410 protein-coding genes, 11 tRNA genes, 1 other RNA gene, 6 pseudogenes and 2 riboswitches (2 of these 430 running past the window's edge) are annotated in these 461,373 nt (G+C 51.7%); of the genes and pseudogenes, 187 read left to right on the forward strand and 241 right to left on the reverse strand.

Translation table 11 applies throughout. The annotated features are described in order from the left end of the window. The 8 genes from BLR00_RS00245 to hemP all read right to left on the reverse strand — a co-directional run. Positions 1 to 484: the 5' portion of an acyl-homoserine-lactone synthase gene (locus tag BLR00_RS00245; protein WP_218124298.1), read on the reverse strand. It extends 131 nt beyond the left edge of the window; the window shows 484 of its 615 coding nt (coding positions 1–484); the start codon lies at positions 482 to 484; its stop codon lies off the left edge, out of view. A gap of 434 nt (positions 485 to 918) precedes the next feature. Next, a complete protein-coding gene (locus BLR00_RS00250; RefSeq protein ID WP_074630272.1) occupies positions 919 to 3,135 on the reverse strand; it encodes a TonB-dependent receptor in 2,217 nt (738 codons plus the stop codon). Positions 3,136 to 3,308: 173 nt separating this feature from the next. Beyond that, on the reverse strand, positions 3,309 to 4,085 hold the full coding sequence (locus BLR00_RS00255) for a PepSY-associated TM helix domain-containing protein (RefSeq protein WP_074630273.1): 777 nt from the start codon (positions 4,083 to 4,085) through the stop codon (positions 3,309 to 3,311). Beyond that, positions 4,082 to 4,738 (reverse strand): DUF4198 domain-containing protein, encoded by a 657-nt coding sequence (locus BLR00_RS00260; RefSeq protein ID WP_074630274.1) that lies wholly within the window; start codon positions 4,736 to 4,738, stop codon positions 4,082 to 4,084. The genes BLR00_RS00255 and BLR00_RS00260 overlap by 4 nt, the downstream gene beginning before the upstream one ends. A 302-nt stretch (positions 4,739 to 5,040) precedes the next feature. Further along, positions 5,041 to 6,024 (reverse strand): multicopper oxidase domain-containing protein, encoded by a 984-nt coding sequence (locus tag BLR00_RS00265; protein WP_074630275.1) that lies wholly within the window; start codon positions 6,022 to 6,024, stop codon positions 5,041 to 5,043. Between the two features lie 438 nt (positions 6,025 to 6,462). Beyond that, positions 6,463 to 6,927, reverse strand: coding sequence for a bacterioferritin (bfr, locus tag BLR00_RS00270; protein WP_074630276.1), 465 nt, complete (start codon positions 6,925 to 6,927; stop codon positions 6,463 to 6,465). 40 nt (positions 6,928 to 6,967) lie between these two features. Then, positions 6,968 to 7,162: a (2Fe-2S)-binding protein gene (locus tag BLR00_RS00275; RefSeq protein WP_074630277.1), complete on the reverse strand. Its 195-nt coding sequence runs from the start codon at positions 7,160 to 7,162 to the stop codon at positions 6,968 to 6,970. A gap of 19 nt (positions 7,163 to 7,181) precedes the next feature. Continuing rightward, positions 7,182 to 7,367 carry a hemin uptake protein HemP gene (gene hemP, locus BLR00_RS00280; protein WP_074630278.1) on the reverse strand — a complete coding sequence of 62 codons (186 nt, stop codon included), beginning with the start codon at positions 7,365 to 7,367 and terminating at the stop codon, positions 7,182 to 7,184. A 102-nt stretch (positions 7,368 to 7,469) separates the two neighbouring features. On the opposite strand from hemP, the gene BLR00_RS16090 reads away from it, so the two are divergent. From BLR00_RS16090 to BLR00_RS00335, 11 genes are all read left to right on the forward strand, one after another. Further along, the gene (locus BLR00_RS16090) at positions 7,470 to 7,748 is read left to right on the forward strand and encodes a hypothetical protein (RefSeq protein WP_143007611.1); all 279 of its coding nucleotides are present in this window, start codon (positions 7,470 to 7,472) and stop codon (positions 7,746 to 7,748) included. A gap of 637 nt (positions 7,749 to 8,385) precedes the next feature. Beyond that, on the forward strand, positions 8,386 to 9,207 hold the full coding sequence (locus BLR00_RS00290) for an ABC transporter permease (RefSeq protein WP_074630280.1): 822 nt from the start codon (positions 8,386 to 8,388) through the stop codon (positions 9,205 to 9,207). Continuing rightward, positions 9,197 to 10,663, forward strand: coding sequence for an ABC transporter ATP-binding protein (locus BLR00_RS00295; RefSeq protein ID WP_081346600.1), 1,467 nt, complete (start codon positions 9,197 to 9,199; stop codon positions 10,661 to 10,663). Before BLR00_RS00290 ends, BLR00_RS00295 begins: the two co-directional genes overlap by 11 nt. Positions 10,664 to 10,803: 140 nt before the next feature. Continuing rightward, entirely contained in the window at positions 10,804 to 11,412 is a 609-nt protein-coding gene (locus tag BLR00_RS00300; protein WP_081346601.1) for a class I SAM-dependent methyltransferase, read from the forward strand. Between the two features lie 339 nt (positions 11,413 to 11,751). Further along, a complete protein-coding gene (locus tag BLR00_RS00305; protein ID WP_074630281.1) occupies positions 11,752 to 12,456 on the forward strand; it encodes a class I SAM-dependent methyltransferase in 705 nt (234 codons plus the stop codon). 17 nt (positions 12,457 to 12,473) lie between these two features. Further along, positions 12,474 to 13,685 carry an aminotransferase class I/II-fold pyridoxal phosphate-dependent enzyme gene (locus tag BLR00_RS00310; protein ID WP_218124299.1) on the forward strand — a complete coding sequence of 404 codons (1,212 nt, stop codon included), beginning with the start codon at positions 12,474 to 12,476 and terminating at the stop codon, positions 13,683 to 13,685. After that, positions 13,686 to 14,876, forward strand: a complete 1,191-nt coding sequence (locus BLR00_RS00315) for a DegT/DnrJ/EryC1/StrS family aminotransferase (RefSeq protein WP_074630283.1) — start codon at positions 13,686 to 13,688, stop codon at positions 14,874 to 14,876. Between the two features lie 16 nt (positions 14,877 to 14,892). After that, positions 14,893 to 15,618 (forward strand): WbqC family protein, encoded by a 726-nt coding sequence (locus tag BLR00_RS00320; RefSeq protein ID WP_081346798.1) that lies wholly within the window; start codon positions 14,893 to 14,895, stop codon positions 15,616 to 15,618. A 185-nt stretch (positions 15,619 to 15,803) separates the two neighbouring features. Continuing rightward, the gene (locus BLR00_RS00325) at positions 15,804 to 16,853 is read left to right on the forward strand and encodes an IS30 family transposase (RefSeq protein ID WP_256324012.1); all 1,050 of its coding nucleotides are present in this window, start codon (positions 15,804 to 15,806) and stop codon (positions 16,851 to 16,853) included. A gap of 57 nt (positions 16,854 to 16,910) precedes the next feature. After that, positions 16,911 to 20,351, forward strand: coding sequence for a glycosyltransferase (locus BLR00_RS00330; RefSeq protein WP_074630286.1), 3,441 nt, complete (start codon positions 16,911 to 16,913; stop codon positions 20,349 to 20,351). A gap of 191 nt (positions 20,352 to 20,542) precedes the next feature. Continuing rightward, positions 20,543 to 21,484 (forward strand): NAD-dependent epimerase/dehydratase family protein, encoded by a 942-nt coding sequence (locus BLR00_RS00335; protein ID WP_074630287.1) that lies wholly within the window; start codon positions 20,543 to 20,545, stop codon positions 21,482 to 21,484. Between the two features lie 357 nt (positions 21,485 to 21,841). On the opposite strand, the pseudogene BLR00_RS15940 reads toward BLR00_RS00335, so the two are convergent. Both BLR00_RS15940 and BLR00_RS00340 read right to left on the reverse strand, forming a co-directional pair. Further along, positions 21,842 to 22,023 (reverse strand): annotated as a pseudogene (locus BLR00_RS15940) (helix-turn-helix domain-containing protein); the annotation flags it as partial. A gap of 123 nt (positions 22,024 to 22,146) precedes the next feature. Then, positions 22,147 to 22,887 carry a class I SAM-dependent methyltransferase gene (locus BLR00_RS00340; RefSeq protein ID WP_074630288.1) on the reverse strand — a complete coding sequence of 247 codons (741 nt, stop codon included), beginning with the start codon at positions 22,885 to 22,887 and terminating at the stop codon, positions 22,147 to 22,149. 212 nt (positions 22,888 to 23,099) lie between these two features. On the opposite strand from BLR00_RS00340, the pseudogene BLR00_RS15945 reads away from it, so the two are divergent. The 5 genes and pseudogenes from BLR00_RS15945 to arfB form a co-directional block, all read left to right on the forward strand. Beyond that, a pseudogene (locus BLR00_RS15945) lies at positions 23,100 to 23,279 on the forward strand (IS3 family transposase); the annotation flags it as partial. Between the two features lie 209 nt (positions 23,280 to 23,488). Next, entirely contained in the window at positions 23,489 to 25,294 is a 1,806-nt protein-coding gene (locus BLR00_RS00350) for a glycosyltransferase (protein ID WP_107878332.1), read from the forward strand. Positions 25,295 to 25,536: 242 nt separating this feature from the next. Continuing rightward, complete coding sequence (locus BLR00_RS00355; RefSeq protein ID WP_074630290.1) at positions 25,537 to 26,457, forward strand: glycosyltransferase family 2 protein; 921 nt, start codon at positions 25,537 to 25,539, stop codon at positions 26,455 to 26,457. A gap of 79 nt (positions 26,458 to 26,536) precedes the next feature. Beyond that, positions 26,537 to 27,427, forward strand: coding sequence for an NAD-dependent epimerase/dehydratase family protein (locus BLR00_RS00360; protein WP_074630291.1), 891 nt, complete (start codon positions 26,537 to 26,539; stop codon positions 27,425 to 27,427). A 189-nt stretch (positions 27,428 to 27,616) separates the two neighbouring features. After that, positions 27,617 to 28,036 (forward strand): alternative ribosome rescue aminoacyl-tRNA hydrolase ArfB, encoded by a 420-nt coding sequence (gene arfB, locus BLR00_RS00365; RefSeq protein ID WP_074630292.1) that lies wholly within the window; start codon positions 27,617 to 27,619, stop codon positions 28,034 to 28,036. 58 nt (positions 28,037 to 28,094) lie between these two features. Here the strand turns inward: arfB and BLR00_RS00370 are convergent, their stop codons facing one another. The 3 genes from BLR00_RS00370 to BLR00_RS00380 form a co-directional block, all read right to left on the reverse strand. Beyond that, positions 28,095 to 29,612, reverse strand: a complete 1,518-nt coding sequence (locus BLR00_RS00370; protein ID WP_074630293.1) for a sensor histidine kinase — start codon at positions 29,610 to 29,612, stop codon at positions 28,095 to 28,097. A 27-nt stretch (positions 29,613 to 29,639) separates the two neighbouring features. After that, on the reverse strand, positions 29,640 to 30,113 hold the full coding sequence (locus BLR00_RS00375) for a response regulator transcription factor (RefSeq protein ID WP_074630294.1): 474 nt from the start codon (positions 30,111 to 30,113) through the stop codon (positions 29,640 to 29,642). 318 nt (positions 30,114 to 30,431) lie between these two features. Next, entirely contained in the window at positions 30,432 to 31,118 is a 687-nt protein-coding gene (locus BLR00_RS00380) for an alpha/beta hydrolase (RefSeq protein WP_074630295.1), read from the reverse strand. A 115-nt stretch (positions 31,119 to 31,233) separates the two neighbouring features. Between BLR00_RS00380 and BLR00_RS00385 the strand changes: the two genes are divergently transcribed. Next, a complete protein-coding gene (locus tag BLR00_RS00385) occupies positions 31,234 to 32,340 on the forward strand; it encodes a transglutaminase-like domain-containing protein (protein ID WP_074630296.1) in 1,107 nt (368 codons plus the stop codon). Between the two features lie 253 nt (positions 32,341 to 32,593). Here the strand turns inward: BLR00_RS00385 and yjgA are convergent, their stop codons facing one another. Next, entirely contained in the window at positions 32,594 to 33,157 is a 564-nt protein-coding gene (gene yjgA, locus BLR00_RS00390) for a ribosome biogenesis factor YjgA (RefSeq protein ID WP_074634050.1), read from the reverse strand. A 255-nt stretch (positions 33,158 to 33,412) separates the two neighbouring features. Between yjgA and pmbA the strand changes: the two genes are divergently transcribed. From pmbA to BLR00_RS00410, 3 genes are all read left to right on the forward strand, one after another. Then, complete coding sequence (gene pmbA, locus BLR00_RS00400; protein WP_074630298.1) at positions 33,413 to 34,771, forward strand: metalloprotease PmbA; 1,359 nt, start codon at positions 33,413 to 33,415, stop codon at positions 34,769 to 34,771. A gap of 156 nt (positions 34,772 to 34,927) precedes the next feature. After that, complete coding sequence (locus BLR00_RS00405; RefSeq protein ID WP_074630299.1) at positions 34,928 to 35,974, forward strand: phosphoglycerate mutase; 1,047 nt, start codon at positions 34,928 to 34,930, stop codon at positions 35,972 to 35,974. Between the two features lie 401 nt (positions 35,975 to 36,375). Further along, positions 36,376 to 37,113, forward strand: a complete 738-nt coding sequence (locus BLR00_RS00410) for a helix-turn-helix transcriptional regulator (protein WP_074630300.1) — start codon at positions 36,376 to 36,378, stop codon at positions 37,111 to 37,113. 46 nt (positions 37,114 to 37,159) lie between these two features. Here the strand turns inward: BLR00_RS00410 and xth are convergent, their stop codons facing one another. Continuing rightward, entirely contained in the window at positions 37,160 to 37,954 is a 795-nt protein-coding gene (xth, locus tag BLR00_RS00415) for an exodeoxyribonuclease III (protein ID WP_074630301.1), read from the reverse strand. Between the two features lie 633 nt (positions 37,955 to 38,587). Between xth and folE the strand changes: the two genes are divergently transcribed. Beyond that, a complete protein-coding gene (gene folE / locus BLR00_RS00425; protein ID WP_074630303.1) occupies positions 38,588 to 39,157 on the forward strand; it encodes a GTP cyclohydrolase I FolE in 570 nt (189 codons plus the stop codon). A gap of 247 nt (positions 39,158 to 39,404) precedes the next feature. Next, a complete protein-coding gene (locus BLR00_RS00430; protein WP_074630304.1) occupies positions 39,405 to 40,298 on the forward strand; it encodes a hypothetical protein in 894 nt (297 codons plus the stop codon). Between the two features lie 42 nt (positions 40,299 to 40,340). Here the strand turns inward: BLR00_RS00430 and recN are convergent, their stop codons facing one another. Together recN and BLR00_RS00440 are read right to left on the reverse strand one after the other, a co-directional pair. Next, positions 40,341 to 42,035 (reverse strand): DNA repair protein RecN, encoded by a 1,695-nt coding sequence (gene recN, locus BLR00_RS00435; RefSeq protein ID WP_074630305.1) that lies wholly within the window; start codon positions 42,033 to 42,035, stop codon positions 40,341 to 40,343. 10 nt (positions 42,036 to 42,045) lie between these two features. Continuing rightward, positions 42,046 to 42,930 carry an NAD kinase gene (locus BLR00_RS00440; RefSeq protein WP_074630306.1) on the reverse strand — a complete coding sequence of 295 codons (885 nt, stop codon included), beginning with the start codon at positions 42,928 to 42,930 and terminating at the stop codon, positions 42,046 to 42,048. Between the two features lie 440 nt (positions 42,931 to 43,370). Here BLR00_RS00440 and hrcA point away from each other — a divergent pair, with 440 nt between their 5' ends. Both hrcA and hemH read left to right on the forward strand, forming a co-directional pair. Continuing rightward, positions 43,371 to 44,390 carry a heat-inducible transcriptional repressor HrcA gene (gene hrcA / locus BLR00_RS00445; RefSeq protein WP_074630307.1) on the forward strand — a complete coding sequence of 340 codons (1,020 nt, stop codon included), beginning with the start codon at positions 43,371 to 43,373 and terminating at the stop codon, positions 44,388 to 44,390. Positions 44,391 to 44,553: 163 nt separating this feature from the next. Continuing rightward, positions 44,554 to 45,639 carry a ferrochelatase gene (gene hemH / locus BLR00_RS00450; RefSeq protein WP_074634051.1) on the forward strand — a complete coding sequence of 362 codons (1,086 nt, stop codon included), beginning with the start codon at positions 44,554 to 44,556 and terminating at the stop codon, positions 45,637 to 45,639. A gap of 38 nt (positions 45,640 to 45,677) precedes the next feature. Here hemH and BLR00_RS00455 read toward each other — a convergent pair whose 3' ends face one another. From BLR00_RS00455 to queA, 6 genes are all read right to left on the reverse strand, one after another. Next, positions 45,678 to 46,322 carry a DedA family protein gene (locus tag BLR00_RS00455; protein WP_074630308.1) on the reverse strand — a complete coding sequence of 215 codons (645 nt, stop codon included), beginning with the start codon at positions 46,320 to 46,322 and terminating at the stop codon, positions 45,678 to 45,680. Positions 46,323 to 46,389: 67 nt separating this feature from the next. After that, positions 46,390 to 47,325, reverse strand: coding sequence for a protein translocase subunit SecF (gene secF / locus BLR00_RS00460; RefSeq protein ID WP_074630309.1), 936 nt, complete (start codon positions 47,323 to 47,325; stop codon positions 46,390 to 46,392). 95 nt (positions 47,326 to 47,420) lie between these two features. Beyond that, positions 47,421 to 49,265: a protein translocase subunit SecD gene (gene secD / locus BLR00_RS00465; protein WP_074630310.1), complete on the reverse strand. Its 1,845-nt coding sequence runs from the start codon at positions 49,263 to 49,265 to the stop codon at positions 47,421 to 47,423. An 81-nt stretch (positions 49,266 to 49,346) separates the two neighbouring features. Next, a complete protein-coding gene (yajC, locus tag BLR00_RS00470; protein WP_074630311.1) occupies positions 49,347 to 49,679 on the reverse strand; it encodes a preprotein translocase subunit YajC in 333 nt (110 codons plus the stop codon). Positions 49,680 to 49,781: 102 nt separating this feature from the next. After that, complete coding sequence (gene tgt / locus BLR00_RS00475) at positions 49,782 to 50,891, reverse strand: tRNA guanosine(34) transglycosylase Tgt (protein WP_074630312.1); 1,110 nt, start codon at positions 50,889 to 50,891, stop codon at positions 49,782 to 49,784. Positions 50,892 to 51,053: 162 nt separating this feature from the next. After that, positions 51,054 to 52,088 carry a tRNA preQ1(34) S-adenosylmethionine ribosyltransferase-isomerase QueA gene (gene queA, locus BLR00_RS00480; RefSeq protein WP_074630313.1) on the reverse strand — a complete coding sequence of 345 codons (1,035 nt, stop codon included), beginning with the start codon at positions 52,086 to 52,088 and terminating at the stop codon, positions 51,054 to 51,056. 81 nt (positions 52,089 to 52,169) lie between these two features. On the opposite strand from queA, the gene BLR00_RS00485 reads away from it, so the two are divergent. The 15 genes from BLR00_RS00485 (at position 52,170) to BLR00_RS00555 (ending at position 67,505) form a co-directional block, all read left to right on the forward strand. Further along, a tRNA-Leu gene (locus BLR00_RS00485) sits at positions 52,170 to 52,256 on the forward strand. A gap of 728 nt (positions 52,257 to 52,984) precedes the next feature. Next, the gene (locus BLR00_RS16095) at positions 52,985 to 53,500 is read left to right on the forward strand and encodes an HAD family hydrolase (RefSeq protein ID WP_143007613.1); all 516 of its coding nucleotides are present in this window, start codon (positions 52,985 to 52,987) and stop codon (positions 53,498 to 53,500) included. Positions 53,501 to 53,838: 338 nt separating this feature from the next. Then, entirely contained in the window at positions 53,839 to 53,994 is a 156-nt protein-coding gene (locus tag BLR00_RS17145) for a transposase (RefSeq protein WP_107797621.1), read from the forward strand. Between the two features lie 105 nt (positions 53,995 to 54,099). Beyond that, entirely contained in the window at positions 54,100 to 55,122 is a 1,023-nt protein-coding gene (gene pstS, locus BLR00_RS00500; protein ID WP_074630315.1) for a phosphate ABC transporter substrate-binding protein PstS, read from the forward strand. A 124-nt stretch (positions 55,123 to 55,246) separates the two neighbouring features. Further along, complete coding sequence (gene pstC / locus BLR00_RS00505; RefSeq protein ID WP_074634052.1) at positions 55,247 to 56,215, forward strand: phosphate ABC transporter permease subunit PstC; 969 nt, start codon at positions 55,247 to 55,249, stop codon at positions 56,213 to 56,215. After that, positions 56,212 to 57,108 carry a phosphate ABC transporter permease PstA gene (pstA, locus tag BLR00_RS00510; RefSeq protein ID WP_074630316.1) on the forward strand — a complete coding sequence of 299 codons (897 nt, stop codon included), beginning with the start codon at positions 56,212 to 56,214 and terminating at the stop codon, positions 57,106 to 57,108. The genes pstC and pstA overlap by 4 nt, the downstream gene beginning before the upstream one ends. A 19-nt stretch (positions 57,109 to 57,127) precedes the next feature. Beyond that, the gene (gene pstB, locus BLR00_RS00515; RefSeq protein ID WP_074630317.1) at positions 57,128 to 57,943 is read left to right on the forward strand and encodes a phosphate ABC transporter ATP-binding protein PstB; all 816 of its coding nucleotides are present in this window, start codon (positions 57,128 to 57,130) and stop codon (positions 57,941 to 57,943) included. Between the two features lie 21 nt (positions 57,944 to 57,964). Next, positions 57,965 to 59,014, forward strand: coding sequence for a phosphate ABC transporter substrate-binding protein PstS (gene pstS / locus BLR00_RS00520; protein WP_074630318.1), 1,050 nt, complete (start codon positions 57,965 to 57,967; stop codon positions 59,012 to 59,014). 93 nt (positions 59,015 to 59,107) lie between these two features. Next, entirely contained in the window at positions 59,108 to 59,788 is a 681-nt protein-coding gene (locus BLR00_RS00525; RefSeq protein ID WP_074634053.1) for a hypothetical protein, read from the forward strand. Between the two features lie 597 nt (positions 59,789 to 60,385). Next, complete coding sequence (locus BLR00_RS00530; protein WP_256324182.1) at positions 60,386 to 63,040, forward strand: EAL domain-containing protein; 2,655 nt, start codon at positions 60,386 to 60,388, stop codon at positions 63,038 to 63,040. Between the two features lie 755 nt (positions 63,041 to 63,795). After that, entirely contained in the window at positions 63,796 to 64,776 is a 981-nt protein-coding gene (locus BLR00_RS00535) for a sodium-dependent bicarbonate transport family permease (protein ID WP_074630320.1), read from the forward strand. A 108-nt stretch (positions 64,777 to 64,884) separates the two neighbouring features. After that, positions 64,885 to 65,214 (forward strand): P-II family nitrogen regulator, encoded by a 330-nt coding sequence (locus tag BLR00_RS00540; protein ID WP_074630321.1) that lies wholly within the window; start codon positions 64,885 to 64,887, stop codon positions 65,212 to 65,214. Positions 65,215 to 65,308: 94 nt separating this feature from the next. Beyond that, positions 65,309 to 65,821, forward strand: a complete 513-nt coding sequence (locus BLR00_RS00545; RefSeq protein WP_074630322.1) for a COG3415 family protein — start codon at positions 65,309 to 65,311, stop codon at positions 65,819 to 65,821. An 88-nt stretch (positions 65,822 to 65,909) separates the two neighbouring features. Then, positions 65,910 to 66,518, forward strand: a complete 609-nt coding sequence (locus tag BLR00_RS16105; RefSeq protein ID WP_143007614.1) for a hypothetical protein — start codon at positions 65,910 to 65,912, stop codon at positions 66,516 to 66,518. A gap of 351 nt (positions 66,519 to 66,869) precedes the next feature. Further along, entirely contained in the window at positions 66,870 to 67,505 is a 636-nt protein-coding gene (locus BLR00_RS00555; protein WP_074630324.1) for a cytochrome P460 family protein, read from the forward strand. A 343-nt stretch (positions 67,506 to 67,848) separates the two neighbouring features. On the opposite strand, the pseudogene BLR00_RS15950 reads toward BLR00_RS00555, so the two are convergent. Beyond that, positions 67,849 to 69,008, reverse strand: a pseudogene (locus BLR00_RS15950) (IS30 family transposase). A 160-nt stretch (positions 69,009 to 69,168) separates the two neighbouring features. After that, a protein-coding gene (locus tag BLR00_RS00565) for an IS3 family transposase (protein WP_256324013.1) occupies positions 69,169 to 70,408 on the reverse strand; the annotation gives its coding sequence in 2 pieces (ribosomal slippage) (positions 69,169 to 70,066 and positions 70,065 to 70,408; 1,242 coding nt in all). 552 nt (positions 70,409 to 70,960) lie between these two features. Between BLR00_RS00565 and BLR00_RS00575 the strand changes: the two genes are divergently transcribed. The 7 genes and pseudogenes from BLR00_RS00575 (at position 70,961) to BLR00_RS16115 (ending at position 78,085) form a co-directional block, all read left to right on the forward strand. Continuing rightward, positions 70,961 to 71,941 carry a sodium-dependent bicarbonate transport family permease gene (locus tag BLR00_RS00575; RefSeq protein ID WP_074630326.1) on the forward strand — a complete coding sequence of 327 codons (981 nt, stop codon included), beginning with the start codon at positions 70,961 to 70,963 and terminating at the stop codon, positions 71,939 to 71,941. Positions 71,942 to 71,998: 57 nt separating this feature from the next. Next, complete coding sequence (locus BLR00_RS00580) at positions 71,999 to 72,328, forward strand: P-II family nitrogen regulator (RefSeq protein ID WP_074630327.1); 330 nt, start codon at positions 71,999 to 72,001, stop codon at positions 72,326 to 72,328. Positions 72,329 to 72,718: 390 nt separating this feature from the next. Next, positions 72,719 to 72,934: pseudogene (locus tag BLR00_RS17265) on the forward strand (IS481 family transposase); the annotation flags it as partial. 106 nt (positions 72,935 to 73,040) lie between these two features. Continuing rightward, positions 73,041 to 74,882, forward strand: coding sequence for a Na+/H+ antiporter NhaA (nhaA, locus tag BLR00_RS00590; RefSeq protein WP_256324014.1), 1,842 nt, complete (start codon positions 73,041 to 73,043; stop codon positions 74,880 to 74,882). A gap of 595 nt (positions 74,883 to 75,477) precedes the next feature. Continuing rightward, positions 75,478 to 75,801, forward strand: coding sequence for a UBP-type zinc finger domain-containing protein (locus BLR00_RS00600; protein WP_074630329.1), 324 nt, complete (start codon positions 75,478 to 75,480; stop codon positions 75,799 to 75,801). Beyond that, positions 75,801 to 77,555: an FAD-dependent oxidoreductase gene (locus tag BLR00_RS00605; RefSeq protein ID WP_256324015.1), complete on the forward strand. Its 1,755-nt coding sequence runs from the start codon at positions 75,801 to 75,803 to the stop codon at positions 77,553 to 77,555. Before BLR00_RS00600 ends, BLR00_RS00605 begins: the two co-directional genes overlap by 1 nt. A gap of 263 nt (positions 77,556 to 77,818) precedes the next feature. Then, positions 77,819 to 78,085, forward strand: a complete 267-nt coding sequence (locus BLR00_RS16115) for a hypothetical protein (RefSeq protein WP_143007615.1) — start codon at positions 77,819 to 77,821, stop codon at positions 78,083 to 78,085. Positions 78,086 to 78,226: 141 nt separating this feature from the next. Here the strand turns inward: BLR00_RS16115 and BLR00_RS16120 are convergent. Next, positions 78,227 to 78,397, reverse strand: a pseudogene (locus BLR00_RS16120) (integrase core domain-containing protein); the annotation flags it as partial. 196 nt (positions 78,398 to 78,593) lie between these two features. On the opposite strand from BLR00_RS16120, the gene BLR00_RS00620 reads away from it, so the two are divergent. Both BLR00_RS00620 and BLR00_RS00625 read left to right on the forward strand, forming a co-directional pair. Next, the gene (locus BLR00_RS00620; protein ID WP_074630332.1) at positions 78,594 to 79,367 is read left to right on the forward strand and encodes a Kazal-type serine protease inhibitor domain protein; all 774 of its coding nucleotides are present in this window, start codon (positions 78,594 to 78,596) and stop codon (positions 79,365 to 79,367) included. A gap of 149 nt (positions 79,368 to 79,516) precedes the next feature. Then, positions 79,517 to 80,956: a LeuA family protein gene (locus tag BLR00_RS00625; protein ID WP_074630333.1), complete on the forward strand. Its 1,440-nt coding sequence runs from the start codon at positions 79,517 to 79,519 to the stop codon at positions 80,954 to 80,956. A gap of 79 nt (positions 80,957 to 81,035) precedes the next feature. Here the strand turns inward: BLR00_RS00625 and BLR00_RS00630 are convergent, their stop codons facing one another. Next, on the reverse strand, positions 81,036 to 81,362 hold the full coding sequence (locus tag BLR00_RS00630) for a BON domain-containing protein (protein ID WP_074630334.1): 327 nt from the start codon (positions 81,360 to 81,362) through the stop codon (positions 81,036 to 81,038). A 330-nt stretch (positions 81,363 to 81,692) separates the two neighbouring features. Between BLR00_RS00630 and BLR00_RS00635 the strand changes: the two genes are divergently transcribed. After that, entirely contained in the window at positions 81,693 to 81,971 is a 279-nt protein-coding gene (locus tag BLR00_RS00635) for a hypothetical protein (RefSeq protein WP_074630335.1), read from the forward strand. Between the two features lie 1,296 nt (positions 81,972 to 83,267). Here BLR00_RS00635 and BLR00_RS00645 read toward each other — a convergent pair. Then, positions 83,268 to 83,343, reverse strand: a tRNA-Met gene (locus BLR00_RS00645). 239 nt (positions 83,344 to 83,582) lie between these two features. Here BLR00_RS00645 and BLR00_RS00650 point away from each other — a divergent pair. After that, positions 83,583 to 84,752, forward strand: a complete 1,170-nt coding sequence (locus tag BLR00_RS00650; RefSeq protein WP_074630337.1) for a UbiH/UbiF family hydroxylase — start codon at positions 83,583 to 83,585, stop codon at positions 84,750 to 84,752. A gap of 81 nt (positions 84,753 to 84,833) precedes the next feature. After that, entirely contained in the window at positions 84,834 to 85,550 is a 717-nt protein-coding gene (locus BLR00_RS00655) for a DsbC family protein (RefSeq protein ID WP_074630338.1), read from the forward strand. 67 nt (positions 85,551 to 85,617) lie between these two features. Here the strand turns inward: BLR00_RS00655 and mltA are convergent, their stop codons facing one another. Beyond that, a complete protein-coding gene (gene mltA, locus BLR00_RS00660) occupies positions 85,618 to 86,808 on the reverse strand; it encodes a murein transglycosylase A (RefSeq protein ID WP_074630339.1) in 1,191 nt (396 codons plus the stop codon). Between the two features lie 38 nt (positions 86,809 to 86,846). On the opposite strand from mltA, the gene BLR00_RS16860 reads away from it, so the two are divergent. Then, on the forward strand, positions 86,847 to 86,972 hold the full coding sequence (locus BLR00_RS16860) for a hypothetical protein (protein WP_256324016.1): 126 nt from the start codon (positions 86,847 to 86,849) through the stop codon (positions 86,970 to 86,972). Between the two features lie 96 nt (positions 86,973 to 87,068). Continuing rightward, positions 87,069 to 88,412, forward strand: a complete 1,344-nt coding sequence (gene gdhA, locus BLR00_RS00665; RefSeq protein ID WP_074630340.1) for an NADP-specific glutamate dehydrogenase — start codon at positions 87,069 to 87,071, stop codon at positions 88,410 to 88,412. A gap of 113 nt (positions 88,413 to 88,525) precedes the next feature. Here the strand turns inward: gdhA and BLR00_RS00670 are convergent, their stop codons facing one another. Continuing rightward, positions 88,526 to 89,890, reverse strand: coding sequence for an NAD-dependent succinate-semialdehyde dehydrogenase (locus tag BLR00_RS00670; RefSeq protein ID WP_074630341.1), 1,365 nt, complete (start codon positions 89,888 to 89,890; stop codon positions 88,526 to 88,528). A gap of 108 nt (positions 89,891 to 89,998) precedes the next feature. On the opposite strand from BLR00_RS00670, the gene BLR00_RS00675 reads away from it, so the two are divergent. From BLR00_RS00675 to BLR00_RS00685, 3 genes are read left to right on the forward strand one after another with little or no spacing between them, the layout of a single operon-like run. Further along, positions 89,999 to 91,984 carry a lytic transglycosylase domain-containing protein gene (locus BLR00_RS00675; RefSeq protein ID WP_074630342.1) on the forward strand — a complete coding sequence of 662 codons (1,986 nt, stop codon included), beginning with the start codon at positions 89,999 to 90,001 and terminating at the stop codon, positions 91,982 to 91,984. Beyond that, positions 91,971 to 92,909 carry a complex I NDUFA9 subunit family protein gene (locus BLR00_RS00680; protein ID WP_074630343.1) on the forward strand — a complete coding sequence of 313 codons (939 nt, stop codon included), beginning with the start codon at positions 91,971 to 91,973 and terminating at the stop codon, positions 92,907 to 92,909. Before BLR00_RS00675 ends, BLR00_RS00680 begins: the two co-directional genes overlap by 14 nt. 21 nt (positions 92,910 to 92,930) lie before the next feature. Beyond that, on the forward strand, positions 92,931 to 94,163 hold the full coding sequence (locus tag BLR00_RS00685; RefSeq protein ID WP_074630344.1) for a multifunctional CCA addition/repair protein: 1,233 nt from the start codon (positions 92,931 to 92,933) through the stop codon (positions 94,161 to 94,163). A gap of 112 nt (positions 94,164 to 94,275) precedes the next feature. Here the strand turns inward: BLR00_RS00685 and BLR00_RS00690 are convergent, their stop codons facing one another. The 5 genes from BLR00_RS00690 to BLR00_RS00710 all read right to left on the reverse strand — a co-directional run bounded on the left by BLR00_RS00690 (position 94,276) and on the right by BLR00_RS00710 (position 99,646). After that, a complete protein-coding gene (locus BLR00_RS00690) occupies positions 94,276 to 95,028 on the reverse strand; it encodes an SDR family oxidoreductase (RefSeq protein ID WP_074630345.1) in 753 nt (250 codons plus the stop codon). A 48-nt stretch (positions 95,029 to 95,076) separates the two neighbouring features. Next, the gene (locus BLR00_RS00695; RefSeq protein ID WP_074630346.1) at positions 95,077 to 95,727 is read right to left on the reverse strand and encodes a thiol:disulfide interchange protein DsbA/DsbL; all 651 of its coding nucleotides are present in this window, start codon (positions 95,725 to 95,727) and stop codon (positions 95,077 to 95,079) included. A gap of 60 nt (positions 95,728 to 95,787) precedes the next feature. Continuing rightward, the gene (locus BLR00_RS00700; protein WP_074630347.1) at positions 95,788 to 96,393 is read right to left on the reverse strand and encodes an SPOR domain-containing protein; all 606 of its coding nucleotides are present in this window, start codon (positions 96,391 to 96,393) and stop codon (positions 95,788 to 95,790) included. A 147-nt stretch (positions 96,394 to 96,540) separates the two neighbouring features. Further along, the gene (gene argS / locus BLR00_RS00705) at positions 96,541 to 98,289 is read right to left on the reverse strand and encodes an arginine--tRNA ligase (protein ID WP_074630348.1); all 1,749 of its coding nucleotides are present in this window, start codon (positions 98,287 to 98,289) and stop codon (positions 96,541 to 96,543) included. 121 nt (positions 98,290 to 98,410) lie between these two features. Next, on the reverse strand, positions 98,411 to 99,646 hold the full coding sequence (locus tag BLR00_RS00710; RefSeq protein ID WP_074630349.1) for a TIGR03790 family protein: 1,236 nt from the start codon (positions 99,644 to 99,646) through the stop codon (positions 98,411 to 98,413). A 418-nt stretch (positions 99,647 to 100,064) separates the two neighbouring features. Between BLR00_RS00710 and BLR00_RS00715 the strand changes: the two genes are divergently transcribed. From BLR00_RS00715 to BLR00_RS00775, 13 genes are all read left to right on the forward strand, one after another. Continuing rightward, the gene (locus BLR00_RS00715; protein ID WP_074630350.1) at positions 100,065 to 101,150 is read left to right on the forward strand and encodes a rhomboid family intramembrane serine protease; all 1,086 of its coding nucleotides are present in this window, start codon (positions 100,065 to 100,067) and stop codon (positions 101,148 to 101,150) included. A gap of 265 nt (positions 101,151 to 101,415) precedes the next feature. Beyond that, positions 101,416 to 104,250 carry a ribonucleoside-diphosphate reductase subunit alpha gene (locus tag BLR00_RS00720; protein ID WP_074630351.1) on the forward strand — a complete coding sequence of 945 codons (2,835 nt, stop codon included), beginning with the start codon at positions 101,416 to 101,418 and terminating at the stop codon, positions 104,248 to 104,250. Between the two features lie 32 nt (positions 104,251 to 104,282). Further along, positions 104,283 to 105,491 carry a ribonucleotide-diphosphate reductase subunit beta gene (locus BLR00_RS00725; RefSeq protein WP_074630352.1) on the forward strand — a complete coding sequence of 403 codons (1,209 nt, stop codon included), beginning with the start codon at positions 104,283 to 104,285 and terminating at the stop codon, positions 105,489 to 105,491. Between the two features lie 299 nt (positions 105,492 to 105,790). Continuing rightward, positions 105,791 to 106,402 carry a hypothetical protein gene (locus BLR00_RS16555; protein ID WP_074630353.1) on the forward strand — a complete coding sequence of 204 codons (612 nt, stop codon included), beginning with the start codon at positions 105,791 to 105,793 and terminating at the stop codon, positions 106,400 to 106,402. A gap of 362 nt (positions 106,403 to 106,764) precedes the next feature. Next, a complete protein-coding gene (locus tag BLR00_RS00735; protein WP_074630354.1) occupies positions 106,765 to 107,043 on the forward strand; it encodes a hypothetical protein in 279 nt (92 codons plus the stop codon). A 508-nt stretch (positions 107,044 to 107,551) separates the two neighbouring features. Next, on the forward strand, positions 107,552 to 108,940 hold the full coding sequence (fumC, locus tag BLR00_RS00740) for a class II fumarate hydratase (RefSeq protein WP_176759920.1): 1,389 nt from the start codon (positions 107,552 to 107,554) through the stop codon (positions 108,938 to 108,940). A gap of 491 nt (positions 108,941 to 109,431) precedes the next feature. Further along, positions 109,432 to 109,686 (forward strand): hypothetical protein, encoded by a 255-nt coding sequence (locus tag BLR00_RS00745; protein ID WP_074630356.1) that lies wholly within the window; start codon positions 109,432 to 109,434, stop codon positions 109,684 to 109,686. Then, complete coding sequence (locus tag BLR00_RS00750) at positions 109,679 to 110,872, forward strand: patatin-like phospholipase family protein (protein ID WP_074630357.1); 1,194 nt, start codon at positions 109,679 to 109,681, stop codon at positions 110,870 to 110,872. Before BLR00_RS00745 ends, BLR00_RS00750 begins: the two co-directional genes overlap by 8 nt. 86 nt (positions 110,873 to 110,958) lie before the next feature. Continuing rightward, positions 110,959 to 111,687, forward strand: coding sequence for a TerC family protein (locus BLR00_RS00755; protein WP_074630358.1), 729 nt, complete (start codon positions 110,959 to 110,961; stop codon positions 111,685 to 111,687). Between the two features lie 188 nt (positions 111,688 to 111,875). Then, positions 111,876 to 112,301, forward strand: a complete 426-nt coding sequence (locus tag BLR00_RS00760) for a universal stress protein (protein WP_074630359.1) — start codon at positions 111,876 to 111,878, stop codon at positions 112,299 to 112,301. Between the two features lie 93 nt (positions 112,302 to 112,394). Continuing rightward, positions 112,395 to 112,883: a pilin gene (locus tag BLR00_RS00765; RefSeq protein WP_074630360.1), complete on the forward strand. Its 489-nt coding sequence runs from the start codon at positions 112,395 to 112,397 to the stop codon at positions 112,881 to 112,883. Positions 112,884 to 113,258: 375 nt separating this feature from the next. After that, positions 113,259 to 113,708, forward strand: coding sequence for a hypothetical protein (locus tag BLR00_RS00770; RefSeq protein WP_074630361.1), 450 nt, complete (start codon positions 113,259 to 113,261; stop codon positions 113,706 to 113,708). A 294-nt stretch (positions 113,709 to 114,002) separates the two neighbouring features. Next, a complete protein-coding gene (locus BLR00_RS00775) occupies positions 114,003 to 114,281 on the forward strand; it encodes a hypothetical protein (RefSeq protein WP_074630362.1) in 279 nt (92 codons plus the stop codon). A 170-nt stretch (positions 114,282 to 114,451) separates the two neighbouring features. Here the strand turns inward: BLR00_RS00775 and BLR00_RS00780 are convergent, their stop codons facing one another. Beyond that, positions 114,452 to 114,919: a sodium:proline symporter gene (locus BLR00_RS00780; protein WP_074630363.1), complete on the reverse strand. Its 468-nt coding sequence runs from the start codon at positions 114,917 to 114,919 to the stop codon at positions 114,452 to 114,454. 216 nt (positions 114,920 to 115,135) lie between these two features. Between BLR00_RS00780 and BLR00_RS00785 the strand changes: the two genes are divergently transcribed. The 7 genes from BLR00_RS00785 (at position 115,136) to BLR00_RS00815 (ending at position 121,996) form a co-directional block, all read left to right on the forward strand. Continuing rightward, a complete protein-coding gene (locus BLR00_RS00785; RefSeq protein WP_074630364.1) occupies positions 115,136 to 115,696 on the forward strand; it encodes a YqgE/AlgH family protein in 561 nt (186 codons plus the stop codon). Positions 115,697 to 115,747: 51 nt separating this feature from the next. Then, on the forward strand, positions 115,748 to 116,227 hold the full coding sequence (ruvX, locus tag BLR00_RS00790) for a Holliday junction resolvase RuvX (RefSeq protein ID WP_074630365.1): 480 nt from the start codon (positions 115,748 to 115,750) through the stop codon (positions 116,225 to 116,227). Beyond that, complete coding sequence (gene pyrR, locus BLR00_RS00795) at positions 116,214 to 116,723, forward strand: bifunctional pyr operon transcriptional regulator/uracil phosphoribosyltransferase PyrR (protein WP_074634056.1); 510 nt, start codon at positions 116,214 to 116,216, stop codon at positions 116,721 to 116,723. Before ruvX ends, pyrR begins: the two co-directional genes overlap by 14 nt. Next, entirely contained in the window at positions 116,720 to 117,667 is a 948-nt protein-coding gene (locus BLR00_RS00800) for an aspartate carbamoyltransferase catalytic subunit (RefSeq protein WP_074630366.1), read from the forward strand. The genes pyrR and BLR00_RS00800 overlap by 4 nt, the downstream gene beginning before the upstream one ends. A gap of 129 nt (positions 117,668 to 117,796) precedes the next feature. Further along, a complete protein-coding gene (locus tag BLR00_RS00805) occupies positions 117,797 to 119,071 on the forward strand; it encodes a dihydroorotase (RefSeq protein WP_074630367.1) in 1,275 nt (424 codons plus the stop codon). 52 nt (positions 119,072 to 119,123) lie between these two features. Next, on the forward strand, positions 119,124 to 121,199 hold the full coding sequence (locus tag BLR00_RS00810; protein WP_074630368.1) for a M3 family metallopeptidase: 2,076 nt from the start codon (positions 119,124 to 119,126) through the stop codon (positions 121,197 to 121,199). Between the two features lie 239 nt (positions 121,200 to 121,438). Continuing rightward, a complete protein-coding gene (locus BLR00_RS00815; protein WP_074630369.1) occupies positions 121,439 to 121,996 on the forward strand; it encodes a cytochrome P460 family protein in 558 nt (185 codons plus the stop codon). A gap of 54 nt (positions 121,997 to 122,050) precedes the next feature. Here the strand turns inward: BLR00_RS00815 and secA are convergent, their stop codons facing one another. After that, complete coding sequence (gene secA / locus BLR00_RS00820) at positions 122,051 to 124,789, reverse strand: preprotein translocase subunit SecA (protein ID WP_074630370.1); 2,739 nt, start codon at positions 124,787 to 124,789, stop codon at positions 122,051 to 122,053. Between the two features lie 92 nt (positions 124,790 to 124,881). Then, positions 124,882 to 125,799: a M23 family metallopeptidase gene (locus BLR00_RS00825; protein ID WP_074630371.1), complete on the reverse strand. Its 918-nt coding sequence runs from the start codon at positions 125,797 to 125,799 to the stop codon at positions 124,882 to 124,884. 26 nt (positions 125,800 to 125,825) lie between these two features. On the opposite strand from BLR00_RS00825, the gene BLR00_RS00830 reads away from it, so the two are divergent. Further along, positions 125,826 to 126,299, forward strand: a complete 474-nt coding sequence (locus BLR00_RS00830; protein WP_074630372.1) for a DciA family protein — start codon at positions 125,826 to 125,828, stop codon at positions 126,297 to 126,299. A 278-nt stretch (positions 126,300 to 126,577) separates the two neighbouring features. Here the strand turns inward: BLR00_RS00830 and ftsZ are convergent, their stop codons facing one another. The 18 genes from ftsZ to BLR00_RS00920 all read right to left on the reverse strand — a co-directional run bounded on the left by ftsZ (position 126,578) and on the right by BLR00_RS00920 (position 150,024). After that, the gene (gene ftsZ / locus BLR00_RS00835) at positions 126,578 to 127,744 is read right to left on the reverse strand and encodes a cell division protein FtsZ (RefSeq protein ID WP_074630373.1); all 1,167 of its coding nucleotides are present in this window, start codon (positions 127,742 to 127,744) and stop codon (positions 126,578 to 126,580) included. A gap of 65 nt (positions 127,745 to 127,809) precedes the next feature. Continuing rightward, positions 127,810 to 129,048, reverse strand: coding sequence for a cell division protein FtsA (gene ftsA / locus BLR00_RS00840; protein ID WP_074630374.1), 1,239 nt, complete (start codon positions 129,046 to 129,048; stop codon positions 127,810 to 127,812). Between the two features lie 65 nt (positions 129,049 to 129,113). Further along, entirely contained in the window at positions 129,114 to 129,812 is a 699-nt protein-coding gene (locus BLR00_RS00845; protein WP_074630375.1) for a cell division protein FtsQ/DivIB, read from the reverse strand. Next, positions 129,802 to 130,719 carry a D-alanine--D-alanine ligase gene (locus tag BLR00_RS00850; protein WP_176759921.1) on the reverse strand — a complete coding sequence of 306 codons (918 nt, stop codon included), beginning with the start codon at positions 130,717 to 130,719 and terminating at the stop codon, positions 129,802 to 129,804. The genes BLR00_RS00845 and BLR00_RS00850 overlap by 11 nt, the downstream gene beginning before the upstream one ends. 2 nt (positions 130,720 to 130,721) lie before the next feature. Further along, a complete protein-coding gene (gene murB, locus BLR00_RS00855; RefSeq protein WP_074630377.1) occupies positions 130,722 to 131,738 on the reverse strand; it encodes a UDP-N-acetylmuramate dehydrogenase in 1,017 nt (338 codons plus the stop codon). 86 nt (positions 131,739 to 131,824) lie between these two features. Then, positions 131,825 to 133,234, reverse strand: coding sequence for a UDP-N-acetylmuramate--L-alanine ligase (gene murC, locus BLR00_RS00860; protein WP_074630378.1), 1,410 nt, complete (start codon positions 133,232 to 133,234; stop codon positions 131,825 to 131,827). Between the two features lie 46 nt (positions 133,235 to 133,280). Then, on the reverse strand, positions 133,281 to 134,405 hold the full coding sequence (gene murG / locus BLR00_RS00865) for an undecaprenyldiphospho-muramoylpentapeptide beta-N-acetylglucosaminyltransferase (RefSeq protein WP_074630379.1): 1,125 nt from the start codon (positions 134,403 to 134,405) through the stop codon (positions 133,281 to 133,283). Beyond that, a complete protein-coding gene (ftsW, locus tag BLR00_RS00870) occupies positions 134,395 to 135,558 on the reverse strand; it encodes a putative lipid II flippase FtsW (protein WP_074630380.1) in 1,164 nt (387 codons plus the stop codon). The genes murG and ftsW overlap by 11 nt, the downstream gene beginning before the upstream one ends. Continuing rightward, complete coding sequence (gene murD / locus BLR00_RS00875; RefSeq protein WP_074630381.1) at positions 135,558 to 136,985, reverse strand: UDP-N-acetylmuramoyl-L-alanine--D-glutamate ligase; 1,428 nt, start codon at positions 136,983 to 136,985, stop codon at positions 135,558 to 135,560. The genes ftsW and murD overlap by 1 nt, the downstream gene beginning before the upstream one ends. A 12-nt stretch (positions 136,986 to 136,997) precedes the next feature. After that, complete coding sequence (gene mraY / locus BLR00_RS00880) at positions 136,998 to 138,083, reverse strand: phospho-N-acetylmuramoyl-pentapeptide-transferase (RefSeq protein ID WP_074630382.1); 1,086 nt, start codon at positions 138,081 to 138,083, stop codon at positions 136,998 to 137,000. A 102-nt stretch (positions 138,084 to 138,185) separates the two neighbouring features. Next, entirely contained in the window at positions 138,186 to 139,571 is a 1,386-nt protein-coding gene (locus BLR00_RS00885; RefSeq protein WP_074630383.1) for a UDP-N-acetylmuramoyl-tripeptide--D-alanyl-D-alanine ligase, read from the reverse strand. Beyond that, entirely contained in the window at positions 139,568 to 141,121 is a 1,554-nt protein-coding gene (locus BLR00_RS00890) for a UDP-N-acetylmuramoyl-L-alanyl-D-glutamate--2,6-diaminopimelate ligase (protein WP_176759922.1), read from the reverse strand. Before BLR00_RS00890 ends, BLR00_RS00885 begins: the two co-directional genes overlap by 4 nt. Positions 141,122 to 141,153: 32 nt before the next feature. Beyond that, a complete protein-coding gene (locus BLR00_RS00895; protein ID WP_074630385.1) occupies positions 141,154 to 142,890 on the reverse strand; it encodes a peptidoglycan D,D-transpeptidase FtsI family protein in 1,737 nt (578 codons plus the stop codon). Then, positions 142,887 to 143,201: a cell division protein FtsL gene (gene ftsL, locus BLR00_RS00900; protein ID WP_074630386.1), complete on the reverse strand. Its 315-nt coding sequence runs from the start codon at positions 143,199 to 143,201 to the stop codon at positions 142,887 to 142,889. The genes BLR00_RS00895 and ftsL overlap by 4 nt, the downstream gene beginning before the upstream one ends. 45 nt (positions 143,202 to 143,246) lie before the next feature. After that, positions 143,247 to 144,185, reverse strand: a complete 939-nt coding sequence (gene rsmH / locus BLR00_RS00905) for a 16S rRNA (cytosine(1402)-N(4))-methyltransferase RsmH (RefSeq protein ID WP_074634058.1) — start codon at positions 144,183 to 144,185, stop codon at positions 143,247 to 143,249. A gap of 19 nt (positions 144,186 to 144,204) precedes the next feature. Next, positions 144,205 to 144,648: a division/cell wall cluster transcriptional repressor MraZ gene (gene mraZ, locus BLR00_RS00910; protein WP_074634057.1), complete on the reverse strand. Its 444-nt coding sequence runs from the start codon at positions 144,646 to 144,648 to the stop codon at positions 144,205 to 144,207. A gap of 403 nt (positions 144,649 to 145,051) precedes the next feature. Beyond that, entirely contained in the window at positions 145,052 to 147,349 is a 2,298-nt protein-coding gene (locus BLR00_RS00915) for a RelA/SpoT family protein (RefSeq protein ID WP_074630387.1), read from the reverse strand. A 269-nt stretch (positions 147,350 to 147,618) separates the two neighbouring features. Continuing rightward, positions 147,619 to 150,024 (reverse strand): ComEC/Rec2 family competence protein, encoded by a 2,406-nt coding sequence (locus tag BLR00_RS00920; RefSeq protein ID WP_074630388.1) that lies wholly within the window; start codon positions 150,022 to 150,024, stop codon positions 147,619 to 147,621. Between the two features lie 207 nt (positions 150,025 to 150,231). Between BLR00_RS00920 and BLR00_RS00925 the strand changes: the two genes are divergently transcribed. Further along, entirely contained in the window at positions 150,232 to 150,819 is a 588-nt protein-coding gene (locus BLR00_RS00925; protein WP_256324017.1) for a DUF2062 domain-containing protein, read from the forward strand. A gap of 74 nt (positions 150,820 to 150,893) precedes the next feature. On the opposite strand, the gene lolD is transcribed toward BLR00_RS00925, so the two are convergent. The 4 genes from lolD to BLR00_RS00950 form a co-directional block, all read right to left on the reverse strand. Further along, on the reverse strand, positions 150,894 to 151,571 hold the full coding sequence (gene lolD, locus BLR00_RS00930; protein WP_074630389.1) for a lipoprotein-releasing ABC transporter ATP-binding protein LolD: 678 nt from the start codon (positions 151,569 to 151,571) through the stop codon (positions 150,894 to 150,896). Continuing rightward, positions 151,564 to 152,811: a lipoprotein-releasing ABC transporter permease subunit gene (locus BLR00_RS00935; protein ID WP_074630390.1), complete on the reverse strand. Its 1,248-nt coding sequence runs from the start codon at positions 152,809 to 152,811 to the stop codon at positions 151,564 to 151,566. Before BLR00_RS00935 ends, lolD begins: the two co-directional genes overlap by 8 nt. Positions 152,812 to 152,962: 151 nt before the next feature. Beyond that, entirely contained in the window at positions 152,963 to 155,137 is a 2,175-nt protein-coding gene (locus tag BLR00_RS00940) for a TonB-dependent receptor (protein ID WP_256324018.1), read from the reverse strand. A 556-nt stretch (positions 155,138 to 155,693) separates the two neighbouring features. Next, positions 155,694 to 156,116, reverse strand: coding sequence for a Fur family transcriptional regulator (locus tag BLR00_RS00950; protein WP_074630392.1), 423 nt, complete (start codon positions 156,114 to 156,116; stop codon positions 155,694 to 155,696). 274 nt (positions 156,117 to 156,390) lie between these two features. Between BLR00_RS00950 and BLR00_RS00955 the strand changes: the two genes are divergently transcribed. Together BLR00_RS00955 and BLR00_RS00960 are read left to right on the forward strand one after the other, a co-directional pair. Continuing rightward, positions 156,391 to 157,785 (forward strand): right-handed parallel beta-helix repeat-containing protein, encoded by a 1,395-nt coding sequence (locus tag BLR00_RS00955; RefSeq protein WP_074630393.1) that lies wholly within the window; start codon positions 156,391 to 156,393, stop codon positions 157,783 to 157,785. A gap of 12 nt (positions 157,786 to 157,797) precedes the next feature. Next, positions 157,798 to 159,912 carry a VanZ family protein gene (locus BLR00_RS00960; protein WP_074630394.1) on the forward strand — a complete coding sequence of 705 codons (2,115 nt, stop codon included), beginning with the start codon at positions 157,798 to 157,800 and terminating at the stop codon, positions 159,910 to 159,912. A gap of 24 nt (positions 159,913 to 159,936) precedes the next feature. Here the strand turns inward: BLR00_RS00960 and BLR00_RS00965 are convergent, their stop codons facing one another. The 15 genes from BLR00_RS00965 to BLR00_RS01035 all read right to left on the reverse strand — a co-directional run bounded on the left by BLR00_RS00965 (position 159,937) and on the right by BLR00_RS01035 (position 178,912). Next, positions 159,937 to 161,799 carry an HAD-IIIC family phosphatase gene (locus tag BLR00_RS00965; RefSeq protein WP_074630395.1) on the reverse strand — a complete coding sequence of 621 codons (1,863 nt, stop codon included), beginning with the start codon at positions 161,797 to 161,799 and terminating at the stop codon, positions 159,937 to 159,939. Between the two features lie 36 nt (positions 161,800 to 161,835). Further along, the gene (locus tag BLR00_RS00970; protein ID WP_074630396.1) at positions 161,836 to 162,531 is read right to left on the reverse strand and encodes a TylF/MycF/NovP-related O-methyltransferase; all 696 of its coding nucleotides are present in this window, start codon (positions 162,529 to 162,531) and stop codon (positions 161,836 to 161,838) included. Positions 162,532 to 162,561: 30 nt separating this feature from the next. Then, on the reverse strand, positions 162,562 to 163,503 hold the full coding sequence (locus BLR00_RS00975) for a GNAT family N-acetyltransferase (RefSeq protein WP_074630397.1): 942 nt from the start codon (positions 163,501 to 163,503) through the stop codon (positions 162,562 to 162,564). After that, a complete protein-coding gene (locus tag BLR00_RS00980) occupies positions 163,500 to 164,462 on the reverse strand; it encodes a polysaccharide deacetylase family protein (RefSeq protein ID WP_074630398.1) in 963 nt (320 codons plus the stop codon). Before BLR00_RS00980 ends, BLR00_RS00975 begins: the two co-directional genes overlap by 4 nt. A 110-nt stretch (positions 164,463 to 164,572) precedes the next feature. Beyond that, positions 164,573 to 166,507 (reverse strand): XrtA/PEP-CTERM system amidotransferase, encoded by a 1,935-nt coding sequence (locus tag BLR00_RS00985; protein ID WP_074630399.1) that lies wholly within the window; start codon positions 166,505 to 166,507, stop codon positions 164,573 to 164,575. A gap of 24 nt (positions 166,508 to 166,531) precedes the next feature. Then, positions 166,532 to 167,686, reverse strand: a complete 1,155-nt coding sequence (locus BLR00_RS00990) for a TIGR03088 family PEP-CTERM/XrtA system glycosyltransferase (RefSeq protein ID WP_371130393.1) — start codon at positions 167,684 to 167,686, stop codon at positions 166,532 to 166,534. Positions 167,687 to 167,707: 21 nt separating this feature from the next. Further along, positions 167,708 to 169,291: an exosortase A gene (xrtA, locus tag BLR00_RS00995; RefSeq protein ID WP_074630400.1), complete on the reverse strand. Its 1,584-nt coding sequence runs from the start codon at positions 169,289 to 169,291 to the stop codon at positions 167,708 to 167,710. After that, on the reverse strand, positions 169,288 to 170,556 hold the full coding sequence (locus BLR00_RS01000) for a TIGR03087 family PEP-CTERM/XrtA system glycosyltransferase (RefSeq protein WP_074630401.1): 1,269 nt from the start codon (positions 170,554 to 170,556) through the stop codon (positions 169,288 to 169,290). The genes xrtA and BLR00_RS01000 overlap by 4 nt, the downstream gene beginning before the upstream one ends. 4 nt (positions 170,557 to 170,560) lie before the next feature. Continuing rightward, positions 170,561 to 171,646 carry a FemAB family XrtA/PEP-CTERM system-associated protein gene (locus BLR00_RS01005; RefSeq protein WP_074630402.1) on the reverse strand — a complete coding sequence of 362 codons (1,086 nt, stop codon included), beginning with the start codon at positions 171,644 to 171,646 and terminating at the stop codon, positions 170,561 to 170,563. Beyond that, on the reverse strand, positions 171,643 to 172,494 hold the full coding sequence (locus tag BLR00_RS01010) for an XrtA system polysaccharide deacetylase (RefSeq protein ID WP_074630403.1): 852 nt from the start codon (positions 172,492 to 172,494) through the stop codon (positions 171,643 to 171,645). Before BLR00_RS01010 ends, BLR00_RS01005 begins: the two co-directional genes overlap by 4 nt. A gap of 150 nt (positions 172,495 to 172,644) precedes the next feature. Next, on the reverse strand, positions 172,645 to 173,652 hold the full coding sequence (locus BLR00_RS01015) for an XrtA/PEP-CTERM system-associated ATPase (protein ID WP_074630404.1): 1,008 nt from the start codon (positions 173,650 to 173,652) through the stop codon (positions 172,645 to 172,647). A 13-nt stretch (positions 173,653 to 173,665) separates the two neighbouring features. Then, positions 173,666 to 175,291, reverse strand: coding sequence for a TIGR03016 family PEP-CTERM system-associated outer membrane protein (locus BLR00_RS01020; RefSeq protein WP_074630405.1), 1,626 nt, complete (start codon positions 175,289 to 175,291; stop codon positions 173,666 to 173,668). After that, positions 175,263 to 176,186 (reverse strand): XrtA-associated tyrosine autokinase, encoded by a 924-nt coding sequence (locus BLR00_RS01025; protein ID WP_074630406.1) that lies wholly within the window; start codon positions 176,184 to 176,186, stop codon positions 175,263 to 175,265. Before BLR00_RS01025 ends, BLR00_RS01020 begins: the two co-directional genes overlap by 29 nt. A gap of 352 nt (positions 176,187 to 176,538) precedes the next feature. Beyond that, positions 176,539 to 178,068 (reverse strand): XrtA system polysaccharide chain length determinant, encoded by a 1,530-nt coding sequence (locus BLR00_RS01030; protein WP_074630407.1) that lies wholly within the window; start codon positions 178,066 to 178,068, stop codon positions 176,539 to 176,541. A gap of 217 nt (positions 178,069 to 178,285) precedes the next feature. Further along, positions 178,286 to 178,912 (reverse strand): XrtA/PEP-CTERM system exopolysaccharide export protein, encoded by a 627-nt coding sequence (locus BLR00_RS01035; protein WP_081346802.1) that lies wholly within the window; start codon positions 178,910 to 178,912, stop codon positions 178,286 to 178,288. Positions 178,913 to 179,489: 577 nt separating this feature from the next. Between BLR00_RS01035 and tsaE the strand changes: the two genes are divergently transcribed. The 6 genes from tsaE to BLR00_RS01065 all read left to right on the forward strand — a co-directional run bounded on the left by tsaE (position 179,490) and on the right by BLR00_RS01065 (position 185,820). After that, positions 179,490 to 180,020 (forward strand): tRNA (adenosine(37)-N6)-threonylcarbamoyltransferase complex ATPase subunit type 1 TsaE, encoded by a 531-nt coding sequence (tsaE, locus tag BLR00_RS01040; protein ID WP_371130363.1) that lies wholly within the window; start codon positions 179,490 to 179,492, stop codon positions 180,018 to 180,020. Further along, complete coding sequence (locus BLR00_RS01045; protein ID WP_074630408.1) at positions 179,990 to 181,324, forward strand: N-acetylmuramoyl-L-alanine amidase; 1,335 nt, start codon at positions 179,990 to 179,992, stop codon at positions 181,322 to 181,324. Before tsaE ends, BLR00_RS01045 begins: the two co-directional genes overlap by 31 nt. Positions 181,325 to 181,497: 173 nt before the next feature. Continuing rightward, positions 181,498 to 182,715: an efflux RND transporter periplasmic adaptor subunit gene (locus BLR00_RS01050; protein ID WP_074630409.1), complete on the forward strand. Its 1,218-nt coding sequence runs from the start codon at positions 181,498 to 181,500 to the stop codon at positions 182,713 to 182,715. Positions 182,716 to 182,721: 6 nt separating this feature from the next. After that, positions 182,722 to 183,414, forward strand: a complete 693-nt coding sequence (locus BLR00_RS01055; protein WP_074630410.1) for an ABC transporter ATP-binding protein — start codon at positions 182,722 to 182,724, stop codon at positions 183,412 to 183,414. Between the two features lie 78 nt (positions 183,415 to 183,492). Next, complete coding sequence (locus tag BLR00_RS01060; protein WP_074630411.1) at positions 183,493 to 184,650, forward strand: ABC transporter permease; 1,158 nt, start codon at positions 183,493 to 183,495, stop codon at positions 184,648 to 184,650. 3 nt (positions 184,651 to 184,653) lie between these two features. Further along, positions 184,654 to 185,820, forward strand: a complete 1,167-nt coding sequence (locus tag BLR00_RS01065; RefSeq protein ID WP_074630412.1) for an ABC transporter permease — start codon at positions 184,654 to 184,656, stop codon at positions 185,818 to 185,820. 53 nt (positions 185,821 to 185,873) lie between these two features. Here the strand turns inward: BLR00_RS01065 and BLR00_RS01070 are convergent, their stop codons facing one another. Next, a complete protein-coding gene (locus BLR00_RS01070) occupies positions 185,874 to 186,413 on the reverse strand; it encodes an NUDIX hydrolase (protein ID WP_074630413.1) in 540 nt (179 codons plus the stop codon). Positions 186,414 to 186,635: 222 nt separating this feature from the next. Beyond that, a complete protein-coding gene (locus tag BLR00_RS01075) occupies positions 186,636 to 187,814 on the reverse strand; it encodes a GNAT family N-acetyltransferase (protein WP_074630414.1) in 1,179 nt (392 codons plus the stop codon). Positions 187,815 to 188,078: 264 nt separating this feature from the next. On the opposite strand from BLR00_RS01075, the gene BLR00_RS01080 reads away from it, so the two are divergent. The 8 genes from BLR00_RS01080 (at position 188,079) to BLR00_RS01115 (ending at position 197,540) form a co-directional block, all read left to right on the forward strand. Next, on the forward strand, positions 188,079 to 189,695 hold the full coding sequence (locus BLR00_RS01080; RefSeq protein ID WP_074630415.1) for an NAD+ synthase: 1,617 nt from the start codon (positions 188,079 to 188,081) through the stop codon (positions 189,693 to 189,695). Between the two features lie 196 nt (positions 189,696 to 189,891). After that, on the forward strand, positions 189,892 to 190,230 hold the full coding sequence (locus BLR00_RS01085) for a P-II family nitrogen regulator (protein ID WP_074630416.1): 339 nt from the start codon (positions 189,892 to 189,894) through the stop codon (positions 190,228 to 190,230). A 186-nt stretch (positions 190,231 to 190,416) separates the two neighbouring features. Further along, the gene (locus BLR00_RS01090; RefSeq protein ID WP_074630417.1) at positions 190,417 to 192,123 is read left to right on the forward strand and encodes a M48 family metalloprotease; all 1,707 of its coding nucleotides are present in this window, start codon (positions 190,417 to 190,419) and stop codon (positions 192,121 to 192,123) included. Between the two features lie 111 nt (positions 192,124 to 192,234). Further along, entirely contained in the window at positions 192,235 to 193,383 is a 1,149-nt protein-coding gene (locus BLR00_RS01095) for an efflux RND transporter periplasmic adaptor subunit (RefSeq protein WP_074630418.1), read from the forward strand. After that, entirely contained in the window at positions 193,383 to 194,123 is a 741-nt protein-coding gene (locus BLR00_RS01100) for an ABC transporter ATP-binding protein (RefSeq protein WP_074630419.1), read from the forward strand. Before BLR00_RS01095 ends, BLR00_RS01100 begins: the two co-directional genes overlap by 1 nt. Further along, a complete protein-coding gene (locus BLR00_RS01105) occupies positions 194,120 to 195,343 on the forward strand; it encodes an ABC transporter permease (RefSeq protein WP_074630420.1) in 1,224 nt (407 codons plus the stop codon). Before BLR00_RS01100 ends, BLR00_RS01105 begins: the two co-directional genes overlap by 4 nt. A gap of 204 nt (positions 195,344 to 195,547) precedes the next feature. Continuing rightward, positions 195,548 to 196,555, forward strand: coding sequence for a ketopantoate reductase family protein (locus BLR00_RS16560; protein ID WP_074630421.1), 1,008 nt, complete (start codon positions 195,548 to 195,550; stop codon positions 196,553 to 196,555). Between the two features lie 10 nt (positions 196,556 to 196,565). Beyond that, positions 196,566 to 197,540, forward strand: a complete 975-nt coding sequence (locus tag BLR00_RS01115; RefSeq protein WP_256324184.1) for an NAD-dependent epimerase/dehydratase family protein — start codon at positions 196,566 to 196,568, stop codon at positions 197,538 to 197,540. Positions 197,541 to 197,624: 84 nt separating this feature from the next. On the opposite strand, the gene BLR00_RS01120 is transcribed toward BLR00_RS01115, so the two are convergent. Beyond that, positions 197,625 to 198,317, reverse strand: a complete 693-nt coding sequence (locus BLR00_RS01120) for a hypothetical protein (protein ID WP_143007616.1) — start codon at positions 198,315 to 198,317, stop codon at positions 197,625 to 197,627. A gap of 76 nt (positions 198,318 to 198,393) precedes the next feature. Here BLR00_RS01120 and BLR00_RS01125 point away from each other — a divergent pair, with 76 nt between their 5' ends. The 3 genes from BLR00_RS01125 (at position 198,394) to BLR00_RS01135 (ending at position 200,241) form a co-directional block, all read left to right on the forward strand. Next, positions 198,394 to 198,684: a type II toxin-antitoxin system RelE/ParE family toxin gene (locus BLR00_RS01125; protein ID WP_074630424.1), complete on the forward strand. Its 291-nt coding sequence runs from the start codon at positions 198,394 to 198,396 to the stop codon at positions 198,682 to 198,684. A gap of 11 nt (positions 198,685 to 198,695) precedes the next feature. Next, positions 198,696 to 199,028, forward strand: a complete 333-nt coding sequence (locus BLR00_RS01130; RefSeq protein WP_074630425.1) for a HigA family addiction module antitoxin — start codon at positions 198,696 to 198,698, stop codon at positions 199,026 to 199,028. Positions 199,029 to 199,512: 484 nt separating this feature from the next. Next, a complete protein-coding gene (locus tag BLR00_RS01135; protein ID WP_074630426.1) occupies positions 199,513 to 200,241 on the forward strand; it encodes a hypothetical protein in 729 nt (242 codons plus the stop codon). Between the two features lie 156 nt (positions 200,242 to 200,397). Here BLR00_RS01135 and glmS read toward each other — a convergent pair whose 3' ends face one another. The 11 genes from glmS to BLR00_RS01195 form a co-directional block, all read right to left on the reverse strand. Next, positions 200,398 to 202,242, reverse strand: a complete 1,845-nt coding sequence (gene glmS, locus BLR00_RS01140; RefSeq protein ID WP_074630427.1) for a glutamine--fructose-6-phosphate transaminase (isomerizing) — start codon at positions 202,240 to 202,242, stop codon at positions 200,398 to 200,400. A 67-nt stretch (positions 202,243 to 202,309) separates the two neighbouring features. Continuing rightward, positions 202,310 to 203,692, reverse strand: coding sequence for a bifunctional UDP-N-acetylglucosamine diphosphorylase/glucosamine-1-phosphate N-acetyltransferase GlmU (gene glmU / locus BLR00_RS01145; RefSeq protein ID WP_074630428.1), 1,383 nt, complete (start codon positions 203,690 to 203,692; stop codon positions 202,310 to 202,312). A gap of 486 nt (positions 203,693 to 204,178) precedes the next feature. Beyond that, positions 204,179 to 204,598 carry a F0F1 ATP synthase subunit epsilon gene (locus tag BLR00_RS01155; protein WP_074630430.1) on the reverse strand — a complete coding sequence of 140 codons (420 nt, stop codon included), beginning with the start codon at positions 204,596 to 204,598 and terminating at the stop codon, positions 204,179 to 204,181. A 173-nt stretch (positions 204,599 to 204,771) separates the two neighbouring features. Then, on the reverse strand, positions 204,772 to 206,151 hold the full coding sequence (gene atpD, locus BLR00_RS01160) for a F0F1 ATP synthase subunit beta (RefSeq protein ID WP_074634063.1): 1,380 nt from the start codon (positions 206,149 to 206,151) through the stop codon (positions 204,772 to 204,774). 28 nt (positions 206,152 to 206,179) lie between these two features. Beyond that, complete coding sequence (gene atpG / locus BLR00_RS01165; RefSeq protein ID WP_074630431.1) at positions 206,180 to 207,061, reverse strand: F0F1 ATP synthase subunit gamma; 882 nt, start codon at positions 207,059 to 207,061, stop codon at positions 206,180 to 206,182. Between the two features lie 3 nt (positions 207,062 to 207,064). Then, positions 207,065 to 208,606, reverse strand: coding sequence for a F0F1 ATP synthase subunit alpha (atpA, locus tag BLR00_RS01170; RefSeq protein ID WP_074630432.1), 1,542 nt, complete (start codon positions 208,604 to 208,606; stop codon positions 207,065 to 207,067). Positions 208,607 to 208,618: 12 nt separating this feature from the next. Next, positions 208,619 to 209,155, reverse strand: coding sequence for a F0F1 ATP synthase subunit delta (locus BLR00_RS01175; protein WP_074630433.1), 537 nt, complete (start codon positions 209,153 to 209,155; stop codon positions 208,619 to 208,621). Positions 209,156 to 209,158: 3 nt separating this feature from the next. After that, a complete protein-coding gene (locus BLR00_RS01180; protein ID WP_074630434.1) occupies positions 209,159 to 209,629 on the reverse strand; it encodes a F0F1 ATP synthase subunit B in 471 nt (156 codons plus the stop codon). 37 nt (positions 209,630 to 209,666) lie between these two features. Next, positions 209,667 to 209,939 (reverse strand): F0F1 ATP synthase subunit C, encoded by a 273-nt coding sequence (gene atpE, locus BLR00_RS01185; RefSeq protein WP_004180856.1) that lies wholly within the window; start codon positions 209,937 to 209,939, stop codon positions 209,667 to 209,669. Positions 209,940 to 209,998: 59 nt separating this feature from the next. Next, on the reverse strand, positions 209,999 to 210,805 hold the full coding sequence (gene atpB / locus BLR00_RS01190) for a F0F1 ATP synthase subunit A (RefSeq protein WP_074630435.1): 807 nt from the start codon (positions 210,803 to 210,805) through the stop codon (positions 209,999 to 210,001). 18 nt (positions 210,806 to 210,823) lie between these two features. Beyond that, positions 210,824 to 211,177: an ATP synthase subunit I gene (locus BLR00_RS01195; RefSeq protein WP_254773403.1), complete on the reverse strand. Its 354-nt coding sequence runs from the start codon at positions 211,175 to 211,177 to the stop codon at positions 210,824 to 210,826. Between the two features lie 731 nt (positions 211,178 to 211,908). On the opposite strand from BLR00_RS01195, the gene BLR00_RS01200 reads away from it, so the two are divergent. Next, a complete protein-coding gene (locus BLR00_RS01200; RefSeq protein ID WP_074630437.1) occupies positions 211,909 to 212,850 on the forward strand; it encodes a PEP-CTERM sorting domain-containing protein in 942 nt (313 codons plus the stop codon). A 22-nt stretch (positions 212,851 to 212,872) separates the two neighbouring features. On the opposite strand, the gene BLR00_RS01205 is transcribed toward BLR00_RS01200, so the two are convergent. The 4 genes from BLR00_RS01205 to BLR00_RS01220 all read right to left on the reverse strand — a co-directional run bounded on the left by BLR00_RS01205 (position 212,873) and on the right by BLR00_RS01220 (position 217,358). Then, positions 212,873 to 213,343, reverse strand: a complete 471-nt coding sequence (locus BLR00_RS01205; protein WP_074630438.1) for a DUF3565 domain-containing protein — start codon at positions 213,341 to 213,343, stop codon at positions 212,873 to 212,875. Positions 213,344 to 213,396: 53 nt separating this feature from the next. Then, a complete protein-coding gene (locus BLR00_RS01210; protein ID WP_081346607.1) occupies positions 213,397 to 214,422 on the reverse strand; it encodes a polysaccharide deacetylase family protein in 1,026 nt (341 codons plus the stop codon). A 64-nt stretch (positions 214,423 to 214,486) separates the two neighbouring features. Continuing rightward, positions 214,487 to 215,830, reverse strand: a complete 1,344-nt coding sequence (locus BLR00_RS01215; protein ID WP_074630439.1) for a putative O-glycosylation ligase, exosortase A system-associated — start codon at positions 215,828 to 215,830, stop codon at positions 214,487 to 214,489. Between the two features lie 253 nt (positions 215,831 to 216,083). Next, positions 216,084 to 217,358, reverse strand: a complete 1,275-nt coding sequence (locus BLR00_RS01220) for a glycoside hydrolase family protein (RefSeq protein WP_081346608.1) — start codon at positions 217,356 to 217,358, stop codon at positions 216,084 to 216,086. A gap of 222 nt (positions 217,359 to 217,580) precedes the next feature. Between BLR00_RS01220 and BLR00_RS01225 the strand changes: the two genes are divergently transcribed. The 7 genes from BLR00_RS01225 (at position 217,581) to BLR00_RS01255 (ending at position 224,627) form a co-directional block, all read left to right on the forward strand. Beyond that, positions 217,581 to 218,555: a GNAT family N-acetyltransferase gene (locus tag BLR00_RS01225; RefSeq protein ID WP_074630440.1), complete on the forward strand. Its 975-nt coding sequence runs from the start codon at positions 217,581 to 217,583 to the stop codon at positions 218,553 to 218,555. After that, a complete protein-coding gene (locus BLR00_RS01230) occupies positions 218,548 to 219,699 on the forward strand; it encodes a hypothetical protein (protein ID WP_074630441.1) in 1,152 nt (383 codons plus the stop codon). The genes BLR00_RS01225 and BLR00_RS01230 overlap by 8 nt, the downstream gene beginning before the upstream one ends. Before the next feature lie 61 nt (positions 219,700 to 219,760). Continuing rightward, positions 219,761 to 220,402 (forward strand): hypothetical protein, encoded by a 642-nt coding sequence (locus BLR00_RS01235; RefSeq protein WP_143007617.1) that lies wholly within the window; start codon positions 219,761 to 219,763, stop codon positions 220,400 to 220,402. 158 nt (positions 220,403 to 220,560) lie between these two features. After that, the gene (locus BLR00_RS01240) at positions 220,561 to 221,994 is read left to right on the forward strand and encodes a lipopolysaccharide biosynthesis protein (protein ID WP_074630443.1); all 1,434 of its coding nucleotides are present in this window, start codon (positions 220,561 to 220,563) and stop codon (positions 221,992 to 221,994) included. A gap of 62 nt (positions 221,995 to 222,056) precedes the next feature. Continuing rightward, positions 222,057 to 222,773, forward strand: a complete 717-nt coding sequence (locus tag BLR00_RS01245; protein WP_074630444.1) for a class I SAM-dependent methyltransferase — start codon at positions 222,057 to 222,059, stop codon at positions 222,771 to 222,773. A 114-nt stretch (positions 222,774 to 222,887) separates the two neighbouring features. Then, positions 222,888 to 223,619 carry an FkbM family methyltransferase gene (locus tag BLR00_RS01250; RefSeq protein WP_081346609.1) on the forward strand — a complete coding sequence of 244 codons (732 nt, stop codon included), beginning with the start codon at positions 222,888 to 222,890 and terminating at the stop codon, positions 223,617 to 223,619. Between the two features lie 87 nt (positions 223,620 to 223,706). Continuing rightward, complete coding sequence (locus tag BLR00_RS01255) at positions 223,707 to 224,627, forward strand: glycosyltransferase (protein ID WP_074630445.1); 921 nt, start codon at positions 223,707 to 223,709, stop codon at positions 224,625 to 224,627. A 197-nt stretch (positions 224,628 to 224,824) separates the two neighbouring features. On the opposite strand, the gene BLR00_RS01260 is transcribed toward BLR00_RS01255, so the two are convergent. The 8 genes and pseudogenes from BLR00_RS01260 to BLR00_RS01300 all read right to left on the reverse strand — a co-directional run bounded on the left by BLR00_RS01260 (position 224,825) and on the right by BLR00_RS01300 (position 235,712). Further along, positions 224,825 to 226,177 (reverse strand): phenylacetate--CoA ligase family protein, encoded by a 1,353-nt coding sequence (locus tag BLR00_RS01260; protein ID WP_074630446.1) that lies wholly within the window; start codon positions 226,175 to 226,177, stop codon positions 224,825 to 224,827. Between the two features lie 7 nt (positions 226,178 to 226,184). Next, a complete protein-coding gene (locus BLR00_RS01265; protein ID WP_074630447.1) occupies positions 226,185 to 227,303 on the reverse strand; it encodes a glycosyltransferase family 4 protein in 1,119 nt (372 codons plus the stop codon). Next, a pseudogene (locus tag BLR00_RS01270) lies at positions 227,303 to 228,516 on the reverse strand (TIGR04063 family PEP-CTERM/XrtA system glycosyltransferase). The gene BLR00_RS01265 and the pseudogene BLR00_RS01270 overlap by 1 nt, the downstream one beginning before the upstream one ends. A 66-nt stretch (positions 228,517 to 228,582) precedes the next feature. Further along, the gene (locus BLR00_RS01275) at positions 228,583 to 229,731 is read right to left on the reverse strand and encodes an acyl-CoA dehydrogenase family protein (RefSeq protein ID WP_074630448.1); all 1,149 of its coding nucleotides are present in this window, start codon (positions 229,729 to 229,731) and stop codon (positions 228,583 to 228,585) included. Next, entirely contained in the window at positions 229,731 to 231,290 is a 1,560-nt protein-coding gene (locus tag BLR00_RS01280; protein WP_074630449.1) for an amino acid adenylation domain-containing protein, read from the reverse strand. The genes BLR00_RS01275 and BLR00_RS01280 overlap by 1 nt, the downstream gene beginning before the upstream one ends. 12 nt (positions 231,291 to 231,302) lie before the next feature. Beyond that, complete coding sequence (locus BLR00_RS01285; protein ID WP_074630450.1) at positions 231,303 to 231,554, reverse strand: acyl carrier protein; 252 nt, start codon at positions 231,552 to 231,554, stop codon at positions 231,303 to 231,305. A 56-nt stretch (positions 231,555 to 231,610) separates the two neighbouring features. Beyond that, positions 231,611 to 234,145 carry an SGNH/GDSL hydrolase family protein gene (locus BLR00_RS01290; RefSeq protein ID WP_074630451.1) on the reverse strand — a complete coding sequence of 845 codons (2,535 nt, stop codon included), beginning with the start codon at positions 234,143 to 234,145 and terminating at the stop codon, positions 231,611 to 231,613. A 445-nt stretch (positions 234,146 to 234,590) separates the two neighbouring features. Next, the gene (locus BLR00_RS01300; RefSeq protein ID WP_074630453.1) at positions 234,591 to 235,712 is read right to left on the reverse strand and encodes a GtrA family protein; all 1,122 of its coding nucleotides are present in this window, start codon (positions 235,710 to 235,712) and stop codon (positions 234,591 to 234,593) included. A 946-nt stretch (positions 235,713 to 236,658) separates the two neighbouring features. Between BLR00_RS01300 and BLR00_RS01305 the strand changes: the two genes are divergently transcribed. Genes BLR00_RS01305 through BLR00_RS01330 form a run of 6 tightly spaced genes read left to right on the forward strand, consistent with a single transcriptional unit; the run spans position 236,659 to position 241,318 of the window. Then, positions 236,659 to 237,411, forward strand: a complete 753-nt coding sequence (locus tag BLR00_RS01305) for a GNAT family N-acetyltransferase (RefSeq protein ID WP_107797615.1) — start codon at positions 236,659 to 236,661, stop codon at positions 237,409 to 237,411. A 3-nt stretch (positions 237,412 to 237,414) separates the two neighbouring features. Continuing rightward, a complete protein-coding gene (locus BLR00_RS01310) occupies positions 237,415 to 237,666 on the forward strand; it encodes an acyl carrier protein (protein WP_074630455.1) in 252 nt (83 codons plus the stop codon). Beyond that, positions 237,663 to 238,520 carry a hydrolase 2, exosortase A system-associated gene (locus tag BLR00_RS01315; protein WP_074630456.1) on the forward strand — a complete coding sequence of 286 codons (858 nt, stop codon included), beginning with the start codon at positions 237,663 to 237,665 and terminating at the stop codon, positions 238,518 to 238,520. The genes BLR00_RS01310 and BLR00_RS01315 overlap by 4 nt, the downstream gene beginning before the upstream one ends. Then, positions 238,517 to 239,389, forward strand: a complete 873-nt coding sequence (locus BLR00_RS01320; protein WP_074630457.1) for a hydrolase 1, exosortase A system-associated — start codon at positions 238,517 to 238,519, stop codon at positions 239,387 to 239,389. The genes BLR00_RS01315 and BLR00_RS01320 overlap by 4 nt, the downstream gene beginning before the upstream one ends. After that, positions 239,383 to 240,639 carry a glycosyltransferase gene (locus tag BLR00_RS01325; protein ID WP_074630458.1) on the forward strand — a complete coding sequence of 419 codons (1,257 nt, stop codon included), beginning with the start codon at positions 239,383 to 239,385 and terminating at the stop codon, positions 240,637 to 240,639. Before BLR00_RS01320 ends, BLR00_RS01325 begins: the two co-directional genes overlap by 7 nt. A 49-nt stretch (positions 240,640 to 240,688) precedes the next feature. After that, the gene (locus BLR00_RS01330) at positions 240,689 to 241,318 is read left to right on the forward strand and encodes a tetratricopeptide repeat protein (RefSeq protein ID WP_074630459.1); all 630 of its coding nucleotides are present in this window, start codon (positions 240,689 to 240,691) and stop codon (positions 241,316 to 241,318) included. Positions 241,319 to 241,366: 48 nt separating this feature from the next. Here the strand turns inward: BLR00_RS01330 and BLR00_RS01335 are convergent, their stop codons facing one another. Together BLR00_RS01335 and BLR00_RS01340 are read right to left on the reverse strand one after the other, a co-directional pair. Further along, positions 241,367 to 242,419: an NAD-dependent epimerase/dehydratase family protein gene (locus tag BLR00_RS01335; protein WP_074630460.1), complete on the reverse strand. Its 1,053-nt coding sequence runs from the start codon at positions 242,417 to 242,419 to the stop codon at positions 241,367 to 241,369. A gap of 146 nt (positions 242,420 to 242,565) precedes the next feature. Next, positions 242,566 to 243,846, reverse strand: coding sequence for a nucleotide sugar dehydrogenase (locus BLR00_RS01340; protein WP_074630461.1), 1,281 nt, complete (start codon positions 243,844 to 243,846; stop codon positions 242,566 to 242,568). A gap of 444 nt (positions 243,847 to 244,290) precedes the next feature. On the opposite strand from BLR00_RS01340, the gene prsT reads away from it, so the two are divergent. Further along, the gene (gene prsT, locus BLR00_RS01345; protein WP_074630462.1) at positions 244,291 to 247,080 is read left to right on the forward strand and encodes an XrtA/PEP-CTERM system TPR-repeat protein PrsT; all 2,790 of its coding nucleotides are present in this window, start codon (positions 244,291 to 244,293) and stop codon (positions 247,078 to 247,080) included. Positions 247,081 to 247,317: 237 nt separating this feature from the next. Here the strand turns inward: prsT and BLR00_RS01350 are convergent, their stop codons facing one another. The 6 genes from BLR00_RS01350 to BLR00_RS01375 all read right to left on the reverse strand — a co-directional run bounded on the left by BLR00_RS01350 (position 247,318) and on the right by BLR00_RS01375 (position 252,967). Beyond that, complete coding sequence (locus BLR00_RS01350; RefSeq protein ID WP_074630463.1) at positions 247,318 to 248,427, reverse strand: fatty acid desaturase family protein; 1,110 nt, start codon at positions 248,425 to 248,427, stop codon at positions 247,318 to 247,320. Positions 248,428 to 248,601: 174 nt separating this feature from the next. Continuing rightward, positions 248,602 to 249,153, reverse strand: a complete 552-nt coding sequence (gene rfbC / locus BLR00_RS01355; RefSeq protein WP_074630464.1) for a dTDP-4-dehydrorhamnose 3,5-epimerase — start codon at positions 249,151 to 249,153, stop codon at positions 248,602 to 248,604. Continuing rightward, positions 249,150 to 250,037 (reverse strand): glucose-1-phosphate thymidylyltransferase RfbA, encoded by an 888-nt coding sequence (rfbA, locus tag BLR00_RS01360; protein ID WP_074630465.1) that lies wholly within the window; start codon positions 250,035 to 250,037, stop codon positions 249,150 to 249,152. The genes rfbC and rfbA overlap by 4 nt, the downstream gene beginning before the upstream one ends. Before the next feature lie 107 nt (positions 250,038 to 250,144). Further along, positions 250,145 to 251,050, reverse strand: a complete 906-nt coding sequence (gene rfbD / locus BLR00_RS01365; RefSeq protein ID WP_074630466.1) for a dTDP-4-dehydrorhamnose reductase — start codon at positions 251,048 to 251,050, stop codon at positions 250,145 to 250,147. Then, positions 251,050 to 252,111 carry a dTDP-glucose 4,6-dehydratase gene (gene rfbB, locus BLR00_RS01370; RefSeq protein ID WP_074630467.1) on the reverse strand — a complete coding sequence of 354 codons (1,062 nt, stop codon included), beginning with the start codon at positions 252,109 to 252,111 and terminating at the stop codon, positions 251,050 to 251,052. The genes rfbD and rfbB overlap by 1 nt, the downstream gene beginning before the upstream one ends. 124 nt (positions 252,112 to 252,235) lie before the next feature. After that, the gene (locus BLR00_RS01375) at positions 252,236 to 252,967 is read right to left on the reverse strand and encodes a pseudouridine synthase (protein WP_074634067.1); all 732 of its coding nucleotides are present in this window, start codon (positions 252,965 to 252,967) and stop codon (positions 252,236 to 252,238) included. A gap of 121 nt (positions 252,968 to 253,088) precedes the next feature. On the opposite strand from BLR00_RS01375, the gene BLR00_RS01380 reads away from it, so the two are divergent. Beyond that, positions 253,089 to 253,165 (forward strand) — tRNA-Val (locus tag BLR00_RS01380). Positions 253,166 to 253,252: 87 nt separating this feature from the next. Here BLR00_RS01380 and BLR00_RS16865 read toward each other — a convergent pair. Continuing rightward, positions 253,253 to 253,378 (reverse strand): hypothetical protein, encoded by a 126-nt coding sequence (locus BLR00_RS16865; protein ID WP_256324019.1) that lies wholly within the window; start codon positions 253,376 to 253,378, stop codon positions 253,253 to 253,255. Positions 253,379 to 253,744: 366 nt separating this feature from the next. Here BLR00_RS16865 and BLR00_RS01385 point away from each other — a divergent pair, with 366 nt between their 5' ends. Both BLR00_RS01385 and BLR00_RS01390 read left to right on the forward strand, forming a co-directional pair. After that, a complete protein-coding gene (locus BLR00_RS01385) occupies positions 253,745 to 254,962 on the forward strand; it encodes a pentapeptide repeat-containing protein (protein WP_074630468.1) in 1,218 nt (405 codons plus the stop codon). Positions 254,963 to 255,325: 363 nt separating this feature from the next. Then, entirely contained in the window at positions 255,326 to 255,505 is a 180-nt protein-coding gene (locus BLR00_RS01390) for a hypothetical protein (protein WP_218124300.1), read from the forward strand. Positions 255,506 to 255,747: 242 nt separating this feature from the next. On the opposite strand, the gene BLR00_RS16565 is transcribed toward BLR00_RS01390, so the two are convergent. From BLR00_RS16565 to BLR00_RS01540, 30 genes are all read right to left on the reverse strand, one after another. After that, complete coding sequence (locus BLR00_RS16565; RefSeq protein ID WP_176759923.1) at positions 255,748 to 256,320, reverse strand: FxDxF family PEP-CTERM protein; 573 nt, start codon at positions 256,318 to 256,320, stop codon at positions 255,748 to 255,750. A 915-nt stretch (positions 256,321 to 257,235) separates the two neighbouring features. Further along, positions 257,236 to 258,684, reverse strand: coding sequence for a mannose-1-phosphate guanylyltransferase/mannose-6-phosphate isomerase (locus tag BLR00_RS01400; RefSeq protein ID WP_074630469.1), 1,449 nt, complete (start codon positions 258,682 to 258,684; stop codon positions 257,236 to 257,238). 151 nt (positions 258,685 to 258,835) lie between these two features. Next, positions 258,836 to 259,861: a UDP-glucose 4-epimerase GalE gene (gene galE, locus BLR00_RS01405; protein ID WP_074630470.1), complete on the reverse strand. Its 1,026-nt coding sequence runs from the start codon at positions 259,859 to 259,861 to the stop codon at positions 258,836 to 258,838. 67 nt (positions 259,862 to 259,928) lie between these two features. Further along, positions 259,929 to 260,666: a WecB/TagA/CpsF family glycosyltransferase gene (locus BLR00_RS01410; RefSeq protein WP_074630471.1), complete on the reverse strand. Its 738-nt coding sequence runs from the start codon at positions 260,664 to 260,666 to the stop codon at positions 259,929 to 259,931. Further along, complete coding sequence (wecB, locus tag BLR00_RS01415; protein ID WP_074630472.1) at positions 260,663 to 261,772, reverse strand: non-hydrolyzing UDP-N-acetylglucosamine 2-epimerase; 1,110 nt, start codon at positions 261,770 to 261,772, stop codon at positions 260,663 to 260,665. Before wecB ends, BLR00_RS01410 begins: the two co-directional genes overlap by 4 nt. Beyond that, entirely contained in the window at positions 261,769 to 262,701 is a 933-nt protein-coding gene (locus BLR00_RS01420; protein ID WP_074630473.1) for a heparin lyase I family protein, read from the reverse strand. Before BLR00_RS01420 ends, wecB begins: the two co-directional genes overlap by 4 nt. Before the next feature lie 385 nt (positions 262,702 to 263,086). After that, positions 263,087 to 264,460 carry an endo-1,4-beta-xylanase gene (locus BLR00_RS01425; RefSeq protein ID WP_074630474.1) on the reverse strand — a complete coding sequence of 458 codons (1,374 nt, stop codon included), beginning with the start codon at positions 264,458 to 264,460 and terminating at the stop codon, positions 263,087 to 263,089. After that, a complete protein-coding gene (locus BLR00_RS01430; RefSeq protein WP_217628054.1) occupies positions 264,457 to 265,338 on the reverse strand; it encodes a glycosyltransferase family 2 protein in 882 nt (293 codons plus the stop codon). Before BLR00_RS01430 ends, BLR00_RS01425 begins: the two co-directional genes overlap by 4 nt. Positions 265,339 to 265,341: 3 nt before the next feature. Further along, positions 265,342 to 266,742, reverse strand: coding sequence for an O-antigen ligase family protein (locus BLR00_RS01435; RefSeq protein WP_074630476.1), 1,401 nt, complete (start codon positions 266,740 to 266,742; stop codon positions 265,342 to 265,344). A gap of 103 nt (positions 266,743 to 266,845) precedes the next feature. Beyond that, on the reverse strand, positions 266,846 to 267,466 hold the full coding sequence (locus BLR00_RS01440; protein WP_256324020.1) for an FkbM family methyltransferase: 621 nt from the start codon (positions 267,464 to 267,466) through the stop codon (positions 266,846 to 266,848). A gap of 267 nt (positions 267,467 to 267,733) precedes the next feature. Beyond that, positions 267,734 to 268,948, reverse strand: coding sequence for a glycosyltransferase family 4 protein (locus tag BLR00_RS01445; RefSeq protein WP_074630478.1), 1,215 nt, complete (start codon positions 268,946 to 268,948; stop codon positions 267,734 to 267,736). Then, on the reverse strand, positions 268,945 to 270,519 hold the full coding sequence (locus BLR00_RS01450; protein ID WP_218124301.1) for an oligosaccharide flippase family protein: 1,575 nt from the start codon (positions 270,517 to 270,519) through the stop codon (positions 268,945 to 268,947). Before BLR00_RS01450 ends, BLR00_RS01445 begins: the two co-directional genes overlap by 4 nt. After that, on the reverse strand, positions 270,500 to 271,501 hold the full coding sequence (locus BLR00_RS01455) for a GDP-L-fucose synthase family protein (protein ID WP_074630480.1): 1,002 nt from the start codon (positions 271,499 to 271,501) through the stop codon (positions 270,500 to 270,502). The genes BLR00_RS01450 and BLR00_RS01455 overlap by 20 nt, the downstream gene beginning before the upstream one ends. After that, positions 271,494 to 272,579 (reverse strand): GDP-mannose 4,6-dehydratase, encoded by a 1,086-nt coding sequence (gmd, locus tag BLR00_RS01460; RefSeq protein WP_074630481.1) that lies wholly within the window; start codon positions 272,577 to 272,579, stop codon positions 271,494 to 271,496. The genes BLR00_RS01455 and gmd overlap by 8 nt, the downstream gene beginning before the upstream one ends. A gap of 4 nt (positions 272,580 to 272,583) precedes the next feature. After that, positions 272,584 to 273,270, reverse strand: coding sequence for an exosortase-associated protein EpsI, B-type (gene epsI / locus BLR00_RS01465; protein WP_074630482.1), 687 nt, complete (start codon positions 273,268 to 273,270; stop codon positions 272,584 to 272,586). Positions 273,271 to 273,274: 4 nt separating this feature from the next. Then, a complete protein-coding gene (gene xrtB, locus BLR00_RS01470) occupies positions 273,275 to 274,195 on the reverse strand; it encodes an exosortase B (RefSeq protein ID WP_371130364.1) in 921 nt (306 codons plus the stop codon). 141 nt (positions 274,196 to 274,336) lie between these two features. After that, positions 274,337 to 275,269: a chain length determinant protein tyrosine kinase EpsG gene (gene epsG / locus BLR00_RS01475; protein WP_217628053.1), complete on the reverse strand. Its 933-nt coding sequence runs from the start codon at positions 275,267 to 275,269 to the stop codon at positions 274,337 to 274,339. 17 nt (positions 275,270 to 275,286) lie between these two features. Then, positions 275,287 to 276,711 (reverse strand): chain length determinant protein EpsF, encoded by a 1,425-nt coding sequence (epsF, locus tag BLR00_RS01480; RefSeq protein WP_074630483.1) that lies wholly within the window; start codon positions 276,709 to 276,711, stop codon positions 275,287 to 275,289. 13 nt (positions 276,712 to 276,724) lie between these two features. Further along, on the reverse strand, positions 276,725 to 277,528 hold the full coding sequence (gene epsE / locus BLR00_RS01485) for a polysaccharide export protein EpsE (protein WP_074630484.1): 804 nt from the start codon (positions 277,526 to 277,528) through the stop codon (positions 276,725 to 276,727). Positions 277,529 to 277,560: 32 nt separating this feature from the next. Beyond that, positions 277,561 to 278,529, reverse strand: coding sequence for an EpsD family peptidyl-prolyl cis-trans isomerase (locus tag BLR00_RS01490; RefSeq protein ID WP_074630485.1), 969 nt, complete (start codon positions 278,527 to 278,529; stop codon positions 277,561 to 277,563). 621 nt (positions 278,530 to 279,150) lie between these two features. Further along, positions 279,151 to 280,425, reverse strand: coding sequence for an XrtB/PEP-CTERM-associated polysaccharide biosynthesis outer membrane protein EpsL (gene epsL, locus BLR00_RS01495; RefSeq protein WP_074630486.1), 1,275 nt, complete (start codon positions 280,423 to 280,425; stop codon positions 279,151 to 279,153). Between the two features lie 133 nt (positions 280,426 to 280,558). After that, entirely contained in the window at positions 280,559 to 281,974 is a 1,416-nt protein-coding gene (locus tag BLR00_RS01500) for an undecaprenyl-phosphate glucose phosphotransferase (protein WP_074630487.1), read from the reverse strand. Next, on the reverse strand, positions 281,967 to 282,755 hold the full coding sequence (epsA, locus tag BLR00_RS01505) for an XrtB/PEP-CTERM-associated transcriptional regulator EpsA (RefSeq protein ID WP_074630488.1): 789 nt from the start codon (positions 282,753 to 282,755) through the stop codon (positions 281,967 to 281,969). The genes BLR00_RS01500 and epsA overlap by 8 nt, the downstream gene beginning before the upstream one ends. 987 nt (positions 282,756 to 283,742) lie before the next feature. Next, a tRNA-His gene (locus BLR00_RS01510) sits at positions 283,743 to 283,817 on the reverse strand. Positions 283,818 to 283,875: 58 nt separating this feature from the next. Then, positions 283,876 to 283,952 (reverse strand) — tRNA-Arg (locus BLR00_RS01515). 36 nt (positions 283,953 to 283,988) lie between these two features. After that, positions 283,989 to 284,065, reverse strand: a tRNA-Pro gene (locus BLR00_RS01520). 135 nt (positions 284,066 to 284,200) lie between these two features. Beyond that, entirely contained in the window at positions 284,201 to 285,016 is an 816-nt protein-coding gene (folE2, locus tag BLR00_RS01525; protein WP_074630489.1) for a GTP cyclohydrolase FolE2, read from the reverse strand. A 64-nt stretch (positions 285,017 to 285,080) separates the two neighbouring features. Then, positions 285,081 to 286,925 carry a 1-deoxy-D-xylulose-5-phosphate synthase gene (gene dxs / locus BLR00_RS01530; RefSeq protein ID WP_074630490.1) on the reverse strand — a complete coding sequence of 615 codons (1,845 nt, stop codon included), beginning with the start codon at positions 286,923 to 286,925 and terminating at the stop codon, positions 285,081 to 285,083. 48 nt (positions 286,926 to 286,973) lie between these two features. Next, positions 286,974 to 287,867, reverse strand: coding sequence for a polyprenyl synthetase family protein (locus BLR00_RS01535; protein WP_074630491.1), 894 nt, complete (start codon positions 287,865 to 287,867; stop codon positions 286,974 to 286,976). Further along, positions 287,857 to 288,111, reverse strand: a complete 255-nt coding sequence (locus tag BLR00_RS01540) for an exodeoxyribonuclease VII small subunit (protein ID WP_074630492.1) — start codon at positions 288,109 to 288,111, stop codon at positions 287,857 to 287,859. Before BLR00_RS01540 ends, BLR00_RS01535 begins: the two co-directional genes overlap by 11 nt. A 245-nt stretch (positions 288,112 to 288,356) precedes the next feature. On the opposite strand from BLR00_RS01540, the gene BLR00_RS01545 reads away from it, so the two are divergent. The 7 genes from BLR00_RS01545 to BLR00_RS01575 all read left to right on the forward strand — a co-directional run bounded on the left by BLR00_RS01545 (position 288,357) and on the right by BLR00_RS01575 (position 296,605). Next, entirely contained in the window at positions 288,357 to 289,460 is a 1,104-nt protein-coding gene (locus tag BLR00_RS01545; protein WP_074630493.1) for an aromatic ring-hydroxylating oxygenase subunit alpha, read from the forward strand. Positions 289,461 to 289,501: 41 nt separating this feature from the next. Then, positions 289,502 to 289,846, forward strand: coding sequence for a SpoIIAA family protein (locus BLR00_RS01550; RefSeq protein WP_074630494.1), 345 nt, complete (start codon positions 289,502 to 289,504; stop codon positions 289,844 to 289,846). A gap of 649 nt (positions 289,847 to 290,495) precedes the next feature. Continuing rightward, positions 290,496 to 292,325, forward strand: coding sequence for a fatty acyl-AMP ligase (locus BLR00_RS01555; protein ID WP_074634071.1), 1,830 nt, complete (start codon positions 290,496 to 290,498; stop codon positions 292,323 to 292,325). 7 nt (positions 292,326 to 292,332) lie between these two features. Next, complete coding sequence (locus BLR00_RS01560; RefSeq protein WP_074630495.1) at positions 292,333 to 293,247, forward strand: NAD-dependent epimerase/dehydratase family protein; 915 nt, start codon at positions 292,333 to 292,335, stop codon at positions 293,245 to 293,247. A 35-nt stretch (positions 293,248 to 293,282) separates the two neighbouring features. After that, the gene (locus tag BLR00_RS01565; RefSeq protein WP_074630496.1) at positions 293,283 to 293,537 is read left to right on the forward strand and encodes an acyl carrier protein; all 255 of its coding nucleotides are present in this window, start codon (positions 293,283 to 293,285) and stop codon (positions 293,535 to 293,537) included. Continuing rightward, on the forward strand, positions 293,537 to 294,724 hold the full coding sequence (gene spt, locus BLR00_RS01570; protein WP_074630497.1) for a serine palmitoyltransferase: 1,188 nt from the start codon (positions 293,537 to 293,539) through the stop codon (positions 294,722 to 294,724). The genes BLR00_RS01565 and spt overlap by 1 nt, the downstream gene beginning before the upstream one ends. Before the next feature lie 132 nt (positions 294,725 to 294,856). After that, positions 294,857 to 296,605 (forward strand): ABC transporter ATP-binding protein, encoded by a 1,749-nt coding sequence (locus BLR00_RS01575; protein ID WP_074630498.1) that lies wholly within the window; start codon positions 294,857 to 294,859, stop codon positions 296,603 to 296,605. 342 nt (positions 296,606 to 296,947) lie between these two features. Here BLR00_RS01575 and BLR00_RS01580 read toward each other — a convergent pair whose 3' ends face one another. Then, on the reverse strand, positions 296,948 to 297,544 hold the full coding sequence (locus BLR00_RS01580; RefSeq protein WP_074630499.1) for a hypothetical protein: 597 nt from the start codon (positions 297,542 to 297,544) through the stop codon (positions 296,948 to 296,950). An 811-nt stretch (positions 297,545 to 298,355) separates the two neighbouring features. On the opposite strand from BLR00_RS01580, the gene nirK reads away from it, so the two are divergent. Beyond that, positions 298,356 to 299,456 carry a copper-containing nitrite reductase gene (nirK, locus tag BLR00_RS01585; protein ID WP_074630500.1) on the forward strand — a complete coding sequence of 367 codons (1,101 nt, stop codon included), beginning with the start codon at positions 298,356 to 298,358 and terminating at the stop codon, positions 299,454 to 299,456. A 92-nt stretch (positions 299,457 to 299,548) separates the two neighbouring features. Here nirK and rnpB read toward each other — a convergent pair. After that, an RNA gene (gene rnpB / locus BLR00_RS01590) (RNase P RNA component class A) lies at positions 299,549 to 299,850 on the reverse strand. Positions 299,851 to 300,141: 291 nt separating this feature from the next. Between rnpB and BLR00_RS01595 the strand changes: the two genes are divergently transcribed. Then, complete coding sequence (locus BLR00_RS01595) at positions 300,142 to 300,615, forward strand: LEA/WHy family protein (RefSeq protein WP_074630501.1); 474 nt, start codon at positions 300,142 to 300,144, stop codon at positions 300,613 to 300,615. Between the two features lie 407 nt (positions 300,616 to 301,022). On the opposite strand, the gene pyrE is transcribed toward BLR00_RS01595, so the two are convergent. Beyond that, positions 301,023 to 301,661, reverse strand: a complete 639-nt coding sequence (gene pyrE, locus BLR00_RS01600; RefSeq protein WP_074630502.1) for an orotate phosphoribosyltransferase — start codon at positions 301,659 to 301,661, stop codon at positions 301,023 to 301,025. Positions 301,662 to 301,689: 28 nt separating this feature from the next. Between pyrE and BLR00_RS01605 the strand changes: the two genes are divergently transcribed. Beyond that, positions 301,690 to 302,463: an exodeoxyribonuclease III gene (locus BLR00_RS01605; RefSeq protein WP_074630503.1), complete on the forward strand. Its 774-nt coding sequence runs from the start codon at positions 301,690 to 301,692 to the stop codon at positions 302,461 to 302,463. Between the two features lie 69 nt (positions 302,464 to 302,532). Then, positions 302,533 to 303,921, forward strand: coding sequence for an AmpG family muropeptide MFS transporter (locus BLR00_RS01610; protein WP_074630504.1), 1,389 nt, complete (start codon positions 302,533 to 302,535; stop codon positions 303,919 to 303,921). 3 nt (positions 303,922 to 303,924) lie between these two features. Here BLR00_RS01610 and metW read toward each other — a convergent pair whose 3' ends face one another. From metW to BLR00_RS01650, 8 genes are all read right to left on the reverse strand, one after another. Continuing rightward, positions 303,925 to 304,536, reverse strand: coding sequence for a methionine biosynthesis protein MetW (metW, locus tag BLR00_RS01615; protein WP_074634072.1), 612 nt, complete (start codon positions 304,534 to 304,536; stop codon positions 303,925 to 303,927). Between the two features lie 126 nt (positions 304,537 to 304,662). After that, the gene (locus BLR00_RS01620; protein WP_074630505.1) at positions 304,663 to 305,358 is read right to left on the reverse strand and encodes a HugZ family pyridoxamine 5'-phosphate oxidase; all 696 of its coding nucleotides are present in this window, start codon (positions 305,356 to 305,358) and stop codon (positions 304,663 to 304,665) included. Positions 305,359 to 305,495: 137 nt separating this feature from the next. Beyond that, complete coding sequence (gene metX / locus BLR00_RS01625) at positions 305,496 to 306,623, reverse strand: homoserine O-succinyltransferase MetX (protein WP_074630506.1); 1,128 nt, start codon at positions 306,621 to 306,623, stop codon at positions 305,496 to 305,498. Between the two features lie 378 nt (positions 306,624 to 307,001). Further along, on the reverse strand, positions 307,002 to 308,729 hold the full coding sequence (ptsP, locus tag BLR00_RS01630) for a phosphoenolpyruvate--protein phosphotransferase (RefSeq protein WP_074630507.1): 1,728 nt from the start codon (positions 308,727 to 308,729) through the stop codon (positions 307,002 to 307,004). After that, on the reverse strand, positions 308,726 to 308,995 hold the full coding sequence (locus BLR00_RS01635; protein WP_074630508.1) for an HPr family phosphocarrier protein: 270 nt from the start codon (positions 308,993 to 308,995) through the stop codon (positions 308,726 to 308,728). Before BLR00_RS01635 ends, ptsP begins: the two co-directional genes overlap by 4 nt. Next, entirely contained in the window at positions 308,985 to 309,389 is a 405-nt protein-coding gene (locus BLR00_RS01640) for a PTS sugar transporter subunit IIA (RefSeq protein WP_074630509.1), read from the reverse strand. The genes BLR00_RS01635 and BLR00_RS01640 overlap by 11 nt, the downstream gene beginning before the upstream one ends. 37 nt (positions 309,390 to 309,426) lie before the next feature. Beyond that, entirely contained in the window at positions 309,427 to 310,374 is a 948-nt protein-coding gene (gshB, locus tag BLR00_RS01645; protein WP_074630510.1) for a glutathione synthase, read from the reverse strand. A 290-nt stretch (positions 310,375 to 310,664) separates the two neighbouring features. After that, positions 310,665 to 312,230, reverse strand: coding sequence for an ExeA family protein (locus tag BLR00_RS01650; protein ID WP_074630511.1), 1,566 nt, complete (start codon positions 312,228 to 312,230; stop codon positions 310,665 to 310,667). Positions 312,231 to 312,682: 452 nt separating this feature from the next. Next, positions 312,683 to 312,777, forward strand: a riboswitch (glycine riboswitch). A 14-nt stretch (positions 312,778 to 312,791) separates the two neighbouring features. Then, positions 312,792 to 312,892, forward strand: a riboswitch (glycine riboswitch). 45 nt (positions 312,893 to 312,937) lie between these two features. Between BLR00_RS01650 and gcvT the strand changes: the two genes are divergently transcribed. The 8 genes from gcvT (at position 312,938) to BLR00_RS01690 (ending at position 320,363) form a co-directional block, all read left to right on the forward strand. Continuing rightward, entirely contained in the window at positions 312,938 to 314,026 is a 1,089-nt protein-coding gene (gcvT, locus tag BLR00_RS01655; protein ID WP_074634073.1) for a glycine cleavage system aminomethyltransferase GcvT, read from the forward strand. Positions 314,027 to 314,068: 42 nt separating this feature from the next. Next, positions 314,069 to 314,458, forward strand: coding sequence for a glycine cleavage system protein GcvH (gene gcvH, locus BLR00_RS01660; RefSeq protein WP_074630512.1), 390 nt, complete (start codon positions 314,069 to 314,071; stop codon positions 314,456 to 314,458). Positions 314,459 to 314,560: 102 nt separating this feature from the next. Further along, complete coding sequence (gene gcvPA, locus BLR00_RS01665) at positions 314,561 to 315,919, forward strand: aminomethyl-transferring glycine dehydrogenase subunit GcvPA (protein ID WP_074630513.1); 1,359 nt, start codon at positions 314,561 to 314,563, stop codon at positions 315,917 to 315,919. 63 nt (positions 315,920 to 315,982) lie between these two features. Beyond that, positions 315,983 to 316,477 (forward strand): thiol peroxidase, encoded by a 495-nt coding sequence (gene tpx / locus BLR00_RS01670; protein ID WP_074630514.1) that lies wholly within the window; start codon positions 315,983 to 315,985, stop codon positions 316,475 to 316,477. Between the two features lie 59 nt (positions 316,478 to 316,536). After that, on the forward strand, positions 316,537 to 317,985 hold the full coding sequence (gene gcvPB, locus BLR00_RS01675) for an aminomethyl-transferring glycine dehydrogenase subunit GcvPB (protein ID WP_074630515.1): 1,449 nt from the start codon (positions 316,537 to 316,539) through the stop codon (positions 317,983 to 317,985). A gap of 57 nt (positions 317,986 to 318,042) precedes the next feature. Then, positions 318,043 to 318,978 carry a carbohydrate kinase family protein gene (locus BLR00_RS01680; RefSeq protein WP_074630516.1) on the forward strand — a complete coding sequence of 312 codons (936 nt, stop codon included), beginning with the start codon at positions 318,043 to 318,045 and terminating at the stop codon, positions 318,976 to 318,978. A gap of 19 nt (positions 318,979 to 318,997) precedes the next feature. Then, positions 318,998 to 319,450 (forward strand): outer membrane lipoprotein, encoded by a 453-nt coding sequence (locus BLR00_RS01685; protein ID WP_074634074.1) that lies wholly within the window; start codon positions 318,998 to 319,000, stop codon positions 319,448 to 319,450. Between the two features lie 109 nt (positions 319,451 to 319,559). Then, a complete protein-coding gene (locus BLR00_RS01690) occupies positions 319,560 to 320,363 on the forward strand; it encodes a lysophospholipid acyltransferase family protein (RefSeq protein ID WP_074630517.1) in 804 nt (267 codons plus the stop codon). On the opposite strand, the gene BLR00_RS01695 is transcribed toward BLR00_RS01690, so the two are convergent. Continuing rightward, a complete protein-coding gene (locus BLR00_RS01695; protein WP_074630518.1) occupies positions 320,284 to 321,111 on the reverse strand; it encodes a symmetrical bis(5'-nucleosyl)-tetraphosphatase in 828 nt (275 codons plus the stop codon). The genes BLR00_RS01690 and BLR00_RS01695 overlap by 80 nt on opposite strands. Before the next feature lie 237 nt (positions 321,112 to 321,348). Continuing rightward, entirely contained in the window at positions 321,349 to 321,897 is a 549-nt protein-coding gene (locus tag BLR00_RS01700) for a c-type cytochrome (protein ID WP_074630519.1), read from the reverse strand. Between the two features lie 148 nt (positions 321,898 to 322,045). On the opposite strand from BLR00_RS01700, the gene BLR00_RS01705 reads away from it, so the two are divergent. From BLR00_RS01705 to BLR00_RS01715, 3 genes are all read left to right on the forward strand, one after another. Beyond that, positions 322,046 to 322,122, forward strand: a tRNA-Arg gene (locus BLR00_RS01705). 500 nt (positions 322,123 to 322,622) lie between these two features. Next, positions 322,623 to 323,837: an OmpP1/FadL family transporter gene (locus BLR00_RS01710; RefSeq protein ID WP_256324021.1), complete on the forward strand. Its 1,215-nt coding sequence runs from the start codon at positions 322,623 to 322,625 to the stop codon at positions 323,835 to 323,837. Between the two features lie 136 nt (positions 323,838 to 323,973). After that, positions 323,974 to 326,415 carry an EAL domain-containing protein gene (locus tag BLR00_RS01715; protein WP_074630521.1) on the forward strand — a complete coding sequence of 814 codons (2,442 nt, stop codon included), beginning with the start codon at positions 323,974 to 323,976 and terminating at the stop codon, positions 326,413 to 326,415. A 130-nt stretch (positions 326,416 to 326,545) separates the two neighbouring features. On the opposite strand, the gene BLR00_RS01720 is transcribed toward BLR00_RS01715, so the two are convergent. The 4 genes from BLR00_RS01720 to rsmI form a co-directional block, all read right to left on the reverse strand. Beyond that, positions 326,546 to 328,444 carry a potassium transporter Kup gene (locus BLR00_RS01720; protein WP_074630522.1) on the reverse strand — a complete coding sequence of 633 codons (1,899 nt, stop codon included), beginning with the start codon at positions 328,442 to 328,444 and terminating at the stop codon, positions 326,546 to 326,548. Between the two features lie 594 nt (positions 328,445 to 329,038). After that, positions 329,039 to 329,491, reverse strand: coding sequence for a phosphohistidine phosphatase SixA (sixA, locus tag BLR00_RS01725; RefSeq protein WP_074630523.1), 453 nt, complete (start codon positions 329,489 to 329,491; stop codon positions 329,039 to 329,041). Between the two features lie 306 nt (positions 329,492 to 329,797). Next, complete coding sequence (locus BLR00_RS01730; RefSeq protein WP_074630524.1) at positions 329,798 to 330,037, reverse strand: thioredoxin; 240 nt, start codon at positions 330,035 to 330,037, stop codon at positions 329,798 to 329,800. 199 nt (positions 330,038 to 330,236) lie between these two features. Continuing rightward, on the reverse strand, positions 330,237 to 331,097 hold the full coding sequence (rsmI, locus tag BLR00_RS01735; protein ID WP_081346805.1) for a 16S rRNA (cytidine(1402)-2'-O)-methyltransferase: 861 nt from the start codon (positions 331,095 to 331,097) through the stop codon (positions 330,237 to 330,239). A 431-nt stretch (positions 331,098 to 331,528) separates the two neighbouring features. Between rsmI and BLR00_RS01740 the strand changes: the two genes are divergently transcribed. The 3 genes from BLR00_RS01740 to BLR00_RS01750 all read left to right on the forward strand — a co-directional run bounded on the left by BLR00_RS01740 (position 331,529) and on the right by BLR00_RS01750 (position 334,294). Next, the gene (locus BLR00_RS01740; protein ID WP_074630526.1) at positions 331,529 to 331,867 is read left to right on the forward strand and encodes a YraN family protein; all 339 of its coding nucleotides are present in this window, start codon (positions 331,529 to 331,531) and stop codon (positions 331,865 to 331,867) included. Positions 331,868 to 332,162: 295 nt separating this feature from the next. Continuing rightward, entirely contained in the window at positions 332,163 to 332,750 is a 588-nt protein-coding gene (locus tag BLR00_RS01745) for a BON domain-containing protein (protein ID WP_074630527.1), read from the forward strand. 167 nt (positions 332,751 to 332,917) lie between these two features. After that, a complete protein-coding gene (locus BLR00_RS01750; protein WP_074630528.1) occupies positions 332,918 to 334,294 on the forward strand; it encodes an FAD-binding oxidoreductase in 1,377 nt (458 codons plus the stop codon). Positions 334,295 to 334,375: 81 nt separating this feature from the next. Here BLR00_RS01750 and BLR00_RS01755 read toward each other — a convergent pair whose 3' ends face one another. The 4 genes from BLR00_RS01755 to BLR00_RS01770 all read right to left on the reverse strand — a co-directional run bounded on the left by BLR00_RS01755 (position 334,376) and on the right by BLR00_RS01770 (position 337,328). Continuing rightward, positions 334,376 to 334,975 (reverse strand): SCO family protein, encoded by a 600-nt coding sequence (locus BLR00_RS01755; protein WP_074630529.1) that lies wholly within the window; start codon positions 334,973 to 334,975, stop codon positions 334,376 to 334,378. Between the two features lie 10 nt (positions 334,976 to 334,985). Next, the gene (cyoE, locus tag BLR00_RS01760) at positions 334,986 to 335,879 is read right to left on the reverse strand and encodes a heme o synthase (protein ID WP_074630530.1); all 894 of its coding nucleotides are present in this window, start codon (positions 335,877 to 335,879) and stop codon (positions 334,986 to 334,988) included. A gap of 143 nt (positions 335,880 to 336,022) precedes the next feature. Further along, a complete protein-coding gene (locus tag BLR00_RS16870; protein WP_074630531.1) occupies positions 336,023 to 336,637 on the reverse strand; it encodes an SCO family protein in 615 nt (204 codons plus the stop codon). Next, complete coding sequence (locus tag BLR00_RS01770; protein ID WP_074630532.1) at positions 336,597 to 337,328, reverse strand: SURF1 family protein; 732 nt, start codon at positions 337,326 to 337,328, stop codon at positions 336,597 to 336,599. Before BLR00_RS01770 ends, BLR00_RS16870 begins: the two co-directional genes overlap by 41 nt. A gap of 61 nt (positions 337,329 to 337,389) precedes the next feature. On the opposite strand from BLR00_RS01770, the gene BLR00_RS01775 reads away from it, so the two are divergent. Next, the gene (locus tag BLR00_RS01775; protein WP_074630533.1) at positions 337,390 to 337,578 is read left to right on the forward strand and encodes a twin transmembrane helix small protein; all 189 of its coding nucleotides are present in this window, start codon (positions 337,390 to 337,392) and stop codon (positions 337,576 to 337,578) included. A gap of 63 nt (positions 337,579 to 337,641) precedes the next feature. Here BLR00_RS01775 and BLR00_RS01780 read toward each other — a convergent pair whose 3' ends face one another. The 5 genes from BLR00_RS01780 to coxB form a co-directional block, all read right to left on the reverse strand. Next, positions 337,642 to 338,499 (reverse strand): cytochrome c oxidase subunit 3, encoded by an 858-nt coding sequence (locus BLR00_RS01780; protein WP_074630534.1) that lies wholly within the window; start codon positions 338,497 to 338,499, stop codon positions 337,642 to 337,644. Positions 338,500 to 338,530: 31 nt separating this feature from the next. After that, the gene (locus BLR00_RS01785; RefSeq protein WP_074634075.1) at positions 338,531 to 338,701 is read right to left on the reverse strand and encodes a DUF2970 domain-containing protein; all 171 of its coding nucleotides are present in this window, start codon (positions 338,699 to 338,701) and stop codon (positions 338,531 to 338,533) included. A gap of 35 nt (positions 338,702 to 338,736) precedes the next feature. Continuing rightward, positions 338,737 to 339,294, reverse strand: a complete 558-nt coding sequence (locus tag BLR00_RS01790) for a cytochrome c oxidase assembly protein (RefSeq protein ID WP_074630535.1) — start codon at positions 339,292 to 339,294, stop codon at positions 338,737 to 338,739. Positions 339,295 to 339,415: 121 nt separating this feature from the next. Further along, a complete protein-coding gene (gene ctaD, locus BLR00_RS01795; protein WP_074630536.1) occupies positions 339,416 to 340,996 on the reverse strand; it encodes a cytochrome c oxidase subunit I in 1,581 nt (526 codons plus the stop codon). 16 nt (positions 340,997 to 341,012) lie between these two features. Beyond that, positions 341,013 to 342,149, reverse strand: a complete 1,137-nt coding sequence (gene coxB, locus BLR00_RS01800; RefSeq protein WP_081346614.1) for a cytochrome c oxidase subunit II — start codon at positions 342,147 to 342,149, stop codon at positions 341,013 to 341,015. Positions 342,150 to 343,416: 1,267 nt separating this feature from the next. Between coxB and BLR00_RS01810 the strand changes: the two genes are divergently transcribed. After that, positions 343,417 to 344,007: a peroxiredoxin family protein gene (locus BLR00_RS01810; protein WP_074630539.1), complete on the forward strand. Its 591-nt coding sequence runs from the start codon at positions 343,417 to 343,419 to the stop codon at positions 344,005 to 344,007. A gap of 11 nt (positions 344,008 to 344,018) precedes the next feature. Here the strand turns inward: BLR00_RS01810 and BLR00_RS01815 are convergent, their stop codons facing one another. From BLR00_RS01815 to lolA, 4 genes are read right to left on the reverse strand one after another with little or no spacing between them, the layout of a single operon-like run. Next, a complete protein-coding gene (locus BLR00_RS01815; RefSeq protein ID WP_074630540.1) occupies positions 344,019 to 344,726 on the reverse strand; it encodes a DUF6781 family protein in 708 nt (235 codons plus the stop codon). A gap of 40 nt (positions 344,727 to 344,766) precedes the next feature. Then, positions 344,767 to 346,137 carry a serine--tRNA ligase gene (gene serS, locus BLR00_RS01820; RefSeq protein WP_074630541.1) on the reverse strand — a complete coding sequence of 457 codons (1,371 nt, stop codon included), beginning with the start codon at positions 346,135 to 346,137 and terminating at the stop codon, positions 344,767 to 344,769. A gap of 50 nt (positions 346,138 to 346,187) precedes the next feature. Further along, entirely contained in the window at positions 346,188 to 347,501 is a 1,314-nt protein-coding gene (locus tag BLR00_RS01825) for a replication-associated recombination protein A (RefSeq protein ID WP_074630542.1), read from the reverse strand. After that, positions 347,494 to 348,303 (reverse strand): outer membrane lipoprotein periplasmic chaperone LolA, encoded by an 810-nt coding sequence (gene lolA, locus BLR00_RS01830; protein WP_308811304.1) that lies wholly within the window; start codon positions 348,301 to 348,303, stop codon positions 347,494 to 347,496. Before lolA ends, BLR00_RS01825 begins: the two co-directional genes overlap by 8 nt. Before the next feature lie 216 nt (positions 348,304 to 348,519). Here lolA and BLR00_RS01835 point away from each other — a divergent pair, with 216 nt between their 5' ends. Further along, positions 348,520 to 349,332 (forward strand): methane monooxygenase/ammonia monooxygenase subunit C, encoded by an 813-nt coding sequence (locus tag BLR00_RS01835; RefSeq protein WP_074630543.1) that lies wholly within the window; start codon positions 348,520 to 348,522, stop codon positions 349,330 to 349,332. Positions 349,333 to 349,514: 182 nt separating this feature from the next. Here BLR00_RS01835 and BLR00_RS01840 read toward each other — a convergent pair whose 3' ends face one another. The 5 genes from BLR00_RS01840 to BLR00_RS01860 all read right to left on the reverse strand — a co-directional run bounded on the left by BLR00_RS01840 (position 349,515) and on the right by BLR00_RS01860 (position 356,815). After that, positions 349,515 to 351,818 (reverse strand): DNA translocase FtsK, encoded by a 2,304-nt coding sequence (locus BLR00_RS01840; RefSeq protein WP_074630544.1) that lies wholly within the window; start codon positions 351,816 to 351,818, stop codon positions 349,515 to 349,517. A 213-nt stretch (positions 351,819 to 352,031) separates the two neighbouring features. After that, positions 352,032 to 353,327: a glycolate oxidase subunit GlcF gene (gene glcF, locus BLR00_RS01845; RefSeq protein ID WP_074630545.1), complete on the reverse strand. Its 1,296-nt coding sequence runs from the start codon at positions 353,325 to 353,327 to the stop codon at positions 352,032 to 352,034. Between the two features lie 4 nt (positions 353,328 to 353,331). Next, entirely contained in the window at positions 353,332 to 354,405 is a 1,074-nt protein-coding gene (glcE, locus tag BLR00_RS01850) for a glycolate oxidase subunit GlcE (RefSeq protein ID WP_074630546.1), read from the reverse strand. Between the two features lie 28 nt (positions 354,406 to 354,433). Then, a complete protein-coding gene (locus BLR00_RS01855; RefSeq protein WP_074630547.1) occupies positions 354,434 to 355,888 on the reverse strand; it encodes an FAD-linked oxidase C-terminal domain-containing protein in 1,455 nt (484 codons plus the stop codon). A 48-nt stretch (positions 355,889 to 355,936) separates the two neighbouring features. Further along, positions 355,937 to 356,815, reverse strand: coding sequence for a 2-hydroxy-3-oxopropionate reductase (locus BLR00_RS01860; RefSeq protein ID WP_074630548.1), 879 nt, complete (start codon positions 356,813 to 356,815; stop codon positions 355,937 to 355,939). A gap of 337 nt (positions 356,816 to 357,152) precedes the next feature. Here BLR00_RS01860 and BLR00_RS01865 point away from each other — a divergent pair, with 337 nt between their 5' ends. Next, entirely contained in the window at positions 357,153 to 358,307 is a 1,155-nt protein-coding gene (locus tag BLR00_RS01865) for an NAD(P)/FAD-dependent oxidoreductase (protein WP_074630549.1), read from the forward strand. A 456-nt stretch (positions 358,308 to 358,763) separates the two neighbouring features. On the opposite strand, the gene BLR00_RS01870 is transcribed toward BLR00_RS01865, so the two are convergent. The 4 genes from BLR00_RS01870 to BLR00_RS01885 form a co-directional block, all read right to left on the reverse strand. Further along, the gene (locus BLR00_RS01870) at positions 358,764 to 359,345 is read right to left on the reverse strand and encodes a hypothetical protein (RefSeq protein ID WP_074630550.1); all 582 of its coding nucleotides are present in this window, start codon (positions 359,343 to 359,345) and stop codon (positions 358,764 to 358,766) included. A gap of 85 nt (positions 359,346 to 359,430) precedes the next feature. Beyond that, positions 359,431 to 359,856, reverse strand: coding sequence for a hypothetical protein (locus BLR00_RS01875; protein ID WP_074630551.1), 426 nt, complete (start codon positions 359,854 to 359,856; stop codon positions 359,431 to 359,433). 162 nt (positions 359,857 to 360,018) lie between these two features. After that, the gene (locus BLR00_RS01880) at positions 360,019 to 360,615 is read right to left on the reverse strand and encodes a hypothetical protein (RefSeq protein WP_081346615.1); all 597 of its coding nucleotides are present in this window, start codon (positions 360,613 to 360,615) and stop codon (positions 360,019 to 360,021) included. Between the two features lie 12 nt (positions 360,616 to 360,627). After that, positions 360,628 to 361,110 (reverse strand): hypothetical protein, encoded by a 483-nt coding sequence (locus BLR00_RS01885; RefSeq protein ID WP_074630552.1) that lies wholly within the window; start codon positions 361,108 to 361,110, stop codon positions 360,628 to 360,630. 570 nt (positions 361,111 to 361,680) lie between these two features. Between BLR00_RS01885 and BLR00_RS01890 the strand changes: the two genes are divergently transcribed. Then, complete coding sequence (locus BLR00_RS01890; protein ID WP_074630553.1) at positions 361,681 to 362,145, forward strand: hypothetical protein; 465 nt, start codon at positions 361,681 to 361,683, stop codon at positions 362,143 to 362,145. A 272-nt stretch (positions 362,146 to 362,417) separates the two neighbouring features. On the opposite strand, the gene BLR00_RS01895 is transcribed toward BLR00_RS01890, so the two are convergent. Beyond that, a complete protein-coding gene (locus tag BLR00_RS01895) occupies positions 362,418 to 362,795 on the reverse strand; it encodes a hypothetical protein (RefSeq protein WP_308811301.1) in 378 nt (125 codons plus the stop codon). 276 nt (positions 362,796 to 363,071) lie between these two features. Between BLR00_RS01895 and ppnN the strand changes: the two genes are divergently transcribed. Beyond that, the gene (gene ppnN, locus BLR00_RS01900; protein ID WP_074630554.1) at positions 363,072 to 364,448 is read left to right on the forward strand and encodes a nucleotide 5'-monophosphate nucleosidase PpnN; all 1,377 of its coding nucleotides are present in this window, start codon (positions 363,072 to 363,074) and stop codon (positions 364,446 to 364,448) included. 338 nt (positions 364,449 to 364,786) lie between these two features. Here ppnN and BLR00_RS01905 read toward each other — a convergent pair. Further along, positions 364,787 to 364,862, reverse strand: a tRNA-Lys gene (locus tag BLR00_RS01905). 714 nt (positions 364,863 to 365,576) lie between these two features. On the opposite strand from BLR00_RS01905, the gene BLR00_RS01910 reads away from it, so the two are divergent. The 3 genes from BLR00_RS01910 (at position 365,577) to BLR00_RS01920 (ending at position 367,398) form a co-directional block, all read left to right on the forward strand. Next, entirely contained in the window at positions 365,577 to 365,783 is a 207-nt protein-coding gene (locus tag BLR00_RS01910) for a hypothetical protein (protein ID WP_074630555.1), read from the forward strand. 169 nt (positions 365,784 to 365,952) lie between these two features. Next, positions 365,953 to 366,423, forward strand: coding sequence for a hypothetical protein (locus BLR00_RS01915; protein ID WP_074630556.1), 471 nt, complete (start codon positions 365,953 to 365,955; stop codon positions 366,421 to 366,423). A gap of 93 nt (positions 366,424 to 366,516) precedes the next feature. Beyond that, positions 366,517 to 367,398, forward strand: a complete 882-nt coding sequence (locus tag BLR00_RS01920; protein WP_074630557.1) for a DUF7946 domain-containing protein — start codon at positions 366,517 to 366,519, stop codon at positions 367,396 to 367,398. Positions 367,399 to 368,011: 613 nt separating this feature from the next. On the opposite strand, the gene BLR00_RS01930 is transcribed toward BLR00_RS01920, so the two are convergent. Both BLR00_RS01930 and BLR00_RS16875 read right to left on the reverse strand, forming a co-directional pair. Further along, positions 368,012 to 368,509 carry a hypothetical protein gene (locus BLR00_RS01930; RefSeq protein ID WP_074630559.1) on the reverse strand — a complete coding sequence of 166 codons (498 nt, stop codon included), beginning with the start codon at positions 368,507 to 368,509 and terminating at the stop codon, positions 368,012 to 368,014. Beyond that, the gene (locus tag BLR00_RS16875; RefSeq protein ID WP_256324210.1) at positions 368,499 to 368,675 is read right to left on the reverse strand and encodes a hypothetical protein; all 177 of its coding nucleotides are present in this window, start codon (positions 368,673 to 368,675) and stop codon (positions 368,499 to 368,501) included. Before BLR00_RS16875 ends, BLR00_RS01930 begins: the two co-directional genes overlap by 11 nt. Here BLR00_RS16875 and BLR00_RS01935 point away from each other — a divergent pair. After that, positions 368,590 to 369,297, forward strand: coding sequence for a GNAT family N-acetyltransferase (locus tag BLR00_RS01935; RefSeq protein ID WP_256324022.1), 708 nt, complete (start codon positions 368,590 to 368,592; stop codon positions 369,295 to 369,297). The two genes, BLR00_RS16875 and BLR00_RS01935, sit on opposite strands and share 86 nt — an antisense overlap. A gap of 60 nt (positions 369,298 to 369,357) precedes the next feature. Here BLR00_RS01935 and BLR00_RS01940 read toward each other — a convergent pair whose 3' ends face one another. Then, the gene (locus tag BLR00_RS01940; RefSeq protein ID WP_074630561.1) at positions 369,358 to 369,591 is read right to left on the reverse strand and encodes a hypothetical protein; all 234 of its coding nucleotides are present in this window, start codon (positions 369,589 to 369,591) and stop codon (positions 369,358 to 369,360) included. Between the two features lie 372 nt (positions 369,592 to 369,963). Between BLR00_RS01940 and hflX the strand changes: the two genes are divergently transcribed. Then, positions 369,964 to 371,304 carry a GTPase HflX gene (gene hflX / locus BLR00_RS01945; protein ID WP_074630562.1) on the forward strand — a complete coding sequence of 447 codons (1,341 nt, stop codon included), beginning with the start codon at positions 369,964 to 369,966 and terminating at the stop codon, positions 371,302 to 371,304. A gap of 479 nt (positions 371,305 to 371,783) precedes the next feature. Here hflX and BLR00_RS01950 read toward each other — a convergent pair whose 3' ends face one another. Both BLR00_RS01950 and BLR00_RS01955 read right to left on the reverse strand, forming a co-directional pair. Then, positions 371,784 to 372,110: a type II toxin-antitoxin system RelE/ParE family toxin gene (locus BLR00_RS01950; RefSeq protein WP_074630563.1), complete on the reverse strand. Its 327-nt coding sequence runs from the start codon at positions 372,108 to 372,110 to the stop codon at positions 371,784 to 371,786. Continuing rightward, complete coding sequence (locus BLR00_RS01955) at positions 372,110 to 372,385, reverse strand: type II toxin-antitoxin system Phd/YefM family antitoxin (protein ID WP_074630564.1); 276 nt, start codon at positions 372,383 to 372,385, stop codon at positions 372,110 to 372,112. The genes BLR00_RS01950 and BLR00_RS01955 overlap by 1 nt, the downstream gene beginning before the upstream one ends. A gap of 579 nt (positions 372,386 to 372,964) precedes the next feature. On the opposite strand from BLR00_RS01955, the gene BLR00_RS16880 reads away from it, so the two are divergent. Beyond that, positions 372,965 to 373,099 (forward strand): hypothetical protein, encoded by a 135-nt coding sequence (locus tag BLR00_RS16880; protein ID WP_256324023.1) that lies wholly within the window; start codon positions 372,965 to 372,967, stop codon positions 373,097 to 373,099. A 333-nt stretch (positions 373,100 to 373,432) separates the two neighbouring features. Here the strand turns inward: BLR00_RS16880 and BLR00_RS01960 are convergent, their stop codons facing one another. After that, positions 373,433 to 373,882 carry a thermonuclease family protein gene (locus BLR00_RS01960; protein WP_074630565.1) on the reverse strand — a complete coding sequence of 150 codons (450 nt, stop codon included), beginning with the start codon at positions 373,880 to 373,882 and terminating at the stop codon, positions 373,433 to 373,435. Between the two features lie 619 nt (positions 373,883 to 374,501). On the opposite strand from BLR00_RS01960, the gene BLR00_RS01965 reads away from it, so the two are divergent. Then, on the forward strand, positions 374,502 to 374,732 hold the full coding sequence (locus BLR00_RS01965) for a hypothetical protein (protein WP_074630566.1): 231 nt from the start codon (positions 374,502 to 374,504) through the stop codon (positions 374,730 to 374,732). A gap of 149 nt (positions 374,733 to 374,881) precedes the next feature. On the opposite strand, the gene BLR00_RS01970 is transcribed toward BLR00_RS01965, so the two are convergent. Continuing rightward, positions 374,882 to 375,085 (reverse strand): MerR family transcriptional regulator, encoded by a 204-nt coding sequence (locus tag BLR00_RS01970; RefSeq protein WP_218124303.1) that lies wholly within the window; start codon positions 375,083 to 375,085, stop codon positions 374,882 to 374,884. Between the two features lie 96 nt (positions 375,086 to 375,181). Between BLR00_RS01970 and BLR00_RS01975 the strand changes: the two genes are divergently transcribed. From BLR00_RS01975 to BLR00_RS01990, 3 genes are all read left to right on the forward strand, one after another. Then, positions 375,182 to 375,400: a hypothetical protein gene (locus tag BLR00_RS01975; RefSeq protein ID WP_074630568.1), complete on the forward strand. Its 219-nt coding sequence runs from the start codon at positions 375,182 to 375,184 to the stop codon at positions 375,398 to 375,400. Between the two features lie 236 nt (positions 375,401 to 375,636). Then, entirely contained in the window at positions 375,637 to 376,788 is a 1,152-nt protein-coding gene (locus BLR00_RS01980; RefSeq protein ID WP_074630569.1) for a Fic family protein, read from the forward strand. 479 nt (positions 376,789 to 377,267) lie between these two features. Beyond that, positions 377,268 to 377,849 carry a PEP-CTERM sorting domain-containing protein gene (locus BLR00_RS01990; protein ID WP_074630571.1) on the forward strand — a complete coding sequence of 194 codons (582 nt, stop codon included), beginning with the start codon at positions 377,268 to 377,270 and terminating at the stop codon, positions 377,847 to 377,849. Positions 377,850 to 377,958: 109 nt separating this feature from the next. On the opposite strand, the gene BLR00_RS01995 is transcribed toward BLR00_RS01990, so the two are convergent. From BLR00_RS01995 to BLR00_RS02045, 11 genes are all read right to left on the reverse strand, one after another. Next, positions 377,959 to 378,034: transfer RNA gene (locus tag BLR00_RS01995), tRNA-Ala, on the reverse strand. Positions 378,035 to 378,171: 137 nt separating this feature from the next. Next, positions 378,172 to 379,071, reverse strand: a complete 900-nt coding sequence (hemF, locus tag BLR00_RS02000; RefSeq protein ID WP_074630572.1) for an oxygen-dependent coproporphyrinogen oxidase — start codon at positions 379,069 to 379,071, stop codon at positions 378,172 to 378,174. A 59-nt stretch (positions 379,072 to 379,130) separates the two neighbouring features. Next, positions 379,131 to 380,441 carry a phosphoribosylamine--glycine ligase gene (purD, locus tag BLR00_RS02005; protein ID WP_074630573.1) on the reverse strand — a complete coding sequence of 437 codons (1,311 nt, stop codon included), beginning with the start codon at positions 380,439 to 380,441 and terminating at the stop codon, positions 379,131 to 379,133. A gap of 69 nt (positions 380,442 to 380,510) precedes the next feature. Continuing rightward, positions 380,511 to 382,079: a bifunctional phosphoribosylaminoimidazolecarboxamide formyltransferase/IMP cyclohydrolase gene (gene purH / locus BLR00_RS02010; protein WP_074630574.1), complete on the reverse strand. Its 1,569-nt coding sequence runs from the start codon at positions 382,077 to 382,079 to the stop codon at positions 380,511 to 380,513. A 116-nt stretch (positions 382,080 to 382,195) separates the two neighbouring features. Beyond that, complete coding sequence (locus BLR00_RS02015; RefSeq protein WP_041513144.1) at positions 382,196 to 382,438, reverse strand: helix-turn-helix domain-containing protein; 243 nt, start codon at positions 382,436 to 382,438, stop codon at positions 382,196 to 382,198. After that, on the reverse strand, positions 382,435 to 383,448 hold the full coding sequence (gene dusB / locus BLR00_RS02020) for a tRNA dihydrouridine synthase DusB (RefSeq protein WP_074630575.1): 1,014 nt from the start codon (positions 383,446 to 383,448) through the stop codon (positions 382,435 to 382,437). Before dusB ends, BLR00_RS02015 begins: the two co-directional genes overlap by 4 nt. A 705-nt stretch (positions 383,449 to 384,153) precedes the next feature. Beyond that, positions 384,154 to 385,383 (reverse strand): FAD-dependent monooxygenase, encoded by a 1,230-nt coding sequence (locus BLR00_RS02025; RefSeq protein ID WP_074630576.1) that lies wholly within the window; start codon positions 385,381 to 385,383, stop codon positions 384,154 to 384,156. 18 nt (positions 385,384 to 385,401) lie between these two features. After that, positions 385,402 to 385,734, reverse strand: coding sequence for a hypothetical protein (locus BLR00_RS02030; RefSeq protein WP_256324024.1), 333 nt, complete (start codon positions 385,732 to 385,734; stop codon positions 385,402 to 385,404). A gap of 22 nt (positions 385,735 to 385,756) precedes the next feature. Next, entirely contained in the window at positions 385,757 to 387,079 is a 1,323-nt protein-coding gene (pepP, locus tag BLR00_RS02035) for a Xaa-Pro aminopeptidase (protein WP_074630577.1), read from the reverse strand. Between the two features lie 66 nt (positions 387,080 to 387,145). Continuing rightward, a complete protein-coding gene (gene murU, locus BLR00_RS02040) occupies positions 387,146 to 387,850 on the reverse strand; it encodes an N-acetylmuramate alpha-1-phosphate uridylyltransferase MurU (RefSeq protein WP_081346807.1) in 705 nt (234 codons plus the stop codon). A gap of 19 nt (positions 387,851 to 387,869) precedes the next feature. Further along, on the reverse strand, positions 387,870 to 388,874 hold the full coding sequence (locus BLR00_RS02045; RefSeq protein ID WP_074630579.1) for an aminoglycoside phosphotransferase family protein: 1,005 nt from the start codon (positions 388,872 to 388,874) through the stop codon (positions 387,870 to 387,872). Positions 388,875 to 388,920: 46 nt separating this feature from the next. On the opposite strand from BLR00_RS02045, the gene BLR00_RS02050 reads away from it, so the two are divergent. The 4 genes from BLR00_RS02050 (at position 388,921) to BLR00_RS02065 (ending at position 395,263) form a co-directional block, all read left to right on the forward strand. Then, on the forward strand, positions 388,921 to 389,268 hold the full coding sequence (locus BLR00_RS02050; RefSeq protein WP_081346616.1) for an accessory factor UbiK family protein: 348 nt from the start codon (positions 388,921 to 388,923) through the stop codon (positions 389,266 to 389,268). A gap of 111 nt (positions 389,269 to 389,379) precedes the next feature. After that, positions 389,380 to 390,900 (forward strand): YifB family Mg chelatase-like AAA ATPase, encoded by a 1,521-nt coding sequence (locus BLR00_RS02055; RefSeq protein WP_074630580.1) that lies wholly within the window; start codon positions 389,380 to 389,382, stop codon positions 390,898 to 390,900. 169 nt (positions 390,901 to 391,069) lie between these two features. Then, a complete protein-coding gene (locus BLR00_RS02060; protein WP_074630581.1) occupies positions 391,070 to 393,037 on the forward strand; it encodes a flavin monoamine oxidase family protein in 1,968 nt (655 codons plus the stop codon). A 27-nt stretch (positions 393,038 to 393,064) separates the two neighbouring features. Further along, positions 393,065 to 395,263 (forward strand): hypothetical protein, encoded by a 2,199-nt coding sequence (locus BLR00_RS02065; RefSeq protein WP_074630582.1) that lies wholly within the window; start codon positions 393,065 to 393,067, stop codon positions 395,261 to 395,263. 125 nt (positions 395,264 to 395,388) lie between these two features. Here BLR00_RS02065 and BLR00_RS02070 read toward each other — a convergent pair whose 3' ends face one another. Together BLR00_RS02070 and BLR00_RS02075 are read right to left on the reverse strand one after the other, a co-directional pair. Further along, positions 395,389 to 399,006, reverse strand: a complete 3,618-nt coding sequence (locus BLR00_RS02070; RefSeq protein ID WP_074630583.1) for a P-loop domain-containing protein — start codon at positions 399,004 to 399,006, stop codon at positions 395,389 to 395,391. Between the two features lie 69 nt (positions 399,007 to 399,075). Continuing rightward, positions 399,076 to 400,659 (reverse strand): flavin monoamine oxidase family protein, encoded by a 1,584-nt coding sequence (locus BLR00_RS02075; protein WP_074630584.1) that lies wholly within the window; start codon positions 400,657 to 400,659, stop codon positions 399,076 to 399,078. A 412-nt stretch (positions 400,660 to 401,071) separates the two neighbouring features. On the opposite strand from BLR00_RS02075, the gene metH reads away from it, so the two are divergent. After that, entirely contained in the window at positions 401,072 to 404,797 is a 3,726-nt protein-coding gene (metH, locus tag BLR00_RS02080) for a methionine synthase (RefSeq protein ID WP_074630585.1), read from the forward strand. Between the two features lie 86 nt (positions 404,798 to 404,883). On the opposite strand, the gene BLR00_RS02085 is transcribed toward metH, so the two are convergent. The 4 genes from BLR00_RS02085 to trxC all read right to left on the reverse strand — a co-directional run bounded on the left by BLR00_RS02085 (position 404,884) and on the right by trxC (position 408,591). Further along, positions 404,884 to 407,028 (reverse strand): RelA/SpoT family protein, encoded by a 2,145-nt coding sequence (locus BLR00_RS02085; protein WP_074634080.1) that lies wholly within the window; start codon positions 407,026 to 407,028, stop codon positions 404,884 to 404,886. A gap of 151 nt (positions 407,029 to 407,179) precedes the next feature. Next, positions 407,180 to 407,386 (reverse strand): DNA-directed RNA polymerase subunit omega, encoded by a 207-nt coding sequence (gene rpoZ, locus BLR00_RS02090; RefSeq protein WP_074630586.1) that lies wholly within the window; start codon positions 407,384 to 407,386, stop codon positions 407,180 to 407,182. Between the two features lie 99 nt (positions 407,387 to 407,485). Beyond that, positions 407,486 to 408,112, reverse strand: a complete 627-nt coding sequence (gene gmk / locus BLR00_RS02095) for a guanylate kinase (RefSeq protein WP_074630587.1) — start codon at positions 408,110 to 408,112, stop codon at positions 407,486 to 407,488. Between the two features lie 47 nt (positions 408,113 to 408,159). Beyond that, complete coding sequence (trxC, locus tag BLR00_RS02100) at positions 408,160 to 408,591, reverse strand: thioredoxin TrxC (RefSeq protein ID WP_074630588.1); 432 nt, start codon at positions 408,589 to 408,591, stop codon at positions 408,160 to 408,162. Between the two features lie 266 nt (positions 408,592 to 408,857). Here trxC and BLR00_RS16570 point away from each other — a divergent pair, with 266 nt between their 5' ends. Then, complete coding sequence (locus tag BLR00_RS16570) at positions 408,858 to 409,022, forward strand: hypothetical protein (RefSeq protein WP_175443926.1); 165 nt, start codon at positions 408,858 to 408,860, stop codon at positions 409,020 to 409,022. A gap of 650 nt (positions 409,023 to 409,672) precedes the next feature. Here BLR00_RS16570 and BLR00_RS02105 read toward each other — a convergent pair. Next, positions 409,673 to 410,290, reverse strand: a complete 618-nt coding sequence (locus BLR00_RS02105; RefSeq protein ID WP_074630589.1) for a hypothetical protein — start codon at positions 410,288 to 410,290, stop codon at positions 409,673 to 409,675. Next, on the reverse strand, positions 410,287 to 410,667 hold the full coding sequence (locus BLR00_RS02110) for a hypothetical protein (protein WP_074630590.1): 381 nt from the start codon (positions 410,665 to 410,667) through the stop codon (positions 410,287 to 410,289). The genes BLR00_RS02105 and BLR00_RS02110 overlap by 4 nt, the downstream gene beginning before the upstream one ends. Positions 410,668 to 410,779: 112 nt before the next feature. On the opposite strand from BLR00_RS02110, the gene BLR00_RS02115 reads away from it, so the two are divergent. Both BLR00_RS02115 and BLR00_RS02120 read left to right on the forward strand, forming a co-directional pair. Then, positions 410,780 to 411,307, forward strand: a complete 528-nt coding sequence (locus tag BLR00_RS02115; RefSeq protein WP_074630591.1) for a Panacea domain-containing protein — start codon at positions 410,780 to 410,782, stop codon at positions 411,305 to 411,307. A gap of 35 nt (positions 411,308 to 411,342) precedes the next feature. Continuing rightward, entirely contained in the window at positions 411,343 to 411,762 is a 420-nt protein-coding gene (locus BLR00_RS02120) for a hypothetical protein (RefSeq protein ID WP_143007618.1), read from the forward strand. A gap of 459 nt (positions 411,763 to 412,221) precedes the next feature. Here the strand turns inward: BLR00_RS02120 and BLR00_RS02125 are convergent, their stop codons facing one another. The 14 genes from BLR00_RS02125 to BLR00_RS02180 all read right to left on the reverse strand — a co-directional run bounded on the left by BLR00_RS02125 (position 412,222) and on the right by BLR00_RS02180 (position 420,876). Then, entirely contained in the window at positions 412,222 to 413,364 is a 1,143-nt protein-coding gene (locus BLR00_RS02125; RefSeq protein WP_074630593.1) for a phage major capsid protein, read from the reverse strand. A gap of 97 nt (positions 413,365 to 413,461) precedes the next feature. Continuing rightward, the gene (locus BLR00_RS02130; RefSeq protein WP_074630594.1) at positions 413,462 to 413,836 is read right to left on the reverse strand and encodes a hypothetical protein; all 375 of its coding nucleotides are present in this window, start codon (positions 413,834 to 413,836) and stop codon (positions 413,462 to 413,464) included. Further along, positions 413,833 to 414,000, reverse strand: a complete 168-nt coding sequence (locus tag BLR00_RS16575; RefSeq protein ID WP_175443929.1) for a hypothetical protein — start codon at positions 413,998 to 414,000, stop codon at positions 413,833 to 413,835. Before BLR00_RS16575 ends, BLR00_RS02130 begins: the two co-directional genes overlap by 4 nt. Then, the gene (locus tag BLR00_RS02135; RefSeq protein WP_074630595.1) at positions 413,988 to 414,269 is read right to left on the reverse strand and encodes a hypothetical protein; all 282 of its coding nucleotides are present in this window, start codon (positions 414,267 to 414,269) and stop codon (positions 413,988 to 413,990) included. Before BLR00_RS02135 ends, BLR00_RS16575 begins: the two co-directional genes overlap by 13 nt. A gap of 225 nt (positions 414,270 to 414,494) precedes the next feature. Beyond that, entirely contained in the window at positions 414,495 to 415,001 is a 507-nt protein-coding gene (locus tag BLR00_RS02140) for a hypothetical protein (RefSeq protein WP_074630596.1), read from the reverse strand. Beyond that, complete coding sequence (locus BLR00_RS02145) at positions 414,998 to 416,209, reverse strand: YfjI family protein (RefSeq protein WP_081346617.1); 1,212 nt, start codon at positions 416,207 to 416,209, stop codon at positions 414,998 to 415,000. Before BLR00_RS02145 ends, BLR00_RS02140 begins: the two co-directional genes overlap by 4 nt. Next, positions 416,206 to 416,550, reverse strand: coding sequence for a hypothetical protein (locus BLR00_RS15955; RefSeq protein WP_081346618.1), 345 nt, complete (start codon positions 416,548 to 416,550; stop codon positions 416,206 to 416,208). Before BLR00_RS15955 ends, BLR00_RS02145 begins: the two co-directional genes overlap by 4 nt. Further along, positions 416,547 to 416,972: a hypothetical protein gene (locus BLR00_RS02150; RefSeq protein WP_081346619.1), complete on the reverse strand. Its 426-nt coding sequence runs from the start codon at positions 416,970 to 416,972 to the stop codon at positions 416,547 to 416,549. The genes BLR00_RS15955 and BLR00_RS02150 overlap by 4 nt, the downstream gene beginning before the upstream one ends. Next, the gene (locus BLR00_RS02155) at positions 416,969 to 417,187 is read right to left on the reverse strand and encodes a helix-turn-helix transcriptional regulator (RefSeq protein WP_074630597.1); all 219 of its coding nucleotides are present in this window, start codon (positions 417,185 to 417,187) and stop codon (positions 416,969 to 416,971) included. Before BLR00_RS02155 ends, BLR00_RS02150 begins: the two co-directional genes overlap by 4 nt. Before the next feature lie 154 nt (positions 417,188 to 417,341). Further along, entirely contained in the window at positions 417,342 to 417,968 is a 627-nt protein-coding gene (locus BLR00_RS02160) for a hypothetical protein (protein WP_074630598.1), read from the reverse strand. A 116-nt stretch (positions 417,969 to 418,084) separates the two neighbouring features. Next, positions 418,085 to 418,264: a hypothetical protein gene (locus BLR00_RS02165; RefSeq protein ID WP_074630599.1), complete on the reverse strand. Its 180-nt coding sequence runs from the start codon at positions 418,262 to 418,264 to the stop codon at positions 418,085 to 418,087. Continuing rightward, positions 418,261 to 418,488, reverse strand: coding sequence for a hypothetical protein (locus tag BLR00_RS02170; RefSeq protein ID WP_074630600.1), 228 nt, complete (start codon positions 418,486 to 418,488; stop codon positions 418,261 to 418,263). The genes BLR00_RS02165 and BLR00_RS02170 overlap by 4 nt, the downstream gene beginning before the upstream one ends. Positions 418,489 to 418,572: 84 nt before the next feature. After that, positions 418,573 to 419,850 (reverse strand): tyrosine-type recombinase/integrase, encoded by a 1,278-nt coding sequence (locus tag BLR00_RS02175; RefSeq protein WP_256324026.1) that lies wholly within the window; start codon positions 419,848 to 419,850, stop codon positions 418,573 to 418,575. A 159-nt stretch (positions 419,851 to 420,009) separates the two neighbouring features. Beyond that, positions 420,010 to 420,876, reverse strand: coding sequence for a YicC/YloC family endoribonuclease (locus BLR00_RS02180; protein WP_074630601.1), 867 nt, complete (start codon positions 420,874 to 420,876; stop codon positions 420,010 to 420,012). 278 nt (positions 420,877 to 421,154) lie between these two features. Here BLR00_RS02180 and rph point away from each other — a divergent pair, with 278 nt between their 5' ends. The 3 genes from rph to hemW are packed head-to-tail and all read left to right on the forward strand — an operon-like array spanning position 421,155 to position 423,741. Next, positions 421,155 to 421,871 (forward strand): ribonuclease PH, encoded by a 717-nt coding sequence (rph, locus tag BLR00_RS02185; protein ID WP_074630602.1) that lies wholly within the window; start codon positions 421,155 to 421,157, stop codon positions 421,869 to 421,871. Beyond that, the gene (gene rdgB, locus BLR00_RS02190; RefSeq protein ID WP_074630603.1) at positions 421,868 to 422,479 is read left to right on the forward strand and encodes an RdgB/HAM1 family non-canonical purine NTP pyrophosphatase; all 612 of its coding nucleotides are present in this window, start codon (positions 421,868 to 421,870) and stop codon (positions 422,477 to 422,479) included. The genes rph and rdgB overlap by 4 nt, the downstream gene beginning before the upstream one ends. Before the next feature lie 44 nt (positions 422,480 to 422,523). Continuing rightward, entirely contained in the window at positions 422,524 to 423,741 is a 1,218-nt protein-coding gene (hemW, locus tag BLR00_RS02195; protein ID WP_074630604.1) for a radical SAM family heme chaperone HemW, read from the forward strand. 36 nt (positions 423,742 to 423,777) lie between these two features. Here hemW and trmB read toward each other — a convergent pair whose 3' ends face one another. Genes trmB through thiS form a run of 3 tightly spaced genes read right to left on the reverse strand, consistent with a single transcriptional unit; the run spans position 423,778 to position 425,547 of the window. Further along, complete coding sequence (gene trmB / locus BLR00_RS02200; protein WP_074630605.1) at positions 423,778 to 424,449, reverse strand: tRNA (guanosine(46)-N7)-methyltransferase TrmB; 672 nt, start codon at positions 424,447 to 424,449, stop codon at positions 423,778 to 423,780. Between the two features lie 46 nt (positions 424,450 to 424,495). After that, a complete protein-coding gene (locus BLR00_RS02205; protein WP_074630606.1) occupies positions 424,496 to 425,296 on the reverse strand; it encodes a thiazole synthase in 801 nt (266 codons plus the stop codon). 5 nt (positions 425,297 to 425,301) lie between these two features. Further along, the gene (thiS, locus tag BLR00_RS02210; RefSeq protein WP_074630607.1) at positions 425,302 to 425,547 is read right to left on the reverse strand and encodes a sulfur carrier protein ThiS; all 246 of its coding nucleotides are present in this window, start codon (positions 425,545 to 425,547) and stop codon (positions 425,302 to 425,304) included. A 242-nt stretch (positions 425,548 to 425,789) separates the two neighbouring features. Between thiS and BLR00_RS02215 the strand changes: the two genes are divergently transcribed. The 4 genes from BLR00_RS02215 to BLR00_RS02230 all read left to right on the forward strand — a co-directional run bounded on the left by BLR00_RS02215 (position 425,790) and on the right by BLR00_RS02230 (position 429,171). Then, positions 425,790 to 425,863: transfer RNA gene (locus tag BLR00_RS02215), tRNA-Gly, on the forward strand. Positions 425,864 to 425,876: 13 nt separating this feature from the next. Further along, positions 425,877 to 427,385 carry an AsmA family protein gene (locus BLR00_RS02220; RefSeq protein ID WP_074630608.1) on the forward strand — a complete coding sequence of 503 codons (1,509 nt, stop codon included), beginning with the start codon at positions 425,877 to 425,879 and terminating at the stop codon, positions 427,383 to 427,385. Between the two features lie 22 nt (positions 427,386 to 427,407). After that, positions 427,408 to 428,502 (forward strand): A/G-specific adenine glycosylase, encoded by a 1,095-nt coding sequence (gene mutY, locus BLR00_RS02225; RefSeq protein ID WP_074630609.1) that lies wholly within the window; start codon positions 427,408 to 427,410, stop codon positions 428,500 to 428,502. 42 nt (positions 428,503 to 428,544) lie between these two features. Next, the gene (locus BLR00_RS02230; RefSeq protein ID WP_074630610.1) at positions 428,545 to 429,171 is read left to right on the forward strand and encodes a 5-formyltetrahydrofolate cyclo-ligase; all 627 of its coding nucleotides are present in this window, start codon (positions 428,545 to 428,547) and stop codon (positions 429,169 to 429,171) included. Positions 429,172 to 429,223: 52 nt separating this feature from the next. Here the strand turns inward: BLR00_RS02230 and BLR00_RS02235 are convergent, their stop codons facing one another. From BLR00_RS02235 to BLR00_RS02295, 12 genes are all read right to left on the reverse strand, one after another. Then, positions 429,224 to 429,838 carry a flavin prenyltransferase UbiX gene (locus tag BLR00_RS02235; protein ID WP_074630611.1) on the reverse strand — a complete coding sequence of 205 codons (615 nt, stop codon included), beginning with the start codon at positions 429,836 to 429,838 and terminating at the stop codon, positions 429,224 to 429,226. A 60-nt stretch (positions 429,839 to 429,898) separates the two neighbouring features. Next, entirely contained in the window at positions 429,899 to 430,744 is an 846-nt protein-coding gene (gene rapZ, locus BLR00_RS02240) for an RNase adapter RapZ (protein ID WP_074630612.1), read from the reverse strand. 64 nt (positions 430,745 to 430,808) lie between these two features. Then, positions 430,809 to 431,777, reverse strand: a complete 969-nt coding sequence (gene hprK, locus BLR00_RS02245) for an HPr(Ser) kinase/phosphatase (RefSeq protein ID WP_074630613.1) — start codon at positions 431,775 to 431,777, stop codon at positions 430,809 to 430,811. A gap of 133 nt (positions 431,778 to 431,910) precedes the next feature. Beyond that, positions 431,911 to 432,243, reverse strand: coding sequence for a ribosome hibernation-promoting factor, HPF/YfiA family (hpf, locus tag BLR00_RS02250; protein ID WP_074630614.1), 333 nt, complete (start codon positions 432,241 to 432,243; stop codon positions 431,911 to 431,913). 20 nt (positions 432,244 to 432,263) lie between these two features. Beyond that, complete coding sequence (locus tag BLR00_RS02255) at positions 432,264 to 433,739, reverse strand: RNA polymerase factor sigma-54 (protein ID WP_074630615.1); 1,476 nt, start codon at positions 433,737 to 433,739, stop codon at positions 432,264 to 432,266. Positions 433,740 to 433,906: 167 nt separating this feature from the next. Further along, a complete protein-coding gene (lptB, locus tag BLR00_RS02260; RefSeq protein ID WP_074630616.1) occupies positions 433,907 to 434,629 on the reverse strand; it encodes an LPS export ABC transporter ATP-binding protein in 723 nt (240 codons plus the stop codon). Positions 434,630 to 434,650: 21 nt separating this feature from the next. Next, the gene (gene lptA, locus BLR00_RS02265; RefSeq protein WP_074630617.1) at positions 434,651 to 435,202 is read right to left on the reverse strand and encodes a lipopolysaccharide transport periplasmic protein LptA; all 552 of its coding nucleotides are present in this window, start codon (positions 435,200 to 435,202) and stop codon (positions 434,651 to 434,653) included. A gap of 63 nt (positions 435,203 to 435,265) precedes the next feature. After that, positions 435,266 to 435,841, reverse strand: coding sequence for an LPS export ABC transporter periplasmic protein LptC (gene lptC, locus BLR00_RS02270; RefSeq protein WP_074630618.1), 576 nt, complete (start codon positions 435,839 to 435,841; stop codon positions 435,266 to 435,268). After that, entirely contained in the window at positions 435,838 to 436,362 is a 525-nt protein-coding gene (gene kdsC / locus BLR00_RS02275; RefSeq protein WP_074630619.1) for a 3-deoxy-manno-octulosonate-8-phosphatase KdsC, read from the reverse strand. The genes lptC and kdsC overlap by 4 nt, the downstream gene beginning before the upstream one ends. 241 nt (positions 436,363 to 436,603) lie before the next feature. Further along, entirely contained in the window at positions 436,604 to 437,548 is a 945-nt protein-coding gene (gene ispH, locus BLR00_RS02280; protein WP_074630620.1) for a 4-hydroxy-3-methylbut-2-enyl diphosphate reductase, read from the reverse strand. A gap of 341 nt (positions 437,549 to 437,889) precedes the next feature. Next, complete coding sequence (locus BLR00_RS02290; protein WP_081346620.1) at positions 437,890 to 438,807, reverse strand: cobalamin-binding protein; 918 nt, start codon at positions 438,805 to 438,807, stop codon at positions 437,890 to 437,892. Positions 438,808 to 438,991: 184 nt separating this feature from the next. Beyond that, positions 438,992 to 440,116: a 3-deoxy-7-phosphoheptulonate synthase gene (locus BLR00_RS02295; RefSeq protein WP_074630622.1), complete on the reverse strand. Its 1,125-nt coding sequence runs from the start codon at positions 440,114 to 440,116 to the stop codon at positions 438,992 to 438,994. A gap of 225 nt (positions 440,117 to 440,341) precedes the next feature. Here BLR00_RS02295 and BLR00_RS02300 point away from each other — a divergent pair, with 225 nt between their 5' ends. The 8 genes from BLR00_RS02300 to BLR00_RS02335 all read left to right on the forward strand — a co-directional run bounded on the left by BLR00_RS02300 (position 440,342) and on the right by BLR00_RS02335 (position 451,120). Continuing rightward, positions 440,342 to 440,722 carry a YajD family HNH nuclease gene (locus tag BLR00_RS02300; protein WP_074630623.1) on the forward strand — a complete coding sequence of 127 codons (381 nt, stop codon included), beginning with the start codon at positions 440,342 to 440,344 and terminating at the stop codon, positions 440,720 to 440,722. A gap of 48 nt (positions 440,723 to 440,770) precedes the next feature. After that, on the forward strand, positions 440,771 to 441,760 hold the full coding sequence (gene miaA, locus BLR00_RS02305; RefSeq protein WP_074630624.1) for a tRNA (adenosine(37)-N6)-dimethylallyltransferase MiaA: 990 nt from the start codon (positions 440,771 to 440,773) through the stop codon (positions 441,758 to 441,760). Positions 441,761 to 441,830: 70 nt separating this feature from the next. Then, complete coding sequence (locus BLR00_RS02310; RefSeq protein WP_074630625.1) at positions 441,831 to 442,193, forward strand: BON domain-containing protein; 363 nt, start codon at positions 441,831 to 441,833, stop codon at positions 442,191 to 442,193. 60 nt (positions 442,194 to 442,253) lie between these two features. Beyond that, positions 442,254 to 444,650: an acyl-CoA dehydrogenase gene (locus tag BLR00_RS02315; RefSeq protein ID WP_074630626.1), complete on the forward strand. Its 2,397-nt coding sequence runs from the start codon at positions 442,254 to 442,256 to the stop codon at positions 444,648 to 444,650. Positions 444,651 to 444,685: 35 nt separating this feature from the next. After that, positions 444,686 to 446,500: an AMP-dependent synthetase/ligase gene (locus BLR00_RS02320; RefSeq protein WP_074630627.1), complete on the forward strand. Its 1,815-nt coding sequence runs from the start codon at positions 444,686 to 444,688 to the stop codon at positions 446,498 to 446,500. 29 nt (positions 446,501 to 446,529) lie between these two features. Further along, the gene (locus BLR00_RS02325) at positions 446,530 to 446,946 is read left to right on the forward strand and encodes an acyl-CoA thioesterase (protein WP_074630628.1); all 417 of its coding nucleotides are present in this window, start codon (positions 446,530 to 446,532) and stop codon (positions 446,944 to 446,946) included. Between the two features lie 201 nt (positions 446,947 to 447,147). Further along, the gene (locus BLR00_RS02330) at positions 447,148 to 449,688 is read left to right on the forward strand and encodes a 3-hydroxyacyl-CoA dehydrogenase/enoyl-CoA hydratase family protein (RefSeq protein WP_074630629.1); all 2,541 of its coding nucleotides are present in this window, start codon (positions 447,148 to 447,150) and stop codon (positions 449,686 to 449,688) included. Between the two features lie 232 nt (positions 449,689 to 449,920). Then, on the forward strand, positions 449,921 to 451,120 hold the full coding sequence (locus BLR00_RS02335) for an acetyl-CoA C-acyltransferase (protein WP_074630630.1): 1,200 nt from the start codon (positions 449,921 to 449,923) through the stop codon (positions 451,118 to 451,120). Between the two features lie 16 nt (positions 451,121 to 451,136). Here the strand turns inward: BLR00_RS02335 and BLR00_RS02340 are convergent, their stop codons facing one another. Beyond that, positions 451,137 to 451,325 carry a DUF3460 family protein gene (locus tag BLR00_RS02340; protein WP_074630631.1) on the reverse strand — a complete coding sequence of 63 codons (189 nt, stop codon included), beginning with the start codon at positions 451,323 to 451,325 and terminating at the stop codon, positions 451,137 to 451,139. A 161-nt stretch (positions 451,326 to 451,486) separates the two neighbouring features. Next, positions 451,487 to 452,248, reverse strand: a complete 762-nt coding sequence (locus BLR00_RS02345) for a polyamine aminopropyltransferase (protein ID WP_074630632.1) — start codon at positions 452,246 to 452,248, stop codon at positions 451,487 to 451,489. A 142-nt stretch (positions 452,249 to 452,390) separates the two neighbouring features. Here BLR00_RS02345 and BLR00_RS02350 point away from each other — a divergent pair, with 142 nt between their 5' ends. Next, positions 452,391 to 452,870, forward strand: a complete 480-nt coding sequence (locus tag BLR00_RS02350; protein WP_074630633.1) for a hypothetical protein — start codon at positions 452,391 to 452,393, stop codon at positions 452,868 to 452,870. A 388-nt stretch (positions 452,871 to 453,258) separates the two neighbouring features. Further along, positions 453,259 to 454,707, forward strand: coding sequence for an SEL1-like repeat protein (locus tag BLR00_RS02355; protein WP_256324027.1), 1,449 nt, complete (start codon positions 453,259 to 453,261; stop codon positions 454,705 to 454,707). Between the two features lie 114 nt (positions 454,708 to 454,821). On the opposite strand, the gene BLR00_RS02360 is transcribed toward BLR00_RS02355, so the two are convergent. Next, the gene (locus BLR00_RS02360) at positions 454,822 to 455,004 is read right to left on the reverse strand and encodes a hypothetical protein (RefSeq protein ID WP_074630634.1); all 183 of its coding nucleotides are present in this window, start codon (positions 455,002 to 455,004) and stop codon (positions 454,822 to 454,824) included. A gap of 249 nt (positions 455,005 to 455,253) precedes the next feature. Between BLR00_RS02360 and BLR00_RS02365 the strand changes: the two genes are divergently transcribed. The 3 genes from BLR00_RS02365 to trbK all read left to right on the forward strand — a co-directional run bounded on the left by BLR00_RS02365 (position 455,254) and on the right by trbK (position 456,768). Then, a complete protein-coding gene (locus tag BLR00_RS02365; RefSeq protein ID WP_074630635.1) occupies positions 455,254 to 455,733 on the forward strand; it encodes a hypothetical protein in 480 nt (159 codons plus the stop codon). 129 nt (positions 455,734 to 455,862) lie between these two features. Further along, positions 455,863 to 456,342, forward strand: a complete 480-nt coding sequence (locus BLR00_RS02370; RefSeq protein WP_256324028.1) for a hypothetical protein — start codon at positions 455,863 to 455,865, stop codon at positions 456,340 to 456,342. Positions 456,343 to 456,570: 228 nt separating this feature from the next. Continuing rightward, complete coding sequence (gene trbK, locus BLR00_RS02375; RefSeq protein ID WP_074630636.1) at positions 456,571 to 456,768, forward strand: entry exclusion lipoprotein TrbK; 198 nt, start codon at positions 456,571 to 456,573, stop codon at positions 456,766 to 456,768. Positions 456,769 to 457,383: 615 nt separating this feature from the next. Here the strand turns inward: trbK and BLR00_RS02380 are convergent. After that, on the reverse strand, positions 457,384 to 457,641 hold the full coding sequence (locus BLR00_RS02380; protein ID WP_176759924.1) for a CopG family ribbon-helix-helix protein: 258 nt from the start codon (positions 457,639 to 457,641) through the stop codon (positions 457,384 to 457,386). A 297-nt stretch (positions 457,642 to 457,938) separates the two neighbouring features. Here BLR00_RS02380 and BLR00_RS02385 point away from each other — a divergent pair, with 297 nt between their 5' ends. Both BLR00_RS02385 and BLR00_RS16785 read left to right on the forward strand, forming a co-directional pair. Further along, on the forward strand, positions 457,939 to 458,496 hold the full coding sequence (locus BLR00_RS02385; protein ID WP_143007619.1) for a hypothetical protein: 558 nt from the start codon (positions 457,939 to 457,941) through the stop codon (positions 458,494 to 458,496). Continuing rightward, entirely contained in the window at positions 458,493 to 459,989 is a 1,497-nt protein-coding gene (locus tag BLR00_RS16785; protein ID WP_218124304.1) for a retron St85 family RNA-directed DNA polymerase, read from the forward strand. The genes BLR00_RS02385 and BLR00_RS16785 overlap by 4 nt, the downstream gene beginning before the upstream one ends. Positions 459,990 to 460,517: 528 nt before the next feature. Here BLR00_RS16785 and BLR00_RS02395 read toward each other — a convergent pair. After that, a tRNA-Arg gene (locus BLR00_RS02395) sits at positions 460,518 to 460,593 on the reverse strand. Positions 460,594 to 460,623: 30 nt separating this feature from the next. On the opposite strand from BLR00_RS02395, the gene BLR00_RS02400 reads away from it, so the two are divergent. Continuing rightward, positions 460,624 to 461,373, forward strand: partial view of an MFS transporter gene (locus tag BLR00_RS02400; protein ID WP_074630639.1) — the 5' portion only. It continues 480 nt past the right edge of the window; the window shows 750 of its 1,230 coding nt (coding positions 1–750); it begins with the start codon at positions 460,624 to 460,626; the stop codon falls past the right edge of the window.

Consider the following 461,373-nt stretch of genomic DNA (forward strand, 5'->3'; position numbering starts at 1 on the left):
CGTTTACACCAAGTTTGCGTATCAGCCTCTCCACGGCAACGGTAGTTACGGTTACATAGCGCTTTATCCCGTTGTTTTGTGCAAAGAGAAACAAGGTCCGCATCATTTGTACGGGAATATCGCTAAACCCGAATCCCGCACTTTCATATTTTGGAACCGTCACCGCAAACCGGCTCAATTCCCACACGTCGGCCTGCCGGGGTGCCGGTTGTCCATGCAATAATTGTGGGAACGTATCCTTCAGCATGTTGGGACCGATGGTGGGAAGCAGCCGCCAGCAGCCCAGTACCTCATCTTCATCACCTTTTGCCAAGACATAGACCGGATTTGCATGATCGAACTCATCATGTTCCATTCCATTATCGTTGGTTACCTCCCACCCCAGCCGATCATGGAAGACTTCGTGTCTCAGCCGATACATTCCTATCACCGCCCGTTGATCCAATGAACCGTTTCCGTGCCGCGCAAGCATGATCTGTCCCATTTTTGCCCCGTCCAGGTTGTTAATGACGGTGCTATGAGACAACGGAATGAAGACCCCGGATAGCTGTAGAATCTTACAGGAAAAAACGGAAGATACTTGCTGTAACCGTTAGCTGTGGCGGGTTACAGGCTTTCGCACAAGAGCCGTATCGAGCCGGATTTTTGATGAAGTTTTTGGGAAAGGGGGGTTGGATAAGCGATGTTCAGGTTTGTCCTGCCTTTTGCGTCGTAGATCTCCACGCGCGTAAAGCGTCATAAACCGTAGGGCAATGAAATGGACTCCTCCCTCCTGGCGGCATCGAAGTGTGCCAGACTGTAATTTCGACAAACAGTCAACAGAAGGAGGAGTCCATTTCATTGCCCTACGCCTACTGGGTGGGTCGATCGCGAGCGCGAACCATGCCGCCATGGGGTGGCATGGCGACGATGATACTGTTAATTAAAATTAAAGCGGATAGAACCGAATGCGCTCAGTGGATTGCCCGGTAATGCCCCGGCAAATGTGGGGTTGGTGTAATAAGTTGCGTCCGTCAGATTTTTTATATTGACCGCGAGATGCATTCTTTTAATGCTATAAGATACAGCGGCATCAAGCACGACATAAGACGGTATCTTCAAAAGATTCAAGGTGTCGGCATAACTGTCGCCCTTGTATGTGACCCCGAAGCCAAGCATTAATCCACGTGCCAGACCGCTTTGCAGCGTATAGGTGCCCCACAAACTGCCCATGTGGGTCGCAACGCCAGCGGGACGGGTTCCAAAAACACTTCTGGTTATGCCAAGTACAGCATTGGTGGCCACATTGCGTGATAATGTTTCAGGATCCATCCACACCCCGTTACCGATAATATTCAGGCCGGGCATCGGACGCACGCCGAAGGAGATTTCCACCCCGCGCGACCGGTCATTGCCATCCTGAGTGGCTTGACCCCCTGAACCGGGCAAGGTGATGAAATAGTTATTGCGGCTGGTTTGGAACAGTGCCACGTTAAAATCAACCTTGCCATCCAGCAATGCGGTCTTGGCACCCACTTCTATCTGATCCGAGGTCTCCGGCGCCCTGGATACGTTTTGAGCTTCGGTTGCCAGATTAATGAAGGCGCCCGTGCTATAGCCCGTGTAAAAGGCTAAATTCTTGGTGGGCTGATATACCCCTCCCGTCGAATAAGTGGTCAACGACTTCGTCTCCACAATTTCACGATACCCATAATTACCTGAAACAGATTGAAATCCCTTGTCGCTGTACTTTACCAAGTCGTTGCGAATGCCGAGACGGAGCTTGAATTTGTCCGTTAAATCAATCTGATCCTGGGCGTAGAAAGAAGTCTGATCGCTGCTGATTCTGCGGTCAAAAATTGGTCTGCGGGTAAGTCCATTTAATGAGGTTTCCGGAATGACCGGGTTTAAAAGATTAATGTTGAGTAAAGTGAAGTCAGCACGAGTGGTCTGGATATCCGTATTCTTGTATTCGAACCCGCCCAGGAACGTGTGCTTGACCGGGCCCGTATTCGTTTTCCAGATAAACTCGTTTTGCAATTGGGTGTAACCCGCGTTATCGAATTGCGACCTTACGTCGCGTCCGGTAACAATACCCGCCGCATTCCCCTGATTTCCCCCGCCATTTCGTATCAGGTCAAGCGTCCGGGCATCGTATGTGAATGCCGTGCGCATACTTAAAACGTCGGATATCGCCCAGTTATGGATAAGGCCGAGGCGATTGATCGTATGATCCGTTTTATTAAAGGGCGTGTAGTAGCGAGTCTCCCGGGAGACACTGGCTATATGGGAGTTACCATCGAAAAGTATCCCGTAATTATCGGGCTTGATTTTCATCTCCCGATGATCGAAGTCTATCAAGAGGGTTTTGTCGGGTGCCAAACGCCAGATGAAGCTGGGGGAAGCCTCGACGATATTGCGCTCAAGCCCGCGGAAACCATCGGTATGCTCCATATTGGCGATCACGCGTCCAGCCATGTTTGGCATATAAGGGATAGCGCCGGTCAGGTCCAGAAAGCCATTGCGCGTACCAAAACTGCCCAGCATGGTACCCACCGACATATCAAAATTGTACTGAGGTTTCTTGGTGATCATGTTGATGCTGCCGCCGGGACCGGCTACGCCGAATAGCGCGGAGCCAGGACCCTTTAATACTTCGATGCGATCGACATCGTACATGGTGCGGAAATAGCTGTTTTGCGCCCCCCCGTCGGGCAGATCGTCACGTAAATAGCTCAGCGCCAGACCTCGTGAAGTGAAGCTGTTACCGAATCCATAACCGCCGCCCATCAAAGGCTGCACGCTGCTGACGTTGCGCATGGCGTCATTCATGTCGATTGCGCCTTGCTCTTGCAGCAAGGCTGCCGGCACGACGGCAATGCTGGCGGGAATATCACGTAATGGCGTATCTGTCTTGCTTCCCGTTCGGGCTATATCCTCCAGTGTGCCGGGACGGACCCGGCCGGTGGTAATCTTGATTTCAGGCAACGCAGTGCTTTTTGCCTCACTTTTTGCCTCGTTTCCTGCCTCGCTTTTTACCAGTTTGTCAGCGCTATCCTGGGCTGCCGCATGCAGCGGCACCAATACCAATGCTATCAACATGGGTATTAACCCCAAGTGAGCCCGCCTCAATCCGAATCCCGACACATGTTTCATAACGTCTCTATTTTTAATGTTATTAATGTTATTGGCTGGCTACAAGCTGCGGGCTACAGGCTGCGGAGCTTACTGGCTGGCTGTGGATACCTCCTGGCGGATGCGGGAGGCAAAAGAATACAATTTACATCGGCATCGTTACATGAATATCCAATCCATAAAAGGGTGCAATTTCATGATAGTACGATCGTGTTCAGCATAAGAACAAGTAAAGCGGTGAGCGTAGTACCGATCAGACCCGCCGCCAGCAGCCGCGGGCCATGCAGGCGGCTCCACAGCAGCGTTCCGGTTATCGCCAGAATGAGCAGAGCGCCGGCTAATGTGTCGGTGAGCAATATCCATGCGTTGGACATCCCGCTTCCCTTGTGAAAATTGGCGAGAGTTGCCCAGAGATTGGCATCTTTCTGCTCAATATGCGTATCCGCGTCACCTTTCCAGTACTCCGCATTTACATTCAGATTGGGTGCAATGAGCGTAATACGCCAGTTTTCTGGTTGCTCGATTTGGCCTCCCCCCCACGGAACCGGACCGGCAGGTTTTTTCTGGACGCGGGATTTAGCGTCAGGCAGCTTGAATTCTGCCCGTAGCCATGCCTCCAGGGCCTCGGGGGTTTGCAGGCTGGCGGCGGGCGGAGTAAGCACCTGGCGGGTTTCTTCCTGCTTGGCCAGCGGGATTTTCATCTCGGTGCGATGATTGAGCAGGATGCCGGACACGCCGAACAGCAATCCCATCGCCGCCCCCCATAACCCCATCCATGCATGCGTACGGCGCAGCCAGACAAGAAAACGGCCGCGCTTCATGCCTTGCGACAGAAACAGGTAGCCGCGCGGTTCAACGGGGGGCGGCTGGCGCGAGTCAGCTGCACGCGGCTGAGCTATGTGTGCCTCAGCCGGACGTGCTCCGGTTGCCCGCGACTCAGGTTCGCTTGTACCGGATTGCGGTGTACTCATTTGTAAACACTAAGCGTGACTTTATGGATCTCGATGGCGTAAGGCTTACCCTCGAATTCCCCTGGGTTCTTATGTTCATATTTCGCTTCAATCACATAAAGGCCGGATTCAGGCAGCGAAAAAGAGACTTCCCCTTTCTCATCAGTCGTCAGATGCTTCTCCCATCCATTCGGCGCAATAACGATGATCTCGGTTTTTGCCGCAGGCTTGCCCATGAAGCTCAACCGCAGCAAATCGCCGGTGTTCTCTATATCCAGCGGCAAACTGCCGCCTTTGCCAAAGCGTGCGTACAAAAAGCGTTTTGAAACAGGGCCGGGATTTTCGCCTTGTGGTTCACGTATAGGCTGTTTAAGTGCCTGCACCAACACCGCATTGCCCGTGGTATTACCGGGTATCGCAAAGTAACCATTCTCGCGGATGGGTTTGACGGGATTTTCCTTGCCTGCCGCGTCAATCACCGTCGCCGCAGGCTCGACGATACCGTCGAGCCTGCCGGGTGAAGTTTCACGCAGATTCTCGCTATATTCCCCGAAATAAAGCTTGATGGCTTTGGCATCGTTCTCCAGCCACAGTGCATGAGCCGAGGCATTGAGACTGAACAGACCGCTAACGATAGCAGCAGTGGCGGCAAGTATGATGTGCTTGGACCTCATAAATATTTTCCTTTTTGGTGAGTTTTGATGGGTTACGCTATGCTCCACCCATCCTACGTGAGCCTTTTCTATATGCTTTCTTTCTCTATTTCATGAAGTCTTGAGGCATTTTTTACATTCCCTCCATACGATTGTTAGTAGGATGGGAAGCGTAGCGCAACCCATCATTCGGCCCATTCCACCCCCCAGCAGTTGTAGGTTGGGGTGAGGCACGAACCCCAACATATCGTGGTATTGGAAATAAACCTTGGGGTTCGTCACCCCAATCTACCCGAAGGAGGGAATGCATGAATACGCGTCTTTTACGGCAGGACGCGCCAGCGAGTGGACATGCCTGCCATCATGTGGTCGTCAACGTGGCAGTGAAAGAGCCAGTTGCCGGGAGAACGGGGAACCATGTCGACCGAAGTCATGCTGGCTGGCAGAACTTCAACCACATCGGTCCGGCGTCCGTGATCGAGTACCGTCTGTCCGTGCCAGTGGACGGTATGATTATCCGTTTCGTTACCCAACGCGACGACGTGCCAGCGAACACGCTTGCCAAGCCGGGTTTCATAGCCATCCAGATTGCCAAAAATGCGGCCGTTAATCGTATGTTTCATGCCGCTTTCTTTCCCTTCTTCTTCATTAAAAATCATGTAGAGAGCGGTAAATTCCTGATCCACATCGCGCGGCGCAGGATCGGAGCCGGAACGCGCCATCCCTTTGCGCGTGATGACAATAGTGCCTATCAGGCCGAGATTCGGTTCCTCCTCTTCCATTACATGGGAATGATAAAGCCAGACGATTGATGAGGGATCAGCAGGTCCAGGGCCTGCATCCTTGTCCGCAATCCAGGTGTAAGTGTGGGACTTACCCGGCGGAACACTTGCTCCCGCACCGCCCCCGTCCGCTCCTTCGCTGTTTTTGTCATAAAGCATCCCGTGCGGATGCATGGAAAGCGGTCTGTCTGTCTTGTTCAGAAAATGAACCCTGAGGGTATCCCCCACCACGGCCCGAAGCTGCGGCCCCAGAATCCCCATCCATGCAGGCTGTGCCAGCGGCTTGGCATAGCTGCCATCCGTATAGCCTATATAGCGGTACTTAGTGTAAGCCGGCGTTTCCCCCCATACGCCGAGCCCGGCTTCGGGCTTGATCAGGTTTCGTCCCGAAGGCGCGTAATTCCATGCTGTCTTTTCAGCGGCTATCCAATATTCCCTCACCACCGCCTGTGCCGGAAACGACATCCAGCAGCCCATAACAAAAGCTATCAGCCCGGTGATCCTGCCTGCGTAATTGAAATTCATGCTCCTACCTCGATTAACTCTCTCGTTTCCACAATAACTTATTACTGTACGGGTTTGTTGGACGAACACAACGACCCAAATCAATATGCCTATGAACTATTTGCAACCTGACACCTGCAACAGCTTACGTAGGATGGGTAAAGCGTAGCGTAACCCATCAAAATCCCGTGCCGGACCGTATTAACAGCGTCACGTAGCAACTCAGGTAGCGGGTGAGTGGGCATGTCTTTCATGCCATGAAGACAAGCGAGCGGAATTCCGTCGGCGAGAGATGCGACTGCGATCAGGAAGGGAGCGGTAACGCCTGAGAAAAAAATTTCAAACTGCCTCACAGCCCGTATTCCCTGGCAAGTCGGATAAAAAAAGCTGGCTTGCCCAGAATGGGCTGGCTGGCAAAATACCGCCGGATTCAGGAGAACCGGGCGGCAACGGATAAATTTACATCTGGCTCTGCAGCCAGTTCTGGATACCCACTTTCTGCAACACATCCAACTGCGTCTCCAGCCAGTCGATATGCTCTTCGGTATCTACCAAAATGTCCTCGAAAATCTCCCGCGACACATAATCCTTGGCAGTTTCGCACGCAGCAATGGCGGCGATCAAAGTCTCGCGGGAAATTACCTCAAGCTTGAGGTCGCAAGCCACGCATTCTTCCGCCTTTTCACCAATCATGAGCTTGCCGAGTTCTTGCAGATTAGGCAGCCCTTCCAGAAACAGGATCCGCTCGATCAATGCGTCGGCGTGTTTCATTTCCTCGATGGATTCTTCGTATTCATGCTTGCCCAGGCTGCTGAAGCCCCAGCTTTTATACATGCGGGCATGGAGGAAGTACTGATTGATGGCTGTCAACTCATGTTGCAGTTGACGGTTTAGCCACTGAATAATATCCGCGTTGCTTTTCATGTTTGCCTCCTCAGGCGAGATCTCGCATAGGCGAGTGGGTTTATGTGGGCTGGTATTGCGCCAGCGTTTTCTGCATCAGTGTTTGTTCCAACACCTCTTTCGCGTGGCAGGCACATATCCCGCATTGCCCGCTCACACCCAGACAGGTTTTCAAATCCCGCATCCGGTCAGCGCCGTTGTGGACAGCCTCACGGATTGCGCTATCGGTTACACCTTTGCAGACACAAATATACATGATAAGCGACCCAAGTCTACTACTTAGTTAAAATCAGTTTGCCGTTACGTGTGCGGCGCAAGCGGTATTGCTCGCCCTGATGTTGAATAAACACTTCATCGCCATGCTGAAACAAGGTATCGCTGTATATCCGCTCGTTCTGCTCCAGCAAGGCAAAATTTCTTTTATTAACATCCACTTCCGGAACTACGCTTGACTTTTCCATATAGTGCTCCTTCAGCGATTATTAATGAGAATGATTCGTAATTATATTCACTTCTAAGGGAAATGCAATACTTAACAAAAAGATTTTAAAAATTACCAAGAAATGGCATCCAAGCAGATAGAAGACGATTTATCCGAAATAACCATCAAGGGGAAACGAATGCACCCTAAGCGAAAGCACGCTGATCCTAGCGCTGAGCTAAAAATGAGCGGTCAATTGCCGAATTTAAGTTTATGTTATGATGTGCCACACAATGTGACAGAAATAGCAACTGCTGGCATATGCCCAGATGATGAATTTCATCATCCGGAGCTTGACTCGGAATCCAGCCCTAACAAGTTTGCACTCCAGCGTTTACGTAGAATGGGTAAAGCAGCATAACCCATCAAACCACACACAACACAACACAATCAACCATGACCGGTGCTGGCGAGTTTGCGGTTGGGCGAGGCATGAAAATTTCCAATGATGGATTACGCCTCCCTCCACCCATTCATTGAAAACCGTATAGAAATATAATGTTCTTTGAACCCGGATAATCCATTAGGACGCGAGATAATGGCGAAGCAGGTTGCGAGACAGTTTTGCCGGCTGGGAGAAGTCCATAGCTTGGTCTATGGACGTTGAGCCAGCGGCGAAAATGGCCGCAACTGACCGCCAGCACTCGGGTAGGCTCGGAGAGTCGATTAATGGATTATCTGAGTTGAGGCGCCCAACCCTTCTGCCATTGCCTGGCAGAGCACTCATGGATAGCATCCATTCGAGAAAACCCCCTAATGTCGGCTCGCAGGACCGCTCAGCTTTCTCACTATTTATTCCAGGATTGATTCTTTTTATCCTGAACACCTTATGGGACAAGCTGTGGGCATTCTATCAGCAAGGTTTCGAGGCCTCCGCCACTTATGTCGCAGATCAATTGTTATCGCATGGGAAGCGAAACAGAATGGACTGAAGGTTATGAGACTCGTGGCTTACCTGACGGTCCCGTTATCAAACAGAATCTTTCTCTGTTAATCGCATGCAAAAGTTTTCCATATCACCGCGCGAAATGACGGCCAGCCTCTGGCGTAATCGAGGCCTGATCACCGCTTTAGTTAAACGCGAGGTCATCGGACGCTACCGCGGCTCCATCATGGGCATCGCATGGTCATTCTTTAACCCTCTGCTCATGCTCGTGATCTATACCTTTGTGTTTTCTGTTGTATTCAAAGCACGTTGGGGTGTGGGCGGGGAAGAAAGTAAAACTGATTTCGCTATTATTCTCTTCGTCGGTATGATCGTGCATGGGCTGTTTGCCGAGTGTGTTAACCGCGCCCCGGCATTGATTCTCTCTAACGTCAATTACGTAAAGAAGGTGATTTTCCCTCTTGAAATACTTCCCTGGGTTGCTTTTGGTTCGGCACTATTCCATACCACCATCAGCATCGGCGTGCTGCTTATCGCGCAGCTTATCCTGAGCCACCAGATTCCGTGGACCGCTATTCTCTTCCCTTTTGTTCTGCTTCCGCTAGTTTTTACGGCGATGGGCTTTGCATGGTTTCTTGCCGCTTTTGGCGTATTTGTGCGTGATGTCGGACAAACCACCGGAATGTTTACCACGGTATTGCTGTTTATTTCCCCCGTGTTCTATCCTTTAAGTATCTTGCCGGTCAAATATCAGGTTTGGCTACAACTCAACCCGCTCGCTTTTATCATCGAAGAAGGGCGAAAGGTACTAGTCTTTGGGCAACTGCCGGATATTGGACGGTGGAGCATCATGATGGCAGCAGGAATGCTAGTCGCTTGGGCGGGCTTTGCCTGGTTTCAGAAGACACGCAGGGGATTTGCCGATGTTCTCTGAAACCAAAAATATCGAGAAATCTGTTGTTTCATTACCTTTTGAACAAAAGGACCGGGATGAGGAGAAAAGCCATAAAGGCAAAAGTGCAATGACTAACACTAACGACAGCGATATCGCCATCCGCGTCCAAAACCTTTCCAAGTGTTACCAAATTTACAATAAACCGCATGACCGCCTAAAGCAATCACTCTATCCGCGACTGCAAAGATTCATTGGTCAGCCAGCCAAACAATACCATCGGGAGTTCTGGGCACTTCAGGACGTTTCGTTTGAAGTCAAAAGAGGCGAAACCGTAGGCATTATTGGGCGCAATGGCTCTGGGAAATCCACGTTGCTGCAAATCATCTGCGGTACGCTGGCGCCTACAGGCGGCAGCGTGGAAACCAAAGGCCGTATCGCAGCCTTGCTTGAGCTGGGCTCTGGCTTTAACCCAGAATTTAGCGGGCGCGAGAATGTCTACATGAACGGAGCCGTGCTGGGACTGAGCAAGGAAGAAGTGGATGAGCGGTTTGACAACATCGCCGCCTTCGCTGACATTGGTCAGTTCATCGAGCAACCGGTGAAGACCTACTCCAGCGGGATGTTTGTAAGGCTGGCCTTCGCCGTGAACGTAATGTCATCGCCGGAAATCATGATCGTCGACGAAGCCCTTGCCGTAGGGGATATGAATTTCCAAGCCAAGTGTATGACTGCGCTCACCCGGATACAAGATGGCGGAGCCACGGTGTTGTTTGTTAGTCACGACATTGGTGCGCTAAAAAGTTTGTGTTCGCGGGGTGTTTATCTTGAGCACGGGGAAATTGGGATGATCGGTGCTGGTGGTGATGTCGCGGATTGCTATACTCGAAAAATGCGTGAAGAAATGAATGCAGAGTACACTTCCGCAATGCCCTCCACAAGCACGAAGGCAGCGGCAGCCATCCCCTTGAAAAGTCAGCCGCCAGTAGATGCTGACGAATTTAAGGTTTCCACAGAGTTCGAGAAGCAGGTCGCATATGCCCGATATGGAGAAGGCGGCGCAAGAATTACATTTGCGGAATTGCTTGATGAGCACATGCGCGTGATAAATAATATTGAATTCAATCAAACTGTCTTCGTAAGAATATATTTCGAAACCGCAATTGATGATGAAGTTTCTTGCAACTACTATGTTCTGGACGATAAGAGAAATCTCATCCTTGGCGCAGGACTGACCCTTGCCAATCAACCTTTGATGCGTGTTAAGAACGGGGGTAGATATATTGTGACATATAAAACCCGTTTGCCTCTTCAAGAAGGGAATCACAGTGTTCAGTTGCAGATTACAAAGCGGGTCGTAAAAGATCATGCGGCGAAATTTCTTGATGTGATAGACGATGCACTCGTTTTCGCGATGGCTCGCCGAGAAGGCGCTCGTATATGGACAAAAGCTTTTATTGAAAATGAGGTGGAGGTCAAATCGTGCTGTCAAGATTGACTCGAGGTCTTCTGGGTGTATTGAAGCCTATCCAGTGGTGTGCTGTATGCGGTAGCAAGCAGACCGCATTCTCACCCCTTCCGGAATTCTATCGTGAAAGCGCGCACAAACATGGCTTTGTCCATTTTGGGAAAGGGGAGATGACTTCACACGAGACTTATGCATGCACCAACTGCGGCGCATCTGATCGTGAGCGCCTATATGCATTATGGATTGATCAACAAATCGAGAAGAACTTTTTCCCTAAGAGCACGCACACGATTCACATTGCGCCTGAGGCAGTCTTGTCGGGCAAACTTAAAAGCCTGGACTTATTCGACTATAAAACCGCTGATTTGTTAATGGGTGCTGTCGACTATAAAGTTGACATGATGAACATGCCATTTGATGACGAAAGTTTCGACTTCTTCATATGTAGTCATGTACTGGAGCATGTGGAAAATGATAGCCAAGCCATTAAAGAGTTATACAGAATTACCAAGCCGGGTGGCTGCGGAATTCTCATGGCACCCATTATTGTGGGCTTGGAAAAAACGGTGGAAGACCCAAGCGTAAAGGATGAAGCAGGCCGTTGGAGACTTTATGGGCAAAACGATCATGTTAGACTCTATGCTCACGACGATTACGTCCATAAAATCCAAAGTAACGGTTTCCATGTTGAGGAGCTTGGGGAAAGTTATTTTGGAAAGAAAGTTTTCCATTCGCTTGGGCTCAAGCGCACAAGCATTCTTTATGTGGTGAGCAGATGATCTCAGTTACGAAGTCGTATATTTGGAGTCGTGTATTTGTTTTTAGATCCCTGCCTCTTACCTCGAAATGGTCTAGCAAACGACTGTTTACCGATAACGGCCCACTATGCCTATGGTTGTCCGACCATATCGAGTTCTTAGAAGCGTTGGTGTCAAGATGAAACTTCTGTAATGCAGCTCTACTCTTACATGTCAGCGACTACTATTGGCAATTGATTGTTAACCGTGAATGTTTCTGCGGTCTATAGGATGTTCGCGGCCAGCGATGAGTAATATCCTGCCTTCATAATATAATCGGTCCCCTTGCACTTGGTTGGAGCGACTAAACAGGACGTACATATGCCAAACGAAAACAACTTCTACCCAAAATTCGATCACGACGAATATGCTAAAACCCGCGCACCGGATGATTTTTGGGGACAAATTCGCCGAACAGTTCAAGGCAAGCCCGTATCGAGTGACCAGATAAACATGATTGTTGATGCAATCAATTCCGCCCTCAGGATGAGGCCCGATGACACACTCTTAGATCTGGCATGTGGCAATGGAGCACTCTCCCATCTTTTTTTCAATTCGTGCGCAGAATATTTAGGCGTTGATTTATCCGAATACTTGATCTGGATCGCAAAGAAAAACTTCGAAGTGTTGCCGCGCTACCGGTTTGTGGTCCAAGGGGCCTCGGAGTATGTTCTTCAAGAGAACCAACCTGAAAGATTTTCAAAAGTGCTCTGCTATGGAAGTTTTTCATACTTTTCTACCATCGATGCTACCAAGGTTCTTCACACGTTGTTTGAGAAATTCAGTAACGTCCAGACAATTTTCATAGGTAATCTTCCAGACAAAGATCGGGCAGCAGAATTTTATAAGGCAAAGCAACCCAGCACAGAAGAATTATCAGACTGCTCTTCCCAGATAGGCATTTGGCGCACACGGAGTGAATTTGCGCAACTTGCTGGCAATACAGGATGGAATGTAAAGTTTTCAACCATGCCCGCTGAATTTTACGCTTCATATTATCGCTATGATGTATTGCTTAGTCGTTAGAGGCGGAGTGGATGTACATGGTTAAGAAAAGCAAGGCCGAAGAATTAGCAATCTTTGGCGGAGAAAGCTTATTTGCGACACCGAAATCAACATCAAATTTAGTGCGGCCTGATTTTGAAAAATTTCTGAGCTACTCGAAATTATTTTTTGATCAGCGTCAATATACAAATAATGGTCCGCTCGTAAGACTTCTTGAGCAACGACTGGCAAATTTTCATCAGACCGAATTCTGTATTACGTTCTGCAGCGGATTCTGGGCATTAACTCTTGCAATCTCTGCGCTTGCGACCAAAGGCAGGAGCGAGATTGTGATGCCCTCGCTGACCTATCGCCGCATGGCGGATATCGCTGCGTGGGTAAATCTGAAGCCCCATTTTTGTGAGGTCGAGCCAACATCGCTCGCCGTCAGTGCCGCAACAGTAAGCTCTTGCATCAACGCAAATACTGCGTTAATTCTGGGAGTTCATCCTATTGTGAACTCCTGCGATATCGATGGATTGGTTGGTCTTGCGAAAGAAAAAAATATCCCACTCCTGTTTGATTCCGTTGAATCCGTTTACGAATCATCTGATAGCGGCAAAGTGGGATGTTTCGGCGCTGCTGAGGTTTTTTCGTTGCACGCTAGCAAGTTGTTAAATGGATTCGAAGGCGGCTACCTCACAACTAATGATGCGTACCTGGCAGAGCGGTTGGCACTGACCCGTGGCTTTGGTTTCAAGGGAGTAGACCACATTGTAGTATCTGGGGGGATGAACACTAAGCTCAATGAGATACATGCGGCCATGGCACTTGCAAGCTTGGATGATCTTGAGGATCAGGTTTTTCGTAATCGCCAACGCTACTACACCTATAAGCGTTTGCTAGCTTCTATCCCCGGAATACGGTTACTTGAATTTGAAGAAAGCCACCAAACAGGCTATAAGAATATCGTGGTTGAGCTTCTTGAGAGATGGACATTGACTCGTGTGGATACCCTCAGAATATTGAACGCAGAAAATATTCTTGCGCGGGCCTATTATTCCCCGCCGTTACATCGTAAACGAATGGCATATGACCATGTACCTGTGGATTTGCCAGCGACTGATATTCTTGCTGAAAGATTTATGCTCCTTCCATGCGGGCATCTCGTCAGCAACGATGATGTTGACGAGACTGTCAGGCTATTAAGCTTTCTCTCCACAAACGCAAATTTGATCATTAATCATTTGCAGAATAATGGTGTGAAATAAATGAAGGCAAATAGCTTTGCACTTTTTGGCGCAGAACCAGAGTTTGACAAGCATCTTCCCATTGGACAACTCTACTTTCCCTCATGGGAGCGTTACGAATTATCGTTTCGAGGAATCTTTGAACGGCAGTACTATACAAATCAAGGACCATTGACCGAAGAACTTGAGGAGAAACTTCAACAATTCTTGGGTGTTAAGCATGCGATCTGCGTGACCAATGCCACCATTGGTCTCATGATTGCAGCAGAAGCTATGGAGCTTTCAGGAAAAGTAATTCTTCCTGCTTTTACCTTTATAGCTTCAGCGCAGTCGCTGACTTGGACAGACCTCGAGCCTGTTTTCTGCGACATTGATTTGGACACCCATCAAATCGCAATTGACCAGATTAGTGCACTAATCGACCGTGACGTGAGTGCGATTATGGGCGTAAATCTTTGGGGGGGCTCGTGCAACCCGAAGGCACTCTCTAAATTAGCAGATGCTCATGATGTTCAATTGTATTTTGACTCTGCACATTCCTTTGGCTGTACTGTTGATGACACTGCGATTGGGAATTTTGGGCGTGCTGAGGTGTTTTCCTTTCACGCAACAAAAGTAGTGAGCGCGACCGAAGGCGGTTGTATCTGTACCAATGACGATGACTTGGCGGCGCGTCTACGGAATATCCGGAGTAGCTACGGTGCGCGCAAGCTGGTCAATGTTGTTAAGACTGCAAATGGAAGAATGTCGGAAGCACAGGCTGCGATCGGGCTTCTGAGCCTTGAGGATTTCCCTGTCAACCAAAAAAATAACGAGTTGCTATATCGGTATTATGAGACGCAATTGGATGCAATTCCTGGTCTTCATCTTGTAAGGCCAACAGGCGTCAGCTTCTCAAATTACCAATACGTTGTATGCAGCGTTGACGAGCGCGAATTCGGACTTTCTCGGGATTTATTAATTGAAGTGCTCAAAGCAGAAAATGTAAATGCCCGCCGCTATTTTTATCCCGGTTTGCATCGCAGCCTTCCATATGTTCAAGAACAGGCGCATTACCTGGATCGATTACCTAATACGGATATCCTTTGCGCATCATGTATCCAGTTTCCGATTGGAGCATTTGTTTCAACTCAAATCGTTGAGCGTATCTGTAAGATTCTCATTAAGGCACACTATGCTTCGGCGGTAATCCGTTCGCAGTATGACCGATAAATTGAGCCTTGGGATCATGCAGCCCTATTTCTTTCCATATTTGGGACACTTTTCTTTGATTGCGGCTGTCGACGAATGGATCGTATTTGACATTACGCAATACACACCAAGAACGTGGATGAACCGGAACCGCATCCTCCATCCAAGTACAGGATGGCAATATATTACTGTGCCCCTATCAAACTCGTCGATTTCGATCAAAACATCTGAAGCGAGGGTGTTAAATCTCTCCGAAGCAAAAACCTGTATTATTGGAAAACTAAGTCATTATAAGAAAAAGGCACCTTACTTTGAGGCTGTCAATGCAATAGTTCATGAGGTATTTGATACAGCCACAGACGATTCACTTGTTCAACTCAATGTGGGTGGTCTTAATGCTGTATGTTGTTATTTGGGTATCCCATTTAACTATCGAATCTGCTCTGACCTAAACTTATCATTGCCAGAAAATTTGCGACCGGGTGAGTGGGCACCAGAAATATGCAGCATGCTAGGTGCCACCAGTTACGTTAATCCGGCCAGCGGCCAAAATATTTTTGATCCGACAGATTTTGCTCGTCGCGATATCTCCCTACATCTCGCACAGTCTCCGCAGTTTGTTTATAACACCGCGCCCTACCCATACGAGCCAAACCTATCTATTTTAGACGTTTTGATGTGGAGTTCACCTACCGTTGTTGCTGAGGCGATTCGCAATGGTGTGGTTATAAATGAGAAAATTTCACCAAAGTTCAGCGAATAAATTGAGATTTAGTAAGAGCAACAAAAAAATTCAGGCCGAAACAATCCAGGTTAATGCAGTTTTACTGATTTACCGGACCGAGCAATGATTAAAAAAATCCTTGTGGAGTTTTAGATAGGGCGCGCTCAAAAAGCAAGTGCAACATTTTTGGGAGAAAATGTTGCATGGGAAAAATCTACTAGTAGTTGAGTATTGAAGAGCGCACGATGATCCAAACACAACTGGAGATGGGAGTCAAACCGGCGGCGATTGCCTTGGGGTTAAATCGTTCGGCATCGACGCTTTCTCGCGAACTCCGTCGAAACGGTTGGGCTCGCCCGACGGCACGCCGTTACCCTGGACGTCCTCCGGTGGCAGGCGGCTACCGTGCCCAAACTGCCCATAAGCGCGCCCATGCCTGCACGGTCAGAGCGCGCGTTGCGCGTCGCCTGCGGCCGGGAACCGAATCGTGGGATCAGGTCATCCACTACCTGAAAGCGGGCTACTCGCCCGAGCAGATTGCTGGCACACTGATGCTTGTAAATGCTGAAACGCCTACGTTGCAGGTTTCTCACGAAACCATCTACACCACGATCTACGCCATGCCGCGTGGCGAACTGCGCACGGAAGTGATTGGCTGGTTGCGCTTCGGTCATGCCAAGCGCCACCCACGTGCGCGCGGCGAAGACCGGCAGGGACAGATTCCAGACAGGGTCAGCATTCATGACCTCCCGCCTGAAATTGAAGAGCGATTGGTGCCAGGGCACTGGGAGGGTGATCTCATCAAGGGAGCGCATAACCGCTCGGCCGTCGGTACGCTGGTGGAGCGCACCACCTTGTTCACGGTGCTGTCCAGAATGGACAATGCCAGTGCCGACGCAGCTCTGAGCGGATTCAGTCATGTGCTCAATCGTATCGAGGCGCAACAACGTCTTTCGCTGACTTACGATCAGGGCCGGGAAATGGCGGCGCATCAGCGGCTGACTGAAGCTACCGGAGTGAAGGTATACTTTGCCGATCCGCACAGTCCCTGGCAGCGGGGAATCAACGAAAACACCAACGGCCTGTTGCGGCAGCACCTGCCCAAGGGCAGCGACTTGAGCGGCTTCATCCAGGAAAAGCTGGATGCAATTGCCTGGAAACTGAACACCTGGCCACGAAAGTCGCTGGGCTTCAGGTGTCCCGCAGAGTTGTTTACCCCTGACGCTTTCAATTTCAGGCAGCATCATGCTGCGCTTTTTGCACTTGGTCATTGAAACCGCCTAGAGTAATCGAACCGAATCTTCTGAAAATATATCGGAGAAAAAGTAGACGTGCCTAAAGTTTCTGTAATCCTGACATCATTTAATCATGAGAAACACATCCAAGAAGCGATTAATACCGTCCTCAATCAGTCTTTTACCGATTTCGAGCTGATTATTTGGGATGATGCCTCCGCTGATAACTCATGGTATTTAATTAACCAATATTCTGACCCTCGCATCAGGGCATTTCGTAATGAGGTACAAAAAAAAGGTGGATGGGGCATAAACAAAGCCATCTCCGAGGTGGCCTCGGGCAAGTACATCGCAATCCATCATTCTGACGATGCGTGGGAACCGGATAAACTGCAAAAACAGGTTGCAGTTCTGGATGATCATCCCGAAATTGGCGCAGTCTTTACATGGTCGCAAATAATCAATGAATACGGTGTTAAGTTGGAAAACAGTTGGTTTATTCAGGAAAATAAGACCCAATGGCAGTGGCTCAATCAGCTTTTTCTCGAGGAAAATCATCTAAACCACCCTAGCGTATTGATTAGAAAACAGTGCTACCAAGATGTGGGGGTATATTCCTACGGCCTGGCACAGACGGGTGATGCAGAAATGTGGAGCAGAGTTTTAATAAAATTTCCCATACATGTTATTCAGGAGAGACTAACAAAACATCGGTTCTTTTCGGATGAATCGAACTCCAGTGGTCCCAGAATTGAGGTTGCGATCAGGGCTAACAGCGAATGGAATATTCTAAGGGAGAATTATCTTTCGATTGCTAACTTTGAAGATATTGTCGCGACATTCCCCGGTCTCGAACGTTTTAGAAACCCAGAAGGTTTTGATAATAAGTTCTTATTAGCTATGGCGTGCTTAGAATGTAAACAGCGTAATGCCTGGCAATTGGGGCTAAAGTGGTTGTTCGATTTGCTTAATGATGAAACCAGATACAGAAAGATAAAAGAACTCTACTCCTTCACTCATCTGGATTTCATTAGAATGACAGCGGAATTTGATGTTTATTGTATCGAGCGGGACAAACAGATGGCCGAACGCGACAAGCAGATGGCCGAACACGACAAGCAGATCGCCGAACGCGACAAGCAGATTACCAGCCTTAATCAGATATTATCTGAGCGAAATATGCAGATAGCTGGCCTTTATAATTCGAACAGCTGGCGAATCACGTGGCCATTACGTACGACGGCACATCACCTAAAACGAGTCAGACACGCAGCCACACCGGTCGTCAGACGTGCGGCAAGCTACTTGGTAAAGCAATATCTCTCCAGCCCGAGAATTCGTGGCTGGTATGCCTCAGCTAAAAATATTTCAAGCAAGGCTATATATCCAATATCTCCAAAATTACATGAACTACTTTTTGTTAAGCTGAAGCTATATTTGAGAAGACACTACTTAAACCGGGATCGTTCCTCTTCCATTTTTGCTTCTGAACGTCTTTATCGAACTATGAAATCTGTTCCTGTAGATTTCCGTCCTAAAGTATCTGTAATTGTGCCCAGCTATAACCATGCCCGTTTTCTTCGGCAGCGGCTTGATTCAATTTACCAGCAGACATATTCAAATTTTGAGGTCATTCTTCTGGATGACGCTTCAACGGATGAGAGTCAAATTATTCTTGAAGAATATCGACGGCGCTATCCACAGATAACTCAGTGTTCGTTTAATGAAAAAAATTCTGGGGAAGTGTTTAATCAATGGCAGCACGGCTTTGAGATAGCATCTGGAGATTTAATATGGATAGCCGAAAGTGATGATTATTGCTCTGAGAATCTAGTGGCCGATCTCGTGAAATATTTCGTGGATGACGCTGTGATGCTCGCTTATTGTCAAACAACATTTGTTGAGAGAGAGTCTACTGAACCGATCTGGAGTTTAGAGGAATATTTAGTTGAACTGGATCCAGATTTATGGCGTGCTTCCTTTGTTATGTCGGCGCACCACCTAGTAAATAAGGTATGGGCGATTAAAAACATCATACCGAATGTTAGCAGCGCAATCTTTCGTCATCCGAGGAAACTGGAGTTACTGAAGAACAAAAAATGGAAACGGATGAGAATATGTGGAGACTGGGTATTTTATTTGCATCTTATACGAGGCGGGCTAGTAGCTTACACACCGAACGCCACTAATTATTACCGACTCCACCAAAATAACACCTCAAGAAACACATATAGTAAGGATATTTACTATCAGGAGCATGAGCAGGTCGCAAAACAAGTACTCACATTGTATCGGGTAGAGAATGGAGTATTTGAACGACAACGGCATATTCTCGAACTACATTGGCGTTCTTTTCGTACGGATTACTCGGAGGATTCATTAAAAAAATGCTATGACTATGAGCGAATTCGACATTATTCGGCGCAGAGAAAACCAAACTTATTGATGGCCTCTTTTGCATTAATAGCAGGAGGTGGAGAAACTTTCCCTATTAAGCTCGCCAATATATTGAAGGCGGCCGGTTACGGTATAACATTTCTCAATTGTCATGAAGCAGCTACCGAGATCGGCGTAAGACGAATGTTGCGGGAAGACATACCACTGCTGGAACTAGATACCCTTGAGAAGCTAAGTGCCGTAGTTGATGATATGGGTATAGAGCTTGTGCACTCACATCATGGATGGGTTGATGTAAGTGTTTGCAATTTTTTGGAACAAAATTCTAATAGTCAATTGATCGTCACCCTTCACGGAATGTACGAGACAATTCCTCCAATCGAGCTGCCTCATATCTTACCCTTGCTGAAAAAGAGAGTAGATAAATTTGTTTATACTGCGGACAAAAATTTGACGGTATTCGATACTAATCACTTTGATATTAATCGCTTCGTCAGGATTGATAACGCCCTGGATATAATACCAATAACTCCAGTCCCGCGCTTCCAACTGGGCATTTCGGAAAATGCTTTCCTAATCTGCTTAGTCAGTCGCGCCATTCCGGAAAAAGGCTGGCAGGAGGCAATTGAGGCTGTAAAATTGGCTAGAGAGATTCACCAAAAAGACATTCATCTGCTGCTAATCGGTGAAGGGCCAGAATATGACCGATTAAAGCCCATTATTAAAGATGAATTTATTCATTTCCTGGGGTTCCGCGCAAATATTCGCGATTATTTTGCAACATCTGACCTGGGTTTCCTGCCTTCGCGCTTTCTGGGAGAAAGTTTTCCGCTTGTATTGATTGATTGCCTTCACTCCAACCGCCCGATGTTAGCGAGTAATGTCGGAGAAATTAAAAGAATGATGTCAACCAGCAGTGGTCCAGCCGGAACAGTATTCGACTTGGAAAATTGGAATATCCCAATTACCAATGTTGCTGAAATCATTGCTACATATGCGGAAGAAAAAAACTTGTACCTTGATCACCTGCATCGAGTTCCCGTAGCGGCAGCTAAATTTGACCCGGCAATCTTACTGAAGAATTATGAAGCGGTTTATCTTGAGTTATGTAGAAAGAAAACTGGTAAAACTCTGAGCTAATTGCCAACGTAGCAGATACTGAATACCGGAAGTGGTATTGGAATCGGGCACCTAAGTTATCCTTTGGCATCCATAAGGCCAACCGGTTGAGTTTTAGATGGACTATCTCTCCTTGCCCATATTTTTTAATCAATACACCATATTTCTGCAACTGACTCCACACAAGCCAGGCCGAACAAAGGAACTCTTTAATGAAATGCGTATTATTTGGTGGTGGTGGCTTTATCGGTTCGGCGGTTGCAGATCGCTTGCTACTAGATGGTCATTTCTTGCGTATTTTCGAACGGCCCAGAGTAGAACCTTATCGGAAATTCGAGACATACGAGTATGTGGAATGGATGACGGGCGACCTGCTCAGCGCCCACGATGTGAGTGATGCCATTGATGGCGTAGACGTGGTGTTGCATCTGGTATCTACTACCCTGCCTAAAAGTTCCAACGATGACCCAATCTATGACGTACAGAGTAACCTGGTAGCCACTTTGCAGTTACTTAATACTATGGTTGAAAAAAAGATTCCAAAAATTGTTTTCATCTCATCGGGCGGCACGGTGTACGGTACACCTGTCTATCTGCCAATTGATGAGCGCCATCCGACCGATCCTCTGGTTTCCTATGGAATTACGAAGCTGGCTATAGAGAAATACCTCCTGATGTTTGAGCGGATTCATGGCATTAAATCCATAATACTCCGGGTGGCCAACCCCTTTGGCGAGCGACAGCGAATTGAAACAGCCCAAGGCGCTATAGGTGTATTCCTAAATCGCGCTTTGTGTCACCAGCCCATAGACATTTGGGGGAATGGAAGCATAACTAGAGATTACATTTATATTAGCGACGTAGCGGATGCATTTGCGTGTGCACTGTCTTATTCCGGACAGAAGAGCGTCTTTAATATTAGCTCTGGAAAGGGTACCAGTATCCATACATTGATAGCATTGATTGAGGACGTGTTGAATCAGCCAATCGAGTACCGACACCTGCCAGAAAGACCGTTTGATGTACCCATCAGCATCCTGAGCAACGAATTAGCACGACAAGAATTGGGCTGGGCTCCTAATGTTCAAATTCGTGAGGGAATTGTCCGCACCGCAGCATGGATAAAGAAAACATTGCCAAATCGTGTTACTTGATGTCAGTTACTGTCATTATCGTTAACCGAAATGACGACACTTTGCCAAATGAGCATCTGGCGTGTCCGATATAACCATTATTCCCGCAGCTCGCATACCGGTTACATGCTGCGGGATTTCTCGCTTTCGCCGAGACTATTTTTGATTAGCCCCAGAGAACCGCCGAAATGAGCCTTGCCAAGATTAGATCGCTGCGCGTTTTGAGTGGGTTGGTGCGAAAGGCGCGGATTGAATTTTCTCGCATGGCGGCGGCTGTGAAATATTTTAAGTGTAGTAGTCACGACTTCATCTGACAGTTACCCGATTTGACTGGTGCAATTGTCAGATCAGATTCAGCTGTTCAGTAATGTGATTTTAGTTGGGTTTCCTCCGGTTGGCATCAATCAGGGCATCGACACCACCTGACGCCATGGCCGATTGGTAGCGATGAAACGTATCGCGCGAGAAAAGCCCATTACCTTGCAGGCGCGGGATACATTACCAAGCTCGGCTGCCAGATCAAGCAAGCCTACCTTGTTTGATAATATTTTGCTGAACACTACTCATGGGGTTACTCCTTTGCGCTTGAGCGCTCAATTGATAAAGATTCGCACCTCTATCAAACCGGGTAACCCCACCTTTGGCAAGGCCCTACTGTCAGATTAAATCGCAGCTACTACACATTAGAGTAAATTGTACGTTCTTCCCCTGCGGGCTTGCGTGGCAAACACTTGACCAGCGACCAAATTAGAACGGCGAATTTTTATGAGTTCTCGCGCAATTTGAATATCTAAGATCAGATCACCGCGAGTCATATCTTCCATCAATTCAATCATCAAATTTGCCGGGGAGGCGACGGAGTTCCAAGGATTGTCAGGGTCTTGGAAGACATCCTGAAACGACCAGCCCCAGTCTTCGATAATGTACAGTCCGCCTGGGCGAACTAAGGGAAAGAGCGTCTTGAATGATGTTTTAGTCTGTTCGTAAAAATGCGATGCATCATCTACGACTAGATCCAACTCTCCGCCAAAATCAGTGTTGACGATCGCTCTTAGTTTTTCGGCATCATCTTGCGATGTTCCGTAATAAAGTCTTGCCCGATCCTTATTGGCTGCGACATACTTATCCAACGCCGGCAGGGGGGTGGTTGATAACTCAATGGCTGAAATTTTTTCCGGTTGCAGGAGTTGATCCAAGAAAACAAACGAACCCCCTTGATAAACGCCAAGTTCAAGAACTCTTCTATATTCTTTGGGATCTAAAGACGTATAGTGCTTCAGGAAATTCTCGGCCTTCATTAGAAGGAATTTATTATCTTTAGAGATTATTTTACTACCACCATGCTCATAATTCATGGTTAACGTATATCCGCCTATTTCAAAATCGGTGTTATTTTTCCAATTCAATGAAAGTGTCTTTTCCATGGCTTTCTTTCCTAAAGGTTTTTCCTAAACAAGGTGGATTCAAGGTCACATCCATCCCTAAAATCGTTTCCGCATCTGGGATCTTACCATTAGTATAATCAAAGTGTTGTCGAGCGCCTCGAAGTATGTGGTTTGGACGATTGCCAGCATATGGGTTGGGACGGTACTCATCCCATTTTTAGCTGCGGCAGCTACTTTCAGGGGGATTACCGTTCCAGCACAAGATATACCGGTCAGTTGAGGAGTTGCAAATCGATCTGGATGACTGGCTGCATTACTATAATCATGACCGAACCCATCAGGGCAAGATGTGTTGCGGGCGTACACCCATACAAACATTAATTGACGGAAAGGAGGTCTGGCACGATAAAATCACATTGCTGAACAATTGAATCTGATCTACAACCGCACCAGTCAAATCGGGTAACTGTCAGATGAAGTCGCGGCTACTACAGGTCATAACCCGGACTTTGCTGAAATACCCTTGGCACTATTACCGGGACACATCGATGCGTCAAACTATGTTCCGATCATGCTGATACGATTCAGGATTTCTGTTCTTTGCTGAATCCGTTTTTATCGTACTCCAAGACCTGACGAAATGAGCCTTGCCAAGACTAGATCACTACGCATTTTGGGTGGATTGGTGCGAAAGGTGCGAATTGAGTTTTCTCGTAAGATTGCGACAATAAAATACTTTCTGAAACACCCTGAAATTCTGCGCGGATACGCCTTATACGCACGAAAATTGGGTGTACTGAACTCTTTACGTCGCACAATCGAAATTGTTAAGCGGGGCGGCCTGCGCCAACCGCTTGCACCTACCGCCACACCAGCCAAACTCCTCTTGCGATCGACATCAAGACAATCGGTCATCATTCTTACTACTCCTCACTGTCTTTATCTGGCCCATGCCATCTCGGCCGCCTTGTCTCGAATTGGAATCGAAACCCAAATCATCAACGAGCGACCTGGTCATGGCTACAGCAATAACCTCCACTTTGTCATTTGCCCCCAAATGTTTGCACTGCTACCACCCTTCTACATCGCATTACAGATGGAGCAATCGGTCAGCTCACGCTGGTTTACCGATAAGTATCTGCGCATTTTAGAAAATTCGGTTGCTATACTCGATTACTCAACGATCAATATCAGCTTCCTCACGCTTAAGGGCCTGAGTCCGCGCCAAATCTACTATCTTCCGATAGGGTACATCGCTAATTATGAGCCCGAGCCTGATCTTACTTTGGAAGATTGTGATGTAATTTTTTATGGGGATGTAAAAAACAAGCGGCGACAGGGATTTCTGAAAGAGCTTAAGAAACATTGTCGCGTGAAAATTATTAATGACCTCTTTGGGGCACCCCTTCATGCTGCCTTGGCGCGCGCCCGCTTAGTTGTGAACATTCACTATTATGCCGGAGCACTGCTAGAAACCACCCGAATTTGGGAATGCCTATCGTTGAATAAGCTTGTTATCTCGGAACGTTCCAGCGACATGGATCAGCACAATGAACTGCTGCAGGTTATTGATTTCGTGGATATCGATGATATCTCGGGTATGGTTGGACGTGTGCGCTATTGGCTAGACAACGATGGCTTGCGTCGGCAGCGTATCTCTGAGAATCGCCTGTTGCTCCAAGAGCAGCCAAATCGATTCGATTACTTTTTCTACAGATTTCTATTGGCAACAGACAACATTACCTTTGAAGATTTTTGGCACCAGGCTGGTCACAAAGTTAAATTACCTAGTGACAAAATTTGCCTCACATTGCCCGAGTATGTTGAACGCAAGAATGAATTCAACAAAGATAATCACTTCGGTTTCTCATGCTTCCCAGGACTGCGGCACACTCAAAGTTGGCTGGGCTGCGCGATGAGTTATAAGTTGATGATCATGCTCGCACGCCAGCAGTGCTTGCCGCAAGTAACCATCTGCGAGGATGATGTCGATTTTCCTCCCGATTTTGCCTCGCGGTGGCAAGACATACAGCATCACTTGAACGATCAGAATTTGAATTGGGACATTTTCTCGGGGCTAATGGCCGATCTCAACAAGGATGTGCGTATCCTGGAAACTCACATCTATCAAGGTCACCACTTTGCCACTATCGATAAGTTAATCAGTACAGTTTTCGACGTCTACCACCAACGCGTATTCGACACTATCGCACAGTGGGATGAAACCAACCATGATGTAACAACCAACACTATTGATCGCTATCTTGAAAGACACGGATCCATAAAAGTATTGACCATTGAGCCCTTTCTGGTGGGACATAAGGAATCTCAACAATCCACCATCTGGGGCGTTGAAAACAGCCACTATACGGATCTGATCTTTGCCAGTAGTGAGTTATTAAGAGAAAAGATGCGGGCGTACAATACAGATACAAAATCTCCGTGATAATTTCGCTGAAATGCGGCGATAAACCAATTCCGCAGCCGGCGCTTTATTCAAGCGCCTACTTGTGGAATGTGGCATGCTGATCGCTCAGCCATCGTGCAAATAACTTGATGGCACTGGATGGCCGGGATTTTCAGGCTCGGCGCGTGAAGCATGAGCCGCTACGATACTGAAAATTGCGGTTGCTGGACAAGTGCCTGCTTCCTCGTAAAAAGAATCGCAAAGACAGATGAAAGATGCCAATGGTTATTGAGGTAGGTACTCACTCAGATAAATCCTCAGTCTCCGTCGTCATCGTAAATTACAACGCTGGGCAATTCCTGACAGCATGTATCGATTCAGCATTGGCACAGGTGTCACAGGTAAGTGAGGTGCTGGTGGTGGATAATGCCTCCACAGACTTGAGTCTTGAGCTTTGCACGGAACATTTTCCTGAGGAGCCGAAACTCAAGATTATTCGCAACACAACCAATTTCGGCTTTGCCGCGGCCTGCAATATCGGTATTGCCCGGGCCGCTGGCGCTTATGTGCTGTTCCTGAATCCTGACTGTGTTTTGAGTGCGGGTTCGTTACAACGCATGGTGCAAGTGCTGGAGACTAATCCGGACGCCGGGATGGTAGGCGGATTATTGATCAATGAGGATGGCACCGAGCAGGCGGGAGGGCGCCGTGCGGTTCCTACCCCTTGGCGTTCATTTGTTCGTGCCTTTGGGTTGTATCGGTTTGCGGAATATTGGCCCCGCGTGTTTTTTGATTTTCATCTGCATAAGCAGGCCTTGCCGCATCACCCGATCGAGGTGGAGGCGATTTCCGGCGCGCTGATGTTGGTGCGGCGGGAGGCAATCGAGGATGTTGGCCTTTGGGATGAGGGTTATTTTTTGCATTGTGAGGATTTTGACTGGTGCATGCGCTTTCGGCAGAAAGGGTGGAAAATCCTTTTCGTACCGGATGCTCCGGTTATGCACCATAAGGGAGTATGCAGCCGGTCTCGCCCCATCTTTGTGGAGTGGCACAAGCACAAGGGGATGATGCGGTTCTATCGCAAATTCTTCCGGCATCAGTATCCCGGCGTTTTGATGTGGCTGGTGGCGCTGGGGGTATGGTTGCGCTTTGCGGCTGTGGCCACCTATTACTTCACCCGCCGCATTGCAGGATCCGGGTAAAAATAATCGGCACTTTCTGTCTTCCTGGCCACTATAGGCGGACTGACTTTCTCAACTCAACCCTGACGTTTAGCGCTCAATGTCTGATCCTGCCTCTCCTCCCAAAGTTATCGTCACCGGGGCGACCAGTATCATTGGCCATTTCTTGTTGCCCCGGCTGGTGAATGCGGGTTACGAAGTGCATGCCATCAGCCGCAATTGCCGTGAGAATCCAGGCGCAACTGATAAGAAGGTATTCTGGCACCCGGTGGATATGACTCATCCGGAGCAATTACCCAGGGTCAACGCGCAGGCGCTCATTCATCTCGCCCCCCTTTGGCTGCTGCCACCGTTACTACCGGTTTTGAGTTCGCTTCAGATCAAGCGGGTAATCGGTTTCGGTTCAACCAGCCTGTTTAGCAAGGCTAGTTCTGCCGATGCGGGTGAACAACAGTTGGTAGCGCGCTTTGTTGCGGCGGAAGAAGCCATTACGCGTCTAGGCAGCGCTCTGGAAATGAATTGGACAGTATTTCGTCCAACGCTGGTTTACGATTGTGTGCACGATAAGAATATCGCAGTGATCGCACGCTTTATTCAGAACTATAGTTTTTTTCCATTATTGGGGGAAGCCTCGGGATTACGGCAACCGGTACATGCCGATGATCTGGCGGAGGCGTGCATCATGGCGCTTAATCAGCCGGTTACGTTCTGTAGGGCATATAACGTGAGCGGTGGTGAGACGTTAAGTTACCGTCAGATGGTCGAAAGAATTTTTAGTTCACTTGGTAAGCCTGCACGTTTTCTGATTATCCCCGCATGGCTGTTTCGTGGTGCGATACGTGTCATCATGCTGCTGCCCGGCAAGCGGAACATGACACCGGAAATGGCGATGCGCATGAATATCGATCTGTGTTTTGATCACGCTGATGCGACACGGGATTTCGGGTTTTTACCGAGGCTGTTTTTGCCGTATTGTGAAGATCCAAAGTAATGATCTAGCCAGGGCTGCGAGCCGAATGATGGGTTGCGCTGCGCTCCACCCATCCTACAAGAAACGGTATGGAGGCATAATTGCAAACATATATAAGCACCTAAGGTAGCAGGTGTAGATTGAGGGTCCGCGCTTCACCCCAACCTACACCTGCCGCAGATTACCGGAAAGTAGCGGGAAAAACTCTATATGGATATTATCATCCCCGAAAACGAGATCGAGATAACTGCGATTCGGGCGCAGGGATCTGGCGGGCAAAATGTAAACAAGGTATCGAGCGCGATTCATCTGCGCTTTGATATCGGCATGTCATCGCTGCCCGAGATTTACAAAGAGCGGTTGCTGAAACTGAGTGACCAGCGCATTACTAAGGAAGGCGTTATCGTTATCAAGGCACAGCGGTACCGTAGCCAGGAGAAAAACCGCGAGGAGGCACTGGGGCGTCTATATGAGCTTATCGATAGCGCAACCAAGGTACCCCGGATACGTAAACCGACCAAACCGACTCGTAGTTCGCAAGCAAAGAGGCTCGACAGCAAAATACAGCGGGGGCAGCTTAAGACTACGAGAAAAAAATTACTGACCGAACTTGGTCCGGATAGGTCGTGACGGCAAGCAGGCAATTTACCCCGCGAATGAGCGAGTAGGCCTCTACGAACATCCGCCTTTAACCGGTTGGCTCCAGCGACCCCGCCTGCGAGTTTGCCGGATGTGCAACCGGACTCCCAGGTTTTTGTACGCTCTTTTCCGCAACCGATGCGCTTTTCGCACCCTGAAAGACAACGGAAAAGGCTGTTCCCATGTTGGGTTCGCTGGAAATCTTGATTTGCAGTTTGTTATTTTCCGCAACGGTTTTTACGATCGACAATCCTATCCCGCTGGATGTTCTATTGTGGAGCACGGCTCTGGGCGTATAAAAATATTCATCAAAAATATGCGGCAAGTCTTTTTCTCCGATTCCAATCCCATGATCGGTGACCGTTACCACAGTGGATAAGCTTTGCCTGTCGACAACCGATGTGATCTCTACCGACGCCCCATCGTATGAATAAGCGATGGCATTTGAAATGATATTCTCGAAGAGAATTTCAAGCTGATTGCGAATACCTTCGACTACGAAATCCTCAATCGATACTTTGATGTCGATGTGCCGTGAACTGGCGATGGGATTCAATTTGTCGATGCACTTGCAGATTACCGCCTCTATATTGACATGCTCCCGCGCATTTTCACTCCGGGCCGCTGCTTTCAATCGTTCAAGTTTGAGTACATCCAGAATCAGGCCTGCCATACCGGAAGCACGATTATCTATTTTTAGTATGACGTCTTTTATTTCAGGCGAAACTTCTCCGCAATAATCGCCCTTTATCAAATTAATTTTACTGCGAATCGCATCGAGTGGCGCCTTGAGCTGATGTGTCATCAGAACCGCGTACCGGTCCTTCTCAACCTGAGCCCGGCTGATCTGTTCGTAAGCATCCAGGAGCTGGCGTTCGCGTGTCCGCACAACGATAGCGAGCCGTGAAACCACATACCAGACAATGACAAGCAGCACATCAAGGGTAAACATCCATGAAAGGACATCGATTTTGTGGAGATTTATGCCGGATGTGCCGGATGTGCCGGGACCGATCAGTACGGATTGGGGGGAGAGAAAAAGAAGGGGGGTTTCTATCACTAAAACGATTGCATACATGACGCAAACCAGAATCGCCACGATCAGACTTTCCATTGCCGAGAAAAAAATACACGATAAGGCAATGTGCAGCACATAAAAAAATGGGGCTGGTGTTGCGATACTGCCAACAAAATGCACGACAACCGAGAGGCACAGAAGATCGATAATAATCTGCGCCCAGATATTTATCGACGGAGAGTTATACTTGGATTGCCGGCGGGAATCTAAAGCATAGATGCAAACAATGTTGGCAATGCATAATACCAAAGTGATAGCGAGCGGCCATCCTTGTTGATGAGTGATGCCTGCTTCGGTAAGCGTATCTGAAGCAATAACGGCTACTATCTGAAAAAGGATGAGAATGCCAATCACACCCCATCGAAAAATAATAAACCATCGGGCGTTGCCGATTAATACTTCATCGCTAAGCTTCGAGCCCGTCACCCCGATATTGGAGAACGCGAAGCGATTCCTGGATGTATCCCAGGAAAATTCGGCAAGAGCCATGGTTAAATTCTCGAGGAAGTATCCACTTTAAACCTTTGCGTTATTTGCATTGTCCAGACGGCTGCGAATAATCGATAAGAAACTAGCCGGTTCAACTGGCTTTTCCACGATCAAAATCCATTCGTCGGATACACCTGTAAAATAAGGACGGATCTCTTCCCCGAGAGAAGTCATGAATATCATGTGAAGTTGTGGAAGGCGTTTCCGGATTTCGACAAAAGCCTCCAAACCGGCATCCATGGTTTCCACCATCACATCGAGAATTGCCAGATCCGGGGGATTTTCCGATTCCCGCAGGGATTCCAAAAAATCTCCCATTGTCTGGTAGCTATCAACTATATATCCATTGGCACTCAGGATACGCTTGACCGTATCCCGGATATCCGGATCGTCATCGACATGGGCAATCCGTTGTTTCGCACAATCTTCTTTTGCGAGTACGGAATTCGACTGCTGACCCGCCAGTTTGCCTGGTTCTGGATGTTGGATAGTTGCATGCATTTTAGTCTTCTCCGTTTCTGTTATATACATATAGAAATACCCTATCATCAACAGGGTAATATAGTATGTGTGATGACAATGTCAGGCGCAAGTTAAGAATTCGTCAAGATTGCGGCCAGTCAAGAATTAAATGATGCCAGAAGCCGCGCCATATATCGTGTTGCGACCCTTTTCAGCGTACCGGCGAGCAAACCGTAGGGCAATGAAATGGACTCCTCCTTCTGTTGACTGTTTGTCGAAATTACAGTCTGGCACACTTCGATGCCGCCAGGAGGGAGGAGTCCATTTCATTGCCCTACATACCAATTTTCCGTGGCGCTATGTCAAAATACGTTTCAGCCAATCACCGATATCGGCTATTTCGTCTGCACAAACAGAATGCGCCATCGGATATTCGTGCCACTCCATGGCGTAGCCTGATTCGTGCAGTTGCCGACTTGCAGCCGCCGCCAGTGTCATGGGTACGACGTTGTCGGCACTGCCGTGTGCCATGAAAATTGATATGCCGGCATTGGCTCGATGCGCCTCCGCTGCGAGCATTTGTGACGCCGGCAAATAACACGATAGCGCCATGATGCCGGCGAGTTCTTCCGGATAGCGCAGACCGGTATGCAGCGCCATGGCTCCGCCTTGGGAAAAGCCCGCCAGGACGACATTTCCCGGCTCGATACCGCGGTGCAGTTCGCGGTCAATCAGCGCTTCGATTGCCCGTTGAGAATCGCGCAAACTTGTCATCTCTTCACGAACACCGGAATGTGGATCGACTACGTCATAGTCGTGCCATGCGCGCATCACTAAGCCCCGGTTAATGCTCACCGGCCGCATGGGCGCGTGCGGGAACAAAAAGCGAATGTGGAGACTGGAAGGCAACCCGAGTTCGTCCACGATGGGAACAAAATCGTTGCCATCGGCTCCGAGACCATGCATCCATAAGATGGTGTGGGTGGGGTGAACTCCGGTTTCGAGTTCGATGGCGGGAAGCAGCTCGGCGGAAAGAGTAGTCATTGATAAAAAAGGGATTTGAAATAAGAGTTGAAAATGTGGGTTGACTTAGCCGAAAGGCAGGATTAGATTCGCGCTTTCGATTGTTAAGATTGCACCAGAATTGCGGGGAAAGGTCATGAAGCGTAGGGATTTTATCAAACTAGCAGGGGTCGGTGGGGTGAGCGCCGCATTATTTCCTATTTCGTCATCCGTATTCGGTCAGCAAGCTGTTCGGCCGCGATCGCGCAGTTACCGTCTGACCTATAAAGTCGACCTTCCTAATGAGGGAAAAAAGGCGCGTCTATGGCTGCCGCTACCGGATACCAATGACACCGCCCATCAGTTTTCCCAAGGTAGCGTATGGAGCGGTAATGCGGACATCGCCAGGTTTGACAATATTCCGGGAACGACGTCGCCCATGTTTTATGCTGAGTGGCGCGGCACTGGTCCGCGCAATGTTTCGGTAAGCAGCGTTATAAAGACTACTGATCGGGTTGTCGATTTGCGTCACTATACCGAAAGTGGCACGGCCAGCGTCCCGGCGGAAGTGAAGCGTTATCTGCAACCGACCAAGCATATTCCGCTGGATGGTATCGTGCGTAAGACCGCCTTATCCATCGTCAAAGAGGCCAATGCCCAAACGCCGCTGAAGAAAGCGCAGGCGGTATACGATTGGGTGGTGGAGAACTCCTATCGTGATCCGGCAACGCGGGGCTGTGGGCGGGGCGACATCAAATCCATGCTGGAATCCGGCAATCTGGGCGGAAAATGCGCCGACCTCAATGCTCTGTTTGTTGGACTCACGCGGGCTGCCGGTGTTCCCGCCCGGGATAACTATGGAATTCGCATCGATGAGTCCGCAACGCATAAAACGCTTGGCCAATCAGGCGATGTCTCCACCGCTCAGCACTGCCGTCCCGAATTTTATCTTGCCGGTCTGGGATGGGTGCCCGTGGACCCCGCTGATGTGCGCCAACTGGCGCTGGATGAAGATTTACCCATTACCAATCCGCGCGTGGCCGCGCTGCGTGAGAAATTGTTTGGTGCCTGGGAAATGAATTGGGTGGCGTTTAATCATGGCAGAGATATCACCCTGGCGAAAGATAGTATATTGGGCGAACTCCCGTTTTTCATGTACCCCCAGGCCGAGGTTGCCGGTCATCTACAGGATAGCCTCGAGCCGGCGGCATTCGTTTACAAGATTGTTTCGTCGGAATTGGTCGGCACCGGCGTCAAATTCTAGCCATTGGATAGCCAGGTAGGATGGGTGGAGCGTAGCGCAACCCATCATTTGGCTTTTTATTCCATACCACCGGGATTGTAATCCGGTAAATCGCGTGAAAATGGTGTCTTGATGCGCCAGTGGCCGGAGTACCGGCAGCGCATTATCGGGTTTTGATGGGTTACGCTGGGCTCCACTCATCCTACGTTAGTCACAACGGTGTTTCCGGGCAGGATACAAGACGTAACGGATATAGCGATCCCTCAAACACCCGTTATTCATTTGCTACCACGTCGTCTATATCGATCTTTCCGGATTCTTCCGGAATAATTTTCTGCAACTCTTGAAATAGCGCACGAAAACTCCTGGGCGGCTTATTCGCGAGTTTTTCCTTGTGGGCGTTGCGCGCAAGAGCGCGCAGATGCTGCAAGTCAGCGTCAGGATACTTTCGTGCAAGCTCGGCGAAAACCTGCTCATCCGCGAGCAGCCGGTTTCGCCAGCGTTCCAGCAGGTGAAGCCGTGCGGTATGTTGCAGGGTTACGCCGCTCCATAAATCAAACTTTTCTAAAATTGGAGCAGCATCAACGTCACGCATCAATTTGCCGATATATTGCATCTGCCGGCGGCGGGCTTCATGTTTATGTATCCGTCTGGCCTCGAGTATGGCGTCTGTTAGCGTTTCCGGCAAGGCGAGTTCGGTCAGCCGCTTGAGATCGAGCTGCACCAATTGTTCGCCAATGTCCTGCAGGGCATGCATTTCTTGCTTGCGGCGGGTCTTGCTGGGCAAGAGATCCGGCTCGGAATTCTGCCCGGAATCCTTGATTGGATTTTTTTGCATAGCGGTAATGTGGCAATCAGAAACTGCTATCATAGCGTCATTCAACGCATTATCCTAAGTCCGGCAGGTGGACAGGGTGGAGTGTATGGTTTTTTGGGTGCGGGGCAAGGCGCCACGACGCGGAATGCTCGGTCCATTCCAGGGAGTTGCAGCGTAGCCATGTGCCGCAAAAAAATCCTGTCGAACTTGTTTCTTGCCCGGAAAATTATGTGCCGCTCGATAATCAATCCGATATTACTTCCGTGAAGCTCCGCCATGAATGAGAATACCAAATCTTCGCCACATTTTTCCTATCCTTTTACCATGCTCCAGAATATTGCACGTGATGTGCTGGATCATGCCAGGAAGGGCGGCGCTACCGCCTGCGAAACCGATGTCTCGGATGGATTCGGCCAGAATGTCACAGTACGCCGGGGTGAGGTGGAAACCATTGAATACAACCGGGATAAAGGGTTGTCGGTAACGGTTTATATTGGCCAGAAACGTGGTCATGCGAGTACATCAGATTTTTCACCCCAGGCTGTAAACGACACCGTGGCGGCGGCGCTGTCCATCGCGGGGCACACCGCGGCGGATGATTGCGCTGGATTGGCCGATGCCGATTTATTGGCGCGGGAGTTTCCTGATCTCGATTTGTATTTCCCATGGGAATTGCCGGTGGAGCAGGCAATCCAGCTCGCTCAGGCCTGTGAAGCCGCAGCCTTTGCGGTTGACAAGCGTATCACCAACTCCGAAGGAGCGAGTGTTTCATTGAATGAATCGCAGTTTGTCCATGCGAATAGTCTCGGTTTCATGGGCGGTTATCCTTCCTCTCGCCATAGTATCAGTTGTGCGGTCATCGCAAGTCAGGATGAAGCCATGCAGCGCGATTATTGGTATAGCACGGTGCGTGACGCCGCCGATCTGGAGCAGGCCGATAGTGTCGGCAAAAAAGCCGGGATGCGCAGTGTCGCGCGCCTGGGTGCAAGGAAGATCGCCACCTGTGAAGTACCTGTGCTGTTCGAAGCGCCGATTGCCTCCAGTCTGATAGGACATTTTGTTGGCGCCGTGAGCGGTGGCAGCCTTTACCGGAAGTCGTCGTTCCTGCTGGAGAGCGTTGGCAAACAGGTATTTGCGCCGGATATACAGATCCGCGAATTGCCCCATTTGAAAAAAGGGTTGGCGAGCGGAGCGTTCGATGATGAGGGTGTTGCCACCCATGAACGTAAGCTGATAGAAAATGGTGTGGTACAAGGCTATTTTCTCAGCAGCTATTCCGCTCGCAAGCTTGGGTTACGCACCACGGGTAATGCGGGTGGCAATCATAATCTGATTCTCGATAATGGCGCTGCCCTGGAATTTTCCGCGTTACTCAAGAAAATGGGAAGAGGACTGCTGGTGACCGAATTGCTTGGCCATGGCGTGAACCCTGTTACTGGAGACTATTCCCGTGGAGCCGCCGGCTATTGGGTAGAAGGGGGGGAAATCTGCTATGCGGTTGAGGAAATCACGATCGCCGGTAACCTCAAAGATATGCTGCTTGGCATTTCCGCAGTAGGTAACGATGTGATAGTACGGGGTTCCAAGCAGTGCGGATCGCTGCTGGTAGACAGGATGACAGTGGCGGGCGGCTAAAAAGGCTCGGTACAGGACGCCGCCATTCTCCCCGAATTGAATTTCGCGCATATCGCCACTGTTCTCTCGTCAGGGTTTTCGCGTTGATCCGGCAGCGCCCATTATCAGAACTTCGCTCCGCTTTCGTGCTTCACCTCGTCCAATAGCGGATTCAGGATGATCCAAAATCTACATTTGCTTGTTCCTTCCCTCTTCTGGCCAGATACGTCGCTGCCCGAAATTTACCGCGATTTACCGTTGCCCGGGCTGGAAAATCTGCTGGCAAAGAGTTTGTGCACTGAGGATCAGCCCCAGGAAATCGAGGCGTGGCTTTGCCGCGCTTTCGGCGTGTCAAAACAGCGGGATTGGCCGGTGGCGCCCATTACCCTGGAAGGCGATGGTGCGGGAAGCTTAAAAGCCAGAAGCGATTACTGGATTCGTGCCGATCCCGTGCATCTGCGCATCGAACGTGATCAAATCCTGCTGGCTGACAGCCGCGTGTTTCGTATTTCTACGGAAGAAGCGGATCAACTCACCCGTTTACTTAACCGGCATTTTGAAGAAAATGGTCAGGAGATGGTATTTGTGCCGCTACAGCCTGATCGCTGGTATTTGCGATTAACGGCAACACCACCGGCAGAAACGCATTTGCTCAGCGAGGTCGCTAATAAAGGGCTCGGCGAGCTATTGCCATTCGGCACGAACAATACAGTCTGGCGCGGACTTTTCAACGAAATTCAGATGCTGCTGCATGAGCATCCGCTCAACCAGTCACGCGAGGCGCGCGGCGAACCGGCCATTAACGGCACCTGGTTCTGGGGCGGCGGAATCATGCCGCAATCAATGGCCAGCCCCTATACTCATGTATGGAGCAATGATGTGCTTGCCGCTTCCCTCGCAATGACGTCCGGCGCTAACCAAATACGGCTGTCGCCGGATGCGGCAACGTGGCATCAATCCGCCATGCCCGGCAATCATCTGGTCGTACTCGACTCCCTGCATGGGAAAGCCCAGTATGCGGATGCCTACGGTTGGCGTGAGAGTTTAAAAGAACTGGAGCGCAGCTGGTTCGCACCCTTATGGACAATGTGCGGGCAAGGCAAATTCGATCAGTTGACACTCACAGACACCGGTGGCCGCAATACACAAAATTTTGCCCTGAAACGGGGTGATCCGAGAAAATTCTGGCGTAGAACGAAGCCACTTTCCAGTTATGTTCGATGAGGTTGGCAAGCCGGAAGAAAGTAAGACTCTCCATCAGCCCCGCGTCCCTGCCTCTTACCCGCCTCCTCACCCCATCCTGACCAACTACCAGACTTGGGTTAAAAGATTTCCCCATCATTCATAAAAATCTCTTGCCACCCTGTATAAATCCTTGCCACAGTATATACTTTGCGTAAATAGCTATTTTGGTCTATTCATTCGGACGAATAGTCATTTTATGGACGCGCTGAATCGGGGTATGATCCACTAACAGATGGTTAAAAATTATTGGGATTTCTGTAACAGGCCTGTAATTAACATCTTGTATGATGGGAAGTTTTGATAGAATTCCCCGATTGATGAAATGGTTTGATGGGGTTCTCTAGGGGACATGGGAGAATAAATCATGAAAGGGAAGCATCATGACTGATATAAGCCTGTTCGAATCGTTGCTAAACTGCAGCACAGTGGAAGAATTGCATACCAATACGACGGCCATCATCGGCCAGATGGGATTTGAACATTTTCTTTACGGGGTACAGGTGAACACTTCGCTCACTCGTCCCTATCGATTCATCCTCAGTTGTTATCCGGAAGCATGGCGTAAGCATTATGATGATGAGGAGGGCTATGCCAGTATCGACCCGACCGTATCGCACTGCGCCAGAACCGCCATTCCCGTTATCTGGAAGAACGAGGTTTTCAAGGGACGCAAGGAAGCCAGGGTAAGGAGCGAAGCCAAGGATTCCGGTCTGGTGAGCGGCGCCAGCTTCTCTGTCCATGGGGGGCGCGGTGAAGCCGCGATGCTGAGCCTTGCCACCTCACGGGAATCCCGCGAAGCGCAGGATGACATTGTGGCGATGATGGGCAAGGCTCAACTGTTAACCTGTTATCTGCACGAGGCGGTACAGCGTATTGTACTTAGCCAGGGTCCCCTGCCCCTGAAGCAAATCACGCTGACGGAACGGGAAAGGGAATGCTTGTTATGGGCGGCGGAAGGCAAAACGGGCTGGGAGATCGCCAACATCGTCAGCATCTCGGAGCGTACAGTGACTTTTCATCTCCAGAACGCGGCGCAGAAAATGGGCGTGGTCAACCGTCAGCAAGCAATCTCGCGTGCACTCTCGATGGGACTTATCGCACCCTGTACTATTGCATGAAGCCGCACTGGCCGCGAACAACGGCTGGTACAAATAAACGATAGCATTACTGCTCCACCTTAAGCTCCAACGGCTCTGTCCTCAGTTCCACCATTACCGGAGCATGATCGGAAGGCCGCTCAAGCTTGCGCGTTATCTTATCGATGACGCATGCGGTGCATAGTTCCGCAAGCGCATCACTCAACAGAATATGGTCTATTCGCAGGCCCATATTACGGCGAAAGGCCATCATGCGATAATCCCACCATGTGTATGATTTTTCCGGCTGGTCGAACAAACGGAAGCTGTCCAGAAGGCCCAGGTTAAGTATTTCGCGAAACGCCTCGCGCTCCGGCAGACTGAACAGAACTTGTCCTTCCCATAATTTCGGGTCATGCACATCGCAGTCTTCCGGCGCGATGTTGAAGTCACCCAACAGCACCAGTTTCTGGTGTTTGTTCAACATATCCCTTAACCAGCCATTGAGGGCGGCCAGCCATTTCAACTTGTACTGATACTTTTCCGACTCGATGCTTTCCCCATTGGGGACATAAATGCAAATGACTCGTATATCCCCGTAAATCGCCGATAGAACGCGTTTCTGAGGGTCATCGAAACCGGGCATGGCTGTGATAACTTCAGTGCCCGGTTGCTTACTGAGCAAGGCGACGCCGTTGTATGTTTTTTGACCGGTATAGACTGTCTGATATCCTGCCGCCGCAATGGCCGTCGTTGGAAAATTCTCATCCTGCAGCTTGGTTTCCTGCAGACACAATACATCGGGCTGATTTATCGCCAGCCAATCAAGAACCTGGGGAAGGCGAACTTTAAGGGAGTTGACATTCCATGTGGCAATTTTCATATTGTCTGTAATTTCTTCGCTGGATCGATGCAAACTGCTTACGCTTGACTCGCTCGCTGAGACTACCGCTAACGGCCATCAGGACTTCGCTCAAGATATTAATCTCGGAGGCCATTCTCCCATGGGGTGGATGCTTATTTCAAGGGCTCAGGAAGTTGGGAGGATTCCTTTTGCAAAGATTTGGCAAGCACCTGCCAATTCATTCCGGCAAAACGTGCTTTAAAAAATAATTTAACATCAATAATTTATACAAGATGCAGGCATTTATATGCCGGATAATATTATCCAGGCACTGAAAGCAATAAGGAAGAACCTGATCTCATAGCCTCAGAAGCTCCATGTGTCTTTCTCCGCCGGCGACGCTATTACGTTTGAACCAGGTGAATACGATAGTAAGCACCAATACTGAATAGTTACACATTTATGTTGTGCTATTATGGACATGGATGTGTCGCAAAATGCTTCCCTCTTCTCAAGGAGGAAAGGGGGGTTCATATCCAGCCGCCGCTGTTAATCACTTGCGTAGCTCCCACCTGCACCTGAAACATGCCGAACCGGCACGGGTGCCGATGCGAGTAAGTGCTCTGTCGATACTTTGGACAATCTTTATATCTGAACAAAGGCATAGTTACAATGACCACTCCACGCGATTCAGAATTTGGCATAGCCGACTGGCAACGACTTTTGCGCTCGATTGGCGAAGATCCTGAACGCCAGGGCCTGAGCGAAACACCAAATCGGGTTGCCCGCGCCTGGGCGCATTGGATGCGGGGTTATAAGCAAGACCCGGCCACGATTCTCAAGACATTCGCCGATGGGGGTGAATGCTACGATGAACTGATTGTTGTCAGGCAGATACCGGTTTACTCGCATTGTGAGCACCATTTGGCACCCTTCTTCGGTCATGCAACCGTTGGCTATCTTCCGAGCGGGCATATTGTTGGGCTATCGAAATTGACGCGGCTGGTCAACTGCTTTGCCGCACGGCTACAGGTGCAGGAACGCCTGACCCAACAGATTGCGCAGTCCCTGCTTGAGCATCTGCAACCTAAGGCAGTCGGTGTGATAATCCGGTGTCGTCACATGTGCATGGAGTCGCGAGGGATCGCAGTTGCAGGCGAAGAAACGGTCACGTCTTCGATGCTGGGTGATCTAAAGACGAACGCCGCTCAGAGAGCGGAGTTTTTAGCATTGGCAGAATAACAAACAGTCCGCTGGCTACCCAATAACCACTTGTTAAGCCTCTTTACCTGACATTCCTTTGCAATAATATATAAGTACACTTGCTCATATATTTTTGGCTTATATCCAGCATAAAGATTGAATATGCAGAATCGATGCCTGGTTCTCATAATACCATACGCATACTTGTCAACCATAATTCCTCTCGTTCGTTTTACTATCAGATGAAGTGTGTAAATTAAATTACTAACACCATCGAAAGGCATCTATGAAGTTAGGCAAATATCGCTCTATTTTTTCTCCTGCGACAAAGCAGCAAAGAAAAGAAAATTTTGAAAATTACTGGGAATTCACTCAGCATCATGGCGGTGAGCTTTTTGAAGATGATAAAGATCTGGCCAAGAAACGCGCCCGCCTTCAGCACTTTCAAGATAATCCGATAAGATTGCGGCAGCCACTGCCCGATCCCGAAAATTTTTATCGAAATTATGTTGAAATGCAGGATGACCCCGGCTCCCTTGATCGCATGACGTTGATGTTGACGGGAATGTACAAATTCGCCAGACACGAGTGGGTGGGAATAAAAGGCGCGTGGGATTCGGTACCCGATATGGCAAATTCGTACCGGGTGGAGGATAAAATCAGCCGTGTGCATTTGGCCGAAGAATTCTGTCACGTACGCCTGTTCAACGAAATGCTTGTGACATGTGGTCTGGACAGGGTGGAATGGGTGCCCTTGGGACCCATCAAGGAAAAAATCTACGAGCAATTTCCTAAATTTCCGGGGTTTCTAAAGGACTCACCCGCTTTTGTAACTGAATTAATGGGTGTCACTTACTATTGCCATCTAAACCGCCTGTTTGACGATATATTGAGTGATGAACCGGAAGTTCGTGGCCGTTTAAAAGAACTTCTGGATGAAATTACCATTGATGAAGTCGCCCATGTGGGACAACGAAGGAATTTCATCGGCCCGCTGGGTATGAAAATTTCAAAAGCGCTGGTCAAGCCCTTTTATACACTGTTCTTCAATGATATTCCCGAAATCAAACAATTGTTCAATGTAGGACAGATGATTGAAGATGGCATCGCTTTCGACTTTAATAAACTGCCTGATCATATGATTGAACGCAGCTGGATTCCTTCTTACTGCAAAGCCTGAGAAGCATTCCATAACGAATAGGAATCCACGTTTCCCGGCCTGCTATATCGCCAACCCGGTATCCCGCCCGCCCCGCAACATTTCAGCCGCATGTTTGCGCGTAGTTTCGGTGATCTTCTCGCCGCCCAGCATGCGGGCAATCTCTTCGACCCGCTCCTGTTTTTCAAGCACGGTAATGCGGCTCGACACCTTTCCTCCGTTAGCCGGATCAACCGATTTGGTGACTTGCCATTGGTGGTCTCCCGCAGATGCGACTTGTGCCAGATGAGTGATGCACATAACTTGACGTTCGGTACCTAATTTTTTCAGCAACCCCCCCACGATCTCCGCCACGCGCCCGCCTATGCCTGCGTCCACTTCATCAAATATGAGTGTGGGTGCCGCACCGAGCTTGCTGGTGATGACCTGTATCGCCAGGCTGATCCGCGATAACTCGCCGCCGGACGCGACTTTTGCCAAAGGCCGAAGGGGCAGCCCCTGGTGAGCTGAAACCTGAAACTCGATTTGTTCCATGCCATGTGCATTACCTTGTTCAAGCGGGGTTAAAGCCACCGAAAACTCCCCACCCGCCATCGCCAGGGTTTGCATTGCGGCGGTAACCTGCTGCGAAAGCGTTTTGGCCGCTTTTTCTCTTGCCTCACTCAGTTTTTTTGCAAGCCTGAAATATTCATCCCGGACTGCCGTCTCTTCCCTCGCCAATGTCTCACCGTCATCCCCCTGATAGAGTTCGTTCAGCCGGTCGGCCGCTGTTCTCAACAGATCCGGCAATTCGGCAGGGGTAATACGATATTTCCTGGCGGTGGCGTGAATCGCCGATAATCGTTCTTCCATTTCCTGCAAACGCTGAGGGTCAAGATCGAGGCGCTGCTGATAACGTTCCAGTTCGTACACGCCTTCCTGCAACTGAATCTGCGCCGATTCCAGTAAATCCAGCACAATTTTAAGATCGACGTCGCGATCAAGCAGGTTATGCAGACGCGAAATAACCGAGTTGATTTGCGCGAGCGCGGCCGATTCTCCTTCCGATAGACCTTCCAGCCCCATCTGCGCCGCTTCGAGCAAGCTTGCCGCATGCGACAGACGGCTGTGATCGGCTTGTAGCGTTTGCCATTCATCCAGTGAGAAATTCAATGTGGTGATTTCATTGACTTGCCACTCCAGTTGCTCGCGCTCTTGCATGAAAACGGCGGCATTCTGCTCCCAGGCCAGGCGCTGCTGCTGCAAGCTCTGCCAACGGCGATAGACCTCCGCCGTACTTCGATGCAACTCATAGCTGCCTGAAAATGCGTCAAGCAAATCACGTTGCGCATCGTTGCGCAACATGGATTGATGCGCATGCTGACCATGGATATCCACCAGCTTCTCTCCCGCTGCGCGTAGTTGCTGCAAGGTAGCGGAATATCCATTGATAAAACCGCGTGACCGCCCGCCAATATCCACCACCCTGCGCATCAGACATATGCCTCCATCATCATCAGTTTCAAATCCATTCTCGCGCAACCAGTCACCCAACTCGGGTAATTTTCTAACGTCGAACTCCGCGCTGATTTCTGCGCGCTCGCAGCCATTTCGCACCTCACCCGGGTCGCCACGTTCTCCCAGAACGAGCGAAAGCGCATCAATCAGAATGGATTTTCCCGCCCCGGTTTCGCCCGTAAGTACCGTAAAACCGGGTACAAACTCGAGCTCCATCCGGTCGACAATGACAAAATCCCGAATGGTCAAAAACTTCAGCATGATAAGGGGTTCATACCGGATTTCTCGGTAGCCCGCTCCAGCCCAGCTTCTCGCGCAGCATGCGATAGTAGCTATGGTCGGAAGAATGCAACAACGTTGCCTCGTGGGGGGAACGCCGCACCACAACGCTGTCATGTTCCCGCAGATCGAAATGGGAATGGCTGTCGGAGTGGACACGAGCAACCGCGGTGCGATGCATCAGGATTTCCACGATGGCATCAGGTTCCACCACGATAGGGCGATTGCTCAACGTATGTGGACTGACAGGCACCAGCGCGATCAAATCCAGGCTGGGATGAAGAATCGGACCGCCCGCCGACAATGCATAAGCGGTAGAGCCGGTAGGGGTGGCCACAATCAGGCCGTCGGAACGCAGCGAGTAGACGTATTCACCATTAATACGTACCTCGAACTCAATCATGTTGCCGCCCACTCCCCGATTCACCGCCACATCGTTTAACGCCATGGCGCTGAATACGCTGGCGTCATGGCGCATGACCTCAACATATAGCAGCATGCGCCGCTCCATGACATACCGGCCATCCAGCATGGCGCCAAGCGTCTCCACCATGGAATCAATGGAAAGATCCGTAAGGAATCCGAGCCTGCCCTGATTGATACCCACCAATGGCACGTTGAATGGCGCAAGCTTGCGTGCAATATTGAGCATGGTGCCGTCTCCGCCCAGCACGATGGCCAAATCAGCGCGTACGCCGATCTCCTCCATCGTCACGGCGGGATATGCTTTCCCGGCCACATTGGCGGCGGTAAGGCAATCCAGCAAAACTTCCACATCGCGGCTTACCAGATATTGGCCAAGGTGCAACAACGGAGTCGTGATTTCCGGATTCTTGTGCTTGCCGATCAGCGCTATCGTTTTGAATGGGGAACTCATTGATGGATTTAAAATGGGAGACCTGCTATATCGCTGCGAACGACCGGTTATTCAGGAACTTCTGAGTACCCGCCACCAAGGATTTATTCAGAGATTCCCTGATAATTGTTTTCAAGATTAAACCATATCGGGCGTCGGGTGACAAAAGATTCCAGCAATGGTGCGATAAATATGCACAATATAATTCCTATGGCCCCTATAGCCGATTGAAAGAAAAATTTCTGGTGAAAACATAAAGCGGCATTGAAGAATAACCTTGTGAATTGCCGCTTCCGACTGAACAGAATTTTTCGTTAACGGTCAAATGAAGTGAATGGCTAATTCCAGGCTGACAGTTGCCTTGGTACATGGAATTGCTGCTACCTTAGGCCTTAAACCTCTTTAAGCCGGATAACGTAATCCCAGAGCCGGAAAACAGAATCCTGGTGTAAAATAATGCCATGCTCAATCAACGCGCAAAAATTCTGCTCAAAACCCTGGTCGAACGGTATATCAGCGAAGGCCAGCCGGTAGGCTCACGCTCGCTTTCCAAGTTTTCGGGCCTGGATCTGAGCGCCGCCACCATACGCAACGTGATGGCTGACCTCGAGGAAATGGGCTTCGTGGCCAGCCCCCATACTTCAGCCGGACGTGTACCGACCCATCGAGGCTACCGTTTTTTTATCGATACACTACTGGTGGTCAAGCCCCTCGATGTTATCGAGATCCACCAGCTTGAAGATCAATTGACCCCGAACCACCCTTCACGGTTGATCAATTCCGCTTCGCAGTTGCTGTCGGAATTGACACGTTTTGCCGGCGTGGTGGTAACTCCCAAGCGTAGCAGCGCGGTATTCCGCTATATCGAATTCATGGCCTTATCGGAGAAGCGCATTCTGCTGATTATCGTCACGCCGGAAGGCGATGTTCAGAATCGCGTGCTTTTCACCGACAGACCCTACAGCCAGACGGAGCTAATTGAGGCGGCCAATTTCATTAATCAGAATTATGCCGGTTGCACTTTTGATGAAATCCGCATCCGCCTTCAAAGCGAATTGAAGCAATTGCGCCACGACATGACCAATCTCATGACCGCGGCCATTGAACTGGGGAGTGAGGCAATCCAGGCAAATAGCGAAGCAGTGGTCGTCGCGGGCGAACGCAAGCTGCTTGATGTACATGATTTAGCCAGCAACATGACCAGCCTGAAGAAGCTGTTTGATCTGTTCGAACGTAAAACCGTATTATTGCAGTTGCTGGAATTCAGCCGCAAGGCGGAAGGTGTACAGATCTTCATTGGCGACGAGTCGGGTGTGTTGACGCTGGATGAATTCAGCGTAGTTACCGCACCTTACGAGGTAGACGGAAAAGTCGTGGGGACCGTGGGGGTGGTTGGCCCCACGCGCATGGCTTACGAACGTATCATTCCGATTGTGGATGCAACCGCCAGACTGCTCTCCAGTGCATTGTCGCAACATTAGTTACTCCATTCCGTCTTGAATCAGCGATCGGCATTCACCTCCTAAGCTCGCTACCCAATTCTATTTCTTATGAGAAACGCGAACAAGGCAACGGGGGCAGTGCCCGTAGAGTTGGAAATACAGTCAATCCGTTATTGCTTCTAATGAAGATTGAAATAACTTGATTTCCCCCGAACCTGCTTACGAGCACGGCACCCAAAGCCTGACGGGCATTCTGCTGGTCAATCTTGGCACGCCCGATGCTCCTACCGCCCAGGCACTACGGCCTTATCTCAAACAATTTCTGAGCAATCCGCGGGTCATTGAAATATCGCCATGGGCATGGTGGCCGATTCTGAACGGCGTCATACTCAACACTCGGCCCAAAAAATCGGCGGAAAAGTATGCACAAGTGTGGATGCCGGAAGGCTCACCGTTGAAAGTCCACACCGAGCGCCAGACTCGATTGCTGCGTAATGCCCTGGCGGATCGCGCTCATCCCGCGCCGATGATTGAATATGCGATGAGCATTGGAAATCCTTCCATCGCGGAAGTGCTGGGGCGAATGAAGCAGCATGGCTGTGAACGCATCCTGGTACTGCCGCTCTACCCCCAATATGCCTCCAGCAGCACCGCCTCAGCCTTCGACGAAGTCTTCGCGCAGCTGGGAAAGATGCGCAACACGCCTGCCATACGCACCGTAAAGCATTACCACGACCATCCGGGCTATATCGCCGCACTGGCGCAGAATGTGCAAGATTACTGGATGACAGCCGGCAAACCCGATAAGCTGGTGATAAGTTTTCACGGCGTGCCGCGCTTCACCCTGGACAAAGGCGATCCCTACCACTGCGAATGCCAGAAAACGGGGCGATTGCTGGCTGAGGCGCTTGAACTCAAAACGGACGAGTACCAGATTTGTTTCCAGTCAAGATTTGGACGGACGGAATGGCTAAGACCCTATACCGCGGTAACATTGGAACAACTCGGCAAACAAAATATACGGCGCGTGGACGTCGTCTGCCCCGGCTTCGTTTCCGACTGCCTTGAAACCCTGGAAGAAATCGCCATGGAAGGCAAGGCCATTTTCATCCAGGCTGGCGGTCACGAGTTTCATTACATTCCCTGCCTCAATGAACGTGACGACTGGATACGGGCCCTGGCCGACATCGCACTTGCTAATTTGCACGGATGGCTGAGTCTGGAGCATTCAGAAGAGCAATTGGCCCAATCACGGCAGCGGGCGCTGGAAAGGGGAGCTACGAAATAAGGGTTAACAGGCCCTAGTGCGAGCACTTGCTAGACTTTCTAGCCGCGATTGCCGAACCGGCTGCGTATAAATTGAATAATGCCCGGCAGAATCGAAATAATAATGATCCCAAAAATGAAAAAGGTCAGGTTATTTTTCACTATCGGTACGTTGCCGAAGAAAAAGCCGCCAAACACAAAGAAACTGATCCAGAAAACACTGCCGAATGCGCTGTACGCCATAAAATGCGTATAAACCATACGCCCAACACCGGCAACGAAAGGCGCAAAGGTACGCACAATGGGCAGAAAGCGTGCAAAGATAATGGTCTTGCCGCCATGCTTTTCATAGAATCGTTGAGTTTTTTCCAGATGGGCGCGATTTAATAAACGTGAATCCGCGCGGCTGAATATTTTGGGGCCGAAATAGCGTCCAATCCAGTAATTCGTGTTGTCACCGCAAAATGCGGCCAGCATCAGCAGCGCCGCCAGCCATTGAACGTCCATGGCCCCGCTTGCGGCAATCGCACCCGCCACGAACAGCAGCGAGTCCCCCGGCAGGAACGGCGTCACCACCAACCCGGTCTCACAAAAGATTATCAGGAACAGAATAAGATAAATCCAGTTGCCGTAATTCTGAACCAGCCAGATGAGATGCTTATCCAGATGCAGGATGATATCGATGAAAGTGGCGAGCAGTTCCAAAACGAGCCTTGGACAAAACTGAGACTAAACTGAGAGTAACGTAGGACGAGGCTGAAAGATCGCTACATCAAGGTACCGCTTCTGCCTCTTCCTTCTTTTTTTCAGGCTTGACGATGTCCTCACGCGAAACGCCCAGCAACATAAGGAGCGGGCTTGCCACCAGCACCGAGGAATAAATACCAAACAGGATGCCGATAGTAAGCGCCAAGGCAAAGTAATGCAGTGCCTCGCCGCCGAACAGCAGCATGGAGACCACAACCATCTGGGTACTGCCATGGGTGATGATGGTGCGCGACATGGTGCGGGTAATCGCATTATCGATGACTTGCGCCACGGGGGCCTTGCGCATCTTGCGGAAGTTTTCCCGTATCCGGTCGAATATCACCACCGATTCATTTACCGAATAGCCAAGAATCGCCAATATGGCCGCCAGCACGGTGAGCGAGAATTCCCACTGAAAAAAGGCGAAGAAACCGAGAATGATCACGACGTCATGAAGATTGGCGATAATTCCCGACACACCGAATTTCCACTCGAAACGTACCGCCAGATAAGCCACGATGCCAAGCGACACGATCAATAACGCCAATGCACCGTTCTCGACCAATTCTTTGCCCACCTGCGGGCCGACAAACTCTACGCGGCGTATCTCCGCAGCTGCGTCATCCTGACGCAGGGCGGCAATCACTGTTTCGGACAACTTGGCGCTGGACATATCCGGCTTGGCGGGCAACCTTATCAACACATCACGGGATGTGCCAAAATTCTGCACGCTGACATCCGGCATTCCAAGTTTTACGAGTATATTCCGCACTTTGTTGATGTCCGCCGATTGCGTATAGCCGACTTCCATTACCGTGCCGCCGGTAAAATCCACACCCAGATTCAATCCCTTGGTAAAGAGAAAAAATACCGACACAACAAAAGTCAGTAACGAAATGGTGGTGGTATATTTCCCCCAGCTCATGAAGGGGATATCGTGCTTGATTCTAAAAAATTCCATCCGGCCCTATCTCCTGCTTGTTTTCTGCCTATTCTTCACTCATTTTCACTTATTTTTCAGTCCGGCAGGCCGCTTCGGCCTACTCATTCCCTGCATCAGCGCTTATCACTCACCGGCTTCCAAATTTGCCCAATGGAAACCCCATCCAGTTTACGGCGGCTGCCATATGTCAAATTGACTAATCCGCGCGAAACCATTACCGCACTGAATACTGAAGTCAGAATACCCAAACACAACACTACAGCAAATCCCTTGATAGGACCGCTACCGAATGCGAATAAAGCAATGCCGGCGATCAGGGTAGTAACGTTGGAGTCAAGGATGGTGCCAAATGCCCTTTCATATCCCGCATTAATCGCGGCTTGCGGCGATACCCCATTGCGGAGTTCATCGCGAACACGTTCATTGATCAGCACATTCGCATCGATTGCCATGCCTATGGTAAGTGCAATCGCCGCCATACCCGGAAGTGTCAGCGTCGCCTGCAAAATCGATAGAAGGCCTATCAAAAGCAGCAGATTCACACCCAGCGCCACTACGGAAATGACACCAAACATCAGATAGTAGGCCATCATGAAAATGGCGATCCCCAAAAAGCCATACAACGTGGAATTAAATCCGCGTGCAATGTTGTCTGCGCCAAGGCTGGGCCCTACCGTGCGCTCCTCAATGATATCCATCGGCGCGGCCAGCGCCCCGGCACGTAATAGCAGCGCCACATCCCTCGCTTCCTCGGTACTCATGCGTCCGGTGATCTGTACCCTTCCGCCCCCGATCTCCTCGCGGATAACCGGTGCTGTCACGACTTCCGCCTGATTCTTCTCGATCAGCAAAATAGCCATGCGCTTGCCGACATTATCGCGCGTCAACTGTCTGAAAATTCGTGCGCCATTATTGTCGAGGTTAAGGTGAACCGCGGGCTGATTGTTACTATCGAAACCGGCCTGCGCGTCATTGATACGATCACCCGTCAACACCACTTGCTTTTTGACCAGCAACGGACCGCCGCCGCGCTCGTTATAAAGCTCGGTTCCGAATGGAACCTGCCCGCGCAGTGCTGCGGCCAGATCACGCTCCTCGTCCACCATGCGCACTTCCAGTGTGGCGGTGCGTCCCAGAATATCCTTGGCTTTGGCGGTGTCCTGTACGCCGGGCAATTGCACGACCACGCGGTCAGCGCCGGCCTGTTGAATAATAGGTTCTGCCACACCGAGTTCATTGACACGGTTACGCAGCGTGGTGATGTTCTGCTGCACGGCGGTATCCTGGATAAGTTTCTGTGCTTCCGGCTTGAGGCTAGCAGTGAGATGAAACTCGTCCCCCACACTGCGCTCGCGCAAGCTTAAATCAGGATATGCCTTCTTGATCTCGGTCTCAGCCTTGGCGCGAGACTCAGGATCACGGAATTTGACAGTGATCATTGAGCTATCCTTATCAAGCCCGATATACTGGATTTTTTGCTCGCGCAAGCTGCTGCGTATATCGGCGCTGAAGCGGTCGAGCGCTTTGGAGAGCGCCCCGTGCATATCCACTTGTAACATGAAATGAACGCCGCCACGCAGATCGAGCCCCAGATACATGGGCAACGCGCCGATGCTGGTCAGCCATTGAGGAGAATTGGGAAGAAGATTCAGCGCTACCATGTAACCGTTACCCAGCACCGACTGAAGCATGTCCTTGGCCTTGATTTGCGTATCGGTGTCGGTGAAGCGCACCTTGACGCCCCCTGTCTCAAGGAACATTCCGGTAGTGGCAAGATTAGCCTTCTTTAACGCGTCCTCAACCCGTTGCAGCAGCGCGGTATCGGCTTTGGCGGCGGTACGTAACGGGGAAATCTGTACTGCGGGCGACTCACCATAAAAATTCGGCAGGGTATAGAGCAGTCCGAGCAGTATCGAAACCGCGATAATCAGGTATTTCCAGGCAGGGTAGCGGTTCATGGTTTTGGGATGGATACTAAGGAAAAGAAGGTACAAAAAGGACGATGCCGCACCCTCATGTCTTGCCTTACCGGAATCTGTTTATTCCTTCTCGATACTGTTCAACGTCCCCTTGGGGAGCAGGGTCTGAATGGCGGTCTTTTGAATGACGATCTGCACATTTTCAGCAATCTGGAGAATTACGTAATTACCGCTGACTTTGCTCACACGCCCTAGCTGACCACCTGTGGTCGCCACTTCATCGCCCTTTTGCAGCGCCTCTATCATCAGCTTCTGTTCCTTGGCGCGCTTCGCCTGAGGACGAATCAGCAGAAGGTAAAATACGGCGAATATGCCGATCAACGGAAGCAGGCTCATAAAATCAGCACCGGTTGGGGCAGCAGCGGCCTGGGCGAAAGCTTCACTAATCAGCATGACATTCTCCGATGATAGTTAAAACCCAGATAATCCTATTAGGCGGCCCTCTCCGAGCCTACTCGAGTTCTAATAGATTATCTGGGCTGAAAAAACGCGATTTTAGCATGATGCGGCGCGGGCTTGAAATTCTTGCGCATATTCTTCGAACTTGCCCCTCTCGATTGCAGCACGGATTTCACTCATCAACTGCTGGTAATAATACAGATTGTGCAGCGTGTTGAGACGGGCGCCGAGGATTTCGTTGATTCGTTGCAGATGATGCAGATAAGCGCGGGTGAAATGACGGCAGGTATAGCACCCGCATTCCGCATCCGGCGGCGCTGTGTCCAGGCGGTATTGACTGTTGCGCAGCTTGATTATCCCGTTGCGCGTAAATAGCCAGCCATTGCGCGCATTGCGCGTAGGGAGCACGCAGTCGAACATATCCACACCCTGCGCTACGGCGTTGATGATATCCGCCGGCGTTCCGACACCCATCAGGTAACGCGGCCGTTCCGCGGGTAATTGCGGCGCGACATGCTTGAGGATGCGCTGCATGTCATCTTTAGGTTCGCCCACCGACAGCCCGCCGATGGCATAGCCGTCGAAACCGATATCCCGCAATCCCGCAAGCGATTTGTCGCGCAGATTCTCGTACATCCCACCCTGGACGATGCCAAACAATGCATTGGGATTGCCGCCATCGTTTTCATGCGCGCATTTTGAGCGTTCCGCCCAGCGCAAACTCAACTCCATGGATTCATCTGCTGTGCGCTCGTCCGCCGGATAAGGGGTGCACTCGTCGAATATCATTACGATGTCCGAATTGAGTATGCGCTGGATGCGCATCGATTCTTCCGGCGTAAGAAAACATGCGTCGCCATTCACCGGCGAGCGAAACTTGACTCCCTGTTCGGTAATCTTGTTCATAACTCCCAGGCTGAATACCTGGAAACCACCGGAATCCGTCAGTATGGGCCCGTCCCAGCCCATGAAGCCGTGGAGCCCGCCGTGGGCCTTGATCACCTCAAGGCCGGGACGCAGCCACAAATGGAAGGTGTTGCCAAGCACGATATGCGCGTTAACTTCCCGCAACTCCGCAGGCGACATCGTTTTTACCGCGCCATAGGTCCCCACCGGCATGAACGCGGGCGTTTCCACCACGCCGTGTGTCAGCGTCAGGGTCGCGCGACGCGCTAAGCCCTCGCTACGGTGCAGTTGAAATTTCATGTTAGATCAAGCAATTGAATAATTTATTCTTATAAGTGATATCGGGGAAGTACGTAGTGGGAGCTATTTTACCTGGCGAGATCAACAGCGGCGTACTTTACACGTCGCTGAACACCGGTTCACGCACTGTCCATCCGTTGGATCATACAAGAGGATTCAGGTCTATGATTCCCTTTCAATCAGCATGGCATCACCGTAGCTGAAAAAGCGATAGCGCTCATTTATCGCGTGTTGATAAGCGCGGCGGATATTCTCCGCTCCGCCAAACGCGGATACAAGCATCAGCAAGGTTGAGCGGGGTAAATGAAAATTGGTCAGCAAACGCTCCACTACCTGCAAACGATAACCCGGTGTGATAAAAATATCAGTATCGCCATGACCCGATTGCAGTTCGCCCTTACCCGCCGCGGCCGCAGCTTCCAGCGCTCGCAGCGATGTCGTCCCAACCGCCAGTACCCGGCCGCCACTGGCTTTCGCGCGCTGGATTGATTCGACTGTTTCCTGCGGCACATGAAAAATTTCCCTGTGCATTTTGTGATCGGCAATGTCTTCCACCCGGACAGGCTGGAATGTGCCCAACCCGACATGTAGCGTCACATGCGCAATCACCACACCCATTTCGCCTAATGTGCTCAGCATGCTTTCATCGAAATGCAGACCCGCCGTGGGTGCCGCCACGGCACCCGCCTGTTTCGCGTAGACTGTCTGGTAGCGCGCTTCATCCGTTTCTGTCACCGTGCGCGCGATGTATGGCGGCAGTGGCAGACTGCCGTAACGCTCCAATAACTCGATCACGGTCCATTGGTGATCGAAGCGCAAGGTATAAAGGTCCTGCTCGCGCGCCAATACCGTTACCTCGATTGCATCCGCAAGGAAGAGTTTCGAGCCGGGTTTCGGCGCGTGACTGGCGCGAATGACCGCCCGTACGCACTGTACGTCCAGCACCCGCTCCACCATCACCTCCACCCTGCCGCCGCTGCCCTTCACCCCAAACAAGCGCGCCTTGATGACGCGGGTGTCGTTGAACACCATTACGTCGCCAGCCCGAACATATCGGGGCAAATCGGCAAACATCGCATCCCGCAGCACGCCGCTCGACCCCTCCAGATGCAACATGCGGCTGCTGGCGCGCTCCTCGGCCGGGAACTGCGTAATAAGCCCGGAGGGGAGATTAAAATCGAAATCCTGAACTTTCATCGCGCGTATTATACCGATGTGTCCTGCTCAGGTTGCCGCGACCTGTATTTTCAGTAATAATGCCCCTCCTGAAAAGACATTGCCGGGATGGCGGAATTGGTAGACGCACGGGACTCAAAATCCCGCGACTGCGAGGTCATGGGGGTTCGATTCCCCCTCCCGGCACCACGGATGAGCTAATACATTTAGTTTATTCAATAAGTTACGCAGGACTTGGATTCCGCGTGGTGGTGCTTTTGTGCATGAAACTACTGCTCGGAAGCATGCTTAACGGAGTGGTGCTACAGTCTTTCGCGACCCGATTCGTTAGAAGAAGTCGCCCCAGTAATCCTGTCCCTAAATATTCGCCAGGAAGTGCTGACGTGTAATGCCGAAAGAGTGGACCAACATCCCTATTCCCTTTCCCACCAAAGCAACTACGCCTACCATAAAAAAATCCACCTATTGCCCACTGAAAATAGTGGATGTAAAGGCTTTAATTATCAATAAATCAACCCCTATTGCGGCTAATCCGAGTGCTATTAACTTGCCGCACGCGGCGAGGCTAATGGCCGACTCTTGCGGGTTCATATTCATGGAATTGCTCTCTATATAGAAATTATTTATAGAGAGTGAGAAATGAAGGGAGTGTCAATGCCGGGACAAGCTAACGCATATCCACTTTTTTATTGAAGCCATTCGACAATTACAAATCAGCTGCTATAAATATAATCAAGTTCCTTGGGGGGCGATTGGTGGCTCCACAAACATATGCGGCAGAATAAGAAAGGCGATGAGTCCTATTTTATTTACCCAAAATACAGCATAGGCAGGACTCATCACACGCATCGTTCTACCTTACATTTTTTTGCAACAGAAGCCTTGTTATTTCGCTATCTACCGCATTGTAAGAAATTATGAAATCCACCCATTCGATTGCGAATGCCTCTCGATGGCGGTACCGCATTCGTGTGTCGTTCGATCTCGACGACACACTGACCAGCCATTGCCGCAAAGTACCGATTGAAACAAGCCTGTTCCCTACCTTCATTCATCAGTGGCTGGGCGAACCGTTACGCCGCGGGACCAAAAGGTTATTTCGTGAGTTGCGTCACCGTGATTGCAGCGTCTGGATATATACAAGTTCTGGACGATCGTCCACTTACATCCAACGCTGGTTCCTACTTCACGGTATTCGCATCGACGGCGTCGTTAACGGGAACCGTCACCACCGCGCGTTAAACCGGCACTACCTACAGCGCTTACCTTCGAAGTTTCCACCGGCCTTTGGTATCGACCTTCATGTCGATGACTCGGAGGGCGTGAAGATGGAAGGAGACGAACTCGGCTTCCGGGTTCTCGTTATCCATCCTCACGACGAGCACTGGATGGAGAAAGTGCTAGATGCTGTTGCCACGCTTAGACATGCCTGATTTCGAAAGACTTATTGGAGTGCCGAAAAGGTAGTCAGAGGTAGTCAGGGAAAAATTTCCGGAACAATCATTTTCAGCGAAACTGGGTTGCGCGTGTACTTCGGGTAGCGCTCCCTCGCATGCAGCATATTAAAGCCATCTAAAACCATCTAAAACCATCTAAAGCCATCGAATTAGGAAAATATCCCTAGTCAAATTGATGTTTTTGCAAATTGTAATATTTACGTAACAAGTTCTGCATAGAATCTAAAAGCTATTGATGTTCTTCCGGAAAATTGGTAGCGGTGAGAACTGGAGGTAGAGTGGCTCCCCAAGACCCCGAGGGGCAAGGATCAGTGATGAAGAAATCGAGATTCTCAAAGGAGCAGATCATCAATGCATTGCGGCTGGCCGACAGCGGCAGCCGGCGGTCGATATGTGCCGACAGATCAGCGTGTCGGAGGGCCACGTTCTACATGTGGAAGGAGAACTACGCGGACTTGGGTGTGAGCTAGCTACACAAGCTCAAGCAGCAGTGCAAACCACCGAAGCGGCCTGTCTATCGTTTCAAGCTGTCCGGTTTTCGGGGAAACGTCACTATCATATATAGGTGAGCATTCATGAAAAAGCCATTTCTATACACTGTTCTTGTTACCGTTGTTACGTTAACCACATCTTCTCTCTCTTTCGCAGACAGAGTCCGGCTGACTGGTTCCGGCGCGAGCTTCCCTGCGCCGATCTACCTCAGCTGGTTTAAGAACCTTAACAAAGCAAACCCTAATCTCGTCGTGGATTATCAGTCCAAGGGTAGCGGCGCCGGTGTACAGGACTTCTTAAATAAAACGGTCGATTTCGCTGCGAGCGATTCGGCGATGAAAACGGAAGACATGGCCAAGGTTTCTGAAGGGGTGCAACTTCTGCCGATGACCGCAGGAGAAATCATCGTCACCTACAACCTTCCGGGCAACCCCAAAGGACTAAAGTTGCCACGTGATGTTTATCCCAACATCTTTCTTGGCAAGATCACTAAATGGAATGACCCTAAGATTGCTGCAGCCAACCCTGGTGTAAAGCTTCCTGACACGCCGATTACCGTCGTAGTACGCGCCGATTCCAGTGGCACGACCGCAGTTTTCACTAAACATCTGTCGGCCATCAATGCCGAATTCAAGAGCACGCTTGGCGAAGGCAATACTGTGAATTGGCCCGCAACCAACAAATTCATAAAATCGCCCAAGAACGATGGAGTGACCGCTACCGTACGCCAGACACCGGGCGCCATCGGCTACATTGAATACAGCTACGCAAAACTAGCCAAGGTCGAGTCTGCACTATTACAGAACAAAGACGGCAAATTTGTGACCCCGGGTAATAGTGTTGAAACCCTGGCCGCCATCAAGATCCCTGAAGATATGATCGCTTGGGCACCAGATCCCGAGGGTGCGAATTCTTACCCCATCGTTACCTATACGTGGATGATCTTCCGCAAGAACAACAGCGATGCACAGAAGGCCAAAGCCATGCGCGACATGGTCGAATTTGGGCTCACCGAAGGACAGAAGATGGCGGATGCGTTGGGCTACATCCCGTTGCCGCAGTCGGTGGTTGAACAGGTTCGCAAGGCTGCTGCCAACATCAAGTAAGCAAAAGTTCTACGTGGATCCGAGGTCGTGTCATACCTCAGATCCACGAACAAGGCTTATAAAGCAAGAGGGTTGCAAAGACCCCTTAGTCCTTCGCCCTTAAATAAATTAAATGGGTCGCTTTATGCAAAAGCCCTTTACCTTCAATGTTGACACGGATTCCATCTGCCAGCCCCCCTCGTCGTCCACTCTACTGGTTGATCGGACATTCCGCATACTCGCGCGTCTGGGCGTTATCATCATTCTTGCCCTGGTGGTGGCTATTGTTCTGGAAATCGGTGTTAAGGCGATTCCAGGCATCCAGAAATACGGACTGGACATGCTCACCGGTACGGTCTGGGATGTGGGTCAACAACAGTTCGGCATTCTCCCGGCTATCTGGGGAACGCTCTATAGTTCCTTGATTGCTCTGCTAATCGGTGGCTTTTTCGGAATTAGCATGGCGATTTTCTTGACGCAGGATTTTCTGCCTCCGCGCTTGGCCGCCGTTTTTCGCACTATCGTCGAGTTGCTTGCAGCGATACCCAGCGTGGTATATGGATTGTGGGGAATTTTCGTCGTGATTCCATTCATCCGCCCGCTAACTGATGTACTGAATGAGTCTCTTGGCTGGATTCCATTTTTCAGCTCTACGCTGAGTGGCCCTGGCTTACTGCCCGCCGCTTTGGTGCTTGCCATCATGATTCTGCCGACCATTGCTGCCGTGTCTCAGGATGCTTTGCGTTCAGTTCCCTTAAAGACCAAGCAAGCCGCCTATGGCATGGGGGCGACTCACTGGGAAGCCATTCTCAAGGTCATGGTGCCGACGGCGGCTACCGGTATCTTTGGCTCCCTGGTACTGGGTCTAGGCCGGGCGCTGGGTGAAACGATGGCGCTCGCCATGCTAGTAGGCAATTCGAACCAGATTTCGCTTTCTCTGTTCGCGCCCGCGAATACGCTGGCTGCCCTGCTGGCATTGAATTTCCCCGAAGCAGGGCCAAATGAAATTGGAGTGCTGATGTATGCCGCCCTGGTTCTAATGCTGATTACTTTGGTGGTCAATATCCTTGGCTCGATGATGATAATGTACGCCCAGCGTGGAACAAAATCATGAGTGATACGCTGCTTCCCCTCTCTGGGCCAACTCCGAGCCTGCAGCGTAAGATCGAAGGCCGGGCATTGCGCAGCATAGTGCTGAGTGGCCTGGTATGGTTCAATGCGATACTGATTAGTGTGCCCCTACTTTCCGTGTTGTATATGTTGATTACCCGTGGCGGCGCACGTCTTAATATGGAAGTTTTTACCGAGCTTCCACCGGCCGGTTTCGAGATGGGTGGGGGCTTCGGTAACGCGCTCGTCGGTACTTTCTTCATGGTGGGTATTGCTGCGCTGATCGCAATCCCGGTAGGCATTCTGGCAGCCATTTTTCTGGCCGAACTTGGGCCCAGCAGCAAACTTGCTACCGTCGCCCGCTTCTCGGCAAAGACGCTGACCGGCGTGCCCTCGATCCTGGCCGGCGTCTTCGCCTACGCGATGGTGGTGATTACCACCGGCACTTACTCAGCGCCCGCTGGCGGTGTAGCGCTGGCGGTATTGATGCTGCCCATTGTCGTTTTGACCGCCGAGGAAGCCATGAGAATGGTCCCAAAAATCATGAAGGACGCCGCCTATGGTATGGGCTGCACCCATACACAAGTAATCTGGCAGATTGTGTTGCCGACCGGGATGCCTGCCATTCTTACTGGCGTGATGCTGGCGATTGCACGGGCGGCTGGAGAAACTGCACCCCTGCTTTTTACAGCGCTATTCAGCAACTATTGGTTGCTCCAGGAAGGCCATCTGGCTGTCATGAGCCCTACGGCCTCAATGGCCGTACTGATTTACAATTTCTCCGGCATGCCCTTCGATAACCAGCTTGAACTCGCTTGGGCAGGTTCGCTGGTATTAGTGATGATCGTGTTAATCGTTAATGTCGTCAGCCGAATTTTTGGCAAACCTAAATTTTGAGTATGGGAGTGACGGAATTATGAACTCAACAATGCAGCAGGCAGCTCCTGATACCCAGCCAGCTACATTGGTAATGGACTGCAAATTGGACAAGATTTTCTATGGCAACTTCTTGGCCGTACGCGACAGCCATGTGCCCATTGAAAAGAATAAAATCACCGGTTTCATTGGACCGTCCGGCTGCGGCAAGAGCACCGTGCTGCGCAGCCTTAACCGAATGAACGACCTGGTTGATGGCTTTCGCTTCGACGGACATGTGCTGTTTCTCGGGCAGGATGTCTATGGCAAGGGCGTAGATCCTGTGGTCGTGCGCCGTTACATCGGCATGGTGTTCCAGCAGCCCAATCCTTTTTCAATGAGCATTTTCGACAATGTTGCCTTCGGCTTGCGTCTCAATCGCTATAAGGGCGATATTGGCGACCGAGTCAAGCAGGCACTGCAGGGGGCGGCATTGTGGGAGGAGGTCAAGGATAAACTCAAGGTCAGCGGCCTGGCACTTTCCGGCGGCCAGCAGCAGCGCCTGTGCATCGCTCGCGCCATTGCCACCCAACCCCAGGTGCTATTGATGGACGAACCGTGTTCTGCGCTGGACCCAATCGCCACTCGCCGCGTCGAGGAGTTGATGGTCGAGTTGAAGGAGCATTACACCATCGCCCTGGTGACCCATAACATGCAGCAGGCGACGCGCGTTGCGGATACCACCGCATTCTTCTCCGTTGATATCTCCGGAGGATCCCGGACTGGCTACCTGGTGGAATCTGGGCCCACCGCTCAAATCTTCGAGAACCCACGCGAGAAGCTGACTAAAGACTACATCAGTGGCCAGTTCAGCTGAGCCTCGGCGAGGAGAAAAGGTATGAAGCTTCATATCGGCGTTGTTAACGCTATCTTGGCAATCGCCTCGTTGGCAGCATCGACAGTGCAAGCGCAAAGCAACATGGATTCTCTGGTCCTCAACGGCGCGGGGGCGACTTTTCCGGCACCATTGTATAAAACATGGATTGCCGCTTATCACAAGGTTGAGCCAGGGACGTTAATCAAGTACGCCGAAGTTGGCAGTGGCGAAGGGGTAAAGCGTTTTCTTGCCAATACCGTGGACTTCGGCGCCAGCGATGCCGCCATGACGGATGCCCAGATTGCTTCTGCGCAGGATGGGGTGGTAATGGTGCCCGTTACCGCAGGCATGGTGGCGCTCGCTTACAATTTGCCGGGATTGAATGGTCTGCTGAAGCTGGATCGGAATACCTATACTGCATTATTGATGGGCAAGATCACACGCTGGAACGATGCCCGCATCCAAGCCACCAATCCCGGACTCGATCTGCCTAATCGTGAAATCTTACTGGCCGTGCGCCAGGACAGCAGCGGTACGACATTTGTACTGTCCAATCATCTGAGCGCCGCCAGTCCAGAATGGCGCGACGGTCCCGGCACCGGCAATCTTGTCAGATGGCCCCGCAATGCGATGTTTGCCCGCGGCAATGAGGGTGTCTCGGCGCTGGTGCAACGCAGCGTGGGATCGATTGGCTATGTCGAATACAACTTTTCCAAGCGCCTTGACCTGAAGGTAGCGCACCTGGAAAACAAGGAAGGTCATTTCGTTGCGCCGAGTGAGCGTATTGGCGTTGCAACGCTGGCAGCAAATATCGGACGCATTCCTGCTGACATGCGCGCTTACATACCGGATCCTGCCGGAACCGATTCATACCCTTTGATATCATTTACATGGTTGCTGCTTAAGGAGCATTATTCCAACAAATCTAAGGGCGAGGCGCTGAAGCGCTTCATAACATGGAGCCTGCAGGAAGGCCAGAATTTTAGCGGCGAGTTGGGTTACATCCGCTTGCCCGCTGAAGTCGCGAAACGCAGCAATGAGGCGTTGGCTAGAGTATATACTAGCCCCTAGTCACATCTTCAACAGAGCGAGTCGTGGAACGCGCGACCGTGATCGATATTCCAGATGAAGTTTTCCAATAGCGCTCTTTTCTTGACCGATGCTATGAAATCCTGTCGTATCCTCGACCTGGACGCCATCAGGAATTCCCTGGAGGAAGTGCAGGCGCAATTCGAGTTGCTAAACACCCAGCTTGATGAACAGCGTGACCCTCTCGACGATGTCGTTTGCAGTAATATGCTGCAGGGCTATGCGCTAATTGACCGGCTTATCGTTGAGGGTGTCGATTTGTTCGATCTACAGCAGATCGACTGGATGATCGAGATCAATACAACGGTATTGTGTGGTGCCGACCCTGAGCAACGCAAGGAATTTTCCCAGCACATAGCCATAACTAGTTCACGGTTCTTTGATAGCCATGAGGGTGGCGTGCGCGGCCTGCTGGAATGGTACAACTTGCATCGCAACAAATCAGCATGGAAGCGGGCTGCAGGCGTTTTTGTGTACATTCTCAGCAAGCCTCAGCTGTTTATTGAGGGGAATCACCGTAGCGCTTCGCTCATCGTCAGTTTTCTCTTGATGCGGGACGGTCTACCACCATTCGTATTATCGACCGACAATGTAGTCGCTTTCTTTAACCCGGCGTCAGTTGTTCGACGCATGCCAAAAAACGGGTTGGTGGCGCTATTCCAACTACCGAAAATCAAGAAAAAATATGCTGCTTTCCTCGAAGAACAATCATCGTCGGAATTCCTTCTCAAAGACTCTGTTGCAAAAAAAATGTGAAGTAGAACTAAAGCAGAACTTATGCATGTGATGGGTCTTGCCTATCCGTTGTAGATACCGAATTACCTTTCGATGAAGCGGATCTCCCCTGTGAGACCGTTGCCCAACTTCCACAGGGGAAGGCGACCTGATATTGCGCGTCGGGGAGAAATAGAAATCAATCGTATGACCTTGTTTATCAGGTTGCTGTAAACCTTTAGAAGAGCCCAAGGCAGTCATATGGCAGTGACGACTGGGTTCGCTTCTCCCATCATTGCACCTGTAAAATTCTACAGCTGTTCAGAAACCTGAAGGCATGATGTAATAAAACCATGTCATCTTCAGGTTACAAATCTCTGCAAAGCGCTCGGCAGACCGAGTCCGCACACGCATTTCACTGCCGTGCGGTTTTCCTTCACATTTCAAACCCCTTTCATTGCATTGCAAGGACCAACGTCTGGAGGCATGCTGAGCAAACCCATCAGAAGACCTGAAATGCCGCGCGCTGCAAAGCCTGTCCCAAAGCCAGACTGTCCCCCCCGCGCTTCGCGCCGCAACCCGGCTGACGACGCTGCACGGGCCTCCAACCTTGTACAAGGTCAATGTCGCGTGCTGGAGATGATCGCAACCGGCGCTCCACTCGGCGAGACGCTCGCAGCACTCGTGGGCGTGATCGAGGCCGACATAGACGGGACGAGGGCCTCCGTCCTCCTCCTCAATGAATCTGGCAGGTTCCTGCATCACATAGTAGCGCCCGCACTGCCGGAGGCGCTTCGCCGCCTGATCGACGGCTTTGAAATCGGCCCCGCCGCAGCATCCTGCGGTACGGCGGCATATCGTGGCGAAAGCGTGATCGTCGAGGACACCGAGACCGATCCGCTCTGGTCGCCTTACCGCGAGGTGGCGAGGGCGCACGAGCTGCGCGCCTGCTGGTCGACACCCATTTTTGACCGCGATCGTGCCGTGCTAGGGACATTCGCCATTTATCTGCGCGTTCCCGGCCGCCCGGCACAGCGTCATCTGCACACCATCAAAATGGCCACCCATACCGCTGCCATCGCCATTACGCGGAACCGGGAAATACGGACGCTGCGCGATAGCGAACGTTCCATCCGTGGCATCCTTGAAGGCATGATGATCGGCTTTGTCGCACTGGACCACGACTGGCGGTTCACCTACGTCAATCCGAAGGCGGCGGAAATCCTCGGCCGCGAGGCGGCATCGCTGGTTGGCCGGAAGTACCTGGAAGCCTTTCCCGAGGCCGAGGGCTCGCCGTTCGAACTCGCTTACCGAAAAGTAATGGCCGAGCGCGTCACGATGCATACCGAATATTATTTCCCACCCTGGGATCGCTGGTTCGAGCAGCGCGTCGATCCAACGCTCGACGGCTTCTCAATTTTTTTCCAGGACACTACCGAGCGCAGGCTGCAATTGCAGAAGATTGAGCACCTGGCCCGTGTCTACGCGGTATTGAGCGGCATCAACGCCCTCATGGTGCGCGAATGCGACCGTGAATCCCTGTTCCGCGAGGCGTGCCGGATTGCTGTCGAGCAAGGCGGTTTCCATATGGCCTGGATAGGAATTGTCGATCCGAACGTCATGAAAATTGTCCCGGTTGCGTCGGCAGGCATCGAGGCGCAGCACTTGGCCGGTCTCAAGGAACTTTTTTCATCGGACATGGGCACCGTGCTGGGCAACACGATGGTCGCACAGGCGATCAAGGAGAAAAAAGCGATCGTATCCAACGATGTGCAAAACGACCCCAAAATCCTGCTGCTCAAGAAATATACCGACCCGGGCGTCCGTTCGCTGGCCGTTTTGCCGCTGATCGTCGCGGACGAAACCATAGGCGTGCTCACGCTGTATGCCAGCCAGATCGAATTCTTCGAAGAGGAAGGGTTGAAGTTGTTGACGGAACTGGCCGGCGACATCTCGTTCGCGATCGATCACATCGCCAAACAGGCGCAACTCGACTACCTGGCCTACTATGATGTCCTGACAGGACTTGCCAATCGCAGCCTGTTCCTTGAGCGCGTGGCTCAGTACCTGCGCAGCGCTGCCAGCGGCAACTACAAGGTTGCCGTGGGTCTGATCGATCTGGAGCGGTTCAAGAACATCAATGACAGTCTTGGCCGGACGGCCGGCGACGCGCTTCTGAAGCAGGTGGCGGAATGGCTGACGCGCAGCCTGGGCGACGCCAACCTGGCAGCGAGGGTGGGCGCAGATCATTTTGCCGTGGTGATCCCGGTAGTGGAAAAGGAAGGAAGCGTCGTTGCGCTTCTGGACAAGCAAATAGAATCCTTGTTGAATCATCCGCTTCAGTTGAGTGACGGCGTGTTCCGGATAGCCTTCAAGTGCGGGATAGCGCTTTATCCCGATGACGGCACCGATGCTGAAGCGCTGCTCAGGAATTCCGAAACCGCACTCAGAAAGGCCAAGGTCACCGGCGACCGGTATCTTCTCTATACGAAGGCAATGACCGCATCGGTAGCCGACAAGCTGACTCTGGAAAACCAGCTGCGCCGGGCGATCGAAAATGAAGAATTCGTACTCCACTATCAGCCCAAGATCAACATCGAGAGCGGCAAGCTTGTCAGCGCTGAAGCGCTGATCCGGTGGAATGATCCGCTCACGGGCCTGGTGCCGCCGGGCTGCTTTATTCCTGTCCTGGAAGAAACCGGATTGATCCATGAAGTCGGACGCTGGGCCTTGCACAAAGCCACCGAGGACTATCTGCGCTGGCGCGCCACGAACCTGTCCGCCGTGCGCATTGCAGTGAACGTATCGCCACTGCAACTACGCCACCGCGATTTCGTCAATGAAATTGGGCAGGTAATCGGTATAAATACGCATGCGGCAGCCGGACTGGAACTGGAGATCACCGAAAGCCTGATCATGGAAGATGTCATGCACAGCATCGTCAGCCTGAAGGCGATCCGTGCCATGGGCGTGGGCATAGCCATAGACGACTTCGGCACCGGCTTTTCTTCGCTGAGCTACCTCTCCAGGCTGCCCGTGGACACGCTCAAGATTGATCGATCGTTTGTGCTCGATATGACTGTCTCGCAAGAGGGGCTTGCGCTGGTATCAACCATCATCACCCTCGCCCATGCATTAAAGCTCAAGGTGGTGGCCGAGGGAGTTGAAACCGAGGAGCAATTGCGTCTGCTGCGAATATTGAACTGCAACGAAATGCAGGGATTTTTATTCAGCAAGCCGCTGCCGAGCGAATCCTTCGAAACGAGATTCCTGGCTTCACCGCCGGCCGGCTGAACGACTCTGCTGGCCCACGCCGCGGCTGTCCGTTACGAGTAAAACAATTGTAAATGGAATAAGTGCTGTTTTCATAATCCCCTCGGGTAGATATATGATAATTGATTCGGCTCGACTACCTGACTGGGCTGGAGGTTAATACAATACGAAAAAATCAGGAAAATTCTACGTTGCCGCTGGCCTTGCGTACCGTCAGTTGTTGCACTGAAAACAAGGAGGCTCCTACAATCGTTAACTAACCCGCTTCGGCGGGTTTTTTTATTCCTAAAAGCCCCCTTGAAACGCACCCAGAATGCCATGACTTGATTCACGCAATATTGTTGAGAAATAACGGGGAGTTTTTTATTGCCTCTCCCGGGGCAGGTTATGGTTTTTTTTATGTAACGAAGAGATGGCTTTGCTTTGTAAATATCCAGATACAAGCTCATCAATAAAGGATTAAAAGGCACCTTCCAGACGGCAGCTGGAGCCGCACCGGGCCTCGTCCCGAGGCAATCCCATCGTGGCCAATCAAAATGACAAACGGATGCATCCGGTCAGGAATGATGGTGCTGACGCATTGCCACTTATAACACTTATAACACTTATAACATTGACAAATTGGTCACAGTTTCAAAAGCTTTTCTTGACAAGCGGTATGTTAACTTTATTCGCAATTCATTCCGGCTCTAATAATTCCATGTACCCATAAAGCTATCTTGCATGGGAAGCCGATAAGTCCAGGTAGCTAATTTTATTATAAGAGGGGTGTAACAATGTCGATCTCCAGTCTTCTCGTACCAGCAATACTCTTTTTTGCCCTTGGTATGTTCGCATGCATCATCAAGTCGGATCTGAAGTTTCCACCCGACATGCACAAGATGATCGTTATCTACTTGCTGATCGGGATTGGTCTGCATGGCGGCAAAGCGCTCGCCACTTCTAATATGGGTGATGCCCTTCCTGCCGTGTGGGCGGCGCTCGGGTTTGGCGTTGGCCTGCCTATCATTGCTTATATTATTTTGCGGGGCATCGGAAGGATCGACCCGCTGAACGCCGCAGCCATCTCGGCGCATTACGGTTCCGTGAGCGCGGGTACCTACATGACGGCGGTGGCATTCCTGGGCGGCATCGGCGTGACCTATGAAGCCTATCCCGTGATCATGCTGGCGATCATGGAATCTCCCGCGATCATGATCGGCCTGGTCCTGGCTGGCTATTCCCGGAAAATCATGGGGGGGGCGCAAAAGGGCGAAAAGGGAATGATGAAGCACCTGATGATCGAGGCCTTTACCAATGGCAGTATTCTGCTGCTGTTCGGCTCCATGGCGATCGGGGCGGCAGTGTCGGACACGAGCTACAAAAAAATCGAACCGTTCTTTGAAACAATCTTTATGGGCGCCTTATGCATATTCCTGGCCGATATGGGTATGGAAGCCGGGAAAAGGCTGTCGGAATTTAAGAAGGTAGGCGTCTTCCTGGTCGGTTTCGGCGTAGTGATGCCTTTGATCGGCGCTTTTTTCGGGATAATGGTAGGTCACTACTACCTCCAATACTCAATCGGCGGTGTCACCCTGGTAACGGTGCTGGCGGCCAGTTGTTCCTATATCGCGGTACCGCCGGCTATGCGTCTGGCGATACCCGAGGCCAACCCATCTTTCTATCTGACGCTGTCGCTCGGGTGTACTTTTCCGTTCAACGTGGTGATCGGAATCCCCCTGTATTATGCAGGTGCCCAGTATCTGGCCGGGCAGTAAGCAAGTTTCAGGACCATCAGTAATCCATTCAATTGCTAACCTACTCCTGGACCGGATTGAAGATATTCGGTCCAGGCTATCGCAGATAACCATTATCGAGGAAAGACCATGATTATGAGACCCGAAACGTTAATCTCAATGAACCGGATAGAAATTGTCGTAGACGAAGAGTCCCTGAGCGATTTGCTGGAGCTATGCCGGGAAGCTGGGGTGCGCGGCTACACAGTTATCAAGCAGGCGGGCGGACTCGGGTCGCGCGGTGAGCGGCGCCCCGATGATTATGCCCTGGAGGAAAAGAACGCTGTGGTGATTCTGGCTTGCGAGGAAAAGCAGGCGGAGAGAATTATTATGTCGCTTCGACCAAAATTGAAAGAGTTCGGCGGAATGTGCCTGATTTCCGATTGCCAGTGGGTCATAGGGCCCGCGGCCTCATACTGAGCTGCATGATGCATAGATCAATCCTGGGATCAAACTGAATCCCGGTTCATTCCCGGGGATTATTCAATTATTTAACTCGATTTGGGCATAAAAAATGGCTAGACCTGCTACGGGACGAGCGTTCGTCAAGGCTGCGAAGGAGCGAATCGCATCAGCCAAAACGGTTGATGCCCTGCGTGCCGCGCAGGCATTACTCCTTCCACTGGAGTTTGGGCTCTCGCTGGAACAGACGGCGACGATCATTGGATTATCCAAGAGCCGTACGGGAAAGCTCAGGACGCGTTTCAAGCTTATTGAAACGGGTGCTATACAAATCAGGGAAAAGAAAGATCTGCGGAATCACGCCCGGATGAGCCTCGACGAAGAGGCAAAATTCCTGGCACGTTTCGCTAACCAGATCAAGTTCTCAGATGTTTTTCCCATCGCGCAATTGAAAGCTGAGCTTGAACAATACATAGGCAGGCCCGTATCGGCCTCGACAGTTTATCAATTGCTCCGTCGCCATGGACTGTCAAAATCTGGCGTGCAACACCCAAGGGCTATCAAAGTCAAGCAAACATGGGAAAGATTGAACCAACAGAATAGGAGCCGCACCGTCAAGGAATGACGATGGAATATAGCGTCTTTTAACAAGTTCTCAGTAAAGGAGTAGTTGGAGCACTAGTGATCAACAAACTATCCGAAAGGAGCTCATCATGTACAACTTTGCTATTACTATCCTGGCGTTTGGCTTAACCTTCTCCAATTCATCTGTTTTGGCACAAACACCTTCGTCCGATAATACGGAGGATAAACCACGGGTTCCACAAAAACTCGCTGTTGTGGCCCCGACCTCAGAAATTTTTACAATGGGAGGCATTTCCGCAAAAGACAAACCCTCTGTCCCCTCCCCCGCCATGAGAAAAACTATGCCAATGCCAACCCTTATTCCACCTGTATGGCGTTGGATCAAATGGAGTTCGTACCAGTGCGATGTTGCATGGAACCAATCCTGCTCGGGCTCGGATACGATAGAAGCTCCCGCCGGATGGCAGGCTTGCAGGATAATCTATACTTTAGCCTATGAAGGTGGCCATCAAACGAGTAAGGGGTTTTCAGCGGAGAACTGGTATGCCGATGATCGGCAATCGCCAGATAGATTCCGCATTTACCGCGTTTCTATATCAGCCAGCGGTAGCGGCCTTTCGCATGATCAAACGGGTGCTAAAATTCGTTTAGAGAATCTAGGCATGGACTTGGTTCCCGCTGATACGGACAACGCTGGGCGATATGCAGCAGGTTGCCATATGCCACCTCATGAGTAACATCCTCCTAGGCTTTCGGATTTTATCCAATTTCACGGAACCCGTTTGACAGACGAGATGTGGTGCCTTATCCGCAATTCATTCCGGCTTTCCCATGATGCGTCTCGCATGGGAAAGCCGATGAGCCCATATAGCTAATTTTATTATAAGAGGAGCGTAACAATGTCAATCTCCAATTTTCGCGTACCCGAGTACTTTCTTTGCCCGGTATGTTCGCGTGCATCATCGAGTCAGATCTGAAATTTCCGCCCGATATAAACGAGATGATCGTTACCTATTTGCTGATCGGTGTGCGGTCATTGCTGAACGGTTTCCAATCTCGCAGCATATTTCCCATCTAAGGAGTTGATCATGCTACAACAGCAATTTCCCGAAAAAACTTTGTTTGGCGGTATCGCGTCTGTATTAATGCTTGGCTTATTAAGCATTCACGCTACTTCAGCGGACGCACTAGATTCCAATTACGCCAAATTCAACAAGAAAGGAGAACTGGTTCGTCCAACTCACTACCGAGAGTGGATTTTTGTAGGTGCGCCCGTTACACCCAATGACATGAACGACGGTAAGCCGGCATTTCCTGAGTTCCATAATGTCTATATTGATCCTGCCAGTTGGACGTATTGGAAAAGGACCGGGAAGTTCCGTGAAGGCACTATTTTTGTCCTGGAAATGGTCAGCGTTGGTGCCAAGAAATCAGTAAGTGGAAATGGATATTTTCAAGGGGAATTTCAGAGCATTGCGGCAGCGGTGAAGAGCAAAAAGCGCTTCCCCAATAGAACGGAAAATTGGGCCTATTTTGGCTTCGATGATAAACCAACAGCGGTGGCACAACCTGACGAAGCATGTGCAGCGTGCCACAAGGCGAGTGCTGCCGAAGATATGGTCTTTACTCAGCATTACCCGATATTGCGTGCGGGTAGGCCGGCGGAGAAATCTAAGACGCGGGGACTCGGTCAGGACAGTATCGATATCCAGCGCGGCAAGTAATTGCGGTTGAGGAGACTTCCGTCTTTTCAAAAGAAGACGACAGACAGACTAGGGCCTGTTAACACTTATTTCGCATCCGCGTTTTTTGTGCGCAACCCGAAGGGACGGGATGGATTTCATCCAGCCCTTCGTTACTCGCCGCTTACGGAGGCCTGCTCCGCCGCACGGCTCATGCCTCGTGCTGGATGAAGTCCGTCACCGTCGCGGGTGCGAAATAAGTGTTAACAGGCCCTAAGTGTTCCCCTTAGAAAAACTGCTTGACTAACCACGGATGAGGCAATCTGTCCGTAAAATGGGGAAAACCCATGCCGCGGGTAATTATTCTCGCGAAGAGATGGTGAGTTCAACCGATCGCTGCAACACTTTTAGCAAGTTTAACGCTTGGTGTTATAAATCCTAGCATTTTTCTTGGCCGTGTATTGAGCCTTAAAGCAATCGCATCCAGATCTTGTTGACTGTATCCGCATAAGTCGGTGCCTCTCGGAAAGTACTGGCGAAGCAGGCCGTTGGTATTTTCGTTTGTTCCCCGTTGCCATGGACTTCGCGGGTCGCAAAAATACATCTCCACATCGGTCGCAATCGTGAATTTCTTGTGCTGAGCCAGTTCACTGCCTCGATCCCATGTCAGGGAAGACATGACCCCCTCGGGCAGTTGTTTCACTTGCCGTACCAAAGCACCGACCACGCTTGCCGTATCCTTGCCCCCAACCTGGACAAGCATTACGAATCGGGAGCTCCGCTCGACCAAGGTGGCAATGTGACTATTTTTCGATCCCGACATCAGATCGCCTTCCCAATGGCCTGGAATAGACCGGTCTTCAACTTCTGCCGGACGTTCCCGTATTGATACGGCATCAATAATCTGTCCTCGTGGCTGACCTTCAGTGGTCGATCTTTTTCCGCATCGCATCATCCGTCTGCTACGAAGATGCGAGAGAGTTCCTTCTTCAAAACGCCATGAGCCTGAATAAACAAACTGCGGTAAATCGTTTCATGAGATATACGCATGCTTTTATCATGCGGGAATCCCAATTTAAGCCACCCCGCTATTTGCTCAGGGGACCAGTCCAAACTTAACTTGGCCGCCACCACGTTTTGCAGGCTATCGTTCATTCCCAGCCTGCACTGTTTAGGACGCCTGGCTTGATCCCAGGCCAGGGAATCTGCCTCAGACGCCCGGTATTTATTTCGACCTCCATTACGTGCAATTTCACGGCTCACCGTCGATGGCTCCCTTCCAATCATGTTTGCTATCTGCCGCATTGATGCGCTGACCGCCATGCCGCGGGAAATTTCTTCACGCTCAGCAAGACTGAGTGCCAAGCGTGAACGACAACATACTGCAGGAACAATTCCACCATTAGAGGAAATCACCCCATGCACCGATCCAGCATGTTTGCCTAAAGCACGCCCAATATCACTTAAAGATTGCCCATTCTTCCATCTACGCCACAATTCCGCTTTTTGACCCGCAGATAACCCTGGACGTCCCAATTGCGCCATAAAACACCTCCCAAATCTACATTAGATCAGATGGTGTTGCATTGACCAATTGAATGCACCATGCCTTTGTTTTTTAAATATCCAGGCACAAGCTCATCAATAAAGGATTAAAAGCACCCCCAGGCGGCAGCTGGGGCTGCACCGTGTGGAGTTGCCCCTATTAAACCGGACAGGATGCGGTTAGTAACTGGCTGCGGATGAATTGTCTTGGTGACTTCATCTTCAGCCCCTTGTGAGGATGGTATTCATTGTAGTCCTCGAACCATTGGTCAAGCAGTGCCATCACGGTTTGTGCATCGGGACGGTCATGCACATAGACATAATCCCGTTTGAAGGTCTTGACGAAGGCTGCGGCCATGCCGTTGGATTCGGGACTTCGGATCGGAGTGAAACAGCTGATGAATCCCATATCCTGGGCAAAAGCTCTTGTTTCTGTAGCGGTATAACAGCTGCCGTTGTCGCTGAGCCATTCCACCCTGTGCGGGAGTCTGTTAATGGTTCCGAAGCGCCGCTCGACGGATTCAATCATCAGATCGCGCACCATCTCCCCGGTAATGCCGCTGGTGGTGGCCACATGGCTGATGACCTCCCGATCGCAGCAGTCCAGCGCAAAGGCGACCCGCACCACCTGTTCATTCCAGCAGGCAATCTCGAACCCATCCGAGCACCAGCGCAGGTTGGAACGCAAGGTAATCACCTTGCCTTCATGCGACCGTTGCGGTTGCTTGCCGGCATGCCGGGTCAGCAGCAAACCATTCTGGCGCATGATGCGATAGACCCGCTTGTGATTGACCGCAGGCTTGCCCATCTCCTCCAGCCTGCGGTTCAGCAGGGCGCAAATCCTGCGATAACCGTAAGTCATGCGACAATCCACAAGCTCGCGGATCAAGAGCAACAACCAGGCATCATCGGCCTTGTAGTAGCGACCACTGGCTGACCGTGTTTTCGGCTTCATCCGTTCCACCAGATGGGATCGTGCCACGCCCATCGTGTCAGCAATGGCTTTCATAGGATATCGTCCTGTGGCAGCAAGGGCATGCGCGAGATCAGTTTTTTTCATGAGCAAACTTCACCGCTTCCGTGAGAATCTCGTTCTCCAGGGTCTTCTTGCCCAGCACCCGCTCCAGCTCTCGAATTCGCTTCTTCAGCTCCCGGACCTCGGCTGCGGACACCACCGCATCATCGCTGCGCACTGCTTCCTGCCCTCCTTCAACCATGAGCTTTCTCCAACGAAATAACAAGCTGGGAGCAATACCATATTTTCGCGCCACATACGAGACACTCATTCCCGGCAAGCGGGATTCTTCAACAGCTTTCAATTTCTCGCCCAGACTCCAGCGCCTGCGGCGCTCGACTCCGGTGGCGACTTCAATGCGATCAAAACCAGAAGCACTATGCATAGTACCAGGCTTATGCCTATCTCCTATTATCAGCGCATCCGTGTCCGGTTCAATTGGGGGCTACTACAATCCAATCGCGGCTCATCAAAATGACAAACGGATGCATCCGATCAGGAATGATGGTGTTGACGCATTGCCACTTATAACATTTATAACATTGACAAATTAGTCACAGTTTCAAAAGCTTTTCTTGACAAGTGGTATGTTAACTTTATCCGCAATTCATTCCGGCTCTAATAATTCCATGTACCCATAAAACTATCTTGCATGGGAAGCCGATAAGTCCAGGTAGTTAATTTTATTATAAGAGGAGTGTAACAATGTCGATCTCCAGTCTTCTCGTACCAGCAATACTCTTTTTTGCCCTTGGTATGTTCGCATGCATCATCAAGTCGGATTAGCCACAGTTTCAAAAGCTTTTCTTGACAAGTGGTATGTTAACTTTATTCGCAATTCATTCCGGCTCTAATAATTCCATGTACCCATAAAGCTATCTTGCATGGGAAGCCGATAAGTCCAGGTAGCTAATTTTATTATAAGAGGAGTGTAACAATGTCGATCTCCAGTCTTCTCGTACCAGCAATACTCTTTTTTGCCCTTGGTATGTTCGCATGCATCATCAAGTCGGATCTGAAGTTTCCACCCGACATGCACAAGATGATCGTTATCTACTTGCTGATCGGGATTGGTCTGCATGGCGGCAAGGCGCTCGCCACTTCAAATATGGGTGATGCCCTTCCTGCCGTGTGGGCGGCGCTCGGGTTTGGCGTTGGCCTGCCTATCATTGCTTATATTATTTTGCGGGGCATCGGAAGGATCGACCCGCTGAACGCCGCAGCCATCTCGGCGCATTACGGTTCCGTGAGCGCGGGTACCTACATGACGGCGGTGGCATTCCTGGGCGGCATCGGCGTGACCTATGAAGCCTATCCCGTGATCATGCTGGCGATCATGGAATCTCCCGCGATCATGATCGGCCTGGTCCTGGCTGGCTATTCCCGGAAAATCATGGGGGGGGCGCAAAAGGGCGAAAAGGGAATGATGAAGCACCTGATGATCGAGGCCTTTACCAATGGCAGTATTCTGCTGCTGTTCGGCTCCATGGCGATCGGGGCGGCAGTGTCGGACACGAGCTACAAAAAAATCGAACCGTTCTTTGAAACAATCTTTATGGGCGCCTTATGCATATTCCTGGCCGATATGGGTATGGAAGCCGGGAAAAGGCTGTCGGAATTTAAGAAGGTAGGCGTCTTCCTGGTCGGTTTCGGCGTAGTGATGCCTTTGATCGGCGCTTTTTTCGGGATAATGGTAGGTCACTACTACCTCCAATACTCAATCGGCGGTGTCACCCTGGTAACGGTGCTGGCGGCCAGTTGTTCCTATATCGCGGTACCGCCGGCTATGCGTCTGGCGATACCCGAGGCCAACCCATCTTTCTATCTGACGCTGTCGCTCGGGTGTACTTTTCCGTTCAACGTGGTGATCGGAATCCCCCTGTATTATGCAGGTGCCCAGTATCTGGCCGGGACCTGATGCTACCGGACTGATTTCAAATCCCTGACTATATGCAAACATCTTAGAGGAAAAATCATGACGTTAAGAGCAGACATTTTTATTTCCATGAAACGGATTGAGATTGTTGTGGATGAAGAATCGCTGGAAGAGCTCATCGACTTGTGCCAGGAAGCCCAGATACGCGGCTATACAGTCATCAAAAAAGCGGGCGGCCTGGGATCCCGCGGAGAACGCAACCCCGAAGACTATTCTCTTGAGGAAGAGAATGCCGTGATGGTTGTAGCCTGCGGGGAAGAACAGGCGGAGAGGCTCATCATGCTGCTTCGCCCCAAGTTGAAAGACTGGGGAGGAATGTGCCTGGTTTCCGATTGCCAGTGGGTCATAGGACCAGCGGCCTCATACTAGGGCCTGTTAACGCTTATTTCGCACCCGCAACGGCGATAGATTTCATCCAGCACGAGGCATGAGCCGCGCGGCGGAGCAGGCCTCTGTAAGCGGCGAGTAACGAAGGGCTGGATGAAATCCGTCCCGTCCCTTCGGGTTACTCACAAAAAAACGCTGTATCTTGAATCCTTCTGAGATAGGCACGCGTCAATCGCAATACATTTTCCACACCCAGCACTTTCAGACTGTTTTCCAGCCTTCGGTCTATCTCCGCAAAACCGATGAGACAGGAAGTGTCGCCAGAACGATATCCAGCTCGTCATCTCTCTTGCGCGTGAAATCACATACGCCACTGAACTGAGGCTGCTTCCTGGCGTAATGATTGGCAAGCTTCGCCAACTATCAGCAAACGTCTTCGTTGACATCTATTCCAGGTGAGCCGCTGCCAGACTCCACACGACCAGACGCCTATTATTGCAGCCGATCTGCTCAATGATCAGGTGCTACCTTTCTTCGCAGAACAGGGCATGGGCCTGATCCACTCCCGAACGGATAGGGACCGGGTACTGCGGTAAACCGAAGGCTCATGATTATCAGCTCTCCCTGGCCTTGAATGATATTGAACACCCCCACCACCTCAGGTTTCTCCGAGCTACTATGTATAATATTTTCATCAGCTATTCAGCCAAAGACGAATGATCGCGAATATTGTTCATAGGATGGAGGCCATTCGGTGTCGCAGGTGAAATTAAGCAGCAAGCTCGATCGCCCGGTCGATAACGACTACGATCATATGCTCGGCCCGGAGAATGCTGAAATCACTCTCGTGGAGTATGGGAGCTACGCGTGCCCGCATTGCCGGGCTGCGAATGAAAGGATCGCTCAGGTTCGGGATCAGTTGGGTGATCGCCTTCGTTACGTCTTCCGGCACTACCCATTAACTGGAAGCGATATTGCTCGCAGGGCTGCCGAGTTGGTGGAGCATGCGAAAGACACTAAAGCCTTCTGGGACGCGCACATCGCGTTGATGACACGTTCGGAAGCGTTGACGGAAGAGGATTTGATTGCCGTTGCCAGCGATCTGGACGTGCCTCTGCCTGACGTTGGTGAGGCTAGCGAAGCCGACGAGCGTGCCAAGGCGCGCATCCAGGCCGACGTAAAGAGCGCCCAGGTCAGCCACGCCTTGGTCACACCGACGTTCTTTATCAATGGTCGCCGCTATGATGGCCCTTGGGATGAAAGTTCTTTCACCGACGCGATGCTCGGTGGCCCCAGCCAAAGATTGCAGGGCTTGGCGCTCGACTTCGCCGGTTGGGCGCCTTCGGCGGGCGTCCTGCTTCTGCTGGCGACGATACTCGCCGTGGCATTGACAAATTCCAGTCTTGATGCCGGCTTCCTGGCGTTGTGGGAACAGTATCTGAGTATTTCAATCGGCGGTGCCGAGTTCAAGATGTCCTTGCTCCACTGGATCAACGATGGCTTGCTGACAATCTTCTTTCTGGTCGTGGGACTGGAAATCAAACGCGAATTTACCGTCGGCCGCCTCGCCAGTATACGATCGGGAGCCCTGCCGGTTGCTGCGGCTGTCGGCGGCATGGTGGTGCCGGCGATCCTTTATGTGCTGCTGACACCCGCAGGAGCCTGGTCGCACGGGTGGGGCGTTCCGATGGCCACAGACACGGCGTTCGCCGTGGCGCTGATCGTGATGATGGGAAACCGCGTACCGGCCGAGCTGCGCGTCTTCCTGACGGCGGCGGCTATCGTCGACGACATCGGTGCAATCATCGTTGTAGCAATCTTCTACTCCGGCACAATAAACTTCGGCTATCTCGCGGGCGCCGCGGCCACTGTTGCGGCGCTGGTTCTCCTCAACCGCATCCGCGTCTATAACGTCACGCCCTACGTCCTTCTGGGCGTCGTGCTCTGGGCCTGCGTGCTCGCAAGCGGACTCCACGCCACCATAGCGGGCGTGATCCTGGCGCTGTTCATTCCGACGAGGCCGCCCCCGAATCTGACGGCGTTGATGGTCCAAGCAGACGCGATCCTGACTACCGAAGCACAACGTAGCGGCGAGGTGCTGCGGCACGGTCCTTCTCTTCCGGCTATTCGAGCGCTCGACGCCATCCACGATCGCCTGGAATCGCCAGCCGATCGCCTGCTGCGAAACGCTGGCGGCCGTTCGAGCTACGTTGTGCTGCCGCTGTTCGCCTTGGCTAATGCAGGAGTCGCGCTTACGGCGGATGCCCTCACCGCCCATGAACCTCTTATGCTTGCGATTATCGTAGCATTGGTGATCGGCAAGCCCCTGGGATTGGTGTCGGCATCGGCGATTGCAGTGCGGCTCGGAATCGCCACCAAGCCTGACGAATATTCATGGCGGCAATTAATCGGAGCCGGCGCACTGGCCGGGATCGGTTTCACTATGTCGCTGTTTATCGCCAGCCAGGCATTCCCGGCAGAGAGCGATTTCGCTGCGGCCAAGATCGCGGTATTTGCCGCTTCAATAGTATCTGCGATCCTCGGCGTGGCTATCTTGTGGAACGCGGACAGGCGGCGCGGACGAGGCAGCCCCTAGATTATACGATTTGGATTGTGTTGGTTCAAGCATGACTCTTCCCTTCAGCCTGATTCCTTGTTGGGGTCAGCAAAGCGGTGTCAGCCCGAATTGCTGCAGAAGAGAAAAGAAATTCGCAGCTCCTTCGTGATCGGTGATTTCTCGTTGCGAATGCACATGACGTTTACTGTCTCGAAGTGAATTCTCCGCCCAGTCGATGCCAATCCCCAAAATATCCCTTTGTACTTTTGAAACAATCAAACCATGATAAATCCTGCGCCGGTACTGATCCAATATTTAATGGTTCCCTTAAAGGGGAATTTCCAAGCATGATTTCCACTTTAATCTGGTATGAAATATCTGAAGCACGTTAGTGCTGCTGGATATTTCATGGGTCACTAAACGCATGAAACGGGGACATGAGGCAGTAAAGGCCATGACTGCAATTATTCAAATACAAGAAGGCAAAGATGAACCTATAATGTTCTTATGACCCAACAAAATTAGCGGTTCATGATTTTCCAGAAGGCGCAAGATCATAGTCAAGCGGATTTCGCCATCGTCCTGACGAAATGGACGGTTTGATCGATTGAGAAATATTGAGCATGGAGGTTGTATGCTTCGTACGCATCTCGATAGCATTCGCGAGATCACACCTTCTGCGAATGGCTGTGAGGCTTGTCTGAAGACCGGAGACTCATGGGCGCTTCTTCACGCGTGCCGCCAGTGTGGTCACATCGGTTACTGTGATAGCTCGATCAACATAAACAGGCACGCGACCAGGCCTTATCATGCGACAGGCCATCCGGTCATGGCATCCTGCGATCCCCGGAAGCCGTGGGGCTGGCGCTACATCGACCAGGAGATGCTCGATTTCAGCGGCCACCAAACCATACACCGCCATGCTTCATCGGTTGCTTTCGAGGATCGCAAATGGTGATGAACGAGGCCTTTGACAGTTTGCTCTCGCCAGCGTCTGGCCAGATGGACGATGTTCCAACCAGTACGATGGATTTTCCATTGCCTCCAAGCCTGGAATCGCGCCGCGGGCAGATGTTTCCCAAACTTTCCCCCGCAGAAACTAATCGGCTACTGCGTTTTGGCACGGTGCGCACCTGGCAGCCCGGTGAAATATTATTCGATCCCTCCAGGCCCGGAGTGGGCATGTTCGTTTTGCTGAGCGGGCGCATCCTGATTACGCGCAAAAATGGCCTGGGCATCGAGATTCCCATCATTGAAAGTGGGCCGGGCCACTTCACGGGCGAAGTCGGCCAGCTTTCAGGCCGTCCCCCGCTTGCCTATGGACGGGCTCTTGAAGTCGTTGAAGCACTGGTGATCGATCCGCCTTCCTTGCGCGCAGTGGTCGTGGCCGAGGCTGAGCTCGGGGAACGTATCATGAGAGCCATGATCCTGCGGCGCTTGGGATTGATCGAAACTGGCGGAGGCGGTCCGCTACTGATTGGTACCCCCGGCGGCGCAGGCATGGTGCGGCTACAGGGATTTCTTTCAAGGAATGGTCATCCTCATCTTGCATTGGATCCGGCACAGGATAGCGTCGCGGAAGACGTGATGAAGCTCCACCAACCGCGTCCAGACGAATTGCCACTGGTTGTTTGTCCCGATGGAACGGTCCTTAAGTGTCCCACCGAAAGGGAGCTTGCGCATCACCTCGGTTTGTACATCGAGCTGGATCCTGACCGTGTCTACGACGTTGCGATCGCTGGCGCCGGCCCCGCCGGCCTTGCCTGTGCGGTATATGCCGCATCGGAAGGGCTTTCCGTGCTTGTACTCGACACTCATGCGTTCGGCGGTCAGGCGGGCGCGAGCGCGAGAATCGAAAATTACCTCGGTTTCCCGACCGGCATCTCCGGTCAGGCGCTCGCCGGACGCGCTTATGTTCAAGCGCTGAAATTCGGTGCTGAAATGGTGGTGCCCGTCGAAGTGACATCACTCGATTGCACAGGCTTCCCTCACGCACTCCAACTGGATTGTGGCGCACGGGTTTCGGCAAAAGCCGTGGTTATCGCGACAGGTGCAAAGTATCGGCATCCCGCCATACCCGAACTTGAGAAATACGAAGGTCGCGGCGTCTATTACTGGGCTTCGCCGATCGAGGCAGGGCTATGCCGGCAGGAAGAAGTAGTGCTCGTGGGTGGCGGCAATGCAGCCGGACAGGCAATTGTATTCCTGGCAAGCCACGCGGCGCACGTGCATCATTTGATTCGTGGAGCCGATCTGGCAAAAAGCATGTCGACATATCTTATTAACCGTATCGGGTCGCTGCCGAACGTTACCTTACATAGGGAATCCGAGATCGTTGCAATCGAAGGCTGCGAAGAAGGGGTGAGCGCCGTTCATTGGCGCCATCGCCAAAACGGCAGCATGCAGACGAAATCAACCCGGCGCATTTTCGTGTTCGTGGGGGCCGATCCGAACACCGGCTGGCTTGAGAATTGCGGCGTGAAATTAAATGACAAAGGTTTTGTCTGCACCGGCCTGGACCTCTCGCCTGCCGACCATACGCAGTCTGCGCATTCGAAAAACGGCCGCCAACCCCTACCGCTCGAAACTTCGGTACCAGGGGTATTCGCGATCGGCGATGCGCGTGCCAGCTCAACCAAACGTGTCGCTGCCGCTGTGGGTGAAGGTGCCGCAGTGGTCGACCAGCTGCATGCCTTGCTTACATTGCATTAAGCTGTTCCGGTGCAAACGATGGACCAGACGGAGGAGCCAATATAGCTCGATAACGGTAAGCTCTGCGCATTCCTGGGTGAAGAACCCCATGCTCCGCTCGACGAGGCTGTCTCAACCGTACTGAAAACACTTAATATCACCGCTGCCTGAGTGCGTGAAGACCGCGGTGTTTAGGAGAGCAGAGAGTAATCCGGGTTTACGCTACGCTGGCGACCGCAAAGAAATTCATTGGGCTGGGTGCCCCCTGTCGCGATTGGTGTTGAATGCTGGTTGACGCTGTTTCAAATGCAGGTCGTTATAGCTATCTCACTTTATATAGGGTATTTGCTGCGGCATCTGCTGTGACTGGGGCCGCTGCGGATGCTGTAACCGTTGCTTCTTCTGATCCATCAACTGCTCCTGATGTTGCTGTTGCATCTGCTGCGATTTTTGCTGCTTCAGCAGATATTCATTGCTTTGATCAATCATATTCTGTTGCCGTTGCTCCAGTGTTTGGCCAGATTCCTGGGCAAATGCTGCTGACGATATGAGTAAAACAAGCGTAGCCGAAAGAAGTGCTGTTTTCATAATTCCCTCCGATAATATTTAATCCCCAGCTGATGATAATTGATTCAGCTTGACTGCGGTACTCCTCCCGATTTTAGCCTTGGCGGGTTCAGAAATAGTGTCCAGGCGACCATTGCGAACTTCTGACAGGGTGTCATTCCGCCGATGATACTCGGTCTTTCCGCATTGTAAGCCCACAGCCATTGCGTAGCGATTTTCTGCGCATGTGCCATGGATTCGAAGATCCTGACATCCAGCCATTCGTGCCGGACGGTGCGATTGAATCGTTCCACATAATACGACCAAACCCGCTTTGTCTTTGCATTTGGACAATTCGAGAAATAAATTTGACTATAAAAGAAACACTGCTATGAATAAATTGAGAGGGAGGCTTAAGGGATGTGAGTTGTTCCAATTCATGCCATTCGACTTTCAAGCACTAATTGCCGGAACTAATCCGCGCCTTAGTTAAACCAACAGGGGGTAATTATCATGAAACAGATTCGCATAATCGGAGTCTTGTCCGTTTTGGCAGGTCTATGGATTGGGGTTGGCACGGTTGAGACTATTTCCACAGCCCAGGCGGAAACAACAAAACCTGTGAAGACAATCAAAACCGAGTATCAATATGCCGCAAAAGTCGTCTGTTCGCTATTGCTGCCACATCAGGACGGCACTTTGGCAAGAGGCACCTATCGCACGACCATCAATATACACAATCCCACCAACAAGCAGATCACTGTTGCCGCCAAGGTGGCGCTTGCCACACAGTTTGGCTCCGAACCAGGCCCCTTCGGCGTTACGCCATTCAAGGAGGCCGTTCTCCAGCCGGATGGGGCGGTTGGCATGAGCTGTTTTGACGTCGCCGGCTACTTTTGTCCGATCGACGGGGTTTGTGTTGATTTCGCGTTCCTGGAGGGGTTTCTGGTTATAAAAAGTCCTGTACCCTTGGATGTTGTCGGTGTATATACCGCCCGCCACACGGATGGAGACGTCGAGTCCATTGACGTCGAAACGGTGCAACCCAAGCAAGTTCGCGAGGCGGTTAAGGTGGGATCAACAGAGACCACTAAACCGGGTGGTGGGAAACGTGTCGATTATCCGCCCAAAGGAAGCCCTGCTTACGGCGATAAGGAACCTAAACAAATGTGCGGCGGAATAGCGGGATTCCCCTGCCCTGCGGGTAAGACTTGTGTGGATGATCCCTCAGACAATTGCGATCCGACCCGAGGTGGCGCCGACTGCAGCGGTATTTGTGTGAAATAACGGCACATGGATGTAGGAAGAGTTCTTGTTTTTGTGGGGGAACGCAACGCCTATGGCTGATCTTGCGGTCGATGGAGCAATGAAGCTGTTGACCGCGGGCGAAAAAATGCGACGGGTGTTGCGTCCCACAACCTGGGAATCAAATTTGAATGAGTGAGACAAGACCTCAACTGAATCCCTACATCATTGATACGACTTTGAGAGAAGGCGTCCAGGCTCCCGGTGTCCGGTTTGGCGAGGAAGAAAGCGCGGAAATCGCACATGCGCTCGTGTTTCTGGGTATCGACATGGTTGAGTGCGGACATCCCATAGCCAGTGATGCGGAGGCTCGCCGGGTGCGCGCAACCGTCGCCGCCTGCGGAGCAGTTCCGGTACTTGCACACGCACGTGCTCGTTGCGAGGACATCGACAGTGTCAAGGCCACTGGCGCCCGGTGGGTCGGTATTTTCGCGGGTGTCAACTCGATATCGAGGAACAGTCGCATCCGTTTTGAACGGCCCATACCCGAAGTGCTCAGCACGGCCGTCGGCCACGCCAAGAACATCGGATTAAAAGTTCGATTCACGATCGAGGATGGAAGCCGCACACCTTGGTCCGAATTGGTGGAAGGATACCGCGCTGCGCTTGACGCGGGAGCGGACCGTTTGTGTTTTGCCGACACGGTTGGTCTCCTCTGTCCCTGGGAAGTGGAAGACCTGATCGGGAGATTGAGCCGCGAATTCGCCGGCCATGACTTGGAGGTACATTTCCACAATGATCGGGGGATGGCCATTGCTAACGCTCTCAGCGCGGTGCGGGCCGGTGCCCGCTGGATTTCCTCTTCGGTCAACGGCATTGGCGAGCGCTGTGGAATCCCGGACACGCTTACTCTATTGGCAAATCTGGATGTTCTAAAATGGCGCCGCCTGCGGAATGGCCATGCACTTCCGCACGTTAGCAAACTGGTCCAGGCTCATTCACGACTCGTGGTTGATCGCTGGCACCCAATCACGGGAACAAACGCGTTTACCCACGTCGCCAAGCTACATCGGCGCGCAGTAGCTAGCGATGAGCAGGCCTATGCCTGGACCGTTCCCGAAACTATCGGACGCCTGAATTCCACGGCTCCTGAAATCCTGCCGTCCGCGCGGGAGCAACTCATTAACCATCCGCAAGTGGTGTCCGCCACGGGATTACAGCCTAATCGGCGAGGACCTGGCGATCGCTACCTGATGCTTGATAACAGTGTTGTACCGGATGCGCGTCAATACTGCATCGTCCGGCGCATACCCGAGATGGACGACTATGGGGAAAGGCACATCGATGTTCACCGGCACTGCGTCGATAGCGTTTTTCTATTCATCGGAAATGATCCGGACTTGAAAGGGTTAACAGTAGAGGTGCGCTTAGGCGCTGATACGTTCGTTGTCGAAAGTCCGGGTAGTGTTTTTATCCCGTCCGGACTCTTGCACAGCTATCGCATGCTGGCTGGCGCTGGCCTATTTATCAACCATGTGCAAGCGGGAGATTACACTTCGAGTCTGCTCGACTCAGCGATCTTCCGAAACAGCCCTGGCATGCCGATAGAGCCTGTATTGAATGCTGGGTGATTTTTGGAGCCGATGAAAATTGACCGGGATATCCCGACCAATTCATTCCTAGTGCCCAGGACGCGAGCACACTTGTCTACTACTCTTTCTTAATCTTTATTTGATTCACGACCTTCGTAACCCCTTCGACAGAGTGCGCGACCGAATGCGCTTTATCCTTTTCAGCCTGACTTTTGGTTGTGCCGCCCAAGACCACTACACCATTCTTATCGGTATCAACCGAGATATGCATCGAGCTGAGATCCTTTTCGGTCGCAAGCTTGGTTTTGATCTTGCTGGTGATTACCGAATCCTTAACATATTCGCCCACACTGGAATCTGAATCTTTATCTGCGGAGAAGCTTGCAATAGGCGTCAGAAATGCGCCAATCATAAACACAGTTGCCAGAAATTTAATTGTTTTCATGAGTTTCTCCTTTGGAGGTTGATGAGTCGACAGGATGCAGCTTCTCTCGGCCCCGGTCTGTTCGGTTCCATACAAAGCTGAGCCTTATCTAATGCTCTATCTGGCACTATTCAAACTTGATCTTTCGAGCGGTAGCCCGACAAACAATATTGATGTGTCAACACTTACGGTGCAGGTTAAAGAGGCTGCGTAAGGCTGCTGCCTATGACTGCTTATGGTCCGCCTGTTTCGCTTCTGCGAAGGCCCCCACCATCCCTTCAGGTGTACCTCGGTACAATAGACAAGCTCATCCGTAATAGCGATAATTGTTGTCATTTCTCGGAACGAGTCATGACATATAATTTATTCATTTCGTTTGATCTGAGCAGCCCAGATCAGAACTACGACGAGGTAAAGAATAAAATAAAATCCTTGGGAGCCTCGTATCAGTTCCAGCGCGCACTCTTTTACCTGAACACAGCCATTAAACCTGCGGACATCTACTCGATGCTTATGTCCATTATGGGATCGACTGACAAACTCGCCGTCATTGATGCCAAAGATGGGCTGGTCAGTACCTGGGATGGGCCTCCTCTAGATGCTATCAATGATTTGTGGAACCCCACTTAAACAGGCTTTATCGACTTTAGCTGGAAAGAAGCCAATGGACCGGTTTAAATACCCGCACTGATTCTCTGATGTACTTCAGGCTAGTATCCACTACTCTGAGTTCTGTAAAACTCCTTGAGCAGCGAAGCATGCAATGCAATAAAAGGGACGATAGGGCAAGTCCTCGTGTCGCCCTGAAAAGGGTGCTACTAACAAGGGAGAGAACATGGCAAATCAGCGCGCAACTACCAAGGAACCGGAATCTTCACATGGAACGGTTGAATAAGCAGTTGAATAAATAATGAGCGGATTTAATCGCTTCCAACCCGCTTCGGCGGGTTTTTCATTGAGGAACTTTTCGGCGAATAGCTCCTCTTATAAGTATGCGCCTTTCCTCCTTTGTGGCGCCTGCCCGGCAGCCCTCTCCCTGTATCTCTGCCGGGCTTTTCATTGCTAATTATTAGTTCATCCGTATCATAGCAAATTGTAACAAACCCGTATTCCTGCGGGTGTCACGCCTTGACAGAGTGACACCCCCGGCCCGGAAACTGTGCCGGGTTTTATTGTCACAAAAATGCAATCTCATTGTGAGATTATTGACTCAGGCGGCTATCCCTATTCTGTAGAAGCCGACTGACATTTATTACCCCCTTGATAGATGTCTTCAGCCCGGTGATCCCTCCACCGGGCTTCTTCATGCCCTCCACATTCGTGAGTGTATTCACCCTCAAGCTATTTTGACTGCCTTGACCGCTGTCCAGCATCGATAGCGGTTCTTTGCTTTCCGCCAGCCATAGTGTCCCAGGTCGGGAGCAGCGGAAAGCCACCTTGTATGCACTTGGGATTCGAGCACGGAATTGCTTGGGGAATGTTGGTTTCCGTATGCTGAGCGATGCGTTGAGATCTCTCTTACTCATCTCCCGACTGTTTTCATCGGAAATCTAAAAATCCTGCCCGGTTCTTGGGATCCGTGTCCCTTTCGGCAAATCGTAGGCGTTTTAGAAATTCAGTCAATTCAGCAGACTCAGCAGATAACTTCTCAAAAATCATGATGTAACCCCAGCAGCCATCAGATGGGGAATCACTCCTTTCAGAAACGAGAATTTTTGAAAGTGGAGGATGAGACGCGGTTGCTTATGATCCAAAAGGGTGGCAGGGCGGGTAGGCTTACCTAGCTCTTAACTCTATTCTTTCCTCTCCCGTTATCAAGCCAGCAATCGCTTGCTTTAAAGCCCACTTCTTTTATGTGCGAAGTAGCAATATGGTAGCAATAGGATAAATGCTTTGCTCCATACTAATCATAACGCTTTGATTATTTGGTAGCGAATCCCAGATTCGAACTGGGGACCAACGGATTATGATTCCGCTGCTCTAACCACTGAGCTAATTCGCCACGTGTAAGACCATCCAAGGGGTTGGCATTGTGCCTTCAGAGACCTACTCTGTCAAGATTTACAAGGGTTTGCATGAGCTTTACATAAGACTTCAGGAAGCCCGGAAAGGTTCTAAATGACTGATTCTAGCTAACCTGTAGATTTAAACCGGCATAAAGAGTCCGTCATTTCTGTTGAATCAAATTGGGAAAGTGACATACCTTAGCCGGCGTCTTAAAACCGGCTGTATAATGCCCTCATGAAATTCGATGTCGTGATTGTTGGCGGCGGACTGGTTGGGGCAAGCTTGGCGCTTGCACTCAAGGATAGCGGTCTCAAAATCGCATTGGTGGAGTCGCGTCTGCCAACTCCTCTTCCCGCTGACGACAGCTGGGACAGCAGAGTTTATGCAATCAGTCCTGGGAGCGCCAAATTTCTGCAAGCCTTTGGCGTGTGGCAAGCGCTCGACGAGGATCGGATTACGCCGGTTTATAAAATGGCGGTATTCGGCGATGATAGCGCCGCACGCCTTGATTTCAGCGCCTACGATATCGGATTGACGGAACTGGCTTTCATTGTGGAAAATCGCCAGCTCCAGACCGCTGTGTGGAATGCGCTTAAGCGCCAGAAAAAACATGTCAAGATATTCTGCCCCGCAGAGTGTGCTTCGATAACCTGGAACGAGTCTCACGCCGATTTACATCTGGCGGATGGCAATGTCCTGCAAGCGGCATTGATTGTGGGTGCGGATGGCCTGAATTCCTGGGTGCGGGAACAGGCGGAGATCGGGGTCGTGCGGCATTCCTATCAACAGATAGGGGTAGTGGCCAATTTCAACGCGGAACAAAACCACCGTAATGTCGCTCACCAATGGTTCCGGCGGGATGGCGTGCTGGCACTACTGCCATTGCCGGAGACGCTGGTATCCATGGTATGGTCGGCAAATGAGGAGCGGGCTCGCGCGTTGCTCGATTTATCCGAAACGGAATTGTGTCACCAGGTTACCCAGGCTTCCTGCCGTGCATTAGGTGAGCTGCAGCTTGTTACGCGGCCCGCCGCTTTTCCGCTGAATTTCGTGCACGTAAAGAAACTGGTACAGCCGCGTCTTGCCCTCATCGGCGATGCCGCCCACGGCATCCATCCTCTTGCCGGGCAAGGTGTTAATCTGGGGTTGCGTGATGCGCGCGAACTGGCCGCAACGATCATTGCACGCGGGCTGGAATCAGATTGCGGCGATTATTTGCTGCTGCGCCGCTATGAGCGTGCACGCAAGGAAGACATTCTGGCAATGGAACTTGCCACCGATGGACTGCAGAAATTATTCAACAACACTAACCCGACGCTGGTTCGTTGGCGTAACCTGGGACTGGAAATCACCAATCGCTTACCCCTGCTGAAAGACCGATTGATACAGCATGCGTTGAGTTGAAGCTGATCCAGCAAGTCGGAAATTTGACAACAAGCACGGCGAGACGCCGCGATATTTACTTGAACTGGAGTGACCCACATCATGCGCTTGAAGCTCACTTTTCCCGCCTTATTGCTATGCATCCTTTCTGGCGCGGCTCTGGCCGATGAAGCCACCGTAAAAAAGGAGGTTGGGACACATTTTCCCGGTGAGAAAATTGAAAGCGTTAAAAAAACCCCCTATTTCGGATTATATGAAGTTGTGGTTGGGGGTGAAATACTCTATACCGACGAAAAAGCGACCTACTTCTTTTTTGGTCATGTGGTTGATCCCCAAACCAGGCAGAGTCTGACCAGCGAACGCTTGCAGCAGATAAAGGATGCCCGGCGGATAAGTATTGATTCCCTCCCGCTCGATCATGCGATTAAAACGGTCAAGGGCAACGGAAAACGCAGACTGGCAGTTTTTTCCGATCCGAATTGCCCTTATTGCAAGCGTTTGGAAAAGGAATTGACCAAGATCACCGATGTGACCATTTATACCCTGCTCTACCCCATACTTAATGGTTCATTACCCACTGCCACTTCGATATGGTGTTCCACTAACCGCCTCAAGGCATGGGATGACTTCATGCTGAGAGATATCGCTCCAACCGGAAAAAATTGTGAAACGCCCCTTGAGACACTTGTTCAAGCGGGTAAGAAAAACGGTATCAATGGTACCCCGACGTTGATCTTTGCCGATGGCTCGATCATACCCGGAATGATAACTGCTGATACGATAGAAAAGAAATTAAGCGGGGGAGCCGCCGCAAAATAACAAATGTACTGGCTTGCGGACAACCCCTGTGGAGAGGTCAACACATTTTTACCCGGATAATCCGAGTTTAACGTGTCTGGACTTGCGGGACATAACCGGTGGGCATTAATACCCACATTCTGCCGCTCTGTCTCATCTTCCCCGCCTGATCTCCGGCCTCCGGACCAAAGCCCCAGAAGAAATCGGCACGTACGTTTCCCTTGATGGCGCCACCCGTGTCCTGCGCCACCATCAACCGATGAAGCTGTTTGTCGGTATTTGGCCAGGTCGTGGCAAGAAACACCGGCGCTCCCTGGGGTACTGCGCGAGGATCGATGGCGAGACTCCTGCCCGCGGTCAGGGGTACGCCGAGCGAACCCAAGGGTCCCGGCACCCCCGCAGGTAGTTCCCGGAAAAAAACAAAGCTCGAATTCTGATATAACAACTCATTCAATCTGGCCGGATTTTTCTGGCCCCATGCCTTGATCCCCTGCATGGAAGCTTTTTCCAGGGGCAATTCCCCGCGCTCCACCAGCAACCGTCCAACGGATTTGTAGGGATGACCATTTTGATCGGAATAACCAACACGCACGATCTCGCCATTCTCAAGCGCAACCCGGCCCGAGCCCTGAATCTGCAGGAAGAATAAATCAATCGCATCATCCACCCACAAAAGCTCCTTTCCCTGCAATGACGCCGGGTTTCTCTCTATTTCGGCGCGGCTGTAATACGGTACCACCTTACGTCCTTGCAAACGTCCGCGCAACCGCATATTCTTGAGCTCGGGATAAACCTCGCCTAAATCAATCACGAGAAGCTCATCGGGCGTGGTATAAAGTGGAAAACGGTAACGCTTCGACTGCTTGCGACTGCCTTTCAACAAGGGTTCATAATAGCCGGTGATCAAGCCGTCACCGCTGCCATCGGCATTCAATACCTGGTGTGGCACAAAACGGCTCTCGAAGAATTGCCGTAGCGCGGCGCTATCCTGCCCCCGCATGGTATCAGCCTGAGAGCAGGTTTCCTGCCATAGCGGCTGATTTTTCAGGACGGCGCAGCTTCGAAGGAATGCATCCAATGCGGGTAGAATATCGTCATCCGTCCAGCCCGTCAGCGCATTCCAGTCAGTGGGTTTGAGCACGGTCATGGGAAGCGAGGCCGGCGGAACCGTGAACGCTGCTGGTTTTTCCGGAACAACGGGAACGCTCGTGCGCATGGTCGTACAGGCATTGAGTAGCAGCAACGAAGCGATGACAAGAAAACTTAATTGGTTTTTCATTGAATTTTAGTTAAAGTTGCATTTAACGAATATACATCATGCCGGACCCTATGTGGATACTACTACTAGAAGCGGGCGTAGCGTTATCGCTACTGATTCTCATCGTCTGGTGGACCCGGCCGCGAAAAAAAGATGACGAAAAAAAAGACGATGAATCCAACTGATGCGGCAGCGAACGCGGTACGATTCGACAAGTCATTTGGCAGAATACGCATCTTGATAGAATGGTTTTGTACAAAGGGACAAAAGGGGAGATCACAATGAAATACCAAAGCTTTCAAGAATTCTGCGCCTACATAGCCGAGCACAATCCCGGTCAACCCGAATATCTGCAAGCGGTTGCCGAGGTCATGGAGAGCCTCTGGCCCTTTATCACCGAGCACCCTCGTTATGCCGAACACGGTCTTCTGGATCGCCTAATCGAGCCGGAGCGAATAATCATTTTCCGGGTTGCCTGGGTAAATGATCACGGAGAGGTGAATGTCAACCGCGGTTACAGAATACAGCACAGTTCCTCCATTGGCCCTTACAAGGGAGGCACGCGCTTTCATCCCTCGGTAAATCTCTCCATCCTCAAATTTCTGGCGTTCGAACAGACTTTCAAGAACGCGCTGACCACGCTGCCGATGGGTGGCGGCAAGGGGGGTTCCAATTTTGACCCCAAAGGTCGAAGCCCGGGCGAGATCATGCGTTTCTGTCAGGCTTATATGACCGAATTGTTTCGTCATATCGGCTCCGACACGGATGTGCCGGCCGGCGATATCGGGGTTGGCGGGCGGGAAGTTGGCTTCATGGCAGGCATGATGAAAAAGCTGTCCAACCGCGCCGACTGTGTTTTTACGGGCAAGGGTCTAAGTTTCGGCGGATCTCTGATACGCCCGGAAGCCACCGGTTACGGCACCGTATATTTTGCTGAAGAAATGCTCAAGCAATCCGGCCGCTCGCTTGACGGTTTACGGGTTTCCGTCTCGGGCTCGGGGAACGTCGCACAATATGCCGTGGAGAAAGCAATGGCGCTCGGCGCCAAAGTAATCACTGTATCCGACTCCAGCGGCACCGTGGTTGATGAAGAAGGTTTCACCCCTGAAAAGCTAAGTGAGCTGATGGCATGCAAAAATCTTCGCTATGATCGAATCAGCAGTTACGCCGAATGCGCGAAAGCCAAATTTATTCCTGGCGTGCGCCCGTGGCATGTGCCGGTGGACGTCGCTTTGCCATGCGCCACACAGAATGAACTGAATGAGGAAGATGCTGCGGCTCTGATCAAGAATGGCGTAATCTGCGTCGCCGAGGGCGCCAATATGCCCTCCACGGCGGAGGCTGTGAAACACTTTGAGCACAATAAGGTGCTATTCGCCCCCGGTAAGGCCAGTAATGCGGGCGGAGTGGCGACCTCCGGCCTGGAAATGAGCCAGAATGCGATGCGTCTTTCCTGGCCGCGCGAAGAGGTGGATGCCCGATTGCTCGAAATCATGCAGGCCATTCACCGATCCTGTCTGAAATATGGTCAGCGCAAAGATGGAAGTATCAGTTATGTGGATGGCGCCAATGTGGCTGGCTTCGTCAAAGTGGCCGACGCGATGATCGGTCAGGGAGTGGTCTAAGAAACCTCTACCAGCTCTCCATGGAGTAGATACTGACAGAATCCTTCAATCGGCCGATCGGTGAAAAGCCGCTGTACCATCCACACTGGGGGATGCCTGGCTTCACGGAAGCTTTACCGTATCCAGACCGTTTTAATATTAGCAAACTCTCGAATGCCATGGTACGACAGTTCCCTGCCAAAACCGGAAGCCTTCGTTCCACCAAAGGGTAGGCGCGGATCGGATCGAACCATGCCATTGATAAAGGTGCAACCGGCCTGAATTTGCCGCGCGATTTTCTCCGCATATTCGGTATCACGGCTCCAGACGCTGGAACCAAGACCGAAACGGGTATCGTTGGCAATGTGAACGGCCTCTTCTTCATCAGCGGCGCGTATCACCGCAGCCACCGGCCCAAACAATTCTTCGTGATACGCCCGGGTTTTCGCCGTTACCCCTTCCAGTATCGATGGCGGGTAGAATGCCCCCTCTCCCGATATCGGCTCGCATCCGAGAACCGCATGTGCACCTTGCGCGATCGAATCGGTTACCTGCTCATGCAGCGCCTGCCGCAAATCAAGCCGCGCCATTGGACCCATTTGGGTTGCTTCGTCCAGTGGATCACCCATTCTCAAGTCTTCCGTTTTCTTGATGAACAGCGATAAAAACTCGTCAGCGATTTCCGCAACGGGAATAATGCGCTTGGCTGCAATGCACGATTGACCGCAGTTCTGAAAGCGCGACCTGACCGCAATACTGGCGGCCTGTTCCAGATCCGCATCCTTCAATATAATGAACGCATCCGATCCGCCCAGCTCCAATACACATTTCTTCAAATGCTGGCCCGCATGCGAGGCAACTGCACGCCCGGCAGCCTCCGAACCTGTGAGTGTCACCGCATGAACGTAATGGCTGGCGACGACTTCAGCCACATCGGCGGACTCGATCATGAGCGCGGCAAAGAGGTGGGGAGAAAATCCCGCGTCAAGAAACAATTGCTCCAGCGCCAATGCGCATTGCGGTACGTTGGAGGCGTGTTTCAGGACACAGGCGTTACCCGCCATCAGCGCGGGCGCCGCAAAGCGGATGACCTGAAAGAACGGGAAGTTCCAGGGCATCACGCCCAGGACGACGCCGATTGGATCATAAGAAACATAACTCTTGCCCGCATCCGTCCGGACTATCTCGGCTTGCATGAAATGTTCGGCATGCACTGCATAATAATCACAGGCAAGCGCACATTTTTCCACTTCCGCGCGACCCTCACGCAGCGGCTTCCCCATTTCGACCGCCATCAGCCCGGCATATTCGTTAACCCGCTCGTGTAGCAGCATGGCGGCGCGGTTCATATGCTCCGCCCGTTCAGCAAATGTGGTGTGCAATGAGCGTTGCTGAGCGTTGTACGCCTGCTCCAGAATTGACGCGAGATGATGGCTATCCCAGCTGGTATAAGTTTTCAAGGTTTTATTGGTCGCGGGGTTCAGGCTGATATACGGCATGATGTGCTATTCTTTAAAGTGTCAAAGTTAAAGGATGGTCAGCGGCCAAAATTCCAGCCGCTTTCCGTTCGATTTTTCATTCCGGATATTTATTATATATAGCAGGTTATGAAAAAGTTTTTTGCGAGAACAGCGAGCGCAGCGGGATTATTCTTTGCGCTCTACGCAGGGTCCCTCGCGGCCAGCCCGGACGATGATTTCATCGCCATGAGGCAGGCATTTCAGGTGGGAGACTCCGTCCGCGTAGCCTTGTACGCCCAGCGGTTTCAAGGACATGTGCTGGAACCATACGCCGCTTACTACGAGCTCCGTCCCCAGTTGGAAAATATCAATATGAGTGCGGATACCATTAAAAAGTTTCTTACCCGCTATCAGGACAGCCCACTAAGTGATCGACTGCAGGGTGAATGGCTGAAAGCTTTAGGCAAGACACAGCAATGGGAGCTATTCGTGGAGGCGTATCCCGGGGGGATTAATGGAGATACCGAACTCACCTGCTATTCCCTGCAGCAGCGCCTTGGCGCAAACGATGACAATGCGTTTAACGCGGCGCGCCCGCTATGGTTCAACGGACGCGACCTGCCGGCAAGCTGTACACCGGTATTCGAGATACTTCTTAGCGCGGGAACACTGACATCGGACGATGTGTGGACACGCCTCCGCCTGGCGCTGGAAACAGGCAACGTGAGCGTGGCGAAACGCATCAACCAGTACCTGCCAAGTAATCAGGCACTCAGTGAACGCAAGTTGACCGCCGCCACGGACAATCCCCTACGCTATCTGGAAAAGCATCGGAACGAGATCAAGACTCGCGCCGACCGGGAAATTGCCCTTTTCGCGATGCTGCGCCTGCTTCGCAGCGGCCCTGACCAGGCTTATGTGTATTGGACCCGGATACGCGGACAATTCAACGAGAAGGACCGATCGTACTTCATGGTGCAATTGGCGGATCAGGCTGCGCGCAGACTTAACCCGCGTGCATTGGGCTGGTTCAGGGAAGCTGCCAGTACCAGCAGCGCACCGGTTCCGTTATCGGATGCACAGCTTGGCTGGAAAACCCGCGCGGCGCTGCGCGTTGGAGACTGGGGATTGGTATTGGAGACCATCGAGGCCATGTCGGACACAGAAAAAGAGACAGGGGTATGGCGTTACTGGAAAGCGCGAGCCCTGAAAGCCCAGGGCAAGACAGTAGAAGCCAATGCCATCCTTGCTCCATTAAGTGCCGAGCATAATTTTTATGGTCAACTGGCCGAAGAAGATTTAGGGGTTGTGATGAGTGCGCTTACCGAACCTTATAAAGCCACAAGGGAGGAAATTACCGTTATCGAGCGGTCGCCAGGAATTCAGCGGGCGCTCGCTTTGTATCGCATGAATCTGCGTATCGAGGCCATCCGTGAATGGGCTTGGGCGATACGCGATCTCGACGACCGGCAGCTACTTGCCGCGGCTGAAGTCGCGCGACGTAACGGACTCTATGATCGCGCCATTCATACCGCTGATAGAACCCGGCTACAGCATGATTTCAGCCTGCGCTTCCCCGCCCCTCATCGCGAGGCGATGCGCGACGCCTTGAAGCAGCAGGAGCTTGACGAAGCCTGGGTGTACGGTCTTATCCGCCAGGAAAGCCGCTTTGTTAGCGATGCCAGATCCAGCGCCGGGGCGATGGGCCTGATGCAATTGATGCCGGGTACCGCAAAATGGGTAGCAAAAAAAATGGGGATGCAGAAATATCATAAAACCCTTGTCACCGATATCAATACCAATCTGATGTTGGGTACGTACTATCTCAAGCATGTTCTGACCTTGTTCGACAACCAGTCGCTGATGGCTTCCGCGGCGTACAATGCCGGTCCGGGACGGGCACGGCAATGGCGCGATGAAAAACCGCTGGAAGGCGCCATCTATGCCGAAACTATTCCTTTCAATGAAACCCGCGACTACGTAAAAAAGGTAATGAGCAACTCCATGTACTATGCCAGCACCTTCGGTCATCAGATGAGGACTCTCACGCAACGTCTCGGCATCGTCCCGCCAAAATCGAACGGCGTAAATGTTTCCGAAGAGGAAGAAAATAAGCCAGATGAAAATCAATAATGTATGCATTGTTGGCGGCAGTGGATTTGTCGGCAAGCACATCGCAAACCTGCTGACGACACGGGAAATCAACGTACGTATCCCCACTCGCCACCGCGAACGCGCCAAAGAACTGCTGGTGCTGCCGACAGCGGATGTCGTGGAAGCCGACGTGCACGACGACGCCGCGCTTGATCGCCTGCTGGTGGGCATGGATGCGGTGATCAATCTGGCCGGCATTCTGCATGGTGACTTTAGAGCCGTGCACGTGGAACTGCCGCGAAAAATCGTGGCTGCATGTACGCGTAATGGAATAACACGGTTATTGCATATGAGCGCGCTTAACGCGGGCATTGATCGCCCCAGCGAATATCTGCGCTCCAAGGGGGAAGGCGAACGGATCGTGATGACGTCCAGCTTGACGGCCACTGCTTTCAGGCCATCGGTCATCTTCGGACCCGGGGATTCTTCTCTCAATCTATTTGCCAGGCTGGCACGGTGGCTGCCGGTATTGCCGCTGGCATCGCCCGACGCAAAATTCCAGCCGGTGTTTATCGAGAACGTGGCGCAGGCCTTCGCGGCCAGCCTGGAGAATCCCGATACCACTGGTCAGAGTTACGATCTGTGTGGCCCCCAATGCTACACCCTGCGGCAATTGGTAGCGTATGCAGCGCATATAACGGGACATAACCCGGCCATTATCGGTCTTAGTGACAGTCTCTCCTATCTGCAGGCATTGATGATGGAGTTTCTGCCCGGCAAGCTCATGACCCGCGACAATTATTATTCGATGAAAATGGATAGCGTATGCGGTCCTGATCATAGTAATCTCGCGGAAGTCTGGGGTATCCGGCCCACCGCACTGGAAGAGGTGGCACCGCTGTACTTGGCAAACCATATGCCGCGTGAGCGGTACGATCGCTTCCGCCATCGGGCGGGACGATAAAAAGATCGTTCTCCGACACTCATGAAAATCTACCTGGTTGGCGGCTCTGTACGCGACGAGATTCTGGGCCTGCCGGTGACCGACCACGATTACGTCGTTGTGGGATCTTCGCCGGACGAGATGGTACGGCTTGGCTATCGCCCGGTAGGAAAGGACTTCCCCGTTTTTCTTCATCCCCAAAGCCAGGAGCAATACGCGCTCGCCCGTACCGAGCGTAAGGTGTCGCGCGGTTACAAGGGCTTTGAAGTTTACGCCTCCCCCGAAGTCACGTTGCGAGAGGATCTGGCACGGCGCGACCTCACCATCAACGCCATCGCCGAGGATCAGGATGGCAATATCATTGACCCATTTGACGGCGTGGCCGATCTCGAAGCCGGGGTGCTGCGCCATATCAGTCCGGCATTCACCGAAGATCCGGTGCGAATACTGCGAACAGCGCGCTTTGCCGCGCGCTTCGGCTTTCATATTGCGCCGGAGACCCTTGCCCTGATGAACGAGATGGTGCACAACGGTGAGGTGGATGCACTGGTGCCGGAACGCGTGTGGCAGGAGTTTGCTCGCGGGTTGATGGAACACAAGCCTTCGCGCATGTTTTATGCGCTCCGCGCATGTAGCGCACTAACCCGCATCATGCCCGAGGTGGATGCGTTGTTCGGCGTACCCCAGCCGGCGCAACATCATCCCGAAATTGATACCGGGGTGCATGTAATGATGGTGATCGATCACGCCGCATCAAAGGATTATTCCCTGCCGGTACGCTTTGCTTCGCTAACCCACGATCTCGGCAAAGGCACCACGCCGCCCGAGGAATGGCCGCGCCATATCGGCCACGAAGCCCGCAGCGTGAAGCTGGTGAGGGACTTAAGCGAACGCATCCGGACTCCCAATGATGCGCGTGATCTGGCATTGCTTGTCGCACGCTACCATGGCGACGTCCACCGCGCGGCGGAACTGCGTCCCGCAACCATTGCGAACATGCTGCAAGGCGTGGACGCCTATCGCAAGCCGGAACGCTTCGAAGAATTTCTGCAAGCCTGTTCGTGCGACTTTCATGGCCGGCCCGGTTATGCCGAAAAGCCTTACCCCCAGGCTGAACGGTTGCGCGAAGCGTTCTATGCGGCCAGAAGTGTGGATGCAGGTGCAATTGCCGCAGAATTAGCCGGGTCCGTTGCTGACTCTACCCGCTTACCGGCTGCAATCAATACGAAGGTTAGCGAAGCGCGCATCAACGAAATCAAGGCACGACTGGCTTAAGTTCAGCGCGTAGCGCATCAATAAGCGAAGCGCAATACCATTGCCCTGCCTGATTATCGTCGTGCGCAGCAGCCTGCCGGACTTGAAAGAAATGACGAGGTGATAATTATTCTTATCGCGGTTTGCGTGGTGCCTTGGCGAACAGCCAGTCATAGAGAAAATCAGGAAGTAACTTTAAAATCCGTGCGACGATTGCCATTTGCCAGGGAATCACGGCGAACAATGTTTTATTCCCGATAACACGAGCGATTTTTCCGGCAGCGTCTTCCGCCGTCAGGATGAATGGCATGCGATAGGGGTTATTCGCTGTCATCGGTGTGACGACATAGCCGGGACAAATGGTAATGACGGACACACCCTTGCCGTGCATTTCCACGCGCAGGCTTTCCAGATAGCTGATGGCGGCGGCTTTGGATGCCGAGTAGGCGCCACCGCCGGGAAGACCTCGATAGCCGGCAACACTGGCGATACCGACCAGACTGCCTCGGCCCGATGTCCGCATTGCAACAATAAACGGCTGAAAAAGATTGACCATCCCCGTGACATTGGTGGCGAGGATGTTCTCGAAAACTTTGCTATCTTCGGCGTACTCCGTGAGGGTGCCGCGACTGATGCCGGCATTAGCGATGACGATATCGGGACAGCCATGGCGCTGCATGAAATCTTGCGCCACCGCCTGGATTGAAAGCGCATCGCGCACATCCGCGACATAGGTCGACGCGCCGGATAGCTCCGCGGAAAGGGTTTCCAGCAGGTCTTGGCGCCTTGCGATCAAACCAACCGTTGCGCCCAAGCCTGCATAGTGTTGCGCCAGTGCCCGGCCCAAGCCGCTGGACGCGCCGCTAATTATCACTTTTAACGGCATTAAGTTTGCCGGGTTTGCGTGAAACAAGCGGGCCGGGGAGATATCACGTTATTTCTTTGTCTTCTCCTTGCGTACTTTCTCAATCAACTCATCCAGTATCTTAATGACATCCTCCGGTGTGCCACCCATCCTTCCGCTGGTCAGGTACTTGCCGTCCACCACCAGAGCGGGGACACCGGTGAGCTGGTACTCCTTCGACATACGTACGGACTGGGGCACCTGCTGGTTCTGCACCGAAAAAGAATTGTAGGCGTCGATAAATTTCTGCCGGTCTATTCCCTGTTTGGCTATCCAATCAAACAATACCTCATCTTTAGTCAGGTCAATCTTGCCGATATGAATCGCGTCGTAGACTTTATCGTGCAACCTGTCTCGTGCTCCAAGCGCTTCCAGGGCGTAAAAAGTTTTTGCGCCAGGAGTCCAGTTGATGCGAAAGATAGCGGGAACGTAACGAAAGCTTACATCTTTCGGTATTCTCTTGAGCCAGGCGCTGATGTGTGGATGCAAAGCGTAGCAGTGCGGGCAGCCGTACCAGAAGAATTCAAGAACCTCGATATTTTTCCCGCTGTCCGTTGGCTGGGGTTGAGTCAGAACCGTGTAATCACGGCCTTCCACGAGTTCGGCCCGAACGCTGGAGATACCTGTGATACCCATGCCGATAAGCAGAAGAACCGCCGCAAATAAACGCATTGAATTCATTTTTTCTCCTTGAGATAAACAGAGTACCTTGTTTGCGGCGCTTGCAAAATAAGCCGCCCCTTATTGCGCGCCTTCATGCACCTTCATGAGACTGCTCTGAACGCCATTTTGTTGCAAGGAAGCACGAACCTGATTGATGTCGGCCATTGAGGTAAAAGGCCCGACACGTACCCTGTGCCAAATCCCCTTTTCCGACAAGTCGGCGGATTGCACAGACGCTTCTACGCCGAGCATCGCCAGTTTCGCTTTCAGATTATCGGCATCGTCGCTATTCTGGAAAGATCCTGCTTGCAGAAAATACTTATCTCCGGACGACGGCTGCTGTGCCGCCTGTTTGAATTGCTGTTCTGTTACAGACTCCTCGGCACCAGGCAGCATTTTGTAAAATTCAAAGCGAGGCTTGCCATCAGGCGTTTTCGCCGATTTGTCTTCAATACCAGATGCGGCACTCTTTTGTATTTGGCCAATTTGACCTGCGGCGCTTTTCTCGCCATCGGCGAGCTTGTCCTGGGAGATGAATGGACTCGGCGCATTGTTAATAACCATCCACATGCCAATGGCACTGAGTAGACCCAGCGCATAGCCGATAAACAAACCCAGCAAAAGAGGATTCCCCATTATGCCGGAGGCTGGAGAATTAGGACGGGTTTTGTAATCTCGACTCATGAGAAATATTATCCTAAATCCGGCAGTTGACCGCTCATGAGCTGCTCATTTTTTTGCTGAGCGCCATGGCGCATAATGACTTTTTGCATGACTTGACCTTTACTTTCCGGATGAGTTCGCCACTCACCACCGGATGAATATGCTTTTCTACATTTTCTCGGGAGCGCTCACGCCCAGCAGTTCCAACCCATTCATCAGCACCTGCCTTACCGCGGCAATCAGTCCCAGCCGGGAGAGCCGCAACGGAACCTCCGGCACAAGAAATCGGGTAGCATTATAATAACTGTGAAATTCCCCCGCCAGTTCCCGTAAATAAAAGGCGATCAGATGAGGAGAGAGTTCCCTCGCCGCCGCTTCCACCATTTCGGGATAATCAATCAGTTTTTGCAGCAGGGATAATTCCGCCGGGCTCGTAAGCGGAGCCATATCCGCGGTAACAAGCGTCTCACAAGCTTCGCCCCATTGTTCCAGCACGCTGCAAACTCTCGCATGGGCATACTGGATGTAATATACCGGGTTATCATTGCTTTGCGATTTGGCCAGATCCAGATCAAAATCCAGATGCTGGTCGCTTTTGCGCAGGACGTAAAAAAATCTTGCCGCATCATTACCCACTTCCTGGCGTAATTCCCGCAACGTCACGAATTCTCCCGAACGAGTAGACATGGAGGCTTTTTGGCCATCACGGTAAAGTATCGCGAATTGCACCAGAGCGATTTCGAGTTTTTCCGGGTCGAGCGCCAATGCCTGCAGGGCACTTTTCACCCGAGGGATATAACCATGATGATCGGCTCCCCACACATCGATAACACGCTCGAAGCCGCGCTCGAATTTATTGAGATGATAGGCAATGTCGGATGCGAAATAGGTGAACTGTCCATTTTCTCGTTGCACAACCCGATCTTTTTCGTCGCCGAAATGCGTTGAACGGAACCACTTGGCACCATCCTGCTGATACAGGTAATCCTGTTGTTCGAGCAATTGCACCACTTGCGCTACTGCGCCGCTGTCAAATAACGATTGCTCGGAAAACCAGGTATCGAAAACGACTCCGAATTCCATCAAGTCATTGCGGCAATCGCCCAGTTGCTCGGTAAGAACAAAATTATGGATGTATGCATAATCCTGTCCCAGCAATTTTTTGGCCGTGGCGATTAACCGGTCGAGCTGGGCCTCGGTATCCGCATCCGCTCCGGGGGAGATGCCCTCAAACAGCAAATCAGGTTGATGCAGATAGCGCTCCCCATGTGCCTTGTGAATCAGCCGTGCCATATCGCGTACGTACTCGCCCTGATAAGCGCTACCGGGAAAGTGCAACACGGCCCCATGCAATTCCAGATAACGCAGCCAGGTGGAAAGCGCCAGAATATCCATCTGCCGCCCCGCATCGTTAACATAGTATTCGCGCGAGACGGAAAACCCGGCGGCCGCCAGCACATTCGCCAGACTTGCGCCAAATGCGGCACCACGCCCGTGACCCACATGCAGCGGCCCGGTAGGGTTGGCCGAAACGAATTCCACCTGAAGTTTTATACCCGCACCAATGTTGCCATGACCAAACTTTCCGCCACCTTCCAGTACATAGCGCGGAAACCACTGTTTGACGAACGTCTTGAGAAACAGATTGATGAACCCGGCACCCGCGATCTCGACTTTCTCCAGATAAGGCGAGGCGGATAGCGCATTCATGAGCAGACCGGCGATATCGCGGGGGTTCCGACGCAACGGCTTGGCCAGTTGCATCGCGAGATTGCAGGAGTAATCGCCGTGATTAGCCTGCTTGGGGCGTGCGAACTCGATATCCACATCTAAATCTAGCGGGGCGATCTCACTTAGAATTGGACGCAGAAGTTCGGTGAAATGGGATTTGAAGTTGGGCTGCGCTGGCGGATTCATGGCTTTGTCATAATGACGGGTTATTTGCAATCGTTATTATAACGATGTTGAGGCGGATTACGCTCGCCAGTTTGATTTACGCGGCAATGTAGCAGGACTCATCGGTAAAAAAATGGTGTCATCACCATCGCACTCTAAGATAGCCTCCTTTTTCAGCAAAATTAAAGCGCACCAGATTCGCACCGCGGTGCAATGACGGATGCTGCGCAATGGGTTTGAACGGCCCGGCGGCTGAATGAGATCGTTCGATTCTCAGCAGCCGTTCGCGTGGCGAGAAAATACGCAATTCGAATTGCCCGGTGCGAACTTCCCGCAGATTGGGTGCAAATGGCCGGGCCAGCGGCTCGCCCACAAATACACCTTCTCCCGGCCACGCTACGCTCTTCCAGTAGGCTTCAATGGCACTTGCGCCAAGCGCGTAATGAAACATGGCAATACCTGGCAAAGGAAATTTCTGCCTATGATTACAGGGCTCCACTACGGTACCATAGCTTGCCGTGGCACCCGCTTCCAGCCAGCGCAAACTGCTCATCTGGCTTGAATCGGTAAGCTGGCCGCCAGCTGATGTCAAATGATCAGCCAACGCACCCGGCAGGAAACCCAGCGTATGGAGTTGCGGCACATGCACCAGCCCTGTGAAATAAAATAGAATATCGTGACGGTCGGTAATTGCGTCGGTCTCGAGGATTTCGATGGGGAAAACCCCAGCCAGTTCTTTTGCGGTCTGTTCGAAATAACCTGCTCGCACGCTACGCGCTTTATCGGACGTAATGACCAGGTAAGCACGTCCCTCCGGGAAGCTGTGGTCAGCGGCGACACCCCGGTCGATCAGTGCTTTAACCTCTTCGAAACGGGTGCCTGCCAGCATCATTGCGGGTCGTAATTTATGATCGCTGGCGGGGCTGAGACTAGCAGAGTTGAAATACGGGCTGGGGGTAGTCGGGCCACATCCGGACGAACAGTAGCCCGCGTCGAAACCAAAAGCCAGTGCGGAAGTCAGAGACATGCAGTCCACCCGGTAGGGCTCTGCCCAGGCCACGGCGTAGGCTTGAACATGAGCAGGCGTTACCCGGTCGATCTTCGCTTTCAGTTGCTGAAACTCCTCCTTCGAAAACGCGTGATGGCCGGACTGAAAACGCACATGGATCATGTTGGCCGCCGGGATATGGCGCGCCTTCTGGTAGTAATCTCCGATCTGCCGTGATAACGGATCGTCGTCGTTGATAATGACCGCAAGATCATCCGGCGTCAGTCCCGTGCGCTGCAACTGGATGTTTGCCTGCGCATCGACAGACAAGGGCCTGAACAGCAGCGTGACCAGCAGAGCGACGGCGAGTTGTGATAAAAGTCTTATCATGGGTAACCGGCAAGCAATATGGCACGGGGACATCTAATCATTTTCGGGCAGTCCTGTTTCGGCACGCTGCACCGGATTGGAGAATCGTCCGCGGAGTCGATGGTTGCAAATCGAGAATTGAGGGATATTTATACTTTAACCTAAATCCGGTAGTCGATCGCTCATTTATCAGTCTAGAATCATGATTCGTAAAGAATTTATTTGTTATTTGATTCTCACCTTTTGGGTAAGCCTGCTACGGGGCGAATTGCACTGTTTTTGCGGCACATGGCTGCGTTGTTCGCAACGCCTTGTCCTGTACCCCAAAAACCGCGCACTTCACCCCGTCCAACTACCGGATTTAGGTTTATCGAGTTCGGATAAGCGAATTTCATCCTCATGCATAATAGCGGCTCCAGAAAAATGAATCCACGATTCCATGCTGCCTCTCCATGATCTTCTTTACCAGCAAACGCCACGGGTGCCCGTAACGAAACTGCTGGTGGGTATCAATCTACTGGTTTTCGTCGCGATGCTCGCCGGCGGCGCGGGCCTGTGGCATTCGTCCAACAGCGTGCAGCTGGCCTGGGGAGCAAATTTTGGCCCGGCTACGCAGGATGGAGAATGGTGGCGGCTCGGTAGCGCCATGTTCCTCCATTTCGGCGCTGTCCATCTGACGCTGAATCTCTGGGCGCTCTGGGATGGGGGTCAACTGGTTGAGCGCATGTATGGACACGCTCGTTTTGCCGGTATCTATTTCGTTAGCGGACTGGCCGGTAATCTGCTATCGCTTGTCGCACATCGAGGATTAGCCGTATCCGGCGGCGCATCGGGTGCCATTTTTGGCATATATGGCGCACTGCTGATATTTCTCTGGCGTGAGCGGCACAATCTTCATCCACAGGAATTCCGCTGGTTTTTCTGGGGAGCCTCCGGTTTCACTGCAGCCACCCTTATTCTCGGTTTTCTGATTACCGGTATCGACAACGCCGCGCACATAGGAGGTTTTCTAACCGGAATGCTGGGTGGAGTCATACTTGCGCGACCGGTGAACGGAATAAAGCGGGTATCCCATCGCAACCGCCTGCTCGCGGCAAGCGCTTTTGCATTGGCTCTCGTCATCCTGATCAGTCAGATTCCCGTACGGACCTATCGATGGAGCGAAGAGGTGCTGGCGCGCAAGGAGATTGGAGAATTTTTGCGTGACGATGTGGCGATCAGCCAGGCGTGGCAAGGCATACTCGACGAGGGCAAGCGTGGCGACATCTCGTTCGATGAACTTGCGGGGCGCATCGACACAGCGGTTGGAGATCGTTACGAAGAAAGTTTTGAGCAACTTTCCCACCTTCCTCCCAATCCTGCTCTGCCTTCCGCCGCGACGGTGGAAATACTGCGTCACTATGCCGAGCGCCGCAGGGATGCCTCGCGCGCTTTGGCGGAAGGACTGCGCGCCCAAAAACCGGAACAGATTCGTGATGCCCTTGAAATGGCAAAGCAGGCGCGGCAACCGTCCAAGCCGGAATGATCCAGCCTGACAGATCTGCCCGTCTAGACAGGCAACTTCACAATGCTGCATGCACTCCGTCCAATATTTTCATGGTGAGCCACTCACGAAAATTTTGAGAAAAATTTTGACACACATCGAAAAATATTGCACTATGGCACGATGCACTAGTAGTAGTAAACGGTGCTGGCGAGGAATACTAGATGTAGTGGTTTGGTAACACCACAGCATCCAACTTCAGTCAATGGGAAAGCATTCATTTTCCGTACCGATGAGGAGATCCGATATGCAGCTTGTAACAGATAATACAACCCACCCGGCAGTACCCGGGTACGACTTTTCTTCAGCCCCTTTCATGCCGGATTCTCGCTATTCCCAATACAAGATCATTCGCCGCAATGGCTCTGTGGTGGCATTCGAGCCGAACAAGATTTCCATTGCGATGACGAAAGCATTCATCGCCGTCAACGGCGGCCAAGGTGTGGCTTCCGCCAGGGTCCGCGAAGTGGTGGCGCGATTGACCGATGATGTGGTCAATGCGTTGATTCGCCGCCAGCCTGCGGGCGGTACTTTTCATATCGAGGATATCCAGGATCAGGTAGAGCTGGCGTTGATGCGCTCCGGTGAGCACGATGTGGCGCGCTCTTACGTACTTTATCGCGAGGATCGTGCGCGCAAGCGGGCAAAACAGAAGGAAATGGCGGTGGTGGATTTGCCGGCCAGTATTCTGAATGTAGTGGAAAATGGACACAAAATTCCGCTTGACACGGCACAGTTGCTGACGCTGATCGAATCTTCCTGCGCAAATTTGGGCGAGGTGGTGAGCGCCACGCTGATACTTAAGGCCACACTGAAAGACCTGTACGACGGCGTGCCCGTGGAAGAGGTAAGAAAATCCCTCGTCCTGTCGGCACGCGCATTAATTGAGAAGGAACCTGCCTACAGCTACGTCACTGCGCGCCTGTTGTTGCATACCATTCGTTTCGAGGTGCTGGGCGAAGAAGTCATACAGCAGGACATGGTGGATCGCTACGCGGATTACTTTCCTGATTTCATTAAGCAGGGTATCGAGGCTGAGTTGCTGGATGAACGTCTGGCACAGTTTGATCTGCCGCGTTTGGCTAAAACACTGGATGCCGGCCGCGACCTCAAATTTGGTTATCTCGGTTTACAGACCTTGTATGACCGTTATTTTCTGCATGTACAGGACCGGCGTATCGAGTTGCCGCAGGCATTCTTCATGCGTGTGGCAATGGGGCTTGCGCTGAACGAAGTTGACCGCGAAACACGCGCCATAGAGTTCTACCACGTACTGTCAAATTTCGATTTCATGAGTTCTACCCCAACCCTGTTTAATTCAGGCACCCGCCGCTCGCAGCTATCCTCATGTTATCTCACCACGGTGGCGGATAATCTCGATGGCATTTACGAGGCAATCAAGGAAAACGCCTTGCTTGCCAAGTATGCCGGGGGACTCGGTAATGATTGGACGCCAGTACGAGCGATGGGGTCGCGCATCAAGGGTACCAATGGCAAATCACAAGGCGTGGTACCGTTTCTCAAAGTGGTATCCGATACCGCGGTGGCGGTGAATCAGGGCGGCAAACGTAAAGGCGCGGTTTGCTCTTATCTGGAATCATGGCATCTGGATATTGAGGAATTTCTGGAACTGCGGAAGAACACCGGCGATGACCGCCGCCGTACCCATGACATGAATACCGCCACCTGGGTTCCGGATCTCTTTATGAAGCGGGTGATGGAGGGAGGCGAATGGACGCTTTTTTCACCCTCCGACGTGCCTGACCTGCATGAAAAGTTTGGCAAGCAATTTGAGCAGGCCTATCTCTCCTACGAGGAGAAGGTCGCGCGTGGCGAACTAAGTCTGCATAAGAAAATTCCCGCGCAACAATTGTGGCGTAAAATGCTCAGCATGTTGTTTGAAACCGGACATCCGTGGATCACTTTCAAGGACCCATGCAATATCCGCTCACCGCAAAATCACACCGGTATAGTGCATAGCTCCAATCTCTGTACGGAGATAACGCTGAATACCAATGATCATGAAATCGCGGTATGCAATCTGGGTTCGATCAATCTGGCGGCCCATATCAATGAAGGGGAGCTTGACGCCGGCAAGCTCAAGCGCACTGTCAGCACCGCCATGCGCATGCTGGACAACGTAATCGACATCAATTTCTATGCTGTCGCCAAGGCACGCAATTCAAACCTCAGGCACCGTCCGGTGGGACTGGGTATTATGGGTTTTCAGGATTGCCTGCACAGGCTGCGTGTCCCCTATGCCTCGCAGGAAGCAGTTGAGTTTGCCGACCATGCCATGGAAGCGGTCGCCTATCATGCCTATTGGGCCTCCACAGAATTGGCCGAGGAACGCGGCCGTTATGCCTCTTATCGCGGAAGTCTGTGGGATCGCGGCATACTGCCTCAGGACACGCTCGATCTGTTGCGTGAGGAGCGGGGAGGCTATGTCGACGTAGACATGTCGGCCACACTGGAATGGGATGCATTGCGTGAACGCATAAAAAAACATGGCATGCGTAACTCCAACTGTCTTGCGATTGCACCGACCGCCACCATTTCCAATATCATCGGCGTATCCGCCAGCATCGAACCGACTTTTCAGAATCTTTACGTCAAATCCAATTTGTCGGGAGAGTTCACCATGGCTGGCGAACACCTGGTAAACGACTTGAAGAAACTCGGACTCTGGGATGAAGTCATGATTTCCGATCTCAAGTATTTTGATGGCGCCTTAAGCAAGATAGACCGGGTGCCGGCTGATATTCGCAGACTTTACGCTACCGCCTTCGAGATCGATCCCCAGTGGTTGATCGAAGCGGCGTCACGGCGGCAGAAATGGATTGATCAGGCGCAATCACTCAACATTTATATAGCGGGTGTTTCAGGCAAAAAACTGGATGAAACCTATAAACTGGCCTGGCTGCGCGGTCTGAAAACCACCTATTATTTGCGCTCGCTGGGAGCAACTTCGGCGGAGAAGTCCACGGTTGATGCGGGCACTTTGAACGCAGTCCCCGCGGAGGGAAACATGACCGCAATGAGTTGCGCCATCGATAATCCCGAGTGCGAGTCATGTCAATAATTGCAAGATATCAGAACTAAAAGGAGAAGGGTATGCTGACATTTGAGGACGAGACGGTGAAATCAGGAATGCCGCAGATAAATGGGGTATTTAACGATGCACCGATGCCGGGCGCATCCAGGCCGAACCTGCACGCTTCCGCTTCCAATCGCTTGGCGGATATCAGGGATACTGAGACAGCAAACGGCGAGCAGGATGAACGTTATGCCGCCGACAATACCAATCGCCGTTTGTCGGTGGAAGATAAGCGGATCATCAACTGCAAGGCGGATGTCAACCAGCTGGTGCCGTTCAAATACAAGTGGGCATGGGAGAAGTATCTTGCCGCCTGTGCTAACCACTGGATGCCGCAGGAAATCAATATGAGCCGCGACATCGCCCTCTGGAAAGATCCCGATGGGCTGACTGAGGACGAACGCCGCCTGGTTAAACGTAACCTGGGTTTCTTTGTTACCGCAGATTCGCTGGCCGCCAACAATATTGTACTCGGCACCTACCGTCACATCACCAATCCGGAATGCCGTCAATACCTGCTGCGCCAGGCATTCGAAGAGGCGATTCATACGCATGCTTATCAATACATCGTGGAATCGCTGGGGTTGAACGAGGGAGAGATTTTCAACGCTTATCATGAAGTGACGTCAATCCGCGAAAAGGACGAGTTCCTGATTCCTTTCATTGACACGCTCACCGATCCGGAATTCAGGACCGGCACGCCCGAGGCGGATCAGAAGCTGCTGAGAAGCTTGATCGTATTCGCTTGCATCATGGAAGGATTGTTCTTCTATGTAGGTTTTACGCAGATCCTGGCGTTGGGAAGACAAAATAAAATGACCGGAGCGGCGGAGCAATATCAGTACATCCTGCGGGATGAATCCATGCACTGCAATTTTGGTATAGATGTCATTAATCAGATCAAAATGGAAAATGCGCATCTATGGACCAAGGAATTCCGCGCTGAAATCAGCTCCCTGATGCAAAAAGCCGTGGAACTGGAATACCGTTATGCCGAGGACACCATGCCGCGCGGTGTTTTAGGAATGAACGCGCCGATGTTCAAGGAATACTTGCGCTACATCGCAAACCGCCGCTGCCAGCAGATCGGTCTGGACATACTCTATCCGGGAGCCAGTAATCCTTTTCCATGGATGTCGGAAATGATTGATCTAAAAAAAGAGAAAAACTTTTTTGAAACCCGCGTAACCGAGTATCAGACCGGTGGTGCGTTAAGCTGGGATTAAAGCGAAAAAACAAAACCGCCGCGCTTTTTCCGTCTATGATAAACAGATCTCGCCAATGGTATATTTATATGATCTGGGCGGCATCAATGTCATGAAAAGTTGATATCAACCTGATTTCCGGCACGCCTAAGGATTATCTTGCAAACATGGCCGAAAAAGCCATGCTGCATAAAACGAACTGCCGCCCGATTGGGTGAATGCGGCTCAATTTATCCGCTGACCCATAATTGTGCATGTAGCGGTAGGTGTAGTAAACGTAGTGAGTTGTAATCCCCTGTAACTTTTATCTGGAGGTTGAAATGGCAACTACCAAGAAACCCGCAGCAAAAAAGCCTGCCGACAAAAAATCCGCATCTGTGAAAAAGCCGGCAGCCGAAAAAGAAGTATCCGCAAAAAAAGAGGTATCCGTCAAAGCAGCAACCAAGAAACCTGCTGAGAAAAAGACTGAGAAGAAGGCCGATAAAAAGATCGAGAAAAAGGTCGAAAAGAAGGCCGATAAAAAGGTCGAAAAGAAGGCGGAGAAAAAAGTCACGACTTCAGCCAAGAAACCGGCGGTGGCGACAAAAGCTCCAGCTACAAAGGCTCCAGCCACAAAAGAGGTTCCAGCTAAAAAAGTGGCGGCAAAAAAAGCAGCTCCGGCCAAAACAACAGCGGCAAAAAAACCGGCGGAGAAAAAAACCATCGCTTCAGCTAAAAAACCGGTGGCGAAGAAAAGTGCTCCCGCCACCAAAACCACTTCAGCCACAAAAACCGGAGCCAAGGAATCTACGGCAGCAAAGACTTCGATCAAGAAACCCGGGACTGCAAAGAAAACTCCTGCCAAGAAAACAGCAGAGAAGTCAGCGAATACATCTGGAACGGCAGGCCCTGCTTCCAGCTGGCCGTTTCCGCTTTCGGGATCGCGCTCTTAAGCTTGACGATTACCACTGCGGAATAGTCTATTTTCTTTCGGATAATAGACTATTCCGCAGGTTTTATTATATCGAGACCGGTTCCAAGACCGGTTCCTTTAGGCGCCGGGGGAATTTTAATCTCTATTGCATGACGCCCCCTCTCACGTCAACCTCCAGGCAGGCTTTTCTTATATTGAGTTGAGACCGGTATCTCCCAGAGTTTTTTCTTTTCCGATTACAGAGATCATCCTGAATCCGGCAGTTGATCCGAAGTAAAGTTTACGCAGTCGATATTTACGCTGGTAATGCTGGTAATATTTGGCGGACAAGGTTAACATTAACGTTAATTTAAACCGATAAATCGTTTTGTGAGGGTGGTCATGGCGCATACAATTCCACAAACGTCACGCGACTACGACAACACACGTGTTGTCGAACGTCCCGATGGTTTTTATTGGCATGATGAAAACGAAAGTGAAAAGGTTTTCGGCCCCTTTCCCACTTTGCTCGAAGCCATTCAGGATATGGAATATAACGCTGAATCGGATTATGAACCGGGGGAAACCCTGGAACAGGCGGAAGACGAGATCGGCATATCCGGCTGGATCGATCAGGAGACAGGGGAGCCAAGTGAAGAGTCATTCCGTCATGACAACTGATCAAGACGGTCGATCCTGTACGCTTTGATCGATGGAAATACCTGTCACTTAGGCTCAACAGAAATACCCGCAATATGGAACGGCGAGTCCAGGAAGACGCGAGCTGAGTCGTTGGCCAGAATCTCATGTAGCTGAGGCGATCTATTAAACGCCTCATCCTATCTTCAAGCATTAAAACCTAAATCCGGCAGTTGACCACTCGATTTTTAGCGTAGCACTATGATCCACAAAGACTGTTTGCATTACTTGACCTTCACCTTTTTGATGAGTTCGCTACAGGGCAAATTGCACGGTTTTTATGGCGCATGTCGGCGTTGCAACTCCTTGGAATGGAATGACCATTCCGCGTCATTGCGCCTTGCCCTGCACCTCAAAAACCGCACACTCTACCCTGTCCAATTGCCGGATTTAGGTTAAACCCAAATCCAATCGATAAGACGGGCATTGCTTTGGCACCGCAATATCAGAATATGAGCCGTCTCTTTTATTTCTTTAGCCAAAGATTTCCATGAGCTATCGCGAAGAACAAGACACCATGGGCACCGTACAGGTGCCGACCAGCGCGCTATGGGGTGCGCAAACACAACGTTCCTTACAGAATTTCAGAATTTCCGGTGAACTGATGCCTGACGCATTAATTCACGCGCTTGCGCTGGTAAAACGGGCCGCGGCGAGCGTGAACCAGGATCTGGGTCTGCTCGATGCGCATAAAGCCAATGCCATCATTCAGGCTGCTGATGAGGTAATCGAAGGCTGTCACAAAATGGAATTCCCCCTAGTAGTGTGGCAGACAGGCTCAGGAACGCAGACTAATATGAATATGAATGAGGTGCTGGCAAACCGCGCCTCTGAATTGCTCGGTGGCGGAAGAGGCATTGAATGCAAAATTCATCCCAATGATGATGTGAACATGGGACAGTCATCCAATGATGTTTTTCCGTCGGCCATGCACGTGGCGGCAACCCGCTCTATCCACCATCAACTGAAACCCGCCATTGGCACGCTACGGCAAACCCTTGCCGCCAAAGCCGAGGAATTTTCCAGTATCGTCAAAATTGGCCGCACACACTTGCAGGATGCGACGCCCCTGACGCTGGGGCAAGAATTCTCAGGTTATGTTTCGCAGCTGGATCACGGGTTAACCCATGTGGATACATCGCTTCCGCACCTGTATGAGTTGGCCATGGGTGGCACGGCTGTGGGTACAGGCTTGAATACCCATCCCGAATTCGCCGTGCGCATGGCAGCGGAATTGGCAAGATTGACGGAACTGCCATTTATTACCGCATTCAATAAGTTTGAGGCACTCGCCGCCAATGACGCGCTGGTTCACGCGCACGGTGCACTGAAAACGCTGGCGGCGTCCTTGATGAAAATCGCCAATGACATCCGCTGGCTCGCGTCAGGACCCCGCTGCGGCATCGGTGAACTAAAAATTCCCGAAAACGAACCCGGTAGTTCCATTATGCCAGGCAAGGTCAACCCAACTCAATCAGAGGCGGTAACCATGCTTTGTTGCCAGGTGATGGGCAATGATGTAGCGATCAACATGGGGGGAGCGATGGGTAATTTTGAGCTGAATGTCATGAAACCGCTTATTATTCACAATTTCCTGCAAAGTGTGCGCCTGCTTTCGGATGGAATAATGAGTTTCAACGATCATTGCGCGAGTGGAATAACCGCTAATATTGAACACATCGACAAATTGATGCGTAATTCCTTGATGCTGGTGACCGCGCTTGCTCCTCACATCGGCTACAACAAGGCTGCGGAGATCGCCAAGAAGGCACACCGCGAGAGCACCACGCTAAAAGAAGCCGCAATTGCGTCAGGCTATGTTACGGCGGATCAATACGAAACATGGGTCAGGCCAGAGGATATGACCAAAAGCAAGTAACCTGAAATCAGACCCAAATCGTCTATTCCACCGCCCTTCACTTCCCCTTCTCTACCGCATTTGAACCTAAATCCGGTAGTTAACCGCTCATTCATGAGTTTAGCTCTATGATTCATAAAGATTTCCTGTGTTATGTGAGGCCCACCTTTCGGGTGAGTTTGCGACAGCAGCCCCGCCGGATTCAGGTTGATAATAACCGGCTGTGCCTTCCGATCGCCCGTGCGGGCATCAATCTGCATTGAGATGTGTTGATTCTGATTTGTTGCAGTATCCTATCATACGCACTACACTGGCTTAATCCTGAACCCGACGGCTGATCGCTCATTTGTCACCTATTTTCCACCCCTATGCCATGATCCAAAATCCGCCGGCCGACCGCTTATTTTATAGTTTAGCGCTATGATCCACAAAGACTTTTTGCATCGATTACTCTTTACCTTTTTGGTAAGTTCGCCACAACTGCCGGATTTAGATTGACAGGATAAGAGCCCATGCCCCACACGTTAAAAGAACAGGAAATTTCCATGCTGCGCGCCGAAATCGAAATGCTGGTAAACGAGCGTCAGAGTCTGCTCAAAACTACCGGTGCGGCGGCGGTATTTATCGCCAATCTGGACAGTGACGCGTTGCCGGAAGGTACGTATGAAGCAGCAGAGATGTTGTCCAACTGTCTGAATGATCTTCCCGAGGAAACCTTACGGGATGCGCTGGAAAAGGTAAGGGCGGAATTGGCCACTGGTGAATGAGTTAATACACCTGCCATCTTCTCCTAAGGTCGGCCTTATTTTGACCGGAGGCGGCGCTCGCGCCGCCTATCAGGTTGGGGTATTGCAAGCCATCGCCGCCATGTTACCGGAAAAAACGCGCAATCCCTTTCCTGTAATTTGCGGAACCTCCGCTGGCGCGGTAAATGCCGCCAGCCTTGCCCTTTCTGCGCGAAATTTTCATGAAGGCGTGCGCCTGCTATCGGCAGTATGGGAGAACGCTCATGTCAGTCAGGCTTATCGCTCCGATCCCATCGGCGTTTTTGGAAACGTTGCACGCTTGCTGTCTTCCCTGCTGTTCAGCGGACTGGCAAAGCGCACCCCAGTCTCAATGCTGGACAGTTCGCCACTCTCTCAACTGCTGGAACGGAGTTTGCCGCTTCGTGGCATTCAACGGAGTATCGAGACGGGCGCTTTGCACGCCCTGGGCATTACCGCCTGGGGCTATACTTCTAGCCAGTCGGTTACGTTTTATCAGGGTGCGGAAAACATAGCCCCCTGGAAACGAGAACGCCGTATCGGTATTGCGGCGCATATCGGCGTCGAGCACCTGATGGCGTCTTCCGCGATCCCGGTTCTTTTTCCAGCAATCAGAGTCAATCGGGAATATTTTGGCGATGGCTCCATGCGCCAGCTTGCACCCATCAGCCCGGCGCTGCATCTCGGCGCGGAACGCGTGCTGGTGATAGGTGTGCGCAAGACCGCCGAGGCGCAGCCTGAACGCGTTACCGTAGACAGTTATCCGACATTGGCGCAGATCGGAGGCCACATTATGGGCAGCATTTTTCTCGATAGCCTGGACCTGGATCTGGAGCGCTTGCAACGCATCAACAATACGCTCCGCATGATTCCGGACGAAAAGCTGAAAGATAACGGCATACCGCTGCGTCAAGTGAAATCGATGGTCATTTCTCCCAGCGTGGAAATCAATACGATTGCGGAACACCACGCCCATACTCTGCCCCGTACCATACGTCTTTTTTATCGCGCCATTGGAGCGCTGCGGCGCGATGGTTCATCGCTTCTGAGCTACGTTCTGTTTGAAGAGCCCTTCTGCCGCGCATTGATCGACCTGGGTTACCAGGACACGATGCCGCGCAGATCCCAGATTTTGCAATTTATCGGAGCTGAGGCAAGCGACCGGGTGGACGCTGGTATAATTCGTTAGCGATCCAGTCACGGCCAGTTCCCGGACGGACGCCAAACGTTCTTATCTGGCATTTCACGAACTCCCCATATTCTCAGGAATTATTTATGGATATCGCAAATCCGCAATTCTGGGTCGCGGTATTGCAAATTATCGCCATTGACATTGTGCTAGGTGGAGACAACGCGGTTGTTATTGCGCTCGCGTGCCGGCGGCTGCCAGAGAAGCAACGTAATCTGGGAATTTTCTGGGGAGTGTTCGGAGCCATCGCTCTGCGAGTCATTTTGATCTTCTTTGCCCTTTCGTTGCTGGCAATTCCGTTTCTGAAAATAATTGCCGCATTGCTGCTGATATGGATCGGTATCAAGCTGCTTCAGCCTGAACCGGATAGTAACGGACACCAGATTGACGCCAGTACCACGCTGCTGGGTGCAATCAAGACGATTATTATCGCCGACGCTGTAATGAGTCTCGACAACGTGATTGCCATTGCCGGTGCCGCCAAGGATAGTATTGGTCTGGTGATTTTCGGTTTGGTGGTGAGCGTACCCATTATTGTCTGGGGCAGCAAATTGGTGATGAAACTTATGGACCGTTTTCCCATCGTTATTGTTCTGGGCGCGGGCTTGCTCGGCTGGATTGCGGGAGATATGAGCGTTACCGACGCTGTCACTAAGGAGTGGGTAAATGCCAATGCGGCGTTTTTACGTTGGCTGGCTCCCGCCGGCGGCGTATTGCTGATAGTGGTTGTCGGCAAATGGCTTGCCGCGAGAACGCAGGCAAAAATGGCGCCTATTGTTGATCTGGCGAATGACGCAAATAAACCGTTATCCTGAATCCGGTAGCTGGGCGAACTCACCAGACTGCCGAGGGTGGGAGTCCAGTAGGAACGAAAACTCTTTGTAGATTGTGGCACCGAGCCAAAGAAAACAAGTAAAAAATGAACTAAAAAATGAGTTCGGTCAACTACCGGATTCGGGATTTTAGCCGCCGTGAATATAACTGCCGCATTAAGGGAGATACAATGCTGAAATTCCTGCTGCCAGTGGATGGCTCCGATACTTCCAACAAGGCGGTTGCCGAGTTCATTAAACTGCTCGATTGGTACAAGGAGGCACCGGAGATTCACCTGCTGAATGTGCAATTTCCACAGCACGGGAATGTAACCCTGTTTATCGATAAAGAGAGCATCAACTTGTATCATCAGGAAGAAGGTATGAAGGGGCTAAAAGCCGCACGTGACTTGCTGGGCCAGGCAGGCATTCCCTGCCAGTTTCACATCACGGTAGGCAGCCCGGAGGAAATGATCACACGCTATGCAAAAGAGATGGGGTTCGACCAAATAGTCATCGGACCGCGCGGACTCGGCGTGGTGAAAGGGTTACTGCTAGGTTCCGTAGCCAGCAAGGTGATGCAGCTTTCGACCGTACCCGTGCTGCTGATCAAATGAGAACGTAACCTGGATCCGGCACAACGGCTGGATTCGGGTTCAATACCGTGTCTTCAAGAATACGGATGTTAATCAAAAAGGAGTTTTATCAAGATGGAGCAGGATCAAAAAGGTTTAACTTTGATCGAAACAATGATGACGTTCGCCATTATCGGCATTCTGGCGACGATAGCTATTCCGCCAGCATATCAGCTTTATGAGGATTCCGTGGCGCGAGATCAGGTAACGGAAGCCTTCAGTCTCCTGCAAAGCGTGGAATCCCCCATTACCGGATTTTATTCCGATAAGGGAAGGTGGCCGACGAGGCCGGAGTTTGATAGCCTGGTGGCGACGCGGACAGGCCGATATGTCGCCAGTCTCACGTCTTTACCACTTGCTCCCGGTTTTCAGGTCACGGCAACGTTCAAGAATAACGGAGTTAGCGCAGGCCTTTTGAACGAAGGAACCGGCAGAACCCTGGTAGTCGCGACAAAAGATGGCGTGAAATGGATTTGCAACGATAATACCGATCCCACAACCGGCGTTCCTGGTCTTGTTGCAGGCAACGTGCTACCTCAACATCGCCCCTCGGTTTGCAAGTAGCGTGAGATGAGTAACGGTTGCAAATAGTGGACCGGGGTTGAAACAAATAGCTGGATAGGTGTCAAACAGACGGAGATCCAGCCGTTGTTTTTACGTAACAGTATTTCTGGCTCACTACACATGGTTGGCTGAATCCATTTATTGGACAATTGACCATAACCCCTTAAAGCTTATAATCCCGACATGGCCGTTTACTCCTGTCGGTTGAAGCGGGTTCCATCGCGAACCGATCCATCAGAATTTAACCGCCGCCCCTCGCCTGCTGGCTTGAATTAAGGAACGATGGCGAAAGAAGAAGGAAGAAAAACAATCAGGATGACAGCACGGTGCTCATCCATCAGTCTGTAACACAATCGGAAACCCGGAAAGGAATACATGAACGAATACACCGATCAAATATCTGGATACTTCAATCAAGTACCCATGTGGCCCTTGGTTTTACTCGCTGTGGCAATCGTTATCTCGGGAATATACGAATTGATCCACCGCAAGCACCGTGCTAATGCCATTGATGATTTTCGTTCAGCTATTCTCTCTACGCTCTCCGGTCTGTATCCTGAACCCACCAATTGGCCGAAAAGTATAGATACCTATCTTTGTGCCCGATTGCCTGTCATGCAGGAAATTATCGACGATTTCAAGCCCAACGTTCGCCAGGAAAGCCTCCCGGCTTACAACAGGGATTGGGATAACTATTATCAATTCTGCCGCACTGAAGTCACTGACGATAAGTGCATGGCGGCGGAACTGAATCCCGGCACGGAGCCAGACCCCAAAAAACAATTTCACACGCTCGTCTCGAATCTTTTACGCCACGCAAGCTGAATTCCCGATCACATTTTGACCGGGAATTCATTTAACTATAATATAAGCTGCATACTATAGCGGTTGCTTAAGCCCTGGGAAGCACCGGGACCGCCTCCCCAGAATCTGCATCGGGAACATCGGGTAAAAATCTAACTGATGGTTTTTCTTGTTGGGACGGTACGTCTCGATACCTGTCAACCATAGGCCATAAGCTACGTTATAATTAAAAGAAACAGAAAAACACAGCAGAAGGAAGCAGGAGAACCTGGTTTTATTTACCGATTAATATCGTACTGAACTTTGGAGAAAAAAATGAACAAACTGTTATCGATGCTGACCGCAATGGTCTTCGCTGCCACTTTCAGTTTTAACGCCGCAGCTGAAAAGCATGATGGTCACCATGGGGCTCACGGTTCGCATTCATCAAAAGCCCACGGCGATAAAGGGCACGCCGCGAAAGATGAAGCTCATGCCAAAGATGCAAAAGCGCACGCCGATAAAGATGAAGCCCATGCGAAGAAGGCACGGGAGCATGCCGAGAAAGATGAAGCTCATGCCAAGGATGCAAAGGCGAGCACTGAGAAAAAATAATCCCGGCTCGTTTTCACTTACGGAAAGGCAGGCTTGTCCCCTGCCTTTTTTATCGCACTATTTTCCAGTGCTTTAAAACCCGGAGCGGCTGCCACAGGAATCATAGCCGCTTTAATCTGAATCCGGCGGTTGTAGCAAACCCGCCAGGAAGCGGAGAAGGGTGTCCGGCTTCAGGTTTCAAGCTCATGCTTGGCAAATACCTTGTATGTGCCAGCCAGTGAAATTCCAAATACAATATGTGTAAGGATCGTGATCCAGTCACGGGCCTCCCAGAACCAGGGGAAAATGATCGTTACACCATACATGTTTATCCCATACAGGCTCAGCCCAAAAATAGAGCCCGCGAGCAACGACAACGCCATTCCCAGACGCGAAATCAAACAAGCCAGAATCAGGCCGTATGCGATAGAAATCGCAAAATGAATCAGCGTGGCGACCATCATCACGTTCCAGTTGAAAGTGACGGGCGGCGGCAGGACCTCACGCCCCATAAGGATTGCCGCGGTCAGACGCGCATCCCTATATAGCATCCAGGGCAGCGCATCCAGGAAAGCCCACCAAAGAAAGAGCTGTACTGCAGTGGCTAATGTTCCCGCGACAATACCCGCGACAACCGCGGCGGCCCAGTTCAATGACATAGATCACCAGACAGAGAATTGGTAAAGTCCTGCACAACGACCGCTGTGGCGACCGTGAATTCCAGAGTTCCTTCAAAACGCACTACTGGAAACCGATTCGTTCTACAATGATAATTAGTCAGGTGGTTTGATGGGAATAAGCATAGCATTGAGACCCATGCGGTCAAATCAGGATTTCGAGAGACGCACGATAATCGGTATGCAGCCGGCCATTTTATGCAAAGTGTTGATTTAACCAATCATTTTCTGATCGCGATGCCCGCCATGGCGGATCCTTTCTTTTCCAAGACGCTTACCTACATTTGTGAGCATAATGAACAGGGCGCATTGGGTCTGGTGGTTAACCGGCCCATTGATCTCACGCTGAAAGATCTCTTCGATCAACTTGGTATTTCTTCTGATGATGAAGCTGCCGGAGGATTGCAGGTTATGTTCGGTGGGCCCGTACAGCTGGATCGCGGCTTCGTGCTGCATCAGCCGGTGGGCGACTGGCAATCCACCATGATAGTGAATCACGAGGTTGGACTCACTACGTCGCTTGATATTTTGCGGGCCATTGCGAGCGGAGACAGTCCCAAACAGATACTGGTTGCCCTTGGCTATTCAGGGTGGGCGCCTGGTCAGATAGAGCATGAATTGTCCCAGAATGCCTGGCTCACGGTGCCCGCATCGCCCACCATCATATTCGAGCTTCCGTCCGAAGAGCGGCTGACCGCGGCGATGCACTCGCTGGGAATAGATTTCTCAAGCCTGTCGGACGAGGTGGGACATTCCTGAGATTAACCTAAATGCGCAGCCGGCTGTCGAATGCAGATTTAATATTCAACTATGCAAATGCAGACAATACAGCACTTGTCACCGGATATCGGAAGCAGCCATCGTCCCATAGGCACAATTCTGGCTTTTGATTTTGGCAAAAAGCGCATCGGTGTAGCGGTGGGTAACCTGGAGCTAGGTTTGGCGCATCCGCTTGCCACGGTTAGCGACGAGAATACGGTACGGCGTTTCGACACTATCGCCAGCCTCATTGCGGAATGGCAGCCAGTTCTGCTGGTGGTGGGCCTGCCCGCTTATGCCGATGGCACGGAACACGAATTAACCCGGTTGAGCCGGCGTTTCGCGCGGCGTCTCGAAGGCCGCTTTGGCATCAAGACTGCGCTGGTGGATGAGCGCTATACTTCGGTCAGTGCCAGCGCTGTCTTACGGGAAGCGGGTGTCAAAAAAAAGAAGCGGAAACCTGTACTTGATCAAGTGGCCGCACAACTGATATTGCAATCCTATTTCGATGGACAAGATGCAGCTACCTGATGCAGAACAACTGCTCGCCAGTCTGGCCAGCAAGATAAAGCCCGACGTTACCGCAAGTACCGCGCTAGTGGGAATATATACGGGGGGCGTATGGCTGGCGGAACGGCTGCATCAGGATTTGAAACTTTTGCTTCCGCTGGGTACTCTGGATGTTTCGTTCTATCGCGATGATTTTGGTCAAATTGGCCTGCACCCCCAAGTCAAGCCTTCTGATATCCCATTCAAAGTGGAAGGCAGCCATATCATTCTAGTGGATGATGTACTCTACACCGGGCGCACCATTCGCGCGGCAATCAATGAATTGTTCGACTATGGGCGACCGGCGAGCATCCGTCTTGCGGCACTGATAGATCGGGGCGGCAGAGAGCTTCCTATTGCTGCCGAATATGTTGGCACAACGCTCGCTCTGCCGCCAGATAGAATGCTGGCGCTGGAAAAAGGCATCGACGGAAAATTGGGCTTGAGCCTGTATGAGAAAAATTCTCCGGGACAATGAATAATCCGCAACTGAACAAGCACGGAGAATTACAACACCTTCTTACCACCGAGGGGTTACCTGCCTCCATTCTGCTTCACATACTGGATACCGCCGAATCCTTTGTCGGAGTTACCGAGCGCGATATCAAAAAAGTACCCCTGCTACGCGGCAAGTCCATATTCAATTTATTCTTCGAGCCCAGTACTCGTACCCGCACCACGTTTGAAATCGCCGCAAAACGCCTTTCAGCTGATGTGGTCAATCTCAATATCGCAGCTTCCTCGCAAACCAAAGGTGAGACGCTGCTGGACACGGTCGATAATCTCTCCGCCATGCATGCCGACATGTTTGTGGTGCGGCATTCACAAAGCGGGGCGGCGCATTTGATAGCGCGCCATGTACGACCCGAAATTCACGTCATCAATGCCGGGGATGGCCGGCATGCGCACCCTACTCAGGGGTTACTGGATATGTTTACCATCCGCCATTACAAAAACGATTTCCATAATCTGCGCGTAGCCATCGTCGGCGATATCCTGCACTCGCGGGTGGCACGCTCTCAGATTCATGCCCTGACCACGCTGGGCGTGCCGGAAGTGCGGGTCATTGCACCAAAAACCTTGTTGCCCGCCAGGGTTGAGCGGCTAGGTGTACATGTTTATCACGAAATGACGCAAGGGTTGAAGGATGTAGATGTACTGCTGATGCTGCGCCTGCAAAATGAGCGCATGTTAAGCGCGCGCCTTCCCAGCACGGAAGAATACTTTAAGTATTATGGTCTTACGCAGGAAAAGCTGGCACTGGCGAAGCGCGACGCTATCGTACTGCATCCGGGCCCGATGAATCGTGGCGTGGAAATTGATTCCGCGGTGGCCGACGGTGGGCAATCGGTGATTCTGCCGCAAGTCACCTTCGGCATTGCAGTGCGAATGGCGGTGATGTCGATTCTGGCGGGTAACTGAACCTGAATCCGCCAGCAGTTGACCGCTCATTTTTTAGTTTAGCACAACGATCCATGAAGATTTTTTTATGCCACTTGACCTTCACCTTCGTGGTGAGGTCGCTACAGCCGGATTTAGGTTAAAAGCAATATGAAACTCCTTATTAAAAGCGGCCGTGTTGTAGATCCCGGAAACGGGATTGACGCCGTTATGGATGTATTCGTCGCCGCCGGAAAAATCGTCGGCATGGGTTCTATCCCGGACGGCTTCCATGCCAACCGTGAAATAAACGCGAAGGATCTGGTGGTGTGTCCCGGTCTGGTAGATCTATCCGCGCGCTTGCGCGAGCCGGGTTTTGAGTATAAAGCTACGCTGAAATCCGAAATGGAAGCCGCTGTAGCGGGCGGCATCACCAGCCTGGCATGCTCGCCAGACACCGATCCGCCGCTGGACGAACCGGGGTTGGTGGAAATGCTGAAGCATCGCGCCAGAAGCCTCAACCAGGCCCATCTCTATCCCATTGGGGCGCTCACTCAAGGTCTGAAAGGTGAAAGGCTCACGGAGATGGCTGAACTGCGTGACGCGGGCTGCGTCGCTTTTGGCCAGTCCGATATGCCGCTTACCAACGCACGCGTCATGATGCACGCGATGCAATACGCTTCCACCTTCGGCTTTGGCGTATGGTTGCGTCCCCAGGATGCAAGCCTCGCCGACGGTGGCGTGGCCCATGACGGCGAGGTGGCGACGCGGTTGGGCCTGCCAGCGGTTTCCGTATGTGCGGAAACCGTAGCCTTATCGAATATTATCTTGATAGCAAGGGAGACAGGCGCTACCGTGCATCTGTGCAGAATTTCCAGTGCGGAAGGCGTCGCCATGGTGCGGACGGCGAAGCAGCAAGGTTTGCCGGTTACCTGTGATGTGACGGCCAATCACATACACCTCTCGGAAATGGATATCGGATTTTTCGATTCCAATTGCCATCTTGTTCCTCCACTGCGGGGATTAAGTGATCGTAATGCGCTACGCGCCGGTTTGCTGGACGGCACGATAGACGCGATATGTTCCGACCACACACCGGTGGACGACGATGCCAAGCTATTACCCTTTGGTGAAGCCGAAGCGGGTGCCACCGGCCTGGAGTTGTTGTTGCCGCTGACCTTGAAATGGGCGATGGAAATGAAAATGCCATTGGCTGCCGCGGTGGCCAGGATTACCGTGGAGCCCGCCCGGATACTGGGGATAGATGCAGGTCGCCTATCTCTCGGCGCCGCCGCTGATGTGTGCATTTTCGACCCGGATCAATACTGGAAGGTGGAAGCGGCCGCACTCAAAAGCCAGGGCAAAAATACACCGTTTCTGGGTATGGAGCTGCAAGGCAGAGTAAAATATACCTTGGTCCACGGCAATATTGTGCATCAGGGCTAATACAGCCTGCGGTTACGATTCACCCACATCTGTAATCACTATTTGGAGCACCATGACAAACCCTCTGCTGGATTTTTCCGGACTCCCGCGATTCGCGGATATTCGAACCGAACATATCACTCCGGCGGTAGAGCAACTGCTTGCCGATAACCGCGCTATCATTGCCGGGATACGCGACGATGCCGCCATACCCACCTGGCGGAATTTCGTGCAGCCGATGGATGATGCCAACGAGCGCTTGTCTCGTGCCTGGGGCCAGGTTTCGCATTTGAACGCTGTGGTGAACAGTCCGGAATTACGCGAAATATATAACGCCAATCTGCCGCACGTAACTCAGTATTATGCCGAATTGGGTCAGGATCAGGCGTTATTCGAGAAATTCAAATTGCTCCGCAATAGCGCGGAATTTGAGAGCCTGGGCCGCGCACGAAAAAAAATTGTCGAGAATGAGTTGCGCGATTTCCGTTTAGGCGGAGCGGAACTCCAGCCACAGGGGAAAAAACGTTTTCTCGAAATTCAGGAAGAGCTGTCGGCGCTTTCTTCCCGATTCAACGATAACCTGCTGGATGCCACCAATAATTTTGTGCTGCAGGTGGAGGATGCGGACGAGTTATCCGGTATCCCCGCGGACGTGCTGGAAACGGCAAGGGAAAATGCCGCAAAAGAGGGTGCGCGAGGCTGGAAATTCACATTGCATGCCCCTTCCTATATGCCCGTCATGCAGTATGCGGATAATCGGGGGCTCCGCGAGAAAATGTATCGTGCGTATTCCACCCGCGCGAGTGAACTGAGCAAAGTGGAATGGGATAACACGCCGCTTATCAGCAAGATACTTGAACTGCGCGAGGAAGAGGCGCGGATGCTGGGGTTTGATTGCTACGCCGAGGTATCGCTCGTGACAAAAATGGCCTCGACCCCCAAACAGGTGCTGGATTTTCTGGGTGAGCTTGCCGCCAAGGGCCGGCCTTACGCTGAACGCGATCTGGAAGAATTGTCCCGGTTCGCGGCCGGCAAGCTGCAACTGGGAAAACTGGAGGCATGGGATCTGGCTTATACCAGTGAGAAGCTGCGCCTTGACCGCTATGCGTTCTCCGAGCAGGAGGTGAAGCAGTATTTCCCTGAAACCAGTGTATTGCGGGGTATGTTCGAGCTGGTGGAGAATCTCTACGGCATTACCATTGTCCCGCCGCCGCAAGCGGCGGGTGTTCAGCTCTGGCACCCTGATGTAAAGTTTTTCATGATAAAGGACGCTGAAGGGAAGCTGCTCGGGCAATTCTATCTTGACCTTTATGCGCGTCCCGGCAAGCGTGGGGGGGGATGGATGGATGACGCCATCAGCCGCCGCCGGATCGGCGCCGGGGAACTCAGCATCCAAGCGCCGGTGGCGTATCTCACCTGCAATTTCTCCGCACCCGTCCCCCTTAATGGCCAAATTCGCCCTGCCCTGTTTACTCATGACGAAGTCATTACACTATTCCATGAATTCGGCCATGGCCTCCATCATCTGCTCACCCAGGTTGAAGACCTGGGGGTATCCGGGATCAACGGTGTGGAATGGGATGCGGTGGAACTGCCCAGTCAATTCATGGAAAATTTTTGCTGGGAGCGTGGGGTGTTGATGAATATGACAGCGCATGTGGATACGGGCGAGTCCATTCCACCAGCGCTTTTCGACAAAATGCTGGCTGCAAAAAACTTTCAGAGCGGCCTTCAAATGCTTCGCCAGGTAGAATTTGCGCTGTTTGATATGCGGCTGCATTCTGATTTCAACCCGGGCGGGGAGAAAACGGTACAGCAATTACTGGATGAGATTCGCAAGCAGGTGGCGGTCGTTATTCCCCCGGCGTTTAATCGCTTTCCCAACAGTTTCTCGCATATTTTTGGTGGGGGTTATGCAGCCGGGTATTATAGTTACAAATGGGCGGAAGTATTGTCCGCCGACGCATACAGCCTGTTCGAGGAAAGCAGCGACGGGGAACTGATCAATGCCGAAACCGGCGCCCGCTTCCGGAATGAAATTCTCGCCGCCGGCGGAAGCCGTCCGGCGCTGGAATCGTTCATTGCATTCCGGGGACGCGAGCCGAAAATCGATGCACTGCTGCGTCACCATGGTATGGCAACGACATGAAATGACACTGGGGAATGCGGGATCAAGCATCGGATAGCGCTTCCAGAGATTCCGTTAATGAGCGCTACACATGGCAGTGTGTATAGTAATACTTGCAACGATATTTGTCCGACGCTAGTATAGTGAAGACACTCCGGCACTACCATAGTATCAATATTCGCACGAATTCCTTTCTGTCATTTACGGACTCAACCGGAAGAAAGGTAATTAAATCCCGCTCGACAACAGGAGAAAACCAGATGAAATATGTTAGATGGGTTGCTACCGCCACGATATTGACTACAGTACTAATGGTGGGCTGCGCACAGACGCCGCCCGCGCCCCAGGCCCAGAAATACAAGGATGGTGAGTTACCGGTTCCCGCAGATTACAAGAGCTGGCCTAAATTTCTGTCTGAAATCCAGCGTGCTGATACTAAGCAGGTCCGCGAGATCTATATCAACCCTATCGGGCATAGCACAAAAATGGGTGAGGCTTTCCCCAACGGCACCATTTCGGTAATGGAAATCTATAAGGCGCGTGAAGCCGCCGACGGCACGCCGTTGAAGGGCGCCGATGGTAAATTTGTCAAAGGTGACTTATTAAAAGTGGCGGTAATGGGCAAAGGTGCCGGCTGGGGTGAAAGCGTAATGCCTCCGGATCTCAAGAATGGCGACTGGATATACGCCATGTATATGGCGGATGCAAAAACGAAAGCGCCGGATGATACCGTCACCTGCCGTGCCTGTCATCTGCCGCTGACAGACAAGGATTATATTTTCCGCTACGACGAGTACTTCCAGAAGCGTATAAACTAATACGCGGATACGCGATTGCTAATTGCGCTCCGCTGCCTCAGTCAGCGAGCGCAATTAACTCAGTTTGCCGTGACATTGTTTGTACTTCTTCCCTGATCCGCATGGACATGGATCATTACGGCCAACCTTGCCACCCTGGCGTACGAACGGTTGATGCTTCTCCAGGCGCTGCTCATCATGGTCTTCATGATCACCCGCCTCATCCAGCGCCTCCTCGTAAGCCGCATGGTGATACTGCACGTTTACTGGCGCACGCTGTGTTTCCGCCACCGCTTCCACCTGCTGCTCACTTCTGATCTGAACGGTCATGAGTATCCGGGTGACCTCTGTCTTGATCTCTTCAAGCATGGAGGTAAATAGCTCAAAGGCTTCGCGTTTGTATTCCTGCTTGGGATTTTTCTGCGCATACCCCCGCAAATGAATACCCTGACGCAAATGATCGAGCGCCGCGAGATGTTCCCGCCAGTGGGTATCAAGGCTTTGCAGCATCACCGCTCTCTCGTATTGATGCATAACATTGACGCCGACCTGATCCACCTTTCCGGAATAATGTTCCTGCGCTATCCCGGCAATGCGCTGATGAAGGCTTTCTTCATGCAAGTCAGGTTCTTTCTCCAGCCACTCCCGCAACGGCAATTGCAACTGATATTCGGCAACCAGCGCCTTTTCCAGTCCCGGTATATCCCACTGTTCCTCGACACTTTGCGGCGGAACATAGAGGGCGACGAGACCACCCAGCACATCTCCGCGCATGGCACCGATCGTCTCTGAAATATCCTGAGACTCGAGAAGCTCGTTACGTTGCTCATAGATCACCTTGCGCTGATCGTTGGCAACGTCATCGTATTCCAGCAATTGCTTGCGCATGTCGAAATTGCGGGCTTCCACCTTGCGCTGGGCATTTTCGATGGCACGAGTCACCCAGGGATGCTCAATGGCCTCGCCCTCCGGCATGTTGAGCTTCTGCATGATGTTTGCCACACGATCCGATGCGAAAATGCGCAGAAGCGGGTCCTCCAGCGAAAGATAAAAACGGCTGGACCCGGGGTCTCCCTGGCGGCCGGAGCGCCCGCGCAACTGGTTATCCACGCGCCGGGATTCATGCCGTTCGGTGCCGATAATATGTAGCCCCCCCTGCTTCAGCACTTCCTCGTGAAGCAGCTGCCATTGCCCCTGCAATTCCGTGGTCCGTTCAAGCTTGGCGGATTCGCTTATAGCCTCATCGGCACGGATACGCTCAAGTTCCGGCTCCGGATTGCCTCCCAGCACAATGTCGGTACCCCGGCCCGCCATATTGGTAGCGATAGTAACCATTTTCGGGCGGCCGGCCTGAGTAACGATCTCCGCCTCCCTCGCATGCTGTTTGGCATTGAGTACCTGATGCGGCAACTGCTCCTGGGTGAGCAGTCCGGACAGCAGCTCATTGTTCTCGATAGAGGTGGTGCCGACCAGAACCGGCTGCCCTCTCTCATAGCAGTCTTTGATATCCGCAATAATGGCACGGTTCTTTTCGTCCATGGTACGGAATACCTGATCCATGCGATCATTACGTATCATGGGACGATGGGTTGGAATGATCACCGTTTCCAATCCGTAAATCTGCTGAAACTCATAAGCCTCGGTATCGGCCGTACCCGTCATGCCGGCCAATTTTTTATACATGCGGAAATAATTCTGGAAAGTGATCGAAGCCAGTGTCTGATTCTCTTTCTGGATCGGGACACCTTCTTTTGCTTCCACCGCCTGATGCAATCCTTCCGACCAGCGTCTGCCGGACATAAGCCGCCCGGTAAACTCATCGACGATGACGACTTCGCCATCCTGTACGACATAATGTTGATCACGAAGAAATAACGCATGGGCACGCAAGGCTGCGTAAAGATGGTGAACGAGATTGATGTTGGCAGGATCGTAGAGGCTGGTTCCCGGCGTTAGCAACCCGCTCTGGGCAAGCAGCCTTTCCGCGTGTTCAAAACCCGCCTCGCTCAACAGCACCTGCTGGGATTTTTCGTCTACGCTAAAATCGCCGGGGTCCTTCTCTGTTTCCTGGCGGACAAGTTTTGGAATCAGCGTATTCATACGCACATACACGTCGGTGTTGCCTTCCGCCTGACCCGATATAATCAACGGAGTACGCGCCTCGTCAATCAGAATGGAATCCACCTCGTCAACAATGGCGTAATTGAGCACGCGTTGCACACGCTCGACAGGGTGACTCACCATATTATCGCGCAAATAATCAAATCCGTATTCGTTGTTGGTGCCATAGGTGATACCGGCGGCGTAGGCGGCCTGCTTGTCGCCGTGGTCCATCTGGGAGAGGATCACACCGACACTGATACCAAGGAATTGATAGATGCGTCCCATCCATTCCGCATCCCGCTTGGCGAGATAGTCATTCACCGTCACCAGATGAACACCTTTGTCAGCCAGGGCATTGAGGTATGCGGGCAAGGTCGCCATCAGCGTCTTCCCTTCGCCTGTGCGCATCTCGGCAATTTTTCCGCTATGCAGCACCATACCGCCGATCAACTGCACGTCGAAATGCCGCATTCCGAGTACGCGTTTGCTGACTTCACGCACCACGGCAAACGCCTCCGGCAGCAATGCATCAAGCGTTGCACCTTCGGCAATGCGCTGTCTGAACTCATCGGTCTTAGCGCGTAACTCGGCGTCAGTCAGCGCCGAAATCCTGGCTTCCAGCGCATTAATCGTTCCCACACTCTGGAAATACTGTTTGATCAGCCGGTCATTGCGGCTTCCAAAGACCTTCTTGAGCAGATTGTTCAGCATGAAATCTCGAAAAAATTCTATTTAAACAAATGTCCAAAAAATAAGGGGGTGAGGTTTTTGGCCTCACCCCCGCAGCAGAGTATTAATCCGGCTCAACTAGGCATCTTCAAAAATCTTGATGGATTTTGCGGCAAGCCCTTGTGCCTGACTTCAAAATGCAAATGCGGACCGGTGGAACGGCCAGTGCTGCCCACTTCCGCGATCTTCTGCCCCCGCACCACCACCTGGCCCACTTTGACCGTACGCTTGGACGCATGGGCATAACGGCTGACAAGATCATTGCCATGGTCAACATCAACCATATTACCATATTCGGAATGGAAACCGGAATACACGACCACGCCTCCTGCGGCGGCAACGATCGGGGTACCCGTTGCGGCTGTGAAATCCACCCCTTCGTGGAAAACACTCCTTCCCGTGAAGGGATCAATGCGCACACCAAAACCGGAGGAGTACCATTTTGTGCTGACCGGCATAACGGAGGGAAGCATTTTTTTCTTGAGCCTGTCTTGCATCAACACGGAATCCAGCGCACCAAACTTGTCGGCCCGGTCATCCAATATGAGCGACATTTCCTGGATCTTGTTGCTGATTTCCAGAAGCGACATATCCTGAGACGGCAAGGAGGAAGTGACTCCTCCCTGCCCTGGATTCTGATTGAACAGGAATTCCTGCGGCTTGATTCCCGACAACTCCGACAAACGCGCACCCACCGAATCGAGCCGTAACAGTTGAGCCTGCATCTGGCCCATTCTGACCGCCATCGCGTTGAGGCTATCGCGCAAATATGACTGGGTCTTTTGATGCTCTTCCGCCTGCACGCTCAGAACCAGCGATCTCAAGGTGGGGCTGTCAATCTTGTCAGCATAGCGCAGGGATAGATAATTCAGCGCCATCGCCAGTAACACAGCCGCCAGCACAAACCCTGCCGCGAGCAGTACAAGATGTACATTGGTTAAAGTCAGTGTTCTTGCCTTTGCCAAATTATTGGAAACTAGAATAATATTCATCTTTATTCCCTAATTGTCATTCAGCCATGGCCGCACGCAAGATCAATTTTTACCTCGGCGCCCTCAGCACTATGCCCGATCATCAACGGCTATTCGGTTACATGGACAAGTTAACCGCGATGCAACGGGTATTCATGGAAATCGCCCCGCCACAATTAGCTCAACGCTGCGCTCTGGGTGGGTTCTTCGAAGGGAACCTGACCCTGTGCGCGCACAACGGTGCGATCGCAGCGAAACTCAGGCAAATTTTGCCGTCGTTATTATTAAAATTCCGGGCGAGAGGTTACGAGGTTACTGCAATTCGGATTACTGTGCAAGCAAATTACCGTGCTATGACAGGACATGAAGCATCTGCAAACGGGCCGACTGGGAGGCGGCAAATTGGACAGGCCGGCGTGGAAAGTCTGATTGAGCTGGCTGCGGAGCTGCCTCAGTCGCCTCTGAAAGAGGCTGTCGAATTATTGCTGAAGAAGCAAAACGGACAGGAGGAGGAATCCTGATAAAGCAGCTATGGCACCCTATACCGATGCAGCGACCCTGTGGTTTGGGCTTGGGGCGGCCATATATTCATTAAGGGCGACAGGTAGGTTGGGTGAGCGAACCGTAACCCAGCAACTCAATCCCAATCCTTTAGTTCCCATTCTCCCCCGCCTCTGCAAATAATCGCCGGTGTTCCACCGTCACGACGCTGAAAGAGAATGAGCTTCCCCCAATCCAGCTCGCCATGCATCTCATGGCCTCCGTCGGATTACGCTGCGCTAATCCGACCTACTTCTTCTCAATCGGCCTGCTTCCTCAAAAACGCCGGAATATCCAGCATATCCACGCCCGACTGTTTCATGGCTTCCACCGTGGCATCGCGCCTCCTGTTCGTACGGATCGCGGCGGGCGCATCCAGCTCCTTCCAGTTCACGGTGTCCGAGAACATGATGTTATCCGTCCCGGTGCGTGTGTGAATCACGCTCAGCGGTTTGGGCTGCATGCGGTTACCCACGCCGCCAAGCCCTGTCGCCACCATGGTGACCCGCAGGTTGTCCTGCATGTTCTCGTCGATCACGGTACCGACAATCACGGTGGCCTCATCGGCAGTAAAGCCCTTGATGGTATTCATGACTTCGTGGACTTCCCGCATTTTCATTCCCGAGCTGGCGGTAATGTTTACCAGTATGCCCCGCGCACCGGAGAGATTGACATCTTCCAGCAGGGGACTGGCTACCGCCTGCTCCGCCGCCGCGCGTGCGCGGTCCATACCCGCTGCCGTTGCGGAGCCCATCATTGCCATGCCCATTTCCGACATGACGGTTTTCACGTCGGCGAAATCGACGTTTACCAGGCCCGGGCAATTGATCACCTCCGCGATGCCCGCTACCGCGCCATATAGCACATTATTGGCTGCCTTGAATGCATCCAGCATGCTGACATCATCACCCAGCACCACCATGAGCTTGTCATTGGGAATCACGATCAACGAATCGACATGCTGCGACAGGGCTTCCATGCCGGCCTGCGCCGCTTTAAGGCGTCTTCCTTCGAAAGAAAAGGGTTTGGTAACCACCGCCACGGTAAGAATATCCAGTTCCTTCGCCACCTGCGCCACCACCGGTGCGGCGCCGGTACCGGTGCCGCCGCCCATGCCGGCGGTGACAAACAGCATGTCGGCGCCTTCGATCAGTTCCGCGATGCGGTCGCGGTCCTCCATCGCCGCGTCGCGTCCAATTTCCGGATTGGCTCCCGCACCCAATCCCTTGGTGATCGCGGAACCCAATTGCAACTGGGTGCGCGCTTGATTACGCTTCAATGCCTGGGCATCGGTGTTGGCGGAAATGAACTCGACGCCTTGCACCCCATTCTGGATCATGTGGTCCACCGCATTGCCGCCGCAGCCGCCGATGCCAATGACCTTGATAACGGCTTCCTGAGTTTGTGTATCCATTATTTCGAACATGGCGTTTCTCCTTTAAAAATTGTTAATCACACTTTATGCAGGCTCCTGCTTTTAAGCGCCTGCTATCAAAAATTGCCCTGAAACCAGCTCTTCATTCTTTCGAGAATCCGTTTGAATGAGTTGCCTTGCAGTTTGGTATGCTGATGCCGTTGAACCTGCTCCATGCCGGCCATGATCAGTCCTACTCCGGTGGAGCATCGCGGCGTGAGCACCACTTCCGCCAGCCCGCCGCGATAGTGCGGCAATCCCAGCCGCACCGGCATGTGGAAGATCTCTTCGCCAAGCTCCACCATGCCTTGCAGGGAACTGCTGCCGCCGGTAATGACGATCCCGGATGAAAGCAATTCCTCGAAACCGCTGCGGCGCAACTCAGCCTGCACCAGGGAATAGAGCTCTTCCACGCGCGGCTCGATCACTTCCGCCAGCGTCTGCCGGGAAAGCTGGCGCGTGGCTCGCTCGCCCACGCCCGCCACCTCCACCATTCCGCGCGGGTCAGCCATGCCGCGCAACGCACAGCCGTAGCGGCATTTAATGTCTTCGGCATCCTTGGTCGGTGTACGCAGCGCCATCGCGATGTCATTGGTAATCTGGTCTCCGGCAATCGGAATCACCGCGGTATGGCGAATCGCGCCGTGCGTGAATACCGCGATATCGGTGGTGCCGCCGCCGATATCCACCAGGCATACGCCCAAGTCTTTCTCGTCTTCCGACAGCACGGCCATTGCCGAGGCCAGCGGTTGCAGCACCAGATCGCGCACTTCCAGTCCGCAGCGGCGCACGCATTTCATGATGTTCTGCGCCGCGGACACCGCACCGGTGACGATATGCACTTTAACCTCCAGCCGTACGCCGCTCATGCCGATAGGCTCACGCACATCTTCCTGCCCATCGATAATGAATTCCTGGTTGAGGACATGGAGGACTTGCTGGTCGTTGAGAATATTCACGGCCTTGGCGGTTTCCATCACACGTTCCACGTCCAGCCGCGATACTTCCTTGTCCTTGATCGCAACCATTCCATGCGAATTGAAGCTCTTGATATGGCTGCCGGCAATGCCGGTATATACCTCGCGGATTTTGCAATCGGCCATGAGCTCTGCTTCTTCCAGCGCGCGCTGGATCGCCATCACCGTCGTCTCGATATTGACGACCACGCCTTTTTTCAGGCCGCGCGAGGGATGGCTACCCATGCCGATAACCTCGAATCCACCCTCGGGCTTGACTTCCGCGACGATGGCGACAATCTTCGATGTGCCGATATCGAGGCCGACAATCAGGTTCTTATTTTCATTGATTCTACTCATCTGCTTCGTGAACCCTTGATTTCGTGGTGCTTTCTTCCAACTTGGTTTTTCCTGTATTCCTTCGGTTATCGCACAGCGAATCCGTTGGGGTAACGCAAATCCACATAACTCAGTTGCCGGTTTAATCGCGCAATGCTGTGGTCATGCGCCAGGACATATCGCGCCATCCGTGATTCCATCTGCTCGCGCCCGAGTTCCAGTACGGTTCCATTATCCAGGTGAACCCGCCAGGCACGACGGGGTGAAAGATTCATCTGTTCAATGCGCTGTTGCAAGGGTCGCAGCAGTTCAGTAAAGACAGCATACTGCCGCACCATGTCATGCGAACTCCCCGCCGGTCCATCGAATACAGGCAGTACTTCATCAGACGCGGCGTTGAATGTTTCACCATGCGTATTCACCAATGCGTCGCTGCCCCAGCGTGCCAGCGCGACATGTTCCTCAAGCGTCACTTCCAGGCTCTGCGGCCAGTGCCGCCGCACGCTTGCAACGCGCACCCAGGGCAGCTTCCCGAATGCCTGGCGCATGGTATTGAGATCAAGTGCCAGGAAGCTTCCAATATATTCGCTATGAACAGCGCTTTCGATCTGTTCCCGTGTCACATGCTTCAGTTTGCCGCTGCTGCTAGCGCTAACATTCAGCGCCTTCACCGGCAACACCGGCAAACTCAGCGCCCACTGGCTGGCGGTATAGGCCACCATCAGCGCAACCAGCACAAATAGTGTATTGGCCAGCAAGTCCAGCGCCTGATGGTTATCCCACATGGGCCAGCTCCAGTATCCGCAGCACCAAATCATCAAACGATATTCCCACCGCTTTTGCCGCCATCGGTACGAGACTGTGGTCGGTCATGCCGGGAGAGGTATTGGTCTCAAGAAAATAGGGTTTGCCGGATTTATCCAGTATCACGTCCACCCTGCCCCATCCTTCACACCCCAATGTCTGGTGCGCTTGCAGCGCCTGCATCTGAATTGCCTGCTCTTCCGCAGCGGATAAACCGCTTGGGCAAAAATACCGGGTATCATCGGAAAGATATTTAGCCTGATAATCGTATAAGCCGCTCGCCGTCTGTATCCGCACCAGGGGTAGCGGGGTCTCTCCGAGAATGGCGGCAGTCAGTTCCACCCCTTCGATAAACTGCTCCGCCAACACCATGGTGTCGTGCTTCGCCGCTGATTCATAGGCAGCCGGCAAGTCCATCGCAGCCATGACTTTACTCAAGCCGATGGTTGATCCTTCGCGGGATGGCTTGACGATCAGCGGCAGGCCAAGCGCTTTTACCACCGCGTCAAAATCACTTTGGGCATTCAGCAGAATATGGCGGGGGGTACTGATTCCCGCCGCCTGCCATAGCAGCTTTGTACGCCATTTATCCATGGCCAGCGCACTCGCCATGACCCCGCTGCCGGTATAAGGCAAACCCATAAGCTCCAGAGCGCCCTGCACGGTACCGTCTTCACCATAGCGCCCATGCAGGGCAATATGCGCCCGATTAAAACCCTGCTGCAGAAGCGCCTCCATGTGCTGTTCAGAGGGGTCGAAGGGGTGAGCGTCCACGCCCCGGCGCCGTAGCGCGTCAAGTACCGCGTTACCGCTTTTGAGTGAAATCTCACGCTCAGCGGAACGTCCTCCTAGCAAAACCGCAACTTTTCCGAAAGCAGAGCGACTCATGATCAATCGTTCCCGATAAGATTGTCAGTGGCGAAATTTTGAATCCGACCGGATTCATGGGACCCAATGATTCGCACCTCTTGCACCAGTTCAATCCCGGTCTGTTCCTTCACGGTTTCGCGTACCGCGGCAATCACCGCTTCAATTTCAGCCGCCGTGGCGTCGCCGGTGTTTACGATAAAGTTTGCATGCTTGGACGAAACCATCGCGCCGCCGGCACGAAAACCCTTCAGCCCGCATGACTCGATTAGCCGCGCCGCATGATCCCCCGGCGGATTGCGAAACACTGACCCGGCATTGGGCAGATTCAATGGCTGAGTGTTGATGCGCCGGGTGAGCAATTCCTTGATCTTTTTGCGCGATGCCGCATCTTCGCCGCACAATAATCTGAATCCGCCCCCTACAAACCATTCCTCACCGGAAGCATCCTGCCCCTTCCGATCCTCGATCTTTGTCTCAGGCTTCAATATGACGTGCCGGTAGCCAATCTCATAGTCCCCTGGCACGCGTTCGCGCAGTTGACCTGTGCGACTGAGTATTTGCACCCGTTCGACAATTCCCCAGGTTTCCGCACCATAACAACCCGCATTCATCGCCAGCGCTCCGCCCACCGTACCGGGTATGCCCGCCAGAAACTCCGCACCCGCCAGACTGTGCAATGCCGCGAATCGGGCGACCTTCGCGCAGGCCACGCCCGCTCCGGCAACTATCAATTCGTCATGTTCATCGCGCTGTTCCAGCCGCAGATCATTAAGCCGGGCATGCAGCACTACGACGGTGCCGCGCACCCCGCCATCGCGCACCAGAAGATTACTGCCGAGACCCACCATATACACGGGTTCATCCTCCGGCAGGCCGCGTATGAATTGAGCCAGATCGGCCAGATCAGCCGGCATATAGATACGCTCCGCCTCGCCGCCCGCGCGCCAGGAAGTGTATTTTTTCATTGACTCATTCATGCGCATCTCCCCACGAAGAGCGCGCAACCCATGAGTTAATTTAATTTCTGACATATCCATTCATGCATCCAGCAACGATTCTCTCTCTTGTGAAGAAAAACAGGGCACCTGCTATCCTTTTTCCGCAACCGCGGGCCTGCTCAGGCCTAAGGTCCTTTTACAAGATCAGGCGCCACGCCTCCCACCGATCCCGCTCCCATCACCAATATGACGTCATTTTCCCGCGCCACACCCTGTATGGCGGCGGGCAACTCATCCACCGTCTCGACAAATATCGGCTCAACCTTGCCCAGCACTCTCAGCGCACGCGCAAGCGACTTGCTGTCGGCCGCGACGATGGGCGCTTCGCCCGCCGGGTACACTTCCGTCAATAGCAGCACATCGGTGGTGGATAGCACCTTGACGAAATCCTCGAACAAGTCGCGGGTGCGGGAATAGCGATGCGGCTGGAACACCAATACCAGCCTGCGGCCGGGGAATGCGCCGCGTGCGGCCGCGATGGTGGCCGCCATTTCCACCGGGTGATGACCGTAATCATCGACCAGCGTAAAACTCCCGCCCCCATTCGCTTCCTCGCTGACCAGCTTGATTTCGCCATAGCGCTGAAAACGCCGATCCACGCCCCGAAAGTTTGCCAGCGCGTTGATGATGGCGGCATCTTTCACGCCCACTTCATTACACACGGCAATTGCCGCAAGCGCGTTCTGCACGTTATGCAACCCCGGTAGGTTCAACATGATCTTGAGTTTGCGAGTCTTGCCATTCAAGCCTACCAGCGCGGTAAAGTGCATCTGCCCTTCACTATGACGAATATCGGCGGCACGGATTTGCGCAGTATCCGATAAACCGTAAGTGGTGATAGGCTTGGTCACATCGGGCAGAATCTCACGCACGTTGGCATCGTCCACGCACACTACCGCCATCCCGTAAAAAGGCAGATGCCGCAGAAAATCAACGAATGCCTGTTTGAGTTTGCTGACATCGTGACCGTAGGTTTCCATGTGATCGGCGTCTATATTGGTCACAACCGCCAGCACCGGTTGCAAATAGAGAAAGGAGGCATCCGATTCGTCGGCCTCGACCACGATAAACTCGCCACCGCCCAGTTTGGCATGGGAACCCGCGGCTTCCAGCCTGCCACCGATAACGAACGTCGGGTCCATTTCCGCTTCCGCGAGAATGCTGGCGACCAGGCTTGTGGTAGTGGTCTTGCCATGTGTGCCTGCGATGGCGATTCCCTGACGTAATCTCAGCAACTCCGCCAGCATGATGGCGCGCGGCACTACCGGTACATTTCGCTCGCGCGCGGCAATCACTTCAGGGTTGTCCGGACCGATCGCCGTGGATGTCACGACCGCGTCCGCCGATGCCACATGACTCCCCGCATGGCCCGAATGAATAATCGCACCCAGTTTTTTCAAGCGTCGGGTAATGGCGGTAGCGGACAAATCCGAGCCGCTAACCTGGTAGCCCAGATTGAGCAGCACCTCAGCGATTCCACTCATTCCCGAGCCGCCAATACCGACAAAATGCACATGTTTGACTTTATGTTTCATATCCAGAATTTGTGAAATGTGAAGGTAATGACCTCATTTTCAGTTCTCATGGCCTTAGCATTCCCATGCACGCTTCCGCTACCAGCCTGGTAGCATCCGGTTTCGCCAGTTCGCGAGCGTTCATCGCCATTTCCAGAAGGGTCTCGCGAGTGAATCCCGTCAGTAATTCCGCCAGTCCTTGCGGAGTCAGTTCATTCTGCGGCAACAGCACCGCCGCATTCCTATCACTCAGGAATTTCGCGTTGCTTGTCTGGTGATCATCCACCGCATACGGAAAAGGCACCAGAATGCTCGCCACGCCTGAGGCGGTCAGTTCGGCGATAGTCAGCGCTCCGGCCCGGCAAACCACCACATCACTATCGGCGTAACAGGCGGCCATGTTTTCAATGAAAGTGACCAGATCACCTTCCACCTCCGCTTCGGCATAATTTTTTCTTAATGCGTCCAGGTGCCTTGTTCCGGCCTGATGCGTCACCAGTGGACGGAGCTTTTCAGGGATCAGCCCCAGCGCCTGCGGCACAATGGTATTCAGCGCTTGCGCACCCAGGCTGCCGCCAATCACCAGCAGCTTCAGTTTTCCGCTGCGCGCGGCATATCTCTTGTCCGGTGCTTCCAACTGGCTGATTTCGCTACGCACCGGGTTGCCGGAAAATGTCACCTTCCTGTCGCCCCTGATTACGCCGGGAAAACCCAGCAAGACTCTGTCGGCAAGCTTCGCCAATATCCTGTTGGCGAGACCGGGAACCGAATTCTGTTCGTGTATCAGCAGCGGCTTATTCAGTAAGGAGGCCATCAATCCACCGGGAAATGCGGGATAACCCCCCATACCCAGCACCACATCGGGACGCACCCGGCCTATCACTCTGGCGCTTTGCCATAACGCACGTAACAGACGCATCGGCAGCGTGAGCCAGGTCGCAATATTCTTCCCGCGCAAACCGGAGAAGCGAATAGTCTCCATTTCATAGCCACGCTGCGGCGCCAGTGTGGTTTCCATTCCTCGCTCCGTTCCCAGCCACACCACACGCCAACCCGCCTTCTTCATGTAATCCGCCACCGCCAGCCCTGGAAACACGTGCCCGCCGGTCCCTCCCGCCATGATGAGAATGGTGGGGATCAAGATGGATTCCTCATGCCGGCTTGGCGGTGCGACATTATTCTCATATTGCATACCCTTTCATCAGTTGCCGGTTTTCCCAATCCACTCGCATCAGCACCGCCAGCGCGACACAGTTGGCGACAATGCTACTGCCGCCAAAACTCATCAGCGGCAGCGTCAATCCCTTTGTCGGTAATACACCCATGTTCACACCCATGTTGATCAAGGCCTGGACGCCCAGCCATACGCCGATACCTTGCGCCACCAGCGCGGAGTAATGACGTTCCCGCACAGCGGCCTGACGGCCTATTACGAATGCACGTATCACCAGCAACGCAAACAGCATCGTGACTGTCATGACTCCAACGAAACCAAGCTCCTCCGCGATCACGGCAAGCAGAAAGTCAGTATGTGCTTCAGGCAGATAGAAAAGCTTTTCCACGCTTCCGCCCAGGCCTACCCCCAGCCATTCACCACGTCCGAATGCAATCAGGGCATGGCTCAACTGGTACCCTTTTCCATAGGGATCGTCCCACGGATCCATGAATCCAAAGAACCGCTGCATGCGATAAGGCTCAATCCAGATCAGCGCCAACAGGCAGATGACCAGAAAGCCGGTCAATCCCGCGAACAGCTTCAGGTCCATACCCCCCAAAAATAGTATCGCCATCATGATGACGGTGATGACGACGAATGCCCCCAGATCCGGTTCGAGCAGCAGGAGCGGACCCACCATCAGCATGACGATCAGCATGGGAAAGAAACCTTTGCGGAAACTGTCCAGGTAAGCCGCCTTGCGAACGGTATAGTTGGCGGCGTAAAACACTACGAACAGTTTCATGAACTCCGATGGTTGCAGATTCACGATCAGCAGCGATATCCAGCGCCGGCTGCCGTTGACTTCGCGGCCTATCCCGGGAATCAGCACCAGCACCAACAGCGCCAGTCCCAGTAAAAACAGGTGCAACGAATACTTCTGCCATGCGGACACCGGCACCTGGAATGTGATCAGCCCTGCCAGCAAACCCACCGCCAAATAGGCCCCATGCCGGACAAGAAAATAGGCAGGATGGCCATTTGTGCCTCGCCCCGCTTCAGCGATGGCGATGGACGCGGAATAGACCATCACCAACCCCAGACTCAGCAACAATATCGCGGACCAGATCAGGGATTGATCAAAATTGGGCAGACTTCTCTGGTAATTGATATCGCTCTGGTAGATCATCAGGTGAGGACCTTAGGAGTCGTGGCTGAGATTCCGGTCTGCAAATCCCTAACCGCCGCAACGAATACCTCGGCACGGTGAGCGTAATTCCTGAACATGTCGAGGCTTGCACATGCCGGTGACATCAATACCGCATCACCTTCCTGTGCCAGCGCAAAGCTTCGCTGCACGGCTTCTTCCATGGTGGTGACGTAATGCAGCGGCACCCCGCAGCCATTTATTGCGGCGGAGATTTTTTCCGCATCGCGCCCGATCAATACCACTGCTCGCACATGTTTCGCTACCGGTTGTGCCAATGGAGAAAAATCCTGCCCCTTGCCGTCGCCGCCCGCGATCAGCACCACACTTTGCATCATGCCGTTCAACGCAGCGACCGTTGCGCCCACGTTGGTGCCTTTCGAATCGTCGTAGAACGTGATGCCGCTGAATGCCGCCACTTTTTCCATCCGATGCGACAATCCCCTGAATTCGCGCAAGGCTTGCAGCAATGGTGCAAATGGCAGCTCGATGGCGCGGCATAGCGCCAGTGCGGCCAGCGCGTTGGCCGCATTGTGCAAGCCGGTGACGCCAAGCTCGCTGGTTTTCATCAAACGAGTTTTCCCCTGCACCAACCAGCTATTTTCACTGTCGTGGATCAAACCAAAATCATCCTCACCAACCGGCATATCCAGACCGAAAGTCATCTGCTTTCTGCCGGTCAATGCCATCGCACGCACGACAGGATCGTCGCGATTCAGAACCTGAACACCGCCGCCATGACCGTTCTCGATGCCACCCTGAAATATCCTTGCCTTGGCAGCAGCGTAATCCCGCATTCCGGCATAGCGGTCGAAATGGTCTTCACTCAAGTTCAGCACCGTCGCCGCATCAGGATCAAGATTTCTTGTGGTTTCCAATTGAAAACTGGAAACCTCCAGTACCCATGCCTGCGGCAATTTTCCTGAGTCTTCCCGCCGCATCAGTGCATCCAGCACGGCCGGACCGATATTGCCGGCTACTTCGACATCCCATCCTGCTTTCCGCACCATCGCCCCCGCCATGGCGGTTACCGTTGTCTTGCCGTTGGAACCGGTAATGGCCAGAATCTTTGGTTTTGCCACATCAGGTTGTTTAATCGCCAAAGCGAAAAGCTCCATGTCCCCCATCACGGGTACACCGTCCCTCACGGCCGACTGCACCAGCGGCTCCGCCACAGGCACGCCGGGACTGATGGCAACGAGGTCTATACCGGCGAAGACTTCGGCTGTCAATGCGCCGGTAAATCTCCGGGCGCCGGGCAGGGCTTGTTTTAACCCCTCCAGACAAGGAGGTGCCGCACGGCTATCAGCCGCGCGCACATTCGCGCCCATGCGCGACAACCACTTGGCCATAGAGAGTCCGGTTTCGCCCATTCCGAGCACCAGCACGGTTCTACCTCGCAAATTCATATCCAATCTTTTTTATCTCAACTTCAACGACGACAATCCAAACAGCACCAGCATCATGGTGATGATCCAGAAACGGACCACCACCTGGTTTTCCTTCCATCCTTTCAATTCGTAGTGATGATGCAGCGGGGCCATGCGAAAAATGCGCTTGCCAACCAGTTTGAACGAAGCTACCTGCAGCATCACCGATAAGGTCTCCACCACGAAGACGCCGCCCATGATGAGCAGTACGATTTCCTGGCGTACTATCACTGTCACAATCCCGAGTGCGGCGCCAAGCGCGAGCGCACCGACATCGCCCATGAACACTTCCGCCGGATAGGCGTTGAACCAGAGGAAAGCGAGCCCAGCACCCGCCAGCGCGCCGCAGAAGACGGCCAGCTCGCCTGCATTGGGGATATGAGGGATGCCGAGATATTTCGCGAATACCGCGTGACCCGCTACGTAGGCGAAGATTGCGAGGGCGCTGCTGATCATGACGGTAGGCATGATGGCCAGACCATCGAGCCCATCCGTCAGATTCACCGCATTGCTGGTGCCCACGATGACAAAATAGGCAAGCGTAACAAACCCGGCTACACCAAGCGGGATTGCCACTTGCTTGAAGAATGGCACAATCATGGTGGTCTGTGCAGGCAAATCGGCGGTTAAAGCAAGGTATAGCGCCACCGAGAGGGCAATTGCCGACTGCCAGAAGAGCTTTGCTCTGGCGGAAAGCCCCTTCGGATTGCGATATACCACCTTGCGGTAATCATCCACCCAGCCGATGATGCCGAAACCCAGTGTGGTCACGAGTACCACCCATACATAACGGTTGCTTAAATCCGCCCAGAGTAACGTGGAAATGGCGATGGATACCAGTATCAGCGCACCGCCCATCGTGGGCGTACCAGCCTTCACAAGATGACTCTGCGGTCCGTCATCGCGCACCGACTGACCTATTTTGTAAGCGGTGAGCTTACGTATCATGGCGGGCCCGATAATGAACGAAATCGCCAGAGAGGTAAGTGCCGCCAGCACCGTGCGCAAGGTAATGTAATTGAACACATTGAATACGCGAATGTCCTTCGCAAGCCATTGAGCGAGTTCTAGCAGCATGACAGCCGCCTGCACAGAACGTTGCCTTTCGGGACTTGCCGGCCGGCAAACCGGGGTAGCTTACTCATGATTTCCGCATGATTAATATTCATGGCTCATAACTCATAATTCGATATGCTTGACTACCCGCTCCATATGCATAAAGCGCGATCCCTTTATCAGAAACGTCACATCGGCTGCCAGCTGGCTTCGTACCTCGGCCAGCAGTTCTTCGATTTTGTCGAAATGCCTTGCACCGGGACCAAATTTCGCCACCGCATAAGCGCTCAATTCACCCAGCGCAAATAACCCATCAATCCCGGCAAGACGGGCTTCTTCACCGATGCGCTCATGAAAATCCCGCGCGCTGTCGCCCAACTCGCCCATGTCGCCAAGCACCAGGATTTTTTTACCCGGCGCTTTAGCCAGCACGGCCAGCGCGGCTCTCACCGACTCCGGGTTGGCGTTATAACTGTCGTCTATCAATATCGCGTCATGCAAACCGCGTTTTTTCTGCAAACGCCCTTTCACTCCGCAAAATTCTCTCAATCCTGATGCGATCACCTTCGTATCAATACCCATGGCCACCGCCACAGCCGCTGCCGCCAACGCATTGCGTACGTTGTGCTCGCCGGGCACCTGCAGCTCCACCTCTTCAACTCCTTCAGGCAGAATCAACGTCATGCCGCTGCCGAGAAAATCCAACTGGTAGCGCGCACTCACCTTTGGTTCTCCGCCAAGACCAAAATCCACCACTTTTCGGCTACCGGCGAGTTTTCGCCATAGCGGAGCATTCGGATCGTCAGCGTTAATAACGGCAATGCCGTGTTGGTCAAGCCCCTCAAAAATTTCGCCCTTGGCGCAAGCGACCGCTTGCACCGAGCCCAGCCCTTCGACATGAGCTGCTCCCGCATTGGTAATCAGCGCCACGCCGGGCTTTGCCAGACGGGTCAAATACGCAATCTCGCCGGCATGATTCATACCCATTTCGATCACTGCATAAATATGCCGTTCGCGCAACCGCAATAGCATCAGCGGGACACCGATATCATTGTTAAGATTGCCTTCCGTCGCCAGTACCCTGTCCGGGCCGCCCGAGCCATCTGCGCCGCCCGCTGCCTCCACCGCTCTTCGCAATATGGAGGCGATCATTTCTTTTACAGTAGTCTTGCCATTACTGCCGGTCACCGCAACCATTGGAATGCTGAAGCCGCTACGCCAGTGCGCAGCCAACTGTCCCAACCCCAGTCGGGTGTCCTTCACCAGGATCAGGGGGATTCCCGATGCCTGACTTTCAGCCGCCGATTCCAGACAGACCATTGCCGCGGTCGCACCTTTTTTCTTCACCTCGGCTATAAAATCATGGCCATCAAATTTCTCTCCGATCAACGCGACAAACAAATCGCCGCATTTGACCGTACGGCTATCGGTACTAACGGCGGTGAAACGCGCATCTTGACCACGCCATTCGCCATGCAGCGCCTGCGCTGCCTTTCGCACCGTCATCATGTTTGCATCGGTACCCCGGTTAAATCCCGCAATGCCTGTCTCGCGACTTCGGCATCGCTGAACGGAAACTTTTTCCCATTTATCTCTTGATATGCTTCATGCCCTTTCCCAGCGATTAGCACGACGTCATTCTTTTGCGCACCTTGAATCGCCTGGTAAATAGCTGACCTCCGATCTTCCTCGACATGGTAATTGGCGCTAGCACCCGCCGCGATCTCGCTGATAATGACATGTGGGTCTTCTTTCCGCGGATTGTCGCTGGTGATGATAACTTCGTCGGCGAAGCGAGTCGCTGCGGCGCCCATTAAATGGCGTTTGCCGCGGTCGCGCTCGCCTCCACAGCCGAACACACAGATCAATTTAGGGTTTCCGGTTCCTGGTTTTCTGTTTGCTTCGGAACCGGCACGAAGAATTTCACGCAGTGTTACCAGCACTTTTTCCAGAGCATCCGGCGTATGGGCATAATCCACCACTACGAGTGGTTGAGCACCCCCCCCTATTTGCTCCATTCTTCCCGCTACCGGCCGAACTTGCTGTAAGGCTTGCACAGCGTCAGCCAGCTTGATACCGCTCGCCAGCAAGGTAGCCAGCACCCCCAGCAAATTTGCAGCATTGAAACTCCCTACCACGTTCGTTTTAAATTCTGAATACTCAGTTTCAAACCCGGTTTCAAACTCGATATCAAACGCCAGCCCTTGCGGGCTTAGCTTGAGATTCCGGCCCCGTACCACCCTGAATTTTTCCGAACTTCGGGACTGAAGCGCCGGTTCGGTGAATCCATACCCGATTACCTTTGTCTCCACCCCTGAAAGCTGTTGCGACAATTCGACACCGTATGCATCATCAAGGTTGAGTACGGCATATTTGAGTGCAGGCCAATGGAACAATCGTGCCTTTGCGGCGGCATACGCTTCCATGCTGCCGTGATAATCGAGATGGTCACGCGAGAGATTGGTGAATACCGCGACCGCGAATGTCGATCCGCTGATGCGCCCTTGTACTATCCCGTGCGACGACACTTCCATTGCCACGCATTGCGCGCCGCGCAGCAAATAATCCGCCATCTCCCGGTGCAACAAGACCGCATCCGGCGTGGTGTTGGCGGTCGATTCGAGCTTACCGGGAAAACCGGCTCCCAATGTGCCGATGACTGCCGTTTTTTTGCCCAGCGCGGTCATGGCCTGGGCGATCCAGTGGCTGCAAGAGGTCTTGCCGTTCGTTCCGGTGATGCCGATAAGCCAGAGTTTTTGCGACGGATGACCATAAACGTGGTCGGCAATGGTGCCTGCCTGGGCTCGCAGTCCGGCTATTGGTAAATTGGGCACCTGCCATGCGGGATCCCATGCGAAACCACGGCGCTCCCACAGTACCGCGTTTGCCCCGGCCGCTATTGCTTGAGGGATGAACTTGCGCGCATCCAGTTGTTCTCCGGCATATGCCAGAAAAGTATCTCCTGTCTTCACCATGCGGCTATCCGTAGCCAGGCTGCTGATTCTGACACCCAGATGATCAAGAGCGCGAAAATCAAAAGACGCCTTTGATCTGGCCATGAGCTTCGAATCTCCGACTCTGGATTCCGGGTTCATACATCACCTTTCAACTCTGGCACCGCGGTAAACGACATGACATTATTGGCCGGCGCGTCATACGGAACGTTCCGCATGCGCAAGGCGCCCTCCATGACCCGGCTGAATACGGGCGCCGCCACCGCACCGCCAAAATATTGGCCCGCGGATGGTTCATCCAGCATCACCGCAATGACAAATCGCGGACTGGAAGCCGGCGCATAGCCGACAAACGTCGATAGGTAACGGTTTTTTGCGTAACCGTTGCCCTCCAATTTATGCGCCGTACCTGTTTTGCCCGCTACCCGGTAGCCGTTGATCTGGGCTTTCGGCGCGGTGCCTCCCGGTTGCGCCACCATCTCCAGCATCCTGCTCACCGCGAGGGCGGTGTCCCGTGACACCACTCGCTTACCCGCGACAGGCGCATCGAGCCTCAATAGCGATACCGGCTTCAATTCACCCTCGGCGGAGAACAAGGTATAGGCACGCGCCAGTTGCAGCAAACTCACCGCGATTCCGTGTCCGTAGGACATGGTGGCCTGTTCGATGGGACGCCAGGTGCGGTATGGGCGGAGCCTGCCGCTGACTTCTCCCGGAAATCCTGAACCAGTGGAGGCGCCAAATCCCGAATCACTCAGCATCTCCCATAACGTTTGCGGCGGCAGCGACAAAGCGATCTTTGCGGAGCCGACGTTACTGGACTTCTGGATCACTTGCGCCACTGTCAACGGACCTTCTTTATGCGCATCGCGTATCGTGGCCTTGCCTATGGAGAACGTACCAGGTGCGGTCTCGAATACGGTGTCGGGCTTTACTCCTCCCGCCTCCAGCGCTGCTGCTATGGTGAATGGCTTCAGGGTTGAACCCGGCTCGAATACGTCGGTCAGGGCTCTATTGCGGGCTCGCCCGCCATTCGTTCTCGCCCGGTTATTGGGGTTGTACGCAGGCAGATTGACAAGCGCCAGCAACTCGCCTGTCTGTGCATCCAGCACCACGATTCCCCCTGCTTTGGCTTTGTGGGCTTCAACCGCCTGTTTCAATTCCCGGAAAGCGAGATACTGAATTTTGCTGTCTATGGACAGGGCTATATTTTGCCCGGATCTGGGAGCCCGGATACTTTCCACATCCTCGACAACACGTCCCTTACGATCCTTGATGACACGGCGGCTTCCGGGTTTGCCCGCCAGTTCATCCTGCCATGCCAGCTCTATTCCTTCTTGTCCGTTATCGTCGATGTCGGTAAAGCCAAGCATATGGGCCGTCAACTCGCCCGCCGGATAGTACCGGCGGTATTCACGTTTCAGAAATACACCCGGCAGGTTGAGCTCGACCACCTTGGCCGCGACCTCTGGCGACAAATGCCGCTTCAGGTACACGAAATCACGCCGGGCACCTTGGTGGGGATCCTCCAGACGCTTGCGAATTTCCTTGGTGTCCATCTCGATCAGGCTTGCCAGTTTTTTTAATTGCTCCGGTGTTACGTTCATGTCCTGCGGACTCGACCATACCGATTCCACCGGCGTGCTGATCGCCAGCGGTTCTCCGTGCCGATCTGTGATTATTCCGCGATCCGCGTTCATTTCGAGTATACGGCTGTAACGTGATTCCCCTTTCTGTTGCAGAAAGCCGTTATGCATCCCCTGCAGATAGGCCGCGCGCCCCGCCAGTCCCATCAGTCCGAGCAGCAAACAAACTGCGAGTAAGCGTGAGCGTCCCGCCGGCAGGATAATGCGCGGTGAATGACCGGTCGTCATGGCTCCAGCGCCTCCATGGAGTTGGCGGAATTGCCGGAATCAGCCGTATTCATCAACGAGACGACTTGAACGCGTGATGCGTCGGGCACTTGCATATGCAGTTGTCCCGTAGCGATTTTTTCAATGCGCGCATGCATCGCCCACGTACTTTGTTCGAGCTGCAATTGTCCCCATTCCACCGCCAGCCGCCCCGCCTGCTCCTGCTCTCTTTCCAGTTCCACAAAAAGCTTGCGCGCCTTGTGCTGTGAAGTCACAACACTCAGCGCGCAGGCGATGAGGATTAAAATCAATAGAATATTTATCCTGATCACGTCAATCTCTCATTAGCCGTGAAACGCCACGATAGCGAGCTTCCACTATGTTGTATTAACCCGTTCCGCCACCCGCATTACCGCGCTTCTGGCCCTGGGGTTGATCGCCAGCTCGGTTGCGCCCGCGCGTATCGCCTTGCCTATTAAACGCAATTTGTGATGACCCATAAGCCGCACCTCTTTTTCCCGCAAGGGCAGTCTGCGCGGCAGCATGTCGGTGTTGGCTGATTCGCGCATAAAACGTTTCACTAGCCGGTCTTCCAGCGAGTGAAAACTGATCACTACGAGCCGCCCTCCGGAATTCAGTATTTCCACGCATTGCGGCAAGGCCAGCGACAACTTGTCGAGTTCCTGATTGAGATAAATCCGTATAGCCTGAAAAGTGCGCGTCGCCGGATTCTGCTTTTCCCGGGTACGCTCACGCGAACGCACGGCCGCCGCCACAATCGCGGCAAGCTGAAGGGTGGTAGCGACAGGCTGTCGCGTTCTTGCCACAATAATCGCTCTTGCAATCTGTTTAGCAAACCGTTCTTCGCCATAGCTTCTTATCACCTCTTCCAAATGCGCCTCGGAAGCGCAAGCCAGCCATTCCGCGGCTGTCTGTCCCTGGGTTGTATCCATGCGCATATCAAGCGGCCCATCCAGGCGAAAACTGAATCCGCGTGGCGCTTCTTCAAGTTGCGGCGAAGATACGCCCAAGTCCAGCAGCACTCCATCCACCCGGTCCACGCTCAATTCCCCCAATGTCTGCTTGATTTGAGAAAAACTGCCATGAATCATACAAAAACGGGTATCGCTGATTGCCTGTCCCGCCGCCAGTGCAGACGGGTCTCTATCGAACGCGATCAGCCTGCCACCTTTACCCAGTCGTTCCAATATCATCCGGCTGTGGCCGCCGCGCCCGAAAGTGCCATCCACGTATATCCCGTCCGGCTTGACAGCCAGCGCATCCACCGCTTCATGCGGCAAAACTGTAACGTGCATGGATTCTTCAACCACGCCATTACAGCGAGAAACCATCAAGCTCCGGCGGGATGCCATCTTTGAAAGCGAGCGCATTATCCATTTGCAGATTCCATTTCTCGTCATCCCACAATTCGAATTTCGCACCCTGTCCCACCAACACCACGTCTTTGCTCAGGCCGGCGAACTGGCGCAAGAGGGGCGGCAACAATATGCGCCCGGCGCCGTCCATTTCCACATCGCTGGCATTGCCGACAAGAAGACGTTGTAAACTACGGATTTGCGGATTAAAGCTGGAAAGGCTGTTGAGCTTTTGCTCCAGGGGCTCCCATACGGGCTGCGGATAGACCAGGAGGCACCGGGACGGATCGGCGGTTATAACCAGACGGCCAGCGCAAAAGGACATAAGTCCCTCACGGTATTTCGCGGGCACTGCGAGTCTACCCTTGTTATCCAGACTGATAGGTGTGCCGCCGCGAAACATCATGTTCCCTTATTTTAGGAGGAAATAAATCTTATAATTTCCCCACTTTCTCCCACTTCTACCCACTGTAATTAAAAACAATGGTGAAGTCAAGGGAATACAGGGGTTTTTTGTTATGCGACAACGACTTAAATTAAAAATCGGCGAAAACTCATCAATAAGTAAATAAGTGATGTAAATAAATAAGATGCACAAAAATATTAATGTAATTTATCTTGATAAAGCGTCTTAGCCGCTGCGGTGAGCGGGTGGAGCATGGCCTGAAAAATCAATATGAAATGAAGAAGGCGGCGGCAATCGCGCGCATTGCCTTAGGCATGAGACGCCGGGCGCCCCTGAGAATTAAGGGGTTCAGGGATTTATAGGGTTTAGAGGATTTGTTAAGGAATTCCTTGGGTAACCATTACTTTCGCGAGGCCGACATCACGCCGGGCACGTTCTGTATCAATCCAAGTACGCGGCGCAATTGCGCCAGACCCGTAATTTTCAGCGTAAATTGCATGGTTGCAGTAACGCCCCGGCTTTGGGTATGCGTGGCGGTTACATTGATTTTTTCACGCAAAAGAATAGTAGAGATGTCGCTTAGCAACCCTTGCCTGTCCAGCGCTTCGATCTCGACATCGACCGGATAACTTGCTTCCCCCTTCGAGACATCCCAATCCGCTGCCACCAGGCGCTCTGAGCTCTCTGCGGATAGCCGTGACAGACTGGCGCAACCCTGACGGTGGATCGTAATGCCACGTCCACGCGTGACAAAACCGATGATGGGATCGGGTGGCGCCGGTTTGCAACACTTTGCCAACGCCGTGAGCAACTTGTCGACGCCAACGATGAGTACACCGCCATCGGGCTGCGGAGTGCCTTTCCTGCCTGCCGGCAACTCCGGCCCGGTAACCGCTATGCCCGCTGAACCCACTGAGCCAGCTGAGCCAACTGCACCTACGGTAACGGCTGGCTCAATCTTTCCACTTAAAAATGCTCCCAGCTGATGGCTATTGATGTCGCCCCGGGCGACCGCGGCGAGGAAAGCGTCAAGTTTGGCAAACTTGAATCCGGCTGCCAGTTTATCCAGCCCCAGTGCAGTCATGCCATGGCGTTGTAATTCCTTTTCCACTATCGCCCGGCCTTGTATGAGCGAATCCTCGCGTTGCTGAGCGCTAAACCACTGTCTGACCTTCGACCGCGCACGATGACTTCTGAGATAACCCAAGGCGGGATTGAGCCAATCACGGCTCGGCCCGCCCTGTTTGGCCGAGATGATTTCCACCCGCTGCGCATTCTGTAGCGGGTAGTCAAGCGGCACCATGATGTCGTCAACTTTTGCGCCGCGGCAATGGTGGCCGAGATCCGTATGCACATGATAGGCAAAATCCACCGGCGTAGACCCCTTGGGCAAGGAAACCACCCTCCCCTGCGGGGTCAGCACATAAACCGAATCCTGAAATAGCGCGGTCTTGAAATGCTCCGCCAGTTCTCCGGCATCCTCCACATCGTTTTTCCATTCCAGGATTTGTCTCAACCAGGCGATTTTCTCCTCGTACCTGGCGTCGCGCCTTGCTCCTTCCTTATAGCGCCAGTGCGCGGCGACACCCATCTCGGAATGACGATGCATCTCGTGCGTGCGTATCTGGATTTCAACCACCTTATCTTCCGGACCAATGACGGCAGTATGCAGCGAGCGGTAGTCGTTACCTTTCGGTCTCGCGATATAGTCATCGAATTCTTTGGGAATCGGCACCCACAGATTGTGCACCATCCCCAACGCGGCATAGCAGTCCCTCACATCATTCACAAGGATCCGCACCGCGCGGGCATCATGAATTTCCTTGAAGTCAACATCCTTGCGTTTCATTTTTTTATGGATGCTGTAAATATGCTTTGGACGCCCGGTCACTTCAGCCTTGATGCCGGCCTGCTGCAACTCGCGCTGCAGCATATCCACCACCCGGTCGATATACTGTTCCCGGTTGATGCGGGTATCTTCGAGCAGTCTGGCGATTTTTCTATAGCGTTCCGGTTCAAGAATCCGGAACGATAAGTCTTCCAGCTCCCACTTTATCTGCCAGAGCCCCAGACGATTGGCCAGGGGCGCAAATATATCCAGCGTTTCATGCGCAATCTCGACACTTTCCGGAACGTTGCTTGCGCAGATATATCGCATCGTTTGGGTCCGGTCCGCCAGGGCGATAATGACCACACGAATATCTTCCGCCATCGCCAGCAGCATTTTTCTTAGTGCTTCGATCTGTGCACTGTGATCTGTACTGCTTCCCTCACCTCTTGCACCCAGCGTCCGGATACGGCCCATGCGCGCCACCCCTTCCACCAGGTGAGCTACAGCTGGATTGAAGGTTGTTTGCAGTTTTTCTGTGTAGCCATCCAGATAACCGGACACTGCATGAAGCAAACCTGCTATCAGGGTGTCGCTATCAACCCGCAGCGACGCAAGAACCGACGCCGCACCCAACACATGCTGACTAACCGGTTCGCCAGTAGACAGGGATTTGCCGGCATACAGCGGTTGGGAAAATTCCAGCGCATACCGGAGTATTTCGACCTCGCCGGGAGATAACGTGGGCAGCATGGGTAACGTGGATTCAAGCCAGGAGAGTCCATCTCGTCCAGCACCGGTGGAGGAAAGCACCGCAGATGAATGTTCCGGCAAAGCTATTGAACCTGAATCCGGTAGTTGATCGCTCATTTAATATATCAGGGTTATGATTAATAACAATATTTCGTATTGTTTGACGCTCGCCTTCTGGGTGAAGTCGCTACGGAGTGAATTGCACAGTTCTTGCGGCACATGGCTGCGTTGCAACTTCTTGGAATGGAACGACCATTCCGCGTCGTTGCGCCTTGCCCTGCACCCCAAAAACCGCGCACTTCACCCCGTCCAACTACCGGATTTAGGTTGAAGCTGAATCGGGTAACTCATTACTCATTTTTATGCTGCCTTGATTTCATCGGTATTCAGGTATCCTGCCAGTAACGGCGGCGCAATGCGCGCGAAGTTTCGACTGCAACCGTGCTATCTACAAAGCGCAGCAGCACTGCTCCATCGTTATCGCTGCGCAGTAATGTGCTGCCCAGTGCCCGGTAGCGCTCCATCACCTCTTCCCGGGGATGCCCGAAACGATTGCGATAGCCTACGGTAAATATTACCAGCCGGGGATTCACTTGACGCGCAAACTCACTGGTAGAGGACGTTTTGCTGCCATGATGGGGCGCCACCAGCACCGTTGAGGAAAGTGCGTTGCCATCGTTCTCGATTAGCTGATACTCGGAGTTTTTTTCGATATCGGCCGGCAACAGCACACTGCCATGGATTGTCGTGATTTTCAGTACGCAGCTTAAAGCGTTGGTTTTGAGCCTGGGGTTGCTGTAGCTCTGTTGGACCGGGTGCAGCATGTCGAAGCGTACTCCATCCCATTCCCACGATTGTCCTGCACGGCACTGATGTTTATTGGAAGCGGCAAGCTGGATCGGGTGATCTGCGCTCAAGGATGACACCAGCCATTCCACCGGCACCGCCTCCAGTACTGACAATGCCCCGCCGCTATGATCCGAGTCGGCGTGCGTGACAATCATTGCATCCAGATGCTTGATGCCTTCCCCGCGCAAAAAAGGAACGATAGTACGGTTGCCACTATCCGCTTCGGTACTGAAAGCGGGTCCCGTATCGAAGAGCAGCGCGTGATTTTCTGTGCGAGCCACTACCGCCAATCCCTGGCCGACATCCAGCACAGTGAGCCATAATTCTCCCGGTGCCGGTTTTGGGGGTAATACCAGGAATATCGGCAGCAGCGCAACCACCCCCAACCAGCGAGCCGGAAAACCTGTGGCCAGCCCCGGCCCGCCCCTCATACCCAGTCCTAATCCTCCGGGCAACAACATCCAGACAATACCTGCCATGCCGGCGGCTACCGCCCATGCGGGGGGCGCATGCTGGCTCCATACCGCCTGCGGTACATCGCTCATCCACCGCAACATCTCCATGCAACCGCTCAGTACCACGTGTGCAGGCAGCAACATGAAGTCAAGTAGCGGCAATGTTGCCAACAGCGTCAAGGGAACCACCACCAGGCTCACCAGCGGAACGGCGATTGCATTGGCAAAGGGCGAAACCAGCGATACCTGCTGGAACATCGCCAATAACAGTGGTATCAGGCTGAGGGTTATCGCCCACTGTACGCGCGCCCAGCCGGTTAACCAATGCATTTTACCAATCCGTCCGGCCGTTACGAGCATGATGAACGCCATCGCCCCGAACGACAACCAGAAGCCGGGCGAAAGTACGGCCCAGGGATCAAGCACCACCACTATCAGCAATGCCCATGCCAGCACCGCTGTCGCGGAAGCGAAACGCCCCAGCCATAGAGCGAGGGCTATCGCCGCCAGCATGTAAACCGTGCGCTGCGCCGGTACCGCAAAGCCGGCGAGCAGCGCATAACCGAAAGCCGCCACCAGCCCCGCAATGACTGCGGCCTTGCGCGCGGGCAACCATAGTGCCAGACGATGACTTCTGCGCCATAACCCATATACCAGCGCAAACATCAGGCCTGAAACCATCGTCACATGCAAGCCCGAGATACTCATGAGATGGTTTACGCCCGTGCGCGTAAATATTTGCCATTGGCCACCTGGAATCGCGCGCTGATCGCCCACCGCCAGCGCAATCAGAACACCGGTATAGGCATGATCCGGCAATGACCGAATAAAATGCTCGCGAATCTCCTGGCGCAAACGTTCAACCCGATACGAAGGCTGATTAACCATTTCGTCCAGACGCAAATTATCGTCAGCTTTCCGCACATAGCCGGTCGCGCGAATGTTGCGCTCCAGGGCCCATTCCTCGAAATCGAAACCGTGTGGATTGACACTGCCGTGCGGACGCTTGAGACGCACCGTGATCCGCCAGCGTTCGCCCGCATTGATCCGGGGTAGCACAGACCCGGAATTCTCCGCGTGCTTGCGGCGCTCGTTATACCAGGCAAGGGAAATTCGCTTGGGAACAATCGCGCCTTCCGTCAGCACTTGCTCCACGTCAAAAGCAAAACGTAAGCCATTTTCATTGGCTTGCGGCAACTCCGCCACCACTCCCGCCAACTGAATATCGCGTCCCTCCCATTCATGCGGAAGTGCATCCGCCAGACGCCACTGAGCAAACGCCGCTGCCCAGAAAAACCCCGCACCCAAGAAAATCAGAGCAAGCAGAATCTTTGCAGTGATGGAAAAAATAGCGGCCCGGCAACGCCAAAGTAAAAATGCACCCACCGCACCCGGTACGAGGAGCCATGCCCACAGCAAGTCCGGCAGTTCGGTCTGTTGCTGCAACAGTCCCACCCCAAAGACAAACGCAAGAATATAGGCTCGCATCAGGTTCTCGTGGTCTACCGGAACTATATGGACATGGGGGAAGTTACTGAAGCAGAACGAGGAGATTGTTCCTCTACGGCGAACTGAACCACCGTATTAAGATATTTATAAATAAGGTAAAGGGCTATCGAGCGCTTGAATCCCATACGGCCGCGCGCTTTTGCCGGGCGGATACCGGTATGACGGCTGACGGCCAGCTTATTATGTTTGCATGAAGCGCCGGTATTTTCGTACACTCTTCCCGTGCCGCGAAAATTCTTCAAAAAATATCTGCCCTCTCACGAAACCGTCCGTCAAAACCGGTTTGTCGGGCTGTTCGGTAAACATCTGCAACATCACAATCTGTGGCATCTGCATCGGCGATCAGTAGCGGGCGGCGTTGCAGCCGGGTTATTTGCCGGACTGATCCCCGGCAGTAATCCGGTACAGTTCTTTTTTGCCGCTTTGTTTGCGATCGCTTTCAAGGTAAATCTCCCCGTGGCGGTGGCTACCACACTTTATTCCAATCCTTTCACCATCGTACCGATCTATATCGTCGCCTACGCCATTGGCGAGTTTGTTATGGGTAACGGCACAGGTAATATGCCCCAGACCGATTTGCACCTGATGGATAAGAATATCAGTGAATGGGTTCCCGCACTGATAGACTGGGTAATGTCGCTCGGCAAGCCATTATTGGTGGGGATATTGCTGTTGGCGCTGCTGCTTTCCGTAATCGGATATTTTGCCGTGCGTGTAACGTGGCGGCTCTATACCATTTATGAGTGGCGAAAACGGGCAAAACGGCGGCGCTGATTTATAAATCTGGATTCGGCAGTTGACTGCTCATTTCTCATTCTAGTCGCGATAAGCCCCGGTGACTCTTGTTTTTATTCAACCAGCAAGCCGTCTTCCAGCTGTAATGTCCGCCCTGCCTTTTTGGCCAGTTCCGGATCGTGGGTGACAATGATGAGGCTTGCGCCCACGCTGCGGTTGAGTTCAAGCATCAATTCGAATACGCCTCCCGCCGTGTGCCGGTCGAGATTTCCGGTAGGCTCATCCGCAAGGACGCAAGCGGGCTGAGTCACCAGTGCACGTGCCACCGCCGCACGCTGCCGCTCGCCACCCGAGAGTTCTCCGGGAGTATGCGTGAGGCGATGGCCCAAGCCCACCTGCTTCAATAATTTCGCCGCCTGGTCATACGCTTCGCTGCTGCTGATGCGCCGGATCAATAGGGGCATGGCGACATTCTCCAGTGCGCTGAATTCCGGTAGTAAATGATGGAACTGATAAATGAAACCCAGCGATCTGTTACGCAATTTGCATCTTTCTTCTTCACTGACGGTCGCTATATTCTGCCCCATGATGCGAATATCGCCGCCGGTAGGGGCATCCAATCCTCCCAGCACGTGTAGCAACGTACTTTTTCCTGAACCCGAGGCGCCGACAATAGCAAGGGTATGACCTGCCAGGATATCAAGGTCTATGCCCATAAGCACCGGAACCTCCAGCTTGCCCTGGAAATAACTCTTGCGCAGGTTGCGGCAGGAAATAATGGTTTTACTCATACCGCAGCGCCTCCGCGGGATTGACTTTGGAGGCCCGGTAACTCGGATAAATCGTTGCCAGCAGTGTCAGCACGAACGATACCGCTGCCACGGCCACAATATCATTCATTTGCGGGTCGGATGGAATGTCACTGATGAAATAAACATCCGGTGAAAGGAATCGCACGCTGAACAGGCCCTCAATCAGCGCGATCACCGACGACACATTGTATGCCAGCAACACGCCGCTGATTACACCGAGCATGGTGCCGAGGACACCGATCAGGGTGCCTTGCACGATGAAGATTTTCATGATGCTGCGCGGGCTTGCGCCCAAGGTGCGCAGAATAGCGATATCGGGCTGCTTATCGGTCACCGCCATCACCAGGGTCGAGACGATATTGAAGGCCGCGACGGCGATAATAAGGGCAAGAATCAGCGACAGCATGCGCTTCTCGATCTGTATCGCACGAAAATAATTGGCATGCTGGCGGCTCCAGTCGCTGATATGAACCTCCGTGGAAATCATCGGCGCAAGGTCTCGCGCCACTTGCGGCGCCTCGAAGAGATCATGTAGCTTCAGCCGTACACCCGATACTTGATCATCCTCCATGCGGTAGAGCTTTTGTGCATCCGACAAGTTGATCAGCACCAGGCTCGAGTCGTACTCCATATGCCCCGCCTCGAAGATGCCGGTAATGGTGAACTGTTTGAGGCGCGGCAGGATACCGGCCGGCGTTACCTGTCCCTGCGGCGAGATCAGTACGATTTTGTCTCCCGTAAATACGCCCAGGACCCGTGCCAACTCCGAGCCGATAACGATGCCAAACCTCCCCGGGATCAGTTCGTCAAGCCTGCCATCTATCATCATCCGGGCCAGGTCGGCCACCTTATCCTCCATGGCCGGCTCGATGCCTCTTACAGCAACGCCACTGACAACCTGGTCGAACGATACCATGCCTTGCGCGCTGACATAAGGCGCGGCGCCCTCCACCAGCGGATGCCGCAGCGCTTCTTCCGCAACTCGGCGCCAGTCTGCCAACTTGCCGTCAATACCGCTTATCTGGATGTGAGAGGCGACGCCCAGGATGCGTGTCCGTACTTCTTTCTGGAATCCATTCATCACCGACATGACAGTGATCAGTGCCGTCATGCCAAGAGTAATTCCTAATAGGGAAATCAGGGAGATGAAGGAAATGAAGTGATTACGGCGTTTGGCACGGGTGTAGCGTAGACCAATGAAGAGTTCGTAGGGAGACACGGATTAACTACCCGGAATATAAGGAATGCCGAAGTGTGCCACATTCTGCCGGGGCTTAACAGACGGACAGATATTGAAATGTTGCCGGGGTCCTGTTTGGGCGCTAAAACACGTCTCCCGGCGGTTGACGAATGCAGTTGGCGCGATGACGCTAAAACTCGCCTCTCAACCCTATTACTGCGGCTATTCCGGGCAGTGGTGCAAAGTTTTTCAGAAAAGAAGTGTGCACGCGCATCTCTTCGTTCAGCAGGTTCTTGCCCTGAAGAAAAATTTTAATGCCATTCGATTTGGTTTCCTTGATGCGGTAACTCACGTCGACATTGACCAATGTGTACCCCGGCGTACTGGTTTCGAGTTCCGCCACGCGGTTTTGGCGCATCACATGAAATGCATTCACGTTAGCCGTCCAGGAGCCCACCTTATGATTGAGTTCCAGCCCGAACCTCTGTGGTGTAATGCGCGGGACATTACCCCCCATATCCAGTTTTCCGCGCACGTAGTCGGTAAACAGCCGTAATTCGGTGGCATCAGGCTTCAAGGTGAAAATCACTTCAGCTTCGGCACCGAAAAATCTTGCTCCCGTCTGCGCAAAATTCTGTACCAGGAATTCGCCGCTGGGATCCGGTGTACCCGTATCGTCGACACGATCGGCCACACCGTCACCATTGGTGTCGGCACTACGCACGAAAATATAGTTGTCGATCCAGTTATGGAATACGTTGATTTTCCATTTTATCGGCCCGGTGTTTTTGCGTAATGTGAGATCGATATTGCTGGTTGTTTCGCCGCCTAAAGTATCATCACCCGTTTGAAAGGTGGCGGTGCCACGGTGTGCGCCTTTTATGTACAACTCTTCCGTGGATGGCGCGCGTTGCCCCCTGGTTGCTGACAGACCCAGTCCGTAGCCCTCCATGAATTTCCATAAAGTACCTGCTGAAACGTTATAAAGATTGAATGCGCGCGATGGATTGGCGTTATTCTGCGGGTCTTGCGTGGCACGCTCGATGCGCCCGCCGAGTTCCAGACGCCAGCGGTCCCAGTTGCGCTCTTCGACCAGGAATATGCCGGTTGAACGTGATTTCGTGACCGGTATCACAGCCTCTTCGCCCAAAGCGGAGAAATTACGGTCCTGAAACTGGACGCCGAATACCCCCTGCCAGTTTTTGATGGGTGCATGCAAAAGCTCGGCGCGGCTTTCCAGGCCATGATTCTTAAACCGCGTGGCAATCTCCCCGGTCCCCTCGATTTCGTTATGCTTGTAATCGTTATACCCCGTACGTATCTTGAGCTTGTCAAAACCAATGATGGGTTTGTCCAGTTCACCTGACAAATCATAACGGGTCTGCTTCAGATCGATCTTCGAACCCTCAGGGCTGGGTATGCCATACTTGCTCTCCAGCCGCGAAATCGATCCGCCGATGAAGCCTCTTTCACCGACAAGGGACCCTCCCGCGGATATGCCGTCCGAATCTATCGCACTGTTCTCGACGATGCCTTTCTTACTGCTTGGATTGCTCTCATCCGCCCGCCCGGGGATATGGTAATCCCCGGTTTTGCGCTTGAAGCCACCTACACTCCAGGAAGCCCGGCCCCCGATGCTGCCGGTCGCGTTGAAAGCCCCGGTACGTTCCTCTGTGGCTGTGTTGCCACGTATTTCGATATCGCCTTTTGGTGATTTGAACAGCTGATTCGGGATGCGCCCGGATACGACATTGACTATCCCGCCCGATGCACCACTACCATAGAGCAGCGTTGCCGGACCCCGGAGAATCTCGATTTGGGATGCATTGAGCGATTCGGCGGTTACCGCATGATCCGGGCTGATGGCCGACAGATCGAGGGTACCGATTCCATTTTCCAGAACCCGAATACGCGGACCATCCAGACCGCGAATAATCGGACGGCCCGCAGCCGGTCCGAAGGAACTTGAGGCCACACCCAGCTCTCGGGAGAGGGTATCGCCCAGACTCGCTTCGCGCTTACGGCGTAAATCTTCGCCCCGCAGCACTGAAACAGGCTGGGCCGTATCAAGCTCGCTACGATTCTCGAATGGCGTGGCGGTCACTACAACTGGCGGCAGGACACTGTCCTTGCCAATATCCTGCGCCTGAACAGACGCTACACTGAATACAACGGGTACCAACAGAATGATGGTGAATCTGAGATAGCTTTGAACGAACCGTTCTCGTCCCTGCGACGGTCTGTCCCAAGAAACCGCCATCACGTATCCCGCTGGCAAGATCAGCAACTTGTTCAGGAATTCCTTGAGTACTCCGCCCAAGTGATGCGAAAGTACCGCTGATACGTTACAACTTGAATCATTCATACCGACTTCTTGAATGCATGGAAAGGACGACTCTTACGCAACTTAGTTGCATTACTGCGTCGGTTTCCGGCTGCCACTATTCTTGTGGCCGGATACAGCCCGGATCAGGCGATAAACATCAAATGACGGAACCGGTCAGGGCTGCTCGATTTTAAGCAACAGAAGGATTACACTCGCGGAGGAGCGCGCGTGAGATATGGGAATGAAAAACCTGGGAGGGTATGTCTAAATTTCAGGAGCGGTGGAAGTTGTTGTATTGTTTGATCCAGAAAGAGGGGGATCAGGATGAGAGGGATAATGCTAAAAGCCGATAAAGCCACGCAGTCCAGACAAATTCGGTCGAGATCGGAGTCTGGCCCGGTTTCGTTTTGTTCATGATCGTCCGCTTGAACCACACCGATGATATCAACGTGCGTAAGCGCATGCGTCGCCTGAAAGACCGGGACGAGCGAAAACACCCATACCAGAATCAGGAATAATCCTTTCCGCAACCCCATGGAACGGTATTCCCTGGCATCGGCATATGAATACCGCATTTTATGAATTGGATGTTCTATCATGCGCATTCGGCACATAAACCTTTGACTATCAGCTCGACCGCCTGAGACCGGTAACCGGCCGGCAACGGGCCGTCATATCTGGCTTTCAGATCGTCAAGGCAAATCACCGTTGTACAACGGGTACATTTAAAATGCGCATGCTGGTGTGAATGGGCATCGAAATTTGCGCGAAAACGCCATACTCGATCATCACTCGCCACCCTATGCACAAAACCTCTTTTGTTCAGCCATTCAAGCACACGATAGAGCGTGACGCGATCCAATCGCTGCTCACCGCTCAGGCGTTCTTCAATTTCATGATGCGTAATAGCCCGTTGCTCCGTCAACAAAATGGTAAGAATTCGAACCCTGCCAGAGGTCACCCGCTCGCCGGTACGCCGGATCATCGATTCCGCCTGTTCCTGAGAATTAATAGGCATAAAGGATAGGGATGGTATTGCAACAAAGTTGCGTTTACTATAACCGAATAACACTGCGGGCGCAATACCGCTTATGCTTGCTCCAAGGAGTGGGGTTGTTCAGAACCAGACCACAAAAATGGTGCATCACAGTTTTTTGTGTATCGGGTATGGCCAATGTTCCTATCATATGGGTGCATAGCGGTGGTTGGGTGCCCCAATCACGACATCGGCGGCAAACAAATGACGGCTGATACATTTCTTCAAGCTTTATCTCTCGTCAAAATGTATTAACATGGTTAAGTCAATTGATATCCGGCATTTCCGATTATTATTAGTCATCGTCGGCATCCTATCCGGTATATTGCCTGCTTTCGCCGGAGCCACCTACACGGTGGACCCGGGCACCTATCGCGCCAGACTCAAGCAATTGGAGCCAGGCGCTTATGTACGGTTGATGCCGGGAGAATATAGGGACGGCCTGCCTATTCAGCAGCTTCATGGTACCGAGCAAAACCCGATTACGATTTCTGGACCGGATGGGGAGCCGCATGCGGTGTTTATTGCGCGGCCCGGACATAACACGGTCAGTATCGTTAACTCGAGTTACATCACCATTCGCAATCTGGTTCTCGATGGCCGTAATCTGCGAGTGGATGGGGTGAAATGCGAAGGCTACGCGGACTGGGCACATCACATCACGCTTGATGGGCTGCGTATTCGCGGCCATGGAAACAATCAGCAAACGGTTGGCATTTCCACCAAATGCCCGGCCTGGGGCTGGGTGATTCGCAACAACGTGATCGAAGGCGCCGGAACCGGCCTTTACCTCGGTAATTCGGATGGGCGCGCACCATTTATCGGGGGCATGATCGACCGCAATCTGATCATTGATACGCATGGCTATAACCTGCAGATCAAGCATCAGCAGCCCCGCCCGGTTTTACCCGGCATACCGGACGAGGATAACGCAACGATCATCCGTCACAATGTTTTCAGTAAGGCACATGGCGGATCCAAGGAGATGGCAAGACCCAATATGCTGGTTGGGCATTGGCCGCTCACAGGACCGGGAGCAAACGACCGGTATCTCATCTATGGTAATTTCTTTTATCAGAATCTGCATGAAGCATTGTTCCAGGGCGAAGGCAATATCGCGCTCTACAATAATCTGTTTGTGAATCATTTCGGCGATGCGATACGGATTCAGCCGCACAATGACACGACACGCGCGATAAGCGTTTTCTACAATACCGTGATAGCACGCGGGTCAGGCATAACATTCGCGCGGCGCGAGGGTGATCCAGCGCATCCGCAATTCGTTATGGCCAATATCGTATTCGCGGGAATACCGGTGCGGGGTGCTTCCCTGGAGACAAATCTGACCGGTAAATTTAACGATGCGCGGAATTATCTTACCCGGCCATTCGCACCTTTGGGCGCAATGAATTTGATGCCGGCGAATACCAAGTTGCAGAAGCGCACCAGTGACAGCATGCGCTTTGATGCTTATCCCCAAGCCGATCTGGATTTTGATGGAGGTTTGCGTGGCACAGGTGGAATAGGCGCCTATGCACTCGATAGAGACAGACCTCGCTGGCTGCCGGTACTGGAAATCAAGCCAGTACCCGTCACACCTGATGATGAACCATCATTTGCAGGCCATTCCTTAATCCAAAATACTCGATAGAAAATAGAAAAAATGCGTATTCTGTCAGTGATCACGGTATTGATTGCCTATGGGTCGTTGTATCCCGGCAATTTTTCCACGCCGGACGACGGGGCTGTAAAGCAATTCCTTACCGACTGGCGTTTATTCACCTCTCCAGGCGATCTGTTGGGGAATATTGCGTTGTTCTTCCCACTCGGCGTGGCCGGTATATTATTCGGCTCAGGCAGAGGCGATGCCACGATTCGTGTCGCCGGGTTACTTCTGTTCGCGCTTGTTTACTCATTTATCCTTCAGTTGGCGCAGGTTTGGCTTCCTTCCCGTTCCGCGGCACTGGCGGATGTGCTCTGGAATATGACAGGTATGCTGTCAGGCATGGCGGCGGCGCATGTGCTGGGAAAACGCTCGCCAGGAAGCGCACATCCATTCGATGCTGCGTCGTTGGTACCTCTATTGGTCTTGATACTGTGGCTGCTCACCGAGTTATTGCCGCTGGTACCCACATTGGATTGGCAAAAGTTCAAGGATGCGCTGAAGCCGCTTCTCGCTGAATTCAATATTTCCTTTTCGGCAGCTGCTATGCATGCGGCCGGCACATTTGTCGCGGGTAGCGCTTTCATGGCGCTGGGACGGCAGCCCGCCGCATGGCTGGGAAGCGCACTCGCACTCGTGTGGGTAGGTAAGGTTGTGATCGTCAATTTGACATTGGACGCATCGCTTCTCATTGGGTCGCTGGCAGGCTATGCGGGTTGTCTGGTGCTATCGCGCGTCGGTCACGCAAAACTCTTCGAGGCGGCGTTCTGGCTGCTGTTAATCGCTTGGAGCATTATCGCACTAACGCCTTTTTCTCCCGCTTCGGGTGGAACCTTCAATGGGGTCCCTTTTGCAACCATGCTTCGGGGATCCATGGAAACCGGTGCTCGGGGACTGGCCCAGTCATTGTTTATTTACACGGCCTTGCTATGGCTTTTGCAAAGAACCCGCATGGGTATCGCCAAGGCGACGGCAGGGCTGGTGGTGTGGTCGTGTTTGATCGAGCTGGCGCAGATGGGTTTGCTGGGTCGCACCGCGGATGTAACAGAACCCATTTTGTTATTGCTGGTTGGCTGGGCATTGTCGGTGATGCAAAAACATGGAGACCCCGCAAGGCAGGAAATAGTCACACCGGTATCGCAGCCACGTCCTTTAGTGGCGGTTCCCACAGGGACGAGCGGGAAACACGCACTTGCTTCGATGGCGATCGGGATCGGGATGTGCGTGGCGATCGGCTGGTTGATTACGCGATCACCCTTGATACCCTACAATGTGCGTGAACTGGTATACGAGGGGCATCCCTTTCGATCACTGCTATTGCTTGTAGCCCTGCTGTATTGGACTATGGGCTTTCCGATACTGATTGTGCAATGGCTGGCGCGGGGAGAGCTATATCTGCTCAGCTTTCCGCCCCTGGTATTACTGCATGGTTCGATTGCGTGGCTGCTGCTATGGTCCGCGGTGCCAAGCGAGAGTATTCACGACATCGTCGGGGCGCCTGTCTTGCACTGGCCCTGGGAATGGGAAATAATCGGCCGTTTTCTGGCATTGTTCAGCCTCTGGAGTGTTGCTGCCACGGCGGGCGCCGTTATCGCCGCAAAACGCCTCCTTCCCGGTGCGAATGGGGCTCAATCCGCGCTGTTGGGATGGGCGATCGGCGCCTGCCTGTTTCTACCGATATCCTATTACATCGTGGTGATGGTGGCCTCCACAGACAACCTGGTTGAACTGATGGCCGGCAATGGCAGCGTAGGCGCGTTCTTGCTGATCGGCCTGGCTATGGCAGGAATTTCATTTGGCGGGGCGAAAGCCACGCTGGCATTGATTCCCGGGATAGCAGGGCGGACAAGTGCGGTCGCATGGGTGCTGGCTTCCGGCGCTCTGGCCTATTTGGCGATTTATCTCGGGACGGAACAGGTGATCGTCAAATATAACCAGGTGTTTTCCGCGTTGCAGTTCTTGCTGAGCAGCGATCGCTCACATCTGGCCGGACCGGGGGAGTTGGCAGTTCGATACATTGCGCTGTGGAGCGCTCTCATCGGGGCCATCGTAATGGTTCAATATCCGCTATGGCGGTGGACCGTCTCGAATCGCGGCAGCCCAATAGCGGTCTAATCCGGATGCTATGAAACATCCGGTTTAATGACTTGCTTCCACCCTGCCTGAACCCGATTCACTTGTGGACAAGGATCCCACGGAAATAAACGTGCAATCGAGTGAGTGGACATTGAGATCGACACGCAGACCCTTTTCCGGCGAACATGTCTCGAAGTGCAGACTTTCTAGTACTTGCTGGGCGGGGATATTGCGCCCCGTGGGCTTGAAGTTAACCCATAAGCTCTGCGGCCTCTGGCCGCTTTCTGAAACCACCAGGTAGTTGAAGAACGCCTGTTCGATAAATCTTCCCTGCACACGGCAGGAGAGCATAAAGTCCTCGATACGTATCTCTTGCTCTACGAATCGAACGATGGCGAACCCGACCGCGCCGTAGGAGCCGAAATTGTCGCTACAACGAAGCACATATTTCCTGACCTCGTCATCGGCGAGAATGGGCAGTATCTCGTCCCTGGCGTATTTGCGCCCGGAAAAATTTAATTGATTGGTACGCTGGACGAGTTCGGAAACACGGTCCAGATCATCGGCCGCATAGGCGTCGATGGAAAGCTTGATCTCGCATGCAGCCAGAAATCCAAGATAATCCGAGCCAAACCTGGCTGCGCTTTTCTTGCGTACGAATTCTTCTTTGTAAAACTGGCTACGCTTCTTCGCTTCCTCGCTATTCGTTCCCTGATAGCGAGGATCCAGAAAAAGGCGGTCGATGTCGGCCACATTCACGCAATCGACTCCTTTCAATGCCCGTGAAACTTCCTCCAGTTCAAAGGGATTATCGTCAATGAAAGCGAAAGTATCCAGGCCGATGTTGAGCTGTTCCGCTATGATCCTGACATTTTCGCTCTTGGGAAGCCAATTGATCTGGGGATACAGAAAATAGTCTGCTATGCCGAGTTCTTCGAGGCGCCGCCATGCGCTTGCCTCGTCATTCTTGCTCGCGATACTAAGCAAAATTCCACGTTCATAAAAAAAGCGCAGCAAGTCGAGTACCTTGGGGCGCAATGATACCGCCTCATTTTCAAGCAGAATTCCGTCCCACATCGTATTGTCGAGATCCCATACTACGCACTTTATCTTTGGAGTACTTGAACTCCGCACGCTTTCAGTCTTGCGGTGAACGATAAAATCGGCGGTAAGGAAAACAACACGTGATGCGGTCTCCCCGTCGGGAATAATGGCGATGTCAAACGGGAGACCGCACTCGGTAATCATCGAAAATTGTTGGTAGCCGAACTCATGCCGCGAGTATCCCGGGGGAAATACGACCGAGGTACGAAATGGCAGGGGAAGCTTCGTGAGTTGCGTTTGTTTACTCATCATACCGCCGGAAATCGCCATATTCAGCTGCATTCGTATCGGCACATCCGCTGGGTTGTAAACTTCGAGTAGAAAAAAATCTGGTTTGGATTCCGTGCGATTTACCCGGTGCATCCAGCGGGCAAAGCGCTCAAGGAGTGCATACTCGAGATACGACCAGCGCATGTCACGCGTCAGCCGATACATCATCGCGCCCGCCGCATTGGTAAGCGGCGCAACCAAACCGATCATGCGTTCGGCCAATAAGGCGGCCGTCGCAGGCAGCATCAGGGTATTGCCTCGGGCCTCGATCTTGCCCCATTGCTTGAATGTAACCTCTGCTCCATAGCCGCGAGCGGACGGGAAGCGCTGGTTGCGATACATGCCATAGGTTAGGCGCCTGCAACGTTGATCCGGTCTGCTCTGGTAGAGATCACAGGTTGCGAAACAGCCCGGGGCGGCGCATTCTATGCAATGCTCCCCCCACATGAGCAAGGACATCTTCGCAACGTCCTGAACAGGCGTATACGGTTGTAGTGGAGCGAGATTCCGATCCACATGCAAATGCATCTCGTATTTATCGAATTCAAACATCGCCCACCGCTATTGTCTTTCCACAACCCGCTATTTTCATTTTAGACGACAGATAAATGATTTTCCAAGCGGAGCATAGTCCAGATAGGGGATGAAGCCCAGGTGTGTTTCCTGCCGCATAAAGTCTGCCAGCGCGCGTTGTTCGCCCTGTTCAGGATCGCCTTTGTAATTGTAGAAGTCATCGAAGCAGATAATGGAACCATTTACAATATATGGCTGGATGAAATTGAGTACTTGAATAGTTGACTCGTACAGGTCGCAATCAATATAGATGACCGCCGCCTTGCGTCCGGATAATCGCCGATGGGTAGCATCATTCAGACTATCGCTGTAAAAACCCTCAATCAATTCGTACTCGGATGTCCGGATTCCACGGGATGCGAGAATTGCCTCGAATTCGGGGCGGGCGCAGGCAAACTGCCCTTCATACCATATGTTGTCGGGATGCTTCTCTGTTGCCGGTAAGCCCTGAAATGAATCAAAGCCCCACAGCTTCATATCGCGCCGGCCATAGCGCCGCTTCATTCGATGAGCGTAGCCGAAGGTCTTGCCTCGCCACAGGCCAAACTCGAAATAATCTCCAGGTACTTCGTTAATCTTTGCGAACTCGAAGGCCTGGCTCAACATCCCGAGTTCGGTCATTCGATTGTCCGAGCGACGATCCAATACTTCAACTACGCGGGCCACCCACTCGGCATCCACTATCTGCTTTGCGATGCGTTTGATTAACATGACTTTCCGCCATCCAGAAGATTGTTCAGATCAGGTTCCGAAGCGCATCATTTTTTTTACTTTCGACTTAAGCCCGAGCTGGTCCAGCTTATCGCCAGCCAGCCTGCTGAGATGATTCACGGCGCTTTGACTATGCAGCAGGAACCTGTTGCGCAGATTGCTGCGCAGGAAAAAAACATTTGCGCATTGAACACTATGAGTGGCAAACAGCTTTTTATGCTCTGATTGTCCTTCAGTAAAATCAAAAAAACGAAAAGAGTGTTCCTCGAACAGGTACTCTAGGGCAAGCCACTGCAAAATTGTGCCCACAGAAAAATTCATGTAGCCGGGATCGTATCCGAGATAAGCATAGATCAGAATTTCATTGGAGATCGGACAATAGAGATACGAGACGGGCTGATCCTGATGAAAAAGGATGAACCCACGAACAAGCCCCTGTTCAGCAAGCTGCTCCATTTCGCCAAGAAACTCCTCCGAATCGGGCAAGCCTGCGTCAAGCAGCTTTTCCTGATAGGTTATCCTGGAAACAACACGGGCAAGCCGAAAGAACTCCGGAATTTCTCCGGCTGACTTGTAAACCTTCCAGGAAATGTTGCCACCGCAATATTCGGCGTATTTCTTGATTTTACGATTGAGAGTCGAACGCGTCTTGGAGGAAAATTTGCTCTTGTACTCTTCGAACGACAGACGCATATCGATGTAATACCGCTGGTGCTGGGAAGATACATAGCAGAGATAATTGTCCAGCTTCCGAAGTACAGGCTGCTTGCCGTTGACGCGCAGCGATCGCACCAGGAAACCTTGACTATTGAGTTGCAGAACGTCATCTGGCGGCGCCGGCTCTGTCACTGGCGGAGTCTCATCGTCAAGCCCCACTTCCCGCACTTGCAACCATAATTGGGATGCAAACAACGTTTTGTCACCCAGTTGAAGCTTTATGGGGACTTGACGGTAATGCCATACTTGCTTCACCGGAACCCCCGCCGTAGTCCTTGTTCCAACATCCTGAGTCCCGTTTTCCAGATCGGCGAGGTGAGCGGAGCAGGCTGTGAATCCGCGAGATCCGGGGCCAAACCGTGAAAACCACGAACACGGAAGCAATCCCGGTGACGATCAAGAAAGGTGCAGAGTTTGCGGAAGCGGGCTACCACGATATCGTCCGGACGATCCATACCGCCGTTAAGCAACTCGAAGTTGTGTGAAAGAATAACAAAGGCCTTACGACCGGATTCCAGCGCTTGCCACAGCAACCCTTCCATCTCCCGGTACGAGCAAGCAGTTACTTGCGCATGGCGCAATGAAGAAGCTCCGTCCTGAAAGACCGTCATGGGATACTCGTATACGCCTTCACACTCGATCGGTTCCATAAGTGGGACATCCGGACTTACCCCACTGTCCCGTCCAAGCATACTGGCGTTGTAGCTGCTGTCGAAAACAATGTGATTCCTGGCGAGTGCCCGCAGCGTATCCCTATTGAAACCGAAATTTCCTGCGCGAAAGGCATTTACGCTTTGACCACCGGCCAGTTCAATCAGCCTTGCGCCCGCCTGGATCAGGATTGTTTGATCCTCCAACGAAAAGTAACGCAAGAGTTGCTTCTTTCCAGTGATATCGTCGAGCAGAGGTTCTTTGGATTCATCCACCCATTCGGTATGCAGATGAAGCTGCAATTCATGGCCCCGTTCTCGAACGAGACCCACGATTTCCGACAAAGGATCCAACCCAAACCGGGTCGAAAAGAGAGGTTCCACAAAAAAAACGCCCGTCAGGCCGTGCTCCCGCAATTGATCCAGCTGGTATGGCAAGCCATAATTGCCTCTTGATGTGGGGCCGTAGATGTAGCGTTGAAATGCACTCGGAAACTTGGCGTCAATGTTGTCCCAGCCATCACACCAGATCTCCACGTCAACGGTAATGAATACGTCCATCATCCTGTGGCAAATTCCTGGTTCATCAATTTGAGTCTGTCATGTACTCGCATTTCCATTACGTATCATATTGATGATATGCAAGCGTTTTTCTGGATTACGCAACAACATGCTCATGCCACCTTGAGATCGTTCTTGCGCGAGCCCGAATGCTCCATGGGCAGCACGTTACGGAGAAACGATTCGAACATCAGCAGCGTCCACAGCGGCGCACTATAGTCACGCCTTCCCGACTGATGCTGATCAAGCATCTCCCTTAGAAAGGCCTGGTTGAAGATCCCGGTATCGGCCAGAACCGGGCCCATTAAAGCGTCGTTAAGCTTTTGGCGCAGCGGGCCGCGAAACCAGCTTGCCAGTGGTACCGAAAATCCCATCTTGTCGCGATAAAGGATGTCATTGGGAAGATAAGGCTCCAGCGCCTTTTTGAATACATATTTGCCTTCATGGCCATGCAGTTTGAAGGAAACCGGGAGGCCGGATATCCACTCGACCAGCTTATGGTCCAGCAATGGTACGCGCACTTCCAGGGCGTGAGCCATGCTGGCGCGATCCACCTTGGTAAGAATGTCGCCGACAAGGTAGGTTTTCATATCCAGGTATTGCACGCGGGACAGGGCGTCATCGACAGGACATTTGTCGGCATGCATGCGCAATACTTCCACCGCCTGGTACCCCTGGAGACTGCGGCTGAAAGAAGGGCTGAAGAGACGCTGTCGCATTTTGTCCTTCATAATGGAAACGCTGTGAAAATATCCTTCCACGGAATCACGTGCCAGCGCCTCGAAGGTGGATTTTGCACGCAAAACCTTTGGCGCCCAGTCAGCCTTCGGGTATAGGCTGCCTAGCAAACCGAACAAAGGCTTTCGAAATCCAAGTGGCAACATGGATCTCATCCGATCTTCATAAAGATGCCATCGATAGCGGCGATATCCCGCGAGGTTCTCGTCGCCGCCATCTCCCGACAACGCGACAGTCACACGTTTTCTGGCCAGCTCGCAGACCCGGTAGGTAGGCATGGCCGAACTGTCGGCAAAGGGTTCGTCGTATAAGGAGGCCAGTTTGTCTATCAGCTCGAAATCGTCCTGATTTACCTGTTCGACATCATGCTGGGTATGATAGCGCTCGGCCACTTTTTGTGCGTACTGGGATTCATTGAAGGCAGGGTCCCCAAAAGAAATGGAGCACGTGTTGACCGGCTCTCCCATCAGGTTGGCCATCATCGCCACCACTGCGCTGGAATCCACGCCGCCGGAAAGGAAGGCTCCCAGCGGCACTTCGGTCATCAGATGAATCTTTACCGATTCACGCAACCGGACAATCAGCTCTTCCTGTGCTTCTTGCATGCTGATGGAAGCATGCGGAGTAAATGGTATGTCCCAGTACTGACGCAGTCGCGGCATACTTTGACCGGTTGAAAGTTTCAGCGTATGAGCCGGGGAAAGTTTGAGCGCCTGCCGGAATATCGTTTTTGGCTCAGGAACATAGCCATAAGCAAAGTAGTCTTCGATAGCATGGGCATCCATCTCTCGGATGAAATCCGGATGGGCAAGCAGTGCCTTGAGTTCGGAGGCGAAAATAAATGTACCGTCTCCGAGCATGCCGTAGTAAAGCGGTTTGATACCAAGCCGATCGCGAGCAAGAAACAGGGTTTCCTGGTTACGATCCCACAAGCCGAAGGCAAACATGCCGCGAAAGCGATCCACGCAATACTCACCCCATTCTTCCCAGGCGTGGACAATGACTTCGGTATCACAATGCGTGCGAAAGGTGTGACCGAGGGCTATAAGCTCTTTTGCGAGTTCCTGAAAATTGTAGATTTCGCCGTTGAAAACTACGACTACGCTGCCGTCTTCATTGAAAAGCGGTTGCTGCCCGCTGGAGACATCCATGATCGAAAGACGACGATGGCCAAAGCCCACACCGGGCTCGGTATATAGCTCTCCTTCATCAGGCCCGCGGTGAATCTGGAGCTGATTCATGCGCCAGAGTATTCGCCGGTCGATTTCACTTTTGCCGCGCGTGTCAAACAGACCAACAATTCCACACATGCCAGTTTCCTTTTATTCCATTCATTATCGATGCAGGGCCTTGTCGTAGACTTGCAGATAGCCTTGGGTCATGGTCTCCATGCTGAAGCTTGCCTCAATCTGCCGCCGCGCCGCCCTGCCGTGTTGAATGATCAGGTCGGGGTTTCTGTAGTATCTCAGCATCGCTTCCGTCAATGCTGACGGCTCTCCCGGCGGAACCAGCATTCCCGTATATCCTTCCTTTACAAGTTCCACATTTCCCCCGACGCTGGTAGCGACGACTGGCAAACCGGTGGACATGGCTTCCAGAATGGTATTCGAAATGCCTTCGCCGAGCGAGGGGAGAACAAAAAGATCCATGGTGCGCATCAGTTCCGGAATATCGGCACGTTCGCCAGGAAACCAGGCAAGTGCTTCCGCACCGGCTTCACGCAACATCTCGATGCATTCCCGCCGCGAAGTTCCCTCGCCAACGATCAGGAGCCGGAAACGTTCGCGGGCCGCAGGTTCTTCCTTCAGCACCCTCAAAAAAGCCTGGATCAGGCTGGGATAATTTTTCACATCCGCCATTCTTCCGACGCTACCCACTACAAAAGTATTTTCCGTAAAAAATCCCTGCGGACCCGCTCCAAAGGGCGTGCCGCCGCGTGGATGAAAACGCAGGCTATCGACACCGTTGTAGATCTGGTCAATGCGCTGTGGCGTTGCTCCCACGGTGTCGACAAGCCAACTTTCCAGATCTCTGCTGACAGCAATGAAATGATCGACGAAAGGACGAATTGCCTTACGCAGCAGATTGTATTTTCGATTTTTCCCATGCAAATCGAAAATGTCCCGGCCATGTTCTCCGTGGATTCGTGCGCGCGCCCCCGCAACCGCGGCAATAACTTGCCCCTCCATCGTCCCGAGATTGCGGGTGTGCACGATATCCGGTTTCAAACGCCGGAGTGTTCGGAACAAGTTGAGATAAAGACCGAAATCATGTCCTTCGCGCTTGTTCAATGCCACGATTTCCACATTCTCCCGCAGGATCCGGTAACGAAAATCGGAGTAGCCCTTGAGGCATACGATAGCGTGCCGGTAACGTTCGGGCGGAATATGATTGATCAGGTTTACAAGACCATTTTCCAGCCCCCCACACCCAGGTGATGAATGACATGAACAATGAGTGGAGGCTGCGTGGTAATGGCCCTCGAAGATTTCACCGGGCCGTGCCGGGTACTAGCGCTCCCATGCATTCTCAAGCCCTTTTGTCATCATTGGCATCATGTCATCCACAAAAGCCTGAAGCACTGGAACAGCTTCATCCGGTGTCTCTTCGTAACGCGCGGCGATAATGATTTCCGCCCCATCATCCCCTCTGCCCAGGAGTTTATTCCGGGCCAGAATAAATTTAGCCATGTAAGGACTCGCCGTCTTCTCCGCGCCAATCCAATACCACCTCCAGATGAGCAGATTTGTGGCAGGCGAATGCAACTGGTTCTGCCTGATGGTCACTGGCTGAGAACTGAGAAGTATGTCGCGTGTACTTTCCCCGATGGTCCGCCAATGGGGTTGTGTTTCCGGTACGAGCAGATTCTCGGAGTTGATCAGCTCTGTTCCTTGCTGCTGGTTACGGTAGTAAGTAGCGTAAAGATCCACCGACCCGCTGCTGCCCCGGTAATTTTGCAGGAACTGGGCGGCGGCACCGATGTACTTGGGCCTCCAGTCGGAGATTTGGGTAGTACCGGTCTCCCATTTTCCTGAGACACCTGGAATTTCAATTTCGGGTTCCGTGCTGCGGGAAAATCTGTTTTCAAGATAAGCGGCAGACACCGGCCAGATAAAAGCAATGGCAAGAACTGCACTGGCAGTGAGAACCATGCCCTTGAGTGAGCCTTTACTGCCCTGATTAAACCTGGATCCAGGATGGGGATCAGCCTCGGTATTGTCATTTTCGCGATCATCCTCGCGCCAGAATGACCCGATCCAGAATAACAACAGCATTACAAAACCGAAGAATATCCAGCCATAAATAAGATGATCGACTCCCACAGCCAGACGCATGTCGCTCAGATGGCCGGTCATCACGATCATGTAGGCACGAATCCCATTGGCGATGATAGGTACAATCAGCGAAAGCGCGATAAACGCCAGACGGCGTTTCAGGCTTCGGTATGTCAGATAGGCATAAAGCGTACCCAGCGTGAAGGATGCAATCAGGTAGCGCAAACCACTACAGGCCTCCACCACGGACCAATTCCCGCTGGGAATGGTAAAGAAACTCCCCTCGCGGTAAACCGGTATGCCAGTCAACTGCAGTGCCCGTACGGTAAAGTCAGCGGTAAAGTCGATGAGGGGAGGAATAAGCGCATCGCCAAAGGGTACCGCGAGCAAGAGATAGGCCAACGGAAAAGCGAGCGCCCAAGCCATCCGGGTTCCCAAGATTGCCCAAACCGCGGCGGGAATCATCATTATCAGAAAATATTGTTCAAACACCTGAACGCTGGCAAGCGTTGCCAGCAACCAGCCAAAGCCCAAGGCACCGAGTACCGCCAGAGCCAGAGGGTTGGGCTCAGGGTGAAATGTGCTCAGATATTTGCGTTGCTCCCAGATCAAATAGGCACTGAAGGGAAAAATAAGAAAACCATGGGCAAATGTATCGGATCGCTCCCAGATGGAAACCATAGACCAGGTGGTTTCATGGTAACCCGCCAATATTGCAGCAATAATGACAACGGTGAGGAGCGCGGCCCCTTTCAAACTTTGCTGATCCAGCGTTGTGGCTGAACCATGCGCGATTTTTTGCGGTGTCTGTACGCTCATGCCACATCTCTCGCGGATTTAAAATGGTTTTGCAGGGCATGCGGACACGCCTCGTCAGTCGAAATAATTTGCGGCTGGGAAAGTAGCGCGTCAACACGCGTCAGACCTTTTTCCCAACTGTAATCCTCCAGAACACGGGCTCTCGCCGCATGACCCATAGTCCGATGCGATTTGCTCTGAAGTAGCGTAACTATTTGATGAGCAAAATCGTCCTCATCGTTTGCGACCAATAGTTCCTTACCAGGAAGCGCGCATAGTCCCTCCATTGCCTGTGGAGAAGCGATCACAATCTTTTCCATGGCCATCGCTTCCAACACCTTGTTCTGTATACCGCGGGCGATGCGTAACGGTGCAACCGCCAACGATGCGTGGGCGAGATAGGGCCGTATGTCCGGCACCGAACCCGTTACCGTAACTCCAGGGAGGGTAGCCAGCGCCATTACTCGTGCTGTTGGCCGTGCGCCGACGATATGGAATTCGACATCGGGCAAGTGCGCCCGAATTGCGGAAAGGACACCGCGCGCAAACCAGTCCACAGCATCAACATTAGCCCAGTAATCCATAGCCCCGGTGAAAACCAGGGTATCGGTACCAGCGGTGTAGGGATTAGGGTAGATATTTTTTGGCGAAAAATAGTCCGCATCGACGCCGTTGTTAAAGTAAGTGACTTTTGTCGCAACCTCGGGCGCAAGCCGCTTGAATAAATTGGCTTCTGCCTCGGAAACAAAAGCTGCACCGTCAAATTCTCTGGTGACCTGCTTTTCATAGCTGAGCAGCAATCTTGATTCGCGCCGGTATATCCAGTTCATCGGCCAACTTTTGGTGGTTGCGTACTGCATCCATTTGTCCGAATCGATATCCACAAAATCGATTATCCGGCGTGCAGGCCCGGCATGGCTTACGTATTGCGCCATGCCCGAGGAGAAAATCAGAATATTTCTGACGGATCTTGTTTCGAGCACGCTATTCACCCAAGCTTGCAAACCCTTATCCCGATAGTAGGGTAAGGTAAGAGGTTGCCGGAAAAATAGGCCGCCAAGGCTGCGTAAGCGCGCAGCCTTAGGGGAGAGATTGACAAAGCAGGTCTCATCACAGAAATCTTTGACTTTACCCACATAGCTCCAGTCTTTCTCGTCATCAATAAAAGTACCGAGATGGATGCGGTAGTGTTGACTCAGGTGCTTGAGCAAGTGATAGGAGCGTATTTTGTCCCCCTTGTCCGGCGGATAGGGAATACGATGAACGAGATAAAGAAGCTCCTGCATGAATCTAGCCCAGATTCTTCACGATGTAAGGACCAATAAGATTGGCAACCGGTAGCGGCAGTTTCCGCCAAGCCTTAATGAAAATCTGATATTTGGGATTAAGAGGGTTATGATCGGGCACCGCTCCTGCATGATGCAACTGATATTCATAATGCAGCGGTTGCGGCTCAAATCCCCAATTCTTCTTGAAATCGTAAGAGCCCGTGTTACGCTTGCTGCGCCCGAAGTCAAACGTTTTAACCCCTCTTTCACAGGCGCGGCGCATCAGTTCCCAGTACATGAAGTCGTTACCCGCCACCTCCCTTGCTTCGCCGGTGCCGCCCCCATAATAAGGCAACACCTCGTCACGGAAATAAAAGCTCATTACGCCGCTGACGGTGCACCCTCCTTTTAGAACGACCATAAGCTCGCAATCTTTAGCGAAAGTTTCCTTGAGAAGCCGGAAGTATCTCCTCGAAAAGACCGGAGTACCCAAACGGTGCACACTTGCGGAATAGGCTAAAAAAAAACGCTCGGTATCCTCATCTATGACGCTTTCCAGTCCAGCCTTGATGCCCTTGCGCACCATTGCACGCTGCTTGCGCGGGATGGCCTGCATGTTCTGCTCCACTTCCGGATCTATGTCTTTACGGAAAGTGACATAGAGATCCTTGGTTGGCCAATCCGGGTGTTGTATTCTCAAATTCCGGTATTCGAGATAGTCGGTCTTCAGGCGTGCAGCGAGCGCCTGGGCGGCGCGGTCGAGCGCGGTGCGGCCGGATTCCGAAATTGCGGCAATGCCACCATAGACACAAAATGGGAGCGAACTCAAGCAATGGCCAAAAAGCCTGCTGTTGATTTCCGCCAATGGCAGCACTGCTTGAATTTTCCCTCCGGATTCGGCGTAGAGATACCAGGTTCTATGGCCCAAAGCACGTTCAATGACCGTCTTCCAGCCAGCGCGATGAAAGAAAGTGGCTTCCGGACAACCTGAGACGAATTCGTCCCATCTTGCTGCATCCTGTGGCTGAAAGGCATGGACGACCGGCGTACCGGTTTTATGGAGGGAAGCTTGATGATCCTCCTGGAATGCGTCAATGATGCTGCTCATGCATCTTGTTCCAAAAAAATCCGATCCACGCGATCCCACACGAAATCCCGAGTCAATGCCTTGATTCGTTCTTCCATACGATGAAGATTGTAATAGTGGCGGAAGCGTGTTTTCATGCTGATACCCTGCTGACGCGGCTGCTTATGATCTATTTCCCAAGGGTGGAAATAAAAGATCGCGGAACGGTGCTCGAGATGATTCAATCTTTGCAGGAACCATCGCGAAACCGGGTAGGGCCAAAGCCGGAAATAGCCGCCGCCGCCGGCGGGAAAATTCCGCTTGAATAAACGCATGGTAGTAATGGGTAGTTCCAGCAACCCATGATGCGTGCGCGGATGATGGGCGAAGCGGGGGGCTTCCGGCATGCCGTAATGATCATGCTGAATGGGATAAATACTGGAACTATAGCGGTAGCCGGCTTCTTCAAGTATATCCAGCGCCCATAGATTATTGCGGCCAATGGAAAAACTCGGCGCGCGATAACCTAATATGGCCTGACCGCCGATGTCTTCAAGAATGGCTTTGCTGCGCATGACATCGTCACGAAATTCATGAGGCTCCTGATCGGAGACTCGATGATGAGCCCAACCGTGACTGGCAAGTTCGTGACCGTTTGCGACAATGCGTCTGACCATGTCAGGGTGGCGGTCGGCAATCCATCCCAAGGTAAAGAAAGTTGCCTTTGCACCTTCCTCATCCAGCAAGGAGAGTATACGATCGATATTGGACTCCACCCGGCAAAATATGGAAGTCCATGATTCCCTTGAAATATGGGGAGCAAACGCCGAAACCTGGAAGTAGTCCTCCACATCGACGGTCATCGCGTTGCGTATTGGTGTTGTGTTCATTTGACTACCCTCGCATAGCGCCGCAAACAATCAATTCCGCACTTAGCTCCGCAAGCCATTCTTCACGCACCAACAAATCACCTCCGCGATTCTTGCCGCTGAGTGGCAATAACGCTCATCCGGGAGCCGGTGTCCAATGTAAAGATGCATTCAAACCTTGTCTTTCCGAAGATTCTTGTTTACGCCGGCGAGAGACAGTACCTGCTTGAGCAGTTCCAGTAAAGAAACAACAGACCCCTCCAGCTCGGCAACCCGTTTGTCCATATTCTCCACACTGGCCAGCACCTCCGCTCTGTTCAGTCCGGATGCGATATCGGCCTCAACCTGGATGCTGTCTGTCGGCATATCAAACTCCTGCTGGATATCGCGAATAACCTCATCGACTTCCGACCCGCCGAACCCGTGCAATTTTTCCAGGCAACCCATCAGCAAGAGGCGATCACACAATGTGTTGATCTTGCGAGGAATGCCACCGGTATAATCATAAATAGCGGCAAACGCACTCTCATCGAACGATGGATCTCCGCTCCAGCCCGCGGTACTGAGCCTGTGCTCGATATAGGATTGTGTTTCCGATAAATCCATGGGTCCAAGGTGATAGGTAGCAGTCACTCTTTGCCGCAATTGCTGCATATCCCCGCTAAGCAGCGTTCTCCTGAACTCCGGCTGGCCGAGCAGAAATGTTTGCAGCAGCGGCTTGTCGTCTGTTTGAAAATTGGAAAGCATTCTCAACTCTTCCACGGTTCGAGGAGAAAGATTCTGCGCCTCGTCCACCACCAGAAGAGCGCGCTTCCCTTGCTGATCACATTTACGAAAAAATTCTTCGAGTCCGATCAGCAGCGAAGCCTTGCCGGAGTTTTCGTAAGGCAACCCAAAAGCAGCGGCTACCATCCTCAGTGTATCGTCCGAGTCCAGATGAGTATTGACTATTTGCGCGGCAAGGATATTCTCGGATTCCAGCGTGCGGAAAAGATTGCGTACCAGTGTAGTTTTGCCTGCGCCCACTTCTCCGGTTATGACGATAAAACCCTCTCCCTGCGAAAGTCCATACTCAAGATAAGCCATGGCCCGTTTATGGCCTCTGCTGCCAAAGAAAAAACTTGGGTCGGGTCTCAGTTGAAATGGTTTGACTCTGAAACCATAGTATGATGCATACATTCGTCTCTTACCTTTAGTAGGTCATGTTCAGGGAGGCGATAACAGCATTCTCGGTATAATGAGCCGCTTGGTTGGAGTCCCGCTCAACATGCCGAAATTGAATCATGCCATTCACAGCAGGCTGGACCTGAAATTGCCTTGTCAGGCTAAGCATGCCTATCTTGAAATCGTCTTTCCTGTCGGTAGTAAGATAGTTAAATCTTGTGTATCCCAAAATGAGATTGGCCTTGGTGAGCGCAGAGATCCTGTAACTCCATGTTCCGTTAATTCCACTTTGCCTGGTATGGTTGAGCAGGGCTGCGTTTGCTCCAAGGAGGTCGGCATCGTCCGACTCCGGTGAGAATGCCTTGCGTGTCATATCAAACACTCTGAGCAACAGCGTATTGGTTAGACCATTCATAGCAACAGTTGCCTGGAAACGCTTCTGCAGATAAAGCCGGTTGGAAAAGAAATTGGTGGGATTAAGAAAAGAACCTGATCCAGAAGGATCGAAACCACCTCCACCACCTACACCGCCTATGCCACCTACACCACCTATGCCACCTGTACCACCGCCAGCCTGTTGGTTGAAAGTCGTGAGGTTTTGATCATAACTCACATTCCATGTGGTTAGACGGGTACGATGATTAGCCAGAAGCGAATAGGTATCGCCAAAAAATCGTTGACCGCCACTCGCAATAATACTTGTTCTCTCGTCTGGTATCCATGAAAAACCCACGGTCCAGAAAGGGCTTGTGGGGCTTCCCCGAATTGAAATAAAAGTATTGCGTTCGTAGCCTCCGGTTGCTGTCAAGCCGAATCGTGACGTAACCATATAGCGGAGATTGCCAGTGGACCGTTCCATTTCGGCTGACCGGTTGGTATTGTCAAACTCGATCATCTGGTTGCTATAGTTCAGGCCCCAACTAAGTATTCTAAAGGCATCGCCGCTGTTGAGACCACCCTGGAAGGCATTCCTGTGGCTGTTGCGAAGCGCATTCACGCTGGACTCAACGGCGCCGTAGGTGTAACGCAGCTCGGTTGAAGCAAGATCCTGGAAACGGTGACGCAGATAAGGACTGATGGAGTAAGTTTTTACATCAGCCCGATTACCGGTGACATTGACGTTGTCGACCCCCTGCGGACCAAACAGGGAGGCATTTTGCTGGAACATTGCGGCTCTTCCGTCCACGAAAAAAAGATTCTCAATCAGTTCAGCTGTGGTTAAGGCAGTGAATTGATGCCTCATTCTGGTAAGATTACTGTTCTCCGCGTAAATCAGATTATTCATGGTGTAATTGGCAGTGAGATTAAAACGGCGCCCTAAACCAGTCACCAATATGCCAGGATTGATCTGGGTCACTAAGTCACCGCCATCCGCCCCGCCGGCCCCCAATCTAATATTGTCGGAATACGTCTCTCTCACATTCAGCCGGGGCTGGATTCTCCATCCAGCGTCAGCGGGGATGGGTGCCGCATTTTGTCCCAGCCCCAGTCGCTGGTCTAGGCCCTGTTCGGCTGGACCCAGCCGGCCTGGTTGGGCTTGCCCATAAGAATAGGATGACAATGACAGCATTGCCATGGCGGCCCAGCAAACGACCGTGAATATATCTCTATTGCATTTCTGATTCTCAGGCACTTTCATGGTAATAATAACCATAATATTCTCCGCCGGAGAACGATCTGGCCTTGTTGTAGATCAAATTCACCACGTCACACGACTCGATCTGCCTGAGCATTTCCTTCACCGCCTGCTGTGAAGTCGTTTCAGCCTCTACCACCACAACAATCTGACCCATTTGGCTTGCCAGCACGCGCGCTTCGCTGGTTAAAAGCAGCGGCGGGGAATCAAAGATAACAACGCGATCAGCATAACGTTGTGCCAGCTCCTTTAGGAGCGCTGCCATACTTTGGCTTGCCAGTAGCTCGGTAGAATGCGAATGCCGCGTCCCCGCCGTAAGAAGCGTGAGTTTCTCCACGTTGGTTTTCATCAAGACATCTGCCAACTTGAGTTTGTCATCGAGAAGAATGTCCATCAAACCTCTTTCTGTCCCTAATCCCAGAATTTTTGGTACGGTGGGACGGGCTACATCCGCATCGACCAGAAGAACCCTACGGTCCATTTCCATTGCGATGCTCATCGCCAGGTTGACAGTACAAAAGCTTTTACCTTCCCCTGCCAGCGCGCTGGTAACCATAATCAAATTGCCATTCTTGATCATGCCCGCGCCCTGACTGAACGCATTGGTGAGCAATGGCCGTTTGATCACGCGGAATTGCTCGGCAACTTGTGTTCTTCCTTCGTCGGGCGTGACAATGCCATACTGACGCATCTTGGCGAGGTTGAGTGTAATGTGCTTGGATGTCGAGGCGGAAGGCGAGACAGGGCTTGGTGAAAAATTTTGGCTGATCTCTTTCTCGAGCGCATCATTTGCACTCGAATGCTTCTGGCCCGAGTTTACCAAACTACTGGGCGGCATTTGCGGTGGCATTTGTTTGGCACCACTCTTCCCTTCTTTTTCAAGCTTACCTGCGGCTCTTTCAATAATGCTCACGCTTTCTCCAATAGTGTTGGATTGGAACTTGCCAGGATACGGTTATCCATGATGTCTCCCGAACAAAATATCTGAATCTGAATCAAATCGACATAATATTGATTCCGAACCCCCCAATGGAAGCAGACGATCGCACCGGTTTTTTTAAACCGGAATAAATCGCGGGATTCCGAAATACCTCACCTGCCTGACAGAGACTGTTGCGACGAACCAATATCGTTGGCCACATACCTAGCCATCCTGTCTTGATCAGCGTCGCAGCAGCAGGGACTTAGTATAGGTGCTTCTTAGGGTAGTAAATCTGCATGCGTCTCAAAAATTGGCGAAGAACGTCAAGTTGCAAAAACTCGGGTCAAATCATCTTTACCATTAAGGTGCCATATAAACCCAACAAAGATAGCAAAGAAAGACCAAAGGCATAGAGCCGCTTCCTGCTCTTTACTTTCTCTTGATCCGTCCAGATCATGGGAACCGAGCCCAGGATTGGTCTGCCGGTAATTTCACGCAAGCTCGCCTGACTGTGGAATGTAGGCCGGACTTGGCTGATGACAAACGCTATCCCGATTCCGGCTAACAGAGATCCCAGAAACACCAGAGAAAACAGCTTGCCGCGGTCCGGTCCCACCGGCCGGTCGGAGACCGTCGGCGGATCGATGATCCTGAATGACATCAGATCGGTGGCGGAACCCAATTCACCTGATATCTTTGCGGATTCACGGCGTTCAAGAAGCTTCTCATAATTGGATTTATTCACCTGATAATCGCGATTGAGTTGAGCAAGTTCCGCCTCCACCTGAGGTACCGCGTTACTCAGCGACTTCAAACGGTTGAAACGGGCGGTATATTCTTCCACGCGAGCCCTCATGGACGCCACATCGGCTTCAGCTTCCGCCAGGGCCACGTTAAGCTGTTGCAGCATGGGGCTATAGTTTTTTCCGGGATCGGTGGTATCTTTTACCACGAGCTTGGCCTCTTCTTTCTTGCGCTCTTCAAGTTGAGCGATCAGGCGCTTCGTGGAAATGATATCAGGATGCAATTCCGTAAAATTCAGTCTGAGCGCATCCAGGTTCTTGTTCAATGCGCTGATTCGGGAATCAATCTCCACATTCACTATGGGTGAAATCGCATCGCTCTGATCCACCATCATTACGGGCTCATCGCCAGTAATTTGCCTCTTGATCGCGTCGCGCGCATGCTCGGCCTCACGTAATTCCAGCCTTGTTTTGTTGAGATCTTCGGTCGCCGCGGATAACTGTGAATAATAATCGCTACCTTGCTGGGGCATCATTCCAATGTTCTTTTGCTTGAATGCCTTAAGGTTATTTTCCCCTGCTATCAACTTTTCTTCATAACTCTGGATCTGCTCATCAATAAAACGGAGCGCGGCGGAAGAATCCTGTCTCTTGTCCCCCAGCCCCCCTTCAACAAAAATGGTGAGCAACGATTGAACAACATCCTTAGCAAGCTTTGGATTCTTATTATTATAATGAATCGTAAACAGATTATCGCGGCCGGTTGTCCCAAGCTTGATTTTCTCCATGAGTTCCTTAACGAGCGCTTCATGATCTTTCGCATCCTTGACCTTGATATCCAGATCGACCATGCGAACGACCCTCTCCACGTTGGGGCGGCTGATCAGCGTACGGCTCATGATAGAAACCTGCTGTTGCAAATCGGGGGAAATCGTCATACCCGCCATGAGCGGTTTCAGGACATTTTGTGTGTCCACATAAATTCTGGCTGATGCCTGATAATCATCAGGCATCTTGTAGACGATAACCCATCCCGCAATAGCCACAACCCAGGCAGCAAGTACCGAGATCCAGCGATACTTCCATATCCCCTTCAAATAAACAAGCAGCTGGGTAGTTAGTTCCTCCATTTTGTCAGGCGTTCCTTGGAAATACTATTGTCGGCTTTTACGGCGATGGAATTTTTGGCGGCCTGTTTGCGCCGCCATCGGATGGAAATCCAAAAAGACTATTTTCATGTTCATTGTCATTTTTTTACCCAGCTATCCTCGATCCCGAGGTGAAGCGGGCTGCCAGATCACTTTATGTAGGGAATGGATCTAAAGGCTAAATCAAGCATGCCGAAACTCAGAAGAAGCTCTCCGGTATAACTAAAACGTCACCTTGACGCATGGGGACGTTAGCCGAGATGTCACCGTCTCTGATCAGATCATCCAGCCGAACGCTAAACTGTTGCTGTTTCCCATCCACGCTACGAATGATTCTGGCCTTGTTGCCGGCAGCAAAATCCGTTATGCCGCCCACTGCGATCAAAACATCCATTAGCGTCATTTCTTCGCGATAAGGAAGCGCCTGGGGTCTGGCTGCCTCGCCGATGACGCGGATTTGCTCGGTGTATGGTCCAATAAACTGTGTCACAATAACGGTTACAACAGGCTGCTGAATATACTTGGACAGCGCTTCTTCAATGTCTCGGGCCAACTGTGTGGATGTTTTTCCGCTGGCCGGGAGATCTTCCACCAGGGGCGTAGTGATTTTTCCATCGGGACGAACCGGCACCGACATGGAGACTTCCGGATTGCGCCAGACAATGATATCCACGTTGTCACCCGGCCCTATCAAATAATCGTGCGCAATATGCTTGTCGTCGGGAGAAAGAGGCGGATATGTTTTGCAACCGCCCAGGACGAGCATAGGAAACACGATAGCAAAACAGGTCAGCCATTTCTTGGTACTGATATGGGGAGTGTTCACTGAATTTCCTTTTTTCTGTTTATTGAAGATGCGCCGGGTCATGCAGGCCGCCAACGATAATTAAAGATGCAATGAGTAGAGAGTGTTTTCCACGTATGTCACGGAATCTAGGATCTTTAATGTGCGCCATAATAGCATTTTTATATCAACCCGCTTCGGAATCGGAAAAGATTATCCTCAAGATAAAACACACCGTATAAACAAATCAGCCAAGCTGAACGACTTGTTCCAGTTACAGGTCCGCATCGTATCAAGTTCAACGGCATGAGCAAATAGGACTTTAGTACGATCTTCTCAAGATTCGCGAGATCATTCGCAACGTCCCTGGGAACGAGTTCAGATGGATCGTACGCCCTATCCCATGTTTTGCCATATAATCCCTCTCACCGTGATAGGCCTTACCAAGCCACTCAAGGGGTCCGGGGTCCGGATTCCGCTTCTGTCATTTCGGCATTTGGCATCCGCGATGAAAATCCCTTGAAAGCCCCAGCCCTTTCCCCATGCTTTGATCGCATCGGCGAGCCGGGATAAATCGACGACCGCATCCGGGGAGACTCCACGAATTACTGACGGATCTTTGGATATTTTTTTCTTGCATAGTTCTCATCATACCAATTCTTCCGCCCTGCATCACTTTACGCTCAGTCTTGACGGAGAAATCGCAACGCTGGCGCTCGGTGCGGAAATCGCAACAATATTACATCCTGGTTTTGTTGTTTTCCTGAGCGGCAATCTGGGCGCGGGCAAAACCACGCTGGCGCGAGGCATCTTGCGCGGTCTGGATTATCAAGGAAAAGTAAAAAGCCCTACCTATAATTTAGTTGAACTTTATAAAATTTCTAGGTTATACTTCTATCACTTTGATTTCTATCGTTTCAATGATCCGATAGAATGGGAGGAAGCAGGTTTTCGTGAATATTTCAACGCTGAATCCATCTGTCTGGTGGAATGGCCCGAAAAAGCGGGCGGATTGTTGCCCCCAGCGGATTTGCAGTTTTTTATCCATATCACCGGAACAGATCATCGCCGCGTCGAAATTCGGGCGCATACGGAGACAGGGAGACGGTGTTTAAAGCAATGGCAAACCCTAAGAAATCCCGGGCAATAGCCGGTTGCCACAATCTTTCTGTTCCATCGGCATTCACCCTGTTTTTGTTGATGGCAGTACTCCCGCTTTTGTCACTCAGCAATGGTGTTTTTGCGAATACCCTGGTCAGCTCCGCCCGGGTTTGGCCTGCCTCCGAATATACCCGTCTCACGCTAGAGTCGGCTTTGCCCATCCAGTACTCGCTCAGCACGGTAAAAGATCCGGATCGCGTGGTGGTTGACCTGGAGCATGTCAGGCTCAGTCCGGAACTTGAGAACCTGCCGGGGAAAATTGACGCCACTGATCCTTACATACGCGCGGTGCGCATCGGCCGTTTCAAGCCGACCGTACTGCGGCTGGTGCTGGACCTCAAAACCGAGGCCATACCCCAGGCATTTGTCCTCAAGCCGGTAGGCAATTACGGTTATCGGTTGGTATTGGACATTTACCCCGCTATTCCGCCCGATCCGCTTATGGCGTTACTCAATGAGAATGCCACAGCAATGTTACAACCAGACCTCAATGCCGATAGCGGAATAAACGCAAAGGCAAATAGCAAAGCCATAAGAAATACCGCGACCGCAAAAAGGAACAAATCGGAAACGATACGGCTTATAACGGTCGCCATCGACCCTGGGCACGGTGGCGAGGATCCCGGCGCAGTGAGCCGCAGTGGCACCCATGAGAAAGACATCACACTGGCGATTGCCAAAAAGCTTAAAGCGAAGATTGATAAAGAGCCCAACATGCGCGCAGCCCTGACACGCGAAGGCGATTACTTTATATCGCTGCCGATGCGTCTGGTAAAAGCGCGCCAATTGAATGCCGATCTGTTCGTATCGGTGCATGCGGATGCTTTCATCAAACCGCATGCGCGCGGCTCGTCTGTTTTTGCGCTGTCCGAGCGGGGGGCAACTTCCGCAGCCGCCCGCTGGCTAGCGAAAAAAGAAAATGAGGCGGACTTGATAGGGGGAGTCAATCTGGATATCAAGGACCCCTATCTCAAGCAGACTCTGCTGGATCTGTCACAAACAGCCACTATCAATGACAGTCTCAGGCTCGCCCGGGAGGTGCTCTCGGAAATCGGCGATATAAACCATCTGCATAAAAACGAAGTGGAACAGGCAGGCTTCGCTGTACTCAAGTCTCCCGATATTCCGTCTATCCTGGTGGAAACCGCTTTCATCAGTAATCCGGACGAGGAAAAGAAACTGAAAGACGTTGCCTACCAGGACAAACTGGCCGACGCAATGCTCGCCGGCATCAAACGCTATTTCGCCAACAATCCGCCACTCGCGCGTTCAAGGATGGTGTTTCTGGAATAGCACTCTCTTCTCATCCACCACTATGGGTACTTCCCTTCCTGACAAAGTTTGGTGGACCTCTATATAAGGCTCCGTGGCCCTTTTTGCCAACTGAGTTTGCCAACTGGGCTTTGCCTAGCCGTAGCATTGCTTCTACGCCATAATCATGCGATTGAATCATTCAGGATGCTGTTGTGGCCAACGAAGATCTGTCCCGATTAAAGATTGACCGAAGCGGTAGCGCCAGTATAACCGGCCATAGGAAATCTCCCCGCCTCATTCCCACACTGGCGATCATTGCGGCGCTGAGTCTGTTCATCATCTTCTACTTTCGTACCGGCACCGCGATGGAGGTGGAGTCCGGCACAGTCACCACCGCCTATCCGTCCCAGTCTTTCACGCTGCTCAATGCCACCGGCTATGTCGTTGCACAGCGTAAAGCGGCAGTCGCGTCGAAGGCTACGGGACGAGTCGAATGGCTGGGTGTAACGGAAGGCAGCCGCGTAACAGAGGGCGAGATTATCGCCCGGCTGGAAAACACGGATGTCAGTGCCACGATGGAGCAAGCGGCGGCCAACGTTAGGGTAGCCAAGGCAAATTTGCAGCACGGCCAGGCGGAATTGGTTGATGCCGAGGCAGCGTTCAACCGCAATGGCGAACTGCTTGCCAAGGGCTTTATTTCGCAATTCGCCCACGACATCGCAACCGCCCGCTTTCGTAAAGCCCAGGCGGCTGTCCTGGGTTACCAGGCATCTGTTGGCGCGGCCGAGGCAAACTTTCGCGCCGCCCGGATAGCAGTGGAACAAACACTGATCCGCGCACCGTTTGATGGGGTAGTGCTGACCAAAAGTGCCAATGTCGGTGATGTAATAACGCCCTTCTCATCCGCACTCGATGCCAAAGGCGCGGTAGTGACGATGGCCGACATGGATACGCTGGAAGTCGAAGCCGACGTATCCGAGTCCAACTTACCCAAAGTGAAGCTCGAACAGCCCTGTGAAATTCAGCTGGATGCGATGCCTGACGTACGATTGCGTGGTGTGGTTCAACGCATCGTGCCGACAGTGGACAGGGCCAAAGCCACGGTGCTGGTAAAAATCCGTTTTATCGATCGCGACCCGAACATTCTGCCGGAAATGAGCGCAAAAATCGCTTTTCTGGAGAAGGAAATGGCCGTAGAGCAGCGCACTGCGCGCACGGTGGTTCAGCCGGATGCCATTGTTCAGCGCAACGGGAAGAATGTGGTATTCATCATGAAAGACGAGAAAGCAATTGAAACACCTATCGAAACCGGTGACAAAATTGGCGATATGATTGAAGTTCTGAAAGGTCCCAAGGCGGGTGACAAAGTCATACTACGCCCCGGCGATGGACTCGACGATGGAGACAAAGTCAAAACAGCGGCGAAATAAAGACGCATGGAAAATCTTCCGGAGCCCATTGTCCAGATCAGGCAGGTCACCAAAAGCTACCATCGCGGCGAGCAGCGGGTGCCGGTCCTGACGAATATCTCCTTCGATATTATTTCCGGCGACTTCATCGCCTTAATGGGACCTTCCGGTTCCGGTAAAAGCACCCTGCTCAATCTGATTGCCGGGATTGACAAGCCGGACAGCGGTTCGCTAAAAGTTAACGGAGTAGACATCGCCACGCTTTCCGAAGCGGATCTGGCCGACTGGCGTGCGGCCAATGTTGGTTTCATTTTCCAGTTTTACAATTTGATGCCGGTACTGACCGCGTTTGAGAATGTTGAATTGCCGCTGCTATTAACGCGGCTTTCGCGCGGCGAGAGGCGAGAACGCGTAGCGTTGGCATTGTCAATGGTGGGACTGACTGACCGGATGGAACATTATCCTTCGGAGCTATCCGGCGGTCAGCAGCAACGCGTGGCGATTGCCCGCGCATTCATCACCGACCCCGTGATACTGGTGGCAGACGAGCCCACCGGAGATCTCGATCGCGCATCGGCAAACGATATTCTCGCCATGCTTGAGCGCCTTAACAGCGAGATGGGCAAAACCATCATTATGGTGACGCACGACCCGCATGCGGCTAAATCGGCCCATTTAATTCGACATTTGGAGAAAGGCGAACTGGATGTAACAAATTGATAAAACAGGAGATATCTTACCCGACCTGTTCTCTTCAGACTTCTTTCATTATCGGCGTATCCACGAATTTTTTCAAAAATGCATTTCCTGAAGCTTATCCTGAGAAATACGTTGCGCCACAAACTACGCACCAGCCTGACCGTGCTGGGCCTGGTGGTGGCAATACTCGCTTTCGGGCTGCTGCGCACAGTCGTGGATGCCTGGTATGCGGGTGCGGAAGGCGCCTCATCGGCGCGACTGGTGACACGGAACGCAATCTCGCTGGTCTTTCCGCTACCCATCAATTACCAGGAACGAATTCGCAGAATTCAAGGTGTTACGGCCATCTCCCATGCGAGCTGGTTTGGTGGGGTATATGTCACGCCAAAGAACTTTTTTCCACAATTCGCCGTCGATGCAAAGACCTATTTTAATCTTTATCCCGAGTACCTCATTCCACCCGCTGATATGAAAGCATTCCTCACCGACCGCAAGGGCTGCGTGATCGGCCGCAAGCTGGCGAACACGTATGGGTTCAAAATCGGCGATATCATCCCTCTGCGCGGCACGATTTATCCTGGCGCATGGAGCTTTACGGTACGGGCTATTTATGATGGTGCGGAGGCGGGAACCGACACATCGCAGTTTTTCTTTCACTGGGACTATCTCAATGAAACCATGAAAAAAGCGGTTGCCCGCAGGATCGACTGGATCGGTGTCTACGTGATCGAAATTTCCGATCCCGACAGAGCCGCGGAGATATCGACTGAAGTGGACACGATGTTCAGAAACTCTCTTGCCGAGACCCTCACCGAAACAGAAAAGGCTTTTCAACTAGGATTCGTCTCCATGACCGAGGCCATTGTGGTGGCGATACGCATCGTTTCGTTCCTGGTGATTTTCATTATCCTTGCGGTAATGGCCAATACCATGGCAATGACGGCGCGCGAACGCATCGCCGAATATGCCACCCTCAAGGCACTGGGTTTTGGTCCGTACTTCCTCGCCGGATTGATTTATGGAGAATCCCTCGCTATTGCGCTGGCTGGCGCGGTGATTGGCATTCTCCTTACCTTCCCTGTTGCCGACAGGTTCAGCGAACAGGTCGGCACGCTGTTTCCCGTATTCGGGGTTTCCCTGGAAACCGTTTATATGCAAGCCGCCGCCGCAATCGCGGTCGGCATTACAGCGGCAATACTGCCCGCCTTTCGTGCCGCGCGGGTACCCATCGTGGAAGGATTGAGGAGCATAGGTTAGTTCATGTCCGTTCCTCTTTCCTATATATGGCGTAACCTCGCCGCCCGCAAGCTGACTACCCTGCTCACCGCGGGGGGCATGGCACTGGTGGTGTTTGTATTTGCAACGGTACTCATGCTGGAAGAAGGACTGAGGAAAACACTGGTGGAAACCGGCTCACCCGACAATGTAGTTATCACCCGCCGTTCCGCCGGGACTGAAGTACAAAGCGTCATTGATCGCGAGCAGGCCGCCATTGTGGAAAACCAGCCGGAAGTCGCCTACAGTGCGAACGGTTTGCGGCTGGCATCAAAAGAAACGATAGTATTGATTTCCCTCGCCAAGCGCAGTTCCGAAAAGGCTTCCAACGTATTGATCCGCGGCGTGGGGCAAAAAGGAATCGAACTGCGTCCGCAGGTAAGGATCACCGAGGGACGCATGTTTCGCCCCGGTTCAACGGAAATTATTGCAGGCAAGAGTGTCGCCGAGCGCTATCAGGGCGCCGGTGTCGGCGAAACACTGCGCTTCGGGCAGCGTGAATGGACGGTGGTCGGCATTATGGACGCGGGTAAAACCGGTTTCGATTCTGAAATATGGGGCGATGTGGACCAGTTGATGCAGGCATTTCGCAGGCCGGTCTATTCTTCGGTGATATTGAAACTGAACGATCCCGCGATGCTTTCTCAGCTCAAAACCCGCATTGAAAATGACCCGCGCCTGACTCTGGAAGTCAAGCAGGAAAGTGTCTTCTATGCCGAGCAGTCGCAGCTGCTGGCAAATTTCATTCGCTATCTGGGAATGATACTGTCGATTATTTTCTCCATCGGCGCAATTATAGGCGCGATGATCACCATGTATGCCTCTGTCGCCAACCGTGCGACGGAGATCGGCACTCTGCGCGCATTGGGATTCCGCCGAAAAAATATTCTGGCCGCTTTTCTCGTGGAAGCACTGATGCTTGGCGCGGCGGGAGGCGTGGTCGGACTGGTATTGGCATCGTTCATGCAATTCTTCACCATTTCCACCATGAACTGGCAATCATTTTCCGAGCTCGCGTTCAGCTTTACCCTGAATGGCGCGATTATTATCAAGTCGTTTGCATTTGCGTTAACCATGGGAATTGCCGGCGGCTTTCTTCCCGCCGCACGCGCTGCGCGCCTGAATATCGTGGACTCGCTACGGGCGGCGTAACGCTGCCAGTCAGGTCGATTTGCATACCCTGCGCATTCCTGCGGCGCGGTGAATTACTTGCGAAGCTCTTCTATGGTGCCCATGTGAAAACCTAATTTTCCTTGTTGGCGTTCCTCAAAGTAACGTTTCAGTGGCTCATGGATAACCCGAAACGCCAACGTATCCCAGGGAATCTCCGCCTCTTCAAAAAGCTGGACGTCCAGGCTCTCGATACCAGGTTTAAAATCCAGATCCAGCAATCGCGCACGAAACAGAACGTGCACCTGATTGATATGGGGAATATTATAAATGGCGTACAGGTTCCCCATTTCAACCCGTGCATTGGCTTCCTCCAGCGTTTCGCGGGCGGCACCCTGGACCAGCGTTTCGGCATTTTCCATGAAACCCGAAGGTACGGTCCATAAACCGTGGCGCGGCTCAATGGCGCGCCGGCATAGCAATATCCTGTCCTCCCACTCGGGTATGCAGCCCACCACTATCTTCGGATTCTGATAATGAACAATGCTGCACGCGGGGCAAACATAACGCGGCAAGTTATCGCCTTCGGGAATGCGGAATTCAACCGGCGTGCCGCAATTACTACAGAATTTCATTATCCTAAATCCGGCAGTTGGACAGGGTGGAGTGTGCGGTTTTTGGGGTGCAGGGCAAGGCGCAACGACGCGGAATGGTTATTCCATTCCAAGAAGTTGCAACGCAGCCATGTGCCGCAAAAATTGTGCAATCTGCCCTGTAGCGAAATCACCAAAGAAGTGAAGGTCTGGTGACAAAAAAGTTCTTTATGAATCATAAGTAATAAATCAAAACGTGAGTGATCAACTACCGGGTTTAGGATTACCTCTTTTGTCTTTCCTGAATGGCGAGCTCTCATTCAGCTCATCCAGATAATGATTGATATCCTGTGCTTCGTGCTTCAGATAATTCCCGATAGCGGCGGCGAATTCGGGGTGTGCAAGCCAGTGCGCCGACCAGACACGTACGGGAAGAAAGCCGCGCGCAAGCTTATGTTCCCCCTGTGCGCCGCCTTCAAACAACGCGATACGATGGGCAATACAGAATTCGATGGCCTGATAGTAGCAGGTCTCGAAATGCAGTCCAGGGACAAATTCCATCGTACCCCAATAACGCCCATATAACGTGCGGGAGTTATGCAAATTTAGCGCGGCGGCAACGGGTTGATCATCGCGCAACGCCAGAATCAGCAATAGATTTTCCGGCATGCTTTTGCCGAGCCGCAAGAAGAATTCCAGATTGAGGTAAGGCATGGAATGGTGATCGCGGTAAGTTTTATTGTAGCAGTTGACAAAGAAACGCCAGTGATCATGACTCGCATCATATCCGGACAGCCACTGAAAGCGGATACCTTCCGCATGAACCTTGCGCCGTTCCTGCCGGATTTTCTTGCGTTTGCCATGGCTCAACTCCGCCAGAAACCCGTCGAAATCTTCATAACCGCCAACCTCCCGATTTCTCCAGTGAAACTGGATACCGTGCCGTAACGTCATTCCCGCCATCTCCATTTCCAGCGCCTCATCCTCGCGGGGGAACAGGCAATGGAACGATGACACGCTTGTTTCCACGTTTTTGTCTTTCGCCATTCTCAATGCAGCCGAAACCAGCAAGGCGCGATGCTCCGCGGTTCCCGCCAGCAACCGCTGTCCGGTGACGGGGCTGAAAGGTACCGCGCTCAGCAGCTTGGGGTAATACGCATGGCCGCAGCGTCGATAAGCATCCGCCCAGGCCCAGTCGAATACATACTCCCCATAAGAATGGTTTTTCAGATAAAGCGGCAACGCGCCCCGCAGGGTGCTTCCTTCCCACAGGGTGATAAATTGCGGCAGCCAGCCAGTTTTCCCTGAGACGCACCCAGTATCATGCATAGCGGAAAAGAATTCATGCTGCAGGAACGGATCGTCCCCGGCCAGCATGTTCCATGCCTTCACAGAAATACCGTCGAGCGAATTGATTACTTTTACTTCAAATCCTGGAATCATGAGGAATTTTCACGCACGTACGGGGATCGCCGCAGAGTGGTAGAGCGCCAATCAGCAAAGCGCACCGCGCTGAATGTCGATTTTCACATTCAAGCACATTTTCATGGTCCCCGCCAGCATACCCGCCATGCCGGGAGCAGTCTTGCGGCCCGCGAAGGAGGATTCATTCTGGTATTATCCCAGGTTCCAAGTCAGGTTAGCACCGTTAACCCGACAACCTCCTGCCAGCAACGCAGAGATAGTGCCCATTAACCCTGCCTCATCATGAAGCTCGCCATTGCCCAGATTAATTGTACAGTCGGCGACCTTGGCGGCAATATCCGCAAAATCCTCGATTACGCCAATCTGGCTAAAAGTGCCGGAGCCGGGTTAGTTGTCACACCCGAGTTGGCACTGTCGGGCTACCCGCCGGAAGATCTTCTCCTGCGCAACGGATTCCGGCTCGCGTGTGAACAAGCGCTTGCAGACCTGGCCAAAGAAATAAGTGGCGTAACGCTACTGGTAGGGCATCCGCATCTCGCGGATAACAAGCTCTATAACGCAGCCTCGATGATACGCGACGGCAAAATTATCGCCACCTATCACAAGAATCTGCTTCCCAATGACTCTGTGTTCGACGAACGGCGTTATTTCGAGCCAGGTTCCGATTCCTGTCTGTTTGAACTGGAAGGGATAAGATTCGGCGTCAACATCTGTCAGGATATCTGGCAAGGAAATACAGCCACCCGCGCCAGAAAGGCAGGAGCCGACGTGCTGATAGTGCTCAATGCTTCTCCTTATCACATGCACAAACAAGCCTTGCGCCACCAGATTGTGCGTCAGCGCACCAGCGAAACGGGAATGTCCATGATTTATGCCAATCTGGTAGGCGCACAGGATGAACTGATATTCGATGGTGCTTCCTTTGCAATGAATGGCAGAGGTGAGCTAACGCATCAATTCAATACGCTCACGGAAACCCTTGGTTTGATCGAATTGCAAAACGGTGCTCCCGTACACGGGGAAATCACAGCGTCGCAAACGCTGGAAGCAACCGTTTATCAGGCATTGTGTCTTGGCCTCAAGGATTATGTGGGAAAGAACGGCATACCGGGCGTACTGCTGGGGCTTTCCGGCGGCGTGGATTCAGCGCTCACGCTGGCGATCGCGGTGGATGCGCTGGGCGCCGCCAAGGTAGAAGCGGTCATGATGCCGTCACCCTTTACCGCTGATATAAGCTTATTGGATGCGCGCACGATGGCCAGGACATTAAATGTGCGCTACAGCGAGCTTTCCATCCAGCCGGTGTTTGACGAATTCCTTGATACGCTGGCAAAGGGGTTCCCGGAGCCGCCTGGTCATAATCGCCCCGATACCACGGAGGAAAATCTGCAAGCACGCATACGCGGCAATTTACTGATGGCGCTATCCAACAAATACGGTTCCATTGTGCTCACGACAGGCAACAAATCCGAAATAGCCGTAGGCTACTGTACGCTTTATGGCGATATGGCGGGCGGCTTCGCGGTGCTGAAGGATATCACCAAAACCCTGGTGTACCGGCTTTGCCACTACCGCAATACGCTGGGCCACGTGATCCCCGAACGCGTCATCAGCCGCGCGCCTTCGGCCGAGTTGCGTCCGGACCAGACCGATCAGGACAGCCTGCCGCCTTACGACGTACTCGACGGCATCGTTGAAGCGTATATGGAGCACAATTTGTCGTTGCGGGAAATCCTGGAAATGAACTATGCCGAAGCGGACGTGCGGCGCGTGGTGCACCTGATCCGCCTGAATGAATATAAGCGCCGCCAGAGCCCGCCCGGTATCCGAATCACCCAGCGCGGTTTCGGCAAGGATTGGCGTTATCCGATTACGTCAAAATATCAGGATGAGTTTTAATAACCTATGAACAATCGGCAATCAAGCGGGATTTAAAATTCCAGAACCCCGTATAATCAGCTTCCAAATACGGCGGAGGGCTACCACACACCGCTGCTATAAACACGACCGTAATTCGTTATAAAAAAACACATCCGACTAAGTTAACCTAAGTTAACTCAGGACAACCAGGGTAACGTATCATGAGAAACGCAACATGAAGAAAATCGAGGCTATTATCAAACCTTTCAAGCTCGACGAAGTATGCGAAGCGCTCAATGAAGCCGGCGTGAGTGGATTAACCATCACTGAAATCAAGGGATTCGGCAGGCAAAAAGGTCACACTGAGCTCTATCGAGGCGCGGAATATGTGGTGGATTTTCTGCCGAAGATAAAAATTGAAATAGTGGTGCCTGAAGCACTGGTGGACGGCGTTATCGATACCATCGTTAACGTTGCGCGCACCGGCAAGATTGGGGATGGCAAGATTTTCGTCACCAGTATAGAACAGGTGGTGAGAATCCGTACCGGCGAGATAGGCGAGACAGCAATTTAAAACCCCATACCTTGTACGAATGCCGGCGTCAGCGAAATTATGGAAGGAATACGGATCGCCTGGTTTCGGCATTAACGTCCTTCTCTGATTATGTTGTAGCTTTGCACCCACGCACTGTCCCCTCGTGTTCCCTGCCAAGTACCGACGCACGTTGGAACTTCATCCGGATACGGTTATCTTATCCTCATGAAATTTCGCTATTTGATGGTGGCTTTACCGCTACTGTTCCCGGCCAATATTTTTGCCGCGGGGCTACCTGATCTCGGCGATGCATCCCAGGCGACTTTTTCGCCACAGGAAGAGCGTGAACTCGGACTGCGGATCATGCGCGAAATTCGCGCAGACCCCAGTTATCTTGACGATGCCGAAGTCGCCGGTTATCTCACCCATCTCGGGAACCGTTTGCTTCTGAACTCACGTGAGTCGCGTCCCGACCAGGAGTTCGAGTTCTTTGCGATAAAAGATCCGATGATCAATGCGTTTGCACTGCCCGGCGGCTTTATGGGCTTCAATACCGGCCTTATTCTGACTGCGCAAAGTGAATCGGAGCTGGCTGGCGTAATGGCGCATGAAATCGCGCACGTGACCCAGAAACACCTCGCGCGCATGATTGCCGGACAGCGATACAGCATTCTAACCTCTCTGGCGGCAGTCGCATTGGCGGTTCTGGCTTCGCGCACAAACCCGCAGGCGGCGCAAGCCGTTCTGATTGGCTCGCAGGCCCGCCAAATTCAGTCGCAGCTGGATTTCACCCGTGACCATGAAAAAGAGGCCGATCGTATCGGCCTGAATATACTGATTAGCGCCGGTCTTGATCCACGCGGGATGTCGGAATTTTTCGAACGTTTACAGACGGCTGGAAGATTCCGTGAGAATGGCGCACCTTCATACCTGCGCACCCACCCCATTACTTATGAGCGAATCGCGGATATTGATAACCGCACGCATAGTTTGCCTTACCGCCAGGTTCCCGACAGTCTCGATTTCCAGCTGGTGCGAGCCAAGCTGCGAGCCACTATGGGTACTCCCGGCGAGGCGGTTGAATTCTTTGACTCCGCTTTGCGGGAGAAGCGTTATAGCACTGAAGCTGTCGAGCGCTATGGACTGATCAGTGCTTTGTTGCGAGACAGAAAATTCTTACGCGCGGACAAAGAATTAATGCAACTGTATGAAAACTTGCAGTCCGACGCCGATGAGGCCTTGGAGAATCACCATTTGACCGCAGCTCCCCAGAATATCTATAAAACACCGCTGTCGAGCGATATGATCGAGACACTTGCGGAGCGTGCCCGGCTCGCCGTGGGGCAACCCGCGGAAGCGCTCGATATTTACAAAACCGACCCACGAATACATCGGCCGCACCGCGCATCGAATCATTACACCAGCATGGACAAAACGCCGGAAAATCACCGCCTCGGTACCACGATCCAGATTACACGTAAAACATTACAGCCAAGCGCCATGATCGAAACCCTTGCGGCACGGGTCAAACTCGCCATGGGGCAAACCGCGGAAGCGCTCGATATTTATGAAGCCGCGCTACGAACCTATCCACAGCACCGGGCATTAATCTACGACTACGCCGACGCGCTGCTGCGCGCCAATAGCGCCGATGCTGCGCTCAAGTTTGTTAACCAGCAATTGCAATATATGCCCAACGACATACGTCTTTATCAGCTGCAGGCACAAAGCTACGGTGCGCTCGGGGACATGATGATGCAGCACCGCGCGCAAGCGGAGGTCTATACGCGTCAAGGCAACGTCCATGCCGCTATCGAACAGCTGCAGATCGCGTTGAAAGGTGACGATGGCGACTTCTACCAGAAATCCAGCGCGGAGGCGCGCCTCAAAGAATTGCGCGTCCTGGCCGAGGCGCAAAAGAAAGAGAAATGAGACCCGACAGGCCATTCTCGCTGACAGGATGATTTCTAAACACAGCGCACTCAGGTAACATTCGGCTTTCATTTTTTCCCACCCCTGGCACTGGATATTTCTGAGTTACGTATGACATCTTTCCCCCGCGCCAGGCTGCTTGTCCTCATCGTGGCACTGCTATCAGCCTTGATTGGTTTTTGGTACTGGCAAACGAAACCCGGCTCCAGTCAGGAACGCTACAAAACCCAGGCAGTGGACCGCGGCGATATCGTACAGAATATCTCCGCCAACGGGACCCTCAACCCCGTTGTGCTGGTTAATGTCGGCACCCAGGTATCAGGGACGGTATACAAGCTTTACGCGGATTTCAACGACACGGTCGAAGAGGGGCAAATACTGGTAGAACTCGATCCATCGCTGTTTCAGGCCCAATTGCGGCAGTCGGAAGCTAATGTAATAAACGCCCGAACAGCGTTGAAGCTGGCCAATAACAAGATGACCCGTAACCGTGCCCTGGTGGAACAAGGCTTTATTTCTCCCGATGCCCTGGACGCAGTCGAACAAATACTCGAGGGCGCTCGCGCCCAGCTTGCGGTAAGTGAAGCACAGCTTGCACGCGATCGTACCAATCTCAATTACAGTGTGATCCGTTCACCCATTTCCGGCGTAGTCATTGCGCGCAATGTGGATATCGGCCAGACGGTGGCGGCAAGCTTCCAGACGCCCGTTTTGTTCCAGATTGCCAAGGATCTGCGCCAGATGCAAATTGACACCAGTGTGGCGGAAGCGGACATCGGCCAGCTGCATCTCGGCCAGGTGGTCAACTTTACCGTCGATGCTTTTCAGGAGCGTGAATTCACCGGCACGGTGAAGCAGGTGCGCCTCAATCCCACTATCCAGCAGAATGTGGTGTCATACAATGTGGTCGTCGCGGTGGAGAATGACGAAGGGGTACTGCTCCCCGGCATGACCGCCAATGTACGCTTTACCGTCAATCAGAAAAAAGACGTGCTGCGGGTTCCCAATGCGGCATTGCGCTATAAGCCGGCCGAGAACGACTCGGATGCCGTGACGCCAGCCGCCAGGCAGCCAGGCAAGCAAATGGTTTATCGGCTGGAGGAAGGCAAAGCCGTCCCCATCAGTATCAAAACCGGCATTGCCGATAACAGTTTCACCGAAATCCTCGGAGACGCGATCAAGCCCGGCGATAAACTGATCATTCGTGAGGTTGCCGACAAGGACAAGTCCGGCAGTAAACTCAGGTTCAGAATGTTCTAATGTCCCCCCTCGAACACCACGTTGCCGGTGAAACGCTGCTCAAGGTGGAGAATCTTTGCAAGATTTACAGCCTGGATAGCGGGGTTAAAGGAGGCGGAACGATCAATAGCCAAGTGCTGTTCGATGTGAACCTGACTATTGATCGAGGAGAATTCGTCGCCATCATGGGGCATTCCGGTTCCGGCAAATCCACGCTCATGAATATACTTGGCTGCCTGGACACGCCTACCAGCGGGCACTATTGGCTCGATGGACGCGATATCGCATCGCTTTCGGACGATGAGCTCGCGCGCGTGCGTAATCACAACATCGGTTTCGTGTTTCAGGGTTTCAACCTGCTGAAACGCATGACGGCGCTGGATAACGTCGCCACTCCGCTCCTCTATGCCGGGGCGACCCGCTCGGGAAGCCGCAAGCGCGCGCTGGAACTCTTGCGTCAGACCGGCTTGGGGAATTTTGCCGCGTATCAACCCAATCAGCTATCCGGCGGACAGCAGCAGCGCGTGGCGATCAGCCGCGCGCTGGTCAACAATCCGCAACTGATCCTTGCGGATGAGCCCACCGGCAATCTCGACACCCAGACCAGCCGTGAAATCATGGCGATTTTCGAGCAGCTCAATCGCGAGCAGGGTATTACGATTGTGCTTGTCACGCACGAAGACGACATAGCCGCCTGCACCCGGCGGTTGGTTCGTTTGCAGGACGGGCGCATCGTGCATGACGGCGCGGTGCCCGCATGAGTCTTCTCGCAATCATCGGCGAAGCACTGCGGGCGCTGCGGCTCAACCGCCTGCGCACCGGCCTGACCATGCTCGGCATGATCATCGGCGTGGCAGCGGTGGTATTGATGCTCGCTGTGGGCCAGGGTGCGCAAACCACGGTGAATCAGGCTATCAGCTCGATGGGCAGCAATCTTTTCATCGTCGTACCCGGCGCCACTTCTTCAGGCGCGCTGCGTTCCGGCGCCGGCAGCGTGCAAACCCTGACGATGGGCGATGCGCAAGCCATCGCGCATCTGCCTTCGATAAAGGCGACGGCGCCGCTCATCACCGGTACGGCGCAACTTAATTATGGCGCAAATAACTGGAGTACCTCTGTTACGGGCGTCACGCCGGATTATTTCAAAGTGCGTGACTGGCCTGCGGAAAGCGGCGCATTATTTACCGAGGCCGATTTGCGTTCCGCCGCGCGCGTCGTAGTGCTAGGGCAATTGACCGCGAAAAACCTCTTCGGCGATGAAGACCCAACGGGAAAGACTATTCGTATCAAAAACAGTCCTTTTCTGGTCGCGGGCGTCCTCGCCCCCAAAGGACAAAGCCTGGACGGACGCGACCAGGATGACGCCGTGTTTATTCCCATCGCCACCGGACAAAGTCAGATTTTTGGCAACCAGTTTCCCGGAACGATACGTTTTCTGATGGTACAAGGCCGATCGGACGAAGTGATGGATGAAGCCGAAACCGAAATTAACCAGTTGTTGCGCCAGCGCCATCGTCTTGCCGAGGGAACGGAAAACGATTTTACCGTACGTAACATGGCTGCGCTCGCCGCCGTGGCAACGGGTGCAGCCAAAGTCATGTCCATCATGCTGGGCTCCATCGCATCCATATCATTGCTGGTAGGCGGCATCGGCATCATGAATATCATGCTGGTGTCGGTAACCGAGCGTACCCGCGAAATCGGCATCCGCATGGCCATCGGCGCCAACCGCCGCGCCATTCTCACCCAATTTCTGCTGGAGGCGCTGGTCATCTGCATCATGGGTGGACTCATAGGCGTTGCCATTGGCATCGGCGGTGCCTGGGCCGTGAGTCAGGCGACGGATATGGTGGTGGTGATCACGTTCGGGATGGTCGCACTGGCATTTGCTTTCGCCTCCGCGGTGGGGATATTTTTCGGGTTTTATCCGGCGAGAAAGGCGGCGGCGTTGAAACCGGTGGAAGCGCTGCGGTATGAATGAAGCACACGCCACAAAATGCATAAATCTTGCGAAAATAGGCAAGATCAATAACTGTGATCTATCCCGGGTACTCTCATCCCGGGTGCTACCGTGCTCCGGTACCTCATGCGCAGTTATTGATCTCAGTGATGCTGGATATAAACTCAAAATTGAAATGATGGAAAATACTGGACTATCCACCTCAATGAGGCGACACTTTCAACTATGAAATCATCAGCTCATATTATTGGCGCCGGAGGCATTGGCATTGCCGCAGCGGCATGTCTTGTGCGGGCTGGCTGGGATGTGACGATGATTGAGTCAAACCCTGAAAAGGTTGCCGCTGGATGCCGCAAGGAAATGACGCTTGATGGCCAGCCCATTCAAGGCGTGCACTTTGTCCACTTTGATGAGTGGGTGCCTCCCACGGACAAGGTGGTACTGCTATGTACAAAAACATTCGACAACGCTGCCATCCTGCAGCGCCTTGCGAATACTCAAACACTGGTTTTCCCCATTCAAAACGGCTACGACAGAACACTTGAACAATGTAGTCACCCTGCGGAAGCCATTGCTTCATTCGTTTCCCAATGCCCTAACAATCGCCTCAGTGCTCGCATCACGCGCGCCGGGGCACTACATATTGGACCACGGCGCAAAGTAAGCAGCGGCGAACGTGAATGCATCAACGCGCTCGTCTCGGCGTTTGCCAAAAGCAAGCTATTTCCAGTCGAGTGCGTCGCGGATATTGGGCCATTTAAATCGACAAAACTGATGTACAACGCCGCTATTTCGCCGCTGGCGGCAAGCGCCGGCGTTGACAATGCGGAATTGCTCATCGATCCCCTCACGCAAAAACTGTTCTTCGCCTTGTTGCGGGAGAATTATTCTATCCTGCGTCACGCCGGCCTCAGGCTGGAAAAGATCGGCCCATTCCATCCCGACACGGTCATGCGCATATTGCAAACTCCCCTCCTGCCCAGACTCATGGGACTGTTCTTCCGCCCTTCGTTGCGTGGAACATATTGCTCCATGAGTCCGGATATGGGAAGCGGTTACACGGAAATTGATGCTTACAACGGACACCTTATTCGGCTTGCAGGCTACTTTCCTTGTCCAATCAATAACGCCGTTATCAATCTGGTTGATCGAATCTCTCGCGAACGGCTCGTTCAGACACGAACGCATCTTCACCACCTCGTGATGTCACTTCCGAATGGAGTATTGAATTGAATTGAATTTGGTGACAGGGGGGGCGGGGTTTATCGGGTCACATCTCGTCCACCAATTACTCAACAACAATGAACTCGTGCGGGTGCTTGAGCATCCCTCTACGATGGTAGGGCACTTGCCCCTTGAGCGCATTGAACTTGTTCGAGCAGATATTCGTGACTCAGGTGCGATGCGCAATATCATGCGTGGCTGTGACCGTGTCTATCACTTGGCTGCTGATCCCAACCTTTGGCGTCGCAATCGCTATGAATTTGACCAAATCAATCATGTCGGTACGCTCAATGTCATGCATGCCGCCCTCGACAGCGGAGTAAGTCGAGCGTTATATGTAAGTACCGAAAGCATTCTCACCTCTGATCAATCCTGTGGCGAAGCCGTTGAGTCTGTGCGCTTTCGCGAAGAAGACATGATCGGACCCTACTGCTTGAGCAAATTCCGTGCTGAACAAGCGATGTTCAAGCTTGCCGATGCCGGTGCCCCGATAATCGTATGCAGTCCCACATTACCCATCGGACCTGGAGATCGAAATCAAACGCCTCCAACTCGCCTGGCAGTTGCATTTTGTCAAGGGAAGATTCCAGCATACCTTGATTGCGAATTGAATTTGATTGATGTTCGCGACGCTGCTGACGGATTGATGCGTGCGATGCAACGGGGTCGACCTGGTATTCGGTATTTACTCGGCGGACACAACTATCGATTGATCGAGTGGCTTCAAGTTCTTGGAGATATCGTGAATCGCTCGGCACCACAATGGACTATTCCCTATTCGGTGGCACTGACCGTTGGATGGTTTAGTGAATTGTGGGCCGACCACATCTCGCATCGGATGCCTATGACGACTGTCACGGGCGTGCGGCTTACAAAACGTTCCATGCACTTCGATGCTTCAGAAACCTTTGCCGAACTGGGTTTGAAGCCACGGCCCGTGGAAGAATCGACACGGGATGCGGTAAACTGGTATCGTCAGCAGCGTTGGATATAACCCGGCGAAATCCCGCGGCACTTTGATATCTGTTGCATGCGGCGGCGTTGAAACCGATGGAGGCGCTGCGGTATAAATAAGAGTTTATATCAGAAAGTCCAACATGCCTGATGGGAAGCCCACTCCGTAGTTATTATTCCGGAATCGACGTGCCTGCTGGGGCATGAAGTCAGGATCGATGAACTCTATCCTATCAAACAACGACGGTTGAGTTCTTGCTCGTACGCCGGATAGTTTTAAACGCCGCCGAAGCGTATCAACCACAATATGAAGGTATTCAGCAGCGTCTTCCACGTTCCAATCAAACCTCATAAGCAGCAGAACGTAGGCTGATGCTTCCGAATAACTGGATCGGATCAATTCTAAAAAATCGGCAGAATCTTCTTTTTGCTGCAACCACACCAGGGGATCAGATTCAGGGGGTGCAGCAAGTAGCAACGCAAGTAGATTTGTTGCGGTATCGCTATCCTCGCTATCCCAACCCTCATCAAGCTTAATGGCATAGCGGGTCTGTTTATCTGCAAATTTTACAAGCCTGTTATACAGCGCACCCAGAATTGTTTCCTGATCGTCGGAATTAGTAAAATCAATTGAATATCCGCGCTGAGCTTCGATATCGAAGGCAATCACCCAGACCTCAGATTGGATATCATCAATTGTCATATAACCGAACGTGTTATTAACAATTCTTCGCAAGGCTTTTTCTCTACGGCTCAAAAAGTCGTTATAGGAATCAAGAATTGACACTTTAGAAAGCAGTGCTCTTGCACCGTCCAATAATCACCCAACAAAGTAAGCGCCAGTTGTGTATCGTGTAGCTTGACACGATACATTCGCTTGAATAATATCGGCTATGAAGATCAGAAATGTAATCCATAAGGGATTACGTCGATTTATCGAGGGTGACGACGCTTCGGGCCTTCAACCAGCGGTCGTGCTCAAGGTACGCAAAATCGTTTCCTTCCTCCAGGACATGGAGAGGGAGGATGAGTTGCGAACGGTGCCCAGCTGGAAAGCCCATCCACTTACCGGAGACCGCAAAGGCACCTGGAGCCTCTTCGTGACCAAAAATTGGCGCATGACATTTCGCATCGAACAAACCGGGATAGAGATCATCGATCTCGATTATGAAGACTACCACTAAGGAGGTGGATTATGAACGCAATGCAGGGAATCCGCATGAGGAGTCCGGCCCATCCCGGCGGGTTCGTAAGAACAGAGATTATCGAGCCGCTTGGGCTTTCGGTAACTGGCGCGGCACAGGCCCTCGGGGTGACGCGCTCCGCGCTGTCCACTTTTCTCAACGAGCGTGCTTCGCTGTCGCCGGAAATGGCGCTTCGCATCGAAAAGGCCTTTGGTGTTTCGATGGATACGCTCATGCGGATGCAGAACAGCTTTGAAATAGCCCAAGCCCGCAAGCGGGAGGGGGAGATTAAGGTGTCGCCCTTTCAAGGGAAGCCGGTGAACCCTCCGCATTCACAAATCTAAACCATCACGGATAACATAACTGCGTTTGCTACCGTAACTGCTGGTGCAATCGTGGTCTGTCTCCAGTACTTTCAAGTTTAGCCCTGAAAAAATGCGGTGGAAGAAAATTTTCCATGACTCTTACCCGCGGCGGTATGATTTAGACTTGACCCCATAGCAATTTTATATTTGGCAACGCCCCGAATCTCTGTATAGATATCGTCAGAGGAAAGTGAGTAGCGCCTGGAAAATCAGGATAATTACACAAGATGTGCGGGTCGGAATCAGATAAATTACTTTAAGAGAGATGGAAAACCGTGGTTTGTTCCATTTCTCCTCACAACTGTCGTCCGAAACAAAATGGGATTCCCCTGTCGTGTACAATGGATGTAAGTTTGGGTGATGGTGTAAGGGAAAACACGCCGCTTAAGCGGAGTACTTGTGGGGTTCGAATCCCCACCACCAAAGGCCATCACCCAAGTGGCCTTTGGTGGTGGATGTACAGATGCCGAGAAATCCAACCAAACTCTATAGCCAGCACGTTGCCAACCTTCGAGAGCTGGAAGCGGCATTGAGCAATGTTGCGCGCCTAGCGCGAGCCGCAATTGCCTCCAACGATCCGCAGCGTAGCCTACGAACGCTCTTGCGCCTGTATGCCTTTCTTATCGGCGCCTGGGCCGAGTGTCGGCTTCGAAAACTCCTACATGAGGAATACGGTTTCGCCGAAATCGAGCGTTCTCCCATACTCGACAAGCAAACTCAACTTGAGCAGTGGGAGGCCATGGTTGACGCGGCATTCCGCAAGCATCATGGTCTGCCAAAAGCTGCACTTAATGAGCGTACTTTGGGCATTGCGCACGCAGCGCGACGTACTGCTTTACTGAGCGCATTGCATAATGAACTACGAATTGTGATCGAGATCAGAAACAAGCTCGCGCACGGACAATGGATCTATCCATTCAACTCGAATGGCACAGAGGTTGAACCCGACAAGCACAAACTCATAAACAAAGAGAATTTACTCTCGCTGGAATTCAAGCTTGCGCTACTTGGTCACCTAGCCGACGCCGTTCATGACCTGGTTGTGAGTCCTCGCACATTTGAGCGCGACTTCGAAAGTCATTTCAAGAAGCTATCCCAAGTTCGAACAAATCTTGCGCGAAGAAACTATGACAAGTACGCTCAATCACTTATTAACTCACGTCGATCCGCGCGCACGACGAGAGAAATCTAACCTCTCATTCTAATAAACTCTTCTCGGCAGCAGCTAAAAACGTTTTCTACCGCCTCGTACATCAGCTCTGAGGAAGATTGATCACCAGCGCAGTGTCGTTTGCGGACATGGCTTGACATCATAGGTCAGATCAGGTCTGGGGTATCACACCTATAATTACTCCACCGTCACCGATTTCGCCAGATTTCTAGGCTTATCCACATCGGTGCCTTTTTGCAGCGCAACATGATAAGCAAGCAATTGCAGGGGGATGGTATGAAGGATGGGGCTGAGCGACCCGGCATGTTCCGCCAGGCGAATGATATGCACGCCTTCGCTTTCCTGAATGTGGGAATCGGCATCGGCAAAAACGTAGAGTTCACCGCCGCGCGCGCGGACCTCCTGCAAATTGGATTTGAGTTTTTCCAGTAGCGCGTCGTTGGGCGCAATGGCGACCACCGGCATATCCTTGTCCACCAGTGCGAGCGGACCATGCTTCAATTCCCCAGCGGCGTAGGCTTCGGCGTGGATGTAGGAAATTTCCTTGAGCTTGAGCGCGCCTTCCATGGCGATGGGATAGTGTACGCCGCGTCCGAGAAACAAGGCATGACGTTTTTGGGCAAATCCTTCTGCCCAGATCTTGACCTGCGGTTCCACTTGCAGCGCATGTTGCAGCGCGACGGGCAGGTGCCGCAGCGCGGCAATGATCTCGCGTTCGCCCTCATCGGATAACTTGCCGCGCAGTTTTGCCAACGTCATGGCAAGCAGCATCAGCGCCGCCAACTGGGTGGTGAATGCCTTGGTGGAGGCGACGCCAATCTCCGGGCCGGCGCGGGTTAGAAAGCGCAGATCGGTCTGCCGCACCAGGGCACTTTCCGCCACATTGCAGATGGCAAGGCTGTGGCGATGCCCGAGGGATCGGGCGTAGCTGAGCGCGGCCAGCGTATCCGCTGTCTCCCCCGATTGGGAAATCCCCACCACCAGCGCGTTGGGGCTGGCAACCGGGTCACGGTAGCGGTATTCGCTGGCAATCTCGACAGTGCAGGTCAACCCCGCCAGCGTTTCCAGCCAGTAGCGCGCAACCAGGCCCGCGTGGTAGCTGGTACCGCAGGCGAGTATCAGAATGCTGTCGGTGGTTTTGAAGATATCCTCCGCTTCGCTGCCAAACAGGCGGGGAGAGATAGAGTGTGCATTGAGCACCATTTCCAGCGTATTCGCCACGACACCCGGCTGTTCGAATATTTCCTTCTGCATGAAATGGGCATAAGGTCCCATATCCACCGCTTCGTTGGTGAGCTCACTTTCATGGATGGGGCGAATCACTTCCTTGCGCGTACCATTGTGGAGGCTGACAATCCGGTAGCCGTCGCGGCGCAGCTCGGCCACATCGCCTTCTTCCAGGTAGATCATCTGCTTCGTCACCTGCAATAAGGCAGAGGCGTCGGAGGCCGCATAGTTGCCGGATTCGCTTAATCCCAATAACAGTGGTGCGCCGTTGCGGGAAACAACGATACGCTCTGGATGCGCTTCTTCCATCACAGCGATGGCATAGGCGCCTTGTAATTCGTCTACGGAACGGCACACCGCCTCGAAAAGATCGGAGGTTTCCCTCAGATTAAACGTAATGAGGTGAGCGATAACTTCGGTGTCGGTGTCAGAAGTGAATTGAAATCCCAAGCTCTGTAACCGTTGCCGCAGGAGTTCATGATTTTCGATGATGCCGTTGTGCACGACCGCCACTTTCGAGATTTCACCGGAAAAATGAGGGTGGGCGTTGCGCTCGGAAGGTGCGCCGTGAGTCGCCCAACGGGTGTGGGCGATGCCGATCTCGCCGTGAAAATCCTGCTCGTCCGCCAGCTTGCTGAGTTCGGCGACCCGCCCGGTGGTGCGCAATCGGTGCAATCCGCCATTCATCAGCGCGAGCCCGGCGGAATCGTAACCCCGGTATTCAAGACGCCGCAAACCTTCCAGCAGGGCCGGAACAATGTTATTTCTGGCTACCGCACCGACTATTCCGCACATTGATCGATTTCCTCTCTGTTTCGTTCCGGGGAGTTACAAGATTGAGAAAGTTTTGCTGTTCCACATTTCATTTGTCGCCCTTCGGTTTTTTTGCGGGCCGCTTCCATCCATCGACACTCATCTGTTTGGCGCGTGACAACGTCAGTGTCTCCGGCGGTGTATCTTTGGTGATGGTCGAACCTGCGCCAATGGTCGAGCCTTGCGCCACTCTCACCGGCGCGACCAGTTGCGTATCGGAGCCGACAAAAACGTCGTCCTCGATGATGGTCTGGTATTTGTTGGCGCCATCGTAGTTGCAGGTAATCGTCCCGGCACCGATGTTGACATTCTTGCCCACTATGGAGTCGCCGATGTAACTCAGATGATTCGCCTTGCTGCCGGCGGCAATGGTGCTATTTTTGACCTCGACGAAATTACCGATATGCACTTCGTTGGCAAGCCTTGTTCCAGGACGGATGCGGGCGTAAGGGCCAATGCGGCAATCCTTGCCGATTTCAGCGGACTCGATCAGGCTGAAGGGGGCAATCGCCGAGCCCGCCGCAACTTTGACATTTTTCAGAATACTGTGAGCGCCGACTTTCACGCCGTCGGCCAGCTGTACATGGCCCTCAAAAATGCAATTGATGTCGATCTCCACATCCCTGCCGCAGTCGAGTCGGCCGCGAATATCGATACGAGACATATCGGCCAGGGTCACTCCTTGATCCAGCAGTTTTTTTGCGTACTCATTCTGGTAAATACGCTCAAGCGCGGTCAGGTGCGTCTTGCTATTAACGCCGCTCGTTTCCCAATCGTACGCAGGCTGGGCTGCTTGCACCTTGACGCCATCCTTGACCGCCATCGCCACAATATCGGTCAGGTAATACTCCTTTTGCGTATTCTTATTTTCCAGCTTATGCAACCAGCCGTGGAGATATAGATTTGGAATCACCATGATGCCGGTATTGATCTCGCGGATTTGCCGCTGGGCTTTGCTGGCGTCCTTCTCTTCGACGATGGCAACGATTCCACCCGTTTCATCATCCCGAACAATTCTCCCATAGCCGGCGGGGTCAACCAGCTCTACCGTCAGCAGGGCGAAACTTTTCGACTCCGCCGTTGCGATCAACCTCCTCAGGGTTTCGATGCTGGTCAGCGGCACATCGCCGTACAACACGAGTGTCATGCCGGTGTTGTCCAGGTGCGGCAGCGCTTGCATCAGCGCATGGCCGGTGCCCAGTTGCGGCGTCTGTTGCACCCAGGTAAGGCCCTCGTCGCCAATCGCTTGAGGCACGGCCTCGCCGCCATGTCCGTAGACCACACAAATGCTCTGTGGCGACAATGAGCGGGCCGTATCGAGCACATGTCCGAGCAAGGGTTTTCCGGCCAGCGGATGTAAAACCTTGGGCAGTGCCGAATGCATGCGCTTGCCGAGTCCGGCAGCGAGAATGACGATATTTAAATTAGACATTAAGAATAGTAAAGAATCCCGGCTGCAAGCAGCAGGCATGACTATTTTGTGTATTGGTCGCAGACGGTAAACAGTTCAGGGAAATACTATTGATCCAGCGAGCAAACAGTATAAGCGTCATGTCAGCGGAAGCCGGTATCCAACGAGATGCAAAGTACACCATTACCGGTTTTGGCTGGATTCCAGATCAGGCCGGAATGACGAAATCATGGTATTTTCTCGGCGGACAAATAACTATAAACGTTTCGGTCCTGAAAAGGATGACGCTAATTTATCACATTGCGCGCTCAAAATCCAAGTGCGGCATCTTTTTGCATAAATTGGCGTGACCTGACCGCAACCGCTTTGATGGGATTTTAATATACGTCGGTTCTATTTCACTATCGTGTCAATAACCCCAACTTTTCCAAACGTTGGGGCTTATTCCCAGGAATAAAAAAGGCGGCTATCGCCGCCTTTGCCGGAACTCGCACATGCTGTGCTGGATCAGTGCTTACGTTTTCTCAGCTTCTGGATCGCCGCCAATTGCGCTACCGCTTCGCCTAGTTCAGCCTGCGCCTGTGCATAATCCATTGCGGAGATACGGTTCTGCATGGCCTCTTCCGCCCGTTTCTTGGCTTCGATTGCTTTTGTCTCGTCGAGATTTGCCCCACGTATAGCAGTGTCGGCCAGGATGGTCACCACGTCCGGCTGGATTTCCAGCAAGCCGCCCGAGACATAGACAAGCTCTTCTTCCTTCAACGGCGCTTTGATGCGTACCGCCCCGGGCTTGATCCGGGTCAGCATCGGGGTGTGTTGCGGATAAATACCCACTTCTCCCGCCTCCGCCGGAGCCACCAGGAACTCTGCGGGACCGGAATAAATGGATTCCTCGGCACTGACAATATCAACGTGAAAAATGCCCATTTTACCTTCTGTTCATCATTTGATCGGCTGGCTTAGTTACACTATATGCTCATGAAGCATTCGCAGTAGAAAATAACCCGATGGGTTACGCTTCTCTCCACCCATCCTACTGACAATCTCTATAAGGGCATATATATTCATGAAGCCAGCTTCATGAATAACCCTTTTCCTTTCTATTGCAGGGTCTTGGCTTTCTCGACCGCTTCGTCTATGCCGCCGACCATATAGAATGCCTGTTCCGGCAAGTGATCATAATCTCCGGCAACGATACCTTTGAAACCTTTAATAGTTTCCTTCAGCGATACATATTTACCCGGAGAGCCGGTGAACACTTCCGCTACATTAAAAGGTTGCGATAGGAAGCGCTGAATCTTGCGCGCTCTTGCCACAGCCAGCTTATCTTCGGGGGATAATTCATCCATCCCCAGAATGGCAATGATGTCACGCAACTCCTTGTAGCGCTGCAGCGTCTGCTGCACGTCACGCGCGGTATTGTAATGCTCTTCGCCAACCACCAGCGGATCAAGCTGGCGTGAAGTGGAATCGAGTGGATCCACCGCCGGATATATTCCCAGCGAAGCGATATCGCGGGATAACACCACGGTTGCATCCAGGTGGCCGAAGGTCGTGGCAGGCGATGGGTCGGTCAAATCGTCCGCAGGCACATAAACAGCCTGAATCGACGTAATAGAACCCGACTTGGTGGAGGTGATGCGCTCCTGCAGACGGCCCATTTCCTCGGCCAGGGTCGGTTGGTAGCCCACTGCGGATGGCATCCGGCCCAGCAACGCCGATACTTCGGTGCCCGCCAGGGTAAAGCGGTAGATATTATCGACGAACAGCAGCACGTCACGGCCTTCGTCACGGAAAAATTCAGCCATGGTCAGGCCTGTCAGCGCCACGCGCAACCGGTTGCCGGGTGGCTCATTCATTTGCCCGTACACCAGCGCCACCTTGTCCAGAACGTTGGAATCTTTCATTTCGTGGTAAAAATCGTTGCCTTCGCGGGTCCGTTCGCCCACACCTGCAAATACCGAAAAACCACTGTGCTCGATGGCGATATTGCGAATCAATTCCATCATGTTAACGGTCTTGCCCACGCCCGCGCCACCAAACAGGCCGACCTTGCCGCCTTTGGCGAAGGGACAGACCAGATCGATAACCTTGATACCCGTTTCGAGTAATTCGGTGGATGCGGCAAGCTCGTCAAACGCCGGTGCTTTCCGGTGTATCGACATGGCCTTTTCCGCACCGATGGGTCCCATTTCGTCAATCGGCTTTCCCAGAACGTCCATGATCCGGCCTAAAGTCTTGGTGCCCACCGGCACCTGAATCTGGTCACCGGTATTCGTTACCATCATGCCACGGCGCAGCCCGTCTGAAGACCCGAGTGCGATCGTACGCACAATACCGTCGCCTAACTGCTGCTGCACTTCGAGTGTTAACTCCGTGCCTTCCAGCACCAGTGCGTCATACACTTTTGGCATTTCTTCCCGTGAAAATTCGACGTCAACCACCGCACCGATACACTGAACAATTTTTCCCTGGTTCATGTTGTTCCCTAAATGCAAATCAAAATATTTAAACGGCTGCCGCGCCACCGACGATTTCGGACAATTCCTTGGTAATGGCAGCCTGACGTGATTTATTGTAAATCAGCGTCAATTCATCGATCACATTACTGGCATTATCCGACGCGGCCTTCATCGCCACCATGCGCGCCGATTGCTCGGATGCCATGTTTTCGGTCAACGCCTGGTAAATCAGCGCCTCGACGTATCGCACCATGATATCGTCGATGACCGGCTTGGCTTCGGGCTCGTAGATATAATCCCATACGCCGCGTTGCCCGGTAGGACCGTCCCCGGACTTGAGACGTTCGTCGGAAAGCGGGAGCAATTGCTCCATTACCGGCTCCTGTTTCATCGTATTGATGAAACGCGTGTAAAAAATATAAACACGATCGAAGCGATCCTGAGTGTAGCCATCCAGGATAACCCTTACCGCGCCAATCAGCTTTTCCAGATCCGGCGTATCTCCCAAGCTTACAACGTACGAAATGACGTTGGCGCCAAGCCGGTTCATAAAACCGAGACCCTTGTTACCGATACAGCACGCCTCGATCTGCTCACCTTCCGCTTCCCATGCCTTCATTTTGCTCACAGCCATACGCAACACGTTCGTGTTGAGCCCGCCGCACAAACCTTTATCGGACGTAACCACAACAATACCGATCCGTTTTACGGTGTCGCGCTCCACCAGAAATGGATGATGGTATTCAGTGTAAGCACGGCTCATATGCGCGGCAACGTTACGAATCTTATCGCCGTAGGGACGCGCTTTTTTCATGCGCTCCTGTGCTTTGCGCATTTTGGAGGCGGCCACCATTTCCATGGCGCGCGTGATCTTCTGCGTATTTTTTACGCTCTTGATCTTATTGCGTATTTCTCTGCTGCCAGCCATCGTTTAATAGGTTCCGTTCTTCTTGAAGTCCTGAATTGCGGCATCGAGCTCTTTCTCGGTTGCTGCATCGAGGTCCTTGGTGCTCTCGATTTTATCAATAATGGCGCTATATAGTCTCCGGATATGGCCCTTGAGTGCCGATTCGAATGCCAGTCCGCGCTTGACTTCCACATCGTCCAGATATCCCTTGTTGACAGCGAACAAGGTAATGGCCATTTCGGATACGCTCAAGGTGGCATACTGCGGCTGCTTCATCAGTTCAGTCACCATTTTTCCGCGTTCCAATTGCTTGCGCGTCGCTTCATCAAGATCCGATGCAAACTGCGCAAACGCCGCAAGTTCGCGATATTGCGCCAATGCGAGACGTACACCGCCACCCAATTTCTTGATAACCTTAGTCTGAGCCGCGCCACCCACGCGCGACACCGAAACCCCCGCATTGATCGCGGGACGGATACCTGCGTTGAATAAATCGGTTTCCAGAAATATCTGGCCATCGGTAATCGAGATGACATTGGTGGGAACGAAAGCGGTTACGTCACCCGCCTGAGTCTCAATCACTGGAAGTGCGGTGAGCGAACCCGTTTTACCTTTCACCGCGCCATTGGTGGCTTTTTCAACGTATGCCGCACTCACCCGCGCGGCGCGTTCCAGCAAACGCGAATGCAGATAAAATACGTCACCGGGATAGGCTTCCCGTCCGGGCGGACGCCGCAGCAGCAGTGAGATCTGCCGGTAAGCCCATGCCTGCTTGGTTAGATCGTCATAAATGATGAGAGCGTCTTCACCCTTATCGCGAAAGTATTCGCCCATGGTGCAGCCGGAATAAGGTGCGATGAACTGCATTGCCGCGGATTCGGATGCAGTGGCAGCCACCACAATCGTGTACTCCATCGCGCCATGCTCTTCCAGTTTGCGTACGACGTTGGCGATGGATGATGCTTTCTGTCCGATCGCGACGTAGATGCAGACCATCTTTTCGCCCTTCTGATTGATGATCGCGTCCACCGCCACGGCAGTCTTGCCCGTCTGACGGTCGCCGATAATCAATTCGCGCTGACCACGCCCGATGGGAACCATGGCATCGATGGACTTGAGTCCGGTCTGAACCGGTTGATTCACCGATTGACGCCATATCACACCCGGTGCAATTTTTTCAATCGGCTCGGAGTGCTTCGTGGCTATCGGACCTTTACCGTCGATCGGTTGCCCAAGCGCATTGACTACGCGGCCCATCAACTCCTCGCCTACCGGCACCTCCAGGATACGGCCGGTACACTTGACGATATCGCCTTCGGTAATATGCTCGTATGAGCCCATGATTACCGCACCCACGGAGTCACGCTCGAGATTGAGTGCGAGACCAAACGTATTGCCGGGGAACTCCAGCATCTCACCCTGCATCACGTCGGAGAGACCATGAATACGCACGATACCGTCAGTTACTGAAACAATCGTGCCCTGTGTACGGACTTCCGCGGAGACGGCCAGCCCCTCGATTCTGCTTCTAATCAGCTCACTGATTTCGGATGGATTTAACTGCATTTCAAATAACTCCTAGCTTTTAAGTGCAACAGCCATGGCTTCCAGTTTACCGCGCACGGAGGTATCCAGTACTTCGTCGCCGATTTCAACCTTCACCCCGCCTATCAATTCCGGATCAATACTCACCTTGGCCTCTATTTTGCGCTTGAACTTGGCTTCAAGGTTAACCACCAGTTCTTTCAATTGCTCATCACTCATGGCAAATGCGGAAGCGATCTTCGCGCCCAGCACACCTTCGTGCTGTGTTTTCAGCTGTTCGAACAACTCGCTCACCTCGGGCAATATCGCGATCCGGCCATTTTCCGCCAGCAGAACGATGAAATTGCGGCCTGCTTCATTGAAGCTGTCGCCGCCTATACTGAGAAGCAACTCGCCCAATCGCCTGGCCGGCACTTTTGGATTACCAATGAGCGCACGTATATTGCCGTCTGCGGCGATGGTGGCCGCCAGTTGCAGCATCTCGGACCAGGCAGGGAGTGTATCAGCCGCTTTGGCCAGCCTGAAGACGGCTTCCGCGTAAGGTCGTGCGATCGTGCGGGCTTCAGCCATTGCCTAGAGCTCCGCTTTAATGGAGGCGAGCAGATCAGCGTGCGTTTTGGCATCGACTTCGCGGTGCAGGATTTTCGCAGCGCCTGCCAAAGCCAGGTCGGCCACGTGTTGCCGTAATGCTTCCCTGGCACGGAAGACTTCCTGTTCGATCTCTGCCTTGGCACCGACGAGGATGCGGCTACCTTCATCCTTTGCGACGTTCTTCGCTTCCTCGACAATCTCGGACGCGCGTTTTTCGGCCTGAGCGATGATATCGGCCGCCCGATGCTTGGCCTCTCTCACCACATCGGCGGAACGGTGGCTTGCCAGCTCCAATTCCTGTTTGCCCCGCTCGCCCGCCGCCAGACCGTCGGCAATGGTTTTCTGCCGGGTTTCGATTGCGCGCATCAACGGCGGCCACACAAACTTGACCGTGAACCAGATAAATATGGCGAACGCCATCGCTTGAGAAAAAAGCGTGAAATTGATATTCATGGCTAGTCTCTGATTATGATACCGGGGGCAGGCATTATTACTTGATGACAGCCAGCAATGGATTTCCGAATGCAAAGAGCATCGCCAGACCCACACCGATAATGAAGGATGCGTCGATCAATCCGAGTAACAGGAACACTTTGCCTTGTAGCGTCGGGATCATTTCCGGCTGGCGGGCGGCGCCCTCAAGGAAGCTGCTGCACATGATACCGATACCGATACAGGCGCCCGCGGCACCGAGACCGATCATCAGGCCGATACCAATGCCTGTGTAGGCCTGAATCATCGCCAAGTATTGCAAATTGTCCATCTCGTTTTCCTCTCGTCGTGGTGATAAATAATAGTTTGTAGTGGCAGATAGGAGTTAAATCAGTGCGACTCGTGCGCCATGGAAAGATAAACCACCGTCAGCATCATGAAAATAAACGCTTGCAGTGTAATGATTAAAATATGGAAAATGGCCCATCCCGCCCCCAGCAGGGTGCCAAACACGGTACCAGCCAAGCCGGTGGCGGCCCACATACCAATCAACAGAAAAATAATTTCCCCGGCGTAGATGTTTCCGTAAAGGCGCAAGGAGTGGGAAAGCGGCTTGGAAACGTATTCGACCAGATTGAATAAAATATTGACCGGCCACAGGATGGGATTCTTGCCGAATGGAGTACATACCAGTTCATGTATCCAGCCGCCCAGTCCCTTTACTTTTATGTTGAAAAAAATCATCAGTAACCATACGGACAGCGCCAGCGCAAACGTGGTATTGATATCGGTGGTCGGCACGCTGCGCCAGTTGTGCAAACCCAGCAGCTCATAAACTGCGGCCATGATATCGATAGGCAAGAGATCCATCGCGTTCATCATGAGCACCCACACAAACACGGTGAGCGCCGCAGGTGCAACAAACTTGTGACGGTCGCCGTGGAAAGTGCTTTTGACTTGATCATCGATGAATTCAATGGACAGCTCGACAAATGCCTGGCGCTTGCTGGGAACACCGGATGTCGCACCACGCACGACCCACCACAGAAAACCAAAGCTGATGACGCCTAGCAGTACCGCCATCGCCAGCGTATCCACATGCAATGTCCAGAATGCGCCCTCACCCAATGAACTCGTCAGATTGGTGAGGTGATGCGACATGTAAGAAGTTGGAGTAAGTTCTGTGCCTGATGCCATTTTTATTGTCTATTCAAACTATTTAATCCCGGCAGCGTTTGTTTCATCCGTTACAAACAGTGCCATGCCAAAAATCAGTACCGTCACCGCGAACGTTCCGATAAAACCGACCGCGACCACATCCTCATAAAGCGTCAAAACAAGCCAGAGTAATATGATCATGGTAATGATCTTTATCGCCTCCGCTTTCAGCGCCGTTATCAGCACGCCCCCCGCAGTGGCGCCCTGGTAGTGCGAGATCACCGTCGCAAAGGCGGCGGCGGAAATAATGCTGATCACCCCTCCCAATAATGCGGAAGCCGCGCCATGAAATCCCCACAGCAGGCCAAGGATCAGCACCATCGCCACGGTGACGATCATTTGCCAACGCATGACAATGCGCACCGGCTTGTTTCGTATCCAAGGCATATTGTTGGTGTCTGTCAGAAAACAGCGGCTTGGCGTGACACTGGGCGGGTTGAAATTTTTTTCACAAGATCTGAATTTTCATTTCCCCAGCCGGTGCCCCTCTCAGGGTTCATCTTTGGGCCAGCCGAAACGGTAAAACTCCACGATCCGGCACTGACTGAATTTCAAAACACGCGGATTTTAATCTGCTTGCGCCCGCCAGTCAATGGGAAGTCTTCCCGGTATATCCGTGATTCACTACGAAAGTTATTAAAAGCATCACATTACGCGCGAAATTGATACGGTTGCCGCAGGTATCAGGCAGGGGCCATTCCACGGCAACCTATCTTTGAAAACAGCCGTTTTTATAGCGTTTAACGATGGGAACCGCGAAAGATCGGAAGAAAATTGTTACGTCCAGGAATTGAGACGGTATGGATAAATGATGAAATTCCGACTGAATGATTGCTGCCACACCATCCGATTACGGCTTGTGAACAGAGGATCTCATGGGGCTTTCATCTTCCTTTTCACTGTCAGAAAAGCACGTCAAAAACCATAGCGAGAATGTCGGAAATCTTTACACCTTATAGTATTATCAACCGGCACCATTCATAACTTATTAATTATGATGTGCATTATATTGAGGTACAATTTTTGCTTCAGTTTAATTTTACGGTTATTGCTTTGCTCAGACTGTTTTGACGGAGGTAGCGATGAGAATCATGTATCCCTCGCTTTTATCGGCAGCGCTGATCGCGGGCCTGAGTTTGTCGTCGCTGGCGCAAGCAAACACAATCAATGTATTGTGGTACACCTATGCCGATCCTGCCTCGGAATACCGGCAGAAATTTTCGCAATTGGCCAGTGTCGTGCATACGCTTCCTCAAAGTGATGGTTCAAGCTGGAATCTGACATACTGGGATGCCACCAGCGCGGCACCCGATTTTTCCGCCTATAACGTACTGGTAGTCGAAAGCGGGGAGTCCTTCCGGACCGGAGCGACGCCGGGCGGGCCGCTGGCAATACCCAATTACAGCGGCATCCTGGATAATAAAGTGGCAATAGAAGCTGCCCGGGGTGATCGAACCTTCATCACTGGCGCTGATTCCGACTTTCATGCACTGCGTGGCGATACCGGCAATATTCCTGATGACCCGAGTGCTCCCGACGGCGGCGGAAAATGCGCACCCGCGTTAACCGCATCCAGTTGTTGGGATGGTGCTACCGGGCATTCGGTGAATGCGATCAACTGGGCGGGAAGCGGTAATGGCCTTGGAATTGTCTCATTCCTGGATGGCGAGCATCCAGGCTCTTTTTGGTGGACAAATGCAAACTCCTTCCTGCGTGATGAACTTGCCGGACATGTAGATTATGCTGGTTCGGATCAAAATCCGGTCATTAATTCCTTACAGGCCGGTTATCCCTTCAATTCCGGACTGACTTCCCAGGGACTTTCGGATTGGGATAATTCATTTCACGCGACTTTTCTGCCAATCGATGGCTACACACAAATTGTCGACTCGAGCCTAAGGCCGGGTTCCGCGGTTGCTATTGCCACCTCCGTTGTCCCGGAATCCGAAACCTACGCCATGATGCTGGCGGGCCTTGCCCTGATAGGAACGATAACCCGTCGCAGAAAACTATCTGGCGCCTGACCCGCCCCGCTGACTCGTATCGTTACTCCTCTTTATCCGGCGCCCTGTAGAACTCGACAAAGAAACGAACGGAGCCCAAAGGCTCCACATTATGCAGTACCTCCGGCACAACAATTCCAATCTTATCCTGAGTGAGCTCCATTTCCACCCCAAAGGCCGGTACACGGTAACGTAACTTGCCTTCCATCACATTTATTTTTGCCCATACACCGGCTTTTGTCGAGTGATCCTTCCTTAATGCGGCCGGGACCGATTCTTCGGTAAATTCGGGGGTACGTTTGTAAGCAATAAAATCGTTCGGCAGTTCGAATTTTTCGCACCGAACGCAGCTGAGAATCTGCCCCAACATGCTATTGCGGCCTTGCTCATCGGCTACCCAGGGACGATTGATAAATGGCGGGTTATGCCGCACATGCTGCGGATGGCCGCAACTCAGAATGGCGATTGGATCGCCTTCACCATCAACGTCAAATCCTGTAATCGCTCGTTCCATAGGTAGAATAGTAGATCGTTGAAGAAATCCATTGTGAGGTATAGATGGCTGAATTAAACCGTATCGATGGGCTTGAGCATATTTTGAGCCATGCGAAGCATGAAGCGCGCTGCCCCCCGATCCCATGGCGTAAATCGCGGCAACTGATATAAGTCGCTACCCGCTCTGGCTGCACCATGAGCCGTGGAAACCGCCGCGTCAAAACCAATTTCCCTGACCATTTTTGCATGATCCACCATATAGTCCCGTCCCGGCTTCCCGTTCGGGTATGCAAAAAGCCGTACGGGAGCATGAATTATACTCTCCAGTATGTCCTTGCCATTAGCGATTTCCGCATAAGCAGCCGCATTGTTTTCCATGCGCGCCAGGATAGGGTGATTGACGGTATGTCCGCCAATCTCCATTCCCGCGTTATGCAGGAGCCTGACCTGATCGGAAGTCATCATGAGATTTCTGGAGGGAATGACGGGGATAAGGGCGCACATCTCCTCTACCCGCAATCGCCTTGATTCAAGCGGCAAATACTTGAGTGCATCCAGCACGTTATTGATGGCTCGCCGGCGTTGCGGGAGCATTCCGATCTCGAGTTGTCCCAAACCTATTTGGGTGAGGTCGAGTGCATCCCCGGGAGCGCGGCGGATTAATTCAATTACCGTGTCGTTCCACATCCGCCCACCGTCAAGAAAACCGGTCGACACAAAGAATGTGGCAGGAATACCGTGTTTTTGCAGGATGGGCAGGGCGATTTCCGCATTATCCGCATACCCGTCGTCGAAAGTGATACAAGCTGCGCGCGGCGGCAGTTTCCCCTGACGGAGGCCTCGCACCGCATCAAGAAGGGGTATTATTTTGAAGCAGTTTGCAAGCTGCCCCATCTGATGGTCGAAATTTTCCGCGTGGCTCTCTCCCGGAAACAGTGCATCGGGTTGAGGCAGTACCCGGTGATAGATAAGTATTGTCAACCGGCCGCGCGATCCGCCGGGAGAACACAGGTTCAGGAGTGCTCGGCTCGGCAACAAAGTCCAGGACGGCATGGGTTTACCCGGCATTTCCACGTAACCGGATTCACGCGGCGGCATGCGCACTATCCAGACGCGCAACTGTCAGGCATGCCATGAAATAACCCAATTCGATATGCATACGCTAGCCCGAGTCCCTGGCAATTCGCTGCGATTGTGATGGGCTCAAGTTTCCAAATTGAGGTTGAGCGCCTTTGCCTTTTTCAATAATGACTGACGAGGCTTTTTCTTTAAGCTCCTTTTCTACCAGCATGCGCGTTGCTACCATGGCCGCCATTAAATAATAGGGCACATCGAAATAAAGCAGACTGAGGAATGCCCCACCTGTGGCAAAACCGATCAAGCATACCTGGATCAGGGTTGCCAAGCTGTAAGCCCACTTATATTCTTCGAGGTTTTTCGTATTGCGAACAATCCATGTGCCTGTTCTCCAAGTCAGGAAGCCAAGTAAAAGATATAAACCCAGGCCAACAAAACCATGTTCACCCAACGCTTGAAAATAGATGCTGTGAGCAGCACGCGGCAAATCCAAAACATTAGGGGCATAGAGACTAAAAAGTTCGCGCGTAGCGACCTCGAAGCCACCACCTACGAATGGCCGGTCCTTAGCCAAATTGAAGGCCATCCACCAAGCGTTGAAGCGTCCCTGGACCGAGCCATCTTCCTCGTAGTTATTAATAGTATCCATTCTTTCAGTCCACTGCTCAGGCATGAAAGCTAACAACGGCGGAACGACCATCATCATTAGGAACCCGAGGGAGAATTTTTGCCGGCTTTTGAGCCAAAGGAATGCTCCCATGGCTGCTAGCGCCAGCAAGGCACCACGTGAATAGCTTCCGAGGGCAGCGATTGCGCAAAGTACTATGGCTACCGTCAAACCGTGGCGAACCCAGCTGCTCCGGAAAATCATTTGCAGATAATGCATCAAGGGAATGGTCATGACAAGCGCAAGGGCTATCTCATTGTTTCCCTCAATGAAAGTACCCTCAGGCCCCCACACTCTATCCACCCCTCCGCCAATTATTGTAAAGACGCCTCCCTTAACGCCGTAATAGCCAAGCGAAATGACCACTATCAACACAAGAAGCTGTATATGTTGTTTCGTCTTTATGAGCATCAGGGTGACAAACGTCATGAGCATGATTTTCATCACCTTGTTCCATTGGCCGTACACCAGATCTGGATAAATGGCAAAGATCGTGGTTACATTCATCCAGAACACGAAAGCAATGAAGACCCAGATGGCCGGTATGAGGGGCAGTTTTTTGGATTCCCTCGTAAAAACGAGGCTTACCATAGTTACACCTGCGATAATCGCCGCAAAGGGGAACGAGGTGGCGAATCCCCATGCTTGCGTATGAGGGTTCATGACGCTGATCCACACCCACATCAATACGCCAATGTATGGCCTCTTGAAGATATAAGGCAGGGAACCGAAAACAATCAGAACAACAAGAATGTCTCTCATGGATAATCTAGCTGGTGGAATATATCACTATGCCGTTTGGAATTTAACGGCAGTAGAATTTTACGGTCGACTGATGAATGATTCTTTGCAAGGCATCATGATTTTCCCCGATCCGGACAAACAAAGGACTTGGGATCCTCGCTGTATTCGATATAGCTTTCAATGACGCTTCGCTCAATTGCACCAGCGAATACGTCCCGCGTAGCCCTGTTCGCCAAGTCGAGGAAGAAAACATATTATCTACATGCTGGCTTCATCGATCAAGTCGATATTGGAGCAATAGTGCATCAACAAAGTACTTGGTTGCCCAGTTCGGGTAGCCCGCCCGCATATATCCACCAAACAACGGGAATGAGCCAGGAATTGCGCCATTGAGCGCAGCGTTCGGCGATGCCGTCTCCTGCAGTGCTTTCAAAGCATCCACTAATGTATTCGCCGCTTTACTGTACTTGCTCTCACCGGTTAATTCACTAAGACGGTAGCAAACGATTGCTATCTGGGCATTACCGGTGAGGCACGACGATAATGCTCCTGGCTCCCAATCCGCATAGTAGCGTCCCGCCAGCAATCCATGCCGGTCGACGCGAGCAACCAGCGGGTCGACGCCTATCCTTGCAGCAGCCACGAAGTCCGGACGTTGGGCTAACACCCCAACTTCCAGCACGCCCTGCAGCGTATAGCCTATTGTGTGGGTGAGCGGTGCAGCTGACTGCGTCAGACAGTTGTGCGCAAACCAGCCGTTGGATCGCTGCTGGCGCAATGCCGCCTCGATCACCTTGATCGCGGCGTCCTGGTAAAGACGCTCTCCCACGATTTCTCCGAACCGATACATCGACCAGGCACACAAACAAGTATATGTCTTAATCTCGCCAGCGCTGACATAAGCGCCGTTGGTGCGAAAATAATTATTCTCGTCCAAGTCTCCTACGAGGAAATCGGCAGCGCGCCGCCCCGCTTCCAGGAACTCTCCAGCACCCGTCGCACGAAATGCGGAACACCAGCCATCGAGCACCATACCGGTATTGAACGTCGCGGCGGTCTGCTGAGCCGGGGGACAAACCGGCCCGCCCTGAACTGCCCCCGATGGCATTTGAATTGCGATCTCCCAGCGGGCCATCGTCAACGCCGCATCCCGCGCGACGAGGTCATCGAAACATTCGGCATACGCGAGTAACGAGGTAATGATGTAGCCTGTCGTTTCGGGATAGGACGGCATCCATGCAGCCAACTCGCCGCGGCATGGAAAGTAGCCGAGAGACACTCCTCCGTCCCGCGCTGCCTGCTGCGCGTGCAATAACCATTTTATCGCCGTACGAGTTCGCAGCGCTGTTTCACCTTGCTCCGGGCATGTCGTCAGCGTCAGGTAGCGCCAATAGTCCCGCAGCACGTGCTGCCGGAACACTCGATTGTCCGGTTGGAGCAGCCGCGCAATCTCCCCCGCCACAACGCTGGCATCCCAATACTTTTGACGCAATCCCGCGCCGGAATATTTGTCGCGCGCAATGCGCGCAATTGAAGTAAATTTCACCCTGTCTTTCCCATTTCTAGGTGTCTAGATAAAATCATAGCACGGCTTCTTCGCAATGCGCCCCGTACTTTAGTCGCATTGACACTATACCGCTCGCGTTGTACTGTGAACTGGTTTGGTGTTCTTATATTTCATATTCTGCAATCCGGTCAATTCCTAAAAAATTTCAGATCCCCCAACCTAAAAGAATCCTGATCGGTTCTTTCCGGTTTTCAAAGCGAAATGACTGGAACATTCGTGGTAGAACCAGGCACAACATTACTAGCCAGCGAGCTCGCGGCCTTGAATCCAAGGAATCCGTTTTATACGCTCCAATATGCTGACTTTCGCAATGGGCAAGGATTTACGCCATGGATCCTGATCGGCGATAACGCCCACTCAAAAGTATGCTGTCCTGCCTTCATGAAAACCGGGCGGCTGAGATGCTCACTGGAGATACCCTCCGTGCCCGATGTTTCGGTAAATGAACCCTTCTGGCAAGCGTTAATGGACTTCTGTCACCAGAACGGCATCTCCGATCTCTCGGTAAACAGTTTTTGCTCACCAGGTGGTGGGATTCCACAATTGAATTATGAAAAAAGCCGCAAGCCTCGATGGGAATATGTACTGGATCTGAAGCATCCCGATACCTTGACGAAAATGCGTAAAGGGCATTCTTATAGTGTCAAACGCGCACGAAAGATCGGGATAGAAATGCGGCGAACGCGTGATCTTGAGGCTGTTGAGGCCCACGCCCGATTGATCGGCGTTTCCATGCAGCGGAGAAAAGATCGGGGGGAGAACGTGACAACGTCAGTAGAGACAAATAACCTGCTACGATTGATCGAATCAGGCGCAGGAGAGATTTTTCAAGCCGTTCTGGCAGGGCAGGTTATTTCTTCCAATGTCATACTGATAGCAGAAAAGGCCGGTTACAATCATACTCAGGGTACCAATCCGGAAGGGATGGGTTATGGGGCCGCCCATTTTCTCATTCATGAAATCGCCTGTGCGCTTCGCGATGAAGGAAAAGAAGTATTCAACCTGGGGGGAACCGATGATCCCGATCCAGAATCCGGTTTGAGGAAATTCAAGACCGGCTTTGGACCAGTGGCCGAAATCGAGCTCGAGTCAGCAACATTTGAACCCGGGAATTTGGGCGCCTCTCTTCTACGGCGAGTCATGTCCGGCGGACTGCGAGGACGCAAATTTGATTAAGCCTGTATTAAAGACGGCTCTCGCGGTCTTGCCGGATAAGCTGAGGCGCAAGGTCGAAATTACGGGGGCAAGTTTAAGTAATACACTGGAAAATTGGTGGCTCCCAGGGTATCGGGTAGAGGGTGAATTGGGCGGCGATGGTGGCCGGGCAACCTTGCTCTATTTCGGAGATTTGCCGCAATACAACCAGTGGAGCCACCATTTTTTTACCGAGCGAACCGATGCGTCATACGTTGGAAAATTCCGCTGGATCGACGCAGTTCGCAGGAAGAACAATATACCCGATTACGATCTGGCGCTATTTCCGGTAAACCCTTTAACTGAGCCCATCTCTGTCAAAATGGGATGGCACATCATTCCACTATATGTCAGTTGTGTTCTCGATTTAACGGATACTACCGAAAACTTAATTCGTAGCCAGACTTTCAAACAACAGGTAAAAGCAATTCGAGCGAAAAATTACCAAATCCGGGAATTATCCGCCGATTCAGACTTGGAAGACTTCTACCATAAAATGTTACTTCCAACGATAAAGGAAAGACATGGCGAGGTAGCCTTTACCTCTGGACTGGAGTCGCTGAAGAGCCTGTTGCAGGAGGGACGCTTTTTCGGTTTATATCGAGATACAGAATGGATCGCAGGCCGTATAGTATGCCCGGAGGGACTCGACGAACTGCGTCTCGCTGTCGTCGGGTGGAAGAACGGGGATGAAAAGCTATTGAGAGAGGGTGTGGTCACAGCCATATTGGTTAAGACCATCGACTGGGCGAGAAGCGCGGGATTTAAAAGGATCAACCTTGGATCAAGCATCCCATTTATCAATGATGGACCACTCAATGCCAAGCTTCGATGGAAAGCTAAGATTAGCATGCCTCAGACTCAGTCTGTTTCAGAAGAACTCCAAGGTGTAGGGGGATTTGTTGGCGCAGACTTCAAAATTGCTTCCAATGCCGGTCGTGCAATATTACGGAAAGCGCCGCTTCTGGAGAAACATGGCCGGACTCTCAGGGTTATTGGGTGGGAATCAAGTATCAAACCTGAATTCCGCCACCAGTTCGATTTAGGCATGGAATGGGTCGATCTCGCGGCTGCCCGGAACCGGAATGGTGCGTATAACTCTGATTCGCGAAAAGAAACGCAATAATTTGAGTAGTGGTATGCGACGATCGACTTTGTACACGGGATTAATTTTCATTAGATAGCCCATGCCACCCATGGAGAAACCTCGAACAACGGCTATTGCATTCGCCAAGGCTAATCTAAAGCGCCTGCTCCCGTTCGATCGAATTTCAATGAGTTCCCTTATTGATCTCAACAGGCTGGTTTTGTTTGGCTGCACCCCTGAGGAAATACCGTCCTTCAAATTTCGTACAGATCTAGATACAAGGAAGATGGCAGCAGAGGATTTATCGGCACTTGCGTATGGCAGCGGAAGATTTGCGGATCAAGCGAGGCTGTATCACGTGAAACGGGGAATTGATACTGCCTACGGCGCTTATTTAAATGAAGAACTGGTTCATATGAGCTGGGTGTACACCGCCGCCGAATACGCGAAGGAACCTTTTCCGCGGTTGGTTCTTGAGGAGGGTGAAGTGGAAATTGTTAATTGTTTTACATTGGATAAATGCCGTGGCCTGGGAATTTATCCTTACATGATCCAGTTTCTGTCAAATCTTCAGTTCCAGAATGGGGTTAAACGCGTTTACATGATGGCCAACTGCAAAAACGAAGCTTCTCAACGCGGAATCATTAAAGCCGGCCTAAAAGTATTGGGCCGGGTCACCTACATACGCATTCCTGCATCATCGAGCAGGAGTATTTATTATCGCCGTTATCAGGAAACATGAGCTAAATTCCACAACGCATGACCTGGAAACACCGTTGCACTCTGCCGTGGTATTTCTAATTGGGGAATCGAGAATCACTTCCTGCTCTCGGCAGAAGCAAAATAAGTTCATCACCGCTCTACCAATTTACCAAGATCTGACCCCTGAAACACCTATCTATGGATCTTCGGACTAACGTTATTTCAGCACTGCGATGGTCTGCTATCGGCCGGATCGTGGGCCAGGCGGCCGCCTGGGCGGCGACTATCATCGTAATCCGACTGCTGACACCCGAGGATTACGCTTTGATCGCGATAGCCTCACTTGTAATCGGATTCTCGGAACTCCTGCGAGAACTTGGGTTGGGAGCGGCGATCATACAACGCGACGATATTCACGAAGAAGAGCTTCGGTCAATATTCGGGTTGATCATCGTTGTTCATCTATTCCTTTTCTTGTTGACTTATTTTATTGCCCCCTTGGTAGCCAATTTCTTCAACGAGGAGAGGCTTGTCGATATCATACGCGTGGCTGCGCTCCAATTATTGATCCTCATATTCCTGGTCATTCCTAACGCACTAATGGTCCGTGCGATGCGGTTCAAATGGATATCAATAGTACGTGCGATGGCCTCGATAGCCGCCGGTCTCGTTACTCTGGGAATGGCCTACGCAGGTTTTGGCGTCTGGTCGCTAATCGCAGGAAATTTCGCGGCGACCCTGACCACTACGGTGGGCTTTATGGCCGGCCAACCCTATGCCAAAGTTCCATCCTTCCGCTTCAAGAAAATTGGCGCACTGGCCTCTTACAGCAGCCGAATTTTTGGTGCGGATGTTCTGCACTATTTTTATACCCGGGCAGATGTTGTCATTATCGGAAAAATGCTCGGCACCACCACCTTGGGCTTTTATACGGTTGCCTACAATCTGGCGACGCTACCGATGAGCAAAATCTCGGGAATGTTATCGTCTGTAGGGTTCCCCGCCTATGCCCGGATCAAGAATGACATTTCTGAAGTCAAATCAAAATTTCTTTTCACTATTGAAGCGAACAGCCTGGTTTTTTTCCCCGTCCTATGGGGTTTATCGAGTGTAGCCGACGACTTTGTCATGGTCTTGCTGGGAACAAAATGGCTTTCCGCAACTATTGTTCTGCAACTGATCACATTCATTATCCCCTTGCAGATGACGGGGCCTTTGGTAAGGCCAGCTTTGCTCGGCATCGGTCGTGCGGATCTTTTTCTAGCCAGCCTTGTGACAAATGCAGTATGCGTTCCCACCGCAATTGCTATTGGAAGCCTCTGGGGATTGACGGGGGTATGTTTTGGCTGGATCGCAGGGTTTTTGCTGGCTTATTACCTTAATCTCAGGCGTTTTCTGCCTGTGCTAAATACTAATCCGGTAGAGTTTGGGAGGATCATGGCGCCGGCAGCGCTTATGGCGTTTGGCATGTACGCTGGCGTCATGGCTGCAAAATTGACTATTCTGGATGGTGTTGAGCCCATTCACCGGTTGTACCTGTCGGTGATGATCGGTATTGTCATATATGCCGTATTGCTGGTGACGGTAAGTCGGCCGGCCTTGATGCGCATATTAAGTTTAGCAAGAGGGTAGCGAGTTTATGGGCCGACTTCCGGACAGCATTCTTTGAGGCTAGCCGATAAAGGAGTAATGATATGATACCGTGGCGTATAAAAAATTTCTTTTCCGAACACTTTCCGCTTGGCTACCATTTACTGGCAAACATTCATACGCGGCACGAATCGGAAGAGTATTGGGACGCGGCCTTTGACATAAGCTGGCAGGCCGGCACCCGCGAATGGCCGACCAAGAATCACCTGGTGCGAAGTCTTTCGTCGACCACAGACCGCATTCTCGATGTCGGTTGTGGCACCGGTACTCTCCTTCGATACTTGAAGGAACATGGTTATGTAAATCTTGAGGGACTTGAGGTTTCCCGTCGTGCCGTTGAAGTTCTAAGCGGGCATGGGATTACCATGCATCACGCCCGACTGCCCAATCTACCCTTGCCCGATCAACAATTTGATATTGTCATAGCGTCACAAGTGCTCGAGCACATAATCCGGAGACAGAGATTTCTAAACGGGTTACGCCGAATCCTTAAGCCTTCGGGGGCTTTGATGTTATTTGTTCCCGACAACTGCCTGGGTCCAATAGACGAACCGAGTCACGTTATCAAGTTCACGAAAGATAGCTTAAAAAAGGAGCTCTCGGGTTGCTTCAGATCGGTTTTTATTGAGAGCCTGAAGGATGACAAATTTGCTATGCCAATTCTATTCGCTTATGCTCATAACCAAGCAGCAGGTCGTTCGCCCCGAGAAATTGCAGATGCACTTGATGTGGCAACCCGTAAAAAACCGGCATCGGGTTAACCAATATCGATTTCAACGAGCTAACCGCCTTAGACCTATACACATAGACAGTTCGTATACTCGCACAAATGAGCATGCGTTACTCAAGGTTATCCGATTACTCAGGAGATTAATTTGACTGAAGATGCCTTTACAGTTATGGCGCATGCGGCGTTAAAAATTGGAATCAGAATCCCTGAGGCTCAACCCGTCAGGCGACTTTACGAGCAACAATATTTATGTGATTATCTTTTGAAGTGGGGAATAAATTGCGTTTTCGATGTAGGCGCAAATAATGGGAAATATGCGCACCATCTTAGAATGATGGGCTACGAGGGATATATCTTTTCTTTTGAACCTATTCAGAAGGATTATCTTGAATTATCTCGTTTATCTCAAGAAGATGCACGTTGGAAGACTTTTAATTTTGCGTTAGGCAACGAACATTCAAGAAAACCATTTAACATTATTGAACAATCCGGTACCGTTTTCAGCTCTTTTCTAGAGCCAAAGTTCCAAGCAAAAAAAAACGTCGAAATGATTGAAGTCAAACGCTTGGACTCAATATTTCCGGAACTTGTATCCGGGATTGAGAATCCTCGTGTTTTTCTGAAAACAGATACTCAAGGCTATGACATAGAGGTAGTTCAAGGTATTGGAAATCGTATTGATGACATTATTGGTCTACAGGCGGAATTATCTGTAACACCGATATATGAAGAAAGTCCGCATTACACAAAGTCTTTGATGTATTTTGAGTCGCTTGGTTTTTCTCTCATGAACCTATTTGTCGTCAACCGGGGAAAGCATGGCAGCATATTGGAATACGATTGCTTGATGACTCGTCTTGAAAGATTCATTGCGTAGCTATTATTAGTTGACTGCAATAGCGGCGAACACGACCGATAGTATTTTTAACTGGATTATCCACACTGATCTTGGAATTGCCATTTAATGCACCTGGACCCAACCGCTTTCACTGATACGTCAAGGCGGCGAGCAATTGCTGTCTTCGCTCACAATGAATCCCGCAAGATTCTTGGATGCCTTGAGGCCTTGCGTCTCTCCCCTCTTCTTCCCAACACAACCTGCTATGTAATCGCAAATGGTTGCAACGATGATACAGTTGCTCACGTGACTGAATACGCACTGAAGGCGCCATGGGTAAGAGTCATTGTATTGGAAGTCGGTGATAAGGCGAACGCATGGAATCACTTTGTCCACGAGATTGCTCCTGAAGCCGAAAGCTATTTTTTTACGGATGGAGACTGTCAGGTCGAAAATGGATCGCTGCAACAGCTTGAAGAATCGCTCTTGAGCGACAAAAATGTCAACGCGGCCTCCGGCGTCCCGAGCCATCACAATATATCACTCGGTATTTTTCGGCACGACATTATCATGCATGGCGGATTTGCGGGTAACCTGTACGCACTCTCTCAAGACTTTGTTGGCCGGTTGCGGGCGCAACGCATCCGGCTCCCTCAAGGCCTGATTGGAGATGACAGCCTGATAGGGGCTTTAGCATTATGGAATCTTGATCCGAGCAAGGGGTGGAATCATGATCTTGCACGGGTTGTCCCAACCGCAACTTTTCGTTATGAATCCATAATGTGGGCTTCAGTTTTTGACCCAATGTTTTATATTCGCCGATTAAGACGCTACAGTCTGAGATATTTTCAGAACCAGTTGATCAGGGCACGCATAAAGCCGTCGGGCTTATCGGTACTGCCCGATCATATTGAAACCCTTTACCTGGATGCCAAGAATCACGAGCTCATTCCAAGGTCGTCCCTAAAACACTATATTTTCGACCGCTGGGCAGTCCGGGCTATCGGAAACGCTCGCGATACATTAATGGCAAAGAGAGCTCCCTAACCGCAGGCTCCATATTGATTTCGGACTAAGTGAGTCGGCAGACCAGCTACGGCCCTCTTCGAATCGCTCTACCATTCAGGATTGCCAATTCCATCCACTATCTGAACCACGCGATGCTTTCTATTGCAAGCCTCCCATGAGACCCTATGCACTATAGACTATTAGCCCATGGGATGTCATGGAAGAGACATTTTTCATTAACCCGGAGCAACCCTGCTCACCACATAGCGGAACTTCCCTGATTTTTCTGCCGGAATTTCCGTGACTTCCTCGACTGCTATCCTCACCCCTTGTCCGAGCCGGGCTTTGAACCCTGACTTGATTTTCTCGACAAGTTCCGGGGAGAGCCCCTCCTCAGAAACCGTTAGTACGCGGGTAGAATCCAGGCTTTCCTGAATGATCTTAAAGGCCAGAATCTGCGGCAAATCGCGCAGGATATAAATCAGGGCCAGACCATGCATCACTGTACCATTCCGGGCAACTAGAAAATCAGTACTACGGCCCTGGATTTCCCTGAGTAAAGGAAGCCCTCGCCCGCAGGTGCAGGGCTTACTATCCAATACACCGATGTCGCCAGTACGATAGCGGATGAAAGGGAAGTCTCGGGTGGCAAGGTGGGTCACGACGATCTCCCCCGCCTCGCCATAAGGTAAAGATGCGCCCTGTTGATCCACGATCTCGACGATAATGTCCTCGGCGGTGATATGCATCCCGCCCTGGGGACATTCATGTGCGATAAAACCCGCATCGCGGCCGCCATAGCCGTTCGCCACCGGGCAACCAAAAATTTTACCGATCTGTTGACGCTGTTCATCGTAGAGCCGTTCCGACGTCACAAACGCAACGCGGATGCCCAGGTCATCCATACGCTGTCCCTTTGCCGCGGCATGACGGGCGATATGAGATAGGGCGGAGGGGTAACCAAAGAGCATTTTTGGCCGCACGCTCCGAATCTCATCGAGGAATTGATCAAGTTTTTGCGCCGACATCTCGAAGGCAGGAAGTAGTCTTGTCCTGAGCAGCCGGTCGCGCAGGGCACGTACCCCATCCTGCGCGCCGAGTTCGATGGGCGAACCCCAGACCACGATCTCCGGGTCGCCGATATCCACTCCCCACCAGCGGGTGGCGCGCCATTTCGCCGCGACGTCGTGACTCACACGTTCTTTGCCAATGTAAAAGATCAGCGGATCGCCGCTGGAGCCGCCCGTATTGAAACGGGCAAGGTGCCGGGCATGCTCCGACTTGAGCGCCTCGACATTGTGGCGAATGATGGTTTTGTCGAGAAGCGGCAGGCGGGCAAGATCGGATAGCGAATGGACATCTCGCGCTTTAAAGCCAATCTTCGTGAAGAGCTCGCGATAGTAGGGTACGTGTGCTTCGACGTGCGTAAGCAGCCGGCACAGCCTGGAAAGCCGCAGCGCTTTCAGGCGCTTGTCTTCCCACCACTGGGAGACTTCCATCTGCTCACGCACCGTAACACTGTCGTGCTTCTTGAAACGCTCGTGGAGGGGGAAAAACAGCCCCGAGATCAATGATGTGTATAAGCCCATAACTTAATCAGCCTTCACCATCCACTAACGGCTTGTTTGTTTTTGCCAGCACCTGTTCGTAAACTGCCAGCAATCGGTCACGCACTTGCGGCCAGGTATACTGCTGCACCGACGCGATGCCCGCCTCACGGATTTTCCTGGCTCTGGCTGGTTCGTTGAGCAACGTAAGAATGGCGCCAGCCATGGCTGCCGGATCTTTTACAGGCACCAGCAAAGCGGTTTCTCCATGCTCCACCAGGTAAGGTACGCCTCCTACATCCGTGCTGACAACCGGGACACCGCTAGCCAATGCTTCCAATATCGAAATAGGCATATTATCGGCGAGGCTGGGATTCACCATGATATCGGCGCTACGGTAAAGATCGGCCATGCCTTCATTGTCAATCCGGCCCGTAAAAGTTACCGCATCCGCCATACCGAGCCCGGCCGCGAGCTTCTCAAGTGCCTGCCGCTCCGGACCGGTGCCGGCAATGGTAAGTGTCGCCGTGGAAAATGTTTGTCTGACGATACTGAAGGCACGCAACACCGTGGCATTGTCGTAGATTAACTCCAGATTGCGGGTAACGATGATATGCGGGGTATTTGTCCTCAAGAGAGCAGCTACACCGGTCTCAGCGGAAAAGCGGCTGAGGTCGATAATGTTGGGTACGATGCGGGTCTGAAAACCGCGCTTCCCAAACACAGTTTCGAGAAAACCCGAAGGAACAATGATCGCATCTGTCCGGCGCAAACTGGGTTTGATCCAGGCAAAGGATTTGTCAAAGAAAGCATCCGCTTCGCCCCCCCGGTAATTAACGATGACCGGTATCCCCCTGATCCTGGCTATCCAGATTGCGGGGGCGGCAAAGAGGTGCCATGACCACCCCGAATTCGCCATCACATGAAATAACCGCACATTAGCCGCGGATTGCCATAAATGAGCCAGATAAGGTATAAGCCGGAATGCCGCCCTGATCCCCTTGAGTCCGCCAATCCAATATGGGCGATAAGGACGGTTAACCTGAACCACTTCCACCGTGGCGCCTTCTGCGCGCAACAATTTTGCCAATTGCAATGTTTGATTCGCCATCCCTCCGGAAGGTGGAGGCAGGGGTCCCACCAGTCCGATGCGCATGCCCGATGCCATCACTCTGAGTCCTTGCGAACAAGTGGACCGTATACATCTTTATAACGAGCCACGCTGCCTAGCCAAGTTCGCTGTGTCTCCACAAAGTTTCGGGCCGCGGCCCGAAGACCGGGCCACAGGTCCGGTCTGTCAAGAAGGTTCAAAACCTTGGCTGCTAAGGCGTGAGGGGCGCCTGCCTTGAAAAGGATGCCGGTTTTTCCGTCTTCGATCAGTTCGAGATGGCCCCCCACATCCGAAGCCACGACAAGCCGGCCTTGCGCCATGGCTTCAAGCGGCTTGAGCGGTGTTACAAGATCAGTGAGCCGCATCCGAAGCCGTGGGTAGACGAGTACATCGACCAAATTGTAATAACGCTGCACTTGATCATGAGGAACACGGCCGACAAAGATTACCTTGTCTCCCAGATCCAGCTGCATGGCAAGCGCCTTCAATTCCTGTTCCTGGGGACCGCCGCCAACCAGCAGGATGCGAATGTCCGGATTGCTGGAAAGCATCTCCGGAAGAGCCCGCAACAGGATATTCAGGCCTTCATAAGCATAGAAAGAGCCGATGAAACCGAGCAGCAGCTTGCCATCAAGGCCGAGGTCTTTGGCGAGTTGCAAATCGGGAGAATCGTTCAGGCTAAAATTTTCAATTTTACGGCATTGGGTATGACAGTAACCTTTCCCGGCGCGATACCCCGCCCAAGGATGTCGCTCCGCAGCCCTTCGCAGATGGTGGTGACAGCATCAACATGCTTCAGTGCGTAACTCTCCAATCCTCTGGTAAGGCGATATCGAATGCCCCATTCGCGGCTGGTACCGTGGTCCACTGCAGCGTCTTCCCAGAAAGCCCTGATTTCATAGACGACTGGAATACCCCTACGCCGACCCACCCGCAAAGCGGGTATGGCATTCAGGACAGGGGAGTGAGCGTGCAGAATATCCGGCTTGACGATTTCAGCTACCTCATTCAACCGGTGAGTCAGACGATCGATGACGGCAGTCTGGTTCAGGACGGGCAGTTTGGACGTGAGACCGATCGCAGGTGGAGTGCGATAAAAATGCCATCCATCGGCATCCTCTTCAAGCACTCCGCAATTTCCCTGCTTCGGCCCTGTCAGATGGAAGGTTTCCCACCCCAGCGCACGCTGTTCCTTGAGAATCGACAAAGTACGAAAAGTATAGCCACTATGCAGTGGAAGGGAATGATCGAGGATATGAAGAATTCGCATTAATATTCTTAGATGGAAACGTTTTATTTTTAATCAGACTCAGTAAAACGCGGATCATAACTCCATCTAAAGCCCCAGCCAGCGCGCAATAATGTTGCGCTGCATCTCCGAAGTTCCTGAATAAATGGTACTTCCGATTGCGTCACGTAGCGCACGCTCGACTTCGTACTCAGCCATATAACCGTAACCCCCATGAATCTGAACAGTATCGAGTGCTGTCCTGACGAGAGATTCACTCACAAACAACTTGGTGATCGCGGCATCCAACGATGCGCTCTTTACATTATCAAGACGCCACGAGGCCTGATAGGTCAGCAGACGTGCGGCCTCAAGCTGTACCTTCATATCAGCAATCTTGTGCGCTACCGCCTGGAATTTTCCGATTGTCTGGCCAAATTGGGAGCGTCTGCGCGCACGTGCGATCGACGTTTCCAGAAGACGCTCCATTGTGCCAACATGGGCCGCCACAAGCAGGATGCGCTCCCAGTCCATTGCCGTCGCAAATACGTGTGAACTTGCACCGACAGTACCCAATACTGAGGCTTGTGAAACATACACATTCTCAAGCCTCAGCCCGCTTACCTGCGCGGTACGCAAACCCAATTTTTCGAATTTCTTATCTGCAGAGAAGCCGGGCGTATCTTTCTCAACGAGGAAAGCAGTGGTGCCTCCGTGAAAACCTTTTTGTGGATCGGTTACCGCAAATATGATCGCAACATCCCCCACAGGTCCATTTGAAACAAAAGCCTTGATCCCGTTAATACGCCAGCCATCGCCATCTCGCTCCGCACGCGTACTCATCGCAAATGGATCAGAGCCCGCGTTGGGTTCGGTTATGGCATGCATGCCAATCAAGCGGCCATCGCAGAGCCCAGGGAGGTAGCGCTGCTTCTGCTCGTCGGTACCATGTTTCGACAGCGGGACTACACAAGCAAGGACGTGCGCACAAATGGAAAATACCAGGCCACTATCGTGACAACCGTAACCCAACGCCTCCAAACCCATCGCACATGATAAGGCATCAAAGTTGCCACCGCCGTACATACGATCAGCGGGAAGACCCTGAATCCCAGCCTCGGCACATTTGCGCCAAAGATCGCGTGAAAACGCCTGATCAGCGTCACGGGCAATGACATCGTCGTTCAACTCTCGTCGCGCGAATTTGACGATCCCGTCGCGCAAACTTTTTTGTTCCGGGGTAATGGAAAAATCCATTAAGACATCTCCTTCAGACATTGGTAGTCGATTTTGTCGGTGGAGGTTTTGGGCAATACTTCACACCAGACGAATTGATCTGGAATCATGTAGAGCGGCAAGTTTTCAGAACAAAAACGCTTTAATTCAATGATCGATGGATGCTTTGTCTCGCGACAACTCAGAAAAGCCTTGATCCTGACTCCCGCCTCTTCATCGCTAATTGCGACCACAGCGGCCTCTTTGACCAACGCGTGACGGTACAATCCAGCCTCGATTTCTCCAAGTTCGACGCGATAACCCCGACGCTTGACCATACGATCCCGCCTCCCCTGGTAAATATAGTTGCCGTCCTCCGCTTCAACGACGACATCTCCGGTCCGGTAGAAGCGATCCGAACTATCGGCCAGGAAGGCATGGGATGTTTGTTCATCCAGCGACCAGTAGCCTCTCATGACGCCACTTCCACTGATGCAAAGTTCCCCCGCCACGCCAAGCGGTACTTCACGCCCACTCTCATCGACAACTTTTCCTGCCAGGTGGGCACAAACCTTGCCAATAGGAAAGGGAACCGTGCGTTCTTCCGGGATGGGTAAAGACAATTCGTAAGATGTACATACGTTGGTCTCGGTCGGACCATACAGATTGAAATACCTGGGCTTTGGCAATAGCGTTGTCAAAGTTCGTAAATGCCTGACAGGAAAAACCTCTCCTGCGAACAACACCAGACGAAGGGCTGAATAATCCCGATGCGCAAGATTTCCGTACTGTGCCAGCAAGCTGAGAATAGACGGCGCGGAATACCAACATGTAATTCTTTGCTCGGCAATAAGGGGCGCCAAACGGACAGGATCTTTGCCAATTTCTTCAGCCACCAATACCAGGGCGGCGCCGTGTTTTAATGGCAGATAAATATCAAGGATGGAGAGGTCGAAATGGAAAGGCGCATGAGAGGAAAAGCGATCGGTTTCTACCGGTTCAAACACGCTGGAGCACCAGTCGACGAAACTCACTGCATTCTCGTGAGTCAACATAACGCCCTTGGGTTTGCCTGTCGAACCGGACGTATAGAGAATATAGGCCAGGTCATCGGACTCCGAAGCCACGGTATCCATTACAGCCGGATACTGTGAGCCCGCGCGATCCAGTGCCTGGTTCAGCCCTTCTCCACCGCCAGTGCGTTGAACAAGAAAAAATGGGGGGACCGAACCCAATCGCTGCAATTCGTCCCGAAGACATGCCTCAAAGCGATGCTCCGTAAAAATAAGCTTTACCGTGCAATTATGCATGATAAAGGCATTACGTGCCGGCGGCGCACCTGGATCCACTGGAACATATACCCCGCCAGCCTTGAGAATTCCGTAAATGATTGCGATCGTATCGATCGACTTGCGCATGTATATACCGACACGGTCGCCGATCTGCACGTCATTATTGTAGAGGTTATCCCGCACACGATCAGAGAGTGCTGCGAGTTCCCGATAGGTAACGCTTCCCGCGCCGGGCTCAATCACCGCCGTGCGCTCGGGGTAGCGCTGAACAGCTTGTATGAGGAATTGATGCAAAGCGCAATGTGACATGACGGTAAGCGCTTAGGATTGCTTCGAGAGGATAAGCTGTGTAATCGAAGCAATGGTATCGAGATACTCCGGGTCGGTTTCGTGCGCCTCCACTTTTATGCCGAATTGTTCTTCGATGAACAGCACCAGCTTGATCGTTGCAATGGAATCAAGTACGCCGCCTGTAATAAGAGGTGTTGTATCCGTCAGTTCGTTGGGATCTTCACCGGGAAGGAATTCCTTGAGAATAAACTCTTTTACGGCAGATTGTATATCCTGGGTCATTTTCTTACCTCCTATCGTACGGCGATTAAGATGTCGGGATGAAATCCATGTAGGCGTCAGTGTTTCAACGCGTTCCTGGGGCTATTGAATATTACGTCGCGCTTCTTGCGCAGTTCATCGTACAACCGCGATGCTATTAACGTATGGCCAAGCACATTCGGGTGGTCATCCCACTCCGCGAGACGGATGGTGGTGATGTCCTGTCCGCTGTATACATCGGCCAGATTGATAATGATAAAACCAGCTTTCTCTGCCATGCTCAGGGTCTCCGGGGTTTCCTCCTGCCATGTTCCCTCTCTGACCTGAGGCAGAAAAATGAATACCGGCAAGGCGCCATTTTCTCGCGATCGTTCGACAATACGATGGTATGTCCAGGAAAGAATTTCATTGCTGTAAGGGTTGATTCGCTTCAGTGCGGCCGTTTCGTCCATATCCCGTGTTAATCCGGCCCGGGCGACAATCTCCCGTAAAGGTTCGAAAGGAATAACGACATTCTTTTGCGTCGCTTCAACAAGATACCTTGTTGCTCGCGATATCTCACGTCCCGTGGCAATATAAAAAATCGCGTTCGGTTCAAATTCGAGCGCTTTCTCGAGCGAAACAAGCTGCTGCAACGGCTGATAGCCCTGAACACCAAAATTGAGAATCTCATAATTCGCATAGAGATTGTCCTCGCGCTTCAGGCGATCCTCCACCAGCGCTTCGAATGTCTGCCCATCTGCCACCCCCCAACCCATCACTGAGGATGCGCCCAGCATTGCAATACGGTAAGTATTTGGCGGGGGTTTACGCTCATAATCCTGATCACGCATTCCCCAACGATTGATACTGATCACCCCATAGTTCGTATCCAGGACAACAGATGGCACCATTTCCGACTGGGCAAAGTCGCTGGTGAAACGCTTCAGTCCGGCATTGCCATCAAGCCAGGTTTGAGGTTTATTCGTATAAACCTCCCATAGCTGCGAATTGAAGCGATCGACTGAGAGCAGATTTTCATAGTAGCCTCTTTCAAGGTTGGCGGTATCCAGACGGCTAAGCCGGGCGGATCGCAACGAATGCACCATAGTTGCCACTTCAGCGCCAAGCCGTGTATGCACGGCTTCTATGCTCACGCCCACCAGGACAAACATCGCAGCCACCATAGCAGCCCTCGCTCGAATCCACTCCCGGTCCACACCCTCCGTTGAGCGAGTATTGCGAATTGTGCTGCCTTCAATACTACCCAGTACGATAACTACTAATATAATACCCGGGAAGATTAATGTATCGGCAGTCATCGGGCCTTCTAATGCGGACCATAATGAAAACCAGTCGGACAACGACTCGGCCGTCCAGAAAGACCACAGTACGCAAATAAACCAGAATGTGGCAAAAGATTTGAAAGTGAGCACGCCGAGGCTGCGCCACGTCTGCTTTGTCTTGCCAAGACTGCGGCTACGGCCGTACTTGAGTTCATAAAGCGCATTGAGCACAACCAGCACGCCAAGAATTGCCCAGAACAGGATATCTTGCAAAACCCACAGCATTGTGCCGCGTAACCAGAACCATTGATACGCATGTAAAAACCACGTCAGCATGAATACATATAGTGTCGCAACCACCATAGCCTTCGTCGTGCCCAGCGCACGCAGCCTGAATACCGCCGGATAATAAAAGATCTTCTGCATGAAATCTTTCCAATAAATATTTATGCGCCGCCAGAAATCGGTAAAGCTGGAGGCCAATAAATATCGATTGTGCGTTTCCGGAAGACGAAAACCAAACAGGTATAACATGCCAATTATCAAATGAAAAAGGCCGGATACTCTTAGATACAATAAAAAGTTTGCCACGAGATATTGAATCAGTTGCGCAGGACCGGTTACTTCCGACGGGGCCAGCGTAAGGTGGTAATAGACAAAACGATACAGAAGCAAGTGAATGACGCCACGCACTATCCAGTCGATACCAGTCTGATAAATGCGATAGGCATCGTCATCGTAATAATTTCGGCGAAAGGTTTTGTAATCAATGACCGGGAAAAGTGGGAAGCATACATTCGGCAACATGAAGAAATAGGATAATGTTTGCACCGGCGATGCTGGAGTCTTATCGTGTTGCAATTCGTAGATATAGACGATTAACCGGAACATGAACATTGAGCCAAGTATCGGCCATACCGCATCGGCTACCGGTCCATCAAGCCACTTTGCGCGCCACGCCACCAGAAGGGCCACTACGGCAAGAATCAGAATACCGCGTAACCTGAATGAGACCGGCAAATGACAGATGCCGATAAGTATCAGGCCTATTGTGATAAGCGACACACCATTGGCGATACCCAGTGTGGTAACAATTCCAACAAAGGAAAGCAGAAGGAAGAACGATAAGCGATGACGCAACGGAAGCAAAGCGTGTATTGCAAAACCGCTAAATGCCAGCAGCGCAAGGCGTAGAAACGCTGCGCTTTCAATCTGGAACTGTCGCAACAAAAGAAGGACTATGCCTAGTTGAAAAAGAATAAGTACATATTCCTTAATACCTATGCGTCCACTCGCGAATGCCGCATTCTCATGCCGAGACCCTATCTTAGTAACGATTGTGCTCATGCCCATGCTCAGAAAAAAGGTTTTTTTCGCTCGTCCTTCCGTCCAACGCTACACTCAACAGCATAATAGGGGAGATCGAGGACTGGCCGGAAACACTGATGGCTATACACAGCCTGAGACCATTTGCTTTGAAACGCCGAACAAGACAGGGATCGACGTCGTCGTAGAATACTTCTGCGCGCGGCCTTCGGGCCATGATTTTGTACTTCATCGCTATATCCTATTCCGCAGCTGAGCGGCAATCAGATCAGGCAGCATACTTTGTTAATTGTCCCGCCTTCACAGCCTGCTCCGCGGAAAATCCTCCAGCAATGGCTAGCATCCGTTATTTTTGCACTATAGCATACGGGCGGAAGACACTTATATCTCTTGGTGCATACCTTCATCCACTACCATAAGCTCCCGCATCCATTTTCAATGGGCGCGCTTTAAGTATGCCGCTGTTTCAATTCCGGGAGTCGGGGGCATGCTTGAATGTCCAATAAGAATTCAGGAAATAATTGATGAGCATCGCGGGGGCAATGCCCACAAGCTGGTGAATCTCTGGGGGTGTCGCGGGAAACAGTATTGACAGCACCACGAACGTGGAATAGCTTACCACCAGAGATACGAGAGATACCATATTGAATTTCAGACCCTTTATGCGTAAGTGGTCGCGGGATTTGCGCTGGCGAAAGGTCCAGTAGTTGTTCAGCAAGAAATTCGTGATGATCGACGCCTCGATCGAAATAGGTGAAGCAAGATACTTATTGACGTTCGCCTGAAGGAGCAGCGTGAACACACCAAGATTCACGATTACGCCGGACAATCCCACTACGGCAAACTTGATGAAAGTTTTCGAGCTATGCAACCGGATCCACCAGGCATTCAGGATAAACTCGATAATGTCCGAGATTCCAAGTTTGGATTCCCCTTCGGTCCGGTCAACAAAATCCACCGGAACTTCTTTAACAATCGCACCTAGAGACACCGCCTTATGAAGCAATGCCACCTGAAAGGCGTAGCCCTGGACACGAAGATCCTCAAATATGATTCTCCTTAACAGTGATGTCTTGATCGCCCGAAATCCCGCAGTACAATCGTGAATCTTGTAGACGCCCGCGATATAACGCCCAACAATATTTCCCCCCAGGGAATTCATGCGGCGCAGCACCCCCCATTCCTTCGGGATCGATCCACCTTTCACATAGCGGCTTCCGATTACAAAATCGGCTCCCTGATCAAGAGCGGCCATTAATCGAGGCACATCTTCCGGTTTGTGAGAGAAATCTGCATCCATCTCGAACACGACATCGGCCTGGAGCTTATCCATTGCATGAATCATCCCACGGATATAAGCCGCTCCAAGCCCAGCCTTCTGCCCCATCAACAAATGCACGTTAGAATAAGTCACTTGTTTCTCCCGCACGACATCCGCGGTTCCGTCCGGCGAAGTGTCGTCTACCACCAGAATGTGCATGTCATGTGGCATATGTCGAAACTGCACTTGTAATGCATCGATTATTTTACCGATGTTATCTCGCTCGTTATACGTCGGCAAAATCATCACTACGTTCAGATTCGCCATAGGGTCTGCGCCATAAGGGTCAATTTTTTAGTTCGTGGATTGGGGTTTGAACTACGACAATTAACGGTAGTTTGATGTAAGAACCGTGTTCCCAAAGCATATTTCAAACACGGGTTTGAATCCTGGAAGTTTGCGCAGCCTATGGTTAAGACGATTCACTCCGTTACACTTGGACTTGGGTAACACCAGAATACGGGATCAACTGATCGAATGTGGCTCTAATCGGATACCACTGATGATTGCTGTCATTCGATCTGAGGAATAACGTCATAACCAAGCGTTAGTTTGTTAATATAACATAACACTATGTGACAATCGTTACCTGCTTTGCCTGTGCCCACATGCTCCACCGAAGCTTCCGCATAGGTTCGAGAAAACCGGATAGCTCGGTCTCGAACTCCACTTGGGTGATATTCTCGCCGTCCAGAGAACGCCACAGCTAACAGCGTTCCGTATTTGGGTAGTTGAATCCAGAAAGGCAGGTGATAGCGATTTTAATTCCCAACACTCCCAGCCACGAAAACAAGGAATGGAATTCGACACGGAAAGTAAAAATACTGAAACGATCCGCCCATAATGCGCTGGAAAGTGAAGTCACTTTTCACTTTTACTTAATACTTCATACGACTTATAGTACTATTAGTAAATTTTATTAATGTGCCAAGCGCGCACCAAAATCAGAACAGGGCAAAATCTAATTTCTAGCGAAATAATCGCAAGTGTTTCCGGATAAAAGCGGCGTTACTCCAAGTACCGAAACGGCGGAATTTACCGGAATGTACGGGAAAAGTTCCAAAGTCAGCTGGAAGAGCCCTCGCTCGATCCCCGCATTCGACCTACCTGTTCAATAACCGCAGTAACCGGCATGGCAGATTAAAACTACTAAACCTCGATGGTCGCCCGTATTAGATTAGATGAGCGGGCTCATCAATGTGTTGCGAGCACAATGGTATCAATAACAGCCCGAAAGAACGCGTTTCACCAGATGTTGCAGCAATGGGGCTGGTTCAATGTCAGTCTTTTCGTGCTCAATAGAGTTTTGGTCATGATCTCTAAGGGGAACCTGCGATTATACAGGTATTACTTGATCGCGCAGCCGGTGGCAAAGACAAGCCTGCTTCCACCGGGCAGAGGCAAGAAAATAGAAATTCGAGTGATTCAGCCACATGACGAAATTACCCGGCAATTTCCCAGGCCAGCAGTAGCGATCGAGGCCCGATTCGAGCAGGGTGCAAAATGCCTGGTTGCGGTTAAGGAGGAACAATTTATTGGGTTCCTGTGGCTATTATTGGGGAGCTACCAGGAGGATGAAGTGCGTGCACGCTATACTCCGCTGCCCGCAAAACAGGCGGCGTGGGATTTCGATGTGTATGTGGCGCCAGACTCCCGTTTAGGGTTAACTTTTCCGCGGCTATGGGATGAAGCAAACCGCGTCTTGAGTGAAAACGATATTCTGTGGTCATGTAGCCGTATTTCCGCATTCAATATCGGCTCGCTTGGTGCCCATGCCCGTCTTGGAACGGTATCGTTGGGCAGCAGCATTTTTTTTTGTGCAGGACGGTGGCAAATCACGTTCGCCTCGATATCTCCTTATTTTCATCTATCTTTAAATCCAGAGTCCTTTCCGGAATTTTGTTTAAACACTCAGGGGCTCGGGAAAAACTCATTTGCCGACCACGACAAACCAACTATGGAGTGAGCAATGCAGCACCTTGAAGAAGTAAAAAACATTTTGTCCGATGTATTGAGCCTCGGTGAGCGAAAAAACTCTCTCAAGGAGGATTCAATCCTGCTGGGCAGCCTCCCTGAATTGGATTCGATGGCAGTTGTGAATGTCATCACTGCGTTGGAAGAGCACTTTGGCATCACCGTGGACGATGACGAGATCAGTGCGAGCACTTTTGAGACCCTTGGCAGCCTGACCCGCTTCGTCGAGCAAAAATCGGCTGAATGAGGGAATTGCCGGACACTCTCCCCGCCGAGTCTTTTTTTCTGAAGACCGGCTCCGGGGAGCGATTTTGTCTTTATCACGGCCCCCACCCCGACAAGGAATGCCGTGGCGCACTGATTTATGTTCATCCATTTGGCGATGAGATGAACAAATCCCGCCGGATGGCTGCGATACAGGCAAGGGCATTTTCCGCGATGGGACTTGGCGTATTGCAAATCGATCTTTTTGGCTGTGGTGACAGTAGCGGCGAATTTGCGGATGCTCGCTGGAATATTTGGAGTCAAGACCTGGTTCTTGCAAAAAACTGGCTGGAAAACAGGGTGACTGCCCCCATCAGCCTCTGGGGTTTGCGTTTGGGTGCGCTGCTGGCATTAGATTTCGCGAGGAATCTGGAAAATGCGCTTGACAAGATCATCCTGTGGCAACCAATCATTAGCGGAGAATCCTTCCTCACCCAATTTCTGCGCCTGCGGCTGGCTAACGAAATGATCTCGGGTGGCGAGGGTACCCAAAAAGCATCCGGGACACATGCGATGCGCAGTACCCTTGCAAGTGGGGAAACACTTGAGGTGGCTGGCTACGAACTTGCACCGGATCTGGCTGCCGCTATTGATGCGCTGAAAGCGGCTGAACTCATCGTAACGCGAAGTTCCGTGCACTGGTTCGAGATCGTGGCCGAGCCGGACCGTCCCATGACCCCCGCTGGAGCCAGGGTTGTAAGCGCGTGGAAACAGGATGGAGTCGATTTACATGTGCACCTTGTGCCGTGCCTGCCGTTCTGGGCAACCCAGGAGATTTCGGAATGCGCTGAATTGGTATCGGCTACGACAAACGTTTTTGCCGATGGCGCTCCATGAATTTCGAGGAACGTGCACTCACCTTTTCATGTAACGGCAACTGGTTATACGGAGTTTTGAGCTTGCCCGAGTCCTCTGTTTCCAGAGGCGTGCTGATCGTAGTGGGTGGACCACAATACCGGGCTGGAAGCCACCGTCAATTCACATTGCTTGCCCGCCACCTTGCCGCTCATGGTGTGCCTGTTCTGCGTTTTGATTACCGGGGAATGGGTGATAGCGAAGGAGATGTGAGAACATTCGAAGATTTGCATGACGATCTGCACTGCGCGATTGATAGCTTTCTGAACGAAGTTCCATCTCTCAATGAACTGGTGATTTGGGGATTATGTGACGCCGCGTCGGCTGCGCTTTTCTATGCTCATCAGGATAAACGTGTAACGGGACTGGTACTGCTTAATCCGTGGGCACGGACGAATGAAGGAGCTGCCAAAGTCTATCTGAAACATTATTATATTGCCCGGCTATTTGAACTACGCTTATGGAGCAAGATATTACAGGGACGCTTTAATTATTCGGAGGCGATTCGATCATTTTCGATGACTGTCGGCGCAGTCTTAAAACAAAAAAAAAGTACGGTGGCAATCACGAATAGGGATGGGATCAAATCTTGCGATCGTGCCCCCCTGCCGGAGCGAATGTTCACCGGACTCAACCGTTTTGGAGGAAGACTACTCCTGATTACCAGCGGCAATGACCTCACGGCTCAGGAGTTTCTGGACGTGGTGAACGGTTCACCCGAGTGGCAAAAACTGCTTGCCTCTCCGCGCGTATCCCGGCTCAATTTACCTGAGGCCACCCATACCTTTTCACGGCGCGAGTGGCGTGACCAGGTCGCAGTCTGGACAAGGGAATGGATTGAGTCATGGTAAAAAGGGTTTTAATGATCGCATTCCACTTTCCTCCCATGCGCGGGAGTAGTGGCATTCTGCGAACCCTCAAATTCTCCAGGTACCTCCCGGAATTTGATTGGGAACCTATCATACTGACAGCTCATCCCAGAACCTATGCCAACACCAGTAACGATCAGGTCGCAGAAATTTCTGACCGGGTAACGGTGTATCGGGCGTTTGGTTTCGATACGTCCAGGCACTTGTCATTTATGAGACGGTACCCCGGCCTGCTGGCACTGCCAGACCGTTGGGTCTCCTGGTCGCTTGGAGCCATACCCATGGGTTTATACCTGATCCGGAAATACCGGCCCGATGTCATCTGGTCAACTTATCCAATCGCGACAGCGCATTTGATCGGACTCACTTTGAGTCGATTGACCGGACTGCCATGGGTTGCAGATTTCAGGGATCCAATGACCGATGTCGACTACCCACCCGATCGACTCACTCGTCAAATGTATCAGTGGATCGAAAAAAAGTCAGTCACCTATTGCACCAAGGCGGTGCTCACTACCCCCGGAGCGGTTGATGACTATAAAGAAAGGTTTCCGCAAACACCCGCTTCGCGCTTCCATCTCATCGAGAATGGATACGATGAAGAAAGTTTTGCCGCGGCTGAGGCTAACCGGATAAAGGAACAAAAAAAAAACGCTCGGCTCGTTCTGATACATAGCGGGATTATTTATCCTTCTGAACGCGACCCAACGCAATTATTTGAAGCCCTGGCGGTTCTCACCCAGCAAGAGTTGATTTCTCACACCAGCCTTCACGTGATCCTGCGGGCCACCGCTCACGATGAATATCTTCTTCAACTGATAGATCAATACAAGATTGGCGATATTGTTTCGCTCGCGCCCCCCATTTCCTATCGCGAGGCTTTATCCGAAATGCTGGCTGCGGATGGTCTGCTGATTCTTCAGGCATCTAATTGCAATAACCAGATTCCAGCGAAACTCTATGAGTATCTACGTGCTCGCCGTCCCATCCTGGCTCTGACAGACCCGGTTGGAAATACCGCCGCAGCATTAATCAGCGTGGGAGTCGACACGATGGCACCCCTGGATTCCAGGAATGATATCATGCGGGAACTGCTACGTTTTCTGGCATTGATCAAAGGAAATGAAGCTCCCATCGCATCGATGGAAAATGCGCTTGCAGGCTCGCGTAGATCAAGAACAAAGGAGTTGAGCAATCTCCTTGAGAGCGTGGCACAACGAGCCGGATCTTGAACCTTTACCGATTATCCGGATCGGATTATTTACCTGGAAGGAGACTTTTATGAAATTAGCATCTTACCTGACCGCATTAATAATTTCTGCAGTCTCGTTAAACCTTCAGGCGGAACCTTATTGTGGAGAGCTAACCGAAGCTTACGGCACAACGGGTGGCGACTACACAAATAGTGAGGACAGGCAAAAAAAATTGCCCATCGTTGAAAAATTCCACTTTACTCCAAACGTTGAAAACCTGACCAGGGGGGAGTCGGGACAGTTGGGGGCAGATCTGACATATACGCTTCAACGTTTTCCAAACCATCACCGTGCATTGGCGTCATTTGCAAAGCTTGGCCTTAGAGATAAGACTGCAAAGCCGAGGGGTGCACATTTTTCCGTGGGGTGCGCATTTGATCGCGCCATCCGGTTCAAGCCAAGTGACGGCACAGTTCGCATGATATACAGTAACTATTTGATGAAAATGGGGAAAAACGATGAAGCCTTTGCGCAGCTAAAAGAGGCAAGCAACCTTCAGCCGGAAGACCCCACCATTAACTACAATCTCGGCTTGCTCTATGTTCAGAAAAAAGATTATGAACAGGCCAGAACTTATGCAAAGAAAGCCTATGAACTCGGCTTTCCGCTGCCCGGCCTCAAAAATAAGCTGGTAGAGGCCGGAAAATGGGAGGACTAGTCTGAAGCGAGGGTGACTTGCTTCGGAAGGACTTCGACCATCTATTGTTTATTTTGCATCGCGACCCTTCTCGGATGCAAGATCGGCGATATACCAATCCAGCGCCTGCTTGAGCCCTTCATTGATCCGATGGGTCGGCGCAAAACCCAGCATCCTGACAGCCTTGGAAATATCAGCCTGCGAATGCCGTACATCGCCCTTGCGAAAATCCACGTATTCCGGTTTGTAATGCTGGAGATGAGGAAATTTTTCCAGTAGTAACACGCGTATCATTTCGTAGAGTTGATTAAGGCTGGTACGTTCATTGATTGCCACGTTGTAAATTTGATTGACCGCATCGGAATTCTCGGTGAGTGCCGCCAGAAGGTTGACTTGAATAACGTTTTCGATAAAACAGAAATCCCGGCTGGTTTCGCCATCCCCATTGATATACAGCGTCTTGTTTTTGATGAGGGCGGCGACCCATTGAGGAATCACTGCCGCGTAAGCGCCATTCGGGTCCTGCCTGGGGCCAAAGACATTAAAATAGCGCAAGCCTATGGTGCCCATACCATAACAACGCGCAAATACTTCGGCGTAAAGTTCGTTAACATACTTGGTCACGGCATAAGGTGAAAGTGGCCGGCCAATCACGGATTCAATTTTCGGCAAATCGGGATGATCGCCATAGGTGGAACTGGATGCCGCGTATATAAACCGCTTTACAGGGGCGTCACGTGATGCCACCAGTAAATTCAGGAAACCCGAAATGTTGCTCTCGTTTGTGCGGATAGGGTCCTGAATGGAACGCGGCACGGATCCAAGGGCGGCTTCATGTAACACGTAATCCACGCCTTTGCATGCATCCCTGCAAGCTTCAAGTTGGCAGATGTCCCCCTCAATCAAACTGAAATTCCGCCACGCCTCTTCTCCAACCAGCTCTTTTATCTGCTCAAGATTATGCGGATGGCCAGTCGAAAAATTGTCCAGCCCAACCACCTTCTGGTTCAGCTTGAGCAAAGCCTCCAACAAATTAGATCCAATAAAGCCGGCAACGCCCGTAACCAGCCAACGATACTGATGATTTTTCAGATGCTGCAGGACATCCTGATAGCTTGTCATACCGGGCCAACCTGCTTTTGCAAGCTAAATCCGCCCGGTAACGAGATCATCAAAGGAGGCAAGGTCAAATGATGCGGAAAGTCTTGGTGGATCATAGGCAAAACTGAAAAAAAGCAAAAAATGAACGGTCAACCACCCGACTGGACTTAAAGTCGCCAGACGTTAAAACCAGCCGCCCTTAGCGCTATTGGGTCGAGCTGGGATTTAACATCAATAAAACATCCTTTATCGGTAACTTTGGATTGAAAATCAGTCAAGGGTCTGCCGGTAAACTCCCGATGTGAAACCGCCACGATTATCGCGTCCGCGCACGGGAGATTTTCCCATGACTCAAGCTCCACGCCATATTCATGCCGAGCTTCCTCAGGGTCCGCGACAGGATCATGGATGTGGATCTCAACCCCGTAGGACTTAAGTTCATTAATCAAGTCAGCAACTTTAGAGTTTCTCAGGTCGGGGCAGTTTTCCTTGAAAGATAATCCCAGAACATTCACTCGCGCACCCCGGACGTTAATGTCAGCCTTGATGATTTGTTTGATTGTTTGTTCCGCAACAAATTTTGCCATACTGTCATTGATACGGCGCCCAGCCAGAATAACCTGGGGGATATACCCGATCATCTCCGCCTTATGGGTAAGATAATAAGGATCCACGCCAATACAATGCCCCCCTACCAAACCAGGACGAAAAGGGAGAAAATTCCATTTGGTACCCGCCGCCTGGAGAACTTCCAGCGTGTCAATTCCCAGCTTATCGAAAATGATGGCCAGCTCATTCATTAATGCGATATTCAGGTCACGCTGTGTATTCTCAATCACTTTCGCGGCTTCTGCGACCTTGATACTGGATGCGCGATGTACACCAGCGGTAACCACGCTTTCATAAAGCACCGCAATTTTCTCCAGTGTATCGTCGTCATCTCCCGACACGACCTTCAAAATAGTGGTCAGCCTATGCTGTTTATCACCGGGATTGATGCGTTCCGGAGAAAAGCCGACGTGAAAATCATTTTTCCATTTCATACCGGAATGTTTCTCCAGTACTGGAATGCAGATTTCCTCCGTGGCACCCGGATACACCGTGGATTCGTATATGACAATCGCTCCTCGCTTCATATGCTTCGCTACGGTCTGACTTGCGCCGGCAAGCGACGCAAAATCCGGCTGATGGGCAAGATCCACCGGCGTTGGCACGGCCACCACGATATAGTCAGCCTGCGCTAACTCGGAAGGGTCCGTGGTGACAGAGAGTTGACTGGCGGCCTGAAAATCATCAAACGGCACTTCGCCAGTGGGGTCTACGCAACGCTTATAACTCTCGACTTTGCTGGCAGAGAGATCGTAACCTATAGTCCGCTGTTTTTTGCCGAATTCGACCGCCAGGGGCAATCCTACGTAGCCCAATCCCACCACAGCTACCACACTCATAGTTATCTCCATTATTGTTCATGGCAAACATAAATAATCGCTGCGTCATTCTGAATTATCGGCCTGAATCCCCATAAAGTAACCTGTACTAAAGGCCAATTCCGGACCTGGCAGATACCAGCATATCATACCGGGTAATGATGGTGATAAGATGACTGGCGAGAGCGCGTTTCCCGATAATGCCAATCAAGATAGACCTGCTGCGCAGAGGCTATCCATATACTATAAATAGAAACGTGGGCATTACTACAACCTTTACAATGGATGAAGTCTTTTCATCGACTTCATCCATGAATGATCGGGGCATACACGCATGATTTTCAAATGCCAGGCTCGACACTTCCTATACAATACAACCAGTTGTGCTGTTACTGCATTTGCGGACATCATGTTTTTAAAGCAGCGTCTAATATAATTACAATCGCTAATGGAAAAGGAAGATTTATGCGTAACCTAAGCGTCGCGACCGCAACCAAAAACTTATTGACGCTTGTGACTTCAATTGCACTGATTGGAACAGGCATTGCCGGCTGTGGCAAAACCGAGGACGCCCAGAAGCTAATGTCTGATGCCAGACAATATCAGCAAAAGGGAGATGACAAGGCTGCCATTATCCAGCTTAAAAACGTATTACAGAAAAATCCGGATGATGCCGAAGCCCGTTATCTCCTGGGTACGATTTATAACAAAACCGGTGAGTTACAATCAGCCGAGAAGGAACTCCGCAGGGCTTTGAACCTGGGAATGAGTCCCGCCAAGGTATTGCCGGATTTAGGTCGAACATTGCTGAATCTAGGTCAATTTCAGCAGATTCTGGATGAAACGAAACAACTTTCCGAGAGCAAGAATTCTGCTGAAATTTCGACATTGCGAGGAAACGCTTTTCTGGCCTTGGGTAAAACCAAGGAAGGCAAAGAATTGTTCGAGCAGGCGCTTCAGGACAAACCGGGCTACTCCGATGCGTTAATCGGAATGGCGCGATATTCGCTTGTCGGAAAGGATATCGAGGCGGCAACGCGCTTTTCGGAGCAAGCGGTAACCCAAAATCCGGAGGATGCGGACGCATGGTTTTTTAGAGGCGACCTGCTACGCGTCCAGGGAAAAACTGATCTGGCCCTTGCGGCTTACGATCAAGTTGTGAAGTTAAGGCCAAATAGCGCCTCCGCGTTAATCAACAAAGCCTTCATAGAGATTAATACTGGAAAATTTGAAGCCGCCAAGGCGGATATCGATGCGGCACGCAAGGTTGCGCCCGGCAACCTGATGACTTTTTATACCCAGGCGCTGCTGGATTTTTCTCAGAAAAAATATACCGCCGCGTTGGAATCCTTGCAACAGGTACTCAGCAAATCACCGGAACACTTGCCCAGCGTATTGCTTGCAGGGGCAGTTCAGCTTGAGCTGGGATCAACGTCACAAGCAGAGCAACATCTGAAATTTTATCTGGACAGAGATCCGGGGAATCTCTATGCACGCAAATTGATGGTTTCAGTTTTGCTGAAAAACCGCCAGCCACAGCGTGCGATCGCCCTGCTGAATCCCGCCCTCAAGAACGTGCAGCAAGATCCCCAATTACTCGCCCTTGCGGGTGAATCCTATATGCAAGCCAAAGATTTTGTCAAAGCGACGGAGTATTTTGAAGCAGCCAGTCGTATCTCGCCGGAAAATGCGATGCTCCATACCGCGCTAAGCATGAGCAAGCTGGGAGAGGGCGATAACTCTCGTGCCGTAGCCGAGCTGGAGAAGGCAACAAAACTGGACCCCAAATCGGCTCAAGCAGGCATTCTGCTAGTCATGACACACCTTCGCCTCAAGGAATTCGACAAGGCGCTCGCCACGGCGAGGACTCTTGAAAAGGAACATCCAGACAACCCCTTTATTCAAAATTTAAAAGGAGGGATCTACCTCAGCAAAAAAGATACGCCTAACGCACGTGCAAGTTTTGAGAAGGCGCTTTCTCTTCAGCCAACCTATTTTCCTGCTGTGGCAAATCTCGCTCAGCTTGATCTACAAGATAAAAAACCGGATGCTGCCAAGAAGCGTTTTGAAGCCATTCTGCAGAAAGACAAAAAGAATATTCAGGCCATGACCGCGCTTTCCGGCATTGCTCTCAATCAAGGACAGAATAAGGAGGCGACGGCCTGGCTGGAGCGAGCCAGTCAGGAAAATCCTGACGCACTCCAGCCCGCCATGGTTCTGGCAGCTCACTATTTACGTATCGGAGAAAAACAAAAATCTCTGAATTTTGTGAAAAAACTGCAAGCCACGCACCCGAACAATGCGGATGTTCTGGACTTGCTGGCACAAGCCCAATTTGCCAACGATGACAAGGCCGGTGCCCTGGAGAGTTATAATAAACTTGCTGCCATACTACCGGATTCTCCTCTCGCACAATTCCGTATCGCTTCTCTTCACATCGCAATGGAGAACTTGCCTGCCGCATCCGACGCACTCAAAAAAACGCTGGCGCTGAAACCGGATTATCTGGACGCGAAATTGGCGCAGATCATGCTTGAGACACGCAAAGGAAATAATGAAGTAGCTATCGCACTTTCCCGTGAGATTCAAAAACAGCATGCGAAATCACCCGTAGGCTACGCAGCGGAAGGGGATCTGCAGATGAGACAGAAGAATCCCGCCCTCGCCGCAAAGGCTTATGAGCAAGCGTGGGTGCTCAATAAAGATCCAGCGTTAATGATCAAATTGCATGCGTCGCTTAGCCAGCTCGGAAAAGGCAAGGAAGCAAACGTCCGTTTACTCCAATGGCTGAAGGAACGGCCTGATGATACATCAGCCCGCATGTACCTTGCCGGGGTTTACCTCATGGACCAGCAGATGAAATCCGCCATAGAACAATATCGAATCATCCTGCGGGAAAGTCCCGACTATGTGCCTGCGTTGAACAACCTTGCGACGGCATACCAGCAGGAGAAAGACCCACTGGCCCTGGAATATGCCGAAAAGGCCTATAAACTGGCCCCGGAAAGCCCGGCGATACTGGATACCCTGGGATGGATATTGGTAGAGCAAGGCAATACTACGCGCGGCCTGCCGCTCCTGCAGAAAGCGGCCTCGCTGGCACCAGACTTGACGGAGATTCGCTATCACTTTGTGCTCGGACTGGTCAAAGCGGGTGACAAGGCTAAAGCCCGTAAAGAACTTGAACAATTGCTGGCGACGGGAAAGGACTTCCCGGATATCAACAAGGCAAGAGCCCTGCTGAAGGAGATATAGTAAGCGCCAAGGTCAGCTACGAGATAGAATTTGGAACTCTTCCGTGCCGCTTCGGAGAAGCAGAAAGCCGGGTTATAGAATCCCAGAACTTGTCATGCCTTCGGTTACCTCGCGATGCATATAAGCTTTGAGCCGCCAGCCACTATTGCGCCCCCCGCTTTGCTTGCCCTGCGGGGTTAGCTCGCGTCCTGCCAACCGGTAAAAAGCTGTCCTGATTTCATACGAAGAACCCGGCTGTTACGCGTTCTTTTGCCTGACCGTATCATTCAAGGCAGCGCCGGATACGGGCGCATCACGTCCCGAGGCCGAGGTCGACGCCGAAGCTTCATCCCAGATGCGCCGCAATGCATCCCACATGCCAGTACGCATGGTCTTCAAGTAAAGGGTGTTATCACTCAAACCGTTCACCAACCGCCGTTGGGCCTTGCCAAGATTATGATAGGGCAAGCTCATGAAGAGATGATGCGTCGCATGATAGCGCAGGCCAACAGGAGCCCATAGGGCGGTAAGAAACAAATTACCCGGAACATTGATGGAATCGAGAAATTGCTCGGTAAACTCCATCTGATGATCACCGGGGTTACGATAGGCATGGGCGCTAAGCGTGCGTAGTGAGTTCACAAAGAAAATAAACATTGCAATCACATACCAGAGAACCAGGGCCTTGTAGGTCAGCACTCCCAACCCAATGCAAATTACGGCTGTTGTTACAAATACGAAAGCACCAAACTCCTGCAGCCGCCAGTGCTTATCGTTACGGATAGCATTCTGTGCGCGCTTGTAGGTCATATCGATGGTCAGCGAGGAAGCTCGCTCCCAAATAAATTTACGCAGCGGTGGAATCAGATAAGACAGAGGCGTAAGAATGAGAAAACGGACAATGAAGAAAAAAGGCAGCATAAACGACAGCATCACATAACCGACCATTGCCACCGGTTTCTGGGTAGCAAAGGGAATATATTCCCCATCCTTGCTGGTCCCGTAGACGTCGCGCTTATGATGATCGTTGTGTACACCGTCATAGGTAAATGAGGGAACCAGCAACGGTATACCACAAATGATATTCCATACCAGACGAAACAGTCCGAACGTGCCCTTTTTTAAATGGGCCAGTTCGTGAACGAAAATGGCCGCGCGATAAAAAGCAAATGTGGCAATAATCGCGGATATGAGCTGCCAGGAGGAAAACTGCGGCATCGACAGGGCAGCTACAAAGGAAACCCAGCCCAGAGAGATATGAAAGAGAAAATCCCCCCAGTAAATCCAGGGATTGGGCGTCATCAGATCGCGGACAAGCTCATGTGCCTCCCGCAATGGGAATTCCCGGCCAGCTGTTGTTTCCATCATTTTCAGACCCTCATCTCGGATCGTTCATTGTAGATCGCATTAACCTTGTGCACAGCTGTTATCTGATTTATTGCCATTTAATTTACCAGCACCGATTCATAACGACATTCACCCACATATCCGTCCACCAGCTTCGTTCATCGCGGCTAGTCCAGCGAATTAACACGCGGGGCTTCATGCAAATAACTCGGCATTAGCGAGACTCGCTCCCTGTTTATCTTTGGCTGAAATGACCGGCTGTTCATCATGATCGATTGGCCAGGCGATGGCGACCTCTGGGTCGTTCCACGCAAGGATGCGCTCAAAATCAGGAACGTAGTAGTCTGTGGTTTTGTACAAGAAATCGGCACTATCGCTGAGCACGTAAAAACCATGGGCGAAACCCGGCGGTACCCATACCTGGCGGTAATTATCTTCGGTGAGCTCCACCCCGACCCATCGGCCAAAGCTCGGAGAAGACTTACGGATGTCTACCGAGACATCAAATACCGCACCACGCACTACGCGCACCAGCTTACCCTGAGGTTGCCGAATCTGGTAGTGCAAGCCACGCAGCACGCCTTTCACCGAGCGGCTATGATTGTCTTGCACAAAATTAACATCAAGCCCGGTGGCGTGGCTGAAAGTCTTCAGATTGAAGCTTTCAAAGAAAAATCCCCGGCTGTCACCCAAGACTTTCGGTTCGACAATCAGGACGTCAGGGATGGGGGTGGGAACCACTTTCATACAGCTATTCGCTCCTTCAAGAGACGCAATAAATATTGGCCATAGCCATTTCTCGCCAGTGGTTGCGCAAGTTTCTCAAGCTGTGCGGCGCTGATGAACCCCTGGCGGTAGGCGATCTCCTCGGGGCAGGCTACCTTAAGACCTTGCCGGTGTTCGATGGTTTCAATGAAGTTGCTGGCTTCTATCAGGCTCTCGTGGGTACCCGTATCCAGCCACGCATAACCCCGGCCCATAATTTCAACGCTGAGTTGGCCGCGTTCCAGATAGATGCGGTTAACATCGGTTATTTCCAGTTCGCCACGCGCGGAAGGCTTAAGATTTCCAACAATATCAATGACCTGGTTATCGTAAAAGTATAGTCCGGTAACGGCATAATTGCTGTTGGGCTGAGCGGGCTTCTCTTCCAGTGACGTGACTCGATTATAAGCATCAAAAGCGACTACACCATAACGCTCGGGATCTTGTACGTGGTAGGCAAATATGGTGGCGCCTTCCGGCCTGGAGATGGCGCGTTGGAGTTGCACATGCAAATCATGACCATAGAAAATGTTATCGCCCAGAACTAGCGCACTGGGACTATTCCCAACAAAATCTCTGCCAATGGTGAACGCATGGGCCAGTCCGTCCGGACTGGGTTGAACGGCATACTGCAAGTTCAACCCCCAGTCGCTCCCATCGCTAAGGAGTTGTTCAAAACGGGGCGTGTCTTGCGGGGTGGAGATGATAAGAATGTCACGAATTCCCGCCAGCATGAGCGTGCTCAGCGGATAGTAGATCATCGGCTTATCATAAATGGGCAGTAGTTGCTTGGATACCGCCTTCGTTACGGGGTATAGCCGCGTGCCGGAACCACCGGCGAGAATGATGCCTTTGCGCTGGGTCATGAACCTGAGTCCGGCCGTTGAACAGGATGGAGTGGAATGATTAAGATTAAAAAATAGTCTTTTTTTATCATAGAGTTAAACTAAAGGTGGACGGTCAACTACCAGGTTTAGGATGATCGATTCTCGAGTATTTCGGTAAGCATGCGTGCCACGCCGGTTTGCCATAACGGCAAACTCAAATCGAACGTACTCTGCAATTTTCTGGTATCCAGACGCGAGTTTGCGGGTCTAAGAGCCGGTGAGGGAAATGCACTAGCGGGTATGGGCTGAATATTTTCCGGTGTGACCTTGAGTCTGACTCCCGCTTGATGGGCCGAGTTCAATACGAAACGGGCATAACCGTACCACGAGGTCTCTCCCGCCGCAACCAGATGATAGAGGCCGGATACGCTTTGCTGCTGCTGCGCCCTGCGGATAGCATGGGCGGTGACATCCGCAAGCAAATCGCCGCCCGTGGGCGCACCGATCTGATCATCGATAACAGTGAGGCGCTCGCGCTCCTGGGCAAGACGCAACATGGTTTTTGCGAAGTTGCCGCCACGTGCGGCAAAAACCCAACTGGTACGAAAGATCAAGTGATTGCAGCCAGAGGCTAGTATAGCTGCCTCGCCTTCCAGCTTGGTGGAACCGTATACATTCAAGGGTCCCGTGGGATCGGTCTCTACCCAGGGCTGACTCCCACCGCCATCAAATACGTAGTCGGTAGAGTAATGGACCAGCCAGGCGCCAAGCTTATGGCATTCACGAGCCAGTGTAGCGGGAGCCAGGGCATTGATGACACGGACGCGCTCCGCCTCGCTTTCAGCCTTGTCCACCGCGGTATGCGCAGCGGCATTCACGACCACATCCGGAGCGATTGTTCGAACCGTTTCGGCGATGCCATCAAGTCGGGTAAAATCACCGCACAATTCCTGGCTGTCGAAATCCAGCGCCACCAATTCGCCCAGGGGTGCTAGACTCCGTTGTAGTTCCCAGCCGACCTGGCCACCTTTGCCGAACAGCAGGATTTTCATCAAGTACGTCTCTTGTAATTCTTCTCAACCCAGTTGCGATAGGCGCCGGATTGTACATTTTCGACCCAGGCCGGGTTGTCCAGATACCACTGCACGGTCTTACGAATGCCGGTTTCAAAAGTTTCATCAGGCTTCCAGCCCAACTCACGCTCAACTTTACTCGCATCAATTGCATAGCGGCGATCATGACCAGGACGGTCGGTGACGAATGCGATCAGACTACGGTAGGGTCCGATTGTGAGCGGGCTGAGCGCATCCAGCAATGCACATATAGCGTGTACGATATCAATATTGGGTTTCTCGTTCCAGCCACCTATATTATAGGTTTCTCCAGGAGTGCCCGCTTCCAGCACCCGGCGGATGGCGCTGCAATGGTCTTTAACATAAAGCCAGTCGCGGATCTGCTGGCCATCACCATACACCGGCAATGGTTTGCCCGCGAGCGCATTCACGATTATCAATGGAACGAGTTTTTCCGGAAATTGATAGGGTCCATAGTTGTTGGAACAGTTACTGGTAAGCGTAGGTAAGCCGTAGGTATGATGGTAGGCGCGAACCAGGTGATCGCTGGCAGCTTTGCTGGCCGAGTAGGGGCTATTGGGCTCGTAGCGATGGGTTTCATTAAAAGCTGGCTCGCCCTTGGCCAAGGAGCCGTAGACCTCGTCAGTCGAGACGTGGAGAAAACGAAAATCCTGCTTTGCTTTTCCGTCCAGCCCGTTCCAGTGAGCCCTGCCAGCCTCCAGCAGCCGGAAAGTACCCACGATATTGGTCTGGATAAAATCCTCCGGACCATGGATGGAACGGTCCACATGGCTTTCCGCGGCGAAATTGATGATGGCGCGGGGTTGGTGGCGCTCCAACAAACTGGTAACCAGAGCGGAATCACCGATATCGCCCTGTACGAAGGTGTGCCGCTCATCCGCTGCCAGCGCGGTAAGATTCTCCAGATTACCCGCATAGGTAAGTCTGTCGAGGTTGATAATGGGTTCGTCGAATTGCCTCAACCAATCCAGTACAAAATTTGCGCCAATGAATCCGGCACCGCCCGTAACTAGTATCATTTATTCCCTTGCAATCCGTATCGCATTGATAATTCTACCGTACTCCGAGCCTTATCCGAGTACTGGCGGTCAGTTTGCGGCGACCTGCCTCGCCATTATTTCGTGTCCTCATGGATTATCCGGGTTAAAACACTTCGCCGTGTCTCAAATAACGCCACTCTCCAGCCGGAAGATCACCCAATTTTACCTTGCCGATGCGAATGCGCTTCAACCCGGTTACTTTCAACCCGACCAGTTCACACATTCGACGGATCTGACGTTTCTTGCCTTCACGTAAAATGAAGCGTAGTTGATCCTGATTCTGCCAGCTTACCTCCGCATGTTTTAATTCTTCGCCGTCAAGGCTCAGACCATGGTTCAACAGGCCTAATGCATGCTTCGAGAGCATCCCTTGCACGCGTACCAGATACTCTTTGTCAACACGTGACTCCGCACCAATCAGTTGCCTGGCGATGCGGCCATCCTGCGTGAATACCAGCAATCCCGACGAATCAATATCCAGCCGGCCGGCCGGAGCCAGTCCTTTCAAGTGCAGTGGACTGAAATGTTGCTCGGCCTGATCACCACGAAAACGGGATTCCCGACGTATCAGGCTGATTGCCGGCTGGTATCCCGGCTCCGGCTGTCCGGAGACGTAGCCAATAGGCTTATTCAACAATATGGTAACTTGACCCTGTTGCTGGGCTTGCGCCGTGTTGTTAAGCTTTATTTTCTGTGCGGGATAAATCTTCGTGCCCAGCTCAGTTATGCGCTCACCATCCACAAACACCCATCCACGTTCGATGTAGCCATCCGCCTCTCTGCGCGAACATAATCCTTGCTGGGACATGAGTTTGGACAGTCTGACTTTTTCCATAAATTCGTTTAGCACTATTATGTTTTGTATGAAAAATGTGATTGCGTCAGTGCGCATATTGCCAGAACTTGGCATTATAGTTTGAACCCTTGTCTTGTTTCAGATAAAATCTGTTCCTCCCAGGCGCGTAGCTCAGCTGGTTAGAGCACCACCTTGACATGGTGGGGGTCGTTGGTTCGAGTCCAATCGCGCCTACCAATTTCCCGATATTTGTCAGCCACTTAGACAAATTCAAGTAACCGTCCCTGCTGCATTCTTTGTCACTGTGCCATACCTGTGACGGACCTACCCCTCCGTCCCAGTGTGACGAGTGTTGCTCACCACCAGCGCCAGCGCGGGCCTTTCCACCCAAGCCCTGAGATGTTCGCCGGATAGATGGCGTATCGCCGCACTATCATTACCGAGGACCATCCGCCGAGCTCCTGGAGTATATGTAGAGGAGTTCCATCTTGCACGTGCCAGGCTGTTCAACTTTTCTAGCAATATGAAGGACGGCCAATGACGTGGTTTGCGGGACGTAGTGGCGTTGGCGTCGACTGGCGCACATTCGAACGTCGCGTTATGGTCATGAGCTGTTAAAAGTTGAAATAGCCCGGGAGCATGAGAAAATCAGGCAATATCGCGCTGCGATCCCGGCATTCGCAAAAGAAGAGGACGAGATCTACAACGCGGCTTCAAGAAAGGAAAATGTGATGTAATCCATTGCATTTTGTGTCTGGACGAAGGTAAAGTTTATTTATTTCAAAAAAGATCAGGCCACGATAAAGAGCCAACGCTATGAATAAGGAAGAAAGTTTGGCGTTACTTGCGCAAGGAAAGGAAGCCTGGAATGAGTGGGCTCAAAGAATACTGGCCGAACGCGCTGAATTGGAGGCAACCGGTCTGTGGGAAGCGATTGAGGGTGCGGTCGATATCGAGGCCCAGAATCTGCAAACACATGATTGGTTACAAGACTCTCATGTCAATTTTCGGGGGCATGTTTTTGAGGACGTCACATTTGATGGATTTGTATTTCCAGGGTATACAGACTTTTTTAACGCGAAATTTTCGAAGGGCGTGGACTTTAATAATGCCCTATTTAAAGCCAAGGTCGTGTTTACTCGTGCAACATTTATGGACTTTACAGATTTCAGTAACTCAACGTTCATGAAGGCAGTAGAGTTTAGTCTAGCGGTCTTTGAAGGACCCATCAGTTTCCAACACATTTTTTTTCACGGTTATGCCAGCTTTGTTTCCGTTCAGGGCAAAAGTCTATTTCTCATGACTAGTGTCAAGTTTCAAACTCTGCCTTACTTCTTGCAGGCGCAATTCCACGAGGCGCCGATATTGGAGGATTTGCGTTTTTTTATGGGCTCTAAGATAGTGCATGAAGAGGGTGAAGCTGTGCTCTGGCGCGCCTTAAAGCGTCTCGCGATCCAAGCGCACAACCATGAAGCAGAACAGTTTTATTTCGCTGAAGAAATCAAGTCTTATCGGGGTACAACTGACGCAATATTACCTGATACAGATAATCTTCTCGTGAATAAGCCTTTGTGGCCGGGCGGGGGCCGATACTGGGCAGGACTTTTCTATGAAGTGTTTTCGGATTTTGGTCGCTCCATTATTAGACCGTTGATTTGGTGGATTGTTGTCATGGTTGCCGCCGCCACATATTATAATGCCTCGTCGGCAAATATCGATCGCGTAAGCTCATATAATCAATCGACGGCGAATGCGACAGCGCCCTCCGCTCGTGGCAACATCGCATTCCAAGTTGATGACTGTCACAAAGAAAAAGCAGCTGTGTATCTTGCAATTCATAATGGGTTGGTTTTTTCCGGACTTGGTCAGTCAAAAAAGCTAGATAAAAGCTATGCCTGCTTATATGGTGATGAAAAAAACGGCCCAGTAATGCCAGATGCTGCGGTCTACGTTGGTTTGATACAAACCTTATTATCGGCAATTTTTATATTTTTGTTACTGTTAGCGGTAAGAAATCTTTTCAGGATCAAATAGCTTGTTACTTGACAAGTGTGTTTTGTCGGTTTATTCTCCGCATTGTCAGATTTTGATAAGTCCGTCCAGAACAAGCCAGCCATCCGAGCTGGCTTTTTTATTGCCCTCAGAAAACCCAAGGTACTTCCAGCGTCAAAGGCTGGCACGGCACGCAAGGACGCGAAAAAGCGCTAGTGTCTGAACTCAATGGGGTGGCCGCTCTTGGGGTGGCCGGTGGCCTTATTTGGTGGCCTTTCGTGGCCACTTCATAAAAAGTGGATGAGGGAATGGCAGAGTTTGTTTCGATACGAGAATTTGCTAAGCTGCTACGTACGCAGCGTGGAGAGCTTAGCACATCATTCTCGCATTTTCGAGGAGGCTTATATGTCTGCACCCATCATTCCCTGGCTGGGCGGCAAGTGTCGTCTTGCCGATCGCCTTATCCCACTCTTCCCGCCACGCGAGTGTTACGTCGAGGTATTCTGCGACGGAGCCGCACTCTATTTCCTCCGACCCACGCCGCAAGAAAGCTTGATCCCCGCGGCTGGACGTGGGGTCACATAGGAATGTAACGTCATCCCGGGTATCCCCATGCTACCCACAGCCAAGTTGCTGCAAAAACCGTGCAATTCACTCAGTAGCGACTCACAGAAATAGGGGGATTAAGGTCGCTTCAAAATGGTACTCGTGAATCATAGCCCCAATACCGAAAAATGAGCGATCAAGCGCCGATCCAATAAGAAACGGCCTCCAGCGGAGGCCGTTAAGGATGAATCCTGAGCGGGGCAGAAAGCCCCATGGATCCACTAGGAAGTTTTACGCGTACTCCGGCGCCGAACAACTGCACCCATCAGCCCCAAGCCGGCCAGCAACATGGCATAAGCTTCGGGCTCGGGAACCGGCGTCACACTGATTGAGCCGCTATACAAGCCGCCCAGTGTACCGCTCGTTACCCCGGTGATATTGAGATATGCTGGGCCATTAAGAGGCTGATCCCACGATAAACTCAGATGATCGCTGGTATTTCCGGCTGAAGGCAGTACCGTCGACTTCAAAACTTGGTCATCGGTAGTACCTTGCAATCCATCGGCTCCGTACGAAATTAGCGATAACGTGGCAAGCACCGTCCCGAATGATCCTAGTTCCGGAATATTCAGCGGAAAATTAACCACGCTATAACCCGAGCTCGCATTAGGTTCTGAAAGACTAAAGGTGAAAATATCGCTGAAGCTTTGTGAGCCTCCTAATACGCTGCCCGTAAAGGTTGTCGGAGCAGCAAAAGATACTTTACCAAGATCCGTTGTCGTGGCATTAGCCCCGACGCTGGCGCCCGCCAGTATTGCCACAGCAACAGCTCGCTTCAAAGAAGAATTCATCATATTTTTGACTCCTATTGGTTTGTGTTCTAAATATTTCCTAGTGCCAGACCATCCATATAGCTCATCTATACGGTAATCCTATTGCAACCAAAATGCATAATAATTTTTGGATATTTTTATATTATAAATACCGAGCTCCGGGAAAAATGGATTGATGAAGCTCGATGGTTGGAAGGCTACACTAAACAATGAGGTCTTCCAATAGACCGATCGGGCTACCGAAAGGAAAGCAAGTGATGATGAAATTAATCTCATGAAGAAAATCAAGCATGAATCATGCCATTTATGGAAGAGACTAGCGTCCACTCAGTCACATTTGCGCTGAAACAACATATAACCTGCTTTGACCGGCGAGGGAGAGAAGCCGGAGTCAGCGATGCAACATTCTGAAGCAGTCTGGAATAGAAAAAACCAGGGAACGTCAGAGCCGCATCAGCTCAGGTGATGAGGAAAAAAATAAAATAGTAGTCCTGGGATTTGGCTGCCAACTGGGACCTGGACAGCGTTTATGACTTTGGGAGTCTAAGGCAAGCGCCTTATAATCCTATATCCGGCAGTTGGATGGATTGGAAGTTAGTGTGCGGTTTGGGTACAGGGCAAGGTGCAACGACGCGGTATGGTTATTCCATTCCAGGCGGTCAACTACCCGAATCTGGAATAGTAAGTTCTTGTCACCGTGTCAGTTTTTATAAACTGTGTATTGCGTGCTCGCGCATACCAGCATGCTGGGGAATGGGAAGCCTGAATGGCGGTTTTTGGGAGGAGCGCGATAGGGATGTTTACCGGGGAGCACCAACAGTATCTCAGCGTCCACTGCTATGGTTTTTCTATCTTCATTCAAATGCGACCACACGCACAATGGTTAACTCGGTGCTCTCCACTGATGGCATCCGCTCATCAGATGAAACTTATCTGTCACCCTTCTTTCCGCCCGTAAACATCTTCAAAGCGCACAATATCATCTTCGCCCAGATACGAACCCGATTGCACCTCGATCATCTCAAGAGGCACACAGCCGGGGTTTTCCAAGCGGTGGCGAGTACCCAGCGGAATGAAGGTGGACTCATTTTCCGATACCAGGTAGCTTGTGTCTCCGCGTGTCACCTGTGCCGTGCCGCGCACGACGATCCAATGTTCCGCGCGGTGATGATGCATTTGCAGTGATAGAGCGGCGCCCGGTTTAACGACAATGCGCTTTACCTGGAAACGCTCGCCAGCATCCACACCATCATACCACCCCCATGGACGAAACACCTTGCGGTGCACTTGTCCCTCGGGCCGTCCCTCGCGTTTAAGGTTATCGACAATTTTCTTCACATCCTGCGTCCTGCTCATATGGGCAACAAGGATGGCGTCCGGCGTTTCGACTACAACCATATCGTCCACCCCCACGCATGCCACCAGCCGGTCTCCCGACATGACCAGCATATTATGACAGTCATGTAACATCACGTCGCCTTGAGATACATTGCCCCATTGGTCTTTCGGCAGTACTTCCCACAAGGAATCCCACGCACCCACATCGGACCAGCCGGCCGAGAGCGGGATGACCGCGCCGATAGGCAGCGAACCATCACCGGCAGCAATGCGCTCCATGACCGCATAGTCGATCGAATCACTCGGGCACTGTATAAACGCCTCTCTGCTTACACGCAAAAAATCGCCATCGATTGCACCCTGATCCCAAGCCGCACGGCACGCCGCCAGAATATCCGGCCGGCAGAAACCGATGGCCGAGAGCCATACCGAGGCTCGCAACATGAATAAGCCGCTATTCCAGAAATAAAACCCGGCATCAAGATAAGCCTCTGCCGTGGCAAGGTCGGGCTTCTCCACGAAGCGCGCTATGCGACAGGTTCCATCCTGGTCAATGGGCTCGCCGGACTGGATATAGCCGTAACCCGTTTCGGGAGAATCCGGCTTGATGCCAAAAGTGACCACTGCGCCTTCATCGGCAAGCGTCACACCTTTACGGACCGCCGACTGAAAACGTTTTGTATCCGAGATGACATGATCGGCAGGCATGACCAGCAAAATCGGATCAGCCCCTTCACGCGTTACCGCCAAGGCAGCCAAAGTCAGGGCAGGTGCCGTGTTTCGTCCCGCAGGCTCAAGCAGGATCGAGCCTTTCTTGCCTATCAACCGTAGTTGCTCCGCGATTACGAAGCGGTATTCTTCATTGCAAACCACCAATGGCGCCCCGAGTTCTATGTCCGCCAATCCTTCCATGCGACGCACGGTAGCCTGCAATAAGGAGTCGTCCCCAATCAGGGGCAAAAGCTGCTTGGGGTATTTTTCACGTGAGAGTGGCCACAAGCGTGTGCCCGAACCTCCGGAAAGCACAACCGGAATTAATAATGACATGAAAATTCCCAGTTTGAATAATATATGCTATCGGCTAAATTCATCTTTTCTTCATCAGAAATCTCTTCCATGCAACCAAGTTCTTGAGGGGTTTAATCCCGGTGTGTCGAGTACAAGAACTCCCCCGCCGCCCCTCCTGTTTGCCCTTGATTCAATTTCCATATCCTTCGGGATTAGCCTTCTGCCAGCGCCAGGCGTCCGCGCACATCGCGTCCAATCCAAGCCCCGCCCGCCAACCTAGTAAATTCAACGCAAGCGCTGGATCAGCGTAACAGGAGGCGACATCGCCAGGACGCCGGGGAGCGATCCTGTAGGGTACCGATTGTCCACTTGCTTGTTCAAAAGCACGCACCATATCCAACACACTATATCCCGTGCCCGTGCCGAGATTCACGGTCATACACCCACCCTGCCCTTGCCGCTCCAGAACGTCCAGAGCTTCCAGGGCCCTGATGTGACCTAATGCCAGATCCACGACATGGATATAATCTCGTACCCCGGTACCATCCGGCGTTGGGTAATCATCACCCCATACGTTGAGGAATTCTCTTCGCCCCACCGCCACTTGGGCGACGAAAGGCATCAAATTGTCGGGAATACCCTGCGGGTCTTCTCCGATCAAGCCGCTCGCATGTGCACCCACCGGGTTGAAATAACGCAGGATTCCGCAGCGCCAGGAGGAATCGCTGCGATGCAGGTCGCGCAAAATTTCCTCGACCATCAGCTTGGTGCGTCCATATGGGTTGGTGGCGGAGAGCGGGTGGTTTTCAGTTAGCGGCAGCCATTGCGGATCACCATAAACCGTAGCAGAAGAACTAAATACCAGGGTTCGCAAACCGCACTCGTCCATTGCCTCCAGCAGACGAAGGGTGCCAACAACATTATTATCATAGTATGCCAGCGGCTGCTTAACCGACTCCCCCACTGCCTTGAGACCGGCGAAGTGAATGACCGCGTTCGCGCCGCTCTCATGCAAGGCTGATACCAGTGCGGCACGGTCCCGGCTGTCGCCTTGCACCAGATTCAATTTTTTACCGGTAATACGTTCCACCCGCGCCAATGCCTCGGGATGACTATTGCAGAAATTGTCAAATACCGTGATATCAAAGCCCGCGTTCAATAATTCCACGCAGGTATGCGAACCGATATAACCCGCTCCGCCGGTAACAAATACCATGGAAATCCCGATTAAAAATTACAGCCGTTCAAAACTTGTTTCTATCTGTGGTTGACAGGCGCAAATGTTATCGACGCACGTATTCCTTCAACAACAACCAGAAAAAAAACATATCATCAACAAAATAGCGCTTGAACATGCGGCGAGGTTCCTGCAGAAATCGATAAAACCACTCAAGTCCCGCCCCCTGCATCCAAACCGGTGCGCGCTTGACCTTGCCAACCGCTACATCGAAAGTTCCACCGACACCCATGGCAAAAGGAATTTTCATCTCCGCCTGATAGCGCCCCAGAAAATGTTCCTTCATTGGAGAACTGATGGCAACAAACAATAGATCAGCCTGCGCAGCCTTGATCTGCTCAACTACTTCGGCCTCCTCCTCCGGCTTCCAGTAGCCATTGCGGTAGCCAGCCACGGTCAAGCCAGGGTATTTCCGCATATAAATCTGCTTTACTCCCAAAACTACCTCCTCCCGGGCGCCAAGCAAATATACGCGCCAACCCTTCTCCGCCGAACGCTTCATGAGTGACTCAAACAAGTCCACCCCGGCTACACGTTCTTTGAGCGGCTTGCCAAGCAAGCGCGAGGCCCATACCACCGGCATTCCATCCACGTTGATCAGCGGGCACTCATTGATAATACGGCGCAACTCCACATCGCGGCTGGCTTTAACCAATTTGTCGACGTTGACCACCACATGTTGATGAGGGCGCCCACTTTGGATAAATTTCTCGATGGTATGCAGCGTTTCTTCCATCGAAAGATTATCGATTTGGCAACCCATCATTTCGATACGCCGGCTCATGACAATTCCCTCGCGAGTATCTCAACAATCCGCTCTGCCGCTTTACCATCCCACAAATGCGGGCGGCGACCTTGCTTGCCCTCGCCTCGCAGCACCTTGCGTACTTCCACAACGATGCGTGCGGGATCCGTTCCGGCTAATACGTTGGAACCCTCTTCCACTGTCACGGGACGCTCGGTGTTCTCACGGATGGTGATGCATGGCACACCAAGCGCGGTGGTTTCTTCCTGCAAGCCGCCGCTGTCCGTCAGCACCACGGCGGCATCCTTCCATAAATGGAGAAAGGCCATATAAGCTTGTGGTCCCATTAATGTGATGTTCGGCCCGAGATTGATTCCAAACTTTTCCAGATTGCCTCGCGTGCGCGGATGTACCGGAAAGATTAGTGGCAGCTCATTGGCGATTTGCTTCAACGCCTCTCCGATACGTGCCATGGCCTCAATGCTATCGACATTGCCTGGCCGGTGTAGCGTTACCACTCCATACCGCCCACCATTAACTCGATGCGCTACCTTGACGCCATTTGTTTCAAAACTCAAGGCATCGGAACTGACCAGCTTTTCTGCTTGATACAATAAGTTATCGACCATTACATGCCCTACATAATGAATCGCTGCGTCCGGCTTGCCTTCTTTTTTCAGATGTACAATGCCACTTGGCTCCGTTACAAAAAACCAATCTGAAATACTATCAGTGACCAAGCGGTTAATTTCTTCCGGCATGGTCATGTCGCCGCTGCGTAAACCCGCTTCAACATGACCCACCGGGATATCAAGCTTCTTGGCGGCAATCGAGCAAGCCAGAGTCGAATTCACATCCCCTACCACCAAAACAGCGTCAGGTCGCTCAATCTGGCATAGTTCCTCAAATGCGATCATGATCTTACTTGTCTGCTGTGAGTGACTGCCGCCGCCAGCCGCCATGAAGACATCCGGTTGGGGAATGCCCAATTCCTCGAAAAATACATCGTTCATGTCCCGATCATAGTGCTGGCCGGTATGGATGATCTTGAACGCCAAGCCGCCATGCGCTTGTAGAGCGCGCACGATGGGGGCGATTTTCATAAAGTTCGGACGAGCCCCTGCAACCAGATATATTCTTTTCATATGCCTAGCCTATCCTGCCGGCCAACTCGGCCGTATACACGGAGACCGACACCAAACAATCCGACCATCATCATTAAATAGATACTGGGCTCTGGAACAACGGACATAGACATGGATTGAAACGTTTCCCCTCCATCTCCGATCTTGACCCCGGAGGAGTATGTCGTGACGGATGGCCAAGTAGATTGTGTGGGAAAAACATAGGTACCCGTCTTAAACCATACCCCCAACTCGTCATTGAAGGTATTGATATGATTCGCTTCCTGAAAAAGCAGCACGCCATCCTTCCAGAACTCAAGGAAACCCGTATTGTCCGCAGCCCACTTTACATGTAAATCCAGGGAAGTCCATTTCTCTGTGTCAAGCGTCCATGACGCCAACTCACGGCGCTCAAAATCAATACCCGGTTTCGGAGAAGTGCCCAGCGGAGAAGTAATCCTATCGTAATCAAATGAATTGGAAAGCTTTATCCTGTCATCTTGGACAACGAGGGATAGCGTAGGGTACCGCAGATTGCTCTCCCCCACATCGACAAGGCTTTGGATCTGTGCGATAACGATCTCGTTTTTGACGCTTCGCAATGAATCAGGCAAAAAATAACTCCATGAGTACCAGCGCTCCGAGCCCATTGGATCCTTCGGTGCGCTCACTTCGGAGCGAAATCCGCCACTCGTCGATACGTCCCCGAACCACCGTGTTGCCCGCATCACCACTTTACCGGATCCTGCCGGGTCGACCATACGCTCTAAATGGCCCGGAATGCCAAAAGGTGTTAAAGCGGCATTAATGGCCTTACCGTTCGCTTCGACCGCCGCATAGCGGGAAAAATTACCTTCATTGAATCTGCCGTCGAAGACAACATCTGCGGAAACAGGTCCGCAAAAGAATACTAAGACAAGATTGGCAACAATTACTTTAATTTTTTTCATACCCACATCCTATAAAAAGAGAGCAATACGTCAAAAATCCCTAAGGAACTTTTACTGTTGTTGCAGGGATGACGATTCAAAAACGCGTTAATTTACGATTCGGTAGGCGGTATATCGCTAAGTTTGGATCACTTGTCCGCGGTTCAGGGGCCATAAACTTGAGTGGGCGCCCGCGTGTCCCACCACTACCACTATCTGGGCTCAACCGCTCCCTTTCAGCCCTGGATGCAGCTAACCATTAAATAACAAAGGGCTATTTATGAGTAGCTGTAACATCTTACAGGTGCATTGCGGCACCATGATCTGCTTCTTCATGGAATCAATGCGACGTCGAGTTGGTAAAGCTCAACGCCGCAGTCAACAACCGGAAAACTCCAAGACTACTCTACCAGGCCGCTGGCTCAGCTTTGACCAATATCGGGACTGGGCCAATGGGAATTTTCTGGCCCGGATCAATCGCAGCATCGGCCCGGCCGATCTGCTCAAATGCCACTGCCCGGAAGGGCGAAGGATTCCACTCGCCTCCCACTTTCTCCGACCAAACCAGCACACCACGCCGGGAACCTCGTTCAATCCCACACGACCATACTTCCAGGGAACTGCGTGTACATCCGGTGAGCCGGCTGCCCACCAGCCAATTGAATACTTTATTGTACGCGATGCTCATAGTAGTTGGGCTGTGTCCCGCAGATCCAGCCAGCCCCATTGTCGGATGAGGCGGCTCCCCATCCCAATTGAACCAGTACACTCGCTGAATACCGCTGCCCGCAGAAAGAATCAGCGCACGCGCTACATAACCGGCTCCCTGCTCGTGATCAAGAATATCCTGCCAGCGGCCTTTAGGCGCTTGTGATTGAATACCCAGGTCCGCTCGTGCAAACTGGTAGCCCATTTCTGTATTCCAGATTGGCTTATTCGACAAATCATAGGTATTCAGCAAGGTGCGCAGGCGTGAAGCCACATCAGCTATTACTTCCGGAGGCGCTACGTAAAAGTGGAATCCGATAGCATCGGCCCAGCGTCCGCCCCCTAGTTTGAGAAATGCTTCAAGTCGTTTCAAGCCATTGCCCTCAATTGTGACAGAAGGCGAAACCACCGTAATTGCCGGATCAACCTCTTTGAGCGTTGTGTAGGCGACTTTAGCCAGTTCAACCATCTTTGCCGCAGAACCCGAGTAGGACTGCGCGGCTCTTCCGTCCCGGAATGTTGCTTCCACTTCTGAGAAAGCGGGTTCGTTCCAGATTTCGTACACGGAAATACGTCCCTTATACCGGCTTGCTACGGTACGAACGTAATCGGCCCAGTCGTTCAAATCACTCGGCTCGGCGGCACAACCAAGACCCTGCCCGCATGGCTCTTTTGGCCGTGATGAAGCCCATTGAGGCGTACGCCCGAGAGTCAGCATCACGTCAACATCATGTTTTTCCGCAAGTTCGACATACCGATCGAGCCGAGAAAAATCCCATTTACCTTTAGCTGGTTCAAGCTCGTACCAATTCGTATAGGTCCACCATAATCTCCAGGAGCCAAAGGGTATGAAGGGCCACCCTGAGCGCTGCCCCTTCGGATATGGCACATCAAGATGATGGATATGCATTCCAAAAAATTTTCGATCAATTTCCTTTGCGGGAACTGTATTTTCTGCCGCGACCGCACCCCCTGATGACAGAACGCCAGCTAAACCCATCAGGAGAATCATATACGCCGCTTTGACTTTGAATCCGGCTAGCCAGAATTTTCCATTTACATGGTGTGTCATATCGTTCTCCTTCGAAATAATGTCCGGGATAACCAGGCAATGCTCCACGTCGCGAAAACCCGGACGTAGGGAAAGAACCAGTAAAATACCCACGCAGGACCGCAATGCCGACGTGTAAAAACCGCCCATGCGTGGGGCGGCCGCCCTTTCGGGCCTAAAATAATCTTCAGTCGTTTTCTGAGAGGTAAATTCCTATCCATAAACGTTCCTTCAATTCTATTTCTATCGCAGACCCCGACGAATCCAGGTGCAACCCAGAGTGCAATACCCGCCTTCCGGGCACGAAGACCATAGTCAAAATCGCCAAGTCCATGAACGAATATGGTGTCCAGATTTCCCACCACGGAAGCAACTGCCACTGGAATCCATACGCAATTGCCGTTTACCGTCTCGCATGCAACAGCTTCGGTCTCTGAATACACCAGTTGCGGGGTCGTGCGTTTCCACCAGGAAGAAAACACGACCCCACCATAGGTTACCTTTTCCCTCTTGCGATCTTGAACAGTTCCCACGACGATAGCATATTCACCACTTATTGCACTCCTTGTATTGAGCGTGTGTTCAAGCCTGAGCAATGTGTCCTTTACCAGATGCGTATCGTCGTTAAGCCACAGAAATCGATCATGACCACCTTGGAGGGCCTTTTCAAACGATATATACATGCCTCCGTTCCAGTATGCGTTTCCGTCAGTTCGCGTAATAAAAACTTCTGGATAAAACTCTTGAACAATTTCATACGTGCCATCGCTGCTGCCATCGTCCGTAAGATAAACGGTCAGCTCCCAGTCAGATGGTTTATCCAGCGAATAAAGCGCTTCCAAACAAGCTAGCGTGCTTTCACGGCGATTATGGCAAGTGAGTATTGCGGCGACTTTCATAATTTAGCGATGCCTGGAATCTGATAAGGAATCGTTCGCGGCAAAAAGCAGAAATCCAAAAATCATGAAATGCATAAAAAACGTTGCATCAATAACCGCGAGAGTCCTAATAGGGGTTTCGGTTCCACATCTGAGCAACAAGAAGGAAACCAGCGCAAGAGATATCCCTCGCGTATACGACGCTGTCCGTATCGCATATACAACCAGGGTACCCAAATAGATGAGGAGGCCGGCAAGACCCACTAAACCGGAATCACCCAGCGTTTGAATTACCTGATTATGCGCTTGACCCACATAGAGCATCAGAAACTTCGCTCTAAACTCCTGTCCCCACAAAGTGGGCCCATAACCAAACCACGGGTTCCTTTCCCAAAGCTGGAGCGTTATCTCCCAAATCTCGGTCCTTCCGGTAAAGGTAGACAACGATGCCAGTGCGGAATAACGGAAACTCGATCTGATCAATAACTCATCCGAGAAGAGCACTCCGGCAAACGCAATAACGGAGAATACGCCTGCTACCGACAATATTAATGCAGCCCGGAATCGCATTTCTGATGAGCCTTTCTCGGACAGGAAACGTGACGAAATCAGATAGTAAGCGGCCAGAACGCCTACTGCTACTATCGCGGCAATCCAGGCTGTTTTGGACTGCGCAAGCAGCAGCGTCAGTAAAGCTGCTCCTAAGAAAAAGATACGGACGCCGGCTCGAGATGGTTGATACCATTCAAGCAACAAATAAATGACAGCGAGCGGTCCCAGCTGATTTGGATGCGCCGTCAACCCGGCAAGCCGCCCCGATAATCCTGGAATCAGGATCCCTTGTGCAGTATAAGAAAATGCCCAGTCCGGTTTTACACATAGCAGCAAGCTCCCCACCAATACAACTCCAATCACCAGTTTTAAATGGTAAACGAATCCCTTGAGCGGTATATCGTTAAGCATGAATAACGCCAACAGCATTATGGGACCGTAAAACAACTGGGGAACAAATGCCGGCACTGTGCCAAAGAGTGAACTCAGTACAAAACTCGCGATGATAAAGATAAAGTATGCACTGATCAAACCAGTGCCGGTTTTGAGCACTCGGTCTTTTCCAGTTGAAAAATGCGCGATCACACCAACGGCCGTCACCAATGAGAGCGCCGTCACTATCCGCTTGAACCAAATCGCCCCGATAGCAATGAATCCACCTCCACCCGTTTCGCCAATCACAGGATCATATTCCCCCCCGCCAATTCGAATAACCGCAAACAGGAGGGTGCCGCCAAGACCGATCATCCAAACCAGTAAATAGGCTAAGCGGGTGCGTCCGAGGTATCCGACCCCTCGTTGCAGGGAAAAGAAACTCAAAATCGAGCCTGCCGCGAGCACGAAACTTGAGAAGATCAGGATTGTTTCAACCATACCGGTATTTAATGGAACCTTTGGCTGGATGTATCTGGATGGAGCAAACTGGTAGTTCGTATGCCACTAAATATTTCGCTGCGATCTTCTGCCAGGGGGGATTTCAGCTACGATGATAAACGCCGTCAACCTGTAGCAGATGACCGGAATCCCTATCTGAAAACCCATGCTCTATAGATACGAGCTTGTAACCCTTTTCTGTAAGAAGACTATTCAAATCATTAAAAAGTATCTGCCCCTGGTATAGCGGAACCAATGACATTTCCAATTGAATCATGCATATGCGGTCGAGAGACTTATCTGCCCCTTTTATTACCTTATGCTCAAATCCTTGCGTGTCGATCTTGAGATAGATATTGTTTTTCAATGAACAATAGCTATCAATCACGGAATCCAGGGTCTTGATGCAAATGGTTTCGCGCCCGATATATCCTGAACTGGGGGCTGATTTCAGATGCGAAGGCAACATATTGAAAAGTGAACTGCTGTATGAATTCCCGGCAATATTAATATCCGCCGTTCCATCTTCATCCCCTAGAGCAAAATTGTTCACCTCCCATCTTGAATCGCGTACCGCATTTTTCTTCAGCGTTTCAAATGCTGAACTCTGTGGCTCGAAGGATATGATCTTCCCGGAAAATTCCAAGTCTCTTCTCAGCTCTCTGGCAAACTGACCGATATTGGCACCCACATCCAGGACGGTATCTATTGCATAGGTCTCCAATAATTTTTTTCTCCGTGCCAACGAATGGGAAGCCGGATCAAATCGAGATACGTCATATCCCACCTTCCGCAGTAAACTTCGGAGCTCTTGCCTTAATCCCATATCGTATTTCCCGTTGTCACGTTCTCATCAAGTAAATCAAGATTGCCGCACAATAGCTGTTCACCCATAATTTCTTTTTGGCTACATGTCCGCAAGTCTGGAGAGAAATCATCCTGCGAAAACTACGCTATGCTCCTAATATGTATCTGATGTGGCAGGATAAGGTTATTGAAGCACGCGGTGATAAGCATTGAGATACTGCCCGGCTATTGCTTCGGGACTGGCAATCTGCCATATCCGCTTTTGAGCATGACTGGCAAGAACTCTTACCTCATCGGGCCTTTGCAGTACTCGAAGTATCGCTGTCTCGACCGCAGCGACATCCATCACATCCACCAATTGGCCTGCTGCGCCATGCTCCAGCAACCAGGGTATCGCGCCGGACCGGATTCCGCCGATAATCGGTACTCCCAGCGCCATGGCTTCAGCCACAGCCATGCCGAACGACTCAGTAATAGCTGTATGCACCAATGCATCAGAGCCGGACAACTCTTCCAATAGCTTGCGATGTGGCACGCCGCCCCGTAATTTTATGCCATCGAGGCGCACACCCGCCGCCCGTATATATTTCTCGGCCTTCCCATTAGGGCCAAAGTCCGGGCCATACAAATGCAGCTCGGGGGCTTGCCCGGTTGTTTGTCGAATATTCGCAAAGGCTTTTATTCCCGGCAGTGGATTTTTAAACCCGTTCCAATATCCTGCGACCATTGATATAACCGGAAACCGTCCATTGACAGGAAATCCTCCCCGCACCGGTTCAAGATCCTTGAGCCAGACTGGCAAAGGATTTGCAATCACGTCTGCCGGACTGATACCTTTTTGTGCCAACCTGTCTGCCAGATAACCGGAAACAACGGTTAATGGCAGGTTTCTTGCCAGTATTTTCCGAGCCATCAGGTAGCGGCCGAAATAATAGGGACTCAAGGTAAAACGTAAAATGTCTTCAGGCACGTCATGCATTGTGGCAATGGCAGGAATACCCGATTCTTGAGCTACCATTGCAAATTCGTAAGTCCAGTGTGCATGGAGAATATCGATCTTTTCCTGCGCGACCGCCAGTGCCAGTTTCTGACGCTCGAGGGAGAAGAAATCACAGATTCGTCCCAGTCGCCCGTGGCGAGGAAACGTTCCATTTGGCCGGGCCGGACAAAGCCACAGGCGGAAACCTGGTCCATCCAGGTATTGAGGATCATTCGATGGATGAAGGCTGCGGTCCGAAGTAAATGCAACGACGTCGTGACCCATTCCCAGATATGTGGTGATAAGTGTAGCGATAAAAGGTGCGCCAGGGTAGCCCGGTGGCAAGGGCATGACGTCGCCAACATCAAGAAGATGCCGTACATCTGCTGTTGCTACTGGACTGATAATACCAATCCTCATCTCTGTTCTCTGTTTGTCCGATGCTCGTTCTCACGCATAATGGCCTCTATGCGTGACGCGACAGATTGCGGAAGGCGGCCGGAAAACCGGCGCAACACCCTGGCGAGGCCTGGAGCCAGCACCCACCCGGGAGCCAGCCAAAACAACGCAAAGGAAAGCGAACCCGCGATGACTATAGCAAGTCCAATCTGAATTAGAGCGTAATGCGCATTAGCAAATGCTACCGCCAGGACGGCGCTGCCTGCAGCGACACAAGCCAGAACTAAAGGTCCACGAAAACAACCTATCACTTCACCCAGCCGCAAATCGAGTATACGCATAACAGTCAACACCAGTAAAAAGGCCCTTATAAGGTAGACCCCAAACACCACCCAGGCGAGCTGAACAGGTGTAGCCAGACCAAGAACAATAACCAACCCAAGAAAACAAAATACTGTGAACCATTGAAGCAGGGATTCGGTCCCCACACGGTTCATCCCCCACAAAAGGGGCCCGGATACGGCTGTCATCGCATGCAAAGGCATGGCTAGGGCGAGCGGTTGCATCATTGCAATGGCCTCTTTCCATTCCTGACCATACAAGACAAGTATTAGAGGCTCTGCAAGTATTGCAGCGGAAATAAAAACAGGCACCGTGACAACGGCGACGAGGGACAGGGTCGCAAGATAGGCCGCACGCAAGGCACTGGGATCATTCTGGATAGCGGCGCTGGTGGGGAAAAGGACCGATTGCAAGGTCGTTACCAAATGATTGGTTGGGTAGCGGACGAGGTTGTAGCTCACGGCATAAAATCCCAGCGAACGAGCACCAAAGAAACGCGCCACCAAAAGATTGTCGAGATTCTCTATCAGCCAGTTAGCGATATTGGTCGTAAGGGCGCGCGCACCAAACCAGGACAAATGATTTATGCCTTGGGGCCAAGCGGGGATAAGCCGATGCCTGACTGTAGTGAACATAAGTATCCATGAAATCAACAACTGAACTAACCAGGCCCAAAGCATTGCCCAAGCGGTATGTAATATCACGGCAAGGGTAAACCCGACAAAAACCTGGCCAACAATCATTCCTGTCAGTTGCGCCAGTTGAATACGTTTGAAATCGAGTGATTTTCTCAATAACGCAAGAGCAACAGATGCAATAACCTGAAGAAAAAGGGGAATGGCAGCAAATCTCAGATATGCTGCCGCTTCCGGGTTGCCAAGCAGGAGCGCCAGTTGCTCAGCGACTGCGGCGAGCAAACCTGCCCACAGCAGACCACTTATCACAAGCAGTGTCCAGACACGCTGAATGTCGTTGCTGGTCAGCGATCGTGTCTGGATTAACGCTGAACTCAAACCCATTTCGGCGAGGAGATAACCCACTCCAACCACCATAAAACACAGAGCGTAATAACCAAATTCGGCTGGCCCCAGGAACCGTGCCAGTACGATTTGTGCAATCAATTGAATTACAACGCGAAATACTACACCGATGTAATTCCACTTAGCAGCACGGAGCGCAAGATGAGCAACTGTGCTCCGGGATATCGTTGCATCATCCCTATTAACAGGGTCAAGCGGAGCTTTGGCCACGAAGGAAGTCTGCATACGCACGGCCTAGTCCCTGAACCAGAGAAGTTTGGCTAGACCAACCAATACGTTGTAATCGGGAAACATCCATCAATTTCCTGGGCGTTCCATCTGGTTTACTCGTATCAAACACAATCTCGCCAGTGTAACCCACCGTATTTTTCACCATCTCAGCCAGTGTTTTGATGTTGAGGTCATCGCCCACTCCGATATTCACGAGTGGCGGCTCAAATCTCCCCGTCCTCGATTCATCATCACCCAAAAGACTTTCATAATCTTCATCCGGCAGATTCATGAGAAAGACGCACGCATCAGCCATATCATCACTGTAGAGAAATTCTCTTTTGGGATTACCGGTGCCCCATACGACCACTTCCTTGCTGCCAGCCTGCTTGGCCTCATGGAATTTGCGAATCAATGCTGGAATTACATGACTATTGTTCAGATCATAATTATCGCCGGGTCCGTAGAGGTTTGTCGGCATCACGGCAAGAAATTTGGTGCCGTATTGCCGGTTATAGCTCCAGCACATTTCAATGCCCGCAATCTTGGCCACAGCATAGGGCCGATTAGTCGGCTCCAGCGGGCCAGTCAGCAGGGACTCCTCCTTCATCGGCTGCGGAGCCAGTTTTGGGTAGATGCAACTTGAACCTAAAAACATGAGGCGCTTGACCTGAGCTTTGTAGGCGGCGTGAATAACGTTGGTCTGGATAACGAGATTGTCACGAATGAAGTTGGCCGGATAAAGATTGTTAGCCAGAATACCGCCAACTTTGGCGGCGGCGAGAAAAACATAATCGGGTTTTTCCCGTACAAAAAAAGCCTCGGTGGCGACCGGATCAATCAGGTCGAGCTCAGTATGGGTACGGGTGAGAAGGTTATCGTAGCCCTTGCCCTGAAGATTCCGAACAATGGCAGAACCAACCAATCCACGGTGGCCGGCTATATAAATTCTGGCATTTCTGGCTACCGGGTTATTACTCATGATAGTCGTAGGCAGCGAATCCATGTTTCTTTACCAGCTCATCTCGCTCGGCACTTTTCAGGTCCTCACATACCATCTCAGCAACCAACTCCTTAAAACTGGTTTTTGGCTCCCATCCAAGTTTTTCTTTGGCCTTGGTCGAATCGCCGAGGAGCGTTTCCACTTCGGTAGGACGGAAGTAGCGCGGATCGACTTTAACGATGACCTTGCCATGTTGGTCGGTACCGGTTTCCCCGACACCCTGACCTCGCCAGTCGATGCTGATATCCAGCTCCCTGCCAGCGAGGTTGACGAAATCCCGAACTGTATGCTGCACACCGGTGGCGATGACAAAATCTTCAGGCTTTTCCTGCTGGAGTATGAGCCATTGTGCTTCAACGTAGTCTCTAGCATGACCCCAGTCACGCAGCGCATCCAGATTGCCGAGATACAGGCAATCCTGCAAGCCAAGCTTGATGCGGGTTAGCGCCCGGGTAATCTTGCGTGTGACAAAGGTCTCGCCGCGAATAGGGCTCTCGTGATTGAAAAGGATGCCGTTGCAGGCGTATAAGCCATAAGCCTCGCGGTAATTGACGGTGATCCAGTAGCCGTAGAGCTTGGCAACCGCATAGGGGCTGCGCGGATAGAAAGGGGTTGTTTCTTTCTGAGGAGTCTCTTGCACAAGGCCGTATAGTTCGGACGTGCTGGCCTGATAGAAGCGGACTTTCTTTTCAAGCCCCAAAATACGGATGGCCTCCAGAACTCGCAACGTGCCGATACCATCGGCATTGGCCGTATATTCCGGAGTCTCGAAGCTGACCGCAACATGACTCATGGCAGCAAGATTATAAATTTCGTCGGGCTGCACCTGCTGGATAATGCGAATAAGATTCGTCGAATCCGTCAGATCGCCATAGTGCAAAACAAAGTTGCGTTGGGAAACATGCGGATCTTGGTAAAGGTGGTCGATCCGGTCAGTATTGAATAACGAGGAACGGCGTTTGATACCATGCACGATGTAACCCTTCTTAAGAAGGAAATCAGCAAGATAAGCGCCATCCTGGCCAGTTATGCCGGTGAGAAGTGCAGTTTTCTTCATTGGATCAGTTGAGTGAAAGATTACCGTTTAGCTTTTTGCGGTACTCGGGTGTTAAAGCATTAAGCATTTGATCGGCAAACTGAGTCTGCATCTTATATGCATTAGTAGCTTCAGCGTCGATGGAAGAAATACGAATCAGCATACCATCGGGAATTTTTCCGTTCAGGCCGTAACTCATCTCGGCTAGTTTCTTCTGGATTCCCCCCCGAAACACACGATCGCCTACCGTGGTCCAATACGTAACCGGCTCATTGCGTTGTCCCAGATTGGTCAAGATCCGGGTGACTGGAATTGAACCGGCCGAAGTTGCCAAGCCGCCTGTTTGCTTTGACTGAAGCGAAAATCCTTGCGCGGGATAGCACACTTCAGGGTAGTGCATTTGCATGGAGTCTCTCTGATTATCGCCATAGGCTATTGCAAGCATGATCCGATAGCCGTTGGCATTCACGTAAGTGCGGCTAAGGGTCTGGGTGTAGATTTTATCTATGAGTTCTTTTTGCTGTGGATCAACCATCTGAATTAAATGCTTCTGATCTTCGTACCACTCACCAAAGCGGTGCGGTATTATTGTTTCCAGATCGATGGCCGGCCCTTGTTCAGCGATCTTGTGGGTTGGGCGCAGAGCCAGCGCGAGACCGGAGGCGGCGAGCATCAAGACCAGAAGAGCAAAATTTCTGAACCAGAGATTCATCGTTTCACGCTCCTCTCAACGCGCCATCACGGGCACTTCGCAGCTTGACGCCCAACTGCAGCAATGAGTCCACCCCAATAATCAATAACAATGCACTAAGAAATAGCACCATGCCCGCAAACCCGTGCAAAAAGCCTTGTCCGGCCTCATCGCCAAAGTGATAGGTAATCAATGTCAATACCATTACACGAATAACGTTGGCGGTAAAGGAAATAGGCACGATCAGGATAGCGAGGGCAATGTTGCGGAAGAGCGAGTCGTGCCGAATAATGTTAAGGTAAAGAAGTCCCAGTGCTTCAAGTGTAAATAGGGTATGCAGGCCCGCGCAGGCGTCCGCCACCAATAGTTTATACTGCCCGATCTGAAGAATGACACCAGTCCTTGCAACAGGATAATTCGCCCAGAAAAGAATATTTTCCGCTACATAAGAGACAGCCATTTTCATTGGCATAGTCAATACGTCTACTACTGCACCGGGCAGCGGAACCATGAAAAGCATGAAGAAAAGCGGGAACCACAGCGCCTTAAGCGCAGCCACGCCACGCATGAACAAGAGAATGGCGGCAAGCAGCCAGATGACCGAACCGACCTCGAAAACCAGAATATCTTGTGAGCGACCCACAATATAAAGCACCAGGCCAAAAATGAAGACAGGCCAACCGGCTGCTGCAGAAGCTGACTGACCTTCACTGACTTGCCACATCTGTGGCCACTTGCGATATATAAGCCAACAAGCAATACCAAGTACAATGGGGCCGTGTGCTTGCTGATCGGTACCCCATACTCCCCGAAACAAATCAACCAGGGTGGGTAAATAAAGTACTATTAATCCGGCAATAATCGGTAGCCAGACAAGCAGCGGATTGGTCCAGCCTTTCGGCTGGCCCACTTGTCTGATAAAGGTTGCTGGAGAATTCATACTCATTGTTGTTTCGGCGACGAGCGATATCTCGTGAATCCAGCGTCGTAGCTGCCCGTAAACGACGCCGTCAGGGGGCCACTATTCAGGTTGAAATTATTTATCGGAACATATGGCGCCGGCATCGATTCCATTCTTCTTCTTTGCTCAAAAATCATTAAGTACTGAACCCACCAGCGCAGTACGGGTCTGCTGAAGGCTCCGGGTTAATTTAATCATCTCCGAGACCGAGCTTTGATTCTTACGGGCGAGTATGAGAGCCGAGCCGGAGCCGGCCGCGATCATTTGAGCTTCAGCGTATTCATTTGCAGCCGGTGTATCCAGGATGACAATATCAAAATCACGGATCAGTGATTTCAGCAGTTCGGCAAAGCCAGCACGGCCAAACAACTCTTGGGGATTCGGCGGCACAGCCCCTGCCGGAAGCACATACAATTCCGGTAGAGTAGGTATGCGTGCAATCGCTTCGGTACCGATGCGACCCGCAAGCATGCCTGAAAGGCCGATAGTATTGCCGAGCTTGAATAGTTCATGCTGGGACGGCGTCCGCAAGTCGGCGTCAATAAGCAAAGTACGCTCGCCAAGCTGCGAGAAAACGACGGCCAGATTAGCAGCAATAAAGCTTCGCCCCTCTCCGACGCTAGAACTCATAATGGCAAGAGCGTTGTGATGCGTCTCGGCGTTGAACCAGCGAAGCATAAGTTGGCTGCGTAACGCTCGCAGCTTCTCGACAACAGGGCTGAATGGTTTATAGGCGGCTACCACCTGATGATTCAGACTGGTATCATCCGCAGGAAGATAAAGATCATCAAACTGGCGGGAAAGGGCAAATCGTATATCGTCATCCGTCAGCAGGCCCAATTCGATTGCGAGGTCGCCAAAACGCTTGCCCTGATCGCTTTGCAGCCGCGAGATACGCTCGGCGTTTTCTGCGGACAGACGTCCACTTTCAATAAGGATGGTTCCAATCGCACTGCCACCGCTACCAATGGGCGGGGTCTTTCCATAAACAAGCGGGTCAGCGGAATTCGTGGCCTGATTTCGCTTGAGAGTGGAGAAGCTGGTACTCACTGGTTTCATAGTCATTCCGATTGATATCAGGAGGCCTTAATTCCGAGTACCTGCCTGGACACTTTCTGACGGGAAAGTTTCTTGGGAAATCTGCGCAAAGTCGACGGTGAAACTGCGGATGGGACCATTGCCAGTACTGGCAGATCAATAATCTCGGCGAGATCTTCTACTGAACGCACGCGACGATTGCCGAGTTCAAGTATCAACGCGAGGCCTACTCCAAGTAGCGTGCCAAGAAAAACGGAAATCAGTACGTTGAGAAGAATCCTGGGGCGAGAATGTTCGGTGGGGACTGAGGCGGGATTGAGTGTTGCAATATTCGTCTGGACCGAATGACTCTCAAGCCGGGTTTGAGCAGAACGCAGGCTGACACCTTCAAAGTTGCGTTGAGCAGCTTCGACATCTCGCTGGAGTACGCTAATCTGATCACGCTGCCCGTTCAGCTCAAGTACACGTTTTTTTTGCACCTCCATTGCTTCGAGCAACTCCTTTTCCTTGTGCTTGCCAACTTGGAAGGAAGTCCCGATGCTGTCATGAATGTGTCGTGTCTCACTAGCCAGCTTGCTCCTGAGCGATGCGAGTTCGGATTGGGCACGCTTGGTTTGCGGGTGATTCCTGCCAAGATTGACACTACCTTCCTGTAGCTTGGCCTCGAGACGAGCGATATCCGATTTAATGGTGTTAATCAGTGGGCTTTGTATCACCTCTGTCAGCGTTTCGGGATTGCCTGTGGATTTGCGCTTACTGCTACTGTCGGAAGTCTGTCCTTGCACGATGGTTAGCTGCGTTGAAAGTTCATTGAGTTTCGCGACTTCATAATCAAGGCGTTCATCGGTAGCGACGATACCTGTTTTTTGCTGATAGGCGGAGAGCGCCTGTTGAGCCTTTTCAAGTTTATCGCGAAGTATTTTGATCTGATCTTCAAACCACGTAGCATATTGACGGGCGGGTTCGACCTTTAAATCAAGATTGATGTCGATGTAAGCCTGCGCAAAGGCATTGGCCACAGCCGCAGCAAAACCAGGTTCGCTGCCACTGAAATCAATGTTGATGACATTGCTTTCGCGCGAAGGTTTGACGTCAAGTTTCTGCTTTATCAGAGCGGCCAGCCAGACGGTTAATTCGCCTTCACCGTTGGTAGCTTCCATCCATTGTTCGCGGATAACAGGGCTCTCATCCATGCGAAGCAACTTGACGACGCGCTGAGCTACGCGGTCACTATTAATGATATCTATCTGCGTAGCCATATAGCCAGGGGCCGCGAGGCCGGGTAAAACCACTCCCGCCAGGGGATCAGGCGACTTGACATCAACCACTACGGCGGTGCTGGCAGTATATTGCTTGGGCAACAGCAGGCTGATCACAAGTGTAGCGATCACAATAATCAATAGTGTGAAGACCACTACCTTGTAGCGTGCCCGGAGAATAAGCAGGAATTGCTGGAATGTCATGACTTATTGACTGTCAGAAAATGCTTTCGCGTACATAGATAATATCGTTGGGTTGCACCTCATCGGTCATCTCTGGCGAAATATTCTCGACCTTGCCCTCGTTATTCTTCCGGTGGAGACGCAATCGCCATTCGCTACCGCGCGCGGTGGGGCCGCCGCCTTGAGCCAGTGCCTGCATTACCGTCATGCCACGTTCTATACGATACGGGCCCGGCCGCTGGGCCTCACCATATATATAAAAGACCGGGGCACGGTGCACGTAGATAATATCCCCGCCGGCGAGAAAGATATCTTCGTCCGATGTTTCCTTGAGGTAGAGTGCGGGAATATCTATAACTTTACGGAAGGGCTTGCCATTCCGTATGCCTGTAATGATGGCGTGGTCATCTCCGAGCATCGTCGCTCCCCCCGCCATCGCCAGCATGTCGCTGACTCGACTCAACGTCTCAAGGGGAAAACGCCCTGGCCGATTAACCTGCCCAAGCACACTCACTTGGTTACCGCGCATTTGTAATACGACAATGTTAATTTGCGGCTGCTGAACGAAACCACCGTTTTTGAGTGCGGCGGCAATCTTCTTTTCCGCAGCAGCAATAGAAAGACTGCCCACTTCAACGGCGCCAATCAACGGAAAAGTGATGGAACCATTTTCAGATACACGGGTTTCAGTCGTAAGATCAGGATTCTGAAAAACTTGGATACGCAGCACATCTCCCGGACCGAGTGGATAGTCGAGATTATTCTCCGCAAAAACGTTCGTCGCTAACAGGGTAAAAGCAATTAGTGTTCGAATTAGTAGCTGGGTCATAAATGTCATGCTTTCTTATGCATTCAGTAAATTAACAAGTTTTATTTTAAACCGGCGACACCTTTTTCAACATTGATGTCAACAGCAGACTTCGATGCGACGGGGCCTGCAGCAGGTGCAGCGGCTGGCGCAACGGCTGCCTGAGATGTGGCACTCCCGCCTGCGTCAGCGAATTCGCCCATATAGGTAATTTTGGCTTTGGCCTTGAGCGATTTGATCTCTTGCTTGGCCGCTTCCGCCGTGCGCTGGTTACCGAGAAACTGTTGAATTCGTGGTAGTGCGGCATCTTCGGATATCGGGACCGACTGCGAAGCGGCAAGTCGCATCACCGTAATGGATTGGGGACCTTCCATAAGTAAGCCTTGCCCGACTTTGAGCGGATGTATTTTGGGGAGCAATTCAAGCGGAATCTGCTCGGCTGAACGTGCGGCACTCCCGCCCGCAAATTTTATGTCTTTACCTTTTAACCAGTTGGCAATATCCTCCATTGATTTGCCGCCATTGAGCATCTCACGTAACTCGTCCGCAATTCCGGGTGTTGCGGGAAGCACAATTTCCTGGATATTGTAAATGCGCCGCTCGGCAAAAAGCTGCGGATGCTCAGCGTAGTATTTCTTTGCTTCATCGACAGTTGGCTTGTCCATCGCCGCGGCGACCTGTTCAACGTAGGCACGGGCAAGAATTTCCCGACGTGCATTTTCGATGGACATGAGAACGTCAGGCGAGCGATCGAGTTTTCTCTCAATAGCTTGTTCGACGGCCAGTTCCTGATCCACAAGCCTGTCGAGAACTTCCCGACGCATCTTAGGCGCCATTTCAGGGGTGCTTGCCCCGGCACCCGTGCGGCTAAGTATGTAATTAATCTGGTGTACTGAGATCTCCCCCGAATTGACTTTTGCCGCAATCTGGCTGGCGGGCTTTTCGGCCTCCTTGCTGTTACAGGCGGCAAGCCCAAGCGCAAGTGACACAAATAGTGTTGGGAATATTAATTTTTGACGAATGACTTGCATGTGTACCTTAAATGAAATGATGTTGATGTCCGCAATAATTAAAATTCAAATTATACGCCTGACAATTCTATTAATCGGTTACATGGCCAGGCATCGGACTATCCAGCCAGGCTCGAAAACGTTTAACAAGGTATCTTAGGTTTATAGTGTTACGTGCTCGTGACTGTTGCTTACGGAACATTGGTTGCGATGCCAGTAGGTAATTGGCAAATGCAAGAAGGTACAAGAACATATACCCGAGATACAATAATAACCGTCAATGTAGTCTGTACGCAATATTTGAGAATTTAATAAAGATACTCTGAATACTTTGAGAAAAATTAGATCGGGTTGGTAAGGATTTTTGTTGCAACCAGTCGACTCTATTTAAATTAATAGGATAATTCGCCATTGCGACTATTTTGTAAATCTATCATCCGGGTGTAGCAGTTAGTGTGACTGATAGATCAGTATGGCATACGTCGCAAACTCATTATATAAATAATTGTCACTACGATATACGAATTAAACTATCCAGCAAATGATTACAAAGTACTACTTGAGTTTTGGAAAGGAAAATCAAGTAACGGTCTTAGAAGTTTCCACCAGATCGATCATTGATGGATCTGGCCTAACCGATTATCAAAAATTGAGTCTAGCCGAAATAGTGGCGATAGTATTGTCATACTTGTAGGTTTCGAGATTGGACGAGCGATGATCCCTTTGTAGCGAGGCGCTAACGAAGAGCGAGTTCAATGGTTGCCAGTCCATCGCGATGAGGCCGGTATGCTGCGTGTCGGTGCGGTGATCGCCAGGGATGGGAATGACGGCACCAAGGAAGTCACGGGTTATATAATCGTAGCGAAGACGCAATGTTGTTTTTTCGCTAATCTGCCAGACGGGCATCAGAGAGAGGCGATTAGTTGCTGCATAGCTGCTGGAGAAAGGCTGGAATTGGGTAAGCTGGAAGGTCGCTGCGGTCTGAAAATTGGAGAGAGTACGCGTCCAACTTGCGGTAAGCCGGGTTTTGCTGGTGACATTCCAGTTGAAATCAAAATTACCTACGAAACCAGCGAAATTGCGCTGGGAAAAATGGTCGTGTTTACGATCTAAATGTGCAATCCGTGCATCAATGGAAGTCTTGATAGTAACCGGCCAGATTAATTGGAGTCCATGTTCCGTTTCCTTAAAACCGGTATCGAAGAGACTGGAGGTAATCGGCTGCGGTCGTTTAAAGAAATCCCCGTCACCGATTCTCGTTTTATAGGTAAGCGAGCTGCCGGAGGGGAAGACGTAACGAAGTCCTCCCTCGACGGAAAGAACTTTATTGTCAAAATCCTGCACCGTAAGCTGGCTATTCTCTAGTTTGGCTTCGGAAACGCCGCCGACAACATGTAAAGCGCGGTTGATTTCGAAAATGCCGTCAAAACGCTGATTAGTGTCAGTACGAAGATTGCGGTTAGTCGAGTTGATGAATCCCGTAAGGTTGGCGAAGTTGTTAAGTGACTCTTTGTAATCGCTACTCAATTTACCATGAAGATAAGGAGTAAGTTGCCAATGCCACGCCGCTAAATAATTTTTTCCGATAAAATTCAGAAAATCAAAATTATGGTAGCGATTATCGACAATGCTGCCATTAGCCTCGAAACGCTGCAATCCATAAAATTTGTTCAGACTGAGTGCCGCCGTGGAGGTGATGATTTGATCGGATTTAGTAGGTTGGCCTAAAATAGTAACTGGATCGATAACGGGTGATAAACGAAAAACGTTACTGTCGTACATAATATTTGTACCCACATTCAGATTGAACGTGTCTCTAGCATCAGCCTCGGCATTTCGGGCAAATAGCGGTAGCATTATCAAGATGGCAATTGCCAGCCAACGGCGATAATAATGGGAAAGATTCAGCAGCAACATTTTTTATCGATAGTTTTATCTTTCCAAGCAAGAGTAATACCGCAAAGGGCATCATCCTGGCCGCAACGAAGGTAACGGAGGTGTGGGTCACATACAATAGCCCATAGGAGCTATTGGAGAGAGTCTGAAACTCTCAGTATGCGGCCCGATCCTTGAAGACTACGATGACGGTTTTCAGGATGATGTGCAGGTCGAGCCGCAGCGACCAGTTGCGCAGATAATCGAGATCGTGATCGATGCGCGCCTGCATCTTGTCGAGCGTCCGGGTTTCACCGCGGTAGCCGTTGACTTGGGCCCAGCCGGTGATGCCGGGCTTGACCTTGTGGCGGATCATGTAGCCTTTGATCAGATTGCGGTAGATTTCGTTGTGCGCCACGGCATGCGGCCGGGGCCCGACGATACTCATGCGCCCCTGCAGGACGTTGATGAATTGCGGCAATTCGTCCATCGAGCTCTTGCGCAGAAAAGTACCGATGCGCGTGATGCGGCTATCGCCTTTTTTTGCCTGGTGAATGGTCTCGCCATCTTCGCACACCCGCATCGAGCGGAATTTGTAGACCAGGATTTCTTCTCCATCGAGGCCGTAGCGGCGCTGTTTGAAAATGACGGGACCGGGGGAATCCAGCTTGATGGCCAGGGCGATGATCAGCAGAAGCGGCGAGATCAGCATCAGGATGAGCAGGGAGAGGACGATATCACTGGCCCGCTTGATGATTCCGTTGGAACCGGTGAAAGGCGATTCGCACACGGAGATGACCGGCGTGCCGCAAACGGCTCCGCTGCGGCCCTGGATAAGGTCGGTGATGAACATGTCGGGCACGAAGTAGATGGAGGCGGTGGTGTCTTTCAGTTCGTCGAGCACATGGAGAATGCGCGGCTGCGAGGCCATCGGCAGCGACAGATAGATGTACTGGATGCGGTTTTCCTTGACGAAACCGGGAAGCTCGCGCAGTCTGCCGAGCAACTCGCTGTTTGCGGCCTGGTTGAGCCGGCTCGGGCTGCGATCATCGAAAAACCCGGCCAGTTCAATTTTCGAATAGCGCGTCTCGTGAATACGGCTGGCCAGCGCGGCGCCCTGATCGTTCATGCCGACGATGATGGCGCGCTGCGGCGGCCCTTGCAGCATCAGCAGAAAGGGCGCGCTGGCCCGCAGTGCCAGATGGGCGCCCACCTGGCTCAGCGGCGCCACCCAGAGCCACGTGATCAGCGCCTCGCTGGAGAATTCGGCTATATAGCCGGTGGCAACGCCCAGAAGCAGCAATAGCAAAACCACCCAGAACCAGCTATAAAGAACGTCGAAAATCAATCTCTTGATTGAAAATTGCAGGCGCGAGGTGCCCGGAAAGGTGATCGAAAATACGATCACTGCAAGAATCAGGTAGGGGGGCCGCAATTCTCCTTCAATACCGGCGCTCACCAGCCAGAGTGATAACGCCAGTACCGCAGGGTCGAGAATGGCCTCGACAGCGCTCAGCATGTTGTTGCCAAGCGGTCCCTTGGTATGGGTAGAAACCGTAGAGGCGGAAAATGTCGGATTGGCTTCAGCCATGGCTGAGGCTGCGCTCTATTTTGGATACGGCTTGCATCCGGTTATAAACGTCAAGTTTTTTGAAGATATGCTGCAGGTGGTTTTTTACGGTGAAGGCGCTGATGGAGAGGATGCTGCCGATCTCGGCATTGGTTTTGCCCATCTTGACCCAGTTCATTATTTCGCTTTCACGCTCGCTCAATCCATGGTCTTCGCTTTCCAGAGAATCCGCCAGCAGCACTCCCCCCGCACAAGAGGGATACGACAATGGTGCCACACGGCGCAATGCCGTATCCAGATAAGGCAGCAGAATTTCCATTGCGCTGAGCGTGGAACTGTCGAGCTCATCTTTCGAACTAAAAAATACATAAAGACAATCATGACGCCCGCGCTTGTCGCTGATGCCATGCATCAGGGAAGAATGCATGCCTTGCAAGGCTTGGCCAAAAGAGCATTGCAGACCGCCATCTTCATATAGCGCATCCGGTCGAACGCTCGATGCGCAAGCCATCCTTCCCAGTTCATCCCACCGATTATAGAGTTTCCGCAGTAACGGTAAAAGAACTTCCGGTTCCAGGTGAACAGTTCTAACGCCAGGGAGTGCGGAAACGATGTCGTACCGGATGAAATTCGAGCTGAAATCTCCCCAGGCGGCGAGCATGATCTCGTGAGGCAGATAATGCTGAACTTCTCCCTGTAGCCATCTGAACAGATCAAGATGGCCGCGCACCGCTATCCCTTCCTGAATAATGCGGGCGTAACGTTGAAGATGGTCAGAAGAAAGTGAAGAGAAAAAACCCATATTGTGATGCTCAGTTAGCTGTTTAGTTGTTAGCGGCTTAGGTTTGGGAGGGTGGGCAACTTGATTCTTGGACGCAAAACCGATATTCCTCCACAGGCTGACCTAGCACGAACGCAGAGTATGCAAAAGCCATGACGCTGGTGGGAGCAATGTCACGCTATCATTCCTGCGCGACAATCTCACTGTTTAAAATACCTCATTCCGCCAGAAACGGATCATCATCGTTACCGAAGAAATCTTTGACGAATAATTCTCCAGGCTGCAAGGACGGCTGACATCAAACCCATCTTGCATGGCGAGACCAGCAAGCTACATTTCATATTTCCTCGCTGGATATGTCGGTGCGATAACCCACATAACACCAAAATGAAGAAGGAGCGCCTGTCTTAATAAGACAAGCATAATTCATGCCAGGACTTTAAAATGTTTATAATCACTTAATTATCGGATAATACAAGGGTACAGTTGTCGCCAAACCAAGTGGATTTTTTGCTGTTATGCGACAACTAGCTGTTTATGCTCATATTTTATTGTCGCTAAAGAGCGACAATAAAATATATTAGGAAAATGCTACTGATCAGTTGAATTCGTAGAACGACGGGATGATAAGGGTCACGTTGTGACAGGTCGCCGCTTCATCGGTATGGAATGGAAGCGGATTAACAAAGGTAAGGGTTGATTCCTGGAAGTAAACTGCCTGCTGATACCGTATTGCTGACGAATTCTAAGTGAGGCTACTGAATAGGTGCCAGACAGGTATTGGGCGTAAAAGCATCACCGAGAAGCCGATCAAGTGCGCTTCTTTAAACCTAATCCGATTACTGTGATGGGTAGAGAATTTTTGTATACTCGATTCTCATCTTTTGGGTGAATCCGCCCAACTACCGGATTTAGGATGAGATACTGATTCAGGAAATATCCGATAACCCATATCAGTCCATTGCAAGATAGAATCTGATGGTTACCATAGTATCCATCTTTGGGTTATGGGGTGGCTGATGGGGATCGAACCCACGACAACCGGAATCACAATCCGGGACTCTACCACTGAGCTACAGCCACCATCCGAAAATAATACACAAGCCTGGAATTCAGCCACCATCTGCTAGAAGATAGCCTATGGCGTGCCCGACAGGAATCGAACCTGTAACCCCCAGCTTAGAAGGCTGGTGCTCTATCCGGTTGAGCTACGGGCACCACTCAAATCGGACTTCGCCCCACATTAGCATGAATTGGTCGGGGTGGAGAGATTTGAACTCCCGACATCCTGGTCCCAAACCAGGCGCGCTACCAGGCTACGCTACACCCCGGAAAGGGCGTTACTATACCTTTCCATCCATAAAAGGTCAATTTATGGCCTTCTTCCGCAAGAATTATCATGAACCTGGAATGCAGCCGGAACACGCAGCCTCATGATGATATGTCAAAATGAACCTTGTGGCACGCTAAGCGCTGCACTCTCGGCCCTTCATCTTATTCCGCTCGATCAGGGCATAAGCCGAATGATTGTGAATGGACTCAAAGTTTTCGGATTCCACCACGTAAGCGTCTATGCGCGCGTCTTGATCCAGGACCGCAGCTACATCGCGTACTGTATCCTCGACAAATTTCGGGTTGTCGTAGGCCTTTTCGGTAACGTATTTCTCATCCGTACGTTTCAGCACTCCATATAGTTCGCATGACGCCTGGCCTTCTGCGATTCTTATCAGATCCTCGATCCAGACAAAGCTGTTGACACAAATGGAGATCGACATATGGGAGCGCTGATTGTGCGCGCCGTAAGCGGAAATCTCCTTGGAGCACGGGCACAGGCTGGTCACCGGCACGATGACCTTCATGGTGAACTTGTAGCCTCCTTCTCTGATTTCTCCGATAAAAACCACCTCATAATCCAGCAGGCTTGTTATCCGGGAAACCGGCGCCGTTTTGTTGATGAAATAAGGAAAGGTCATTTCGATACCGCCGGATTCGGCTTCGAGCTTTTCTACCATGGCTCGCAGAATACTCTCAAACGATTCAACGGAAATTTCCCGCTCGTGGCTATTGAGTATCTCCACAAAGCGCGACATATGCGCGCCTTTTATATTATGAGACAACTTTACATACATATTGAATACTGCGACGGTATGCTGTTTGCTGCCATCCTTGTCTGTAATCGTCACCGGGTGACGAACAGCCTTGATACCCACTCTATTGATTGCGATACGTCGGGTATCCAGGACGCTTTGGACATCCGCAATGGGAAAATTCATGTCATTCATGATACCTGTTTTCCAAAAAGGGGCGCCTGCAGACCAGGTAGAATGGCTGAAACAGCGAAGTTAACTACTCGGGAAGTCTTGATCTGACCGATCTGATGATTCCTGCCTTATCCAGTCCGCAGTCAGTCAGCATTTGCGAAGGATCGCCTTGATCTATAAAAATATCCGGCAATCCCAATTGCAGCACTGGAGTGGCAAAGCCCCTGCTTTCAAGCGACTCCAGTACCGCGCTGCCCGCTCCGCCCATCACCGTATTCTCTTCCACCGTCACCAATAATTCGTGATTCTCCGTCAAAGAGGCAATCAGGTCTTCGTCCAATGGTTTGACAAAACGCATATTAACAACGGTCGCATTTAATTCTTCCGCCGCTTCCAGACAGGGTCTAAGCATGCTGCCAAAAGCCAGAAATGCGATTTTTTCTCCGTTACGGCGAATCTCGCCACGTCCCACGGGGAGTGCTTCCATGTGCTTTTGCGGCGCTATGCCGGTTCCCACGCCCCGTGGATATCGTACCGCTGTCGGCGTATTCATTTGAAAGGCGGTATAGAGCATCTGACGGCATTCATTCTCGTCGGCAGGGGTCATCACGGTAATATTCGGGATGCATCGCAAATAGGTTAAATCAAAACTGCCGGCATGAGTAGGACCATCCGCGCCTACCAATCCGGCGCGGTCTATGGCAAATACCACCGGCAGGTTCTGGATCGCGACGTCGTGAATCAACTGATCGTAGGCCCGTTGCAGAAATGTTGAATAAATGGCCACTACCGGCTTCAGGCCATCGCAGGCCAAGCCTGCCGCGAAAGTGACTGCGTGCTGCTCGGCAATACCGACATCAAAATAACGATCGGGATACTCCTCGGAAAATCTCACCAACCCCGAGCCCTCGCGCATCGCTGGTGTAATTCCGATCAAGCGCTCATCCAACGCCGCCATGTCGCACAGCCAATCCCCAAAAATCTGGTAATAGGCAGGCTTACCCGCGGCTTTAGGAACAATGCCCGCCTCCGGATTAAACTTGGCTACACCATGGTAGAGAATCGGATCTTCTTCCGCCGCCTTATAGCCAGCGCCTTTGCGCGTTACTATGTGCAGGAATTGGGGGCCGTTAAGATGCTTTATGTTGTTGAGCGTGGTTACCAATATGTCAAGATCATGACCATCGATGGGACCGATATAATTGAAACCGAATTCTTCAAACAAAGTGCTGGGCGTTACCATGCCTTTCACGTGCTCTTCCGCACGTTTGGCCAGTTCCAGCATCGGTGGCACCACACCCAGCATTTTCTCGCCAGCACGCCGTGCGGTTGCATAAAATTGCCCCGACATGAGTCTGGCCAGATAGTTGTTAAGCGCCCCTACCGGACGCGATATCGACATGTCATTGTCGTTGAGGATCACCAGCAAATTAGTGTTCATGGCGCCAGCATTATTCAACGCCTCGAAAGCCATGCCAGCGCTCATGGCACCATCGCCGATAATAGCCACCGCGCGCCGGTCCTTTCCTTCCCGTTGCGCCGCTACCGCCATACCGAGCGCGGCACTGATGGACGTACTGGAATGTGCCGTACCGAATGCATCGTATTCACTTTCATCACGGCGCGGGAATCCCGCGACGCCGCCTTGCATTCGCAATTTGCTCATGCCTTCACGACGGCCGGTAAGTATCTTGTGAGCGTAGGTCTGGTGGCCAACGTCCCATACCAAACGGTCATGGGGCGTGTTGAAAACATAATGCAATGCGATGGTCAACTCGACCGTGCCAAGGTTCGACGATAGGTGTCCGCCTGTTTTAGCTACTGATTCAACAAGGAACCGGCGCAATTCATCCGCAAGCTGCGGTAGCAACTTGCGTTCCAGCCTTCGCAACTTAGAAGGAACACTGATGGTATCAAGCAATGGATACATTTAAACCCTAAAAAATTGTTGTCTTCTTTACTGTGGCAAACATCAACTTCAAAATTCTCGGTGGATGATGAAATCGGTGAGTTGCCGTAATCGTTCCGCCGTTGCACCAAAAACCTCCAGCGACTGGTATGCGTCGCGCCGCAATTCCTCGGCCAGCTCACGCGCCCGGCTGCTTCCCAGGATACTTACATAGGTAGGTTTGTTGTTTTCGGCATCCTTGCCCGCAGTTTTGCCCAAGGTCGCAGTGGTAGCCTCGGCATCCAGCAAATCGTCGACCACCTGGAAGGCAAGACCAATGCATTTGGCGAAGTGATCAAGACTTGTCAGTTGACTCTCGTTCAAGCTGTTGCCGCAATAGGCACCGAGCATTACCGCGGCCCGAATAAGCGCCCCGGTTTTATGAATATGCATAAATTCCAGTTCCGGCAGACTCAATGTCTTGCCAACACTGGCGAGATCAACCGCCTGTCCACCCGCCATACCCCGCGAGCCCGCTGCCTGTGCCAGCCGCTTGATCATTTCCAGCTGCATTTGAGGGCTATCCGCCAAGCGATACTCAGCCAGCAATTGAAAGGCAAGACTTTGCAAACTGTCTCCTGCCAGCAACGCCGTAGCTTGATCGTATTCTACATGACATGTAGGCTTACCCCGCCTCAGTACATCGTCATCCATGCAAGGCATATCGTCATGTACCAGTGAATAAGCATGTATCAGCTCCACCGCCACCGCCGCGATCGTTACACGCTCTTCATCCGCGTTGTTCAATTCTCCAGCGGCGAATGAAAGCAGCGGGCGCACTCGCTTTCCCCCACCCAGAACGGTATAACGCATGGCGTCATGCAGGCGCTCGGGAGGAATATCTGCGGCGGGAAGTAAGGTCTGCAGGGAAGTTTCTATGCGTACCTGGCGGCTCCTCGCCCAATCCTGGAAATCAGTGATCATCGATACCAGGCGAGGAGAAATTTTTCAGCGTATCAGCCTCAAGGAGACGCACCTGTTGTTGCGCATCCTGTAACTTGGACTGACAATATTGCAGCAACTCCGCACCACGCTTGTGGGCTGAGAGCGATGCTTCGAGCGGCATTTTCCCCGCCTCCATTTCGACCACAATATTTTCCAATTCCGTCAATGCCATTTCAAAACTTTCTGGCCGCGAAAATTTGACGGGTTTAGCAGGCTTTGTCATGATAAGCACAGTGTCACAGAATAGATACATCGCTGGGAATTTGTAAAAATAACGCAATAAGCAGGGTCAGGTCAATTAAATACATGAAACTTTCTTCAACAGCATCTTTTAGTCGAGATTATAGGCGTTTTAGAAAAGATATCACGCTCTTCCGGCTTGACTAATTGCGTTTTTCCGGCAAATGCCGGGTTTTTCGCATGGCAATCATCTTTTTTTGAACCCCTTGAGGAGGAAAAGTACCCGATATGTCCAATCTTGTTGACGTTTCCCAACTGACGCAAACAACCACGCCGCTGCCTACCGACTGGTATGTCGATCCCGGTATCCTTGATTTGGAAAAACGCCTTCTATTCGATCAAGGGGCAGGCTACGTCGGCCACGAAATTATGTTGCCGAACGTCGGGGACTACCATGTGCTGGAGTGGATGAATAGCGCCAAGGTGCTGGTACGCAACAAGGATGGCATTGAGCTATTGTCAAATGTCTGCCGTCATCGGCAATCTCTTTTGCTCAAGGGCCGCGGCAATACCAGAAATATTGTTTGTCCCGTGCATCGCTGGACTTATGATATGAAGGGTACGCTGCTGGGCGCCCCTCAATTTTCCGAAAATCCTTGCCTTAATCTGAGCAACACGCCATTACAGAGCTGGAATGGCCTGCTGTTTACGGGAAAACGAGATGTAACACGCGACATGGCTCATCTGGGCGTCCTGAAGAATTTCAATTTTTCCGGCCATGTGCTGGAGCGGGTACAGATAGAAGAATATGCCTGCAATTGGAAGACTTTTATCGAGGTGTATCTGGAAGACTATCATGTCGAATCATACCATCCCGGCTTGAGCAATTTCGTGAATACCACCGAGTTGAAATGGGAATTCGGCGAGTGGTATAACGTGCAGACGGTAGGGATAAATCGTGGACTCGCCCACGCCGGCACGCCGGTTTACGCCAAATGGCAGGAACAATTGTTGCTCCAGACCGGGGGAGAGACGCCGGCCTACGGCGCCATCTGGATGCTCTACTATCCTAATATCATGCTGGAATGGTATCCTCATGTATTGGTAATCAGCACATTGTTGCCGACGGGAGCAGAGCGTTGCACAAACGTGATCGAATTCTATTATCCTGAAGACATTGCCTTGTTCGAACGCGAGTTTATTGAGGCTGAGCAAGCCGCCTATCACGAAACCGCCGTCGAGGATGACGAAATCTGCAAGCTGTTAACCGCCGGGCGTCGCGCGCTATATGAGCAGGGCATTAATGAAATCGGGCCATATCAATCGCCAATGGAAGATGGCATGGCACACTTTCATGAATTTCTGCGACGGGAAATCGGATCACACATTTGATCCCGGCGCATTGAACTTACCTATAATGAGTGACTTAGCCCATGATTACGATTGAAGAAAGTGATAATCTTATAAACGTTGCCGTTTTCGGTGAATTCACCCTGGCAGATTATAAGGAATTCGAAGAGCAGGTGATCTACAAATCCCGATCCGAAAACCGGGTGAACCTTCTGCTAGACTGGCGCGACATGCTCAGCTACACCGTGGATGTCGCATGGGAAGATATCAAGTTCATCCGGGAGCACGGCAGCGAATTCAACCGGATTGCAATTATCACCAATAATCAATGGCAGGCATGGGGCGCCTGGGTATCCAATCTTTTCATTGATGCCAGCATCAGAGTATTTAGCGATTACGCCGACGCGAGGGCATGGGTAGTCGCTTAGTATTGCTTGCCTTCATGCTTACTTAACGAACGAAAGGTATAGCCAAGAACGAAAGGCGGACAGACTCCCCATATCTTTTCAATCCGAATTCCGGCTCATCAAAAAGCGGGCAATCGCCACGACCTGCACAGCCCTTTCGCAGGCATCCAAAAATGATTACACTGCAAGCCCTTTATCTGCACAATTTTGTTAATAGCTGACTGATCAAAATACACAGAAGATTTTGTTGCAAAAAAACGACACATTTCCCTCTCATTCTCCAAAATCTCTTTATATTGATCCCCAACTCGTCCAAAATGGAACCTGTTATTCTTGTAAGCGGCAGGTGGGGGCTCATAAATATTTCGATGGTATTTCATATGCCGGGAAAATTGATGCTTTACCTGATTTTGGAGAACTATATGAATAGTGATTCAATATCGCCTTGACAGAGAAATTCGCCATAAGCTCGGAAGTTAATTTAATTAACACCTATGATTGCATTAGTCATTACTTGTTATCACAGTGATTATTCTCGGTATTGAAGATTGAAATTCAAATCAAGCGGTGAATAGATTAACAACCAGAACCAGTGCGTATCCAACCAGACAACCAGAATCCTTTACATTATAAAAAAATGACCAGTCCCATTAATTTGGAGGGGAAGACCTTGAGTTCAACAATAGCGAAGTTGAACGCTCCGCTAACGCAAGCGTTTAATCCTCAATCGTCAAGCGAGTCGCCGATAGCAAACACTCCAACACCGACTTCCAGCAGCCAATCTCAGAGATTAGCTGACTTTGAGACATTGACGGCTGCCTTGGAATACGCGGCGGACGGAAATGCTGGATATAACTTCTACGATGCCAAGGGCAATTTACGTTCGGTCCTTTCCTATCAGGCGTTAAGGCAAAATGCCCATGTCTTGGCCCGGCGTTTAGCGGGTCTTGGCCTGGTTCATGGTGATCGCGTAGCACTTATTGCCGATACCACTCCCGAATTTGTCGAATTATTTTATGCGTGCCGCTACGCGGGATTGATTCCTTTTGCAATGCCGGTTCCGGTGAATCTTGGTAGCCACGCAGTGTATGTTCAGCAGCTCCGGGGGATGCTTGATAGTGGTCAAGCAAGTGCGGCACTGGCCAATGTAGACTATATAGGCTTTCTCAAAGAAGCTGCCGAAGGATCTCAAGGGTTGAGATGGGTTGGCACACCCGAGCAGTTGGGAGAACTCCCGGCTCTGGAGACATCGCTGAAAGCAAATCATCCTGACGAAGTCGCTTATCTTCAATTTACCTCGGGCAGTACGCGTACCCCTCGCGGAGTAATCATTACCGAACGGGCATTAATGAGCAATCTGCAAGGGATTGTTCGTAATGGCCTGGAGATACGGCCCGGTGATCGCTGTGCGTCATGGTTGCCCTTTTATCATGATATGGGGCTGGTAGGGATGGTAATGGCGCCGATGGTGGCGCAAGTTTCGGTCGACTATCTGGCTACCCGTGATTTTGCAATCCGGCCTCTGCAATGGTTGCGTCTGATTAGTCGAAATCGTGCTACCGTCGCGTTTAGCCAGCCATTTGGCCTCAAGCTCTGCACCCTGCGAGTTCGTGATTCCGATTTGGAGGATCTCGATCTTAGCAGCTGGCGTGCGGCGGGTGTCGGTGCTGAAATGATACGGCCGGACACCTTAAGAAATTTTGCTGAAAAATTTGCCCCGGCGGGTTTTGACGCACGCGCCTTTCTGCCCTGCTATGGACTGGCCGAATCGACGCTTGCTGTTACCTTCTCCCAGGTTGGCCGTGGCTTCCAAAGCTTGCGGGTTGATGCCGGCACGCTGGTGGATAAAAAGATGGCGGTGCGCTTGCAAGCGGAAGGCAGAAAATATAGCGAATTTGTAAATTGCGGCCGCGCCTTGCCCGGGCATACCGTCAAGGTTGTCGACGATGCCGGGTTGACTCTGTCTGATATGAGAGTAGGCAGCGTATTGGTATATGGTAGTAGTATTATGACGGGCTACTTCAATAATCCGGAAGACACCCAAAAAACTCTCCGTCCTGGTAACTGGTTGGATACCGGCGACCTTGGCTTCCTTTTTGAGGGAGACCTGTATGTTACCGGGCGCCGTACGGATGTCATTATTGTCAATGGACGTAATATCCGTGCCCAGGATATCGAAGAGCTTGCCGAACAGCAGCCGGAGGTGAGGGCCCGTGAAGCATCCGCCTTTGGTATAACGGATGCCAATGATGTTACGACGATCGTATTGGTTATAGAGTGCCGCTTGACCTCCATAACGGATCGGCAGTCTCTTACCAGCCGGTTGCAACGGCTGGTGTATATGGCATTTGGTGTTAATTGTCTGGTTGAACTGGTTTCGCCACACACCTTGCCCCGTACCTCATCCGGCAAACTGTCGCGTTTTGCGGCACGCCAAGGTTTCATACAGCGGACAAATCTGACAGACCAGTTATCTGCCGCCGAGTCCGGGGACAAATAACCGGCATATGTCGGGCTCATGGGTGGCGGTGACCGGGGCCACCGGCTTTATTGGTAGCGTACTTTTACAATCCCTGATTAAAGAGGGATGGAAAATTAAGGCATTGGCCCGCCGTCCTCGTGCCAATGATGAGTTTACGCAATGGATTGAAGGTGACTTAGACAACCTGGATGCATTGCAGAGTCTCGTTGAAAATGTATCTGCTGTCGTACATTGCGCAGGCCGGGTTCGAGGCAGCTCCCTTGATGATTTCATCGCTACCAATGTCGCGGGCACGAGCAATCTTGTGCGAGCTTCAATACAGCAGGCGTCTCCGCCTCGCTTTCTGCTCATCTCTTCTCTGGCTGCCAGACAGCCGGAACTTTCGTGGTATGCAACCAGTAAGCGCATGGCTGAGCAGTTAGTGATTGACCACTCTCATGTTATGCCGTGCGCGGTTTTCCGTCCCACTGCGGTTTATGGCCCGGGTGACAAGGAAATGAGCCCACTCTTCAGGGTCACACAACGTGGCATATTACCTATGGTTGGGCAAGCTGCAATGCGCTTTGGTTTATTGCATGTCAATGATTTGGTAGCCGCCATTCTCTGCTGGCTCTCGACCGAGGCCCCCGTGAACGGTATCTATGAACTTGATGACGGGCTACCGGGGGGCTATGACAGTCAAACTGTGGCCGCCATTGCGCAAGATGTTTGGAAACGGCCGGTACGTTGCCTCTTTTTGCCGGCACCCCTTGTTTCGCTGGTTGCTAACATTAACTTGTGGTCGGCACGGCTGCTGCGTTACTCGCCGATGTTGACCCCCGGAAAAGTTAGAGAGCTACGACATCCGGACTGGGTCTGCGATATTACGCCTCTAACCCAGGCGCTTCCGAATTGGCGGCCTCGCATACGCTTGCGTGATGCCCTGCCTCAGGCAATATGATCCCTATAACAATCAAATCGATTCAGAATTGAGCCATGTCTAACGATTACAGTGATATCCTTCAGAAACTTTGTCATCATCTTAGGCAATTTACCGGTCCTGATGTGGAGATTACGCCGCAGACTGATCTCATTAATCAACTCGCCATTGATTCCGTCAAATTATTGAACTTGATTATGGAAATCGAGGATGAGTTTGATATTTCCGTGCCGATAAATGCTCTCGCAGATGTTCAGACGGTTCATGAGCTTGCAAATTTGATTCACCAGATAGAGTCGGCTAAAAAATAATGGGTTTGCTGGATAAACTGGATGCCGTTGCCGCAGCGAGAAAAGCCTTGCTACCCGAGGGTGTTGATGTTTTTGGCATACCCATCGGACAGATTTATTCTGCGACAGAGGCAAAGATTGGTGATCGTCGTATACTTTTCCTGGGTACGAACAACTATCTCGGACTGACCTTCGCGCCGGAATGTCTGCGAGCGGCGCATGAAGCACTTGAAAGTGAAGGCACCGGCACCACGGGATCGCGCATGGCCAGCGGTAGTTATGGCGGACATCGCGCCCTTGAGCGGGAGTTCGCGGATTTTTATAACTGCCTGTCGTGCATTGTTTTTACGACGGGTTATCAGGCAAATCTCGCTACAATCTCCGGCCTGGCGGGGGCTGGTGACGTTGTGCTCATTGATGGCGACTCTCATGCAAGCATCTATGATGGATGCCGCTTGAGTGGCGCCGAGATAATCAGGTTCCGTCACAATGATATAACGGATCTGGATAAGCGTCTCCGCCGCCTGGGAGAGCGCTCGCGCTCGACGCTGATCATTGTTGAGGGTATTTACAGCATGCTGGGCGATCGCGCACCGCTTGCGGACATTGTCAAATTAAAAGATGCTTACCAGAGCACCCTTCTGCTTGACGAGGCTCATTCTCTCGGGGTTCTGGGCCGGACGGGCCAAGGTTTGGTGGAAGAAACGGGGCTCATTGGCGGAGTCGATTTCATCACAGGCACCTTCAGCAAAAGTCTCGGTGGTATAGGGGGCTACTGCGTAAGCAACCATCCCCAACTCGATCAACTACGCTATGTCAGCCGGCCGTATATATTTACGGCATCACCCTCGCCAGCCACCATTGCATCGACGCGGGCGGCGCTCAAATTACTGCATGACGGTACTGGATTGCGTGAGCAACTTTGGAAGAATGCACGCCAGCTTTATTCAAGACTTCAGGAACTCGGCTATCAGCTTGGTCCGGAGCCCAGCCCCATCATTGCAACCATACTTGATACGCCACAGCAGGCGCTGGCTTTATGGAATGGCTTGCTTGAACACGGCATCTATGTCAACCTGATGCTGCCACCCGCGGCACCGGATGGTAAATCGCTGGTACGTTGCAGCGTAAGCGCAGCCCATACCAGTGACCAAATGGATTATGCCGGTCAGGCTTTTGCCGAGCTGCGTGGAACGATTTTCCAATAAACATTCCTGCTGCCCGGTTATTTCGTACGACAACGTGCAAAGAACTCAACCTTGTGTTCCAATCCCACAATGGTTCCTATCGCGCTGTATCAACAGTAAATCCAAAGAATAAAATAATTATCATGAAACGGCATGCGTACTCTCCTTACCTATAGCATGGTTTTTCCTCGGCGCAGCGCATACGTGCTACTGGCACTGTTGGCTGCGGGGATTGCCGAGGGGCTCAGCCTGACCGCTCTTCTCCCTTTAATTTCGATTGCGATAGGCGGGACAGGAGACTCGGATATTGGACGAGTCATCGTGGGTACCCTGCAGGGCATTGGAATTACACCCACAATAGGCGTCATGCTGTTGATTATCGTCGGTGGCATGCTTGTCAAAAGCTTGATATTACTGTTAGCCAACAGGCAGGTTGGCTATACCGTGGCGCATGTCGCAACCACGCTGCGCCTGGATTTCATCAAGGCGCTGCTTGCCAGCCGCTGGCAGTATTATTTGCGCCAGCCCATAGGTTCGCTTGCCAATTCGGTCGCCACAGAAGCATATCGGGCAGCGAATGGTTTTGAGCATAGTGCCAATGTTCTCGCTCTGTCGATGCAAGTGCTGGTTTATTCAGTTGTGGCCTTATTTATTTCATGGCAGGCAACCCTTACCTCCCTTCTCATCGGCATGATTCTGCTCCTGGCGCTGCACCGCCTGGTGCGCGCCACGCGCAGAGCCGGCTCTAAGCAGACGCATTTGATACGCCATCTATTGACTTATCTTTCCGATATACTCAACTCGGTAAAATCATTAAAAGCTATGGGGCGAGACAATGTAGCCGATGCCATTCTTCGTGACCAGACCCAGCAACTGGAGAAAGCTACGCGCCGGGAAGTCATGAGCAGGGAAGCTTTATTAGCCTTGCAGGAGCCCATACTTGCCGCCTTGACGGCGAGTGGTTTATATCTGGCACTTGTAATTTGGGAACTTTCATTACCTGAGGTAATGGTGATGGCCTTCCTGCTGACCCGCATCCTTGGCTTGCTCAATAAAACACAAAGGCGTTTTCAGCAACTGACCGCGCAGGAAAGCGCTTATTGGGCAATGCGAGCAGCGACCGAAGAAGCGCAGGCCGCGGCTGAAAGAACTACCGGGACCCTCCAGCCCACGCTGCAACAGGGGATCAGCCTTAAGCATGTAAGCTTCGATTATGGGACGAAGTCGATATTTCGTGATCTCAACATCGAGATATCCGTGAAATCGTTTACTACTATTACGGGAACGTCGGGAGTTGGCAAAAGTACGTTGCTCGATCTTCTCTGCGGGCTGGCAGAACCCAAGTCTGGGGAAATCCTGATTGACGGCGTATCGCTGCATGACATTAACTTGCGTCTATGGCGGTACATGATAGGTTACGTATCTCAGGAAACCATTCTTCTCCATGACACTATTCTGACCAATATTCTTGTCGGTGCGCCCGATCTCGCTTATGCCGATGCGGAACGGGCACTGCACCAGGCAGGTGCCTGGGATTTCGTCAGTGCTCTTCCAGAAGGCTTGCATACTGTGGTGGGTGAACGTGGGGGACTTCTGTCAGGTGGACAACGTCAGCGCATCGCAATTGCCAGAGCGCTCGCCCATCAACCACTTTTCCTGCTCCTGGATGAGCCAACCAGCGCTCTCGATCCAGATAGCGAACAGATAATTTGTGAAACACTGCAAAGGTTGGCGCAGAATTTTACTATTATTGCCGTATCTCATCAGCCCGCGGTGGTCAACGCTGCCGACACCGTTTATGCGCTCTCAAAAGGTAAAGCAGAGCGAATACAACGGTCGCCTGGCAGCGATAGTCATTCAGAATCGCTGGGGATCTTGAATGTTGCTGCTGATAACACTTAGTACACTCACTAGAGACGCGCCCCTGCCAGAGCCAGAGTGAGCCATCAATGGAATTCCGGCCACCATCACCATCATCTTTTACAACCGTTTCCTATCCTGAATCCGGCGATTGGGTGAGATAAAACTATGTGATTCTGGGGATGCGAGACAAGGCGCGATGAAAATAGAATGAGCGGTCGACTGCCGGATTCAGGATGGTTGGCTTAAGAAACCATACATTCATTCAGGACTGGTACGTCCAACCCCGATTGACAACGATAAGGAATGCTGCTGGCAAAGCTTGCTGGCCAGCAGGTCCAAACACACTACACGGTTTTGCGACCAGAGACGAGGTAGTTAGTGTCAGGATGCTTTCGCACTCGTCCGGCGGCGCAGCCAAAAGAAGGCCCCGACACCCCCAACGCCCAGCAATAACGCGATCTCCGTCATGCCAAAACCTCCGCCATGACTGCCGTGGCCTCCGCCGCCACCCACATGTACCGGAATGCGCACCGCCGTAGTCATCTTGCCAGCTTTCTCAGTCTCCAGCAGCACCGCATATTGGCCAAGTTCCTCCAAATTGACGGTAAATGCGATACTTCCAGATGGGTATTGCTTGGCTGGTACGGACAGAATCTCATGTCCCCCTTCTCCATGTCCTTCCATCACCAGACGTACTGCGATGGGGATCTCACGAGACTCGGCATCGGTCAAATCCACCGAGAAATACAATTCGCCGGTTTCCGGGACATGATCGCAATACGCATGAGTGGGTGGAAGATCGCCCTTCGGTTTCTCATAGGCACTGAAGGCCACGGGGAAAGCGCCCGATTTGATGGCACAGTCTCCTGAATGATGGCCTTCATGAGCGAGCATCAGTTGCGCATGAACCGGCACCGCTGCCAGTGCCACCAACATGGTGCATGCCAACCCTACAGCCCGCTCAAACATTCTATTCATAATATCTCCGGTTCAAATCCGCAAATTAATCGTACGTCCAGCATTTTTAGGTGAACAATATAATCGCGGATTGTATACCAAACTCGCTGCGAATAGGAAGCAGTGTATGGCCGGAAATCCGCAAACAGCCGAGCTTCGCGAAAGTTTGGCAACCCGGACACGGGCATGTCACCCACACTTTCCAGCTCATTCGCTTCAAGTATCCTGTCAGGATAAAGGCCCCGCTCAGATGGCCATGCCGATATGATTTTGCCGTCTCTCTCACTAACACTATTACACGCCAGACAGGCTGCCGGCGTTTCGTGGCGTCGGCGTCCCACCCGATCTTGTTTTACTGCTACCAGAAAACTATAAAAATTCTGATTCCTCCGGAACCCCATTAATGCGCGCTAATGAGCTCTATAAATTCGGCGCCCATATTCATTTTTTTGAAATCGTAGTGATATGTGAGGGAATATTACCCCATGGAAAACGCGCTTTGAGAGTCAATGCAGCATGGACAGGTATATGTTAAAGCTGTATAGTTGCCGAGCCTTCGCTCTTTAGGGCATCTCTAAGAATTCGAAACTTGCCGCAATGGGTTGTTGCTCCTCGGTTGTCAAATGAGAATATTTCCTGCCTGCCGGACAGGTGCGGCAAGATGTTGTGTGCGCCGCATACGGGCACTTGTGGCCAGCGGTGGAGAGTCTGCCGGGACATTGAGTTTTTAGAGATGCTCTTCAGAAAAGGATGGGATGTTAGCCATTGAATGCCGGGCGGAAAGAAATGGCGCATGCATATGCGCGGTAAATAAACATTTATGGAGGGAAACATGAACAAAGTTGTTCAAGGGGCAGTCGGGTTCGGATTGCTGTGTATGAGTGCGGGTGCCGCCATGGCGGCGACGGACATTTCCAAGTTGCCGGTGGTCACCCAGGAATTGGTGGCGCCGCCTTTTTTGCCCAAGCATGACCAGGTGGCCAAAGGGGGTCCCAAGGTCGTCAAGGTGCGCATGGAGACCATAGAGAAACTGGTGCAGGTTGCACCGGATGGCACCAAGATGTGGGCACTGACTTTCAACGGCACCGTTCCGGGTCCGCTGATCGTCGTGCATGAGGGCGACTATGTCGAGCTGACACTGGTCAACCCCAAGACCAGCACCATGGCGCACAATGTTGACTTTCATGCGTCCACCGGTGCGCTGGGTAGCGCCGGCCTGACGCTGGTGGCACCGGGCGAAGATGTGGTCGTGCGCTGGAAGGCGACCAAGGCAGGCGTATTTGTCTACCATTGCGCCCCGGGCGGAACCATGATCCCGTTCCACGTCATTTCGGGCATGAACGGCGCCATCATGGTATTGCCGCGCGATGGCCTGAAGGACAACAAAGGCAAATCGGTGCGCTATGACCGTGCCTACTACATAGGCGAACAGGATCTGTACCTGCCTAAGGACAAGGACGGAAAGTACAAAGTGTATTCCCAGCCTGCCGAAGGCATGGCTGAGATGCTCGAAGTTGGCAAAGGGCTGATTCCGACCCATGTCGTCTTCAATGGCGCGGTCGGTGCGCTGACGGGCGACAATGCGCTCAAGGCCAAAGTCGGAGAGAAGGTACTGTTCATTCACTCGCAAGCCAATCGTGATTCCCGCCCGCACTTGATCGGCGGCCATGGCGATCTGGTATGGCAGGGTGGCAAGTTCAGCGATCCTCCCATGACCAATCAGGAAACCTGGTTCGTCCCAGGGGGCGGTACCGGAGTGGCCTTGTATGAATTCAAGCAACCCGGCCTCTATGTCTACCTCAGCCATAACCTGCTGGAAGCCGTATTGCTGGGTGCCGCAGCACACATGAATGTCGAGGGCAAATGGGACGACGATCTCATGATCCAGCTCAAGAAACCGAATGAGAATTCAACCCCGGCGATGGATCACTAACAAGAATCCATTAACAGCCTTTCCGGCGCGGCTTCAACGTTACGTTGAAGCCGCGTTTTTTTGTACGGGATACTGATCTGGAATATGAAATAAAATGAAGCTGGCCGATAAGCCGGGTTCTGTCATGGACAATCATTCCTCTAGACGCACGGTTGCCCGTACGTTCAAGCAACCTACCCGCAGGCTCAGCGAGCAGCATCATCGCCTGCCTATTTGGTCTTGCTCCGGATGGAGGTTACCGCGTTTCACCGTAACTTAATACGCTCGTCTCTGTGGCCCTGTTCCTCACCTCACGGCGGCCGGCCATTAACCGGCATCCTGCTCTATGGAGCCCGGACTTTCCTCCCCCTGTCTTTCATGACTGAAAGCAGGCAGCGATTGTCTAGCCAGCTTCGGTTAGGATAGTATCACCAAACCGGAAGTATGAGACAAGCTTCCCTCAAGCTTTCCTTGCGAACTTATTTTTGTGTACTGTCTTTGTGAAAGCATCGTGTTTCGAGAGCGAAAGCCCTTCGATTCCAAAATATTCGAGTTATGATTCCAGATCCCAAAAACCGGTAACCCATAATTCCAAATCCGGCAGTTGTTACTCATTTATTAGGCTGATGCTATGATTGTTAAGGATGCTTTGTGCTATTTAGCCCTCATTTTCTGGGTGAGCCCGCCCAACCACTGGATTTAGGATATGAATCGTTGCGTACTACTCATTTCCACGCTGCTCCTCATTTTATCCGGATGCGCGGCACTCCGTCTGCATGAACCGCTTCGCGTCTCCGTAGCCGGAATCGAACCATTGGAGGGAAGGGGTATGGAAGCACGTTTCGCGGTACATCTCAGGATTCAGAATCATGATGGCACGCCCCTTGACTATGATGGCATCGGACTCGATCTCGATTTGCGTGGGATGAGCTTCGCGAGTGGAGTAAGCGATCAGCAGGGCACGATACCCCGCTTTGGGGAAACGGTAATCACGGTGCCGGTAACAGTTCCTGGGACGGCTATGATTCGTCATGCCTTCGGGTTCGCCACCGGCGATCGTACCAAGGCCGATTACCGGCTGCGTGGGCACCTTGGCGGACAGGGATTTTCCATCGGGCGGTACTTCGACTCAAAAGGAGAAATTACGCTGCCAGCCATGCCGCCGGAGCAGGTACACTAACGTTAATCATCCTGGCAACGCACGGAACAGCGCCTTTCCCGGGAGGGTGTGACCCCGCCGCGGATGCCGGTGCCATGAAATGTGATCGGGCATTCCCTTTGCCTGATCCCCGCTTCGCCGAGACCCCGCGTGCGAGGGGCCCCTCGTGAGGCTCTGGGACATCCCATTCCAAAGCATTGCAATGCAACCATGCGCTACGAAAGCCGTGAAACCCAGCCCATAACGGACCTCGTCAGGAAGACAAGAATCAGATTTCGAAACAATCTCTGTGGGTGATGGCTCGTTAGATTAACGAATGAGTGAGTCAAACTGCCGGACTCAAGATCATTCGCCGGAATCAAAAAAGTTTGCCCGGACGCTGCGTGAAACGACCCTGATACCGAAACCTGCCTATAGCCTCTCCTGGATCAGGAAGCCCCGTATTGTGCACGGTAGCTTTCTATCGCACGAAGATTGTGCCCCAGATTCCTGTTCCGCAGATAATTTGCAATGTCGTCCAGATTAACGATGCTGGCGACCTGAATTCCATATGCATGATGAACCTCCTGCGTAGCAGAAAATTCTCCATTACCGCGCTCCATCCGGTCAAGCGCGATGATAACCCCACAAGGCATGGCGCCGGAAGCACAGATATGGCTGACAGACTCACGCACTGAAACACCAGCGGAAATGACGTCATCCACAATCAGCACACGCCCGGCAAGGGGGGCGCCAACGAGGTTTCCCCCTTCGCCATGGTCTTTCACTTCCTTACGATTGAAACAGAAAGGGTAGTTATGCCCGCTCTCCGCCAGCGCAATGACGATAGCGCTAACCAGCGGAATGCCCTTGTAGGCGGGACCAAATAGCATGTCAAACGGAAGCTGGGCACCGAGAATGGCTTTGGCGTAAAATTGCCCCAGTTTCCTGAGAGAGTCGCCGTCGTTGAACAACCCGGCATTAAAAAAATATGGCGACATTCTCCCTGCCTTGGTTTTAAATTCGCCGAAGCACAATACATTGCGGCTAACGGCAAACTCAATGAATTCCTGACGAAAATCGGGCATCGCTATATGACAAACTGGAAAAATAGACGTGAGAATTATAACGCTTAACCTGAATGGCGTGCGCTCCGCCGCAAACAAGGGGTTCTTTCGGTGGCTGCCAACACAGCAGGCGGATATCGTATGCGTGCAGGAACTGAAAGCTCATGTTGTCGACATAACCGGAGAAATGGCCTCTCCTGATGGCTACCACGGTTATTTCCACTGCGCTGAAAAGAAAGGATACAGCGGGGTGGGTATTTACAGCCGGCACAAGCCCGACAATATTATTGAGGGCCTTGGCATTGCGGAAATTGATGCGGAGGGACGCTTTCTTCGCGCTGACTTTGGCCCATTGACTGTGATATCGATCTATTTTCCTTCCGGCTCCAGTGGCGAACACCGGCAAGCTGCCAAATTCTTTTTCCTTGAGCGATTTCTCCCCATGCTCAAAGAACTCGCGGGCTGCGGCAGGGAGATCATATTATGCGGCGACTGGAATATTGCCCACAAGGAAATCGATCTGAGGAACTGGCGCTCCAATCAGAAAAACTCCGGCTTCCTGCCCGAAGAGCGCACCTGGCTGAGCGGGGTTTTCGATGAGCTCGAATTCGTCGATGTATTCCGGCGAATTAACGCTGAGCCTGAGCAATACACGTGGTGGTCCAATCGCGGGCAGGCGTGGGCCAAAAATGTGGGCTGGCGCATTGACTATCAGATCGCCACGCCAGAGATCGCGGCCAAAGCGACTGAAGTTTCGATTTACAAAGCGGAGCGTTTCTCTGATCATTCCCCGCTTACCATCGACTATGACTACAACATATGATTCCACATCCAATGGCTGATCGCTCATCTTGCGGTATCACCAGCTCGCCCGAATGCTGGATCTAGGATAATGTCCACTGCCTTATCCGGCTGGCTGCATGCTTTTCGCATTTACGCCCATCCACGGGTATTGGGGATGCTGTCACTGGGTTTTTCTGCCGGGTTGCCGCTGTTGTTGGTACTGGGCACCCTGTCGTTCTGGTTACGGGAAGCAGGTATCGACCGCTCCACTATCGGCCACCTGAGCTGGATCGGCCTGGCTTATGGTTTTAAATGGCTGTGGTCACCGTTGGTGGACCGTTTGTCATTGCCGTTATTAACCCGCCTTCTAGGCCGGCGGCGTGCCTGGCTGTTGCTGTCGCAAATCGTTATAACCATCGCACTGGCTGGTATGGCGAGTACCGACCCGATCGAGAACTTGACGTATATGGTTTTCTTTGCACTTGCTGTAGCTTTCGCTTCCGCCACCCAGGATATCGCGCTGGATGCTTATCGAATCGAAGCCGTAGCGCCGAGACTCCAGGGCGCCATGGCCGCCACCTATCAGGCGGGTTATCGCGTGGCCATGATCCTGGCTTCCGCTGGCGTATTGTGGATAGCGGCAGCGGTAGATCCTTCGGAAGCCACCTACGACTATGCGCCTTGGCGCACTGCCTATCTGGTGATGGCTGTATGCATGGGTGTGGGTATTATCACCACGCTTATCATCCGCGAGCCGGAAGTTCCTGTTACGCGTCTTATCGAAGAAAATGAGAACCACGCCCGAGGGATCATTGCACACTGGAATCTGAATGCACGACTCGCGCAAATACTCGCCTGGCTGTATGGAGCAATGATTGCACCCTTCCGGGATTTTATTGTGCGCCATGGCCGGCAGGCGTTGGTGATTCTGGCATTGATCGCGCTCTATCGCATCTCGGATGTCGTGATGGGTGTAATGAGCAATCCTTTTTATGTGGATATGGGCTACACCAAGGATGAGGTGGCAACGATATCCAAGGTTTATGGAGTTATCATGACGATTGCGGGCGCGGCCATCGGCGGGGTACTCACGGCAAAAATCGGCGTCATGCGTACATTGTTTCTGGGAGCAGTATTATCAGCAGCAACCAATTTGCTGTTTGTCTGGCTGAGCGGACGCGGGCACGACGTAACCGGGCTTATATTCACCATCTCCGCCGATAACCTGTCTGGCGGCATCGCCTCTTCCGCTTTTATAGCCTATCTTTCCGGCCTGACTAATTCCGCCTACTCCGCCACGCAGTATGCGCTGTTCAGTTCGGTAATGCTGTTATTGCCAAAATTCATCGCTGGATTCAGTGGTGAATTCGTCGACGCTTACGGTTACGCCAGTTTTTTTACCGGTACGGCGTTGCTTGGCCTTCCGGTATTGGTATTAGTCTGGCTGGCGGGGCAGGCAAGATTTAAGACAATGGATTCCCCGCCGCATATCAAGTGATGATTATTTTTGTTGTTCAAATCGATAAAATGCCAATGTTCCCAGTAAATTGGGCAGAAATGTAATTTGATGATCCCCACTCATTACCCTGCGCTCGAGAATACGTGCGCCGTGCTGGCTGCAGAATTCTTCAAAATCACCGAGTGTACAATTGTGAATGTTAGGCGTATCGAACCACTGATAGGGTAGCGTTTCCGAAATAGGCATGTGGCCGGACATAACCTGTAGCCGGTTTTTCCAGTAACCAAAATTGGGGAACGATACGATCCCCTCTTTGCTTACCCGCAGCATTTCCTTAATGATTCCCTCGGTGTGTTTTACCGCCTGCAACGTTTGCGAGAGAACCACGTAATCGAACGATCCTGATTCGAAACTTAGCAATCCCGATTCCAGATCACTCTGGATTACATTGACCCCGTTATTGAAACAAGCCAGGACATTGTCGTCGTCTATTTCCACGCCATAGCCACGAATATTGCGCATATCGCGCAAGAAACATAGCAGGGAACCGTCGCCACAGCCTAAATCGAGCACCTTCGCACCCGGTTTCACCCATGTGGCAATGGCAGCGAAATCGGGCCTGGTGGCGGTGGATGAGATAGTAAGGTTAGTCACGTCTTCAGTATCTGCGGGACTTGTCGCCCGCTGGTAATCATGGCAGTCTTCATCGAAAAGCAACGGCATCCCAGAGGGGATGCAAGGCAAACAGGATAGTATATGCCCGATGAAATGAAATTAAAATTATCTTGTTCTTTTCGCCATTTCGACTAAGGCATGCCGCGCCTGTTGTGCGTCGAGTACCATCTCCTCAAAATCGAAACGCAAATTTCCACCATCGGCGCATACGTCGAAGCCATCGCAATCGATCCCCAGCATTTCGACATCCACCGCCTCGCATTGGTGGAAATGTTCACAATAGCGGCGCAAAGTATCGCGATGATCTACATTCATGTGCGCAATGACGTCGTCCTCCTGCGCGATCAGTGGATAGGGGGGTACCAAATAACTGATCGCCGAGACCCAATGAATTTTGCCGAAGCCGCCAATGTAACGCAGTGTCCGCGGCAATATGCGGTAGAAAGAAAAATCGCTCATGGCGAGATAGCTTTCCGCTTCCGGAAAATGGCGCAGATAGCGCACAGCAATACGGGGGTCGTTCTCCGCTGGTTGCGCCACCCCCACCACGGTGACACGCCCTTGCGACTGGATGTTTAAATCATTCTGGTTGTGCGTAATAAGGCTTACGCGGGCATCATGCCGGATATTTTTGGTATGTTCGGCAAGTGTGCTAATCAGGATAAGCAGGCTGCCGTCGTGATCCACCAGATAGAACATAATCGAACCGAACGGATGGCCATTGAATTTTTCCGACAAAGTGCTCAAGGCCCCGTAGCGGTGGGCGCGTAACATCTGGCGAGCTGCGCGCGCGTTACTCATGGAAGCTTCTCTGATACCTCAAGCACCCCGGAGAGCTCATTTGCCCACCAATCATCGCGGTGAACTGTCCCGGCAATCCTCGAAGCGGTTGCTTGCAGATACAAGCTTCAAGGACATCCATGACCACGATCTCCGGCTTATATGACAATGTTGTCCATATAAGCCCGCATCAGCCTGTGATAATGACGATCTTCCATCAAGAAAGAGTCATGGCCATGACTGGAAGTGATTTCCGCATAGCTCACGTTGAGTTCATTATCCAGCAATGCTCTGACAATGGCACGCGAGCGCTCGGGCGAAAAACGCCAATCCGTGGTAAATGACAGCACCAGAAACTTTGCCTTGGCGGCGCGGAATGCCGCGCTCAAATCGTTGTTGTGCAGGTACGCGGGGTCAAAATAGTCGAGCGCCTTGGTCATCAGCAGATAGGTATTGGCATCGAATTGATCGGCGAACTTATCCCCCTGGTAGCGCAGGTATGACTCAATCTCGAACTCCACGTCGAAACCGAATGCAAGGGCTCCGTTACGCAACTCCCGTCCGAATTTCGCGGCCATCGCGTCATCCGATAAATAGGTGATGTGCCCCAACATGCGGGCAAGCCTTAAACCGCGCCGCGGCACCGTGCTGTGCGAATAATAGTCTCCGCCGTGGAAATCCGGGTCGGTAATGATTGCCTGACGCGCCACATCGTTGAATGCGATGTTCTGCGCAGTCAGCTTGGCGGCGGCGGCGATCACCAGCGCATGCCGCACCCTTTCCGGAAAATCGAGGGTCCACTGCAACGCCTGCATCCCGCCAAGGCTACCACCCGCCACTGCGGCGAACTGATCGATACCAAGGTGGTCTGCCAGCCTTACCTGGGTTTGCACCCAATCTTCTACCGTCACCACCGGAAAATCCGGGCCATAGCATTTTCCGGTCTTTGAATTGATGCTGGCCGGCCCGGTGGAACCATGACAGCCACCGAGGTTATTCACGCCCACCACAAAAAACTTGCGCGTATCAATAGACTTGCCAGGACCGATCATGTTGCTCCACCAGCCAACGTTTTTGGGGCTGTCCGCGTAACAGCCGGCTAAATGATGATTGCCGGAAAGCGCGTGACATACCAGCACCGCGTTGGATCTGGCCGCATTAAGGTCGCCGTAAGTCTCGTATACCAGCTCGTAGTCTTCAAGCACGGCACCGCTCTTTAAATATAGCGGTGTATCGAAGCGTGCACGTTGCGGCGCGACAATGTCAATCGAACTGGAATCTTGCATCGGAAAGTTCATTCATGAAAAAAAACGTTTATGCGTCGCGGCGTGCCGAAACAGATCGCACTTCGCAAGAATGCCAGGAGAATAACCAGTGACTTTGACTATCTCCAAGGTTCAGTCGCATCGACGGCTGGCATTCGCGCAATCCATGATCAGTCATTGTAATCAAATACATCGTTAATAATCCGTGCGCACACGCTAGCCTGGGCGGAATGGTTGCCTCCGCTCTCCATTTCTATACCTCGTTGCTCGAAGAAAAATACTCATTCATCCCGACATCATGCCGTGCCACGTTCTCTTCCACCACTGCTTGGCACTCAATTGGAGAATAAGTTGGCAAACAAGTTCACCCGGGATCTGCTTTCCGGGAGCTCACATCAATCAGCTATTCAATTTCACCAATAATGCTTGAATTTTTGCCGGATCATCGGCTTTGAGCATCTTCTGTGTGAGCGGGATGATATCAGACAGACTGCTCCTTAACACTTCTCGCTTCACAGTCAATAGTTGTGCCGGGTGCATGGAAAAAAGCCGTAGCCCGAAGCCCAGCAGCAACCGGGTAAATAATATATCTCCCGCTAGTTCACCACAAACCGTCACGGGCACGCCGGTTCGGTTGGCACTGCGAATGATATGTGCAACCAGCCGCAGCACTGCCGGATGCAGGGAATCATAGAGGTGCGCCACCGAATCGTCGGCGCGGTCTATGGCAAGCGTATACTGAATCAAATCATTGGTGCCGATGGACAGAAAATCCAGTTTGCGCATAAAAATATCGAGACACAGCGCTGCGGCGGGCACCTCAATCATGCCACCTACCTGAATTTTCTCGTCGAATAAAATTTTTTCCTGGCGCAAGCTTTGCTTGGCGTTTTCAATCAGGTGCAATGTCTGCGTAATTTCGGTAATACTGGAGAGCATCGGCACCAGAATACGAATCTGGCCATAACGCGAAGCGCGCAAAATCGCTCGCAATTGCGTATGGAACATTTGTGGTTCGGCCAGGCACAGGCGGATGGCGCGCAATCCGAGTGCCGGGTTGGCTGCCACGCGCTTGGCACTATCAAGGTTCTTGTCGGCGCCCAGATCGAATGTACGAATCGTCACCGGCAGACCTCGCATTTTTCGCGCCACAGTACGATAGGCTTCGAATTGTTCTTCCTCGTCAGGCAGACTGTCGCGGTTGAGAAATAAAAATTCGCTGCGAAACAAGCCGATGCCGGTGGCACCGTTTTCTTTGACCTGTTCGATATCCTGGGGTAGTTCGATATTGGCGTGCAGCTCTACTATAGTGCCATCAAGCGTCGTGGCAGCGGTTGTTTTGATGCGTTTGAGCTTCTGCTTTTCCAGCTCAAACTGGCTCTGGCGCAACCGGTATTCCGACAGCACATGCCTGTCAGGATCAACAATTACGACACCCTGATTACCGTCCACAATCAGGATGTCATTATCGCGGATCAGGCGGCGAGCTTGATGCAACGCCACGATAGAAGGAATATTGAGACTGCGCGCAACGATAGCAGTGTGGGAAGTCAAGCCGCCCAAATCAGTAAGAAACGCGCTAAACCGGTGCTGCTTATATTGAATGACATCGGCGGGACTTAAATCATGGGCAACCAGAATGCTGTCGCCATCGCGCTTTAGCGAGCTGGGCACATAACCTGGATGCCCCAGCAAGACTTTCAGCACGCGCTCCACTACTTGAATCACATCGGTTTTGCGCTCGCGCAGATAAGGATCTTCAATCTCCTCAAACTGCGCCATCAATACGTCCATCTGTTGAGTAATCGCCCATTCGGCATTGCACTGATTTTGGGCGATGTAAGTTTTGGCTGCGGTGGAAAGCGTTGGATCGTCCAGAATCATTCGGTGCAAATCAAGGAATGCGCCATATTCTGCCGCCGCGGGACCATCGACAACAGAAGTATGCAGGACTTCAAGCTCCTCGCGAACCGCTGTGAAGGCAGTGTCGAGCCGGGATATTTCATTGTTGACTTGATCCCGCGGCACAATGTGGTGTGCCACCTCCAGCGCGGCATGGGAAGCAAGATAGGCGTGGCCTATGGCAATGCCGCCGGAAACGCCCACACCATGCAACGCAAAGCTCATTCATTCTCCCCGAAATAATCCTCGATCAGGTTTACCAGCGCCTGCATGGCTTCGGTTTCATCCGTACCGTTCGTTTCGATACTCAAAATAACTCCCTTGCTTGCGGCCAGCATCATCACGCCCATGATACTTTTTGCATTCACCCTACGATCGTTTCGCGATAGCCATACCTCACACCTAAATTTACTGGCCAACTGGGTTAATCTGGCGGAAGCACGCGCATGCAAGCCCAGTTTGTTGATGATTTCAATCTCTCTACATTGCATTTTGCGGCCTCGATTCGATGCGCATGACACCTTCCCTGCCACCGGTCAGCGCCTTATCCCCAACCACTGCCAGCGGTTCGTTACGATAAGTGAGCGCTCTCACCAGCATGGGCAGATTGACTCCGGCAAGACATTCCACCCTGCCGGGGCTCACCAGCCGAGTGGCGATATTGCAGGGCGTTGCTCCGCAAATATCACTCAATACAAGCACACCATCACCACAATCGACCTGTTTGATCAATTCCAGCGCTTTGGGCATAACAGCATCGGGATCGTCTCTGTTGGTAATACTTAGATACGTCAAATGCGGCGACTTCTCCCCCATGACATGGTTGGCGCAATGGATAAGACTGTCACCCAGATTGCCATGAGAAATAACCAGAATTCCGATCATGTTCGGTTCCGCCACTTTATATCAAAGGACGAATACATTAATTAAGCATCTTCTCAAGTGCGTCCATCATCATTCCAGCGGCGTTGAAACCCGTCTGCTCAGCGATCTCCCGCATGCAGGTTGGGCTCGTAACATTAATTTCGGTGAGATAATTGCCGATCACGTCCAACCCCGCCAACATCAAGCCCTTATCATATAACGCGGGACCCAGCGCTTCAGCGATTTCACGGTCGCGCCGGGTGAGCGGCTGCGCCACGCCGGTACCGCCCACGTTAAGATTACCGCGCGATTCACCCGCCTTCGGGATGCGCGCAAGCGCGTAAGGCACAGGCTCTCCAGCTATCAGCAGAATACGTTTATCACCTTGCGTGATTTCGGGGATGTAGCGCTGCGCCATAATCGTACGCGTACCATAATGCGTAAGCGTTTCCAGAATCACGCTGATATTGTGATCAGCGCTATGAATTCGAAACACGCTGGCCCCACCCATGCCGTCAAGCGGTTTCAGCACGATATCGCCATATTCAGCAAGGAAATCGCGAATCAAAGATTCCTGTCTTGTCACCAAAGTCGAGGCGGTAAATTGCGGAAACTTCGCTATGGCGAGCTTCTCGTTATGATCCCGCACCGCTTGCGGGCTATTAACGACACGAGCGCCCCGCTTCTCCGCCAGTTCCAGCAGGTAGGTACTGTAGACATACTCCATATCGAATGGAGGGTCCTTGCGCATCAACACCACGCTAAATTCTTGCAATGGCGTTTCCTCCGGTTCCTCTGTCCGATACCAATGATGCCCGTCTGCCTCAGCTGTTAGTTCCAGCGCGCGCGCAAGTCCAACTGTCTCGCCGCTCCTGCATACCAAGTCCCCCTGCTGCATACTAAATAGCTGATGACCGCGGGAGGCTGCTTCACGCATCATGGCAAAGCTTGAATCCTTATAAGGCCTGATGGAATCCAGTTGGTCTAGAATGAAGGCGAGTTTCATTTATTATTGCTGATCACAACTTAAATATCGGGGGTCGATGAGTTATTTTTGTATGGCTCCAGCAAGCTGCCGGACGTGAAGATCGAAGCCAGAAAACAATGGGATGAAGACAGGTTTTGACGATTTTCCGATCCACAATCGGGCTCGCCCGGAACAGCGGCAAGATAGGCTTCAGCATGGAATAAATATGATGTTTACTGAAAGTTTACATTGTAGCATCACGTATTGGCGGAACCCGTGAATATTGGAAATCGTGTATGGGTTCAGAGACCAGGGCCTGTTAACAGACCCTAGCGTAGTTCGCCCATTGTATACAGCTCCGTTTGGAAATCAGTTTTGTATTTTTGTGGAAGCTCGGTCTCCGCCACACTGGCTTGGTCGCGGTTGACATAAATTCCGTACGAAACCCTGAATCTGGCCACGCCGTCGTTGGTGACCGGATGTATAAAAAGATCCGATAAATTGACTAGGCTCTGAGCACGAGTCAGAAACCGCTCCATCCGGTCAGGCCGCACATTTTCAGTTGTAAATAATTGAATAGTATAGTAATTTTTATCAACCGTGGCCATAATTTGCTTGGTGGCCTCGATTCGCTGTTCTAACAGCTTATGTCCCGCCAACTTGACTCCGCCAAAATCCAGCTTGGCGGTTACGTGTTGTTCGGTTGTGGGAGCTGACCCACCCTGAGTGGACACAATTGCTCCCGCCGCAGTCGCGGATAATCCTTGTGGCGCAGAGGGTCGGGGCGGTGGAGGAGACTCGGCAGGCACAAGTGGGGCGGAGGGTACGGGAGATCCGGATACCGGTGCTGAGGCTGCCGGAGAGAGACTGGGAGTGGCTAATGCAACCGCCGGTGGAGATAGTGGGGTCGAGAGCGGAACGGGTGCTGTCGCCTCAGCGGATACCGAAGCAACAGTGGAGGTAACGTTCGTTGGCGTAAAAAGCTGGGCCTGCCAACCCAGTACCGCCAGCATTACCACGGCGAGTATGGCGCCCGCACCCGCTATGCGGAGATTCGGCAAATGGCGGCGCTTGATTCCGGAATCGTTAACAGCCGTTCTGGCATGAGGGGCTTCTATGCCACGAGTATGGGCGGCAAACGCCGCCAACAGAGACTTATCGGCAAGAATGTTTATCCGCTGAATGAGTCCACCGGAAGCGGCGGCAATTAATCTTACCGCTTCAGGAGTAAAAACATCCGGACCGCGATGGCCAGCAGCGCGCATGCGGAACATGAGATAGCCATTCACTGCTTTAGCGTCGAACGGCTGCATTATTAAATGATGCGTGATGCGATTCTTCAACTGACGCATGGGTGGCAAAGCGAGCGTATGCTTCAGTTCTGGCTGGCCAAACAGAACAATTTGCAGCAATTTGTGGTGAGATGATTCGAGCTCGTAAAGTAATCGTAAGGCTTCCAGAGTCTCCGCCGGCATGGTGTGGGCTTCATCCACCAGCAACACCACTTGTTTGCCATCATATTTCTCGATCAGCGCATTTTGCAGGTCACATATCGCGACGATGGTGCGTGCTTCGATCATCGCGCTTTCAGCAAGCTCAAACCTTAATTCGTCGGCAATTGCGTGGAAAAGCTCATCTCGTGACAAATTCTGCCCGCCCAGATAAATAGTTTTCATCCCGGCGGGCAACCGTGTCATCAGTACCTGACATAAGGCGGTTTTTCCACTGCCCTCATCTCCAGTGAGCTGGATAATGCCCTCGACCCCCTCACCATGGGTCAACATATAGATGAGCGCATCCAGGGTTGCGCCTCTATCACCTCCTTCATAAAAGCAATCGGTGATTATTGTATGGGCAAATGGCTGTTTAGAAAGTCCAAAATGGCCAAGATACATTATCCTAAATCCGGTAGTTGTAGCGAGCTCGCCAAAAGGTGAACGTTAAACCTAAATCCGATAGTTGGACGGGGTGAAGTGTGCGGTTTCTGGGGTACAGAGCAAGTTAAATGGCCCAAATAGTGTTTGTATATCATAGCGCCACTGAATCATGAAAAATGAGCGGCCAATCACCGGACCCAGGATTATCACTTCTTGTGGTCAGGAATCCGCCGGTATGTTCGCAAGTGTGACCTTTAATCGAGCCTGCATCGCCGTGCAAAACGCTCGGTACGATCCTGCTCCACCCTTCTGAGCAGCAGAAAAGCACGGCTCCAAGTTTCGCTGGCCTGGAATAAGATATCACTATAAATGTAAAATTTCCTGATTCCAATCGCGGAAAAAGCATTTTCAACATACTATTTACCTTGTCTTGATCCCCGTTGCTGGAGTATAGTGCGAGTCTGCTATTTATAATCCAAGCGGAAGAGTGCGCCGGTTTCATCGTCGCCGCCGAAGGCGCAACCCCCCGGAATCGCTCAGGCGTAGATCAGATCGATCTTGATCTTTAGAACCGCTTGCGACAAGCAATCTGGAGAGTGCCGGCATTGAATGCCGGCCACCGAAGGGGCACACGGACAGGATTCCGTAATCTCTCAGGTAAAAAGGACAGAGGGGTGAGGTCATATGATGTGACTTCGCCTTTTTTATTTTTGGGACATCCATTCGTGAAAACAACCTCTCTTAATCAAACCCACCGCGAGATGAAGGCCAAAATGGTCGATTTCGGCGGTTGGGATATGCCCCTGCATTACGGCTCCCAGCTGGATGAGCATCACAAGGTACGTAGTGACGCCGGCATGTTCGACGTATCGCATATGTTGGCGGTAGATATCAAGGGCGAATCAGCACGTAGTTTTTTGCGGCGGCTGGTCGCCAACAACGTGGATAAGCTGACGCAGCCGGGAAAGGCACTTTATACGTGCATGCTCAATCCCCAAGGAGGCGTAATAGATGATCTGATCATCTATTTTTTGACGGAATCGCATTTTCGCATGGTAGTCAACGCGGGTACCGCTGACAAGGACATGGCGTGGATGCAGGCGCAACGCGATGAAACCGCACCCGGACTGGAAATCATTCCCCGCCGTGATCTAGCCATGATTGCGGTGCAAGGACCTAACGCACGCGCCAGGGTTTGGCAGGTCATTCCCGGTGCCCAGGCTGAGACAGAGGGCTTGAAGTTGTTTCAAGCGGCAACGTATGACAAATATTTCATCGCCCGTACCGGCTATACCGGGGAGGACGGCTTTGAAATCATGCTTCCCTCGAAGGATGCCGCGGAATTCTGGCACGCGCTCCATGCCGCGGGCGTAGCGCCAGCGGGGCTCGGTGCGCGTGACACTTTACGGCTTGAGGCTGGAATGAATCTTTACGGTCAGGATATGGATGAGACGTCCAACCCATTGGAATCTGGATTGGCCTGGACGGTTGATCTAAAAAGTGATCGGGATTTTATTGGCAAGCCGGCACTACTGGAAAAACCCGTTAAGCAACAATTGATTGGTTTGATTTTACTGGAGCGGGGCGTGCTGCGCAGCCACCAGAAGGTTGCTACGCAGTATAGCGACAACGAAGGCGACGGTGAGATAACCAGCGGCGGGTTCTCTCCCTCGCTTAATCAGTCTATCGCCCTGGCGCGCTTGCCGTTACAGGTATCCGCGGGAGATGAAGTACAGGTGTTGGTGCGGGACAAAATGCTGCGAGCGAAAGTGGTGAAGCATCCTTTCGTGCGAAACGGCAAGAGCTTGATTTGATTAGAACGGAAAAGCGATATCATTTAATTCTGGAGCAAAAACATGATTATTCCAAACGATCTGAAATACACTAAATCCCATGAATGGGTCAGGCTTGAAGACGACGGGACAGTGACAATCGGCATTACTCAGCATGCTCAAGAGTTACTGGGCGACATGGTGTTCGTAGAGACGCCGGACGTCGGACGTAAACTTAAACAGGGGGAGGAATGCGCCGTAGTGGAGTCAGTCAAGGCTGCGGCCGACGTGTATACGCCCATCGCGGGAGAAGTCACCGCGGTTAATCCTGATCTTGAGCCGGCCCCGGAAAAAATCAATCAGGATGCCTACGCAGCATGGCTCTTTAAGCTAAAGCCAGTCAATGCCGCGGATCTGAACAATCTGCTCGATGCCGCAGGCTATCAGAAAATACTTGAGAGCGAGGAAGATTAATAAAGCCATGGACCTGCGAAAATTAAGGCTGGGATAATATTTTCCGGCTTGTCTTTCACTTCTCCTTTTCAACTTTCATACCCATGATTCACGGAACAAACCATGCCGTTCATTCCCCACACTGAAGAAGATATACAAGCGATGCTTGCAAGCATCGGCGCAAAAACCATCGATGATCTGTTCGATGAGATCCCTCCCGCTCTGAAAGGCGGCAGCTTGAAACGAGTGCCTCCCGGTTTGAGCGAAATGGAAATTTCGCGATTGATGCTGGAACGGGCCGAAGCGGATGGGCGTTATCTCAGTTTCATCGGTGCAGGTGCCTATGAGCACCATATTCCGGCAGCAGTATGGCAAATAACCACTCGCGGCGAATTCTATTCCTCATACACCCCCTATCAGGCGGAAGCGAGTCAAGGCACGCTGCAATTGCTCTACGAGTATCAGACCATGATGGCGTCGCTGACCGGAATGGATGTCTCCAATGCGAGTATGTACGATGGCGCTTCCGCACTGGCTGAAGCGGCATTGATGGCGGTACGCTCGCATAAATCCTCGCGCCGTATTCTGATGCCCGCAACGGTGCATCCCATCTACCGTAGCGTGGTACGCGCGATCGTCAAAAATCAGGGTATTGACGTGGTTGAAATCCCTTATTGCAAGGAGTCTGGCCAGACCTTGCCCGAATCTCTGAATGCGTTCGACAAGGAGGAATTTGCGGCGTTGGTCATTCCCCAGCCCAACTTCTTCGGTGTGCTCGAACAGGTTGATGCCCTCACCGATTGGGCGCATAGCAAGAATGCGCTTGCGATCGGCGTGGTCAACCCCATTGCGCTGGCATTGCTTAATCCACCCGGCGAATGGGGGGCGAAAGGTGCGGATGTAGCGGTGGGTGAAGGGCAGCCATTGGGAATTCCCCTTTCGAGCGGTGGGCCCTACTTCGGTTTCATGGCCTGCAAGCAGGCACTGGTGCGTCAGATGCCCGGGCGTATCATCGGCCGGACTACAGATCAGGATGGCAAGCCTGGCTTTGTTCTCACGCTACAGGCACGTGAGCAGCACATTCGACGCTCCAAGGCCACTTCCAACATCTGTACTAACCAAGGATTGATGGTCACCGCCGCCACCATTTATATGGCGCTGACGGGTCCGGAAGGGTTGCGGCGGATTGCCGCTCAGTCTCATGCAAACACCTTGGTTCTGCTGGAAAAACTGGAAGCCCTGAAAGGCGTAAAGAGAATTTTCAATGGATCATTGTTTCATGAAACAGTGATTTCGCTACCGGGACCGGTTGATGAGTTATTGCGGACGCTCAAAAATCAGCAGATATTGGGGGGACTGAGTCTAAAAGATTTTTATCCAGAGCTTGGCAACGCAATACTGGTATGCGCCACCGAAACCAAAACACCGGCGGATCTGGAAAATTACGCAGGGTATTTAGGCAAGGCAATTGACAAGCTATAACATGGTTCCCCGTCGATTCCTGGCCATCCTCAATTAAATCATTCTTAACTTAAGGAGAACAGCATGGTTACGCTTGCAGGCAATCCCATCAAAATTGAAGGAACCTTTCCCAAAACAGGCGAAAAAGCACCGGCATTTTCGCTGGTTAACAAGGATTTGAAGGATGTCACGCTGGCTGACTTTGCCGGCAAGAAAAAAGTACTTAACATTGTTCCCAGTTTGGATACCCCCGTCTGTGCCATCTCTACCCGCAAGTTTAATGAGAAGGCCAGCAACATGGAGAATACCGCGGTGCTGATAATCGCCGCTGACTTGCCTTTTGCAATGAGCCGTTTCACTGATACCGAAGGATTGGACAAAGTGGTGGTATTGTCCACCATGCGGGGGGCGGAGTTCATGAAGAATTATGGCGTTGCCATTACCGACAGTCCGCTGGCTGGCATTACCGCTCGTGCCGTTGTGGTACTGGATGAAAACGACAACGTGATTCACGCTGAACTGGTGCCGGAAATTAAAGATGAGCCCAATTACGATGCAGCTCTGGCGGCTCTGAAATAAATCCGGCAACCAGAGATACCCTATAAACAAATACTTATTGCAGAACTCGGATTATACCCATGTTGATATTCGAACACGCGCGCCCCGGCCGGCGCAATTATTCGCAATCCCCCGCGACGGCAGCGAAAACAGATAGTATTCCCCAGAGTTTATTGCGTAAAGTGCCGCTGCTGCTGCCGGAAGTATCTGAAATGGATGCGGTGCGTCATTACACGCGACTGTCGCAAAAGAATTTCTCGATAGATACGCAGTTTTATCCGCTTGGTTCCTGCACGATGAAGTACAACCCGCGGGCATGCAACTCCCTGGCTATGCTGCCGCAATTTCTGGCGCGGCATCCGAGGGCACCTGAAAGTACCGGGCAGGGATTCCTTGCATGCATGTATGAGTTGCAGGAAATCTTGAAAGATGTAACCGGCATGGCGGGTGTAAGCCTCACACCGATGGCCGGTGCACAGGGTGAATTAATCGGCATAGCAATGATACGCGCCTATCATGAAGCGCGCGGAGACTCTGCCCGTACCGAAATCATTGTTCCTGATGCCGCCCATGGTACCAACCCCGCCACAGCGGTCATGTGTGGCTACAAGGTGGTGGAAATTGCCACGGATAAGGAAGGCGACGTGGATATGGACGCGCTCAAAGCGGCTGTGGGTCCGAAAACTGCCGGGTTGATGCTGACCAATCCTTCCACGCTCGGCGTATTTGAGAAGAATGTGGCCGAGATGAGCAAAATCGTCCACCAGGCGGGCGGATTGCTCTACTACGACGGTGCCAACCTTAATGCGATACTTGGCAAGGTAAAGCCCGGTGACATGGGTTTTGACGTCATTCACATCAATCTGCACAAAACTTTCTCAACCCCCCATGGCGGCGGAGGGCCAGGTTCAGCGCCTGTGGGTGTTGCCGAACGTTTATTGCCATTCATGCCCGTACCGGTGGTGGCATCTGAAAACGGCGTCTATCGCTGGCTAACGGAAAAGGAGATACCCCAATCCATCGGCAGGCTTTCGGCACATATGGGCAATGCGGGCGTGCTGCTGCGAGCGTATGTCTATGTCCGTCTGCTAGGAGCGGAAGGCATGCACCGCGTGGCTGATTTCGCCGCGCTCAATGCCAATTACCTGATGGCGGAATTGAGCAAAGCAGGTTTTGAAATCGCCTACCCGACCCGCCGCGCCAGCCATGAATTTATCGTCACGCTAAAAGAGCTGAAGGAAAAAACCGGCGTCACTGCAATGAACGTAGCCAAACGGCTGCTGGACAAGGGCTATCACGCACCTACCACCTATTTTCCGCTACTGGTGCCGGAATGCCTGCTGATCGAGCCTGCTGAAACGGAATCCAAGGAAACGCTCGATGCATTTGTCGTGTCCATGAAGGAGATCCTGGAAGAAGCCTACACTCAACCGGAAATGGTCAAGGGTGCGCCCTACAACACGCCGGTGCGCAAGCTGGATGATGTAAAAGCTGCACGGGAACTGGATTTGGCCTGGAAACAACCTTGAACGCCGGTCTGATTTAAACGGATGCCGAAAGACAGTCTCCCCTAACACGCCAGGCATATGCATACACTCATTTGCGGTTCCATGGCCTACGACACTATCATGGTGTTCAACGACCATTTCAAGAATCATATCCTGCCGGAAAAAATTCACATTCTGAATGTTGCTTTTCTGGTTCCGGATATGCGCAGAGAATTTGGCGGCTGCGCCGGAAATATTGCCTATAACCTGCAAATGATCGGTGGCAATCCGCTTATCATGGCGACAGTGGGCGACGACCATCAACCCTATGCCAGTCGCTTGAGCGGTCTGGCGCTGGCGCAAACTCATGTCCGCCACATAGATGCCACATTCACCGCACAAGCGTTCATCACCACTGATCTGGCGGATAACCAGATCACCGCGTTCCATCCCGGTGCAATGAATTTTTCGCATGAAAACCATGTGAGTGATGCGAAAAACGTAAGCCTCGGCATTATTGCTCCAGATGGGCGTGATGGCATGGTACAGCACGCCCAGGAGTTTCATGAAGCAGGTATTCCGTTCGTATTTGATCCCGGGCAAGGACTGCCCATGTTCAATGGCGAAGAGCTGCTGGACTTTATCGGCAAGGCTGATTACGTTGCCGTCAATGACTACGAAGGCCAGTTACTGCATGAGCGTACCGGATATCCGCTGGAATCGTTGGCGAAACTCGTAAAAGGTTTGATAGTCACAAAAGGTTCTGAAGGGTCGATAATTTATGCCGACAGTCAACAAATTGTGATCCCGAGCGTTAAACCAGAGAGGCTGATCGATCCGACTGGTTGTGGTGATGCTTACCGTGCGGGACTACTTTACGGTCTCACCAATGAAATGGATTGGCAGAGCACCGGGCAGCTTGCCTCGCTGATGGGGGCACTGAAAATCGCCCAGCGCGGCGGGCAGAATCACAGTTTCAGCCGGGATGAGATTGATCAACGATATTTTGAGGTTTTCGGCAATCGCATTCTATAAAGAGAGCGAGATGATGCGGATGAATATTTTCGCGGTGGCGTTGATATACTTATCCGTAGCCGTTTTAAGCGGTTGTGCGTCGGGCTTGTCGGGGAGTGATTATTCGCGCGGCCAGGCTCGGCAAGAACAAAGTGTACGCACCGGCGTGGTGGAAAGCGTTCGTGAAGTAAAGATCGAAGGCACGCGTAGCGGCATCGGCGCGATCGCAGGCGGTGTGGCGGGCGGTATCGGGGGCAGCACCGCGGCCAACGATAGGCTTGGCGCCATTCTGGCTGTTCTCGGCGCGCTTGGCGGCGGGCTTCTGGGACAGGCTCTGGAGCAGGGCGTAACAAGTCAGAAGGGACTCGAAATTACCATCAAACTGGATAATGGCTCGATGGTGTCAATTACCCAGGCGGCAGATGAGGAATTCAAGCCGGGTGAACGGGTAAGAATTCTCGGGGGAGGAGGAGTTTCACGCGTATCGCACTGACAGCCAGCCGGGGCCGAATTTAAGTACCAATAACTGTTCTGGTGATCAAAAGTGGTAACAGCAGCTTTCTTTCAAGATCGGCCGCCGTTATTGATGCAATAATAAGGGCATGAAGAATGCTACTACGAGCAGGTTGACACAAATTGTTCGTGCCATCCGTTTGTTGCTGCACATCATTTCAGGCTTGGCTCAATCCGCGATATATCCGCACCTGAGTCAGTCAGCACAAAGGCGCATGGCGCAAAGCTGGTCGGCGATACTTCTTAAAATTCTACGCATCAGGTTGCGCTACAGCGGTGTCATGCCTGCCGCTGAAGAGCGCCGAGTAATGTTAGCGGCCAATCATGTTTCCTGGCTGGATGTTTATTCCCTGAATGCGGCATGCCCTGCTCGCTTCGTCGCCAAATCCGAAATTCGTGGCTGGCCGTTACTCGGCTGGTTAAGCCGGAATGCGGGAACATTATTCATCGAGCGTGCGAAGCGCAGCGATACCGCCCGGATCAACACGGACATTGGCAATGTATTGATGATGGGAGACCGGATTGCGGTATTCCCGGAAGGCACCACCAGCGACGGGACCATGCTCCGGCACTTTCATGCGTCGCTATTGCAGCCGGCGGTAACGGTTGCAGCAATATTATGCCCGGTTGCGATACGTTATACCGACGCCACAGGAATGATTAGCAAAGCGGCGGCGTTCACCAATATCTCGATGCTGGAATCGCTGCGGCAAATATTGCGGGAACCGTGGATTAACGTCGAATTAATCTTCACCGACCCTATTCATAGCGACGGGAAGAACCGGCGAGAACTGGCGCGTTATGCCGAGCATGCTATTGCCAGCGCTTTGTTCCTTCCCCTGCCGCACAAGACACCTGGAAGACCTTTCGATCTTCCAGCCGAACCGCAGTGAGATTTCCTCCCCATAAGCAACCGGTATCCAGCGCTATCAGATTGCTTCTGATTTGCAAACCTAGCGCCGACCAATGGCCGCAAATAATGGTAGCTTCCCGGCTGACACGATTCGGCACCTCAAACCACGGCAAATAGCCAGCCGGAATGTCCTGGACCAACCCCTTATGAGCGAAATTCATTTTCCCGCCGGGTGTGCACACGCGCATCCGCGTCATGGCGTTGATGATCACTCGCAGGCGCGCATATCCTTCGAGACTGTCGTCCCAATGGTCGGGTTCGTTGCCATACATATGGGCACATAAATCGTGGAAATCTCCGCCGCGAAGCACTGTTTCAACTAATTGAGCAAGCAGCATGGCTTGTTCTACGTCCCATGACGGCAACAAACCCGCATGCACCATGACATGGTTCTCATGCACATGCAGCAGCCGCTGATGCCGTAACCAGTGGAGCAACTCATCCCTGTCAGGCGCAGAAAGTATTTCCTGTAACGTATCGTTCCGGTACAATCTGGCGCAACCTTCAGCAACCATGAGTAAATGCAGATCGTGATTGCCTAGTACCATGACTACCGCGTCATTCAATCCCCGGACAAAACGCAATATCGATAGCGAATCCGGCCCTCGGTTGACAATATCCCCCACCAGCCACAATCTGTCTTTCGAGCAATCGAAACGGATCAGGTCAAGAAGCTGCCTGAACTCCTTATAACACCCTTGTAAATCACCGATTGCGAAAGTAGCCATTCTCTGGAAAACTCATTAACATCAATCGCCCAAGATTCATGCGCTTCCGCTTCCAACCTAGCTCAGGCAGTTACCGCCCATTTTTCAGTTTAATGCCCTGAGCCCACCGTTTTGGTGAGCGCGCTACAGCGCCGGATTCAGATTCAATTAGCGTTTGCGTCCCACCATAAAAAATAAGGGCGATAGGGATCCTTCCTATCGCCCCGCTATCTTTTTACTCTTCATATCCTCAGGAAATTATTTTGCCTGGCTCACCATATAATCCACCACCGCTTTGACATCGGCATCAGATAGGCTGGCATTCCCGCCTTTGGCGGGCATCGCATTCTTGCCCTTGAGCGCGCTATTGTATAGTGTATCCGTACCACTCTTAATACGGGAAGCCCATGTCGATTTATCACCGAGTTTGGGAGCGCCCGCCGCACCGCTTGTGTGACACGCAGCGCAACTTGCTGTGTAGATTGTCTTAATCCTATCTGCGCCATCTGCAGCCGCTGCCGGAGCGGCTACCGCACCTGCCGTCTGACTGGTTACGCCCACGTTCTCGTCAGCCTGCGGCGAGTCACTTGCAACGATCAGCCGGCCCACCGGTTTCAAGCGCTTCGCGACGGCTTCATCCGAATAAATGGGATCATCCTGATCTATCTGCCTAGGACCAGTAACAAGCTGTGCCAACAAGATAATAGTCAAGACTGGAAACAAGAAAGCGGACACAAGGACCGTAATCAATTGTTTCGGTGTCTTGATGGACGAGGTATGCCCTTCTTCTTCATCAATCTCGCTCACAATAACTCCCCAAGGAAAAAGGGGTTATTGTATAGATTCATGCGTGTTGAAGCAAAATGCAATTCGTTTACGTTGGACGCGGGATTTAAAAAAGGCTATTCTATAGCATCCAACCGGTTTGCTCGATAAGGGTTACACCACTTCATTTGCGCCCATAGCTCAGCTGGATAGAGTACCGCCCTCCGAAGGCGGGGGTCACACGTTCGAATCGTGTTGGGCGCGCCACTGGATTTGCTTCCGTCACGCCGAAAGGATGGATGGTAACAACGGACTTCAGACCTTCCTTTTTCCGCGCCCAAACACTGCATACTCCACCCCTCCAATCACCACTCAGGCTTATTGAATATGCCGGTATAGCGAGAGGCCGCTGTCCCTGACCCTCAGACGGAGGAATATCCTGACGACGCTCACGGTACGCCCATTTTAAGAATCCCAAAAAGTAACAAGACTTGAAGACTCAATCGCATCAAGGTATATCAACGTCAACGATTAAAGATGGATACTACCTGTAAAATTTTACAGCTATCAGGGAATTGAATCTAATGGCATTATCATAGCGATAAAGGGAGGCTGCCCTCCTTATTTAAGCCATCTCAATACATACGATGAAACACCATGCATATTGTCAAGCTTGAACCCTCCCACTCCGCGCACATCCGTATCCGATTGAATTGAGAGTCGGTCCATCAGTCCGGTTATTATTTCTGTTTCTGTTAATGGGTGGCATGTCCATTGCCGGTAGTGCTGTCGCGGCAGGATTTGCCTTACAAAACCAGAATGGCGCTGGAACGGGCTATGCCTACGCCGGAGCAGCGGCAGTCGCGCAAGATGCTTCAACGATCTATTTCAATCCGGCCGGCATGACCTATCTTGCCCCCAGACATCATGTCTCCGGGGCATTGAGCTTATTGGTGCGGTCGCTGAAGTTCAATGACACGGGTAGCGGCACATTACTGGGCTACCCCCTCGGTGACAACGGCGGCCAGGCGGGTGGTTTGGCCGCGATTCCTGCGGTTTATTGGACCATGCCTGTTACATCCGCGCTGCGCCTCGGGTTGGGTGTATCGCCAACCTTTGGCAACTCCACGGAATGGAAAAATACCTTTATCGGCCGATATCAGGGCGTATTCTCGGAGATAAATGCCATCAATTTTAATCCCAGTATTGCCTGGCGAGTGAATGATGCCATCTCGCTCGGTCTAGGCTTCAACGTCGTGAGATTCGAAGCTGATCTGCGCACCATGTCGCCCGTAACAGCGCTATTACCTGCACGGGTGGATACCAGAGCAAAAGTGACCGGTGACGATATAGGTTTTGGCTATAACCTTGGTGCCATGTTCCAGTTAAACCAGGCCACGCGCGTGGGTCTAACCTATCGATCAACGGTGAATCTGAAAGTTGATGGGCATCTTGGGGTACTCAGCAGTACCCTTCCGGCATCCGTCTCTGTTGAGTTGCCGAATACTGCATCGATAGCAATATCTCATAGAGTCAATGACCGGTTGCAGCTTCTCGGTGATTTAACATGGACAGGCTGGAGTAGCATTTCCACATTAACGGTCAGGAGTCGTACTTCCGGATCTGTCCTGTCAAACGAGCCGCTGGGTTTTAAAGACAGCTATCGCGTGGGGGTAGGAGCGCAATACCAATATAGCGATACCTTTCGGCTACAGACAGGAGTCGCTTACGATCAGTCACCGGTGCGCAACGCAACGGATCGAACCGTCCGGCTGCCGGACTCGGATCGCGTCTGGTTAAGCGTGGGCTTTAACCAGAAGATCAATGAACGAACATCGATTGATGCGGGATATGCCCACCTGTTTTTTGACAAGAGCGAGATCGATCGGGCGACGAATAATAACCCGATGCTCCAGGTTGTCCGTGGTTCCTTCAATACTTCGGTACACATCATTTCTGTTCAACTCAATCACCGATTTTGATCTCGCCGCGAGGATGGATGGGTTCCGGGGAAAAACAGAGTCCCAATAATGAATCTATACTTAGATTGTGTTTCATATACCGGGTCGACACCGTAACGCGCCATGATCCGGATGATTCGGCCATGGCGGAGCACCCATGGCCGTGCGCAAACTCAAAGCACACCACATGACACAACCTAAACCATTAAGCAGCTCGAACCCCAACCTCGAATTCGACGCATTGAAGGTTGAGCACGTTCATTTGCTCTATGCCAACTTACCGCTCTCGCTTGGCGCCAATCTGGTGCTTGCGCTGATTCTTGTCTATGTACAGAGATTAGTGATAGATCCTGCCGTGCTGTTTGGCTGGTTTATATCGATCAGCATGGTCTCGTTGTGGAGAGCAGTTCTGATGGTACGTTGGCGCCGTAACAGAAAGGGCGACATATCCATTTTATTATGGAGATTCCGTTTTCGCGGGGGAGTCATTGCCAGCGCACTGGTCTGGGGCGTCGGTGGGGTGCTCTTATTCCCAGAGGGCGATATCCCCCATCAGGTATTTCTTTCCTTTGTCCTGGCTGGATTGAGTGCCGGAGCCGTCACTTCATTGTCAGTGGACAGATTATCAGTATTGAGCTTTCTACTGCTGACCTTGATACCGCTGATTGTACGTTTCGGGATGGAAGGCAGCGAAATTTCCCTGGCCATGGGGGTGATGACCACGCTTTTTTTGATTGTTATTTCGCAAAACGCGTCACGAACGGCGCTCACTATCCATGAAAATATCAAGCTGCGTATCGAAGCATCAGCGCGTGAAGAGGCATTGCAAGAGGGCAAAATACGCTTGCAGCAACTGAACCAGAATCTCGAACAGCTTGTCGCCAAGCGCACAAGTGCGCTGAGAGAAAGCGAGGCGCGCTTTCGGTTCCTGTTCGAACAGGTAGCGGTGGGCGTAGCGCAGATCGATACCATGACCGGCCGGTTCGTGCGCGTCAATCAGAAGTATGCCGATATTATCGGCTATACGCCCACAGAGATGCTTGTGCTGGATTTCCAATCCCTTATCCACCCCGACGACCTCAAAGCCTCTCTGGCCAATGTAGAACGCCTCAAGGCAGGAGAAATACGTGAATTCGAGATGGAGAAACGCCTCTTTTGCAAAAACGGCAGAGACATCTGGGTCAAGCTAACGGTTTCACCCATGTGGATGCGGGGTGCAAAACCCGATTATCACATTGTGGTAATACAGGACATTACCGGGCACAAGCAGGCGGAAGAGCAAGTACATCAGCTTGCTTTCTATGATTCACTCACCAGGCTACCCAACCGGCGTTTGTTCCTCGATCGTTTGCAACAGGCGCAGGTTCATAGCACACGTCATAAGACCAATTGTGCAATCCTGTTCATCGATCTGGATAACTTCAAGACACTTAACGATACCCGGGGCCATGATGTCGGTGATTTGCTTTTAATTGAGGTTGCCGAACGCCTCCGGAGTAGTGTGCGTAGCAGTGATACCGTAGCCCGGCTGGGTGGCGACGAGTTTGTTGTAATCATTGAGGGACTAAGCGAAGATACCGTGCCGGCGGCTGGCCAGGCCAAAGATATCGGCGAAAAATTTCTAGCATCCATCACCCAGCCTTTCAAGCTTCAGGAGTTTGAATACCACGGCTCCTCCAGTATTGGTATCCGCTTGTTTCGTGATGGCGAGACCAGCATAGATGACCTGCTCAAGCATGCCGATACCGCAATGTATCAGGCTAAGACAGCAGGTCGCAATACCCTGTGTTTCTTTGACCCGTCCATGCAGATTGCGCTGGAAATGCGTACCACCATGGCGATTGAGCTGCGTCAGGCCATAGCTCGTCAGCAATTCAAGCTTCACTATCAGAGGCAAGTCAATGCGGAAGGCACTGTGGTGGGTGCTGAAGTCCTGCTACGCTGGCAGCATCCCGAACGGGGAATGATTTCGCCGATGGTATTCATTCCGATCGCAGAAGAGACCGGTCTCATTGTGCCGCTTGGAAAGTGGGTGCTGCAGATGGCCTGTGCACAGCTTAAGCAATGGGAACACGACCCGGATACCCGCAACTTCCAGCTTGCCGTCAACATTAGTGCACGCCAGTTCCGTCAATTGGATTTTGTCGATGAGGTGCTTGAAGTATTGCGAAAATCGGAGGCTGATCCGCTCAAGCTCAAGCTCGAGCTTACGGAAAGCCTGGTGCTACAAGACATTGTCCATAGTATCGAAAAAATGGAGATACTATGCAATGCTGGCATACGCTTTGCACTGGATGACTTCGGCACAGGACACTCCTCGCTGACCTATCTTAAGCGCTTACCGCTGGAGCAGATCAAGATCGACCAGAGTTTCGTGAACGATATCGCCACCGACCCAAGCGACGAAATAATTGTTCGCACCATTATCGTGATGAGCAACAGCCTTGGGATGAAAGTCATTGCCGAGGGAGTGGAAACAGAAGACCAGCGAGACTTCCTTGCTCGAAACGGTTGTTACACCTATCAGGGCTATCTGTTTGGAAGACCTATGCCAATCGAGGATTTCCAGAAACTGCTATCCCGGTTTCAAAAAATTTAACTCTCACCGTGCTTTCATAGCACGGGGCTCAGCAAACCGGTTTTTTGGACTCGCCATTATCGAAATATGGACCGGCTCGATGCTTTTATCCCCGGCTTTTGCAGCCAATAGCTTTGAGTCCGGCGGGCTGCTAGATCTCGACCCGCGCCCCCAGTTCAAGAACCCGGTTAGCGGGCAGCTTAAGATATTCCGCCGCATTGCTCGCATTGCGGGTCATGGCTGCGAAAAGCCGTTCCCGCCACAACGCCATGCCGGCACCAGAACTCGGTACGACGATCTGGCGACTCAGAAAATAGGAGGTTTTAAGCGGTTCGAACACAAGCCCATATGGTTCGCACAATTCCAGTGCGTATGGCAGGTTGGGTTCGTCTTTGAAGCCGTAACGGACAGTAATTTGGTAGCAGTTATTGTTTAATGACTTTACGGATACTCGCTGGTCTTTAAGAACGCGAGGAGTTTCCAAAAGAGCCACTGTCAAGAATACCACTCGCTCATGCAAAACCTGGTTATGGGCAAGATTATGCAGTAGCGCATGAGGCACTCCATCTAAATCGGCGGTCAAAAAGATCGATGTGCCGGCGACGCGCGCCGGGGGGTGCGCCATCAGCGATTCCAGAAACGGCTCAAGTGGAATAGCTGCCGAGCGCAGGTGCTCGAACAGAATTTGACGTCCGCGATGCCAGGTAACCATGATAGTAAAAATTATCACTCCGATTACCAGCGGGAACCACCCGCCCTGGGCAATTTTCAGAGTGGTGGCCGCAAAAAATGTCATATCGATGGTAATGAAAATCATTGTCGCAAAAACAGCTAAAAACCAGGAGTATTTCCAGGCGTAGCGAAGTACGAAGAAAGTAAGCAGGGTTTCAATGACCATCGTGGCGGTTACGGCAAAACCATACGCGGACGCGAGACTGGAGGATGAGCCAAAGCCCAGCACCGCCATGACTACCGCTGCCAGCAGCGTCCAATTGACGAAGGGAATATATATCTGACCGATCTTACGATCAGAGGTGTGTTTTATCTGCATGCGCGGCAGAAATCCCAGCTGGATAGCCTGCTTGGTCATGGAAAAAACACCGGAGATAACGGCTTGTGATGCGATGACGGTGGCAATAGTCGCCAATCCTACAGCCGGATAAAGCGCCCAGGCGGGAAACAAAAGATAGAAGGGGTTGGAAATCGCTAGTGGATTGGAGAGCAGCAGCGCTCCCTGCCCGAGATAATTCAACGTCAGCGCTGGCAGCACACATCCATACCAGGCAAAACGGATAGGTTTGGCGCCAAAGTGTCCCATATCTGCATAGAGCGCCTCTCCACCCGTAATCGCGAGCACCACGGCGCCAAAAGCAACGAACGCCAGCCACCCATTGTTCAGGCAGAAGGCGACGGCGTGAACCGGGTTTAGCGCCGACAATATCTGTGGCGCGGCGCCAATATTGGCGAGACCGGCAAGCGCGAGCGTACTGAACCATATCAGGGTGATCGGTCCGAACATGGCGCCGATTCCTCCCGTTCCCCGCTGCTGGATTAAAAAAAGCGCAATCAGTACAGTCAACGTGATGGGTACCACGTACGGCTTGAGCAGCGGCGTAGCCACTTCCAGCCCCTCCACGGCACTCAGCACCGAAATGGCCGGTGTTATAACCCCGTCACCATAAAACAGCGCCGCACCGAAGCCACCGATAAGGAATAGCATATTGCGCAGTTGCGGATGACTGGCGACCGAAGAACTGGCGAGCGACAGCAACGCCATGATGCCGCCCTCCCCCTTGTTGTCCGCACGCAAGATCAACGTTATGTACTTGAGCGACACCACCGTCATGATCGCCCAGAAGATAAGCGAGATAATGCCGATTATATTGCCCTCGCTGACCGCAAGCCCGTAGACGGGATCGAAAACCGTCTTCATGACATATAAGGGGCTCGTACCAATGTCGCCATAGACCACCCCCAGAGCGGCCAGACTTAGTACGCCCAGAGACTGCTGTCTGACCGTTGTTTTCGGTCCCGTGTTTTCGCCGGTCACGATCCTGAATCCCGCGGTAAGAGCAGACTTACCAAAAAGGTAAAGTCGGGTTGGAGCAAAAAGTCATTACGGATCATGTGGTACCGAGCTAAGAAACGAGTGAAAAATACATGGTCAACTGACAGGCTTATTGATTCGGCGAGAAAACACCATGTCCCATAAATTTCGCCATTCCGGACGGGCCGGAATCAGCCCAAACCAGCAACGGCACACTTTGAACGCCCGTTGGATACCGGTTTCTAATAGCATGACGTTTGTAATGTTTACTTGCTGGATCAACAGAATATGGATGCATTGAAGCAGGTGCGTGGTTTACCTGATGGCGGCACGATGGTGGCTAAGGGATCCATACGGCTAGGAGTGAGCCCCATAAGTACTTCCGCCTTCTTTACTTCAATATGAAGGACGACAAACGTTATAAGTCTGAACGCCCTTTCATTGGGTTTAGTGTACTGAATGGTTTATTTGCTGCGTGCCTGCGGCAATGGGCAATGGTTAATAGTCGCCACCGATTGAACGGGATTCCGCTCCTATTGTACACGACCTGTATGTTGGATTGCGCCAGCGCGCAACGCGGGGCAATTGCACACAAGACTACAACATATCCGGAGAAATGCTGGTATGCAAGACCACTTCAGCGAGGTCTCCCTTCTTTTTGTTGCTAAACCACCATATTGCGCCTTTCCGGACGCTCCATTCCATGGGATCGCCTGACATGAGAAAAGCCGCGACTTCTCCAAGTGTGGGCTGATGGCCCACTACTATGACCGCGCCTTTGGCATCTGGCCATTCCGCGGCGGCGAGAATTGCTTTTGCCGAAGCGCCCGGCCCGATTGCACCGACAGTTTCGAAATCGCCGTCCAACGCCGCCGCGGTCTGCTGGGTGCGCCTGGTGGGACTGACTATAATGCGTATATTTTTTGGCAATCTTGGCTTAAGCCATTCAGCCATGACTCGCGCTTGTTTTAATCCCTTGTCCGTAAGTTCCCGTGCGCTATCGGGTACACCATCCTCAGCTTCGGCATGACGCCATAGAATGAGTTCCATGTTTTCTCCTATAGTAAAATCATTGATCCATGGCAGCCTGAATGTGTGCCGGATGGAGGCAATTCTATATATTCGCACGCACTGAACTGACCAGGTGCGCCATAACGACTATATAACATCTGATCTTGATCTTTGTGCTGGCAGAGCATTACATGAAGTCGTCTCATCGATCAACGAGCATGCGCTAAGGAGGACAACCGGTATTGAGTACCGATGAGAGAGATTCTGACAGTGGAATCTATTGTGGATGACGGAAAAATGATGCTTGCGTAAATGGCGGGCATATCCGCCCGCCTCCCATCGCAATTAGGATTTCAATGCGGAAATCGGGGCGCCAAAGTTGATGTGGAAAGGTGCTCCGTTGATTACAATTGCGGGTACTGACTTCACGCCAGCCGCTTCAGCAGCTGCAATGCGATCTCCATGCTCGCCGAGATGTACAAGTTCCACATCGTAACGGGTGGGATCCAGGGCATCAGCAATCTGACGCTCGGCTTCGACACATACGGGGCAACCGGCATGATAAAAAGTAGCAGGTGTTTTCATAGTCGATATCTCCAGAATATTTAGATGTCAGTGGGGGCTACCCACGTTCGCAAGAACCACTTAAGCTGTAACCATGCGACGAGGCTATTATAACCGAAGACCCTCAGAGGATCAAAAATAGCAGGCTGTGAATTTCGCTGTAGTTGCACGTGCAGCGCTAACATTCGTTGGCAATTAAGTCCACCGCTAATGACAATGCCTATGCTCTGCTATTTGTCTCACCTTTTAGTACCAATGCCAAGGCATACAACATGTTTTTGCTTTCACCAGTTATCTCCGTAGCTAGCTTGACGGCCTGCTTCAGCGGCAGATCTTCCAATAATAGCGCCAGCGTACGTCGTGCCTGATCGCTGACTTTCTCTTCAGTTCGGATCTCCGCGCCAGACACAAGTAATACGAACTCGCCCTTTTGATGGTTAGCGTCGGCCTGCAACCATGCGGGAGCATCATGCAAAACGCAGCGGTGTAACGTTTCGAATAATTTGGTCAGCTCTCTGGCAATAATGAGTTGGCGATGCATGCCCAGCACCTCAGCCAGATCAGCCACGCAGCCAAGTATGCGATGAGGGGCCTCGTAAAATACCAGCGTGTAAGGCAGCGGTTTTAATGCCTCCAATTCGCGCTTGCGCGGCCCGGAATTGACGGGGAGAAATCCATAAAACAAAAAATGGGGCATGGTAATCCCTGATGCGGACAGGGCACATATGGCCGCGTTGGCGCCGGGAATCGGGGTTACTTTGTAGCCTTGATCCCGCACCAGGCTAACCAGCGCGCTCCCCGGATCGGAGATTCCCGGTGTACCTGCGTCAGTGACGAGAGCGATGGATTTTCCCTGGGCGAGAAAATTCACGACCTTTTCTGCCATGGCGCGCTCGTTGTGCTGATGCAGCGCCATCATCTTTTTGGCTATCGAATAATGTGCCAATAAACGCGCTGTCGTGCGGGTATCTTCAGCAGCGACCACATCCACCGCCGCAAGTATATCCAGCGCCCGAAGACTAATGTCGCGCAGGTTTCCTATGGGTGTGGCAACGATATATAGCGTGCTGGTGGATATCATATTATTGTGATTCATTCTATTGGGACTTGCCGGTATGGATCGTCGCACTATAAACCTAAATCAGGCGTATGGACCGTCAACTTCCAGATTTGGGATAAAGCGATCTGTTGGTTTTTCAATCGGGCTGGGGTGATTTTATGATAGATGCGCACGCGCGAAACGAGATAACCGCAGCGTGTTTTTTGGACCGTTAGGGGCAGCTACCTTTAGTTCCCCTCTGAATTACTGATTATCTGTGTGTAATTCATGAACTCACGATAAAGCGCTATGCTGGATTGCGGGACATTGTAAAATATAGCGGCTGACTGGCTGGCGCCCGGCTGAAACGGAAGCCCTCAATTTTCTTCTTTATATGCTCCGTTACGCGCAACGGCAAGGACAGAAATTGGATATCCTGTCGTTTGGAGCGAGAATTGTAGGGACATTAGGATATGAAGGGCAGCGAGGCCGAGCGATGTGCCGAGACATTTCTTTTACGCCAGCGCCTTCGCTTGCTTGAGCGAAATTACCGGTGCCGTTTTGGTGAAATTGATCTCATCATGCAAGATGGGGAGATGCTGGTATTTGTTGAGGTACGGTTGCGTACGAGTTTGATTTTTGGCGGGGCAGCAGCTAGCATTACGTCATTCAAGCAGGCGAAGCTGTTACGAACAGCGCGTCATTATCTTGCCGGTTTAAAGATGGCGCCTCCGTGCCGGTTTGATGCGGTACTGCTATCGGGTCAGAGCGGGGAGGAGATGGAATGGATCAAAAATGCCTTTGAGGAATAGTGTTGTTAACAGGCCCTAAGTCGCAGAGATCGCATTCCTGGTTGCCATTTCTGCCGTGAAGCACGATGAACACCTTCAGTAGCTTGCCGAGCTTGAAGAATCGAAGCAAAGATCCGGCTGATGAGGATAGATTTTGAAGATTCTGAAAGCTGATAATTCCGTTGGCCGAAGAGGTGGCGAAATACAAGCCGGTGCGGCGCCTTGATATTCAGCTTTTGCAGCAGTTGATTTTCTTTAATCCCGACAGGCTGCCAGGCGGGACAGGAAAATGTGTTTTTTTACAAAGGGAACATTGATGAAAAGTTTGAAGGGGGGATGGCTGTTTTTACTTGTGCTGCTATTTCCGTTTCTTCCGGGGTGCGCCGTGTTGATAGCGGCTGGTGTCGTATCTGGTGTCGGTACAGGCGTGGCGGTATCTCAAGACCGGCGAACAGGAGGTATTTTCGTCGAGGACGAAGGGATCGAAATAAAGGGTGGACGGCGCATCAGTGAAAAATTCGGGAGTGATGCTCATGTTAATGTCACCAGCTTTAATCGCAACGTCTTGCTCACCGGTGAGGTTCCGTCCGAGGCTGCGAAAAAGGAGATTGGGGATCTTGTCAAAGGTGTCGAGAACGTGCGCAATGTCACTAACGAAATAGTCGTGGCCGAAATAAGCTCATTCATGTCTCGTAGTAATGATGCGTTGATTACCTCCAAAGTGAAGGGCCGCTTTATGGATGCCGGGAAATTCCAGGTCAATCATGTGAAAGTTATTACGGAAAACGGTGTGGTGTTCCTGCTGGGTATGGTAAGCCGCAAGGAGGCTGATAGCGCGGTGGAGGTTGCGAGTTTGACCAGTGGCGTGAAGAAAGTGGTCAAGGTTTTTGAATACCAGGGTTGACCGCTATTGGCAGGGATATCGGAACCCGACTGATACTCCGGATTGCGGATCGGATGGTCGGATTTGTAATCTGAGATTTCGCACGCCCGGATTGATACGTGTTTTGGTGAAGGATCCTGTCATTGAGTCGTTCAATACTGTCGGCCCTGTCTAGCGATTTTTCTTGAATGCTTCCTGTTGACTTCGTCGCCCGGCTCCGGGATCTTTTGCCTCCTGATCGGCTGCTCACGGACCCGGTGGATTGTTACGCCTATGCCTACGACAATAGCCGAAAAATCTTTCCGCCTGCGGCGGTTGCGTTTCCGGTGACGGCAGCGGAAGTTCAGGCTATTGTGGCACTTTGCAATGATCATGAAATCCCGCTCACCCCGCGTGGACGCGGCACTGGGACGTCGGGAGGAAGTCTTCCCGAACAGGGGGGTGTCGCGTTATCGCTGGAACGCATGCTGCGTGTTGTTTCAGTTGATCCCGCCAACCGTGTGATTGTTGCCGAACCGGGCGTCCTCAATCAGTCAATACAGGAGGCTGTCAAGCCCTATGGTTTTTTTTGGCCGCCCGACCCATCCAGTGCCGCCTATTCGAGTATAGGCGGGAACCTTGCCACCTCCGCGGGCGGACCCCATGCGGTGAAATATGGAACGACACGGGACCACGTGCTGGGGCTGAGAGCCGTGACAGGAGCAGGTAAGTTTATCAAAACCGGGTGCTATACCACGAAAGGTGTGGTGGGCTACGATTTAACGCGGCTTTTAATTGGCTCGGAGGGTACGCTGGCCGTCATCACCGAGGCGACACTCAAGCTCACTCCTCTCCCTCAAGCGGTTGGGGGAATCACCGCGCATTATCGTGATGTCAGAAGTTGCGCATCCGCCATCGTTAAGGTGATGGCACTTCCCGAGACCCCTAGTGCGCTGGAATTTCTGGATGCGGGCGCACTCGATTTGATTCGGGGACACTTCCCGGACTTGGTGCCCGGTAGCTCCCGTGCCATGCTGATGATCGAGGTGGATGGGCCTTCTCATAGCATTTCGGAGTCAAGTGCGTCGATTCTTGATGCCTGCCGCAATTCGGGACTGATTCTCGCCGGGGAAGTCGCGGATGCCGCTACCTTGTGGCGGGCGCGTAAAACGCTATCCCCGCTATTGCGCGATATCGCGCCAAAAAAAATCAACGAGGATGTGGTCGTGCCGGTTTCAGCATTACCCGATTTTCTGGATGGCTTGGCGCAGCTGACGGATGATTATGGGATTGCCAACGTCAATTTTGGTCATGCGGGTAACGGCAACATTCATGTCAATCTGCTGGTAAACCCGGATATCGGCGATGAAATGGATCGCGCGGAGAGATGCCTGAATGAGATGTTCGATCTGGTAATCAGGCTCAATGGTACGTTATCGGGTGAACATGGGGTGGGTAGTGAGAAGCGCGCATACGTAGGCAAGGAGATTGACACGACAACGCTGGCATTGATGAAAGATATCAAGCGGGTATTTGATCCCCGCAATATCCTTAACCCGGGAAAGTTATTCCCGTGGGATCCATAATAAGTGTAACGTATCGCTGCCTCCAGAGCATGACACAGGGCCGTGGCGCCCCCTGTGCCCCTTTCTCAGTTACGCTCGCCGTTATGCGGATGTCCTCAATAGCTCCGCGATATCCCGGGCGAAAACATCCCGGCCAGCGCCATTGCTTACGTACAACCTGAGTTTTCCCTTGGGATCGAAAATATAGGTACCGGAAGAGTGATCCATGGTGTGATGATCCGGCGAGTTCATCATCTGCTTCTGATAAACGATCTTGAATTCGCTGGCGATGTCTCTGGTTGATTGCGGATCACCGTATAGACCCAGAAATGCCGGGCTGAATGCCGATAGGTATTGCGCTAAGCGTTCGGGGGTATCACGTTCCGGATCAACCGTGACAAATAACACCTGCACACGCGCCGCGTCCTTATCCAGCTTCTGCAGGGCAGCGGCGATTTCTACCATGGTGGCGGGGCATATGTCGGGGCAGTGCGTGTATCCGAAAAAGAGAACTACGGCTTTACCTTTGAAATCAGCCAGGGTTCTGGATTTACCCGTATGGTCGGTGAGTTTGAAATCCTTGCCGAATTCGGCGCCCGTAATATCCGTTGCTAGAAAAGTGGGCTTGGCGGTATTCCCGCAAGCCGCCAAAACAAGCGCCGCCGACCATACTATAGCCGCATAGAAGGCACGATACCTCATGCGAAATTGTTCAGAACCGGATGTAATGATCTACCAGCAACACAACGAACAACGCCGCCAGATAAAAAATCGAGTACCGGAAGGCTCTTCGCGCAAGCTGATCACTGTAGTCGAGATAAATCTTTACTGCATAGTACAGAAATACCGCATCCAATACCGCCGCACCGATTAGATAGATGAGCCCGCTCATTTGGGTGGCATAGGGCATAAGCGTCACGCCGATGAGTATTAGCGTGTATAGAAGAACATGCAGACGCGTAAACTTGTCGCCATGGGTTACCGGCAACATCGGCATTCCCACTTTTGCATATTCCAACTTCCGGTAGAGCGCTAGCGCCCAGAAATGAGGAGGAGTCCAAGCGAAAATGATGAGAAAAAGGAGTAACGCATCAGCGGTCACTTCGCCCGTCACCGCCGCCCAGCCCAGTACAGGTGGCATTGCGCCGGAAGCACCGCCGATCACTATATTCTGCGGCGTCATTGGCTTCAGTATGACCGTATAGATGATTGCATAGCCGACGAATGTGCCGAGCGTAAGCCACATGGTTAAGGGATTGACCAGCTCATGAAGAATGAGCAATCCCGCTCCACCAACCAGCGCCAGAAAAAATAAAGTTTCCGGAGAAGTTACCTTTCCCCGTGGTAACGGCCTGGCACGCGTACGCGCCATGACGGCATCGAGCTTTTGTTCCACCAAGCAGTTGACTGCCGCGGCCGCACCTGCCACAAGCGCAATCCCCAGCGTGCCGAATATCAGCGCATTTAATGGAACCGCACCGGGGACTGAGAGAAACATGCCGATAAACGCAGTAAAAACGATGAGCGAGACGACTCTCGGTTTGGTTAACCGGTAAAATTCCTGCACACGCGAAGCGGTTTGTTGCCAAGCCAATGTAGTAGCCATAATTATTACCTCCTAATTCATCTGTCGCAGGCACAACTACCTGCTCCTGTCTCATAAATACTAAATTATTTGCAGCTGCGATCTATTTTCCTGCACCTGAGGTCCAAGATAAAGTTCTGGATCCCCCAGGATATTTATTCACTTTAATGCTTTGAATCCGTTCCCATTGCATGTTCCAATTGAGAAACTTTGAGCAGCCGTTTAATATCTTTTGCCATGAGCGCTGGATCGGGATTTTTGGGAAAACGCATCATCAGGTTTCCTATGGGATCTATCAGATATATGTGATCATGCCGTGAATCCTTTGCCGGAAGTTGCGAAAGTATGTCGCTATCTTTGGCATTGATCCGCCATGTACCCTCGAACTCCCCCGCAATTTCAGGCGCCGGCATTTCCGGATCGTCAATCAGCCATACCCGCTCTATGCGATCTTTTTCGGTGTTTTGCACCAACCGGACCTGGCGCATGTAATAGAGTTTTTTCCGGCAATATTCATCGCATTTTCCTGAATCTACCGATATCAACGCCCATTTTCCGCGCAGGTCGCGTATGCGAAAAATGGTATTGTTGGATTGATTCAAAGCATCCCCCACCAAGGGTTTCACCTCAAGCAATTCACCATAATTAACGCTTCCAGGTCGTACTTCCCCAAAATAAAGCATATAAGAGGCGATAATCGGCGCGCCCATCAACACCAGCAACAGGATCAGCGTACGCCTATTTGTTCTTGCCGCTTTCGGAATGCTCTCGTTTAACACTTAACACCAAATAAATAATCGATACGGCGAGCGCCATTGCGAACCATTGAAAGGCATAACCGAGGTTTTTGCCGGCACCCGAGTCCGGCCGAACCCACTGCCGCACCAAGCCATCTTTCACATCATCCTGTTGCAATATCATTACAGGCTGTAACGTCAATCCGGTAGCTGTGCGATAGCGCTCCAAATCGAGATTTGCCCATACCTGGCCAGATACCAGTTCACTAGAAAGCTCCAGCGTTTTCTGTGTTGCTGTTGTTGCTACTCCTGACACCCTGACCGAACCATCGGGGGTAGATACCTGGGGCAACTTGCTCCTGTCAGGGTCTGCAGCCGCCCAACCACGATTTACCAGAACATGCATGGAACTTGTGCCGACTCTTAGCGGCGTGATGATATGGTATCCCGCAACCCCTTGATATATCTTGTTATCGATGTATATCGTATATTCCGGTAAATACACGCCACTCGCTTCGATACGCCGGTATTGCAAATCCTCTAGCTTGACAGGGGCCGCAGGTAACGCTACTGCCGGCTGCTGTGAGCGCGAATCCAGCTGTTCCTGCCTCGATTCCTTTTCCCGAGCCCGGGAAAGCTGCCAGTTACCAAGTTGCAGCATGATTACTATAACGACTGCTGCAGCCACTGTTGACCATAATCGCGGCGTAAATCGCCAGCCTGAAATAGTCATTGGATAGTGTGCGGAACTGGGCTAAACTTGTTCCTGAATCCAACAATTACGGAAATTAGCCTTGAAAATCGTCGTTGTACTATTTCTATTCTTCATACTCGCTAGCTTGGCGTCCGCTTTGTATTACCTGGTCAAAGACAAGGGGCAGGGTACGCGCACGGTCAGGTCCCTGACCCTTCGCATTGGTTTTTCAATGTTCCTCTTCGCCCTGCTGATGCTGGGAACCTATATAGGCTTCATACCAATTTAACAGCTTGCCGGACTTAAAGATAACGACTGTAAAAGTTCGGTTCCTCAAGTCCGGACAGACTGCTTATATCAGCCAGTATACAAAGATAAACAGCCCCAGCCAGACCACATCCACAAAGTGCCAGTACCAGGCGACGCCCTCAAAACCAAAGTGATTCTCGGGCGTGAAATGACCCGCCATGACACGAAACCATATCACTAGCAGCATGATGGAACCCAGCGTCACATGGAAGCCGTGAAAACCGGTCAGCATGTAAAACGTCGCACCGTAGGCACCGGTCGTAAGCTTGAGGTTGAGATCGGAATAGGCATGGCCATATTCATACGCCTGCAGGCCGACGAATAGGAATCCCAGCGCAAACGTCAGAAACAAGCCCATTTTCAGCTGCCCACGCTTGTTCAGCTTGAGTGCCCAGTGCGCCCAGGTCACCGTCACGCCCGATGTCAACAGTATCAGGGTATTGATGGCCGGAAGCCCCCACGGTCCCATGGGCATGAACTTCTCGCTGATCCCGGGACCCGCCGTAGGCCAAATGCCCGTGAAATCCGGCCACAGAATCTTGTGCTCCAAATCAGAAAGCCAGGGAATCGAAAAGATCCGCATGTAGAACAGCGCCCCGAAGAAAGCAGCAAAGAACATCACTTCAGAGAAAATGAACCAGCTCATCCCCCAGCGAAAAGAGGCACCCACCTGCGAGCTGTACTTGCCGCCTTCGCTCTCTCGCGCCACCGTGCGGAACCAGACAAAACACATATAAAAGAGGATGGCAAAGCCAATTGCCAGTAGCCCATAACCAATCGGAAGTCTATTGACTGAAAAAGCCGCACCAAAACCCATGAATAACAGCGCTATCGACCCGGTCATCGGGTAAGTCGATGGGGCCGGAACGTAGTAATGACCGTGACCTGCTTCTTGGCTCATGTTGAATCTCCCGCGTATAATTAATTAATTTCTAACTTGTTACAAACTTAACCAGCAATAATACGCCCACCACAAACAATGCCGCACCAACGATTCCCGCAATAATCACCTGTCCCATCGTCAGGGTTGCGGCATCATGGTCATGATCGGTATGCTTTCGCACACCGAAAAAAGCCCATGATACGGCTTTCATTGCTTGCATGAATGTCCCCTTCGCGGGCTTGTCATCGCCCTCTGTCAACTCTTATCCGTCCGACTATCTGCATCAGCAGTCTTGTCGTTTCCAAGCTCAAAGAATGTATACGAAATGGTCACGGTATCATAATCAGCAGGCAAACCAGGCTCAATCATGAATTGAACCGGCATCTGCCTGACCTCGTTCGGCTTTAACACCTGTTTACTGAAACAAAAACACTCAAGCTTTTTCAAATGTTTAGCCAGCAATTGCGGGCTATAACTAGGTATCGCCTGACCGTTAATTTCGCGATTTGAATTATTTCTGACTTCGTACATTACCTGCACCAATTCACCAGGATGTATGCGTACGGTGGATTGCAGCGGTTTGAATTCCCACGGTAGCCCGCGTGTATTCGCGTCCAACTGTACCGTTACCCACCGAGTGGTATCTACTTGCGTATTTTCCGCCAGCGTATCCGCCTGCAGTAAATTATTAATCCCTGTAACTTCGCAAATCTTTTCATAAAACGGCACTAGCGCAAAGCCAAAACCAAACATGGCCACTGTAAAAATCAGCAGCTTCTTCATGATCAAGGAATTGGATTGGATTACGCTCATTTCCAGTTCTTTATAATGACTGCGACGAAGAGAGCTACTACGATTGCCAGCAGAATCAACCCCGTTCTGATTACTCCACGCCTTCTTTGGGCATCTTCTGCTGACATATCGTACCCGTTTATTATCTGACGACCGGGGGCGTCTCGAAGCTATGATAAGGTGCTGGCGACGGCAGCGTCCACTCCAGCGTCGTCGCGCCTTCCCAAGGCTTCGCCGGCGCTTTTTCTCCGCCACGGATGCACTTCAGCAACACATAGAGGAACAACAGCTGGCTAAAACCAAACCCAAAGGCGCCGATGCTGGAAATCATGTTGAAATCGGCGAACTGCAGGGCATAGTCGGGAATACGGCGTGGCATGCCCGCCAGTCCCAGGAAGTGCTGTACGAAGAAGGTGAGGTTGAAAAAGAACATCGACAGCCAGAAATGCCATTTGCCCAGCGTCTCGTCATACATGTGCCCGGTCCACTTCGGCATCCAATAATAGGCTCCACCAAATATGGAAAACAGCGCACCCGATACCAGCACATAATGGAAGTGCGCAATTACATAGTAGGTATCCTGTACCTGAATATCTATCGGCACGATCGCACAAATAACACCGCTGAAACCACCGATGGTAAACAGGAAGATGAAGCCGATAGCAAACAGCATGGGCGTTTCGAAGGTCATGGCACCGCGCCACATGGTAGCGGTCCAGTTGAAGACTTTCACGCCGGTCGGTATCGCGATCAGCATGGTTGCGTACATGAAAAACAGCTGCCCGGTTACCGGCATGCCGGCAGTGAACATGTGATGCGCCCAGACGATGCAGGACAGGATGGCAATCGAGGCGGTCGCATAAACCATCGAGGAATAGCCGAACAACGGTTTGCGCGCAAACGTCGGGATGATTTCCGAAACGATACCGAATGCCGGCAAAATCATGATGTAGACTTCCGGGTGCCCGAAGAACCAGAAAATATGCTGGAACATCACCGGGTCGCCCCCACCCGCCGCGTTAAAGAAATTGGTGCCAAAGTTGCGGTCGGTCAACAACATGGTAACGGCTCCCGCCAGCACCGGCATCACCATGACCAGCAGATACGCCGTGATAAGCCAGGTCCAGACGAACAATGGCATCTTCATCAGCGTCATGCCCGGCGCGCGCATATTAAGAATGGTGGTGATAATGTTGATTGATCCCATGATGGAAGAAGCACCCATGATATGAAGGGCAAAGATTGCCATGTCCATACCCATGCCCATTTGCACCGACAGCGGCGGATAAATCGTCCAGCCGCCCGCCGCCGCGCCACCCGGTACAAAAAACGAGGTGATCAGCAGTAGTGCCGCCGGGGGCAGTAGCCAGAAGCTCCAGTTGTTCATGCGGGCGAATGCCATGTCCGGCGCGCCGATCATCATCGGTATCTGCCAGTTGGCAAAACCGACAAACGCCGGCATGATGGCACCGAACACCATCACCAGGCCATGCATGGTGGTCAACTGATTAAAGAACTCCGGCTGGACGATCTGGATGCCAGGCATGAACAGCTCGGCCCGGATAGTCAGCGCCATCACACCCCCCGTAAGGAACATCATGAAGCTGAACCAGAGATACATCGAACCAATATCTTTGTGGTTGGTGGTCATCAGCCAGCGCATCATGCCGCTGGGGTGATGGTCGTGCGCGTGTGCAATGTCGTGATCGTGTACTGCTGCCATGGTTTCCTCCTTGATACTATTTTCTGAGTTCGTTGATTTCCGATGGCTGCACCACGTCGCCTGTCGTATTGCCCCAGGCATTGCGCTCGTAGGTGACCACCGCCGCGATTTGTACATCCGACAGATGCTGGAAAGCTGCCATTGCTGTGCCGGTTTTTCCATTCATTACTATGTTGATATGCTCGGCCTTGGGACCCGTGGCAATCTTCGATCCATCCAGTGCGGCAAACGCCCCCGGAACACCCTTGCCATTGGCCTGATGGCAAGCGGCACAGTTGCCCGCATAGACTTTCTCGCCTTCGGCTTTCAGCTCATCCAGCGTGAAGGTCTTGTTGGCGTCAACAGCCGCCACCGCGGTTTTCTTTTTCTGCTCAGCCACCCACTGGGCGTATTTCTCCGGCTCCAGCGCTTCCACCACGATCGGCATGAAGCCGTGTTCCTTGCCACAGAGCTCGGCGCACTGCCCCCGATAGGTGCCAGGCTTGTCTACCGTGAACCAGGTGTCGCGGATGAATCCGGGAATGGCGTCCTGCTTGGCCCCTAATGCCGGAACCCACCAGGCATGGATCACGTCGTTGGCGGTAAGCAGTATCCGTATTTTCTTGCCTGTGGGCACCACCAGCGGGTTGTCCACTTCCAGCAGATAATTCTCGCCTTTGCTTTCCTTGTTCTCGATTTGCGCCTTGGAGGTAGCCAGCGCACTCAGGAAACTGATGCCTTCCCCCTCGCCTGTAATGTAGTCATAGCCCCATTTCCACTGGTAGCCCGTCGTCTTGATGGTGATGTCCGGGCTGGAGGTATCTTTCATGGCGATGATGGTCTTGGTGGCCGGATAGGCCATGCCAATCAGAATGAAGAACGGGATGATGGTCCAGATGATCTCCACCGTGGTGCTGTGATGGAAATTCGCAGCTTTGTAACCCGCATCCTTGCGGTGCTTGAGCACCGAATAAAACATGGTGCCAAATACGCCGATAAAAATAACCAGGCATATCCATAAGGCCAGCGTATGCTGATCATAGATCTGTCTGGCGATAATCGTCTGCGGCTCGGGCAAGTTCAACTGGTAAGGATCCGCCGCCGCCATTCCCAATCCGGAATACATGGCGAGCGTCAGAACTCCTGCCAGCGCTGCTGTTACTTTACTACTCATATTTCCCCCCACTTGATTACTGATAACAGTACGACCCAATAATAATTACGAAAACCCGATGTTAGGTCCCGCCCCGTGAGATGGTCTCCAGATTATCCTTGCTTAGCTGATACCCATGAGATATTCCCACGCACATAAAAGCATCTTCTCAATCTTTATTTCGCCAAAATAACCCTATTGCGAATGTCAGTAATTGTGTTATTCTATAACCTTATAGCTGCTGCAAAACACTAAGAATAAGAGGCAAGTCTATAAGTTCAAAGTTTCAACTAAAAAAATTCGGAGTCCGTTTCTTAATTAAATCCGAACAATGAAATTTTCTTGCTTGATACGAATTCGGAATTGAAAAAAGATGCAGTAAAATCGATCCGGGGATGCAACCGTAATTTCGATGCCATAAATATGCTTTTCGATTATTATTTAATTAGAAAGCATTCTTTTGCCGGACTGTTTAATCTTCCTTATTTAGCGAAATCACTGTTTTTAAAGAAATTACCACCCTTTCATTTCTCAAGCGATCAGAACAGATTTATTCCGTATTAACAGCAATTTCTATGCATTCAGCGCTGTTTTTTATGCCGGGTGCCGCAAATAAGTCAGAACAAAATTCTACCACACGAAAATTACGCGTACAAGAAAGAAACGCGTCTTGTTAGCCTAAATTAATAATGCCCCTATTCTAAAAAGCGGTATTTTTCCCTCTTCAAAAGAGGGTAATTTTACCCTAATTGAATTGTGGCGATTTCCATTCTGGATAGGAATTTGTCCTCTTATAACGTGTCTGTTTTCTTCACGTGTCTGTTTTCTTCTTTACACCGCACGCACGCTCCAAGGCGGAAGCTGTAGCAAATTACCTTCCACCTCTATTTCCTTCGTCACTGCTGCGATCATGCCGCAACAACGCGTATGATTTTTCGCTGAGCGCCTCTCATCCCAATCAAGTTATTCTATTGTCAAATCCCTACCATCGACCGGGTTAAGATGAACCATTTATCTCGATGGCATGATTCCGCATGGTTGCCGGGAATCACCCACATGACTCAACGAGACCTTATCTATTCCGATCTCCCTGGAAGGGCACTGGCATCGACATATGAATGCGCCCAGATCCAGGACTCTTCTCACACAGGATTAGACGAGATGGATAGGCTATTGTCTGTGGATAACCGGCAGGGGCGGGCAAACGAGCGAGCGAAAACTTTGGGCTCGTGCAATAATTATCCGGTTTCCTCAACTTTTTAACGGAACCCTATTGGGGGTATAAAAAATGGCAGAAACCGTGAACATCATCAGCGCAAGCGCAGCACCGGAGCTACAGACTTCGGGATGGCTCAACACCACGCGGCCGCCTACACTGGCGTCACTGCGCGGCAAAGTAGTCGTTCTTCACACCTTTCAAATTTTCTGTCCGGGTTGCGTACAGGTCGGTATTCCGCAAGCCCAGAGGATATCTCAGGAGTTTGATTCCAACCGGGTTGCGGTGATCGGGCTTCATACCGTCTTTGAACATCACGCTGTAATGGGCCGTGATGCACTTGAAGTATTCGTGCACGAGTATCGATTGCGCTTTCCTATTGGAATCGATAAATATGATGGAGAGTTGGATGGAGAGCCGAAAGGCGTGCCGCTCACAATGCGCGCATACCAGATGCAGGGAACGCCGACCCTTATTCTGATCGACAAATCCGGGCGTATTCGCCTGCATAAATTTGGGCATGTGAGCGATCTCTCGGTGGGATTCTCGATCGGCGCATTACTCTCTGAAGAGATCGAAGTCGATGAGTCCGCGGCCAGTCCCGCGGCGACCGGGACGGACAGCGGAAATACTGTTTGTGACGAGAATGGATGCAGCGTATGAAGGGAAGCCGGCTAGCCCGGCTTCTTGGCCTTATCGTCTGGCTTAACCCGCTCTGCGATGCCGGTGAGTAAGCCAGCAGCCACCTGGCGCATGAGATCGGTGATGGCGTGGGTCAACTGCAGGCCGGCTTCAAGCCGGGTTTGACCGGCCGAGGTTATCTCGTGATTAAACGCCGCAAGCGTGTCCTTCAACTGAGAACCGACAGCGGTTCCATTGTGTTTTGCGTGCGCGACCAAATCGTGCAAGGTTTCCGACACGACTTTCTGGGCGGTGGAAGCCGATGCCTGCACGGTTTCAAGGAAAAGATTTTCCACGCTTTCCAGTTCGCCGCGCACTCGGGTGAGTTCTTCACTGGAAAATTTGTGCGCGCGGCCTGCGGCTTCCTCCAAAGCCAGCTTCGACGCTTCGGCAAACTGTGCCAGCGCGGCATCCAGTCCGGCAACCGCATCGCGGATGGGTGTCAACGCCGTTTGCGTGTGGGCTGAGGTGTGTTGCAGTTTTTGCTGCGCGCCATCATGCACGCCTTGCATCACCGCTGTCATGATGCGCCGCAGGGATTCGAGATCCCGGTTTTGCGTGCTGAGTGCTTTGACTGTCAGGTCCCGGACCACCTGCTGAACATTATCGCCCTTTGCAATAGCACCACGAACCTCAGCCTCAAGCGCCGATATGTCGGCCGTTGCGTCATGAGCGGTTCTGCCTCCAGTTTTCTTCTGCATGGTAAAACCTCCTTGAATGATGAAATAATTGATGTGTAATTTACTTTTCCGGCTTGCGCGCGAGCCGGTCGAGGCCGCCCATGTAAGATTGCAGGACCTTGGGAATCGACAAGCTGCCATCGGCATTCTGAAAGTTTTCAAGAATCGCCACCAGCGTTCGTCCCACCGCCAGCCCTGAGCCATTGAGGGTATGCAATAGTTCCGGCTTACCTTTCTCATTGCGAAAGCGTGCCTGCATGCGCCGTGCCTGAAATGCTTCACAATTACTGCATGAGGAAATTTCACGATAGGCATTTTGCGCAGGCAGCCATACTTCAATATCGTAAGTCTTGGCAGCTGCAAAACCCATGTCGGCGGTACATAGCACCATTACACGATAAGGCAGCTCCAGTTTTTGGAGAATCTTTTCAGCATGACCGGTAAGCTCCTCCAGCGCTTCATAAGACTGTTGCGGATGGACAAGTTGGACCAACTCCACCTTGTCGAACTGATGCTGGCGGATCATACCGCGCGTGTCTCTGCCATAGCTGCCCGCTTCGGAGCGGAAGCATGGCGTATGCGCGGTGAGCTTAATGGGAAGGGATTCGCATGCAACAATCTTATCACGCACAATGTTACTGAGCGGAACCTCCGCAGTGGGAATCAAATACAAATTATCATCGTCCAGCCGATATTGCGGGTTCGCCAGTGATCGGCTTTGATCGCTCTCACTTTGTGGATGAGATTCAGCCGGATTAACTCTCCGTCGAGGAATCTCGAATAAATCCTCCTTGAATTTTGGCAGCTGCCCGGTGCCCTGCAAGCTCTCCGCATTGACCAGGTACGGCACGTAGGCCTCGGTGTAACCATGCTCCTGCGTGTGCGTATCCAGCATAAACTGCGCGAGCGCGCGATGAAGCCGCGCCAGTCCGCCTGTCATCAGGCTGAAGCGTGCGCCGCTTAGTTTTACAGCGGTAGGAAAATCGAGCAAACCGAGGTTCTCACCAATGCTCACATGATCACTCACCGCAAACTCGAACGCGCGTGGCGTTCCCCAACGGCGTACTTCTCGATTATCGGCTTCGCTTGTGCCTTCCGGTACACTGGTATGCGAAAGGTTGGGAATCTGGAGCAATATATGCTGCAACGCGGTTTGGGTTTGTTCAAGGCGCGTTTCGGCCTGCTTAAGGTCATCGCCAAGATTTTCCACCTCCGCCAGGATAGCGGTAACATCCTCGCCTCTGCCTTTGGCATTGCCAATCTGTCTGGAGACGGCGTTACGCCGCGCTTGCAGTTCCTGAGTGCGAGTCTGAAGCGTTTTGCGTTCCGCTTCCAGCGAGTTGAATTCCGTAACCGGAAAAGTATGGCCACGTTTGGCAAGAAGCCTGACGACATTTTCCAGATCGGTACGTAATAGCTGAATATCTAACATGCAAACTCCAAAAAACGTGTCTTGCGCCGGGTTCTGATAAGCGCAACTGTTTACGGCATTTTCTTCGCCTGCCTGTCTAATTCGCGCAAATACGCCAACTTTTCCGAAATTTTCCCTTCCAGCCCACGCACGGTCGGTTGGTAAAATTTAACCTCTGGCATACCTTCCGGAAAATAATTCTCCCCAGCGGCGTAGGCTTCCGGATCGTCATGAGCATAGCGATACTCCTGTCCATAGCCTAATTCCTTCATCAGCTTGGTGGGCGCATTACGCAAATGCTCGGGTACGCGATGTGACGGGTTGCTGCCAATGAAAGACCGGGCTTTATTATACGCAAGGTAGGCGGCGTTGCTCTTCGGCGCGCAAGCCAGATACAGTGTTGCTTGTGCCAAGGATAACTCTCCCTCCGGACTCCCCAGCCGTTCGTATGTCTCGGTGGCATCCAGGGCAACCCGCAATGCGCGCGGATCGGCCAAACCTATGTCCTCCACCGCCGCGCGAATCAATCGCCGCCCGATATAAAGCGGATCGGCGCCTCCGTCCAGCATGCGACACATCCAGTATAGCGCGGCATCCGGGTTGGAACCGCGTAGCGATTTATGCAACGCCGAAATCTGATCATAGAATTCATCACCGCCTTTATCAAAACGGTGCGCACCGCGAAAGAGTGCATTAGCGACATAATCTGCCGCTATTTCGGTAACTCCACCAATGGCTGCCGCGGTTTTTATTTGTTCCAGAAAATTGAGTAAGCGCCGCGCGTCGCCATCCGCATATCCAGTCAACAAGCGTCTGGCGTCATCGGTAAAACTCAATTCCGGCAATGCCAGATCTATCGCTCGTTCAAACAGGATAATGAGCTCGTCTTCCGATAACGCTGTGAGCACATAAACCTGTGCGCGCGACAATAGCGCACTGTTGACCTCAAACGAGGGATTCTCGGTGGTGGCACCGATGAATGTCACTAAACCCTGTTCGACATACGGCAGAAACGCATCCTGCTGTGACTTGTTGAAGCGATGCACCTCATCCACGAACAGAATAGTGTGGCGACCCGATTGCTGCAATACGGCTTGCGCTCGTTCTATCGCTTCACGGATATCCTTGACGCCCGACAATACCGCCGACAGCGCAATGAATTCGGCGTCAAACGCCTGCGCCATCAGTCTCGCCAACGTTGTTTTGCCGGTGCCGGGCGGTCCCCACAATATCATTGAGTGAGGCTTCCCGGATTCAAACGCAAGCCGCAATGGCCTCCCCGCCCCAAGCAAGTGCGATTGCCCCACAACCTCTCTCAGTTCCTGAGGACGCAATCGTTCTGCAAGAGGTGCTGCAGGCTCTCGCTTTTCGAACAAATCAATCACTGATTACGTCCGCTCCTTCGGGGGGACTGAACTTGAACAACTCTGCCGAAAGCTTGGGGTTTTGTTCCACCCGGGAAAATGTGAGTACCGTAGTCTGACCAAAGTTATCGTGCAGCTCCATCGCTTTCAATTCGCCTGCCGGGGAAAATCCCAAGCGCACCCATTCAAAAGTGCCTTCCTTGGCTTTGGGCTTTGCTTCAAGCCATTCCGTATCCCCCTGTAACCCAATTTCAACCAGATCAAAATTGGCCTCGATATTGCTGCTGCCCGCGAGTAGCGCAGCAGGGCTGGTGCCGATGGCAAGATCCAGCTTGCGTACCGTCACCTGATCAAGATCGCGATCGTAAAACCATATCCGGGCGCCGTCGCCGACAATCAATTGTTCGTATGGCTTTTCGTATACCCATCGAAATTTTCCGGGACGCTCGAATTGCATGGTACCGCCCCCTCTTTGTACCACACGCGTATTTTTGTCCAGCACCGTCTGGACAAACACCGCGCGAACAGTACGCGTATCCTGGACGAAAGTTTTGAGGCTGCTAATCGCTCCAGCCTCCGCAATGGAAGCGAACAAGGAAAGCAGCAACAAGAAATAGGATCGTTCTAGAAAATTCATAATGTTTCTCGATAGCAGTGAACAAGCGGGTTGGATCAATGCGAGTCTCAGAAGCCACAATTTTACTCTGCGCATGCGTTCACCGCGCCCATCGTGGAACTTATCCGACTTGATCGAGGTTGCAGCCGCGATTTTACCGGCTTCTGCCTTTATCAGGGCGGATAAAACGCCGCGATCCAATGTCATCACGATATGCAGGTTCGCGCGGGATCGTTTGTCCAGTTCAATTGTCTTATATATAGGTACGCCTGTTTTATACCTGATCCAAAAAGGTTATAGGAAAAACCACAGTATATTTGTGGGAACTACACTGAAGTATCAAAGTCTAAAATAGCCTGCGGATTCATTTCGCTGCTAAAAGTTGGTAGGATTCTTAACTATTGGTAACAAGGAGTAATCAAAATGGCAACTACACTTGAAACATCAGGCAGCCATGCGGGGTCGAGCGGACGCGACTACGACATGTCGCTGTGGTACGACTCAAGGTGGTACAAATTTGGGCTGATCACCATGCTGGGAGTAGCGATATTCTGGATCTGGTTTCAGCGGACGTTTGCCTACTCGCACGGCATGGACTCGATGGAGCCGGAATTCGAGAAGGTATGGATGGGACTGTGGCGGGTGCACATGATCGTCATGCCGATCTTTGCGCTGGTCACCTGGGGCTGGATCTGGAAGACACGTGACACCAACCTGGACAACCTGGACCCCAAACTGGAAGTCAAGCGTTACTTCTACTGGATGATGTGGCTGGGCGTATACCTGTTTGGTGTGTACTGGGGCGGTAGCTTCTTCACCGAGCAGGATGCCTCCTGGCACCAGGTCATCATCCGCGACACCAGCTTCACCCCGAGCCATGTGGTAGTGTTCTATGGTTCCTTCCCGATGTACATCGTCTGTGGCGTGGCCAGCTACCTGTATGCCATGACCCGTCTGCCGCTGTACGCCCGTGGCACCTCGTTCCCGCTGGTGATGGCCATTGCCGGCCCGCTCATGATCCTGCCGAACGTAGGCCTGAACGAATGGGGCCATGCCTTCTGGTTCATGGAAGAACTGTTTAGCGCACCGCTGCACTGGGGCTTTGTGATACTGGGCTGGTCGGGCCTGTTTGCCGGGGGCATCGCGGCACAGATCATCACCCGCTACTCCAACCTGACCGACGTCATCTGGAACGGACAGAGCAAAGTCATCCTCAACAACCGGATCGTCCCGTAAGACCGGATAGACCCTGATTGGGCCAGCCGCCCTGCTCCTGCAAGACCGGGGAGCGGGGCGGTATCATTTGTGCATCACAGTCAGGTGTTAAGAAATGACTGGATCGGCATCGCAGGCAACCAACCTATGACAAAGTCGCATAGCGACTTATCCGTGTCACCCCAAACTGCATGGCGGTAGACCTACTCATTCCGCGCAGGAACCAGCACCTCCCGATTACCGTTGGTTTGCATGGCGGAAACGAGACCGGCGCGTTCCATCTCCTCAATTAGGCGCGCGGCCCGGTTATAACCAATGCGCAAGTGTCGTTGCACCAGGGAGATTGAGGCGCGGCGCGTCTTGAGCACCATGGCGACGGCCTCATCATAGAGCGGATCGGCTTCGCCGCTGTCCGGCCCCACCATGCCGCTATTTTCTCCTGCATTGCCGTTGCCTTCCTCTTCAATTGAATTAAGCACGCCTTCCACATAGCGCGGTTCGCCATGTTCCTTGATATATTCCACCACACGATGCACTTCCTGATCGGCGACAAAAGCGCCATGCACCCGCTGTGGGTAGCCGCTGCCCGGAGGCAGATAAAGCATATCCCCCTGCCCCAACAGCGCCTCCGCCCCCATCTGATCGAGTATGGTGCGTGAATCCACCTTACTCGATACCTGAAATGCTACCCGCGTTGGAATATTGGCCTTGATCAGGCCAGTGATCACATCCACCGAGGGCCGTTGCGTGGCGAGCAGCAAATGCACACCCGCAGCACGGGCTTTCTGGGCCAGTCTTGCGATCAATTCCTCGACTTTCTTGCCCACCACCATCATCAAGTCCGCCAGTTCGTCTATGACCACTACAATCAATGGCATTTCCTCCAGCAGGTCCGGCGTATCGGGTGTCAGAGTGAACGGATTGACAAGCGGCTTATCGTTCTTGATCGCATCGCGGATTTTTTGATTGTAACCGCCGAGATTACGCACGCCCAGCGATGACATCAGCTTGTAGCGGCGCTCCATCTCCGCCACGCACCAGCGCAACGCGCTCGCCGCTTGCCGCATATCGGTCACCACAGGCGCCAGCAGATGGGGAATGCCTTCGTACACAGACAGCTCAAGCATCTTCGGATCCACCAGAATCAGGCGTACCTGCTCAGGCGTAGCCTTGTAGATAAGGCTCAGGATCATGGCATTGATAGCCACCGATTTACCTGATCCTGTCGTTCCCGCGACCAGTACGTGCGGCATTCTGCCCAGGTCAGCCACCACCGGATGACCGCCGATATCCTTGCCTAATGCGATAGTCAATGGCGACCCCATGTCGGAATACGCCTGCGAACTGAGGATTTCCGACAAGCGCACCACCTGCCGTTTGGGGTTGGGAATTTCCAGACCCATACTGGTCTTGCCGGGAATAGTCTCGACCACGCGTATACTCACCACCGACAGGGAGCGTGCCAGATCTTTCACCAGATTGAGAATCTGATTACCTTTAACGCCTACCGCCGGTTCGATCTCATAACGGGTAATGACCGGACCGGGATAGGCTGCCACTACTTTGACTTCGACCCCAAAATCGATCAGCTTGCGTTCGATCAGACGGGACGTGAATTCAAGCGTATCTGTCGACAGCATTTCCACATCCTTGGCCGGCTCATCCAGCAGATGCAGCGGTGGCAAGGGTGAATCGGGTAAATCCACGAACAGCGGCGTCTGTTTCTCTTTGATAACACGCGACGACTTGAGAATGATGGTGGCTGGGGGTTCGATATGCAAAGGCGGATTTTCATGGAAACGCTTCTTACCGACCTCAACCAATTCGTCGCGTTTGATTGCTGAAACCAAGCCTGCGCGCCGATCTTGCCAGTCCTCCCAGCGGCGTCCGGCAAACAGCCAGGTGCCCTCAATTATCGCCCCCAGTTTCTCGGCAAAGCGTACCCACGACAGGCCGGTAAACAAGCTGAATCCGATCGCCATCAATATCAGCAATGCCAAAGTGGCGCCGGTAAAACCCAGCATTTGCGACAAATTCCCGTTGATCAGCTGACCCAGCACGCCTCCCGGAGCCTGCGGCAGCATTATTTTAAGTGTATATAACCGCAGTGCTTCAAACCCGCTGCTGGCGGCCAGCAATACCACGAAACCTGCGGCTGAAACAAATAACGGGCGGCGATCAAATATCCCCACGGCGTCGATGCGATGATAGCTCCATGCCACCAGATAAAGGAAAAACAACACCCACCACCAGGCGGAAGCACCAAGCAAATAGAGAAGTAAATCCGCCAGCCAGGCGCCCGCAACGCCTCCAGGGTTATGGGGAGGACCGTCGCCGCTATGCGACCAGCCAGGATCGGCGCGATCATAGCCATAAAATATCAGCACCAGATAAAGCGCCACCCCCAGTAAGGCAAGTCCGCACGATTCACGCAACAGCCTGACGATTCTGGACGGCAGGGGATTGGAGCTCGGCTTTTTCGCCATTGGCTTGTTGACGAAGCTCATGAGTAGTCCCCAGGAAACAGGGCCAAGGAAAAATAAGTCTGATTATATAGAGTTAGCCTGAGGGGAAAAAGCAAACTCCGCGATGAAGTCCTGCCGGACACGAAGTTTACGAGGGAGCGACAGGAAAATTTATATGCAATACCCTTGCTCATTGGCTCGATAAGCCGGTTCACGAATTCGCGCGCAACTTCATTCTATGACTTATTGGAAAATTCAGGCATGCGCGCTTTTAACGAATCTTTCGTCCAGCAACTCGATCCAGTGACTGACTGGTAATGAGGTACCACCTCGGACGTGCATGAGGCAACCTATGTTGGCGGTAGCAATGCAAGCGGGACTACCCGATTCCAGTGCCGTTACCTTATTTTTCAATAACTGTTGCGATAGCTCCGGTTGCAGAATGGAGTAGGTCCCGGCCGATCCGCAGCAAAGATGGGCGTCCGGCACAACCGTCAGTTCGAAACCTGCGGCAATCAGAATCCTCTCGACTACGCCGCGAATCTGCATGCCGTGTTGCAACGTACAAGGAGAATGAAAAGCAAGTTTTGATTTCTTTGGGTTAACCGGCAAGCTATTGATAGAACTAGCCAATACTTGGGTCTCGGCTTCGAGTATTTCGCTGATATCTTTACACAATTCTGAAATATGTGCCGCTTTTTCCGCATAGGCCGGATCATGACGCAACAAATGGCCATATTCCTTCACCGTTACGCCGCAACCGCTGGCAGTCATGACGATCGCTTCCACTCCTCCCCTTTCTTGCCTGGCATTAATTTCCATTGCGTTTCCCACGTACGGCCACCAGGCATCTACATTGCGGCGCATGTAATCCAATCCCTCTTGCTGGGCATTGAGATGGTACGAAACCGCCCCACAGCAACCCGCGTTTTCCGCTTTGATCAGGGATATGCCCAGCTTGTCCAGTACTCGTGCGGTAGCCGCGTTGATATTGGGGGCCAGCGCCGGCTGCACACAGCCTTCGAGTACCAGCATCCTGCGTGCATGACGAGCAGGGGGCCATGCTCCCGCAAGCTGCATTTCTTTCGCTTTCGGCGGTATCGAATCCTTCAGGCTGCCTGGAAGCAATGGACGAATGCCTCGTCCCAGCCTCAATAACGATGAAAACAACTTGGAATTAGGTAAGGTCTGGCGCAGTGCGTATCGCATGGCACCAGCCGCCGCACCACGTCCCACTTTTTTTTCAACGATGCCACGACCGATATCCACCAGCCGCCCATAACGCACGCCGGATGGGCAAGCTGTCTCGCAGGCACGGCAAGTAAGGCAACGGTCAAGATGCAACTGGGTTTTTTGCGTAACCGGCTCGCCTTCCAGCATCTGTTTCATCAGGTAAATACGGCCGCGCGGGCTATCCAGCTCATCGCCCAGCAACTGATAGGTCGGACAGGTGGCGAGGCAGAAACCACAATGCACACAGGTCCGCAGGATGGCGTCAGCTTCTTGCCCCTCGGGAGAATCTTTAATGAAATCGGCTAGGTTGGTTTGCATTTATTTAGTATTGAGGATACATCCGGCCAGGATTTAGTATCCCCATCGGATCGAACTTCTCCTTTATACGCCGGTGAATAGCCAACATCGCCGGTTCAAGCGGATGAAATACGTCAGCACATGATTCGTGGCTGCGGAACAGCGTAGCGTGGCCGCCCGCAGCCTTAGCGATTCCGCGTGCAACACCGGCATCGACTCCCGTTTCATCTGCCCACCAACGTAGCGCGCCTCCCCATTCCATCAATTGCTTACCCGGCAAAGGCAGCGGCGGGGCTGTCGATTTTATGGATAAGCGCCAGAGCGATTTCCCCGATTGAAAAAATGAATGCGACTGTTCGCGTACCGATTCCCAAAAAACCTCTCCGTCATCGATTTCATCGCCACCCAGCTTCGCATGCGCTGCACGCACCGCAGGCTCGGCGCCAGAGAGCCTTATAAACAGCTCGCCGTCGCAAAAACAGGTGGCGGAAACGGGTAGAGGCTTACCGGCCCACAGATTCATCCTTTCAATGGCCTCGGCTTCCACCATCGGTATACGCAGCGTGGTCTCCATTGCCGGCAGCGGCAGCACTTTGAGTGAGATTTCCAGCAACAGACCCAATGTTCCCATCGAACCTGTCATCAAACGCGAAACATCATAGCCCGCGACATTTTTCATTACCTGCCCACCAAAACGCAGGTCATCTCCTCTGCCGTCAAGCATGCGCACACCCAGCACAAAGTCGCGTACCGCCCCGGCGGATGCCCGGCGTGGGCCAGACAGGCCGGTGGCGATACAACCACCCAATGTGGCGGCAGGCTCAAAATGCGGTGGCTCGAACGCCATCATTTGACCATGCTTGCGCAACTCGGTTTCGAGATCGGCCAAACGAGTGCCGGCGCGGGCAGTCAGCACCAGTTCGGTCCGCTCATAATCCACGATTCCGGCGTAAGCGCTAGTGTCAAGAACGCCGTCATTCCGCCCCGGGATGTGATTACCGTAGAAATCCTTGCTGCCTCCGCCGCGTATGCATAACGGCGCTTTATCTTCGGCAGCGGCACGGATAATGCCGGCAAATTGGTCTACGATATCTTGCATAGACAAAGAATGCGGATCAGTCTGTCGTTCAAAACCTTGGCAACTCCGGAAATTTTTCTTCGCCCCGATGTACATGCATCGCGCCATGTTCGGCGCAGCGGCGTAGAGTCGGAACGGCTTTTCCGGGATTCAACAATCCCTCCGGATCGAATGCCGCCTTTACCGCGTGAAACATCTCAAGTTCCCCGGTCTTGAATTGGGAGCACATCTGATTGATTTTTTCGATGCCAACTCCATGCTCACCGGTAATGGTTCCGCCGGCCTGAATACACATTTGAAGTATTTTCGCACCAAACTCCTCAGTCATTTCCAGTTCGCCAGACTTGTTGGCATCGTAAAGAATCAACGGGTGCAGATTGCCATCTCCCGCGTGGAAGACATTCATGCAACGCAGCCCGTATTCAGCGGAGAGTGCTTCAATTCCACTCAATACCTGCGCGAGTTTGTTGCGTGGGATAGTCCCGTCCATGCAGTAATAATCAGGTGAAACGCGACCCGCGGCTGGAAAAGCCGCCTTACGCCCGGCCCAGAACTTGAGCCGCTCCGCTTCATCACGAGAGGTTCTGATTTCGGTTGCGCCGCTCTCGTTCATGATCTCGTCAATGCGACGGATCTCCTCCACAACTTCCTCCACCGTACCGTCGGACTCGCACAGCAGGATCGCGGCCGCATCAAGATTGTAGCCGGCATGGACATACTCCTCTACTGCGCGCGTGGTAATTTTATCCATCATTTCCATGCCGGCTGGAATGATGCCCGCGCCAATCACGTTCGCCACCGCATCCGCCGCTTGACGGATGTCGTCAAAGGCCACCATGACAACTTGCGCTTTTTCCGGTCTGGGCAGGAGTTTTACGGTGACTTCGGTAACGACACCCAGCATGCCTTCACTGCCGGTCATCAGCGCCAACAAGTTGTAGCCTGGTGAATCCAGGCTCTCACCGCCGATTTCCAGAATCTCGCCTGCAATGGTTACCACCCGCAATTTAAGGATATTGTGTACCGTGAGCCCATACTTCAGACAGTGCACACCTCCCGAATTTTCTGCCACATTGCCCCCGATGGAGCAGGCGATCTGCGAAGAAGGGTCGGGAGCATAATACAAGCCGTAGGGTGCGGCCGCTTCGCTAATGGCAAGATTGCGCACGCCCGGTTGCACCCGGGCAACGCGCGCCACCGGATTAACTTCAAGTATGCGTTTCAGCTTGGCGAGCGAGAGCAGCACGCCCTCTGCGTGGGGCAGCGCACCACCGGATAATCCGGTGCCTGCGCCGCGTGCCACGACCGGGGTTTTCGCGGCATGACAGACCTTGAGGACTTCGATCACTTCGCCTTCCGTTTGCGGCAGCACGACGATCATGGGCGCTTGCCGGTACGCCGACAAACCATCGCATTCATAAGGCCTCAAGTCTTCGGTCTCATGGAGCACCGCTTCCGACGGAAGGAAAGTACGCAGCCTGGCGGCTAATTGAAGGGAATCCATAGCTCAACAGTTTAATATGTTTACTGAACCTGGTTCATGGGGCTCGTATTAGATCTCATGATTCGCCAATTTTTCCAGCACCTGTACCACGGCCGAACTGTCCCACTTTGCGCCGCCATGCGCAATACATGCGTTGAATAACTCTTGCGTGGCGGCGGTATTGAGTAGACTCACACCCAGTGTACGCGCACCCGTTAGCGCGAGATTCAAATCCTTTTGATGCAGTTCAATGCGAAATCCCGGATCGAATGTACGCTTGATCATGCGTTCGCCGTGAATCTCCAGGACACGTGACGCGGCGAATCCGCCCATGAGGGCTTGACGCACCCTGGCAGGGTCGACGCCCGCCTTGGATGCAAACAGCAACGCCTCACCCACGGCCTCGATAGTGAGCGCAACGATGATCTGATTGGCAATCTTGCAAGTCTGACCGGCGCCATTATCACCAATTAAAGTGACGCTTTTACCCATTAACTCAAGAACAGGTTTTACTTTTCCAAATACGGCTTCCGTGGCCCCCGCCATAATGGTCAGGGTGGCATTCTTCGCGCCTACATCACCCCCCGACACGGGAGCATCCACATAATCGCAACCGAACTGGTTGATCCTGGCGGCGAATACCTTGGTCTCAATGGGAGAGATGGAGCTCATGTCCACCACCGTCTTGCCTGGCGTCAATCCCTGCGCCACGCCATTTTCACCGAATAGTACGCTTTCCACATCCGGGGTATCGGGTAGCATGGTGATAATGATGCCGGCGTTTTGTGCCACTTCTTCGGGCGAGAAACAAGCCTTGCCCCCTTGCTCGAGCAATTCTTGCGGCACGCCGCTACGCGAATACAGAAACAATGCGTGCCCGCCATTGATAAGGTGTCCGGCCATAGGCTTGCCCATGATGCCAAGACCGATAAAACCAATATTCATCATATTTGTACTCATCAATACGCTAAATGCTTTGCCGGCTAGCGCATTCCGGTTCGTTATCCTGATTTCCGGATTTTCTCATGCATCTGGGTTACGCTAGTAAACTTTACCGGTGTCCAGCTGACTAATACAGCTACCATACCTCAAAAGTATGCCGCATAAACCTTTGGAAACATCAAAATCAGGTTGAAAATAATTTATCATTCGCTATTCGCAAGGAATCTGGAATGACCGAATCTCAGTACGATATGTATAACTTCATCTATGACGAAACGATTGTCAGTCCGGACAGCACCTTCACCCGGAGCATAATAGGTACTCACTTTGAAATGGTGAAAGGTTGAGCCGGCAACCGGTAGTCATCATCGGCAGCGGGCTTGCGGGATATACCGTGGCTCGGGAATTTCGCAAACTGGACGCCGAAACATCCATCCAGATTATTTCCGCGGATCATGGCGGATTCTACTCAAAGCCTATGCTGTCAAACGCCTTGGCTACCGGTAAAACGCCGCTATCCATACTCAATGCCAACGCGGAAAAAATGGCCGAGCAATTGAAGATGACGATTCGTTCGCATAGTCGCGTAACGGCCATTGACCCTTCCGGTAAAAGCGTGACCTTGCGAGACGGAGAAAAGCTTCCTTACAGTCAACTCATTCTGGCCCTGGGTGCTGATCCGGTCCGTCTGCCGCTGGAGGGAGACGGTGTTGACGCAATTTTGTCAGTCAATGATCTCGACGACTACCACCAGCTGTGCACTGCGCTACAGGGCAAAAAGGATGTGACCATTCTGGGTGCGGGACTGATCGGCTGTGAATTTGCCAATGATCTGGCTGTGGCCGGTTATCGGGTACGTGTAATAGATATCAGCGCACGTCCTCTGGGGCGGCTTCTACCACAGGCTGGTGGCGCCTTTCTGCAACACAGGCTGGAGGCGATTGGCATAGTTTTCCATATGGGTGCTGCAACACAGCGCGTGGAACGAATTCACGAAAGCTTGCGCTTGACTCTCGACAATGGGGAAATCATACAAACGGATGTCTTGCTCTCCGCCATAGGATTACGCCCGCGCACTGCCCTGGCGGAAGCCGCCGGCATCAAGGTAAATCGCGGCGTTGCGGTGAGCCGTTCGCTACAAACCCGGTATTCGGATATCTATGCGCTCGGTGACTGCGCCGAGGTGGAGGGCAGGGTACTGCCCTTCGTTATGCCGATCATGCATGCCGCCCGTGGCCTTGCGGCAACGCTTGCCCGGACTCCAACTCTGGTACGATACCCCGCCATGCCCGTGGTGGTTAAAACCCCGGCCTGCGCAACCGTAGTCTCACCTCCCGACCCCAATGCGCAAGGCGAATGGCTGATAGAGGAAAGCGAAAGCGGCGTGAAAGCATTATTTCAGAGTGCGGAAGGCAAACTGCTGGGCTATGCGCTGCTGGGTACGGTAACCAAGGAAAAGAATTTGCTCGCCACGCAGTTACCGGCGGTGATGGAATAATACTTACCGGCTTATCCAGAAACGGCAGGCCACGAAACCTACTCCAAGGGCAGATGTTTCATCACGGGTGCGGTGCCGCTACGATATGTGATCCCAATCATGTGAGCGGCACTGAGTCCAGCCTCTTCCGCTGTCAATAAGACTTCAACCTAAATCCGGCAGTTGACCGCTCATTTAATAGATCAGTGTTGTGATTAATAACAATATTTCGTATTATTTTACGCTCACCTTTTGGATGAGTCCGCTACAGGGCAGATTGCACGGTTTTTACGGCGCATGGCAGCGTTGCAACTCCTTGGAATGGAACGACCATTCCAAGGAGTTGCGCCTTTCTCTGCACCCCAAAAACCGCACACTCCGCCCCGTCCAATTGCCGGATTTAGGTTCAATAGGATCTCAACAGGATGCGCCATGATCCAAGATCCACGCTTTGCGGATAAGGCTTAGCCTCCTAAATCAGTAGCCCTTCGTGCGCATGCAAGAAGCATAAGCAGCCTGGTATTGCGCATCGTGAGACTTAGTCTCGTTGAGACCATAGAGACTTCCCCCCGCCGCGCCGGTTACACCGCCAATAGCGGCTCCTTTCCCCGCACCTTTTCCTCCGCCCGCAATGGCACCGCCGGCTGCACCCACAGCCGCTCCAATAGCAGCACCCAGTGCGGCGTTCTTGAGTACTTCTTCGGTTTTGCTATTGACTTCTTCACTCGCATACCGGTTGCATGCCTCCACGACAGATTGTGAAGGGTACGCGGAATTTGCCGCCTGCGGAGGATATGCTCCCTGCGGAGGATATGCTCCCTGCGGAGGATATGCTACCTGCGGGGGATTTGGCGCATGGGGAGCCCGTTGCCGCTCGACGGGGGGCGCGGCCTTGCCCGCCTCGGCTACAGGAGCCTCACTGACTTGTGCCGTTTGGGGATCAGGTGCCTCAGTCTTGGAATCTCGCCCTACAAAGAGCATTGTAGCGGCTGCGGTTGCACCCACCAATAGTATTCCAATCGTTGCGAGCTTCCAGGGGTTAAGGGGTTCATTCGACATCTACATTCTCCTTCTGAGAAAAACTTTCCTTCTCTGGTATTTGGCCATTACTCCAGAGCTGGCTGGAATCACGACCCGACTACTTTTAGTCTGCTTTTTTACCCTTACCATGGCCACCAGCCTTGCCACCATGTTCCTTGTCATGGCCGCGAGCCTTGCCACCATGCTCCTTGTCGTGGCCGCGAGCCTTGCCGCCGTGATCCTTGTCGTTGCCGCGAGCCTTGCCGCCGTGATCCTTGTCGTTGCCGCCAACTCCCCCTTGATCCTTACCATGACCATGCCCATCACCATCTTGATTTCTCAGATCCGCGCGGTCTTTACCTTTGGTTGCTCCGGTAGACCATTGGGCATTCGAGTTTTCGCTTCCTTGCTGGCTCCGGTGATCAAAAGCCGTTCCACCCCGTTTCCCCTCCCCGCCTCCGCCCGCACCATTTCCTTGCTGCGCCAGCACCGGGCTGCCATAACCGAAGACAACGCCGGCCAACAATACCGCTAAACCGACTTTACGCATTTCCGATCTCCTTTTACAGTTATTAAACGTCTATTTGTCTAGAAAAATGTATCCGTTTATGGCTCGGCGTAAGGGCAGCAGAAACTCTGTCTGAAGTTTTCCATCTTACCGGCTTTAATAGCAATCACTATTGTACTGAAGTACACCCTACATCCTGAGAGGCTAGTATCCCTTCAAAATTTTACCGGGTGGAGGTGGCGGTGGTATACCCGGAGGAGGAGGCGGAGGAGGCGGCAATGCCCCTCCCTGCATACCTCTCGCAGGTGGATAAGATGGATAAGAAGCACTCATAGTCCCGTTGTAACCACTCATGGGGGAATTGTTGACCTGACCGGATACCGGAACACGATGACCTTTGCCGTACATGCATTGGGTATAGCCTGTATCGTAACGTTGCTGGCTGCCATAGCCAGATGCATTGGCAGTGTTTGTTCCCGCCAAACTTCCCGCCAAAAGACCGGCGCCGGCACCAATCGCAGCGCCGCGCCCTCCGCCCAAAGCCACGCCCGCTGCCGCACCCAGCCCGGCGCCAACAGCGGCGCTTCCGACCCCGCTGGTGATCGAGGCCCGGTTCGGCGTCATGCCTCCCACTTGTTCGTAGGCGAATTGTCTACAGTAATAATCGTCGTAACGAAACTCATCGAAGCTTCTGCCAGACCCCGGCAAAGCCATCATGCTCGGGCCGGTGGGTATACTCGCGCACGCAGCCAGCGAAGCTATCGCCAGCAGAGCGGATAACTTGATTATTTTTGACATCATGGCGTGGCTTGCCTATTGAGCTGGCTGGGGAGCGACCTGCAGCCAGCCATCTGGACAGTTTTTGATGTAGGGATAGTATCCTTCCGGTTTACGGCAGTAGTGCCAATAATTGGACGCCTGAGCCTGAGCCTGAAGTTGAGGCTGAGGCTGAACCTGTATGATCTGGGGTTGCTGGATATAAACCGGTGGCGCCGCCGGCACTGCAACGGCGGGCGCATACCCATAATTTGGTGCATACCCGTAATTAGGCGCATATCCATAAGATGGGGCTCTGCCTGCATAAGAGCCCAAGCCGTAACCCAATAATCCCATCCCGAGCGCTAATCCATATCCCCCATATCCTCCCCCATAGTGGCGATGGTGACCATGGTGATGACCGTGGTGATGACCGTGGTGATGATGGCCATGACCGTGGCCTCCGCGCGCCCAAACCGAACTGGCAGGGAAGGTTCCGAGCAGTATGAGCGCAAGGCACATTAATCTGATTTTTCTCATGCAAGTCTCCATTCTTATGGTTACGTTTAACTGCAGAGAAACCAATTCAGCAAATAACTTTCTGTGCAGCTGTGCTGATATAACGCGTCAATAGCAGGATTGGTTGTCACCTGGTTACATAGATTTAAAAAAATAATTTCGCCACGCAACCTTTACTGAGCTTTTTCCTTAAATCTGGCTGAAATTGAACAGGCTTACTTTCGTCAAGGGTAGAAAAAGAAAAAACGGAGGAAATTTGATTGCCGGCCCACATGACCGGTTTTACGGGCCAAGACTTTGAGCTTTACCCGAAAGACTTGAAGCCGGTGACCTTATAGCGGAATTTCAGTCGCTCGGCGATTTACAGAATGTCAGAAACGCTATCGCTACTAAATTTGCCGGAAAGAATAAAGTCGGGGTAAATCAAAAAAATATATGAGTAATCCCGTCCCTTACGACAACCAATCCGCTGCTTGATACGTTATATCAGCATGATTGTGGAGATTGATATCCGGCTGATCCAGCTCATCGGTCAACGGGGTGTGGATAGATAGATTTCATATAAATCGCGGCTGCGGAATAGAGATTCACATGAGAAAAATCAGATTAATGTGCCTTGCGCTCATACTGTTCGGAGCCCTGCCTGCAACCTCCGTATGGGCTGGCGGGTGGGGTCACCATCATCATGGAGGAGGGTTTGGATGGGGACTGGGGTTGGGGCTATGGGGCGGCTATGGCTTGGGTTACTATGGCAGAGTACCCTACTACTCCCCTTATTACGGATACCCGCCTGCTTATGGCTATGCACCTTACGGGTATGCACCCGGCTATGGCGCTTCACCATACGGATATGGGTATCCGCCGGTTGTTACGGTACCTTCAGCTCCGCCAATTTATATGCCGCAGCAGCCACAGATTATGCAAACCCAGCCTGTCGAGCCGCAGGCTCAGGCCACCCACTATTGGCACTACTGCCGCAAGCCGGAAGGTTACTATCCCTACATCAGAAATTGCCCCGATGGCTGGCTGCGAGTTGCTCCCCAGCCTGCTCAATAAGCAATGCCGTAACCCGCCGCTGCAAGGAAAATCAATTTTTATTCGCTCGCAAGCAAAAAAAGCTACTTGATTTTCGGATAGAGCGCTTATAGGCGGAAACGGCGGCAATCCTGTCAGTCTGTATGAATTTTAGGCAGGGTGAAAGGGGTGAATTTATAACCCTCGGCAGGCGATGGGCAACCTCGGTATCCCCCACGAGCACGCCGTCGCGACCCTGAGGGACCGAGGTACGCTGAGCTGGCCGGCGGCAGCGAAAATCTCACCGGGCGCAATCAGAAGCGTTTGCGTTTTACCTTCGGATGTTGTGATTCCTGGCAGGCGCGGCGATAAGCCAGCAAGGTCTGCTGGGCACGGCCCAGTATGCTGTCATGCCGATAATTGCCTGTCTCATCCGCTATGCCGGTCGGGAAACCGGTGAGCAACTGTACGCCTTCACTCACATGCTCAGCAGTATAGATATGGAATAAATTTCTGGCGACCGCCTCCACGATCTTGTGCTCCAGCATCAAGTGCCGGCGGTTGCGGTTTGGAATCAGCACACCGTGACTGCCATCCAGTCCGGCTGTTTCGCAGACGCGAAAATAACCCTCTATTTTTTCGTTGATCCCGCCCACCGGCAACACTTCACCGTGCTGATTGACTGCACCCAATCTACTGGTGACGTATACTTACGCGCGCTCATGGCAATCTTGTTGCCAAGCTACCAAGACTATCGCTGGAATTGGAAATGGTGCAAAAGTTTCAATAGATCGCTCAATAAAGAGCCGGACTGTTAATCCCGATCGGCTCCGCAAAATGTAACCGTTACATTTGCCCCAAAATCCACGCATTCATAGAAAAACGTTCACGAAAATTACATAATAAATGAATACTCTGAAATGTGGATCGTATAAAAACTCACTAAATTAACCACTGGAAGTATGACGATGAACAAAGCGGAAGAATTGGTAGATGCCCGCATAACGCCCGCTGGCCGTTTGGATGTCTTATCAAAATACGAAGTCAATAAATTACTTGATAAAAGTCAGGGTGGTTTATACAACGTGTTTCGCAATTGCTGTTTGGCTGTGCTGAATTGCGGCAACCACATGGATGATGGCAAGGAACTGCTCGAGCGGTATGAATCATTTGAAATACGTGTTGTACAACAACAGCGCGGCATAAAACTCGCGGTAAATAAAGCGCCTGCAAGCGCGTTTGTCGATGGCAAGATTATTCGTGGCATTAATGAACATCTGTTTGCGGTGTTGCGCGATGTGGTTTATATCAGTGACGAAATCACCGATAACCCGCACTACGATATCAATACGTCGGATGGCGTGACCAACGCCGTATTTCACATATTGCGCAATGCAAATATTTTACGGCCCATGACAAATCCGCGCTTGGTGGTATGTTGGGGCGGACATTCGATCAGCCGACAAGAATACGATTATTCAAAAGAAGTCGGTTATCAATTGGGGCTACGTGGCTTGGACATCTGCACGGGGTGTGGTCCCGGTGCGATGAAAGGCCCCATGAAAGGCGCTACCATCGGCCATGCGAAGCAACGCATTGCGATGGGACAATATCTCGGTATTACCGAGCCAGGCATTATTGCGGCGGAATCGCCCAATCCTATCGTGAATGACCTGGTCATCATGCCAGATATAGAAAAGCGCCTGGAAGCGTTTGTGCGTACGGGTCATGCGATTGTAGTGTTTCCTGGTGGCGTGGGAACAGCGGAAGAAATTTTGTTCATCCTGGGTTTATTATTGCATCCTGATAACAATGATCTGCCCTATCCGGTGATTCTTACCGGACCAAAAGATTCCGCCGATTATTTCAAAGGTATCGACGCGTTCATTGGCGCGACACTGGGTAGCAGTGCCCAACAGCGTTATCAAATTATTATTGATGATCCGGTATTAGTTGCGCGCGAAGCAGTAGCTGGCATTGAAAAAGTGAAGCAGTTCCGAAAGGATCTGAGTGACGCGTATTACTTTAACTGGGTGCTCAAGATTGAACATGAGTTTCAACGTCCGTTTACGCCGACTCACGATAATATGCGCAACCTTGAATTGCATAAAAACCAAGAAGTGCATTTGTTGGCGGCGCATTTGCGCCGGGCATTTTCAGGTATTGTCTCGGGTAACGTGAAAGATGAGGGCATTCGCTCAATTGAGGAACATGGGCTCTTTGAAATACGCGGGGAAAAAAGTATTACGGACGCCCTAGATGGTTTGCTCGCGTCATTTGTTGCGCAACAACGCATGAAGCTGCCCACTAAAGAATATAAACCGTGTTATCGAATAATTAAGTAGAGGAATCTGATCGAGTTTGAATATAGCATCGAAGTCGAGATTGCCACGTCGCTGCGTTCCCCGCAATGACAACAAATATCAAAATCCGTAAAGGCCACCTTGCCATCCGGCGAGACAACCACTTTCTTTCTGATATGAACTGCGGTAGCCGGTATGCCGGACGTGGCTTCAATTTCTGTCGCCACCAAAGACCTACCGAAATCCGGCCTTCAGCGCGCTGGGCGTCGCTGAAGGCTAGGGATAGTTTTACTGCTGGTAAGCTGGCATTCGATTAGGGGCGGTACGGCTGACTAATTTAGGATAACAAAGACTTACATTGCTGTAAGCCTTTGTTTTATTGGTGGGTCGTGAGCGGCTCGAACGCTCGACCTACGGATTAAGAGTCCGCTGCTCTACCAACTGAGCTAACGACCCGGAATATGGACCCGGAATTCAATACCCCTACTAATCAACACCTTAGATTATAGTACCAATATTAATTATAACGAATAATATGTGGCAGTGGAAGCGGGTCACTGTGATTGTATTGTGATTCTATTTGTCATATCCCTTTAGGGGTACCAAGGGGGATGGGGCCTTTTGCTATATAGTGCACTGCAACGAAATAAAATCTAGAAGAAATTATCAATATCAGCAAGTTTTGCTTTGATATGCATCTGCCCCAATGACGTGTGTAGGATAATCGTTCAAGATCAATATTTTCATGGTGAGCCACTCACGAAAATTTCGATAAAAATTTTGACACACATCGAAAAATATTGCACTATGGTCCGAATGTACTAGTCATGGTAAATTGGGCCGGATGAGAGTACTAGATGTAGTGGTTTGGTAAGGGATTAAAGATGGGTGGATTTATGAAACATATGTGATTCTTAATCCCAAAAATGCGAATACCCCGCTACGGCAAATAGCAGGGCATTCTTTTACTAACAGCGTTGACTAAGCGCAAAACTTATAAGGAAAATCCATGCGATCAGAAATCGCGCTGGAACGTCCCCTCATTAATTTGAGGTTGGTACTGTTCGCGGCACTTATCCTATGACGTTGAGCCGCTAACAAAGATTAACTAAGTTACACCTAAATGAACTTTAATCAACCTTGAGCGGATTCTAACGTAGGCGTTTTAGGATGACAAGCATTAATCGCCTACAGAATGTCGTTGAAGGTCTTTATGAGACATCAAAAATGGCAACTAAAAGTAATAGTGGTAATAGCGGGAAAATAGGACGTGATGCTGGTACTGGACAGTTTATTCCTGTAAGGGAAGCTCAACGTCGTCCAAAGACAACGGTAGTGGAAACACGTACACCGCCTAGCCCGTCGAAGAAGAAGTAACTAATAATAGGTAAGAAACTGGCCCTGCTTCGGTGGGGCCTTTTTACTTTAGACCATATATGTGTATGGCGATCCAATTTTAAGAGGACCAGAATGGTTTCTATCCCTGCTATTCAGTTATGTTTTCACCCTGCCGTTAATAGTGATATCTATGAATTAATCTATAAAAATGATCCTCACTAGATTTGTTTTTATTTCGGCATTCTTTTTAATTTTCTCACTTACGGGATGTGGTAAAGAACCTCATTACGACGACAGCATCCCACATGAGTATATAACTGCCTTAACCACCGATAAGCAACTAACCACTTTCAGTGCTTCGGAAGCGAAATATCTATTGTCAGGCGTAAATCATTTTAAACCAGGTGAATGTCAGGGGCAGCTGGATAATATTAATGAGCGAAAAGCGAAACTATGGATGGGCACTTTAAATCAAACTGAGGGACGGGATATTAAAGGCGTGGTGTTCATGTGCGAAATTGATATAGGTGAAGATCAAGAATGTTTGAATAAGATGTTAAATCATATTTCTGATGATGGTGAACGGGGAACCGCAAAAACGTTTGCAAGAACGCTTCGTTTATGCCGTATTACAAAAATAATAGGGAAAGAAAAGGCGGTCTTGTTAAGAAATGAATGAAATAGCTATACGTTGTTTTTTTCGTGTTTATCCGGAAATCGATTTATTTAGTATGTCGTCATTTCTCAGAACCCCCGATGGGAATAACTAGCTATGATAAAAACCGTTCAGTTCACACTTTCATTTACCGGGAATGATTCGGATAGACACTTAATAGACTTTTACGATGTTTCGAAAGCTCTCATAGGATTCCAGCGATCTATAGCCCTTACCACCCATCTTGTTTTAAATAACGAAATAATTACGCAAGCACCTTATCTTAAAGGTGCCACTATCTATGCGCTTCCATCTGAAGCAGGAAGTTGGAAAATGACGGCTGTAGTGATGGCTTCCTTATATCATCTAGGAACGGCCCCCATTAATACTCCAATCGGGCATCTGATACATTCACTGTATGACTATGTGGTTTCGGAAAGTCTTGGATTTCATGTTGATTATGATAAGACATTGAAAAAGCTGTACGATGAATCGGACATAAAAAAAACTCAGTTGCCACAAATAAGAGAATCACAAGCGCATTCCCTAGTAGAAAAATGTTCCCCCGCTATTGAAGAAATGCATAGGCCTATTTACAAGGGACATACGGCTAAAAAAGGCAGAATCGTCACTACCATTGGTGATAGGAAAATCCCTTTGCAGCAAAGTCTAACAATTGAAACATATGATTTCATTCATGAGACCCACATATCTGCTGAACCAGAAGAGATTCAGGGTCGTATTTCCGGTTACTACAAAAATACGTTCAAGGGAAAGATATTTGATAAAAGCATAGGCTGGCCGGTTTCGTTTGAGCTAAGGGATCAAGCAAGAAATCGAATCGCTTTTGATCTCATAATTCGCAGCTTGCACGCGAATGCCTTAAGTTTAACCAATGAAAATAGTATCGTTTTTTGTAAAGCATACAGGATGACTAGCAAATCTGGTCAATTGAAAGGTTTTCTGATAACTGAAGTTTCTAGCAAACCCTTATCTTAAGATTGACAAACAATCGGTTAACGCATTGGTTGATGGCGGTCTGCGATCCCTTATAATCTGTACGACCCCTCATGAAATACACTATGAAACCCTACAATCGATTTAAATCAGGTAGCTAAGGGGTGTAAGTATGCCTGTATGAAATTTAATGCTTCTCAAGATCATTAGATGACGCTTTCTTGCTAACTTAAATCGAATAATTTCATAATAACAATTACTGGTATTCCAATGAAAATAAGCATAAAAAAGCCAATCATGAATAGCATATGTCCTATTCCGCCGATGAAGGCGGCTATCTGATTTATGAGATGCCCTGCGGACATTCGCCTAATATCCTTTGAAAAAATCCCAATAAAAATCTTGAGAATAAACACAACTACACAAAATACAGCAAGAATAACCGCGAAAAACAATGCACGCGAAAGGTCAGAATCGTCGCATGCACCATATCGATTACAACCGAAATCCGCCCATGCGAAAGAAGGAAATATAATCAATGGCAGATAGGTTAAGGTTCTTATCTGTAGTAGTCGCGACTTCATCATATCAATTAAAAGATAACGACTTAGTAATGGAGGGGACGGTACCAAGACCTCCCCCGACTATAAGATTATTATTTAACTATTGGTTTGATATTGAATCGTTCATAGAAGCTATCTTCCATCGCAGCCCGCAACTCAGTTTCGTGCACCTTCAAAACAATGAATGAGTCATGGATGGGAAGGCAGACTATGCCGACCTCAGTGAGTCGCTTGAGAATCACTTCAGCAACCCATGAATCCGTATTCTGTAAAGTCATTCCGAACCCCGGATTATAGAAATACTCTTTAATAACGGAATGCTTCTCTTCGATTTTCTGAAGTAAGTCTTCAGCGTTCGTGATATGAAACTCACCCCTAATTGTGTTGATAGCATGTTGCCTGTCACGACAATTGAACAGCACCAGAAATGCTTTTTTCACATCGCCACGTTCACATCCGACGATGGTATAGGGATCGTCTGTAACGGATAATCCTTTGAAGGCATAGGCGATGGTGGGATGAAAAGCAGCATAATCTAATTCGACTACCGGCCGATGCGGAGGCGGGCGGGCTGATTTGCTACGAAGCATTCAAGACGATTTCCGGGCAACATAATTTTCCTCCGGATTTTCCCTCGTCCGAGGTGGCGTGTAGCCTCTTTTCATCGCTATTGTCACGCCCTGACGTGTACTCGGTGGTGGCCGAGAGTGAGGGGCGGATCGTGGGCAGCAATTTCCTGTGGGAAGATGCGGCCATCGCGGGTATCGGTCCACTGACGATCGCCCCGGACATCCAAAACAGCGCCCTCGGCCGACGCCTGATGGAGGACGTATTGGCGTGTGCCCGGCGGAAACGGTTCGCCGGGGTGCGCCTGGTGCAAGCCGCCTATCATAACCGTTCCCTGGCCCTTTATGCCAAACTGGGGTTCGACATACGGGAGCCACTGGCAAACCTGCAGGGACCAGCGCTGCGACTCGATATTCCCGGCCACACCGTCCGTTCCGCGCAAGCCGAGGATGAGAACGCTTGCAATCGTCTCTGTCAAAACGTCCACGGTCACGATCGGGGTCAAGAGCTACGTCAAGCAATCCAGCAAGGCACTGCCACCATCGTTGAACACGCCGGTCGCATCACCGGCTACGCCACATTAATCGGGTTCTTTGGGCATGCCGTGGGGGAGAGCAATGAAGATCTCAAGGCCCTCATCGGGGCTGCGGAGGCCTTCGCGGGGCCGGGGTTTCTCCTGCCCACGCGCAATGGCGAACTGTTCCGCTGGTGCTTGCAGCACGGACTTCGCGTCGTTCAGCCCATGACATTGATGAGCTTCGGGCTCTACACCCAGCCTTCGGGCACTTTCCTGCCTTCGATTCTCTTTTGAAAGCGGGTCATCTTTCTTAGGCGCATTTTTTCTTGACGGCGAATGCCTTCCATTGCTGAGCTATATATCAAGAGTAGCCCCTATCCTCGCACCGACCCTCCGGTAGAGGTAAGCCTGTTTAAGAAATCCATCTTGATCTAACCAAGCATCATCAACTCGGAACTCTGTCTCGGGTACTGGAGTCCCCTTAACTCGGTTAATAATGGTCTCAAGAGTAGCAGGCCTCTCCGACCTGATCATGTCCTCTTCTGCTTGGCTATAGCTATCGTAATACATAACGGTAATCGTTGCCATTTCACTCTCCATTAGTAGTTTTCGATTGTGTTTCGGGTTACTCAATTGTCCCTTTAGGTATTTACGGCATTGCGAGATTTCTCTTGAATTTATTTTGTTAAATTTGATTCCAGTTGCACTCTTGGGTGATTTGACCATTGAACCCAGATACATGCATGGGGAAACCCGTTTTAATTGATCTTGATAAGCCCTAATCTGGAACGCCAAGTCAAACTACTAGAAACATATAAACCGAATTACAGCTGCCGAACTGCGAACAACTTGAATGCTCAATCAGCAGCAACAAGCATGTAAATTTCATACTCGGCACCGGCGGCTATTACATTTGCAGGTACTATCTGGATTCGCCCACTCAAGATATGCAATCTCCCAATGCAAAGAGAAGTTGAAGAAAAATCCAGGTATGCCGTCGTGGCGGCCGTACAACTGCCGAGCGTGAGCGATAGCGAGTTCGAGGCGTCGCTGAGCGAGCTACGCGAACTCGCAAAAACACTGGGGTATGAGGTTGTTCGCACATTCGTGCAGAAGCGCTCAAACTTCGATACAACAGCATACCTTGGCGTCGGCAAGCGGCAGGAAATACGCAACTTCATGAACAATGAACCTACCGAGTTTGAGGAAATAGTCGCTAACCCTCATAGTTGGAATATCGATACCATCCTGGTCGACCACGAGATCTCGCCATCACAGGCGCGCAACCTTGAAAAGGAGGCCGGCTGCGAAGTAATGGACCGCACTATGGTCATCCTCGAAATTTTTCATCGCAACGCCCGCTCTCGCGCTGCGCGTGCCCAGGTGGAGATCGCGCGCCTCGGGTACATGGCACCGCGCCTGCGCGAGGCGGCGAAGCTTGCGGGGCCGCAAGGACGGCAGCGCAGCGGCGTCGGTGGCCGGGGAGGCGGCGAGTCGCACACTGAATTGGATCGACGCAAGATCCGTGACCGCATCGCCGAACTTCAACAGGAAATCATCACAATGGATGTGGAGCGCAAGACTCAGCGTGCGCGGCGGCAAGAGCGCCAGGGGTTCGCTGGCGTGGCCCTCGTCGGCTATACAAACGCCGGCAAGTCCACCTTGATGCGGGCGCTCACGGGAAGCGAGGTGCTGGTCGCGAATAAACTCTTCGCTACGCTTGATACCACCGTGCGTGCCCTCCACCCCGAGAGCGTGCCGCGTGTGCTCGTCAGTGACACGGTCGGTTTCATAAAGAATTTGCCACACGGACTCGTCGCCTCGTTCAAGTCAACGCTAGAAGAAGCGCTTGATGCATCCCTGCTGCTCCATGTCATCGATGCAAGCGACCCCGGGTTTGAGCGCCAGCTTGAGGTTACCGATGGAGTGCTTGAGGAGATCGGTGCAAATGTCGTGCCGCGTATCCGCGTCTTCAACAAGATCGACCACGTCGGCGATGCAACAGCGCAAGCTGAACGCGAAGCGGCCTTGCGAACACAGTACCCGGATTGCGTCGTGATGAGTGCACACCGCCCTGACGAAGTCGCGAAACTCCGCCAGACAATCGTCGCGTTTTTCCAGCGGGATCTGGTGGAGGCCGAGCTTTTCCTTCCCTGGTCGGCACAGCAACTGCGTGGGGAAATCTACGCAAGCTGTCAGGTGCTGGAGGAGTACTCAGACAGTGAGGGCGCCTTCTTTCGGGTTCGTGGCGAGCCCAATGCCGTGAAGAACCTGCGCGAGCAGTTCAGCCAGGTGTTATAAATTCAGCGTCTTTGATTCCGGCACGCCGATTCTATGTATTAGCCCGGATGTTTCATAAATTCGCGTGATGATTGCGCAGGATTCTGTTTTGTAGGGAGATTTTGTGAAAGAGTGGCGTAGTTATTCATACCTGACCCATTCTCAAACGGCACAGATGATCAATATTCGACTGGCAGCAACACCAGATAAGTATAAAATGGCCCCGGCTTGGACTTGGAAACTGCGGTCAATGGCGGCAAAAATTAATAACGATCCAAGCAGGAACCGCTAATTATCGGGTAGTTGCATTTATTACTATGCGAACATCATCAATGCGAGGAGAGCATCATGGCAAAAGGTCAGCAAAGGAAAACCAAAGAAGCAAAGAAACCAAAAAAGAAACCGACACCCGCTATCTGACTCGTTCTTGCGCTGAGCAGATCAAGTGTGAGGCCGCATGGCGGTGGAGCATCAAGTATCACAGAAAGAGGAGTGAGTCATCAGGCGTCCAGTAGCCGGCGAGCCAGCAGCGATTGCATGTCCCTCCGCCCGTCCGCGATCAGGTAGATGTAAACACGTCGCTCAACAATACGATAGATCACCCGGTAAGGCTTGAAGAAGATCTGGCGAAAGTCACGGATACCCAGTACCAGCAATTCCTTGGGGTGGCTACCGCGTTCCGGAAAAGTTATCAGCGTTTCGACGGTTTCGAGCAATTTATCCAGTACATAACCCGCGCTAGCAGGAGAATCGAAGTCTGCGACATAGTCGCAAATCGCTTCGAGGTCGCGTTCTGCCCCTTCGGTAAGCAGCACCTCATACCGCATCAGCGTCCGGCTTGCTTGGCGCGCAGCCGAGCGACCACATCGCTAACCAGCGTGATTTTCCCTGCTTCAATCTCCTGATTGCCGAGCGCAAGAATCTTAAGCAGCGACAGCGTTTCCTGCGTTTCCTCATAGGAAGCCACATCCTGGATTACTGCCTTCGCCTCGCCGTTCTGTGTAATGACCAGCGGTTCACGTTGCTCGGCCAGTTGTAGCAATACCTCTGCCGCATTGGCCTTCAGGTAACTAATCGGTTTAACTTGGGTTGAGTAGCGCATGACGCCTCCTTTCAGATCATATAAAGACCAAATATAGTCTCTTTTTAATCTTTGAACAATACCTCGCCTCACTCAATCGCTCGACTATCGGATAACTAATTCTGTTGAGTTGCATATTAAGGAAAGTAAATTATCCAAACTCAGCGTATGGGTTTTCGTCTTCACCCTTAAAGACAGGAATCTTTGGTCGATCTGCAGGGCTCATTTCTGAATTTTCTATTTTTGGGATGTGAAAAAACTTCGTGCAGGTCATCTCATCATTCTTTTCTACTATTTTTATTTATTCGGCGTAACCTTTAGAGTTAATGCCTAATTAAATTAGAAGATCACGATGAACACATTCTTTTTCATAGTAGTACCAGAGGTGATTCTGGCTGGCGATGTAGTCCATTTTGATGGTCAGATTGCAGAGTACGCATTCGAGGCTAATTCAGAGAGAGAAGCCCTTGACTTAGTATTCCCGCAATTCTGCTGCGAACATCCTCACCACTCTCACGAATCAACGAAATATCAGATAAATTGTATATCGAGCTAGAAATCCACTTTAAACCTAGCCCAACTCAATATATAGGAGGATCTATGGAATGGATTTTAGGGGCGGTGATCGCCTTTGTGATGGGAGGTTTAATTGGGACGAAATTGGGGCGCCAGAGAACTGAACTTCGGCAAAAAAAGAGTGCGCGCGAATGGGAAAAAGCCAAAGATAAAAAATAAAAAGCCCGGTAGGAGCACTCCCGGGCAATATCCCATAGACCTGTTTTCTATATGGCTTTTCGTACAGAATTAGTAAGCAGAAAGAATAAGAATAATGACGTATCTGACCTGCCAAGGAGGTGGCGCGATGAATGCCTTTTTAGTATTTTGGGGTTCATATATTCTTGTGCTTGTCGCTGGATTGGGAGTACTAGTAATAGGTTGAGATACGAAAAAGCCGCATGTAACGGGCTTTGGAACTTCTTGGAATTTGCTGGAACATCTAAATGGGACGGGGAGGTCGAATATGGCTCAGATACCGCATGAATAAAAGTTGCTCAAGCTTTTTTCAAGTCAAACATAATGAATCAAGCAAGCGCCAGCGTAGCGCGCCGATTTTTTCCATTGCCAGGGTGGAGTAGGCGATTTGTCGGCCCATAATCCGCGCTGTTGGCGCTTTGCTTCGTGCTCAAAAATAAAGAGATTATGATCCTTGGCGTACTTACGATAGACCCACGCCATGCCGCGACTGACTTGCTCCAAGTTTGCATCAACACCATCGCAACTGACACGAGCCACGGTTCGGCCAAGTTGATCTTTTGCGCGTGGCGTGACTTTCGCCTGTTTACCAAAGCATAAATCAGAGAGCGATTGTTTGGATTTGGCGCCGAATGGCTGCCCGTTTTCTGGCGCGTCTATTTCGGCCAGCCTGATCTTGACCTGCTGCTTATCCTCGTTCAGAACGGTGAGCGTGTCGCCATCAGAAATGCCGATGACTGTGGCGAGGAATGCAGCTATGAGCATTTTTCAAGATTGAAAAAATAATGGGGCCGTTTTTTCAGCGCAATAATTTGATCGACCCGGCTGTCATTATCATAGCCTATTTCGCAGGCGATTTCATCCCCACTAAATGTGTCGTGCTACTTAGCAGCGATCACGACGCGACATCACCATTCATAGCTCCTTGATTATTAGGTGGCCGGGTTCTTGGCATTGAGTTAGAAATTAACGAGCCTGCAATGCCACGAAATGGGTGTGGGGTGCTGTGCTGAAAGGTGGCGTGATGGGTGCGGAAGTTGCGGGCCGCATCCATGCGAAATACGAGCTTGAATGCTTGCAGAGCCTGATCGAATCACAAGTGCATGGAAGTCGATAGCTGCGGTTCGCTATCCTTGATTGGTGGGACGAGGACAATCGAATAGAGCTCAGATATCGCATGAATAAAAGACATAAAAACTTTTACAATAAATATGCCCCCAGTTATGCCCCCATCTACACAACGCTACCAATTCCGGAATTGGGATAACCAGTCTATCTACTGATGAGCTTTATATCAATACGGCTAAGGTACAGTAGAGATAGCCTATACCATGTTGGGTAATTTAATTGATACACTGATTGATTCGAGACAGGAGGAAGTGGCGTGAATAATAACGATGGTGACCACAGTGCTGAGGAAGCTCTGAAAAATTATCGTAATGCAGCAACAAGAATCAGAGAGGGGAATGGGATCAGCGCAGAGGATATAGATGAGCTGATAATGCTATTGTCAGTTTTTGTAGACCACCCAGAGAGCGATGAAGATGCGCGCCTCGAGCTCGTAAAAGAGCATCAGCAGATTTATGAGCGATTTTACGAACAAAATAACGCTTGATTAGCCCGCAAAATGCGCGTGGGCGCTACCCAAACTCAGCGTAAGGATTGGCTCCGTTCTTCTTAAAGACAGAACCCTTCGACCTATCCGCCGGGCTCATTCCTAATATCCCCAGTACAACCTCAGAAAGATCGGGGCAGCGTATTATGCTATGGTTTTTGCCGTCTAGCACCCATCAGTCCCGTCTCTACCCATGATTCGAAACCTTCTACCGATATTAATATCCGGCCATCAGGCGCTTTGCGCCATACCCTGTTTTCCATCCAGGCGCCGCGCTTTATCTTGGCGCGAATCGCGTCCTCGGTATAGCCGCTAAATTCCGAGAACTTGCGGATGGTGACATAACCTTTCATTGCTCGCACTGGGGAATGTCTTGAAAGTTAAATAGCTCATGACGCGTCCTTGTAGTCTGCGAGATTAATATTGAGAGCTGAGATAGGGGATGGGGGGTGGGAGAAAATATTCTGCGGAAAATAGATGGGCCATACGTTTCGCAGGCATTGCAGACCTTGCCGGATGCTAATAAAGGGAAGGAGGATTTTAGGGAAACAGTAATCGAGGTTCCAGTAGTGGGTTTGGTGCGCTTTAAATGCAAGCGCATGACTGGCAGGCAGGGGAAATATCGCTATCGATTCTGGACGGCTATCGAGGCGTTTAAAGTGGAGTAGAGATTGGCGCAAAACTTTCAATTGGAGAGGACGAACCCGGAATCGGCCGGTCTGTTAATCCCGCCAGCCGAGCTTTTTGCTGTATGACGGAAAGTGCGGGCGTTTGCCATCTACGGACCTGGCTACATTTTCGATTAAAACAACAGAGATATTCGTAAGCTTTGAAAGAATTTGCCATTTTTCTTTCAAAGCTTATAATTGTTTGAAAGTTTTCTTTTCAACATTAACGTAATACCATGATATCAACGGATTTTACTAACCAAAAAAGCGGAAGTCTTATTCACTCTCCTCTAGGATTCCTCGCATTTGTTCCCGCTCCTTTACCCCCTGAAATTATCTTCGATATGGAACTTGCGATGACGCTTTCAAAAGCAGACGCAGCTTTGTCGGAGCTTTCAGGGCTCGGAGGTCAATTGCCCAATCCCCACCTGTTGATTGCACCTTATATGAAGCGTGAAGCGGTTCTTTCTTCAAGAATAGAAGGAACGAAGGCGAGTCTTTCCGATATTCTAATTGATGAACTAGATGAGGATGCACTTAAACGCACACCTAGTGATGACGTACGGGAGGTACGCAATTACATTCACGCCATGGAATCAGGAATCAAATTGCTCGAACGTTTACCGATATCTTTAAGACTCGTTAGTGCGATCCATGAAGAACTTATGCGTGGAGTAAGGGGGGAAAAGGCGACCCCGGGTCATTTCCGACACAGCCAAAACTGGATAGGCCCACAAGGATGCACCCCCGCAACGGCGACATTTGTTCCTCCACCTGTGAGAGAGATGAACGAAGCGCTCCACGCATGGGAAAACTTTTTGCATATTCGTGACACAATTCCCGATCTGATTCAGTGCGCCCTTATGCACGTTCAATTCGAGACTATTCATCCATTTCTGGACGGTAATGGGCGGGTCGGAAGACTTCTAATCACATTCTTTTTACTGGAGAGGAGGCGCCTTTCGCAGCCCTTACTTTATCTATCTGCGTATATCGACTCTCATAAAGCGGATTACTACGAGTTACTGCAACGTGTACGAACCCATGGGGAATGGAATCCTTGGTTACATTTTTTTCTAAACGGAGTTACCGAAGTTGCCACAGCAGCGGGTCTTCAGGCGAAAGAACTGCATAAGCTCCGAGAAGAATACCGAGCAATACTGCGAGACAAGCCGAATGCGCTCATATTATTGGACCAACTATTTGTAAACCCCTTTATGACTATAACGAGGGCCGCTAAAGTGCTTAAAAAATCTCACCCGACAGCGAAAGCAGCTATATCTGTGCTAGAGAATAAAAAGGTATTAAAAGAAATTACCGGGCGACATTGGGGAAAACTCTATGTATCTAAGCCTATCCTTGATGCAATAGAAAAGCCGCTCGTTTAGTGGTCCGCGTAAACATAGCAAAGCTTACATCCAACCCGTCACACTTGATCCTGGCCGCGGTGCGTTTGTAGCGGTCTTTGACTTGCGGGATTATTTCGGCCAGCCTGATTTTGACTTGCTGCTTATCCGCGTTCAGAACGGTGAGGGTGTCTCCATCGGAAATCCCGATGACCGTAGCGAGGAATAAAGCTGATAACATGAAAAGGCTAAATTAGTAGGCTAATCAAGTCTTTGTTTTTAACATGATATCCGTGCTATCGGATACCTCATCATAATTAACCACTGGCTCCAGGGGCTTAACTAATTCATCTTGGGGAGCTGTATCCCATACGACTCCTGAGCATGTGAATCGTGCGCTGTCCATTTCTGCGAGTGATCTCAAAATTCTTGAGTCAATAAGCTTGCCAGACTATTGCGTAGCAAAAACTGAGAGCCTAATATGGACTAGCTTGCCGCTGTTAACGATCAATGGAGAAAAAGTGAAAAAGGAAATTAAAACATTAATCGTTACAGCGTTATTGTACTTCGCTCCTTTTCCCGCTCATGCATTTCCGATTGCCGCACCGGGAACAGAAGGTTCGCGAATCTTCGGGATCGGGGCTGGACTCCCAGTAACAATTACCTATCTAGGAGGCTCAGCAGCGCACAGTATTGATTTATATCTGATGGATCCATCAACGGGTGCTCTGCTCATTTTTAGCAACGACTCTGCATCTGTTGGGGATACGAAAAACATTGGAGAGGTCCACAGCGGGTCGGAGTTATGGTTTCGTGTGCATGTAAATGACACGGGGTATGACTTCTTTAATGGATCGCGAGACTTTAATGCTGACGGTCAGTTTCATGCAAGGATTCAACGCAATTGGCTTCCAAATACAGCGTTGGCGAGCTTCGAAGCCATATATGATCCATCTGGGAATTCCAGTGTTTTCGATGACCTAAGCTTTTCAGTCTCTAACGTCAATGTTATCCCCATTCCAGAACCCGAAACCTACGCCATGTTTTTAGCCGGTTTGGGTTTGCTGGGATGGAGGCTGCGTAACGCCAGAAGCCCCCTTTAGGCGTTGGATTCAATAGAACTTGATGGGAAGTGGTAGGAGGAAAAACCAATGAAAAAGCCCGCATTTAGCGGGCTTTTGGGACTTCCTGAGACTTGTTGGAACATCTAATTGGTGGAGACGAGGAGGATCGAACTCCCGACCTTCGCATTGCGAACGCGACGCTCTCCCAGCTGAGCTACGTCCCCGATTGTTACACGTATTTTATAACAAAAAGCGATGGCATAATATTGAGGTTACTAAGCAGTAGCAACGATTTTGCAATCCTGACAGGTATTTTGGCAGGTAATTACACTTACAAGGGAATTAACGGGGTCAACCCCCTTCACACCCAATCCTTGCCGATCAGAAAATCCGTATAGAGCTTATCTTCAGCGCTGCCAGCCTCGGGTTTCCAGTCATACCGCCATTTCACGATGGGCGGCAATGACATCAGGATGGATTCGGTACGTCCACCCGATTGCAAGCCGAATAGAGTGCCACGATCCCACACCAGATTGAATTCCACGTAGCGGCCCCGGCGGTAGGCCTGGAAGTCGCGTTCGGGCTCACCATAAGACACATTGAGGCGCCGCTCCAGTAGCGGCACATAGGCAGGCAGGAAATGATCGCCGACACTTTTGGTCAGATTGAAACAGGCATCGAAATCCGGTTTACCCAGATCATCAAAAAAAATACCACCTATGCCGCGCGGCTCCTTGCGGTGCTTCAGATAAAAATACTCGTCGCACCATTTTTTGAAACGTGGATGATGGCCGTCACCAAACGGTTGCAGTGCATCTTTACAAGTCTGGTGAAAGTGTATGGCGTCTTCTTCAAACCCATAGTAAGGCGTCAGATCCATTCCGCCGCCGAACCACCAGACTGGTTCGGCCCCCTCCTTATGCGCCTCCAGATAACGGACATTCAGATGCACCGTGGGTGCATAAGGATTGCGCGGATGCAGCACCAGCGACACGCCCATTGCCTCGAACGAGCGTCCCGATAATTCCGGCCGGGCGGCGGTGGCCGAAGCGGGCAGCCCACCACCGAATACGTGCGAGTAATTCACTCCACCGCGCTCAAGCACATTGCCTTCTTCCATCACGCAACTTAACCCGCCGCCCCCCTCGGGGCGTTCCCATTGATCGCGGCGGAAACGTTTGCCATCCACCTCTTCCAGGCGCGCGACGATGCGTTCCTGAAGTCCGGTGAAGAATTCTTTAACTTGCTGTGTTGTGTCCATGCAAACTCCCGATACCTGTCCCGCACTACACGCTACGCACTACAGATTTGTCCAAGCTGCTATTTACGTTGGTTGATAGCCCGATACCCGATGTCGTGGCGCGTCTGACAGCCGTCGAAGTGGATTTGCTCAGCAATATCATAGGCGCGACGCTGCGCCATCTTCACGCTATCCCCCAATGCGGTAACACATAATACACGCCCGCCCGCGGTCACGATTTCCTTGCCGTTTTCTCCACCCAGGGCCGTGCCTGCATGGAACACGCAAAAATCTTTTTCCGATGACGCCACAGACAGGAGTTCCGGCAAACCATGAATCACGTCTCCTTTACGCGGCGTGTCCGGATAACCCTGGGCCGCCATGACCACCCCCAGGGCGGTGCGGCGATCCCATTCCGCTTCTATCTTGTCGAGGGTTCCGTTTATGGCGTGCTCCATCAGCGTGACCAGATCACTTTTCAGCCGCAGCATGATGACCTCCGCTTCCGGGTCGCCCATGCGGCAATTGAACTCCAGTACCTTGACGCCGCCATCCGGCGCTATCATCAGCCCGGCATAAAGAAACCCGGTGTATTTCTCGCCTTCCTGCTCCATGCCGTTGATCGTCGCCTGAATCACTTCGCGCATTATCTTGGCATGCAGCTTGGGCGTGATTACCGGTGCGGGAGAATATGCGCCCATACCCCCCGTATTTGGGCCCTGATCACCTTCTTTCAGGCGCTTGTGATCCTGACTGGTGGCAAGGGGCAGCACATGGCGGCCATCCGCCATGACGATGAAACTGGCCTCCTCCCCTTCCAGAAATTCCTCGATCACGATGCGCGCACCCGCGTCCCCCACGCGATTTTCAACCAGCATCGCGTCCACGGCGGCGTGGGCCTCCGCCAGCGTCATGGCAACCACCACCCCTTTGCCCGCAGCCAGACCATCGGCCTTGATGACGATGGGGGCGCCTGTCTGATCCAGATAATGATGGGCTTCGGCAGCGGAACTGAAGCTGGCATAAGCAGCGGTGGGAATCCCATGGCGCTGCATGAAAGTCTTGGCAAAACCTTTGGACGTTTCCAGTTGCGCAGCCTGCCTGGTAGGGCCAAAAATTTTCTGGCCCGCCGCGCGGAAAGCATCCACTATGCCCGCCGCCAGGGGGGCTTCCGGCCCGACTACTGTGAATGCAATGGATTCCTTTTTGGCAAATTCCACCAGTTCAGGAATCCCGGTGATGGGAAGATTCTCAAAGTCACCTTCCAACGATGTGCCGGCGTTGCCAGGGGCAATAAACACCTTTATGGGGCGGGTGGCACGCGCCGCCTGGAGAAGTCTCCATGCTATCGCATGCTCCCTGCCACCGCCGCCGATTACTAGTAGTTTCATATCAGGGTGTCTCTACATTCAAATTTGCAAGTGTTCGCGCCACGGTTCTGGGTTCTGGGTTCCGGATTCCTAATGTCTGAAATGCCGCACACCGGTCAACACCATTGCCACGCCCTGCTCATCCGCGGCGGCAGTGACTTCTTCATCACGCACGCTGCCTCCGGGCTGAATGACCGCCTTCGCGCCCGCCTGTACGACGACATCCAGCCCATCGCGAAACGGGAAAAAGGCATCCGAGGCGACTACCGAACCGGCGAGAGCGAGTCCCGCATTCTGCGCTTTGATGGAAGCGATGCGGGCGCTATCGACTCGGCTCATTTGTCCCGCGCCGACGCCCAGCGTCTGGCCATGCGCGCAATACACGATAGCGTTGGATTTGACGAATTTCGCCACACGCCATGCAAACAGCAAATCCTGCAATTGTTGCGGCGTCGGTTGTACTTGGGTGACGACTTTCAGTTGAGCCGCAGCGACATTGAGGTTATCCGGCGTTTGTACCAGCAATCCGCCGCCCACGCGCTTGAAATCAAAAGTATTGCCTCCTGCCTGGAGCGGCAAGGTCAGCACGCGCACATTGGTTTTGCGGGCGAGAATCTGTTTTGCGTCGTCGCTTAATTCCGGCGCGATAATCACCTCGACAAACTGCTTGATCACCGCTTCGGCTGCGGCGCCGTCAAGCGCGCGATTGAAAGCGATGATGCCGCCAAAAGCGGAAGTTGGATCAGTGGCGAGGGCCAGCTGATAAGCCGCAAGCGGTGTATCGGCTACGGCCACGCCGCAGGGGTTGGCATGCTTGATGATGACACAGGCAGGCAAATCAAAGGTCTTGACGCATTCCCACGCGGCATCGGCATCGGCAATGTTGTTGTACGACAATTCCTTGCCCTGCAATTGGGCGTAGCTGGCAAGACTACCCGAGGCGGGCGCAAGGTCGCGATAGAAGGCCGCTTGCTGATGGGGATTTTCACCGTAACGCAAATGCTGGCCGATACTGAAATTAAGATTAAGCCGCTCGGGAAATGCCTGGCGCTGTCCGTACTCATCCTTCGAGTCGATCGAAGTAAGATAATTGCTGATGGCGCTATCGTATGCGGCGGTGTGCGAAAAAGCCTTGCAGGCGAGCTGGAAACGGAGTTCCTGTCTGACCGCGCCACTGGCGGACTTCATCTCCTCCAACAGCGGCGCATAATCCTCCGGATCGGTAACGATCGTCACGCTTTTATAATTCTTTGCCGCGGCTCGCACCATGGTGGGGCCGCCGATATCGATATTTTCGATGGCCTCTTCCAGGCTGCAATCGGAACGGGCCACGGTCTGGCTGAAGGGGTAAAGATTCACCACCACTAGCTCAATGCCAGGAATCCCTGCCTTCTCCATCGCTGCTATGTGCTCAGGCGCATCCTTTCGCGCCAGGATGCCGGCATGGATTTTCGGGTGCAGGGTTTTTACCCGTCCGTCGAGCATCTCGGGAAAACCGGTGTAATCGCTTACTTCGGTAACAGTCAGGCCCGCATCCTTGAGCAACTTGGCGGTACCGCCCGTGGAAAGGATCGTTATTCCAAGCTGGCGCAACTCACGCGCAAGCTCGACGATTCCAGTTTTGTCGGAAACACTAATGAGGGCTTGTTTAATAGTCATTTATTGGAATTATAGCCGAATGTATAACTCGAGCTGCCCCCAGTATCCACTCGCGCGCTATTCTAGCGCGCTGCCTGGGTTGCCGGGGACTGCTGGGGCTAATAGGGTTATCTGATCTATTTAATCTGATACTGCTTCATTTTGTTGCGCAGCGTATTGCGGTTGATGCCGAGTAACTCGGCGGCACGCGTCTGATTTCCCTTGGCGTGGTTCATCACCAGCTCGATCAGCGGCTTCTCGACGCTATGTATTACCATTTCGTAGATGGCATGGGGCTTTTCACCGTCCAGATCGTTGAAATAACCGTTCACGGCTTCACGTACGCAACGGGCGATTTCGTTTTCATTAATAATGCTCATGCGACCAACTCCTCTGGCTCAACGTAAGTCAAGCGCCGGCCGTGGCCGGCAAGCTCACTAAAAAATTGGTTAACCGCCAGCACCTGCTGATCCGTCGTTTGCAATTGATTCATTGCATGACGAAATACAGCAGAGCCAACTAAACCTTTGGTGTACCAGGAAATGTGCTTGCGGGCGATGCGCACACCGGAATACTCACCGTAAAAATCATATAGGTCATGCAAATGCTCGATGAGCACACGATGAATCTCGCTAACTTCCGGTAGCTGTAGATGCTTACCGGTGGCAAGATAGTGGCTGATCTCACGAAATATCCATGGCCGTCCCTGGGCAGCGCGGCCGATCATGACGGCATCAGCCCCGGTATATTCGAGTACCCGCTTTGCCTGTTCAGGCGTGGTGATATCGCCGTTGGCGATGACTGGAATTTTCACTGCAGCCTTTACCGCAGCGATGGTGTCATACTCGGCATGCCCCGCATAAGCGCAAGCGCGCGTACGCCCATGAATGGCCAATGCCTGGACTCCCGCGCTCTCGGCAATGTTCGCCACCGCAAGTGCGTTTCTGTGCTGTGTGTCCCAGCCAGTACGAATCTTCAGCGTAACAGGAACATTTACCGCGCCTACCACCGCATCAAGTATCCTTCCCACCAGCGGCTGATCCTGCAGCAATGCGGAGCCCGCCATTACGTTGCAGATTTTTTTGGCCGGACAACCCATATTGATGTCGATAATCTGTGCCCCTTGGGCCACGTTATAACGTGCGGCTTCAGCCATCATGGCCGGGTCGGCGCCTGCAATCTGCACCGAAATGGGGTCTACTTCTCCTTCATGATTAGCGCGTCTCCGGGTCTTTTCGGAACCCCACAACAACGAGTTACTCGATACCATTTCCGACACAGCCATGCCCGCACCCATGCTCTTGCACAACTGACGGAAGGGACGATCGGTGACCCCCGCCATGGGTGCGACGATAAGATTATTTTTAAGAATATGAGGACCGATCTGCATGCTTCTGTCTTGAGTATTAGGGCCAGCCCGGAAAAATGAAGGACAAGAACAGTTCCGATTTTAACAGGCTATTGAAATTCGCGTAGCGCTGGCAGCTATCGATCATTGCACGATAGCGTATCGTTACGCGATGACATCGGATAGATGTAAGATTTTACAGGTGACATCAACTCATATTTGCTGTAGCCCATATCGCTTTGGGGAGGATTCAGCAAACCACCTTTGATTTGTATCTAACCCGGATATTTCATAAATTCGCGTGATGATTGCGCAGGATTTTGTTTTGTAGGGAGATTTTGCGAAAGAGTGGCGTAGTTATTCATACGCCGACTGAACAAAATTTCCATACGAAACAAAAGACCAGCAAGGACGCGCGTCAATTTATGAAATATCCGGGCTAAATGCTTCGATCGCTCAAATAATAATTAGGGCCTGTTAACACTTATTTCGCACCTGCGTTGCTACACAAAAAACGCGGAGGCAAGGCGCGAAGCGCAGGCCATAGTAACCTATGGCCAAGCTTCGTAACGCGGCATCCGCGTTTTTTGTGTAGCAACCCGAAGGGACGGGATGGATTTCATCCAGCCCTTCGTTACTCGCCGCTTACGGAGGCCTGCTCCGCCGCACGGCTCATGCCTCGTGCTGGATGAAATCCGTCGCCGTCGCGGGTGCGAAATAAGTGTTAACAGGCCCTAAGGAGCGGATTCAACCTCTTGCGCCAAACATCATGCGACGGGCGACAAAACGCTTGGCTTGCGGAAGGCAATCCAGCGCGCTTAGACCCATGCCGCGCATGCTTCCCAATACAAAATCATCATTGGAAAAAAGTTTCACCAGGGAATCAGTGAATACTCGCCCGGTGCTACTGTCCATCCGGCGCCTATGACGATATCTTGCAAGCATTGCGGGAACCCCTGTCTCAGCGGGAGCTGCGATAACTTCGTCAGCCAGTTCCCAGGCATCACGCAAACCCAGATTAAAACCTTGTCCCGCAACCGGATGTAGCGTTTGCGCCGCATTGCCAATCAATGCCGCACGGCAAGCCGTGACCGGGGTGGCGTATTTGAGCGTAAGAGGAAAACCGGAACGTTTACCGGCCTCGACGAGCTTGCCGAGACGATCGCCGAAATGGTCATGTAGCCGGACAAGAAATGCCGCGTCATCCAGAGCGAGAATCTCCTGGGCCGCTGAGGGAGAAACAGTCCACACCAGGGCAAAGGAGTCGCCCGAAGGCAGTAGCGCCACCGGGCCGTCCGGGGTGAAGCGTTCATAGGCCACACCTGCCTGAGCGGGAGAACGCGTGAATTCACTTCCGCCACGGCCGGTTATTTTCGGAGAACACTCACTTTTGATACGTGCAACGACCGCCCATTGCTGGTAGTCATGCACATGCTGGGTCACGCCTTCGATTTGCGCGGTCAGGCGGCCGCCATCCGCCAGCACCAGCAGCCGGGCGGTGGCTTTTTTCATCACTCCGTCATGCTGAAATTCAATTTGCCCGGATTCGAGGCTGGCCTCCAGCCGCGTTACCTGCGCCCCGGTCAGGTAGTCAACATCGCACTTTTTCAGTGCCTTATGCATGGACCGGAATACATCATGGTGATTTATTACATAACCCAATGCCGGCACACCGATATCGTCAGCGGTCATGACGGTTCGGCCAAACCCCCCGCGATTGGAGATATGAATGGTCGTAATAGGCGTGACATCCGGTAACGGCTTCCATACGCCCAGCCGTTCCAGGATGAGCCGGCTGCCGTGAGACAGCGCCAGAGGACGAGAGTCTTCCGTTTTCTCGGGTAATCCACGTGCTTCCAGCAGCAGCACGGATACGCCACCACCGCGCAATGCCAGTGCCAGTGCCATGCCTACCGGACCGCCCCCGATGATAATCAGATCGTATTCGTGCTTCAGGGTAGTCTTTTCTTGGGTCATATCTCGTACATGTGTGTCTTATTTAGTGGGTGGCTTGTCCGTTCGTTCTTCGACGATTTCAGCGTCCTCGATCACGACATATTCTCCCTCTTCCGCTTCCCTGGCTTTACGTAATTTCCGGCGTAGCCACCACAGTCGAAATGAAATACCAGCGGCGGCAACAGCGAATAAGGCAAGAAAAGCGGTAAAGAAGAAAACGCCCAAAACGACCATGACAATCAACACGGGAATAAGGAGCAGGTAAGCTGCCCACCGGCTGCCGGGGGAAACATGCACAATCTCCTCTTCCGGCATGCCCGTTTTCTCATTCCGGATGATGCGTCTTATGACTATTTTCCTGTCTTCGTCCATTATCCTGAATCCGGCAGTTGGACTACTGATCTTTCCGTTCTTGCATCAATTCTTCAATCTCCACCACCGTCTTAGGGGCAGCCAACGTCAATACTTCGCATCCGGTTTCTGTTACCACCACATCGTCTTCGATACGCACACCAATATTCCAGAAATGCCGGGGCACGTTATCCGCGGGGTGGACGTAGCAACCCGGTTCCACTGTCAGGGTCATTCCCGGTTGTAGTGGACGCCATTCTCCATTGTGCTTGTATTCACCCGCGTCGTGCACATCGAGCCCCAGCCAGTGACCGGTGCGGTGCATGTAAAAACGCTTATAGTCTTCCGACTGTATGACCGTATCCACACTACCATGGCATAGACCAAAATCAATAAAACCCTGAACCAGCACCCGCAGCGCCGCTTCATGCGGCGCGTCCCAGGGGCTGCCTGGCTGCACCGCGCTTATCGCCGCCGCCTGCGCCGACAGCACCAGTTGATACAGATCCTTTTGTGCCGGGCTGAATCTTCCATCCACGGGGAAGGTGCGCGTGATGTCGGACGCATAGCCATCCAACTCGCAGCCCGCGTCAATCAGTAACAAATCACCCGCATTCAGGGGAGCGTTGTTCTCGATATAGTGCAATACACAGGCGTTGGCGCCGCCTGCGACGATAGACGTATAGGCGGGTGCTTGCGCCCCATGACGGCGGAACTCATGCAGCAGTCCGGCCTCCACTTCATATTCGCTCATACCGGGCCGGGTTTCCCGCATTGCACGGCGATGGGCGCCACTGGAAATCTCGGCCGCGCGGCGCATGACCTGAAGTTCTTCCGTGCTTTTGAATAGACGCATCTCATCCAGCAGAGGACGGACATCATGAATTCCGGCGGGCGCGGTGATTCCGCTCCGCGTCTGTTGCCGTACTTGATTGATCCAGCCGGTTACACGTGTGTCCCATGCTGTATCGTGTCCCAACGAGTAATGCACAGTGGGCTGGTTTGCCAGTAATCCCGGCAGCATGTCGTCCAGCCTGCATATAGGGTAGGCCTCATCGAAATCGAATGTATTTCGCGCAGCCTCGGGGCCATAACGGAAACCATCCCAGATTTCCCGCTCCAGATCCTTGTCGCGGCAGAACAGTATCTGTCTGGACATCTCCCCATTGGCCTCCGCCACAATCACCAGTACCGCCTCCGGTTCGCGGAAACCTGTCAGGTAATAGAAATAGCTGTCGAAGCGATAGGGATAATACGCATCGCGATTCCGCACCTGTTCCGGTGCGGTGGGAATGATGGCAACACCTTTTTGCATCCGGGATGCCAAATGCCGGCGGCGCTCACGAAATGATTTAATTGGGATCATTACTAATCATTTTTACAGTATTTGCAGGATAACGCAAAGCAAGTATGAAGGTTTCTCATCCATTTCTCATCCTTCACGCAGTTGAACATCAAGCAAGTGCAAACGTTCCGGCGTACCCACGTCCACCCATCTCCCTCGATAATATTGGCCGCTGATTTTTCCGGCCGCAATTGCCTGGCGCAGCAACGGCGCGAGCTTTGCCACCGTGCCAGGCACAACATCCTTGAACAATCTGGGCTGATACACGCCGATACCGCTAAAAGTAAGATTATCTTTCCCTGAAGGGGTTATTCTGCCGGAATCGAGACCAAAATCGCCGCTTGCATGCTGGGCCGGGTTATCCACCAGCACCAGATGCGCGAGATCCTCATCAGGATTGGTTTGCATATGCCTCAGGACCGGCAATAGTATCGAAAAATCGATTTCGCAATAAATGTCGGCGTTCACTGTCAAGAATGGCTGCTCCCCATCAGCATTTCTCGGTCCGGCTTGCAAAATAGTCAGCGCCTGGGCGATGCCGCCAGCGGTTTCCAGGGCCGCCGCTTCGCGCGAATAACGGATGTCGACACCGTATCGTTCTCCATCGCCCAGCGCAGTCTCGATCATCTGGCCCAGATGGGCATGGTTGATGACAATCTCAACGAAACCCGCGTGCGCAAGGTTTTCCAGATGATGCTCAATCAGCGATTTGCCCCCTGCGCGCAGCAGCGGCTTGGGCAACGCATCGGTCAGGGGACGCATGCGCTCGCCGCGTCCCGCGGCCAGAATCATGGCCTTGAACGGTGCCATTTCAGAATGTGTAGCCAACATTTGCTTCCGGCGGCTCGTTTTCCAGCCCATCCAGCAGCGTCAGCAAAGGATTAAGTTCGTGGTAGCGCTCACAGGCCTTGCGCAAGTATTCCATTACCAATGGCATGTCCCTGAGATAACCCGCTTTGGCGTCGCGGTGATACAGGCGCGCAAATATCCCCAACACCTTGATATGACGCTGTACGCCCATCCATTCGAAATCGCGATAAAAATCAGCGAAATCGGCAGCCACCGGCAATCCCGCTTTTCTTGCTTCCTCCCAGTAGCGTATTACCCAATCGAGGATACGTTCCTCATCCCAGCGGATATAGGCATCCTTGAATAGCGACGCCAGATCGTAGGTGATGGGACCATAAACCGCGTCCTGAAAATCAACAATGCCGGGGTTGGGAGTCGTAACCATCAGATTACGCGAGTGGTAGTCGCGGTGTACGAACACTCTGGGCTGAGCAAGGTTGTTCTGTACGATTTGTTTGAAAATTGCCTCAAGCTCCGCTTTCTGGCTTGGCCCAGGCGCCGCCTCCAAATGCTTTGCCAGATACCAGTCCGGGAAGAGATTCAACTCTCTCAACAATAGCGCTTCATCGTATTCCGGCAACACGCCGGGGCGGCTCGCCAGCTGAATTTTAATGAGCGCCGCCACCGCATCGCGATATAAGCGGTCGGCGTTATCGGGATCGCCATTCAGCGCCTGGAGGTAAGTGGTACTTTCAAGATCCGAAAGCAGCAGGAAACCCTGTGTCAGATCCTGCGCCAATACGGCGGGCACATGCACACCGGCGGCGGCGAATAGTTCAGCTACATGCACAAAGGGCGCGCAATCCTCCCATCGCGGCGGTGCATCCATCACGATCAATGTTCCGTCGTCGAAATTCGCACGAAAATAACGGCGGAAACTAGCATCAGCGGAAGCCGGTGACAAGGTGAAGTCTTTATCGGGAAACTGCGTCTTGATCCAGTTTTCCAGAAGTTGCAAGCGTTCCATAATAATCCGCTGATTTGCCTAAATGCCAGAAGTATGAGATTTTATCATGCATGCATCACTCCTCATCCAGCCGGATGACGGAGCGACAATCATGGAGGAAATCATGCTCAATCAAAAAGTATTGGACGAAATTGTAACCAAAGTCAATGATCTGCTGGCGCAGAGCCCCGTGAAGGATGTGGAGAAAAATCTGAGAGTGATGCTGTCGGGAATGTTCACCCGGCTGGATCTGGTAACGCGTGAAGAATTCGAGGTACAGCAGGAAGTCGTAAAACGCACGCGCGAAAAATTGACCATGCTGGAAGCGAGGATCGCCGGGCTGGAAAATCCCACGAAATCAGACAGTCTGGATACCCCAGTAGAAACGTTGGATGATCTTACGGAAACGGAATAATCGAAATATGCAGGATATGAGAAAACGCTAGAAAATATGCCTCTATGCGATTTCAATCAACCCGCATCTACTTGTGTTGATCCTACTTTCTCCTGACTGAGAATTTCTTGCATGCCGCTTGCTATTCTTTATAGCCGCGCTATCTCGGGTATGGAGTCGCCGCTGGTTACGGTGGAAGCTCACATTGCCAATGGTTTGCCCAGTTTCACCATCGTCGGATTGCCGGAAGCGGAAGTCAAGGAAAGCAAGGACAGGGTGCGGGCAGCGCTGCAAAACGCGCAATTCGAATTTCCCGCCCGGCGTATTACGGTCAACCTCGCCCCCGCCGATCTCCCCAAGGAAAGCGGACGCTTTGATCTACCCATCGCATTGGGCATACTCGCGGCGACGGGGCAAATTCCTTCGAATAAACTCGATCAGTACGAATGGGCGGGCGAACTCGCCCTGACCGGAGAATTGCGCGCGATACGCGGCGCATTGGCGATGACTTACGGGGCATCGCGTTCGGGGCGCAGTTTCGTGCTACCGCAACAAAACGCCGCCGAGGCCGCTCTGGTTAAGGAAGCAACAGTCTATCCCGCAACATCATTATTACAGATTTGCGCCCACCTTGCCGGACGCGAGCCGTTGCCGCGTTATATCGCAGATGACGGGGCAAGCGCGGAAGGCAACCCGGAAACCGGCGTACCTCAATACCCCGGTATGGAGGATGTCAAAGGCCAGGCACATGCGAAGCGCGCCCTGGAAATTGCAGCGGCGGGCAATCATAGTATGCTGATGGTGGGTCCGCCCGGCACGGGTAAATCCATGCTGGCGGCACGTTTCCCCGGCATTCTGCCATCCATGACCGAAGACGAGGCGCTTGAATCCGCCGCGATGCAATCCTTGAGCAGCGGAGGTTTCAACGTTGCCCACTGGAAACGCCGCCCTTACCGTTCGCCACATCATACCGCCTCGGGCGTTGCCCTGGTCGGCGGCGGCAGCAATCCCCGCCCTGGCGAGATCTCATTGGCAATGAATGGCGTGTTGTTTCTCGACGAACTCCCGGAATTTGACCGCAAAGTGCTGGAGGTACTACGTGAGCCGCTGGAATCGGGGCGTATCACCATATCGCGCGCAGCGCGCCAAGCAGACTTTCCCGCCCGATTCCAGTTGATCGCGGCGATGAACCCCTGCCCCTGTGGTTACCTCGGACACTACAGCGGGAAATGCCGCTGTACCCCCGATCAGGTGTCCCGTTATCGCGGCAAAATCTCCGGCCCCCTGCTTGATCGCATCGACATACAGATCGAAGTGCCCGCCGCGCCCCAGGAAGACCTGATGCGCCAGAGTCAGAGTGAATCAAGCAGTTCCATCAGGCAACGGGTCGAGTCAGCCTATCAGCGGCAATTGACACGCCAGGACAGGCCCAATGCACGGCTGACGGTGAAGGAAATTGACAAGTACTGCGTGCCTGATACTTTGGGAGAGAACTTGCTCAAACAAGCCATCAGCCGCTTGAATTTTTCCGCGCGGGCTTATCATCGCGTACTGAAAGTGGCACGCACCATCGCCGATCTGGCGGCAAGCGACGGTATAACCAGTACGCATATCGCGGAAGCGGTGCAGTACCGGAGGCTGGATAGAAATTAACACGAGATTATTGATCTAACGAGAAATGCTATGAATCTTGCCTCCAAACTTGATCCGAAACCCAATCCAAGCAATCAATGATATGCTTTGAACGCCACTGGATACCGGCTTCCGCCGGTATGACGTTTATACTGTTTGCACGCTAAATCCAATAAATCAGGTGAACAACATGCAAAACAATGAAGCGGGTACACCAATATCCAAGACATATGACGTTGTGATTGTTGGTGGCGGAATTGCGGGATTGTATTGTTGCCACGAGCTGATCAAGCAGCGTGAATTGCTCAACATCAACAGTATTCTCCTGCTCGAAGCTTCGAAGCGATTTGGCGGCCGTATAGAAACCTGGTCCTTGCTGAGAACTGATGAGAGGAATGGAGAAGCTATCGGATTCGACGATACGTGGGACCCCTGTAACTGGGATTTCACCAGTGGAAAGCCTGATCCTCTTGAAGCACAAGGGGGCAAGCAGTCTCCCTATCGAGGTCCCACCGAAAGACACTCGATAGAAAAAGATGGTGAAGATGTTGAAAAGCTATCCAGGATTGAATATTTTCGTGCTGAATTCGGGCCCATGAGAATAGAGCCGCGTGATCAGCCTTTATTGCACGCGTTGCTCGACGAACTGGGAATCAAGGAACAAGCGCCCGGCGAAGAAGAGAGTCTGGACGATTTAGTACCGTTTTCTTCCTATACGTCGGAAGATCCGATGGAACCCCGGTTTACCCTTCGCGAAGAAGAGGCCAAGCAAAAAACCCCCTTTGACTTGATGATACTGGCCCTCAGGCGTATTTTTGAACTTGTCGATCTCGATAATGCAGAAACACCATGGAAGACCAGCGCAGCCAATGAACAGTGGAAAAATTTGACGGAAGAAGCCTTCTTTTATCGCCACTACTGGAAAGGAGAGTTGCTCGAATGGATCCAGAATATTACTGACGAAGATCTGGAAGTCATTAGAAAAACCGCGAGTTTCAGAGGCCAGCCGCTATGGAACCTGGGCTTCTGGAATATCCTCAGTGATGTGTTAAGCCACTACGCCGTGGTCAAGATAAGGGACTGGGGGAGTTACTACCACTTCGTACATGAAAATTTAAATGCCGCGGAGTGGATTATTTTCTGGCTTAGGGCGATTCGAAGTACCGGATCGCTTCGCGGCATTCGAGGAGGAATGAGCCGGATTATCTGGAAGCTCCTGGAAAAGCTTTATGAAGAAGGAAAAAATAATCCTGCATTATGCATTCAGAAAGGCAGAAAGGTGCTGGGTCTTCAATCCGATGGTGACGGAGTGAATGTCATTGTCGAGAATGAGAAAAACGTCATCAAGGCGCGGAGAGTGATTCTTGCCTTGCCCAAGCGCCCGCTCGAAGAAATATCCTGGAATGGAGGCCCGCCGCAAGGTACGCTCAAAGCAGCGCTGAACGCCGTTACTTGCCTCCCCCTGTTAAAGTGCTTCTTCGTTTTCGAAAAACCCTGGTGGGAAGACAACAGGCCTCTTAATCGCAGCGCCGCGGATATTCCTACACGAGAGTTGCTCTATGTAAAAAGCAACGATGGGACCAAAGGGCTTATCATGGTCTACACAGACCGTCCGGCAATTACGTTCTGGTCCGATTACTTGAGAACAATCGAGTGCAATCATAATTACCTCGATCAAGCACCATCAGAAGACCCTCAACTTGAGAGCCAGGAAATAGCCAGCGTCTGGTTCTTGAAGTTGAAGAAGGAAGTCCCGCACCCAAACGCCGGGGATGCGCCCCAAACACTCTATTTTAGTGACGGGAGCCCGGTTATTGTGAAAGAGCCCGGCTACCCTCGGTTGTGGCAGCGTTTCGTGCAGTTTGCGAGGGACTATGAGCACCATGATTTTACGCAGGACCGCCTCCTCGCCTGCGGAATGCGCGACTGGGGCAAGAGCCCCTTTGGCGCGGCGGCTCATGGATGGCTGCCGGGAGTGATGTCCTGGAGACATATTGAGTTCCTTGAGGCATTTTCCTTGAATCAGAATGCCTCGGAAAGAAAGAACATCCACATTTGCGGGGAAGCATTTTCTGACTACCAGGGTTTCATAGAGGGCTCACTTCGATCCGCAAGACGCGTCCTGCGCAGCATTGAGAAACAGGCAAAATCAATATAATTAAATAAACTGGACACTACTGGCAAAATGTCTTCAATCATCAATAAGCAAAGCTCAGTAAATTCTCCTTCCCCATCGAAAAATGATGCTCCTAGTCTTCCACGATTAGTACTACGGATTGGCTTTGCAGGTAATAAAGATTTAGCAAATAGCGAGTGTCCTCAGCTTAAAATAACGCTAGATGGTATTTTACAAATACTTGGAGACGAGCTAACAAACATTGCACCTTATGGTTCCGATAGCAGTAATGATACAAGCTTCTCAAAATTTTTTTCAAGCGCACCGCCTTTACTACGATTAATAACGGGTTTATGTGAAGGGGCTGACGCCATTGCTGGGGAAGCTTTAGAAGAAATCAATAAAACTTCAGATCCTGGAAAAGATTTTCGGCGCTTTAATTCTGAGTTAGCAGCCATCCTACCGTTTGATGTCGTAACTTATCGTCAGTGCCGTGATGAAAGCTTTCGTAATGAGTTTGATAGACAACTTGCTGTTTGTAGCTGGATTCAGGTACTCGACGGTATTTACGATAAGCCTGATGATTCAGAATTGAATAAATTGTCATCTGAGCAAGAAAAAAAGAATCGTCGAGATCTGGCTAATCTACGACGTGCCCGTGCTTATCGAGCGCAGGGTGCGTTTTTATTGCGTCATAGCGATATATTGATAGCTGCTGCCAATCCTGATGCTAATAAAGACAAAGCTGGAGGCACCATGGAAACAATCCGATCCGCCTTGGCGTTTGGTCTGCCGGTTATATTTATTAATACTGGTAAAGAAAATAATAATGTCCAATTGATTGATCCAGGCAACCCGAATGAAAATCTCAATTCAGTACTAGCAGAACCAGCTCCAAGTTATGAAGAATATAAAGCCCGGCTGATAGCTTGGGTTAATCAATTGGCTATTGGATTCGATAAGTCTACCAAGTTCGATAATAAATACGACACAGATCTATTGCGGGAGTATTTTGGCTTTGAAAGGAAAACCAATAAATGGAATATCTGGTTTCGTGAAAAGAGCGGATACTCTAAATTACTTAAATGGTCTTTCCAGTTCCGTAGAAAATGCTGGGGAAATTTCAGATCATTTTTCCGCTCCGGCCTCTCTCCAAAGCAAGAAAAAACTCACGAACCTTTCCAATCCTATCGAGAACGGGCAAGACAGCTAAATTATCTTTACAGTGATTTATATCGCGGTGCCTTTCTTTCAAATTACCTCATGGCGATTGGGGCAGTGTTTTTAGCTACTGTTAGCTTGACCTTATTGACTGGAGTAACCCCAAATAACCAACCACCTTTGGCTCTCCTGATTATATTAGGCACACTAAAATTAATCATCGTGACATATATTTTGCTTAATACTAAACAAGCTAATATCGGAGAATGGAACGAAAAAGCCATTGACTATCGTTATCTTGCAGAAAGACTGCGCAGTATGTATTACCTTCCGCTTGCGGGAAGCCATCAACCACCCAAAACCACCTCTTTTACCTCACGTAAAATTCGACAAAGTGCAGCCGATTGGTTATTTAACTCCCTAGTTCGGGCCATTTCTCCCGCAGACTTGAAGGACACAAAACCGGTGGAAATTCAAAGCAATAGTGGAAATGGTACTGTAACTATAAAAAAACTACTTACTATTTCCGCTGAAGATACTGTCACCCAGGTACGTGACTGCTGGATTGGTGAGCAAATTAAATATCATGAAAGTAATGCACTTACCATGGGAGATATGAACGCATTCATCGAAAAGACCGCTTCCAATTTGAACAGGATAGTTATAGCTATTGTATGCTTTGATTTGATTTTGATTGGCGGTGAACAACTCCATTTGTATTCCGAATACTGGGAAAATTTTGCTAAAGCTGCAACACCCTGGTTAATCACGATTTCAGTCATTCTTCCTGCCATTATTGCTGCCCTGGGTGGTATCCGCTTTCAAGCAGAATGCCAGCGATTGGCGGAACGTTCTGAAGTGATGCGAACGATATTGGAGAAACGTGATTTGGTTTTGGTCGATCAAACTCTCAATCGTATCGTTTGTGACAAGAAATTAGCCCATTCGCAACCGGCCTGTTCACGGCTAATGGATTCTACTGACAGTTATATAGGAGGTTGGGCGCTCGATTCCTTGCATCTAACCGAACATGTTGCAATCAGCTTTTCGCAAGAAGTATCCGAATGGTCTGTTTTGTATGCTAGGGAAGTTAGTGATCCAGGATGAAAATTTCCTTCAAGCGTCAAAAATTGAAATATGCTCGCGAGATTTATTCCTTTAAGCTGTTCGTTTAATTGAAATTATAGAGATTGAAACTAAACAATTGGCAATTCGATTATCTTATCCAAGATTTAATGATTGACCCGTTGTTGCAATAATTGCGATCTTTGAATAACCTGTATTTGCCTCAGAAAATCACTTCGCTCCAGTTCTGTCCATGATTTTCCCATTTGCTTGCTAACACGGGCCAATAGGCAGTCAGGATTTTCCTCCACATGTTTAAGACGTTCTTTAATCCAGAATTGCAAAACCTCGCCCTCGTCATTATTTTTTTGCATTTTAACAATGTTTCTAAATGCTTGATATGCATGCTCCAATACCCAGATTTCATCATCAAGTAACCAACATTCAATTTTTTGGGTATGATTTTTCAAATAGCTTACATAGCCTGTGTCATAGCCACTCAGATCAGATTCCATTTCTCCTACAATACCAAAAAGGCCTTCTGCAATCAGCGCACGCACATGACAGTTCGGGTGGTCGTAATATTCATTCCAACAATGCTCCATACGAAGAATACCTTTGCCCTTATAATCACACAGATCTAAATGCCGGATTAGATAACAAGCTTCTGATGTTCCTAGAATAATCCGCCAATTTGCAATGCCTGAATCATTTTCCGAAGAATCCAAAGATTCCATTAATTGATCGAGAATATCAAAACAGGTATCTCGCCAATCTGACTCACTTCCCAATAAAGGAAAAATCGCCGCTCCTTTTTCACATACTTGCCACAACGGGTGAGTAAATATCAATTTCAGTAGTTCCACTGCCATGTTAACCCGGTGCCGATATTCTGCCCCCTTTCGGGTTAACCAGCTATGAATCACATCAATATCTTCATCGCTGAATTCCGTTTTGTACGGAATTCTTGTTAGAATTTTCCATTTCTCACCAGCTTCATTTTCAAACTTAGCAATGCGCTCTTGCCGTGCCCGTATCGCACTAACCTCTCGCTCTACTTCCACTTGAAAACTTGTTGTATCACGGTTGAGCTGCTGACCTTGCTCTTTCAGTAATGCAAGAGCAGCGATAACATCAAGTCGGGTATACATCCAGATAGGATCCCAGAAAGCAGAAATGAGATCCGATTGATCTAGCTTTGCTATTATACTTTTGGCATGTCCATGTTTACTTTGTAACGCCAGATTCAATAACACGTCGCCAAGCACCGATTGACAAAAATAGATATCGGTGTCTGAAACTTTCTTCAACCATCGTTCGACTTGTGATTGTATTTTTCCGGTCTTGCTTTCCTTTTTTGCAATTTCTCCTACTGCATAACTACCCATTTCTTGTTGATCTACGTCGAAGACGTCCAACAAATAATCGATCTCGATAGCCGCACATCCCGCTTGATTTTCTTTTAGTAGACGATAATAGCGTTCTGCCTGACCGCATCCGGCAGAATAACGGATAACATATTCATTTAACTCTAACATCTGTGGTATGAGGTTCTGCCACCCCATTATCTGAGTTTTTCCAATCCAACGAATCACACTCTCAGTTATATCTGTTGCAACTGTATCTTTTACAAGATTAAATAACTTTTGTTCATCCATTTCTTCTAGAACACGTAATGCCGTATTGGCCGTTTCCCCGTAAAATGGATCTAGGTCGCGTTCGGTTTTTTTTAAAACCGGTATCAGTAAAGGTAATGTGCTAGCAACGATGTTTCTCGTCTCTGGGAAACTGCTCACCCATTCTAGTATGTTAACGGATTGATTAATGTATTCGTATTTCTTGGAAGCATAAGCACTTGATAAATTTTTTTTATTTTTATATAAGTAATCCCATATCTTTAGCAGGTGAAAACCGCCATGCCGGACCCAATATTCATTGGATGGCGCTACTGTATTAATAAATTCTTTGGTTTTATGAAAAAATTCTTTGGACTCATCAAAACAAAAATCAGCCAACTTGCGATCACCCTCTTCACTTTGAATCCAGAAATTACTAGTACGTCTTGTGTTGTCATCCATCAACCAATCAGTAAGGGATTTGTGATAAGGCGCATATCTGATTGGATTCTCATACATTGATAGAAATTGTTTCAGAGCGCGCAATCGATCTTGAAAGTTGTAGTCGTTTAAATCCGGTGCCGCAGTTCTTAAAACTGATTCCTCCAGCGGTTCACGCGCGGAGCAAATCATTTCCAGGATTGGCCGTAGTTCTGAGTATTTGTCTTTCTCTCCAAAATGTCGTTGAAAAAACTCCTCGTAAATACCATGTAAGCCTTCCGGCCATTCGTTTATTCGGCGCAGGGAAAAAGTTTGCTGATTACAAGAGCTTGGTGAGGCTCCAATTTCATTAAGGGCAGTGCTAGCATATAAAAAATTACCGCTACCACATTTGATCAAAGTTCTAATAATCTTTTCTCTAAAGTCCCCAATTGTCATTGAAAATTCAGAAGCAACTTTCTCAAGTTCTTGTTGATGATTATCGTTTTTTGTCAGTCGATAGTTGATATAGCTCTTCAAATCATCAATATTCTTTTCATCACTCGCCCGTAGCTCAATATGATTTTTAATCCGATTTAAAACAGCATCCACTCTACGCGTAGTTGCGACAATCCTTAACCATTTCGGAAAATGTTTTAGTGTATCGGCTAAGAGGCTAACTATCGTTTTACCATCTGACTGAAGCGTGAGCGCCTCGTCTAACGCATCGATCAAAATGTAGCAAACACCAGACTTAGGAGGTGGTAGCTTATTCAAAACTGTCAAGACACCATGCTCAAATGCAATCGAGGGATCCTTTTGACATTTGTCTTCAATTAAAATCCAATCATTTAATTGATTCTTATATTCCTTCAAACGACTGGCAATCATCGCTGCAATGCTTTGCACGAATCTCCAAGATTCGAGTGTGAGCTCTAAACCCGCTTGACAACAATGATGTGCAATGATTTGATTCGAAACATCATTATTAATCAGTTGCGCAACAATTGCTGATTTACCAATACCGGGATCCCCTGTAATAAGGAAAGCTTTAGATGCCTCAGGAGTTTCAAGCCATTCATCGATTTCCTCAAACATCCATTGACGTCCGGTAAAGTGTTTTCGTTTTTCAGCCAGATACTCTTCGAAGTCCAGCGATTTTGGTAAGGGCGGTAATTTAGTTTTAAAGTGATTCTGAATAGCCAGCAAAATACGGCTTGCTGTTGCATGCTCCTGTAAATGGGATCTTCCTTCTTTAAGAGCTTTCAAATGTTTTTGTTGACTTGCTAATCGATTATCGCTCCCAGATAAAGGACTATAAACTAACATGGCTTTTCCCAAATGAATCGCTAGATATGCTTCCCATTGTGCATAGGTCAATTCTGTTTCCAGACTCTCGAAATAAGGTTTGATTTTTTTCCCTTTTTTATTTTCCGAAAGAAATTCTTCATTTTTCATTCGAAGTATTTCGTAGAATTCACGAATGGCTTCTCCATTGGCAGTGTCCCCAGGATGAGATCCAACTAAATGAATAACGAGATCACACTCTTTGATCTCATCATAAAGTTTAGTTATTGTGTCATTTGTAGTATCTCGAAGTTTATTTTTAAATCGAGGATTGAAATCGAAAGATTCAGTTTCAAGGCAGTCAATTAATTCTTTAACTAGTGGCTCTACAGCTTTATCTTTAGGTTCTACAACATGATCTTCACTGGCATAGGAAAAAAAAACTGCTTTGCAATTGGCCATTTTATTCATTGGTTATTAAGAGGAAATCGTTAAAAACGAGTTCGCTGTAATGATCGCTAATACAGCAGGTTACGGCAGATCAATAATCGCCTGTGCGGCAAGGCGCCCCGTTTCTGCACCACCATTCATATAGCCCAGAAATTGCGTACTGCAATGTTCACCCGCATATAGCAAATTTCCATTTGGCCGGCCTACTTCGCCGTTAAACCGGGTCCATTGCCTGGGTCGATAGCAGGAATAAGAACCCAATGCAAATGGCTCCGAAGGCCAATGAACGCGAAGTGTATTATTTGTCAGTTGCGCGGCAAGTCCGGGGTATACGCGATTGATAGAGGCTGATAGTTGCTGGGCACGTTCAGCGGGTGTACCACGGCCAATATCCACGCCGGGTTTTCCACCCAAAAAGAACGTGTAAGAACCTGCTATTCCGGCTTGCATACGGCTGGAATCCCAGCCTGTCTGAAATGCCTCATCGGAATAACATTCACCACTGTACCTCTGTTCACGCCAGAGGCGCGTTTGTGTTCCCAGGATCAGTTTTGCATTGGTGCCATAACCCAGATTCTTAACCATATTTGATTCTGCTGGCGTCAATACATTGCCCGTATCAACGTTGCGTAACAGCGTGAAGGGCAGAGCAAGTATGACCCGGTCGGCATCGACAGAAACCGTTTTCCCTGGCGTAGTAAAAGTAAGACGAAAGCCTTTGCCGTTTTTCCGCATTGAAACCAATCGATGCTCAAGCGCAATGTTGGAGCCAATCCGTTTAGCCAGTTCATCGGTAATGCGCTGATTGCCACCCTGAATTTTGAAACGTTCATCACTTTCGCCAAAAATCTGAAAACCTTCTTTCATATCGGTATCAATCAGCGAGAGCAAATTGATGCATGAAAGCTCGCTGGCATCGAGACCATATTCTGTTACATATGCAACTTCAATTAAATTTCGAACCCAGCCAGTGGCACCGATACGGTCAAGGTATTCCGAGATTGAAACAGCATCGAACTCAGCATCGATTTTGCTGTGTTTTTTAGCGGTGATGTCAGAAGACAACCGTGCAGCATCACTGGCGATTATTGCAGCCAGGGGTCTGAATTCATTGATGACTTGTTCTTCGCTATAGTGTCGGTTACCGAAGAAAAATGCTGTTTTAAAATCTTGTTCACTTTCAGTATATGTATCGATTAAAGGCAAATCAAAAGCTTTCGCAAGAGCAAGCATATCCTGATGCGATGAATCGATAAATTCTCCACCTAGCTCCGTCACTAAGCCAGATACGATACCATCCTGAGATGTCCAAATACGACCACCCGTGCGTTGCGATGCCTCATATACAGTTGCATGGTATCCCTTTCGCTGTAAAACATAAGCAGCAGTTAGTCCGGCGATCCCTGCGCCAACAATAGCAATCCGCGGATTTCCCTTTTTTTCTCCCGCCATGATCGGAGCTGCATATACTGTAGCGAGTGCTGCAATTGAGCGAATAAGAAAATTTCGCCTTGAGCCAAAATGAGAAAAATGTTCAGATTTTTTTCCTTGATTGATAATATTAACTTGTGAAAAATAGCGATGCTGGTTGAAAGTTCTCGAAAGTAATCGAAATAAAGGAGTTCGTCCGGGTGTAGGCAAAAAATATGGATAAGTTCGCATCATCAACCTGATTCTCCTAAGTAAGAAAGAAGTGATTAAATGAAGAAATTATCACATTTCTTGATATATGATAAAGTGCTTTTTATGGCATAACTTATTTGATAATTATCTTTAATCTTCATAATGTTAAATTTTTATATAGACCAACAGGAGATCCTTAATCAGGATTAACATTTGAAAAGCTTTTGAGGTTGAATGCCCATTTATGCCAATTTTCAGCTATGAATAATGGGTGGTGGAAATTTACTGAAACATATCATCATTCCTTCAAACATGTCGTTGGTGCTTGTAGCGATGTACATTTTGTAAAGTGGTTACAGTAGTCGAGTATTGAGTGAAGGCCTTTCCCGTCGGGTACAGTGTCGCGTCACGGAGCATGATAGAATCCAGCCTCCATCGAAAATGTAGCTTGGCAATGAACGTACATCCCCGCGCCGCATTACTGCAAGACCTCCTGGCCCACCGCATACTGATGCTGGATGGGGCCATGGGCACGATGATCCAGAGCTACAAGCTCAACGAGGCGGATTATCGCGGGTCGCGTTTTGCCGATTTTCCGCATGACCTCAAGGGCAATAATGATCTTCTGACCCTCACCCAGCCGCAGGTCATCGGTGCCATCCATACCGGCTACCTGGAGGCCGGGGCGGACATCATCGAGACCAACACCTTCAATTCCACCTCCGCCTCGATGTCGGATTACCACATGGAGGATCTGGTATATGAGCTGAATTTTGCCGGGGCCAAACTGGCGCGGGAAGCAGTGCAAGCGATGGAAGCAAAAACACCAGATAAGCCCCGCTTCGTCGCGGGGGTGCTTGGGCCGACCACCAAAACCGCATCGATCTCGCCCGACGTGAACGATCCCGGTTTTCGCGGCATTACCTTCGATCAACTGGTAGCGGACTACTCGGTCTCCATTAGCGGCTTGATCGACGGGGGCGCCGACATCATCCTGGTGGAAACCATTTTCGATACCCTGAATGCCAAGGCCGCGCTGTTTGCTGTCGATCAATATTTTGAGGACCACGGTATACGTGTGCCTATCATGATCTCGGCAACCATTACCGATGCTTCCGGCCGCACCCTCTCCGGACAAACACCTGAAGCCTTCTGGAATTCCGTCAGCAACGCACGTCCATTATCCGTAGGACTTAATTGCGCTCTGGGAGCGGAATTGATGCGTCCTTACATTGAGGAGCTATCGCGGGTTGCCGGCGTGTATGTCAGCGCGCATCCTAATGCCGGCCTGCCCAATCCGCTGGCGGAAACCGGTTATGACGAGTCGCCCGAATACACCGCGAGTTTGATCAAGGGGTTCGCACAATCCGGCTTCGTCAACATCGTCGGCGGCTGCTGCGGTACCACGCCCGCACATATCAAGGCCATCGCCGATGCGGTGAGCGATATCGCACCACGCCCCATTCCCGACGTTCCCAAAAAGCTGCGACTGTCCGGTTTGGAACCGCTGAGCATCGGCGATGACTCACTATTCGTGAACGTGGGTGAGCGGACCAATGTTACCGGCTCGAAGGCCTTTGCCCGTTTGATACTGGGCAACAATTATGCGGAGGCGCTGAGCGTTGCCCGCAACCAGGTAGAAAGTGGTGCGCAGATCATCGACATCAACATGGATGAAGCGATGCTCGATTCGCAGAAGGCGATGGTGACGTTCCTGAATCTTATCGCCGCCGAACCCGACATCAGCCGCGTACCGATCATGATTGATTCGAGCAAGTGGTCAGTGATCGAAGCAGGGCTCAAATGTGTGCAAGGCAAGGCCATCATCAACTCGATCAGCATGAAGGAAGGCGAAGCAGAGTTTATCGAGCATGCGAAACTCGCCCGCCGCTATGGTGCCGCAGTCATTGTGATGGCTTTCGATGAATTGGGTCAGGCCGACACGAAAGAACGCAAGGTGGAAATCTGCAAGCGTTGCTACCGCATACTTGTTGACCAGGTGGGTTTCCCACCTGAAGACATCATTTTTGATCCAAACATTTTCGCGGTTGCCACCGGCATCGAGGAACACAACAATTACGGTGTCGATTTTATCGAAGCCACTCATATCATCAAGCAAACCCTTCCCTATGCCAAGATAAGTGGCGGCGTGTCGAATGTGTCGTTTTCTTTCCGCGGCAACGAGCCTGTTCGGGAAGCGATCCATACCGCATTCCTCTACCACGCGGTTCGCGCCGGCATGACCATGGGCATTGTCAACGCCGGGCAACTGGGGGTCTACTCCGACATTCCCAAGGACTTGCTGGAACGCGTCGAAGATGTACTGCTCAATCGTCCGGTTGAAGGAGACGTTACGCCCACCGAGCGATTGGTGGAATTTGCAGAGAGCTTCAAGGGAAAAAGCAAGGAGACCATCGAAGATCTTTCATGGCGCGAGCAGCCGGTCCAGGAACGTCTGACTCACGCGCTGGTGAGAGGCATCACCACTTACATCGTGGAGGATACCGAGGCGGCACGGCTCGAAATCAGTAATCAGGGCGGGCGTCCGATCCAGGTGATCGAGGGTCCGCTCATGAATGGCATGAATGTGGTAGGCGACCTGTTCGGCTCGGGCAAGATGTTTTTACCGCAGGTAGTCAAGTCGGCACGCGTAATGAAACAGGCGGTAGCGCATTTATTGCCATTCATTGAGGCGGAAAAAAAGTTGTCGGGCGATTCCAGAGCCAAGGGCAAGATCGTCATCGCCACCGTCAAGGGTGACGTCCACGATATCGGCAAAAACATTGTTACGGTCGTACTCCAGTGCAACAACTATGAAGTCGTGAACATGGGAGTCATGGTACCTTGCGCACAGATTCTTGAAATGGCGCGGCGCGAGAATGCCGACATGATCGGTTTGTCGGGATTGATCACACCTTCCCTGGAGGAGATGGCGCATGTGGCGAAGGAAATGCAACGTGAGGGATTTACCATTCCGCTATTGATTGGTGGCGCAACCACTTCACGGGTGCACACCGCGGTGAAAGTCGCGCCGCATTACAAAGGGGTTACCGTGTGGGTGCCGGATGCAAGCCGCGCCGTGGGTGTATGCAGCAACTTGCTGTCAGAGGATTTGCGGGCGGAGTACGTCAGTGGACTACAGGCGGAGTACGAAAAAGTCCGCACCCAGCATAAGAATAAAAAAGGTCCTTCGCCAATGCTTACCCTTGCGGAAGCCCGGGCTAACGCCTTTAAAACCGATTGGGCGAACTACACGCCGCCCGAGCCGGATTTTATCGGCGTAAGATCATTAAGAAACTACCCCCTGGAAAAAATAGTACCTCATATAGATTGGACACCATTTTTCCAGGCATGGGAGTTATCGGGACGCTATCCGGCAATTCTGCAAGATGAGATAGTGGGAGAGGCTGCCACCACGCTGTTCCACGATGCCCAGGCCATGCTGAAGAAAATTGTCGAACAGAAATGGCTCGGCGCCAATGCCGTGGTCGGCCTGTTTCCGGCTAATACCGTGAACAGCGACGACATCGAAATTTATACCGACAAAGCCCGCACCAAGCTGGGGATGACGTTCCACAATCTGCGGCAGCAGACCACGAAACCGGCCGGACGTCCTAATCTATGCCTGGCGGACTTTATAGCCCCCAAGGAAACCGGGATTCGGGATGCCATCGGTGCATTCGCGGTGACTGCCGGGCTGGGGATAGACGCACGGGTCAAGGCTTTTGAGGATGCACATGACGACTACAGCGCGATTATATTGAAGGCGCTGGCCGACCGGCTGGCGGAAGCTTTCGCCGAGCACATGCACTGGCGGGTGCGGCGCGAATTCTGGGGCTTCATCAAAGATGAAAACCTGAGCAATGAACAACTGATCAACGAGGAATATCGTGGTATTCGTCCCGCGCCGGGTTACCCTGCCTGTCCCGACCACACCGAGAAAGGTCCATTGTTTGAAATGCTGAAAGCGCCGGAAAACGCGGGCATTATCGTGACCGAGTCCTACGCCATGGTACCGACGGCTGCAGTATCGGGCTTTTATTTTTCTCACCCCGAAGCCGATTATTTCGCTGTGGGGAAAATAAACAAGGATCAGGTGGAGGATTATGCAAAGCGCAAAGGCTGGACATTGGAAGAAACAGAAAAATGGCTGGCACCGGTGCTGGCCTATGAACGATAGCAATACGCGGGATTCAGGGCGGGCGATAAACCAGTGCCGGTAAGCAGACGGGAAACGCCTGTGCGATTGAAGCAAATTTCAGTGACTCAGCCTTTCATACGAGTGATTTTCGCCACTTCCGGAATACGCCTCAAACTACGCATGACTTGTGCGAGGTGATAGCGGTTACGGACCTGTAGCATGAAGTTCATGGTTGTATAGGCGCCATCCCCTTCCATGGCCACATTGTCAATGTTGGAACCGGCCTCGGCGATTGCCGCCGCCACCCTTGCCAGTACACCGCGCTGATTGGCTACCACTGTTCTGATACTGACCTCGAAATGCCTGGCAATTCCTTTGCCCCATGCCACGTCCAGCCAATTGTCCGAATTACCCCGGTTTTTGGAGATTACCGGGCAATCATGGATATGAATCACCAATCCCTGATCTTTCTTGATGAAACCGACAATGGGATCCCCCGGGATCGGGCGGCAGCATTTGGCGAATTGGACCGCCATGCCCTCGGTGCCCAGTATAGTGATAACACCGTTACCCCCATTTGCTCCGGAAGCGGATTCTCCCGGCGATGCCAGGCGCCTTGCGATGACTGCCGGCAGGTGCATGCCCAATCCCATGTCCGCCAGTAAATCCTTTCTGGATTTGGCACTGCTCTCACGTGCCAGCTTCTCCCACTGCGTCTCGCTTATTGTCTGCGGATCAATCTTGAGCGACATTAAAGCCTGGTTCAGCAAGCGCTCCCCCAGTTTCGCCGACTCTTCGTATTGCATGGTCTTGAGAAAACGGCGGATATGCGAGCGCGCCTTGCCGGTAACCACGTAATTCAGCCAGGCGGGATTGGGTTTTGCATGTGACGCAGTGACAATCTCCACGCGATCGCCACTTCTGAGATGGGTGCGCAATGGCGCATTCTCACCGTTTATTTTCGCAGCCACGCAGCAGTCGCCGATGTCAGTGTGCACCGCGTAGGCGAAATCCACCGCCGTAGCATCCTTCGGCAGTGCCAATATCTTGCCTTGGGGCGTAAATACATAGACTTCACCGGGAAACAGGTCAACCTTGAGATGTTCCAGAAATTCCAGAGAATCGGTGGAGTCACTCAGTGTCTCCAGCAGGCTTTGCAGCCACTGATGAGTTTTCATATGCAGATCATTAAGATCGGCATCGGTGCTCTTATAGAGCCAGTGTGAAGCGACGCCGGCCTCCGCTATCCGATGCATGTCGGCGGTGCGGATCTGCACTTCAATGGGTGTGCCGTAGGGTCCCCATAGCGTGTTATGCAAGGACTGGTAACCGTTTGCTTTGGGAATTGCGATATAGTCCTTGAATTTGCCAGGAATAGGGTTGTACAGGCTGTGCAATGCGCCCAGCGCTATGTAGCAAGAGGGCACATCCTTGACGATAACGCGAAAACCGTAAATGTCGAGCACCTCGGAAAACGTAAGGTGCTTCTCCGCCATTTTCTTATAGATACTGTAAAGCTGTTTTTCACGTCCAGTCACCTCCGCATCCAGTCCCGCGGCCTGCAGGCGCTGCTTGATGGAATCCAGGATTTTGGTCACCACTTCGCGCCGGTTTCCTCGCGCCGCCTTGGTGGCATTGGTCAGTACTCGGTAACGTGTGGGAAAAAGGTAACGGAAGCTGAGCTCCTGCAGCTCCTGGTAGATATTGTTAAGTCCCAGCCGATTGGCGATAGGCGCATAGATCTCCATGGTTTCGCGGGCGATGCGGCGCCGTTTCTCGGGCCGCATCGCTTCCAGCGTGCGCATATTGTGTAACCGGTCCGCCAATTTGATGAGTATGACGCGCACATCGCGTGCCATCGCCAGGAGCATCTTGCGAAAATTCTCCGCCTGGGCGTCCGCATGGGTCTGGAATTCGATCTTGTCGAGCTTGGAAACCCCATCCACCAGCTCGGCAACCGGCTTGCCAAATCTGTCGCTGATCTCGGCCTTGGAGACGTGAGTGTCCTCCATCACGTCGTGTAACAACGCGGCGGTCAGCGTCTGGGGATCGAGGCGTAATTTTCCGAGAATGCCGGCTACCGCAAGCGGATGAGAAATGTAAGGTTCACCGGATTTTCGGAACTGCCCGGAATGGGCGCTTTGGCTGAAAAGGTAGGCGTTCTGAAGCTCAGAAATGTCCTCCGGCTTGAGATAGCCGGATAATTCGCCAAACAGGAAATCCGCCTCGGGTAAAGTAGCAGAGGGGTCCGGCAAACCTCGTGCTCGCATGGTAATTTCCTTCATTCACTGTGATAGGCCCAGCGGTACGGGCATCTCAGGATGGCAGCATCCTCATGACAGTCTATAAATCCAGCTGTAGATACCTTGGGTTGACCATTGATTTCAACCAGATTCTAGTATAGATATGCTTCCGGAAAAATTAAAGTGGGACACTAGTAAGAATTTCTATTCCAACCTTTCCCTGGGCTAGTTCACGCAACGCTATCACAGTAGGCTTATCCCGTGCGGGTTCCACCATAGGGCTCCCGCCGATGGAGAGCTGCCTTGCTCGAATGGTTGCGACCAGGGTCATATCGAAACGGTTGGGAATTCTTTTTAAACAATCATCAACGGTAATGCGTGCCATAGTATTGCTCCAGAAATCAGGAATAACGGTATAAAATGAATTGACTTTGACTCTTCATCCCGAAGTCCGGGAGGTGCAGAAAGATCAAAAAACTCTCCTTTATGGAACAGGCATTCTTCCGAATTGCGTTATCAGGTTACGATGGCGATCGAGTTGCCTCGATATTTTCAAGCGCTCAGCGTGTACGATACAGATCAAATCCTGCAATGCCGTGCCCAGTTTCTCGTTGATGATAACATAATCATATTCACTCACATGAGCCATCTCCTGATGAGCAGCTGCAAGGCGCCGCGTGATGGCTTCCAGGCTATCCTGACCCCGCTGCCTTAAGCGTGTTTCCAGTGCCTCCGGTGAGGGCGGCAGAACAAAAATTCCCACCGCATCGGGAAAGACGCATCGCACCTGTTGCGTACCCTGGCTGTCGATCTCCAGCAGAATATCGTGTCCCGATAAGGTGGTTTCATTTATCCATTTCTGCGAGGTTCCATAGAAATTCCCGTAAACTTCAGCACTTTCCAGGAACTCACCCTGTTTTAGCCGCTGCTCGAAAACTTCCTGGCTTACAAAATGGTAATCACGCCCATCGACTTCTTCGGGGCGCGCTGGCCGCGTGGTGTATGAAACCGACAGGCGCAGGTCGATGCCGGTTTCAAGCAATGCCTTAACCAGACTGGTTTTTCCGGCGCCCGAGGGAGCGCTGATAATGAATAAATTACCTGGCGTCATTTTGCAGTAGTTTTTCCAAAGTGTGGCAAGTTGCCGTCTGGTTCACGCTAGCGGGAATGAACCCAGCGCACAATATCCTGAGCCGTCATGCCACCGGACTGCCGCGCAACCTCGCGCCCGTTCCTGAATAAAGCAAGCGTCGGAATGCTGCGAATATGGTATTGCGCACCTAGCGCCGGCTCAGCCTCGGTGTTGACCTTTGTCAGGCGGACATGCGGCTCCAGTATACCCGCTGCCTGCACGAAAGCTGGTGCCATCATTTGGCAAGGCCCACACCAGGGCGCCCAGAAATCTACCAATACTGGAATATCGTTACGCTCGAGCTGTCTGCCAAATGTAGGGGCGGTTAACTCTACCGGATGACCGGTGAACAATGGCTGGTGGCATTGTCCGCAATTGGGTTGCTGGTCCAACCGTGCGACGGGTACGCGGTTAATCGCCTGGCAGTGTGGACAGACAAGATGCAAGGAGTCGCTCATGAAAAATTCCCGGTCTGATGGGATTGAAAGATTCTACCTCATCTTTGAAATCCGCGAGTACCGCGCTTAGAAGCAAGGTGGGCAGCGAGACCACTTCCATCCCGCGAACCGTTATCAGCAGCAGAGTAACCAGGCGATTCTCAACGATTTATGCATAATATGGAATAAAAAACTGCTGAATGTGCGATAACAAACAGTGACAAACTCGACAGTAGGTTATCTTCTTCCATGGGTATCAGACTAACTACTAAAAAAAGGAAGGCCTAATGAAAAACTTAAAACTGTTTGCTGTAGTGCTCATCTTCACCGGACTGAGTGGATGTATAGCGATTGGCTCCAAAGGCTCTCCCGGACCACAAGGACCCCAAGGACCTCAGGGTCAATCCGGCACCACTGAGAAGGTTATCGTGGTTCCGGAGAAACAATACTGATCGAACTGCACGACATGCAATGTAAAAGCCGCGTGGTCAGCGGCTTTTACAATTCCGCACCTCGGGAAGATGGCACGATATTACACGTAATAGTTAATGGAAAGAATTCTGGATAAAATCTACGCACGCCAGCAAAAAATTGGAGTCTAACCCTGAACTGGCCTTGATCCACGCACTCCGTCGTCTCGATTATTTATAGATGGCAACAAAATATCCGTTAATGCAAATGGTAGAATTTCCGTAACGGAGGATTAAGAAGATGGAGGAAGAAAATAAGCCAGAAAACGGCCTTTGGCCAACAACAAGGGCGACTGTCCGATTCCTGCTTTGGACCATTGTATTTTCTCTTGTGGGAATGGCAGTAATTTCGACCACGGGGTTTCGATTGCTATAAGGCACGGAATGACATTAAGAAATTGGGGCCAATTTCTTAATGGTGGATCGGCTGTGCTGAACCCAAGTATTAACCGAACCAGAAGTGTCTGGTCTGCCTGCTGAACATTGAGACTGTCTTATTCTTTGTAAAAGGTCATTCGATATGTACCTGAATGTGAAGTAGATCGTTTAAAGCCTTATGGATACTTATTATTTGATACTCAATCTTTTCTAGGTGTACACGTATGGGTACACACAGACCTCTGGATCACCAGTTAGTTATTGCGCCGGAGATGTGGCAGGAGTTGGCCTTCGATTTGCTCAACTGCATTACGAACACGTTTACTGAATACGTTGGTTTCATCATCCGGTAAATAAGTTACTTTTTCTTTTGTTTGTTTCGCAAAATCGCGATCGCTTTTAAAGTCTTCGCCTTGGCTCCTCTTATTAGCAATATCAGCCGCCATTGCACTATTCAATTCTTGGACACATGCACGAAGTTGATCTGTTTTCGACTTAATCTTTGATCCCCACAGAGCCTCCGCTTCAAGCACATAGGAATCAAACTGTTGAACAGCAGTCAATACCGGAGCAAAGCGGTTTTCATAAATATAAGCAAACTGATCAGCCTCTTCTTGGTTGGGACCACTCCAAGCGGCGGGATTGTAATCTGCAAGCTCAGATACTAGATACAGTGGGGATCTGCAGTCGCGGAGCGAATCGCGCAATTTATAAGTTGCGAGGGCGAGACCGCGCGCTGCCTCGAATTCTGCCTTCCCTTTAAGTTCGCGGCTCCAGCTTCTCAAACCTTTCACCGCCACAACAGCTGTTGTGGCGGCAGCAATGCCTACCAAAATATCCTTTAAAATGGAAAATACTTCAGGAAAACTCACTTGGGCCCACCTTTATTGATATACGCGATATAGTGAGCAAACAGAATTTTTCGGAAAAGCAGGTAGCTGCCTCCTCCAACAATTAGAACTATAAGCGCTGATATAGCGCAGCCCCGACATGACGAGAACACCGCCTCCGCATCACTATCAGTGCCGGCGAGCTGTCCCGAAAATCCCAACATGATAAAAGTTAAACCGACTATCGAGTCAAACTTGGTCGTAACGGGCTGTATAGGAACGTCCGGTCCCGGAAACGCAATTGCTTCTTGAAATTCTTTTTTGCCTTGAAGCATGTATCCCCAGACAAGAATCAATGCTCCAAAAAGGTCATATAGAAGTCCTACTCTACCGATCGTGAACCAATCAAGTGCTTGCATGCTATCTTTAATTTGTATTAGTTTTTTACTAATCCTATCCACTGATGAGCTTTATATCAAGGATGGCGAGGTTCCCTCGCTAATGTAATATTCTTGGACTATAATTAATACTATGAGTGTTCACTCCAAAAATTTTGATCGAGATAAGGCACTTGAGGCGATTTTGCTGATCGCTGAGGGTCTTCATGCTGCGACTCTGCACAGCATATCGAAAATTCTTTATCTTGCTGACAAAAAGCATCTTCAAGATTTCGGACGTCTTATTTGCGGCGACCGATACGTCGCGATGGAATACGGCCCCGTCCCTTCCGCAATCTATAATATGATGAAAGTCGCTGCTAAACGCGAAACTATCGATGTGGATTGGGATGGAATCATTAAAGATGCCTTCAAAGTCCGAAGTGGAAGATACATTGCGCCAAAACGAAGAGCAAACACCGATTTATTAGCCCAGTCTGAGATGGCTTGTATTTGCGAAACCATTGACGCGTATGGCGATAAGTCATTTGGAGAGCTTACTGATATTACTCACGATACCGCTTGGGAACAAACAGGCGAAAATGAGTCTATTTCGTTGGAAAAGATTGCCAGCACCCTACCTAACGGTTCGGAGATTATTTCTTACCTACGCTCACACTAATAATGCCGCGGCTCGGGAATGCATTCCCACCAGAAATGCGCCGTGCATTTGTTTTAGAAAGGCTTGTATCAGGTTGTGTAATTCGGATACAGGTTAAATTTCCTCAGAAAACCAAACCAAAATTTTTAGTGCTAATCGCCGAAGACGATTCGGAATATTGGTACTTTATTGCCAATAGCGAAATTCACCCCTTTATCCGCAACCGAGAGCATTTGTACAGAAGTCAGGTAGCGATTGACGCCGCAAGCCATACTTTCCTAACACACGACTCCTACTTGGCTTGCCACGAGATTGTAAAACTTCGACGTGAGGAGGTAATTCAGGAATTAATTTCCGATATGTCTTCTTTCAAAGGTAACGTCACCGCCGAAATAAGAGAACAGATCCTAGCCGCGATCAAATCTGCTACCACATTGACCGCCTCCGAGAAGCGCCAGATTCTTCTCTTTCTGTAGCCATATTCAACTTTTCATTTTGGGTATGTGAGCCGTGGAGTTCTTGCGCGGCCCGCCACTCTTACCTTTCACACCTGCCATTTGAATTCTTTTGAAAAATGGGATTTTTTGTCTGCGTGGGATAGCACACGGTGTCCAAGGGCGCGAGTCCCAAAGAATGACCCTCCGGGGAGGGGTTTAGCCGAACATAAGCATTTGATCATTGGCATGCCTTTGGCTTTAGATACTCATGCCTGGTGCAGTAGCCGGGCATGTTGGTGAGGGCATTGCAGCCTTGAACACGACAAATAGATTTAGGTCTAGGTGGCATTGGCTGCCCCACATGCTAAAAACCCCCAGCCTTTTGAGCTGAGGGTTATGCCTACCACGCAACTAAGAGTTGGATTGCTGCAGGCGGTTGGGGTTATCGGACTGGCCAACTGATCGGGCGCACTTACTGATACACGCCAATGAAAATCATTAGCTGCTGGCGAACTTCATCAGCTTGATAGCTCGGAAATCACGCATACCGCCACCCACACGCCGGGTGCTATAAAACAATACGTGAGGCTTGGCAGTAAACGGATCGCGTAACATGGACGAGCTGCGGTCAACTATCACATACCCACGCTTGAAATCCCCGAACGCAATGGAGAGACTGTCGGATGCAATATCCGGCATGTTTTGATCCTCATATACCGGGTAACCAAGTAGCGTCGGAGGTTGCCCCGCTTCAAGTCCAGCCTTCCAGATGTAATCATTTTGCTGATTCTTGAAGGTCCGGATCTGTTCCAGCGTATTGGTGTTCATCGTCCAGGCTGCATTGATGCGATAGCGGGGTTTCAGCGAATGCACCAGCTTGATGAGCTTGTCTGAAGGATTGGAGGCGGCGAACGCTCCAGCCCCACCAGAGGCGACATATTGAAGCGCTGATTCCGAGCGAGTGCCGTCCGCGGTGCTCGCAATGTCATACGTCAGAATGCCTCTCGGCTTATTTGTGCCATTGCCGTTAATAAACGAGATGCCTTCACCCTCTCCGAATGCTTCAGCAAGTTCATCAACGAGCCATTCCTCCAAGCCAAAATTATTATCATCCAGCAGGTTTTGGGTAATAGCCGGGCTCGCGTATATCTCACCCATTGCCGGGGTAAGCATGCGGAAGCCAGGGCCACCCGTCTCTGGCCGATCGGTCTTTTCACCTACCCATGAATAATCCGTCCCGCCAACGCTGTGCAGCATGGAAAAGTTACCAGTTTTAACCGGCACAACCCGTGCAAGCTGGCGCATCGGGGAGAGTTCGCGCAACGCCTTCGAGATAGTGGTGTCGATTTCTTCCGGAACAAGATAACCCCCGTTCGGATCGTCATTCGTCGCCATTCCCTTTAATTCCAGGTCACGCTCTTTACCGGACCGCATGTAACCCAGAAACGCCTGTTTGTGTTCTCTAGATTCCAGTGTGCTCCCGCCGTCATCATAGGATGCGCCAGGCCGTCCCGCTTTCTTGGCGAATTCGTTGAGTTCGCTCTCAAGGTTTTTGAAGCGTTCATTCTGCGCGCTCTTGAATTCATCAAACGCCTTGCCTTGCCCGACCAATAAATCTTTTAGTTCAGTTGAATCGTACATCTGATAAACTCCTTGTAAATGTCATCGTATTACTCAGTAAATTCTGAGTATATTATAATTTACAAAGAGTTATTCCCTGTTTAGCCGTAGCAGGGAATTATTTATTTTGATTTAATTTGCACCAGGTAAGCTTGTTTCGGATGGTCTTGAATGTGAGTTGCTGCCGGCCATTTCTGGGATGGTGGTATGTGACGATTGCCCATACGCGGTTTACCTGCTCAATCGGGCTTGCAGCTGTGCCGTGCATATCGCGTCGTACAGCTTCAAGCTCCAATTCTTCCAGCAGCCTATCGAAGCTTACCGGGCCGTCAATTTTCTGAATCAGCTTTAAAAGATATGCTTTCAAGGGGCCGGGCCGGCGCCCCTTATTCTGTTGTTGCTGGAATGACAAGCCCAGGTTGACCAATCCAATAATCTGATCTCTTTCCGGGCCCGGTGGTAATGAGGTCTCAATGTAGCGGGATATGCTCACCTTCCATTGTCCAAGTCGGCAACTTTCATCTTGGACTTCATGCGCGAGAATCCCATTTCTCTAAGCTCTTTCTCGATTTTCCTTTTCCTCAGCGCATCGCTGCGCTTGGCACCCTTGATCATGGAAGAAAAGAAAGTCCGGCCAAGCCCGTTCAATTTACCCATCGTTCGCTCTCCTCTCCTCTGCGATATGCGAGCAGGCACCCGCCAATAACCTGCTTATCTTTATCGATCGCATACAGTTCCATCCCTTTAGCGTCAGCCTGCAAGATAAGTCTGGCTAACCCCGCATTGACTATGTCATCAATATCCTTCGCTGCGTCCGGCCTGTTCTTGCGGATTGCTATCATCATTAAATCGATCACCTGCTGATAAACGCCAGTAGCGTTCTCAAGGGTGCTCATGATTTCTTTGTCTATTTCTGGATTACTCATTTTTTTCCTTTAAAAAAACTTTTTTTGTTACGTTTTATGGTTGGAAACTTAAACGTACGGTTTCCCTGAAAGCCGCGCCAGACAATGAATAGCCCCCGCATGTACCTATACATACACGGTGCTGAAAAACCTGTTTTTCTGAACTGGCTGTGTGAATAAATGACTTGGCGAACGGTTTCCATATGAGCACCCTAAAGAAAGGGTATGCCCCATAGCTATCGCCTGTCATGCTGCCTTCCTTTGCTGCTCGCTAGGATGCGCTTGGCTGCATTCTTTCTCTTCAGGTAAGGGGTTAGCCTTAGTGCTGTATTGCTCGATTACCTGAAGCAAGGCAATCCCATCGTAATTGGCCTTCGGGATTTGCATATCGAATACTGCTAGCCCTCGAATGCCCACCGTTACCAGTACCGGGTCCGTGGTAGCGTGATCCATCAATACTGCATATTTGAGCATCGGGTTATTGCTGAGCATTTCCAATACATGCTGATGTCTGCCTTCTTCCTTTAGCTCTTCGGCTTCATCCCTCCATGGGTTTGCGACACTGCCAGTTGCGACACGAGCGACAGTTTCGTCCTCTTCCGCAACAAATATATTTTCTGATATATCCCCTGAAATGTTCCCCTCAAAAGGTTCAAAAGGTGCTTTTGAGGGTTTTGAAGGTTCTATCTCAGGGGTATATAGATAATTTTTTTCTCTTTCGAACTGTTTCAGCCTTGCAAGGTATGCGCTCATAGTGCCCCCTTGATCCAGTGATAATGCGTTGTTGGTCGTCCGCCTGTGGTTATCTCTTCTTCGGTTAAGTGGTGATACTCCAGCAGCAGATTGATTGCGGATTGCGTCTTGCTCGGGTTCTCGAGCCCTGCCCAGCCCTTCTGGGAGATATCACGGGCCTTGAACGGATTTGGCAACTTGCCGCCGGCCAATCGCTTGAGAAGCGTTTTTGCTGCGTCTATATCCGGCCGGGTGGCGTAGCTGTATATTCGCTGCGCGTGGCTTTCAAGATACTCACTGAAGGCAATAGCACGAAGCAGAGCCGCTTCCGTCACAGGGCCATGCCTGGTATCACATAGATGATTTATCAGTGCCAGCGAAGGGACCAGCTTTCGATATTTCGATAGATGCGACACGATAGCCGGATGCTCTTCGCCCGACCTTAATCTGTGTTCCAGTGCTGAGCGCCATTCTGAAAACAGTGCTTGCGCCGCATTGTCAAAGCGGAGGAATGGAACATTGCCATACAGATCACCTTCCCCACCGATCTCGGTTGGGTTTAAGTTATCCAATCTTTCGGCAACCATGTTCACCGTCTCCCGCGCCGCGCTATTTGGATAGCGGTCTACTTCTTTCCAGGTGGGGGAAATGTCGGGATACACTACCAATCCAAAACGCTGCAGCAGTCCATCCGCCCCCGCGCCTCCGCCGGTCGCTTGGCGTACATATTCCGCTAATACGCCAGGTTGGATGCCGCCAATGATCGAAAGGCACAGCGCATCAATATGCAATCCCTTGCCGCGCATGATCCGGTCGAAGGTGTAGGGCGCATCCCCATCAGCAGCGGTCAGATAAAACGATCTCGCAACCTCTTGGCCGCTTGCATCAAGTTGTTTCAAGAGCCCTACTATTTCGTCGGCCTCCACTAGTAAGCCGTTTGGGTTCTCCATCAACAATTCCCCCAAGGCCTCATAGCTGGCGTTATTGGTAATGTAGCGTTTCAGGATGGGCGCATGGTCTGGCTCACTGGATTGCAGCAATTTCGAAACATCGGCAGTGTCACTCTTTTTTAACGATTCACGCGCCTTTGTTTTGTTTACCGACTGTTGCAGCTTGGCAAGTTCAGTTTGTGTGTCGTATTCTGCTTTGGCCTTATTGAAGACATCGAAAGCCGTTGCCTGTAGTTTCTTAATTGGAGATAACGCTGATTTCAATGTGGGACTTTTCATGACGCCGGAATTGCCCACAACAGCACCCCAGAGATTAGGATCACTGTCCAATCGTTATTGCGCATGGGGCGTATGCCAATCTTACGACCGGTGATTGTGGACATCATTACCATTACGCCCACCGCTGCGAAGTCTGGGGGACACTGCATCCGTTCCGAGATATCCCGCACATAATCGCGTAGCGCATCCGGCAGATAGGAATAGTCGAATGGCGATACACCAGGAAGCGTAGGAAGGGGCTCGGGCCGGGGAATCTTTATCTCGATTGGTGGTTTCGTTATAGCTATGAAAGCGGCTTGTGCTTCAAGAGTTGTGTCCCTCGCTTGCATCGCATTTATCATGCGGCCTCCGCTATTTGAATTTCCTGGTAGGGCTTTATGAGCACCGGGGCGTTACCGGTATCCACCAGATCAAGGGCAAAGGTCGCAAGGCAGGAGGGATTGACTTTCAGGATTGCGTTGATCACACCGCTCACGCGGTGCGCATCTTTGCGGCGGTAGACAACCTGCACCGCGAGACCGGCGAGATAATTAAAATTCAACTGGTCTGCTGGCGTGTCGTCGGCGATTACGATGCGTGGATAAGCTTTCCCCAGATCCCAATCGAATGTCACCATTACTCTGTTACCTGGTATTTTTCCTGATTGCCGCATTGCCATAAACTGCTTGCCATAGGCTGGCATTTGTTTATAATCAGGATTCAATTTTGTTTCAAATGACGCCCTGGTTCCCGCCGGGGCGTTTTCGTTTCTGAAGGTCATCATTCCCCCTTCTCTGATTTTGATTCCAGCCAGGAACGAATGGAGTTCACATCCCATGCCGTAATTCGAGCGGATAGCTTGACCGGCGCCGGAAATTCCTTGGTTTTTACCTTGCGCCAGAGCGTTGCAGAAGAGAACGGCACGATGGCTGGTATTAATTGCGACTGGCGAATGTATCCCGAGGCTGGGAGCTTGCCGAAGTTTGAATTGTTATTCATTCCGTATTTTCCTTATGAAGTGACTTGGTACGGTGTGAAGCTTGCATGGAAAAATGGCAAAGAAATAGGCGCAGAACACCGCGGGTGATGGGCGCAGTAAATCAAGAATAAGCCTGCAATCCTTACTGGTATTGGGTTCAATGGGCGCGGGGTTCTATTTGCGTCGACCACGTGGCAAGCCGTCCGCTCGTAAAATAGTAGCCATAATTTCAGCTGTTCGATCTGGCACGCCCCGCTTTTTTAGAAAGTCTTCCACCTGCTCATTAGTTGGGGCCGTCGATGGATCAGATGGATCGTAAAGATTCCATAGACTTTCAACCGCTAGTGCCAGCTTTCTCAGTAAGGCAGTTTCGTAGCCACCCCACGGCCAGGCACCAATAGCTTTCGTCTCTGATTTCTTTGCTAATATTGCTAACAAAGGCTTTGCTTCATCTTTCGATAGATACTCAGCGTAAAGTCGCACGAATTCAGGTAATTCGGCCTCCATCAGCGCGAGCTTTTGTTTCGCATCATTGCGAGTGTCCTCGTCTTCAAATAGCTCTAGCGAAGCCGCAACCGCACCACAAAGGCCAAGCCGCATTAGCAGATCGCCGGCGCAGCGTTGCCTCGCTGTTATTCCTAGATGGGACGAGGAAAACAGAAGTTTCTTGCCAAGCTCATAATCAAGCTTCCAACTTTCGACTTCATATGATGGAAGTGAGCCGTAATAATTCTCCGGTACAAACTGGTGAAGATCATGTAGCGTTGCAGCGCGTAACCGCAAGAAATCCCAACTGTCCATACACGCCCTCCAAGAAGGACCGCCCCGAAATCGAGGCGGTTATTTGTGGTTAATTTAATCTTGCCTTTAATTCTTCGGTAGTTTCGCCCATGTCTCCTATAGCGCTCATGATGATGCTATTGAGCCGCACGATACTCTTCAATACTTCTTTCGTTGCCCACACCACTTCTCCCGTCTTCGTTGTCCTCCAGCGCGGTGGTTGCCAATATCGCTAATGCCTCAATTCCATATGTTGCCTCTAACGCTACGATCCCACGCTCGGCATCTTTCATCGCATTTTCATAATCGGTGCTCATGCTTGCACCTCTTCGCGGTCATCCAACAGCAAGTTGGCTTTATCGATTCGCCCAATTAAATCCTGCAAGATGAAATAAAACCCTGTTACTTCGCCGGGCTCTAAGTGAATCTCATGATTTAACGATACGCCTTGGATAAACTTTGCAATATGACTTGCTTCCTCGAGTAAATCCCGAGCATCAAGGGTTTTATCTGAAACAGGTGTAGAATTGGCGTTAGCCATGATGCGTACCTCCTAGATAGGTTGCGTTGTGGTTAGGGACGTCTGGTGTGTCCAGCACCTTTCGCCCCGCTTACCTGAATTCCGTCAAGTCACGGTCTTGCTCTTTCTAAGCAGGATCACCTTATCAGTGTGTCCTTGCTCAAACTGTATCAATAGCGCGGCCCACGCATTCAGCGCAGCCTTTCGCTCCTCGAAATAGTCATGCCGGTTATAAACTCCTTCAACACCTTTGATCTTGTGATTCAGGCAGCGCTCCGCAATGTGCGGTACTACGCCCAAAGCTTCCAAGTGGGTGCGTGCTGTACGGCGTAGATCATGAATAGTAAAGCGGTCTAATCCATGCTTGATCTTCGCGAGAGCAACACTCAAGGTACTTTCCGCGATATGTGGCAGCATGCGGTCTTGCATCTTGCGCGCAGGCAATACCCATTTGCTGCTACACGATAAACGCTCAAGCTCCCGCAACCACTCTACTGCAACATCAGGCAGCGGTATATCAATGGCTGAGCTGGTCTTTGTACGCTCAGCAGGCAAATACCACACACCCTGATCTAAATCGAACTCTGACCACTTGGCGGCTATCAGCTCGCTTTTACGCACTGCCAGCAGCAGCAATAATTTAATGCTTAAGCCATTCTCTACACTGAACCCATTTGCTTCTTGCATGGCAGCAAAGAGCCGCACCAGCTCCGCACCCGTTAACCAGCGTTCGCGGCTTTTTTCCTTGCCACCCGCATCGCCCGGATCAAAGGCAGCTGCCGGATTGTATTCGATAGCATGCCGCTTAACGGCATAGTTGAATATGCGCTTGAGCCAGCGCAGCACGTCATTGGATATGGAAGGTGCGCCACGCTTTATTACGGCTTTCAGAATGTCATCAATGTGCCGCGGCTTTACATCCTCAACCTTAAGGCTACCGATAGCGGGCTTGATGTCCTTCTCGATCCGAGCACGTACGATGTTTGGGTGCTTCCAGCGGCCTACAATCATTCGCTCAAAATACTCATCGGCTAATTGGGCCACTGTATAGGCGTTCTTGTCAGCTTCGATCTTGGCGCGGGCCTCGCCCTTGCGTTGCTGTTTTTCGCCTGCAACGTCATACCCCATTGCTACGCGAGCCCGCAGCTCTTTTGCCTTACGTCGAGCATCGGCGAGGGACAGGTCACGATAGCTACCCATGTTCATTATGCGAGGCTTCCCGGCAAAGCGATAACGAAGGCGCCAAACAGGAATAGCAAAGTTTTCACGATAGGATAGGTACAGCCCATCCCCATCGCCGCGCATGTCGAAATGCTCGCCCGCCTTTATCCAGTTGCGTATGTCTATGTCGCTTAGCGTGCCCATGTTGCCCTTTGATTGCATGTACAACCAAAACTGCACCACCGGTTGATGGTAGTACACTCAGAGGTACACATGAATTATGAGCTTACTTGAAATGAAATGCAACGGCATGATACGAAAAAACCGCATGGCTAGCGGTTTTCATTGATCCTTTGATACCCAGTGATTCTGCAAGAATCACTATTCAATGTTCTGTACCTGCTCCCGCATCTGCTCGATCAGTACTTTGAGTTCCAGGGAAATCTTCGATACTTCCACATCCACGGATTTTGAACCTATCGTGTTGGCTTCGCGATTGAGTTCCTGCATCAAAAAATCCAGACGCTTGCCGATTGCTCCCCCGCTCGACAGGACTCGTTCCACTTCATCCAGGTGAGTCTGCAAGCGGGATAGCTCTTCGTCCACATCGATCTTGCTGGTAAATAGCAACAATTCCTGACGGATGCGATCATCATCCTGATTTATCATGGCCTCGCTTAATCGGGACTTGATCTTTTCCTGGAAAGCCACAAGCAATGCGGGGATACGCGGCGATACTTCGGCCACCAGATGGCGCATCTTGCCGAGACGCTCAAGCAGCATCGCTTTAAGTTTCTCACCTTCGCGGGCACGTGCTGCGGCAAACTCATCCAGAGCAGTGCATAGCAATTCCATGCAAGACTCGCCCAAACTTTCCGCAGGTAGGGAATCTGCACCCAATATCCCAGGCCAGCGAAGTATGTCGGCCACTTCGAGACCCCGCGCATCCGGCAACGCCACCCTGACGGCACGGTCTAATTCCAGCAATTTTTGTAATAAATTGGCATTGATATGCTGCGGATCTTCCGCACTCACGAGCCGGGAAAAACTTAAGCGGCATTCGACTTTTCCCCGGCTCAACCTGGCTGTCAGAAACTCACGCATTTTTGCCTCAAGCAAACGGAGTTCGTCAGGCAGGCGGAACTGAATGTCAAGGTAACGATTATTGACGGAGCGCAGCTCCAGGTTCAGGGAACCACGGGGCACTTCCTTCGCAACCGCCGCATAGCCGGTCATGCTGTAGATCATGCTAACTTAACCACCGGCGGGTCCTTAATACGTTAAAATAATAGATGTGGCGCATATCACACGCCATCATCGCGGATTATGCCACAACGCGCTCGTGCCTAGCGGCCTGTCGGACTAATCCGGATGTTTCATACATTAACACGCATCAATTTATGAAACATTCGGGTTAAAGAACCCAAGCAAAAAAAGGCGGCCGGGTAAGAATAGGATGATTGTACCGGTGCGCCACCGGCGAACGCTCTGCCGACACCACTACCCTTAAAGGATTTGCCATAATCATGCGCCCCAGCCATCGCACTCCAACTCAACTCCGCCCTATTGAAATCACCCGGCATTACACCCGGCATGCCGAAGGTGCGGTGCTGATCGCGTGCGGCGACACCAAGGTATTGTGCACCGCCAGCCTGGACGAAAAAGTACCTCCCTTTCTTAGAGGTAAGGGTCAGGGTTGGCTCACAGCGGAATATGGCATGTTGCCGCGCTCCACTCATGAGCGAATGCAACGCGAGGCGGCCAAAGGCAAGCAATCCGGCCGTACCATGGAAATCCAGCGCCTGATCGGGCGCGCACTGCGTTCAGTCGTGGACCTGACCAAGCTCGGCGAGCGCACTATCCAGATTGACTGTGACGTAATCCAGGCCGATGGCGGCACCCGTACCGCCAGCATTACTGGAGCGTTTGTGGCGCTGCATGACGCGGTGGAAAAACTGCTGCAGCGGCAATTGATACAGGCCACACCGATATTGACGCATGTCGCCGCCATCTCGGTCGGCATCTATGAGGGCGTGCCGGTGCTTGATCTGGATTATCTGGAAGATTCCTGTTGCGATACCGACATGAATGTCGTGATGACTGGCGATTTCGGCCTGGTGGAGGTGCAGGGCACCGCTGAAGGGGTCTCGTTCAGCCGGCAAGACCTGAACGCCATGCTGGACCTGGCGCAGCATGGGATACAGGATCTAATCGAGATTCAAAAAGCGGCACTGGCGAAATGAACCAGGCCGCGAAAATACAAAAACTCGTGATCGCCAGCGGCAACGCCGGCAAACTGCGGGAAATCCGCCACTTACTCGAGCCCCTGGGAATTGAGGTGTTGCCGCAGTCCATTTTCAACATCACGGAAGTCGAGGAGCCTTATTGCACATTCGTCGAGAATGCGCTCGCCAAGGCGCGCCATGCCAGTAAATCGTCCGGACTGGCGGCGCTGGCGGATGATTCCGGCATTTGCGTGAATGCCTTGAACGGCGGGCCGGGCGTTTATTCAGCGCGCTATGCGGGGGAGCCTAAATCGGACGAGCGGAATAATCATAAGCTGGTCGATGTGCTAAGAAATCAGCCCGATCGCAGGGCTCACTATTACTGTGTCATAGTGCTGGTACGCCACGCCGATGATCCGCAACCCATCATTGCCGACGGCGCCTGGCATGGCGAAATCATACTGGAACCTCGCGGTGAGGAAGGGTTCGGTTACGATCCCTATTTCTTTCTCCCGGATTTGGGTAAAACCGGAGCGGAACTTCCAATGGAGCAGAAAAATCGACTCAGCCATCGCGGCAAAGCGCTGGCGCGGCTCGCTGAATGCATCAAAGAAGAGACATCTTGAATCGTAGCTGATCACCACGCCTTCAATTTGTTGTCTTAATCGATATGACGGCAATCATTCCTCCCGCATCCATGCCGGGCGTCCAATCTCCGAGACTGGGATCGCTGCCCCCGCTGAGTCTCTATATCCATATTCCGTGGTGCATGAAGAAATGTCCCTATTGCGATTTCAATTCCCATGAAGTTCGTGGTGGAAACGTCAATATGCCGGAGGCGGATTATGTGACTGCGCTGATCCGCGATCTGGAAACGGCGCTGCCGCAGGTCTGGGGGCGTAGCGTAACGAGTGTATTTTTTGGTGGCGGCACACCCAGTCTGTTTAGCGCCCGCTCCATTGATGCGATCCTCACCGCGGTAAGGGCCTTGCTGCCGCTGGAGCATTTCGCCGAAGTGACACTGGAAGCCAATCCCGGAACGTTTGAGGTAAAAAAATTCGCTGATTTCCGTGCTGCGGGAATCAATCGCTTGTCCATCGGCATTCAAAGCTTCAACCCCAGGCATCTCCAATCGCTGGGGCGAATACACGACGGCAGCGAGGCGCATCGCGCGATTGAAATTGCCCGAGAGAATTTTGACAATGTGAACCTTGATCTGATGTACGCACTCCCGCATCAGACAATGGAAGAAGCCCAGAACGATATTGAAACCGCGGCTGCGTGCGGCGTTACGCATATATCCGCTTATCATCTTACCTTGGAGCCGAATACGTTGTTTCATCGCTATCCACCGCCGCTACCGGATAACGATTTGTCGGCGGAAATGCAGATAATGATCGAGCAAACGCTTGCTCAGGGCGGCTACCTGAATTACGAAACCTCGGCATTCGCCCAGCCTGGGCGGGAATCGCGCCACAATATGAATTATTGGCTGTTCGGCGATTATCTCGGGATTGGTGCGGGTGCACACAGCAAAATAAGCTTTGCCGATAGAATAGTGCGCCAGATGCGCTATAAGCAACCCAGGGATTATCTTGCCAAAACTTCGCCGGACATGACGGCTTTTGACTCACCCATCATGGAACAGCATGAAGTAGAGCGAAACGACAGGGGATTCGAATTCATGATGAACGCACTGCGCCTCACTGGGGGTTTCGCTCCGGAAATGTTCGTGGAGCGCACGGGTCTGTCCATTGACAGTATCCAGCAACAACTTGATGAGGCGGAGCGGCGGTACCTGATAACGCGCGATTACCTGCGAATCACGCCCACTCTCGCCGGCAGGCGATTTTTGAATGATTTGCTGCAAATCTTCTTGCCGGAATAAAGGAACGTATAGCGCTTCTCTGTTTTTTGTGCCTCCCTATTTTCTTCTAAATACCAGATCCCACACGCCGTGTCCCAGCTGCAATCCGCGCTGTTCAAACTTGGTTAACGGCCGGTATTCCGGACGCGGGGCATGGTCAATCGCGGTATTGGCGAGCTGCGATTCGTTGCTCAACACCTCCAATATTTGACCGGCATAATCTTCCCAGTCGGTCGCTGCATGGATATAAGCGCCTTGTTTCAGATGCCGGCAAAGAAGCGTGATGAATTCCGGCTGTATCAGCCGCCGCTTGTGGTGGCGCGCTTTGGGCCAGGGATCAGGAAAAAAAATATGCACGCCGTCGAGACAATCGGAAGGCAACATCCGCTGCAGTACCTCCACTGCGTCATGCTGGATAACGCGTACATTCACTAATCCGGACTCATCAATCTGCTTCAGCAGACTGCCTACGCCGGGCGTATGAACATCGATTGCGAGATAGTCATATTGAGGATGGGCTTTGGCAATAGTGGCGGTAGTCTCCCCCATACCGAAACCGATCTCCAGAAATTTCGGCGCGCTCCGGCCAAAAACCTGACCAAGATCGAGCAGACCGTCCGCAAACGGGATGCCATATTTCGGCATCAGGGTTTCATGCGCGCGGCGCTGGGCGTTTGAAACACGTCCCTGGCGAAGGACAAAGCTGCGGATGGGACGATGCTCTGTCATTTAGAGGGAAGAATAGACCCAGGAGACTGGAGAGTCGGAATTTGGGTTAGGAGGCCTTGTCTTTGCTGCTGGCGATAGTGCCGCTGACGGGAGAACTGGGGTTTGCGCTATAAAGTTTTTTCGCCATGCGTCCAGCCAGATAAGCTTCCCGCCCGGCTTCCACCGCCTTTTTCATGGCGGACGCCATCAGTACCGGATTTTGCGCCGCGGCAATAGCGGTGTTCATCAGCACGCCATCACACCCCAGTTCCATAGCGATAGCTGCATCCGAAGCCGTGCCGACACCCGCATCGACGATTACCGGCACAGTGGCATTGTCGATGATAATCTGCAAATTCCACGGATTAAGAATCCCCATGCCGGAACCGATCAGCGAAGCCAGCGGCATCACCGCCACACAGCCGATCTCCTCCAGTTGCTTAGCGGCAATAGGATCGTCGGAAGTATAAACCATGACCTGAAAACCTTCTTTTATCAGGATTTCCGCCGCCTTGAGGGTCTCGACCATGTTGGGGTAGAGCGTCTTCGGATCCCCCAGAACCTCCAGCTTCACCAAGCTGTGGCCATCCAGCAATTCACGCGCAAGGCGCAGGGTGCGCACCGCGTCATCCACGGTGTAGCACCCGGCTGTGTTAGGTAAGAACGTATATTGCGATGGCGGCAGCACATCCAGCAGGTTCGGCTCACCAGGATTCTGGCCGAGGTTAGTCCGGCGGATCGCCACCGTGATGATTTCCGCGCCGCTGGCATCAACCGCCGCACGCGTCTCGGCGAAATCCCGGTATTTGCCGGTACCTACCAGAAGCCGCGAGGAATATGTCTTGCCTGCAATGATGAAGTTATCCATAAGGCTTATCCCCCACCCACCGCGATCACGATTTCGAGCCTGTCTCCATCGGTCAGAATCTGCTCGTCGAACTTGCTGCGCGGGACAATCTCTCCGTTGCGCTCGATGGCGATACGCTTACCCTGCAATGCCATGTGCGCCAGCAATTGCGTGATGTTCAGTGTCTCGTCATCCTGATCGCTTTTTAGCGATCGCGTTTGGCGAACCACGGGAAAGTGCTGGGGCTGCCCGTTAATGATGAGTTGTATCATTCTAGAACCGCCTGGAAACGGATACACGTTGGATAAAATAACTGCCGGATTTGGGTTGCAATACAGATTATACGGTGGGGCAGTCTCATAGTCGACAAATGACGCCCGTATCTTCCCCTACAAACTCGCTCTGCCAGGACGCCGGGAAGCCGTGAGACGGGCGACAGCACAAGCCACCTCTTATTGCTCTCTTATTGCCGACAGCGCCCATAAAGCTGTTTCCATCGTATAATTCAATCAATGCGGGTGTAGCTCAATGGCAGAGCAGAAGCTTCCCAAGCTTACGACGAGGGTTCGATTCCCTTCACCCGCTCCACCTTCTCCCGCCTATGAATCGGTATCTCAGATACGCACTTATCGTATTTGCCGTCGTAACAACTTTGCTGGCCGGCCTTGTGATCTATATTGCCGCCATCTTCGACCCCAATGCCTATAAGCCCCAGATCATCCAATTGGTAAAGGAGAAAAAACAGCGTGCTCTCAGGCTCGATGGTGATATCAAGCTCACGTTCTTCCCCAGTATCGGCGCCACGGTCGGTAATGTCACTTTAAGCGAATATAACAGTGACAAGGAATTCGCCGCTGTAGAGAACATCTTTGTGTCCCTCGCCTTGATGCCATTGCTCAAAAAGCAACTGGCGATCAATGAAGTCGCTATCGGTGGACTCAAGGCCAATCTGATTCGTTTCAAGGATGGCCGCACAAACATCGACGATCTTATTGCCAAGAGCGAAGAACCCGAACAATTCAAAATCGGCATTGATCATGTACGGGTAGAGAAAACCCTGCTCGCGTTGCATGATGAAGCCAGCGGGGAACAATACGTATTCAGGGACTTGAGTCTCAGGGTCGACGAAAGCGGTTCTCGCGCCCATTTGGAGGGTAACCCGATACGACACAAGATGGTACTGGCGTTCAAGACCAACCCATCCAGTCAGCCAATGACTGATCTGGCCGCCAGGCTGGAGTTCGAATTAACGTCTGATTTCGATAAGCAGTATTACGCCCTGGATGGCCTGAATCTGGAGGTCAACGGTGCCGTTAAGGGAATCAATGATCTTGTGGTACGTTCCAGGGGTGATTTGTCTATCAGGCCGGCTGCCGGCGAATTCGTCGCAAGCAAGATTACGCTGAGCATCACTGGAACAAGCGGCACGAATAATCTCGACATCAAATTGGACGCGCCGCGCTTGAGCCTCACCGGAGAAACAGTGGCTGGCGACAAAATAACCGCAGTGGCAAAAATGACCCATCCTAAGGGTAACACCAGCGGCACACTCTTCCTTTCAGGGGTAGCGGGCACCGTAACTGATTTCGAGAGTAATGCGCTGACCATTGAACTGGAGTCGAAGGAAGGGGAACTGGCCGTCAGGGCCTCGCTGGCTTCTCCACTTACCGGCAGCCTGGATACCCGCCAATTGAAACTGCCGGACTTAACCGCTGCTATCAGCGCCAATGGCCCGGAGATTCCCGGCAACGGCATTAGCGGTAATCTGCTGGGCAGTGCTGCTGTGGACGGCTTGTCGCAGAACGTACAGGCTCATCTCACCGGCAAGCTTGGGGATAGCAATATCCGGGCTCAACTGGGAGCGACGGGCTTTGTCCAGCCAGCCTTCAATTTTGAAGTGGACATCGATCAATTGGATGTGGATCGCTTTTTGCCAAAACAACAAAAACCGGGAAAACAAGCGGGAAAAATCGAAGGCGGAGAAACCCTGAAGGAACAGCTGGGTTTATCTGTGCTCGATGATCTGAAGGTTCGGGGTTCGATCCGCATCGGTTTGCTGAAAGGCGCCAACGTCAAGTCATCCAACGTGAAGCTCGACATTAATCCTTAGGAAGGGGCACCGGACCCATCACATGTCTACTTTCTCCGCCAAACTGATCCATTGGCAAAAACTCCATGGACGTAGCAACCTTCCCTGGCAGAACACGCGCGACCCGTATGCTATCTGGGTTTCCGAGATCATGTTGCAGCAAACGCAGGTAACCACCGTCATTCCCTATTACCTGCGGTTTCTGCAGCGCTTTCCCGATATCGAAAGTGTCGCCTCAAGTTCTGTGGATGAAGTATTGGCGCTATGGAGCGGCCTGGGTTACTACTCACGTGGAAGGAATCTGCATCAGGCGGCACGTTTGATCGCCAGAGATCAGGGTGGCATATTTCCGCGAAACTTCGAAGTCATTCAACAGCTCCCCGGCATTGGGCGCTCCACCGCTGCCGCAATTGCGGTGTTCGCCTATGGAGAGCAACGCGCCATACTCGATGGCAACGTCAAGCGCGTTTTTGCCCGCTGCTTCGGCGTGGATGGCTACCCCGGAGAAAGAAAGAATGAGTTGTTGCTGTGGCGGAAAGCTGAAGAACTACTGCCGGAGAGTTATGAAGGTAACCAGATAGAGATTTATACTCAGGCACTGATGGATCTGGGCGCAACCGTTTGCACCCGCGGCCAACCCAAGTGCATGACATGCCCGCTGCAGCAGGATTGCATCGCCTTGCGGAATGACTGCGTGGCTCGGCTTCCTGTTTCCCGGCCCCGCAGGCCGCTACCGGAAAAAGAAACGGTTCTGTTGATGCTAATGAAGCAAGGCGAAGTGCTGCTGGGAAAACGCCCTGCCACAGGGATTTGGGGCGGACTATGGTGCTTGCCCGAAATGCCGGTGGGCGAAGACGCCATCGCATATTGTATGCAGCACTTTGGAATGAAGGTAAAGCCGCTGGCTCACATGCCCCCATTGGATCATACCTTCACCCATTTCAGACTACGGATTCATCCGCGGCCGCTGCAAGTCGTTTCCTATCCCGCCGTTATGCAGGCGCGGGAGCAAGACGAGACAATGTGGATAATGCTTGACGACGCCCTGGAAGCGGCCATTCCCGCCCCGGTCAGAAAATTGATTCTGCAACATGGATACCCGCAATCAGGTCAATTGCCGTTCGAAAAACAACGATGATTTTACGCAATCAATATTTTCTACAAGTAGTTCACCAAAATAATGCATAACTGGCGGGAATGGAGAAAACATCGGCGCACTGAATTGATGACGCGAAGGGAATTAGTGAGCGAGTCGGAGCAGCGCTGTTGGAATACGGCTATCACATACTCGCTAGAACGAGGCTTTCCCTCGTTGCAAAACAGCGTAGTCGGGTTTTGCTGGCCCCATCGTGGCGAATATGACCCGCGTCCCGCGATGAACTATTTCAGAGAACATGGCGCAACGCTTGCATTGCCCGAGATCGTAAATAAACATGAGGCGCTGCGTTTTCGCAAATGGTGGCCGGAAGCACCCATGAAAATCGGTGCTTACGATATCCCGGTGCCTGATAATACCGATCCGGTAACAGTTGGCGCGGTGATAACTCCCATGATCGGCTTCGATCAATCGGGCTTCCGGCTTGGGTATGGCGGCGGCTATTTTGATCGCACCCTGGTTGCAATCGTACCGCGTCCGCTGGCTATCGGTGTGGCGTTTGAAATACTGCGTCTGAGCAGCGTCCACCCCCAGCCGCACGATATTCCGATGGATTTTATTGTGACCGAGGCCGGGATTTATCGGGTAACGTCCATCGGCCTGGATTTGATTTCCGTCGAGGAGTGTGCGGCGGAAAATGCGTTGAAATAGATATACGTTCCTGAAATTGATAGGACTCTACTCCATATCCCACCGCACAAGGCTAATTTTCCGTGCCCCAGCGCGGCATAAGCGTATGCGCCACTCCGAGGTGATCAAGTATGCGCGCCACAATAAAGTCGACCACATCCTGCACCTGCGCGGGATGGTGATAGAAACCTGGGTTGGCAGGCAGGATCACCGCGCCACTGCGCGCAAGTTTCAACATATTTTCAAGGTGAATGACGGAAAATGGCGTTTCGCGCGGAACCAGAATAAGCTTCCGGCTTTCCTTCAGCATGACATCCGCTGCACGCTCGATCAGTTTCTCGCTGAGCCCCGCCGCAATAGCGGCGAGCGTTCCCATGGTGCAGGGACAGACCACCATCGCGTCCGCCGGATTGGAACCGGAAGCCACCGGAGCAAACCATTCCTCTCGTCCGAATACTCGCAGCTGTCCTTCAGCGGCATTAAACCGATGCCCGAATAATTCTTCCACTTCTTTGGCGCGAGACGGCAGCACCAGTTGCATTTCCTGGTGCGCAACAATCTGTGCCGCTTGAGAATACAGCAGGTAGACACGATTGCCACCCGCCAGCAACAATTCCAGCAGGCGTATACCGTACGGCATTCCGGATGCGCCGGTAAAAGCAAGGGTAATGGTTTTTGTTGTACTCATGGGCGTCGACCGTTTATTTTCTGACAGTACTGGCGATTTATCTTTTACAAGTCAGTTGAATCACAGGGATGAATCCAGCTCCCTATGCCGCACCAGAACCTGGTTGTTTCCCGCGAAATAACGTGCCAGCCGTTCCACGAAATACACCGATCGATGACGCCCGCCAGTGCAGCCGATAGCCACGGTCAGGTAACTGCGATTGTCGCGAATGAAGCAAGGGAGCCAGTCATCGACAAATCGCCTGATATCATCGAACATTCGATTGACATCGATATTCGCATCAAGATATTCGATTACCGGCCCATCTCTCCCGGTAAGCGGCCGCAAGAGTACCTCATAGTGTGGATTGGGAAGGCAGCGAACATCGAATACCATGTCGGAATCCAGTGGAATGCCATGCTTAAAGCCGAACGATTGAAACAGGAGCGTCAGGCTTGCGGGATTGAGACCGATGAAATCTCTGACCCACGCACGCAATGAACTGGCACTCAGGTCGCTGGTATCGATGCGATTTGCGAGATCGCGCACCTCGCGCAGCATTTCGCGCTCCAGCTGTATGCATTCGGGCAACGTCGAGTGATCGTCACTGAGTGGATGGCGGCGGCGTGTTTCCGAAAAACGCTTTACCAGTGTATATGTTTTAGCCTCCAGGAACAGCAGGTGCACATCTATCTCCTGCCGCCTCAAGTCAGCCAACTGCTGCGGCAGCAGGTGCAAAGTCTCACGGCTTCGGGCGTCGATACTGACAGCCGCCCGTGGATGCGCCGATCCTTTTAAATAAAGCGTAACCTCTCGCAACAGGCTTGCCGGAAGGTTATCCACGCAATAATAGCCGCTGTCCTCCAGCGCGGTAAGTGCGATGCTCTTGCCGGAACCGGCGAGGCCGCTAATGACGATCAGTTGCATTTCTTATCAAGATGTAAGAATGAAGAATGCCCCTAAAAGACATCGATAGACACCGATTTTGAATTCACGGCTCATTTTCCAGGTTTTTATCATTTTCCTGATTCTCCATTTCCTGCTGATGCCGCGCAAGAAACTCCTGGGCGCTGTCGATCCCTCGCAGCTGCAAGACATAATTACGCACCGCCGCTTCCACCAGTACGGCCAAGTTGCGCCCCGCGGCAACCGGGATGATAACTTTTCGGATATTGACGTCCAGTATGTTTTCGGTGACGTCATTGATCGGCAGCCGTTCCAGGGAATTAAAATCCACACTGTTGGGTTTTTGCAGATGCACGATAAGCTTCATGTTTTTTTTCCGGCGTACCGCGGTCTCGCCAAAAATAGTACGAATATTCAGCATTCCCAACCCGCGGACTTCAAGAAAATCGCGCAACATCGGCGGACAGCGTCCCTCCAGGGTTTCCGGAGCGATGCGATAAAGCTCCACCACATCATCCGCGACCAGCCCGTGACCACGGCTCACCAGTTCCAGCGCAAGTTCACTTTTGCCGACACCGCTTTCGCCAGTAATCATTACGCCCATTCCCAGAACGTCCAGCAGAACGCCGTGCCGGCTACTGGAAGGAGCCAGGGCGCGCCCCAGATAGGGACGCAATATCCAGATCACCTCCAGGCTGGAATGCGGCGAACAGAACAAGGGAGTATGAGTGGAGTCTGCAAAAATCTTTATTGAGGCTGGCACGGGAGCGCCACCGGCAACGATAATGCACCACAGGTTGCTTTGCGCAAGCCGCTCCATATTCTGCCGCAAGGAAACAGGATCGAGCTGATTGAGATAATCAGCTTCTGGATCGTTCAGCACCTGTATCCAGTTAGGGTGGATGAAATTGAGATGACCGATTATCCCCTGTGTAGAGCGGGCGATGGCATCATCGTCGAGTTGCCTGTCACCACCGTCCCTCCCTCCCTCCCAGGTCAGAGTCAGCTTTTGCTGTTTTTCTTCAAATAGTTGCGTGATACTGATTCGGGACATTCGATAGGGCAATACAATACGATTGATGAGAATGTAGTAGCGGTGCGTTTTAGCTACCGAATCATGGCGATGGACGTTTTCCCAATGTTACAAGAGAAGACGCCAGGCTTCTACGATCCTGAATCCGTTCCGGCTACTCCGGCTGTTCCATTTCCTGATTTTTCAACGCACCATTATTGCGGCGGCTTGTATTCTTTTCCTTGTGCCTGAGAATCTGTCGATCAAGTTTATCCACCAGACTGTCTATTGAAGCATACATATCGGCACTGTCGGTCTCCACAAAAATATCTTTCCCTTTCACGTGTACATTGGCCTCAGCCTTCTGCTGAAGTTTTTCCACCGACAGTATCACGCTGACATCAATAACATGGTCGAAATGACGCGTAACCTTGCTCATCTTTGAAGCGACATAATCACGCAAGGAGGGGGTAATTTCTACGTGGTGACCGGTAAGATTTAGATTCATCATGCCTCCTGAGCTTGGGGTTAAAATGATTTACGAAGATTAACGGGAGGAATCTGAATGGACTCCCGATATTTTGCGACAGTACGACGAGCAACTACAATGCCTTGCTGTCCCAGAATTTCTGAAATCTGACTATCACTCAGTGGTTTCTTTGCATTTTCAGCATTTACCATTTGCTTGATCAGCGCACGAATCGCGGTGGCGGAACAGGCGCCACCGGTATCGGTTGCCACGTGACTGCCAAAAAAATACTTTAACTCGAATATACCACGCGGCGTGCGCATAAATTTTTGAGTGGTCACACGCGAAATTGTGGACTCATGCAACTCAAGCGCTTCCGCAATTTCCCGCAACACCAGCGGGCGCATGGCGACTGCACCGTGCTCAAAAAACTGCCGTTGGCGATCGACGACAGCGGAGGAAACCCTCAGTATGGTGCCGAAACGCTGCTGCACATTCTTGATGAGCCATTTGGCTTCATGTAACTGACTCACGAGCCGGCGCGCGGAATCATCATGGCTCCGTTTAAGGATGTCCGCATAGAGACGATTGATCTTGAGGCGCGGCATTGCCTCCGGATTGAGACTGGCTACCCAGGAACCATTGATTTTTGTTACGATCACGTCAGGGATAATGTAACGCGCTACCGCCGAACTGAACGCCGTACCCGGTCTCGGATTCAAGTGGGTGATAAGATGCTGAACTGAACGCAGGCATTCGTCATCACAATGCAACAACTTTTTGATTGTGCAAAAATCCCGTGACGCCAGGCTGTCGAGATGGCTGTCAACCAGAAGTAGCGCGCGATCCCGGAAGGGTGTACCTTCCGGCAGAGCTTGCAATTGCATGCTCAGGCATTCCCTCAAATTACGCGCGCCCACACCAGGCGGATCAAGATGCTGCAGATATTCAAGGGCAATGTGCAGAGCATCGATATCTATTTCAAGCTCCGGCGGCAAGAAGCTAACGAGTTCTTCCAGATCCTGAGCAAGGTAGCCATCGTCATTCAAGCTGTCGATCAGTAAGCCGACAATTCGCCGGTCGCGCTCGCCAATCTGGCTCAGGCTGAGTTGCATATTAAGATGCTCACGTAAACTGGGGGGCTCTGCCGCCTGTTGCGGAAAATCTCGCTCCTCGTCCTCATCACGCGTGCTGCGAAAAGTGCCATCGTCGCCGGACCAGTCCGATTCATCGGCCATGCCATTTTTTATACCAGAATCGCTCTCGGCCGCAGGCATCTCCGCCATGGTGTCACCGGAGGCTTCCAGCAAATCCGGGGCGAGCGGTTCCACCGAGCTATCGAGGAGGTTAGGCCGATATTCAGTAACGTCGCTACCGATGCTGTCATCCAGCTCCAGCAGGGGATTTTCCTGCACGATGCGCTCAATCTCCTGATTCAGTTCAACCGTGGAAAGCTGTAGCAACCGGATGGCTTGCTGCAATTGAGGAGTAAGCGCCAGGTGCTGCGACAGTTTAAACTGGAGGGTAGGCTTCATAATCCTAAATCCGCTGGTTGATCGCTCATTTATCAGTCTAGAATTATGATTCGTAAAGAATTTCTTTGCTATTTGATTCTCACCTTTTGGGTGAGCCTGCTACGGGGCGGATTTAGGATAATATGAACAACGGTAAAACCGAATTCGCGCAGATCAAATCCTCATTTTCACAGTCGGAAGTGTTCCCCCAAATACACTTTTCTTACATCTTCATTATAGATGATTTCATCAGGCTTACCGCTCGCCAGCACCATACCGTCACTGATGATGTAGGCGCGGTCACAAATCCCTAGTGTTTCCCTGACGTTATGATCGGTAATGAGAACACCGATGTCGCGTTCTTTGAGGAACTGGATAATTTTCTGGATATCCAGCACGGCAATGGGATCCACCCCGGCAAATGGCTCATCCAGCAGAATGAACCGTGGCTGCGTCGCGAGCGCCCGGGCAATTTCCACACGGCGGCGCTCACCGCCGGACAAACTGATACCCTGGCTGGTACGGATATGGCTGATGTGCAGATCATGCAACAGATCATCCAGACGCTGCTGCATTTCATCGGCTGTGTAACTCTTCAATTCCAGCACCGCGCGAATATTGTCAGCCACGGAAAGCCGCCTGAAGATTGAGGCCTCCTGCGGCAGATAGCTCAAGCCCAGGCGTGCCCGCTGATGAATCGGCAGCTGAGTCAAATCGCGCTCGTCCAAGTATATGCCACCGCCGTCCAGCGGCACCAATCCAACCATCATGTAAAAACAAGTGGTTTTTCCGGCACCATTAGGCCCCAGCAGACCGACTACTTCGCCGCTGTTGACGGAAAGCGACACATCCTGCACAACTGTGCGAGATTTGTAACGCTTTCTTAGATTACCCGCTCTTAACTCACTCATTTCGGGGGCGGCATTGCGACGCTACGGACTCTCATCCTTCGGTTTTTGCTCCTTTTTCTTCGGCTGAATTACTGCCCGCACTCGTCCGTCAGTATTTGTTTGAGTGCTGCTCACCTCATTGGTGTTGCTCGTAACCTGAAAAAATTCATTGATAGCATCGTAGGCAATATAATCTCCATGAACTTCATCGTGCCCTCTTTTCAATCTTGCTTTCTTGAAGAGCTGGACCTTGTCGGCCTTGCTGTCGTATTCCATACGTTCGCTCCAGCCTTCGATATAATCATCCGCGCCATCGCGCTTCTGCCGAAAGCTGGCGAGATTACCGAAAGCGGTAGCATGTTGAAAACCGTTGGCATCTTCTTTCACGGTCATCTTGTCAGCACGGATGACCAGCGTGCCCTGTGTGAATACCACGTTGCCGGTAAATGTGGCAAGTTTGTTGGCATCCTGCACGGTGGCCTTATCGGCTTCCAGATGGATGGGTTTATCGCGATCCGCGCGCTCGGCCAATACCGGTCGCGTAAATAGCAGGGCTGCCATGGCCAAAAAAAACATGACGAAGAATGATTTCATACCCGTCTCACGAATATGCTCATGGATAACGGGAAATACGTGTAATGCGCCTGACGCACCGCACTAGCGCGCTTTGGCATGAACAACTCTGACCTGTGATAATAACTGGGTAACCTGGGTACGGTTACTGACTTCCATACCGACCGCGTTGATGACCGCATTCGCTTCGGTGATAACCACAGGCCTGTCGGTTTTGGCAATGCCGTCATCAGGAAGGAGATGCAAAAAGCTGGTAGTCATGACCGTCTCCTTTCGGCCTTTACCCCCGCCCCGCAGTACCTTGACGTTACCCGTTAGATAGACATCTTCGCCGTTGGCGGTCATTTTCGCCTGGTCCGCATCCACCCGCATCACCGGTTTACCGGGCTCGGTATTGATGAAGCGGGGTTGTTCCAGATCAGTGGTATCGTCGTCCGGATAATGCAGCATTCTTTTTGCGGAAAGCAAGTGACGCGTAACGCCATCACGGTCCATGCGCACCGCGGAGAAATTTTCTATCATGTAGTCAGGTGCGGCGACACGCGACCCATCGGCCTGGACCGGAGAGGGCGCTTGTGCCGACTGGTTCAACCAGAACAACAGCGCCGCCAGCAAGGTAGCCAGGAGGAGCAGAAATCCGGAAAGCATCCAGCTGGTCATTTAAGGTACGTTGCCAATTGGGCATCCAGCGTATCCTGCGCCTGCATTATCATTTCGCAGATCTCCCGCACCGCGCCGCGCCCGCCTTCGAGACAAGTCACATAATGCGCGTGCCTTTTCACCAGCGCGGGTGCGGCCGGCACACAAATAGCCAGACCGCAGCGCAGCATTACCGGTAAATCTATCAGGTCATCACCCACATAGGCACAGGCGGAAGCGTCCAGTTCCAGTTTCTGCAATAGCGCTTCGAATGCGGGCAGCTTGACTTTCGCGCCCTGATAAACGAGCGTAATGCCCCAGTCTTTCGCTTTCAAAGCGACGCAGCGGGATTCCCTACCCGTGATAAGAGCAATATTGATTCCACTTGCCTTGAGCATTTTTATGCCGTGACCGTCGTGACTATTAAACGCCTTCATTTCCTCACCGCTATCCGTAAGATAGAGACTTCCATCGGTAAGTACTCCGTCCACGTCGAAGACAACTGCGCGGATTTTTTTCGCTCTTTCCAGTATATGTTGCATCGATATTCCAACGGCAAGTTGCCAGAGGGGGTCTGAAGGCTAGCCAGGCAACTCTGAATAAATCCCGTGGAGCGCATTGTCGGCACAGGCAAACCCAGCATGCGCCTGGGAGCATTCTGACGATCGTGATACCACCCCCACGAGACCCGATGCGGGCCCCGCCAGGGCAGCCATTTATAAATACTCCATTAATTACGGAAATAGGCCACGGACTTATTCAAAGTTCCTGACCTCCGTCCCATCAATTTTTAGGCAATGGAAATACCACCGACTCAACCACGCCGCTGAGTTCCTCTACCACCACTTCCCTGCCAGCCTGTCCGGCTCCAATCTGTCTGAGGCGCGATATGACTTCCTGCACGAGCACTTCCGGTGCGGAAGCGCCAGCGGTAATACCGATCCGGTCCTTCTCCTCCAGCCAGCTTTCCTGCAATTGCTCGGCACGATCTATCATAAACGCATCCACACCGGCGTTTCGTGCGACCTCACACAGCCGATTGGAGTTGGAACTGTTGGGGGAACCCACGACAATCACCAGATCGCACTGCTTTACCATCATTTTGACCGCATCCTGGCGATTTTGCGTGGCATAGCAAATATCGTCCTTTTTCGGTCCGGTGATTTTTGGAAAGCGCTTCTTCAATGCCTTGATCACCCGCGTTGCATCATCCACCGACAGCGTGGTCTGGGTGACATAGGCCAGATGAGTCGGGTCTTTAACTTGCAAATTGTCGACGTCCTCTTCTGTTTCCACCAGATACATGCAAGGACCGTCCCCTTCAGCCTGGCCCATGGTGCCCTCCACCTCCGGATGACCCTGGTGGCCGATCATGATGATTTCCCTGCCCTGCTCGCGCATCTTTGCCACTTCAATATGAACTTTGGTCACGAGCGGACAGGTAGCATCGAATACCTTGAACTGTTGCGCCTGGGCTTCTCGCCGCACTTCATGGGAAACGCCATGCGCACTAAAAATCAGGATGCTGCCGACAGGCACTTCATCAAGATTCTCAACAAATACCGCTCCTTTTTTTTCCAGATTTTCCACCACGAAACGGTTATGCACCACCTCGTGACGCACGTAAATCGGTGCACCATGCATGGCCAGCGCCCGCTCGACAATCTCAATAGCGCGATCCACACCAGCGCAAAAACCTCTGGGATTTGCAAGCAATACTTTAATCATTGGTCGTTCTCCATAAAAACTATTTTCATTGAGCGCCGATAATGTGTGTTCCAACGCGCACTCCTTCGCACATGTAATAGTGTACCTTTAATCCATAACAAAGCCGATGAATCATTATACTAGCTGCCTGCCGGACTTGAAAAAAATCGGCTGCAAAAGTGCCGCTTTTTTCGCTTCAATGTCGAGTTGGACGGTCTGCCTGCTGCCGATTAATACTGAATCCGGTAGCTGGATTAGGAGAAGCGTGTGGTTTTTGGGGCCAGAACTGTGCAATTCACCTTGTAGTGAGCTCATCCGACAGATGAAGCCGGTGGCAAAAACTCCGGGTTACACGGAGTTTCTTAGCCTGAGCGGACTGCCTCCAACTGCGCGCATACTTTTTGCGCCGCTTGCAAAATGCGTGGCGTCTGGCGATGCAGGAGATCAGGGTGCACAAAAAATAAATGATTGTTTCTGACCGCGCTGATGGTTGACAAGCGCTCTCTGATCCCGGTTTCGGCGAATTCGAGCGATAGGCTGCTGATAACGGCCTGAGGATCGGCTTCCAGCAAGTTTTCCGCGGATATCACCGGCGTTAGGGAAGCTGCGGAAGCGAACACATTGATGCCGCCGCAAATATCGATGATATCGCTGATAATATGATGACCATTTACCGTCATGAATGGCTGATGCCAGATCAACTGAAATACCCTGACCGGCTGACGGCCGCTATAAGTGCGTTTGATTTGCCGCAACTCCGCTTCGTAAACCCTCGCCGCTGATTCCGCCTGTATTGAGGTTTCTGCCAGCGCGCCGATTATTCGCAATAAACGGGGCACATCTTCCAGTCTGGTGGCTTCCGTGGCAAAAACAGTCAGCCCCAGTTTCTCAAGTTTCTCAATATCGGAAATGGAGTTGCCGCTACGCCATGCAACCACCAGATCAGGCTTGAGTGCAATAATTCTTTCCAGATCAAGACTGGATGAATCCCCAACGTCTGAAATGGATTTAGCCGCCTCCGGATAATCGCTGTAACGGCTGACGCCCACAAGCTTGCCGCCAGCACCTGCTGCGAATACCAGTTCGGTGATATGGGGAGAGAGCGAGATAATACGTGTAGCAAAATGATTCAGGCGGATATCGCGTCCACGATCGTCGGTCAGCTTAATCGGCAAAATAAGCGGCCCATTTACCGGCGAAGTCTTGCGCGTCACATCCACAGCAGCACTGATGGAAATCCACGGCAATATAAGCAGCAGCGCTAAAACACCATATCTCATATTGTTGAGGGTATATTTAACGCGGATATCCAGCAATATTCACGGGGAATTTAGAAATGGCGCCTCGCATGTAGCATGTAGCGAACCCGGAAATTCGAAATTCCATGCGGGGCGAGCGTGCAACCGGCGAACCCGTTGCGATAAAGTGGATTGCGGAGATGTCTTACGGGCGCGACGATACTGATTACGATTCCGCTTCCTGATAACGTCTGGCCAGGGCCACGCGTTGTTCGTAAGCGGCGCGTGCGATGCGGACATCCTCCAGAAAAAGCGGCAACTCTTTGATCAGTAGCGCCTGCGGCCCATCCACGAGCGCCTTATTCGGTACCGGGTGAAAATCCACCAGTACCATGTTGGCACCCGCTATCACACCTTGGGCGGTAACATGCATGATATCCAGGATGCCTTCTGGCGAAGGCGCGCGCAGGCCAACCGAATGCGAAGGATCAATGCAAACGGGCATGCGCGTCAGGCGTTTGACCACCGGCACATGAGCGAAATCCACAAAATTGCGGTGGGGATCCGCCATGTTGGTTTTCATGCCGCGCAATCCAAACACGACTTTACGATTACCCTCGGAAGCCAGATATTCCGCGGCATTGAGCGATTCATCCAGGGTAATGCCGAAGCCACGCTTGATCAATACAGGAAAGTCCTGCTGACGTCCGACAATCTTCAGCAGTTCAAAATTTTGTGTATTGCGTGTACCGATCTGGAGCATGACGCCGGTCGCATTGCCGGTCCGGAAGAGCGCGTCACGAATTTCTTCCACATGGGACTCATGGGTGATTTCCATGGCGATCACCTTGATGCCATATTTCCCGGCGAGCTCGAATACGTAAGGGAGACATGCCTTGCCGTGCCCCTGAAACGAATACGGGCTGGTGCGCGGCTTATAGGCGCCCATACGAGTGCACACCTGCCCATTGTCGCGTAGCGCCAACATCATTAATTCGACATGCTCCAGGGTATCCACCGCACACAACCCGGCGAATACATTCAGCGTATCCTGGCCAAAGCGCACGCCGTTATAGTCGAAGTAGGTAGGTCTGTGATCGTCCTTGTGCCGGCCGAGAACACGATACTCCTCCGAAATCCGGACAACCTGCTCGACACATGGCAGGCTTCGCATATCCTCAACAGGCAACGCCTTGGTATTGCCAATCAAATATACTTCGGTCAGCGTCTGCTCGACGCCAACTTCGCTATGCACGCGCGTGGAGATACCCGGCAAATTAGCCAGGTGCACCATTAACTGCCTGTACTCGGAACTGTCAGCCCGGGTATCCGGGCTCAGGACAAGAATCATGAGATAGTATCGGGAGTTGACAAGCCAGCGCGGGAAGCGCAGTGGCAAAAATGGAATTCTAACCGAAAAAACCGGCGCTTGCCATGCAATCGAATATGGCGTTTAATCCCAGATGTGTCAGTTGAACGGGGTGGAGTGTGCGGTCAACTACCGGATTCTGGTTAGTGCTTTCCCATGCGGTATTTGTATGGATTTTGAAGTTTGTTCCGGCTTCCCTGCGAACCCATGACATCTAAATCAACCCCACCGGACAACGCCAGGCTGGATCGTGTTGTCGCCGAAGCCCGGCACAACCGGGAACAACGCAACACAACCTATCGCGAACAGGCACTCAGGATTTATCCCTGGATCTGCGGGCGATGTGCACGTGAGTTTACTCACGTGAACCTCCAGTTGTTGACGGTACATCACCGGGATCACAATCACGACAACAATCCGGCTGATGGCAGCAATTGGGAATTACTGTGCGTGTACTGTCATGAAAACGAGCATTCCCGATACCTGGATAGCACCGGCGGTGGTGGTTTACCGGGTAGTAAAGAGGAAACCCACGCCACGCATAATCCCTTTGCAAATCTCAAAACCTTGCTCAAAAATAAAGAGTAAGCAAGCGATCAAAATAAATCCCGGTCAAATCTGGCGCTTCATCGATCCATGACAGAGCAAAGTTCAGAATTTCAAAACCAGGATTTCGCATCCTTTCCGCCTGCCATTGTTCTAATGGGGCCCACCGCAAGCGGCAAAAGTGGCATCGCGCTGGAAATCGCCAGAAATCTGCCGGTGGAAATCGTTAGCGTGGATTCGGCCCAAGTCTATCGTCATATGGATATTGGTACCGCCAAACCCGATACACAATCCATGGCGGCGGTGCCACACCATCTCATCAATCTGATCGAACCGCACGAGCGATATTCCGCCGCGCAATTTGTGAGTGATGCGCTTGTCGCAATGCGCGAGATCACGGAGCGAGGGAATATTCCGCTGTTGGCGGGCGGTACGATGCTTTATTTCCGAGCACTGCTGGAGGGACTTTCCGAACTTCCTTCCGCGGACGCCAGCCTACGCATGCTGATTGAAACCAGGGCTCAAGAGTCTGGCTGGCCGGCGCTGCATAATGAACTACTGCAGCTTGACCCGGTCAGCGCGGCACGCATTCAACCCACCGACAGCCAGCGCATCCAGCGCGCCCTGGAGGTGTGTTATCTCGCCGGCAAACCCATGTCGGAAATTCTGAAAAAACCCAGACATTCTAATCTTCCTTACCATGTGATTCGCGTCACCCTGGCTCCCGGTGATCGTGAGGTATTGCATCAGCGCATCGCGCAGCGCTTCGAAAAAATGCTTGAACTGGGATTGATCGATGAGGTTCGTGCAATCCGTGATAAATTCTGTCTGAACGACAAAAGCCCTTCGATGCGCTGCGTCGGCTACCGGCAGGTGTGGATGTATCTGGACAATGAAATCAGCCTGGGCAAAATGCGTGATATGGCGCTTGCCGCCACGCGCCAGCTCGCAAAACGGCAACTCACCTGGCTGCGCCCCATGGAAGGTGTAAAGAAATTCGATTGCCTGATGGAAAATTTGCCGGAGCATGTATGGAAATATCTGCGTAGCACTGGTTTGAAAGCGGCGTTGGTTTCATAATCGTGGCTTATCAGTAAAGGGTCGATTTGATCGTCGATTTTTTGATCAACTCCAGTTGGGAGAAAAAAATATGAATGATAAATTTAAATGGATGGTTTTTACCGGAACGCTTATCGGTGCCCTCTTCATCACCGGCTGCACGAAGCATGAAGACAAGGTGCACGACTCCTGGGTAACCCCCCCGGCGGGGCCGGTCATCGACGATACCGCCCTTACCGCCAACATACGATCAGCATTGCGCGCCGATCCGAATGTCAAAAATCTGGATGTAAAAATCGAGGCGCGCAACGGCGAGGTCATGCTGGGTGGTTTGGTGGATAATCAAACCCAGATGGATCGCGTTATCATGCTCGCATGGATGGCGGAGGGCATTAAAAAAGTGGACAATAAAATGAGCTTAAAGAGTGCCGGCGCGGCTGCAAAAGATGGATAGTGTCCGGATTTCCCACAATAATATGATGTGGCTGTCTCAAATCCAAGCGGAAAAATTACCTTGATCTCCTCTGTGCTGCTGGCGCTGCTTGTCGTTCTCGGCGTTATTCTATTTGTCCCGCCGCTGAGGCGTGCGCTCATTTCGAATCGAATGCTGAAATTTTTCCGCAGAATCCTGCCGCAGATTTCGCAGACAGAACAGGAGGCACTGGATGCGGGAACCGTATGGTGGGACGGGGATCTGTTCAGCGGCAAGCCGGACTGGAACAAGCTGCTGGCCTACCCCAAGCCGAAACTGAGCGCGGAAGAAAAGAGCTTTCTCGCCGGCCCAGTTGAACAATTGTGCGCGATGCTGGATGAATGGCACATTACGCGCGAGCTGCACGATCTGCCTCCCCATGTTTGGCAATTCATCAAGGACAATGGTTTTTTCGGCATGATTATCCCCAGGCAATATGGGGGCCATGGCTTTTCTGCGCTGGCACATTCCGAAGTGGTGATGAAGATCAGCTCGCGCAGCGGCACCGCGGCGGTATCGGTAATGGTGCCAAATTCGCTGGGGCCGGCGGAACTGCTGTTGCACTACGGCACGGAGGAACAAAAAGATTACTATCTCCCGCGTCTGGCGAAAGGGAAGGAAGTCCCCTGTTTCGCTCTGACCGGACCGGATGCGGGGTCGGATGCGGGTTCTATTCCTGATTTTGGCATCGTCTGCCATGGCGAATTCAACGGCGATGAGAATGTGCTGGGCATGCGGGTCACCTGGGAAAAACGCTACATTACCCTGGGCCCGGTGGCGACTCTCCTCGGACTTGCATTCAAGCTGCATGACCCGGATGGGCTACTTGGTGATGAAAAAGATCTTGGTATCACGCTCGCGCTGATCCCCACCCATACACCGGGTGTCAATATCGGACGCCGCCACTTCCCGCTCGATGCCGCTTTTCAAAATGGCCCCAATTCCGGCAAGGATGTGTTCATCCCGATGGATTGGGTAATTGGCGGGCGCGACGGAATAGGGTGCGGCTGGCGCATGCTGATGAACTGCCTTGCGGCCGGACGATCGATTTCCCTGCCGGCCACCAGCACCGGCGCAGCCAAACTGGCGGCGCGCACCAGCGGCGCGTATAGCAGAGTGCGCGTGCAATTCAAAATGCCCATCGGGCGCTTTGAAGGCGTGGAGGAGGCGCTGGCGCGTATCGGCGGCAATACTTACATGATGGACGCGGCGCGTGTGATGACGGTGGGCGCGGTGGATCTTGGCGAGAAACCCTCGGTCATCTCGGCCATTGTCAAATATCATCTCACCGAACGCGGACGCCAGGTCATCAACGATGCGATGGATATTCATGGTGGCAAGGGTATCTGCATGGGGCCCAGCAACTACCTGGGACGCAATTATCAGCATATTCCCGTCAGCATCACGGTAGAAGGCGCCAACATCCTGACTCGCAGCATGATTATCTTCGGTCAGGGTGCGATACGCTGCCACCCTTATGTGTTAAGGGAAATTCGCGCGGCGAACGACAGCAATGCGGCGCGCGCCTCGGTGGAATTCGATCGCGCATTGATGGGGCACATTGTTTTCAGTATCGGCAATGGTATGCGTTCCCTGCTGCATGGACTCACCGGCGGCTATCTTGCGAGCGCTCCCGGCAGCGTGGGTCCCGAGGTACAAGGTTACTATAGCCAACTAACACGTTTCTCTGCTGCTTTCGCGCTGCTCGCCGACATATCCCTGCTTGTTTTGGGAGGATCACTGAAACGCAGGGAAAGATTGTCCGCTCGCCTGGGCGATATTCTCAGCATGCTTTATTTATGCTCGGCGACGCTCAAGCGCTTTAAGGACGATGATCGCCCCGCGGCTGATTTACCATTGCTGCATTGGTCGATGCGGGATGCACTTTATCGCATGCAGGAAGCTTTCGATGGCTTGATGGGAAATTTTCCTGGGGGCGCTGTAGGAATGCGGCTGCTTCGGTTTCTTGTATTTCCTTTGGGCAAATCATTCTCGCCGCCATCCGATGAATTGAGTCATAAGGTAGCCAAACTGATGCTCACGCCGGGGGAAGCGCGTGACCGTCTGACCACGGGCATTTACGTGCCGGAATCCGCTGAGGAGCCGCTGGGCATTCTGGAACAGGCACTGCGATGCGCAGTCGTAAGCGAGGCAGTGGAATCCAAGTTGCGCGCAGCCGTCAAAGCGGGCCGGATCCCCGCACAGCGGGAGGAAAAAATCACCGCTGCCCTTAAGCAAAGGGTTATCACCACCAACGAGTTGGAACTGATGGGAAAAATGGAGACCCTGCGCCGGCGTGTCATCATGGTGGACGATTTTCCCGCGGATTTTGGCAGCGAACCGCATGCTGGCCCTGAACCGGCGGAAACGATCCCGGAAATGGCCGCGGAAGTGACCCATGACACGGCAAGCCAGCAGCCTGCCAGGACCCTCGATTAGTTAACAATAAAATACGTGGCGGGGGGAAACGTCTCATGCAAAACAGTCAGCACGACCTGAACATTATTCCGGTGGAAGTAGCCGGGACACTGAACGGTCTGTTCAGTGAGCGAGTCCGCCGATCACCCGAAGGGGTGGCTTACCGGGATTACGACCGGTCAAGCGGCAAATGGCGCGATCTTACCTGGGAACAGATGGATCAGGGTATCCTGCGCTGGCAGGCCGCACTCTCTCAGGAAAATCTTGTGGCCGGCGACCGGGTGGCGGTGATGTTACGAAACTGCCCGGAATGGGTGATGTTCGAACATGCCGCGCTGAGAATGGGGTTGGTGGTCGTGCCTCTTTACACGGCTGATCGCGTGGAAAATGCCGCCTATATTCTGTCCGACGCTGGCGTCAAAGTGTTATTGCTGGAGGAGCTTGCGCAGTGGCGGGCATTTTCCGGCTTGGTCCATCAGGTCGGCGATCTGACGCGCGTCGTGACAATTCAGAGCAGTCCCGAAAAAGTTGACGATCATCGCGTGCTTGCGCTGCATGACTGGCTGCCGGAGCAAGCCGGAGAGATACAGTCCATCAAAGCCGATCCGCATCAACTGGCCACTATCATATACACCTCCGGCACTTCAGGGCGCCCCAAGGGGGTGATGCTGAGCCATCACAATATACTCACGAATGCGTACGGCTGCTCGCAGATTGTGCCGCTATCACGGGGTGATCTGTTGCTCTCATTTCTTCCCCTGTCGCATGCCTATGAACGCACGGGCGGTTATTACGTCCCCATGATGTGTGGGGCCACGGTGGCTTATGCCCGCTCGATTCAGCAGTTGCCGGAGGATCTGCTGATCATTCGTCCCACTATCCTGGTTTCGGTACCCCGAATCTATGAGCGGGTGTACGGCGGAATTCGCGCCAAACTCGCGGAAGGGTCCGCCGTCAGCCGTAAACTGTTTAACTTGACGGTTGACATCGGTTTCAGCCGCTTTGAATATCAGCAGCGGCGGGATTCCTGGCATCTTTCTCACCTGTTATGGCCGTTGCTGGACAGCCTGGTGGCAAAGAAGGTGATGGCCAAACTAGGCGGGCGGCTTCGCGGGGCAATGACTGGCGGGGCGGCGTTATCGACTGACGTTTCGCGGATATTTATCGGTTTGGGACTGCCGCTGCTGCAAGGCTACGGCATGACCGAAAGCAGCCCCGTGGTATGCAGCAACACCTTTGACAACAACGTCCCGGGAACCGTGGGGCGGCCCATTCCGGGTGTGGAAGTGAAGCTTGGCGAGAATAATGCGCTGCTGATTCACGGACCCAATGTAATGCTCGGTTACTGGAATGATCCGGAAGCCACCAAGGCGGTGCTGACACCTGATGGCTGGCTGAACTCCGGTGACATCGCACGCATTGATGAAAACGGCGGGATAACGATCACCGGACGCCTGAAGGAAATCATCGTCATGTCCACCGGTGAGAAAGTCCCGCCAGCGGATATGGAAGCCGCGATTCTGCGCGATCCATTATTCGAGCAGGTGATGCTGATCGGTGAAGGACGCTCATACTTAAGCGCACTAGTGGTTCTGAATTCCGGCCACTGGGAAGGCCTGTCAGGACAATATCACCTTGATCGTGACTGGCGTAACCTGGCGCAAGACCAGAAACTTGAGGAAATCCTGCTGGAAAAAATCACCCGTCAGATAAGCGAGTTTCCAGGCTATGCCAAGGTATACCGCGTGGCGCTGGCGCAAGAGCCATGGACCATCGAGAACGGCATGCTCACGCCAACCTTGAAACTGCGGCGGGGACGGGTCCTTGATCGCTATAAGGCCGAAGTGGGCAGACTTTATGAAGGGCATTAAGTCCACTAAGGAACGGTGACAGGACAAAGATGAGTCATAGCCCGGAAATCCACACCCCGCTGCCGGAAGGCCGCGACCCTATTCTGCGTCTGGTGCCAATGCCCACCGACACCAACTATGCGGGCGACGTATTCGGCGGCTGGATCATGGCACAGGTGGACATTGCGGGCAGTCTACCGGCAATCCGTCGCGCCCGCGGACGCGTAGCCACGGTGGCGGTAAATTCATTTGTTTTCAAGCAGCCGGTATTCGTCGGCGATGTGGTGAGCTTTTATGCCAGCATCGTCAAGATCGGGCGCACTTCCATCACGGTGGATGTTGCAGTCTATGCCCAGCGCGGGCTGCGTCAAGGTAGCGACGAAATATGCATCAAGGTCACGGAGGCGGTTTTGACTTATGTAGCAGTGGATGAGAATCGAAGACCACGAGTTGTTCCACAGGAATGACAGGTCCCTCAAAAAATTCAAAGTTATATACAAGCTCATTAACCAACTCATTAGCCAACTGGTAGCGCTTACAAAAAATATCTACACAGCATATATCCTATGCAGGAAGCATTCGAGTTTGGCAATCGGGGAGCAACAAGGTATTGTGACGAAATCTGGATTTTTGCCTGATGTAAAAAATGAATCAAACTGGAGGCGAAATTGACTAACGGTAAATTCGTCGTACGCAAGGCCGCTGTTCTGGGAGCCGGGGTGATGGGCGCGCAGATCGCGGCGCATCTGATTAATGCCAATGTGGAAACGCTGTTGTTTGAGCTTCCTGCTGAGCAAGGAGACCCCAACGCCAATGTGACCAAAGCGGTGGGGAATCTGCAGAAACAAGAACCCGCACCGCTATCCGTCTCCGCCAGGGCAGCCTTTATCCAGCCCGCCAACTACGGCCAGCATCTTGAATGGCTTCGGGATTGCGATATCGTGATCGAAGCCATCGCCGAGCGCATGGACTGGAAAACCGAGCTGTACAAGAAAATCGCGCCACACCTCGGCGAACACACCATTTTTGCCAGCAACACGTCCGGGCTTTCCATCAACCGGTTGGCACAGGCATTCCCCGAGAACCTGCGTCACCGTTTTTGCGGCATCCATTTTTTCAATCCGCCGCGCTACATGCACCTGGTGGAGTTGATCGCCTGCGAAGAAAGCAACGCCGCGATGCTTGATGATCTGGAAAAATTTCTGGTCACTTATCTGGGCAAGGGGGTGATTCGCGCAAAGGACACCCCTAATTTCATTGCCAATCGCATAGGGGTATTTTCCACGCTCGCCACCATGCATCATGCCAGCGAATTCGGCCTTGGATTTGACCTGGTGGATGCTTTGACCGGCCCGCTGATCGGACGTCCCAAAAGCGCGACCTTCCGCACCGGCGATGTGGTGGGACTGGATATCCTCGCCCACGTGATCGAAACCATGCGCGACACGCTGCCGAACGATCCGTGGCGCTCCTACTATGCCGTGCCCGACTGGCTGCAAGCCTTGATAAACAGCGGCGCGCTCGGACAGAAAACCAAACGCGGGATATATCAGAAAGTGGGCAAGGAAATCCAAGTGCTCGATCTCGCCACACAGAAATACCGTATTTCCGCAGCAACGGCCGACGACAGCATAAAGGAATTGTTCAAACGTAAAAATTCCGCGGATAAGTTTGCCGCGCTGCGAACAAACCCTGATCCTCAGGCGCAATTCCTGTGGGCCCTGTTTCGTGACCTGTTTCACTATTGCGCTGTCCATCTCGCCGAAATCGCCGACAATGCGCGCGATCTTGATTTCGCCATGCGCTGGGGATTCGGCTGGAATCAGGGACCGTTTGAAATCTGGCAGGCAGCAGGATGGAACGAGATTACAGGGTGGATCAATGAGGATATCGCCGCGGGCAAGAGCATGAGCGCAGCGCCGCTGCCTGACTGGGTCCAGGAAATGGGCCAAGGTGTGAATCAGACCATCAATTCGAGTATACAGGGTGTACACAGGACGCATGGTTCCTATGCGCCGGCCACGAATATCTTCCGCCCGCGTTCAGAATTAGCAGTGTATCGGCGGCAATTGTTTCCGGACCGGCTCCTGAGCGAGGAAGTGCAATACGGCAAAACCATATTCGAGACAGATTCAGTACGAATGTGGCATACCGTTGACAGTGCTGGCGGCGCTGGCGATGACGGAATCGCCATTCTCAGCTTCAAGAGCAAGATGCACACCATCGGCAGCGATGTGCTGGATGGGGTGCAAGAGAGCATCGATGAAGCGGAGCGCAACTGGCGCGCACTGGTAATCTGGCAAACGGAGCCGCCATTTTCGGCGGGCGCCAATTTGCAAAAGGCCACCGAGCGCCTGAAAAGTGGCGAGCCACCCTCCACCCTGAGCGTACTGGCGAAAAAGCTGAGGAAAACTGCGCAGTCCGCAGTGCTCAAAGCGGCACGCAGTCTCAATCTTGCTGATGCCTTGATGGCCGGAAAACTGGCGGAAGTGGAAGCAATGGTGGCGCAATTCCAGCAGACTTCGCAAGATCTCAGATACTCGACGATTCCCACAGTAGCCGCGGTGGATGGGCTCGCCTTGGGAGGCGGCTGCGAATTTGTGATGCACTGCGACCGTGCGGTAGCCACAATGGAAAGCTATATTGGCCTGGTGGAGGCCGGTGTGGGGTTATTGCCGGCCGGGGGCGGCTGCAAAGAGCTCGCTCTGCGGGCATCACAGAATGCAAAAGATGGTGATCCTTTTCCGCTGCTGAAAAACTATTTCCAAAGCGTCGCAACCGCGCAACTGGGAAAAAGTGCTGAGAATGCGAAGGAATTGGGATATCTGCGCTACGCCGACCAGGTGGTGATGAACCGGTTCGAATTGCTTTACGTCGCCAAGACGCAGGCGCTCGCGTTGGCTGAAGCAGGTTATCGTCCTCCGCTGAGAACCCGCAATATTTCCGTGGCAGGTTCAACCGGCATCGCCACCATCAAAGGCATGCTTGTTAACATGCTGGAAGGCAATTTCATTTCCGAACACGATTACCTGATCGGCTGCAAAATCGCTCATGTCATGTGCGGGGGTGAGCTGACACCCGGCAGCCTGGTCGATGAAAACTGGTTTCTGGAACTGGAACGGGCCGCGTTTATAGAGCTGCTGGCCACCGAGAAGACACAAGCACGCGTGGAGCATACGCTGAAGACGGGAAAACCGCTGAGGAATTAGCGGCTATTGAAAAGTATTTCCTGAACACAAATATATCCACTAATCAGATGATCCTAAATCCGGTAGTTGATCGCTCATTTATGAGTTTAGTTCTATGATTCATAAAGATTTCCTGTGTTATTTGAGGATCATCTTCCGGGTGAGTCCGCTACAGGGTTTAGGATGATTTTATAAATCGAAGCATGTCTAACTCACAATCGTTCCTAGTGTGAATTAGCGAAGGAGAACTGCCATGAGCAAACAAATTCAGGACGCTTATATCGTTGCTGCCGTACGCACTCCGGTAGGAAAAGCGCCGCGCGGAATGTTCAAAACAGTGCGACCGGACGACATGCTGGCACATGTATTGAAAGCTGCGATGGCGCAATGTGAAGGGCTCGATCCGGCCGCCATTGAGGACGTGATTGCCGGTTGCGCCATGCCGGAGGCGGAACAGGGCATGAATGTGGCACGTATCGGGCTTTTATTGGCCGGACTCCCGGATAGTGTACCGGGCATGACGATCAATCGCTTTTGCGCATCGGGATTGCAGGCGGTGGCGATCGCGGCCGACCGCATCCGCCTGGGGGAGGCCGATGTGATGATCGGCGCCGGCACCGAAAGCATGAGCATGGTGCCGATGACGGGTAACAAGATGTCGTTGGACCCGGCGATATTTGCACGGAATGAGAATGTCGCCATTGCTTACGGCATGGGCATAACCGGGGAAAAAGTTGCACAACGGTGGCAAGTCAGCCGCGAAGCACAGGATGAATTTGCGGTAACAAGCCATGCTCGGGCGCTTGAAGCTATCAAAATGGGTGAATTCAGGCAGGAGATCGCACCTTATCCGGTGGAAGAAAAGCTACCTGATCTCGTCACGCATGAGGTCCGTAACGTATCCACCATCCGCGATACCGATGAAGGCCCGCGTCCCGGCACCAACCCGCAAACGCTGGCTACCCTGAGACCGGTATTTGCCGCGGGTGGCTCGGTAACGGCGGGCAATAGCTCGCAGATGTCCGATGGTGCGGGAGCCGTAATCGTGGCAAGCGAAGCGGCATTGAAGCGCTTCAATCTCACCCCGATTGGACGTTTCATGGGATTTGCGGTTGCCGGCGTACCGCCGGAGATCATGGGCATTGGCCCGATCAAGGCGATACCCAAGGTGCTGAAACAGATTGGTTTGAGTCAGGACGATCTCGACTGGATCGAATTGAACGAAGCGTTCGCCGCCCAGAGTCTTGCGGTCATAAACGATCTGGGGCTGGATCGTGCCAAGGTCAATCCGCTAGGGGGCGCAATTGCGCTGGGTCATCCATTGGGCGCCACCGGCGCCATCCGCGTCGCCACATTGCTGCATGGCCTGCGCCGGCACAATCAGAAGTACGGTATGGTCACAATGTGCGTCGGAACCGGGATGGGCGCTGCGGGAGTGTTCGAGGCGCTCTGATTTTTAATATACGTCGCTATTTTCCAAAATAGACATAGGCCTTCTGCGGCACGGCCGATTCCTTGAAGCGCTTGCGTTCATCTCTATCCAGATTCTTGTCCCACCAGATTGCGCGCGCTTCCTTCTGATCTTCCGCCAATTGCGGGTTTTGCTCGAACAATTCGCGCATGAATTTAGTGTGGTCGGATTCGTACAGTTTTGCCATAGCCCTGGTTCCCTCTATCTTTGTTCTTGCCCGTTGTTCATTGTTAGGTGCTTGCAACCTTGGAACTGTACCAGCTTATGTAGGATGGGTAAAGCGTAGCGTAACCCATCACAGAAGGAAACCTGGGTGAGGCCATGCTGAAATCCGCCTGAAAGCATGATTCACACAATCTTGCCCCTTCGCAGTTTCTTGACATACTCCTGAAAAGGCAACGCAAACTCTGTTTCAAGTTTTTTTGCGCGTTCCCTTAATTCTTCCCATGCCGGTTTGGCGGGATTCTGCTTGAAAGCAAAGGCGATCAGATTACCACGCGCCTCCGCCGTCATGACTATAACGTGACCATCGAAACTGTTCTCGATGCGTCTCAGATATTCCTGAAGCCCCTTATCCCTGCTGAGCAGATTCACCACCAGCATACCCTTCTTCTTCAATGTCTCACGGGCACGATTGTAGAAATCCTGGCTGCAAAGCGAGGAAACCTGACAGCCATCGTCGAAGCCGTCAATCATCAGCACATCCGCGCTGGCAGGATGGCTGGCGACGTATCCTTCCCCTTCCGCAATGATCACTTGCAGACGCTCATCATCATCCGGCACAAAAAAATAATTGCGCGCCATCGCAACAATTTGTGGATTAATTTCGATCACGGTTGTTTTCGTCCGCGGCAACCGATGATAGACGAATTTCGCCAGCGACCCTCCTCCCAAGCCAATCATCAGAATATTTTCAGGATTGGGATGAAACAGCATGAATCCCATCATGCATCGAGTATAGATCAGCTCCAGATCATTGGGAGCAGCCAGCCTCATGGCGCTTTGCACCATGCTGTTACCCAGATGGAGCGCACGTATGCCGTCCTGCTCACTCAATTGGATATTCGACTCATCCTGAGTAAGGATGCGCCGTTTGGGAAATCCATGCACGAGTCTGAATCCTTGAGATTATGCCTGCGCTGTCGTCACAATTCGGCTACTATTAAACCTGTCACCGGCTACAATTGGGCATCGCCATGCTCCTCAAAAAACAGCGAACCGATGCAGCAATTCAGGTTAAAAAAGGTAAACCATGAATAAGTTAATCGTAATTTTAGCCCTGCTTTTATCAGCATGCGCGGGTTTCGGCATTTTCAAACACAAGCCTCAAATTTATGCGGACAAATTCACGGGAAATCACGCCTCCCTTGCCAGTTGCGTGATAAACAAGCTGCGATCGGATACCCGGTGGGTAATCAGCGGCCTGGGATACGAGGTGCGACGATATCCGGACATCGACGCGACCGAAGTTTATGCCTATTCGCTTGGCACATTACCGGGCATGTATGCGCGTACCTTGCCGACGAACCCCGATGCGGTGGGGATTTATGCGGAACCGGTGCCAAAAGTTCGCAACTATGTGGGAAGTCCTTACACAGGCCCCAATTATTCGTTCCTTTTAATGATCAAAAGAACCGACGACGAATCGGTGCGCGCTACACTGAGAGGGGATGAATACGAAGGCAGCATAGCATGGGAGAATTTGAAAGCTTGCTCATCCTCGTCTTCTTGAGTATCTCTGAATAAGTCTGCTGTGGAGCGGTATGCCGGGAAAAACAGGGGTTTGCTCAGAGACTCCCCGAAAACCAGGCAACTTCCTTTAACCTGTGCATACATCCGGTGTTAAGTTGCCAGGGGAAAGCACTCGCCTCACGTGCATCTTGCCCTTCGGTGAGACTGTGGGACCCCTGATTCTCTTCGTTCATTCACTAAAACACGGAAAAAATATCCCCGGCATGACGTGTGGCATGATAATTTCCGCTTGTTTGCCGCGATAGAATGACGATGTTCGGAATACTTGCGCGCAGCCTGTTTACCAAGCTTCTCGGGCGCAGTTCAGGTTTTTGGCAACGGAGCAAAAGGATAAGCGGTACAGGGCTTGAATCGATAATGGTGAGTAAATGGCGCGGTTGTTACCGATAGCGGGACTATTACTGGTGTTGCTGGCACCCCGGGTTTTTGCCGGAGACTTTGAAGATGGGATGAAGTTTGTTCTCAGCAAAGACTACGCTAAAGCGGTGGAACCTTTCAGAAAGGCCGCCGAACAGGGAAATACGGACGCGCAATTCAATCTGGGTGTCATGTACGCCAAAGGCCGGGGCGTTCCGCAGGATTACCGGCAGGCAGTGGTCTGGTACCGCAAGGCGGCGGATCAGGGAGATGCGCCGGCGCAATCCATTCTAGGTTACATGCACCTCAAAGGCCAGGGTGTCACGCAGGACTATCAGCAGGCCATGGCCTGGTATCTCAAGGCCGCTGAAAAGAACTATCCTGTTGCGCTATACAATCTGGGTGTCATGTACGCCAAAGGCCAGGGGGTTGCGCAGGACTATGAACAGGCCATGACTTGGTATCTCAGGGCCGCGGAGGTGGGGCACGCCCCCGCGCAATCCATTCTGGGCTTCATGTACCTCAAGGGCCAGGGGGTAGCGCAGGACGACCAGCAAGCCGCATCTTGGTATCTCAAAGCTGCTGAGCAGGGCTTTGCGGATGCGCAATATGCGCTTGGCGTTCTGTATGCGAAAGGTCGCGGGGTCGCGCAGAATGACCGGGAGGCCGTTTCCTGGTATAGAAAGGCGGCCGAGCAAGGCAATCCCGATGCTCAATACAATCTGGGGCTGGCATACGCGAAAGGACAGGGTACTACACAGGACGAGCGGCAAGCCGCATTCTGGTATCTCAAAGCCGCTGAGCAGGAAAGCACTCGGGCTCAATTCAAGCTTGCCGTCCTGTACGCCAGAGGCCGGGGGGTAGCACAGAACGACAAAGAGGCCCTATCCTGGTATCGCAGGGCGGCGGAGCAAGGGTATGCCCCCGCCCAGTTTAATCTCGGTGTCATGTATGCCACAGGCAAGGGGGTAACGCAGGACGACCATAAAGCCGCATCCTGGTATAGCAAAGCCGCCGAACAGGGGGATGCGGATGCGCAGTACAACCTGGGTGTGCGATACGATGACGGCCGCGGGATTAACAAGGACGAACAGGAAGCCCTGGCCTGGTATCGCAAGGCGGCTGAGCAGGGATATGCCCGGGCTCAATACAGCCTGGGCGTGAAGTATGACAACGGTTCGGGTGTTGCGCAGGATTACGAGCAAGCCCTGGGCTGGTATCGCAAGGCGGCCGAACAGGGACATCCCGGCGCGCAGACCAACCTGGGTGTGTTGTACTACAAAGGCAATGGTGTGAAGCAGGACTTCGTCGAGGCGGAGAAATGGTTCGATGTTGCCGGCGCGACGGGCTATGAGGATGCGAAATTGAATAGTGAGGTTATGGCGAAACTCATGACGCCGGAACAGATTGCCGAAGCGCGAAAACAAGCCGACGAATGGAAACAGGCGCACCAGAAATAATGCGCATCTGTTGGTTGATCAAGATATGGGATTTTTCCCAAGGTGGGTGAGGGGAAAAATAAGGGGATGCGGGCACATGGCTGGCCGGCATATACCGCGAAGCAAGACAACGTCCTATTTGGATGGTTGCGTACTACTCTGCTCCTTGGCGACGGGGTTGCGTAGCGTGTAGCCTTTCTCTTTCATCTTGTAGCCACCATAGGCGCCAGCTCCGCCGGCGACCAGGTACCAGCAGCCGGAGAGCATTGGAAGCACAACCAATAGCAACCCCGTACAAATTACTCTTTTTATTCTCATTGTCTGCCACGCCTGTCATTGCGGTAAACGGGTGAAAAGGCGATCCGTTTTCGAGCGTGAAATTTACCCCGTGGAATAGAAGGCTGTCAACTATGTCATCCGAAAGCAGCCATTTTCGTTAATAATGCTCAACAGGCCTCCGCAGGCAGGGAAACGGGATCATGCGTGATTTCCCGCCAAGTACTTCACATCGGCGTTACCAATTCCGTGAGTTGTCCCATTTCCGGAAAGACTTTGGAGAGAAATATCATGAGCTACGTATCAAGCTCTAGCGCATGGATCAAGCGTTTGACAATAATTGCTCTGGTCATGCTCCTGCCGGCATGTCAAACCGCGGATACCAAACGGGCGGGCGGCCTGATTGGCAGCATTGCCGGTTCCATTGGAGGAGGCTATCTTGCCAGCTATCTGGGTGGGGGTACGGCAGGCCGCATCGCAGGGGCTGTTGCGGGAGGTCTTGCCGGTTATTACGTAGGTGCCGGCCTTGGAGGCTATCTTGGAGAAGAGGATAAACAAAAGATGGCCCAGGCATCACAGACGGCCTTCAATACCGGTCAGACGCAGACATTCAGCAATCCCGATACCGGCTTGAAAGGCAAGGCCGAAGTTGTCCCCTCGACACAAACCGCGCAGCAGGACGATGACTGCAAGATGATCCGGCAAACCATTGTGCTCAAAGACGGAAAAACGGTTACTGAGGATGTAAAAAGCTGTAAAAATCCGCAGTGAGGTATGTGAGCCGACGCCAGCGCTGATATCGGCGGCGGTCGTCCGTTTTCTTACTCGATTCCACATCGGCTGTACCAAATATATTCGATGTTCTCCTGGTTCTGGAAACACTTTTGGGAAGGAAATATCATGAACCACGCATTAAACGCTAACGCATGGACCAGGTGGTTGATGATAATCGCGCTGATCACCCTTCTGCCGGCATGTCAAACAGGGGATGCGAGGCGTGTAGGCGGTGTGATTGGCAGCATCACGGGCTCCCTCGGGGGAAGCTATCTTAGCCAGTATCTCGGTGGCGGCACGGCGGGCCGTATCGCGGGCGCCGTGGCCGGGAGCCTCGCGGGCTACTATGTCGGCGCCTACATCGCGGGCTATCTTGGAGAAGAAGATAAACAAAGAATGGCCCAGGCGTCCCAAACGGCATTCAATACGGGGCAAACCCAGACCTTCAGCAATCCGGATAATGGCTTGACGGGCAAGGCCGAGGTTGTTCCATCGACACCGCCGACGCAGCAGAATGGAGAATGCAAAACCATCAGGCAAACCATTGTGCTCAAGGATGGGAAAACGGTTACTGAGGATGTGAGGAGTTGTAAAGAAACTGGTTGAGCCTCATTGATTTGCTATCCATCCATTCGGATGCCATAGCTCTGCGTATAGATGATTGGCGGAAGTGGTGTAGAGCGATTCAACCGCCGGCCACGCAAAGTGCTGGAATTTATAACTCCTTATGAGGTATCCTTCGGGGTGCCGGTAAGCTCGCCAAGCAACCACTCGTTGTTGTACTTCGGACTTGAATCCGTGCCATATTAATGATTTTTAAAGAGGAAGAATTTAATGAGTTTTAAGCATATTGTATTTATTATTGCCCTTAGTACCGCTTTGACTGGTTGTGGTGGTGGCGACGGAGCTCCTGAAATAAATCCAACGAATTGTTCTGGCGGAGGAATGCAGGCGATCCTTCCAACTTTTGACAATGAAGCTGCGCGGCAAGCATTCATTGATAAATGCCAGGCGCTGGCAGAAAAAAAATAAAGCGCGGGATAATCTCGAGTTAAGTACAGTTGTTATCACCGGACAGGAATTGATCCAATTCTGAGTTGTTTGCCGGTCGATGACTGATCATGGCACAATTGGGATGATCGAGACATTTCCTTCCGCAGCAAGAAGTGATGTATTGCGACAACCAAATATTTAGCGGGACATGGAGGGGCACTTGCCTCGCCATGTCCCACTAAGGTTCAATTTGAATTTGCGCGTCGCATGTTTCGATAGAGTGTTTCGATAGGGTCAGACTGAGCTATCTTTTCTCTTCAATACACAAAAACTCACACGATTGCGTGGATGTTCTCTTCCAGTCTTTGGTCGATAAAGTGCCAATGCGCCGAACAAACAAAGTCTCCTCGAATGTTGCGATTTTGCTCGGACGAATGATGGACTCGCCCCGGTAACCCGGCGAATTTCAGATCGCTAATCAGGACATCTCCATATGACCGTGCGCGCTGTGCGCTCGTAATCATTGACAGGAAATACTTTCCGGTCTTCGTGCTCAATATCTCGGTCGAAACGATCAACGCGGGACATACTTTAGTTTAGTTGCTTTCCGTATAGGGGAAGGAGACAAGCACATCCCACGGCTGAAATCGTGGTTTAGCGGAGCGTGTCATAGATGCTGTCTGCTTCCGAATCCCATTCGGCAAACGTGTGGAACGGATTGTCTTTGCGCTCCTCTTCGCTTGTCGGCATAAGAAATTGTGGTTCGCGCGATCTCGAGGCAAGGTAAATTCTTACCGCTTCACGGAAAAACTCCGAACGGCTCCGTCCCTCGATCTCGCATATATCATCGATCTGCGCTGCCATCCGTTCGGGTACGGTGATCGCGAATCGATGATAACGAGAATGCGCCACGGTATGCTTCCTCACAATGGGCTGGTTCATAATATGCTTAAAGTATTACTCAATGCACACACAATGTAACATTCTGGCATACTTTGCATTCTGGAGTGTTTCGATGAGATCAGACTCATTGATACGAATTGTTCCGACCGTCTAGGCCATCTATACTCGAACTCTCGGAAAGCAATCAATATATTGCCTTCCATGTTGCATCAATCGAGTCTGACCCCATTGATTTGTGCATTGATTTGTGCGGGGCGGTTCAGAAAGCGCAATAAGTATCGTCCTTCTAATTGTTAATTAAATCATATGACAACAAACGCGTCTGTGGTTAGATTTGCCAATGCAGCTATAAAACTTTTCGATGAAAATCGGATGGTTGTTTTTCTGTGCGGACCAGCTCTGAAGCAAGATAGTGCTGGCGCACGCCTAAGGAAACGCTTAAAGGATGCTTTGGAAGAACAAAAATTTGAAGTCGTTCTAGGTGAAGATGATGGGTTGGAAGAAACACGACTGAATGTATTAAAGGGCTACGCGCACAGTAACGAACTAGATTTCATCAATAAGGAATGTGGTGCAATTGTCTTGGTAGCTGATAGTGTTGGTTCGTTTTGTGAACTCGGCTTATTCGCACATGAACACACGTTACGCAATCCAAATAAATGTGATTTCATACTTTTTGTAGCGGATAAGTACAAGCCAGATAGGTCGTATATAAACGAAGGCCCCGTTAAAGCTATTGAGGATTATGGTTTGGTCGAATATGTAAACTTTGATACAGCCTCAATTAGCCATGTAATTAAACGACTGGAACGCCGCAGGAGTTTATATTTTCTTGACGGACGTGGCAGACCCGCAAAATCATGACGGTCAGGGTTAATTCACAACTTATTATGTTGTCGCTGGGGATCATTCAGCCCGCCAGCCCGAGTGCCGTTGCTAAGTTTTTATCTATGTCTCTGCTTGAAAACTCCGCTCCCATTGAAGAGCAGATTTTAATGCCGTTGTTTGAAAAATGGGGGGCTGAGGGGCTTATTGTTAGAGTTCACACAAAGCTGAAATTGTTTTCCCTAAGCAGCAAGGGAAACCATATTCTTACAAAAGAGATGCGGCATTTGAGGGATAATACGCGGCTTTTCTTGCTGAAAGAATTACGCGATGGTACGCTAGCCCCGCTAGGGGAATTGGGAAAAGAAGAATTGACTGATGCTTCGTCAGTCTCTTTAATTGACCTTGTTATACAAGAAGAGGAGCGGCCAATAAACCCGGCCGTAACTCTTGGTAAAGCTCAGAGTGACGGCCGGGTTTATTGGCCGCTTCTCGCTAAGCAACTTTTTGTTGGCTCTATTCCTCAATCTCCTAGCCCCCGATTTAGATATGGATCTTTTCAGTCCTTAGATAGCTGCCATATGGCGCACCCATATGGAGCGCAAGAAAATGACTTTAACCTGATAGACCTATCCCTTTGTATTGGAATTAGTCCTCGACTATTGTCATCATTCCTTTACAGTTCAGAACATCACTACCGCCTCTTTGATATCGCTAAAAAAAATGGAGGAACTCGCACGATAAGATCACCCAGGGTGATGCTTAAAACTGTCCAATACTGGATTCTTGACCACTTGTTACACAAGCTTCCGATCCATGATTCTTGCAAATCATATAGAAAAGGTTTATCAATTTTTGATAACGCTAAATCCCACTGCGATCAAAATTATGTTGGTAATTTTGATATCAAGAATTTCTTTCCCTCCATCACAACAACTCGGCTAACTAATCATTTTCGGTTGCATGGCTTTCCCGAAAACGCTAGTCGCCTGATTGCCAAGCTTTTAACTGTTAACAATGAACTGCCGCAAGGCGCACCAACTAGTCCAGTTGTATCTAATTCATATTTGTTCAAATTTGACGAAGTAGTATCTAATTTTTCGAAGAATCTTGAGCTTAATTATTCTCGTTATGCAGACGACGTAACAATCAGCGGCGCTAAACGCTCAGATATTCACGCAGTTATTGCTTTTTCTACTAACGAGCTAGCGCGATATGAACTGCTCCTCAATCCAAAAAAAACCCGAATAGCTGGTAGAGGAAGCAGGCAAATTGTTACGGGGCTAGTAGTAAATAAAGTTGCACAGCCTCCCCGGACATATAGGCGACAAGTAAGGGCAATGTTTGACAATGCCATAAACAATCCAGAGGAATTTAGATCCAGATTATCAGAGCTTTCAGGCCATCTCTCATATTTAGGATCATTTGAGAATCTCCAAAACTCTCAGTCTATAGAACGATATAAGGAAACTCTAAAAAAACTGAGAACCCATTTGTCCGTTAATAATTTATATCCATCGCCTCAACAATAAGATACCCATTTATTTGTTTTAGTTAAGTAGAAACAGAACTGGGTAAACCACGGTTTTTTGGTTGATTTCTGATAATGTAGCCCAACGAGAGTGTGAATTGGAATGCCGTTATCACTGACGGTTCTTGGCACAACATCCTAGCCGAGCCTGCATGGATTCAATATAACAAATGCGACGAGGTATGCAAGGTATGTCGGGCTAACCGGCAGTTATAGGCACAATTGGAACGATCGGGACATTTCCAGCTACAGCAAGAAATACATATCATGACATTCAATTATTTAGTGAGCGCTCAAACTGTGAAAGATAGGAGCGATTGATGCCGACATCTGTTGCTACTAGGCCTTGTGAAAGTTGTACTGCGGATCGCGCAATTTTCGTTTGTTGCGGGGTGGATTGAACACTCATTTTTTGCAACTCCTTAATAGTTTAAAAGAGTTGCAAGGTTGCGTTATGGTTGCACAGGTGTCAATTCACCAAGTTTAACGTGTTAAAATATTTTAATGTACTGTTTAATATAGTTAAACATGGCGCCCTGAACACGAATCGAACGTGTGACCTACCCCTTAGGAGGGGGTTGCTCTATCCACTGAGCTACCAGGGCGATGGCTGCATTTTACGCTAATATGCCGGTATGAATAAACCTGCCGCAGCCCCTGAAGGAAATACCGCGACTCGTCAAAAACTCCCTCGCACCGTGGTTGTTCTCAGTCTGGTCAGTTTCTTCAACGATTTCGCCTCTGATATCGTCATTCCCCTCATTCCCATATTGCTGGCGACGGTGCTGGCCGCTGGGCCGCTGGCTCTGGGATTTATCGAGGGTGTGGCCGACGCAGTGGCGAGTCTGCTCAAGCTGTGGTCGGGTCGACATTCGGATGTCATGAGCGGGCGGCGCAAAGGGCTGGCGGTAGCGGGCTATACGCTATCCAACATTGCCCGCCCGTTGCTGGGGCTGGCTGGTTCCTGGCCAATGATTTTGGTGCTGCGCAGCATTGATCGGGTGGGGAAAGGTCTGCGCAGCGCGCCTCGTGATGCGCTGGTGGCGGATGCAACGCCGCCTGCGATGCGCGGCTATGCCTTCGGTTTTCACCGAGCGCTGGATAATGCGGGAGCGGTGGCGGGCAGCCTGGTTGCGGCCGCTGCGCTGGCATGGGCCGGCATGAGCCTGACAGAAGTGATTCTCTGGTCAGCGGCTCCGGGTTTTGTCGCGGTGCTGCTGCTGGGTGCGGGTGTCAAGGAAGAGAAACGGGAAGAAGCCGCCGCTGTTCATACCCCCGTGGTGCTGCCGCCTTTACGCTGGTCGGTTTTATCCTTACCGATGCGCCGGTATCTGCTGGTGCTGATGCTGTTTACATTCGCCCGCGCCTCGGAAACTTTTATCCTG

The organism is Nitrosospira multiformis (assembly GCF_900103165.1).
In the GTDB taxonomy this organism is placed as follows: Bacteria; Pseudomonadota; Gammaproteobacteria; order Burkholderiales; family Nitrosomonadaceae; genus Nitrosospira; species Nitrosospira multiformis_D.

Excerpts from the sequence above, each read along its gene's own strand:
- BLR00_RS00250 (WP_074630272.1), bottom strand. The coding sequence starts at position 3,135 with ATGAAACATGTGTCGGGATTCGGATTGAGGCGGGCTCACTTGGGGTTA.
- BLR00_RS00255 (WP_074630273.1), bottom strand. The coding sequence starts at position 4,085 with ATGAGTACACCGCAATCCGGTACAAGCGAACCTGAGTCGCGGGCAACC.
- BLR00_RS00260 (WP_074630274.1), bottom strand. The coding sequence starts at position 4,738 with ATGAGGTCCAAGCACATCATACTTGCCGCCACTGCTGCTATCGTTAGC.
- BLR00_RS00265 (WP_074630275.1), bottom strand. The coding sequence starts at position 6,024 with ATGAATTTCAATTACGCAGGCAGGATCACCGGGCTGATAGCTTTTGTT.
- bfr (WP_074630276.1), bottom strand. The coding sequence starts at position 6,927 with ATGAAAAGCAACGCGGATATTATTCAGTGGCTAAACCGTCAACTGCAA.
- BLR00_RS00275 (WP_074630277.1), bottom strand. The coding sequence starts at position 7,162 with ATGTATATTTGTGTCTGCAAAGGTGTAACCGATAGCGCAATCCGTGAG.
- hemP (WP_074630278.1), bottom strand. The coding sequence starts at position 7,367 with ATGGAAAAGTCAAGCGTAGTTCCGGAAGTGGATGTTAATAAAAGAAAT.
- BLR00_RS16090 (WP_143007611.1), top strand. The coding sequence starts at position 7,470 with ATGGCATCCAAGCAGATAGAAGACGATTTATCCGAAATAACCATCAAG.
- BLR00_RS00290 (WP_074630280.1), top strand. The coding sequence starts at position 8,386 with ATGCAAAAGTTTTCCATATCACCGCGCGAAATGACGGCCAGCCTCTGG.
- BLR00_RS00295 (WP_081346600.1), top strand. The coding sequence starts at position 9,197 with ATGTTCTCTGAAACCAAAAATATCGAGAAATCTGTTGTTTCATTACCT.
- BLR00_RS00300 (WP_081346601.1), top strand. The coding sequence starts at position 10,804 with ATGACTTCACACGAGACTTATGCATGCACCAACTGCGGCGCATCTGAT.
- BLR00_RS00305 (WP_074630281.1), top strand. The coding sequence starts at position 11,752 with ATGCCAAACGAAAACAACTTCTACCCAAAATTCGATCACGACGAATAT.
- BLR00_RS00310 (WP_218124299.1), top strand. The coding sequence starts at position 12,474 with ATGGTTAAGAAAAGCAAGGCCGAAGAATTAGCAATCTTTGGCGGAGAA.
- BLR00_RS00315 (WP_074630283.1), top strand. The coding sequence starts at position 13,686 with ATGAAGGCAAATAGCTTTGCACTTTTTGGCGCAGAACCAGAGTTTGAC.
- BLR00_RS00320 (WP_081346798.1), top strand. The coding sequence starts at position 14,893 with ATGCAGCCCTATTTCTTTCCATATTTGGGACACTTTTCTTTGATTGCG.
- BLR00_RS00335 (WP_074630287.1), top strand. The coding sequence starts at position 20,543 with ATGAAATGCGTATTATTTGGTGGTGGTGGCTTTATCGGTTCGGCGGTT.
- BLR00_RS00340 (WP_074630288.1), bottom strand. The coding sequence starts at position 22,887 with ATGGAAAAGACACTTTCATTGAATTGGAAAAATAACACCGATTTTGAA.
- BLR00_RS00350 (WP_107878332.1), top strand. The coding sequence starts at position 23,489 with ATGAGCCTTGCCAAGACTAGATCACTACGCATTTTGGGTGGATTGGTG.
- BLR00_RS00355 (WP_074630290.1), top strand. The coding sequence starts at position 25,537 with ATGGTTATTGAGGTAGGTACTCACTCAGATAAATCCTCAGTCTCCGTC.
- BLR00_RS00360 (WP_074630291.1), top strand. The coding sequence starts at position 26,537 with ATGTCTGATCCTGCCTCTCCTCCCAAAGTTATCGTCACCGGGGCGACC.
- arfB (WP_074630292.1), top strand. The coding sequence starts at position 27,617 with ATGGATATTATCATCCCCGAAAACGAGATCGAGATAACTGCGATTCGG.
- BLR00_RS00370 (WP_074630293.1), bottom strand. The coding sequence starts at position 29,612 with ATGGCTCTTGCCGAATTTTCCTGGGATACATCCAGGAATCGCTTCGCG.
- BLR00_RS00375 (WP_074630294.1), bottom strand. The coding sequence starts at position 30,113 with ATGCATGCAACTATCCAACATCCAGAACCAGGCAAACTGGCGGGTCAG.
- BLR00_RS00380 (WP_074630295.1), bottom strand. The coding sequence starts at position 31,118 with ATGACTACTCTTTCCGCCGAGCTGCTTCCCGCCATCGAACTCGAAACC.
- BLR00_RS00385 (WP_074630296.1), top strand. The coding sequence starts at position 31,234 with ATGAAGCGTAGGGATTTTATCAAACTAGCAGGGGTCGGTGGGGTGAGC.
- yjgA (WP_074634050.1), bottom strand. The coding sequence starts at position 33,157 with ATGCAAAAAAATCCAATCAAGGATTCCGGGCAGAATTCCGAGCCGGAT.
- pmbA (WP_074630298.1), top strand. The coding sequence starts at position 33,413 with ATGAATGAGAATACCAAATCTTCGCCACATTTTTCCTATCCTTTTACC.
- BLR00_RS00405 (WP_074630299.1), top strand. The coding sequence starts at position 34,928 with ATGATCCAAAATCTACATTTGCTTGTTCCTTCCCTCTTCTGGCCAGAT.
- BLR00_RS00410 (WP_074630300.1), top strand. The coding sequence starts at position 36,376 with ATGACTGATATAAGCCTGTTCGAATCGTTGCTAAACTGCAGCACAGTG.
- xth (WP_074630301.1), bottom strand. The coding sequence starts at position 37,954 with ATGAAAATTGCCACATGGAATGTCAACTCCCTTAAAGTTCGCCTTCCC.
- folE (WP_074630303.1), top strand. The coding sequence starts at position 38,588 with ATGACCACTCCACGCGATTCAGAATTTGGCATAGCCGACTGGCAACGA.
- BLR00_RS00430 (WP_074630304.1), top strand. The coding sequence starts at position 39,405 with ATGAAGTTAGGCAAATATCGCTCTATTTTTTCTCCTGCGACAAAGCAG.
- recN (WP_074630305.1), bottom strand. The coding sequence starts at position 42,035 with ATGCTGAAGTTTTTGACCATTCGGGATTTTGTCATTGTCGACCGGATG.
- BLR00_RS00440 (WP_074630306.1), bottom strand. The coding sequence starts at position 42,930 with ATGAGTTCCCCATTCAAAACGATAGCGCTGATCGGCAAGCACAAGAAT.
- hrcA (WP_074630307.1), top strand. The coding sequence starts at position 43,371 with ATGCTCAATCAACGCGCAAAAATTCTGCTCAAAACCCTGGTCGAACGG.
- secF (WP_074630309.1), bottom strand. The coding sequence starts at position 47,325 with ATGGAATTTTTTAGAATCAAGCACGATATCCCCTTCATGAGCTGGGGG.
- secD (WP_074630310.1), bottom strand. The coding sequence starts at position 49,265 with ATGAACCGCTACCCTGCCTGGAAATACCTGATTATCGCGGTTTCGATA.
- yajC (WP_074630311.1), bottom strand. The coding sequence starts at position 49,679 with ATGCTGATTAGTGAAGCTTTCGCCCAGGCCGCTGCTGCCCCAACCGGT.
- tgt (WP_074630312.1), bottom strand. The coding sequence starts at position 50,891 with ATGAAATTTCAACTGCACCGTAGCGAGGGCTTAGCGCGTCGCGCGACC.
- queA (WP_074630313.1), bottom strand. The coding sequence starts at position 52,088 with ATGAAAGTTCAGGATTTCGATTTTAATCTCCCCTCCGGGCTTATTACG.
- BLR00_RS16095 (WP_143007613.1), top strand. The coding sequence starts at position 52,985 with ATGAAATCCACCCATTCGATTGCGAATGCCTCTCGATGGCGGTACCGC.
- BLR00_RS17145 (WP_107797621.1), top strand. The coding sequence starts at position 53,839 with ATGAAGAAATCGAGATTCTCAAAGGAGCAGATCATCAATGCATTGCGG.
- pstS (WP_074630315.1), top strand. The coding sequence starts at position 54,100 with ATGAAAAAGCCATTTCTATACACTGTTCTTGTTACCGTTGTTACGTTA.
- pstC (WP_074634052.1), top strand. The coding sequence starts at position 55,247 with ATGCAAAAGCCCTTTACCTTCAATGTTGACACGGATTCCATCTGCCAG.
- pstA (WP_074630316.1), top strand. The coding sequence starts at position 56,212 with ATGAGTGATACGCTGCTTCCCCTCTCTGGGCCAACTCCGAGCCTGCAG.
- pstB (WP_074630317.1), top strand. The coding sequence starts at position 57,128 with ATGAACTCAACAATGCAGCAGGCAGCTCCTGATACCCAGCCAGCTACA.
- pstS (WP_074630318.1), top strand. The coding sequence starts at position 57,965 with ATGAAGCTTCATATCGGCGTTGTTAACGCTATCTTGGCAATCGCCTCG.
- BLR00_RS00525 (WP_074634053.1), top strand. The coding sequence starts at position 59,108 with ATGAAATCCTGTCGTATCCTCGACCTGGACGCCATCAGGAATTCCCTG.
- BLR00_RS00530 (WP_256324182.1), top strand. The coding sequence starts at position 60,386 with ATGATCGCAACCGGCGCTCCACTCGGCGAGACGCTCGCAGCACTCGTG.
- BLR00_RS00535 (WP_074630320.1), top strand. The coding sequence starts at position 63,796 with ATGTCGATCTCCAGTCTTCTCGTACCAGCAATACTCTTTTTTGCCCTT.
- BLR00_RS00540 (WP_074630321.1), top strand. The coding sequence starts at position 64,885 with ATGATTATGAGACCCGAAACGTTAATCTCAATGAACCGGATAGAAATT.
- BLR00_RS00545 (WP_074630322.1), top strand. The coding sequence starts at position 65,309 with ATGGCTAGACCTGCTACGGGACGAGCGTTCGTCAAGGCTGCGAAGGAG.
- BLR00_RS16105 (WP_143007614.1), top strand. The coding sequence starts at position 65,910 with ATGTACAACTTTGCTATTACTATCCTGGCGTTTGGCTTAACCTTCTCC.
- BLR00_RS00555 (WP_074630324.1), top strand. The coding sequence starts at position 66,870 with ATGCTACAACAGCAATTTCCCGAAAAAACTTTGTTTGGCGGTATCGCG.
- BLR00_RS00575 (WP_074630326.1), top strand. The coding sequence starts at position 70,961 with ATGTCGATCTCCAGTCTTCTCGTACCAGCAATACTCTTTTTTGCCCTT.
- BLR00_RS00580 (WP_074630327.1), top strand. The coding sequence starts at position 71,999 with ATGACGTTAAGAGCAGACATTTTTATTTCCATGAAACGGATTGAGATT.
- BLR00_RS00600 (WP_074630329.1), top strand. The coding sequence starts at position 75,478 with ATGCTTCGTACGCATCTCGATAGCATTCGCGAGATCACACCTTCTGCG.
- BLR00_RS00605 (WP_256324015.1), top strand. The coding sequence starts at position 75,801 with ATGAACGAGGCCTTTGACAGTTTGCTCTCGCCAGCGTCTGGCCAGATG.
- BLR00_RS16115 (WP_143007615.1), top strand. The coding sequence starts at position 77,819 with ATGCTGGTTGACGCTGTTTCAAATGCAGGTCGTTATAGCTATCTCACT.
- BLR00_RS00620 (WP_074630332.1), top strand. The coding sequence starts at position 78,594 with ATGAAACAGATTCGCATAATCGGAGTCTTGTCCGTTTTGGCAGGTCTA.
- BLR00_RS00625 (WP_074630333.1), top strand. The coding sequence starts at position 79,517 with ATGAGTGAGACAAGACCTCAACTGAATCCCTACATCATTGATACGACT.
- BLR00_RS00630 (WP_074630334.1), bottom strand. The coding sequence starts at position 81,362 with ATGAAAACAATTAAATTTCTGGCAACTGTGTTTATGATTGGCGCATTT.
- BLR00_RS00635 (WP_074630335.1), top strand. The coding sequence starts at position 81,693 with ATGACATATAATTTATTCATTTCGTTTGATCTGAGCAGCCCAGATCAG.
- BLR00_RS00650 (WP_074630337.1), top strand. The coding sequence starts at position 83,583 with ATGAAATTCGATGTCGTGATTGTTGGCGGCGGACTGGTTGGGGCAAGC.
- BLR00_RS00655 (WP_074630338.1), top strand. The coding sequence starts at position 84,834 with ATGCGCTTGAAGCTCACTTTTCCCGCCTTATTGCTATGCATCCTTTCT.
- mltA (WP_074630339.1), bottom strand. The coding sequence starts at position 86,808 with ATGAAAAACCAATTAAGTTTTCTTGTCATCGCTTCGTTGCTGCTACTC.
- BLR00_RS16860 (WP_256324016.1), top strand. The coding sequence starts at position 86,847 with ATGCCGGACCCTATGTGGATACTACTACTAGAAGCGGGCGTAGCGTTA.
- gdhA (WP_074630340.1), top strand. The coding sequence starts at position 87,069 with ATGAAATACCAAAGCTTTCAAGAATTCTGCGCCTACATAGCCGAGCAC.
- BLR00_RS00670 (WP_074630341.1), bottom strand. The coding sequence starts at position 89,890 with ATGCCGTATATCAGCCTGAACCCCGCGACCAATAAAACCTTGAAAACT.
- BLR00_RS00675 (WP_074630342.1), top strand. The coding sequence starts at position 89,999 with ATGAAAAAGTTTTTTGCGAGAACAGCGAGCGCAGCGGGATTATTCTTT.
- BLR00_RS00680 (WP_074630343.1), top strand. The coding sequence starts at position 91,971 with ATGAAAATCAATAATGTATGCATTGTTGGCGGCAGTGGATTTGTCGGC.
- BLR00_RS00685 (WP_074630344.1), top strand. The coding sequence starts at position 92,931 with ATGAAAATCTACCTGGTTGGCGGCTCTGTACGCGACGAGATTCTGGGC.
- BLR00_RS00690 (WP_074630345.1), bottom strand. The coding sequence starts at position 95,028 with ATGCCGTTAAAAGTGATAATTAGCGGCGCGTCCAGCGGCTTGGGCCGG.
- BLR00_RS00695 (WP_074630346.1), bottom strand. The coding sequence starts at position 95,727 with ATGAATTCAATGCGTTTATTTGCGGCGGTTCTTCTGCTTATCGGCATG.
- BLR00_RS00700 (WP_074630347.1), bottom strand. The coding sequence starts at position 96,393 with ATGAGTCGAGATTACAAAACCCGTCCTAATTCTCCAGCCTCCGGCATA.
- argS (WP_074630348.1), bottom strand. The coding sequence starts at position 98,289 with ATGAATCCGCCAGCGCAGCCCAACTTCAAATCCCATTTCACCGAACTT.
- BLR00_RS00710 (WP_074630349.1), bottom strand. The coding sequence starts at position 99,646 with ATGATAAGACTTTTATCACAACTCGCCGTCGCTCTGCTGGTCACGCTG.
- BLR00_RS00715 (WP_074630350.1), top strand. The coding sequence starts at position 100,065 with ATGCTGCCTCTCCATGATCTTCTTTACCAGCAAACGCCACGGGTGCCC.
- BLR00_RS00720 (WP_074630351.1), top strand. The coding sequence starts at position 101,416 with ATGCAGCTTGTAACAGATAATACAACCCACCCGGCAGTACCCGGGTAC.
- BLR00_RS00725 (WP_074630352.1), top strand. The coding sequence starts at position 104,283 with ATGCTGACATTTGAGGACGAGACGGTGAAATCAGGAATGCCGCAGATA.
- BLR00_RS16555 (WP_074630353.1), top strand. The coding sequence starts at position 105,791 with ATGGCAACTACCAAGAAACCCGCAGCAAAAAAGCCTGCCGACAAAAAA.
- BLR00_RS00735 (WP_074630354.1), top strand. The coding sequence starts at position 106,765 with ATGGCGCATACAATTCCACAAACGTCACGCGACTACGACAACACACGT.
- fumC (WP_176759920.1), top strand. The coding sequence starts at position 107,552 with ATGAGCTATCGCGAAGAACAAGACACCATGGGCACCGTACAGGTGCCG.
- BLR00_RS00745 (WP_074630356.1), top strand. The coding sequence starts at position 109,432 with ATGCCCCACACGTTAAAAGAACAGGAAATTTCCATGCTGCGCGCCGAA.
- BLR00_RS00755 (WP_074630358.1), top strand. The coding sequence starts at position 110,959 with ATGGATATCGCAAATCCGCAATTCTGGGTCGCGGTATTGCAAATTATC.
- BLR00_RS00760 (WP_074630359.1), top strand. The coding sequence starts at position 111,876 with ATGCTGAAATTCCTGCTGCCAGTGGATGGCTCCGATACTTCCAACAAG.
- BLR00_RS00765 (WP_074630360.1), top strand. The coding sequence starts at position 112,395 with ATGGAGCAGGATCAAAAAGGTTTAACTTTGATCGAAACAATGATGACG.
- BLR00_RS00770 (WP_074630361.1), top strand. The coding sequence starts at position 113,259 with ATGAACGAATACACCGATCAAATATCTGGATACTTCAATCAAGTACCC.
- BLR00_RS00775 (WP_074630362.1), top strand. The coding sequence starts at position 114,003 with ATGAACAAACTGTTATCGATGCTGACCGCAATGGTCTTCGCTGCCACT.
- BLR00_RS00780 (WP_074630363.1), bottom strand. The coding sequence starts at position 114,919 with ATGTCATTGAACTGGGCCGCCGCGGTTGTCGCGGGTATTGTCGCGGGA.
- BLR00_RS00785 (WP_074630364.1), top strand. The coding sequence starts at position 115,136 with ATGCAAAGTGTTGATTTAACCAATCATTTTCTGATCGCGATGCCCGCC.
- ruvX (WP_074630365.1), top strand. The coding sequence starts at position 115,748 with ATGCAAATGCAGACAATACAGCACTTGTCACCGGATATCGGAAGCAGC.
- pyrR (WP_074634056.1), top strand. The coding sequence starts at position 116,214 with ATGCAGCTACCTGATGCAGAACAACTGCTCGCCAGTCTGGCCAGCAAG.
- BLR00_RS00800 (WP_074630366.1), top strand. The coding sequence starts at position 116,720 with ATGAATAATCCGCAACTGAACAAGCACGGAGAATTACAACACCTTCTT.
- BLR00_RS00805 (WP_074630367.1), top strand. The coding sequence starts at position 117,797 with ATGAAACTCCTTATTAAAAGCGGCCGTGTTGTAGATCCCGGAAACGGG.
- BLR00_RS00810 (WP_074630368.1), top strand. The coding sequence starts at position 119,124 with ATGACAAACCCTCTGCTGGATTTTTCCGGACTCCCGCGATTCGCGGAT.
- BLR00_RS00815 (WP_074630369.1), top strand. The coding sequence starts at position 121,439 with ATGAAATATGTTAGATGGGTTGCTACCGCCACGATATTGACTACAGTA.
- secA (WP_074630370.1), bottom strand. The coding sequence starts at position 124,789 with ATGCTGAACAATCTGCTCAAGAAGGTCTTTGGAAGCCGCAATGACCGG.
- BLR00_RS00825 (WP_074630371.1), bottom strand. The coding sequence starts at position 125,799 with ATGAATATTATTCTAGTTTCCAATAATTTGGCAAAGGCAAGAACACTG.
- BLR00_RS00830 (WP_074630372.1), top strand. The coding sequence starts at position 125,826 with ATGGCCGCACGCAAGATCAATTTTTACCTCGGCGCCCTCAGCACTATG.
- ftsZ (WP_074630373.1), bottom strand. The coding sequence starts at position 127,744 with ATGTTCGAAATAATGGATACACAAACTCAGGAAGCCGTTATCAAGGTC.
- ftsA (WP_074630374.1), bottom strand. The coding sequence starts at position 129,048 with ATGAGTAGAATCAATGAAAATAAGAACCTGATTGTCGGCCTCGATATC.
- BLR00_RS00845 (WP_074630375.1), bottom strand. The coding sequence starts at position 129,812 with ATGTGGGATAACCATCAGGCGCTGGACTTGCTGGCCAATACACTATTT.
- BLR00_RS00850 (WP_176759921.1), bottom strand. The coding sequence starts at position 130,719 with ATGAGTCGCTCTGCTTTCGGAAAAGTTGCGGTTTTGCTAGGAGGACGT.
- murB (WP_074630377.1), bottom strand. The coding sequence starts at position 131,738 with ATGGATATGTCAGAAATTAAATTAACTCATGGGTTGCGCGCTCTTCGT.
- murC (WP_074630378.1), bottom strand. The coding sequence starts at position 133,234 with ATGAAACATAAAGTCAAACATGTGCATTTTGTCGGTATTGGCGGCTCG.
- murG (WP_074630379.1), bottom strand. The coding sequence starts at position 134,405 with ATGCAATATGAGAATAATGTCGCACCGCCAAGCCGGCATGAGGAATCC.
- ftsW (WP_074630380.1), bottom strand. The coding sequence starts at position 135,558 with ATGATCTACCAGAGCGATATCAATTACCAGAGAAGTCTGCCCAATTTT.
- murD (WP_074630381.1), bottom strand. The coding sequence starts at position 136,985 with ATGAATTTGCGAGGTAGAACCGTGCTGGTGCTCGGAATGGGCGAAACC.
- mraY (WP_074630382.1), bottom strand. The coding sequence starts at position 138,083 with ATGCTGCTAGAACTCGCTCAATGGCTTGCGAAGGACATTCGCGTATTC.
- BLR00_RS00885 (WP_074630383.1), bottom strand. The coding sequence starts at position 139,571 with ATGATGACGGTGCGAAAGGCAGCGCAGGCGCTGCATGGCGAATGGCGT.
- BLR00_RS00890 (WP_176759922.1), bottom strand. The coding sequence starts at position 141,121 with ATGGCCAGATCAAAGGCGTCTTTTGATTTTCGCGCTCTTGATCATCTG.
- BLR00_RS00895 (WP_074630385.1), bottom strand. The coding sequence starts at position 142,890 with ATGACGACCGGTCATTCACCGCGCATTATCCTGCCGGCGGGACGCTCA.
- rsmH (WP_074634058.1), bottom strand. The coding sequence starts at position 144,185 with ATGCACGTTACAGTTTTGCCGCATGAAGCGGTGGATGCGCTGGCTGTC.
- mraZ (WP_074634057.1), bottom strand. The coding sequence starts at position 144,648 with ATGTTTCGCGGCGGCACACCTATCAGTCTGGATAACAAGGGTAGACTC.
- BLR00_RS00915 (WP_074630387.1), bottom strand. The coding sequence starts at position 147,349 with ATGAGCGATCAACTACCGGATTCAGGTTCAATAGCTTTGCCGGAACAT.
- BLR00_RS00920 (WP_074630388.1), bottom strand. The coding sequence starts at position 150,024 with ATGCGAGCCTATATTCTTGCGTTTGTCTTTGGGGTGGGACTGTTGCAG.
- lolD (WP_074630389.1), bottom strand. The coding sequence starts at position 151,571 with ATGAGTAAAACCATTATTTCCTGCCGCAACCTGCGCAAGAGTTATTTC.
- BLR00_RS00940 (WP_256324018.1), bottom strand. The coding sequence starts at position 155,137 with ATGAATGATTCAAGTTGTAACGTATCAGCGGTACTTTCGCATCACTTG.
- BLR00_RS00950 (WP_074630392.1), bottom strand. The coding sequence starts at position 156,116 with ATGCCTATTAATTCTCAGGAACAGGCGGAATCGATGATCCGGCGTACC.
- BLR00_RS00955 (WP_074630393.1), top strand. The coding sequence starts at position 156,391 with ATGGTTAAGTCAATTGATATCCGGCATTTCCGATTATTATTAGTCATC.
- BLR00_RS00960 (WP_074630394.1), top strand. The coding sequence starts at position 157,798 with ATGCGTATTCTGTCAGTGATCACGGTATTGATTGCCTATGGGTCGTTG.
- BLR00_RS00965 (WP_074630395.1), bottom strand. The coding sequence starts at position 161,799 with ATGTTTGAATTCGATAAATACGAGATGCATTTGCATGTGGATCGGAAT.
- BLR00_RS00970 (WP_074630396.1), bottom strand. The coding sequence starts at position 162,531 with ATGTTAATCAAACGCATCGCAAAGCAGATAGTGGATGCCGAGTGGGTG.
- BLR00_RS00980 (WP_074630398.1), bottom strand. The coding sequence starts at position 164,462 with ATGATGGACGTATTCATTACCGTTGACGTGGAGATCTGGTGTGATGGC.
- BLR00_RS00985 (WP_074630399.1), bottom strand. The coding sequence starts at position 166,507 with ATGTGTGGAATTGTTGGTCTGTTTGACACGCGCGGCAAAAGTGAAATC.
- xrtA (WP_074630400.1), bottom strand. The coding sequence starts at position 169,291 with ATGAGCGTACAGACACCGCAAAAAATCGCGCATGGTTCAGCCACAACG.
- BLR00_RS01000 (WP_074630401.1), bottom strand. The coding sequence starts at position 170,556 with ATGCAGGAGCTTCTTTATCTCGTTCATCGTATTCCCTATCCGCCGGAC.
- BLR00_RS01005 (WP_074630402.1), bottom strand. The coding sequence starts at position 171,646 with ATGAGCAGCATCATTGACGCATTCCAGGAGGATCATCAAGCTTCCCTC.
- BLR00_RS01010 (WP_074630403.1), bottom strand. The coding sequence starts at position 172,494 with ATGAACACAACACCAATACGCAACGCGATGACCGTCGATGTGGAGGAC.
- BLR00_RS01015 (WP_074630404.1), bottom strand. The coding sequence starts at position 173,652 with ATGTATGCATCATACTATGGTTTCAGAGTCAAACCATTTCAACTGAGA.
- BLR00_RS01020 (WP_074630405.1), bottom strand. The coding sequence starts at position 175,291 with ATGGTTATTATTACCATGAAAGTGCCTGAGAATCAGAAATGCAATAGA.
- BLR00_RS01030 (WP_074630407.1), bottom strand. The coding sequence starts at position 178,068 with ATGGAGGAACTAACTACCCAGCTGCTTGTTTATTTGAAGGGGATATGG.
- BLR00_RS01045 (WP_074630408.1), top strand. The coding sequence starts at position 179,990 with ATGGCAAACCCTAAGAAATCCCGGGCAATAGCCGGTTGCCACAATCTT.
- BLR00_RS01055 (WP_074630410.1), top strand. The coding sequence starts at position 182,722 with ATGGAAAATCTTCCGGAGCCCATTGTCCAGATCAGGCAGGTCACCAAA.
- BLR00_RS01060 (WP_074630411.1), top strand. The coding sequence starts at position 183,493 with ATGCATTTCCTGAAGCTTATCCTGAGAAATACGTTGCGCCACAAACTA.
- BLR00_RS01065 (WP_074630412.1), top strand. The coding sequence starts at position 184,654 with ATGTCCGTTCCTCTTTCCTATATATGGCGTAACCTCGCCGCCCGCAAG.
- BLR00_RS01070 (WP_074630413.1), bottom strand. The coding sequence starts at position 186,413 with ATGAAATTCTGTAGTAATTGCGGCACGCCGGTTGAATTCCGCATTCCC.
- BLR00_RS01075 (WP_074630414.1), bottom strand. The coding sequence starts at position 187,814 with ATGATTCCAGGATTTGAAGTAAAAGTAATCAATTCGCTCGACGGTATT.
- BLR00_RS01080 (WP_074630415.1), top strand. The coding sequence starts at position 188,079 with ATGAAGCTCGCCATTGCCCAGATTAATTGTACAGTCGGCGACCTTGGC.
- BLR00_RS01085 (WP_074630416.1), top strand. The coding sequence starts at position 189,892 with ATGAAGAAAATCGAGGCTATTATCAAACCTTTCAAGCTCGACGAAGTA.
- BLR00_RS01090 (WP_074630417.1), top strand. The coding sequence starts at position 190,417 with ATGAAATTTCGCTATTTGATGGTGGCTTTACCGCTACTGTTCCCGGCC.
- BLR00_RS01095 (WP_074630418.1), top strand. The coding sequence starts at position 192,235 with ATGACATCTTTCCCCCGCGCCAGGCTGCTTGTCCTCATCGTGGCACTG.
- BLR00_RS01100 (WP_074630419.1), top strand. The coding sequence starts at position 193,383 with ATGTCCCCCCTCGAACACCACGTTGCCGGTGAAACGCTGCTCAAGGTG.
- BLR00_RS01105 (WP_074630420.1), top strand. The coding sequence starts at position 194,120 with ATGAGTCTTCTCGCAATCATCGGCGAAGCACTGCGGGCGCTGCGGCTC.
- BLR00_RS16560 (WP_074630421.1), top strand. The coding sequence starts at position 195,548 with ATGAAATCATCAGCTCATATTATTGGCGCCGGAGGCATTGGCATTGCC.
- BLR00_RS01125 (WP_074630424.1), top strand. The coding sequence starts at position 198,394 with ATGAAGATCAGAAATGTAATCCATAAGGGATTACGTCGATTTATCGAG.
- BLR00_RS01130 (WP_074630425.1), top strand. The coding sequence starts at position 198,696 with ATGAACGCAATGCAGGGAATCCGCATGAGGAGTCCGGCCCATCCCGGC.
- BLR00_RS01135 (WP_074630426.1), top strand. The coding sequence starts at position 199,513 with ATGCCGAGAAATCCAACCAAACTCTATAGCCAGCACGTTGCCAACCTT.
- glmS (WP_074630427.1), bottom strand. The coding sequence starts at position 202,242 with ATGTGCGGAATAGTCGGTGCGGTAGCCAGAAATAACATTGTTCCGGCC.
- glmU (WP_074630428.1), bottom strand. The coding sequence starts at position 203,692 with ATGTCTAATTTAAATATCGTCATTCTCGCTGCCGGACTCGGCAAGCGC.
- BLR00_RS01155 (WP_074630430.1), bottom strand. The coding sequence starts at position 204,598 with ATGGGCATTTTTCACGTTGATATTGTCAGTGCCGAGGAATCCATTTAT.
- atpD (WP_074634063.1), bottom strand. The coding sequence starts at position 206,151 with ATGAACCAGGGAAAAATTGTTCAGTGTATCGGTGCGGTGGTTGACGTC.
- atpG (WP_074630431.1), bottom strand. The coding sequence starts at position 207,061 with ATGGCTGGCAGCAGAGAAATACGCAATAAGATCAAGAGCGTAAAAAAT.
- atpA (WP_074630432.1), bottom strand. The coding sequence starts at position 208,606 with ATGCAGTTAAATCCATCCGAAATCAGTGAGCTGATTAGAAGCAGAATC.
- BLR00_RS01175 (WP_074630433.1), bottom strand. The coding sequence starts at position 209,155 with ATGGCTGAAGCCCGCACGATCGCACGACCTTACGCGGAAGCCGTCTTC.
- BLR00_RS01180 (WP_074630434.1), bottom strand. The coding sequence starts at position 209,629 with ATGAATATCAATTTCACGCTTTTTTCTCAAGCGATGGCGTTCGCCATA.
- atpE (WP_004180856.1), bottom strand. The coding sequence starts at position 209,939 with ATGGACAATTTGCAATACTTGGCGATGATTCAGGCCTACACAGGCATT.
- atpB (WP_074630435.1), bottom strand. The coding sequence starts at position 210,805 with ATGGCATCAGGCACAGAACTTACTCCAACTTCTTACATGTCGCATCAC.
- BLR00_RS01195 (WP_254773403.1), bottom strand. The coding sequence starts at position 211,177 with ATGCGTTGGCAAATGATCGTCACCGTGGCGATGGTGCTGATCCTTGGC.
- BLR00_RS01200 (WP_074630437.1), top strand. The coding sequence starts at position 211,909 with ATGAGAATCATGTATCCCTCGCTTTTATCGGCAGCGCTGATCGCGGGC.
- BLR00_RS01205 (WP_074630438.1), bottom strand. The coding sequence starts at position 213,343 with ATGGAACGAGCGATTACAGGATTTGACGTTGATGGTGAAGGCGATCCA.
- BLR00_RS01210 (WP_081346607.1), bottom strand. The coding sequence starts at position 214,422 with ATGCCGCCGCGTGAATCCGGTTACGTGGAAATGCCGGGTAAACCCATG.
- BLR00_RS01215 (WP_074630439.1), bottom strand. The coding sequence starts at position 215,830 with ATGAGAGACATTCTTGTTGTTCTGATTGTTTTCGGTTCCCTGCCTTAT.
- BLR00_RS01225 (WP_074630440.1), top strand. The coding sequence starts at position 217,581 with ATGACTGGAACATTCGTGGTAGAACCAGGCACAACATTACTAGCCAGC.
- BLR00_RS01235 (WP_143007617.1), top strand. The coding sequence starts at position 219,761 with ATGCCACCCATGGAGAAACCTCGAACAACGGCTATTGCATTCGCCAAG.
- BLR00_RS01240 (WP_074630443.1), top strand. The coding sequence starts at position 220,561 with ATGGATCTTCGGACTAACGTTATTTCAGCACTGCGATGGTCTGCTATC.
- BLR00_RS01245 (WP_074630444.1), top strand. The coding sequence starts at position 222,057 with ATGATACCGTGGCGTATAAAAAATTTCTTTTCCGAACACTTTCCGCTT.
- BLR00_RS01255 (WP_074630445.1), top strand. The coding sequence starts at position 223,707 with ATGCACCTGGACCCAACCGCTTTCACTGATACGTCAAGGCGGCGAGCA.
- BLR00_RS01260 (WP_074630446.1), bottom strand. The coding sequence starts at position 226,177 with ATGGGCTTATACACATCATTGATCTCGGGGCTGTTTTTCCCCCTCCAC.
- BLR00_RS01265 (WP_074630447.1), bottom strand. The coding sequence starts at position 227,303 with ATGGCATCGGGCATGCGCATCGGACTGGTGGGACCCCTGCCTCCACCT.
- BLR00_RS01275 (WP_074630448.1), bottom strand. The coding sequence starts at position 229,731 with ATGGATTTTTCCATTACCCCGGAACAAAAAAGTTTGCGCGACGGGATC.
- BLR00_RS01280 (WP_074630449.1), bottom strand. The coding sequence starts at position 231,290 with ATGTCACATTGCGCTTTGCATCAATTCCTCATACAAGCTGTTCAGCGC.
- BLR00_RS01285 (WP_074630450.1), bottom strand. The coding sequence starts at position 231,554 with ATGACCCAGGATATACAATCTGCCGTAAAAGAGTTTATTCTCAAGGAA.
- BLR00_RS01290 (WP_074630451.1), bottom strand. The coding sequence starts at position 234,145 with ATGAGCACAATCGTTACTAAGATAGGGTCTCGGCATGAGAATGCGGCA.
- BLR00_RS01300 (WP_074630453.1), bottom strand. The coding sequence starts at position 235,712 with ATGGCGAATCTGAACGTAGTGATGATTTTGCCGACGTATAACGAGCGA.
- BLR00_RS01305 (WP_107797615.1), top strand. The coding sequence starts at position 236,659 with ATGGTATCAATAACAGCCCGAAAGAACGCGTTTCACCAGATGTTGCAG.
- BLR00_RS01310 (WP_074630455.1), top strand. The coding sequence starts at position 237,415 with ATGCAGCACCTTGAAGAAGTAAAAAACATTTTGTCCGATGTATTGAGC.
- BLR00_RS01315 (WP_074630456.1), top strand. The coding sequence starts at position 237,663 with ATGAGGGAATTGCCGGACACTCTCCCCGCCGAGTCTTTTTTTCTGAAG.
- BLR00_RS01320 (WP_074630457.1), top strand. The coding sequence starts at position 238,517 with ATGAATTTCGAGGAACGTGCACTCACCTTTTCATGTAACGGCAACTGG.
- BLR00_RS01325 (WP_074630458.1), top strand. The coding sequence starts at position 239,383 with ATGGTAAAAAGGGTTTTAATGATCGCATTCCACTTTCCTCCCATGCGC.
- BLR00_RS01330 (WP_074630459.1), top strand. The coding sequence starts at position 240,689 with ATGAAATTAGCATCTTACCTGACCGCATTAATAATTTCTGCAGTCTCG.
- BLR00_RS01335 (WP_074630460.1), bottom strand. The coding sequence starts at position 242,419 with ATGACAAGCTATCAGGATGTCCTGCAGCATCTGAAAAATCATCAGTAT.
- BLR00_RS01340 (WP_074630461.1), bottom strand. The coding sequence starts at position 243,846 with ATGAGTGTGGTAGCTGTGGTGGGATTGGGCTACGTAGGATTGCCCCTG.
- prsT (WP_074630462.1), top strand. The coding sequence starts at position 244,291 with ATGCGTAACCTAAGCGTCGCGACCGCAACCAAAAACTTATTGACGCTT.
- BLR00_RS01350 (WP_074630463.1), bottom strand. The coding sequence starts at position 248,427 with ATGATGGAAACAACAGCTGGCCGGGAATTCCCATTGCGGGAGGCACAT.
- rfbC (WP_074630464.1), bottom strand. The coding sequence starts at position 249,153 with ATGAAAGTGGTTCCCACCCCCATCCCTGACGTCCTGATTGTCGAACCG.
- rfbA (WP_074630465.1), bottom strand. The coding sequence starts at position 250,037 with ATGACCCAGCGCAAAGGCATCATTCTCGCCGGTGGTTCCGGCACGCGG.
- rfbD (WP_074630466.1), bottom strand. The coding sequence starts at position 251,050 with ATGAAAATCCTGCTGTTCGGCAAAGGTGGCCAGGTCGGCTGGGAACTA.
- rfbB (WP_074630467.1), bottom strand. The coding sequence starts at position 252,111 with ATGATACTAGTTACGGGCGGTGCCGGATTCATTGGCGCAAATTTTGTA.
- BLR00_RS01375 (WP_074634067.1), bottom strand. The coding sequence starts at position 252,967 with ATGGAAAAAGTCAGACTGTCCAAACTCATGTCCCAGCAAGGATTATGT.
- BLR00_RS16865 (WP_256324019.1), bottom strand. The coding sequence starts at position 253,378 with ATGGTCCTCGGTAATGATAGTGCGGCGATACGCCATCTATCCGGCGAA.
- BLR00_RS01385 (WP_074630468.1), top strand. The coding sequence starts at position 253,745 with ATGAATAAGGAAGAAAGTTTGGCGTTACTTGCGCAAGGAAAGGAAGCC.
- BLR00_RS01390 (WP_218124300.1), top strand. The coding sequence starts at position 255,326 with ATGTCTGCACCCATCATTCCCTGGCTGGGCGGCAAGTGTCGTCTTGCC.
- BLR00_RS16565 (WP_176759923.1), bottom strand. The coding sequence starts at position 256,320 with ATGATGAATTCTTCTTTGAAGCGAGCTGTTGCTGTGGCAATACTGGCG.
- BLR00_RS01400 (WP_074630469.1), bottom strand. The coding sequence starts at position 258,684 with ATGTCATTATTAATTCCGGTTGTGCTTTCCGGAGGTTCGGGCACACGC.
- galE (WP_074630470.1), bottom strand. The coding sequence starts at position 259,861 with ATGGTATTTGTTACCGGCGGAGCGGGTTATATCGGTTCGCATACCTGC.
- BLR00_RS01410 (WP_074630471.1), bottom strand. The coding sequence starts at position 260,666 with ATGAGCCGGCGTATCGAAATGATGGGTTGCCAAATCGATAATCTTTCG.
- wecB (WP_074630472.1), bottom strand. The coding sequence starts at position 261,772 with ATGAAAAGAATATATCTGGTTGCAGGGGCTCGTCCGAACTTTATGAAA.
- BLR00_RS01420 (WP_074630473.1), bottom strand. The coding sequence starts at position 262,701 with ATGAAAAAAATTAAAGTAATTGTTGCCAATCTTGTCTTAGTATTCTTT.
- BLR00_RS01425 (WP_074630474.1), bottom strand. The coding sequence starts at position 264,460 with ATGACACACCATGTAAATGGAAAATTCTGGCTAGCCGGATTCAAAGTC.
- BLR00_RS01430 (WP_217628054.1), bottom strand. The coding sequence starts at position 265,338 with ATGAAAGTCGCCGCAATACTCACTTGCCATAATCGCCGTGAAAGCACG.
- BLR00_RS01435 (WP_074630476.1), bottom strand. The coding sequence starts at position 266,742 with ATGGTTGAAACAATCCTGATCTTCTCAAGTTTCGTGCTCGCGGCAGGC.
- BLR00_RS01445 (WP_074630478.1), bottom strand. The coding sequence starts at position 268,948 with ATGAGGATTGGTATTATCAGTCCAGTAGCAACAGCAGATGTACGGCAT.
- BLR00_RS01455 (WP_074630480.1), bottom strand. The coding sequence starts at position 271,501 with ATGAGTAATAACCCGGTAGCCAGAAATGCCAGAATTTATATAGCCGGC.
- gmd (WP_074630481.1), bottom strand. The coding sequence starts at position 272,579 with ATGAAGAAAACTGCACTTCTCACCGGCATAACTGGCCAGGATGGCGCT.
- epsI (WP_074630482.1), bottom strand. The coding sequence starts at position 273,270 with ATGAATCTCTGGTTCAGAAATTTTGCTCTTCTGGTCTTGATGCTCGCC.
- xrtB (WP_371130364.1), bottom strand. The coding sequence starts at position 274,195 with ATGAGTATGAATTCTCCAGCAACCTTTATCAGACAAGTGGGCCAGCCG.
- epsG (WP_217628053.1), bottom strand. The coding sequence starts at position 275,269 with ATGAAACCAGTGAGTACCAGCTTCTCCACTCTCAAGCGAAATCAGGCC.
- epsF (WP_074630483.1), bottom strand. The coding sequence starts at position 276,711 with ATGACATTCCAGCAATTCCTGCTTATTCTCCGGGCACGCTACAAGGTA.
- epsE (WP_074630484.1), bottom strand. The coding sequence starts at position 277,528 with ATGACATTTATGACCCAGCTACTAATTCGAACACTAATTGCTTTTACC.
- BLR00_RS01490 (WP_074630485.1), bottom strand. The coding sequence starts at position 278,529 with ATGCAAGTCATTCGTCAAAAATTAATATTCCCAACACTATTTGTGTCA.
- epsL (WP_074630486.1), bottom strand. The coding sequence starts at position 280,425 with ATGTTGCTGCTGAATCTTTCCCATTATTATCGCCGTTGGCTGGCAATT.
- BLR00_RS01500 (WP_074630487.1), bottom strand. The coding sequence starts at position 281,974 with ATGGCTGAAGCCAATCCGACATTTTCCGCCTCTACGGTTTCTACCCAT.
- epsA (WP_074630488.1), bottom strand. The coding sequence starts at position 282,755 with ATGGGTTTTTTCTCTTCACTTTCTTCTGACCATCTTCAACGTTACGCC.
- folE2 (WP_074630489.1), bottom strand. The coding sequence starts at position 285,016 with ATGAATGACATGAATTTTCCCATTGCGGATGTCCAAAGCGTCCTGGAT.
- dxs (WP_074630490.1), bottom strand. The coding sequence starts at position 286,925 with ATGTATCCATTGCTTGATACCATCAGTGTTCCTTCTAAGTTGCGAAGG.
- BLR00_RS01535 (WP_074630491.1), bottom strand. The coding sequence starts at position 287,867 with ATGATCACTGATTTCCAGGATTGGGCGAGGAGCCGCCAGGTACGCATA.
- BLR00_RS01540 (WP_074630492.1), bottom strand. The coding sequence starts at position 288,111 with ATGACAAAGCCTGCTAAACCCGTCAAATTTTCGCGGCCAGAAAGTTTT.
- BLR00_RS01545 (WP_074630493.1), top strand. The coding sequence starts at position 288,357 with ATGTCCAATCTTGTTGACGTTTCCCAACTGACGCAAACAACCACGCCG.
- BLR00_RS01550 (WP_074630494.1), top strand. The coding sequence starts at position 289,502 with ATGATTACGATTGAAGAAAGTGATAATCTTATAAACGTTGCCGTTTTC.
- BLR00_RS01560 (WP_074630495.1), top strand. The coding sequence starts at position 292,333 with ATGTCGGGCTCATGGGTGGCGGTGACCGGGGCCACCGGCTTTATTGGT.
- BLR00_RS01565 (WP_074630496.1), top strand. The coding sequence starts at position 293,283 with ATGTCTAACGATTACAGTGATATCCTTCAGAAACTTTGTCATCATCTT.
- spt (WP_074630497.1), top strand. The coding sequence starts at position 293,537 with ATGGGTTTGCTGGATAAACTGGATGCCGTTGCCGCAGCGAGAAAAGCC.
- BLR00_RS01575 (WP_074630498.1), top strand. The coding sequence starts at position 294,857 with ATGCGTACTCTCCTTACCTATAGCATGGTTTTTCCTCGGCGCAGCGCA.
- BLR00_RS01580 (WP_074630499.1), bottom strand. The coding sequence starts at position 297,544 with ATGAATAGAATGTTTGAGCGGGCTGTAGGGTTGGCATGCACCATGTTG.
- nirK (WP_074630500.1), top strand. The coding sequence starts at position 298,356 with ATGAACAAAGTTGTTCAAGGGGCAGTCGGGTTCGGATTGCTGTGTATG.
- BLR00_RS01595 (WP_074630501.1), top strand. The coding sequence starts at position 300,142 with ATGAATCGTTGCGTACTACTCATTTCCACGCTGCTCCTCATTTTATCC.
- pyrE (WP_074630502.1), bottom strand. The coding sequence starts at position 301,661 with ATGCCCGATTTTCGTCAGGAATTCATTGAGTTTGCCGTTAGCCGCAAT.
- BLR00_RS01610 (WP_074630504.1), top strand. The coding sequence starts at position 302,533 with ATGTCCACTGCCTTATCCGGCTGGCTGCATGCTTTTCGCATTTACGCC.
- BLR00_RS01620 (WP_074630505.1), bottom strand. The coding sequence starts at position 305,358 with ATGAGTAACGCGCGCGCAGCTCGCCAGATGTTACGCGCCCACCGCTAC.
- metX (WP_074630506.1), bottom strand. The coding sequence starts at position 306,623 with ATGCAAGATTCCAGTTCGATTGACATTGTCGCGCCGCAACGTGCACGC.
- ptsP (WP_074630507.1), bottom strand. The coding sequence starts at position 308,729 with ATGAGCTTTGCGTTGCATGGTGTGGGCGTTTCCGGCGGCATTGCCATA.
- BLR00_RS01635 (WP_074630508.1), bottom strand. The coding sequence starts at position 308,995 with ATGCAATGTAGAGAGATTGAAATCATCAACAAACTGGGCTTGCATGCG.
- BLR00_RS01640 (WP_074630509.1), bottom strand. The coding sequence starts at position 309,389 with ATGATCGGAATTCTGGTTATTTCTCATGGCAATCTGGGTGACAGTCTT.
- gshB (WP_074630510.1), bottom strand. The coding sequence starts at position 310,374 with ATGAAACTCGCCTTCATTCTAGACCAACTGGATTCCATCAGGCCTTAT.
- BLR00_RS01650 (WP_074630511.1), bottom strand. The coding sequence starts at position 312,230 with ATGTATCTTGGCCATTTTGGACTTTCTAAACAGCCATTTGCCCATACA.
- gcvH (WP_074630512.1), top strand. The coding sequence starts at position 314,069 with ATGATTATTCCAAACGATCTGAAATACACTAAATCCCATGAATGGGTC.
- gcvPA (WP_074630513.1), top strand. The coding sequence starts at position 314,561 with ATGCCGTTCATTCCCCACACTGAAGAAGATATACAAGCGATGCTTGCA.
- tpx (WP_074630514.1), top strand. The coding sequence starts at position 315,983 with ATGGTTACGCTTGCAGGCAATCCCATCAAAATTGAAGGAACCTTTCCC.
- gcvPB (WP_074630515.1), top strand. The coding sequence starts at position 316,537 with ATGTTGATATTCGAACACGCGCGCCCCGGCCGGCGCAATTATTCGCAA.
- BLR00_RS01680 (WP_074630516.1), top strand. The coding sequence starts at position 318,043 with ATGCATACACTCATTTGCGGTTCCATGGCCTACGACACTATCATGGTG.
- BLR00_RS01685 (WP_074634074.1), top strand. The coding sequence starts at position 318,998 with ATGAATATTTTCGCGGTGGCGTTGATATACTTATCCGTAGCCGTTTTA.
- BLR00_RS01690 (WP_074630517.1), top strand. The coding sequence starts at position 319,560 with ATGAAGAATGCTACTACGAGCAGGTTGACACAAATTGTTCGTGCCATC.
- BLR00_RS01695 (WP_074630518.1), bottom strand. The coding sequence starts at position 321,111 with ATGGCTACTTTCGCAATCGGTGATTTACAAGGGTGTTATAAGGAGTTC.
- BLR00_RS01710 (WP_256324021.1), top strand. The coding sequence starts at position 322,623 with ATGTCCATTGCCGGTAGTGCTGTCGCGGCAGGATTTGCCTTACAAAAC.
- BLR00_RS01715 (WP_074630521.1), top strand. The coding sequence starts at position 323,974 with ATGGCCGTGCGCAAACTCAAAGCACACCACATGACACAACCTAAACCA.
- sixA (WP_074630523.1), bottom strand. The coding sequence starts at position 329,491 with ATGGAACTCATTCTATGGCGTCATGCCGAAGCTGAGGATGGTGTACCC.
- BLR00_RS01730 (WP_074630524.1), bottom strand. The coding sequence starts at position 330,037 with ATGAAAACACCTGCTACTTTTTATCATGCCGGTTGCCCCGTATGTGTC.
- rsmI (WP_081346805.1), bottom strand. The coding sequence starts at position 331,097 with ATGATATCCACCAGCACGCTATATATCGTTGCCACACCCATAGGAAAC.
- BLR00_RS01740 (WP_074630526.1), top strand. The coding sequence starts at position 331,529 with ATGAAGGGCAGCGAGGCCGAGCGATGTGCCGAGACATTTCTTTTACGC.
- BLR00_RS01745 (WP_074630527.1), top strand. The coding sequence starts at position 332,163 with ATGAAAAGTTTGAAGGGGGGATGGCTGTTTTTACTTGTGCTGCTATTT.
- BLR00_RS01750 (WP_074630528.1), top strand. The coding sequence starts at position 332,918 with ATGCTTCCTGTTGACTTCGTCGCCCGGCTCCGGGATCTTTTGCCTCCT.
- BLR00_RS01755 (WP_074630529.1), bottom strand. The coding sequence starts at position 334,975 with ATGAGGTATCGTGCCTTCTATGCGGCTATAGTATGGTCGGCGGCGCTT.
- cyoE (WP_074630530.1), bottom strand. The coding sequence starts at position 335,879 with ATGGCTACTACATTGGCTTGGCAACAAACCGCTTCGCGTGTGCAGGAA.
- BLR00_RS01770 (WP_074630532.1), bottom strand. The coding sequence starts at position 337,328 with ATGACTATTTCAGGCTGGCGATTTACGCCGCGATTATGGTCAACAGTG.
- BLR00_RS01780 (WP_074630534.1), bottom strand. The coding sequence starts at position 338,499 with ATGAGCCAAGAAGCAGGTCACGGTCATTACTACGTTCCGGCCCCATCG.
- BLR00_RS01785 (WP_074634075.1), bottom strand. The coding sequence starts at position 338,701 with ATGCAAGCAATGAAAGCCGTATCATGGGCTTTTTTCGGTGTGCGAAAG.
- BLR00_RS01790 (WP_074630535.1), bottom strand. The coding sequence starts at position 339,294 with ATGAGCGTAATCCAATCCAATTCCTTGATCATGAAGAAGCTGCTGATT.
- ctaD (WP_074630536.1), bottom strand. The coding sequence starts at position 340,996 with ATGGCAGCAGTACACGATCACGACATTGCACACGCGCACGACCATCAC.
- coxB (WP_081346614.1), bottom strand. The coding sequence starts at position 342,149 with ATGAGTAGTAAAGTAACAGCAGCGCTGGCAGGAGTTCTGACGCTCGCC.
- BLR00_RS01810 (WP_074630539.1), top strand. The coding sequence starts at position 343,417 with ATGGCAGAAACCGTGAACATCATCAGCGCAAGCGCAGCACCGGAGCTA.
- BLR00_RS01815 (WP_074630540.1), bottom strand. The coding sequence starts at position 344,726 with ATGCAGAAGAAAACTGGAGGCAGAACCGCTCATGACGCAACGGCCGAC.
- serS (WP_074630541.1), bottom strand. The coding sequence starts at position 346,137 with ATGTTAGATATTCAGCTATTACGTACCGATCTGGAAAATGTCGTCAGG.
- lolA (WP_308811304.1), bottom strand. The coding sequence starts at position 348,303 with ATGACATTGGATCGCGGCGTTTTATCCGCCCTGATAAAGGCAGAAGCC.
- BLR00_RS01835 (WP_074630543.1), top strand. The coding sequence starts at position 348,520 with ATGGCAACTACACTTGAAACATCAGGCAGCCATGCGGGGTCGAGCGGA.
- BLR00_RS01840 (WP_074630544.1), bottom strand. The coding sequence starts at position 351,818 with ATGAGCTTCGTCAACAAGCCAATGGCGAAAAAGCCGAGCTCCAATCCC.
- glcF (WP_074630545.1), bottom strand. The coding sequence starts at position 353,327 with ATGCAAACCAACCTAGCCGATTTCATTAAAGATTCTCCCGAGGGGCAA.
- glcE (WP_074630546.1), bottom strand. The coding sequence starts at position 354,405 with ATGCAAGATATCGTAGACCAATTTGCCGGCATTATCCGTGCCGCTGCC.
- BLR00_RS01855 (WP_074630547.1), bottom strand. The coding sequence starts at position 355,888 with ATGGATTCCCTTCAATTAGCCGCCAGGCTGCGTACTTTCCTTCCGTCG.
- BLR00_RS01860 (WP_074630548.1), bottom strand. The coding sequence starts at position 356,815 with ATGATGAATATTGGTTTTATCGGTCTTGGCATCATGGGCAAGCCTATG.
- BLR00_RS01870 (WP_074630550.1), bottom strand. The coding sequence starts at position 359,345 with ATGTCGAATGAACCCCTTAACCCCTGGAAGCTCGCAACGATTGGAATA.
- BLR00_RS01875 (WP_074630551.1), bottom strand. The coding sequence starts at position 359,856 with ATGCGTAAAGTCGGTTTAGCGGTATTGTTGGCCGGCGTTGTCTTCGGT.
- BLR00_RS01880 (WP_081346615.1), bottom strand. The coding sequence starts at position 360,615 with ATGATGTCAAAAATAATCAAGTTATCCGCTCTGCTGGCGATAGCTTCG.
- BLR00_RS01885 (WP_074630552.1), bottom strand. The coding sequence starts at position 361,110 with ATGAGAAAAATCAGATTAATGTGCCTTGCGCTCATACTGCTCGGAACC.
- BLR00_RS01890 (WP_074630553.1), top strand. The coding sequence starts at position 361,681 with ATGAGAAAAATCAGATTAATGTGCCTTGCGCTCATACTGTTCGGAGCC.
- ppnN (WP_074630554.1), top strand. The coding sequence starts at position 363,072 with ATGAACAAAGCGGAAGAATTGGTAGATGCCCGCATAACGCCCGCTGGC.
- BLR00_RS01910 (WP_074630555.1), top strand. The coding sequence starts at position 365,577 with ATGACAAGCATTAATCGCCTACAGAATGTCGTTGAAGGTCTTTATGAG.
- BLR00_RS01915 (WP_074630556.1), top strand. The coding sequence starts at position 365,953 with ATGATCCTCACTAGATTTGTTTTTATTTCGGCATTCTTTTTAATTTTC.
- BLR00_RS01920 (WP_074630557.1), top strand. The coding sequence starts at position 366,517 with ATGATAAAAACCGTTCAGTTCACACTTTCATTTACCGGGAATGATTCG.
- BLR00_RS01930 (WP_074630559.1), bottom strand. The coding sequence starts at position 368,509 with ATGCTTCGTAGCAAATCAGCCCGCCCGCCTCCGCATCGGCCGGTAGTC.
- BLR00_RS16875 (WP_256324210.1), bottom strand. The coding sequence starts at position 368,675 with ATGGCCGCATCTTCCCACAGGAAATTGCTGCCCACGATCCGCCCCTCA.
- BLR00_RS01940 (WP_074630561.1), bottom strand. The coding sequence starts at position 369,591 with ATGGCAACGATTACCGTTATGTATTACGATAGCTATAGCCAAGCAGAA.
- hflX (WP_074630562.1), top strand. The coding sequence starts at position 369,964 with ATGCAAAGAGAAGTTGAAGAAAAATCCAGGTATGCCGTCGTGGCGGCC.
- BLR00_RS01950 (WP_074630563.1), bottom strand. The coding sequence starts at position 372,110 with ATGCGGTATGAGGTGCTGCTTACCGAAGGGGCAGAACGCGACCTCGAA.
- BLR00_RS01955 (WP_074630564.1), bottom strand. The coding sequence starts at position 372,385 with ATGCGCTACTCAACCCAAGTTAAACCGATTAGTTACCTGAAGGCCAAT.
- BLR00_RS16880 (WP_256324023.1), top strand. The coding sequence starts at position 372,965 with ATGGAATGGATTTTAGGGGCGGTGATCGCCTTTGTGATGGGAGGTTTA.
- BLR00_RS01960 (WP_074630565.1), bottom strand. The coding sequence starts at position 373,882 with ATGCTCATAGCTGCATTCCTCGCCACAGTCATCGGCATTTCTGATGGC.
- BLR00_RS01970 (WP_218124303.1), bottom strand. The coding sequence starts at position 375,085 with ATGAAAGGTTATGTCACCATCCGCAAGTTCTCGGAATTTAGCGGCTAT.
- BLR00_RS01980 (WP_074630569.1), top strand. The coding sequence starts at position 375,637 with ATGATATCAACGGATTTTACTAACCAAAAAAGCGGAAGTCTTATTCAC.
- hemF (WP_074630572.1), bottom strand. The coding sequence starts at position 379,071 with ATGGACACAACACAGCAAGTTAAAGAATTCTTCACCGGACTTCAGGAA.
- purD (WP_074630573.1), bottom strand. The coding sequence starts at position 380,441 with ATGAAACTACTAGTAATCGGCGGCGGTGGCAGGGAGCATGCGATAGCA.
- purH (WP_074630574.1), bottom strand. The coding sequence starts at position 382,079 with ATGACTATTAAACAAGCCCTCATTAGTGTTTCCGACAAAACTGGAATC.
- BLR00_RS02015 (WP_041513144.1), bottom strand. The coding sequence starts at position 382,438 with ATGAGCATTATTAATGAAAACGAAATCGCCCGTTGCGTACGTGAAGCC.
- dusB (WP_074630575.1), bottom strand. The coding sequence starts at position 383,448 with ATGCAGATCGGTCCTCATATTCTTAAAAATAATCTTATCGTCGCACCC.
- BLR00_RS02025 (WP_074630576.1), bottom strand. The coding sequence starts at position 385,383 with ATGACCCAAGAAAAGACTACCCTGAAGCACGAATACGATCTGATTATC.
- BLR00_RS02030 (WP_256324024.1), bottom strand. The coding sequence starts at position 385,734 with ATGGACGAAGACAGGAAAATAGTCATAAGACGCATCATCCGGAATGAG.
- pepP (WP_074630577.1), bottom strand. The coding sequence starts at position 387,079 with ATGATCCCAATTAAATCATTTCGTGAGCGCCGCCGGCATTTGGCATCC.
- murU (WP_081346807.1), bottom strand. The coding sequence starts at position 387,850 with ATGATTCTGGCCGCGGGACGCGGCGAGCGCATGCGTCCCCTGACCGAT.
- BLR00_RS02045 (WP_074630579.1), bottom strand. The coding sequence starts at position 388,874 with ATGGAACGCTTGCAACTTCTGGAAAACTGGATCAAGACGCAGTTTCCC.
- BLR00_RS02050 (WP_081346616.1), top strand. The coding sequence starts at position 388,921 with ATGCATGCATCACTCCTCATCCAGCCGGATGACGGAGCGACAATCATG.
- BLR00_RS02055 (WP_074630580.1), top strand. The coding sequence starts at position 389,380 with ATGCCGCTTGCTATTCTTTATAGCCGCGCTATCTCGGGTATGGAGTCG.
- BLR00_RS02060 (WP_074630581.1), top strand. The coding sequence starts at position 391,070 with ATGCAAAACAATGAAGCGGGTACACCAATATCCAAGACATATGACGTT.
- BLR00_RS02065 (WP_074630582.1), top strand. The coding sequence starts at position 393,065 with ATGTCTTCAATCATCAATAAGCAAAGCTCAGTAAATTCTCCTTCCCCA.
- BLR00_RS02070 (WP_074630583.1), bottom strand. The coding sequence starts at position 399,006 with ATGGCCAATTGCAAAGCAGTTTTTTTTTCCTATGCCAGTGAAGATCAT.
- BLR00_RS02075 (WP_074630584.1), bottom strand. The coding sequence starts at position 400,659 with ATGATGCGAACTTATCCATATTTTTTGCCTACACCCGGACGAACTCCT.
- metH (WP_074630585.1), top strand. The coding sequence starts at position 401,072 with ATGAACGTACATCCCCGCGCCGCATTACTGCAAGACCTCCTGGCCCAC.
- BLR00_RS02085 (WP_074634080.1), bottom strand. The coding sequence starts at position 407,028 with ATGCGAGCACGAGGTTTGCCGGACCCCTCTGCTACTTTACCCGAGGCG.
- rpoZ (WP_074630586.1), bottom strand. The coding sequence starts at position 407,386 with ATGGCACGCATTACCGTTGATGATTGTTTAAAAAGAATTCCCAACCGT.
- gmk (WP_074630587.1), bottom strand. The coding sequence starts at position 408,112 with ATGACGCCAGGTAATTTATTCATTATCAGCGCTCCCTCGGGCGCCGGA.
- trxC (WP_074630588.1), bottom strand. The coding sequence starts at position 408,591 with ATGAGCGACTCCTTGCATCTTGTCTGTCCACACTGCCAGGCGATTAAC.
- BLR00_RS16570 (WP_175443926.1), top strand. The coding sequence starts at position 408,858 with ATGAAAAACTTAAAACTGTTTGCTGTAGTGCTCATCTTCACCGGACTG.
- BLR00_RS02110 (WP_074630590.1), bottom strand. The coding sequence starts at position 410,667 with ATGCAAGCACTTGATTGGTTCACGATCGGTAGAGTAGGACTTCTATAT.
- BLR00_RS02115 (WP_074630591.1), top strand. The coding sequence starts at position 410,780 with ATGAGTGTTCACTCCAAAAATTTTGATCGAGATAAGGCACTTGAGGCG.
- BLR00_RS02120 (WP_143007618.1), top strand. The coding sequence starts at position 411,343 with ATGCGCCGTGCATTTGTTTTAGAAAGGCTTGTATCAGGTTGTGTAATT.
- BLR00_RS02125 (WP_074630593.1), bottom strand. The coding sequence starts at position 413,364 with ATGTACGATTCAACTGAACTAAAAGATTTATTGGTCGGGCAAGGCAAG.
- BLR00_RS16575 (WP_175443929.1), bottom strand. The coding sequence starts at position 414,000 with ATGGGTAAATTGAACGGGCTTGGCCGGACTTTCTTTTCTTCCATGATC.
- BLR00_RS02135 (WP_074630595.1), bottom strand. The coding sequence starts at position 414,269 with ATGAGTAATCCAGAAATAGACAAAGAAATCATGAGCACCCTTGAGAAC.
- BLR00_RS02140 (WP_074630596.1), bottom strand. The coding sequence starts at position 415,001 with ATGAGCGCATACCTTGCAAGGCTGAAACAGTTCGAAAGAGAAAAAAAT.
- BLR00_RS02145 (WP_081346617.1), bottom strand. The coding sequence starts at position 416,209 with ATGAAAAGTCCCACATTGAAATCAGCGTTATCTCCAATTAAGAAACTA.
- BLR00_RS15955 (WP_081346618.1), bottom strand. The coding sequence starts at position 416,550 with ATGATAAATGCGATGCAAGCGAGGGACACAACTCTTGAAGCACAAGCC.
- BLR00_RS02150 (WP_081346619.1), bottom strand. The coding sequence starts at position 416,972 with ATGATGACCTTCAGAAACGAAAACGCCCCGGCGGGAACCAGGGCGTCA.
- BLR00_RS02155 (WP_074630597.1), bottom strand. The coding sequence starts at position 417,187 with ATGAATAACAATTCAAACTTCGGCAAGCTCCCAGCCTCGGGATACATT.
- BLR00_RS02160 (WP_074630598.1), bottom strand. The coding sequence starts at position 417,968 with ATGGACAGTTGGGATTTCTTGCGGTTACGCGCTGCAACGCTACATGAT.
- BLR00_RS02165 (WP_074630599.1), bottom strand. The coding sequence starts at position 418,264 with ATGAGCACCGATTATGAAAATGCGATGAAAGATGCCGAGCGTGGGATC.
- BLR00_RS02170 (WP_074630600.1), bottom strand. The coding sequence starts at position 418,488 with ATGGCTAACGCCAATTCTACACCTGTTTCAGATAAAACCCTTGATGCT.
- BLR00_RS02175 (WP_256324026.1), bottom strand. The coding sequence starts at position 419,850 with ATGCAATCAAAGGGCAACATGGGCACGCTAAGCGACATAGACATACGC.
- BLR00_RS02180 (WP_074630601.1), bottom strand. The coding sequence starts at position 420,876 with ATGATCTACAGCATGACCGGCTATGCGGCGGTTGCGAAGGAAGTGCCC.
- rph (WP_074630602.1), top strand. The coding sequence starts at position 421,155 with ATGCGCCCCAGCCATCGCACTCCAACTCAACTCCGCCCTATTGAAATC.
- rdgB (WP_074630603.1), top strand. The coding sequence starts at position 421,868 with ATGAACCAGGCCGCGAAAATACAAAAACTCGTGATCGCCAGCGGCAAC.
- hemW (WP_074630604.1), top strand. The coding sequence starts at position 422,524 with ATGACGGCAATCATTCCTCCCGCATCCATGCCGGGCGTCCAATCTCCG.
- trmB (WP_074630605.1), bottom strand. The coding sequence starts at position 424,449 with ATGACAGAGCATCGTCCCATCCGCAGCTTTGTCCTTCGCCAGGGACGT.
- BLR00_RS02205 (WP_074630606.1), bottom strand. The coding sequence starts at position 425,296 with ATGGATAACTTCATCATTGCAGGCAAGACATATTCCTCGCGGCTTCTG.
- thiS (WP_074630607.1), bottom strand. The coding sequence starts at position 425,547 with ATGATACAACTCATCATTAACGGGCAGCCCCAGCACTTTCCCGTGGTT.
- BLR00_RS02220 (WP_074630608.1), top strand. The coding sequence starts at position 425,877 with ATGAATCGGTATCTCAGATACGCACTTATCGTATTTGCCGTCGTAACA.
- mutY (WP_074630609.1), top strand. The coding sequence starts at position 427,408 with ATGTCTACTTTCTCCGCCAAACTGATCCATTGGCAAAAACTCCATGGA.
- BLR00_RS02230 (WP_074630610.1), top strand. The coding sequence starts at position 428,545 with ATGCATAACTGGCGGGAATGGAGAAAACATCGGCGCACTGAATTGATG.
- BLR00_RS02235 (WP_074630611.1), bottom strand. The coding sequence starts at position 429,838 with ATGAGTACAACAAAAACCATTACCCTTGCTTTTACCGGCGCATCCGGA.
- rapZ (WP_074630612.1), bottom strand. The coding sequence starts at position 430,744 with ATGCAACTGATCGTCATTAGCGGCCTCGCCGGTTCCGGCAAGAGCATC.
- hprK (WP_074630613.1), bottom strand. The coding sequence starts at position 431,777 with ATGTCCCGAATCAGTATCACGCAACTATTTGAAGAAAAACAGCAAAAG.
- hpf (WP_074630614.1), bottom strand. The coding sequence starts at position 432,243 with ATGAATCTAAATCTTACCGGTCACCACGTAGAAATTACCCCCTCCTTG.
- BLR00_RS02255 (WP_074630615.1), bottom strand. The coding sequence starts at position 433,739 with ATGAAGCCTACCCTCCAGTTTAAACTGTCGCAGCACCTGGCGCTTACT.
- lptB (WP_074630616.1), bottom strand. The coding sequence starts at position 434,629 with ATGAGTGAGTTAAGAGCGGGTAATCTAAGAAAGCGTTACAAATCTCGC.
- lptA (WP_074630617.1), bottom strand. The coding sequence starts at position 435,202 with ATGAAATCATTCTTCGTCATGTTTTTTTTGGCCATGGCAGCCCTGCTA.
- lptC (WP_074630618.1), bottom strand. The coding sequence starts at position 435,841 with ATGACCAGCTGGATGCTTTCCGGATTTCTGCTCCTCCTGGCTACCTTG.
- kdsC (WP_074630619.1), bottom strand. The coding sequence starts at position 436,362 with ATGCAACATATACTGGAAAGAGCGAAAAAAATCCGCGCAGTTGTCTTC.
- ispH (WP_074630620.1), bottom strand. The coding sequence starts at position 437,548 with ATGATTAAAGTATTGCTTGCAAATCCCAGAGGTTTTTGCGCTGGTGTG.
- BLR00_RS02290 (WP_081346620.1), bottom strand. The coding sequence starts at position 438,807 with ATGAGATATGGTGTTTTAGCGCTGCTGCTTATATTGCCGTGGATTTCC.
- BLR00_RS02295 (WP_074630622.1), bottom strand. The coding sequence starts at position 440,116 with ATGATTCTTGTCCTGAGCCCGGATACCCGGGCTGACAGTTCCGAGTAC.
- BLR00_RS02300 (WP_074630623.1), top strand. The coding sequence starts at position 440,342 with ATGACATCTAAATCAACCCCACCGGACAACGCCAGGCTGGATCGTGTT.
- miaA (WP_074630624.1), top strand. The coding sequence starts at position 440,771 with ATGACAGAGCAAAGTTCAGAATTTCAAAACCAGGATTTCGCATCCTTT.
- BLR00_RS02310 (WP_074630625.1), top strand. The coding sequence starts at position 441,831 with ATGAATGATAAATTTAAATGGATGGTTTTTACCGGAACGCTTATCGGT.
- BLR00_RS02320 (WP_074630627.1), top strand. The coding sequence starts at position 444,686 with ATGCAAAACAGTCAGCACGACCTGAACATTATTCCGGTGGAAGTAGCC.
- BLR00_RS02325 (WP_074630628.1), top strand. The coding sequence starts at position 446,530 with ATGAGTCATAGCCCGGAAATCCACACCCCGCTGCCGGAAGGCCGCGAC.
- BLR00_RS02335 (WP_074630630.1), top strand. The coding sequence starts at position 449,921 with ATGAGCAAACAAATTCAGGACGCTTATATCGTTGCTGCCGTACGCACT.
- BLR00_RS02340 (WP_074630631.1), bottom strand. The coding sequence starts at position 451,325 with ATGGCAAAACTGTACGAATCCGACCACACTAAATTCATGCGCGAATTG.
- BLR00_RS02350 (WP_074630633.1), top strand. The coding sequence starts at position 452,391 with ATGAATAAGTTAATCGTAATTTTAGCCCTGCTTTTATCAGCATGCGCG.
- BLR00_RS02355 (WP_256324027.1), top strand. The coding sequence starts at position 453,259 with ATGGCGCGGTTGTTACCGATAGCGGGACTATTACTGGTGTTGCTGGCA.
- BLR00_RS02360 (WP_074630634.1), bottom strand. The coding sequence starts at position 455,004 with ATGAGAATAAAAAGAGTAATTTGTACGGGGTTGCTATTGGTTGTGCTT.
- BLR00_RS02365 (WP_074630635.1), top strand. The coding sequence starts at position 455,254 with ATGAGCTACGTATCAAGCTCTAGCGCATGGATCAAGCGTTTGACAATA.
- BLR00_RS02370 (WP_256324028.1), top strand. The coding sequence starts at position 455,863 with ATGAACCACGCATTAAACGCTAACGCATGGACCAGGTGGTTGATGATA.
- trbK (WP_074630636.1), top strand. The coding sequence starts at position 456,571 with ATGAGTTTTAAGCATATTGTATTTATTATTGCCCTTAGTACCGCTTTG.
- BLR00_RS02385 (WP_143007619.1), top strand. The coding sequence starts at position 457,939 with ATGACAACAAACGCGTCTGTGGTTAGATTTGCCAATGCAGCTATAAAA.
- BLR00_RS16785 (WP_218124304.1), top strand. The coding sequence starts at position 458,493 with ATGACGGTCAGGGTTAATTCACAACTTATTATGTTGTCGCTGGGGATC.